Origin of the sequence: Providencia sp. PROV040 (assembly GCF_032706145.1) — a bacterium.
In the GTDB taxonomy this organism is placed as follows: Bacteria; Pseudomonadota; Gammaproteobacteria; order Enterobacterales; family Enterobacteriaceae; genus Providencia; species Providencia hangzhouensis.
Window position 1 is genome coordinate 1 of the sequence record NZ_CP120530.1, and the last position, 461,373, is coordinate 461,373.

The following is a 461,373-nucleotide window of genomic DNA, read 5'->3' on the forward strand; positions in this document are numbered from 1 at the left end:
TCTTCAAGAGATCTAAAAATATTTTTTGATCATACAGAATATTTACCGTAAATCGTCTAAAGTTATCCCCAGCATGTGGAAAAATGACAGCAAATTAAGATAACCCGGTCTATTTCTTCTTTATAACGGGTGCCTTATCACATTTACCTGTGGATAAAAAGCATAAAAACTGTGTAAAAGAATGGAGATCTCTGACTAATTTTGCGGTATGATCGCAGGTCTATTTCTGATCTAACGATCGGCAATATGCAGTAAGTAAGAGTTAATCTAAAACATTTTTGGGTCATGCTACTACATGCTATTAAACTACATGCGATTAAAAGTAAGCCCGAGAAATTTCTTTGTTTACATCCGTACTTCTTGTTCCATTGACCTTGTTTAGGGGAGTCCAACGTGTCACTTTCGCTTTGGCAGCAATGTCTTGCCCGATTGCAGGATGAACTACCTGCCACAGAATTCAGTATGTGGATACGCCCCCTTCAAGCTGAATTAAACGACAATACACTGGCACTTTATGCCCCAAATCGTTTCGTTCTCGACTGGGTTAGAGACAAGTACATCAATAATATCAATGAATTATTGAATGACTTTTGTGGAACTGACGCGCCTGCACTACACTTTGAGGTAGGCAACAAACCGATTACAGTCGCACCGGCAGCAACACAAGCTCGTACCGCTCAACAAGTACCTGCGTTTGCCGTTCCGTCAGCCCCAATTAAACCGAGTTGGGACAACTCAGCCAAAGTACAACCAGAAGTTGCTTATCGTTCAAATGTAAACCCTAAGCACACTTTTGATAACTTTGTTGAAGGTAAATCGAACCAATTGGCTCGCGCCGCAGCGAGGCAAGTGGCAGAAAATCCAGGTGGGGCCTACAACCCATTATTTCTTTATGGTGGGACAGGTTTAGGTAAAACCCACTTATTACATGCTGTCGGCAATAGTATTATGCAGCATAAAGCCAACGCTCGCGTGGTTTATATGCATTCAGAACGTTTTGTTCAAGATATGGTCAAAGCTCTACAGAACAACGCAATTGAAGAATTTAAACGTTATTACCGTTCTGTAGATGCATTGCTTATTGACGATATCCAGTTTTTTGCTAACAAAGAGCGCTCGCAAGAAGAGTTTTTCCATACTTTTAATGCGCTACTTGAAGGTAATCAACAAATTATTTTGACCTCCGACCGTTACCCAAAAGAAATTAACGGTGTGGAAGATCGCTTAAAATCGCGTTTTGGCTGGGGTTTAACCGTGGCAATCGAGCCTCCTGAGTTAGAGACTCGCGTGGCGATTTTAATGAAAAAAGCAGATGAAAATGAGATTCAACTTCCGGGTGAAGTGGCCTTTTTCATCGCCAAGCGCCTTCGTTCGAACGTTCGTGAGTTAGAAGGGGCGTTAAATCGTGTCATTGCCAACGCAAACTTTACTGGTCGCGCGATTACTATCGATTTTGTCAGAGAAGCACTGCGTGACCTATTAGCACTACAAGAAAAACTGGTAACTATTGATAATATTCAAAAAACAGTTGCTGAATATTATAAAATTAAAGTAGCAGATTTACTGTCTAAACGCCGTTCCCGTTCTGTCGCACGTCCGCGTCAAATGGCAATGGCACTGGCGAAAGAGCTGACTAACCATAGTTTACCTGAAATCGGGGATGCCTTTGGCGGCCGTGACCATACCACGGTGTTACATGCTTGTCGTAAAATTGAACAATTACGGGAAGAAAGCCATGACATCAAAGAAGATTTTTCTAATTTAATCAGAACATTATCATCTTAATTGCTATGAAATTTACAATAGAACGCGAGCAGTTATTAAAACCGTTACAACAGGTTAGTGGTCCTTTAGGTGGGCGTCCAACTCTGCCTATTTTAGGTAACCTTTTATTACAGGTAAAAGAAGGCACCCTCCAACTCACTGGAACCGACCTTGAAATGGAGATGATGGCCAATGTTGCCCTAACTGGGGAACATGAAATTGGCGCAACGACCGTGCCCGCACGCAAGTTTTTTGATATCTGGCGTGGGTTACCTGAAGGTTCTGAAATTCATGTAGAGCTGAATGATGACAGACTGCTCGTCCGTTCTGGGCGTAGCCGCTTTTCATTATCCACATTGCCGGCCGCTGACTTTCCAAACTTGGATGACTGGCAAAGCGAAGTGGAATTTTCTCTTCCGCAATCAATACTGAAACGTTTAATTGAAGCAACTCAGTTTTCAATGGCGCACCAAGATGTCCGCTATTACCTCAACGGCATGCTATTTGAAACCGAAGATCAAATGCTCAGAACCGTTTCAACCGATGGGCACAGGCTCGCCGTGTGCGCGATGGATATTGGTCAATCGCTACCTTCTCATTCAGTGATAGTGCCTCGTAAAGGGGTAATTGAGTTAATGCGTTTGTTAGATGGCGGTGATACTCCTCTACAGCTGCAAATCGGCAGTAATAATATTCGCGCTCACGTGGGGGACTTTATCTTTACCTCTAAATTGGTTGATGGCCGTTTTCCTGATTACCGCCGAGTACTACCGAAAAACCCAGATAAAACCTTAGAAGCACGCTGTGATTTACTTAAACAAGCATTTTCGCGTGCGGCTATTTTATCGAATGAAAAATTCCGTGGTGTCCGTCTGTATTTCAGTGAAAACCAATTACGCATCACTGCCAATAACCCAGAGCAAGAAGAAGCTGAAGAAATTGTTGATGTAAGCTACCAAGGTACTGAAATGGAAATTGGCTTTAACGTCAGCTACATCTTAGATGTCTTAAATGCGCTAAAAAGTGAAAATGTGCAACTTCTGTTAACCGACGCCGTTTCCAGTGTGCAGATTGAAGACGCTGATAGTAAAGCAGCCGTGTATGTTGTCATGCCAATGCGCTTGTAATCGGTATTTATGATCCTTTCGCGTTTATTGATCCGTGATTTTCGAAATATTGAAAACGCGGATCTCTCCCTTGCTAATGGGTTCAATTTTTTAATTGGCCCCAATGGGAGCGGAAAAACTAGCATATTGGAAGCCATATATACACTCGGTCATGGTCGTGCATTTCGCAGCATTCAAGCGAACAGAGTTATTCGTCATGAGCAAGAACAATTCATTCTTCATGGTAAACTTAGCCATTTAGATGAACAGCGAAACGACCTTTCATTAGGTTTAAGCAAAAACCGTGATGGTGACAGTAAAGTTCGAATAGACGGTACTGATGGCCATAAAATTGCAGAACTAGCAAAATTATTGCCAATGCAATTGATTACCCCAGAAGGGTTTACCTTGCTAAACGGTGGCCCTAAATATCGACGGGCTTTTATTGATTGGGGTTGTTTTCACAATGACCCACTGTTTTTTTCAGTATGGTCAGATTTAAAACGGTTATTAAAGCAACGTAATGCCGCTTTACGACAAGTTACCCGTTATGAGCAAATTCGTCATTGGGATAAACAACTGGCACCGCTTTCTGAGCAAATAAGCCAATGGCGCCATGACTATATTGCAGGTATTGCCGAAAATATTGAGCAAACTTGCCAACAATTTTTACCCGAATTTTCACTCTCGGTATCCTTCCAACGTGGTTGGGATAAAGAAATTGATTATTCAGAACAATTAGAGCGCCAATTTGAGCGTGATAGAGCGCTAACCTATACCGCTTCAGGGCCACATAAAGCGGATTTGCGTATACGAGCAAATGGAACCCCTGTTGAAGATATGCTTTCGCGGGGGCAATTGAAGCTACTTATGTGTGCATTAAGGTTAGCGCAGGGTGAATTTTTCACCCATCAGAGCGGGCAACGATGCCTGTATCTACTGGATGATTTTGCTTCTGAACTTGATGCAGGCCGTCGCCAATTGCTGGCAGCCCGCCTCAAAGCTACACAAGCGCAAGTGTTTGTCAGTGCCATTACACCTGAGCAAGTTAATGATATGATAGATGCAAATAGCAAGATGTTTAGTGTAGAACATGGCAAAATAGAAGTTCAACCTCAGGAATAGAAAGAGCAGGAAACGTTGATGTCGAATACATATGACTCCTCAAGTATCAAGGTATTAAAAGGACTGGATGCGGTGCGTAAGCGCCCGGGCATGTATATCGGTGATACAGACGATGGAACAGGTCTTCATCACATGGTTTTCGAGGTTGTCGACAACGCTATCGACGAAGCCCTCGCAGGCTTTTGTGATGATATCGTGATCACTATCCATGCCGATAACTCTATCTCCGTACAGGATGATGGACGTGGTATCCCTACAGGTATCCACGAAGAAGAAGGCGTCTCCGCCGCAGAGGTTATCATGACCGTTCTGCACGCTGGCGGAAAATTTGATGACAACTCCTATAAAGTCTCCGGTGGTTTACACGGTGTTGGGGTTTCCGTTGTTAACGCCTTATCTGAAAAATTAGAATTAGTTATCCGCCGTGATGGCAAAGTTCATGAGCAAATCTACAAACACGGTGAGCCTCAAGGGCCTCTGACTGTAGTCGGCGAAACCGACCAAACAGGAACACGCGTTCGTTTTTGGCCAAGCATGGACACCTTCAAAGGTGTGACTGAATTTGAATACGACGTCTTAGCAAAACGCTTACGTGAGTTATCGTTCCTAAACTCAGGTGTTTCTATTAAGCTCGTCGATAAACGCGATGGCAAAGAAGACCATTTCCATTATGAAGGCGGTATTAAAGCCTTTGTTGAGTATTTAAGCCGTAACAAAACCCCTATCCACCCTTCTGTCTTTTATTTTTCAACTGAAAAAGACGGTATTGGCGTCGAAGTTTCAATGCAGTGGAATGATGGTTTCCAAGAAAACGTATACTGCTTCACCAATAACATTCCTCAGCGTGATGGGGGAACTCACCTCGCTGGTTTCCGTGCAGCAATGACGCGTACATTGAATAACTACATGGAAAAAGAAGGCTATCAGAAGAAAAGCAAAGTCAACGCAACCGGTGACGATGCACGTGAAGGCCTGATTGCAGTTATTTCAGTAAAAGTTCCAGACCCTAAATTCTCATCACAGACCAAAGAAAAATTGGTCTCTTCCGAAGTGAAAACTGCGGTTGAAACGATGATGAATGAGAAATTAGTTGAGTATTTACTGGAAAACCCAAACGACGCGAAAATCGTTGTGGGTAAAATCATCGATGCAGCACGCGCGCGTGAAGCTGCGCGTAAAGCCCGCGAAATGACTCGCCGTAAAGGTGCGTTAGACTTAGCTGGCTTGCCAGGTAAACTGGCTGACTGCCAAGAACGTGACCCTGCGCTATCTGAACTGTACCTTGTGGAAGGGGACTCCGCGGGCGGCTCTGCAAAACAAGGCCGTAACCGTAAGAACCAAGCCATTTTGCCACTGAAAGGTAAAATTCTAAACGTAGAGAAAGCCCGTTTCGATAAAATGCTTTCTTCACAAGAAGTTGCAACCCTGATTACGGCATTAGGTTGTGGTATTGGTCGCGATGAATATAACCCAGACAAACTGCGTTATCACAGCATCATTATCATGACGGATGCGGACGTCGATGGTTCGCACATTCGTACGTTACTGTTGACCTTCTTCTACCGCCAAATGCCTGAAATTGTTGAACGTGGTCATATCTTTATCGCTCAACCACCACTGTATAAAGTGAAACGTGGTAAACAAGAGCAATACATTAAAGATGACGATGCGATGGACGATTACCTGATTTCTATCGCCCTTGATGGTGCTGAACTGCATTTAAGTGCCGAAGCTCCAGCAATGAAAGGCGAAGAACTGGAAAAACTGGTTGTCGAATATAATGCCGCACACCGTATTATTCGTCGTCTTGAGCGCCTTTACCCTCAAGCCCTACTTAACAGCTTGGTTTATCAGTCAACCTTGACTGAAGATGATTTAAAAGTCAGCGAAAAAGTGGAAGAATGGGCTAAAACTCTGGTTAAGCGCTTAGAAGATAACGAGCAATTCGGTAGCACATATAGTTATACCATTAACGAAAACCGTGAACGTCAATTATTCGAACCAACTATTCGTATTCGCACCCATGGTGTTGATACCGACTATAATCTCGATTTTGATTTTGTTCATGGCAGTGAATACCGCCGTATCACTCATTTAGGTGACTTAATCAGTGGCTTAATTGAAGAAGGTGCTTACATCAAGCGTGGTGAACGCCGTCAAGATATCAGTAACTTCGAAGAAGCTTTGGCTTGGTTAACACGTGAGTCACGTCGCGGCCTATACGTACAGCGTTATAAAGGTCTTGGTGAAATGAACCCTGAGCAACTTTGGGAAACCACCATGAACCCTGAGACGCGCCGTATGATGCGTGTAACGGTGAAAGATGCAATTGCAACCGACTTACTATTCACCACATTAATGGGTGATGCTGTTGAGCCGCGCCGTGCATTTATCGAAGAGAATGCATTAAAAGCAGCAAATATTGATATTTAACTATTCTGCTAATTAAACGTTATTCAATAACCCCAAACGAAAGTTTGGGGTTATTTTTTATGATTTTTTTTATAGCTATTATTTTATTTTTACCATTTAATCAAACCAATAATAAAATAATAAAAAAACAAAACCAATCAATAAAAAGCCTCTTCGTAAAAAACAAAACAATTAAAAATAAAACTTATCACTTTAATTAATAACGGTTTTTTATTTTTAAAACTGTCATAAAAGATAAATATATTATAAATAAACTCCGCCAAATGAAATTTTTACCAATAGCATCGGCGGAGTTATAATGAGAAAAATTTTTATTTCAGCATCAATGACCTTATTGCCATTCATATTCACCAATACTCTAACAGCAAAAACGAATCTTTTAGAATTAGAGAAAAATATTATCGATACAAGAAATGCATGGCTTGAAGATATAAAGCACAATATTATTAATGATACACCTAAAGAAGGTAGCGAAGTTGCTGAGCGAGATAGGCTGATTAGCAACGAATACATCAGTATTACAGGTGAAAGGAAAAATTTAGCACTCGCGGATAAATCCCAAAACTCAGGTTATTTGTTTAATAGTTATCAAACCATCCTGTTTGGCGAACATGATATTAACCTAAGAAACCATAGCCAATACAAAGAAATCAATTTATTACATGACACAAGTACTCGTGCTTATGATAAAAAAAAGCAGCGTACTCGGTCAGTCGATTTTATTCTTAAAGACCATTTTAAACGCGGTCGCCCTTATCAAGTGCTGAATGATGAAGGCCATTATATTGCGGGCTACTCACAAATACAGGGCTCATCTTACCCTAGTGGCCATACGTGGAATGGTTTTAAACAAGCTGCCGTATTAGCGATGATTTTCCCTGAAAAAGGCAGTGAAACGTTCAACCGAGCGATTGAATACGGTGAAAGCCGCGTGATTGTTGGCGCACACTTCGCCACCGATACCATCGCTTCCCGTGTAGGTAATTATTATTTATTATCACAGCTACTATCCGATGAAAAAAACACCAAATTCATTGTTGAATCGGCAAAAAATATTCGTAATGACATTTCATCATCATGTTCAAATAACATACAAAATTGCCTAACCGTTTCTTCCCCTATTACCAATGACCACATTGGTTATTATGGAAAAAAAGAAATACAAGATACACCAATGATCGACCCTAAAAATATCCCTAAAACGGCGGGTTATTTACTTCGATTACGTTTCCCTTACTTGAATAATGCACAATGGAATAATATTTTAGCCAGCACGGCATATCCAAGCCAGTCAATTGCAGGTTGGAATATCAAAGAAAATGATCCGAACTCTTATTGGGGATTAATTAACCTACCTGCGGCTTATCATGGCCCCGCTTATTTATATGAAAACTTTATCGTCAACCAAAACACTAATGACTTTGATATTGCTAATTTTGGAAAGTTAGATGAATGGACAAACAATATACAAGGCACAGGAAAGTTAACGAAACAGGGCCAAGGAACATTAGTATTATCTGGCAACAATACCTTCGCAGGCTTTACAGTAAACCAAGGCCATTTAGTCTTAACGGGTGAAAATAAATACTCGCAAAAATCCCATATTAATGGCGGAACCGTCACCCTGAAAAAAACCTTAAACTCTTCATTAGATATCAATAAAGGCGCGCTGGTCCTAGATAACGGCAAAATCGGAGCTTCCGTTAATATTAACCACCACGGTTTACTAACGGGCAATGGAAGCATTCATCAATTAACCGCCAACCAAGGCGCTGTTGTTGCACCTGGCCATTCAGTTGGCACAATTAATATTGTTGATTCCGTGAGTTTTGCACCAGATAGCCATTATTTGGTTGAAATCAATCCAGCAGGTAAAAACGATAAGATCATCAGCCAAGGCTCAGCTTCATTAAAGGGCGGGACCGTCAGTGTCACTCTTGAAAATCAAAATAGCCCGCTTTCTAAGCAAGATATCAACCAGTTATTTGATACACAATATACGATATTAAGTGCTCAAAAAGGGGTTGTTGGCCAATTTGATGCTGTTGTACCTAATTACCAGTTTATTGGAACGACGCTAGACTACACCCCCAAAGAAGTCACACTTAAAATAGGGCGTAATAACACGGCATTTTCCAGCACGGCAGCAACACAAAACCAAATCGCAGTGGCTAAAGCCATTGAAACACTTCCTACGCACCATGCGCTTTATGAACAAACGTTGAAAAGCCAAACAAAACAACAAGCTCAAACGATATTTAGCAATGTCACAGGCCAAATATACGCTGACGTATTATCCAATCAAATAAATAATAGCCGTCAGATTAAAGAAACACTACTTGAGCAAGCTCGCTTATCTGAATCATGGGGTAGCGAAAACAAAGGCAATGTGTGGGTCAAAATGCTCTATGATTGGGATAAAACGACCGACGATAACAATGCCACTGGGTATAAATCATCAAATTATGGTTTATTGCTTGGGGCAAATCGACGTTTTATTAACGAAAAAATGACATTAGGTATCGCCGCAGGTTTTAGCCAAAGTGACTTATCTAACCACTTTGACCACGCTAACAGTAATAACTACCATGCCGCCATTTATGGTAGCGCTTTATGGCAACCTATCGCGGTTCGTGCAGGGCTCGGTCACACTTCACATCTCATTCATACCGAACGCTCAATCAGTGATGGTACAAGTCACTCATCGAGCTATTATACCAATACACATCAAGCATTTATGGAGCTGGCCTATCCAATTAACTCAAAAGGGATAAATATTGAGCCATTTACCAATCTCACTTATATCAGCGCAATGAATCATGCTATTAATGAGAACATCAACAGCACATCACTACAGGCACGTAAACAGCGCATCAATACGGTGTTATCAACCCTTGGGCTACGCCTTGATAACCAATGGAAATTGAGTAAAACATCAAATATCGGTTTACACGGTGAGCTTAACTGGCAATATCAATACGGAAATTTAAATAGAGGACTAAAATTGAATTTTACCGATACCACGAGCTCATTTACAACGCATAGTGTTCCTGCATCACGCCATGGTGTCGCATTAAAAGTCGGTACCGATATCAATATAAAAGAAAATACTAAGCTATCAATTAATTATAATAAATTTTTATCAAAAAATTATCACGATAACAATATTGATGCCAAAATTGCGGTAACTTTCTAACTCAATACTTTACCTCCCCTCGCAACTTGTGGGGGGCAGGTCATGACTAAACATCACGAGATTTTACAGTTTTTTACGCCACTATTTTGATTATCTTATCTTTTTTTATGTTATAAACAAACAACGCCCTAAGTTAATTAGATGTTAATTAACTATTTTTTAATTGTCTCTATAACCTCAGGTAAGGTCAAAAATACGTAAAATAACACTATGATACGCCAACTTATTATTTCAATTTATGCATTATTGATATCTATCACCCCTGTATTTTTCAGTGGAGATGCCAGCATTATGGCTGACATTGCCATCGTCATTTCAGGGGCGCTGATAATACTGTTATGTGCTGGTATTTATCGCTTTTTGCTTGGCAAAATTTTCACTGTGTTTGTTTCACTCCTGTGGGCTCTCAATTTATCTGTTTCATTCTTCTTTTATCAAAAACACGATATCCGCTTTTCTTCTTCGATTGCAGAAACTTTTATCAATACCAATAGCAGTGAAACTGTAGGAATGCTTTCCTATAACATTGGTTATGTTATTTTTTATTTATTTGTTTTTTCTGCTTATTTAGCATGTATTCATCAATGTGCAAAATACATGAATCGTCGTATAACAACGACAAGTATGGCTCTACTTTGTGGCTATCTATTAGCTATTCCAACCTATTACGCCTCATTACTAAGCAAGCCTGATAGCGCGTTATTGATCACAGAAAAATACTTCTTAAATACCCCTTTCTACAATGCGGCGGCTTTAGTCAAAAATTTATATGAAAACAGAGGCATAAAAAAAATATCATCACAAAAGGTCGCATTTAACTACCAGAAAAAAGCATCTGAAACTGAAATCTATGTTCTTGTCATTGGTGAGTCATTGCGCCGTGATCATATGGGTTTTTACGGCTATCAGTATAATACAACGCCTAACTTAAATAAGCGCAAATCACAAATATTGGCGTTTCAACAAGCTTATTCCCCTGCACCTGTGACTATCTTGTCAGTCCCTATTTCACTGTCTAATATTCGCTTTGAGCAAATGCAGGATAAATCACACTATTCGGACAATATCATTTCATTAGCCAATCATGCGGGCTTTAAAACCTATTGGGTCAGCAACCAGGGAAAAACCAATAAACGTACCAGTATCATTTCTGCTATTGCTTCTATGTCACAAAAGAAAACGTGGAACGAATTTGTCGGCTACGATGAAGAGCTGCAAGATGACTTCAATAACGCGATCAATGACCCTACTGATAAGAAAAAACTCATTGTGTTACATACTTATGGCAGCCATGAACCTGCCTGTAACCGTTTTCCTGAAGATGAGCTAAAAAAATTTAGCGGCCAAGACGATGACGATTGCTACGACAGTTCAATTGCTTATACCGATAAATTTATCGAAAGCCTAATGCAACAACTCGAAGGGAAACCTGCGACGTTGATGTACTATTCAGACCACGCATTACAACGCCTAGACAGCGATAACAATATTCACTACCACCATGGCGTTAACAACCCAAGAAAAGAAGCCTATGAAATCCCCTTGCTGATTTGGTACAGTCAAAGCGCCAGTAAACCAAGTATCAGCCCAGAAAATTTACAGTCTCCCTATTCTACTGCGAATAATTATTGGCTAATCAGTGATTGGCTTAATATACAACAAGGTTCACAGCAAGCTTGCTTATCACCTTTACGTGAATGTTATCAACCCAATAAAAATATTCAGGTAATCGATGGCAATCGAAATATTTTATCCATTAGCCAATTACCTTCTGAGACGATAGATCCACAATAAAACTCGATATTTTGCGAATATTTGCCCATAGTTAACAAATATGAATCCTGCTTACCTATCGAGGTTTTAATGTTCGATTTAGTTTTTTTACGTGAATTACTGGTGTCTAGTGTTCACGTACTCCAGTTACTTTTAGAAGCAATTTCAGTCATCTGCGTGGTGATTGGGTTAATCAAGACCCTAATCGTGTGGATGAAAACCCAAAAAGCACGTACCGCTCGCTATTGTTTTGGTGATTGGTTAGCGACTGCATTGGAGTTCCAACTCGCTGCGGATATTTTAGCAACGACCGTCGACCCTGATTTAGATAGCCTCATCAAATTAGGTATTATTGCCGTGATCCGAACATTCTTGAACTACTTCTTGGCAAAAGAGTTAGAACACCAGCCACCGCAGAATGAACCTGCTCGTCAGTAATTTAGGTACAAAAAAACCTGCATATTGAATTATGCAGGTTTATCGAATACGACTTATCGCTATGCCGCGCTTATAATAAAATTCTTAGCATACGGCGAAGAGGCTCGGCGGCTCCCCACAATAATTGGTCACCAACCGTAAAGGCAGATAAGTATTCAGGGCCCATATTCAGTTTACGCAAGCGACCAACAGGAGTGCTAAGCGTACCAGTAACTGCCGCTGGAGTTAACTCACGCATAGTGATTTCGCGGTCATTAGGAACCACTTTCACCCAATCATTATGTGATGCAAGCAATTGCTCAACTTCATTCAACGGAACATCTTTTTTCAGCTTCAATGTGAAAGCTTGGCTATGACAGCGCAGCGCACCAATACGTACACATAAACCATCAACTGGAATAATGTTATTACCTGTTGCAAGAATTTTGTTCGTTTCCGCTTGGCCTTTCCATTCTTCACGGCTTTGACCGTTTTCTAATGCTTTATCAATCCATGGGATCAGGCTGCCCGCTAATGGTACACCGAACGCATCCGTTGGCATTGTGCCACTACGAGTGAAATCTGTGACTTTTTTCTCAATATCTAAAATAGCAGAAGCTGGGTCTTGGAGTTCTTTAGCGACCTGAGTATGTAAAGACCCCATTTGTGCCAGAAGCTCACGCATATTACGAGCCCCTGCCCCTGATGCTGCTTGATAAGTTGCAACAGATGCCCATTCCACTAAATTATTAGTGAACAGCCCACCTAAAGACATCAACATCAGGCTTACCGTACAGTTACCACCAACAAAGGTCTTAATGCCTTTATTTAACCCATCTTGGATATGTTGGTTATTCACTGGGTCAAGAATAATGATCGCGTCATCTTTCATACGTAATGAAGACGCCGCATCAATCCAGTAACCATTCCAACCAGACTCACGAAGTTTAGGATAAACTTCATTAGTGTAATCACCACCTTGGCAGCTAATAATAATATCCAGCGCTTTTAATGCATCAATATCAAAGGCATCCTGTAAAACACCACGGTGACCACCGTAAACAGGTGCTTCGGCACCATGTTGTGATGTGGTAAAGAAAACAGGATGAATCGCATCAAAATCACGTTCTTCTACCATTCTCTGCATCAATACTGAGCCGACCATTCCTCGCCAGCCAACAAACCCTACATTTTTCATTTTTACTCACCCTGTTCGTTTAAATTTTTACCAAGAAATTTCTAGTTTCGACTCCACAAAGTAAATACCGTCATTGTTATCATTCATTCAGTATTCACAAAAATTGAAGCTAGAAATTTTTCGGATGTATTAAACCTGACAAAATATGCATCTATGTGCAAGTGAATTTCATCACTAATAATAAGAAGATTAGTAATCATGCTAATAATCGAGGGAATCAGTGGACAAAAAAACAAATAAAAAAAGCCACGGCAGAGAGCAATAATCTGCAATGGCTAAGCAAATAGAATATAAAGCGATACAGGAAATTTTATAATTATATTTAAATTCAATAGTTAACGTTTTTTCTTACAGCCTTGAACCGCTTTAAAGCGCGGGTTTGTTTTACAAATGACATACACCCGCCCACGACGGCGAACAATTTGGCAATCTGGATGACGGGTTTTTGCCGTTTTTAATGAACTCAGTACTTTCATCTTTATTTACCCTCTGACTGTAAAAAACGACCAAAGCGTTTCTGGAACTGTGCCGTTTTACCTTCCTGAGAAATCATTTTCTGTTTACCGGTATAAAACGGATGTGACTGAGAAGAGACATCAAGCGTGACATATGGAAATATTTCACCCTCATACTCGATTGTTTTTTCAGTTTTTATTGTTGAACCTACTTTAAAATAGGCGTCTGCACTTGTGTCATGGAAAACCACGGTGCGGTATTGTGGATGGATCCCCTGTTTCATAATAACCACCTAAATGTAATGTTATAATATAACAATACATTTTTTTAAAAAGCGATGCAATAACTTTGTCGACAATAATAATGATTATCAATCAAGTAATTGTTTTATATGCATTAATCTCTTAGTTATTAGTCATGTCATTATAGATAATCTTTATTTGATACTGTGTTTGTCTGTTGATTGATAGTTTTATCGAGAAGTATCCCAATCAATAAGGACTCCTATGACATCGATACTCTATAGAATTCAGTGTGCAATTACACACAGACCGAATTCAACAGTACCCGATACCAACCTAGCCTTGGAAAAAATAATATCGATTAAAAATACTCCGCTACAGAGCACTCCCAATAATATTGGTAACAACATTTCTGTACTACCTAATGACGGCAGAACCAAAGGGGCGTCTTCATTTCATATAATGACGTCCCCCTCCAGCGATGATGTAGATGGCTCACTTTTGGGCAAACATACAGAAAAAAGAATTCCTGGAGATCAATTCCAATTAGCTACTGCTTATTCAAATAAATTTAATATAGGGAAAAAAGAACCGATAACCTATTTTGATAGTGTCACAGTTATTGGTGACAGCTTATCTGACTCTGAAGGAAGGATGCATAAAAAGTCGTGTGGATTACTCACTAATGCTAACCAATACTATGATGGACGGTTCACTAATGGTTTTACATGGCCTGAGTTTCTCACCATGCCAAATACGATGCTAAGCCATTCCGGTAAAGGTAAAGTTACACTCACGAATAAGTCGGAAGGTGGCTCAACTTGTGCACCTTATTTTAAGTCCACACTTCACCCTCAATTTGCCATACTTTCAAATATCGAAAAACAAACAAGACACCTTAAGTTTGATGACAAAAGTTTAGATATTATTTTTCTTGGTGCCAATGACTATATGACCTTTTCGAAAAAAAATGTCAATGTTGTTATCTCTAGTCAAGAAAAAATAATCAAAAAAATGATCAAAAATGGTGCGAAAAATATTCTAGTGATGGGGCTTCCTGATCTATCCCAAACCCCTGCAATAAAAACCAGATCACCGAAAAAACAACGAAAAATACAAAATCTCAGCATAGAGCATAATAATAAGCTTCAGACTATAATTAACCAATTGAAATTAAACAAAAATATTAATATTAATTACTTTAATATTAATAACGTAATGAAAAAGATAACGAGTGTAGTTGGCGACATAAATAAAAACTCACCGGGAGCATATAATATAGAAAAAGCTTTTACTAATGGTTATATTCGCCGTGATAATACCGCCCCATTAGAAATTGACCCCCATTATGTTTTTATCGATGATGTTCATCCTACTCAGGAAGTCCATAACATTATTGCAATGGAATTGCATAATTTTATCTTAGAAAAGTACAACCCACTAAACAACAAAAAATAATGTTTTATTTATCAATCAAGGCTAGTAGGTATCTGCTAACTTTGATTGATAATGCGAGATAAAAGCGTGATTTTCTCACTTTGTTTTATCATGAGAAAATCAATAACTTATTTGACTTGCCTCCAAGCATTGCATGTTTGTCAGCTGTCTGTGGCTAGCTTCATGTGAATATAAAAATAAATATTAAATCAATAATTCTTTCATCAAATAACTTTTGTATAATCAGGTTAATTAGCACTTTCATTTATTATTTATCATATAGATACATGATACATAAATAACTAAAGGATGATGAAAATGTATTACGGCTTTGACATGGGCGGGACAAAAATTGAACTTGCCGTCTTTGACAACGAATTAAATCAGGTCTGGCAAAAGCGTGTTCCTACACCCAAAGATGACTACCAAACGCTCTTAAATACATTTCTCGAGCTCACACTCGAAGCAGATGAAAAATTTAATTGCCAAGGAAAAGTTGGTGTTGGCGTCCCCGGTATCGTAAACCATGCTGAAGGAACCGTATTTACAACCAATGTCCCTACTGCACAATACAAACCTTTAATTCATGATCTTGCTAATATATTACAACGCCCAGTAAAAGTGGAAAATGATGCAAATTGCTTTGCATTATCAGAAGCTTGGGACCCTGATTTCAAACGCTACCCTACCGTCCTTGGTTTAATTTTAGGGACTGGTGTGGGCGGTGGGTTTATTATAAATGGCAAAGTTTTATCCGGTAAAAATGGAATCGCTGGAGAAATAGGCCACATGAACCTCAGCGTTCGTGGAGCCAAGCTATTAGGGGAAAAAGTTCCTGAAATAACTTGCGGCTGTGGCCAAATTGCTTGTTTTGAAACCTACCTATCAGGCCCAGGCTTTGAGCGTATTTATTCCTCATTCACCAATGAAAAACGTTCCGCTATCGAAATTATCGAACAATATAAACAAGGTGATATTCAAGCAAAAGAACATGTTAACCGCTATATGTCATTACTTGCGATGTTTATGGGGCAAATTGTCACTGTTTTTGACCCCGATTTAGTGGTTATTGGCGGAGGTTTGTCACAGTTTGAAGAAATCTATAAACAACTACCAGAAGTGCTTCCACAATACCTTTATGGCATCGCAACACTACCTGCAATTGAAAAAGCACGTTATGGTGACTCTGGAGGTGCACGAGGTGCGGCATTCCTGAACTTGATAGACTAATCTTACTTTTTTGCGCTTCATAGATGCTTTAAACAGTGAAGCGCAAATTTATCACCTTAATCAACTCTATTCTCCCCATTTTGTACTTTAAACCCCTATTCTTTATTTGAGAATGATTATCATCAACTTAACGATTAATGGTAAAATTCTCTCCTATCAATGCCCTGTTATTATCGATAAGACTTTAGGAATAACTTCACCAAATAAAACTGGATAAATAACCAGTGTTATAAGAAACTCCCAAAAAATAAAAGTGCTTATAGACTAGTCTGATACTGCTATTAATTAAAAAATATATTATTAAGTTAAATTATTTTATGGTGATAAATTAAACAAACGTTACTTTTCACGTAAACTCAATAATGTATTAATAATAAAGAGAAAACCCTATGAGTTTGTTTTTCCATAACAGTTTGATGTTCCCAACAATTATCTTTAGTGGTTTGCTAATCATTGTTTTATTTTATTGGTTATGTGCCGCTTTTGGTTTATTGGATATCGACGTATTTAATATTGATACCGAATTTGATGCCGGTATTGATGCAACCGGTTTTGCTGGCTGGTTAACTAAGCTTGGCTTAGCAGGGATCCCTGTCACTATTATTGTCACGTTATTTACTCTTTTTGGCTGGGTAATCAGTTATTTCAGCGTACATATCTTTATTCGCTTCATTGATACTGATTTATTACGCTATCTCGTCAGCTTTGCCGTTTTTGCGATCACCCTATTTATCTCTCTTCATTTAACTGCTTTGTGCTTAAAACCTGTGCGCAAAAAACTAATAAGCCTCAATAAACCAAAAACAGTACAACAGCTTATTGGTAAATACGCCACCGTACGGTCAGGAGCGGTAACTGAACAAAATGGCGAGGCACTATTAGAAGATGGTGGAGCGGGGTTAATTCTACAAATACGCGCCCCATCCTCAGAACAGTTAAAACGCGGTGATCGTGTAGTCATCATTAGCTATGACGCAGCATCACACAGTTATCAAGTTGTCAGTGAAAATGAATTTCGCCACGGATAACTTCTCTTTTTAAAAATAAATATCTTGCTTGCATAATCGAAATGACGTCATCGTCAGAACCAATGGAGAATCAATATGGACTTGGCTGCACTAATGCCCTTTTTAACAATTATCGGGGGGATCATCCTAGTTATTTTAGGGTTCTTTGGGTTATTCAAAGCCTTCTATATCAAAGTCCCACAAGGTACTGCTTTGATTGTCAATGACATGTCATCACAGCCTAAAGTGCATTTTACAGGGGCATTAGTTTACCCTGTCATCTACAAAAAAGAATTCATGCGTATTTCTTTGCTAACACTTGAAGTTGATCGCCGCGGTAAAGATGGCTTGATTTGTCATGATAACTTACGTGCTGATATCACCGTTGCTTTCTATTTGCGAGTGAATGAAACGACGGAAGACGTGCTGAAAGTTGCAAAAGCTATCGGTGTTGACCGTGCATCAGACCATCAAGCGGTCAGCACGTTATTCAGTGCAAAATTCTCTGAAGCTTTAAAAACAGTAGGTAAGCAACTGGATTTAGCCACTTTATTTGAAAACCGACAAGACTTCCGTGACCGCATTGTTGATGTGATAGGAAAGGACCTTAACGGCTACGCCCTTGAAGATGTGGCGATTGATTATCTAGAACAAACACCTAAATCAGCCTTAGACCCAAATAATATCTTTGACTCCGAAGGTATTCGTAAAATTACTGAAATCACCGCAATTCACAATATTGAGACCAACCAAAAAGAGCGTGACCAAGAGCTCGCAATTCAAAAGAAAAACGTTGAAACCCGCGAAGCAAGTTTAGCTTTAGAGCGCCAACAAGCCGATGCCGAAGCTCGCCAAAAACGTGAAATTGATAATATTCGTGCCCGTGAACAAGCTGAAACTTTACGTGTTCAAGAAGAAGAACGCCTTAAAGCAGAGCAAGCGCGTATTCAAACCCAGCAAGAAATTGAAATCCGTGAAGAAAACCGCATGCGTGAAGTTGAAGTCGCTCAACAAAACCGTACTCGTGCTGTAGCTATCGAAGAAGAGCGAGTGAGCCGCGCACGTGAGCTTGAAATTGTTGCCCGTGAAAGAGAAGTTGAATTACAGCGCATAGAAAAAGAAAAAGCACTCGAAGAAGAACGCAAAAATATCTCCAATGTTATACGTGAACGTGTAGCAGTTGAAAAAACCGTGGCACAGGAAGAGGAACGAATCAAAGAAGTTCGTGAAGTCTCTGAAGCTGAACGTATGCGCCAAGTCACAGTGATTAATGCACAAGCAGAAGCGGAAGAATCGTTAGTTCGCCAAGTGAAAAAAGCCGAAGCCGATGAAGCCAGTGCTAAGCACCGTGCAGAAGAAATAAGCACCATGGCACAAGCAGAATTAGAAGCATCAGCAAAACAAGCTGAAGCCAAAAAACGCTTAGCTGAAGGGGTTGAAGCCGAACATGCGGCATTAGGTTTAGCAGAAGCTCGAGTTCGCCAAGCAACCGCAGAGGCAGAAGAAAAAGAAGGTCTTGTTCTTGCCAACATTACAGCTGAGAAATTGTTAGCGGAAGCACGTGGGCTGAAAGAAAAAGGCTTAACAGAAGCTCAGGTAATGGAAGCCAAAGCCAAAGCAGAACAACAACAAGGATTTGCTGAAGCGAAAATCCTTGAAGAGAAATTAGCCGCTCAAGCTCGTGGTGAAGAACAACAAGCCAATGCCAAAGAAAAACTAGGCTTGGCTGATGCGAAAGTACTGGAAGAAAAACTGGCAGCTCAAGCTCGAGGAGAAGGCCAATTAGGTTCAGCACAAGCAGAAGTTATCCGCCAACGCTTGAAAGCTGAAGCCGATGGTTTAACTGACAAATTTAAATCTATGGATCATCTCAGCGATACCGCTCGCTCTCATGAAGAGTTTCGTATGCGCCTTGAGAAAGAATTTGAACAAGCCATGGCATCTATCGACGCCAATAAAGAAATTGCCCGGGAGCAAGCTGATGTATTGGCTGCAGCGCTTAGCAAAACCAATATTGAAATTGTGGGCGGTGATGGCAGCTTCTTCAACACCTTCTCTAAAGCACTAAGCCTCGGAAAAGCCGTTGATGGTTTTATGGATAAAAGCAGTTTCGCAAAAGAAAATGTTGAAAAACTCATTAATCGTAGCAAAGAAGACAAAAAAGTTGATATTGCCGCATTATTGAAAAACCCCGAAGTTCAAGATCTTATAAACGGTTTTATGGCAGCTAAAGGGGTTAATCAGCCAGCAAAAACGGTTATATCAAAACCGATTCCACCAACGGATGACCAACTGTAAACCTTTAGCACATAGGGGTAGTGAACCTACCCCTATTGTTTTTCATTTTTATTGTCTTAGTTAAGGGAATTCGCTGCGCAATGTCAGATATTCAGGATACGGATCGCGAACAAGAAATACTCGATAGTGCTGTTGCAGAAGGTGGTGCTTATGAAATATTACGCAAACGCCTGACCGACCAAGGGCAACAACTTCATCAAAAAGCCGCTCAACTCAATGAAATGCGGTTGGATGAATTCGGCCAGAGCCAAATGGATATCATTGGCCGCATTCGCATTCGTACTGAAAATAATTGCCAAGCAAGGGACATTGTCCGCGTTGGCGAGTGGCTTTTATTTGGCTATAACGTATTCCTCGGCCTAAAAAAAGAAACGCACCTCGAAGATGTATTTTCACTATATAGGTTAATTGAAAACGACAATGAGTTTGATGTTGAAGCAGTCCCTTATGAAGATACCTTCTTGAGTGATAATCGCTTTGTTCAAGATTTTACTGAACTCTATACCTATTATAAGAACACACAGTTACTGCAACTTGTTGAACGGGACGGCAAACTTCTTGCTAGTTTTCAAATTGGCGATCGCATCACGGACGTGCGAGTTTTTCGCTGGTCAATCTCCAGCGACAAACGCAAAATTGAGTATATTGATAACCGGGGTGAACGCGATATCGCCCTCCCACCAGCCTATGACTTTGAATGGCAAAAAACCACGCGAGAAGACACCGTTAACGGCCGATACCCTCACATCAATATTCTTGACACCGTATTCATTGAAACTATCGGCGGTGATTTAACCATCAAGTGTGAAAATAACACTGAAGATGGTTTGGGGATTTACCGAGAAGCGGTTCTTGATAAAAACCAATCACTAGACGACGCCCAAATTGAATACGCACAAACTGGCAGTTTAATTATCTTAAAAGTTTTACCTTATCGGGAAGAAACTTGGCGTTATTTAGTTTACAACACGCTATCTCAATCTGTACAACGTATTGATGCTATTGGGCAAGCGTGCGTCCAGTTACCAGAAGATCACGGTATTATTTTCCCTGGCGGCTACTACTTACAAAATGGTGATTATAAAACGTTTGAACAGCCTATGGGTGGAATGCGTTTTCGCCGTTTACGTCGTTCCCCAAATGGAGAGGATGTTCTATATGTTTTCTATTCACCAAATCAAGGTCGTATTGCCCTATTCAATTACAATTTAATTGAACGAACACTTTCAATTCCACTCATTGGGCATGGTTATGCCATGCTGGAAGATGGAAAAATGGTGTTATTTGAGGGCGAAGGGGAAGAAGCGACTCGCGTTCACCCAATGCAAGTTTGGCAGACCCCATTTTACTCAGAAGAGTTTGCCGACAAACAGCCTACTCGTAGCGGTTTTTTAGGCCGTATAGGCAATGCAGACTTAGTTCGTGGTATTTCTGAAATATTGCATGTATCCAAAGAAATAGAAGGCAGCCAAATTTCTATTGCTCGCTACGAACAACTCAGCCAACGAGCAAAAAATTTACTGGATATTTATTACTGGTTTGGTGATGAGCAATGCCTTGGTATTGGTAAATTGCTTAAAGAAATCACTCAAACAAGTGAACTCGTCCTTGATGAATATGAAAAGGTCGAAAGCATACGGCAGCAATCTGCCAAATCAATGAATGAAGCCATCAGCCGCCAAAAATCACTGCTTTCATTAACATTGCCTGAAAGTTGGGCTGATATTCAACAATTTGTTGATGGCTTAAATGCCCTGAGTGCTCAACGCGGTCACTTGATTTCACTGCGTGAATTTCGCTATATGGATTTAGAAAGACTTAGCGAAATGGAAAGCGAAATAGAGAAAAATCAACAATATGTATCACAAGAAACCGCTGTTTTTCTTGCTAGTGATAAAGCGTTACAGCCCTTTAAAACACAATTAACTGTTTTCGAAGAACAAATAGAAAAAGCCCAAAACAGTGCCCAGCTAGACATTCCCATGAAAGATATGGAAAAAATGTCTGCTGACTTAGATATGCTTTCAAACCTAATGGCATCACTAAGCTTCAACGATGTTACACAACAAACCCACATTATTGATGCTATTTCTCAAATCTATGCTCAGTTAAACCAATCCCGAGCTCGCTTACAACAAAAACGAAAATCACAAAACAATGTAGAAACTGTCGCACAGTTTGGTGCACAATTTCGCCTATTCAGCCAAGGCATTACCAATGCACTATCTCTTGCCACCGACCCTGAACGTTGTGATGATCAGCTATCAAGATTACTTGTTCAATTAGAAGAGCTCGAAAGCCAATTTAGCAGCCATGATGAATTTCTTGATGATATATTGGCAAAGCGTGAAGAATTACTCGAAACCTTTGAATCTCATAAACAAGTTCTTATTGATGACCGCCAGCGCCGCGCACAAAATTTAGTCACTGCTGCAGACCGTCTACTAGACAGCCTGCAACGACGAACAACTCGTTTACAGTCTCAAGATGAACTCAATGCTTTCTTTGCCTCAGACCCTCTGGCGCTTAAAACCCGTGAAATTATTGAAAAATTAAGGGAAATTAACGATAACGTTAAAGCTGATGATATTGACGCACGCCTGAAATCTTCTCGGGACCAAGCCATTCGAGTTTTACGTGATAAAATAGATATTTTTGAAAATGGTGGAAATGTCATTAAGCTCGGGCGTCACCGGTTCAGTGTAAATACCCAAGAGCTCGACCTCACCATTTTACCGAAAAATGAACAACTATGGGTTTATCTCACCGGGACAGATTTCCAAGAACCAATAGAAAATGAACAACTATCACAGCTAAAACCTTATTGGAGCGCCTCATTAGAGTCTGAATCTGATACGGTTTACCGCGCGGAATATCTTGCTTATTCAATTATCTATGCAGCAACAAAACGCCAAGAAGGGCTAAATTTTGATATCCTAAAAAACGCATTAACATCAACGGAAAAACTTGAAAAAATTGTCCGTGATTTTGCGAGCCCACGTTATAAAGAAGGTTATGAAAAAGGTATTCATGACCACGATGCTGTTGCTTTACTGAAAAAACTACTGCCAATCGGTGAAAGTGCTGATCTATTACGGTATAGCCCAACAGCCCGTGCTATCGCAGCTATTTATTGGCAACAAGTTCAAAATGACGATTTTCCTGCACTATGGCCTGAACGTGCAAGAACAGCCATGAATATTCACCAATTATTCCATAATGACAATGCATTACTTGACCTACAAGCCGAAATCGAAGCGGGAATTAGCTTGTTTTTACAAGATAACCCCATTCAATGCCAAGCTTATGAGCAGACTCAAGCCGCCGAATATCTTAGCTTTGCACTTGCAAGAACCCCGATAGAACTCGTCTATAGCAAATATGCAAGAGAATTAGTTTTAGCACTCCAGAGCCGCTTAGAAGAAGCCCATATGTGGGGAGATTTTAATCGCTCACAACAAAATTTAGGGGCTCGCTATGCCCAGCGCTGGTCATTAGTTCAAAACTGGTTACAAGGGCTGTGCTCAACCCCTGAATTTTCTCACCTTGTTCCATACATACCCGGTGCTATTGCCATTATTATCTTAGATAAAGCTGCTTCCGCTCGCTTTAGTGAAGCTGACCTTTACTTTAAAGTTAACGGGTTACTTGGCGAACATGCGACCATTGAAAACCAAACTCTATCACTGAGTTTAAATAACTACTTCAGCCGTATGCGAGGGCAACGGAAACGTTTTATCCCCGAATTTCGTCAGTATCAAGCACTGCGCCAACAGATTGTTACTGAAGAGCGTAGCCGTTTAAAACTGCATGAATATAAAGCAAAACCACTAAGTTCTTTTGTTCGTAATAAACTGATAAACGATGTCTATTTGCCTATCATAGGCGATAACATGGCAAAACAAATTGGGGCTTTAGGGGAAGGTAAACGCACTGACCTCATGGGGCTACTCTTAATGATCTCACCACCAGGGTACGGTAAAACTACCTTAATGGAATATGCCGCAGACCGTTTAGGGCTAATTTTTATGAAGGTCAACGGCCCTGCTCTTGGCCATGATGTGCTTTCTCTAGACCCTGAACAAGCGCCTAATGCAACGGCAAGACAAGAGCTAGAAAAACTCAATTTAGCTTTAGAAATGGGTAATAATGTGATGTTATACGTTGATGATATTCAGCACACTCACCCTGAGTTTTTGCAAAAATTTATTTCCTTATGTGATGGAACAAGGCGTATTGAAGGCGTTTGGAAAGGCAAAACCAAAACTTATGATATGCGGGGTAAAAAATTCTGTGTCGTTATGGCAGGTAACCCCTATACCGAGTCAGGGGAAGTTTTCCGAATCCCTGATATGCTTGCAAACCGCGCTGATATTTATAACCTTGGTGAGGTATTAGGTGGTATGGATGAAGCATTTTCCCTGAGTTATATAGAAAACAGCCTGACATCAAACCCAGTATTAGCCCCTCTTGCATTACGAGACCTGAACGACCTGTACTTATTTGTTGATAAAGCGATGGGTAAATCTGTCTCTACCAACACTTTAAGTTACCCGTACTCTGATGCAGAAATTAATGAAATCACATCGGTAATCAGTAAATTAATCAAGTTACGAGATGTTGTATTGAAAGTGAATCAACACTATATCGCCAGTGCAGCACAATCCGATAAATACCGGACAGAACCCGCATTTCGCTTGCAAGGTAGTTACCGTAATATGAATAAGCTCAGCGAAAAAGTCTCTTCCGTTATGAATAATGATGAACTTGAAAGATTACTAGATGACCACTACTTGGGTGAGGCACAGCTGCTCACAACCGGCGCAGAAGAAAACTTACTCAAACTCGCTGAGTTACGAGGAACACTTACCGAAAAAGATGCAGCACGTTGGCAACAAATTAAGAAAGACTTTATGCGTAATAAATCTTTAGGTGGTGATAATACAGATATTGGTGATCGGGTTGTTGGTCAGTTAGCGTCGCTTGTTGAAAGTGTACAAGCGCTGGGTAACCACTAATGAAATATTTACAAGGGCATCCTCGCATTAAGCTATTAGTCTGCATTGTCGCAATTTTTATTGCGGTACAGCTTATTAATAGCTTAATGGCTGGGGGGTTAACTTCATTCGGAATTATACCACGCACAGCGACTGGGCTTATCGGTATATTCTTTGCCCCATTTATCCATAGTAATTGGGAGCATTTATTTAGTAATTTACCGCCATTTATCATACTAAGTGCCCTATTACTGCACCGTACTATTAAGGCATATTTGCTTGCATCACTATTTATTATTGTTGTTGGGGGTTTTACTGTTTGGTTATTAGGTCGTAATGCTATTCATATCGGTGCCAGTGGTTGGGTTTTTGGTTTATGGGGCTTACTCATCGCCCAAGGTTTTTTCCGCCGAAGCTGGGTTGATATAGCTATCGCGTTATTAGTGCTATTCTATTTTGGCACAATGGCTAGCGGCTTATTACCGACTCACTTGTACATCTCAACTGAATCCCATATAGCAGGGGCTATTGCTGGGGTCATCTATGCATGGCTAAGCAAGAAAGGTTATTCGATATCGTCCAAATAACTTTAATTAGCTTTTAACCTTCACACGATACACACAACGCCCAGCACCATTTAATAAGTACTGTTCGCGCTCAATGCTACCATCATCACCCACAATCTCACTGAACAACGCCAATTCCGAACGACAAAAGTTTTGGCAAGCGGTGGCTGCTGCACAAATTGGACAATGGTTTTCGATAAACAACCAACTGTCATCATCTTGTTCAACCTTCGCCATATACCCTTCTTCGCTACGCACTTCAGCCAGCTCTTCAAGCCGCTCAGCTAATGGTAAATTTTTACAACGGGCAAAATATTTTTCTCGGCTTTCCATTTCCCTTTGGCTAATCAGCTTTTCTAGCCCTTCATCACCAAAAATAGTCCGAACAGAATCAATTAATTGAAGAGCAAGCTGCGCATGAGTATCAGGAAAACGTTGATGCCCTAATTCCGTTAACACCCAATTTTGCCGAGGGCGCCCCGCCCCTGTTTGTGATAAACACTGCGCACCTTCAACTAGCCCCAACGAAGTGAGTTTTTGAATGTGTTGCCTTGCAGCTTCCCCTGTCATATTTAAGTCATTTGCGATCACTGCGGTAGAAATTGGTCCTTTAGTTTTGATACAAAATAGAACCTTATCCACAGCCTGCGTTAGATTTAAATTATCAAAGTAATTACTTGCATTAATCATTATGCGACTCTATTATCCAAGCGATTACTTGTATAATACATCTTTTTCTACTATTCCGTCTAGCGGGTCTCTCTATGAGCAATGAAACATCAACCGTACCTCAAGCCAAGTGGGCTGATTTACTTAGTGGCACCAATGCATTACTCACTATCGCCTTAACTGGTGGTGTTGCGCTACACGCTATCAATATTTATATCGTAACAACCATATTGCCTAGTGTTGTTAATGATATTGGCGGTCTTGAATATTATGCATGGAATACCACTTTATTTGTGGCAACATCAATTGTCGGTTCAGCCCTTTCCAGTAAAGTATTAGACAGCTTTGGGCCTAAATTTTCTTATTTATTCGCACTCATTCTCTTTTCTTTAGGGTCTATTTGGTGTGCAGCTTCCCCATCAATGCTAGTGTTGCTGGGAGGCAGGGCATTACAAGGACTGGGTGGCGGTATTTTATTTGCTCTGAGCTACGCATTAATTCGCATTGTTTTTACTGAAAACTTATGGTCCCGAGCCATGGGTGTCGTTTCGGGTATGTGGGGAATAGCAACACTCTGTGGCCCTGCAATTGGAGGTATTTTTGCTGAAAGTGGCCATTGGCGTTGGGCATTTTGGGCTTTACTACCTGTCGCTATTTTTCTAGCGCTCATTGTCATCAATCAACTCCCCAAAAAACAATCCCAGGCACCAAAAACTAACAAAATCCCATTCTTAGCGATTTCTTTGTTAGTGATATCCGTTCTTGCTATTTCAATTGGAAGTTTGTCTGACAGCTTATTCATGAACCTTATTGGTTTATTAATTGGCCTAGCCATACTGCTGACGATTGCCTTACTCGATGGCAAAAATGAAAAACGTTTATTACCGACGGGAGCCTATTCACTCAAAAGTCCACTTGGCGTCATATTTTTAACCATGTGTTTGTTAGTTGGAGGCATGACAACAGAAATTTATGTCCCTTATTTCTTACAAACCATCCATTTGTTTTCTCCGCTCACAGCGGGTTATTTAACCGCAATAATGGCTGCGGGTTGGACTATTGGGGCACTCTTTAGTGCCAATAAAACAGGTGCTATTGTTATCCGAATTATTCGAACTGGCCCGGTCATCATATTTATTTCTTTAATTATGCTTGCTGTTCTAACCCATAATCAACAACTTATCGAATCATGGCCATTATTCGTTATTTATCTCATCGCCATGGCAGGGGTTGGACTAGGAATTGGAGTGTGTTGGCCACATCTTGTATTACGTGTTTTTAAGAATGCGCCAGAGGGAGAGGAAAACCTTGCGTCATCTTCTATTATTACCATTCAATTGTATGCAACTGCGCTATCTGCGGCCTTAGTAGGAGTCGTCGTCAATAATAGCGGGCTAATTAACCCTGGGGGGATCGCGGGGGCACAGCAAGCTTCAATCTGGTTATTCGCCCTATTTGCAATTAGCCCATTACTAGCAACGGTATTAATCCGCAAAATAAAATAAAGAGCAAAAGGGAGTAAAAGCTCCCTTTTTGCGGGAAAATCAACCTAATTAATTTACTAATGCCTTTTTGGAACGTAACAAATAAGGCAGAACAATAATACTGATCAGCAGAACAAAAATAGTTGCTACCATCACCCCTAAGAAAGCATGGTCAAAGGCAATATTTGCCTGATTTATCAATGTTGATGCAGTATTTACTGGCAGTGATTCAGAAACTAATAAAGCCTCATCAATACTGTCATAAACTTTATCGCTGACAGTCATGTCTTCAGGTAATGAGAGTTTTAACGTATAGATAGCACTCATTAGCCCCCCCATAAAGGTGACACCTAAGACACTGCCAATTTCATAAGCAATTTCTTCAATTGATGCTGCCATACCCGCTTTTTCATCAGGGGCGTTTAACATCACTGTCGTTGATGCTGTCGTGAATATCGCACCAAGACCAAAACCAATAAGAAAAAGAAATGAAAGCAGTAAGATACCCGTTGATGTTTGATAAACGACAGCCAATCCCACAACACCAATTAGCGTACAACTAAACCCTAAAATGGTAAGTTTAATCTCACCCAACTTATGTAAGAACATACCGGCTAAAGGTGCTGCAAATACTGACGCTAAGGGTATTGGGATGATGTACAACGCAGCTTGAAATGGGGTATAGCCCAATACCAGTTGTAAACGTTGGCTTAGTAATAATTCGACACCAACAATAACCACAATGGATAAAATCGCCATCATCAACCCTGCATTGAATTTAGGGTGCTTTAATAGCGTAAAATCAATCATTGGTGATGTTGATTTCACTTGTCGATTTCTAAATGCCACCAAAAAGAAAACCCCAATAACACCCGAAACCAATACCGCTGGCCAATCGGTATAAGGTTTACCGAGCTCCTTCAACGCATAAATAACACCAATTAGACCAATTAATACTAAAATAGAACCTAAAATGTCGATTTTTTTATCGCTGTTACCACCACATTTAGGGATTAAATAGCAAGCAAACGGAATAACCAATAAGACGACAGGGACATTAATTAAAAAAACAGAGCCCCACCAAAAGTGGTTAAGTAAGATACCGCCGATCAAAGGGCCTATTGCCGCCCCACCTGAAGCAACTGCCGACCATATTCCAATTGCTAACGCCCTTTCTTTCGGGTCTAAAAAAACATGCCTTACAATCGCAAGGGTGGCAGGCATACTTACTGCGGCACCTACAGCCAAAAAGCCACGAGACAAAATCAAACTTGTTGCTGTTGGTGAAAATGCAGCACACAACGAGGCTAAACCAAATAACGGCAGCCCCAACAAAAACATTTGTTTGTGACCGACTTTATCACTTAGCATCCCCGCTGCAGGTAATAACCCAGCGACAACCAGTGGGTACGCATTCATTATCCACAGTTTTTCAGATGACGTAGCGCCTAAATCATGGGTTAATTTAGGTAATGCGGTATACAGTACAGTGACATCAATAACGATAAGAAACAGTACACTTGAAACTAATAGAAGCACTATCCAGCGCTTATAATCGGTTAACATAAAATTCTCTCAATGAGTTTATTTGATCATGATTTCTGTGCTGATCGTGCTACAATATAAATCCATACGTACGTATTGAAAAGAGGTTTTTCTAAATGGGACGTCAACGAACAATCGATAGAGAAAAATTACTTGATACTGCTGAAGACATTGTTCTACAGCAAGGCGCTACAGCGCTCACTATCGACGCAGTCGCCAAAGCGATGGGGATATCTAAAGGTGGGGTTCAATATTGTTTTGGCAATAAAGATGCCTTAATCGATGCAATGTTTGAGCGTTGGGGCCAGTCCTATGATGAAATTTTCAATCAAACAATTGAACAAGATAACTCCCCTGAAGGGAAAATTTTTGCGCATATGCAAGCGACCCACCAGCACGACAAAGTCTCGATGGCAAAAGGCGCTTCCTTAATGGCATCCTTATTACAAACCCCTGAATATCTGGAAAGTACGCGTATTTGGTATCGTGAACGGCTTGCGAGACTAGATACTTCAACAGAAAAAGGCAAACAAGCAAGAATTGTTTTTCTAGCCACTGAAGGCGCTTTTATGTTGCGTTATATGGGATTTATGGAAATTGATGATAATGAATGGCAATCTATATTTAGTGATTTGGAAAATTTACTAAAAAATCATTCATAGCATCATTTTTTTAAATAAATAATCTCCTAATTCAATATTATTGGATAAAAAATCCAATGGAGATTATCATGAGAAAAATAATTACCACTATAATTCAAAATCATAAATATTATTATCAACCTCAGAAACCGAATAAAAATTTCATAACAGACAACATAAAAAGTATAAAATCAAAAAACAATGATGAATTAAAATTCCATCAATCTAGCCATAAAAAAGAATATAAATTTAATGTTGATGTTCCTTATATTACATCAAAAGAAAAAAAAACCGATCCTATAATTGAAAAACAAAAACCGATAACTCCTGTAAATACAACCAAACTAGAAGATATCAAAAACATCGATTCTTTCGTTAGAAGGATAAGGGAGAAAAATATCTATTTTGAAGCAAAAGATAATAATGATTATGTTTATCAAGGATCTTTAAACTCAGTAGGAAATGAAAAAACCTCAGATTTATATCTAAATATAGCTAATTCATTAGGTCATGGAACTTATGGAACAGCCTACCGTGTTGGAAATTTTGTTATTAAAGTCCCTTTTTATGATGTCTATAAAATTAGCCCTTACAGCAAGGTAAAGCGCTGCTCCTCTATACTCAATGAATTAAACGAAAATATTAATTTTTCAAGAGCTATAACTCTGAATAAGGGAAAAGATGTTTTAATCACGAAATATATCGCTGGAAAAAATATTAAAGGTAATAGTGCTTATGATTTTGTTAAACAAAAAGGACGCATCATGTTTGATTATAATTCTAATGGCAATGTTAAAATGGATAATAATAGAAAAAAATATGTTATTGATGCTGACTTCATAGCACAAGCAACAGAATTAAAAAAATATCCGTCATTAGAAACCTTAATGATCCGTGAAATTTATACAAATATTTATATTGAAAAACCACTTGAAGCTAACAAAATAAAACCCCTGTATTATTCTGAAATAGAAAATCTTTTACCAAAATTGGAAAAAAAGTGAAATAGCATCCTTACTAACGATACCATTTCACAACACAGGGTCATTTTTCTTACAGGGAAAATGACCCTATAACTAAATCATTGTGGGAAGGCATAAATTATGTCTTAATGATTCAAGAAAATCTCCTTATCATCGTCAGTTATAATTTGTTTTAACGATTTATGAATACCACCATCATCTGTTTGCAAGATAAATACAAATAAAACCTGACAAAGTACCGATTGAGGGCAATGACGAGGCCGATATTTTGAATAGATCGACCATCCATTAGCTAAATATCTTTCATGCATTCGCTTCATTGCATCAACAACAGAGTTCGCAGCTTGCCCTTTGTTGATTTTAGTCGATTTTTTTTGGTGATATATAAAAGCATCGGTAACTGTTTTAGATATAATATAGAAAACTTGCCCTACAGATAAGTTTTCTAATAAACAGGTGATGTTTCTCGTGGTTTTTTCACCAATTTGAAAAGATGTGAAATTATATTCATTCATTTCATGGTTTAAATAAAAAAAACACTCAAATAGATTATTTTTTTTACATAGTTCAATTAGTGATTTTTTATTTTCTTGTAAGTAATATAAATCAGATAATTTCCTCTCCAGTAAATCAATAATCGATGATAAGTTATCTGTTTCTTTAATAATAACTTCCCAGCACATAAACTCATCATTAAAATAAACATAATCACCACTAACACTTAAATATTTTAAATTAGTAACTGTACTTATTGCTATCACACCAGCAGCATAAAGCTGTTCTATAATTAATAAATCAAAATTATAACTCGGTGTTAATTTCTCATGTTTAAGATTGTTAAGACTATCTAAATACATTAGGTTTTCATCCGCACAATACCGTATAAGTGAAAGTAAAAAAACACTATTTTCAAAAGAAAGATCATTAATACTTAATGCATTTTCTTTTTTACAAAATAATAAGTCATTAATGTATTCAATTTTTTCCTGCCTTTCTTTTTCATTCTCTATACGAATACAATCAATACAAACATGTTCAAGACCGTTTAAATGTGAAAAGTGGCTTCTATCTCGTAGACATTCTATTTCACCACATGAAACACATTTTAGTTTTAAACTATAGGCTTTACAGCTTTTAGCAACAATAGTTTTTATTTCCTTAGATTTTAATTGTGCTTTTTCTTCTATCTTAATCATTGAATATGAAAATCGACCATTTCCCTCAACCTGCCAATATAATTGACATAAAAATTCATATTCCTTATCAATAACATCGATAAATATATTTTCCATATGTTTATTTCCTTATTTTTTATTATGTTATATTAAAAAAAACAAAAAATAGAAATTATATTATGACAAAAAAAATAAAAAGGCTTATTATGATTAAATAATGAACATTTTATTAATCAATTGACCAATTCTAAATAAGGTTAACACTTTCCCAATCCACAATTGGAGAATGTTAGAAACTGCTCACTAAAACACAGTCAACACGATTATTCCCTTGCCTTTAAATTTCAGGTTGTTGACCAAGTTGAAAAAAGCAAACAAACCTATAAATAAGCCCAAGGCTACTACGGTATACAAGGATGCTCCGCTACTTTAAGTCAATAGATATTGATGATAACAAATGGCAAGAAGCATTCCGTGACATGTCACATCTTCTAGATTTCACCTTTCTTGTTAATTATTTGAATAACATATTTATTTATCTCACTTACAATTAAGAATAAAAAAAAGAATAATTATCATTTACTATTCTTTTATGTGATGCTAACGTTATTAAAATCATCTTTCAAATATTCTTATCTATATCCTCCCTTTAGTGAATATAGATTACAGATGCCGTTAATTGATTCATTTTCGTAGCTTAAGAGGCTGATCATGATAAGTAACCCTATAAAGAAAGTAGCTTTTAACATTAATGAAAAACACTCTAATAATAATGCAATTAGACGTTTAATTCATTGTTTATTTGCTGAGAATCTTATTGATAAAAAGCAAGTTTATTGGGATATAGACCATTGTGGGTATATTTATAAATTTAAGAAAACCCCTTATAAGATTCTTTTTAAGAACATGGAAATATATCCGGTAGATACATTCTTTAATTATGGTGGTATTTATTTAATTAACAACAACAATAAAAAAGAAATTATTCAAACAATATATTATCTTCTAGAAAAATTAGAGGGTGAATTAAATATAACCTTTAATAATAACAATATTAATAAATTAAAATCAGATATTGAAAACAGTATTAATAATGATATTAACGCTCGCAATTATCGTACCGAATGGTCAGTACTGATTAATACTCAAATGGCAAAATACAATACCAACTATCTGACTGATTGGGTTACCGGACAATATAGTATACGTGATGCGGCTTTATTTCTTGATCAATGGGGCTCATTGGAAGGCCATCCCTATTATCCTACATGGAAAAGTAGGCCAAACATGAGCTTAGAAGATGTTGCAGCTTTATCTCCTGAGTTTAATGCAACGGTAAATTTGACAGTTATGGCGCTACGCCAAGATATGGCCTATGTTGAGTCACTACCTCATGTGGAAAACATTCATGATTGGTTCCTTCAACGATTCCCTATCGTTGGCCGGCAATGGGTCAAATGGCTTAAACAACAAGGGAAAAATCCATACCAATGGCTGCCTCTTCCCGTTCATGACTGGCATTTAAATCATTGGGTAAAACAACAAGCAACATCACTGATTGACGAAGAAATTTTACTCATAGATGGCCCTCAATTAGAAACAAAACCCACAATGTCATTCAGGACAATGTTACCAACAGATGCAATTAACACCGCATTTATAAAGTTACCTATCGCCGTTTGGATGACCAGTGAAATGCGTAGCTTACAAGCTAAGTCTATCCGTATGGGACCTAGAATAAGTCAGCTAATAGATGACATTTTAAACCACGAACATTATTTTAATGGAAAAATGGAGTCTCTGCGTGAAGATGTAGGTATCCATTACCGCCATGCAGTAGAACAAGATGATTCAGCAGGACGCTTTATTTCTGTCGTATTTCGTTGCACCAACGCTTATGAAAAAAACGATCACTTACTGCCAATAACTGTGGCAACTCTATTTACTGATTTACCATATCAACCACGACCAATATTTACTGAATTGATTGAAAAGTCAGGTTTAACACCTCAACAATGGTTTAACCAATATGCGACTGTAATTCTAACACCTTGTATTTCGATGTTTTTACTTTATGGAGTTGCTCTGGAAGCCCATCAACAAAACACTCAAGTGCTCTTCACTGTTCAAGGTATTCCTGAGAAATTTTTAATACGTGATTATGGTGATGGTCGAATATTTTTACCTTTATTGAATCAGCGGGGTTATCAGCTGCAAGCTTATCGTTGGCCTGGCATCTTACCTACTGTTTTTGAAGAAGATATAGAACCCGTTAGAACATTTCTAATCAGTGCCTGTTTAGTCTGCCATTTACACGAACTTGCCGTACATCTAACTCGATTTTATCGATTGACTGATCACAAGCTTTGGTTAGAACTAAAAACAGTTGTTCATGATGTTTTTAAACAGCTCCAACCACGGGTTGATGATAATTTATGGCGACATGAATACCAAATGTTTATGAATGAACCTTGGCAAACTCGTTCGCTACTTAGTATGCATATTCAACAATATACTAATTATCGAATACAACATGGGTTAACAAATCCTTTTCTATTATTTCAAAAATAACAAATAGAAATCCATTAACTAAGAAGGCGAGTGTAATACTATTACCTTCATTTTATTAAAAATCAATTGAATGATAATTTAAATATGAAAAATAATTTAATAGAAAATAAAACTAAACACACCGATAAGAATATAAACATATTCTCTACATGGTTATATATTGTTATTGGGATATCTTGCACAATAACAGCACATGCTCAAACTAATGAGCAAAAAAAATAAAGATAGTATTCTAGTTACCACAACAAGTAATAATAATCAGCAACCTAATAACTTTTCATCTAGAATAATGCAAGCAGGGTTAATAGGTGATAAGGATATTATGGATATTCCATTTAATATCTCAAATTATAATTCGGCTTATATGCAGTCGCAACAAGCACAGCAAATTTCAGATATTTTATCTCATGATACCTCAATACAAATTAGTAGCTCGAAAGGAGGTCTTCTTGATTCCTTATATATTCGAGGATTTCCTATTACTGAAGGTAATATCAGTGAGTTTGCATTAAATGGAATTTATGGTGTATCTCCTAATTTTCAACTTTTAACGGATTATGCCGAGCGTGTTGATATTTTAAAAGGACCCGCTTCACTGCTATATGGCATGTCTCCTGAAGGTGGAGTTGGTGGAGTTATTAATGTCGTAACTAAACGTGCAAGTGCCCAGCCGATTACACAATTAACCGCTCAGTACCTTAGCGACTCACTATTAGGTGGCAGACTAGATATGGGCCGCCTATATGATCTCGACAATAACCAATACTTTGGTATTCGTGTTAACGGTAGCTACACCAATGGTGATACAGCCGTCGATCATCAAACACGCAGGCAAAGTGTTGGTGCAATTGCGTTAGATTATTCTAATGAACGCTTTCGCTCATCTTTAGATTTAATAATTCAAAACCAAAATATGAATGCTACGAACAGACCATTTTATTTAGGTCCTGATGGTGTTGTCCCTTCGGCCCCGAGTGGGAAAATCAATTTAGCCAGCCCTTGGACATGGTGGAAATCTAATGATGATTCCGCATTACTACATATGGAATATGACATATTAAGCAATACATCGCTATTTATGGATATAGGAGGAGCACTTACTCGTATAGATCGAGTTAATGAGCAAATCTATACAATCCTTAACAATCAAGGCGATATTTCAACCTATATCATGAATTTCCAAACTAAAACTCAACGTTATTCAGTTGGTACTGGGGTTAAAAGTGAATTCATGACGGGTAGAGTATCACATCAACTTGCATTGCAGTGGAATCAATATTTTGATCGCTACCGTATTGGCACTACAGCAGGAACACCTTATACAACCAATTTATTTAATCCTACTTATATCGATAAACAGATCCCTGCTTACGCTAAAATAACTAAACGTTCTGAAAATACACTATCAGGAGTTTCTTTCGTCGATACTATCGGCTTCTTGAATGATTCTTTTATGGTGACTCCAGGCCTTCGCTATCAAAATGTAAAGTCTGACAATTTTACTTTGGGTAAGCTTTCAACTCGTTATGACGAGTCCGCAATCTCCCCCCTCGTTAGTGTATTGTTTAAACCTGTAGATAATATTTCTCTATACGCTAATTATGTCGAAGGGCTAAGTAAAGGAAGCACTGCACCAGTTAATGCAAAAAATAGTGGCGAAATGATGAAACTATTTCGTTCAAAACAGTATGAGTTAGGGGTTAAATATGAACAACCATCTGCAATAACCACTTTAAGCCTATTCCAAATTAGTAAACCAAGTGGATCATTAGATCCTAACAGTTTGATTTACTCAGCAAATGATGAACAAAGAAACCGAGGAGTCGAACTAAGTATATCAGGCAAACCTTTTGAATCACTTCGTTTAACGGGTGGTGTTACCTATATTCAAGCCGAGTTGACTAAAACTGCTTCAGGGAAAAACAAAGGGCATGAACCCATCGGTGTATCTCCTTGGGTGGCTAATATTGGAGCCGAATATGATATTCCTTCAGTCTCTGGTTTAAGTATTAATGGCAATGTTAATTATCATACCCGCCAATATGTGAACAAAGAAAATACCCACTCAATTCCTTCATGGACAACCGTTGATGTCGGTTCTGCTTATAAAACAACTGTTTCCAATACCCCTGTAACATTGAGGCTAAACATCAATAATATTTTAAATGAACACTATTGGTCTGGCGTTGCTTCGTACAGCACCTTCGCTCAAGGCTCACCAAGAACTGTAATGGGATCAATTGCTGTGGACTTTTAAGAGGTGAAAATCATGGTGGATCAATCTAACTTAGTCAATATATCAACTGTTGTTCATTTATCAGCTAAAACAATAGCCCCAACAGAGCTTCCTCCTATTATGGATCCTCAGATTCATCAACTGTGTTTTTCTAATAATGAACAGCTTGTCGGATTGATTAAGCGGTATGGTTCACCATTGAACTTAGTTTTTCCTCATACGATGAAACAGAACATCCAAAAACTGAAGGCTGTTTTTCAAGAAAACAACGTGAATGGATGTATTTTATATGGTGTGAAAGTTAATCAATCAAACGTCCTGCTCAGAACAGCTATCGAAGAAAATATTGGAGTTGATGTTTCAAGCCTTCATGAATGGAGAGATGCCAACCAATATGGCATTTCACCTGAAAAAATTTGCGCTACTGGCCCTGCCAAAACAGATGATTTTCTCTGGCAACTGATATTACATAACTCACTAATTGCCGTAGACTCACTTGAAGAATTACAAGATATTCTACATTTATTAGAATTTCAATCACTTAAAGCAAGAGTACTACTGCGATATCAACCGCATTCAAGCCATTCACGATTCGGCATGAAATACCCGGCTTTTGTTAATGCACTTAAATTAGTGAAACAACATGATAAATTACAATGGCAAGGGATCCACTTCCATTTAGGTGGCTATACACTAGCCTCACGGGTACAAGTTTTTCACGAAATATTACCACTGATTGAATTATCACAACAATTAGGGCTTAACATCCAAACTATCGATATCGGAGGTGGGCTACCTATTCAATATGTCCCAACAGAACATTATCAAGCTTGGGTTAATAATCAATCCACTGAAACTTATCAAAATCACCGTATTCCAGCAGATTTTTATCCTTATGGTAGTGAACAGTCAGCAGAACAATGGCTTAGCACATTACTCACAAGCAAATGTACCGATAATGAAACAATCGCCCAATATATTAATAAGCTAAATGTCACATTAGCGATAGAACCTGGGCGTAGCCTTGTTGATCAAAGCGCCATCACTCTATTTCGAGTTGTACGTACCTGCCAGCAATCCAAACACCCTATTATATTTGTCGAAGGCAGTAGCTTCAGCGCCTGCGAAACGTGGTTTAACTCTGAATTTTTAATCGACCCTTTTCATATTGTTACCAAACAATCAAAACAGCAACCTATCCGAGCATGGATAGCAGGACATAGCTGTTTAGAAGATGATGTTATTACTCACAGACTTATTTTATTTAACAACCTTCCCCAAGCAGGTGACTTATTAGGATTCGTTAATACCGCGGGATATCAAATGGATTTACTTGAGAGTCAATTTCATCGGCACCCAATACCTTGCCGATTATATGTACAGGAAAACAATGTTGGGCAGTTTATCTTTTTCAAAGACACTAAATAGGTAAGCTTATGATCTACAACAAAACCACTGATTTGATAGGTAATACACCCATTTTACGTATTGCAGTTCCCCATAAAAAAAGTGCCTTATTTTTAAAAATAGAAAAGAACAACCCTGGTGGAAGTATGAAGGACAGAATGGCACGCAATATGGTTATTGCAGGGCTAAAATCGGGGAAAATTAAGCCTAAAAGTACCATTATAGAATCATCATCAGGCAATACTGGGATTGGCCTTGCGCTTGCTGCTATTGAATTTGATTTACATTTTATTGCCGTTGTTGATCATCACGCAGCTCCTGACAAAATAGCGATAATGAAAGCACTAGGTGCTGAAATCCGTTATGTCATTGGTGATTATCAGGAAGACGAAGTAGCGGTTGTCGAACGTCAGCGCCTTGCTAGTGAATTAGCCTCCCAACTTCCCAATGCAACGTTTATGAATCAATCAGACAATGCAGCAAACTCAGGTGGTTATGCTGCATTAGTTTGTGAACTAATAGAACAAATTGGCAGAATTGATGCATATATAGGCTGTGTTGGCACTGGCGGCTCAATGACTGGTGTTTCTCAAGGCCTAAAGTCCCATAATCCACAAACTATCACTGTTGCCGTTGAACCTGAAGGGTCCATTATTTTTGGATATCCAGGAAAACCTTATTATCAATCAGGTACAGGCACTCCTGAAGGGGACGAAGTTGGATTAGTACTGGACTACAGCTGTATTGACCATAATGCACAGGTTTCAGATATTCAAGCATTTGAAACTGCGCGATATATTGCTAGCCAATACGGTTTGTTAATAGGAGGCTCTACCGGAGGAATTGTCTATAAAGCCTTAGAGTATATTAATAACGATACTATTCACGGCAATATCGTTGTTATCGTAGCTGATGGCGGTGAAAAATATCTTAATACCGTATTTAATGAGCAGTGGCTTAGCTCTCGTAATTTGACCTCACCTGATATATCTCATCAACTTAATCATTGGCTTACTAATACTGTTTCTTTAGAGAAAGCTAGCTAAGGAGGAAGTGATGTCGGAAGAAAAACATCTTAATGTTGTGATTTGCGGAGGAGGTCAAACGGGTCACCTTGCTGTAGCTTTATTTAGTCAATATCTAAATATAAAAACATCACTACTGACCCAAAATGCAACAACGGTTGAACGCCATCAACAGCAAAACAATATTCTGTCTGTTCATTACAATAATGGTGAGATAATAAACCATTCTGTTGGATTAATAACCAATTCACCACAACTGGTGATACCTGAAGCTGACATAGTCATTCTTACTGTCCCTTCCCATCATCAAGCAAGTTGGTTACGTTTTATTTCTGCTTATCTATCTTCTTCTAAAACTGTTTTTATCGGTGCTATTCCTGGAATTAATGGTTTTGACTGGCTTGCTGAACAGTTCTTTAAAAACAATCCTAATATTGTGATTTGGGGAATGAAAGATGTTCCTCATATCGCATGGGGATTAGAACCTGGGACTAAAGTCTGTTTCGGTGGAGAAAAGTCGGCACTTTTTATTGCTTTTCATCATCGAGAAAATGAATCCAATAAAAAGCAGCTTCATAAATTGTTATCAAGGCTATATTCCGCACCTATTAGTATTCTCGATAACTATTTGGAAATTACCCTAACACCAGCAAACCCTATAATGCATAGCTCGGTAATCTACGGGCTAATCGGCCCATACGCTCAATGGCATAATGACTATTTTGAGTCACCTATCTGCTGGTGGAATGATTGTACCGAACTTAGCGCCTATTATTTACAGCGTTGTGATGAAGAACGACTCTCTATTTGCCGACACTTAATAGACAACTTAGGTATTCCTTTAGTCACAGTAAAGTCCTTAATTGATGAATTACGCGAAGTTTATCCTGAACAAATTAGTGATACAAAAACCCTTTGGTCAATACTTCGTACCAATGAGGCTTACCATGGTATCCAATTACCATTAATAAAACATAAGCAAAGTGGCTGGTCTTTTAATAAACAACATCGGGTATTTCAGGAAGATATTGTTTATGGGCTAAGTTTACTCGTTCATTTAGGTGAGCATCTCAATATTCCACTCCCTTATACGAATGAAATATACACTTGGTGCATGGGGTATCTAGGACTAGACCCTAACATTCCGCATCCTGCCTTCAGCGAGCTAAATCTAACTCAATATCAGGTAAGTTAACCGTGAATTTACTGAAAAGCCATCTGATTATTGGTTTCTTATTTGGTATCCAAATTGTTTCAATGGGAGCGATGGAAATGAGTGGGCCATTTTGGCCTATTCATTTACAACATAATAGCTCGGGTTGGCTACTGTCTTTTTCTTTGACAATGGTTTATGTCGCTCCTATGACTGGGGTCATGTTAACCAGTACATTTTGGGGGAGAATGGGTGATCGAGTGGGTAATAAAGCAATGATGATCCGTGCATTGCTTGGCTTAGCAATTACCCAAATTTTATTATCATTTTATAACGACCCTTGGCTAATTTTATTACTGAGAACTGTGCAAGGAGCTTGCGCAGGGTATATTGCTCCCGCTCAAGCTTATGGCGTTTCAGTCACCGATCCTAAAAAGCGAACACAGCTTTTTGCCTTCCTACAAGTATCTACAAATATCGGGTCTTTACTGGGGGCACTTTGTGGTGGGTTAATCTTAGATTATCTCAATTTCTTTTGGATCAATATAATTGCGGGGCTACTCTGTGGTGTTTGCGCAGTCACTGTATTTGTTTTCTTACCTTCAGATAAAAAACATCATCTAGTGATACAAGCAAAAAAAACATCTAACAACAAAAAAAAGTATCGCCCTCAACAAGTTGTGAAACACCTTATGTTATTAATGGGGCTTTTATTAATGAGCAGAATGCTCACCCTCCCCAGTTTTTCATTATACCTCAACCATTCCTACTCAATAGATTTCTGGGTTATTGGGTTAATTTATGGTCTACAAGCAATGGGGGTTATTCTATCTGCTCAGTTATGGGCTAAATGGTTTGAACACCAATCAATAACTGTTTCATTGGTTCGCTTAAAATGGATTATCTTCACCTGTGTCATTGTTGTTATCTGTCTTGCATTAACCCCTATAATTTTTTGGTTTGCCTCACTGTACTTGCTTTGGGGAGTTTTACTTGGTGCAACAACGCCAATACTCACGGCATTAATATCTTCAACTACATCCTCTGAACATCAAGGCTATGTACTTGGTCTATCACAAAGTATCAATCAATTCGCTTCTATCGGAGGAATTGCCTTAGGAAGTATATTTATTCTATTTCCTGGAATTGATTGGCTTTTTTATTATGTTTCAGCTGGTTATATCACAAGCCTAATTACAATCATTTTACTGATCAAACATTCATCCAATGAGGAATTATATGAAAGAAAAGCATAAATTATCTATCAAAATAGTATCCCTGTTATTGTTTTCTTTTACTTTGCTATTCTCTACTGCTATTTCAGCAAAGCAGATTGTTGTCACCGACATTCTAGATAGAAAGGTCAAGGTCAACGTTCCAGTGAAAAAAGTCATTTTAGGTGAAGGCCGTATGCTTTACCTAGTCGCCATGCTAGATAAAGAAAACCCTGCAAAACGTATTGTTGCAATGGGGAACGATATGCAAACCTCAGATCCTGCAACATGGCGCCAATATAGTGAGCATTTCCCTGAACTAAAAAAAATTCCAACATTTGGTGGCACAGAAAGACGTTCTTTAAACATAGAGCATGCATTAACTTTACAGCCTGATGTCATCATTATGAATATCGAAGCTAAAACCGCTATTGAAGAGCAAGGTCACGATAAAGCATTACAGAAGGCGGGGATCCCTATTATCTATGTCGATTTTCGCTTTAACCCATCAAAAAATACACCACCAACCATGCGCTTATTCGGTGCTTTATGGGGGAAAGAAAAAACAACTGAGAAATTCATTCAATTTAGAGAAAAACAGCTAAAACGAGTTAGTGATGTACTCACAAAAAATAATCCCCAAAAACCACGCATTTTTATTGAACGCATAGGTGGTTATACCGATGAGTGCTGTCTGACTTTTGGTGATGGTAACTTTGGTCGCTTTGTTTCACTTGCTGGTGGTGACAATATCGGCGCAAACAATGCCCCTAACACCTTCTATATGATGAATCCTGAACAAGTGCTTGCCGCTAACCCTGATAAAGTGATTATTACCAGCGCCAACTTTTCAAAATTCATGCCTGAAGGAGATTGGATAGGCTTAGGTCCAAATGAAAACCTCAATGCGGCTAAAATAAAACTAGAAAAATACTTAAAAAAACCCGCCTATACTGGCAGTAATGCCGTTAAGAACCAACAATTTTATGCTATTTGGCATCAATTCTATAACAGCCCTTATGATTTTATTGCTATACAGCAGCTCGCACATTGGATCCACCCAGAACTATTCGCTGATTTAAATGCAGATAAAACATTTAAAACATTCTATGAAAAATTTTTATCTATTCCTTATGAACCTGGATACTTTGTAAGCTTAGATAATAAGTAATTTTTTGATAAAGGTGATGTTATGACTAACGATACCTACCATATTGAATTGAAACCAATACAATTTTTTTGCTCATCAGAAGAAACAGATGAACAGCATGTTGATTATCTTAGCCACAAAATTGCCTGTGATGGGACTTGGACAACACCAATTACATGTGAAATTCACACTGGTATTATTATGGATGGTAACCACCGCTATCAAGTGGCTAAGCAACTAAAACTATCGCTGTTACCTTGTATATTACTGAGTTATCAAGATAATCGAGTCAAAGTCAACTATCAAAACTCAGACCAACCTTATGATGTGAAAAATATTTTTGAAGTTATTTTATATCAAAATAAGCTATTGCCTTATAAAACTACAAAACATCATTTTTCGCCATTATTACCAACAATTAATTTTAAATTAAGCCTATTAAAAGGCCTGTAAATATAAATAAAAATCCGATTATGCCATTAACAACATAATCGGATTTATTGTGGGCGGACAAAATAGTTGGGAACTGGGAGGGGTGGAAATGGAGTTTTTAAGGATTATTTAGGGAAGAGTGACAAAATAGATGGGAACTGGGTGTAGCGTCGTAAGCTAATACGAAAATTAAAAATGACAAAATAGTTTGGAACTAGATTTCACTTATCTGGTTAACTAATCTAGCTAACCTGCCGCTCAGCTTAGTACGATCCTATATCCAACTGATCATAATCCTTTCATCAGTATCCCAAATTAAATCCCCCTCCTAGACTGCCTCACCAACACTTTACAGTGATCCCGTATTTCCGGACAGGTGATTGATTTTTTTCGCTTGTACAGGTGTTAAGCCACAGTTATCTTGATGTGGACATTATGCATTGTAATAGCCCATTAACATGCGCTAAGAGCATAAATTAATATACAGTAACAAGCATTACGAGGTGCTAATGTTTGGAAAGCAGCCTCTTCCAACTACAATAATAAGTTAACTATCCTCCACCCACAAATAATTACAAATGACCCCTTTCCGCTATAACTCCGATCTCACCAGCGGCTCGCTACAAACCCGAGAGTGTCGCATTATTACTGGCTTGTTACTCCAAGAGCTTGATGAAGCTGCCTGGGATAAAGCCATGTATAAGGAAAATGTGCTTCAGAAACGCACGCAATCTACGGTAAGACGTATTTCTTCAGCGCTTAGAAAACGCCTAGAACACCTAAGCTCTGACTTTTGGGCTTTTGCGTTTTTATGTTAGGCATTGTCTGGCAACTGGAGGAAGTGTAATGACCATGAATGGTCACTGTGATTGACAGTATCTTGCTTAAACTTATCTGAACAATGGTAGAACTGGCTCATATTTATCCCCTCTATGATTGTTTATCTTTTTCACCATAAAAAGTATCAGGGGCTACTCAGGGCTACATAAAGATATTTATCTACTTTTACTGATTGATAAGTAGCATCAGTCCATCCGCAGGACTGGTGGTGCCGGCAAAATGCTGACCCAACACATGCGTATAGATTTGCGTGGTCTTAACATCGTTATGCCCTAAGAGTTCTTGCACAGTGCGAATATCACGCCCCGCTTGTAATAGATGCGTAGCAAACGAGTGACGAAATGTATGACAAGTGACACGCTTGCTAACGATGCCTGCTTTTTGTACGGCTGCCTTCAATGCCTTTCGCGCAACGGAGTCATGCAGATGATGGCGGCATAATTTGCCGTTATACGGGTGGTTGCAGAGCGTGCTGGAGGGAAAGACAAACATCCACGCCGCTTGTCGATAAGCAGAAGGGTATTTGTGATCTAAAGCAAAAGGCAGCGATGGCCCTACGCCTTGTAAGTTGTCGTCTTGCTGAATAAGCCGCGCTTGCTCAATGAGTTATTTTATTGCTGGGATTAGGCGCGTGGGCAGTAGGCTGTTTCTGCTTTTCCCACCCTTACCGTCATGCACAGTGATGCAGCCATTATCAAAATCAAAATCTTTAACCCGCAAACGCAAGCATTCATTAATGCGCAAACCTGCACCATACAGCAGCGTAAAAATAACTTGGTTGCGAGTATCCATAACCTGCAAAATGCGTTGCACTTCATTTGCAGAGATAACAGAGGGTAGCCGTCTAGGCTTGCTTGCAGGGATATAATCAATATCGCCCAACGGCTGTTGTAAAAACCTGTTGTACAAAAAAGCTAGGGCATTTAAAGCGATTTTCTGCGTGTTTATGGCTACATGTCTGCTGTTTGCTAAGCTGGATAAAAACAGCCTGACCTCTTCACTGCCCATGGTCTGAGGATGACGTTTTTTGTGAAACAGAATAAAACGCTTAATCCAGTGCAGGTAAGTTTTTTCAGTTTTCAGCGCATAACCTTTTTGTCGCATATCCGTGCGTATAGAATTTAAAAATGGACTGTTAGACATAAAACGCTCCTTGTCTTGCAACTGTCTGCCTATACAGCCTATTCTAGCTGGGATTTAAAAAAGTGCCTGTTTTTTACGCCTAGAGATGCTTGTTTACCGGTAGAGTTTTAATTTAATGCTAAATAAATTAAAATGTTATGAGTTCTTTGGGTGAGATAATGTGCATCGTGCAAGCAGGATAGACGGCATGCACGATTTGTAATAACAGAGTGTCTTGTATTTTTAAAGAAAGTCTATTTAATACAAGTGATTATATTAATTAACGGTAAGCATCAGCGGGTGACAAAACGAGCATGCTTACTAATAAAATGTTAACCTCTGAGGAAGAATTGTGAAACTATCACTAATGGTAGCTATATCGAAGAATGGAGTTATCGGGAATGGCCCTGATATTCCATGGAGTGCCAAAGGTGAACAGCTCCTGTTTAAAGCTATTACCTATAACCAATGGCTGTTGGTTGGACGCAAGACTTTTGAATCAATGGGAGCATTACCCAACCGAAAGTATGCGGTCGTAACACGTTCAAGTTTTACATCTGACAATGAGAACGTATTGATCTTTCCATCAATTAAAGATGCTTTAACCAACCTAAAGAAAATAACGGATCATGTCATTGTTTCAGGTGGTGGGGAGATATACAAAAGCCTGATCGATCAAGTAGATACACTACATATATCTACAATAGACATCGAGCCGGAAGGTGATGTTTACTTTCCTGAAATCCCCAGCAATTTTAGGCCAGTTTTTACCCAAGACTTCGCCTCTAACATAAATTATAGTTACCAAATCTGGCAAAAGGGTTAACAAGTGGCAGCAACGGATTCGCAAACCTGTCACGCCTTTTGTACCAAAAGCCGCGCCAGGTTTGCGATCCGCTGTGCCAGGCGTTAGGCGTCATATGAAGATTTCGGTGATCCCTGAGCAGGTGGCGGAAACATTGGATGCTGAGAACCATTTCATTGTTCGTGAAGTGTTCGATGTGCACCTATCCGACCAAGGCTTTGAACTATCTACCAGAAGTGTGAGCCCCTACCGGAAGGATTACATCTCGGATGATGACTCTGATGAAGACTCTGCTTGCTATGGCGCATTCATCGACCAAGAGCTTGTCGGGAAGATTGAACTCAACTCAACATGGAACGATCTAGCCTCTATCGAACACATTGTTGTGTCGCACACGCACCGAGGCAAAGGAGTCGCGCACAGTCTCATCGAATTTGCGAAAAAGTGGGCACTAAGCAGACAGCTCCTTGGCATACGATTAGAGACACAAACGAACAATGTACCTGCCTGCAATTTGTACGCAAAATGTGGCTTTACTCTCGGCGGCATTGACCTGTTCACGTATAAAACTAGACCTCAAGTCTCGAACGAAACAGCGATGTACTGGTACTGGTTCTCGGGAGCACAGGATGACGCCTAACAATTCATTCAAGCCGACACCGCTTCGCGGCGCGGCTTAATTCAGGAGTTAAACATCATGAGGGAAGCGGTGATCGCCGAAGTATCGACTCAACTATCAGAGGTAGTTGGCGTCATCGAGCGCCATCTCGAACCGACGTTGCTGGCCGTACATTTGTACGGCTCCGCAGTGGATGGCGGCCTGAAGCCACACAGTGATATTGATTTGCTGGTTACGGTGACCGTAAGGCTTGATGAAACAACGCGGCGAGCTTTGATCAACGACCTTTTGGAAACTTCGGCTTCCCCTGGAGAGAGCGAGATTCTCCGCGCTGTAGAAGTCACCATTGTTGTGCACGACGACATCATTCCGTGGCGTTATCCAGCTAAGCGCGAACTGCAATTTGGAGAATGGCAGCGCAATGACATTCTTGCAGGTATCTTCGAGCCAGCCACGATCGACATTGATCTGGCTATCTTGCTGACAAAAGCAAGAGAACATAGCGTTGCCTTGGTAGGTCCAGCGGCGGAGGAACTCTTTGATCCGGTTCCTGAACAGGATCTATTTGAGGCGCTAAATGAAACCTTAACGCTATGGAACTCGCCGCCCGACTGGGCTGGCGATGAGCGAAATGTAGTGCTTACGTTGTCCCGCATTTGGTACAGCGCAGTAACCGGCAAAATCGCGCCGAAGGATGTCGCTGCCGACTGGGCAATGGAGCGCCTGCCGGCCCAGTATCAGCCCGTCATACTTGAAGCTAGGCAGGCTTATCTTGGACAAGAAGATCGCTTGGCCTCGCGCGCAGATCAGTTGGAAGAATTTGTTCACTACGTGAAAGGCGAGATCACCAAGGTAGTCGGCAAATAATGTCTAACAATTCGTTCAAGCCGACGCCGCTTCGCGGCGCGGCTTAACTCAAGCGTTAGAGAGCTGGGGAAGACTATGCGCGATCTGTTGAAGGTGGTTCTAAGCCTCGTACTTGCGATGGCATCGGGGCAGGCACTTGCTGACCTGCCAATTGTTTTAGTGGATGAAGCTCGTCTTCCCTATGACTACTCCCCATCCAACTACGACATTTCTCCAAGCAACTACGACAACTCCATAAGCAATTACGACAATAGTCCATCAAATTACGACAACTCTGAGAGCAACTACGATAATAGTTCATCCAATTACGACAATAGTCGCAACGGAAATCGTAGGCTTATATATAGCGCAAATGGGTCTCGCACTTTCGCCGGCTACTACGTCATTGCCAACAATGGGACAACGAACTTCTTTTCCACATCTGGCAAAAGGATGTTCTACACCCCAAAAGGGGGGCGCGGCGTCTATGGCGGCAAAGATGGGAGCTTCTGCGGGGCATTGGTCGTCATAAATGGCCAATTTTCGCTTGCCCTGACAGATAACGGCCTGAAGATCATGTATCTAAGCAACTAGCCTGCTCTCTAATAAAATGTTAGGCCTCAACATCTAGTCGCAAGCTGAGGGGAACCACTAGTGTCATACGAACCTCCAAGAGACGGTTACACAAACGGGTACATTGTTGATGTCATGTATGACAATCGCCCAAGTAAGTATCCAGCTGTGTTCAGAACGTACGTCCGAATTCCAGACTATGTCGAACTAGATAACGCGGAGGAGCTGGCCGACGCAATCATTCGAGAGGTTGAGTTAAAGGAGGCATGGCTCACAAGGGTCTTGGGGAACTCAGCCGATCCTGACGCTTCTGTGGGCAAGTGGGACCGGCGCCTAGCGCAGTGCGGTGGTATTGATGAGATGTCAAGTGGGGTGCAGGCAACATACTTCAGTCCAAACGGTCAGCTGGTCGGCTTAGTGGCATACATTGATGCCGAATGGATGGATGAATAGCTCTGACGTTACGATTCAGGTGAGACAACCAGATGGGCATTGCGTACAAGCTCAGTTGCCACCGATGTGGCTACGAGTCTGATCTTCTTTACCTAGGCCAAGGTATGGCGATGCTTCCTGAGCAAATAGTCGGAACGTGCACATGCTGCGACAATCTAACGACGATTTCTATAAATGAAAGCTACGGAGTATGCTCACTTTGTGGGGCTAAGGATCGTGTGATATTTACAAGCTATCAGCATGAGGCAAGGCCAAGAAATCCCTGCTATCTAGAGAGAAGTTTCAAATATCAATGCCCAAGATGCCATGCCTTCAGTATGGAGCCTCCGGATCTACCGGAGATGCTTTGGGACTAATGCTCCGCTTTGCCTCGGGTATCCGTTCGACCTATGTTTAAGAGGAAACGCACGTGTCTGCCGCCAAAGCTCTTGCCTATGCACTTTGTGACAAGTTGGAAAGCAAAAAAGTTGATGAAGTCGTACGAAATCTTGTTTCTAGCGGCTGGAATATTAGGGAAGTGGCCTGGGAAGCTTCGTCCTTTGATCATGAAATGCCCTACTTTGACACGGGGCGGGACTTCGATATTGGATTTCCTGACACGCTGTCATCCAAGATTGAGTTTTTGACCGCGAATGGATCAATCGTCCAAGCACGTGCTCGCCTGCACTTCAAGCAGGCTCTAATTTTTGCCAAGGCGTCCAAACATGTCGCCGCGCTCAAGAACTCATTGGATTACTACTATGGATCGTCTGTAATCCCCCCTCAAAACCACGGAGGCTATTTGTAGAAAATTCCATTAATATGAACTCAAGGTGTTCCCTACGGACGAATCAGCGATGAAGGTGGTGTACCTGGCTATCCAGGCGGCGACCAAGAAATGGACGATGCCGATCCGCAACTGGAAGCCGGCCATGAACCGTTTTATGATCGAATTTGGTGACCGTTTAAATGGCCACCTTTAACTGACCGGCAAAAGCACTTACACAAAAGGGTTTACAGGCTCTTTCAGTCATTCCTTTAATGCGTAAATTGCTCTCTAACCACTCTCTCAGCCCACCCTTCCATATCCTCTCTCGATACTTGCAGCTCCCCCAACCCCTTTGGATGATTCACCCCTCTATGCCCGTCTTGTCCATATAATTGATCAAACAAACTATTTGGCCAATTCAATGAGCTCTTCACCACTCCACGCCGTATCTTTTCAAAATCATTCCGCCATGTTTCGCTATCAACGCCACTCAACACTTTGGTAGAAAGCATTTTCACCCCATCCGATGCATCCACCTCTAGCAATACAAATTCACTGCCATTACGTTGCACCCCAACGGCTTTAATCACTCTTGGTGAGCCATCTTTACACAGATGTAATCGGCTACGCCCAACTTTTGGCAAAACCAAGGTTTCTTCAAAAAGCACCCGACATGCAAATTTAGTTTTTAGAATTGAAAGTAGCTCATCAAAAGCAGCAAATCGATTAGCAAAAATAGAGTTGTAATTGGTTGCATCCTGCTTCCCACCCACATCTGCCGCTGCTAGGACACCACCTAAGTGTGGCTCATCAGTACTAACCAAATTACTATTTTCACTTGTTGTTGCTTCTTCTTTTTCTAAAATAGTTTGGCTACTTTTTCTTGCCCTGCGAGATTTTTCAATTCGACTAGGTCTACTAAAACTTATCCATGTCGGCTCAGCCTCTATGACTCGTGTGTCTGTGTCTATATTGGCTGTTTCCTCATCGTCCAACTGTAGATGCTCATCATCAACAACTGACTCTGTTGAAACCGCTATGTGCTGCGTACTACCATCACCTGCCTCCTTTTCCTGAAAAGAGGCATGGCTAATAGCTGTTGTGCTAGGAAGCATAGCGTTGATTTCTAAACCTACTATTTCCTCAACTAAATAATCCTTATCCTCGTTAGAAGAACGTCCTTTTACATGTAATTTCCAACCCTGCATGGGCGGAGGGTCAAAGCTAAAGCACCAGCTTTCAACGCCGTTCTTAATTTCTCTATTTTGTTGATAGTGCCTAAAAATACTTTCATACGAATCCATAACATCTTGATCCGAAAACAACCAAACCAAAAGCTGCACTACGGCCGACTGCTCTAACGCCCCTTTAGGAAACGATGAACTGGGTAAGATCCTTATCTCTAAATGATCTCGCTCAACCTCATACTGAACGTCGAACTCTTGCTGTAAAGCGGTACTGCTCAAACAGCTTCGACAGAAATAGGAGTTAATTAAAAATAATGACCGAGCTAGCTCTAACTGTGGGATGTGATAACGAGTCTTGCTATATGGTGTTTCAGCTTCGTAAATAAATGAACTCTGCGCTCCATCCTTGTTGCGTACGGAAGCAAAGGACGAGAGATTAGGAAAATCGATTATTTTGGCTCGTTGAAGATCCGATGCTTCAAACTCAATCACACGATCCGCCTTATTTATTTGCTTTGTTGTACTGTTAACCACCTTAGCTCGACTTAATAAAGGCAAATGAGTAAATCGAGTCCATTTCCGTTCTTGCATTGGATTAAACCAAACAAAAATACGCCACTCCTTATGACCCGAGTTACGGAATAAATGACCAATATGTACAACCTGCACATTGTCATTAAATGTAGCTAGCCTAACCACTCACTCTTCCCCATAAACCATTTCCAAGAATCTTTGTGCTTCCTCAGTTATCCGCTCTTTAGATAACGTTGCACTTCTTAATAATCGCCAGCGCCTAAGCTCAACATCTTCCTGTTTAAGCTTAATAAAAGCTTGGCTAATCCGTCTAATTTGATAATCTTCCACACTCTCTGAGTAACGCTTTAAGCAAAGCGCTACCAAAGGCAGTTTCTGTAGATTTTTTGCAAGAGAGGTTCCGTTAGGAGTTTGCTTTAACAGCCAGCTCGATGTCGCTCTTGGGTGATCAAGGCTACTATCTAGACGCTTTATGATTCTTAATAGTTGTCGTACAGCAATTCGATCTCTTTGGTTCCAATCAACTCTAGGGGCGGGTGCCAGACGCTCTTGTTGATGCTGTTGATTCCAGTGAACTAGCCAATCCCTGTCATGTCGGTAAAGCCAAGCGTATAGCACCCCACCCTCTAAAGACTGTCTTGCCGCCTTAATTCCTTGGTATTTATGCACTAGTTGCTGCCAGTCTTTATGCTTAACAGATAAATCTTCAGAGTTAGGTTGCACAGACTGGCTAACAGGTCTTGTCGTTATAGAGTGCTCAGTAAGAGCACTTGCCTGCTGTAGCGCTTCTATAACCGTTAGTTTTGGCAATAAGGCTTGCCACACAATACTATGCTGTAAATAACTAAAGGCTTTTCTATGCTTACGGAATATACTTTTCAGCCAACACGTGTCCTTGTTCTCTGCCAACTTTAAATCCAGTTTCTCTAGTGCCTCATCACTAAAAGTCTGCCTCACTCTCTCCGCCACCAAGTCATGACGAATGTGCTTGCTTTTGGTTAGCCCTAGATCCTGCGCTAAGCGCTGATAAAACAGCGTCCACTGCTCAAGGCTTGGGGAAAGCTCTTGCGCTCGTGGAGCATCTAACAGAGGGGCTATATAAGCAGCTAGTGCTGTTAATTGAGATAGGGAGTCTTTGGGGTAGTCTGAAAGCAGCTCAGTATGACCCAAAGCCCAAAATTGATGTCGGTGATCATCTACAGCTCTATCAAAGAAGACTAAAGCACCGTGTTTTGGACAATATGGCAAAGCGGGCAAATACCAATCTCGTTGCCAAAAGGCTTCCCCATACCTATTTAGCTGAAGAGCAACGCAATCAGGGCAGTATCTAAAGCGGTTATCGCTCTTAACTCTAGAAGCAGCGACTCCTAGCATTAAATGCACCGCACCTTGCGCTTGGTACTCCATTAACCGAATAGCTTCGTCTCGGCGCTCCTTGCCTACAAACGGAGCATATAAAGGGAATAAGGTATGCTCATAAATAAGCTGCTGAACAGCGTAACGTCCTGTTTGATGTAGATGTCTTGCTATCACACCTAAATGCGAGGGCAGACCTAAGGTAGCGACCACCTTGCGGTTGCCATACACCTCATCCAACAGCTGCTTAGGACTAACAATCCCTTGATAAACGCCTGCCCGTGCAATAGTGCTATAAATCAGCTCATTCGAGTACGGAACAGGAAAGTTTCTCATGGCTAACCTGCTTGTTTAAATAAGCTCGCCATATCCACTATTACCCCTTTCCCTTTTAACCGTTCATGCATGGTTTTTTCAGGTTGGCGTTGTGAATAGATATAACGTAAATCCGTATCAGGCAAGCTATCCCAGTCGCTGGGCTTGACTACCTTTATAGCCGAAACCTTTTTACTCTTGGAGGGCTTTTCTAGTTCTGACACTACCGTTTCGCCTTCCATCAACCACTGCAAAACAAGAGGCAGTAACTTTTGTCTTGTCATCGTTGGATTCTGGCTAAACGCTTTTTTAATAGTGGGAATTAACAGGCTTGAATCGTAATCCTCTTTCAGCATCAGATATAAATGACGCTGATCTTCGGTATCTAACTCTTGAAGGGCTTTTTCTTCTGGTGTTTGTTCTTGTATCGCTGCGATATCTAGCTGAAGTTGGATTAACCGTTTATCAATCTCGGGAACGACTAGATCAGAATAACGAGCAATGCGTTCTGGGATACCCGAGCGTAATGCCTCTAGCATGGGGTGCACAGGCTTTAACTCATCTTGATACACTTGCCGCAATAAACCAGCGGTAATACGCTCATTGCCTAAAGCTAGCGCACGGAGCTGAGCGAGTACAAAAAGTTTTACTACAATGTCCATCACTCCTTGGCTTAGCTCATACCACACATCACGGACCTCATCCGATAACAGCGCATCTTTGCGTTGTAAAAGCTGTAATTGCCAAAGATTATCCGTAAAAGCGATCCACTCTTGATTGGGCTTTCCACGTTGCGTTTGTTGTATAGGATCCCAGAATATAGCTCCAAACCCTGCCCCTCTACGTGCAGACCGCAAATCAGCCTCAAAAATCTCTCGTGCTTTAGGGGTACCAATCAACATCACTGGTACGCCAATAATATTCACCATCGTCACAAAAAAGTTCAGCATCTCTTGAGATCCACCCGAACGAGAGCGGCTTAAATGCTGAATTTCATCAATAACCAACAACCCTAAAGCATGTGCATTGGCTATTTGCGACATCAAAGCCAACATGGTTTCTATACCATGACGTTTTAAGCCATAACGACGCTCATAGTTCGAGCCCAAGGCTCGATCCAACGCTCTGAAAAAATTCAAGCAGATTTCTTTTAGCGAACCATTATGCGAGCAGTCTATTTTCAAATACACCACCTGCTCTACATTGAGTTCACGATGGTAAATCACCTGAGGATACGTGGCTAGAATACGATGAAGAGAGGTCGTCTTCCCACTACCAGAACAACCAATTAACAATAAGCTTTGTGCCGTAGATCGTGCCTCCTCAAAGCGAAATGTCTCCAACTCTCCCGTTTGAACACGCTCATAACCATTTTGTAAATGCTTTTGTAAATCTCCTGTTTTAGGATTTCTGCCTACGTAGCCACCTCGAATCATGACCGAAATACGCTCACTTAGTAGCAAATGCGTACCTAATGGCTGAAAATAGTCATCTGGAATACGACAAATGGTATGAGCTCTGATAACACGGGACTTTTGCAAGTCAGAGGAAGTAAGCTGTAAAGAGGATTTCAGTGATGCAGCACTATTCACTGACTCTTGTAATGGTGGTAAGGCCTCGATAAAAGGATTATCACGATAAGCCTCTACCCCCGTATCACGATAAACTGCTTGAATCCGGGTAGCACTCATGACTCATCCTTTTCTGGTGGATCCTGAAATAATTCAGGCACGTATGTGGGTAGGCTGTAATCTTCTTGATCATCCGCTTCCACTGCGTTGAAAGGAATAACTTTAGCCTCATCACCTGAAGAGCTTGGCTTCAAATGCTCCGCACGTTTTTTACGCTCCGAGGTCACGGCTTCTTTTTTATTAGTTTTAATCTGCTTAATGCGTGTTGATTTGGGCTCAGTAGTACTGGGCGTTAACTTATTCGCTTTCTGAATGGTTTGCTGAATAAACGCCTCAAGCTCCCTGCGTTTAGTTAACTCATCCTGCTTCGCATTGGCTTTATTGTGTTTTTCTTGTGCTTGTATATCCCAAACCTCCCAAAATGAGAGACCTTTAAACTGCCGACTACGTTCCGTCAGATTACAGCGCCAAAATACACGGCTGCCAACTTGCGGAAACAAATAAATCGTATCAACCAGCACTGGGTCATAAGCCGCTTCTAAATGTTGAGGTCTAGCTATATCAGTGCTCCGCTGCAACCAACCCTCACGCAGAATCTCTGACCCCGAGTAATACAAACCCCACAAATTAACGCCAAATGAAGAAATAGAGACCTTTCGGCGAGGCAGTAACGCTACTCGCAACTGCTCTTGCTCCACAGCCCTTAAACTACCTGTACGATGCTGCATACCCCATTGCCATAGCTGGACAGGAATAGACGGTAAATCTGTAGGAAAATCAGCATCTCGATCGTATTTATCCATCACCAGATGGTTATTTCTGAATAAGATCGTACGCAAAATAATTTGTGTGAACTCAAATACCGACAGAGATGCATCTAACCTATAGTCTGTTTCACCATGGCTTTTGATCCGACTGCCCTCTACAATGCCAGGTGCAAAGGACTTAAACTCGGCTTGTAGTGTTCTAAAAGTGCTTTCCACTATGCCTTTAGCATCGCCACGTCTAGGTGGAGCACTTTCCACTCGCACATTAAAACTAGAAACTAAGGCTTCGACCTGATGACTCATTAATTCGCCACGGTCCGCTAGCAACACATCTGGCAAACCTACACACGGCCAGTCTGAGCTACTAATCTCAATATCATGCTGGGCACAAATGGCCGTTTTGTCAGAGCAAGCATTTACAAAAGCCTGCATCGCCACCACATAAGACGGATTTTCAAAGCCGATATAAAAGCCCGTGATCATCCGACTAAACACATCAATCACAATGTAAAGCGTTGGTCTTCCTATGATTTTTTGGCGATCATGATGATCCACTAAATAAATATCAGCAATCGTGGCATCAATCTCATAACGACTCCCAGGGCCTAACGCCTGAGAAGTGGCTGTACTACTTAAGGGTCGTACGTCTTTTTTATATACCCCTGCTTTAACTCTAGACTTTAAGCGCTGAGCTTTAGGGTATTCTCGATCATAAAAATAACGAAACTGACGTAGTGTTGGGTAATCCTCTTGGGGAATGCGAGGAAAATACTGAGCAAACAAGTCCACAAATCGTCTATAGGCAACGGTGGTCTTTGTACCTTTTTGATTTAACAGGTGCTTTTCTATGGTCAACCTAAAAAGGCGTTCAATCTCGGGCGTTACCTTGGTTCCTTCACCCTTACCATATTCTCTGGCTCGGCCAATCTTTGCTGTTCCTGTCGCTGAACGTCTTTCCCCTGGTGCACCGCTGTTTTTGTAGTCAGGAATTAATGCATTAGGCGTTTGACCACGCTGCCAGTAACGGCGTAACAACTTATAAACTGTAGCCTTAGTAACCTTATGTTCTTGGACCACATGCTCAACGAGTTCGCTTCTGACTTTAGGGTCGAAACGATCCTTACTATTAATAATAGGAAGAATTTTTCGATAATCCTCCTCGCGCTTCTGGAAGCTGACAGAATCTACAGACGGCTCTTCTAAATCAAGATGTACATAAGGGTCATCAGTTCTAACTAAGCGGCCTTCATCTAAATACTGCATTAGCAACAACTCAGCCCTAGCTTGTGGAACTCCTTTATCAGCGCTTATTTGCATCCAGACAACTTGGCCATCCTCTATAGCCAAAATGCGATACGGATCATTATCAAATAGCACAACCTCATTAATTTGCCACATAGCGCAACTCCTCCATATTCACTACTTGGCTAATACAGAGATCTGCACACTTATTTGCCCTGAAAGACTTATAAATATTGAACTTAATAAAACCATTTGCGGTTAAGGCTCGTATCTCACTCAATGTTTTGCCTAACTCCAAATCATAAGCAATATCAACCTGCTTACAGACATTGATAATGTTTTCATCTCCTTTTTCTTGCAGGATATGGGCCAATGGGGATAGTTGTGCTAAAAGCTCCGCAGAAACTTCTTCTGTTTTCACTGAATAAAGCCATTCAATATTTTCTTTTACTACGGGATTTATTTCTTTATCAGTAAAAATGAACCAAGGAATTTGCTTTTGCTGCCAATAGCGACGCTCTAGTTCTAGTTTTTCTAAGGTACGCTCGTCTTGTAAGGCTGCTGCAGGTTTGACTTGAATAGCAAACTGCTCAAAAGGACCATCTTTGCAGTCCACTAAAAAATCAGTAGACATAACCTGATCTACACCACGAATAACAGGATGCTTAATACCACTATCTATTGCAATCTGCCTGGTATCACTAGGTAATAAGGGGAACTGCTCGCGTATATCTAGCACGCTGCTCTCCCACTCAAGACTGAGAAAAACAGCAAGCTCTAAGTCAGATAGCAAATGATGGACTCGTCCCGTCTTATGAGAATAAATACGGTGGGAACGACCTGAAGAAGGAACTTCTTGTACTGTTAGCCATGGAATATAGTCTTTACCATGCCCTTGGCCACGCCCCTCTTTAATACGACGGGCAATTTGCACTTCAGAAAATGAAGAGTTTGCTTTAGCCATAACAAAAGTCCAGTATGCTTTTTCACAGCATAACTGGACTGATTTCAGTTTACAACTATTCTGTCTAGTTTAAGACTTTATTGTCATAGTTTAGATCTATTTTGTTCAGTTTAAGACTTTATTGTCCGCCCACATTTATTTATATTTCAATCATCTGAATTACTCAACTGTCACCGACTTCGCCAAGTTACGTGGTTGGTCAACGTCTGTGCCTTTAATCAATGCAACGTGATAAGACAACAGTTGCAGAGGAACAGTGTAGAAAATTGGTGCGATCAGTTCTTCAACATGAGGTAGCGAAACAATTTTCATATTTTCACTGGCTTCAAAGCCTGCATCTTGGTCAGCGAATACATACAGCAAACCACCACGCGCACGGACTTCCTCAATGTTTGATTTCAGTTTTTCTAACAGCTCATTGTTAGGTGCAACGATGATAACAGGCATATCGGCATCAATTAACGCTAATGGGCCGTGCTTTAACTCACCCGCTGCATACGCTTCTGCGTGAATGTAAGAAATCTCTTTTAATTTCAGAGCCCCTTCAACTGCAATAGGGAACTGATCACCGCGACCTAAGAACAATGCGTGATGTTTATCTGAGAAATCTTCTGCCAATGCCTCGATAACTTTATCTTGCGATAACATGCTTTCAATACGAGCCGGTAGCGCATGTAGAGCGTGAGAAATGTTTTCTTCAAGCTCAGGATTAGCACCTTTCAAGCGGCCCATATATGCAACTAACATCAGTAAGACGGTTAACTGTGTGGTAAATGCTTTAGTGGATGCCACACCAATTTCTGCCCCTGCCTTGGTCATCAAAGCAAATTCAGATTCACGTACCAGTGAAGAACCTGCGACGTTACATACCGCTAAAGAGGTCAAATAACCTAACTCTTTCGATAAACGCAATGCTGCCAGTGTATCAGCGGTTTCACCTGATTGGGATAGCGTAATCATTAAGCTATTTTTACGGTGCGCAGGGTTACGGTAGCGATACTCTGAAGCGATTTCCACATCACATGGAATACCGGCCAAAGACTCAAACCAATAACGTGCAACCATGCCAGCATTGTAAGATGTCCCGCAAGCTACAATTTGGATATGTTCAACTTGAGATAAAATTTCACTCGCACGAGGACCTAACTCGCTTAAATCAATGCCATTATCTTTGCTAAAACGCCCTTCAAGGGTGTTTTTAATTGCCATTGGTTGTTCGTAAATTTCTTTTTGCATGTAATGGCGATAGACGCCTTTATCGCCTGCATCATATTGAACGTTTGATTCAATTTGCTCGCGATCGACAGCTTCACCACTTTTATCAAAAATACGAACAGTACGACGAGTGACTTCGGCAACATCCCCTTCTTCGAGGTAAATAAAGCGACGAGTCACAGGCAACAATGCTAATTGGTCTGATGCTAAGAAATTTTCACCTACACCTAAACCAATAACCAACGGGCTACCAGAACGTGCAGCAACTAATAATTCAGGAATACGGCTATCCATGATCACGGTACCGTAAGCACCGCGCAATTGTGGGATAACACGTTGAACCACTTCCACCAACGTGCCACCTTTTTGTTGTTCATGGTGAACAAGGTGAGCAATTACTTCGGTATCAGTTTCTGAACTAAAGATATAACCGAGTTTTTTCAGCTCATCTTTCAATTCTAAATAGTTTTCAATAATGCCATTATGAACAACTGCAATATAACCAGAGGTATGCGGATGAGCATTGCGTTCACTTGGAATACCATGAGTCGCCCAACGGGTATGTGCAATCCCCGTTCCACCCGATACTGGGTTTTTCTCCGCTTCTTCAGCTAGCATTTGCACTTTGCCGACTTCACGTAAGCGTTGCAAATGACCTTCGTGATCAACGACAGCCATACCAGCTGAATCATAACCACGATACTCAAGACGACGAAGACCTTCTAACAGAATTTCTGCAATATCACGTTGTGCAACAGCACCTACAATTCCACACATATTTTTTTGATTCCTAGACAAAAGGTTCCTTTCTTGAGAAACCTTCATTTGTCGCAACCTAATTGTTGTACAGTTTTCACTGCTCCCCAGCCTTGTAGAAAATGGGGATATTATTTTTATATTGCTACCTTGAGTAGCTATTTTAATTTTCGCGATTAATTCGCATTTATAATAGGAGAGATATTGCTACCTCTCCTCAATATTTACTTATTTTTTCTTAACTGGACGTTGCCAGTTTTTAATATGCATTTGTTTTACACGGCTAACGACAAGTTCGTCTTCATTCACATCACGTGTAACCGTCGTGCCAGCGCCTATTGTTGCACCTTTGGCAACAGAAACTGGCGCAACTAACTGAGTATCAGACCCTACAAACACATCATCACCAATAATGGTTTTATGTTTATTGGCACCATCATAATTACAAGTGATGGTACCTGCGCCAATATTCACATTATCACCAATTTGGGCATCCCCGAGGTAACTTAAATGACCCGCTTTAGAACCTAAACCTAAAGAGGCATTTTTCATTTCGACGAAATTACCGACGTGTGCTTTGGCTGCTAATTTAGCACCTGGACGTAAACGCGCAAAAGGGCCAACTGTACATTCGGCTGACAATTCAGAGTTTTCTATCACTGAATATGGGCTGATAACCGAGTTATCACCAATCACACAGTCTTTTAATATACAGCCAGATTGAATATGTACGTTATTCCCTAATGTGACATTACCTTCAATAATCACGTTAGTATCAATAATAATATCGCGCCCATGAGTCAGCGTTCCTCGCAAGTCAAAACGTGCAGGGTCAATTAACATCACACCAGCTAATAACAATTTTTCCGCTTGTTCTTTCTGATAAACCCTTTCTAACGCAGCCAATTGTAGGCGGTTATTCACCCCTTCCATTTCACTTAAATGTTTAGGGTGAACAGTTGCAATTTTATTACCTTCTTTATGTGCTAATGCAATAATATCAGTAATATAATATTCGCCTTGTGCGTTATCGTTGTTCAGTTGTGCCAACCAACGTTTAAAATCTTTGCCACTAGCAACCATAATTCCTGTATTGATTTCTTGGATTTTACGTTGCTCTTCACTGGCATCTTTTTGCTCGATAATACCGACAACTTCATTATTTTCACGAATTATACGGCCATACCCTGTTGGGTTATCTAAGATAACCGTCAGTAAACCAATACCGCCTTGTGGTTTGACTTCAATCAGCCTGTCCAAGGTATCTTTAGCGATTAATGGCACGTCACCATAGAGCATGACAATATCTTCATCATCTTGGAAGCTAGGGGCAGCTTGTTGCATCGCATGGCCCGTACCGAGTTGCTCCGCCTGCAATACCCAATTGAGGTTTTGCTCACCCAGTTTTTCTTTCAGTAAATCACCGCCATGTCCGTATACCAGATGAATATCTGATGCACCAATGGATTTTGCTGTATCTATAACATGCTGAACCATTGGTTTGCCTGCAAGCAAATGCAAAACTTTAGGTAGCTCTGAATACATCCGTGTGCCTTTACCGGCAGCTAAAATCACGACACTTTTTCTTTGCACAGTCATTTTTCCTGAAACTCCAACTTAGGGATGAAAGTAAACCTATTTCCTTTATAAATTACTACATATTTCGCTCAAATAAAAAAGCCAGTTAGACTTAACCAACTGGCTTTTTTTACTATACCGCTATCATTACATTAGCTTTTTAGTTAACTCGATGACTCGAAGTTTCGCTATTGCTTTTGCAAGTTCTGCTGATGCCTGAGCATAATCAACATCGCCGTGAGCTTTACGGACGTGTTCTTCCGCTTTGCGTTTAGATTCCACTGCACGAGCTTCGTCTAAATCTTTACCACGGATCGCTGTATCAGCGAGTACGATAACACCATTTGGTTGTACTTCTAAAATACCGCCGGAGAGGTAAATTAGCTCTTCTTCACCAAACTGTTTGGTAATACGTACCATGCCCGGTTTTATGGCAGTCAGCAGCGGGGTATGCTGTGGGTAAATCCCCAGCTCACCTTCACTACCTGTCACCTGAATTTTCTGTACCATGCCTTCAAACATTTGTTTTTCAGCACTCACTACAGTCAGGTGGTATGTCATTGCAGCTACCATATCAACCTCCTGTCAGCTGGATTAAAGCTTTTTAGCTTTTTCCACAGCTTCTTCAATGGTACCAACCATATAGAACGCTTGTTCTGGCAGGTGGTCGTAATCACCGTTCAGGATCCCACTGAAGCCACGAATAGTGTCTTTCAGAGAAACGAACTTACCTGGTGAACCGGTAAATACTTCAGCAACGAAGAATGGTTGAGACAGGAAGCGCTGGATCTTACGAGCACGAGCAACAACCAGTTTGTCTTCTTCAGACAGTTCATCCATACCCAGGATTGCAATGATATCTTTCAGTTCTTGGTAACGTTGCAGAATAGACTGAACGCCACGAGCAACATCATAGTGCTCTTGACCAACAACCAGTGGGTCAAGTTGACGGCTAGTAGAATCCAGAGGGTCAACCGCAGGGTAAATACCCAGTGATGCGATTTGACGGCTCAGAACTACCGTTGCGTCTAAGTGAGCAAAGGTGGTTGCTGGTGATGGGTCAGTCAAGTCATCCGCAGGAACGTAAACCGCTTGAACGGAAGTGATAGAACCTGTTTGAGTTGAGGTAATACGTTCTTGCAGAACACCCATCTCTTCCGCCAGCGTTGGCTGATAACCTACCGCTGAAGGCATACGGCCTAACAGTGCTGATACTTCAGTACCTGCCAGTGTATAACGATAGATGTTGTCAACGAACAGCAGTACGTCACGACCTTCGTCACGGAATTTTTCAGCCATAGTCAGACCAGTCAACGCAACACGCAGACGGTTTCCTGGTGGCTCGTTCATCTGGCCATAAACCAGTGATACTTTATCCAAAACGTTTGAGTCGGTCATTTCATGATAGAAGTCGTTCCCTTCACGAGTACGCTCACCAACACCAGCGAATACTGAGTAACCTGAGTGCTCAATCGCGATGTTACGGATCAGTTCCATCATGTTTACTGTTTTACCAACACCCGCACCACCGAACAGACCAACTTTACCACCTTTCGCGAATGGACAGATTAAGTCCATTACTTTGATACCGGTTTCCAGCAGTTCTGTTGAGTTAGCTAATTCTTCATAGCTAGGTGCAGCACGGTGAATTGACCAGCGCTCTTCTTCGCCGATATCACCTTTCATATCAATAGGTTGACCCAGAACGTTCATGATACGTCCTAAAGTTGCTTTACCTACTGGTACTTCAATTGGGTGCTCTAAGTTTACAACTTCTAAACCACGGCTCAGACCATCTGATGTACCCATTGCGATACAACGGACAACACCACCGCCTAACTGTTGCTGAACTTCCAACACCAGTTTTTCTTTACCGTTAACAACCTCAAGAGCGTCGTACACTTTTGGTACGTCATCTTGAGGGAACTCGACGTCCACAACGGCGCCGATTACCTGGATAATCTTTCCAGTAGCCATCTTGAATCCTCTACGTAATTCGTAAACCTAGCTGTTAAACCGCGGAAGCACCCGAAACGATTTCGGTAAGCTCCTGAGTAATGCTGGCCTGACGAGCTTTGTTGTAAACCAACTGTAACTCTTTGATCAGGTTTCCACCATTATCAGTAGCGGCTTTCATCGCTACCATTCGTGCGGCCTGCTCACTAGCCAGGTTTTCAACGACGCCCTGATAAACCTGCGACTCGATATAACGACGTAGCAGGGTATCCAGCAACGCCTTAGGATCGGGTTCGTAAATGTAATCCCAAGACTTCTTCTTCAGTGTTTCATCATCACTTGCAGGCAATGGTAACAATTGAAGAATAGTTGGCTCCTGAGACATTGTATTGATGAACTTATTCGTCACCACATACAGTTTATCCAAACGCCCTTCATCATAGGCTTGTAGCATAGTGTTAACTGGACCAATCAAGTCCGAAAGCGTTGGGTTATCCCCCATTCCGGTAACTTGAGTCACGACATTGCCGCCCACAGACCCGAAGAATGATACCGCTTTAGAACCGATTAAAGCCAAATCAACCTGAACGTTTTTCTCAGACCATAACTTCATATCTGCTAACAGTTTTTTGAACAAGTTAATGTTCAAGCCACCACACAGACCACGGTCTGTTGAAACAACCAGATACCCGACACGCTTAACTTCGCGCTCTTCGAGATATGGGTGTTTATATTCCAGATTACCTAACGCTAGGTGACCAATCACACTGCGCATGGTTTCTGCATAAGGACGGCTGGCCGCCATGCGTTCCTGCGTTTTACGCATTTTGGACGCAGCGACCATTTCCATCGCTTTAGTGATCTTTTGTGTATTTTGTACACTTCCGATCTTGGAACGTATCTCTTTTGCGCCGGCCATTTCTGCTTCTCCTTATTAACCAGACGGCCCTAAGAACTGGGCCGAATAGTATTACCAGGACTGAGTTGCTTTAAATGATTCGAGCAGTTTTTTCAACTTGCCTTCGATATCATCGTTATAGCTACCAGCCGGGCCAATTTCGTTCATAAGGTCAGCATGCTCGCGCTGTGCAAAAGAAACTAAAGCAGCTTCAAACGCACCAATTTTCGCTAACTCAACATCATCCAAGAACCCACGTTCTGCCGCGAACAGAGACAGTGCCTGCTCTGCTACTGACATCGGTGCGTACTGTTTCTGTTTCAGCAGTTCAGTTACTTTCTGACCATGACTTAACTGTTTACGAGTCGCGTCATCGAGGTCGGAAGCAAACTGAGCAAACGCTGCCAGTTCACGATACTGAGCAAGTGCGGTACGGATACCACCAGACAGTTTCTTGATAATTTTAGTCTGAGCAGCACCACCAACACGAGATACTGAAATACCTGGGTTAACCGCTGGACGAATACCAGAGTTAAACAGGTTAGATTCCAGGAAGATCTGACCATCTGTAATCGAAATTACGTTTGTTGGTACGAATGCAGAAACGTCACCAGCTTGGGTTTCAATGATAGGCAGAGCTGTCAATGAACCTGTTTTGCCTTTAACTTCACCTTTAGTAAAGTTTTCTACGTATTCAGCGTTAACGCGAGCAGCACGCTCAAGTAAACGTGAGTGCAGATAGAAAACGTCACCTGGGTAAGCTTCACGTCCTGGTGGACGACGCAGCAACAGTGAGATTTGACGATATGCAACAGCCTGTTTAGACAGGTCATCGTATACGATCAGTGCATCTTCACCGCGGTCACGGAAATATTCACCCATCGCGCAACCAGCATATGGTGCTAAGTATTGCAGAGCAGCTGATTCAGATGCTGTAGCAACAACAACGATAGTATTTTGCAGTGCGCCGTGCTCTTCCAGTTTACGAACTACGTTAGAAACGGTAGACGCTTTCTGGCCGATAGCTACGTACACACATTTGATGCCTGAGTCGCGTTGGTTGATGATTGCATCGATAGCCAAAGCAGTTTTACCTGTTTGACGGTCACCGATAACAAGCTCACGCTGACCACGACCGATTGGAATCATGGCATCGACTGATTTATAACCAGTTTGAACTGGTTGATCAACAGATTGACGGTCGATAACACCTGGAGCAATAACTTCTACAGGAGAGAAGCCATCGTTATCAACAGGACCTTTACCATCAATTGGTTGACCCAGTGTATTCACAACACGTCCTAGCAGGCCACGGCCTACTGGAACTTCAAGAATACGACCAGTACATTTAACTTTCATGCCTTCTGCCAAGTCGGCATAAGGACCCATGACGACCGCACCAACAGAGTCACGCTCTAAGTTCAGTGCGATAGCGTAACGGTTGCCAGGCAGCGCGATCATTTCACCCTGCATGACTTCGGCTAAACCGTGAATACGAATAATACCGTCATTAACGGATACAATCGTACCTTCATTGTGAGCTTCACTCACAACATCGAACTGAGCAATACGCTGTTTGATCAGTTCGCTGATTTCGGTGGAATTCAGTTGCATATGCTCCAGTCCCCTTAAGACTGCAAGACGTCAGTTAAACGCTCTAAGCGACCGCGGATACTCCCGTCAATAACGAGGTCTCCAGCACGAATGATCACTCCAGCAATAACAGACTTATCAATTTTGCAATTCAGCTTAACTTTGCGTGACAGACGTTTTTCCATCGCTGCAGAAATTTTAGCTGACTGCTGTTCACTCAGTTCGTTGGCAGAAATTACATCAACTTCAATGGTTGATTCCAGAGAATCACGCAATTGGATAAATTGCGTTAACACTTCTGGTAGCGTCGTTAAACGCCCGTTATCCGCCATAACACGAATCAGATTCTGAACATGCTCGTCAATTTCATCTCCACAAACAGAGATAAACGTTTTAGCTAATGTTTCTGGTGCAATAGAACCAGAAAGCAGCTCTCCAACCTGTTCATTGCGCGTCACCTCAGCGGTGAAGGCTAGCATTTCCTGCCATTTAGCAACAGCTTGGTTTTCCACAGCAAAGTCAAAAGCTGCTTTGGCGTAGGGGCGAGCTACAGTAGCAATTTCAGACATGCCCCTCCCTCCTTACAGTTCAGCGACTAGTTTATCAACGATGTCGCTGTTAGCAGCTTCATCCACGGAACGTTCGATGATCTTCTCGGCACCTGCGATAGCAAGCATCGCAACCTGTTTACGTAACTCTTCACGTGCACGTTTGCGCTCAGCATCAATTTCAGCTTGCGCTTGCGCGACGATTTTTGCACGTTCTGCTTCCGCTTCTGCTTTTGCTTCATCAATCATTTGAACGCGCTGTTTATTCGCTTGTTCAATGATGACTTGTGCTTCAGCTTTCGCTTTTTTCAGTCGGTCGGTTGCGTCGGTTTGCGCCAGTTCCAGGTTCTTTTTAGCACGTTCTGCGGAAGATAAACCGTCAGCAATTTCTTTTTGACGTTTTTCAATGGCCGCCATAATCGGTGGCCATACATACTTCATACAGAACCAAACAAACAGGACAAACGCGATAGCCTGGCCGAGGATTGTTGCATTTAGATTCACAGACAATACCTCATATTCATTAGTGAATTAATGTTCTTACAGTGTTCCGTAACGTTAATTAGGCAACAGCGAACATTACATACAAGCCCAGACCAACAGCAATCATCGGAATAGCATCGACCAGACCCATTACGATAAAGAACTGTGTACGCAGCAGAGGAATTAAATCTGGCTGACGAGCAGCACCTTCTAAAAATTTACCACCTAGGATGCCGATACCGATCGCAGCACCGATCGCCGCTAAGCCCATCATCACAGCGGCAGCCATGTACAGCAGATCCATACTCAGGTTTTCCATGACAGTCTCCAGTTTGTTTCAGTTAATACAATTATTGATAAAATTAAATTAGTGTTCTTCAGATGCCATCGACAGATAAACAACCGTCAGAACCATAAAAATAAAGGCTTGTAGCGTAATAATCAGTATGTGGAAGATAGCCCAAGGTAGGCTTAACAACCACTGTGACCACCACGGAAGCAGAGCCGCGATAAGAATAAAGATCAATTCACCTGCATACATGTTACCAAACAGTCGCAGACCGAGTGATACAGGTTTTGACAGCAGGCTTACCCCTTCAAGAATCAAGTTGACTGGAATGAAGACAGGATGGTTAAAAGGCTGCATTGTGAGCTCTTTTGTAAATCCGCCAATTCCTTTCATTTTGATGCTGTAGAAGAGGATTAGGATAAACACACCAATAGCCATCGATAATGTGACACTAACATCTGCGGTTGGTACTGCACGTAATGCAGGTAACCCGAGATAATGCTCAGCAATATACGGAAGGAAATCAATTGGGAGTAAATCCATTAGGTTCATTAAGAATACCCAGACGAACACCGTTAATGCTAAAGGAGCAATAACTTTGCTCTTGCCGTGATACATATCACGGACTGAGTTATCAACGAAACCAATGATCAGTTCTATTGCAGTCTGTAACTTACCGGGTACGCCACTAGTCGCATTGGCTGCAACTCTTCTAAATAGCCACAGGAACAGAGCCCCGAGAACTACCGAGAAAAAAAGCGAGTCAATGTTCAACGTCCAAAATGTTGGACTAGCGTGGGGATCGACCAACTTAAAGGTACTCAGGTCCAACTGAAGGTTTTTCAGATGGTGGCCTATGTAATCCTCTGTAGTCATCACTTCTCCTGATGCAGACATGATGCCTCTTACCCTTTTGTAGTTTAAAAATACTTACCGTTTAAAAACGGCTGGTGCAACAATCTGAACAATTAGCACCGCTAAATAGGTCAAACCCAGTGGTGTTAATGACGCTTTGAACACACCGAAAGCAACAACTAAGACAGCGATAGTTGTAACAACCTTTAGCCCTGCTCCTAATGCTAAGAACCAGGCAATGCGGACAGGTTCATCCTCTCCTTTTGCTTTCTGAAATTGTGCTAGCAGCATAAATACAATATTTGGTAACCAGCATGCTAACCCACCAGCAAGAGCAGAGGCCCCCCATTCTATACTATTTGCACAGAAAGCCCCACTGAGGATCACTAAAGTTATAAACTGAACAGACAACTGCTTTGCAGCGTGTTTGTTGTCATAAAGGGATACAGACATAACTTTTTGTTTACTCCCAGCTCTTCTCAGCCTCAGAAACGCTAAGTGTTGTATAAAACTGCCTTTGCGTAAATGTGTCAAGAGACAAAAACGTGCAAATTATACGGGCAGGCGAAATGAATTCAATCAGTAAGTAGCGAAAAGGTGAATAAATATTTAATTTTTTCGAGTTGGCGCAGAATTGTCGCTGTAATAATTAATAAATAGTTAATGAATTGCTGCATATATTCACATTAATGTGATAAATATCACATTTGACTTTATCCTCTTTATTTATTCTTTCAACTTTACTGACAACAAAAAATAGATTTAATCTGTAAATCAAACAATTAAAGAATTAGTTTTTTAAGTTAAATTTAAACGTGATAAATCAAATATTTCACTGTTAACTATTTACCTAGCTAAATCGATTAAGTAAAAATTGCCAATTAGCCAGCATTTTTTCTATCAACACTTTATTTTTGAAACTTATTCGTTATTTACATGTAAATAACACGTGAAATATAAGTATTTATTCTTTAGCTAAAAATAAAAATAGCCGGTGCTTTTTAACACACCGACTATCGCTCTAAAAGACAAAATATTTTGACAGAAAGCAACTTTATTTTATAGAAACTTTAACTAAATGGCGCTGCTCATCAAGTTCAGGTACTTCAAGCTCTGTAATAGATTCAATCACAAAACCTTCTGGTAGCACCATTTCATCATCACGAATGACACCTTTAAGTGCATAAAAGCGCCCTTCAGATGAAGGTAAATGATGGCACCAACCCAACATATCATTCAGTGAAGCAAATGCGCGGCTAATCACACCATCAAAACCATTTTCAATCCGATATTCTTCAACACGTGATTGAACAGGCTCAATATTAGTTAGCCCTAACTCATGTTGAACCTGTTTTAGAAAGCGTATGCGCTTCCCTAAGCTGTCCAATAAAACAAAATGGGAATCAGGTCGAACAATCGCTAAAGGAACACCAGGTAAACCAGGACCGGTTCCTACATCAATAAATTTTGTTCCGTTGAGTTGACCGTTCACCACTATGCTATCCATGATATGACGGATTAACATCTGCTGTGGGTCACGTACCGATGTCAGGTTATAGGCTTTATTCCATTTCGCTAATAACCCAACATAATCAACTAACTGCTGTTTTTGCTTTTCCGTTAAGTCGATATCGGTTTTTACTAGCAATTGATTAAGTTTTGATAATAAATCCACGTTAAGCGCTCCGGCGTAGCATGCCTTGTTTTTTCAGCCAAACAAGTAAAATAGAGATTGCAGCAGGCGTGATCCCTGAAATTCGCGATGCTTGACCAATAGATGTTGGTTTATGATCGTTTAGTTTCGCCATCACTTCGTTAGACAACCCTTTGACTTGTTTGTAATCAAGGTCAACAGGCAACAAGGTATTTTCATTACGCAGTTGTCTTTCAATTTCTTCTTTTTGACGAGCAATATACCCTTCGTATTTAACTTGGATTTCCACTTGATCCGCAGCTTGAGGATCATCAATACCCGGTGCAAAAAGGTTGAGTGAAGTTAACATCTTATACGTCATTTCTGGGCGACGGAGTAAATCTTCCCCATTTGCTTCTTTAGATAATGGAACGGTTAAAATTCCATCTATTTCTGTGTGGTTATCCGATTTAGGATGAACCCAGATATCTTTTAAGCGCTGACGCTCTTTTTCAATCAATTCGACTTTGTTATTAAAATGCGCCCAGCGAACATCATCAACTAAACCTAACTCTCGGCCTTTTTCTGTCAGACGTAAATCTGCATTGTCTTCACGAAGCATCAAACGGTATTCAGCACGTGAGGTAAACATACGGTAAGGTTCTTTTGTCCCTAAAGTACAAAGGTCGTCAACGAGAACACCGATATAAGCTTGGTCACGACGAGGGAACCAACCTTCTAAACCAAAGGCATGTTGTGCAGCATTAAGCCCAGCTAGTAGCCCTTGGGCCCCTGCTTCTTCATAACCTGTTGTACCGTTAATTTGGCCAGCAAAAAATAAGCCATCAATAAATTTACTTTCAAGCGTTTGTTTTAGATCTCTAGGGTCAAAGAAATCATATTCAATAGCATAACCAGGACGAATGATCCTTGCATTTTCCATTCCTTTCATGGAATGAACAATTTGCATTTGAACATCAAATGGTAAGCTGGTGGATATCCCGTTAGGGTAAATTTCATTGCTTGTTAAGCCTTCTGGCTCTAAGAAGATCTGATGTGAGTCTTTATCGGCAAAACGCATAACTTTATCTTCGATCGAAGGGCAATAACGTGGGCCGATCCCTTCAATAACCCCTGCATACATAGGGCTACGATCCAAGTTATTTCTGATCACTTCATGGGTTTTTTCATTGGTATAGGTGATATGACAAGGCATCTGCTGTGGATGTTGATCTTGTGAACCTAAAAATGAAAATACCGGCATTGGATCATCACCTAGCTGTTGAGCTAACTGACTGAAATCAATAGTTCTTGCATCAATACGTGGTGGCGTTCCTGTTTTTAAACGATTAACACGTAAAGGCAATTCTCTCAAACGTTGAGAAAGTGAAATTGAAGGGGGATCACCTGCACGACCACCACTGTAATTTTCTAAACCTATATGAATTTTGCCATCAAGGAAAGTACCAACGGTTAATACTACAGCTTTGGCTTTAAATTTTAAGCCCATGCGAGTAATAGCCCCTGTAACTCGATTGTTTTCAACAATTAAGTCTTCTACAGGTTGTTGGAAAATCATCAAATTAGGCTGATTTTCTAAAGCCATTCTGACAGCTTGGCGATAAAGAACACGGTCAGCTTGTGCTCGGGTTGCACGAACTGCAGGCCCTTTGCTGGCATTTAATGTTCTAAATTGAATACCTGCTTTGTCTGTTGCTGTGGCCATTAGACCACCAAGGGCATCAATTTCTCTAACCAGATGCCCCTTACCGATCCCACCGATGGCTGGGTTGCAAGACATCTGGCCCAATGTATCAATATTGTGAGTCAGTAATAGGGTTTGACGCCCCATACGTGCAGCTGCCATTGCTGCTTCAGTACCGGCATGACCACCACCAATTACGATGACGTCAAATTGCTCTGGATAAAACATGTGTGGACCTTAAACGTTAGAAAATGCGGATTGTGCATTTGAGGAGAGAATTCTACTCAAGTTTGAGGAAGAGACCAAGCTTTAGGTTTCTCCCCTATATAATATAAAGATCTTTTTATTTAAAGATCTCTTTATTAGATCTTTTATTAGGATCACTCGTTTCTGTGGATAAGTGGATTTTCACTTTAAAGATCATAAAAGTGTAAAGGATCATATACTGTGAATGATCCGTGATCCATTTGCGTATAAGCTGGGATCAAAAAGGGTACTTATACACAGGGCATGGGGAACCTAAAACTTATACTCTGGATAACTACGGGTTAATACCGGGATCTTCCCTGAGTTATCCACAGTTGATTGCTGTTATTTTAATCAAATTAGAGTTCGTTTGCCCAAATTTTAACCCATTCCCCTGCGGGATCTTCGGGTATTTCGTGTTGTTGGACATCAATTTCCAAACATTCACCGATCCTTTTAGCCCCTTGCTTGGTTAACAAGTCATCTATTTTATGGATCGCACCACAAAAAGTGTCATATTCAGAGCTACCGATCCCTATCGAGCCAAATTGAACTTGGCTTAGATCAGGAGCACTTTCTTCTATTGAATCAAAAAGAGGTTGAATATTTTCAGGGAGATCACCTGCACCATGTGTTGAGCTCACCACCAGCCATATGCCTTCAAGTGTTAAGTCATCAAGCTCCGGGCCATGTTGAATTTCGGTTTCATGACCGAGTTCTTCTAAAATCTCTGCCATGTGCTCGGCAACATACTCCGCACTGCCCATTGTACTGCCACTTATTAAGGTTACTTTTGTCATGGTGATTCTCTTTCACAATAATAGGGCGCTATTGTACGCTGTGAATGAGCTGGGATCTACCTGTGGATAATGTGGTTATATCATTTTTTTTCTACGGATTGATTGTTCGTAAGATCGGGTTTTGTAAGGAGATCAGTGTTTCTGTGGATTGTATCTCATCAATGGTCTGAATTTTGTTGATAAGTACGTCTTGTAAAGAATCGATAGAACGGCACATTACTTTAATAAAAATGCTGTATTGCCCTGTTGTATAGTACACCTCGACAACTTCTTCTAAGGCATCTAATTTTTTTAGTGCGGTTGGGTAATCTTTTGCACTTTTTAAAATAATGCCAATAAAGCAACAAACATCGAACCCTAATTGTTTTGGGTTTATATCAATACGTGTGCCTTTAATAATTCCTGCTTGTTTCATTTTTTCGACACGGACATGAATTGTCCCGGGGCTAACAGCGAATTTTTTGGCTAATTCAGCATACGGTATGCGTGCATTTGCCATTAATTCGTGAAGTATGTCACGATCGAGATTATCGATTTGATAATTTTCCGGCATTATTTCACCTCTATTTTAACGATTATTCATTTTTATACCTGTTTTTTTATTCAAAATAAACAGTAAAGGCTTTTTTTAATGATGGATATTGAATTTATACCTCATTTTGTTGCTTAATCTATACATCAGCTAATACAGCTAACAAATTATGGGAATAAATTATGGACAAGTCATTTATCGAACATCAGCAACAAATTAGTTTTGTGAAATCATATTTCTCACGTTTACTTGAAAAAGAATTAGGGTTAATTGAAGTTCAAGGGCCAATCCTAAGCCGCTTAGGGGATGGTACTCAAGACAACTTATCTGGCAGCGAAAAAGCCGTTCAAGTGAAAGTGAAATCAATTCCAGGTGCAACCTTTGAAGTGGTTCATTCTTTGGCTAAATGGAAACGTAAAACATTAGGTCGTTTCGGTTTTAGTAAAGGCCAAGGTCTATACACGCATATGAAAGCGTTGCGTCCGGACGAGGATCGCTTAACCCCAATCCACTCCGTTTATGTTGATCAGTGGGATTGGGAAAAAGTGATGGCAGATGAGGAACGTACACTTCCTTATCTGAAGCAGACAGTGGGTAAAATCTATAAGGCAATAAAAGAAACAGAAGCTGCCGTAAGTAAAGAATTTGGGTTGGCACCGTTCCTGCCTGACCAAATCCACTTTATTCACAGTGAAGAGTTGTTACAGCGCTACCCTGATTTAGATGCGAAAGGGCGTGAACGCGCAATCGCAAAAGAATTAGGCGCAGTATTCTTAATTGGTATCGGTGGTAAGCTATCTAGCGGTGAATCACATGATGTTCGTGCGCCAGACTACGATGACTGGACAACAAAAAATGAAGACGGTTTTTGTGGTTTGAACGGCGACATCATTGTGTGGAACCCTGTTTTACAGGACGCATTTGAGCTTTCTTCAATGGGAATTCGCGTAAGTCCTGAGTGTTTAACTCGTCAATTAAGTTTAACTGGCGATGAAAAACGTATGGAATTAGAGTGGCACCAAGCGTTAGTGAAAGGTGAAATGCCACAAACTATCGGTGGTGGTATTGGCCAGTCTCGCTTAGTTATGCTACTTCTTCAACGCCAACACATTGGCCAAGTGCAATGTGGTGTATGGGGTGCTGAAATGCAAGAATCCGTTGAAGGTATGCTGTAATTAGCGGCTAAAGCGGCGTAACAGCCTGCTTTTTAACCCAGTATCAAAACGCCAAATATGGTCAAAGATCTTCATGATACTGGGTTTCCCATAATTTGATACAGATACCGCATGGAAGCGGTATTTACCTTTCTTCTGCATAGTCTTTATTTTCTGAATTAACTCATCCGGTAAACGCTGAGCAACAAAATCAGAAATCACCACGGCATCTGCATCAATCCACTGTTTTGATTCCAATTTTATTGCGGTTTCTTGCAAACAAGCCGCAAGGTCAGTCCCACCTTTAAATGTTTGATGTAAAAAACGAATACATTGCTCTAAGCCATCAATAGAAAGCAAATCGTAATGCACAATTTCTGTGGAAAATAACATCACATGGCATGAGCGGTTATCCGCCAGCGCAATTTTCATTAGCGCGAGGCAAAATGCTTTGGCACAGCGTTCATTTAAACCGCCCATCGAACCCGATGTATCAATACATACAACAAATGGCCCTCTTGGCTGTTCTTCATTATGGTGGTGGGTAATAGGGCGTAGAACTTTTCTTTCTTGCCAGCTATCTCCTTGTAACCGATAAGTTAGAAGCTGTTTTTCGAGTAATTTTCGATAGAACTCAAATTCAATATCTTCAAGGCCTAACATAGCGAGTTCTGCAGGTAATAACCGTAAAATATCATCACTCTGATTTAAGCCATTAACTTGCTCAGGAACCGTTTCTGGCACTTTTTCCATGATAGTCATTGGTTCAAGAAAAACACTATCATCAGGAATGGATTGAGCGGATTGGCTACGGCCTAATAATTGGGCTATTTTTTCTAATTCAGGCTGCTGACGTAAAAATTCACTGTATCGGCTTAATAATTGGTCATTATAAGCGGAAGTCATGTTCACACCTTTGGTTAAATCCCACAGCCGGCCAGCAGCACGATCATTTTCGCCAAGAATATCTTCTAAATTACCACTTAGAGCCAGTCGGCGTTGTAATTCTGCCAATAATTGTTCTTTTTCCTGTTCTAGTAGCTCTTTATGTAGTGTTGTAACTTGTAAAATTAAGCTAATACGCCATCTTTGAACAAACAGTGATTGCCTTGCACTGCGGTTTTCTATTTTCCCACTCTGTAGCTGATATGCCTCACGGTAAAAAGGGGAATCCAGTTGGTGAAGTTTTGCGATGACATTAGGTAATCGGATAAAAAAGGCATCTGTCGAAATCCCAAGGGACTGACGATAAAGTTCAAATTCTTCTGAAAGTTGTGCGGGAACAAGCGCATCTTGCATACGCTGTTTGAGATCCTTTTTCCAACCCGATAAATCTTTGAGTAAAGCTTTTTTTAATCGAGGATGTTTTTCAAAAAATACCGCCAATTGAGGAGTTGCTAGCAAAGATATAATTATCTCTTCAATTAATTGGCCTTCATTAACCGAAAGCAGCATTTCTAATGTGGCTAAACTCATCATCGCTATTCGGCCACTTTACCCGTGATTTGGTTACGTAATTGGTTTAGCTTTTCAGTGAGCTTTATAAAACTTTGTTCAATATCCGCAAGCCAGTGTGGTTCAATAAATAAGTTGGGCTGCTGTTTTTCAAACTGATAGCGTGCGGCTTGAATCTCACCTTGAATTTTATCTAGCTTGTCTAGCCACTCTTGGTTATTTGTATTTGGCGCAAGTGACGAGGTTTTATCTTGAATATATAAAGTAGATGATTGATGACTTACATCTAATAACTGTATCTGGTTTAAATTATTTACCTCAGCAGCAATGTCTTGCGCAAAACCAATCCCATTTAGATGAGCGGACAGTGTCGTTCCTTTATTTAAGAAGGTTATTAGTGACTTTTTATCAGTTGTTACAAAGGTAACTTTCATATTATGCAGTTGAAGTGGACGATGTAAAAACAGGGTAATTCGACCGTCACTGATATTTTCGGGCAATACGTAAGACGCTTTACGAGCAAACATCGCATTGTTTTTATTGACTTTAAATGCATCTTGGTTGTTTTGGTCTTGGGTCGATGACATCCATTGCTGATAAATTTGCTCTATTTCGCGAGTTAACTTTCTCTGTTGCCAGCCATCTTCTTGTAATAATGACTGCAATAGTTGCGGTAAAGTATTCATCGATTGCATGTCATGCCACAGACAATCCTTTAATAACACAAGATCTAGAGGAGATACGCTGTTGCGACCATTAAAGAAAGCACTTGCTTGTAATAGGTAAACTGCTTTTTTCCAGCGCCTATCGGAAACATAAAGTTGTTTATCTGTAGCATCTAACTGCTGGCGTAATTGGTAAATAAGTTCAAAACAGTGATCGGGTAGCGTAATTTTAGGAATTTCTTGTTGCCACTGTTGGTACTCTTCATCACTGATTTTTAAATGCTCTGGCATTTGAGATTCATTCAGCGATGATTTTCCTGTTAACAGTGCGCGAAAATTTTGTTTCTCTTGTACTTTATCCAACCAAATACGTACTAGCATTCTGTCAAATAGCGCCTCGAGGCTATTATCTGCATCGGGTAATTCATTTGATGCAGTTACTAATAACCGCATAGGGATGGATTTTTCTTCATCACCATTACGGAACTTGCGCTCATTTACCGCCGTTAATAAGGTATTTAAAATGGCTGGGCCCGCTTTCCATATTTCATCAAGAAATACGACTTCAGCGTCTGGTAAATAACCTTTGGTTAAACGTTCATATCGTCCTTCATCTTTTAGCGCCTGTATTGAAAGAGGACCAAAGATTTCTTCCGGTGTTGAAAATCGCGTCATTAAGTACTCAAAAGCATTTGCGTGACGAAAAGCATATTTCATTCTTCGTGCAATTAAGCTTTTGGCAATACCTGGAGGGCCTAATAGAAATACGCTTTCACCGCTTAATGTGGCTAATAAGCACAAACGAATAGCTTGCTGGCGTTCATATAAACCGCTTTCAAGGTAATTGCTTAATTGGGCTATTCGTTCAGCAAGCTGCATATTCATTCCTTTTATTATAGAAGCGTTGATATTAAAACTATCAATTTCTTTTATTACATACTGCGACCTATTTTTCCATTTTTCTTTGATATGCCCCAAGAAATCAGAAAAAACGATTCAGCTATAAGTGATTCAATAAGTTATTGTTTTTAAACTTTCTCAACACGAACGAAACGTTTCGATATTGATCACAAATATTAATCATCAATATTGAGTTGTGACTTATCTTTACTATTATTACATGAGCGAAACGTTTCGCTTACTGGAATGGCGGTGAAAAATGAAAAAGGGTGTTTTACTTAATGCCAACGTTACCTCTGTAATCGCAAGATTAGGTCATACAGACCAAATAACGCTTGCTGATGCAGGTTTACCCATTTATCAAGGAACGGAACGTATTGATTTAGCCATTACGCAAGGTTTACCAGATTTCATGTCAGTTTTAAGTGTCATCACCCAAGAGATGCAAGTTGAAAAAGTCATTCTAGCAGAGGAAATCAGCACCATTAACCCACAAATGGAAGCTGCTATTTTGGCTCACTTACAACAGTTAGAAGTCACTCAAAACAATACGATTGAAATTATTTATTGCAGTCATGAACGTTTTAAACAACTGACTCATGACAGTAAAGCGGTGATCCGAACAGGGGAATGTTCACCGTTCGCTAACGTTATTCTTTGTTCTGGTGTGACTTTCTGAGGTGACTATGCAACCTTTATTAGAACTTATCGGGATTGATAAATCATTTCCAGGGGTAAAAGCCCTCAGTGGTGCGACATTGAATGTCTATCCAGGGAAAGTCATGGCGCTGGTGGGGGAAAATGGGGCTGGCAAATCAACCATGATGAAAGTGCTGACAGGTATTTATAAAAAAGATGCCGGGCAAATCCGCTATTTAGGCAAAGAGGTGGCGTTCAATGGGCCCAAAAGTTCCCAAGAGGCGGGTATTGGGATTATCCACCAAGAACTCAACCTGATCCCTGAATTAACCATCGCTGAAAATATTTTTCTAGGCCGAGAGTATGTTAATGCATTTGGCAAAATTAACTGGAAAAAAATGTTCAGTGAGTCTGACAAACTGCTTAAACGGCTTAACCTTGATTATGATAGCCATCAAACTATTGCAGAGCTTTCTATTGGCGAACAACAAATGGTGGAAATCGCCAAAGTCCTTAGCTTCCAATCACAAGTGATTATCATGGATGAACCAACTGATGCGCTAACGGATACGGAAACAGAATCCTTATTTAGAGTTATCGAAGACTTAAAAGCTCAAGGCTGTGGCATTGTTTATATTTCTCATCGTTTAAAAGAAATTTTTGAAATTTGCGACGATGTAACGGTGTTTCGCGATGGCCAGTTTATTGGTGAGAAACCCGTGAGTGAATTAGAAGAAGAAAAACTCATTGAAATGATGGTTGGTCGTAAACTTGAAGACCAATATCCAAGGGTTGAGGTAGAAACTGGAGAAATTAGGCTGCAGCTTGAAGATGTATCTGGACCTGGTGTAACAAATGCCAATTTCACCCTAAAGAGTGGGGAAATTTTAGGTGTATCTGGTTTGATGGGCGCGGGGCGTACAGAGTTGATGAAAATCATCTACGGCGCGGCGACAAAAAAATCAGGTACGATAAAACTGGAAGGCAAACCCGTAACACTGAAAACACCACAAGATGGCTTAAACAGTGGCATTGTTTATATTTCAGAAGACCGTAAACGTGATGGATTAGTATTAGGCATGTCAGTGAAAGAAAATATGTCATTGACGGCATTACGTTATTTTAGTCGTGCGGGGGGAAGTCTCAAGCATGGTGAAGAGCAGCAAACCGTTAGCGATTTCATACGATTATTCAATATTAAAACCCCGTCTATGGACCAAATAATTGGTAATCTTTCTGGTGGAAACCAGCAAAAAGTTGCCATTGCGCGCGGTTTGATGACAAGACCAAAAGTACTGATCCTCGATGAGCCAACTCGTGGTGTAGACGTTGGTGCTAAAAAAGAAATCTATCAACTAATTAACCAGTTTAAAAAAGAAGGGCTGAGTATCATTTTAGTTTCTTCAGAAATGCCTGAAGTAATAGGAATGAGTGACCGCATTTTGGTGATGCACGAAGGTCATATCAGCGGCGAATTTTCAGCCAAAGACGCGACTCAGGAAGCCTTAATGGCTGCCGCAGTGGGTAAAAATTATGGCTCAGTTCAGGAGTTATCAGTATGAGTTCAACTACCGCATCATCAAAACGCTGGTTCAGCAAAGTATGGCTGATGGAGCAAAAATCATTAATCGCACTATTAGTTTTGATTGCAATCGTATCAACATTAAGCCCGAATTTTTTTACGGTTAATAACCTATTCAATATCTTACAACAAACCTCCGTCAACGCCATTATGGCGGTTGGGATGACATTAGTTATCTTAACGTCAGGAATCGACCTTTCTGTTGGGTCCTTATTGGCCTTAACGGGAGCGGTTGCGGCCTCAATGGTTGGAGCGGAAGTTAACGCATTAGTGGCTGTTGCGGGAGCACTAGCACTTGGTGCTGCTATCGGTGCATGTACAGGAGTGATTGTTGCAAAAGGAAAAGTCCAAGCTTTCATTGCGACTTTAGTCATGATGCTACTACTGCGTGGTGTGACACGAGTTTACACAGACGGCAGCCCTATCAATACAGGATTTAGTGATAACGCAGACTTATTTGGTTGGTTTGGTATTGGCCGCCCATTTGGTATTCCTACCCCAGTCTGGTTAATGATCATCGTTTTTGCTGCGGCATGGTATATGTTGCACCATACTCGCCTTGGTCGTTACATCTACGCACTTGGTGGGAATGAAGCGGCTACCCGTCTTTCTGGTATTAATGTCGACCGCATTAAAATAGTGGTTTATGCCTTATGTGGACTGCTAGCGGCATTGGCGAGTGTCATTGAAGTTGCACGTTTATCATCGGCTCAGCCAATGGCAGGTAATGGGTATGAACTTGATGCTATTGCTGCGGTTGTACTTGGTGGTACCAGTCTTGCTGGTGGTAAAGGGCGCATAGTTGGAACATTGATTGGTGCGCTGATCCTTGGTTTCTTAAACAATGGATTAAACTTATTAGGTATTTCGTCAAACTACCAGATGATTGTTAAAGCTGTCGTCATCTTACTCGCTGTACTTGTTGATAATAAAAAGTAACCCTACAGGAAAATTATTATGAAACTGAACAAACTAGCAACGTTATTATCTGCAGTTGCACTGAGTGCAACCGTTAGTGTCAATGCGATGGCGAAAGATAGCATTGCACTCGTAATTTCTACATTGAATAACCCATTCTTTGTGACGATGAAAGATAGCGCACAAAAAGAAGCGGATAAATTGGGTTATGAGCTGATTGTTTTAGATTCCCAAGACAACCCAGCCAAAGAGTTAGCCAACGTTCAAGATTTAACCGTTCGCGGTACAAAATTAATGTTAATTAACCCAACGGATTCAGATGCGGTGGGTAACTCAATATTAATGGCTAATAAAGCAAATATACCTGTCATCACTTTGGATAGAGCAGCTAACAAAGGTGAAGTTGTCAGCCATGTGGCATCAGATAACCGCATGGGCGGGAAAATGGCTGCCGACTATATTGCACAAAAAACAGGCAATGAAGCGAAAGTGATTCAATTAGAAGGTATTTCAGGTACATCAGCAGCGCGTGAGCGCGGTGAAGGTTTTAGTACTGGAGCAAAAGAGCACAAATTCAATTTACTGGCGAGCCAACCTGCTGATTTCGATAGAACAAAAGGCTTGAACGTAATGCAAAACTTGTTAACGGCACATCCCGCTGTTCAAGCGGTATTTGCTCAAAATGATGAAATGGCATTAGGGGCATTAAGAGCTTTACAAACCGCAGGCCGTACTGATGTTCTGGTTGTCGGTTTTGATGGAACAAATGATGGTATCAAAGCCGTTGAAGGTGGAAAATTAGGTGCAACTATTGCACAGCGCCCAGACCAAATTGGGATTGTTGGTGTTCAGATTGCAGATAAAGTCTTAAAAGGCGAAAAAGTGGATTCAACGGTTCCGGTTGAATTGGAATTAGTGGTAAAACAATAAGATAAAAACCGCCGCGGCATACTGCGGCGGTTTATTTTAGTTTGCAATTAATTGGTCATCAAAAAAGGAAATAAACGTTATGGGTACAGCAAAACTGGTGGTTCTCGGTAGTATCAATGCGGATCATATATTAAATGTTAAGCATTTCCCTCAGCCGGGTGAAACCGTTAGAGGCGATCATTACCAAGTTGCATTTGGCGGGAAAGGCGCCAACCAAGCTGTTGCAGCTGGTCGCAGTGGTGCTGACATAACGTTTATTGCTTGTGTTGGTGATGACGATATTGGTGTGAGTATAAAAAAACAGTTATCTCTCGATAATATTAAAACTGAATGTATTGATGCAATTGAAGGTGAAACGACAGGTGTCGCTCTCATTTATGTGAATCAACAAGGGGAAAATACAATTGGCATCAATGCAGGTGCAAATGCGCAACTAACCAAGGCAAGGTTAGCTCATTATCAGCAAAAAATTGTGGAAGCGGATGCGGTATTGATGCAACTGGAATCCCCCATTGAAACAGTACAAATGGCCGCTGAAATAGCTAAGAAAAACAATACGAAAGTCATTTTGAACCCTGCACCTGCTCAATCATTACCTGATTCATTATTATCATTAGTTGATATCATCACACCAAATGAAACAGAAGCTGAACACTTAACAGGTATTGCGGTTAATGATAATCAAGGTGCTCAGGATGCAGCTGAAGCCTTACATCAAAAAGGCATTAGTAAAGTGATGATAACACTTGGTTCTCGAGGTGTTTGGTATAGTGAAAAAGGCGCAGAAGGTAAAATAATTTCTGCATTTCGCGTAAAAGCAGTGGATACTATTGCCGCAGGTGATACATTCAATGGGGCTTACGTTACTGCACTGCTTGAAGGTAAGGCTGACGAAGAAGCGATTATTTTTGCTCATGCGGCGGCGGCGATAGCTGTGACTCGCCCAGGAGCTCAACCGTCTGTTCCATGGCGTAAAGAAATTGACCAGTTTTTGACTCAACAGGATTAACTTGTGGCAACAATGAAAGATGTGGCACGCCTTGCGGGGGTGTCGACATCCACCGTCTCTCACGTTATTAATCAAAATCGCTATGTCAGCGAGAGCATTACCACTCGCGTTAAAAATGCGATTGAAGAGTTAAACTATGCCCCTTCTGCGTTAGCGCGTAGTTTAAAAATGAATCGTACTAATACGATTGGGATGTTACTGACAACAAGTAATAACCCATTCTACGCAGAAGTAGTGCGGGGGGTAGAGCGGAGTTGTTACGAACGCGGTTATAGTTTGATTTTGTGCAACACTGAAGGTGACCTTCAGCGGATGAATCATAGTTTAGAAACGTTGCTACAAAAGCGTGTTGATGGGCTATTGATTATGTGCACAGAAGTTCAAGGGCCATCAAAAAATGTTTTAGCTCGTTACCCCGCTGTGCCAACGGTTATGATGGACTGGTCACCATTCGAATCAGATGGCGATATCATTCAAGATAACTCTTTTCTGGGTGGGGAAATAGCCACTCGTTACCTTATTGAATCTGGTTTTACCCGTATTGCGTGTATTGCAGGACCACAAGATAAATCACCAGCAAGAGCGCGTCATCAAGGTTTTATTCAAGCCATGACAGATTGCGGCATTAATATTTATGATGATTATATCATTTTCAGTGATTTTGAATTTGCTGGTGGGTTTGAGTCTATGAATAAACTGCTTAGTTTACCTGTCCCTCCCGAGGCTATTTTTGCCGGTAATGATGCGATGGCGGTGGGAGCTTATCAAGCGATATACCAAAAGGGCTTGAAAGTACCTGATGATATTTCAATTATTGGTTATGATGATATCGATCTTTCACCTTATATGATCCCACCACTAACAACAATTCATCAGCCAAAAGATAAGTTAGGCCAACAGGCTGTTGACCAACTTATTTATCGTATGGATAACCCAGAGGCAAAGGCGAGCGTTTTGGTTCTTACCCCTGAGCTAATTGAGCGCCAATCGGTTAAAAAATATTAATTCTTCGCTTTTTTGGTTTTGTTTTTTATTAAATTATCACCGTCTGTCTTACTTAATAATAAGAAGACAAAAGCTGAGATAAGCGTAATGACACCAACGGTAATAAAAGTGTAGTGAAAATTATCGACCGTATTGCTATTAGGTTGTCCACCATAGAAGTTTAAGATTGCAGCACTGACTGCAATACCGAAGCTTATCGATAGTTGCTGAGTCACCGCTAACATACTATTTCCCGCACTTGCATTATTGTCTGTTAAATCAGCCAAGCAAATAGTATTCATTGCGGTGAACTGCACTGACATCACCATTCCTAAAATGAATAAAGGTACGATTAACAGGTAAATCGACATACTTGGTGATTGTAAGGAAAACTGTGCAATCATTAATCCAATAATAATGGTGATAACAAATAATGTATTACGGTAGCCATACTTAGTTAGGATCCGAGTAACTCCCGATTTAGCAGTGATTGACCCTATTGCTAGTGGTGCCATCATCATTCCTGCCACAACGGCTTCGTAACCAAAACCCACCTGCAACATTAATGGCATTAAAAATGGAATACTGCCTGTTCCTAAGCGTGTCGCGATATTACCGCTGATCCCAATAGAAAATGTACGCGTTTTAAATAAATTCAATGGGATTATTGCGTGCTTAGTGCGTCTTGCATGGAAAATATAAACAAATAAGAAGAGAAAGCCGACTAAGACAATAGTGACTGGAATCGATGTTGAAAGAGATTTATCACTGAATAAGTCTAAGCTGACAGATAGCATGACTAAGCCGGAACCAAACAATAAGAACCCTAAAGTATCAAATTTACGTTTTGGCATTTTAAAGTCAGGCATATGTTTTAAGGCATAAAAAATACCTAAAACACCAATAGGAATATTAATAATAAATATCCAATGCCAAGTTGCATAGGTTACTAAGATACCACCTAATAGAGGCCCCAATATTGGCCCAACTAAACCAGGGATGGTGACGAAATTTAAGATAGGTAATAACTCACTTCGAGGGTAAGCCCTTATTAAGGCTAAGCGGGCGACTGGCATCATCATTGCCCCACCAATTCCTTGAATAACCCTAGAGGTCACTAAGAAATTTAAGGAAGGCGAAAGGGCACAAAGTAATGAACCAAGAGAAAATAAAGAAACCGCTAAAATAAATATACGTCTTGTACCAAATCTATCTGCAAACCAGCCGCTAACAGGAATCAATAGAGCAACAGTAAGCGTATAACTGACTACGGCTGATTGCATCGCAAGCGGCGAGTGATCAAGGCTTCTTGCAATATCAGGTAAAGCCGTATTCAAAATTGTGGCATCAAGCGCTTGCATGAAAAAGGCCATTGCCGCAATCCATGGAAGGCCAGACATATTTTTCGCTGTTTTGAACATCAGTTACCTATACAAATAAATGAAAGCTTTAATGGAATATTGTTTTGTTAGTCTTGCTTTTGGGTAATCGTTAGTAAGTTATAGCAAAGGTCGAGTGCTACTGTACTTTTACCATGAATAATTGCATTGGCAAGTTGTTGATGAATTTCGACCTCTATAACCTCATTATTAGTAATGACATCAAAGTAACGCAGATAAATAGAACGGAATAAATTAGCAAAAGAAATTAAGAAAGGATTGGCACAAGCTTTGTAAATAGTTAAATGGAAATGATAATCAACTTTCACCCAATGCGCTCTGTCAAATTCTTTGGCGAGTAACTGCATTTCACTTGCTAATAATTGTAATGATTGTTTTTGTTCTTTTGTCGCATGTATAGCCGCAAGATAACAAGCTTGAGGTTCTATTGCGAGTCGAACCATTTTAAAGTGTTCCATCACGACCGATTGCTCTTCACTATTGGACCACCATGTTAAGAGATCTTGGTCTAAAAAATTCCAATTTGAGGGAGGCATAACACGGGTACCTATTTTGGGGCGTGCTAATACCATTCCTTTTGCCGCTAATATTTTTATTGCTTCTCTTATTGCTGTTCGACTCGCTTGGAATTGTTCTGATAATTCTAATTCGCTGGGTAAAATGGAATCAGGTAAATAGGCGCTGGTTAAAATCAACTGGCCAAGATTTTCTGCAATAATATAAGAGCGATTTTTTTGTGAGGCTGTTTGTTGCTTACTTAATTCCATAATTCATCTCAAAGCATAATTCTTAGATGCATATATTACGTGAGTAGATGTGTGATTGCTGCTTAAATAGTCAACATATAGACCTAATTTAACTTATAAATATGTTTTTGGCTAAAAAAAACACGAACAAGATAAAAACTCAAAAAAACACTTGCGAGAATTTTTCGACTCCCTATAATGCGCATCCGTTGTCACGATAAACCGGTTAGAAGAAAACTTCATAACCCAGTGATAACAGAGGTGAGAAAGAAAAAAGTTGAAAATAAACGCTTGACTTTCTAAATAAAAAACGTATTATACGACACCTCGCGACAATGACCTGATTCACAAAATCCGGTTCAAAAATCGAAAGATTCAGTCGCAACGCTCTTTAACAATTTATCAGACAATCTGTGTGGGCACTCACAAGACACTATCAAAAAAATATTTGATTTTAAGTCTTGAAGAGTGACTAACACGTTAATTCATATATATGAACTAATAGGTAATTTGATTTCTTCGGAAATCAAACGACAGTAAACATTCTTTGAGCATCAAGCTACTTTTAATTGAAGAGTTTGATCATGGCTCAGATTGAACGCTGGCGGCAGGCCTAACACATGCAAGTCGAGCGGTAACAGGGGAAGCTTGCTTCCCGCTGACGAGCGGCGGACGGGTGAGTAATGTATGGGGATCTGCCCGATAGAGGGGGATAACTACTGGAAACGGTAGCTAATACCGCATAATCTCTAAGGAGCAAAGCAGGGGAACTTCGGTCCTTGCGCTATCGGATGAACCCATATGGGATTAGCTAGTAGGTGAGGTAATGGCTCACCTAGGCGACGATCCCTAGCTGGTCTGAGAGGATGATCAGCCACACTGGGACTGAGACACGGCCCAGACTCCTACGGGAGGCAGCAGTGGGGAATATTGCACAATGGGCGCAAGCCTGATGCAGCCATGCCGCGTGTATGAAGAAGGCCCTAGGGTTGTAAAGTACTTTCAGTCGGGAGGAAGGCGTTGTTGCTAATATCAACAACGATTGACGTTACCGACAGAAGAAGCACCGGCTAACTCCGTGCCAGCAGCCGCGGTAATACGGAGGGTGCAAGCGTTAATCGGAATTACTGGGCGTAAAGCGCACGCAGGCGGTTGATTAAGTTAGATGTGAAATCCCCGGGCTTAACCTGGGAATGGCATCTAAGACTGGTCAGCTAGAGTCTTGTAGAGGGGGGTAGAATTCCATGTGTAGCGGTGAAATGCGTAGAGATGTGGAGGAATACCGGTGGCGAAGGCGGCCCCCTGGACAAAGACTGACGCTCAGGTGCGAAAGCGTGGGGAGCAAACAGGATTAGATACCCTGGTAGTCCACGCTGTAAACGATGTCGATTTGAAGGTTGTTCCCTAGAGGAGTGGCTTTCGGAGCTAACGCGTTAAATCGACCGCCTGGGGAGTACGGCCGCAAGGTTAAAACTCAAATGAATTGACGGGGGCCCGCACAAGCGGTGGAGCATGTGGTTTAATTCGATGCAACGCGAAGAACCTTACCTACTCTTGACATCCAGAGAATTTAGCAGAGATGCTTTAGTGCCTTCGGGAACTCTGAGACAGGTGCTGCATGGCTGTCGTCAGCTCGTGTTGTGAAATGTTGGGTTAAGTCCCGCAACGAGCGCAACCCTTATCCTTTGTTGCCAGCGATTCGGTCGGGAACTCAAAGGAGACTGCCGGTGATAAACCGGAGGAAGGTGGGGATGACGTCAAGTCATCATGGCCCTTACGAGTAGGGCTACACACGTGCTACAATGGCGTATACAAAGAGAAGCGACCTCGCGAGAGCAAGCGGAACTCATAAAGTACGTCGTAGTCCGGATTGGAGTCTGCAACTCGACTCCATGAAGTCGGAATCGCTAGTAATCGTAGATCAGAATGCTACGGTGAATACGTTCCCGGGCCTTGTACACACCGCCCGTCACACCATGGGAGTGGGTTGCAAAAGAAGTAGGTAGCTTAACCTTCGGGAGGGCGCTTACCACTTTGTGATTCATGACTGGGGTGAAGTCGTAACAAGGTAACCGTAGGGGAACCTGCGGTTGGATCACCTCCTTACCATTGAAGTGTTTTTGTGAAGTGCTCACACAGATTGTCTGATGAAATAGAGTAGCGGTATCGATAGGCTTGTAGCTCAGGTGGTTAGAGCGCACCCCTGATAAGGGTGAGGTCGGTGGTTCAAGTCCACTCAGGCCTACCAAAATCGAATTAATGCGTCGTTATAGATTAGCTCACTTACCTAAGTAAGCTTCGCCAATCTATGCCTTGCCTGAATTCGATTTGTCATTTAATGACTTATATTGATACCGAAAATACCTTTATGGGGCTATAGCTCAGCTGGGAGAGCGCCTGCCTTGCACGCAGGAGGTCAGCGGTTCGATCCCGCTTAGCTCCACCATAATTTTTCTGATTATTCAGAATAGATTAGTAATAGTCTATTGCGAATAATTATGCTCTTTAACAATCTGGAACAAGCTGAAAATTGAAAACAACGCACATTGTTTATCGCTTAAACAATGTGAGAGTCTCTCAAAATTTCAGACCTGAAATTTTCGGTCACAAACTCGAGCGGCATGCGCGAGCAGTGTGAAATTCAAGGCGGACAGCGCGCAGCAAGCGCAGCGTACTTAGGTACGTGAGCATTGCGAGCACTGCCCAACGAAGAAGTTCACCACGCACAGCCATGACAGTAAGGTGAACGTTGAAACAATTTCGGGTTGTGAGGTTAAGCGACTAAGCGTACACGGTGGATGCCTAGGCAATCAGAGGCGATGAAGGACGTGCTAATCTGCGATAAGCGTCGGTAAGGTGATATGAACCGTTACAACCGACGATTTCCGAATGGGGAAACCCAGTGCAATTCGTTGCACTATCGTTTGATGAATACATAGTCAAACGAAGCGAACCGGGGGAACTGAAACATCTCAGTACCCCGAGGAAAAGAAATCAACCGAGATTCCCCTAGTAGCGGCGAGCGAACGGGGAGCAGCCCAGAGTCTTAATCAGCATTAGCATCAGGAGAACGGTCTGGAAAGTCCGGCAGTAAAGGGTGATAGCCCCGTATCCGAAGGTGTTAGTGTTGTGAACTCGACGAGTAGGGCGGGACACGTGTTATCCTGTCTGAATATGGGGGGACCATCCTCCAAGGCTAAATACTCCTGATTGACCGATAGTGAACCAGTACCGTGAGGGAAAGGCGAAAAGAACCCCGGCGAGGGGAGTGAAATAGAACCTGAAACCGTGTACGTACAAGCAGTGGGAGCCCCATCACTCAAGTGCCTCGGCAATTGAGTGACGGTGTAAAACCATCACAATAACAGCGCAGAATTTGCCAACAAGATTGGTCGATTTTTTCAAGCCGTCGCGCAGTGTACATCGAAGTACACGAGCAACGGAAGTTAAAAAATCGGGCAAGATTGGCCGCAAAGACAAGCGGGACATTTGAGGATGGGGTGACTGCGTACCTTTTGTATAATGGGTCAGCGACTTATATTCTGTAGCAAGGTTAACCGTATAGGGGAGCCGTAGGGAAACCGAGTCTTAACTGGGCGAATAAGTTGCAGGGTATAGACCCGAAACCCGGTGATCTAGCCATGGGCAGGTTGAAGGTTGGGTAACACTAACTGGAGGACCGAACCGACTAATGTTGAAAAATTAGCGGATGACTTGTGGCTGGGGGTGAAAGGCCAATCAAACCGGGAGATAGCTGGTTCTCCCCGAAAGCTATTTAGGTAGCGCCTCGTGAACTCATCTTCGGGGGTAGAGCACTGTTTCGACTAGGGGGTCATCCCGACTTACCAACTCGATGCAAACTACGAATACCGAAGAATGTTATCACGGGAGACACACGGCGGGTGCTAACGTTCGTCGTGAAGAGGGAAACAACCCAGACCGCCAGCTAAGGTCCCAAAGTCATAGTTAAGTGGGAAACGAAGTGGGAAGGCTCAGACAGCCAGGATGTTGGCTTAGAAGCAGCCATCATTTAAAGAAAGCGTAATAGCTCACTGGTCGAGTCGGCCTGCGCGGAAGATGTAACGGGGCTAAACTATGCACCGAAGCTGCGGCAGCGATATGTAAATATTGTTGGGTAGGGGAGCGTTCTGTAAGCCTGTGAAGGTGTGCTGTGAGGCATGCTGGAGGTATCAGAAGTGCGAATGCTGACATAAGTAACGATAATGCGGGTGAAAAACCCGCACGCCGGAAGACCAAGGGTTCCTGTCCAACGTTAATCGGGGCAGGGTGAGTCGACCCCTAAGGCGAGGCAGAAATGCGTAGTCGATGGGAAACGGGTTAATATTCCCGTACTGGTGATAATTGCGATGGGGGGACGGAGAAGGCTAGGCTATCCGGGCGACGGTTGTCCCGGTTTAAGGATGTAGGCAGGTGAATTAGGCAAATCCGGTTCACTATATGCTGAGGTCCGATGACGAGTCACTACGGTGATGAAGTAGCTCATGCCCCGCTTCCAGGAAAAGCCTCTAAGCTCTAGATTATCATTAATCGTACCCCAAACCGACACAGGTGGTCAGGTAGAGAATACTCAGGCGCTTGAGAGAACTCGGGTGAAGGAACTAGGCAAAATGGTGCCGTAACTTCGGGAGAAGGCACGCTGGCATTAGGTGAAGTGATTTACTCATGGAGCTGAAGCCAGTCGCAGATACCAGCTGGCTGCAACTGTTTATTAAAAACACAGCACTGTGCAAACACGAAAGTGGACGTATACGGTGTGACGCCTGCCCGGTGCTGGAAGGTTAATTGATGGGGTTATCCGTAAGGAGAAGCTCTTGATCGAAGCCCCAGTAAACGGCGGCCGTAACTATAACGGTCCTAAGGTAGCGAAATTCCTTGTCGGGTAAGTTCCGACCTGCACGAATGGCGTAATGATGGCCAGGCTGTCTCCACCCGAGACTCAGTGAAATTGAACTCGCTGTGAAGATGCAGTGTACCCGCGGCAAGACGGAAAGACCCCGTGAACCTTTACTATAGCTTGACACTGAACATTGAGCCTTGATGTGTAGGATAGGTGGGAGGCTTTGAAGCGTGGACGCCAGTCTGCGTGGAGCCAACCTTGAAATACCACCCTTTAATGTTTGATGTTCTAACGTTGCCCCGTTATCCGGGGTGCGGACAGTGTCTGGTGGGTAGTTTGACTGGGGCGGTCTCCTCCCAAAGAGTAACGGAGGAGCACGAAGGTTGGCTAAGCATGGTCGGACATCATGCGGTTAGTGCAAAGGCATAAGCCAGCTTGACTGCGAGAGTGACGGCTCGAGCAGGTACGAAAGTAGGTCTTAGTGATCCGGTGGTTCTGAATGGAAGGGCCATCGCTCAACGGATAAAAGGTACTCCGGGGATAACAGGCTGATACCGCCCAAGAGTTCATATCGACGGCGGTGTTTGGCACCTCGATGTCGGCTCATCACATCCTGGGGCTGAAGTAGGTCCCAAGGGTACGGCTGTTCGCCGTTTAAAGTGGTACGCGAGCTGGGTTTAGAACGTCGTGAGACAGTTCGGTCCCTATCTGCCGTGGGCGTTGGAAGATTGAAAGGGGCTGCTCCTAGTACGAGAGGACCGGAGTGGACGCACCACTGGTGTTCGGGTTGTCATGCCAATGGCATTGCCCGGTAGCTAAGTGCGGAAGAGATAACCGCTGAAAGCATCTAAGCGGGAAACTTGCCTTGAGATGAGTCTTCCCTGACCCTTAAAGGGTCCTAAAGGAACGTTTAAGACTAAGACGTTGATAGGTTGGGTGTGTAAGCGTAGCGATACGTTGAGCTAACCAATACTAATGAACCGTGAGGCTTAACCTGACAACACCGAAGGTGTTTTAGAGAGATTGAGTTGTTTTCGAGAAGTGAGAAGCCGAAAGGTGAAGGACACACAGCTTGTTTGAGATTGACGTTCTGGTTTAGTGACGAAAAAAACTAAACGGGAACAAACAGAATTTGTCTGGCGGCAATAGCGCGGTGGTCCCACCTGACCCCATGCCGAACTCAGCAGTGAAACGCCGTAGCGCCGATGGTAGTGTGGGGTCTCCCCATGTGAGAGTAGGGAACTGCCAGACATTAAATTAGTGAGAAAGCCACCCATCGGGTGGCTTTTTTGCGTTTGGAGAAAAAAAGAAAAACAGGGGATGTTGAGTTTAGGTGGGGTGCTTAAGTTTTAGTTCCTTAGTTCCTCAGTTTCTTAGCTCCTTAATCCCTAATTTTAATCCCCTTTTTATCGCTTACTTTCTCATTAGACGATGTATTACACGTCTCTTCATCTTTTTTAACTACTCTTGGGGCTCCCCTCTATCTATCACCATCATTAATGAGCGTGCGTGATGCAAAGTAGTGAGTAACAGCTCACAGATTATTTAGGGTAGCGGAATTTTAATAAAATCAAATAAATATTGTGGATTGGGAGTTTCCCCATCACGGTGATGAATGATACCGCTTGAGTCAAAGTAGTCAGTAACAACTCACTTGTTGAAAGGGCGGTGGCTGTTGGCGATGGTGGGATGACAGGGGTAGGAGAAGCAATGGGGGAGAAGCGGTTGTATTGGTGTGCTGAATGGATATTTTAAATGCAAAGTAGTCAGTAACAACTCACCTCTCTTTTTAGCCGTATAGGGAATGGGCGAGGAGGGTAGGAGGAAAACTCAATTCCCTGTATTTAAGTGATAAATGTGATTAAGAAACATAAAGTAGCAAGTAAAAGCTCATAAATTGTGATGACAAAGAATATATATTTAGTGATGACTATATTTCAGGTTTCGTAATTATTGTATTGGGAGATTGAGATGGTAAATGTAATTGAAGGGGGCAAAATAGTAAATAACAGCTTTACAGCAAAGGTAGTAGAGGTAGGTTAGATAAGTTTATATCTCCGAGTGCAATTACTGTGTGATTTGACTCCCTGGTTGATAGATAATCTATGATCTATTAAAAATAGTAATGACTTAATGAAACTATCTGACAGGATTACTCTTAACTTGTCCTATAATGTTTATAGTTTTAATGGTTTTTATGGTGTTAATTAAGTAACCCAAGTAAGTCATTATTTGAACAATAAATTCATTAATATCAATAGATAAAAATAAAATAACCAATTTTACTCATAAATAAATTAACTATTTTGTTTGTATATTTTTAATGAATAAGTGCACGATTTTTTATTTTTTTATATAAAAATTGTTAAATTGATGTTTCAATTTCTTACATTTATACTGTGTTAGGTAGTTAATGGTATATCCAGCTATCACATTACCGATGAAATTTGCTTATAAGTGAAATTTTCAAAGGAAAGAAACTTACATCCAGATATGAAAGATAGGCCAGCTAAGCAAGTTATACCTTTTAATGAATGGTATTTCGTGTAAACAATATTTGTATAGCAAAGGTGGGTCAGATGAATAAATCAAAAAGCGCTAATCATCGAATTTTCGACCAAATTATTTCTGTAAATAAACAGAAAGAAAATGAATTTAATAATGGGCAAGACGGTGCAACTATTCTTTCTTTATTAGTGATGTTTTTTGTTCCTTTTTTACTGTTAAATACAGTGAGAAATACCCTTGGCATTGACTATAGCTTTGTCACTGTCATTGGAATGCTCGCTATCAGTGGGTTGATTACAGTAGTGCTGTATAAAAAATTAAAACTAGGTTCCCGATTCGCAGATAAAAATATTGTATTAGACCAGTTACTTTCTCGTTATACGCCGAAAAACAAGCAAGAATTTAAAAAATTACAAGAAGAAAGAAAAACAAGTTCAGCAGAGTTTTATTCATTAGTAGAAAATTGGGCTGATGTAGAAAGACAACACTATGCAAGATAGTATCGAATAACGAAAACAAAAATAAGTTCTTCAATATTATTAATATCCTTCTTTTCTCTACGTAGAAAGAAGGATTTTTTTATATAAAACTTCTGATAAAAAGAGTTAAATATACTATCAACTCCTTTATGTGATTTGATTTATCCTATTGATTTATAGGGTAATCTCAAGAGAAATAATGATGAAACTAAAAGAGGTTTAAATAAACTATTAATAAAAAACGGCTCGATACACTGAGCCGTTTGGTGTGGCAATAAAGTTAGGTTTAGTGTGATTTACCCTGCTCAATACCGAGTCCAATTTGTGAACGAACAAATTGCTCTTTAAAGCGCTCTCTTTCCATTTTTCCTTGTTCTGAATTATCTGTTACAGAGAATAGCCATGAAGCAACAAATGCAACAATCATGGAGAAGAAGGCTGGGTACTCATATGGATAGATTGGTTTTTCATGGTGAAGAATACTGACCCAGATGGTTGGTCCTAAAATCATTAAAACAACAGCAGTAATTAGCCCTAACCAACCGCCAGCCAATGCACCGCGAGTTGTCAGCTTACGCCAGTACATCGACAGTAAAATGATTGGGAAGTTACAACTAGCTGCAATAGAGAATGCTAAGCCGACCATGAAGGCAATGTTTTGTTTTTCAAACAAAATACCGAGGCCAATTGCAACAAAACCTAAGATAACAACGGTAATTTTAGAGACACGTAATTCATCTTTTTCATCCGCTTTACCATTTTTCATTGCCATCGCATATAGGTCATGAGAAACCGCGGAGGCGCCTGCTAAGGTTAAACCAGCAACAACAGCAAGGATAGTGGCGAATGCAACTGCAGAAATAAAGCCTAAGAAGAAATTGCCACCGACGGCATCTGCAAGGTGAACAGCAGCCATGTTTGTTCCACCGATAAGTGCTCCAGTAGCATCTTTAAATGCAGGATTGGAACTGACTAGAACGATGGCACCAAAACCAATAATAAAGGTTAGTATGTAAAAGTAACCGATAAATCCAGTGGCATAGAACACACTTTTACGAGCTTCTTTAGCGTCACTAACGGTGAAGAATCGCATAATAATGTGAGGGAGGCCAGCGGTACCAAACATCAATGCAAGACCAAGGGATAAGGCGGATATTGGGTCGGAAACCAGTCCTCCTGGGCTCATAATAGCAATACCATTTTTATGAACTTCAACGGCTTCTTTAAATAAGGTATTAAAGTTAAAGCCAACATGCTTCATAACCATAACGGCCATGAATGTTGCACCCGCTAATAACAAGATGGCTTTAATAATTTGCACCCAAGTTGTGGCTAACATTCCACCAAATAGGACATATAGCACCATCAATATACCCACAATAACAACCGCGACGTGGTAATTGAGACCAAATAACAATTCAATTAATTTACCCGCACCAACCATTTGAGCAATAAGATACAGTGCAACAACAACCAGAGAGCCAACCGCAGATAGAATACGAATTGGTCTTTGTTTTAATCGATAAGAAGCAACATCAGCGAAGGTATAGCGACCTAAATTACGTAAGCGCTCGGCAATTAAGAATAGAATGATCGGCCAGCCAATTAAGAAGCCAATCGAGTAGATTAAGCCATCATAGCCAGAGGTATAAACCAGAGCAGAGATCCCTAAGAAGGAAGCCGCAGACATAAAGTCACCCGCGATAGCCATCCCGTTTTGGAAACCGGTAATTTTCCCGCCCGCAGTGTAGTAATCAGAGCGAGAACGCGTTCTTTTTGACGCCCAGTAGGTAATATACAAAGTGAAGCCGACAAACAGTAAGAACATCACAATCGCCTGAATATTTACAGGCTGGCGTTCAACATCCCCTGTCAATGCATCAGAAAACGCCATTGATGAGGTAAAAAAGAGAATGAGTGAGAGCAATATTTTCATTTTTCTACCTCTTTTAAAATTTCTGCCGTTAAGCGGTCATATTCACCGTTGGCTCGGATGACGTAAAGCCCAGTGAGTACAAACGAAATGACGATTAGCCCTACACCAACAGGGATCCCTCTTGTTATGTATGAACCTTCGGATATTGGTGTTCCAAGCCAGCTTGGGTCAAAAGCGATAAGAAAAATAAAACCCACATACAGCACGAGCGTTATTGCAGATAACAACCATGAAAAGCGACTACGTTTCCTAACCAGTTCTTGAAAGCGAGGGTTATCCTCTACCTTTTCGTAAGCAGTAGCATTCATCAGAGTTCTCCTCTGTTATACTCGTCATACTTCAAGTTGCAGCTTTGTTGACTGCATTCACTCACACGAGTCACATACTTATGTATGCTCCTCGTGTTTCGTTCGCTTGTCGCCTAGCTGCACCTCGAATTATTTAGAGTAAACCATCTTGTTGGGATGTATGTAAGGCCGCCTCTATGAGTTGGCCTTTTGGCGTTATGACATACTCATAGACTGTTTTTCTTCGAGTAGTTTTTCGACAACACCTGGATCAGCCAGAGTGGAGGTATCTCCGAAATTACTGGTGTCTCCTGATGCAATTTTTCGTAGGATGCGACGCATGATTTTACCGGAACGGGTTTTGGGTAGTGAATCCGTCCAGTGAAGTACATCCGGGGTGGCAATAGGGCCGATTTCCTTACGAACCCAGTTGCGAACTTCGGTGTATAGCTCTGGTGATGGCTCAACCCCAGATATTAATGTGACATAAGCATAGATTGCTTGGCCTTTAATATTATGAGGAATACCGACCACGGCAGCTTCAGCCACTTTCGGATGTGCAACGAGCGCTGATTCTATTTCTGCGGTACCTAAACGGTGGCCCGAAATATTCAGTACATCGTCAACACGGCCAGTGATCCAGTAATAACCATCTTCATCACGACGAGCACCATCACCACTAAAGTACATGCCTTTAAAGGTTGAGAAGTAGGTTTGCTCGAAGCGTTCGTGATCGCCGAATAAGGTTCGGGCTTGGCCCGGCCATGAATCAACAATCACTAAGTTACCTTCTGTGGCGCCTTCGATAGGTTCACCAAGGTTATCGACTAATGCAGGGCGAACACCAAAGAATGGCAATGTTGCAGACCCTGGCTTTAACATGGTTGCCCCCGGAAGTGGTGTGATCATGAAACCACCTGTTTCGGTTTGCCACCATGTATCGACAACAGGGCAGCGGCTGTTACCAATTTTTTTATAGAACCATTCCCAAGCTTCAGGGTTAATGGGTTCCCCCACGGAGCCGAGAATTCGTAATGAGCTGCGATCTGTACCTTCAATGGCTTTATCGCCTTCGGCCATTAATGCGCGGATAGCCGTTGGGGCAGTATAAAGGATATTGACTTGGTGTTTATCAACCACTTGGCTCATTCGGTTAACTGCTGGGTAATTAGGTACCCCTTCGAACATTAATGTTTTAGCGCCATTGGATAATGGCCCATATAACAAATAGCTATGGCCTGTTACCCAGCCTACATCTGCAGTACACCAATAGACTTCACCTGGATGGTAGTCGAAGGTGTATTTAAATGTCAGTGTGGCATAGACTAAATAACCGCCAGTGCTATGCAGAACGCCTTTCGGTTTACCTGTAGAGCCTGAGGTATATAGGATGAACAGCGGGTCTTCTGCGTTGATTTCTTCTGGAGGGCAATCTGCACTGACGCCTTTGATGACGTCGTGCCACCAGAGATCACGGCCTTCTATCCAGCTCGGCGCGTTGCCTGTGCGTTGGTAAACAATCACATTAGAAACCGTTGTGACTTGTGGGTTGGCGAGTGCGTCATCCACATTTTTCTTTAATGGAATTGCGCGGCCAGCACGTAAGCCTTCATCTGCAGTGATGATGAGCTTCGCTTTACAGTCGATAACGCGACCAGAGACCGCCTCAGGGGAGAAACCAGCAAAAATGACCGTATGTATAGCACCAATACGAGCACAAGCTAGCATCGCGACAGCAGCTTCGACAACCATCGGCATGTAAATGGCGACGACATCACCTTTACGGATCCCTTGTTGTTTTAGGACATTAGCAAACTGACAAACATCATGGTGCAGTTCGCGGTAAGTGACATTTTTTGACGATGAAGGGTCATCGCCTTCCCAAATAATCGCAGTTTGGTCGCCTTTTTCAGCCAGATGGCGATCCAAACAGTTAGCACTTAAATTTAATGTACCGTCTTCAAACCAGCGGATATCGATGTGCCCGGGGTCAAAAGAGGTGTTTTTAACACGAGTGTACGGTTTAATCCAATCAACGATTTTTCCTTTTTCGCCCCAAAATCCTTCAGGGTCTTGAATCGAGCGTTGGTACTCATCGTTATACTGTTGTTCGTTTATCAGGGCATTTTTTGCAATTTCAGCAGGAACGGGATGTTTAGTTATTTGAGTCATATTATTATCTCCTTGCAGATGTTAATACTATGTCAAAAAATGGTTAACTAAAGCACGATTTTTAAATTTGTTTTTCTTTTGCGCGGAAGATCACGTATTAATTGTAATGAGATTTGCAGGATTATCATTTGATGCTAAATGTCAAATTGACATATAAATCTAAAAATATAATAAAAGGTGGATTTAAAGAAAAATAAATGGCGGGGTTGTTGGTATTAGTTACTGAATAAACAAGTTCTCATAGCGAATATAAATATCCATACATTTCTCATGGGTTTGATAATGATTTTCATTAACAGTAAAATAACTATAATAGATAGTTATTCACAAGGTGCGAAGTTACGCAAGTGTTTACCCTATGAGCCTTGTGGTAAAAATGAGAAACATAGCGGTATTTACGTCACTGGAGACAATAATATGAGTTATACATTACCTGCTTTACCTTATGCTTATGATGCGTTGGAACCACATTTTGACAAGCAAACCATGGAAATCCACCATACTAAGCACCATCAAACCTATGTGACTAACACCAATACAGCGTTAGAAAAACTACCTGAATTAGCAGGTTTAGATATCGATGTTCTGATTCAAAAATTAGACCAAATTCCTGCTGATCAACGTACGTTTGTTCGTAACAACGCAGGTGGCCACTCAAACCATAGTCTGTTCTGGAAAGGTTTGAAATTAGGTACTGAATTAAAAGGCGAATTAAAAGCTGCGATTGAGCGTGATTTCGGTAGCGTTGATGCATTCAAAGAACTGTTTGAAAAAGCAGCTGCAACCCGTTTCGGTTCTGGTTGGGCATGGCTGGTTCTGAAAGATGACGGTAAATTAGCTGTAGTTTCAACAGCGAACCAAGACAGCCCATTAATGGGTGAGGCTATTTCAGGCGCATCTGGTTACCCAATCATCGGTTTAGACGTATGGGAACACGCTTATTATCTGAAATTCCAAAACCGCCGTCCTGATTATATTAAAGCATTCTGGTCAGTTGTGAACTGGGATGAAGCAGCGGCACGTTTTGCAGCGAAAGCTAAATAATCTTATAAGATAACGTAATTTGCTATAAGCGCAGCGTTAATGCTGCGCTTTTTTTATGCCTACAATTTGATATCGATTCCAAAACTTTACTTTTTATTGTTAAATAAAACTCATTATCATTTAAAATATTGGTTATTAATTTATTTCAATAATGATATGGATTTAGTTTGTTGATAAATAAGGAATAAATAAAAATGGATCGTTTAGCAACACACTTAGTCATGGGGATTGACCTTGGGACAAGTAACAGTGCGGTAAGTTTGTGGTTAGATGGCAAATCAGTCCTAATTCCTAATCTACAAGGAAACGTTCTAACACCTTCTGTGGTTGGTTTAGATGATGAAGGCCAGATTATCGTAGGACAAGCTGCTCATGAACGTTTACAAAGTCATCCTAATATAACTAAAGCGAGTTTCAAACGTTATATGGGAACCGATGCCACTATAACACTAGGTAAGCTTGTATTTCGTGCTGAAGAAGTCTCCGCTTTGTTGTTACGTCAACTTAAAGATGATGTTGAAGCATGGTTAGGTTATGCCGTCAAAGACGCCATAATTACAGTTCCTGCTTATTTTAATGATGTCCAGCGCCGCGCAGTTAAAACAGCGGGGCAGCTTGCTGGGTTGAATGTTGTAAGGTTATTAAATGAGCCAACAGCTGCTTCACTTGCTTTTGGGTTACTCGAAAATAAAGAACATAAATACCTCACATTTGACCTAGGAGGGGGCACGTTTGACGTATCGATCATCGATATGTTTGAAGGCGTTATCGAAGTTTGTGCTAGTAGTGGTGATGTACGCTTAGGCGGTGATGATTTTCGTGAAGTGATTTATCAATGGATGTTGAAAAAGTACCCCGAATTACACAAAGATCAGTTTCTGATACGGCCTGAATTATTGAAATTGTCGGAACATCTCAAGTTAGCCTTGAGTCAAGCACCAGAATGCTATGTTTCTATGCATTGGAATGAGTCAGATTTTGAATGGAAAATGACAGAACAAGAGCTAGCTACTTGTTGTCAGCCTTTATTAGCTCGTCTTCAACAACCTATTTTACAGGCATTGCATGACTCCCGTTTTTCGCTTAATGATCTTGACGATATATTGCTAGTGGGAGGGGCGACACGTATGCCTCTCGTTAGACAAACCGTAGCTCGTCTTTTCGGGCGATTTCCACGGCATGATTTAAATCCTGATGAGGCAGTTGCTTTAGGGGCTGGTGTCCAAGCAGGTATGGTAATGGCAGATTGCGCTTTGGATGATATCGTTTTAACCGATGTCATGCCATTTTCATTGGGGGTTGATACCACGAAACAGCATGGTGAGCGTTTTGAATTTGGTTACTATCTTCCTATTATCGAACGCAATAATTTCTTGCCTATCAGTAAAATGCAGGAGCTAAGTACAATTGTAGATAACCAAGAGCATATTTTACTCAAGGTATATCAAGGTGAAGCTCGCCTAGTCAAAGATAATGTTTTCCTTGGGGAATTAAAGATAGATATTCCTCCACGACCAGCCGGAGAAGTGACGATTGAAGTTAGGTTTACTTACACGGTTGATGGTTTACTTGAAGTTGAGTGTCATTATCAAGGTAGTCCTAAGGTTTACCGGTTATTGATCGAAAAGGTACCTGGCCAAATGAGTGAGACACAAATTTCAGCCAGCTTGGCAAAAATTGCAGGGTTAAAGCAGCATCCAAGGGATATGCCTGAAAATAGAGAATTGTTAGCCCGTTGTTCTCAATTATATGAATTCTTGCTCGGTGATGACAGACTTTGGGTCGATAAGATAACAACTGAGTTTGAGATAGCATTAAATAGCCAAGATTTACGCTTGATCGCAACATTTCGCCAGCAAGTTGTTCAATTTTTGAAACGATATGAAAGGGATTTGCATTAATGGATATGTGGCAAATATTGGGAATTCCGTTCACTCATGATGAAAAAGAAATCCGTAGGGCTTATGCAAAGCAACTCAAAAAATATCGACCCGATACTCATCCAAAAGAGTATCAGCAGCTAAGAGAAGCATTTGAAAATGCAAAAAACGTATCCTCTTATCAAGTGAGTTCTCAGCCTGAAGTTGCTTCTGAAGACGAAAGTTATGGTGAAGCCGTATTATTAAATGACCACACCGGGTATCAAGATATTTATTTTTCTGATTGGTTATCAAATACATTTGTAGCAGATGAGCCTTTACCTGCTATAGCAGTGGCTGAAACTGTTTATACCCAAGATGAAATTGATACTGTCGCGAGCCTGATTGTGGAAAATGAAAGCAAAGGGAAGGCCGCGCTATCTTTTCTTTGGGCTCATGTGATGGAAAAAGGCAATTTACACATTTTTGCTCAGTTTCATAAGGATTTTGCCAAAGCATTATCACAACAGCAGGGCTTAATGGAATCGACCGTAGATTGTGCTTCTGAATTATTGAATTGGCAGTTAAATGATTATAATTCAGACAGTGTGGTTCCAATGTTTATTCAAGAAGGTATTCAAAATCAATTACGTAAAACTGCTGTTGAACGTGCATGGCAAGATTGCGAAATTGAAGCATCACATAAGTACTCGATCTCAGCATTTACAATGCAATTTTTAATTGGAAAGCAGGCAGAAGTGACTGGGTGGATGCGGTTAGTACCTGGGGTGCTGGATTTGTTGATGAAGCAATATCAGCAGTTGATACAAAATTACCCAGAGCTTGCAGATCGAGTTAATCCAGCAGTGGCCGCTTTTTTCAGTCAACCTAGAGTATGTTTTTCTCTTTCTCATTTATTTCTTCTTATGTTTTGGGGAAGTATATTTTGTATTGCGGCACCGTCTCCGGATATCGATAATCGGGTTATTATCGCAGTTGCGATGATTTTTATTTTCTATTTATATCTTAGTGATGCGTTATTATTTTTCTTTTTAAATAAAAATAAAGACACTTCTGGTGCTATATTTTTATTGGTAGATTTTCTATTTTCGATAATGGTGCTAACAGGGATATATGTATTCATTATGTCTGTCATTGCTGACGTAGTGAATATTACAATTAAAGGTGGTGATAATCAGGTGGGAACTATCATGTTTAGCGGTATGTTCTTGTTAATGATCATCTGGCAAATAGTACCAAAGACAAAAGGGATACCAAAATTGAGGTTACCAGGGATAACCGTATCGCGTATTCTTGGGTTTCCATGGATATTTTTAAAGTGGTTTAATTCTTGGTGGATTACGCTCACTTGGGGGCTATTGATATATATTATTTTAGAGCTAACATTGATAGGAGCCCTGCTAAAAATTAGTGAGGTTATTAACCATGGGTTATGGTAACTTGAACACAGTAACAGTTATTTCATCCTATGTGAGTATTAAGGTGTGATCTTGCATGAAAGTATCTCCCCAAGTTTTTATCGGTAAAGTCCAAGCAACCCAGTTTTGTGGGCACAGCGCTATTCATAAGCAAGCTGCCGATGGGTTATTGATGTTAGGGCAATTGGGACTTGATGGCGATGAACAAGCTGAAAAACGCTTCCATGGCGGGCCTGATAGAGCACTTTGCCATTATCCTCGTGAACATTATGATTTCTGGGTAAATGCGTATCCTGATTTAGCCGATTTATTTGTTGCCTCTGCATTTGGGGAAAATATATCAACATTGGGTATGAGTGAAGAAAATGTATTTATTGGGGATATTTTTGCATGGGGTGATGCGCGTATTCAGGTCACTCAGCCTCGTTCCCCTTGTTATAAGCTCAATAGGTTAACGGGAATTGAAAATTTTGCACAAATGATGCAAGACAATGGGCGCTGCGGTTGGCTGTACCGTGTCATTAAAACAGGCAATGTTAGTGAAAATGCGCCATTAACATTATTGAGCCGCAATAGTGATATTTCAGTACAAGAAGCCATTATGATTGCATTTCACGCCCCTTATGATGAAGAGCTGTATCAGCGGCTTTTAAGTGCTGCAGGGTTATCCGCAAGTTGGAGCTTAACCATGCAGAACCGTTTAGATAACCACCGAATTGAAGAGTTTAAGCACCGGTTGTTTGGTAAGCGTTAATATAAAGCAATGTGCTTATGGTAAAGAGAGTATTTGGCCATAAGCACTTGCTAGCAATATAACGCCTAAGTCTTAGGCATTTGTTGTATAAACTGTTGGTACCACGGGATATTCGCCATTAATTCGAGATGTGTTCCCTGAGCAATAATTTTTCCTTTCTCCATATACACAACATGGTCTGCTTGGCGAGCGAGATTAGGCTGGTGGGTGACGATGATACGTGTTTGTTGTTTTGCTTGAGTAATAAGGTCAATCACGGAGGCTGTATTGATATTATCAAGGCTTGCCGTTGGTTCATCCATTAAAATGATATTAGGATGCTGTAGAATCAGCCTTGCAATACACAGCCGTTGTCTTTGTCCTCCAGAAAGTAACATACCACCGGCACCTACCTCTTTTTCTAAGAACGTATGATTGGCAGTGAAATTAAGTTGTATCAGTAATGCACTGATTGCCCGGTCATCAATATTATCATCATCAAGTACCAAATTTTGGCGTACGTTACCGCTAAATAAACGGCTATCTTGCAGTAAGACTCCCCGGCGAGCACACAACACCTCTTGTGATAGGTTTTTAATATTTTTATTACCGTAGTTCACACTGCCATGTGTTGGGTCTTGTAAGCGGGCGAGTAAGCCTAATAATGTACTTTTTCCTGCTCCTGATGGACCTACAATGACGGTAATTGTATGTTCTTTAAAGTTAAGGTTTATATTTTGTAAAATGCGTTTTTTATTATCACTGTAAAATGATAACTGTTCACAGCTAACGCTATCGATAGTGGGTGTTAATGAACGATAAGGAAAGTTCAACACGGGGGCCTTCAAGGCTTTTTCGATTTGTTGAATTGCTTTTTTCATTTGCCTAATTGATTGGTCTAAATGAGAAAGTAACCACATAGGCTCAATTAAACGAGCTAATAAAACTAACCCGGCTAGCCACATGTTTAGTGGCATCTTTGCATGATCAACTAAATAAATTCCGAATCCAAAGAGCGTAATAAACGCGGTTTGTACCATTAATGAAAATAATAAGTGAAATGGCAAGCTTCTTCGTTGTAGTTGTCTCTGAGTTTGATATTGGGATGCTAAGGCAAGTTTAGGATGCAGGTGCTCATAGTGAGTACTTGAACGACGAATCAATGGCTGGTGGAGAGCATATTGGTTGAGTGCACTCATTGCTTGTTGTTCTGACTCATGAACTGCTCGTTCGAAAAAAGCAATTTTGCTGGCAGACAAGCGTAAAGAAATTAATAACAAAAAGAGTATAAACAGTAAAATAGCGCCAAATGTACTTTGATAGATTAAAACCCCGATCACGATAGTACAAGGTGTAATTAACCCACTAATAATAGGATGCAACAAATGTGCAGGTACAGACATAACCTGTGATACCGGCCCTGAAATTAGTTGGTTGCTGTTTGATATGGGTTGTAATGAAAGAGGTAGATGGTGAATAAGTGCCGTAGCAAGATAGCGCATCACTAACCCCCCAGCAAAATAGCCTTTTTGAGTGGCTATAAATGTTACGGCTAATGTCGTTAAAATAGAAAGAGCGAATAATGTTAATGGCATTGTGGTATCAAGGTGCCAATCTAAAATAACAACAAATAAAAATAACCCGCTAATTCCCTCTAAAACAGCGCTTAGCGTCATCCAAAATATAGCATTACGTACGGTGTACAATAAGCGTTTAAGCACAGTTATCCTCCAAGGCACGTAAAAGTTTCTGATAGGGTTCTGAATGTATTGAAAGGTATTGATGCGAGCCTTGTGCGATTAATTTTCCGTTGTCTAACAATAATATGCGGTCTGCTAGATTCAAACTGCTTAAGTCATGGGTAATTAATACACAGGTTCGCGGCTCGGAGTGTAATAAATTGAGAACCCGTTGTGCATTTTGTGGGTCAAGTGCTGATGTTGGTTCATCAAGCAGCAATAAAGGCGCTGACGATAGGAGTGCACGCGCAATTGCGAGGCGTTGAGCTTCTCCACCGGATAACACCATATCTTGCCCTATTACGGCATCTAGCCCTTTAGGCTGTTGTTTTACAATCGATAATAAGTTGAGTTCATTAAGATAACGGTACATATTATCTTCAGTGGTGTTGGGGGCAAATAGCTGTAGATTTTCACGGATAGAACAAGGCAAAGGAGGGGAGTTTTGCATGACGATGGAAACTGTACGGTTCAAACTTGTCAATGATAGAGATGGTAATGGCGCTGAGTTAAAGAGCACATTTCCTTCAGTTGGGTCTAAATAGCGCGCCATAAGCTGTAATAAAGTACTTTTCCCTGCACCAGATGCCCCGACAATAGCGATAAATTCGTTAGGCTCTACGGTGATATTAATATTTGATAATATTGGATTATCACCTATTTTAACGTCAACTTGGACAAGTTTGAGCTCACCTTGGGATGGGATAACGTCCTTTTCTCCGTAATGCATGTCTGGTTCAGTTAGAAACTGGCGAATACGTTCTGATGCGCTGACGGCAAGGTTTAAGGCGTCTGCGCCATGCCCCATTGCAGCAACCGGTGCGGCGATACTGCTGATTAATAGAATGAACAAAATGATTTGATCGAGAGGCGCGGGCGCTGGCAGCAATGAGACCCCAAAAATAACCCATAATGACAGCAATGTGCTGCTGATACCGACTTGGGTCAGTGAGCTCAAGGCACCTATTTTTCTTATCCATCGTTTAAAGGCGATTTCAAATTGATATAGAGCTTGTGATGCTTTTTTTTGAATGGATTGATTAGGATATTGCCTTGCTTGCAGCGGGTTATCTGCGAGTTCGGCGTATTGTTGATATAGAGAGCCCATTGCTTGGTTACGTGCGGTGTATAGCGCCTGATAACGCACAGAACGCATTTGTCTAAATAAAAAAACAGAGACAATTAACGGTATTAAGCAAAAAACGGTGAGTAGGGCATTTTGCCATAATAGAATGAGAGTTGCTGTTGTGGGGAGGATAATCAATTTTGTAATATCAGCGGGGGCATGAGCGGTTAATTGATGTAACCCTCGCACATCGCGATCTGCAATTTGTAAAAAGCCGTCTCTACCATGTTGGGCAAAGTGGTTTAATGGAAGTTTTTCTACTTTATTCAGAAGTTGTAGTCTGACTTGATGGCAGAGATGGTTATCCGTTTGATGTGTTAAATACAGAGCAAGAGTTTGGCAAATTAGCCAACTTACACCACCGGTACAAGCAATAATAACCCACTCATAATATTGATGAACGGGAGCAACTGCAACTTGGCTAATTGCTATTAATGGAATGAGTGAACAGAGGCCTGCAATAGCTTGTAAAATAAGTGCAAATAATAATGTGAAACGATAGGGGTGAAGTAATTCCCTGAGTGCGCGGTACATGCGAAACCTCCAATAGCGAATCTGTCACTTTAATTTATTTCGCTTTGTTATCGTGAATTAGTTGTTTTGCTCACCAGACTATTTGTTTTGTTTGCAGGCCTTAAGTGGCAGTATTCATTTTTAAAGCGCTTTTTTAGGGTTTTTAGTAAGATGTGATATTGCGATTGGGAATATTGAGGGAATGAGATGCAATATGATTTAAATGATCTCTACTATTTTGTGAAAGTTGTCGAATATGGTGGTTTTTCACAAGCGGGCTTGGCTCTAGGGATCCCTAAATCTAAATTAAGTCGTCGCATTGCAGATTTAGAAAAAAAACTTAATGTTTCATTGATTTACCGTTCTACCCGCCAGTTTCATGTCACGGAAGTGGGACAAGTTTTTTATCAGCAGTGTAAAAATGTAGTTGATGAAGCTGAAGTTGCTCACGAATTGATTTGTTCCGTTCAGTCACATCCTAAAGGAACGATCAAACTATCGTGCCCAGTTGCACTATTACAAGTATATCTCAATGAATTACTTGTAGATTTTATGATGAAATACCCTGATATCGATATCCAAATCTTAGCGGTTAACCGCCCTGTTGATGTTATTAGTGAAGGGTTGGATTTAGCTATTCGCGTGCGTTCATTGCCCTTAGATGATTCAGGCTTAATGATGAAAGTACTAGGGTATTCACGGCGTATATTAGTGGCTAGCCCACAATTATTCGCAGAGCAGGGTGAACTCATAGAACCAGAAAAGCTGGTGGATTACCCGATGTTAGCGAATACAGAGCATTCACAAAATTACACGTTAACCCTCAAAAACAGTGACGACCTTAGCTTTACACAGCATTTTACCCCTAAGTTAGCGACAACAGATATCTTAACGTTATATCGCGCGGCGCTAAAAGGTGTCGGGATCGCAAGGCTACCTTATGGTGTGGTAGAAAAAGACATTGAATCAGGGAATTTGATAGAGGTATTACCGCAATGGCAGTTTCCTGAAGATATCATTCATGCAGTATATCCATCACGTAAAGGGTTGTTGCCGTCAATCCAATTACTGTTAAATTATTTAGCAGATAATATTTCGCCGTCAGTGAAATAAATTTCCCCGATAGCGCATTAGGCTATCAGGGAAATATTCGTCATTTATTGTGTTTCAGGAATGCGCCCAAATTTCCCACTGTTGAAATCATTTATGGCTTCATTGATTTCTTGAACAGTATTCATCACAAAGGGGCCGTAGCCAACAACTGGCTCATTAATGGGATCACCACTGAGTAACAGCACTAAAGCATCTTCTGTGGCTTCTAACAGAATATTGCTGTCTGTATCGTCGAGGATCATCAGTTCACCTTCGTTTAAAGCAGAACGGCCATCAACAAATATTGAACCACGTAGCATGACTAAACCGACATGGCGTCCCGTTTTAGTTGGGATACCCACAGTTTTACCTTTGTTAAGCTGTAAATCCCATACATCCAATGGACTAAAGGTTTGTGCTGCACCCTTATTGCCCAAATAGTCACCGGCAATCACTCGCAATGTACCTGCATCATTGGGTAATGCGACTTTTGGCATGCTTTGGCTTTCTAACAGCTGGTAGCCGGGGGCCGCTGATTTGTCTTTTGCTGGCAAATTGACCCACAGTTGCACCATATCAAGTGTGCCACCTTTTTTCATGAAGGCATCAGACTGATACTCTTGATGCAAAATACCCGATGCTGCAGTCATCCACTGAACATCACCTGGGCCTATCACACCACCTTCACCCGTAGAGTCATGGTGGGCGACTTCGCCATCATACACAATCGTGACTGTTTCAAACCCACGGTGTGGGTGCTCTCCAACGCCTCTGTTTGCTGAATTTGAGCTTGGGAAATCAAAAGGCCCCGCTCTGTCGAGCAAAAGGAATGGGTTGAGGTATTTCCCATGATCGTTATAGCTAAACATTGAACGGACAGGGAAGCCGTCTCCAACCCAATGGCTACGAGGAGATTGATAGATACCAATAATTTTTTTCATGGTTTTGCTCCTAAAATTGTTTTGATGACTGAATAATAAAGGAGCAAATCATTTGGCAGTAGTGGCAAAAATAGGTTTCATTGTTGCAGTGATAGAACAATAAAATAAAGTCTAATTATTCTATTTATAGAACAGTGTTTATCAAAAACTGGACTACTCAGCTTTAAATCGATGAATTAATCTAAATAACACGAAAACGGAGCGGATATCGTTCTATTTTTAAATCAAAAAAAAAATAGGTTTCATATTTTATCGATTGAGAGGTTTCATCATGAGTAGCCCAGCTAATTTTAATGGTCAACGTCCTGCTATTAACCCAGAAGATGCGGTGATGTTATTAATCGATCACCAGAGTGGTTTATTTCAAACTGTAGGTGATATGCCAATGACGGAATTACGTGCTCGCGCCGCTGTTCTGGCTAAAATGGCTTCCCTAGCTAAAATTCCAGTAATAACAACTGCTTCTGTACCTCAAGGCCCAAATGGCCCGTTGATACCAGAAATTCATCAAAATGCACCACATGCACAATATATTGCACGCCGCGGTGAAATTAATGCATGGGATAACCCAGAGTTTGTGGCGGCCGTGGAAGCAACAGGTAAAAAGCAACTGATTATTGCCGGAACTATTACCAGTGTTTGTATGGCATTTCCTGCAATTAGTGCGGTGATGGATGGCTACCAAGTATTTGTGGTGATTGACGCTTCAGGTACTTACAGCAAAATGGCACAAGAAATTACCTTAGCGCGTGTCGTTCAAGCGGGTGTAGTTCCAATGGATACTGCTGCTGTTGCTTCAGAATTGCAAGGGACTTGGAACCGCGAAGATGCGGCGGAGTGGGCAATGGCTTACACGCAAATTTTCCCTGCCTATCAATTATTAATTGAAAGCTACAGCAAAGCGCAAGATGTTCTGAAAAATAATGAACAATTAGATTCAGAGCGTTAAGGTGAAATAAACAGCATCAATGAATTAATTGGTGAAAATTGATTAGAGTAAAAATGGGGAAAACCCCCATTTTTACTGAGTTAATACAATGATTGTTACTGAGGGCGTTTAACAAAACCAATAGCTTCGTAAACTTTATCTAACGTTTCTTGTGCGCGAGCAGCGGCTTTGGTTGCGCCTTCATCCATAATTTGGTTTAGCAGCGCTTCATCATTACGGAATTCATGATAACGAGTTTGAAGTGTGGTTAACATACCGGAAACGGCTTCAGCCACAGCACCTTTAAGATGACCGTACATTTGCCCTTCAAATTCGGCTTCAAGTTCAGCAATTTTCTTACCTGTCACACCCGACATGATATCTAATAAGTTAGAAACCCCTGGTTTGTTTTCTAAATCATAACGAATACGCGGTGGCTCTTCGGAGTCAGTCATTGCGCGTTTGATTTTTTTCACGACAGATTTCGGGTCTTCTAATAAGGCGATAACGTTGTTGCGGTTATCATCGGACTTAGACATTTTCTTGGTTGGATCTTGCAGAGCCATAACACGGGCACCACCACCAGTCGGAATGAATGGATCGGGTACAGTGAAAATATCACCATAAATGGCATTAAAGCGTTGAGCAATATCACGGCTCAATTCAAGGTGTTGTTTCTGGTCAATACCAACAGGTACTTGATTCGTTTGATAAATCAAAATATCTGCTGCCATTAGTACTGGGTAATCAAAGAGTCCCGCATTGATATTTTCTGCGTGACGGGCAGATTTATCTTTAAACTGAGTCATACGGCTCAACTCACCGAAATAGGTGTAGCAGTTAAGCGCCCAGCTCAGTTGAGCGTGTTGTGGTACGTGTGACTGCACAAAAATGGTGCTTTTTTTCGGGTCAATACCACATGCTAAATAGAGCGCAAGTGTATCGAGGGTTCTTTTACGCAGTTCAACAGGGTCTTGGCGAACGGTGATGGCGTGCTGGTCAACGATACAGTAAATGCAGTCGTAGTCATCTTGCATTTGTACCCACTGACGTAATGCACCCATGTAGTTACCGATGGTTAATTCACCGGAAGGCTGTGCGCCGCTGAATACGATTGGTTTTTGGGGTTGCTTTAATTTTTCAGTGGGAGTGCTCATTTAGTTATGTCCTTGCTTATTTTATTTCAGATAACCCGATTGCAGGTAATAAATCAGAAAAATGTGTTAATACACAGTTCGGTTCACTCAGTGCAATAGATTCACCATAGTTATAACCGTAGGTCAGACCGACACACGGGCATTCAGCGCTTTTCGCTGCAATAATATCATTACGAGAATCGCCGACAAAAAGCAATTCTTCTTTACGTAAACCGAATGTTCCCATCGTTAGGTAGAGGGGAGCAGGATGCGGTTTTAAAGCTTTGACGTCATCGCTACCCAAGACTAGAGAAAAGTAGTGTTCAATACCTAATTTCTTTAATAATGGCGCAATAAATGGGGTCGCTTTATTAGTAACAATCCCCATAGGTAAGCCATGTTTTGTTAATTGCTCTAAAGTGTCTTTTACTTCAGGAAACAGTTGGCTGCCTGTTGTGACGGACGTTGCATAGAATTTATCAAAACTGGCTCGAGCTTTTTTTTGTCGCTCAGGTGTGATTTCGGCACCCGCCCATGAAAGTGCGCGTTCAACTAACACATCAACACCATTGCCTACCCAAATAGAAACGCGTTCTTTACCTGCAGGGGCAAAATTAAATTCTTTGAGCATGTTGTCGATGGCTTCAGCTAAGCCAGCTGCACTATCTACGAGTGTGCCGTCTAAATCGAAAGCGATCGCTTTGATATTCTCTAATACTACTTCAGTCATTGAGATACCTTTTGTAATTCGTTACGCATCGCGTCGATGACGGTTTTATAGTCCGGTTGGTCGAAAATAGCAGAACCCGCAACGAAGGTATCGGCACCTGCCGCTGCAATCTCTGCGATATTATTCACTTTGACACCGCCGTCGACTTCCAAACGAATATCATAGCCACTTTCATCAATTAATTTACGGACTTGGCGCAATTTATTGAGTGTTTGTGGGATAAACGATTGGCCTCCAAACCCTGGGTTCACAGACATGAGTAGGATCATATCAACTTTATCCATGACGTAATCAAGGTAGCTAAGTGGTGTTGCTGGGTTAAATACTAACCCCGCGGTACAGCCATGTTCGCGAATTAACTGTAGTGAGCGGTCAACATGTTCGCTGGCTTCAGGATGGAAACTAATATGGGTTGCACCGGCCTTAGCAAAATCTGGGATAATGCGGTCAACTGGCTTCACCATTAAATGAACATCGATAGGTGCAGTAATTCCGTAGTCTCGCAGTGCTTTACATATAGGTGCGCCAAACGTTAAGTTGGGTACGTAGTGGTTGTCCATAACGTCAAAATGCACAATATCGGCACCAGCTGCAAGAACATTGGCGGTATCTTCGCCTAAACGTGCAAAGTCAGCAGATAAAATAGATGGGGCAATGAGAAAGTTTTTCATTATTGTCTCCGATTATTAATCGTTATCTGAGAGCCATTCATCGCTAGGTACAAGGCGCTGCGTTTTTTTCTTATCCGTTTTTCTAGGAGAAAGGCTATTAGGTATACCCGGATATAATGCCAGTAACTCATTGACTTTTGTCCGGTTTAATATATTTCTACTAATGGTGCGACGTACTTTTACAATATGCAATTGAGCTTGATAATACCACTCTCTCGTCATCGGGGTATCATGATTTGAGATCAAGACAGGAATTTTACTTTCTGTTGATAACTTTTGAGCCAAAATAGCTAAATTTTGTTGTTCGAGCGAATTAAAGGCATTCGTGTGATACGCCGTGAAGTTCGCTGTATCTGATAAAGGTGCATATGGTGGGTCACAGTAGACAACAGACCCCTCTTTTGCGTTGAGCAAAGTTTCACCATAATGCTGAGTCATAAACGTGGCATTTTGTGATTTTTCAGCAAACCACAGTAATTCTTCTTTAGGAAAATAGGGTTTTTTATAGCGGCCAAAAGGAACGTTAAATTCACCTCGAGAATTATAGCGGCATAACCCATTATAGCAGTGGCGGTTTAAGTATAAAAAAAGGACACTGCGTTTCTCAGTATCGGTAGATTGGTTAAAGGCTTCACGCATTAAATAATATTGTTCGGAAGTATTATATTCAGGTGTGAAGATTTGCTGGGCTTCTTCGATAAAAGCATCAGCGCGGTCTTTAACCGTATTGTAGAGGTTGATGAGGTCACTGTTGATATCTGCCAGTATGTATGAATCATAACTGGTGTTTAAAAACACTGACCCAGCACCAACAAAAGGCTCAATTAAGCAATCACCTTGTGGAAGGTGTTTTTTGATTTCTTCCACAAGGGGGTATTTACCCCCAGCCCATTTTAAAAAAGCGCGTTTTTTTTTCATGCCGTCTTATTATTACAATCGTTTAGAGTAACTGCATTTATACTCTGTCAGGACAACATAATGCGCCCGGGGAAAAACGTTGTTATTTTTGATCCTGTTTGACTTGTTTCATATTTCTAACCCACGGTTTTTTCGCTTGTACTGCAGCAGGTAAGGTCCCTATTGCATTTTTTGCGTCGGTCACTGAACTATAATTTCCGTGAATAAGAACATACCAAGTTTGCCCATTACGTATGGTTTTATAAACTTTGTAATTGGCCAATTTGTTTTCTTTTGCGAAAGCTTCCAGTGTATCAGAGCGGCTTGCACTGCTGAGTTGCAATGTGTAGCTACCTGCTGGTGCAGACATGATATTGCTACTTTGGCTACTTGCCGTTGATTTTGCTGGCTGTTTAGTTTGCACAGGGTGTTTTGGCTCAACGGGTTTTACAGGTGTTTTTTCTGGCGTTACTGGTTTGACTACGGGTTGTTGTTCCACAGGTTTAACGGTTGGTGGCGTTAACGGTGTCGTATTTTGTGGCTGGCTAGTGCCTGGCACAGAAACTTGGCCTTGGTTTAAGGCATCAACTACATCGCCAGGTATTTCGATTCGCTCACCCAGACCATTTGGTTGAGTTTGAGGTTCGCCTTGGGTTGGCGTTGGCGTAATTTGTGAACCAGTGATTTCTTGCGGTTGCCCTGATAGCGTTTGACCTTGTGAATTTGTCAACGATGAGGAACCCGATAAATCGATATTCTGTGAATTATTGGCACCCGTTGTTTGTTGCTTTTCATGCTCTGTAGGGGCTTTCAGCGCTGAGCTGATAGCAATAATGAGCAGCAATAAGACCAGTACACCCACACCAATCATAATATGTTGACGTGAAAGTGCAATTTTAGGTTTTGCAGCAGATGATGATTGGCGTGAGCGCCCTGTCGGTCTATCTGATGTATCAGGCCTAAGATCATTTTGACCTTGAGACTGGTTATCTGGTTTAAATTCGTCCATTTTCCTCTCCCGAATAAAATTTGCCTATAGTAGAGATAAAATGTCTCTTATCAGTACAACCTCTAACGACCAAGCAGGACATCGCTGCTTATTTAAAGCATATATCCTTTCGTAATACCACGCTAGCCAAAGTGGTATTGATAATACGCTTTTTCAGAGTTTCGTATATAGGCGTAGGCATACCGTATAATTTAACGACTTTAGTGAACATCTACCAGTAACATTTTAAAACGCCAGTAAAAATTCAGCTTTTTCTTCGTTTTATGACATACAGGATGATATTGCCGCAATGACAGTCTGCGTATCAACATCTGAACGCATTTCCGAATGGCCGATAGTGGTAGGCAAAATTAAATGCAGTTTTCCACCCATCACTTTTTTATCTCGCATCATATGTGGGAGATAATCATCGGGCTTCATTTGTGAAGGGCCTTTGACGGGAAGTGATGCACGCTCTAAAAGTGTGACCACCCGCTGAGTTTGTTCAGGAGTAAATTGACCAAGTAATTCTGCTGTTTTTGCTGCCATAACCATGCCAGCCGCGACAGCTTCACCATGTAACCAGACGCCATAGCCCATATGCGCTTCGATAGCATGACCAAAGGTATGACCTAAGTTCAATAATGCGCGTAACCCACTGGTTTCTTTTTCATCCGCAGCAACCACTTGTGCTTTTAGTTCACAACAACGGCGAATACAGTAAGCCATCGCTTGGTCATCAAGAGAGACGAGGGCATCAATATTCTCTTCTAGCCAGCTAAAAAATTCACTATCGAGGATAATGCCATATTTAATGACTTCTGCTAAGCCGGAGGCAAGTTCTCTTGGTGGGAGAGTTTTTAAGCAGTTGAGATCAACCACAACAGAAGCGGGTTGATAAAATGCGCCGATCATATTTTTCCCTAGTGGGTGATTGACGGCGGTTTTACCACCGACAGAAGAGTCCACTTGAGATAATAAGGTCGTAGGTACTTGAATAAAACGTACTCCACGCTGATAGCTTGCTGCTGCGAAACCTGTTAGGTCACCAATGACGCCCCCACCAAGAGCGATGAGGGTGGTGTCACGGTTATGGTGTTTTTCAAGTAATGCGGTAAATACATCATTCATAATGAATAATGATTTGTATTGTTCACCATCCGGTAGAATGATGGTATCAACTTTTACGCCTGAAGTTTCAAGGGCATTCTTTATCTTATCGAGATAAATAGGGGCAAGAGTTTCATTTGTCACGATCATTGCTCGTTGACCCGCAGTTAATGGCTCAAATGCCCCGGTTTGTTGATATAAGCCGGGTGCAATATTGATTGGATAACTACGTTCGCCTAGAGTGACGGTGACTTTTTCCATCTTGCTTTACCTTGAGTTCATTTTTGAAAATAACACCATGAACAATTAGTTTTTTTCTAATAGTTCAATGATTTGGTTGGCAACAACTTTTGCACTTTGCTCATCAGTATGAATGGTAATATCAGCAATTTCTTCATACATAGGATTACGTTCGTCAGCCAGTTTCTCAAGAACCTCACGTGCGGGTTCGTCAACTTGTAGCAGTGGACGTTTTTTGTCACGTTGTGTACGAGATAATTGTTTCTCAATTGTGGTCTCAAGATAAACAACGACACCGCGAGCGGATAGGCGATTACGGGTCTCTTTGGACTTAACAGAGCCACCACCTGTTGCTAATACAATGCCTTGTTTCTCTGTAAGCTCATTGATGATTTTTTCTTCGCGATCGCGAAAGCCTTCTTCACCTTCAAGGTCGAATACCCAGCCTACATCTGCGCCAGTGCGTTTTTCTATCTCGTGATCAGAGTCGAAAAACTCCATATTAAGCTGTTGAGCCAACTGACGGCCAATAGTACTTTTACCAGCACCCATTGGTCCAACCAGAAAGATATTGCGTTTCTCTGCCATGTTTTTTGGTATTACTACGATTATTCGTTAATGATTACCCGCCCCGCCAATCAGATTAGCGGCGGGACCTAAACTGAAACCTCATAAGTGATGATGTGAGATCAGATAAGAAAATTATCTCAATACATCAACCTGAATTGCAACTATATAAATATGGCACTAAGCAAGCAAAGTGCCATATTTAAAATTACAGGTTTCGATACTTGAGCCGTCTATGTTGTCTAATGCCTTGTTTATCATGCTTTTTAACAGTTTCTAGCTATTGGTATCAGCAAGTTATTTCTGTTAAGAATAGAGCAACATTAATTGTGGCTGTTTTATAAGCGACTGACAGCTTGTTCTTTAATCTACGGATAGTTAGAACACTCAATGGATAACCTTGTATGCTAAAACGACGCCAGCGTCAAATTTATCCGGTAGGTTTATGCCATAAAAAATATTTTTTTTTGTCATCTTTGACTTATTGTGTATTCAACTATTTGAAGTATATGCGTTATTTTTTCCATGTTAAATATTGATAAGTTTTGGTGTTATAAAAACAATAAGGACACGCTTATCTGTATGCTCTGCCGTATTTGTGAATAATGTACCTAGAAAAGGGATATGAGATAAAAAGGGTAAGCCCATCTCTGTTTTTTCTTGTTTTTGCTGAAAAATTCCCCCAAGGATAAGGGTTTCATTATTTTTGATGGTTACGTTAGTTGCGATTTCTTGTTTATTGATGGCTAAGTGATGATGTTGGCTGCTAGTGAGTGCAGTATCGGGTGAGTTATGACTAATTTTAAGGTTTAACTCAATTTTTTCATCACGCACAATCGAGGGGGTAACATCCATACCCAGAACAGCATCTTTAAATTGTACGTGTGTTTTCTTGTCATTACTGGTGACATAGGGGATCTCTGTACCTTGCTGAATACTTGCGGGTTGTTGATGCGAAGCAACTAAACGAGGACTCGCAATAATAGAAAGCAGATTTTCTTTTTCTAATGCTTTCAGTTTCATTTCAAGTAAACCATCACCAAGACTAAGAACATTGAAGGCAAATTGTCCTGATATTGAAGAGTAACGATTGTAGCGATATAAGTGATTAGCGTTTAGATTTCCACCTGCCATCATTCCCCATTCTAAGCCCAACTCCTGTAATGCAGTTCGGCTGCTACTAATGATATGTGCAGTGATCTGTACTTGTTTATTTGGCTTATCTTGATGTTTTATCCATTCATCAATCAGTGCTAATCGATCTGGATCCTCTTTAATAATGAGGCTGTTTGTCGTGATATCGTGATGGATAGAGGCATTTTTTGATAATAACGAAGTATCTGGATGTTCTAATAGATGACGAACCTCTTGGACATTGGTTGAGATTAATTTAAATATTTTTTGGGTTAATGATGTTTTACTTGGCGTTACCTGCGCTACTGCTGTTTCCGGGGTAGGCTGGTTTTCTGTTACTAAGGGAGGTATCAGTGGTGCAAAGGGATCTCTAACCTCTTCGGCAGAGATTAAAAATGAAGATAAAAAGAAGAGTCCCCCAGCAATCAGCATGAGGATGTTAGTTCGTGAGCTATTCATTGCGGTTTTCATCCTTGATAGCGAGAGTGTCGTTGAACAATGAAAATGAGATGGAGGTGATGATAATTCCTTGTTTTAAATATATTTTTATGTCATGAAAATGCCATCTCTGGGTTTGAGGAAGGGTAAGAAGCTGTTCTATAACGTGATAAATAGGAATGAAGTGGCCTTGAAACTCCATAAAATAGGTATTGGTATCTGTTGGTTGCAATTGATTAAGTGTCACAGATGAATGTGAGAGCAAGGTATTTAACTGTGTCAGTAATTCAAGAGGCGCTTCTTTAATATCAACGGATTGCTTTAGTGATTGAGCTTGTTTTTCAAGTTGTTGTAACGAAGGTGAGTGATAGAGAGCTTTCTTTTCTCTTGTAATTGCTTCAATTAAATTCAGGTTCTCAATGGTTAATTCCATGATCTGATTTTGATTTTTTTTCCAGAATAAAAAATACCCCGCAGTGATACAAAGCACAATTAAGAACCAAACAGGTAGGGTTTGTTGCCAAAATGGGCGATACCAAAAAGAATGTATGGACTCATTCATCGAGCACTCCTTGATATTTGGCTGTGAGGTGTAAACGGTTTAATTGATTCACTCGGCTGATTTTTTTCAATTGAATATCACTCAAACCTGGGTGATTTTTAAGTTGTAAGCCAAGCGAATTGATATCTTGAAAATCATAACTGTTAGCTTTGATCTCTATTTTGTTATTCATTAACTGTAGATTTGTTAGCCAACTTTTGGGTGGAGTTAGAGTTGGAAGGTTTTGTAGTAACTTAAGTAAAAATTGGTTATTTACTATAATGCTATCTATCTTTCTTTTTTTGCTCATTAAGCTATTAATCTGTGTTTGTTGAGTCGCGATTTGCAATACTAATTGTTGTATCTGTTCATATTGTAGTTGGTTATTGTGCTTTCTATTTTTTAAGTCTTTCATTTCAATTTGTTGAAAAATAAATAAAAAAACACACGCTATAATCACTGAGCAGCAAACCACAGAACAAAAGAGTAAAAACTCTCGTATCTTCTTTTTTATTTGCTGTTGGCGCCAAGGGAGAAAGTTAACTTGGTATATTTCCATCAATTAAATATCTCCATGACGTAAAGCAAGACCGGCAGCAATCACAAAATCCCCCAGTAACTGTGGTAATTTAATATTATGCTGTTGAAAAGCTTGGCGTAATTCCCAGTGGTGAGCTACCTCATCAGTACGAGAAATCTGTTCATGATCTGTAATGAGGTAAATAGGTGAGGCTTTTTCTTGATCAATAAAGGGCAGCAAGTGGGAAAGTGTCGGTATATCGGTATCTTGTAAATGGTTATAATTAGCTGGTTGGCTAATTGGCCCTGACCAAAGCCATTCACCTTGTCGATAATGAATAACCCAGCATTCATCGGGTAAACCCGCGTTTCTTGCCACATAACGTAAAGCTATGGGGGCGACATCAATAGCAAGCAGATTGAACCCGCTTTCTGTAAATAGATTTTGCCAAAAAGTAATATCTGACTGGCGGGCCCCATTAAAATAAACCTGTTGTTTGATGACGCGATAGTCGATAACCAGCTCTTGGGCGTGCATAGAAAAACGTTTTTCAGCTTGAGATTGTAAATACCACCCTAATTCTGGTTGTGGCAATTTGATTTCACTGGGTAATGAAATTTGTTGTTTTATTGTACGGACAGCGGGTAATGCGAAGGATACGGAACACTTTTTAGGTAATTTCTGACGCCATTGTAATAAAATATTCAGTAAAATTTGATATTGTTCATGGCTAGAATTATCAGTTAGCTCGAATGGTAATTGTTGTTGCCAACATTCACATAAATGCCAGTATTGTCTGCGCCGCTTTGCAGCGACTAGCTGTATTCTATCTCGATAGAGGTCGATCCCAATGTTCCATTTTGATGTATACATAGTTAATTTCCTTATCATTAACAAATAAATTACGATTTCTATTGTGCTGTATAAGCTTTATACTGTGTGTTAGTGATATCTAAACCCTCTTGTTAGCCGAGCATGGGAATTTTCCGGTGAAGTTCGTAAAATATTTTTTTATTCTTGTTTTCTGTTGCATTTTTTTGGGAACCGCCTCGATTTATGGCATGTATAAATATGTGGAAGGTGAGTTACCTGATGTAGCAACAATGAAAGACATTCGTCTGCAAATTCCAATGCAGGTATACAGTGCGGATAACGAATTGATTGCCCAATATGGGGAAAAGCGTCGTATTCCTTTACCTCTGGCAGAAATTCCTCCTTTAATGATCAAAGCGTTTATCGCCACTGAAGATAGCCGTTTTTATGAGCACCATGGGATTGACCCTATTGGTATTTTCCGTGCGGTTACCGTAATGGCGTCTTCTGGCCATGCATCTCAAGGGGCCAGTACAATCACTCAGCAGCTCGCGAGAAATTTTTATTTAAGCCCTGAAAAAACCCTCATGCGTAAAGCTAAAGAGGCATTTTTGGCTATTCGCATTGAGCAGCTTTTTACTAAAGATGAAATTATGGAGTTGTACCTGAATAAAATTTATTTAGGTAACCGTGCTTATGGCGTCGGAGCAGCTGCGTACGTTTATTTTGGTAAGACAGTGGATGAGTTGACGCTTAGTGAAATTGCGATGATTGCAGGTTTACCAAAAGCACCTTCTACATTTAACCCTCTGTACTCTTATGACCGTGCGGTAAGTCGTCGTAATGTGGTTCTTTCTCGCATGTTTGAGGAGAAATACATTACTCAAGACCAGTATGAACAAGCAAAAAATGAAAAAATCGTGGCTTCGTATCATGCGCCGAAAATTGATTTTTCTGCGCCGTATTTAGCCGAAATGGCGCGTCAAACCTTGTTTGATAAATATGGTGAAGATGCGTATACCGATGGGTATAAAGTCTACACTACGGTGATCCGTAAAGATCAGGAAGCTGCAACAACCGCAGTCCGTAATAATTTGATCGACTACGATACTCGCCACGGTTATCGCGGTCCTGCCGAGGTTTTATGGAAACAGAATGAAACGGCTTGGACAGCAGAGCAGATAGTCGAAAAATTGAAAAAAATGCCGGTTTATGGGCCTTTAATGCCTGCAGTTGTGACATCTGCAACAGCTTCAGAAGCGCAAGTGATGTTAGCTGATGGTTCGCAAATTCCTATTACAATGACCGGTGTGCGTTGGGCGCGTAAATTTATTTCAGATACTCAACAAGGTGCCGCGCCAAGAGCTGTAAATGCAGTCATGCAAGTGGGTGAGCAAATTTGGGTTCGAAAAGTTAAAGATAACTGGTGGTTAGGGCAAGTACCTGATGCGAATGCGGCATTTGTTGCTTTAAATCCAAATGATGGGGCGATTATTGCGCTAGTTGGTGGGTTTGACTTCAATATGAGTGAGTTTAACCGAGTCACCCAATCATTACGCCAAGTTGGTTCGAATATTAAACCTTTCCTATATACAGCGGCAATGGATAAAGGCCTAACATTATCATCATTACTTAATGATGTACCAATTAGCCGTTGGGATGCAGGTGCAGGTTCTGATTGGCGTCCTAAGAATTCACCTCCTCGCTATGATGGGCCTATTCGTTTACGTCAAGGTTTAGGCCAATCAAAAAACGTTGTGATGGTTCGTGCGATGAGAGCCATGGGGGTGGATTATGCGGCTGATTATCTGACTCGCTTTGGTTTTCCAGCGGAAAATATTAACCGTACTGAAGCATTAGCGTTAGGTGCTCCATCATTTACACCAATGCAAATGGTTCGTGGATATGCAGTCATGTCCAATGGTGGGTATTTGATTGACCCATACTACATTTCGAAGATCGAAAATCATAATGATGAGGTTATTTTCGAAGCCAACCCTAAAATAGCATGCCCTGATTGCACGAATATTCCGGTAATTTATGGTGATACGGAACGCACTATTGTGAGCAAAGGTATTGATGATGAGTCTACCGAAGAAGTGACACAATCAGGCGATAATACCGTCATAAAAGAGCCAACAATGGAATTAACGACGGCAGCTAACTTAGACGGGAACTCTGGTGACCAATATGCACCTCATGTAATTAATACCCCACTTGCATTCTTAATTAGGGATGCGATGATGACCAATATTTATGGCGAGCCTGGTTGGTCAGGTACAGGTTGGCGTGCAGCGAGAGACTTAGGTGGTCGCCGTGATATTGGTGGGAAAACAGGGACAACTAACAGCTCTAAGGATGCTTGGTTCTCTGGCTATGGCCCAGATGTTGTTGCTTCTGCATGGATTGGTTTCGATGATAATAGGCGAACATTAGGTCGTGGTGAAGCAGGGGCCAAAAGTGCACAACCCATGTGGAACGACTTTATGAAGTCTATTTTGGCAGGGGTACCAGTGAAAACAATGAAACCGCCTAAAGGTGTTATTTCGGTCTCCATTGATAGCAGAACAGGTAAATTAGGTTCCTCCCGTCGTGAGTATTTTATTGAAGGAACTGAACCGAAAGAACATGCGGTACAAGAGGTAGGTACGACAATTTCTACGGAAGGCGGAGCCAGCCAAGAGCTATTTTAAAATTATTGTTGGTTAAATACCTATAATTAGCACCCCATTGTTGGTTTAAAACATGGGGTGTTTTCTATAGAGACGTTTAATATATCAGTAGGTTATATACCTATATTAATGATTAGTTATGGAAATAACATACAGCAGATGTAATGTTAAGTGTTATTACTTAACACTTTTTAGGTAACGTTCTAGATAGAAAAGTGCGCTAATATTCCGAGCTTCGTTGAAATCAGGGTGTTCCAGTAATTCCATCATTCGAGATATTGGCCATAGCTCTTGTTGTAGGGGTTCAGGCTCATCTCCTTTGAGTTTTTCCCTGTATAGGTCTTGAGCGATAAGAATATTCATTTTACTTGAAAAGTATGATGGCGACATCGTCAGTTTGGCGAGCTGAACCATGTGATTAGCGCCATAACCAATTTCTTCTTTGAGTTCACGCTGGGCTGCTTCAATGGCAATTTCACCGGGGTCGATAGCACCTTTGGGAAAGCCTAATTCATAGCTTTCAATCCCGACAGCGTATTCGCGAATGAGGATGAGGTTATCACCCATGATAGGAACAATAAGAACCGCTTCGCGTTTTGCGGGCCGCATTCTTTCATAGACTCGTTTTTCACCATTACTAAATTCGAGGTCAACTGATTGAATGCTGAATAATTTTGATTGAGCAACATCTTGAATATTCAAGATTTTAGGTTTTTTTAACTCTGTCATAACGATTTCCGAACAGGATGAGTGAAATCTATTGCTAAAAGCATATTTCATTGATTTACGAGACGCGTTTTACCTAGCACTGCCCGTATTTTGAAATCATCATACAACTATGACCTATATCAAAATAAAATGATAGATATTATCGAGTAGATAAAATGCTGTTAGTATAATTGACTCAAACAAATAATACGGGTAAACAAATAAAACATTTTTTACAAGGTGTTGTAATTTAAAATAAAAACTACAAATAGAATAGGAATCGGCTTATTTTTAGGAAGTGTGAGGGCTGATATGCTTTTCTTATTCATTTTTCATTGGGGAAACAATGCTGAACCATGTCATTATAACGGCTATAATTGTTATTAGCCTGACTATAATGGCTTCCTTCCTATATTTTAGGCGGGGGCGGCATTCTGGCGTCTATCAAATACCTTCTGTAGCATCACCATCATTTAGGAAAATGATTGATTCAGATTACCAAACCATCTCCCAGTATTTAAATTATTGCGCTGCTATATCAACAAATACATCTCAGCATCCATGGCAAATCAAAAAAAACTCAATCATAGCGACAGTTTGCCATTCATTGACACGTTTTAACTTACGCCAAGAGCAAGGAAATAGTTGGCGCTATTTTATTGATACAATTGAGGTTCAGCTCCCTTCACAGCTTGAGCCTTTTTTGCAACGCCAAAATGTTATGGAAATAGTGGAAACAGACCACTTGCCGTTAATTATTTCAATGAATAGCCATTCTCTGAAAGATTTCAGTAGTGAATGGCAAACGGGTATGCCTATCGATTCAACATGGCCTGATGCGGCAATTCAAGAACGTGGCCAGCATAGTATTGAGCGATTGAAAGTTCGTAAAGAGACGAATGAAGAACATCGGTTACACCATTCTACAGGTTGGCTTGGTGCTGCGATTATCTGCCTGAGTTTTTTATTTGGTTATTTAACCCTTGTTTCGATTCCTTTATTACAGGAATCGGGATTAGTGATCACAACGATTACGTTTATTATTGGGTTACTTATTCTCTTTCGCTCTAGGATGTTCCCCCGACAATATCAAGATATTCAATGTATTCATGGCCAACCAAAGCGCTGGGAACTCTATGGCGAACTGGATAAAAAATATTCCACCAATACGTCTATTGCTGGTATTGACTTGCACTACCCTAATCATTGGACGAATTATTTAAAATACGAAGAAAACCAAGCTGTTAATATTGATTTTTATACGACGGGTGAGGTGGTCAGGCACGGTAAGTATCTTTCTTTGCATGAAGAAGAGCGCTATTACCCGTACAAACGGTTCAAAAAGAATGTATTGATGTTAGTTGGGGCTTTATTAACGATGGCCCTGATATTTGCATATCAACCGATAGATTTGCCAATAAAACTGGGTTTTGCGTGGCTAGGTGGCACAGAGAAAATCAAGGCTGAGAGTCCTAATGAGCTCGCTTCCCGTCAGCTCAAAGTTGGGGATACATTAGTTGCCCAAGGAAAAGGGATGTGTTACCGCTCACCGAATTTGAATAAAGAAAACCAAGCTCAATTTGTGCCGTTTGATTGCTCTGGTATTTATTGGAATGATGTTAGTTTACAGACTGAACCTCAATCAGAGGTTGTTGAACACTCAATATCATTGCTTGATACCGTCAAAAGCCAATTGCATCCAGATAAAAACTCGACAGGAGTTAACCCAAGATTACAGCGGGATATTATGAAATCAGGGATGAATATTATCTTTGATTTTTCGGCTATCATCATGGGGACAGAACAACTGTGCCATAATTCTGATAACTGCCTAAAATTAAAAAATGCACTGACTAACCTAGGGAGTACAGATGATTGGCCTTCTTTAGTAAAGAAAGCGTCTACGGGAAAACTAAAAGGGGCTCATGTTTTATTGCGTGCTGGTAGCGCTGAGGCCTTGGAAAACATCGTGGAAGACACCATATATGATTTTATCAGGACAGAAATAGATAGAGAAGTGCGCAAAATTAATAGTCCGCCTCCTGGTGGTGTTTTATTAATTAGTGATGAAAACAAGCCTTTAGTTGATTCGATACAGGGAGCTTCTTTTAATGAGCTATCGCCATTACAGCGTTGGCAAGAGTTGCAAAGGTTATCAAATCTTCTGATCAATACACCGTTCAATATTGAAGGTGTCATTACGGATTTATCAGTAGATGCCAATGGGACATTGCAAATTGTGTTGCATGAAGAACCCAATGAAAAAGTGGTATCTCAGTATATATGTAGTGCGCTTTTTATCCTATTTTTGTTGGTGTGTGCGTTGTTAAATGGTTCGTTGATTGTGCTACGTGTTTTGAATAATAAGAAGCGTTTGCGTAATATCACAGAATATTATGATAAATGCTTTGAGGCTAATCCCCCTTCCTATCGTCGATAGCATCATCCCGGAAGTAAAGGGAGCCTCTTCTTAGTTTGATTCAGACTTATGTTGAGGAGGCCCCATGAATCAATCCATTATAGAACCTGTTCGCCTTGATAAGTGGCTGTGGGCTGCGCGATTTTATAAAACGCGTGCGGTCGCCCGTGAAATGATTGAAGGCGGTAAAGTCCATTACAATGGGCAAAGAACTAAGCCAGGGAAAATTGTTGAACTGCATGGAATCGTTAAGCTTCGGCAAGGTAATGATGAACGAACGGTTGAAATCATGCAAATCAGTAGCCAGCGCAAAGGTGCACCGGAAGCTCAGTTGCTGTACTGTGAAACGATAGAAAGTATTAATCAACGCGAGAAAATGGCACAAGCGCGTAAGATGAATGCACTGACGATGCCACACCCAGAGCGACGCCCGGATAAGAAAGAACGGCGTACCCTGTTAAAGTTTAAACAAACAAATTCTCATGAGTCGTCTTAATGACGGCCTGAGCAACAGCCCGAGCAATAGAGAGATATTATGGCAAACCAAGACTTACTCCACCGTTTTTTATTTGAACAACATTCCGTTCGTGGAGAAATGATCAGTGTTGATGAAACCTTTGAACATATTTTAGAAAACCATGACTACCCAACAGCGGTAAAAGGGTTGTTGGGTGAGTTACTTGTTGCTACCAGTTTATTGACGGCAACGTTGAAGTTCGATGGTGATATTACTGTGCAAATTCAAGGTGATGGGCCTGTTAATTTGGCGGTTATCAACGGTAATAATTTACAACAGATGCGTGGTGTTGCACGTGTAGATGGCCCAGTTGTGGCGGGTAGCACTCTCAAGCAAATGATTGGTAACGGTTTTATGGTTATTACCATCACACCGAACCAAGGTGAACGTTATCAAGGGATTGTGGCTATTGAAGGGGATTCTATCGAAGAAAGCATTGATGCCTATTTCCGCCAATCAGAGCAATTACCAACCCGTTTATTTATCCGTGTGGGTGAAGTAGATGGGAAACCAAGTGCAGGTGGTATGTTATTGCAAGTTTTGCCAGCAGCAAATGAAACAAGCCATGACTTTTTTGACCACTTAGTGCAGCTGACTGCCACGATTAAAGGCCAAGAGCTGAGCACATTGGATGTGAAAGAGGTTTTACATCGTCTTTATCATGAAGAAGATGTCACTTTATATGACCCTCAATCTGTCGAGTTTCGTTGTACTTGTTCAAGGGAGCGTTGCGAAAGTACGTTAGCCACCTTACCTAAGGAAGATGTTATCGATATTTTGCACAAAGATGGGAAAATTGATATGGAATGTGAATTTTGTGGCTCACATTATGTATTTATTGAATCCGATCTTCAGGGGTTAAATAATGAGCTAAATCAGCAACTTCACTGATACGATTTAGCAACCTAATTATGTGACAAGGGTGCAATTCTGCACCTTTTTCTTATAATTTTAAAGCATTATTACGTGCTCTAAGTCTCATTATGAATTAAAAAAAATCATACATTTTCAATTCTTTGATAGCAATCGCTGTTAATTAGTCGTAAAGAATTATGATCATCCGCAGATTAGTTATGTTTACCAGGAGCAATATAATGAGCGCTAAAAGCATTACCCTGAAGGAACTTGAAAAGTACGGTATTCATGATGTAACTGAAGTGGTTTATAACCCAAGTTACGAGCTATTATTCACGGAAGAAACTAAGCCTGGACTTGAAGGTTATGAGCGTGGAACAGTAACCACTTTAGGAGCTGTTGCGGTTGATACAGGTATCTTTACTGGTCGTTCACCAAAAGATAAATATATTGTACGTGATGACGTGACTCGCGATACAGTTTGGTGGGCAGACCAAGGTAAAGGTAAAAATGACAACAAACCTATGTCACAAGAAGTTTGGGCGGATCTCAAACATTTAGTGACTGAACAACTGTCAGGTAAACGTTTGTTTATCATTGATGCATTCTGTGGTGCGAACGCTGACACTCGTCTAAAAGTACGTTTTATCACCGAAGTTGCATGGCAGGCGCATTTCGTTAAAAACATGTTCATTCGCCCATCTGATGAAGAATTAGTAGGTTTCGAACCTGATTTTATCGTCATGAATGGCGCAAAATGTACTAACCCGAATTGGAAAGCACAAGGTTTGAATTCAGAAAACTTTGTTGCGTTCAACTTAACCGAACGCATGCAACTGATCGGCGGCTCTTGGTATGGCGGCGAAATGAAGAAAGGTATGTTCTCTATGATGAACTACCTGCTGCCATTAAAAGGCATTGCATCTATGCACTGTTCTGCTAACGTCGGCGAAAAAGGTGATGTAGCCATTTTCTTTGGTTTATCTGGAACAGGTAAAACCACACTCTCTACCGATCCAAAACGTAAGTTAATTGGTGACGATGAACACGGTTGGGATGATGACGGCGTATTCAACTTTGAAGGTGGTTGCTACGCAAAAACTATCAACTTATCTAAAGAAGCTGAGCCAGACATCTATGGCGCAATCAAACGTGATGCGTTATTGGAAAACGTGATGGTGTTGGCAGATGGTTCAGTTGATTTCAATGATGGTTCAAAAACAGAAAACACCCGTGTTTCTTACCCAATCTACCACATTGAAAATATTGTAAAACCTGTTTCTAAAGCGGGCCATGCAACAAAAGTTATCTTCTTAACCGCAGATGCATTTGGTGTGTTACCTCCTGTTTCTCGTTTAACGCCTGAGCAAACGCAGTACCACTTCCTATCAGGTTTTACCGCGAAATTAGCAGGTACAGAGCGTGGTGTCACGGAACCAACTCCAACCTTCTCCGCTTGCTTTGGTGCGGCATTCTTATCACTGCACCCAACACAATACGCTGAAGTATTAGTTAAACGTATGGAAGCAGCGGGCGCTAAAGCTTACTTAGTGAATACAGGCTGGAACGGTACAGGTAAACGTATTTCCATCAAAGATACACGTGCCATCATTGACGCTATTTTAAGTGGTGACATCGAAAAAGCAGACATGATTAAACTGCCAGTGTTCGATTTAGAAATCCCAACAGCATTACCGGGTGTGGATACCAATATCCTTGACCCACGTAATACTTATGCAGACAAAGCACAGTGGGATGAAAAAGCGCAAGACTTAGCGGAACGTTTCGTGAACAACTTTGATAAGTACACGGACACCCCAGCAGGCGCTGCACTGGTGAAAGCAGGGCCAAAACTGTAATTGGTTTTGTGAATCAATAAATAATAAAGGCTCTACCAAAGTAGAGCCTTTTTTGTTGTGAAAATGATTATTCTGCTGATGGTAAGTCAAACAACAGGATTTCACTATCTTCACTTGCTTTGATGGTGAGCGCTGTTTCTTGCCAAATGGCTAAACCATCGCTGGTGGTTGCTTTTTGGCCATTCACTTCAACATTCCCTTTAACGATCTGGATCCACACGACACGTTTATCAGCGATAGCATGGGTGTGTGTTTCATTAGCAGGTAATGCCCAGCGCCACAGTTCCATATTTTGATAAATTTTTAATGAGCCATCACGTGCATCCGGTGATAGCACCAATTGCTTGCCGTCTTTGGAGTCGAACCGTTTTTGCTCATAACGTGGCTCAATGCCTGTTCTTTCAGGAATGATCCAAATTTGGTACAGATGTAGCTCTTCTTCATTGCTTGGGTTGTACTCAGAGTGACGAATACCCGTACCCGCACTCATTATTTGAAATTCACCCGCAGGGATTTGCTCCATATTGCCCATGCTGTCTTTATGTTCCACAGTACCATTGAGCACGTAGGTTAATATTTCCATATCTTTATGGGGATGTGTTCCAAACCCTTGGCCAGCAGCAATAAAGTCTTCGTTAATCACTCTCAGCGCAGAAAAGCCCATAAATTGCTCATCATAGTAGCTAGAGAATGAAAAAGTATGCCAACTGTCGAGCCACCCATGATTTGCATGACCACGTTCGTTCGCTTTGCGTAAATAGATCATCGTGTTCTCTCCTGTACGGATTTCAACCTTGGTTGAACTCGCTCTAAATGTATTGATGACAGTTTAACCAATTTATACACAGAGAAAAGTAGCTCCCATTAACCATAGGATCCAAAAAATTTGAATAAGATACACGGTGATTGCAGAGAATGTGGTGTGAATAAAAAAATAGCCAGCGCAAGGCTGGCTAAAGTAAACACTGGAAGCAATGTGAGCAATGTCGTACTCCCTGCAAAGGGTGACTAAGTAACCCTGTTGAGGAAGTGATGATAATGATAATAGTTATCACTATCGTTTGTAAAGCATTATTTTTAACCAAAATAATATATCTTATAATTAAAACTGCAATTATATGATTTATATGAAATTAAATATTAACCATTATTTTTCAATGGATTAAGATTATTTGGCCATAAATAAAGGCCGATAACTTTAACAGAGCAATCCTGTTAAGAGTCTGGTTAAGGCCGAGTGTTTTTTAGTCGTTTTTTGCAAAAGGGAGAGGTAAGCTTTCTGCGCATGCAGCTGCGGAGCTCCATGCCCATTGGAAATTGTAACCTCCTAGCCAGCCGGTCACATCCATCACTTCACCAATAAAATACAGGTCTGGTACTTTAAGTGATTGCATGGTTTTAGATGATATTTCGTGAGTATCAACGCCACCCAATGTCACTTCGGCGGTACGGTAACCTTCCGTTCCATTAGGTTGCACCCGCCATTGGTGTAAGGTGGTGTGTAACGCTTCAATTTGAGGATGATTAAGCTGTTTTAGAGCACACTCAGGGATTTGTCCTTGGGCTTGTAATACCTCAATTAGCCGTTTTGGTAATAATTTAGCTAAGGTATTTTTCAATGATTGATTTGGGTGCTGTTGTCTCTCTGAAACGATAAAATCATTGATGGAGATATCTGGAAGTAAGTTAATACTCACGTACTCGCCAGGGTTCCAGTAGCTGGATATCTGCAAAATAGCTGGACCAGAAAGTCCCCGATGGGTGAATAAAATATTTTCTTTAAATACGGTGCCGCTTGCCGCTGTTACCGTTGCAGGGACAGAAATACCTGAAAGTACCTGTAAGGTTTCTAAAAGGGGTTTATGTAAGGTGAATGGCACCAGTGCTGCTCGTGTTGGAATAATAGTATGCCCAAACTGTTCCGCAAGACGATAGCCAAAAGGGGTCGCACCTAAACCTGGCATAGATAGGCCGCCTGTTGCAATGACAAGTGAGTGGGTGCTTACTTGAGAGCCGTTGATCGTGACTAAAAAACCATCATCTGCTTTGTCAACGGCAGTCACCTCACTGCGTAACTTGATAGTGATATTGGGTAGATTACACTCACTTTGCAGCATATCGACGATATCTTGTGCACTATTATCACAAAAAAGCTGCCCTAAGGTTTTTTCATGATAGGGAATATTATATTTGGCCACTAAGGCAATAAAATCCCACTGTGTATAGCGAGCAAGTGCTGACTTACAAAAGTGTGGGTTTGTTGAAATGTAATTGCTGTGTTCTGCATACATATTAGTGAAATTGCAGCGCCCGCCACCGGACATCAATATTTTTCTGCCTAATTTTTTCCCGTTATCAACCACTAGCGTCCTCAAACCGCGTTTGCCAGAGTGTGAGGCACAGAATAAACCCGCTGCACCAGCACCTAAAATAATAACGTCGAAATTTTTCACAATAAGTGTCTCTATATATGTTTGATTTTAAGCGTAATTACATTGATAACCGGGATATTTTACGTCATCTCACCGGGATTGTAATGTAAAGCTTTGAGGAAGAACTGATGAAAACTATACAGGACGTATTATAATTAGAAAAATTCGTCTAAAAAAAGCAAACAACGATTATTTTCTGGAAATATCGTTAAAAAGTTTCAAAAATTCAGAATAAGTTTGATTGCTTTAATGTATTGAAAAATATGGGGTAATTGCTATGAGGTGCTTTTTTGATGGGTAGTTAAATCAAAAAAAGGTTAGATTTTGCTTCCACCGCCAGCGTTTGTCACTGATAATGCGCCGCGTTCATGTCCAACATATAATGGCTTAACGTCTATGCTACATCTTTTTACAGGTTTAGAATTTCATACAGGTCTATTATTAGTTCTGGCACTGTTATTTGTGCTGATCTATGAGGCTATAAATGGCTTCCATGACACCGCTAACGCGGTAGCAACGGTTATTTATACCAGAGCAATGCGGGCTCAGTTCGCAGTTGTCATGGCAGGGGTTTTTAACTTTTTTGGTGTCTTGCTGGGAGGGTTGAGCGTTGCATATGCCATTGTCCATCTCTTACCAACAGACCTCTTGCTTAATGTGAGCTCAGCTCACGGCCTTGCAATGGTTTTTTCATTGCTCTTGGCTGCAATTATTTGGAACCTTGGAACTTGGTACTTCGGTATCCCAGCTTCCAGTTCACACACACTGATCGGGGCAATAATCGGGGTGGGTTTAACCAACGCGATTGTGACTGATTCGTCTGTTGTTGATGCCTTGAATATACCGAAAATGATCAGTATTTTCATGTCATTAATTTTGTCTCCCGCTATCGGTTTCGTGATTGCCGGTTTGATGATTTTCTTTTTGCGCCGTTATTGGAGTGGCACAAAGAAACGTCGTCGTATTCACTTAACACCAGCGGAACGTGAGAAAAAAGATGGTAAGCGTAAGCCACCATTCTGGACCCGTACTGCATTGATTTTGTCAGCAGTTGGGGTGAGTTTCTCCCATGGTGCGAACGATGGTCAGAAAGGCATCGGTCTTATCATGCTGGTGTTAATTGGTGTTGCTCCAGCAGGTTTCGTTATGAATATGAATTCTAACGGTTATGACATCGCAAAAACACATGATGCGGTTGTCCACCTGCAACAATACTATGAAACACATAAACCAGCGTTAAACCATGCAATAGAAAATGCCCCGGTCGTTGCAGAAAGTAGTGATGAACCAGGCGGCGAATTCCATTGTGATAGCACGCGTACTAGCGCTATTTTAAATCAAGCGCAAAAGATGCTTGATGGCATTCAAAGCTATGAAGAGCTGACGCCAGACCAACGTAACCACGCACGCCGTTTGCTGATGTGTATCTCTGATACTGCGAATGCGGTTGCGAAATTGCCAGAAACCAGTTCGAAAGATGCCAGCTTACTGAAAAAACTCAGTAATGATTTACTGTATACCGTTGAATATGCGCCACTGTGGATCATTATTGCGGTTGCTTTAGCATTATCATTAGGCACCATGTTTGGTTGGCAGCGTGTTGCTGTGACCATTGGTGAGAAAATTGGTAAGAAAGGCATGACTTATGCGCAAGGTGTATCTGCCCAGGTGACTGCAGCAGTTTCTATCGGCGTGGCAAGTTATACTGGTATGCCAGTTTCAACAACGCAGGTTTTATCTTCTGCGGTTGCGGGGACGATGGTTGTCGATGGTGGTGGTGTACAAACAAAAACCATTAAAAGCATTGCATTAGCATGGTTATTAACTTTACCGGTGTCCATTGTGTTATCGGGCGGTTTGTACTGGCTATCGCTGTTGTTTATCTAGTCGCACTAATTTTGGCTTCATACATGAGTATGGAGCCTTTAACAGTTACATGAACACAGTAATCTACATATATAAAATAGTGATGATCGGAAGGTCATCACTATTTTCTCGCTAGCAAGTTACTAATCACAATTAACCTGTTATCAATAAATAGGCTAAGCTCACGACAACAAGAATACTGAGTCTGCTTATCATCATGAATTGCTTACGGATCCGCTCACAACGCAAAATAACTTCTGGGTCGTAATGTTCCAGATATTGTTTATTATTTATGTATCGAACTAACCGCAGTTGTTTGTTCAGTTGGCCGTGTGTAGTAAAAAAACCATTACCATCAACGGATTGATAAAGCAGGGGATCTGAATCCCTTAGAATAGACAATAAAACACGAACGGAAGAAAAGTACCGCATCATATTTAAGATGCACAAAATGCATAATGCCCAAAACAATGCAATCATACTGAACATAATCCTCTCCTTAGAACCTAGCTCAAGCTCACAGCAATTGTCGCAAAGGAAATACAGCAGAAAAATTGTACTTATACTCAGTTATTTTATTGTAGGATAAATTACTGTTTAAAAAAAGTGCAGTTAGCGCAAATTTGTGATGACCTCTTGTTTCTATTGAAGAAAATAAATCTGAGTTACTGAACTTTATTATCACAGTTTGCTGTGCAACTTTGTTGCATTTCTAAACTAAAGAGTCGCCATAACTCGAATTTTTTAGGGCAATATATTAATATTGAATGAATGATGTTATTGTTTTATAAAATGTTATATGAAGTGATGATTTTAAGGTTAATCTGCTTAGATGTGATCAAAGCAACACTTAATAATCACAATTAGCAGGTATAGTATTCATAAAGATGTGGTGAAGGCATAACCACCAGATAATCAGCATTCGGAAGGAGTTTACTTATGGCTTACAAACATATTCTCGTTGCGGTAGATTTATCACCTGAAAGTAAAGTATTACTGGATAAGGCTGTCTCTATGGCAAAACCTTACGGGGCCAAAGTATCTATGATCCATGTTGATGTTAACTATTCAGACCTCTATACCGGTCTTATTGATGTCAATCTTGGTGACATGCAGCAACGTATTACTGATGAAACACGTAATGCTCTGAAGGATTTGTCTGCGGGCGCAGGTTATGAAATCCAAGAAACACTCAGTGGTAGTGGCGACCTAGGCCAAGTACTTGTGGACGCGATTAAGAAATACAATATGGATTTAGTAGTCTGTGGGCATCACCAAGATTTCTGGAGCAAGCTGATGTCATCTGCTCGCCAGTTAATCAATACTGTTCATGTGGATATGTTGATTGTGCCACTAAATGATGATGAAGAATAATCCATATCACTCAATTTGAAATATTATTCACTGAAGACGCTTGCTTATGCAGGCGTTTTTTTTGTTTCAAAATATGTATTTTGAGGGAGTTATTGGCAGGTCAAGCAATTTATTTTGCTATAGAGTGAAAAAAAACCTTGAATTTAGAATACAAACTAATGATATATTCAATAGGCAAACACAAATCAACCTCACATTTCCTAAAAATAATGATAAGAAAGAGTGAGGCACATCACAACAACTACATGTTAAAAAGGAAGACATAGATGACACAATCACTATCTTCGTTCTTGGAGTCTGTCCAAAAAAGAGACCCTTCTCAACCTGAATTTCTACAAGCCGTGCGTGAAGTATTCACTTCCCTTTGGCCGTTCTTAGAGCAAAATGCTAAGTATCGTGACCAAGCATTACTTGAACGTTTTGTTGAACCTGAGCGTGTAATTCAATTTCGAGTATGTTGGGTAGACGACCAAGGTAAAGTTCAAGTTAACCGTGCATGGCGTGTGCAATTTAGCTCTGCAATCGGCCCATTCAAAGGTGGTATGCGTTTTCACCCATCTGTGAATTTATCTATCCTGAAATTCTTAGGCTTCGAACAAACACTGAAAAATGCTTTGACCACATTGCCTATGGGTGGTGGTAAAGGTGGCTCTGACTTTGATCCTAAAGGTAAAAGTCATGGTGAAGTGATGCGTTTCTGCCAAGCATTGATGACAGAACTCTATCGCCATATTGGTTCAAATACTGACGTCCCAGCAGGGGATATTGGTGTTGGTGGCCGTGAAGTGGGCTTTATGACAGGTATGATGAAAAAGCTGTCTAATGACACTTCTTGTGTATTTACCGGTAAAGGATTGTCTTTTGGTGGTAGTTTAATTCGCCCTGAAGCAACTGGTTACGGTTTGGTTTACTTCACAAATGCGATGCTAAAACGTCATGGCCTAGGCTTTGAAGGGATGCGTGTCGCGGTTTCTGGTTCTGGTAACGTTGCGCAGTACACCATTGAAAAATGCATGGAGCTAGGTGCCAAAGTGGTTACAGCTTCCGATTCAAGCGGTACTGTAGTTGATGAAGACGGCTTTACAACAGAAAAACTCGCACGTTTGGAAGAAATCAAAAACAACTATGGTCGTATTGAAGAATATGCAAAAGAGTTTGGCTTAACTTACTTAGCGGGTCAGCAACCATGGAATGTTCCTGTCGATATCGCTCTGCCATGTGCAACACAAAATGAGCTGGATGTTGATGCAGCAAAAGTGTTAATCAAAAATGGCGTTAAAGCGGTCGCTGAAGGGGCTAATATGCCAACGACTATTCCTGCAACTGAGCTGTTCCTTGAAGCAGGAGTGCTGTTTGCGCCAGGTAAAGCGGCTAACGCAGGTGGTGTGGCAACCTCAGGTCTTGAGATGGCTCAAAATGCGGCTCGTCTAGGTTGGAAAGCAGAGAAAGTTGACGCCCGTCTGCATCACATCATGTTGGATATTCACCAGCACTGTGTGGAGTTCGGTGGTGAAGAGAAACAAACTAACTATGTTCAAGGCGCTAACATCGCGGGCTTCGTAAAAGTCGCAGATGCAATGCTTGGGCAGGGTGTGTTGTAATCTTCTGACCTCAAAACGTACGCGAAAGGGCGGCTGTATCATACTGATAAATTCACCTGTACATACGCCCTTCGCCGTTACGTTTATTCGCTATTTTTAATGCATGGATAGATATCAAACCGATGGTTTTTAGTGGTAACTGCTGATGGCGCTTTTTGTCCCGCAAGGGGCTCCGCGTAGTCAGGGCGCTTAACAACCACTCTACGTTTAGCCAAAGCAATCGCAGGGGCTAATAATGAATCTGCATCATCATCTGCTCCCACTAATGACTGAAATACTCGCATTTCTTTCTTCACTAAAGCACTTTTTTGCCGATGAGGGTACATCGGATCAAGATAGATAACATCAGGGGCATGGGGTATCTCACTCAGTGCTGTAATACTGGATGCATGAATCAATGACATTCGCTCTTGTAACCATGGGCCAATTTCTGCATCTTGGTAGCCTCGTTGTAAACCATCATCCAATAGAGCTGCAACCACAGGGTGGCGCTCCAACATACGGACATGGCAACCGAGAGCGGCTAGAACAAAGGCATCACGTCCTAGGCCAGCAGTGGCATCAATGATATCGGGAAGATAATCTTTTTTGATCCCGACGGCTTTGGCAACAGCTTCACCGCGACCTCCACCAAATTTGCGACGATGGGCCATCGCCCCAGAGACGAAATCAACAAAAATTCCCCCTAACTTAGGTTCATCTAGTTTGCGCAGTTGTAAGTTTTCAGGCGTAAGTACAACCGCCATAATGGCATCAGGGGTATGAGAAAGTTGCCATTTTTCAGAAAGTTGAGAAAGAGTGCCGGGATCGGCACCCTCTTCGCAGATCAATTGGATCTCAATACGATTAGCCATGAATACCATAGCTCTTCAACATGGCATCTAATTCTGGTTTGCGACCACGGAAGCGTTCAAACAGCGCCATTGGCTCTTCTGAGCCACCACGACTTAAGATATTGTCGAGGAAAGACTGACCTGTTTGACGGTTAAAGATGCCTTCTTCACTGAAACGTGAGTATGCATCTGCCGCAAGCACATCTGCCCATAAGTAGCTGTAATAGCCAGCTGCATAGCCACCTGCGAAAATATGGCTAAAAGCATGTGGAAAGCGCGACCATTTTGGTGAAGGAACCACAGCGACTTTATCTTTAATCGCATATAGCGTTGGCATGACTTGCGCACCTTTGGCTGGGTCATACTCAGCATGTAAGGTGAAATCAAACAGGCCAAACTCTAACTGGCGCAGAACAAACATGGCTGATTGGTAGTTCTTTGCTGCTAACATGCTATTAAGCATTTCTGTTGGTAATGGTTCGCCTGTCTCATAATGGCCGGAAATAAATTCGAGGGCTTCAGGCTCCCAGCACCAGTTTTCCATAAACTGACTTGGTAACTCGACAGCATCCCATGGTACACCGTTAATCCCTGCGACATCTGCAACATCAATTTGCGTTAACATATGATGTAAGCCGTGACCAAATTCGTGGAATAAGGTAGTGACTTCATTATGAGTAAACAGTGCGGGTTTATCGCCAAGTGGTTTATTGAAGTTACAGGTTAAATAGGCTACAGGATTTTGTAATGAGCCGTCTTTATGCACCATACGGCCAACACAATCGTCCATCCAAGCTCCACCGCGTTTATGTTCGCGAGCATAGAGGTCTAGGTAGAAGCTGCCGCGTAAGGTATTGGTTTCATCATAGAGTTCAAAGAAACGCACATCTTTATGCCATGTTTCTACATCATTGCGTTCTTTGGCAGTTAAACCATAAATGCGATGAACAACTTCGAACAAGCCATTCAGGACGCGTTGTTCAGGGAAATATGGGCGCAATTGTTCATCATTTAATGAGAATTTATGCTGTTTTTGTTTTTCGCTGTAATAGGCTAAATCCCAAGATTCAAGCGTATCGACACCATAATGTTCTTTAGCAAAAGCCGTCAGTTCAGCCAGTTCATTTTCCCCTTGCTGATGAGCACGGTCAGCTAAATCATTGAGGAAATTCAGCACTTGCTCTGGCGATTCGGCCATTTTGGTCGCTAGGGATTTTTCTGCGTAGTTTTTAAAACCTAATAATTGCGCTAGCTCGTGGCGTAAAGCCATCAGTTCATCGATTAATTCGCTGTTATCCCATTTACCCGCATTTGGGCCTTGGTCAGACGCACGGGTGCTATATGCATGGCTCATTTCACGACGTAATTCTGCGTTATCAGCATAGGTCATAACAGGTAAATAGCTTGGCATATCGAGAGTGAGTAAGTAGCCTTCTTCACCTTTTGATTCAGCCATGGCTTTTGCTGCAGCAATAGCGCTTTCTGGCATACCCGCTAATTCTTTTTCGTCTTTAATGAGCTTACTCCACCCCATGGTCGCATCAAGGACGTTATTGCTAAACTTAGACGCTATCTCCGACAAACGTGCCACAATTTCACCATAACGTTGCTGTTTTTCAGCAGGTAAGCCAATACCGGATAACTCAAAATCGCGTAAGGTATTTTCGATAGACTTACGTTGAGCTTGGCTAAGGGAATTAAATTCAGCCCCTTCTTTTAATGATTTATATGCTTGATATAAAGGCTCATGCTGCCCCATCCAGGTACTGAATTCAGACAGTAATGGTAAACATTTTTCATACTCTTCGCGCAGTTCTGGGCTGTTTTTCACGGAGTGTAAATGACTCACTGGCGACCAAACACGAGACAGCTTATCACTGGCTTCTTCTAAAGGTTGGCACAGGTTGCCCCAAGTGTATTGCTCTGTTGCACTCAACAGGTTTTCTACTGTTTGGCGATATTCATTGAGTACGTGTTGGACCGCGGGAAAAATATCCGCAGGCTCTATAGTAGAAAAACGGGGTAGTGCGGAATCGGCTAATAATGAATTTGTCATAAAACATCCTGTGATTGCAGGCTTGTGCTCGTAGGCCAAGGCTTACTGTGTTGACAATAAAAGTTAAATGGCGAACTTATACCCAAATAGGATAAATGTTATGGGTGATAGAACCAGCACGCCATTGCGAATATAAGAAAGTATATGGGGGCAGATGTACAAACCTCAATATCAATCTAACGTTTTTTCTTATTAACGCTTATCAATAAATGGGGTTTTTGTTGGTTTTTATCAATAAAGGCAATAGTTGTAGTTTCAATGCTTTGGAAAATAATGAATTCAGTCTATAATCACTTTCCAATCTATAGAGGAAGATCGTCGTCTCCGGTGAGGCGGCTGGATTTCAAATCCAGTTGGGGCTGCCAGCAGTCCCGGGCAGGTTCGACTCCTGTGATCTTCCGCCAAACGCAGTTTCTGAATTTCTCTCAAAGTCTATATTTTCCTTTTAAATCAACAAGATTAATCACTTAGAAGTCTGTCTGATTCTCCCCTTGTTTACTGGTTTATACCCCTGTTTGGGGGCAAAATTGGGGGCATAATTTTTCCCTATTTTTTGGATGCCCCCACAATGAAGCTCAAAGCCAGTCAGCTGGATATGGGCTTAACCAGCTATAAATTTGATGAGGTGTATAAAACCGATGTCACGATCGCGAAGAACTATCTTCGAGAAAATGAACTGAAAGAATTAAACCGTATCGTCAATATGTGGTTAGATTTTGCAGAAGACCAAGCACTGCGTCGTAAGCAAGTTTTCTTACAGGATTGGGATACCAAGCTGGATCAGTTTTTAAGTTTCAACGGCCGTGAAGTTTTGCAATGTGCTGGTGGGATTAGTAAAAAAGCCTACTACTAAAAAACCAATCTGGGGGTATTAATGGGGGCACTGCTATTTATCCAACTCAGCAAATGCGACTACTTTGTTCGATACCGTATCGCTTCTACAAAAGCCATAAAAGCGGGTGAGGACTGTCGACGGTTTGGGTAATACAGGTGAAAACCTTCAAAGTAAGGGCTATAATCGATTAATACAGCCTGTAACTTCCCCTTGGCAATATAAGGCTCGGCTAAATGTTCTGGAATATAGGCTATTCCCATTCCGTCCAGCGCTGCATTTAACTGGTGCAGTGTACTATTGAAAACGAGTTGCCCATCCACCTTTATACTTGTTGTATGATCATTTTGTTTAAATTCCCACGCATAAATAGCCCCCGCAGCACGATGGCGAATATTGATGCATTGATGTTCAGATAAGTCGTTAGGAAATAAAGGTTTAGGGTGCTGTTTAAAATAGTCCGGTGAAGCGACTGCAATTAAGCGCCAATCTGGCCCAATGCGAACTGCTATCATGTCTTTATTGATATCATCGCCAATTCGAATTCCTGCATCGAAACGTTCTTCAACAATGTTTGTAAAACCATAGTCCACATATATTTCTATTGTGATATCAGGGTATTTTTGTAAAAAATTATTCAATATTGGTCGAATATAAATTTCGATTTGGTCATCGGTACAACTTAAGCGAATAGTCCCTCTAGGGCTGTCTCTTAACTCACTTAATGCATTAAGTTCAATATCAATCTGTTCAAATAATGGTCGGATGGCATTCATTAGCTGTGCGCCAGCCTCTGTTACTGAAACATTTCGGGTTGTTCTTGCGAGAAGTCGAATCCCTAAGCGTTCTTCCAAAAGTCGTATTGTATGGCTTAATGCCGAAGGCGTCACACCAAGTCTTGCAGCCGCTTTTGTAAAACTTTGCTCTTGAGCAACGATAAGAAAAGCGTGCAAGTCATTCATTTTACCTTTCATCATTAATGAATTTTTCTCACAAGTTCATGAAGATTATACCCACTAATTAAATTATTACCTGTATGCCATGATGATGTCCATTAAATATCGTAGGTACATAGGCGAATATAATCGATGGATAATGCCATTTTTCAAGAGCGAAATTTTCCTGAAAGAGCGAACTGGAGTGCAGTTTTTGCCATGACGCTATGTGTTTTTGTATTGATAGCCTCAGAATTTATGCCTGTGAGCTTGTTAACACCGTTAGCGCTTGATTTTCAGGTGACAGAAGGAATGGCGGGACAAGGTATTACTATCTCAGGAATATTTGCTGTCATAACGAGCTTATTTATTTCTGCACTTACTCGTAATTTAAATCGTAAAGCCTTATTGCTGGGGCTTACGTTCTTAATGGGGGCGTCAGGCGCGATGATTGCTTTAGCCACCAATTATTATACTTATATGGTTGGTCGTGCGCTAATCGGTATTGTTGTTGGCGGTTTTTGGTCTATGTCTGCTGCGATAGCAATGCGCCTTGTGCCGATAGATCAAGTTCCTAAGGCACTGGCTATTTTCAATAGCGGCAATGCGCTAGCAACTGTCATTGCTGCACCTTTAGGGGCTTATTTAGGCTCAACTATTGGATGGCGAGGGGCATTTTTAGGCTTGGTGCCTATCGCGATTGCAACTATTGTGTGGTTGTGGGTGAGTTTACCCTCAATGCCAACTGATCCGAACAGTCATCAAAATACGCCTCAGATTTTCAGTATTTTTAGCTTCTTTAAATATCGCGTTATCACACTGGGTATGCTTGCTATCGGGTTATTTTTTATGGGGCAGTTTACCTTATTTACCTATGTGCGTCCTTTCCTTGAGACCGTCGTAAAAGTCGATATCTCGATGGTGACATTTAGTTTGTTACTTATTGGTATTACGGGATTTATCGGAACTCTACTGATTAATCGTGTATTAAAAATAGGATTCTATCAAACATTAATCGCCATTCCACTATTGATGGCCAGTATTGCGGTATCACTTATTTTCTTTGGCTATTCCAGTCTTACTTCCATCGTATTATTGAGTATTTGGGGTTTTATCGCGACTGCGGCGCCTGTTGGTTGGTGGAGCTGGATACCTCGCATATTTTCAAATAACGCAGAAGCCGGAGGAGGATTGATGGTTGCAGTGATCCAACTTTCCATTGCCTGTGGCGCTTCGGTAGGAGGCATATTCTTTGATTTGATGGGCTATAAAAGTACTTTTGCAATCAGTGCGTTATTTCTTGTAGTCGCAGCAATACTTGTTCAATGCACAGCAAAGGCTGAAAAGGAAAAATAATATGTTGAATCTATTATTTAAAAATAGGCTTACCCCATTAAATTTTTATTTTCTGTTGGTATTTGCCTGCATCAGCCAGCCATTATTGGCACATAGTTTACCAATAGAACCTAAAGTGTATTTAATAGAAATTCGTCTTGATACGCAAATAATAAAGGCAGAATTAAAAGATTCAGAAATGACGCGTGATTTTATCAGTTTATTACCGCTCACTGTTGAGTTAGCAGATTATTCATCCACAGAAAAAATCACTTATCTTCCCCGAAAACTACTAACTCGCAATTCATCTAGTGGGATCGTGCCAGAGATTGGGGATATTACTTATTATGCCCCTTGGGGAAATATTGCTATTTTTTATCAACCATTTAGTTACTCCTCAGGGTTATTTAAATTAGGAAAAATAACCGATGGGCTGGAATATCTACAATTTACATCACCAAAACAAGCTGTGATAGAGCTTATCCAAAGAAATAACTAAAAGAGGATGCATATTATGAATCATGAACGTAGAGATTTATTGAAATTAACGGGGGCAAGTATTGCTGTTGCGAGTATGGCATCAATAATGACATCACCAGTATTAGCGCAACCAAATACAAATTTCAGTGAGCTATGGGATAAAACCTTTGTAAAAAGTGATAAGGTTGAACATAGAAAAGTCACATTCAAAAATCGCTATGGTTTAGCCTTAGTCGGAGATTTATATCAACCTAAACATACTAGTGGGTTATTTGCTGCGATTGTATTGAGTGGCCCATTTGGCGCAGTAAAAGAGCAGTCTTCGGGGTTGTATGCGCAAACATTAGCAGAGCGTGGTTTTATTACTCTAGCATTTGATCCCTCTTTTACTGGAGAAAGTGGGGGCGAGCCTCGAAATGTTGCTTCTGCGGATATCAATACGGAAGACTTTAGTGCTGCTGTCGATTTTTTAGGGCTACAGCCAAATGTGGATCGCGAGCGTATTGGTGCGTTAGCTATCTGCGGATTAAGTGGTATGGCTTTAACTGCAGCGAGTAGCGATTCACGTATTAAAGCCGTAGCAACAGCATCAATGTACGATATGTCTCGCAGTATTAGCCGCGGATACCAAGATAGTTACACCATTGAAGAACGACATAAAGTGATTGATTATCTTAGCCAGCAGCGCTGGAAAGATGCAAAAAACGGACACTATGCTTTAGGTTACCATGAGGTGCCATTCGATGAAGATGGCAATATTATCGAGGGACAACGTGTTTTACCGGAGACTCTGCCAGAGAATGCACCGCCTGTATTAGCCGCATTTTTTGATTATTACCGTACTCCTCGAGGTTTTCATCCTCGTTCAATTAATTCAACAACCGCGTGGACAGCAACAACGCCTATATCTTTTTTTAATTTTCCTATGCATACCAATATTGAAATGATATCACCAAGACCAATTTTGCTGATTGCAGGGGAAAATGCACATTCTCGTTATTATTCTGAAGATGTGTACAAAGTAGCTTCAGATCCTAAAGAACTCTTGATTATTCCAAATGCTGATCATGTTGATTTATATGATAATCTAAGCAAGATCCCTTTCGATAAACTCACTGTTTTCTTTCAACAGAATTTATAAATATAGTAGCACATTATTTTTTAGTAAAATAATGTGCTTGCTGTCAGTTACTGCGTTCCATCTGTTGGTGGCACTCAATTTCGCCAGTAGGCAACGCAAACGCTAGAACGGTATCTGATCAAAGGGTTTGTGATGGATGATGAGCGGCTGAATTACTTACTAGCGGTTCATAACTATAAAAAGTGTATTAAGAACCTCACCGTATTCGTTGGGCATTACAGATTTTAGTTGGGTTGACTTTCTAACTAGAAATCAGCCTTAGAAAAACCGGTCATAACATCCAGCTCCATTTCGCGGCCTAATGCCGTCATTGGATGGACAATGGTCAAGCCCCGCACGGATTTTTTCAGCTTGCCAAGGTCGGCTTGTTCTTTCTTAGTGATGGGACGCTTGAACGGCATATCTACTAGTTTTTGCGCTTCTTTGCTTAGTTTTTTGTTACGCACCGCCTTCAGACGAGCGATTTCAATTTCCAGTGTCGCTTTTTCTTTCTCTAGTTCTGCGTGTTTTTCTACTTCACTCGTCAGTTGCATACTTGCCATCTGGCGACGAATAAGATCTAAACGGTCGCTAAGAAGCTTAATTTGTGCTTTTTCGATTTCTTTCATTATATTAATTAACCGTGAATAAATTTCTTGTTGGCAAGTATACACTATTCTAGATAAGGGGGGAAAAGGGATACAGGCTAATACCCATGTGAGGCTACCTTTATTGTCCATCATTCATGGAATGAAAACAACATAACTACCTTATAAATCAATTTCCATTCAACTATTCATCATATTTCGTCTTTTGTATCCTAGTAACATCATGATTAAGTTGTTGCATTTCGGTATCATCACTGACCTTTCTGACATATTATATTTAATTTTCTGAAAAATTATTATTTTTAGTTGATTTATCGTTGGTATATAGCGAAATATAATGAGGTATAGATGAGATCATAATGACTAAACGTAAATTTATTACACGTACAGAAGTTAATTCTTTATTGGATGCTACAAAGCAAGGTCGCTATCCTAATCGAGACTATTGCTTGTTATTAATGAGCTTTTTGCATGGATTAAGAGTTAGTGAGCTCACTCATATCACAATGTCTGATATTGATTTGGTGCAGAAAGTGATATTTATTAGGAGACTAAAAGGAGGGCTGTCTACCGTACAGCCTATAATTCCCGAAGAGTTTAATGCGATTGAAAAATGGTTAGTTGAAAGAGATTCTTGGAAAACAGCAGGGTCAGATTGTTTATTTATTTCACAAAAGGGAAGCCAAATTTCTCGTTATCAAATTTATCGCTTATTTGAGCAGTATGGCAAAATAGCAGGGCTTCCTGTAAAGCTTCATCCCCATATGCTAAGGCATGCATGCGGTTATGCTTTAGCTGATTTGGGTAGGGACACTCGATTAATCCAAGACTATTTAGGGCATCGAAATATCGCCCATACTGTAATTTATACTGCTAGTAATGAAAAAAGATTTAGTGGTATTTGGTCGAATCAATAAGTAATTTAATGAGTTGTGTCAATATAAAGCTAGCACTAAACATAATAATATGAACTAAACACCAAGAATACCTCAGTTATTTAGGTAATTGATTTTATAAAACTGAGGTATTCTTATGCATATTAAGGGTAGTAATTATTTTTAAAGCCATAAACAACATACTCAAGTAATTTATTTTCCAGCCTTTAAAAATAAGATTAGTTTATAATTTTATTTATTCTTTTTTTTTTGAATCATCATAATTTAATTACTCTAATTGCGAGTATAGATGGTTCGCTTTTTCAGTTAACTAATTATTATCATATTTCAATCATTTTTTTTACAGTAGTAGTCTATTTTTGACTATCAAATAAAGTTATTCTGTGAAAGGTCACCATATAAGTGAAATTATTTAGATGATAAATTCATATTTTTGGTTTTTGTGAGTTAAAAACATCTTATTGATGATTTAAAACACATTAATTTAATATACAATAAAAAAATTAATTAATTATCAATAGTAATCAATCGGATAAAATAAAATATCTATAAAAATCAATTCGTAACGCAACATAATAAATCAAAATGTTCAAATTACCTAATAAGTATAATTATCAGACTAACTAAAATCAAATAGCATAAAACTCTGTTGCAGCAATGCATTTTAGAGGTAATTATCAATTAATGTAAAAATTTGTCATTAACAACAAAAAGTTATCTTTCATGATTTTTTTTTGCAATAAAACTCACCAGTTAAATCATCTGACTTTTCTAGTTTAAGGTATAAATTAAAGATTTTAATTCTGACGATTCTTATATATAAAACAATTTACCTAAAACTTATTTAACGCAACATTTTGATTTATTTTGTTGCGTTTTTTTTGCATTTCAAAAAATAAATTGTTCACTTTATGAGTGGTTCTGATTGTTTTGCCTCATTACACAAGGCTTTAATTGGTGAGATATGAAAAGTAATAAATTAAAGACCAGTATAGATAGCTTTCAGAAAATACTAACTGAACAAATTGGCATGGAATTATCACATCTTAGAAAAGAGAAAGGGCTTAGTGGTAGTGATCTAGCTAAAAAATTAAAGATATCACAACAACAAATATCTCGTTATGAAAGAGGAATATGTAGCATTAACTGTGGAATGCTATTTTCAATTTTATTTTATCTAGAAATTAGCCCGAGTGCATTTTTTGAAAGTGTATCATTGAAAATAAATGAAAAAAATCCTAGTGCTAATTCATTTATTCATAATAGTGAATGTTTATCCGATGAAAAGGATAACTACCATTATATTTTTAATCGACAAACAGAAATTATTTTAAATTCTTTATACAGCAAATAGTTATTTTAAAAATAATAAATTCTAACTATGCCCTACATCATGTTGGGTAATCATCACGTTGTTATATATAAATGAGGTTCAAATGAAAAAAGTATTTTTAGCCGCACTAGTTTCTGCCGCTATTGCATCTCCAGCACTCGCTGATCAAGGGCATGGTAAAGTCACATTTAAAGGTGAAATCATCGATGCACCTTGCTCAATTAGTTCAGATTCTATTGACCAAACAGTATGGTTAGGCCAAATCGCTAACTCTGTTTTAGCGAATGGCGGTACTTCTAGCGCGAAGCAATTCAATATTGAATTGGAAGACTGTGTATTCCCGAAAGATACAAATGATAAAGTGTACAACGATAAAGTGAGTATCACATTCTCTGGTTCTAGCGCTGCTTTCAATTCTAAATTACTCGGTGTAACAGGCTTAGATGCAACAGACCCAACTATTGCTGGCAACGTGGGTATTCAATTAACGGATACTAATGGCGCAGCGTTAGATATGGGAGTTGCAACAGCTCAAGAACATCAATTACAAGCGGGTGATAATACATTACGTTATAGCGCTTATGTACAAGGTGCAAACGTTGCGGTTGATAAAATTCCATTAGGTAAATTCGAAGGCGTAACTAACTTTACCTTAACTTATAACTAATTGATTAGTTTAAGAGGAATACCTTTGTGTTCCTCTATTAATCACCAAATTAAGTCAGAGGTTAAAGTGAAAGGATTTATCTATTTGCGAAGCAAAGTATCTTCCCTATTTCTTCTAACATTATTTCTTTCGCCACAAATGGCTGCATCATCTCATGGGTGGGGTAAAGTCACGATGAATGGCGAAATAGTCGATACTGCCTGCGCAATAGATATTGGGTCTAGGGATCAGACCATTAATATGGGGGTACTTCCAACAAGCTATATTCGTGAAGTTGGGAAAGGCCCCATAAAAGAATTCAATATTAAGCTCATTGATTGTCGTTGGGAAAAATATTCGAAAGATAATAACGAATGGAATTCACTCGAAGTCACTTTTGATGGTCCATCAGAAGGTGATTTTTTCACACTCTCGGGTGAAGCAAAAGGAGTGCAATTGGCATTGCATGATATATCGGGATATTCCATTACACCAGGAAAGCCATTACCTGCATTAGGAATTACGCCAGGGACAATGATCCTTAAATATCAAATGCAATTAGTCACCAATTATCATCCTGTTAAAGCGGGTAATTACCAAACCTTATTAAGGTTCAAGGTCGATTATTATTAATTCTAAGAAATTATATTGGTGTTTTAGGGATGTTTTTTATGTTTTTTAAACAACACAAAATAAATATAATAACGACAACGATAATGATTACATTTGGGTCATTATCCGCTCAGTTATATGCTGCCGATACCATACAATTTAATACGGCATTATTTGATTTAGAAGACAAAAAAAACATTGATGTTAAGCAATTCTCACGTGCAGGCTATATTATGCCTGGTATTTATCCCCTCAAAGTACAAGTAAATAAAGAAACTTTACCCGAGCAACGTTTTTCATTCTATGCGCCAGAAAACGACCCTGAAGATAGCCTCGTTTGTATCACACCAGAACAAGTCCAGCAGCTAGGACTAACAGCCAGTTCGTTGAAGCAAATTACGTGGTGGCATAATAATGAGTGTCTTGATTTACGCAGTTTGCCCGGCTTTCAAGCACGGGGGGATTTATCTGACTCAACGTTGTATCTGAGTATACCTCAAGCCTACCTTGAATATAGAACAGCTAACTGGGATCCGCCTTCTCTGTGGGATGAAGGAATTTCAGGGGTTATTTTAGACTACAATATAAACGCAAGAGCGAATAAGCCTCATGATAATAATAGCAACTATAATGTGACAGCAAATGGTGTCGCAGGTGTGAACCTTGGTGCATGGCGCTTTAGGGGAGATTGGCAGGGGCGTGCTCAACGAGAAACTGGCTCGGATAGTAAAAATGAGCATGACTTTCAATGGAGCCGACTATACGCCTATAAAGCGTTAACCAGCATTAAAGCGAAATTGACCTTGGGCGAGGACTATTTTAACACTGATTTATTCGATAGTTTTCGATTTACAGGTGTTGGCTTACGCTCTGATATCTTAATGTTACCACCTAATTTACGTGGGTATGCACCTGAAATAACGGGTGTTGCGACGACAAATGCGACGGTGATTGTTAGCCAACAAGGGCGGATTATTTATCAAGAACAAGTCGCTGCGGGTCCTTTCCGTATCCAAAATTTAAGTGATGCGACGACGGGAAAACTGGATGTCCGAATCGAAGAGCAGGATGGTTCAGTTCAAGAATATCAGGTTGAAACAGCCAATATCCCTTATTTAACTCGACCAGGTAGTATTCGATATAAATTAGCGATGGGTCGCCCAACGGATATGGATCATCATGTTAATGGAGATACATTTGCGAGTGGTGAAATGTCGTGGGGTGTCACTAATGGTTGGTCATTGCTTGCAGGCTCATTAAATAGTCAAGACTATAATGCATTCAACGTGGGTGTCGGTCGTGACTTATTGGCATTTGGTGCCTTATCTTTCGATATTACGCATTCTATTGCAAATATTCCTAATGATAAAAAACTCACAGGTAATTCTTATCGAATAAACTATTCAAAACGTTTTGATGACTATGATAGCCAAGTACAGTTCGCAGGTTACCGATTCTCAGAACGCAGTTTTATGACTGTAACCGATTTTTTAACGGCTAAAGACTCAGGTGAGCGTCAAGGTAGTAATAAAGAAATGTATGTGATTTCTTTAAATAAAAACTTTAGGGAATCGAGAATTACAGCTTATTTAAACTACTCGCACCAAACCTATTGGGATAAGCCAGAAAGTAATCGCTACAATTTAATGGTGACAAAAACCTTAGATTGGGGAAGCCTGAAGAATATTAATATTTCGTTATCGGCTTATCGCAATAAATATAACGAAACAAATGATGATGGCCTGTATATCTCAGCTTCAATGCCTTGGGGAAATGGTGCAAATATTGGCTATTCATTGCAAGCAACACGGGATGATACCGTTAATCGAGCAACCTATTATGACAAATTGTCAGATAGAACCAATTATCAAGTCAGTGCAGGCTCGACCAACAAAGGTGGAACCGCAAGTACCTATATTACCCATTATGGTGATAATACTAAGTTAACTGCGAATGCCAGCTATATTCATAATAATTACACGTCATTTGGGGTAGGGGCACAAGGCGGATTTACCATGACTTTAAATGGTGCGGATGCTCATCGAGTTTCAAATATTGGCGGAACTCGTTTGCTGATCGACACTGATGGTGTGGCTAAAATTCCCGTATCAGACCGAGGGATCCCTATTGCATCAAATGCATTTGGTAAAGTGATTGTCCCTGACTTAAATAGCTACTACCGCAGTAAAGTTAAAGTCGATTTAAATGCATTACCGAATAATGCCGAAGTAACGGATTCTATTGTTCAAGCGACATTAACAGAAGGCGCGATTGGCTATCGCAAATTTAATGTACTGTCTGGTGAAAAGATGATGCTTTCAATGCGTATGTCTGACGGTTCTGCACCGCCATTTGGTGCCCAGATCACGAATCTGAAAGGAAAAGAAACGGGAATAGTTACTGATAATGGATATGCCTATGTTAGTGGTATCAACCCAAATGAAGTCATGATTATTCATTGGGGTGGGGAAGCACAATGTGAAATTAATTTTCCTGAAAACTTAGAAACAATTAACCAAGGATTATTCATTCCTTGTAAACCATTATCAAATAAACGTAATGAAGCAGATAATAATCTGTAAATGAGTGATTGCTATGAAAAAATTAACTAATTTATATATCAGTACTATTTTATTAAGCAGTTTAGTTAGCGGAAGCGCATTCTCGGCAATTGCTTTAGATAGAACCCGAGTTATTTTTAATGGTGATCAAAAAAGCGTTTCAATTACTATTACTAATAAAAATAACCAGCTACCTTATTTGGCCCAAGGGTGGGTTGAAAATATTCAAGGGGTAAAAATTACTTCACCGTTTGCTGTATTACCTCCGGTGCAGAGAGTTGAACCCGAAAAATCAAGCCAAGTCCGTATTGAGGCGCTTCCTGAAATTAGTCAGTTACCTCAGGATAGAGAAAGTGTTTATTACTTTAATTTAAGGGAGATCCCGCCAAAAAGTGATAAACCGAATGTTTTGCAATTAGCGTTACAGAGCAAAATTAAATTATTTTATCGTCCTAAAAGTATCATGCTAAGCGAAACAGAAATGCTGAATAACCCTTGGCAAGAAAAAACACAGCTTATTAAGCAAGGTGACCAATATATCATTAAAAACCCAACTCCCTTTTATATCACGATTATTGGTGCGGCTGAGCGAAAAAATTCACCCGTAAATCAGAATTTTAAGGCAGTTATGGTTGCACCATTTAGTGAAGAAAAATTAGGAGTTCCAAGTTCTACTGTGGGGGCAAATCCGGTATTGACCTATATAAATGACTATGGTGGCCGGCCAAAACTTCAATTTAAATGTCAAGCAAATACATGTCAGGTTGTTCCTGAAAGTAAATAGAGAGGAAAATGATGATTAATCAAAAAAGCTTTTCCTTACTCTTTGGATTATCTCTCATATTTCATTCAGCTGTGATATATGCGGCATCAAATAATGCCTTTTATAACACAACAGGTAATTGGGATGTTGAAGGTGCAAATGGTAAAATTTTCGTTTATGGCTCATTAACGGAGAGTGCATGCCATTTATCGATGGATTCTGCATTTCAATCCGTTGATTTAGGAAATATTGAAACTGCATCATTAAAAACAATTGGCGCCCAAGGCCACAAGACGCCGGTAAACATCGAGTTATTGGATTGTATCGAAACCCCAACGGTTTTGAGAAACAATAAATCAGGTAATGCTACATGGAGTATTTCTCAGCCTGGCATGAAAATTAGGTTTATCACGCCTGTTGTGCCTTTTAGACCGGACATCGCGAGAGTTGAAGGTGTGAATGGGCTTGGATTGCAGATAACTAATCCTAAAGGAAAAGAAATTGCTTTTGGTGAGTATAGTGAACCTGAGCTTATTTCTACGGGGCAAAATATTTTAACTTATTATGTAGCTCCCGTAAGAATTGCAGAGAAATTACAGGCTGGAGCTTATCGAAGTGTTATTTCTTTTCAAATAACGTATGAATAATCTTAATAGATTGTCTGATATAGCATTGAAGGTATTTATATGAATAACTTAAATTTCAATTTTTATAAATTTAAAAAAATAATACTCTCCATGCTATTAAGTTTGTTATTTTTTTCGTTACAGAGTCATGCAAAAAATGGTCAAATTGGTGAAATTAAGATACGAGGCCAGCTTGTCGCTGAAGCTTGTACAGTAAGGCCCGGTGATGAAAATATTATTGTGGACTTTGGTACTATCGTTAATAAGTACCTCTATATTAATCAAAAAACGCCAATTGAAAATTTTAATATTCATTTAGATGACTGTGATAATAGTATCTTTAGAACGGTGACCGTTAAGTTTACAGGAAACGAAAATATCAATTTACCAGGCCTTCTTGCATTAGATTCTGGCAGCATGGCTTCGGGCATCGGAATTGAAATCTTAGAATATAGCGGTAAAAAAATTCCCATTAATAGTACGACGCCTGCATACAATTTAGAGAATGGTACAAATATTTTAAGTTTTAATGCGAATGTGCAAGGGGAACCCGATGCAATAAAAAATAAAAGTATTGCGTTTGGCCATTTTACTGCAACCGCTATTTTTAGTTTAATTTATGATTAAGGTATCAGTAACAATGAAGATATTAATATTACTTCTCGCAACCTTATTATTTTCCCCAACTATTTTTGCGTTCCAGTGTAAAACTAATGGAGGGCAGGAAGTTGGCGGGGGAACACAAAGTATTTATGATGTTCCTCTCGATAATGATATTTTTGCTGTACCAAATCGTATAAATGAATTTGCGGATGTGAGTGATTTTATGACCTGCCGTAATGAAGCCCCCAGTGCTTATGTTGATTATTTAAATGTGACAGGTGCTGACCTTGGTCCAACATTTAAGAATAACCCAGAATTAAAAGCGGGTGTGGTCGTGCGTGGCGCTTATTATTTAGCACCATTTAGTGGTAAAGAAATTCAAGTATTTCGTTTAACTACAGCTAGTGAACCTTTACAAATTAAATTATATTTGCAAGTAAATGTTAAACCAACGCCATCAGTCTTGGTAAGAAAAGGCGATTTGCTGATGACATTAGATCTCCATAAATATGCGACATTTGTAAATAGTAATCAGCATATTGACCATGCTTATTTTAAATGGAATTTCTATGCAGGTAATGACGTAGTTGTTGGAACGGGTACGTGTGATATCAATGATAACCAAATCATCATTGTTGATTTTGAAACAGTAAATGCATCGGGTATTTCAACGGTGGGAAGTGCAAGCCGTTTTCAACGTAACGCAGAAATCACTTATAGTTGTGAAGATAATAACCTGACGGCGCCAATAAAGATGATTATTAGCGGAGAAACTTCGACTTTCTCATCTGATGCTTTACTTGTTAGAACAGGAGATATTGGTAGTCAAGGTTCTATTATGTCTGGATTAGGTGTTGAGGTTTATCATCAAGGGCAAAGAGTTTCCCCTATGAATGGGCATTTCGATTCAAAAATAGAAAATGGGCATGGTAGAGATACATTAATGTTCACGCTAGTTAAAAAACCTAATTTATCGCCAAATGAATTGATAGAAGGCCAGTTTAGTTCAGCAGCTACCATTATTATGTCCACTCCGTAGCTATTGAAATAGAGAGGTTTTTATATGGATGAAAGCCTCCATTTTTTTCTCGTCAGCTCTCTATGGTTACTGAGCAAATCGTGTTTATAACAAAATCACAATATATCGATGATTTTTTATAAACATATTTTGGATTAGACAAAATAAGTTAAACACAACAAATTTTGAATTATCATCGTTAGCATCTTTTCTTAAATAACATCACATAATTTCTCTATCAATAAAGCTCAAAACCTATCAGGTCTCAGTAGCTACAGGTATAATCACATAATTATCCGATAGATTTAGAGGCGAAGATGGCGAAACTCACCTTACAAGAGCAAATGCTAAAAGCAGGATTAGTTACCAGCAAGAAAATGGCAAAAGTGCAAAGAACGGCTAAAAAATCACGTGTTCAGGCGCGTGAAGCAAGGGAAGCCGTAGAAGAAAATAAAAAAGCACAGCTTGAGCGTGACAAACAATTGAGTGAGCAGCATAAACAAATGGTGCAATCCAAAGAGTTTAAAGCGCAAGTTAAACAACTTATTGAAATGAATAAAGTTGATATTTCAAAGGGAGATATTAGTTTTAATTTCACAGATAACAACGTTATCAAGCAAGTTGTTGTAGACAAAATAACGCAAACGCAACTGATCAGTGGGCGTCTGGCGATTGCACGTTTAGCGATTGATAACAGTGATGTTAACGAGTATGTGATTATTCCAGCAAGCGTAGCGGATAAAATAACGCAAAGAGATGCGGATAGTATCGTACTCAACAATGCACTCAGCCAAGAAGAACAGGATGAAGATGACCCGTATGCGGACTTTAAGATCCCTGACGACCTGATGTGGTAATACTCGTCAAATTTTAAGTCGTAGCTTTGGCGTTAAAACGGGCTGGCGCTAAACATTTTAACGTTCTTCTGACTCGCAGGGTGAACAAAATGCAATTCGCTAGCGTGCAAAAGTAAACGTGGAGTCTGCTCAGTCCCTTGTAATAATCGCCCACCATATAGGTCGCAGCCTAATATAGGGTAACCTAATTTTTGGCAATGGATGCGTAGCTGGTGGGTACGCCCTGTTTCAGGTATTAATTGGACTCGGGTTACTGGGAGCAATGTGCCATTATCTAATGGGTGATACAGACGCTCAATCACTTGGTAGTGGGAGCGGGCAGGTTTGCCATTCACCTCGCAAAGCGACATGCGGGGAAACTGTGCAGGGTCTTTTGCTATTGCCGCATCAATGACACCCTCATCATTAGCTAAGTGGCCACAAAGTAGAGCTTGGTATATCTTAATGACGGAGCGTTGGCTAAATTGCTGGCTCAGCGCTGCATTGATGGCTTTATTGCGAGCAACCACCATCAACCCAGATGTGCCAAAATCGAGACGGTGAACAAGAGTACAGTCTGGGAATATTTTTACTAATCGGTGATGGACGGAGTCTAAGTTTTGTGGGTTTTTTCCAGAAAGGCTGAGTAGGCCACTTGGCTTATTAATAAGAACCAGATGATCATCCTGATAGATAATTTCTATCTCATCGTGACAGGGCGGAGCAATAAAGGTGTCGATGATTTCAGTCATTAGCCTTTCCAGCAAAAAATGGTTGTTGATAATAACCAATTTTTAGTAGGTAGGCGAACGCTGTCACTTGCATCACGTAAATTTATCACTCAGACTAAAAGCAAAGCCGTAGTCTGCACACGCATTGTGCTCTATACTGCGCGTTGTAAAAACTGAGTCAATAAAAGATTAATTAGGCGGTAATGGCAATGAATGGAACGATCACAACATGGTTCGAAGATAAAGGTTTTGGATTTATCAAAGATGAGAATGGCGATAACCGTTATTTTCATGTGGTTAAGGTTGCCAACCCAGATTTGATTAAAAAAAATGCTGCAGTCACTTTCGAACCGACGACAAATAATAAAGGGTTATCTGCTTTTGCGGTCAAAGTCATACCTGAAAGTAAATATATTTATATCGCAGGAGAACGGATTAAGATTACATCAATTAAATCCTATCGTGTTTATTCAGTAGAAGTACCTGCAGATACGCGTATCGATAAAGAAAATACCGTGTTATCAATTGGCGCATTAATGAATAGTATCAAACCAAAATCAGATAAACCTGGTCAAATGCGTTCATTGAAAAAATTAGAAATTAGTACGTTACATGGGACATCATTAACATTTTCGGAAGATGAAATTGATATCGATGAGGCTGTGAAACAACTTAAGTTTAAGTGATTTCTTGTCAGGTAAACAGCACCACTCTTGAGTGCTGTTTACTTGTTTATTACTTTATTCTTATACAATAGAGTCATTTGAAAGCTAGCTAGGCTTATCGGAGAGGGGATATGTTAGATTTCTTAAAAAATTACGATAATTTAACCATTAGCGAAAAAAAAGTCTTAAAATACCTGACTGATAATATTACAGATATCCCTTACTTAAATATTAATGAACTAGTTGCTAAAACCTTTGTTTCTAAAACAGTTATTATTAATTTGTCGCAAAAATTAGGGTTTAGTGGATTTAAAGAACTTAAGTTTCAGATTAATAATTATATTTTAACAAAAAATAAAACTGAAAAAATCACACCTTCGTCTTATAAAAAACAACTCGAAAAAAATATTAATAAAAGTTTTACATTAATTAACGAAGAGCAAATTAGCGATTGCGCTAAAATACTACATAAATCGAGAAATATTTTTATTGTTGCCAGAGGGACAAGTAAAGCTGTTGGCTATTATCTTGAACACTTACTATTTGCGTTAGGTTTACACTGTTTTTTTATTAATGACTACAATTTATCTGATTCTTTCACTCGATTAGTTAGCAAAGATGACACGGTCATTTTTATCTCACTATCAGGGGGAACCAAAAAAATTATTGAAACAGCAAAAATTGTGCAATTAAAAGGGGCAAATATCATTAGTATGACCGCTTTTAATACTAATGAACTAACCACTTATACTGATAACACTTTGTTTTGTTTTGCCGATAATTTTGATACTAAAAGAGATGACACAAAATCCAGAATTGGCTTTTTTATTTTAGTTGATTTACTTATCAATGAATTAGAAAATCTACTTTAAATTTTCTTTTTTATTTTCTAAGAAAACTTCACTCGTCTTTCATTCTTGTCTTTGGTAGATAGTTTTTATTAATATGACCTAGGTCATTAGTTATGACCTAAGATAACTTTTAAAACCGTGACATCATTTCTTTTATAATCCCTCCAAGCTAGTATGCCTTTAATTCTAATAATAGAAGTCATAAGGAAACAGTATGGCCAGAAAAAAGTTTGGTGAATCTATTCAACGCTTTGGGAGAACATTACTCCTTCCAATAGGTGTTTTAGCACCTATTGGTATGATATTGGGTATCAGTGGTGCATTAGTGCAAACTTATATGATTGCACGTTTTCCTTTTCTCGGAAATGAAACGGTTAATGCATTACTTGTCAGCATTCGTTCAATCGCGGGTGTTATTTTTGATAATATTCCCCTACTGTTTGCTATGGGGGTGGCCTATGGTATGAGCCATCGAGATAAGGGGATCGCCGTCTTTGCATCGGTTGTCGGCTACTTATCGCTGATCATCACCATGAATATTTGGCTAGTGCTTACTGGTAAGCTTGCAGACCCTGCAATGATGGGGCAAGTAGGGCAAATTAAAGTTCTTGGTATACAAACTTTAAATATCAGTGCCGCAGGAGGGATTATTACTGGTTTGATTGCCGCTTGGGCGACTGATAAGTTCTATAACCTTGAATTGCCAACCGCATTTGCTTTCTTTTCTGGTAAAAAATCCGTTTCTATTATTATGATCGGTTTAATGATTGGAGTGGGTGCGTTATTACCGTTTATTTGGGAAGTATTAGTCCAAGGTTTGATGAAACTCTCTGCGGTATTTTTAAGTCCTGTAGGGCCATTTTTTACCGCGGGTGGTGAACGTTTATTTATTCCATTTGGTTTACACCATGTATGGAACGTTTTATTTAGATTTACTGAGGCGGGTGGTACTTATGTTATTGACGGACAAACCTTTGTTGGTGTTGTTCCTGCATTAACTGAGGTGTTATTTAACCAAGGCCCAGATAGTGAATATTGGTCGATGATGCCAAGTTTGACTCGCTTTATGGCGCAGCAACAAATGCTAGTCACACTATTCCTATTCCCTGCAATTGCTCTTGCTATTTACAAAACATCGAAGAAAGAAAACCGCGCAGAAGTGAAATCCATGCTGGTTACTATGGTATTAACAGCCATGCTTGGTAACGTCACGGAGCCACTCGAATTTACCTTCGTATTTATTGCGCCATTATTGTACTTAATTTACGCCATTATTGTCGGTATCGGTGCGGTGTTGCTTTCATTGGCTGAGGTCGGTATCGGTTATATTCGTGGAACCGTTTTTGATTTTACTATCTTTGGTCTGCTGTACGAGCACACTAACTGGATCTTCCTTGTTATTATCGGTAGCTGTTTAGCCGTCGTCACTTATTTTATTTTCTACTGGGCCATTATTAAGTTTGATATAAAAACACCAGGTCGCGAAGAATCGAGTAATCTGAAAAATACCTTAATTAAAGAAAAACGTTATGGCGAAATTGCAGAAATTTTAATTCAAGCGTTAGGTGGCAAACAAAATATTCGTAACGTAGATAACTGTATTACCCGTATGCGTATTGATGTTGGAGAAGTGAACCAAATTGATAAAGATTTAATGTTGGAATCAGGATGTACCGCATTCTTCTTTCCATCGGCAAACCACGTCCATGTTGTATATGGACCAAAGGTTGAGTTTGTTCGCAATGCTGTTGATGAAGCAATGAAGAAATAAAGAAGGGATACGAAATGAGAGCATTATACGATTCTAAAAGTAAAACTATTGATGACCGTGGAATTAAAGACTTATTGTCTGATGAAGCAAAATATTCTACTTGGTTAATGTTTGAATCCATGCTGGCCCAAGCTCAAGCGGAACTGGGATTTATTCCACAATCAGCGGCAGATGAAATTAAAGAAAAGGCTGTTATCGAAAATATCGATTTTGAAGAAATGAGCCGTATTTACCAAAAAATAGGCCATGGCTTTGTACCTTTCTTGAAAGTTTTAGTGAATGCTTGCTCTGAGGAAAGTGGTAAATATATCCATTATGGAATTACCACGCAAAATATTCAGCAAAGTTCACAGCTCTATATGATGAAAACCGTACATCATAAATTTATGTTGTTACTCGGTGAAATCATCGAAAACTTAGCAGATTTGGCCGAAAGAACCAAACATATGGTGATGCCGGGAAGAACTCATGGACGTCATGCGATCCCTATCACCTATGGCTATAAAGTTTCGGTATGGATCAGCGATTTTATTGATTGCTACCAACGTATGAAAGAGTGTGAAAAACGGGTTTTCACTATCATGATGGGTGGCGCTGTTGGTGCATTTAACTCAATGCCTGGTGTTGGTATGGCGGTACAAAAACGTGTCGCTGAGTTGGTGGGTATGGAAGCCATGGAAGTGCCATCCAGAAATTTGAGTACGCATAAGCTTGAATATATGGCAAATTTAGCGTTAATGGCCAATATTTGTCATAAAATAGGTGAAGAAGTTTATAGCACAACGTTAGAAGAAATTGCAGAGGTTTCAGAAGGGTTTACTAAAGGAACAGTGGGCAGTAGTACTATGCCGCATAAAATAAACCCAAAACTTGCTAAGGGAATTATTGCTAACTCACAGAAATTATATTCTTTACCGAGTGTTGGTATGTATTCTGCGGTAAGACCTTATGAAGGTGATAGTAGCTCTTATATGTTATTTGATGGGTTAATCGAAGAAGCTTTGGAATTGACCACGGAAATTTTACTAAGAACTGAAGAGCTTTCTAGGACGATTGTGCCACATGAAGAGAGAATGCTTCATAATGTTTTGAGAAACAAAGGGCTGGATAATACTGAGTATGTCATGATGAAGATGGCGGAAAAATTAGGCAAAGATAAAGCTCACTCCCTTTTGTATGAAGAAGCAATTAAAACTGCGGCGGATGGGGAAGATTTCTATACTAATTTAACCAAAAATAGTGTGATATCAGCAGCATTCAGTAATGAAGAAATTAAAGCAATGCTTGACCCGAGATCTTATATCGGGTTATCCGTTGAAATTGCAGAAAAAGAAGCAAAACGTGGATTAGTCGTTTCGCAAGAAATTAAGCAACAGTACAAATAGTATTTTTAGTATTTACTAAAAATTATTTTAAATAAGGGGCTGTCTATTATATAGATAGCCCCTTACTTATTTATTCGCCAGCGAGTGCTCTTGGGAATAATAAGTTATTTTCTAGGTTAATGTGATTCATTAAATCATCAATCAGTTCATTGATACCATTATACAACACACGCCAGGTAGTACAGGCTTCTGGCGGTGGTGTGACATTATTGGTAATATCTTTAATTGCTTCTAAGATATCACTAGCATCATCATGTTCTTGTTCCATGACACTAATTGGACCTGCTGCGTTTCTGCCCATTCCGTTTTTTATCATAGGGAATAAAACGCGTTCTTCTTTCATCATATGGCTAGCTAGTTCTTCCAGTAATGCTTCTAAGTATTTTGATAAACCTTTTGGCACGCTTGGCTTATTTATATGAACGCGTTCAACTTTTTGTGCCTGTAGTATTAGTTCAGGTAATTGTTCTCTGTGCCTATCATGATAGCGAACAATGATAAAATCGATAATCTCACTGAGTGGGGCTTTGCGCCAATCCTGTTCTAACGTTTCTGTGGCTAATTTAGCTAATTGGCTTTCTAATAGGTCAATATCTAACTTTAATTTTTCTGCGCTGCGACTCAGCGTCTGTTTGCCACCACAACAGTAATCCATATTATATTGGCGAAATAAAGAAGAAGCTCTAGGAATGGATAATGCGAGCTGTCCGAGTGTTTTATCTCTAAATTGCATATGAGGTATCCTTTAAAAAATCATAAAATTCTGATGCTACTTTGTTATTTAATTTATGCAGGTAATGCCCATTGGCGAGCAATATTACGCCCATACTCACGGCAGTCATCTAATGTTTTTGTGTCTGGTTTCCATTTTGCTTTTAAAGATAATGCGGTATCAAAACCGGCATCCATCAAACGTGTTTGAACACGGTCAACGGCGCCGCCATTCCAACCAAAACTACCGAAAGCAGCGGCTTTTTTATTTAAAAAACGTAAGCCTGTAATTTCTTCAAGCATACCTGCTATTTTAGGCATCATGACATTATTCATGGTTGAGGTACCGACCAGTGCCGCTTTGGAGCGAAAAACATGAGTAATAATGTCGTTTTTATCACTGCGTGCAACGTTAAATATTTTAACCGCGACATTAGGGTCGGCTTCATTGATGCCTTGAGCGATTGCATCCGCCATTAAACGAGTATTATTTGACATGGTATCGTAGAAAATAGTGATACGATCTTCTTGATAATCTGCTGCCCATTTCAAATACAATTCAATGATTTGATTTGGATTATCACGCCATACTACTCCGTGAGATGTCGCTATCATATCGACAGGTAGATTAAAGCCTAAAATTTCATTTATTTTTGGCGTCACTAAGCGGCTAAATGGGGTAAGAATATTGGCGTAGTAACGCTGGCACTGTTCGAATAATTCATTTTGGTCGACTTCATCATTAAATAATCGCTCATCACAATAGTGCTGCCCGAAAGCATCATTACTAAAAAGTACGGCATCTTCAGTAAAATAAGTCATCATGCTGTCAGGCCAATGTAGCATTGGAGTCTCAATGAAAATCAATTGTTTATTGTTACCTATATCGAGCGTGTCACCTGTTTTAACGATTTTGAAATTCCATTCAGGATGATGGTGATGACCATTTATTGAATCAATGGCATTGGCTGTGCAATAGATCGGGGTATTAGGAATAAAGCTCATTAATTCGGTTAATGCACCTGCGTGATCTTCTTCTGCATGGTTAATGACGATGTAGTCAATATCATTTAAATCAATTTGCGAGCGCAAATTTTGAACAAACTCACGGCTAAATTTATGATCGACAGTATCAATAAGAACATTTTTTTCTTCGCGGATTAAATAGCTATTATAACTACTTCCCTTTAATGTTTTGTATTCGGTTCCATGAAAATCACGTACTTCCCAATCACGCTGACCTACCCAATGGATGTTATTTTTTACATGAATCGCCATATTAATTTTGTCCTGTAGCTTTTAGAGTATAAGAAGACATAATCAATATTCATGCCAATATTTAATATTTTGATTTTTAAATAAATTAAAATAATTTTTTTTAGTTTATAGTCAAAATGACTATGTTAAGTGTTGTCATTATGACTATAATTGTTGTCAAATTGACAATGGGGAATGAATCATGGGTTTTTCTGTCGAGGCACTGGCAAAGATTGCAATCGAATTACAAAGTGGTATGGAGCATTCAGATCGATTTCAGCGTTTGATTACCACGTTAAGGCAATCATTAAGGTGTGATGCATGTGCGTTATTACGTTATGAATCAGGCCAATTTATTCCTTTAGCAATCGATGGGTTAATGGCTGATGTTTTAGGTCGTCGATTCTTTTTGTCAGGGCACCCTCGGCTAGAAGCAATTGCAAGAGCCGGTGATGTAGTGCGTTTTCCTGCTGATAGCCAGCTCCCTGACCCATATGATGGGTTAATTCCTCATCATCAACACCTAAAAGTTCATGCTTGTGTCGGCTTACCCTTGTATGCGGGGCAAAATCTTATTGGTGCATTAACATTAGATGGTATGGAACCTGATCAATTCGATGCATTTAGCAATGAGTCACTGAGGTTAATTGCCGCGTTAGCTGCGGGAGCACTAAATAATGCATTACTTATTGAACAGCTTGAAAAGCAAAATATATTACCGAATAAACCCATACTATTTAAACCTTCTGGAGAAACCGAGATTATTGGTTTATCTCTTCGTATGCAACAATTAAAAAAGGAAATTGATATTGTTGCCGGGTCTGAATTAAATGTTCTGGTCGGCGGAGAAACGGGAACAGGAAAAGAGCTAGTCGTTAAATCTATCCATGAAAAATCCCTTCGAGCAGATCACCCTCTTATTTATTTAAACTGTGCTGCGCTGCCTGAGAGTGTGGCGGAAAGTGAATTATTCGGTCATGTTAAAGGTGCCTTTACTGGGGCAATTAGCCACCGTAGTGGTAAATTCGAAATGGCGGATAATGGTACCTTATTTTTAGATGAAATAGGGGAGCTTTCATTAGCGTTACAGGCTAAATTACTGCGAGTATTGCAATATGGCGATATTCAACGTGTTGGTGATGACCGTAGTTTACGCGTTAATGTTCGTATATTGGCGGCAACTAACCGTGATCTACGCGAAGAAGTGTTAGAAGGTCGGTTTAGGGCCGATTTATTTCATCGTTTAAGTGTATTTCCGCTATTTGTTCCCCCATTAAAGGAACGTGGCGAAGATATTATTTTATTAGCGGGGTTCTTCTGTGAACAATATCGCCAGCGTTTTGGCTTATCCAGTGTGGTACTGAGTCCTTCATTACAACGGTATTTACTCAATTATTCATGGCCAGGTAATGTACGTGAATTGGAACATGCGATTCATCGTGCCGTTGTTCTTGCTCGAGCTTCAAGTGATACTGATGAAATTATCTTACAGCCTCAATATTTTACCTTTGATAATAATAAGTATGAGTTTACAGAAACATCACAGAAAGTCTTACCACTAACTAAAAATTTACGTGAGGTAACGGATGATTTTCAGCGTAAAGTCATTTCACAAGTATTAGAACAAAGCCATTATAATTGGTCTGCATGTGCCAGAGAATTGTCTGTCGATATCGCTAATTTACATCGATTAGCTAAACGACTAGGTCTGAAATAAAGTATTAATGCCTGCTTTAGTCGGGGTACTTATAAGAACTTATTTTATTATTAGCAATATTCCTTTTCCATATAGTGTTTTACATATTTCTTAAGCTGTTCAAGTTCTTTATTATCATTTTCGTTACGCTGTAAATGCTGAAATAGTGTGGAAATTTTCTTTAAGTCAAAGCGATTTTGTTGAATGCGTTTTTCAAGCGCAATAAGGGCTCTTTTCTTTGATGCGTGGTGCGCAAATTGCTTATGCAAAATAAGTAGATACAACCAAATACTTTGTCGAGTTATAAAAAAATCAAATATAGGCGGGTGAGGAAGATTTGCTTTTTTTGCTAGCAATAATCCACTAAATAAACGGTGCATGAATTGGGATGTGGAAGGCTTATTGCCCTGAATTAGAGCCGTTACTCCTTGTTTAAATTGCTGCTCAGAGAGATAGATTAATTGCTGGTAACGCTTGGTCGGGTTGGTTGGATAAATCCATGCGAAAGCAGCCATTGCAACTAATGGGCCTGAAACTATCGCAATGGCATTACCGATACTTTGAGGGAGTGAAAGAGAAAAAGGATAGCTCGGTTGGAGCAAAATTAAAGAAACCATAATGTAATCAAAAGCAATTAAAATTAGGCGGTTATGGGAAAAAATGATAACGCCACTAATAATCACTGGAATAATGAAAAAGGTCATCTGCCATGATGAAGAGGCAAAAGGCCATAAGTACCATGTGCAGATTAACGCTGTAATAGCGCCAAACAATTGCCCAGTAAAAATATTTTTCATAAACCTAGCGGGGTAATCGAGGGATGCGAATAGAGCCAACATCACTGAAAGACCGAGAGTAAGATAAGCCAGTACTTGCCACTGTGTCCACAACCATAACAAACCAACAGCAGCGATAGTCATAAAAGAACGAGCAAAGGCGTGCCACGCTGAAATTTTATCTTGATGAAGCTTCAGTTTATCCACTTTTTCAAAGTGTTTCGCTGATTTACCAAAAATAGCATAGTAAAGTGGGATCAAAAGTGTTTTCAGTACTCCAGCGGGGCATAATGATAAAATATGTTTCCATTGAGTCTCAGTTGGCTCTAGTGCAGGAAAATAAAAAGGTGCAATAGATTGATATTTATCTAAGTGTAATAATATTTGGCTTTGAAACATGAGTTTTTGACGTGCTTTAGCAACTTGTTTGCGGTGATAACGCCAGCCAATACGATTAGTCTCTAAAATTTCGTCATAGCTAGCCATGGTTTGCCAAAGATAGTCGATATCGTGTTGCTTAATTGGGTGCTTTTTCTCAAGTGAGTCATGTAGTATTTGGAAGAATAGTGTATCAATTTGATTTTTAAGGGTAATGATATTATCTTGTTCACGCTTAGGGGTAAAAAGGAAATTGAATACTACCGCTGAAAGCACGCCAACCAAAATGGTCCATAGCCGATCCCAAGCGACTATAAATAAGTTATCAGTAATATGAACGCTCAACATACTCACCATCACGGCGGAGTAACCTGCTAAAAATGTGCCATAAGCGACAAAGCCCTTTTGTAATTGGCCGATACCACTGCAAATGCCTAACCAACTCGCTAGCCCAATAATGAAAAGTAACGGGTGAATAAGGTGAAGCTGAATTAAGACGACACCGGCAAGCACACCACAAACTGTTCCAGCAAAACGCCACCAACTTTTTTCCAGTAAATTTTCGCGCCAAGGTTGCGCTGAAGCCCAGACGGTCATGGCTGCCCATTGGGGGTGAACTAACTCTAAATATTGAGCAATAAAGAGCGCAGCAATTGATGCACAAGCGGTAATGGCGGCAAAACGAAAGCGTGCTGGGTTGAATCCCAATGAATTCAGTAAAGTTATTATTTTTGACATAGAATATGAGTAAATTTGGGGTGTTAAAAAAGTATTTAGTTGATAATATCAACTAAAATCAGCGTGATTATTAACTAATTGGTTGATAAAATCAACTAAAGAGGGATTATGCGTACAGAACAGGCTCGAGTATTTGGAGTGATTAGTCGAGCAGCTCACCATTATATGAAATGGATGGGAGAGCCTTATGGTATCAATGCAATTGAGTGTTTGATGATTTTACATATTCATCAATATGATGCATCAACCCTAGAGCAGATTACGAAAGCGATGGTTGTGGATAAATCAGTGACGACTCGAGGTGTGAGCAAATTTTTAGCTAAGGGCTGGGTTGCCAAAACGAATAGCTTCGTCGATAAACGGGTTTACCATGTTTCGTTGACAGCACTCGGCAAAACGATTGTGAATGAGTTAAATTTTAAACTAGATAAATGGAATGATTATTTAGCGGCCGATTTGCCAGAACAAGAGGCTGATCAGCTATTTAGTGCACTAGAAAGCTTAGCGAAACGAGCTATTGAAAGCTCGGCGGCAGATTTTCCGAGTTTATTAGAAAAACCAAATGAGTGAGGCTCAATAACCAACCTAGCAATGTTATGTATTTAGGGCTGGTTTGAGAGCGGGTTATGTCATTCTTCATTAAGAGGAGGAGAATTCTTTAAATTTATTTTGGCGAAATGAACGTTGTTATTGCGAAATAGCGGTCATAGGAAGTAATACTACTTCAGACATATTCTCAGGTATTGGGCTTAGTTTATTACTCATCATGATTAGTTCTCCATCTTTTTCAATTCTTGCACTCATTCCTAAGGTATACCGTTTGGATTGAAATTCTTCAGGAAGAGCGACTGTAAATGCGATACTACGTCCTGCACTTTTTGTTTTGAAACTGTAATCCAGATTAGACTTTGCGTTGTTTTCATTTTGTTGTATTGAGGTCAATGAGAGTGTAATTGTGGAATTTTCGGGAATATCATAAGAGTGCGAATAAATATTACCATTAATATTATAAGCGGGAGTATGAGTAAAATAACTCATTAAAGTACTATTACAAGCAGATAGCATGAAGGTTATAAAAAGTATAAATAATAAAAAAAAGTATTTCTTTGAAAAATTTGGGTTAATATTTAGCATTAAATTTTCTCTTTGATGAAATCTGGTTATAGTGATGAACGAATAAACATTCTCTGAAGAAAATATCGTATATAGGTGTAAAGGCTTTTTTTTGTGTCATATTTTGAGAGTGTTGGCATTTCTGATTTCTCTCCTGTATATAAAATACCAATTCGAGGTAAGGTCATAATTAAATTTTCATCGAGATCGACTTTTTTAAAGGATTGTCGTAATTGCCTGACTAGCTTGTAATAACTACTTTCAGTTACGATAATGCCTCTTTTTTCCCAAATTTCATACATAACTTCTCTTTTACTATTTGTTTTTATTAATAATAATTTAAGCAGACATGATTCATTTTCGGAAAGATTAACGACATTTTTTTCACGGGAAAGTGTGCGTTTGAGTGGATCATAGACGACATTCCCAGATAAGAGGATCATTGATTCTTTTTCATTATAGTCAATGTTATCCATAAGGTTTTGTACTGTAGGTAAATCGGTCATAATTTATATCTGTCCTGATCATTTATGAATATATTTCAATACAAAAAACGAGACTAGATAAGATGTTATAAAAAATAAAATCGCTTTTTGATATTGAGCTAATGTGTTTTGATAAAGTGAATTTAAACGATATTCAGAGGTTGTATATATCAATTTTTATTTAAATTTTTTATGTTTTTTATATTTTTATAAATAAATAGGCTTAGGGTATTAAAAAAATACACTAAACCTATAAATATTAGTCGATAGATAATAAATTCAAGATGAGGGTAATAGAGGAAATTAATGCTAAATTACTAGTTCATCATCCTCATCATCGCTACCCTCTAAATTAATATTAGTCATATTATGACGAAGTTGGTTGCTAAGAGGGGCGCTCATCAAACTGATAGACATATAATGGTTGAGTGAACGATTAAATTTTTTATTTAGTGATACTAGCTCTGAGTCATTCGATGATTGTAATGCTTGGCTAACACCGGCGATAAAGTTTTGTTTTTCATCTTTACCCAATGCAATCATAGTTTTAAATACATGAGAGAAGAATATTTTGTCATCTCCCTTTGATTTAAGCTCATCAATAAAGTTGTTAACTTTATTTTTTTCTATAGGGGATAAATCTATTTTTTCGCTGTATTGATACTTATTTGTGGTCTCCATATTTTTCTCCTGCCATATTGAGGTCATTTTACTTTGAATATTTTCTGCATGAATTTGAGAACCGTTATATTGAGGATTGATAACCTTAGTTTGTAGATTAGTCTGCATATTTGTGTTCTTCCGGTATTGAATTTATTGTTGTTATCAAGTTTTGATAGGCATTTTTATGCATTTTTAAAATTTGGCATTGTGTCGGAACAGAAAATACATGAGGAAAAATATTTTTAGAGGCAATGACAGGGGAAAAGTAGGTGATTCTATTATCGACTTCTAAGGCAATTGTATTATCAGCCGTGGTTGAAAACTTCATATCAGAACCACCTATCGTAATACGAGTTTGCATTTTTTCAGGTAAGTGTAATGTTGTATTGGTTGTTTTTGCGCATTGCCTCTCAAAATAGGTTGCAACCGTCTCTTGTAGATGGTTATCACCAAAAATATCATTCAATATTTTCATCAGCTGTTCTTTGCTTTGACTGATATTTTCTTGGTATTGAATTTCACTGGTTTCTACCGCATGAATAAAATCAGTTAATAATTGTTTAATTCCATCGTTATAGCCTTGTTGATAAGCGGTTTGGTAGATAGCTTCTTGCTGTTGTTTTGCTTGTTTGTATAGCTCACTCGCCTTTTTTTGAGCTTGTTGAGTGATAATTGTGTGGTATCTATCGGCACTCAATGCTTGGTATTTGATCAAAACTTTTTCAGACATCGTCTGTTTAACATTTGGGGGTGTTTTCTCTGACATATCGACATGTTTCTTCAATAGTATTCCAAGGTAGCATCGTTTTTACGGATGACGGTATAAGTTGCTGAGTTTCAAGACTGAACATATATTTTGCCCGAAGGGTGTAAGTGGTGCCAAAGGAAGCTAAACACATTAATAACTGTTGTGCTCCAAGGGCAGTTAGTACCTGTGGTGACGTCGTGGGTTGATTTTCCGACTGCCAAAGTGAGCGGCTTAAGCGTGTATGTAATACACGGTATTTGGAAAGTTCAACCCACCAAGGGAGTGGTTCGGCGTGTAACAGAACCCCTAAGCCTAACGCTACCTCCGGTAGTAAAGCCCAATGTTCAGATAATACTTTGGGCAATAAGGGCGTTTTTTCATTAGGCAAAGGCAATGAGTATTGATGAATCAATTGCTGATTGTGTTTACGTTGCAGTAAAGGTGGAAAGTCGTTATATCCGACCCCATTAAATTCACTATGGAAATAGCAACCTGGAGCGAGGAAAATATTTCCTTGTTCAATTAGTAGGTTAGTCAGCGTTGCCATCAACAGGTTTCTCCATCAGATGAGTTGCTGATTTTTTGTTACTTAGCTGGCGCCACAGTAATAGTAAAATAGCAAATAGAATGATAATTGCTGCAATAATTGAGCTGATTATAATTGGATTGAATGTATTTTCTGGTTCAGATTTAATTTGGTATTGTAATGGTGGCCGGTTGACGACGACGACTGAGACATTATCGTAATTTGCTTCAGCAAAACTGTTCGTTAGAAATAGTTTAATTTTATGCATCATCATCTGAGGATCTTCACTTCCGGAATAAGTAACCAAGCTAGACACATTTTGTATTTGCTTGGTCGGATTATTGCCATTTAATGGGTAGCTGACATGCACTCGAGCATTAATAATGTCGGGGATGGTGAGCAGTGATTGTTCAAGCCGTTGTTCGATTAAAGAAAGTAAACGGGTACGTTCTGCTTGTGGTGATGCCACCAAAGAATCTCCAGGGAATGCTTGAATAATTTCTATTGGTTCTTTTGATGGTAAGTTATATTGGCGCAATAAATCTACCGCGATAACAAAATCACTAGGTTGAACACGAATGGAATCCCCGTTTTTATTATCTTGTTTACGCGTAGCCTCAACACCATGCTCTTGCAGTATGGCCAACACTTCATTACTTTGCCTTTGGCTTAGATGGCTGAGTAATAATTGGTTATCACAGCCCATTAATAAGCCAATAAAACCAATTAAGATAAGTTTCTTTAAAATATTCATGGTTTACTGGGCTTTTAATACAGTATCAATCGCCGAAACACTCTTATGGGTTAGTGTGCTAATCATATTCATCGTCAGGCTGTAATTGCCAACGCGATTTTGAAATTGCAGTAACTGAGTTGGGTTGCTTGGGTCAATGTTATTGACATTCTCAGTTAAGGCTTTCCGTTCTTGACTGACGGTTGCTGTGTATTCAGCAAATAGCTTTTTGACCTTGTCTTCAATCGGAAGTGATAATGGGAGAACTGATGTGGTCTCTGTTGGGGCAGTGAGTAGTAAATGTGGTGTAATAGCTAACATAAATAATTATCCTAAATAAAACAGAGCATTATATTAAACAATGCTCTTTAAAATTAAACGTTACGAATAATGGCTTGGTCAGTATCTTTAATGGATTTCATAAAATTACTCTGCAATTGGCGTGCCATATTATAGTTACCACTCATAGCGGTGATTTTTGCCAACACTAGTGGGTTATCGACTTCTAAATTGGTGCTAGCAAGTAAGGTGTTTAATTCATCGCCAAATTTTGTAGCTTTAGCACTAATACTTGCCGAGGTACGATAGATCATACCCAGATCATTTTTACCTGTTCCCTCGGTTTCTAATTTAGAGCTGCCCCAACGGCCATTAGTATCTAAACCTGGAATTATATCTGACATTTTATTTCCTCTTTATTTTTAAAATCATATTAATTGAATTTTTTAAGTTAAAAACTGATTGAATTAAAAAACCAATGGTTATTACCTAATAGAATATAACCATTTGCATTGGTGACAAATGATTTACCTATGAGATTATTGTTTGCAAGTGAAATAGAAAATTGAATGTGGTTTTCTCCCCATTGTTTGTAAAATGAATTTGTAAAATTAATCAGTGAAGCCGTCTGGTCGTCATTTAAGCTGTCTTTTATTATAAATATGACTTTATTACCTTTAGTAATTTTACGCCATTGAACATTACTTTCTGTCAATCCTAGCTCTGCTTTTTGTAATAACTCACCAAAATTAACTTTTTTTATTTCACTCGCAATATAACAACTGAAATAGCTAGATAATATTTTATCTATTTTGTTTTTTTCATTAATGGATATTTTGTCATCTATCGCCGTTATTTTGGGATTACATGGGTTACTAAGCTCTATCTTTAATGTGTCTGGAAATACGTCAATAATCTTGTTTGCAATTTCATTTTCGATTTTGTTTATTATTTTAATTGAAAACTTTTCATTATATTTAGCTTTTATTAGACGTTGCATACTCCAGTCGGCATCTCTTTGGGTTTTAACTAAAATGAGGCTTTCGTCATTTGCACTTTGAGTTACAGTAATAGGGTCGTGGTTGCCTTGAAGTATGTGCTCTAGTGTTTTTACTTTTTTCTCAGCACTTTGTTCTGGAATATACTGGAAAGTAACGTAAGTAATAAATATTGAAAATAAAGTAAAGAAAAATACCAGCATAGTTTGTTTATTAAAAATACTTGGTTTTTCCTTGGTTGACTTTTTTATTTTAGATTTAAAGGCAGGTAATGGATTTTCCATTTCCGAACTCAATGCGTCTTCAAACGTTTGGGCGCTTTGCCAATCAGTATCTTGCATTTTTATTGCGATAGGAAATATATCAGCCAAAAGTAATTGTTGAAGAACGATAGGAATTTCAGTACTTAGTCCACTATCATTTAGTTGAATTGCTAAACCACTTTCAGTATATTGATTCGCTGTAACAATAGAAAACTCACAGGCAATACCATCACTAGGGATCTGGTAAGTTGTAAATCCATCATCATTGATGTCAGTTTTGTAATCTAAGCCGTCACCAATGATAATAAGATTATTATCTGTATTAATCATTAATTCTTGGCCAGTCATTGGGCCGCTAGCAATTTTTATTATGCATGTTCGGCTATTTGTATTACTCATAAAAATAATCTCATGGAATTAATCTTTTTTTAGTTATGGATTTATTGGGGCTCGTTATTGGTTACAAGTAAAACAAGAAATATCTTTTTTGTCAGCTGAATTGTTCTTATTCATTTATACCTTTAATGTGTAATGGAAAGTACGAGTGATTCCTGAGTATTCCCTTGAGTCTTTTTTATCTATTGCTCATTCTGTATACACTAAATTACATTAATAAGGTCTATATAATGTCAAACAAAGATATTGCTACATTATTAGAAAGTAGGGGCTGTTGCTTTTCTTTGCAGGATAAATTGGTCTTGGCTATACCTAATAAGAATGCAGCGTCTTTTTCTTATAAATCTCTATATTCAAATTTAAATATTTCGATAGAAAGTCAGGCTATATTTATTTGCCAAGAAAATGAATGGGAGTTGATAGATAAATCAAACTGGAATTTATATTCAATGGATTTATCAGAATTAGTTGAAATTTTAGCAGTTATTGACACCGCGACAGGGCAAGCATTTCTCGCTAAAAAAGAGAAAAAAAATATCGATGAAAATAGTCAAAGCGAATTTATTGTATTTTTTGAAAAATTCCCATTAACTATTTCGATTAAAAATATAGTGATTGATTTAATTATTAGAAATCATCCTATATTTGATAGTTGGTGCGAAGTATTAAGGCGATATGAAGCCTACGGTATGATGCGATTCATTCTTACTTCTGCTCAAGATGATAAGAATGCCAACATTAATCAGCTATGTGCGCGCTATGGTATATCAGCTTCTTATTTTAGACAGCTTTATCGAGAAAACTTTAATAAAACGGCAAAACGTAAAATTATGAGTGTGCGTATGGCTAACGCCATTCTACAGCTAATTGAAAGCGATGATTCAATATTAGATGTAGGGCTGGAAGCGGGATATTGCTCAGCATCTCATTTTACTAATGATATTAAAAAAGAATTAGGCCTAACACCATCAGAAATTAGGCATATTGGAGCAACATTATATGAGCAGTAAAAAAAATCGAGTGTTAGGACTAACACTATTTTTACTGAGTGTGAATTATTATTCGGCGCAAGCAGAAATTATTGTGGCGGAGCCTGTTACACAGTCAAAAAACCACGACACATTCGTCGCAAATAATATAGTAGTGGGTAAGGTGTTTGATGCGGTCGCAGAGCGTCTAAATAAACCGATTATTCTTAGTAAATTAGCAGCTCAAAAAAAAGTAACCGGTAATTTTAATTTGGCTCATGCAGATGAAATGTTTAAAGCATTATCTCGACGAATTGCGCTAGTGTGGTATGACGATGGTGCAAGTATTTATGTTTATGATAATAGCGAAATGCGTAGCGCAATTATTCCCACGAATAATGTCAGTAGTAACCAGCTACTCAATTATATTCAACGAAATGGCATCTATGATTCACGTTTCCCTGTACGTTCACAAGAGGGGGAAAGACTATTATTTGTCTCTGGCCCGCCTCTATATATTGAATTAATTAAAGCGGCTTCTTTATACCTTGCAGAACAAATTAGGAAAGAGGAATTATCCAGCGGTGAAGTTGCGGTTATTCCGTTAAAACATGCCTCAGTAACAGATAGAAGTTATTCATTACGCGGACAAAATATCACAATCCCTGGTTTGCTGAATGTCATTAATAACTTATTTCAAAACGGTGCTACAAGCGATGAAACGTTAATTATTCAGCCTCCATCTGTAGCGGTTAACTCAACAGGTGACTCAATCGATGAATTAATGGATGAGCCAATTGGGGGCTCATCGCCTTCAGCAGACAAGCCCCAGTTGATAACAAGAAAGCCTTCTAACAGTGCTTTTTCTCTAGTGGCCCATCCTGACAGTAATAGTTTGATTGTTAAAGGCAGCCAAGAGCAAATTCGTTATGTTCGTCAACTGGTGAATACATTGGATATGCGTCGTCGCCAAGTGGAGCTGTCATTATGGATTATCGATATTACTCGTTCTGAATTAGATAATTTAGGTGTCAATTGGGAAGTTGGCACATTTAATACGGGAACGGGCTCAGTATCTTTTAATCGCAGTACATTATCGAACAGCCAACAATTTCTATTACAGATTGATGCATTGAATAAGAAAGGGAACGGGCACATAGTTTCTCGGCCAGTGCTATTAACCCAAGAAAACATTCCTGCTTTATTTGATAACAACACTAGTTTTTACGCGAAATTACAAGGCGAGCGCATTGCAACTCTCGAACAAGTCACTTATGGCACCATGGTGAGTGTGATGCCACGTATTTCCGCGGGTAATAACGTTGAAATGGAAGTTAGTATTGAAGATGGTGCAGAAAATCGCGATAGCATGGGGAAAACATCCAGTGTAGAAGGGCTACCAGCCGTTAATCGAACCAGTATTAATACTGTTGCGCGTATTGCAAAAGACAGTAGTTTGCTTATCGGTGGTTATACACGTGAGCAATATGTTGAAAATGAGAGCAAAATTCCTTTTTTAGGCGATCTTCCTTATGTGGGAGGGTTATTTAGCCATTCATCTACTAACCAGCAAAAGATGGTGCGTTTATTTTTAATCCAACCGCGTTTATTGAATGAAAATGAAGGGTGGGATGGGCGACAATTTTCCGAAAAAACGCGGATTACCAACCATGATAGTCAGTTGCATGGTACGGTTCAATTTCTTCAACAATACATGAGTGAGTCATGGCAATAACACCACTGGGCTTTAATACCCGCTTTTCGGTTAATACTCAAAACAAAAGTCGTGCACCAGTGAGTAGCAGTAGTGACGACTCCGATGAAGTTGCTCGTGGCGCAGGTGTCATTGATAGCTCTAGTGAATATGCATCGATGTCGATGTTGGCGGCAAGTCATGTGCGCCGAGGAAGTTCTAAAAAGAGCAGTGAAGAAGACTGGTTGCAATTTTCTGAACGCATTTTAGATAAAGATGCTGATGACAAAGTGCTACATATAGAAGGGTTACTGAATAAACAGTTAATGACCCCGAAACAGTTACGAGCATTTTTATTGCAATTTTTTACTGACCCTAGTGACTTATTAATGCTTCTTGCAGCATTACTTAATCGAAAAAAATTAAAAAAAGAACAAATTGATAACCTTGAAGCTTTAGCGGAATTACTGCAAGCAGAAGACACTGAGCGGAGTGCTCAAGCAGGTATTAATGTTGCACTTATTGCAAAGGCATTTGCAAAAAAATTACATTTTAGTGCCGGGAATTTACGTACATTATATCGTGAATTTATCAGTTATGACGGGCCGGTTGTTTATTTATATGAACAATGGGTTGAGGAAATGGAAATCCAAGAGCGTGAAAATATGATGCGTTATCTTGGTCGGGCGCTTGCTTGTGATTTACAGGCGTTGCCATTAGGCGATCTAAATATCACTGAGTTTGGTAGCTTTTTTAGCCGTGTTGGCCGGCTCCGAGAATTGCAATCATTAGACTATGTATTTTGTCAGCAATTCTTTCAATCCGGTTTTTTTCGTCACAATGGAAAATCAAATCAATCAAAGCTTGAAAAAGAGTTAAGCCAATTATTTACCCGAGGGATACGTAATCATGTTGGCTTTGAAGAAGTAGTCATCACTTTTATTAATAACATATTGAACATAATGAGCTCCGATATTCGAGGCCAATTTCTACAATTACTCTTACTGGCGTTTTCTATCATTCCAGTTACTGTATTTCCTTCATTGGAAGCACGAGAGGAACTTATTGATCAATTAAAGAAACTCATGGACCAAGTTATGGTGAAAGAGCCGTTTTTACACCGACATTCGTAGTTTGATAGGAAAAGTCATTTCATGAAAAATATAACCGGATTTTTATTACAAATCCGTAATCGCCCAGAACTAATGGTATTAGTTATCATGGTTATGGTTATTGCGATGTTGATTATTCCATTACCCACAATATTGGTCGATTTATTGATCGGCTTAAATATTATGATCTCAGTACTTATTTTTATGAGTTCTTTTTATATTACTCGGGTACTTAATTTTCAGTCATTTCCATCTATCTTGCTAATTAGTACGTTATTTCGACTTGCTTTATCAATTAGTACCAGCCGTCTAATTTTATTAGAAGCAGATGCAGGGGATATTATCGCAACGTTTGGTGAATTTGTTATTCAAGATAACCTAGTCGTTGGTATGGTGGTATTTGCGATAGTCACCATTGTACAGTTTATTGTCATTACTAAAGGTTCTGAACGTATTGCTGAAGTGGCTGCACGCTTTTCCCTTGATGCGATGCCGGGTAAACAAATGAGTATCGATGCTGATCTACGTGCGGGTGTGATTGATGAGGCGACAGTTAAAGAGAAGCGTGGCGACCTTGAAAAAGAGAGCCAGTTATTTGGGTCTTTCGATGGTGCGATGAAATTTATTAAAGGGGATGCGATAGCGGGTATTGTCATCATTTTTGTTAATTTAATTGGCGGGATATCTGTTGGCACAGCTCAACAGGGAATGGATGTTTCAACTGCACTAAATACGTTTTCTTTATTAACGATTGGTGATGGTTTAGTTGCCCAAATCCCTGCACTACTCATTTCTATCAGTGCGGGTTTTATTGTCACTCGAGTAGGCGGTAATGATAAAAACTTAGGTGAAAACATTGTTTCGGAGTTATTTGCAAATGACTTTACGATTTTAATTACAGCATTAGTTGTACTTTCAATGGGTTTTTTACCTGGTTTTCCAACGATTATATTTTTACTATTATCAGGGCTTCTTATTGGACTATTTGCTTTCCGATATTTAAAAAAACAAAAAAACAAGCAAAAAATAGTTAAAGGTGAAGCAGAAACGATTAATTCAGATGTAACGGAAGGTGAAACACAAAGAGAAATCAGTGATATTGAAGAAGAATATATTCCAGAAACATTACCGATTATCATATCTGTTAACCAAAAATATAAAGAACATTTAGAAGATAATAGATTTTTGTCTAGAATGAAAAAAGATATTTTTATTCGATACGGATATAGGATCCCAGATATTGCTGTCAACTACTCACCGATTATTCCTGAAAATAAGATGGTGATACTCATTAATGAAATTAAAGCAGGGGAATATGATATCTATTTTCATGGGTATCGCTTACTGACTGTTAATGATGAACCTGAATATCTAGGTATGGAATTAACAAAGTTTACGGATGAATACGGTTCAGTGAGCACGTGGTTTGAAAAAAATGACCTATCTAATATTGAACAACTCGGTTTAATGGTTCGTGATGATGTAACAGAAGCGATTGATTGTGCCAGTACCTTATTACTGCGATTTATTAATGAATTTTTTGGTATTCAAGAAACGAAAAACTTACTTGATGATCTTGAAAAAAAATACCCTGAATTATTAAAAGAGTGTTATCGACATACGACAGTACAAAAAGTCACTGAAGTTTTTCAACGTTTATTAATGGAAAAGATTTCAGTTCGTAATATGAAATTGATTATTGAAACCTTAGTGCAGTGGGTGCCAAAAGAAAAAGATAGTTTAATGTTAGTTGAGCACGTAAGAGGTTCAATGGCTCGTTATATTTCATCCTGTTTCTCTGTGGATGGGCGTTTGAATGTCCTCATGATTAACTCAGGGCTAGAAGACACAATACGTCAAGGGATTAGGCAGGCTTCCGGTGGAGTGTACCTTCATCTTGAACCTGAAAAAACCAATGAGTTGATACAGGCTGCAGAACTTGCTTTAGAAAATAGTTATTTGTCAGTTAGGGATGTGAATGTTTTAGTACCGGTTGATATTCGTCGTTTTGTCAAAAAAATCTTAGAAGGCCGCTTTCCAGAGCTAGAAGTGCTTTCCTTTAATGAAGTTTCTGAAATGGTGAAGGTTAATGTGGTTAAAACCATATAATCAAAAAATTGGCTTTATTAACAAATAAAGCGACTGAATTCAATATAATTAAAAATGTTGGATGATATAAAATATATTTAAAATATAAGGAATACCAATGAAATATAGATTTATAGAAATGTTAAATGAGTATTTAAATTCTATGGGGCGTAGTGACCTAGTTAACTCTCAGCTAGATTGTCATTCTAATATTCAATTTGAAATGAATGAGTTCTCTGCGATTAATATCGATTTATCAACGAATGATATTATCATTTGGAGTCAATTAGTAGATTGCAATTACAGTCATTTAGATTTAGTAAGTGCTACTTTATTGAAATCATTATTAGAATACCCGCCAAATAATTTTTATCCGGGGCAACCGGCATTGAATCTTGTGGATAATGCCTATGTTCTTTCTGCAGTTTTAAAAGAATCAGCGTTGAATGATATGCAATTATTTGCAAATAGCTTTGAAGAGTTCTTTGAGCGTGCAAATGAGCTTAGTGCTCAGCTAACGTAACCCATTATGAAGTTATTCGATTTCTGCGCGCATCCTGCGCGCATTCATGGATGCCTAATAGAAGCACCTTTACACGGTGTTTTTATTGGTGAAATTTGTTTTATTGAGCGTTCTCTTATGCAGCCCGACATTATTGCGAAAGCGCAAGTTGTTGGTTTTAAAGAAGGGCTCACAGTATTGAGTTTAATAGGTCGCACACAAGGTTTAACGCGAGAAGTGGTTATTCGCCCGAGCGGTTACCCATTTGTATTTGAAGTTGGCGAACACTTGGCGGGTAAAATTTTTAATGCGGCAGGTGAACAAGTTGGTGCGTTGAGTGAAGACCTTGCTGAGCCAATGTTGCTCAATACAAAATTATTACGTATTGATAGCCCTCCAGTGAGCGTGACACAAAGGCGACCGGTTTCTGAGCCGATGGTCACAGGGGTACGTGCAATTGATAGCCTACTAACATGTGGCTTAGGTCAGCGTATTGGTATTTTTGCCGCCGCAGGTAGTGGTAAAACTTCATTAATGAACATGATCATCAACCACGCTCATGCGGATATTCATGTCGTTGCTTTAATCGGTGAACGAGGGCGAGAAGTTATTGAATTTATTGAGGAGTTGAAAGAGTCGCCTCATGCGGCACAGACGATATTAATTTATGCAACTTCAGACAGCCCACCGATTGAGCGGTGTAATGCCGCGTTGCTTGCGACTACGATTGCTGAATATTTTCGTGACTGTGGTCGTAATGTATTGCTGTACGTTGATTCCATGACCCGATATGCGAGAGCGTTGCGAGATGTGGCTTTAGCTACCGGAGAACTACCGGCTAGACGCGGTTATCCTGCCTCTGTTTTTGAACAGCTTCCTATGTTGTTGGAGCGTCCAGGGCAATTAAAGCATGGCTCGATTACTGCTTTTTATACGGTGTTATTAGAAAGTGAAGAAGAGGCTGACCCGATTGGCGATGAGATTCGCTCCATTCTAGATGGTCATATTTATTTAAGCCACAAATTAGCGGGACGTGGGCATTACCCAGCGATTGATATCTTACACAGTATTAGCCGCGTATTCCAAAAGGTAACGACTCCAGAGCATCGCCGGTGCGCAATTGATCTACGTGACATGATCTCAAGGCTTGAACAAATTCAGCTTTACCTTGAACTCGGTGAATATCAACGAGGTGAAAGCCATGAAAATGATCGAGCTTTAGATAAAAAAGAGCAAATTGAAGCTTTCTTAAAACAAGCCATGGATGAGCCAATGAGTTTCGACAATATATTAAGCAATCTCAATGAATTGGCATCTTAATGATTTCTAACTTGCTGGCTTTAACTGAGAGACGTTTTGACCGGACATTACAAGAACAATCGCAATTAAATTCAATAATAAAGCAACAGCAACAGCAATGCAGGGATATTCGCCAGCGTATTTTAGTTCTATCAACACAAACTGCATCTTATGAAAAATCAGAAGAATTAAGCCGAACTGCTTTTTGGGAAAGGCAGCGATTAAAGGCAGCGGTTCTTGCGGAAATAGCTCAACTTGAATTTCAAATAGAAACTCTAGCAGCCGAAATATCAAAAAATAAAATACTACAGTCTGAAATTGCTAAACGAGTATTCATATTACGTAATAAGTGCGAGAAATTCCGAAATTATCTCAAGCAACAACGTATAGCCAGAAGGTTAAAATCAGAGCTGCAGCAACAAAATGAAATTGAGGAGTTATTCGTACATGTCAGCAATAAAAATGAGCTCAAATGAAAAAGTACCCTGCGTAGCTATCGACGGAGAAGCAATATCATCAACATATATCACTACTGAATTTAGCCACCAAAATATAGCTCCAAAAATGGCAAAAGTAGTGAATGACAAAAATATGATGCATCTATTCGGCCATAAAAATAAAAGTCAGCCAAAGGATATATCTGCTTTTCTATCCGTATCCCTTCCTTTTATGCAAAAAATATCGCAATTGAGCGACTTAGCGAAGGGGTTTATTACATGGAAAGAAAATGTATATATTGGTGAAGGTATCCAAATAGCCGGGGAAAATAAAGAATTAAAGGCCAAAGCGATTGAGCCGCTAATAAATAATTATATATTTACGGAAAGTTGTATACCTGTTGTTCATTATTTTCAGGATAACTTACCAAAGACTCATCAGGCCAATATTACGAATAAATTGATGGTGGATAATCAGCCAGATATGAATCTATTGGCTGATTTGACGACTACTAGGAAAGTCGAAACCGTCCCTGCATTAATTGAGAATAATGAGAATACTAACTTTATTATTAGCACCCCAACCGCTGACCTAGTCGATATACTAAATAAACCAGTCGTTGATAATAATCTGTCAGAGAGTCCGGTTATTCACGTTGAACAAAATATTGCTGACGAAGATGAGATCCCGTTGTTCAACTCTATGATGACCAGCTTTCCATTACCGAATATCCCACAGCGAGTAAGGGGCAAAGCTAACGATAATTCAGTTCCATACGGGGAAAATAAACCGCAATTAAGTGAGAAGAATCAGCTCAATATGGAAGCTCCGTTGGCGAAGTTAGCGCTAAAGAGTACTTTAGAACCGATATCAAAAGAGTTAAAACCAGAGATTAAAACTGGGCAACAGTATATTAGATCTTCAGTAAAAGCAGAGCTTGAACCCGTTATCCAACGGAAAATAGTTGGAGAACAACCCAAGCCAGTTAAGACTCGACACATTGATTCACTCGATACCATTTTGTTAAATACATATCCACGAAAAAACAACCCAGCAAAAGATGACTCACCAAAAAATACCCCTTCTCTTCTGGGAATGCAGTTAGCTAACCATCATATGCATGACCAACAGGGCACTAATCAAGGTATTAAAGAGAATACCCATCATCATGTTGTTGAGCAGCTTGAACTTGCTTTTACAAAAAATGAGCCACCTACACAGCCAGTTACCTCACTGAAAAATTCTTATCTACATGATAATAAAAGTATTTTATTATCTGAAAATGAGATGAATAATTTCCCTGATAAAGTACAAGAGACGACAATTTCTGCACAAATCTCACCTGCAGAAGATATGAGCCCATCTAGCAATATGATAGCAACGACTGCGAATGAGGTTATGCGGGTGTCTGTGCCACTACAAGCCACACAGCAAAAGTCAGAGATGCACAAAATGCCAGAGCTAGTGGAATCCCCCCCATTTTTAGGTGAAAACCAACAGTCGAAAACTGCAAAACGTAGTTTCACTTATACCTTTAGTCAGTGGCAAAGTAGCCCATCAGTGACTTTTGAATTGGCCTCTAAAGGAGAGTTTGTTGCCTCAACAGCGAGCCCAGAAGTTCAATTGGCATTAAATGAGAATAAACATTTATTGAATTATGAAACGAGTGTGCATATTCGACGTGAAGATGAGCGCCAACAGCATCGAAACCAACAGCAGCATGACCAACAGCAAGAAGAAGATTAATTATGTTGAAGATTCGACGGATCAGCTCTCAAGAAAAACAACTGAAAATTTGGCAGCAATGTTATTCAGTTAATACACAAATAAAGCCAGCTAACCGCAGTATTGGTTATTTTCAGTTATCACTAGTGAGTGAAACACAGAAAATAAATGCATTAGTTGTTGTTGAAAGTTGGTGTCATTATCGTTGGCCTAAACTGGTTCATTATGCATGGAGTTCATTATCAAACAACCAGCTATGTGAATTGTTTGCTTCTGAATATATTGGAATTACATTTTTCTCCCAGAATTTCCGTTGTGAATCTGTCGAGATAGTTGATGATATGCGTATTAATTACCAGCCATGGCTAATTGTTAAAGAAGCTAGCCTCGGGGAAGTATTATTAGCAGAACCAATAGAAAGCCTCGAAAAAAAGCAGGGAACTAATCAGATATTCGACCATTTAAAACTGCGAGCGGATTGGATATTAGGGTATAGCTATATTAGTGCCAAACTTTTGCAAACTATAGAATTACGTGATGTGCTGAGTATCCAACAATTACAGTTAAATATGTCTGTGGCAGGGCAGGTATTAGCTCGATTTCAAAAGCAAGATGAAGGACTACTTATGATTGAAGAATTAGTGGCGCCAGAGAGTGAAGAGGAATTCGTATTTCCTGAAGAAGATGAAATGCAAGAAATTGTACGCCCCTTTAATGTAAAAGAAATGAATATTAAATTAACCTTTGTTTTAGGTCATAGTGATATTACGGTCGATGAGCTTTCAAAAATGGAGCCCGGTTATATTTATTCTATTGGTGAAAATAAAGAACGTGAAGTTAAAGTCTATGCTAATAAGCAACTTATTGCAGAAGGGGAGCTTATTTATATTGGCAATAGTGATGAGTTAGGTTTGGAAATCACACATGTTGTCAGTTTGGGTGATAAAAGAGTTTAATATGCCAACGATACCTGATGGGATCCCATTATTAGCGATTATCGCATTCTCGACATTATTGCCATTTGTTATTGCTGCAGGCACCTGCTATTTAAAAATATCTATTGTATTAATTATGGTACGCAACGCGATGGGCGTTCAACAAGTTCCTTCTACCATGGTATTAAATGGTATTGCATTGTTACTTTCTATTTTCGTTATGATGCCAGTTTTACAGGATGTGAATAATCATATGCGACAAGAACAGGTTGATTTTAGTAATGCCGAATCAATCGATAGTTTTGTTGAAAATGGGCTGGGGGGATATAAAGCGTATTTGAAAAAATATTCAGATCCACAACTAGTGACGTTCTTTGAGTCAATACAACAAGGTCGAAGTGAAGAAGAAGTGACCGCTGATGAAGGCGAAGCTACATTATTTTCTTTATTACCTGCTTATGCATTAAGTGAAATAAAATCAGCTTTTGAAATTGGTTTTTATATCTATTTACCTTTTGTTGTAGTTGATTTAGTTATTTCCAGCATTTTATTGGCACTGGGTATGATGATGATGAGCCCAGTAACAATTTCGATTCCAGTTAAATTAATTCTATTTGTTGCAATTGATGGCTGGTCACTGATTTCTAAGGGGTTAGTGATGCAATACATTGAATTAGCACAGCATTAAAGCGAATGATACTATGGATCAAATCGTTTATTTAAGTAATAAAACGATGCTATTAATCGTTATATTATCTGCAATACCAGTAATAGTGGCTACTGCAGTAGGATTATTGGTAGGGTTACTACAAACTGTCACGCAACTTCAAGAGCAAACATTACCTTTTGGTATTAAATTATTAGCTGTTTTTGGCTCACTTTTTATGATCTCTGGTTGGTTATCCGATAAGGTAATGAATTTCGCATTAGAAACCTTAAGCGCTGCTATCCCTGCTATCGGGTTATTCGGATGAATCAGGAAATACTATCGCTGATGTCCTCGCTCTATTTTATCTTTCAAGAAGGATTGATAAAAATAGCGTTAGCTTGGTTGAGAATTGCACCAGTGATGTTTTTATTACCTTTTTTAAGTAACAAATTACTTAATGGTGGGATTATTAAAAACTGTGTGGTGGCTTATATTGCATTAGGTTTATGGCCTTTTTTTTCATCCTATGAAATACAATGGGATGAAATTAATTTTGTTGATGTATTTATTTATGAAATTTCGATTGGACTCGTATTAGCACTGATGTTAGCGTTGCCTTTTATGATAGCCAATATTGTTGGCGAATTAATTGATGCGCAGCCTGGCGAGACGATTAGTAGTATTGTTGACCCTGCGAGTGGAACCGAAGCTTCGGAGCTTGCTGTATTATTAAACCATATTACGTGTATGATATTCTTAGCACAAAATGGAATGTATCAACTTGCTAATCTATTCGCACAGAGCTATCAGTTATTACCCTTTGCCCATGGATTTACGTCATTCAATAGCCTTCCTTTAGGGGAATGGTTAAATAAAATGGTAGTCAATGGAGTTGTTTTAACTGCACCCATATTAGTGACATTATTTATTACAGAGGTTGCCTTAGGGCTATATTCCCGTTTTTGCCCTCAATTAAATGCATTTTCATTATCTTTAGCAATAAAATCAATCATCGCTTTCTGTGTTTTTTTACTTTATTTCCATAATGAGGTACCAGAGATATTAGTCAATATGATTTCGATTTCACCACTGCGAGACATATTCCTTTCTTCTTGATTTTATGGATATAAATAAATATGGCTGAAAAAACAGAAAAACCTACTGATAAAAAAATTAGAGATTCAGCTAAAAAAGGGCAAAGTTTTAAGAGTAAAGATAGCGTTGCGGCAATTGTATTAGTCGTAAGTGCATTTGTTATTGAAGGCGTATCTAGTTTATATGAACTGGGTGGGTTAATGCAAAAAATATTTTTATCCCCAACGGAGATAAAAATTGATGCACTACTTTGGCAATTCTTCACGATATTTTTAAGTATTGTATTACCTGTTCTATTTACTTGTTTTTTATCCGGTACAATTATTTCTTTATTACAAAGTCGATTTAGATTGGCCAGTGAAGCAATAAAGCTTGATTTTACTAAATTAAATCCAATTGCAGGATTTAAAAAAATATTTTCATTGAATTCATTGAAAGAGTTAATTAAGGCGATTTTGTATTTAATTGTCTTTATTATATCAATATTAGTCTTTTTTATTGTTTGGCGTAAAGATATTTTTATGCTCTACCGAACAATGATTAATGGGATGATTAGCCAATGGGTTAGTTTGTGCGTAACATTTATTGTCGTCTTTCTTGCAGTTGCTCTTATTATTATCTTGGTTGACGCAATAGCTGAATTCTTTTTGTATATTAAAAACTTAAAAATGGAAAAGCAAGAGGTTAAAAAGGAATACAAAGATAATGAAGGTGATCCTCATATCAAAAGTGCACGTCGAGGAATGCATCAGGAATTACTGTCTGAAGAGGTTAAATCAAATGTTCGTAATTCAACATTTGTAATGGCAAATCCAACGCATATTGCATTGCTTATTTATTATGATTCGAATATTGCACCATTACCCTTTTTATTCTCTAAAAGTAAAGGCGCACAAGCAAAAGCAATTATTAAATACGCGGAACAACAAGGTGTTCCAGTTATTAGGGATATCGTTTTAGCTAGGCAAATATGGCGGTCATATAAAAATGATAGTTTTATTGATGAAAAAGGATTAGAAGATGTTATGCAAATAATATCATGGTTAATCCGTATAGAATTAGTAAAAATGGGAGTCGATATTGATAAAGCATTAGAAAAAATATCAGAGAACGAGGCATATTCGAAAAATAATAGCGAACTTAATAATTTATTTATTACTTAAATCGTTTTTTTAAAGAAAGAATCAAATCGGTTAATTATGATGCAAGCATAAAGTATATGTTATGCATTACATATCAATAATAAGGTAAATATATGAATAATGAGGAAACAGAGAGTTTTCAACAATCTGATATGGAAGAATTACTTGACAATATTACAACTGCACTAATGGATGGTGCAACTTATAAAGATATTCACGGGATCCCACAAAGTACAATGGATGGCATTTATTCCTATGCATACGAGTTCTATCAACAAGGTAAATTAAAAGAAGCAGAAACTTTTTTCCGATTTTTAAGTATTTATGATTTCTATAATACAGATTATGTGATGGGGCTTGCTGCTGTCTATCAATTAACGAAACGATATGACAAGGCAACAGAATTATATGCTCTCGCATTTGTATTGGCGAAAAATGATTACCGCCCACTATTCCATGCAGGACAGTGCAATTTAATGATGAAAAAAAGCAGTGCCGCAATTCATTGTTTTGAAAGCGTTGTAAAAAGCAGTACAGATATTGATTTAAAAAATAAATCTCAAGCTTATTTAAATGCATTAAAGAAAAACTCAGAAAGAGATTTTAATATATAACGAGGAAATGGCATGGTAGATATTAAAGCTTTAGGAAATAGTGAACGAATAAATAATATTAATGCCTATTTACAAGGTAGTAATCCTTTAGCACTAAGTGAGGATATTACAAAATCAGTTTTAGCTTTAGAGGATGTATGTAGGGAGTCCATATCGGGAGAACAAGCAAAACGAGCTAAGATAGAAGGCTCGCCTCGCCTGAATAAGCCGATGATGGCAAAAGCTATGCTAAGTGCACAATCATCTTCGCAAGATAAAACATCTAATGCAATGGCCATACTGGTTGAAACATTTGCGACAATTCGTCGGTTGTTACATGAAGGTAATATTGGTGAACTAAGTAATCGGTTACAGCTTTTAAACCTTGAATCAGGTTCCTTACGAGAGAAAGGGAAGGAGTTACTTGATTCTTTCGCAAATTCGACAAAAAAAGCACTTAATATTAAACATCAATTAGATGAGGCCAAAGGTATTTTAGATTTAGGTAAAAATAAGTTGGCGAATACCTTAAATTTACTAGAGGAACATCAATTTTCTGTAGCAGATAATATAAATGATATTACGAATACAAAGGAAGAATTAAGCAATTGTGAACAACGATTAGAGAAAATAAATACTTTTGATAAACCTATTACAGAAGAAGTTTATAACCAAGAAGTTAATATTAAAAATAAAATAGAAGTGCTTACCAATAAACTCGAAGAGTTGACAAATAAACGTGATGCTTTAGAAAGCACAACAACTTTATTTAAAGCTAATGTTGGAACGTTAACTGAAAATGTCGATAAACTTCAAAATAATTATGAAGTTCTAATAAATAAAGAATATGAGCTTGTAAAAACTTCTGACGACGCCAGCCAAAAACTGAATGTATTTATGGAAACAGCACCTAGGTCTGTTGAGGTTGACGGTGAGAAATGGGAGAACACATTATCTCTCTTAACGATGCTGACGGCTCAGCTTAAAAAGGTTATGAATGAAGACTCTATTCGTAACATGAAAGAGCAAGAAGCAGTGATGATGAAAATCAATGAGGCCTCTCGGAAAGATTCTGATAACAAAGCAAAAGAGGCCGCGGAATCTGAACGTAAAGCGGCTGAAGCAAATAAAGCGGCATCTTGTGCCAGTAAAATTTTTAGTTATGTACTTTTAGCTGTTTCAGTGGTTGCTACCGTAGCTTCTTTTGGAACAGCAGCACCGTTAACACTTGCGATTGCAGCTATTGGTATTTCTATGGCGGTTGCGGACATTGTATTGGAAGAAACAGGGCACGGTAGCTTAATGCAGATGCTTGCTAATGAAATTTCTTCAGTAGTAACGGATGTATTGATTAAATTTGGTGTTGATGAAGATAAAGCTAAGCAGATTGGTAGCATCGTGGGAATGATTGTCGCTGCGATTGCATTTTTAGCTCTTTCGTTAATTTCTATGGGTTCAATGGCTAAAAATATCGTGAATACGGTGAAGAGTGCGGCTCAATTATTGCTCAAAAATGCGGATTCTTTACTCAAAAGTACAATTAAAGCCATGCCAAAAAATTTAACTAATGCATTGGGTAATATGGCAACCAAAACTGCAAAAGTGAGCGATTCAGTGGCTGATAGCACAGATGATATGGTGAAGTTAACGAAATTCACCAAGCTGGCAGACAAATTTGATGATGCAAAAGATACCGTGAAAACGACCGAAAACACGATAGCTAAAATCAAAAAAGTCGACACGGTGAAAAATCCAAGTGTAGCAATGGCCAAATTAGAAGTTACTGCAAGAGGCATGAATGCAGGGCTTACAGTTGCAAATGCAGCGACAACAGGAGGGTTAAATGTACACGCGGCATCAATGGGAGCCAAAATGAAAGAGATGCTTGCAGGTATGATGTTAAATAACTCTGCTATCGAAGCTATTACCGAGTTACTTAATCAATTAATTCAAGCTATGTCGAAAAACTATGAGCAGTTTGATGAAATGTTTGTATCAATGCTTAATGGCCTTCAAAAATCGGGTCAAAGTAAAGTCGATATGATGAATACCGCACGCTTTGCGTAAACTAAGGAGTAATTTTATATGACACCCATTATGACACAACCCGTTATAGCCAATAAAGCTGTTTTCAATGCTGAAGCATTAGGTAATAAAAAAGAGATATCTGTTTCAACTCATCCATCTGCTCGACAAGAAATTAATTTAGCAAGTTTGCCACAATTAACACTCGCAGAATTTTCAGATAAGCCGGTATTAAAGTCACCATCGAGTGGGGAAATAATGCCAGAACAATTAATGGGCGCCCTATCAGAGCTTGATTCAGACGAAATAGAAAAGGCGGCAATACGGTTAAGTGCATGTCCTCCTAAACTTGCTAATGAGTTGCATCATATTTTTAAAAATGCAGAACAAAAAGCGATTGAAAGCATTAGCTCCGCGAAGACGAGTGAATATATTGGTATTATCAGCAGTGATATTATTGTTGAAATATCAAAGCTTATCCGCAAAGTTGCATCCGAAATTAAAATCTCAGACCGCCAACTTAATGCAGCATTTAATATCTTAAGTGGCAAAATGGTGGCGGCAGCCGCCACATCTACCATTAAAGAAGGAAAAAAAATGATGGAGAGCGCCATGATTAATTTTGGCGTCTCATTAGGCGTAAGTGGTTTAGGTGCTGCATTCCAAGCGAAATCGTTACATACGCAAAATAAATCGATAAACACTAACTTAAAAACGGGTACTAATAATATTAATGCAGGTAATAAACTTAATGGTCATGCCTCTGAGTTAACAGGAAAAAATAACGGAAGTACCGTACTAAAAGGTAAGGACGGTAGTACTATTGAGTTGGTTGACCAAGCAACGGCGGGGCAGAAAACGTTAGTTGCGAAAAATATGCAAAATGCAGCGGATAGTACGAAAGCTCACGGCCAAAATCAGCTTAATGATCATAACAATATTGTCACCAAAGAGAGTGTGAAACGTGGTGTAGCAGAACAAGGGGCTCGCTTATCCGATAGCGCAGGGAATATGGCAGGGTCGGCATCACAAGCTGGGGCTAAAGCAGAAAGTGCTAGCGCGATGATAGAACAGGAAACGTCATCAGCAGCACGTAAAGTCTCTGAAAATGCAGAGAAAACGATGAGTGAAAGTACTGAGTTGTTGAAGAAAATGAATGAAGCATTAAGGGATATTCGTGATTCTAAAACGCGCACATTCCAATCTGCAATACGAGGGTAATAATGAGTTCAACATCATTGAACCTGTTGGCAAATATTCAGCTATCACGCGTAAATAATGTCGGTTTAATTGATAACAATCCTTCCCCTGTCGGGGAAGGTGTCTTGATTGATCCTAATTTGGATATCTATCAACAAGTCGTCAGTTATTATGAGCAATTATGTGATGAAATAGCCAAACCTATAGAAAGAACTAATATTGTTTTTGATCAGCTAAATGATATTTCTGAACAGGCAAACGCTTTAATCCGAGAATTAAAAATATCAGGGGACAACACCTCTAGAGTATTAATAAAGTTATCTGAAGAGTTCGCGACATTACCCAGTGGTGCGGCAACTCATTTTTTTCGTTCTCAGCCGATTGATGACGGTCGAAGCCATATTGGCGAAATTTCTAAAATAATAGATAATATTAATTCTGGATACCAAAAAGATTTCGGTAACATCATAAAATCGGCAACAAAATATATGCAGGATGTTAATACTGCTCTAGGAAAGATATCCGAATATATTAAAGCAGGGGATAGTGGGAAAATAAAATTTCAGCGAGTCAAGTTATTAAATCGACTCGATGATCTTTTTGAACCTTATACGGATCATAAAAAAGTCAGAGGAAATAAACCTCTGACCACAGAGCCTGATGATGATAATAGAGATTACTATAAGGATTGGTCTAAACCTAAAGATAGTGCCTGGGACTTATATGAAATGGAATATAGTGATTCCGCTTTTGCATTTTGGAAAAAAAAACTTGATGGTCAAGGGTTTGTTGTAGACACAAGAACACCAAACGGTAAAAAAGTTATTCGTATTTACCCAGACCTTAACCCACTTCGGGAAATTATGAAGACAATTTATGATGTTGAGGATACGAAAGACGGCTGGAAAACTGCAGGCGTGGACTTAATGGCTCAGACTGTACAAAGCCTGCAAACGGCAATTGATGCTCAAAAAAATGCAGTTAATAGTTCGGTTTCTCGTTTATTAGAGACTTTCCGCCAAGATAATAGTCATTTTGATACGTTAACTCAATTATTGATAAAGTTAATTCAAGAACTCAACCAATATAATAACGGTTTAGTTAATAGTTAGTATATATACGAGAAATTAATAATCGTTTATTATAAGGATAGCTTATGATGTCAATATCATCCATTCACAGCCCATGTAAGACTAGCATTAATAATATTAACCATAATCAAAAAATTAGCAGTGGGTTTTCTAATCAACTAAATAAAATTATCCCCTCGGGAACAGAAAGTTTATTACCTAAGAATAATATTAAAAATGAAATTAATATCTCTGGTGATGTTAATAAATTACATGCGAGTAACCATCAACAACAAATAGAAAAAATCACACAACTACTTAGTTCTTCTGACAGTCTTATTACTCATGAGATGGTTAAAAAGGTATTAAATGCTGGGGGGCATGGTTGTGCTTTGCAGCAGGAGATAAATCATAGACCTGAAAGTGCACTGGTAGTATTGACGTTATTTGAGCCCCAAGAAATACCACGAACATTACTTTCTGCAGCGACAGAGTTAGTTAAGAGTATAAATACAATAAATTTAAGTAAAGAGAAAAATGTTAAAGATATTTTAAATGGTCAACAGGAAAAAGTAGATACGCAACTCGCTAATTTTTTATTAACTAAAGGGAATAATGACTTGGTAACACGTTACCAAGAAAAGTATGTTTCCCCGGCTATTAAACAGCAATTAACTGCATATTTCCCTGATAATGAAATTCAAAGCCACTCAGTAGATAACTTTTTAGTCACGGAAGCAAATGATCAGTTAGACAGTGATATTTCTAAATTAATAATGGAATATAATAAAGTTCCTGCTAATCAGTATGGCGATAAGTATCAGCAATTGAATAATATATTCCGTAGTATAGAAAAAAAAATAGGCATCATTATGCCGTTAAAAGTCAAAATGAATTTAACGGAATCTGTGAAACAGGAAAGCTCTGACAATAAATTACCAAGTGATGAGATTGATGATACAACAACTATAATAAGTAATTGCACTAACTCACCATTGAGTGAGAATGCTGAGCAGGTTTCTTATCAAGGAGCTGATGTTAGTACAGATCAAGAACTCCCTTCATCAAATACATATGAAAATGGTAAGTCATTTGATGTTAATGAACTTTTATCACAAAGAAACGTAACATCACCACAAAGGGGATTGAACACAAGAAAAACAGAGCCTGTGCCAGATTACGATTCTCTTAATAGCGACGCTCAAAATGACCAAAAGGTTGAAATAATTAAATCGAATGTTCGTTCAGAAAGTCTTAACGGAGAGCCTTTATCCGTTGAGGAAGAAAATGTTATGAAATCGATTGAAGAGAGGTTTAAGTCCTCGGTTAAATTAGCCAGTGAAAGCAAGCAACCACTGAATATCACGCCTAAACTGGGTAGTCACTACGGTAGTTACTTAATCGACAAAAAAGTTCCTGAAGGTGTGAAACTCAGCAATAATAGAGAGCTAGTAAAGGAGAAATCAACCAAACCGGCAGAGACAGAATCGTTTTTGGCCATTAAAAATGCCTCTCACTATAGAACATCTTATATTGATGGTAGTGCTAAAGTTGTATTGTCTGCAGAAGGGCTAATGACACGTAATTTAAATGAAAAATTAGATTATGCGAAGCAGTCTCAAGGTGAATAAAATGACTTCATCGACAGAAATTCATTGGCAGTGGTTATTCGACCAAATTCATTTAATTCGAACCTATTCCGGCATTACAAATGATTTTACTCTTGATTCGGCATTAATTGCGGATGTACATATTGATTCTTTGGAAATGTTAGAGTTGATAGCAGCCATTGAGCAATATACTAAAGTCCCTATTCAGGATGAAATTTGGATGAAATGGTATAATTTACAGGATATTGTCGAGTATCTATTGAGTGTCAAATAAAAACAGAAAGCCATGGTATTTATTCGAGCATGGCTTTTGTTTATTTATTTCCTATCGTGTTATTTCAGTCATCTAAAATTCATATTTTTGTCATCAAGTGATAACGCTCACAAAATAGCATACCCTCGTTTGCTTAATTCTACGCGCGTAGACTATCCTTTAAGTAAATAAAAAACGCCAGTTAGATTTTTTGATTAATAGGCTTCGCGCCAACACCAAGGGTTTATCACTATGGCTACACAATTAAACATCGAGGCGAACCAACAAGCTGCGCAAGAACGGTTAAGTACACCAGAAGGAAAGAAAGATTTTCGGCGTGCGATTTTTTCTTGTTGGTTGGGCACAACCATGGAATATGCAGACTTTGCTCTCTATGGTTTAGCGGCAGGTATTATTTTCGGTGATGTTTTCTTCCCTGATGCAACGCCTATTATGGCGCTGTTATCCAGTTTTGCAGCCTATTCAGTCGGGTTTATTGCACGTCCGATTGGCGCGTTATTTTTTGGTTGGCTAGGTGATAAACATGGCCGAAAAATGGTTATGGTCATCACGATTGCATTGATGGGGCTATCCACCACACTCATTGGTGCGATACCCAGCCATGCACAAATTGGTGTTTGGGCGCCTGTTTGTTTGGTGATCCTAAGGTTTGCTCAAGGCTTAGGGGCGGGAGCTGAGCTATCCGGTGGTACTGTGATGCTAGGTGAATATGCGCCAGTAAAACGCCGTGGTTTAGTTTCTTCGATTATTGCATTAGGCTCCAACAGTGGAACATTACTGGCCTCAATGATTTGGCTGATAGTGTTACAAATGGACAAAGAAAGTTTGATGTCATGGGGATGGCGGATTCCTTTCCTTGGCAGTATTTTGATTGCATTGGCGGCATTATTTATTCGTCAACATATGCGTGAGACGCCAGTTTTTGAGCGGCAAAAAGAACAGCTTGCTGAAGAACGCCGCCTCGCATTGGAATCTGATGCTGTCGCTCACCCTGTAGATAACCGTTCATTTTGGCAAAAAACGCGTGCGTTTTGGACCATGGTCGGGTTGCGTATTGGTGAAAATGGGCCATCTTATCTTGCTCAAGGCTTTATTATTGGTTATGTCACCAAAATATTGTTGGTTGATAAATCTGTGCCAACAACGGCAGTTTTAATTGCTTCAATCCTTGGTTTTGCCATCATTCCATTTGCCGGGTGGTTATCAGATAAATTTGGGCGTCGGATTGTTTATCGCTGGTTCTGTTTTTTACTGATGTTGTATGCCGTGCCCGCTTTCATGTTATTAGACTCCCGAGAGCCAATGATTGTTATTCCAACCATTGTTATTGGGATGGGGTTAGCATCACTAGGGATTTTTGGCGTACAAGCAGCTTGGGGCGTGGAGTTATTTGGTGTACGTAATCGTTATACTAAAATGGCTTTCGCTAAAGAGCTTGGTTCTATTTTATCTGGTGGCACTGCGCCGCTGGTGGCATCTGCATTACTATCATGGACAGGGCATTGGTGGCCGATAGCCGTTTATTTTATTGCGATGGCATGTATTGGTTTAGTAACCACATTCTTTGCACCAGAAACGCGAGGCCGTGACCTAAATCTGCCAGAAGATGCGATATAAGTAAGCATGGCTGTATATAAAAGTCAGAGTGGCTGCTATTCTTTGGCAACGTCATGTTAGAAAAAGGAATTGCTGGGTGTCAGATACAAATGACCGTAAAGTGACGCGGGTAGATGTTGCCCGCGAAGCCGGAACCTCGGTTGCGGTAGTCAGTTATGTGATTAACAATGGCCCTCGTCCTGTTGCAGAGGCAACGCGGCAAAAGGTGTTAGCAGCAATCAAAAAAACGGGGTATCGGCCAAATGGTATTGCAAAAGCCCTAGCTTCAGGGAGCACGCAAACCTATGGGCTAGTGATCCCCGATATCTCTAACCCGTTTTTAGCTTCTATTGCCCATGCCTTGCAGCGTGAAGCGTTTAAATATGGGCATGTTTTGTTACTGGGGGATGCGGGGGATTCTCGGGTTCGTGAAAAAGAGCTGATTAATAACCTTTTGCTCAGGCAAGTTGAAGGGCTTATTTATACCAGTGTTGACCGGCATCCCTATGTTGATTTAATTCAGTCATCGGGCACGCCCTGTGTGATGCTTGATAGGATTGAGGCCGCAGAAGGGATCAGTACCATTCAAGTGAATGAGAAACTGGCCGCCTATAAAATTACCCGTCATCTCATTAAGCATGGTTATCAAAATATTGGCATTATTTGTGGCCCGAATGAGATGCTCAACACACAAGACCGCTTAAATGGCTGGAAAGCTGCGCTGACAGAAGCGGAGTTATCCATACAACAAAAATGGATTTTATCGGGGGAATACACCCGTGATTGGGGTTACCAAGCTATCTATCAGATGCGGGAAGAGGGATTCCCCGAAGCTATTTTTGCCACGAATGAATTGCAAGCTTTTGGCTGTTTAAAAGCCTTAGCAGAATTAAAATTACGCGTACCAGAAGATATTGCACTGGTATGTTTTAACGGTACCGTGCAATCAGAATATACTGTTCCAACTCTCACAACTGTTCGCCAGCCTGTTGATAAAATAGCGCAAAAAGCGATACACATCTTACAAAATTGGCCGCAAAAAGAAGCCATTTGTGAAGTGGAATTTGAATTACAAATCGGGCACTCATGTGGGTGCTGATTATTTATTGTTTCAGGGAAATTTATGCGTGTGATTATAGATTGCGACCCCGGTAATGGGGTCGTTGGTGCGAATGTTGATGATGGCCTAGCACTTGCGCTGGCTATCGCTGCACCTGAAATCAAATTGGAAATGATCACCACAGTTTCGGGTAATACACCTAGCGAAATTGGCTTTGACGTCGCCAGTCATTTAGTTTATTCACTGGGTGAAAATATTCCTGTTTATCGTGGTGCATCGTCAGCCTTGGTTGAAACTAGCGCACCATGGCGTGAACTACTCGATAACGGCGCTGAACGAGCGCAACTTACGCACCTATGGGATGGCCTTCCATCCATACCTAGCTTACCGAAGTCTATCCCAGAAGCCGCGTTACGTATTGGCGAGTTAGTTTGCCAGAACCCAAAACAAGTCACGATTATTGCCATTGGCCCATTAACCAATATCGCAATAGCAATGCAACTGTTTCCTGACATGGCTCAAAACGTGGCAGAGATAGTGATCATGGGGGCGGTTTTTAACGTGCCGGGGTACTTGAAAGACACCAATTTTGGCGTCGACCCTGAAGCGGCCTACGCGGTGCTTAATAGTGGAGCAAACCTGACTTTAGTGCCAATGGATGTCACCGTACAAACGCAAATGGTGCATGAGGATCTTGATAAGCTTGCTCAAATTGATACGCCACTGAGCCGTTTCCTTGTGGCAACAATGCGGCCGTGGATGGACTATTCACGTGCGACTCGTCATTTAGCGGGTTGTTGGATACATGATGTGTTAACCGTGGCATGGTTATTGGATAAGGGCCTGGTGACTTATGATAAAAAGCACGTAGGTATTGAGCTACAAGGAGCGCTGCGCGGTAAAAGCTTTTGTTATGACGCACTGCGCCTACGGGTCGGAGTTCCTGAACCAAAAACAAAGCCAATTACTGTGCTGCAATCCGTAGATAACTCAGGTTTATTAGATTTAATCTTTAATACGCTCAAACTGAAAAAATAACGTGGCAAGAATAGCGCCTATAGGCGCTATTCTTTTATCACTATGAAGCGGACTTTGGCATCATTCCGTGGGCTAAATGGCCTTTATGGAAAGTCGCGAACCTTGGGGAAATCCGTGCAACGGCCTCGGCAGAACAAGATGCATCAAGCAGCACAAAGCTGGCATCATCCCCTTTAGCTGGCCACACTTGTTGGCCTTTTTCATCTAACGGTAGAATATTGCCTGTTGCGATGGCCAGTGAACGGGACAGCGATAGCTCATCAGGGCGAGTATAAAGCTGCGCGTATAAATTGGCTTTTTCTAGCATATCGCCTAGGCCAAAGGGCGACCAATGGTCAATCACACTATCCGTTCCGGTCATCACAAACACCCCATTTTTATTTAGTGTTTTCAGTGGCATATGCAGTGTGCCAATCGGGACGGTAGAGGCAATGGTGATTTGCTGCTCAGCCAACTGTTTTGCCGTTTTTTCCGCTTGTTCAGGGGGGAGTGTTGCCAGTGCAAAGGCATGGCTGATGGTCACTTTACCGCGTAAGCTGCGGTTTTCATCCACCGTTTTAATCATATAATTGATAGCGGCAACGCCTGCAGGGCTCGTTTCATGCAGATGAATATCCACGCCTTTGTTGTAGTCCAATGCAATTTTGAACATCGAATCGAGAGACTTTTCCATCGCGCTATCTACATTGGTTGGGTCTAAACCGCCAACGTAATGAGCGCCCGCTTGCATGGCTTCACGCATTAAACCTTCTGACTTGGAATGTAATAAACCATGTTGTGGAAAGGCGACGATTTCGCAAGTTAGGTCTTGTTGGTGTTCACCAAGCACTTTTTGTAAGGCTTCTAAATTTTTTAAACCGGAAACGGGCTCGATATTACAATGGCTACGAGCAATGGTCGATCCTTGGGATTGGATCAGTGCGATCAGCGCATTCGCTCTTTCTTCCGTGAAAGGTTGTAACTCAGGTAGCAATTTTTGCTCTAACGCGATCATATCCATAATGGTTTTGCCTTCACGTGACTGTGGCGCTTGCCATGGCCCGCCATAGAAAGTTTTATCAAGGTGGATATGCATGTCACGAAAGGCCGGTAGCATCAGTTTGCCTTGCGCACTATAGGCATTTAATGTGCCATCAGCATGCTGTTTATTCGGTAAAACGGCTGCAATTTTACCGTCCCGGATTTCTACAGTGTGTAATGCGGTTTGGGTGCCGACGACCGTTGAATCTTGGTAATTAAAGCCAGTTTCGAGTAATACGTCATCGAGGTAATAATGTTTATCCGTAATACTGGACTGGCTTGCTTTTTGGCTAGTTTGGTCTTGAGCGGAGGCAAAGCTCGATACCGCGCCGAATAAAGTGCAAGCGGCTGCGACTTTAGCGCTGGTGGAAAGGAACTCTCTTCTGCCTGATGATTTTTCTGCTTTCATAGAAACTCCTAGTGATATCCATTTACTGTCGAATTTCCTGTTTTTAAGCGACACTTATCCACTCAGATCGTCATCAAACGATCTGAGGAATATTGCGGTTTGCGACTAACAAAAAATTCGCATGATCCAGATTATAGAAACTTACCCTTGAACAATATGGGTTCCCGTTTCACCGCGTAAGGCTTCTGGTAGCTTTTCAGGGGTGGTGATGATCACACGTTTACCGCCATTGGCAATAAACGATAGGCTGGCTTCAATCTTCGGTAACATGCTACCCGCTGGGAAATGGCCTTCTTCCATGTAGCGTTGCATGTCGCTAGTGCTGGTTTCGCCAAGTGCTTTTTGTTCAGGTTTGCCGAAGTGAATACACACTTTTTCGACACCTGTGGTGATAATTAAAATATCGGCATTGAGCTCTTTCGCCAGTAAAGTTGTTGAGAGGTCTTTATCAATCACCGCGTCAACACTTTTGTAGCCACCATTGCCGTTATCAATGACTGGAATACCGCCACCACCTGCAGCAACCACCACATAATTGTGTTCTGTTAAAGTGCGGATTGCTTGTGATTCAATCACACGTTTTGGTTCGGGGGAGGCCACCACACGGCGGTAACCGCGACCAGAGTCTTCAACAAAATGCCAGTTTGGGTTTTCTTGCTGTAATTGCTGAGCTTGTTGCTCAGTAAAAAATGCCCCAATCGGCTTGGTTGGCGCGCTAAAGTTTGGGTCGTTTTTATCGACTTCAACTTGTGTCACTACCGTAATTGCTTGGCGGTTATGGCGTTTCGCTAAGACGTTAGTCAAAGCTTGTTGAACTAAATAGCCAATTCCACCTTGAGTATCTGCCACACAGTTAGCCAGCGGTGTTAAAGGTAAACCTTCGGTTTCGTGTGCAATTTCTGCACGGCGCAAATCTAATCCAACTTGAGGTCCATTTCCATGGGTCAAAACAATGTTGTAATTACCTTCAAGCATGTCACTAATATGATGTGCGACTTCTTGAACGGCTTTTTCTTGAGCTTCGATAGACTGGCTGTTGTTATCTTTGATAATACTGTTGCCCCCGATGGCAACAACCACGAGTTCTTTCATTGTTAATGTTTCCTGAGACAGAGATTTAGCTGATAGTAGGTGTACAGCGCACACCTACTATAAAAGGTTGGCTTAGTTACACTGACTTACTGAGTTTCTCAGATTTTTCAGCTTGTTGTTCTTCCACCGATTTCCGGCTATCTAAAAAGTGTTTGAGTACAAATAAAGCTGCCATCATGAGGTATGCGTAAACAAACATCAAGGTTGAACCAGTAGCAATTCCGACCGCTGGGGAGTGAATAATTCCGAAGAATACTAATATTGCTCCCGCTGCAGCAGCAATGGCTCCACGCAGTGGTTGGTTGAGGATAGCAAAGATAGCAATACAGCCCCATAACATACTGGCTAACGGCGCACCGTTACCTAAATGAACTAGACCTTGGTAATAAACACCTTTGTGTAGCAAGGTTTCAACACCAATTGCACTCGCAGAGGTGCCCGCCGCGCCCATGACACTATTAACCATCGTCAATGCCCAGTTAGCAATCCATGGGAATAGACAGATAAAGATAACGGGAACTTCAATTTTTGGCGTTTCTCGCACAACTTGGTTGGCGGTGACGACACCGATAAACACCAGTATTGGCACGATAGCGGTCATTGGAATGATAGCTAACATAAAGGCACCGATACCGAATAATGGGACGATAAACATAGTGATACCGGATGCTAGGGTATAACCTACGCTAGCGCCCATGGCTTTCCAACCCGCATGGCCGACATAAACAGTGACAGGGAATGGGTTACCCATAAAACAGCCAACTGTAGACGATAAACCGTTAGCTAACATAACCTTACGAGTATTATATTCATCACCTGCAGCATGCGCACTTTCAATATTTTCAAGGTCGAAGATATAGTTTGCTAAGCCAAGTGGTACCGCAGACGCTAAGTAAGGCAGAGCGTGTGGCAGGCCTTGGAAGAAGCTATCAATATGTATGCCCGGCGGGTTGAAACCAAATGACGCCATTGAGTCTTTGATTGCTTCCGCACTTTGCAAGCCAGAAACCCATGCCAATACCGTACCGGCAATTAGCAGCAATAAGCCAGTTGGGATGCGAGCAAAAATCGGTTTTTTACCAAACCAGTTAATGAAAATTAATAACAGCACAATGAATGAAACCGTTGGTGCTTCAAACGCTTGCAGCATCGGGTTCATCGCTAGTAACAGTAATCCTAAACCTGACAAACAGGATAACAGTACGGTGCGAGGGATCATCTTACGGATGGTTTCACCTAAGAAAGAACCACCGACGAGGATCATTGACTCGACAAAACACCAAACTAGCGCAATTTGGATCGCAAATTCAGCATTCTGTGTTGTTTGGTAGACAGGCATGATGACTAAGAACGTCACCGTAAAGATAGAAGGCGCACTGGGCCCTGATGGTAAAGCGGTGACATCATTGCGTCCAGTTTGCTTTATCATTTGCTGGCCAAAGTAAGCATAGCTTACGCTGGCAAGTAAAACAGCGAAACCAAAGGCAGGAGCGATACGGCCGTAAACAATTTCTGATGGGATGCCGACAACGAAAATCAAGAGACCCATCATGGTGAGTAGGTTGGTTAGGTTATTGGTCATTAAGCCGAAGTAGGCGGCCAAATCCCCACGTTTCCATTTGATATTTAGTATATTCATAAAATACTCCCATACCCGTCATACTTTGAACCGCAGCGTTGTTGGCTGCGTTCATTCACCCTAGTCACATACTTGTGTATGCTCCTAGGGACTCATTTACTTGCCGCCTAGCTGCAATTCAAATTATTTAGGGTATACCCCTACATTTTGAGTTACAGCACTGTTTTTCAAATAAAATTAATCAGGGTTCACGTTTTATTTTTATTGCCCAACCGGAGTTGGGCGTCTTTTTTATGATTGAAAACTAAGCATATTTCTGTGCGTAGGCCAACATGGCTTTTTCAAAGCAATCAAACGGCGGGTGAACAATACCTGCCCCAATCATACCGATGCCCGCATCTTTATGGGCAATGGCTGTGTTGATAACAGGTAAAATACCACTGGCTGAAACCTTCGTAATATCAATAGCTGTAGGGATACCCATAAAGCCCAGTAATGGAATAGTCACGTTCGGGTTCTCACCTAAGGTGATTTCACGCATTTGGCGAGAGAAATCGACCGCTTCTTCTACCGTACCGCCAACGAGTGCCACAATAGCTGGCGCTGTTGCCATAGCAAAACCGCCAATACCGTAGGTTTCTGTGATTGCGGAGTCACCGATATCTAAACCAGAGTCTTCAGGTTTGTAGCCTGCAAACATTGGGCCGATAACTTGCTGAGAAGGCCCTGTGAACCATTGACCTGGTAGTCCACTAATGCGTAAACCAAATTCATAGCCATTACGCGCCATGGTCGTGACAACCGTGCTGTATTCGATACCGTGAGCCGCATCCATTGATGCTTTACACATCGCCATCCACGTTGGGCCGGAGAAGTAATCGCTGCTTGCAACAAAATCAAATACTTCTTTTTGCTGGGCGACAGAGAAATCAGTTTGAATGATCCCCGTTGTAAGCGCTTGAATCAGTAAGGTTGTCCCTGCATTGTTGCGGTTATGGCACTCATCGCCCATATGCAGTGCTTGAGCAAGCATCAAACGCAGGTCGATTTCACCAACGATTTTCATTGCGTCGCGCAGCATTGGGCCTAATACATCACGCATCCAATTTAAACGGTCTATTACACTTTGGTCGTTGGCACCCATGCGCAGGATTTTTGCCATTTGCTCACTGAGGTTAGTGAATGCACGGTTGCCATAGGTTTTATTTTCAACGATATGCATAAACATCGATGCTGAAGTGACACCAGCCATCGAACCTACACAATCGTGTTCATGGCAAGGGGAGAAAATGATTTCCCCCGAGGCCGCAACACGTTCTGCATCAGCTAAGTCTTTCGCTAAGCCTTCAAAAACCAGCGCTCCCGTCACCGCACCTTTCATCGCGCCACACATATCTTTCCAAGCAACCGGTGGGCCTGCGTGTAGGATAGTATTTTTGGTCATGCCTGGAACCACATTAATCGCTTGGTCGTAACCGATTAACACTGGTTGAGATTGAATAATGCGCTCAAGCGCTTGAGCATTGGCGGCCGCAATTTTTTCTTGTAGTGCGGTATTACCTTCAATTTGGTCGAGGGCGCGAATAACCGCAACGTTGCCTTGTCCGGGAGGAGTCCAATTTAAATGTGTGACCGGAACATGTTGTTTTTTTAGGTCATCACTGAACATTTCGATGCCAACATTGATGACATTTAATGGCTGCTTAAATAATGAAGTCATTATGCTTTCTCCCCTTTCCATACAAACTCACGCCCTAATAAACCGGTATTGGTGCTGCTACTTGCCCAGATAACGCCGGCATCTGTTAGCATTTTGACCTGAGCATCCATCGACGGTGTGTCTTGGTCAGTACCCAGCACATAGCCTAAAATTTCTAATTCACGCCCATCTTGTTTGGCAATATTCTTCGCTTCTTTAATCGCGTCGATCATCACGCCTACTGGGTCTTCGTGAGAACCAAAGCCCAAAACGAAGTCCATCATAATGACGCCAACTTCAGGGTCGCGAGCCTCTTGTAATAAGCGTTCAATGCGGTTGGTAGGGTCGATCATTGGGTGCGGTTTACCGTTGGTAAAGTCGTCATCACCAAAGTCGAGGAAAGTGTGTGCAATACTTTTGTTGAGGTCTTTTAAGCGATAATCAGGGTTTGGCTGAATATTGCTGTAAACATCATCGTATTTTTCCAAGGCGGCAAACATGGCTTCATCGCATAGCGTTCCACCACAGAATAAGCCACGAATATATTTCTGCTCAGGTTTCAGTTTTGCTCTGACTTCGTCAATAAGTGGTAAATTAAGAGGGTGTAAATCTAAATCTTCTTTGCGAATACCGGTTAATAGAACGGCTTTCAGTGCGGCTTCTTTGGTGCCCTGAGCAAAGGTTAGACCGGGTTTGTCTTCTGGTAGTGGTTGGCTACCTAAGAAACACACAACAACTGGTTTGTGGCATTTTTCCGCTTGTTCTAACACTTTTTTCGCGACGTTAGGAGCTGGTGGCTTAGAGATCAATGCGATAACTTGGGTTTCATCATCGGCATCAAGCATTTTCAGGGCGTCAATCATCATGATACCGCCAATTTTCTCGCTTAAATCGCGACCACCAGTACCAATTAATTGGGAAACCCCTGCGCCAAATTCGTGTATACGGACGCTAAGTTCTTGACTACCTGTACCGGATGCACCGATGATGCCAATGCTGCCACGGCGAACGCTATTACCAAAGCACAGCGCGGTTCCGTTGATAATGGCAGTTCCGCAGTCAGGGCCCATCATCAGTAAGCCTTTTTTGCTAGCCAGCTGTTTAAGTGCGAGTTCATCTTCAATGGAGACGTTATCGGAAAATAGCATGACATTGAGGTCATTTTCTAACGCAATGCGTGCTTCACGGGCAGCAAACTGACCATTTACTGAAATGACGGCAAGGTTGGCATCTGGGATATGTGTTTTCGCTGAATTAATGGTGGCGTATTTGGCTTCATGCTGCCCGCCGCCTTGATTTTTCTTATTAAATAAATCTTCGATAGCAATTAATGTGGCTTCGTTAGCTTCATCACTTGGGCCTTTAATGACAATCATTAAATCGCCATTTTTAGCCTCTTCTAATTCAGGTGTTAGTAAACCTAAATTACGTAAAACACCTTTGTTCATCTCTGTTGCCATTGCGACGAACGCTTGCTCAACATTGTCGAGTTGATTGGCTTTTGTCGAAATAGACATCAGTGATACGGAATCAAAATAGGTATTCTTTTTTATGACAACTTTAGTCGACATAGTTTTCTCCGAAATAATGGGTGATATACAGGGCATCTCGCAAGCCAAATAGCATGTCGCTGCCAGAACTCGACCCGATATTTAAAATCTCTAAAAATTGTGGATAAATATTTGTTTCTTTCGCATCAACTAATGATTGAATTAATTGCTGCATATTTTCGCGATATTCTCGGTTTAATGCTTTTTCTAATGTGATGGCACTGATAGGTGTCGTCTGGCTTAAGCTTTGGGTTATTCCTTGATAAAACTCAGGGTAAAAAGTGGCAGCCGGGTGATCGGTTAATAATAAAAATGCCATTAACCCAACTAAGTAATCATCTCCTGAAGGTGTTAGCCCGATACCTAATCCAACAAACTGGTGGATCACATAAATAATATTTTCTTTATTTTTCTTAATTATTGACTCAATCAATTCAGAGCGTAATTGAACCAATTGCTCTGTCATAGAGAGATAAAAAAAGTTATCTCCCTGATATTTAAATAGAGAATTTTTATTTTCAGTTAAGATTAAATCCAAATTACTTATTTGTTCTTCGATATATAATAAATAATTTGATTTCTTCAGTTCGTTATCACTAAAGTTGATAACTGGTTGCCGCCATTCTTTACATAAAGAAAATGATATTAAATAATGACTACCAATCAATATTTCTTTATTTGATAAATTAATAGTCTCTCCTTCTTTAATATCGAAAAGAGAAAAGTCTTTATTGATTAATCGGCAACTATTTGGTGCATTATCTAATTGAGAACAAAGCAAAGTATAAAGTACATTATCAATAGAAAAGTTAATGGCTTTATTAAATACTTGTTCTACCATTCCTTGGGGTTGTGGCTGATTCAACAGATTGAGAAAATGTGTATCAGCCGTTAGCCCGTATAACCTTTGCCGATGAGATATGGATGCGTTCACATGCCTCCTTATCCTATTTAAAGTCTATGATTTCGCTAGGCTCCAGCTGCAATCAGTAACTCAGCAATCTCGTTATAGCCTTTTTCACGAGCTAGCTCTAATGGTTTTTTACCATATTTATCAGTCATGTGAGGATTTGCGCCATGGTCTAATAGCAATTTAACGATTTGCTGCTGTTTTTCGCCACCGTCGTTGAGTACGATAGCTTCTAATAGTGGTGTCCAGCCTACAAAGTTGGTGTGGTTGACATTAATATCGGTTTTTTCAAGTAATTCACGAACAATTTCTACATGGCCTTTTTCACTAGCAGGTGTAATTCCCACACCACCAAAACGGGTCAATAAATCTAAATTTGGTTTTGCAGGCAAGACAATACGCAATAAAGTGAGGTCATTATTAAGACAACTTAATAAGAAAGGGTTAAAACACGTTTGGTCTTGTTTATTAATATCCGCCCCTGCATTAATCAGAAAAGAAACACATTCATAATGTTTATTTAGGCTGGCATTGACGATAGCTGTACGGCCCTGACGGTTGGTGGTATTAATATCCACACCTTTTTCAAGACAACTTTTTAATATTTCTAATTGTCCTTGTTCAGCGGCGGTTAAAAAATCGTGAGCGAGAGTACTAGCGGTCATCATTTTCCCCTTAGGTTGGTTTTTATTACCAACATAGATAAAGACAATTTAAAGGTGACTTCGAATATATAATGATTAGAGCATAGCAATTGTCATTAATAAAAAGAATCCGTTTAAATTTAATTCATCAATGAGACGTTTGATTGTTGAATTAAATTCAATAATCCGGCTTTTTTGTGCGTGTGAGCATTATTTTTAATCGTTATTTGATAGTTTATGGCCATTTTTTGACCCGAATTGTGTGATTTTCTTTGTTAATTAAAATCGAAAATCATGATTTACTCAGTTCTGTGATAGACATCAAATTGAAAGTTTTTAATTTGTTAAATTTGTAATTTTATTGATCGCAATCGTGTCGAATGTTAATACTTGGTTTGCCTATTTAATTCAATAATATTAGGTATTTCGAATATTAATAGTTACTTTAAAGGTGTGGTTTTTACTTGGCGAAAATGCATATCAAATTTAATCTATTCCAGTTGTTAATAATTCTGTTAAGCTATAAAAATGTGCTCGAAAAATAATCTGATTTTTACGTTATTGAATTTTATTCACATAAAAATATGATTTGTCTAAATTTTAAACATTTTTGGCGGTGGGTATGAACTCAATTTTTACGGAAGAAAACTTACTGACTTACACAACAGCGGCGAAGTTTGCGAGTTTTAGTAAAGCAGCAGAAGAGTTAGGCGTGACCACCTCCGCGGTGAGTTATACCATCAAACGTATCGAAACCTATTTAGATGTGGCGTTATTTATTCGTAATACCCGTAATATTGAACTCACCGAAGCCGGTTATTATTTTTATCGCAAAGCAACCGACTTGCTTAATAATTTCCATTCCATTCAAAAAAGTATTTATTCTATTGAGCAAGGTATTGAAGCGCGGGTACGTATTTGTATTAATCAGTTATTATATACGCCGTATCATACCGCTAGGTTATTGCAAATATTAAAAAAACAGTTTGCTACCTGCCACATTACAGTGACAACAGAAGTGTACAATGGGGTTTGGGATGCCATTATTAATAACCATGCGGATATTGCGATTGGCGCTCCAGGCACTTTGATGGATGGCGGTGGAATTGACTACACTGAAATTGGTGCGATTCACTGGCAATTTGCTATAGCGGCAACTCACCCTTTGGCGCTGATGCCAGAGCCCATCGCTGAGAGCCAGTTGCGTCTTTATCCAAATATTATGGTAGAGGATACCGCGCATACCATTAATAAGCGGGTGGGTTGGCTACTACATGGGCAAGAGGCAATTCAAGTTCCTGATTTTAATACTAAATGCCAGTGTCAGATACTCGGTGAAGGGATTGGCTTTTTACCCGATTATATGATCAAAGAACATGTTAAACATGGCCTGTTGGTAACAAAACAAATTCAGAACCCACGACAAGACTCCCATATGCTATTAGCCACACAACATTCAGCTACTGGGCTTGTGACGCAGTGGATCCGCAAAGAATTTGGTGAAAAGGGGGTTTTAGCAGACCTCTACAGCGACCTCCTAAAACCCATCAATTAGTATTATTGGCTAGCGACATCAAGGGCTTTATCGATGGCGTCAGGGATCACTGAACCGTGGTTTTTGCCGTCGAACAAGGTAAATTCACAGTGCCTTTGGTGGTTTGCAATTTCAGTGCAAATTTGGCGTGTGCTAATCCAACTTTTGCGCATTTGGTAATTTTTCACCTGTTCGGTGCTGAGTTTGGATAAATCAGGGCTCTCTTCTAAACCACCTAAAGTCACAAACAGGGGGGAACTGGCCTGTTTAGCTGTCAATTTTGCTAAATCCACCATACTTCCTTTGCCCCACCATAATGACGGGCTGGCAGAAACATAAAACTGGAAATCATCCGGCTGTTGCTGGTATGCCATCAAGGTAAATAATCCACCAAATGAATGGCCAAATAGGGTTTGCTTGCTTTTATCAATAGGAAACTGTTGTTCTGCCCATGGGCGGATTGTGTCAGTTAAATATTGGTATAGCGCAGGGGAGCCGCCCCCTTGTTTAAAATCTTCACCGGCAACAGGTGGGGTATAGTCGTAAGTTCGCCATGCTTTTGGAAAGGCTTCATCGATTGGGTAACCAATTCCAATAATAATCGGTAGTTTATCCGCTGGCAGCTTTTCAACAGCGCGATTAACGGCTTTAGGATATAAGCCATTGCCATCAAGCATATATAGGACAGGGCGTTGTGCGGTGACATTATAGGGTACTGCACTGTAAATGCGCAGCGCACGGTCACCGTAGGTCATATCCGTTTGTTGGATATCATAAAATTGGCTGACAGTTTTATCCAAGGGGGGAATGGTTTGGCTTGGGCGGGAAAATGCGGAACTGGTCATACACAGTAATATGCCACTTAATATGATTTTATTCATTTATTGAGTCTATTTAAAGGTTTTGAGGGCATACCTGAAACAGGCATACCCTCAGAGTTAATTAGAAACTAACGTTAACGTTCGCCCAATAACGGCGTCCGTCTTCAACATCCCAGTTGCCATCAACTTTATCAATTTTAGGTCCTTTTTCATTACCAATATTTAGCACCGCAAAGTTCAGTTTAGTGTTTTTAAATAATTGATAGGTTGCGCCGACATCCATAGTGGTATAGCCACTACGATAGCGAGGCACTTTAGAACCATTACGTTGTGCTGCCCACACCTGTTTTCCTTCATAATGCGCACGTGTGTATAAAGTGAGGTCTTCATTGAAGTTCCAATCCAATTTCGCATTAGCAATATGTTTTGGTGTTTTATCCAATGGATAACCTTTTAAGGAAATACCGTTACCTAATTTCTCATCATCACTTTTACGTTCGGAATCGGTGTATGTGTAATTTAGGTTAAGATTCCAATCCTGTGCGATAGGAATACCTGTTGCAACTTCAACACCTTTGATGTTCGCTTTACCCACATTATCGTAGGTATATAACGTGAGGTTAGGGTGGTTAGGGTCGGGTTGGTTAAGTGAGTAGCTAGTTAGCTTGTTTTTGAAGTCGGTATTAAAGAACGTTAAACTCGCATTAAAGCCAGACTCATGGTTATAGGCAATACTGATTTCTTCACTAACGCTTTTTTCCGGTTTTAGGTCTGGGTTACCGTAGATAATCCCGTTCCCCCCTTGGGTAGAGGTGCCATAACCTTTACTGATTTCACGTAATGTAGGTGCGCGGAAAGCAGAAGAAACGCCCCCTTTAATGGTGATCTCATCCGTCAGATAATAAACGGCATAACCCCTTGGGTTCCAATGGTTACCATAAGTTTCGTGGTGATCTAAACGTAGTCCACCAGTTAAGATCAGATCATCCGTTGCGGTAAATTCATTTTCGACAAACAGTGCTGATTGATCGACTGACATACTGGTTTTTTCCATTACGCCTTTTGAGACCAAGGAGCTGTCTTTGAGTTTTGAGTACTGATATTGCCCGCCGACGGTTAAGATGTTGTCCGGCAGGAAAGCCACCACTTTTCCATCAACAACGGTATTGGTAATTTCGGGTATGCGGTCTTCATAACCGCCTTCCCAATGCCCTGTTGTTTGATTACGGTCTTGGGATTTTATTTTACGTTTGGTTTTTTCTTGGTAAACACTGAGCTCAGTATTAAAAGAATCCCACTCACCTTTATAAGTCAGAGCTGCATGGTTGCGGTCATTATGCCACTCTTCTTTGGAATTATATTGCTTGTCCCCACCACGAATTTCATATTCAGATCCAGATTTACCTGGTGTCGATGTTTTCTCTTGGGTGCTACGACCCGCTTCTAATAAGAACGTTTGGTTCTCTTGTGGTGTAAAGGTTAATTTGGCTGTTAAGCTGCGGTTATCACGTTGATGATGACCTTCTAAGATTTTATCTTCCTGACGGTAGTTACCACCACCATACAATTGCAGGCCGAGTTTATCTTGAATTAATGGGCCAGATAGGTAGAAGTTACCGTCGGTTGAATTACCGCTATCACTGTTTTCTTGGATAATTGCGCCAGTTGTAACACTACCATGCCATTCATTGGTCACTTTTTTGGTGATGATATTGATAACACCACCCATCGCATCAGAACCATACAGGGAGGACATAGGCCCACGGATCACTTCGATGCGTTCAATCGCTTCGACAGGTGGCATAAAGCCCGCTTCAAAACCACCGCTCCCATTTGGACGTGATTCACGGCTATTTTGACGACGCCCATCGACCAATATCAACGTGTATTCGCCGGGTAAGCCACGGATATTAATATCTTGTTTGTTGGCGGCCCCAACGATACTCACCCCTTCCACGTCTTTAACGGCATCGGCGAGGTCACGGACAGGTTTATTTTGTAATTGGTCTGCACTGATCACGGTCACACTAGCAGGAGCATCACGCAGTTGTTGCGAGAAGCCTGACGCACTGACGACCATGGTATCTGTTTTATTGTCTGCTGCTGTAGCGCTAAATGAAGATAAAGCCGCACAAACACCGGCGGCAATAAGGGTGTAGTGATATTGCAAAGTCATAGTTATCCCTAGTAAATATAAATGAGAATGATAATTATATTGTTTGCGAATATTATCACTAAAACATATCAAAAATAAATAATGAGCTAGCTAATTTATGAGCAATATTTGATCTCAGCTAAGAATTTTCACCTAAGGTGTTTTCCCCCCTTTTACCGTTTTTACCAAGCGTGACGAAAAATTAAGGCTTAACTTTGGTTTATGGTGTTTATCGGTGTGTAAATCTACTCTAGCGCCAACGTTCACTAAAAAAATTTGAGTTATATGAAACATACATTCAAAATTAGCCCGTATCCTTGGGGATAACCTCGTTAACCTAATGAATAATATTAAGTACTGGTAAAGAGATAAAAGCCGGCCGATAGGCCAGCAATACTAGCGTACTTCGTTACTCTATTAAGCACCGTATTGAGTTTATTAATGTTGTATTGATGAGGACAAAAATGAAAATCGAGACAATCAGTGGTATTAAAAAGCAAGCGGCAGCCCGTGACCAAAAATGAAAACTCCAAGTTAAGAAATCATAAATATAGCCTAATAAATAGGGGCGTCACATCTAAAAAAGAATGTCGATAATTGAATGATTGATTTTTATTACGAGTAAATATTATTTAATATATTTTTAATTTTCACTTTCAATCTAATTAAGAATGATTTTGATTAAATTGATAATAAACATCAATTTAATGCTTGATTTGATTTGCTTTTAATTAGTTGTTTTATATCAATGAATTAATGGTTTTTTGTTGGGATTAATTTGATTGTAAATTATTAGCTATTGCTTTATTACATATAGTTCGTAAATATATAGGAAGAATTAATATTGATTTCAGAACTTGAGAGTTATTATGAGTCAAGATACCCATTCAGAAACACATAATCAAAAAACGACGAATGAAAAACGCAGAACAATATGGATGGTGATAGCCACAATAATTATCATTCTATTATTTGTAGCCTACGGTGCTTATTGGTTTTTAGTTTTACGCTTTCAAGAATATACCGATGATGCCTATGTATCTGGCTTGCAAATCCCGATAGTTGCGCAAACAACGGGTAATGTTACTCAAGTTAACTTTGAAAACACCGACTTGGTAAAGGCGGGTGATGTACTCGTTGTATTAGATAAAACTAACGCCCGCTTAGCATTCGAACAAGCCAAACATGATTTAGCAACAACCGTGCGCAAAACCAAAGAGCTCTATATCAATGGTGATGAATATCAAGCGCAAATTCAAAAAAACCGGGTGACACTTGCGCAAGCTCAAAAAGATTATCAACGTCGTGTGGCTTTAGGCCGCAGCGGTACCATTTCGAAGGAAGACTTACAGCACTCCCAAGAAGCGGTGCAACTTGCTCAGGCAGCTCTGGATATTTCTATTCAACAATATAATGCCAACCGTGCGTTGTTGCGTAATACGGAGCTTAAAAAACAACCAGCAATTCAGCAAGCGGCTGATAGCGTACGCAGTGCGTGGATAAACTTACAACGTACTGAAATTAAAAGCCCGATGACGGGGTATGTTTCACGGCGTAATGTTCAAGTTGGTTCTCAAGTCAGCCCACAGAGCTCTTTAATGGCCATTGTGCCTGTCCAGCCTGTTTGGGTAGATGCAAACTTCAAAGAAACCCAACTGGAAAAAGTCCGTATTGGGCAACCCGTGACGATTAACAGTGATTTTTACGGAGATGATATCGTTTATAACGGTACCGTTGTCGGGCTTGATATGGGAACCGGCAGTGCTTTCTCATTATTACCCGCCCAAAACGCGACAGGGAACTGGATTAAAGTCGTACAGCGCTTGCCTGTACGCGTTGAATTAGACCCTGAGCAGGTGGCGAAGCACCCATTACGCATTGGGTTATCCATGAATGTCACCATAGATATTAAAGACCAGAATGGCCCTGTTTTAGCGGAAGTCCAGCGTACAGCACCAGCATTTGAAAGTGATGTGTTGGTCTTAAACTTAAGTGATGTCGACCACATCATCGACACCATTATCAGCGATAACGCAGACTAGCTTGAAAGGAGCCGTTGTGGCAGATATTCAACCACTTAAGGGTGCAAAACTGGTATGGGCAACCATTGCGTTGTCCCTTGCGACCTTCATGCAGGTGCTTGATTCCACGATTGCTAACGTGGCTATCCCGACTATTGCCGGTGACCTTGGGGTTTCTATGTCTCAAGGGACATGGGTGATTACCTCTTTCGGCGTATCGAATGCGATTTCAATTGCCATTTCTGGTTACTTAGCGAAGCGTTTTGGTGAAATCCGTGTTTTCTTATGGGCAACGGCACTTTTCACATTATTTTCATTACTTTGTGGGTTTTCCGATAGCCTTGGTATGCTGATTTTATACCGCGTATTGCAAGGGGCCGTCGCCGGGCCAGTGATCCCGCTTTCGCAAAGTCTTATCATGCGTTGCTATCCGCCAAAAATGCAAAATATGGCGTTAGCATTTTGGTCGATGACGATTATTTTAGCCCCAGTATTCGGTCCTATTTTTGGTGGTTATATTAGTGATAACTTCCATTGGGGCTGGATATTCTTTATGAATGTGCCTTTAGGCATTTTCGTCATTATTGTCGGCTCAATTATCCTAAAAGGGATGGAGTCGACGGTTGTGAAAGTGCCATTCAATGTGATTGGTTTAGCACTACTTTCTGTGGGAGTGGGTTGCTTACAAGTTCTGCTCGACAAAGGTAAGGAACTGGGATGGTTGGCGTCTAATGAAATTGTTATTTTAGCCGTTGTTTCAGCGATAGCGTTGGTATTCCTCGTTATTTGGGAACTTACAGATAAAAACCCAATTGTCGAATTATCGTTATTTAAATCGCGCAATTTTACCATCGGAACGATTTCTGTCAGCTTGGCATATATGGCCTATTTCGGTGCTATTGTCTTGTTGCCGCAACTTTTACAGGAAGTTTATGGCTATACGGCAACATGGGCAGGGCTCGCATTGGCACCTATTGGCTTATTGCCTGTGTTGTTCTCGGCTCCAGTGGCAAAACTATCCGATTTTCTCGATATTCGCTGGATAGTGACCTTTAGCTTTGTATTCTATGCAATTTGCTTCTTCTGGCGTGCATATACTTTTGAACCGAGTATGGGCTTTTCTGCTGTGGTTTGGCCGCAATTGGTACAAGGGATGGCAGTGGCTTGTTTCTTTATGCCACTGACTACATTGACACTTTCAGGTTTACCGCCGGAAAAACTCGCTTCCGCGTCGAGTTTAGCTAACTTCTTCCGTACCTTAGCGGGTTCAATAGGGACTTCCATTACCACAACGCTGTGGAGTGATAGAGAAGCCGTGCATCATAGCCAATTAACGGAATTTATTACCGATTACAATCCTGAATCTTTAGGGATGTATCAAGAAATGGCCGCTCATGGGCTGAGTACCGAACAGACTTCCGGTTTTATTGCCCAGCAAATTACTAGCCAAGGGTTAATTATTGCTGCAAATGAGATTTTCTGGTTATGCGGTTGGGTATTTATTGCGCTGATTATTACCGTTTGGTTTGCTAAGCCACCATTTGGCAGTAATGCGAAATAATTAATGGATGGGGGCTACGTATTTTAGCCCCATCTAGCTTATAACTGGGATTTAGGGATCACATTCTCGAAACTTAGAGTGGGTCGGTTCGTTTCGATTTCTTTGAGTGGTTCGACTTCTTTAAAGGTGTTTAAGCAGCGTGTGACTAAGTTTTGATAATCTTTAGTTCCGCTGGTTTTCCACGCAATTTCTTTGTCTGATAAAGCGCGCAAGACCTTGGCTGGAGTGCCGACAATTAAACTATTTTCTGGAAAGATAGCTTCAGCTTTGACGAAGGCGCATGCGCCCACTATGGAATTTTCGCCAATTACGGCTCCATCCATAATTACACTATTCATCCCGACTAGCGCATTACGTTTGATATGGCAGCCATGCAAAATTGCCCCATGACCAATGTGCCCATTTTCCTCGACGATCGTTTCATATTGCGGGAAACCGTGCATGACACAATTATCTTGCACATTGGCACCATCTTTAATGACCAAGCGACCAAAGTCCCCACGTAAGCTGGCGTTTGGGCCAATATAGACATTTTTGCCAATAATAACATCACCAATCACCACAGCAGTAGGGTGCACAAAACTTTCAGGGCTTACGACGGGCGTAATACCATCGATTTGATAAAAAGGCATACAGGCTCCTGTAATGTGTATTTAGGCGGCTATATCTCTGAGTACTCCACCAAAGCGGCGATAATAAGCGCTGGATGGCTGAGGTAGTTCGCCAACCGTCGTTTCGCACTGTTCAGAAACATATTGGGTTGCCGCTTGATCAATGCGTTGATAAATATTGGTGCAAAGATGGCGAGCAATATGGCCTTCCCATTGTGTAGGAAGGAGTTCATCAGGTAATAACGGGTCTTTAAGCGTGACACGGCGGTAGAAGTGGATCAGTAACAAACGTAGCTGAAAACAGTGTTCAGGGGAAATCTGTGCGTCAGTATTTTCTTTAAGGAGTAGTGCAAGTGGCCTAAATAAGGAAATAAACTGATGGTAATGCTCTGAAATTTCTTGCAAAGACCAAGCGTGTGAAACCAGTTCTTTGAGGTTTTTTTCTGAGCGGCTATAGGGGTAATCGGCATGAAAATAAATGGCATTTTCCGTGGCATTGAGTTCATTGAGTAATGTCGGTACATCACTTTGTGCACAGCTTGGTGCCGCCATGAGTGACGTGTTAAATTGCCCGAAACCGAGCCAACTCAGTTCCTTTTTTAGCCTAATTTTTTCGTCTTTATCAGCCGCTTCGAGGAGTAGTAAGTCCCACTTTCCATCCCAATCAGGCTGCCCTGCGAGGTAAATTTTATTTTCTGCACGGCGAAATCGACTTTGTCCGCGCTCAGAAATGCGGTAATAGCTGCGACGGCCGATTTTTTCTACATCGAGCCAACCTTCTTTTTGTAAACGGAAAACGGAGGTTCGAACAAAGCGGTCAGTAAAGCCCATCGGTTCTAACAGCTTAGTTAAGCTTCCTAGCCACACTTCACCACCACGATGGTGCAAAGCATCACCATAAAGTGAGCTAATGAGAGACGTACCACTAATGGGCTGGCTTGCTATTGCATGTTGTATGAATTGGCTAAGTTTATTTTCCATTTATATTTCATCTATAAAATTTATGTATCAGAAGGCTTACTGAATAGTAGACATAAATTTAAAGGTTGTCTTCCATTACCTGTTTTGAACACTTTCTCAGAGATTAAGGCATATCAGAGTAGTTCATCTCAATACGCCTTAATAATTTGAATTAAATCGCAATTCTAGTATCAATTACTCGTTCGGCTTTGCCTTGAGAACGAGGGATATCGCCGCAATTGACAATACTAATACGGGTGCTAATGCCAACCATGGATTTGATTCGGTGCTTTAAATGGTGGCAGATATTACAGCGTTCATCATAAGTGAGTTGTTCAGGGTGTTTGAGCTCAACACGGACAGATAAGTTGTCCATATTGCCTTGGCGACCAATCTCTAACTGATAGTGGGGAGAAAGCTCCTTAAACTGCATAATTTGTTCTTCAATCTGAGAAGGGAACACATTCACGCCGCGAATAATCATCATGTCATCTGAACGACCGGTGATTTTACCAATTCGACGCATATTACGATTGACCCCCTGCATAAGGTGGGTGAGGTCGCGAGTTCGGTAACGAATCACAGGCATAGCTTCCTTTGTCAGGGTAGTAAACACTAACTCACCATGTTCACCCGCCCCCAAGGTTTTTAAGGTATTGGGGGAAATAATTTCGGGATAAAAATGGTCTTCCCAGATAGTTGGGCCACTCTCTCCTGAGTCTGCACACTCCATAGCGACACCAGGCCCCATGACTTCAGATAAACCGTAAATGTCTAACGCTTTGATACCAAGGCGGGTTTCAATTTCTGTTCTGAGAGATTCTGTCCAAGGTTCAGCGCCAAAGACACCTAATCTAAGTGAGCACTTACTAGCATCTCCGCCCATGATTTTCTCAAGTTCATCAATAATACTTAAGCAGTACGATGGAGTTACCATGATCACATCGGGTTTGAAATCCGCGATTAGTTGCGCTTGTTTTTCAGTTTGCCCACCAGACATAGGAATAACTGCGGCTCCTAGGCGCTCCGCACCATAGTGGGCACCTAGGCCTCCGGTGAATAAACCATAGCCGTAAGCAACATGGACTTTATCGCCTCGGACAGTGCCTGCTGAACGTAAACTACGTGCGATCAGGTCAGCCCAGTTATCGATATCTCGTTGGGTGTAACCCACCACCGTTGGGCGGCCAGTCGTTCCCGAAGAGGCGTGAATACGGATGATTTGGTCCATTGGCACGGCAAAGGTGCTAAATGGGTAGTTTTCACGTAAATCCTGTTTGGTCGTGTAAGGGAATTTTTCGATATCACTCAGTTGTTTGAAATCGTCAGGGTGTACACCCGCATCATCGAATTTTTTACGATACATGGGGACGTTTTCATAGGCGTGAGTGAGTGTCCACTTCATCCGAGAATACTGTAAAGACTCGATCTCATCCCGCGATGCAAATTCAATTGGGTCGATGCTATCTTGTATATTGCTCATAATTGCCTGTCCTCATAATTATTATGGTCACCAGTTCACGTGAATAAATGACGTTTCTGGTATTTGCCTGAGCAGGTGTCGGGTTTTCAGGCTGCTTTTATTTGTATTAAGACGTTGTTCAGACTCGTTCAATAATCATTGCTATGCCTTGGCCAACACCGATACACATGGTGCATAATGCATAACGCCCCTGCTTGCGGTGCAGCTCATTGATAGCGGCAATAACAAGCCTTGCTCCACTCATTCCAAGTGGATGGCCTAACGAAATGGCTCCCCCGTTAGGGTTAACGTGTGAGGCATCATCAGGTAAACCAAGCCCCCTTAAAACGGCGAGTGCTTGAGCGGCAAAGGCTTCGTTTAGTTCAATAACATCCATTTGTTCGATGGTGAGCCCTGCCATTTTTAATACTTTTTGCGAGGCAGGAAGTGGACCGATCCCCATCAATCTTGGCTCAACGCCGCAAGTGGCTGTAGCGATGATACGAGCCCGTGGTGTTAGCCCTTGCTGCTTGGCAATAGTGTCGGATGCGATAATCAGTGCGGCAGCTCCATCATTAACACCAGAAGCATTACCTGCCGTTACAGTCCCGTTATCGCGAAACGGGGTTTTTAGTTTTTGTAATTGTTCAAATGTCGTTTCTGCTCTTGGATGCTCGTCTTCACTGACGACGTATGTATTTTTACGTTGTTTAACCGTGACAGGGATGATTTCTTGCGCAAAAATACCGTTAGCTTTTGCAGTTTCAGTACGCTGTTGACTGCGTAATGCAAAAGCATCTTGGTCTTCACGGCTAATTTGGTAGGTTTCAGCCACATTTTCCGCAGTTTCTGGCATCGAATCTGTGGAAAACTGTTGTTCCATCAGCGGGTTGATAAAGCGCCAGCCAATAGTGGTATCAAATACTTGCGCTTGGCGTGAGAATGCAGATTCTTGTTTGCCCATGACAAACGGCGCTCGGCTCATGGACTCGACGCCTCCGGCAATCATGAGCCCGGACTCACCAGATTTGATACTTCTTGCCGCTAATGCAATGGCATCTAGCCCAGAACCACATAGGCGGTTAATGGTGGTACCAGAAACTGAAACAGGGAGCCCGGATAACAGTCCTGCCATGCGAGCTACATTACGGTTGTCTTCTCCTGCTTGGTTTGCGCAACCTAAAATGATGTCGTCAGTTAATGACCAATCGAGTTGCGGGTGCCTTTCCATTAAGGCTTTTAATGGTACTGTGGCAAGGTCATCAGGACGTAATGGTGATAAAGCGCCACCGTAACGGCCAATTGGGGTGCGGACACCATCACAAATAAACGCATCTATCATGATTGTTCTCCTGTTAAACGATGGCCTAACCGATGAGATCGACCGTGAAATAGAGCGAGTGTTTTGCCATCTTGGTTAGTTATCTCGACTTCATATAAGCCGTTACGTTTGCCTTGGTGTTTCATCGTGGCAGTGGCAGTCAGTAAGTCACCTTCAAAACCGGGACGAATAAAATCAATGGAACACATTGAGGCAACAGCGGCATGCCCTTGGCTATTACAGGCGTAGGCAAATGCAGTGTCGGCAAGGCTAAATAATTGCCCGCCGTGGCAGGTTTTATGGCCGTTAAGCATTTGTGCTGTGATAGGCATCTTCAATTGCGCAAAGCCTTCTTCGACTTTTTCAATGGACATACCCATAGCTTTTGCACATGCATCATCACGGTACATAATGTGAGCTGATTGCTGGGCCAGTGTATCGTTTGGCAGTGAAATCATGGTTGCTCCTTGAAAGATAAAGATTGATAACCGGCTGCTAATTGCCTTAAAAGTGGGTTTGGCCGATAACGGCTGTCGCCATAAAACTGTGCTAAATTTTCAAGTACGGACAGCACGCGTTGCCAGCCAAGTTGCATCCCCCAAGCGAGTGGGCCTTTGGGGTAATTCACACCAAAACACATGGCATTATCGGTATCTAACGCAGTTGCTATTCCCTTATTGACGATATCTAATGCCTCATTGCACAACATCGCGACCGTTCTCATGGTTAACAGCGCAGGGTAGTCTGGTAATACAATCACGTGTTTGCCTAATGATTGAAAAAATGCGATTGCTTGTTGGTTTTGCTGCGTATTATTTTGTGCTGCACAGCTTATCGTGATGGCTTTTGCTGTAAGGTAATTTGCTGACAAATCAAAATGTACGACCGCTTGTTTTTGTATTTGCGCATGTGATGACGCCAATTCACCATTCGTTAACATAATAATAACGTCATTAACAATAAGTGTTGGGAATTGTTCGGAATGTTGTGTGAATCCTTCGAGAGAGATCCCATTTTCAATTAAAAGCTGCGCAAACTCAGGAAATATCTGCCAATCGCCATGAGCTTTTATGTTTAGAGGCTGGTCAAGGTGAATTTTTTCTGCGACTAAAGGTAAAGGCTGGGGTTTATTATCATCATAATGATAAAATCCTTGCTTCGATTTACGGCCTAAATGACCCGCTTGAACTAATTCCAATTGCATTAATGAGGTTTGAAAGCGTGGGTCATACCCAAAGGCCTGAAATACCGATTCAGTCACCGCATAGTTCACATCATGACCAATTAAATCTGTTAGTTGTAATGGCCCCATAGCGAAACCACCGGCGTCACGTATGGCGCTGTCTAATGTGGCAGGGGACGCAATTTGTTCTTCAAGGGCACGCATTGTTTCTGCGTAGAAAGGCCGAGCCACACGGTTGACAATAAAACCAGGAGTGGAACGGCAAATCACAGGCACTTTTCCAAATGATAGCGTCAATTCTTTTAGCTGTTTTATCACCGTATCTGATGTTTCTAGCCCGCGGATCACTTCAACCAATTTCATCACGGGAGCGGGATTAAAAAAGTGTAATCCTGCAAGACGTTCTGGATGAGTTAATTGTCTACCGATTGCGGTAATTGATAACGATGAAGTATTACTAGCAAAAATGGTTTTTTCGTTACAAATGCCTTCAAGTTCACTGAAAATGGTTTGCTTTACCTCAAGTTTTTCAGCAACAGCTTCTATTACCAATTGTGCTTCTGAGAGCTCAGGTAAACTTTGCGCAACGCTAATGCAGTTAAGCAGTTCTTTTGTTGCTACAGCTTGGGCTTTTCCTTGCTCCACGCGCTTATTGAGCCGTTGAGTCATTTCGGTAAGGGAGTGACGTAAAACCTCTTGGTTAACATCAAACAACAAGACACGTAAACCCGCGCTCGCGGCAACTTGCGCAATACCAATACCCATAGTGCCTGCGCCAATAACGGCGACGGTATTGATGGCTAAATTCAAAGGTAAGGTCATGATTATCTTCCTTTAAACTGTGGTTCACGTTTATTTAAAAAAGCACTAACTCCTTCGCGATAATCTTCACTTCTCCCGCCAAGGCGCTGTAAGTCGCGCTCAAGGTTGAGTTGCTCATCAAGAGTATTAGTTGCCGCGGCATAAATGGCTTTTTTGATAAGCCCTAAGCCATAAGTGGGTTGGGTCGCAAGGTGTTGCGCAAGCTGTTGAGTGGTATTAGTGAGTTCTTCATTTTCAGTGACTTGCCAAATCATTCCCCACTGTAATGCTTGCTCCGCACTTATTTTATCGCCTAATAATGCCATCCCCATTGCCCGTGCATGGCCGACTAATTGAGGTAAAAACCAACTCCCCCCTGAGTCAGGAACCAAGCCAAGGCGGCAAAAAGATTGAATAAAACTGGCACTTTTTGCGGCAATGACAATATCACCAGCGAGTGCAATGGCGGCGCCTGCACCCGCTGCAACACCATTGACCGCACAAATAATTGGTTTTGGTAATGCGGTTAGGCGACGGATCAAGGGGTTATAATAAGTTTCAACAGAGAAACCGAGATCAGGAACTTCACTACCTACGCTCACATTGCGATCATTCAGATCTTGTCCGGCACAAAATCCACGGCCTGCGCCAGTGATCACTAAACAGCGTACGGTTTCATCGCGTTCTGCTATTTTGATTGCTTCACTGAGCTGACGATGCATTTCATCGTTAAAACTATTCAGCCTATCGGGGCGGTTGAGAGTGACGGTGAGAACCCCATTTTCTAAAGTAGTGAGGATCATTGCTTCATTGGTCATGATTATTGTCCTGTAAACTGGGGTTTTCGTTTTTCGAAGAATGCCTCGATCCCTTCACGTCGATCATTCGTACCCGCTAAAGTCACAAAATATTGGCGCTCAAGCTGTAACCCCTCAGTAAGGTGGTTTTCTTGAGAATGCACCAGTGATGCTTTCGCGGCTTGTACGGCTAAAGGTGCATGCATCGCGATGCGCTCTGCCAGTTTTTGGGCGCGTTCTACCACCAATTCATCCACACAAATCTCACTGATTAACCCTGCTTGCAACGCGTGTTTTGCACTGATTGGTTCACCCGTTAGTACCATTTGCATGGCGAGGGATTTGCCCACCGCGCGAATTAAACGCTGCGTTCCTCCCGCGCCTGGCATTAAACCCAGAGTAATTTCGGGTAAGCCGAAGCGAGCGGACTCACCGGCAATGATGATGTCGCTGGCGAGTAATAATTCAAAACCTGCCCCTAGTGCATAACCATTTGCAGCAGTAATAATAGGTTTTGATATCATGGATAACCTGCGCCAAACTTGTGGGCGTTTATCGGTGATCGCATTCGCAACGGTTTGTTGCTGTAGTTCTTTAAGGTCGGCACCGGCTGCGAAAAAACGCGGATTTCCGGTGATTACGATCGCACCGACCTCATCATTTATTTGTGCTTGTTCGAGGTGCTGAACGAGCAATTCTAAGCAGGCGGTGCTCAGGGCATTACGCACTTCAGGTCGGTTTAACGTGAGTGTCAAAACGCGGTTATGTTGTTGTGACAAAATCCAGTGGTTTTCCATTACAGCTCCTACACGTCAAAGTCTAAAACAACACCATCGCCTTTTGGCCACGCTTGGCAGCTAAGAATGTACCCCGCAGCGATTTGGTCGGGCTCGAGGCTGTAATTGACCCCCATTTCCACTTCACCAGAGCGCAATTTACATTTGCAGGTTGCGCAAACGCCCCCTTTACAGGCGTAGGGCAAATCCGCACCTTGGCGCAGTGCGGCATCCAAAATACTGTCGTCTTGGCTATCCATGGCGATATCCATCGTTCTGCCATCAAGGTGAATACTGACTTGACGTGTTTCGCTAGTTATAGCTGTTGCGGGTTTGAATTTAGCGCCTGAAGTATTGAAACGCTCGGTGTGAACATATTCCTTTGGCATGCCATAGCCGACTAAAGTGTCATACACCTCATCCATCATGCTGTCGGGCCCACAAATAAACGCCCGATCAAATTGTTTAAAATTTAATAAGGTGTTATTTAAGGCGCTGAGCTGTTGTTGGCTAATCCTGCCGCTGAGTAGTTCGCTATCTTGCTGTTCTTGGCTGAATAGGTAGAGAACTTGGAAACGTGTTGCAAAACGGTTTTTTAGGTCTGCGATGCTTTCTTTAAACATCACTGAGCGGCTATTTCGATTACCATAAATCAACACAAAACTGCTTTTGGGTTCAGTTTGTAATGTGGCTTTAATAATGGAGAGCAATGGTGTGATCCCAGAGCCAGCAGCGACGGCAAGGTAGTGTGCGTGGTTATCTGCTTCTGGCTGATAGCCAAATTGCCCTTGCGGAACCATCACATCAAGGCTATCGCCAACTTGTAGCTCTTGGTTAACGAAATTAGAGAAACGCCCCTCGTAAATGGCTTTCACCCCAATTTTTAGCGTGTTTTCATCCGGTGAGCTGCAAATGGAATAACAGCGACGTAGGTTTTCACCATTAATAGAGGCTTTTAATGTGAGGTGTTGCCCCGGGCGGTAATGATATTGCTCTCGTAATGCATCGGGTACGTTAAAAGTAATGGCGACAGCATCAGGGGTGTCACGCTCAATGGCAGCAATACTTAAACGATGAAATACAGTCATATAGGTGCCCCTAAATACATTTAAAGTAATCAAACGGTTCTAAGCATTCAGTGCATCGATACAATGCCTTGCATGCAGTGGAACCAAATTCACTAATTTTTTCGGTCTGCTCGCTGTCACAACGTGGGCAACGAACCGCACCTTTGTGTTCTGGGTGCTCGCAGGACGTACCTTGTGGTGGTGCGATACCGAATTCACGCAAGCGTCTTTTTGCATCTTGGTTCATCCAATCTGTTGTCCACGCAGGGGTTAACAGAATTTCGATATCGATATTTGAAAAACCCGCATTACCTAGAACAGTTTTAATTTCATTGAGTAAAAATTCAGTTGCTGGGCAACCTGAATAGGTAGGTGTAAAAATAACTTTCCAACCCTGAGCCGCAGGTAGCACATTGCGGATCATGCCAAGATCAGTAATAGAGAGTGCGGGTAGTTCAGGATCGGGTATTTGGTGGAGCTGTTGCCAGATCTGGTGAACCTGGGGCGATTGAAGTTCGCAATGTTGCAGTCTCTGTTCCATAGCATCACCACTGGCAGTTCGGGTAAGCGCGTTGCACAAACTGCAATTGTGTTAATAACAAGCCCAAATGTTCAGTATGGCTGCCTTGCTTGCCGCCTAAGCGATACGCTTTTTTCTCCGGCACAGTGAGGGTCGCTTCAGTGAATGTTTCGTTAATGGTGTTTAACCATGCGGCTTGTAAAGAACGTGGGTCAACGGCGATGCCTAATTCGCTAAGTGCGATTTCAACGTCATCAGCATGGAAAAGTTCGCCAGTAAAACGCCATAACTCATTGACTGAACGTTGGATTCGTTGATGACTTTCTTCACTGCCATCCCCTAAACGGATCATCCAACCACGGCTAAAACGCAAGTGATAAACGGCTTCTTTGAGGGATTTCTCAGCAATGGCAGACAGTTGTTCATCACGGCTATGAATTAGCGCTTCATATAATGGAACATGATAAGCATCCATAAAAAATTGGCGCACTAAAGTGTCATCAAAGCCATTGTTGGGTTGCTCAACCAGTAATAAATTGCTGAATTCTCGTTCATCGCGCAAAAAAGCAAGGGTGTCTTCATCGCACTCAGTTCCTTTTAATTGCGCGGCATAGTTCAAAAAGTTACGCGCTTGCCCTAGCAAATCTAAGCCGATATTGGATAACGCAAGGTCAATTTCGAGCTCAGGGGCATGGCCGCACCATTCGCACAGGCGCTGCGCTAAAATTAAGGGGGTATCGCCAAGTCGTAATGTGTAATGGTGGAGCTGTTCTTGTTGGTTCATGGCAAGCTCCTTACATGTTTTTGATACCATCAGGGATGGTATAGAAGGTTGGGTGACGATAGACTTTGGTATCTGCAGGGTCGAAGAAGGTGCTTTTATCTTCGGGCTGTGAGGCAATTAAATGTGCGGCCTTCACCACCCAAATTGAGCAGCCTTCGCTACGCCTTGTATATGCATCGCGGGCATTCTCCAGTGCCATTTGGTCATCAGCCGCATGTAAACTGCCGACATGACGATGCGCAAGCCCTTGCTTACTACGGACAAAAACTTCATATAAAGGCCAATCTTGATTGCTCATGGTGTTTTCCTTTTTGTAAAATGGTCAGTGATTAAGCCGCCGTTTTAACGGATTTTTGTTTGCGGCTATGTGCCATTGCACCTTCACGTACCCATGCGCCGTCTTCCCACCCTTTGCGCTTAGCGCTAAGGCGCTCGTGATTACAAATGCCATTGCCTTTAATAACTTGATAAAACTCTTCCCAGTCGATTTCACCAAAGCGGTAATGACCAAGTTCTTCATCCCAAACCAGATCAGGGTCAGGGATCGTCATACCTAACGCTTCCACTTGCGGAACGGTGTTATCAACAAACTTTTGCCGTAGCTCATCATTACTGAAGCGTTTGATTTTCCAAGCCATGCTTTGAGCGCTGTGCGGGGAGTCCGAATCATTGGGGCCGAACATCGTGAGAACGGGCCACCAAAAGCGGTTTATCGCATCTTGCAGCATCGCTTTTTGCTCATCGGTGCCTTCTGCAAGTGCCATAACAGCTTCATAACCTTGGCGTTGGTGAAAACTTTCTTCTTTACAGATTTTCACCATTGCTCGTGCATAAGGGCCATAAGAGGCACGGCACAATGCAACTTGGTTCACAATTGCCGCTCCATCGACAAGCCATCCAATCACTCCTACGTCTGCCCAACTTAATGTCGGGTAGTTAAAAATGGAGGAATATTTCATTTTTTCATCAAGTAGCTTTTGGTAGATATCTTGACGAGAGCAACCAAGGGTTTCGGCAGCGCTATACAGGTATAAACCATGGCCTGCTTCATCTTGAATTTTGGCCAGTAAAATCGCTTTACGGCGGAGTGTCGGTGCTCGTGTCAGCCAATTCGCTTCTGGTAGCATGCCGACGACTTCTGAATGGGCATGCTGACCAATTTGGCGGATAAGGTTTTGCCGATACGCATCGGGCATCCAGTCCTTGGGCTCGATGGAAATATCTGCTTCGATTTTGGCTTCGAAGTTAGCCTGATTATGCTCGCTCATTGAACTTTCCATTAAGTGATTCGTTAATGTCATTTTTTATTAAAATAGTGAATCATGTTTATTTAACATCAATGCTAGGAATTGTTAACATAAAGATCAATATTCATTAACCTTGTTTTGCGATGTACTTCACAATCAATAAGTAAAATTAAATTAAAAACAATGAGTTATATTTGTTGTTTTTTGTGTGGTTTTAATAAAAATAGGCATTTTATATAAAATTGTTCTTAATTTGTTAAATTTAAATTAGCTTCTATGATTATTTTTATGATACATATTTGTCATCTGATTTGAATTGATGTTTTTATTTCTGGAGAGGAATATGCAGCATTTAACAAGTTACATTATGGGAAAATGGGTACAAGGTGAGGGCGAAGGGCGAAAAATTCACCATGCGCTAACGAATGAAACCTTATATACGGTGACGACTGAAGGGCTGCCGTTAGCTGAAAGTTTGCAATATGGTCGCCAAGTGGGAGGCGAAATATTGTCAGCGATGACATTTCAGCAGCGTGGGCAAATGCTCAAAGCACTCGCAAAATACCTACTGGAACATAAAGCCCAGTTATATGCGATTTCGGCACAAACTGGCGCAACCAAAGCGGATAGCTGGGTGGATATTGAAGGGGGAATTGCCACATTGTTTTCTTATTCGGGGCTCGCTAACCGTGAGCTACCAGATGACACGATTTGGCCTGAAGATGAAATGATCCCGTTATCAAAACAAGGGCAATTTATTGGCCATCATATTTTAACATCTCGCCGTGGCGTTGCCCTGCACATTAATGCATTTAACTTCCCGTGCTGGGGTATGTTAGAAAAACTGGCTCCAACATGGCTTGCTGGCATGCCTGCTATTATCAAACCAGCAACCGCCTCAGCACAGTTAACACAGGCGATGGTGAAGTTAATGGTGGATAGCGGCCTGGTACCTGATGGCGCAATTCAACTGGTTTGCGGTGGTGTTGGCGATATGTTTGAACACCTCGATTTTGAAGATGTGGTGACTTTTACAGGGTCGGCTAGTACAGGGCAAAAACTAAAATCGCATCCATGTATCATTGCCAAATCAGTGCCTTTTACAATGGAAGCGGATTCACTGAATTGTGCAATTTTAGGTGATGACGTCCAGCCAGAACAGCCTGAATTTGCTTTATTTATTAAAGAAGTCGTTCGTGAAATGACAGCGAAAGCGGGACAGAAGTGTACCGCGATTCGTCGCATTATTGTGCCGAAAAACCAGCTCGAAAATGTGAAGCAGGCGTTATTGAAACGTTTATCTGCCACAACAGTGGGCGATCCTGCGGTGGAAGGGGTTAGAATGGGTGCATTGATTAACTTAGAACAGCGCCAAGACGTACAAGAGAAAGTGAATTATTTACGTGACCATGGCTGTGAAGTCCTATGTGGTGGGCAATTCGAAAAGCTGGATGTTATTGGTGCAGATAGCCAGTACGGGGCTTTCTATCCACCAACGTTGTTGTATTGTGCAGAGCCTTTTAATTCGACTGCGGTACATGAAATTGAAGCTTTTGGCCCTGTCGCCACATTAATGAACTATGACAATATCGAACAGGCAGTGCAGTTGGCGATTTTAGGTGGAGGTAGCCTTGCGGGGACGTTAGTCACTGCTGATGCACAAGTCGCGCAAACGGTCATTCGTGTGAGTGCGCGAGCACATGGGCGGATGCTAATTTTAAATGAAGCATCAGCCGCGGAGTCCACAGGCCACGGTTCACCGCTTCCGTTACTGGTACACGGCGGCCCAGGTCGTGCTGGTGGTGGTGAGGAGCTTGGTGGGTTGAGAGCAGTCAAACACTATATGCAGCGAACTGCCATCCAAGGTAGTCCTTCGATGCTAACAGCCATTACCAAGCAATGGATCCGCGGGGCAGATACTATCGCTGATGTGGTTCATCCATTCCGTAAACATTTTGAAGACTTAGCGATTGGCGACACATTACTGACTGCAAGGCGTACCGTTACAGAGGCCGATATTGCTAATTTTGCTTGTCTCAGCGGTGATAATTTTTATGTTCACGTCGATAAAATTGGCGCAGCACAGTCGTTATTTGGTGAACGAATTGCGCACGGCTATTTTGTCGTTTCAGCCGCTGCAGGGTTATTTGTCGATGCAGTTGTTGGGCCCGTAATCGCCAATTATGGCATGGAAAGCTTGCGTTTTATTGAACCGGTGAAAATCGGAGACACCATACAAGTTCGCCTAACGTGCAAGAAGAAGATCAAAAAAACGCAAAAACTTGCTGAAGATAAACCCAATGGTGTTGTTGAATGGGATGTGCAAGTGTTTAATCAGGATGATACCGTTGTGGCGTTGTACAGTATTTTAACGCTGGTGGAGCGTCGTGTAGGTGATTTTCATTAGTCATTATACGATATGAATTAATTATTGAGCTAATAGGTGCATTTTCAATCATTTTCTGTTGTGATGAGTTACTAGCAACTGAATGTAGGGAAACAAAGATGAAAACGCACCACCAAGCGGTTTATCAACAATTTGACCAGCAAGCAAACTCGTATTTAACCAGCCAAGTTCATGCACAAGGTGAGGACTTACTTGTTTTGCAACAATTGCTACAAGGCTGTCAGGGCGAGGACGTGCTTGACCTTGGCTGTGGAGCAGGGCACGCCAGTTTCCATGCAGCGCCGTTGGTAAAGTCAGTGACGGCTTATGATTTATCGGACTCAATGCTCAATGTTGTGGCTAAAAATGCACAAGAACGTGAATTAAACAATATCACTACCTGCAAAGGGACTGCGGAGTCTCTACCGTTTGATGACAATTGTTTTGACCGAGTGATTAGCCGTTATTCAGCACACCATTGGCACGATGTGGAACAAGCACTACGTGAGGTGCGCCGAGTGCTCAAAGCGGGTGGAAAAGGCATCTTTATTGATGTGGTATCACCGGGGCATCCATTATTGGATATTTACTTACAAACTGTCGAAGTGCTTCGGGATACTTCACACATTCGTGATTATTCCGCTGGAGAATGGTCTGGTATGTTTAATAATGCAGGGCTATTTGTCCAACGAGTACAAAGTTTCCGTTTAGCGCTGGAATTTACCAGTTGGGTCGAACGGATGCGTACACCAAAGGCACTCGTTGAGGCTATCCGCCACTACCAAGGAACATTAAGTGATGAGGTAAAAAGCCACTTTGCAGTACAAGCAGATGGCTCATTTACCTCAGATGTGATGTTGTTTGAATTTCAGTGCCAATAGCTATTTATTGCGCTAAAAACTGCGCTTGGTTTAATTGGCTAAGCGCGTTATTTACCGCAAAAATCTCACCGCGAACATCAGGAACACCAAAGGATTTTAATCGTGCGCTGTGTTTGGTGAGGTAAGCTTGTGCATCAGCTTCTGAAGCAAACAAATACACACCACCTGCCATTTGTGTTTGTCGGTTTTCAGTCCAAATCTTCCAAATAAAGCCTGGCTCTTGGTTAATTGATTCCGCCAAATCATTCATTGCGGATGCCATTTCATCACCCCATGGCCCCTGATACGGAAAATCAACTTGTAAAATAACGCTCATATCTGCTCCTTATGATTGAAGCGTTATAGTAGTTCTTAAAGCAAATAATAACTTTGCTATTTATCGTATTTTAAACGATTTATTGCTTCAAACTATTACGCTTACCTGCTTCAAACGCAGCCAAAGTCGCTAACCGAGCTTGTTTATGGTCAACAATCGGCTCTGGGTAATTAAGCGCAGTGTTGCTGATCACAGCCCATTCATGGGGTGTATGAATATATTTGTCGGGCACTTGCTGCAATTCGGGCAACCAATGGCGAATAAAAGCCCCTTGCGCATCAAACTTTTTCCCTTGAGTGGTTGGGTTAAAGATACGAAACCAAGGGGAGGCATCAACGCCAGTAGAAGCTGACCACTGCCAACCGCCGTTATTTGCGGCTAGACTGCCATCAAGTAGTTGGCTCATAAAGTATTTTTCACCTTTGCGCCAATCAATCAGTAAGTCTTTGACTAAAAAGCTAGCCACAATCATACGTAGGCGGTTATGCATCCAACCTGTTGTATTTAGTTGGCGCATAGCGGCATCCACTATTGGGTAACCCGTTTGTCCCGTTTTCCATGCTGCAAAATCGGTTGAAGAATCATTCCAGTGAATGTGTTGCGTCCATTCAATAAATGGTTGGTGGCGGCATAGACGTGGAAACGCAACTAAAAGATGTGAATAAAATTCACGCCAGACTAACTCATTTAACCAAGTGAACGCCCCGCTATCTGGGTAATCCAACACTTGGGGATTTTCTGCTTGTAATCGATTGAAGCATTGGCGAGGGGACAGCACCCCCACCGCGAGGTAAGGTGATAATTGGCTGGTACCATCAATAGAAGGAATATCTCTATCGTTTTGATAATCGAAGACTTTCTGGGAACAAAACTGCCTTAGTCGCTGCAAAGCAGATTTTTCACTGGCAGGAAATTGCTGGGAGTCTTCAATTGGCTGGTGCGGAAATAATGGCAAAGCCTTATCGATGTTGATAGCGGCCGCTCGTTTTTCAGGGGCTCGCAGTGAACGGCAATCTGTCACGGTAAGTTGGGTGAGGAAGGCACGGCGAAAAGGGGTATAGACTTGATACATCTCACCTTTTTGGGTAGTTACGGAGCCGGGGGGCAGTAATAAATAGTCATCAAAAGCATGAATATGTAACCCATGTGGCTGGTTGATTAACCATTCGTCCCGTTGTTTTTCGTTCCATTCATATTGCCGATTAAAAAATAAGGCATCAGCCTGTTGCGCCTTTGCGTAATCAAGTACCCATTGTGCCGCATCGGTGAAATGGTTAACGGTTTGGCAAACCAGTGGAATACCAAGCTCTGCGAGTGAATTCTGCAGTTCAACAAGATTCTGGTGAATGAATGAAATTTGCCGTTCAGCCACATCATGTTGTTGCCACTGCTTAGGGGTTGCCGTAAAAAGGGCGATTACCTTTGCATTTGGGTCTGCGCAGGCGGAGGAAAGTGCTTTGTTATCAGTGACCCGTAGATCATTACGAAACCAGATAAGATGACAAACTTGTTTGGCTGCCATCGCCTCCCTCCTTGGTTGAAGTTTTTGTTGAAATTAAAACAAAGAGCCGTTTTACCGGCTCTTCAGACTGCTGACAAACATATTATGTTTGGCGGCAAGTCGAATAGGTTTTGAAAATAAACTAGGAAAATCAATTTATTGATTTTCGGCTGATAACACAAAGTGGGAAAAACCACGCTTTTATCCCGCTTTGTCAACAACCTTAAGAGCCGTTTTACCGGCTCTTTCATGTTTAATCTAATTTAGGGTGCTGATTGATTAAGGATTGGCGTTTTTTCTCAAGCTCAGCAATTTGTTGGTCAATATCTTCAACTTTCTGCTCAATATTGTCAAAGTGCTCGCTAAGAATTTCTTTTGCCTCAGCTTTATCTGATGCCGCAGGTGTTGCTCCACGCAATGGCTTATTCGCCGTTTCTGGCATCCTGATACCCGTATATAAGCCGATTAAAGCAATCACGATTAAGTAATATGCAGGCATATATAAGTTAGTGGTTGATTCGACCAACCATGCCGCAACAGTCGGTGTCGCACCGGCAATTAATACTGAAATGTTAAAGGCAATAGCTAACGCACTGTAACGAATATGAGTTGGGAAAATCGCAGGTAAAATAGACGCCATAACCCCAGTAAAACAGTTCAGCAATACTGCTAGAATTAATAAACCTAGGAAAATTAAGCCTACAGAGCCACTGTTGATTAACATAAATGCGGGATATGCCAATAAAATTAAACCTACGCTACCTGTAATGACAAATGGGCGACGACCAATTTTATCACTGGTTAAACCGATAATCGGTTGAACAAATAACATACCAATCATAATTGCAATAATAATTAGCACGCCATGGTCAGTAGAGTAATTCAGATTGTGTGACAAATAACTTGGCATGTAGGTCAACAACATATAGTAAGTGACGTTAGTTGCGATAACTAAGCCAACACAAATCATCAAGCTTTTCCAATACTTAGTTGCGACTTCACGTACTGAGATTTTTGGTGGGTTTTGAATATTGGCTTTATCTTGCTTTTCTAACGATTCGACATGTTGTTGGAAAGCAGGGGTTTCTTCTAGTGAATGACGTAGATATAACCCGATGATCCCTAACGGTAATGCTAAGAAGAACGGAATTCTCCAGCCCCAATCATGGAAGTTAGCTTCCCCAACGATACTGGAAATTAGTACTACGACACCCGCACCTAAGACAAAACCGGCGATAGAGCCAAAGTCTAACCAACTTCCCATAAAGCCACGTTTACGGTCTGGTGAGTATTCAGCAACAAAGATTGCTGCACCAGAATATTCACCACCTACCGAGAAACCTTGAGCTAACTTAGCAATTAATAACAGAATGGGCGCCCAGATACCGATGCTTTCATATGATGGAATCAAACCAATACAGAAGGTACTGACTGCCATGATGATAATTGTCATCGAAAGGACTTTTTGACGGCCGTATTTGTCACCTAAAATACCAAAAACGACACCACCTAATGGCCTAACTAAGAAAGGCACGGAGAAAGTGGCTAATGCGGCAATCATCTGTACGCTCGGTGATGCGTCCGGAAAGAAAACCTGACCTAGAACATAGGCTAAGAAACCGTATACCCCAAAATCAAACCATTCCATCGCATTACCCAGCGAAGCCGCGGTAATTGCTTTTTTGAGTTTACCGTCATCAATAATAGTAATATCACTAATATTTAACGGTTTTTCTTTTTTCTTCTTGAATCTCATGAAACCATCCTCTTATTTTAATTTCAATAATCGAAACAACAGCACTTAAGATATGGGTTTTCATACATCGGAAAATATAAAACCTTATTATTTAGAATAGACGTTGTTTACGTAATAGATAAGTTTTTAGTGTTTTTATGTTGCGCTGAAATAACAGGCTAAAATAGGTATGTAATGGGTAGAATAATGAGAGTGTCTGTCTTTAAAATACAGCAAAAAAGTCACCTTGAGTTAAAAAATACAGTACTAATACTACATTAATATCGAACAAATGTAAAATGTAGGTGCTTTATACTGATTCATGCGCCTTATTGGGATTTTATATTGGTAATATAACGATTGAATTTAATACTTGAAAAAATAGAACTTTGGGGGATCAATTAGGTGAATATAAATTGTTTTAAATCAATTTAGTATATGTTTTTTGGTGAGTTTTAGTCTGTCATAAATATATAAGGTTATTGATTTAATATGGTGGAAACAATGGTGTGACTGTGATGAATAATATATGCAGATAACTCCATCTTTTTATGATGTTCTTGTTTTGCTTAAGTTGTTAATAACTCGTCTATTTATTTATCTTGTTGCTATCCTCTTCTTTTGATAATAACGGTGGATTGTGCTGTTCTGTTTTATATTTAATTTGATGAGTAGGAATGAGGAATTTACTTAGTTACAATCAATCTATTATCGATATTGGGTTTGATATACGCGAGTATGACAAGATTCTACTTTGAATGTTGTTATGTTTCTAAAAGTACCTTTCATATTTTGAGCTGCAAGATATCAAGGGTATCACATCCGACTTAAAAGAGTGCCATTATGAAAAAACAGAGTGTTGCATCCTATATTGCAAAAGTACTTGATAATGCAGGTGTTAAACGTATTTGGGGCGTTACAGGAGACTCGTTGAATGGCTTAACCGACAGCTTGCGTCGTCAAGGCGCTATTGAGTGGCTAGGAACTCGCCATGAGGAAGTCGCTGCCTTTGCTGCGGGTTCAGAAGCTCAGCTAACTGGTAATTTAGCCGTATGTGCAGGCTCTTGTGGGCCGGGAAATATGCACCTTATTAATGGGCTGTATGATTGCCATCGTAATCGAGTGCCCGTGTTGGCAATCGCCGCTCATATTCCATCTAGCGAAATTGGTAGTAATTATTTCCAAGAAACCCATCCAACTGAATTATTCCGCGAGTGCAGCCATTATTGTGAAATGGTCTCTAACCCTGAGCAAATTCCACAAGTTCTTGGTATCGCTATGCGTAAAGCGATTCTGAATAAAGGGGTATCAGTCGTTGTGATACCAGGTGATATTGCGCTAAAAGATGCGCCAGAGTCCGCGAAAGAAACATGGTATCAACCACAAGCGCCACTGATTATGCCTCAGCGAAGTGAAATCGAAAAACTTGCTGAACTGCTGAATCAGTCTAAGAATATCACGTTATTCTGTGGTAATGGCTGCGCAGGTGCCCATGATGAAGTGGTTAAACTAGCAGAAACGCTAAAAGCACCGGTAGTACATGCGTTACGTGGTAAAGAACATATTGAATGGGATAACCCATATAGCGTTGGAATGACAGGTTTAATAGGTTTTTCATCAGGTTACCACGCAATGATGAATGCAGACACGGTTGTTTTGTTAGGGACACAATTTCCATACCGTCCTTTCTACCCAAGCGAAGCTAAAATCATTCAGGTTGATATTAATGCAGGTAGCTTGGGCTCCCACTGCCATATTGATATGGGGCTGATTGGTGATATCAAAGCAACATTAGATGCATTACAGCCACATTTAGAGGCTAAACAAGATACAAAACACCTTGATGGCGCTTTAAAACATTATGCAGAGGCTCGAAAAGGGTTAGATGACCTCGCTAAACCGGGTCATGAGGGGTTAATACATCCTCAGTATCTTGCAACAAAAATTAGTGAATTAGCTGCTGATGACGCGATTTTCACCTGTGACGTTGGAACCCCGACAGTATGGGCTGCGCGCTACTTGAAAATGAACGGTAAGCGCCGTTTAATTGGCTCTTTTAACCACGGGTCAATGGCGAATGCGATGCCACAAGCTATTGGTGCGCAGGCCGTTGATAAAAAACGTCAAGTGGTTGCAATGTGTGGCGACGGCGGTTTCAGTATGCTAATGGGGGACTTTATCTCTCTTTCTCAAATGCAATTACCGGTAAAAATCATCATTCATAACAATGGAGTGCTCGGTTTTGTTGCCATGGAAATGAAAGTGGCCGGTTTCTTAACAGCGGGAACGGATTTACATAACCCTAACTTTGCAGCGATTGCGAATGCTGCGGGTATCAAAGGGATCCGTGTTGAAAAAAGTGAAGATCTAGACGGTGCATTAAAAGAAGCTTTTGCCCATGATGGGCCAGTGGTGGTTGATGTCCTAACCGCCAAACAAGAGCTGTCGATGCCACCAGAAATTGCGGCACAAGAAGCGAAAGGTTTTAGCTTGTATATGTTAAAAGCGATTATGAGTGGTCGCGGTGATGAAGTCGTTCAATTAGTGAAAACGAACTGGTTACGTTAAATCATTATTGTGAATAGTAGGAAAGCCCATTTCAGGTTATTGAAGTGGGCTTTTTAAAACTATTCAATAACCTGCGGCTGACTGGCTACGCCACAAATGGGCGGCAACCAGTGCACGCCATGGGGAAAATTGTTCCAACCATTTTTCCGTTTCTTTGGCGGAGGGCTGTTCTAATTTCGCAAGTAATGTTTGCAAATTACGTCTTACCGCCACATCTCCATGTAAAGAGCCATCTAAATAGTTGAATCCTCTAAGTAAAGCATAGCTCACAGTCCAAGGTCCAATACCTTTGATTTGTAATAATTGTTCAGTTATTTGATTCGCATTGGAATGAGTCACGTGCTGTGATAAATCAATTTGTTGATTTTCGATGGCGTCACAAAGAGCTCTGAGGGCGATAATTTTTCCCTTTGAAAAACCCGTTTGGCGCAGTATTTCGTCATCAACTAACCTGACTTGTGGAACATCGGGGAAACACCAAATACCTGAAGCATGCTGAATCCCCACGGCTTGGATAAATCGCCGACGAATGGCGATAGCTGCATGGACACTAATTTGTTGCCCAATAATAGCCCAAACTAACGCTTCAAATGCACTAGCAGATTGATAAATTCGTAATCCTCTTTGTTTTTCAATGAGCTGTCCAAGTATTGGGGTTTCAAGGTAGCGTTTTTCGAACTCATCAATATTTTGTTTCAAACCAAGTACATGCTGTGCCAGCGTTAGTAAATCTTGCTCATTGATAATGATAGATGGAGAATCAATCGCTAATGAAATCGTTGCTTGTTGTTTTTTAAGTTCCAATGTCATTTTTGTTGCATGTTGTTGCCATATTATGCCTTTATGTAATGTATTTTCTTCTACTATTTCCGCGACATTGTGTTGATCTCTTAAATGAAAGGCAAAAAAATCACCATAAAGGTAATTGGTAGGGAGTGGTAACTGTGCGGTAAATATTTGCATAATGATGGCCTTGTCAGATTGTTCTTTATTAGCAATATAATTGTGAATTAGCGCATTTAGTTACTCATTTTTTGTTGAGTAGGTATGCTATCTTATACAGGGCTATTTATTTTGTATTGATATTATTTGTATGTTTAATAAGGAAGTGTAAATGAAAACTGAAGGTCACAGTTCATCTCATGGCACTTCGGTACCATCACCACAACCAAGGCAGGAATTAAAAGGCATTGGTGGATGGCTTATTTTACCCATGTTAGGGATAATATTGTCCTTGATTATTTTGCCTTTTTCGATTTATGAGCAAAATGCTCAAGTGATTGAATATTGGATTGAATTAACAGACCCACAATCAAGTTCATTTATTCCATTATTTAAAGAGCTAATCTACTTTGAAGTTTTAGGTAACGTTATTTTATACGCCACCTTACTTTTCCTAAGTTATGTCTTTTTTACAAAGAAAAAACTCACAATTAAAATTTATATTTTTTTCCAGATCTTTTCTTTAGTTTTGACGGTTACGGATATTATACTCGCAAGTATTTTATTGGATTTAGAGGTTGAAGCCTCCGATATCAAAGATATTTTTCGGGCTCTAATTGCTTGTGCCATTTGGATACCGTATTTTTTAGTTTCAAGGCGTGTTAAAAATACTTTTGTAAATTAATAAATAAAATGCTGCGGTTTACTTATTGGGTAGGTAAATGATGATTAAATGCAAACGAGTTTATGACCCTGTTGACGATAATGATGGTTATCGCGTGCTTATCGATAGACTGTGGCCAAGAGGAATAAAAAAAACAGACTTACACCACGACTCTTGGAATAAAGACGTTGCACCTTCCAATGAGTTACGAAAATGGTTTCATCAGAACACAGATCAGTTTGCTCAATTTATCGAGCGATATCAGCAGGAACTTAATAACACAACAGCTTGGCAGGTATTGGTTTCACAAGCAAAACAAGGTGACTTAACACTGTTATACAGTGCTAAAAATACAGAACATAATCAAGCAATTGTACTCAAGGCATTTCTTGAAGAAAAAATGCAAAGTAAATAGTAAATAAAGGTTATTTGAATGGATATTCAGCAATCAACCACGCAAACAGAGCCAGCAATAATATCACCAGAGGCTCAGCCGGTAGTTAAAAAGCCGTTACAGGGACTCAGTGGATGGTTAATTTTACCGGTTATTGGTCTGTTTTATATGTTGTACAAAACGGTCACGATGCTATTGCAAGAAATCTCGCAAGTACAAACTGCATGGTCATTGGCAACTGAAGCGGATTCTGATTTTTATATTTCAGGCTTTGCGACAGGTTTTTACCTCTTGCAACTAGGTTATGGTGTTTTAATTGCTCTATTTCTTTGGACGTTTATCGCTGCGGTTAAATGGAAAAAACAGGCGAAGTGGCTGTTTATCACCACCATGGTACTGTTTACTTTAATGGTATTAGTTGCTCGTTTTGTGTTCCCATATATATTTGGTTTGGAAATTAACTACTCAAATATTATTACCGCTATAAATGGCAGCTTCTATTGTGTGTTATGGATCCCCTACTTTTTAGTTTCTCATCGCGTCAAAAATACGTTTATCCATTAAAGCAGATGGCCACACCTAATTAGGCAGTGGCCTAGTAGACAGTTATTTATCAGAAAGATTTAGCGTATGGGTTATATTGCAGTTTGCAATAAAGGCGTCATCGTGAGAAACCAGTAAGAGTGTTCCTTGGTAGTCCTGCAATAGCGCTTCAAGTAGTTGTTTTGAATCTAAGTCTAAATGGTTATCCGGTTCATCGAGTAATAAAATAGCGGGTGGGTTCGGGCTATGCGTGAGCGCCAGTAGTGTTGCTTTTAACTGCTCACCACCACTGAGCTGCTGTAGTGGCAGTAATGATTTATCTCCTCGTATTCGCAGCATACCTAATTGCGTGCGCCACTGCTCTACAGTAAACAACGGTTGGTATTGATGAAGTGCTTCAGCGATAGGTAATGTCTTATCGAGTAAGTTGAGGTGTTGGTCTAAATAGCAAAATTCACCGCTTAGGCGGCACTCTCCTGAAGATGATGGCAATAGGCCAGCAAGCACTTTAAGTAGTGTTGACTTACCACAGCCATTACGCCCTTGAATATGCCAATGTTCTCCACTGTATATGGTGAATGAAAGTGGTGATGAATAACCGTAGGGCAAACACAAGTTAGAAGCAAAAATTGTGACTTTATTACCTTCATTTTGATAGTTAATCGTCATTTTTTGTGGCTTGATATAGCGAGCTTTTTCTTGGTTTTCCTGTTGTTGGCTTTGCAGATTATCCATAACCCGTTGGTGCCGTTCTGCGACATTTGATTGCCTTTTCTCTGCACGGTTCTTTTGCATATCAAGTAGCAGTAAGGATTGCGACCCACCATAGCGAATTTTTTCCCCCTGTCTCTTGCGTTGAGCGGCTTTTTGTAATGTGGCCTGTTGCTGCTTTTTCTCTTGGTGAATACGTTTTTCTAAGCGTTCACTTTGTGCATCAATTGCGGCAATTTCCAAGTTTTTTTGGGTATCGTATAACGCATAATTTCCCCCATATTCGTGTAAGCCTTTTTCCGTTAATTCAGAAATAGCATCCATTTCGCCTAACAGAGTTCTGTTGTGAGAGATAACTAGGCAACCAGCCCGATGCTCAGTAAGCTTTTGGCTGAGCCATTGCCGACTTTGCGTATCTAAATGGTTATCCGGCTCATCAAGTAGCAAAAAGTGATCTTGATGAAGAAATGCACGGCAAAGGGCTAGACGGGTACGTTCACCCCCACTTAAATGGGAGATAGGAGCTTCCATTGAGATAGCTAGCCCAGCAGAGTCCAATAAACTTTGCCATTGGGAAGGTAAATGCCATTTATCTTCCGTTAGTTCAAAATCTGCCAAAGAACCATTTCCTGCCTCAATGCGTGAAAATGCATGATAAAGTTCCTTGATGCCTAAGGCATCGACGAGTGTTTCGCCCGTTAGCCGAGTTAACTGCTCAACATAGATAAAGGGGAGGTTCCAATGTACATTCCCTTGTGTAGGGCGCAATTGGTTAGCAAGAATACGCATTAAAACCGATTTTCCTCTGCCATTATGGCCAATTAGAGCATTTTTTTGGCATGACAACGTCCCGCTTATCGGTGGAAAAAGGGCGGTTTGGTTAAATTCAATATTGAGCTGTGAAAAGTGACAAGCTATCGTCATATGCACCTCCAAAATAATGAGGACAGACAACGTCGTTGACTTATCAAGAAGTGTCGATGAAAGCGGTTGCCTGCCAGGAACAGAAAAATGAATACCAAAAGGGTATTAGAAAATATTTTCTGGCAGTGCTTAGTTCATCGTGAGGCGTACCTGCGAAGTTGGGTGAGAAGTAAGGTCGCGTACATTATAAACAGATGGAATTGATTTGTGCAAATTATCGTGATTGGGGTTTTTCTGAAAGTCGTACAAACTAAAAATAGAAAAAGCCAGTCAACAATTGCAACTGGCCTTTTCCATTAACAACGAGATTTTATAACAACGAGATTTTTACGATTATGCAGAGGTGTGCTCTGACAACCCATTTTTTGCTAACCACTGAGCAATGCGCTGTTTTTCTTCTTCATTCAGCCACATACCCAATTTAGTGCGACGCCAAATGGCATCATCCAATTCTGTTACCCACTCATGTTTGACTAAGTAACGTAATTCTGCTTCATAGACATTCGCAGAGAAGGCTTCACCGAGGTCGCTGAGTGAATTTGCACCTTCAAGGATTAACTTACTGTTGCTACCGTAGGTTCTGGCAAAGCGTAGCGCTAAACCTTCAGGAAGCCATTGATAATGTTGACGCAATACACGTGCATAACCATCACGGTCACAACCTTCGATATCGCCACCTGGTAACTGACCATTTTTAGTCCATGGGCCACCTGCATTTGGATAGTAAGTCGCTAACTTATTCACAGCAGCTTCCGCTAATTTACGGTAAGTGGTTAATTTACCGCCAAATACAGATAACAATGGCGCTTGGCCTTGTTCATCGTGAATATCCAATGTGTAATCACGAGTAATGGCTTGTGGTGAGTCCGATTCATCGTCGCATAGTGGGCGAACACCTGAATAGTCCCAAACAATATCACTCACGGTTAACTGTTTTTTGAAGTGATCGTTATACACTTTCAGTAAATAGTTAACTTCGTTTTCATCAATTTTGACGTCTTTCGGGTCGCCTTTGTATTCTACGTCAGTGGTGCCGATGATAGAAAATTCATCCATCCACGGGATAACAAATACAATACGGTTATCTTCATTTTGTAAGATGTACGCTTGTGGTTCATCATGAGCACGCGGAACGACAATATGGCTCCCTTTGATTAGGCGAATACCATAAGGTGATTTTAATTTCAGCCCATCATCAAAGAACTCTTTTACCCAAGGTCCTGTGGCGTTAACCAACCCTTTTGCTTTCCATGTATGGGTTTCGCCTGTACGTAAGTCCTGAGCTTCAACAACCCATAAGCCGTTTTCACGGTAAGCGCGAGTCACTTTTGTGCGAGTACGAACCTCACCACTCTTGCGTACCACTTCTTGAGCGTTTAACACAACTAAACGCGCATCATCAACCCAACAATCGGAATATTCAAAACCTTTTGTTAGTTCAGGTTTTAGTACAGAATTTTGGTTGAATTTCAGCCCTTTACTACTTGGTAAGCTGACACGTTTGCCTAAATGGTCATATAAGAATAGGCCAATACGGATCATCCAAGCTGGACGTAAATGAGGCTGATGAGGTAAGCGGAAGCGCATTGGGAAGGCAATATGCGGTGCTAATCGTAATAGCACTTCACGTTCTGCCAAAGCTTCGCTGACTAATCTAAATTCATAATGCTCTAAATAACGTAAACCACCATGAATGAGTTTAGAACTCGCAGATGAAGTCGCACTTGCCAAGTCTTGAGCTTCGAGCAGTAATACCGATAATCCACGACCTGCAGCATCTGCTGCAATTCCAGCGCCGTTGATCCCGCCGCCGATGACAATCAAGTCTTTAGTTTCCATGCATCCCCCTGAGATGTTCGAAACACTTTCAATAATGTTCGTTTTCGCTCATTTGATTGTAGTCAAAATAGATAGTGATGCCAACTATTATTAATGAAAAAAATAACAACTGCGTGATATTGGTAACAATTTTTTTTCAATACCCACATATAAAGTATTGTTATTTACAAGAGGGAAAAGAGGGTTTCGCGCGAAAAAGAAAAAAATACCTGTAAGGTGGGGGACTATGCTGGGAAAGGGGACTAATGAACATGATGGTAGCTGGGACTACCATCATGAAGGTAACTATTTGATTAACAAAGCTCTAATTGAACATTATGTTGCTCAATCACTTTGAGAATGCTGTCTGGTGGCTGTTTATCAGTAAATAAATAGTCAATTAGATTCATATTACCCAGATTAACCATCGCGTTACGACCAAATTTAGAATGATCGGTGACAAGCATGACACAACGTGAATTTTCAATAATCGCGCGTTTGGTACGAACTTCGTGGTAATCGAACTCAAGTAATGAGCCATCCATATCAATACCACTGATACCCAAAATGCCGTAATCTAACCTAAATTGGGAAATAAAATCGAGGGTCGCTTCACCGACAATACCGCCATCCCGTGATCGTACTTCACCTCCCGCTAAAATTAGGCGGAAGTCTTCTTTTGGCATCAGCAAGGTGGCGACGTTAAGATTATTGGTCACCACACGTAGGTTTTTATGGTTAACCAGCGCATGAGCAACCGCTTCAGGGGTTGTACCAATATCAATAAATAGTGTCGCACCATCAGGGATCTGGCTTGCAACATGTTGCGCGATACGCGCTTTTTCATCTGACCACATGATTTTACGGTCATTATAAGCTGCATTCACAGAACTTGAAGGCAGTGCTGCGCCACCGTGGTGCCGCTGAATTTTATTCTGTTCAGCGAGGTCATTGAGGTCTCGACGGATCGTTTGAGGGCTAACCTCAAAGTGTTCGACGAGTTCTTCAGTACTGACATATCCCTGAAGACGCACAAGCTCAACTATTGCATCATGTCTCTGGGTTTGTTTCACAGCGTTAGCCTCTAATTATTAAAATGTTTTATCTGGAGCTCTGGTGTTTAAAACTGTGCCTATTATCCCATACTCCCATCAATAAGCCGATAATTAACCCTGAAGTATGTGCGGCATTGGCAATATGCATACCTAAAACATCGAAGTAACCGAAAAAAAGCCAGATAATCGAGAATATCATTAACCCTCGAGGAACACTGATGCCACTTTCGGGACGACGTTCACCCGTTAACCACACATAGCTGACAAGGGCATAGACGACACCAGATAAGCCGCCAAAGTTGTTTTCACTAAACAGCGACTGCCCCCAGTTACTAAACAGCGCTGAGACCAGTAAGATAGTGAATAATTTACCCGTTCCGAGCTTTCGTTCTACTTGCCCAGCCAAAAACCACCAGAGCGCAAGGTTGAAACCAATATGTGATAGCGAAAAGTGCACCAATGCAGGACTAAACCAACGCCAAAGTTCCGTTTGTTGGTCGCCAATAGGCCATGCCAAATAACGTAGAACTTCTCGTGCATCAGTCATTTCTACCCAAAGATATACAACAATCGACAACAAAATAACAGCGATAGTTAAAGGGCCAGATTGTTCTTTAAGGTAACCCCAAGTTAGGTAATTGCGATATTGAAACTGGGTATCTGCGCTTCCCGTGTGCCAACTGGCTTCTAGGTAGCGAGGGTGATTTGGGTCTTGTAGAAAAATATCTAATTCTTTTTGGACTTGAGGTTGAAGTTGCTCATCTTCTAGCCAAAGCTCAAAGACAGCTTGTTCCTGTGATGGCTTTATTTTTAAGTGAATATTTTTGCTAGCCATATAGTCAACAAAGGCTTGCGCCATTCTGGGATTAGCAAAGGAGGTGATGTGGATCATGAATGCGTTTTCTCATCTAGAGAGCCGTAACGGCTTGTGGATATTCCCTTAACCATGCTTCAAATCCACCATTGATGCTATATACAGATTCAAAGCCAATGTTGATCAGATATTGTGCAGCACCTTGGCTACTGTGCCCATGGTAGCACATCACCATAACAGGTTGTTCGTAATCCGTTTGTTCTAAAAATTGGCTCAGTGACTCATTGGTGAGGTGATAGGCTCCACTAGCATGGCCTGCACGGAAACTTTGTGGGTCTCGTACATCTACCAGTATGGCCGTGCCGTCTAACCAATGTTGATAGGCTTGTTCTGGTGTTAGTGTTTCAAAATGGTCCATAAAATACCGAATACAGTAGGTAACAACCCATTAAAGGTTAAATAATAGGCACTCGTAAAAACAGAGTGCCAAATATTCGTGGTATTGATTAGTAGAAAGAGTGCTCGCCACGTTGGTGTTCAGTCAGGTCTTTAACGCCTTTTAGCTCACCTTCAAACATTTTGAGAAGTTCTTTTTCGATACCTTCTTTAAGCGTGACATCGACCATTGAACAACCGTTACAGCCGCCACCAAATTGCAGAATTGCAAAGCCTTCATCGGTGATTTCCATCAGGGAAACACGGCCACCGTGGCTGGCAAGTTGTGGGTTAATTTGTGACTGTAAAACATACTCAACACGCTCAATTAATGGTGCGTCATCAGAGACTTTACGCATTTTGGCGTTCGGCGCTTTTAACGTCAGTTGTGAGCCTAGTTGGTCGGTAACGAAGTCAATCTCGGCATCATCCAAGAATGGAGCGCTAATTTCATCAACATAAGCAGATAATTTCTCGAACTTTAGTTCTTTATCTGTTGCTTCAACGGCACCCGGAGGGCAGTATGACACACCGCATTCTGCGGTTGGTGTGCCTGGGTTGATAACAAAAACACGGATTTGAGTTCCTGGCTCTTGATTTTCCAACAACTTGGCAAAATGAGCCTGTGCTGCTTCAGTAATATTAATCATAATCATTTGCTCAATAATAGTTGACTGCTTTAGTTGGTTATAATACGCCCATTTACCCCTTTCCTACAAGGTGCGACACAGTGACCATGCATCAACAGTACGTGCTCCCGCACAAATCAACAATTGTGCTGCGGCATTCATCGTGGAACCTGTTGTAATAACATCATCAATAACAGCAACATGTAGGTTTGAAACCGAGTCGTTTAAGGTAAATGCTCCCTTTAGGTTGTTTCGGCGATACTCACGTTTTAGTGTTGTCTGTGCCAGTGTAGCACGACTACGCGATAATGAATTTTGCGAATAGGGGATATTTAACCATCTGGATAAATTTTCGCCTATTAATGCCATGTGGTCAAATCCTCTCCACCACAGACGGCGGCGATGCAATGGAATTGTGACAATTAAGTCCGGTTTGTGCCATTTTTGTTGGCGGTAACCCGTGAGCCAAAATAACGCAAAGATACGAGCTAGAGTAAAAGCAAGTTGAGGTTGTTTTTGAAATTTAAACCGATGGATTAACATGCGCAAAGCGGCTTGGTATGGGGTTACAGTGATAATTCTCTGCCATGTAGGAGGGGTTTTTAGGCAGCGACCGCACTCTATGGTAGGCTGTTCACAGGGTAAAGCACAGCGCAAACAGCAGGTTGGCATTTTAGGCAATCCTTCGAGACAAAAACTACAAACACCTTGATGAGGTAATTTTAGTGATTGATGGCATAGCCAGCAGCCCCCCTCCATTGTTAGCATAGTAGAGTCCTGTTAAACGAGTTGACGAATAAATGAATGAAGAGAGTGTAACGATGGCAAAGTTATATTGGCAGACCGTTGGTGAAGGTAAACAAGATCTTGTGTTGCTGCACGGATGGGGATTGAATGCACAAGTCTGGCAAACAATTATTCCGCGAATCGCTTCGCACTTTCGGGTTCATTTGGTTGACTTGCCGGGGTACGGACGTAGCCAAGGGTTCTCCCCCATGAATATTCAATCGATGGCGAATATTTTGTGGGAACAAGCTCCTAAAAACGCGATTTGGCTCGGTTGGTCACTTGGTGGGCTAGTTGCAAGCCGTATTGCGCTTGACCATCCTTATGAAGTCAAAGGGTTAATTACCGTTGCTTCTTCCCCATGCTTTAAAGCAGAAGAAAACGGTTGGGCAGGGATCCGGCCAGAGGTTTTATTAGGTTTCGAGCAGCAACTTTCGGCTGATTTTCATCGCACCGTCGAGCGTTTTTTAGCATTGCAAACTTTAGGCACTGAAAGTGCAAGAAATGATGCAAAAACTTTGAAATCTGTGGTACTTGAGCAGCCTATTCCAACTGTTGAAACACTAAATGCAGGGCTTGAATCATTACGTACCGAAGATTTGCGGGATGAATTAAAACAGTTACCTATTCCTTTCTTGCGCATTTATGGTTATCTCGATGGCTTGGTACCGCGCAAAATAGTGCCTATTTTAGATGAGCTGTATCCGAATTCGCCATCCGTGATTATGCGCAATAGCGCTCACGCGCCATTTATTTCTCATCCTGATGAGTTTTGCGAATACTTGTTGGATTTTCAAAGTCGTACCGAGGAATAAATAAAAAAAATCAGCCTAATTTGGGGCTGATTTTTTGTGGTGTCTCTATTATTTGATTTTATACACAAAATGAGCGCAATCAGTGCTTTCAGGGCAACCTTTACAGCTACTGCCTGTTAAACAAGCACTGATATCGACTTGTTCAATTTTTTCTAAACTGACTAGCTTCTCAACCATTGCTTTAATTAATGGGATTGGCGTATTTAGCTGCTCACTAAGTAGTGCGATGTCAGCTTGCCCATATAAGGCGATTAAATCTCTTATTTGTAGCAAGCTGGTCATCGTTTCATTCCTTAGTGGCAAGCATCTCTTGAACAGCCAGAGCATTGCTCTGCGGTTTTGCTCTTGATATTCAAGGTTACGCGGCTACGCATGCGACGTAAGAATATAAACAAGGCAAGGTTGAACAGGATAACCGCAGTAATGGTAATCAAGCTACTTTGTGGGTGTTCGCTGAAAGTCGCTGTTTGGTAAAATAGAGCTGCAAGACTATAAGCCACATTTAAACCCCACAGAATGGAGAAACTCATCCAGCTTTTATTGGTTTCACGTGCGATAGCCCCCATCACCGAGACGCAAGGCACATACAGCAAGACGAAGATGAGGTAGCTGTAAGCTGCAATTCCTGAACCAAATTTTGCTGCCATGGTTCCCATTGAGCCGGATTCCATCTCTCCATCGCCTTTACTAGCTTCGATAGGGTTTGATAACGCGCTTAAGGTAAAGGTTTCTTTTAAGCTATCCCAAGTTTCAGAAACCGCATCTCCCAGTTCTTCCCATAAATTGAAAGATTCTGCATCAAACGGCTCAGATATAATGGCTTCAGCGGTATACAGGGTGTTTAGTGTTCCCACTACCACCTCTTTGGCCATTGCCCCGGTAATCAACCCAACGGTCGCTTGCCAGTTATCAGCATGCACGCCAATAGGTTGTAAAGCAGGGGTTATGACTTTACTGACAGAAGCCAGTGCGGAGTCATTAATATTATCAACAGGCTTACCAGAGAAAGAAAAGCTATTTAATGCACCAATAAAGATACTGGCAACGATAATGACTTTACCTGCACGTACCACGAAGCCTTTGAGGCGTTGCCATGTTTGAATCAGTAGTGTTTTGATGTGTGGCACATGGTAAACCGGAAGTTCCATGATAAATGGAGAGGCTTCGCCACGCATGAGGGTATGTTTTAGTAGTAACCCAGTTAAGATAGCGACAACAATCCCTAAAATATAGAGAGAAAAGACCACACTTGCCCCATTTTTGCCAAAGAAAGCGGCAGCAAAAACGGCGAAAATGGCCAGTCTTGCCCCACAAGACATAAACGGAGCCATTAATACAGTAATTAGTCTTTCACGAGGTGCGTCTAACGTGCGGGCACCCATAATGGATGGTACGTTACAACCAAAACCGACAATCAAAGGCACGAAGGATTTACCCGGTAAACCTAGTGCTTGCATGAGGCGGTCCATTACGAAAGCCGCTCGCGCCATATAGCCCGAGTCTTCCAGTATTGAAAGGAACAGGTACATCATCCCGATTTGTGGCACTAACGGTAAAACCGTGTTAATACCGCCACCAACACCTTGAGCAAGGAAAATAGTTAGCCAATCAGGGAAGCTGAAATAATCTCCTAACCATTGAATTCCATGGATAAATATCGCTTCTGATGCGCCTTCAAAGAAGGGTTGTAAGGCGCCGCCAATGTTGATGGCTAAGACGAACATCAAATACATCACAAACAAGAAAATTGGTACGCCGAGCCAACGGCTCAGAATAAATTTATCCAGTGATTGTGTTAGTCGATTTGGTTCAGCGGCACTATTGTTAATCGCAGCATTGCAAATTGTGGCAATAGATTGATAACGTGCGTCGGCAATGAGTAATTCAGGTTCTTCGTTTAAGCTTTCTTTCAGTGTTTGGCGTATCGCCAGTAATTGCCCTTCAGATACTTCAGCGCGTTGGCGACTATAAATATCCCCTTCGAGGATCTGTAATGCTAACCAGCGGCGTTGCTGGTGGCTAAATTGTTGTGCTGAAATTTGTTCAGATAATGAATCCACTGCCTGTAATAATTGGGGTGGATATTCCACAAGGGCTTGCTGGCTATTTTGTGGATGTGTATCAATGGCTTTTTTCAGTTTATCGATACCAGTTGCTCGAGTTGAAACCATTGGGATCACAGGGCAGCCGAGCTGTTTTTCTAATTCAGCGATATTAATATCAATATGTTGGCTTTGAGCGATATCCAACATATTCAAGGCGACAATACATGGAACGCCTAACTCGACTAATTGTAATGTCAGATAAAGGTTACGTTCTAAATTAGACGCATCGACAACATTAATGAGCATGTCTGCCTCACCACTTAAAATAAAGTAGCAGGCGATTTGTTCGTCGAGAGAGGTTTGTTCGGAAATCGTGGTCAGAGAATAGGTGCCAGGTAGGTCAACGAGCTCGATTTTATGGTCATCTGTATGGAAGCGACCGACTTTTCGTTCAACAGTGACCCCAGCCCAGTTACCGACACGCTGTCTTGACCCTGTGAGCTGGTTGAATAAGGTCGTTTTGCCTGCATTGGGGTTACCAATTAAGCCGATGGTTAAACGTTTCATAGTGTTTGCCAATAATAAAAAAGAAATACTTAAGCGGTGGTCGCTTCATCTAGGTTGAGTAGGGCGAGATCCTTTTTGCGTAGCACTAAGCTGACACGATGAGTTTCTATTTGTACAGGATCGCCAAAAGGCGCTAAACGCACCACTTTAAAGACAGAACCCGGAAGTAAACCGAGTGAAAGCAGTTTTTGTCGGTATGCAGGACTGATTTCTGGGGAGAAACCAAGTATTTTGTAGCTGCATTGAGGAAGTATTGCCATAGTGTCTTCCTAATCATTTAATTCATAATGATATCGATGACAATTGTTAATGATTACAATTGCTCAGGTAACGAGACCACCAAACAACAATAAATCTAATTAACAATGAGAATCATAATCATCCACCTTTTATTATATTTAGCCTCTTTTTTCGTCAATTTGACTTGATATGGATCAACGAAGCATTGAGTTTGCGGTGTTTCGTTAGCAAAAATAATGGTGGGGTAAACGGGGGAGAGGGTTTAATTATGCCTAATATATTGGCTGGGGTAATTAATTACAGCATTATTTATTGAAATAGGCACCACAACAGGTACATTGCGATGCCTATTAACAGAGTTAACGTTTCTTGCCAAATGCAGCAGCAAGGGCATCACTCATGGCACTATTACCTGAAGATGCGTTGTTTTGGCGTGAACTTCCTCTTGATTGAGGTGTTTTACGCGTATTTTTTTCCTGTTCAGGGGCGGCACGGCGAGGAGAACTATTAGAATCCCCCGCTTGCTCATCTAAACGCATCGTTAAAGCGATACGTTTACGTGCAATATCAACATCTAACACTTTTACTTTAACAATGTCACCCGCTTTTACCACCTTATGTGGGTCTTCGACATAACTATTTGAAAGTGAAGAAATATGAACTAAACCGTCTTGGTGAACACCAATATCCACAAAAGCACCGAAGTTGGTCACATTAGTGACTGCGCCTTCTAATATCATGCCAGAAGTCAGGTCATTCATCGTTTCTACACCTTCTGCGAAGGTGGCAGTTTTAAACTCAGGACGTGGGTCGCGACCCGGTTTTTCCAGTTCTTTAATGATATCAGTGACAGTTGGAACCCCGAATTGCTCAGTAGTAAAGTCACGTGGGCTCAAGGCATTAAGCACCTGTGAGTTACCCATAATTTCTTTGAGCGGCTGGCGGACAGACTCAAGAATTTTTTCAACAATCGGGTAAGCTTCAGGGTGAACAGTAGAAGCATCTAACGGGTTTTCACCATTGGTGATACGTAAGAAGCCCGCACATTGTTCAAAGGCTTTTGGCCCAAGGCGTGCAACTTTGAGTAACTGTTTTCTATCACTAAACTGGCCATTCTGGTCGCGCCAGTCCACCACGTTTTGCGCAATCATTTTGCTTAAACCGGCAACGCGAGTCAGTAAGGCAACAGAAGCGGTATTCAAATCAACACCAACGGAGTTTACACAGTCCTCGACGACCGCATCGAGTTTACGCGCTAACTGAGTTTGGCTAACATCATGCTGATATTGGCCAACCCCAATGGATTTAGGGTCAATTTTCACTAATTCAGCAAGCGGGTCTTGTAGGCGACGAGCAATAGATACGGCACCACGTAAAGACACATCTAAGCTAGGAAACTCCAAAGCCGCAAGTTCAGAAGCGGAATAAACAGAAGCGCCAGCTTCGCTGACAATGACTTTCTGTGCAGTGACTTCAGGGTATTGTTTTTGTACTTCAGCAAAGAAACGTTCCGTTTCACGAGAAGCGGTGCCGTTACCAATCGCTACTAATTCGACGTTATGTTTTTGGCAAAGTGCTGCAACGATGGTTGCCGCTTTTGCGGCTTGTCCGGTATGCGGATAAATCGTATCCGTCGCAATTAATTTACCTGTCGCATCCACGACAGCGACTTTCACCCCAGTACGTAAACCTGGATCTAAGCCCATGGTGGCACGCATTCCCGCTGGCGCCGCCATCAGTAAGTCACTAAGGTTACGAGCAAACACGTTAATAGCTTCCTCTTCAGCTTTTTCGCGCAGTGAGCTCATGACCTCTGTTTCTAAGTGCAGTAATACTTTGACACGCCATGTCCAGCTGATCACGGCTTTACGCCATTGGTCAGCCGGAGCATTATTTAAACGAATATCTAAATGGCGGGTGATAATTTCTTCGCAGTAACTTTCTTTTGGCGGTTCATCGAACTGCGGATCACAGTTTAATGAAAGTTGTAAAATTCCTTCGTTACGACCACGGAACATCGCAAGCGCTCGGTGAGAAGGGACTTGAGCAACAGGCTCGTGATGTTCAAAATAGTCACTAAATTTTACCCCTTCTTCTTGCTTACCTTCTGCAACAACAGAAACAAGGTGGGCATTTTTCCAAATATAGTCACGAACTTTCGCTAAAAGTGCCGCATCTTCGGCGAAACGCTCCATAAGGATATAACGAGCACCATCTAAGGCGGCTTTGACATCAGCAACACCTTTATCTGCATCGATATACGTTTTTGCAAGTTCGTCAGGTGATTGGCTAGGGTCATTCCATAAGGTGTCCGCTAAAGGCTCAAGCCCTGCTTCGATAGCAATTTGCCCACGGGTGCGACGTTTCGGTTTATAAGGAAGATACAGGTCTTCAAGTTCGGTTTTATTAAGCGTAGTGTCGATAGCGGAGGCAAGCTCTGGAGTCAATTTACCTTGCTCTTCTATCGATTTGAGAATGGTTTGTTTACGGTCATTTAATTCGCGCAAGTACCCTAAACGGCTTTCTAGCTGGCGAAGCTGAGTATCGTCCAACCCACCGGTAACCTCTTTACGGTAACGTGCAATAAACGGGACAGTATTCCCTTCATCTAATAGTGTGATGGCAGAAAAAACCTGTTTCGGCTGGGCTTGCAGTTCCGCTGCAATAATTTGGCTTAGAGTTTCATTCATGTCGAGTTTAAATACCTACTGAAAGAACAGTTAAAAAATTTACTGCACTGTTATACTTGGTGGTAACGAGAATTTCCAGACTGAATTTGAGCCTATTGGTAGGAAAGTCTCAGATTATGTTCTATAAAATACTATAATTATGGTTTCACTGATTAATATTCAAAGGTTATGACTAAAAGTCTTTTAATTACACGTGAAGGTTGGGATGCATTAGATAAAGAGCTGAAATACCTGTGGAAGGAAGAACGTCCTCGGGTTACTCAATCTGTTTCAGAGGCCGCAGCTCAAGGGGATCGCTCAGAAAATGCAGAATATATTTACGGCAAAAAAAGGTTGCGTGAAATTGATCGACGCATCCGTTTCTTATCCAAAAGATTGGATCAATTAAGGATTATCGAGCCTGATCCTCGCCAAGAAGGCCGTGTGTTTTTTGGAGCATGGGTTAAACTAGAAGATGAAAATGAAAATATCAGAATATTCCGTATCGTCGGTGCTGATGAATTCAACCCTACAAAACAATGGATTTCAATTGATTCTCCCGTAGCACGAGCCTTGATAGGTAAACAGGTTGATGATGAAATAACAGTAAATACGCCAGGAGGGCAGGTGACTTATTTTGTGTTAGAAATAAGCTACCAGCCACTAACCACCTGAAGTGTAAAATGATTCATTAAATCCTACGTTAGTGGTAAATTAGTGAGCATTAATATTGTTTTACTTACATTCATTAAAAAAATAATTTGAAAGATGCACATCTTGAGGGCTACAAAATGCAGGAAAGTTATAAGGTTCTTGTCGTCGATGATGATATGCGTTTACGTGCACTGCTGGAACGTTACCTCACTGAGCAGGGTTTTCAGGTAAGGAGTGCCGCGAACGCAGAACAGATGGACAGAATCCTGACAAGAGAATCTATTCATCTGATCGTCTTAGATCTAATGCTACCGGGTGAAGATGGCTTATCAATTTGCCGTCGCTTACGTAGTCAAAATAACCCAATTCCTATTATTATGGTAACAGCGAAAGGCGAAGAAGTTGATCGCATCGTTGGCTTAGAAATCGGTGCGGACGACTATATTCCAAAACCTTTTAATCCACGGGAATTGCTAGCTCGTATTCGTGCGGTTTTACGTCGCCAAGCTAATGAATTACCGGGTGCGCCATCTCAAGATGATGCGATAATTACTTTTGGTAAATTTAAATTAAATCTTGGGACACGAGAAATGTTCCAAGGTGATGAGAATATGCCATTAACCAGCGGTGAATTCGCGGTGTTAAAAGTGTTGGTTTCTTACCCAAGGGAACCGTTATCTCGTGACAAGTTAATGAGCTTAGCGCGAGGTCGTGAATACAGTGCGATGGAACGTTCAATCGATGTTCAAATTTCACGTTTACGCCGCATGGTTGAAGAAGACCCAGCACACCCTCGTTATATCCAGACGGTTTGGGGCTTGGGCTATGTGTTTGTTCCTGATGGAAGTAAAGCATGAAGCGACTGAGGTTCTCAAGGCGTAGTACATTTTCTCGCTCGTTATTTTTATTTGTAGCCTTACTGTTTGCGAGTCTCGTAACCAGTTATATGGTCGTGTTGAATTTTGTTGTAATGCCTAGCTTACAGCAATTCAACAAGGTACTGGCATACGAAGTAAGAACATTAATGACAGAGAAAATGGTTCTACAAGATGGAACCTCAGTGCGGGTATCTCCCGCGTTGCGTAAGAAAATCTACAATGAATTAGGAATTACCTTTTATGCACATTCAGCGGCGATGGAAGAAGGGCTGAATTGGGCAAAAGAGTATGATTTTCTAAGTGAACATATGTCGGAATATATTGGTGGTAAGGCGAGTGTTCACCTTGAATTAGGCCGAGAATACCCCATTCTATGGCTAACGTCTTATCTCGCACCTGATATTTGGGTGCGAGTTCCACTGACTGAAATCGGCCAAAATCAGTTCTCCCTTGTTTTTCGCTATACATTAACAATTTTTCTCACCATTTTTGCAGGGGTATGGTTGTATATACGCTACCAGAACAAGCCGTTGCTTGAATTGGAATACCACGCAGGTGAAGTCGGCAAAGGGGTAATTTTACCCCCAATGCAGGAAAAAGGCGCCACTGAGGTTAGAGCTGCTATTCGTTCTTTTAACCACATGGCTGCAGGGATTAAAACCTTAGAAAATGACCGAACTGTCTTAATGGCAGGGGTAAGTCATGACCTAAGAACTCCCTTAACCCGTATTCGTTTAGCGACAGAAATGATGAGCCCAGAAGATAGCTATCTGGCTGAATCTATTAATAAAGATATTGAAGAATGTGATGCGATCATCGGCCAATTCATGTCTTATCTGAAAACAGGTCAAGAAATGGATATGGAATTCTGTGACCTTAACGCTATTTTAATGGATGCGGTGAACTCAGAAAGTAATGTCATCGGTGAAATTGAAACCGCACTTGAGCCTGGCTCAATGATTGTTAATGGTAACCCATTAGCAATTAAACGCGCGATTACCAATATGATAGTTAACGCTTACCGCTATGGTAATGGCTGGATCAAAGTCAGTAGTGGTAAAACGGAAGACTCCGTTTGGTTCCAAGTCGAAGATGACGGTGCAGGTATCAAAGAAGAAGATATTCATCGCCTGTTCCAGCCATTTGTACAGGGTGAAAAAGCTCGTAGCAACAAAGGCACAGGGCTAGGGCTAGCGATTATTCGCCGAATTGTCGATGCTCATGAAGGGAGCATTGAGATCCATAAGAGTGAGCGTGGTGGGTTTGCGATTAGGGCTTTGCTGCCTCTTAAAGAGAAAGAAGACTAAATACTCTTCACACTTTGCGCTGCAGCGTTGTTGGCTGCGTTCGGCTACTCGGGTCACATACTTGTGTATGCTCTCCGAGATATCCTCACTTGCCGCCTAGCTGCAACACAAATTGTTTTGAGTATTATTTGTATCAAGTAGGAAAAGAGGCTATCTTTTTTGGCGCCTACCTACAACTTGAACTATTTAGAGCTATCCTTTTACTCTTCACACTTTGTGCCGCAGCGTTGTTGGCTGCGTTCGGCTACTCGGGTCATATACTTGTTATGCTCCCCGAGCTAAATACTCTTCACACTTTGCGCCGCAGCGTTGTTGGCTGCGTTCGGCTACTCAGGTCACATACTTGTGTATGCTCCCCGAGATATCCTCACTTGCCGCCTAGCTGCAACGCAAATTGTTTTGAGTATTATTTTATGGTTGCAGGATAAAAATATTTTTCGCTTTTATGACAGTCTGTCATTTTTCTTTTTGACGTCAGCTTTGAAATAATAGTTTTTTAACTATTTGAATTTTATAATATAAAATCTAATTCATCTTTGTTTTTGTTTCCTCGCCAGTGAAAAAATCAGCAATTGTCATAAAACTGTCATAAAAACGACATGTTGTCGTAACTAAATTGTCCTATTTTTCCTACCGTGACATACACCCAACAATTTCATACTTGATTGTTTCTATACATCCCCGGAGGGATTATGAAAATGACGCGTACCACCTTAGCAAGCGTAATGGCAGCAACTTTATCTCTGACTGCAATGTCTTCTTTTGCTGCTACCAGCCTGACCGGAGCTGGCGCGACCTTTCCTGCTCCTGTTTATGCGAAGTGGGCAGACTCTTATCAGAAAGAAACAGGTAATAAAGTAAACTATCAGGGGATTGGTTCTTCTGGTGGTGTCAAACAAATCAATGCAAAAACAGTTGATTTCGGTGCATCTGATGCCCCATTAACTGATGAAAAATTAAAAGAAGATGGCTTGTTCCAGTTCCCAACTGTTATCGGTGGTGTGGTACTGGCTGTTAATGTAAAAGGAATTGAGTCAGGGCAGCTGACTTTAGATGGCAACACATTAGGTGACATCTATTTAGGTAAAATTACCAAATGGAATGACCCAGCAATCGCTAAATTGAACCCAAATGTTAGTTTGCCAGACCAAGCTATCGCAGTTGTTAGACGTTCTGACGGTTCTGGTACCACGTTCGTATTCACCAGCTACCTTGCTAAAGTCAGTGCAAGCTGGAAATCAGACGTTGGCGCGGGTTCTACCGTTAACTGGCCGAAAAATAGCGTAGGTGGTAAAGGTAATGATGGCGTTGCAGCTTTCGTACAGCGTCTACCAGGTTCTATCGGTTATGTTGAATATGCATACGCAAAACAGAACAACCTTGCGTATACTAAATTAATCTCTGCTGATGGCGAGGCGGTTTCACCAACGGGTGAAAGTTTCAGTGCCGCAGCGAAGAAAGTTGACTGGTCTAAATCTTTTGCACAAGATTTAACAAACCGTGATGGCGCGAATGCATGGCCGATTACTTCAACCACATTTATCTTAGTTCACAAGCAGCAAGCGAATGCGGAAAAAGGCAAAGCGGTTCTTGACTTCTTCAACTGGGCTTATGATAAAGGTGGTAAACAAGCTGAGGCATTAGATTACGCAATTTTACCTCAAGAAGTCGTGACCGCAGTACGTGCAGCATGGAAAACAGAAGTTAAAGATAGCCAAGGTAAAGCATTATTCTAGGTGAACTTAGGTTTTCTAAGTGCACTTAGGGTTGGAAATGGCGGGTAAGTGCTGAGGAACAGGGCTTACCCGCTCATCGTTGTAACGCAATCCTGTAGAAAAGAGCAGGAATGAAATGAGAACAAAGCGCATGGCCGAGAAAACAACGGCATTTAGAGCTCCCAGCAAATCAGGTGATGTGATTTTTAGTGCATTGGTAAAGATTGCCGCGCTCATCACTTTGTTAATGCTCGGAGGCATTATTATTTCCCTTATTTTTGCATCTTGGCCAAGTATGCAAAAGTTTGGGTTTTCGTTTTTGTGGACCAAAGAATGGGATGCACCGGCTGAAGAATTCGGTGCTCTTGTGCCTATTTACGGCACTATCGTTACATCGTTAATTGCTCTGATTATCGCCGTTCCCGTTAGTTTTGGTATAGCACTGTTCCTAACAGAACTGGCACCCAATTGGTTAAAACGTCCTCTTGGTATCGCGATTGAACTTCTTGCTGCTATCCCAAGTATCGTTTATGGGATGTGGGGGTTATTTGTCTTTGCTCCTCTGTTTGCAGAATATTTCCAAGAGCCAGTTGGTAATGTGATGTCGAGTGTGCCGATTGTCGGTGAATTATTTTCAGGGCCTGCATTCGGGATCGGTATTTTAGCAGCGGGGATAATCCTCGCGATTATGATTATTCCTTACATTGCGTCAGTGATGCGCGATGTATTTGAACAAACGCCTGTGATGATGAAAGAGTCAGCTTACGGCATTGGCTGTACGACATGGGAAGTGATTTGGAATATCGTACTGCCGTATACCCGCAATGGGGTAATCGGTGGGGTAATGTTAGGCCTTGGCCGTGCACTGGGTGAAACCATGGCGGTGACGTTCGTGATTGGTAATACTTACCAACTTGATAGCGCATCACTGTTTATGCCAGGTAACAGTATCACCTCGGCACTGGCAAATGAGTTTGCGGAAGCAGAGAGCGGTTTACATACCTCGGCCTTGATGGAACTTGGACTTATCCTGTTTGTTATCACTTTTATTGTGTTAGCAATTTCCAAGTTGATGGTCATGCGTCTTGCGAAGAATGAGGGCCGTTAATATGTCGATATCTCAACCTATCGCAGTGAATGAAAAAGAACGAGCACGCCGTCAAGCGTGGCGTCGTCAAGTTAACAGAATGGCTCTATTTGTCTCAATGTTAACCATGGCTTTCGGCTTGTTCTGGTTAGTGTGGATTTTGTTTTCTACAGTCACTAAAGGGATTGATGGCATGTCCCTCAATTTGTTTACTGAAATGACTCCACCACCGAATACTGAAGGTGGCGGGCTGGCAAATGCCATCGTAGGTAGTGGTTTATTAATCTTATGGGCGACAGTTATTGGTACGCCTTTAGGGATTTTAGCGGGAATTTATTTAGCAGAATATGGCCGTAAGTCATGGCTAGCTTCAGTCACCCGCTTTATTAATGACATTTTATTATCAGCTCCGTCTATCGTTGTAGGGTTGTTTGTGTACACCATTGTGGTTGCTCAAATGCAGCACTTCTCGGGTTGGGCTGGGGTTGTGGCGCTTGCATTGCTGCAAATTCCAATTGTTATCCGAACCACTGAAAACATGTTGAAATTAGTTCCGGATAGCTTGCGTGAAGCCGCTTATGCACTTGGCACACCAAAATGGAAAATGATTTTATCTATTACGCTAAAAGCATCTGTGTCAGGGATTATCACTGGGATCTTGCTTGCAATTGCGCGTATTGCTGGGGAAACCGCACCGCTTCTGTTTACTTCTCTGTCAAATCAGTTCTGGAGTACAGATATGAGCGAACCAATTGCTAACTTACCAGTGACAATCTTCAAATTTGCAATGAGCCCATTCTCCGAATGGCAAGAGCTTGCATGGGCAGGGGTTCTGTTAATTACCCTATGTGTTCTGCTCATTAACATCATTGCACGTGTTGTGTTCGCACAGAAAAAACACTAAGCGCCAGATAAATAAAGATTTAGAGAGAAAAGCAAACCATGATTAATGCAAACGATATTGCAAATAGTAAAATTAAAGTACGTGACCTCAACTTCTATTATGGCAAGTTTCACGCACTGAAAAATATCTCTTTAGACATTGAAAAAAATAAAGTCACTGCGTTTATCGGCCCATCAGGCTGTGGTAAATCGACGTTACTACGTACCTTCAATAAAATGTATGAATTGTATGGTGAACAGCGCGCAGAAGGTGAAATTTTACTGGATGGTCAAAATATCCTGACAGATAAACAAGATATCGCGTTATTGCGTGCGAAAGTCGGAATGGTTTTCCAAAAACCAACACCATTCCCGATGTCAATCTACGATAATATTGCATTTGGTGTGCGTTTATTTGAAAAATTATCTCGTGTAGAAATGGATGAACGTGTGCAGTGGGCGTTAACAAAGGCTGCATTATGGAATGAAACCAAAGATAAGCTACACCAAAGTGGTTATAGCTTGTCGGGTGGGCAGCAACAGCGTCTCTGTATTGCTCGTGGTATTGCTATTCGTCCAGAAGTTTTATTGTTGGATGAGCCCTGTTCTGCTCTTGACCCAATTTCAACCGGTCGAATTGAAGAACTGATTAGTGAATTAAAGTCAGAATACACCGTGGTAATTGTTACCCACAATATGCAACAAGCAGCACGCTGTTCTGACTATACGGCTTTCATGTATTTAGGGGAGTTAGTTGAGTTTAATCATACTGACAAAATGTTTACTACCCCAGAAATGAAGCAAACTGAAGATTATATTACTGGCCGCTACGGTTGATATGGAGCCGACGATGGATACGCTGAATCACAACAAACATATATCGGGGCAGTTCAATGCTGAACTGGAACATATCCATACTGAATTGATGACGATGGGGGGGCTGGTCGAAGAACAGCTTACCAAAGCCATTACGGCCATGCATAATCAGGATGAAGCCTTAGCGCGTGAAGTTATCGAAAATGACCATAAAGTCAATATGATGGAAGTGGCCATTGATGAAGAATGCGTTAAGATCATCGCGAAACGCCAACCAACGGCGAGTGATTTGCGCCTGATTATGGCAATTTCAAAAACCATTGCTGAGCTGGAAAGAATCGGCGATGTTGCAGACAAAATTTGCCAAACTGCATTGGAAAAATTCTCTCATCAACATCAGCCCCTGTTAGTGAGCTTAGAATCATTAGGCCGCCATACAGTGCAAATGCTACATGACGTATTAGATGCATTCGCACGAATGGATCTCGAAGAAGCCATTCGTATTTACCGTGAAGATGAGAAAGTTGACCAAGAGTATGAGGGCATCGTACGCCAATTGATGACCTATATGATGGAAGACCCTCGGACGATCCCAAGTGTATTAACGGCATTGTTCTGCGCACGTTCAATTGAGCGCATCGGCGACCGCTGCCAAAATATCTGTGAGTTTATTTTCTACTATGTGAAGGGGCAAGATTTCCGTCATGTGGGTGGGGATAGTCTTGAAAAGATGCTAACGAACAAATAAATGCTCGTCATATTTCGTACTGTGGCGGTGTTGGCTACACTCGGCTACTCGGGTCACATACTTGTGTATGCTCCCCGAGATATTCTCGCTTGCCGCCTTGCCACAACACGAACTATTTAGAGCATTGATGTATTGAATGTTTGTCATACTTCAAGCGGTGGCGGTGTTGGCTTCGCTCGGCGATTCGGGGCACATACTGATGTATGCTCCCCGAAATATCCTAGCTTGGTGCCTAGCCGCAACACGAACATGGGGTTACTTCAAATTGTGGTGGTACTGCATCACAAACTACCGACTTTCTTCTTGCTCAATAAGAGTCTATTGATGGTTTAACCATGTTGGGGCCTTTGTACAAAGTTTGCCCCTTTTTTGTGTAGTTTTATATTCTATTTTGTTATAAATATATTATTTAATATTATTTCAAGTGCTAAGTAATAGTTGATAGCTTGTGGTGGTCGATTTACAAAAATTTACCGTCAGGGGTGTTCAATGAAAGCTCGTATTCTAACGACTGTTTTACTTACAGGTTTAGCGCTGACAGCGAATGTCGCTAGCGCAGATAAATTAGATGATATCAAACAAGCGGGTGTGATCCGCATTTCAGTATTTGATAGTAACCCACCATTTGGTTTTATTGACCCACAAACTAAAAAATTAGCGGGTTATGATGTTGATATTGCGCAAGAAATTGCAGATGGCCTAGGGGTAAAACTTGAGCTTCGTCCAACTAATCCAGCAAATCGCATTCCACTTCTAACTTCAGGCAAAGTTGACTTGATTGGTGCTAACTTCACCATTACAGATGAACGCGCAAAACAAGTTGATTTCTCAATTCCTGATTTTGCGACAGGCCAAAAATTTATTGCCCGTAAAGGCGTATTAAAAACACCTGACGACATCAAACCACTGCGTATTGGCGCAGACAAAGGTACTGTGCAGGAAGTGACTCTGCGTGAGCGGTTCCCTGAGACTAAAGTGATTTCTTATGACGATACCCCACAAGCTTTCGCTGCACTGCGTAATGGTAACGTCCAAGCTATCACACAAGATGATGCAAAACTGGTGGGCTTATTAGGTAATTTACCTGAAAAAGTGAAAGCAGATTTTGAGATTTCCCCATTTAGCCTGACGAAAGAATACCAAGCATTGGCAGCAAGCAAAGGTGAAACGCGTTTGGTTGAAAACGTCAACGAAACACTGTTGAAACTGGAGAAAGAAGGTAAAGCCGAGGTGATCTATAACCGCTGGTTTGGGCCAGATACCAAAGCTGCACAGCCACGCGGAGACTTTAAATTCGCACCACTGAGTGAGCAACAGCCACAGTCTTAATGGGTAACGGTAAGTACTCAGTGATTTGAAGCCCCGCACTCTGTGTGGGGTTCTTGGTTATAAAGGATGAGTTTTTAATCACAAGCTGTGAAGGCAATAGGTCGTGAACAATGTTTGAAAAATTTTTAAATGGTGATTTTTGGTCTGCCCATTTCTTGGCACCGCAGTATTTAGAATGGTTTGGCTATGGCTTTTTGATCACTATTTGGATCTCAATTTGTACCATTGTTGCAGCCACTGTATTGGGTTTTATAGTTGCATCAGCAAAGGATAGCCAAATTGCTCTTGTGCGTTGGGCCGTGAGTATCTACATCTCTATTTTCAGAAATACGCCTTTGTTGGTGCAGTTATTCTTTTGGTATTTCGCTTCTGGTGAAATTTTACCCTCTGCTGCAATGGAATGGCTCAATACTCCCCATGAAGTCCATTTACTTGGAATCACAGTGGGTTGGCCGTCATTTGAATTTTTAGCCGGTTTTATCGGTTTGACCCTTTATACCGTGCCGTTTATCGCTGAAGAAATTCGTGCTGGGATCCGTGGCGTTCGTCAGGGACAGAAATATGCTGCGTTTGCTTTAGGGCTAACCTCATGGCAGGCCATGAAACTGGTGGTATTACCGCAAGCCGTTAAAATCGCGATGCCTCCACTACTGGGCCAATATATGAATGTGGTGAAAAATTCATCATTAACGATGGCGATAGGCGTCGCAGAATTGTCTTATGTCTCCCGCCAGGTTGATAGCCAGACACTGCAAACCTTTGCTGCATTTGGTGTCGCAACCGTTTTGTATATTGCCATTATTGCGGTAATGGAAGGTTGGGGCCAGTGGCGTCAACAGCGTAATTTGGCTCAGGGGGTATAAGATGGATTTTTCGATTATTGAGCAGAATTGGCAATATTTATTGTTTGGTACTTTTCCGGATGGGCCACTTGAAGGCGCTGCACTGACGTTAGTCATTAGTTTACTTGCCGGTGCGGCTTCTATTATATTAGGAACATTGGGTGGAATAGCTTTAGCCATGCTGCGGGGCTTCTGGGTTAACCTATTTGCTGCGATTTTAGGTTTTTTCCGTGCAATTCCGGTCATTATGTTAATTTTTTGGACCTATTTTCTGTTGCCAATCTTATTGGGTATGGAAATTCCGGGTATTGCAACAGTCGTCTGTGCATTGGCATTAATTACTTCTGCATATTTGGCTCATGCCGTGAAAGCTGGCATTTTAGCGATAGGAACAGGGCAGTGGCAGGCAGGGTTATCCTTGGGATTTAGCCGCTGGCAGGTATTGTGGAATGTCGTATTGCCACAGGCCTTACGTATGATGGTTCCTTCATTTATTAACCAGTGGGTAGCATTAATTAAAGATACCTCGTTGGCTTATGTTGTTGGTGTTGCGGAGCTTTCTTTCTTAGCAACCCAAGTGAATAACCGTGAAATGGTTTATCCTCTCGAAGTTTTCTTATTCGTAGCATTTATTTATTTTGTTATGTGTTTTGCGGTAGAAATTATTGCGAATAGGGTGGCGACAAAGCTGAGTGCGCAACATCAACCTCAAAAAATGGCTGCGAAACATCGTTTATTGTTTTGGCGCCGACAAAAACTGTTAGCACTTTCCTAAATTAAAAGTGGTGGTGAAATATCCACCATTTCCTCACTCCACTATTTTGGTTTATTTTTATTATTTCATCTTGGCGTATCAGTTAGTTAGGACATTTTTGCCTCTTATAGTTTACGCAATCGTTTTCTTTTGTGATTTTTAATTGTAGTATAGGGCGAAAAAAACTTTTTTTGGGCGCAATATCTAATGAGTAATCAATCTTCTAGCTCGGCACAACCGCAGGGCTTGTTTCAGCGTGTTTTTAAATTGCAAGAGCACGGCACGACAGCACGGACAGAAGTTGTTGCAGGCTTCACCACCTTCCTAACGATGGTATATATCGTCTTTGTTAACCCTCAAATTCTCTCAGTTGCAGGGATGGATATCAAAGCTGTGTTTGTCACCACCTGTTTGATTGCGGCTATTGGTAGTATTTTGATGGGGCTGTTGGCAAATTTACCGATTGCAGTAGCACCTGCTATGGGGCTGAATGCTTTTTTTGCTTTCGTTGTAGTTGGCGCGATGGGCTATTCATGGCAAGTTGCAATGGGGGCCGTATTTTGGGGGGCAGTCGGGTTATTTATTCTGACATTATTCCGTATCCGTTATTGGATTATCGCCAATATCCCGCTTAGTCTTCGCGTCGGGATCACCAGTGGTATCGGCCTATTTATTGCGATGATGGGGCTGAAAAACTCCGGTATCATTGTCGCTAACCCAGACACGTTAGTCTCTATCGGTAATTTGACTCACCATAATGTTTGGCTGGGAGCTCTCGGGTTCTTTATTATTGCAATCTTAGCGGCTCGTAATATTCATGCCGCGGTATTAGTTTCTATTGCAGTGACCACCTTGATTGGTTTGGCTTTGGGGGATGTGAAATATTCTGGAATATTCTCAATGCCGCCAAGTATCACGAGTGTCGTCGGGCAGGTTGATTTCGCTGGCTCTTTAGACTTAGCGTTATCCGGTGTGATTTTTGCCTTTATGTTAGTAAACCTGTTTGACTCATCAGGCACCATGATAGGTGTGACTGACAAAGCGGGTATCACAAATGAACGCGGAACTTTCCCACGGATGAAGCAAGCGTTATATGTGGACAGCTTGAGCTCTGTTGCAGGTTCAGCGATGGGGACATCTTCTGTCACCGCCTATATTGAAAGTTCTTCTGGTGTTTCTGTTGGTGGGCGTACAGGTTTAACCGCGATCGTCGTTGGTGTTTTATTCCTATTGACCATGTTTATCTCACCTCTTGCCGGTATGGTTCCAGCTTATGCAACTGCGGGTGCCTTGATTTACGTGGGCGTGTTGATGACGTCAAGTTTAACCCGCGTGAAATGGGATGACTTAACTGAGTCTGTACCCGCATTTATTACCGCAGTGATGATGCCATTTAGCTTCTCAATCACAGAAGGTATCGCACTAGGCTTTATTGCGTACTGTGCAATGAAAATTGGTACAGGCCGCTGGCGTGATTTGGGGCTGTGTGTGATTTTAGTGGCGGCGATGTTTCTACTAAAAATGGTGCTCGTCGACGCCTGATATTCGTCATACTTCAAGCTGTGGCGTTGTTGTCTTCTCTCGGCTACTCGGGTCACATACTTATGTATGCTCCCCGAGATAACCTCGATTGACGCCTAGCCACAACTTGAATTATTTAGAATATTGCTCAAGATGACTCTCTATTTTCTGTCCTCTAACGGTACAGCTATTTAGAGTATTGGAACGTTTAGGCAGCTTGAATTAATTAGTGTATTGGCGAAGTGATCATTTTCTGTAGGTAAAGCTATTTAGAAGATTAATCCCCCCTCATACGGCTCTTCCTTTTTGTTGCTTGCATGCAACACAAATTATTTAAGGTATAATCATTAAAGTACTATTGCGAAGGCAGGGTGGAGTAAAAAATCCGCCAAAATTGCAAACTAGTGCTTTCCCCCTTTATGGGATCCTGCTAGATTTCGCAGCAGAAACTGACTTTATCAAGGTATCAGACCATGAATGCACCAAAAAAACCGGCTGCTAAGCCAAAGAAAAAATACCGTAAAACTAAAGAAGAGATAAATGCGGAAGGCCGTGAGCGTAAGCGCGAGAAAAAACATCGTGGTCATAAATCTGGTAGCCGTAACCAAGAATCTGCTTCTAACAATGCTAAAGGTGGGCAATCTACCATCACAGACCCGCGTATTGGTAGCAAAAAACCGATTCCATTAGTTGTGGATGATAACAAACCTGTAGCGCGTCCAGCGGCGAAAGAAAAGCCAGTAGCTAAAGAAAAACTGACGCCAGAAAAAGAGTTGGAAATGCTAGAAAGCGATGACCGTCTAGATAGCATTTTGGCGCGTCTGGAGGATGGCGAAACTATCACGGCGCAAGAACAGCAGTATGTTGATACCTGTTTAGACCGTATTGATGAACTGATGAATATTCTCGGTATTGAATATAGCGAAGAAGAAGAGGAAGAAGACGAAGAAAAACTTGATGACATTATGCGCATCTTAAAAAGTAAATAATTTCGTTTAAAAGATCCCTCGCGCTAGCGGGGGATTTGGCTATTTTTTCTGCTAACTCACTTTTCTTTGATGTTGAATCAAGTCTCTTTTCTCTAACATATTTATACTCGTCATATTCAAAGCTGCAGCGTTGTTGACTATGTTCATTCGCACGAGTCTCATACTTATGTATACTCCTAGGGACTCATTCACTTGTCGCCTAGCTGCAACTCGAAATATTTAGAGTCTATAATGCTTATGCAGGTTATAAAATTTTCACTCTCATCGAATAACAAATTAAATAGAGTGAAGTCATCGTTATAGTTTGAGCTTTTGGTCAATTGAGGAATGTTATGTCAGAGCAAAATATTGTTTGGGATCTTTCTCTCATTCAAAAATACAATTATTCAGGGCCTCGTTATACCTCGTATCCCACAGCCTTGGAATTCAATCAAGATTATGATGAGAATGCGTTTGTTCAAGCAACACAACGTTATCCTGATCGACCTTTATCGCTCTATGTCCATATCCCTTTTTGCCATAAACTTTGTTATTTCTGTGGCTGTAATAAATTAGTGACACGCCAAAAACATAAAGCCGATGAATATCTTAAAGTAATTGAAAAAGAAATTATTCAGCGCGCAGCTTTATTAAAAGGTCGTATTGTGACCCAGATGCATTGGGGCGGTGGTACTCCGACTTACCTCGATAAAGCTCAAGTCAGCCATTTGGTTGGTTTATTGAAAAAGCATTTTCATTTTGCGGATGATGTTGAAATGTCCATCGAAGTCGACCCGCGTGAAATTGAACTGGATATGATAGACCATCTGCGCCATGAAGGGTTTAACCGCTTAAGCATGGGAGTTCAGGATTTTAATAAAGAAGTTCAGGTGCTGGTTAACCGTGAACAGGACGAAGAATTTATTTTTGCCCTAATTAAACGAGCCAAAGAAACGGGTTTTACCTCAACGAGTATTGATTTGATTTATGGTTTACCTAAACAAACTCCTGAGAGCTTTGCATTTACCTTAAAGAAAGTGGCTGAATTATCACCAGATCGCTTAAGTGTGTTTAATTACGCGCATTTGCCTAATTTATTTGCGGCGCAGCGTAAAATTAAAGATGCTGATTTACCAAGTGCAGAGCAAAAACTCGATATTCTGCAAGACACAATCGCAACCCTCACCAGAGATGGCTATCAATTTATTGGTATGGACCACTTTGCTCGCCCTGAAGATGAGCTCGCTGTGGCCCAACGAGAAGGGGTTTTACACCGTAATTTCCAAGGTTATACGACTCAAGGCGACTGTGATTTATTAGGATTAGGCGTTTCTGCGATCAGTATGTTAGGCGATAACTACGCGCAAAATCAGAAAGATTTGAAAACCTATTATGCGCAAGTTGAAGAGCAAGGCCAAGCGCTGTGGCGAGGTCTCGTCTTAACCGATGATGATTGCTTGCGCCGTGATGTTATTAAAACCTTAATCTGTAACTTCCAATTGGATTTTGCACAAATTGAAGCAATCTATCCAATTGACTTTAAATCTTATTTTAAAGAGGATTTAGAGCTATTGAAGCCAATGGCAGAAGATGGATTAGTCGAAATGACAGACAAAGGAATTAAAGTTACGCCGCAAGGGCGTTTACTTATTCGTAATATTTGTATGTGTTTTGATGTTTATTTACGTAGTCAGATGAGGCAGCGGCAGTTTTCCCGCGTTATCTAAATGCTCTTCATTTTTCGTGCAATAGCTGCGTTGGCCTTATTCGGCTACTCGGGTCATATACTTTTGTATACTCCCCGAGATAGCCGAATTTTGCCGCCTTGCTCTAGCACGAACTATTTTGAGTATTACTGGTTCGTTATCTGATTATTTAGAACATTGGATGTTCTGCGTGGGCTAGTGTTTCGCCTTTTCTATTAGCTGGTAGGCCGCAGTGATGCGGTCAGGGATTGGATACCATTTGTTGGATAAAATAATAATACCCACTTGGTTTTCCGGAATAAATGCCGCATAGGCGGCGAAACCATTGGTTGAGCCTGTTTTATTGTAGAAAGCCTGTGTTTCAGGTGGCATTACTGGTGTAATTGCTTCGACCTTTTGTGGCTGTAATGCCATTTCATTTCGGTTACCTTGCTGTAATTGAGCAAGAGATACTGGCCATGAATAGCTTTCCCACATCATATCTTGCATAAATGAATCGGTCATATAGAACCCAGTATGGGTGTTCTCTACGGCTTCTTGCCATGGCTTAGCGACTTTCTTCGTTTGCATATTAATATCTAAGAAGCGAATTAGATCTTTAGCATTAGATTTCAAACCATAAGATTCAGCATCTAAAATTTGTGGTGCCACACGAATGGGCTGATCGTGCTTATTATAACCTTGAGCATAATTTTTCTGTTGGTTTTTAGGGACATGAATATAGGTATGTTTTAGTCCAAGTGCAGGCAACATCAATTTTTCCATCGCTTGCTCAAATGGCATTTTGAGTTGTTTAGCGGTAACGATACCGAGTAGCCCCACGCCAAGATTTGAATAAGAGCGATATTGCCCAATGGCTTTGGTCGGTTTCCAATGTTGGTAATAACGGATTAATTCAGCTGAATTAGTAATGCTATCAGGCACAAATAACGATAAACCGGAAGTGTGAGTAGCCAAGTTCATTACTGTGACTTGGTCAAAAGCAGACCCTTTTAATTCAGGAAGATAGTGGCTTACCTTTTGCGAAAAATCGAGTTTTCCTTGGTCTTGTGCATAGGCTGCGAGTGTGGCAGTAAACGTTTTAGACAAAGAACCAATCTCAAATAAAGTCTCATCACTGACAGGTACTAAGCTTTGCTTAGACTGCACACCATAGTGATAAATATAGTGTTTCCCTTCAACGGAAATTGCGACAGACATCCCTGGGATCTGTTTTTGTTCCATCAGAGGTTTAATAATGTCATCCACATCCTTTTGAGTGAACGCATTAGCGGATAGCGTGGTTAACGCCAAACTCAGTGCGACAAAAATTCGCCCCTGACGAAAAAGAGTTTTCATAGAGTTATTCCAATAAGTACAAGTTTAAGTTATTGCTAACAGGAACTGAAAGCACTTCATTGTAAATTTAAAGTGCTTTAATATAGGCTATTAGGCGGTTAAACCGCGATTGCAAAGCAGTATGCATGCTTTCGGCCATTATTTAAAACGATATAAAATTCGATGAGGTAAAAGAAAATCTTATGGCAGAAAATTATCGTCATCGGCTTCCACTCAATGCGCTTAGGGCATTCGAAGCTTCAGCGCGGCATTTAAGTTTTACACGAGCAGGAATAGAGTTGAATGTCACTCAGGCAGCTGTTAGTCAACAAGTTAGGTTGTTAGAGGAGCAGCTGGGACTAGAACTCTTTATTCGCTTACCTCGAGGGCTTGCATTAACTGATGAAGGGCTTGCATTGCTACCCGTATTGAGCCGCTCTTTTGACCAGATTGAGTCATTACTATTGCAATTTGAAGATGGCCATTATCGAGAAGCTTTAAGTATTTCAGTGGTCGGTACATTTGCTGTGGGCTGGTTATTGCCAAGATTAACCCAATTCTCGGAACTATACCCTTATATTGATTTACGCATTATGACTCATAACAATGTGGTGAATCTCGCTGCCGAAGGCGTTGATTTTGCTATTCGCTTTGGGGAGGGCTTATGGCCACTGGTTGAAAATATTCCTCTGTTTTCAACAGCTCATACTGTACTTTGTTCAGAGAAAGTCGCGAGCCAGCTCAAACATCCATTAGATTTAAAATCCCACCAGTTAATGCGTTCATATCGTAAAGATGAATGGGAAAAATGGTTTTTAGCTGCGGAGATTGAACCTTGGCGTGTCAAAGGTCCTGTATTTGATTCATCACGTTTAATGGTTGAGGCTGCGTTATTAACCGACAGTATAGCATTGGTGCCAAGTTGCATGTTTAGTCATGAATTAAGTGCTGGGGCGTTAGTTCAACCTTTTGATATATCTGTAACACTGGGTGGATATTGGTTAAGCCGTTTAAAGTCAAGAGTCATGACACCAGCGATGGCGATATTTCGTCATTGGTTGGTGGAGGAGTCTAAAAAAGAATAATAAGTCGGTGCTATACTATAAATAGAAATAGCACCGATATTTAATTTATTGGCATATTATAATGCTCATATTTAGAGGTTAGAATACCAAAGCTTCAGCAGAGAAATAATTCTTTTTATTAACAGAGAGCTCTGTACTATTAATATCCGTAATGGTTTCAGTAAAGAAATAGGTCGGCGAAACATTAAATATTTGTGCCAACTGGTAAATAGTATCGACATGAATATTAACCTCGCCATTTTCATAGCGTGATTGGTGTTGTTGGCTAATGCCTAACAATATGCTTAAATCTTTACCACTCATTCCGTGACTTTCTCTTAATGATCTTATTTTTAAACCGACGGATTTAGATATTTTTCGTTTCATGATTTTCTCTCTAATTTATTTTAAATATTATAATGTTAATATAATTAAATATTTTTAATGTAATTGGATCTTCTAGTGATATGTATTATTACTTAATTTATTAAAAATCATGGGACTGAAAGAAGGTTTTAATATCAATCTCAAAATACGTTGCATACTGGAACAATCTATCTAAAGTAATTCTATTTACTCCTCTTTCATATCGTGACTGTTGTTGTGGGCTGATGCCAATAACCTCGGATAGTTCATTAACTGAAAGTCCATTCGTTTTCCGATAAAAAAGTATTTTTTTGCCAATTAGGTGAGATGTTGAATAAGGCATATATACTCCTATAATTATATTTTTTATTTCTAACTAAACACGATGAAAGATTACCTCTCTATCTTAACCATTTTAATAAAATAGTAAATTTGCTATTTATCAATTGTTCGATGATATTTTTCGATGTTAGCAATAAAAATCAAGTTATAAATAAATTAATATCTTTTTATGATTAATGTTGGATGCTATTTATTCATATCTTATGTTAACCGAAGCTGTTGAGTTTGCAGTTCCTGCAGTTATATTATTAGCAGTCTTAATATATCTAGCTTTCCAATTAAAAATATAATCGCCACCTGCAACATTGTTTTGCAAAGTGAACTTTGAGTTGAGCTTTATCGGGTTGCTGTTTCTATCCAATAATTGAATGGCGACTCCAGTCGCTTGACCTTGCCCAGACAATTTAATCTTCCCTGTATTGATATCAACATACCCAGCACTACTTGTGACTGTCACTTTTAGATTGGTGCCTGCAGCGCAGCTTAATGTAATGGGTATATTGACACTATTGCTAGTAGAGCCAATAGCTTTAAACTGAGTATCATACCAAGTCCCTAAGTTAACATTGTAACTTGTCGCTTTTGTTGAGCACTTTAATACATTAATTTTGATAGCACCTGCTGGAATATTCAGCGATGTTAAATTCCACGTACTGTTATGTGGCGCAGGGTTACGCTGTGTTAGTCTTCCCACATGCCCTGCCTTTAAATTTCCCCCTTGTGTGACTTGTCCTGTTTTTTTTATGGTAATCGTCCAATATGGGTTAGCAATAGTCCAAGCGGCTGGGTTAGCTGCTGTTGGTGGTCCATAACGTGTATTTAAAAAACCGATATTGGTTGCTTTCACTTGAATGCTGATGCCCGGTATATTACTGGCTGCAATTTTATTGCCGTTTGGTACCCAACCATTGACATAGTCAGCGTGTAAGTAGGCATCACCACATTGACCATTACTTTTTGGGCCTGAAAATGTATTGACTTGTGAGCCTTTAAAATTGACCTGAATAGTGGCTAAATCGCGAGCCCCTGTATCATCATATTGCAGCGAATAGGTTCTTGCTGGTACATTCACCACAACATTCCGTAAATTAGGATTTTGAATACAGGCCGCTTGTGTATATGCAGAATAAGCAAAAACCGAGCCTATTATTACCAGTAAAATTTTCTTTTTAGTCATAAAATATCCTTAACATTTACTTTTTTTATTTAAATATTTTTCTTCTGCATGCTCAATCTCATTGATCTCTCTAGAATTGAAAATAAAAAAAGCCATAATATCAATTTCAAATATCTTAGAGTAATGATAAAGCCTATCAATATTAATTCGATTAATACCACGCTCATAGCGTGACTGTTGTTGTTCACTCACACCCACGATATTAGATAAATTTTCTAATGTCATGCCTTTCATTTTTCGGTAATAGGTGATTTTATTGCCAATTATTTTTGATATAAGATAGTAATTAGGCATACCGCTTTCCCCTATTAAAACTGATATAATTAAAACAAACTTACTTACTGATATGTAAATGTAAATTCTAAATGGCTTTTAAATGAACCTGCAACCATACCACTTCCATAACCCGAGACTCTTGCAGATAATGGGATTTCAACATTTCGCGTTTGAGTATTAACATTCGCGGTAATGGTATCGCCATTTTTTATTGTTGTTTTATTGCCGGTATTGGCTAAATTTAATGCCACATTTTTCGCCGTACCATTATTAATAAAATGTTCAGTTATTGTTGAGTCTGGCGTACCTGATATTTTCATTACAGCTTTGGTGGTGCCTACAGGGCAATTTTTTAGCTTCACGGAAAAATCAACCCACGGAGATTTTTGCGTATCTTTGATATTCCAAATATTAATTTTTTTCAAATCGATTAAATAATTATTTTTTTCAACCTCACAAGGAGCAGCAATAACGACGCCATGCACTTTAATATTTGCTGTTAGCCCAAATGCAGTTAAAGAACAGCTCATTAGTGATAGTAATAGGATAAAATGTCTCATATTATTTTCTCTTTTATAAATAGGTAATTGTTGCCGTAATATTGGCGGAAATAGTTCCCGGAGTGGCATTACCTAATGAGCTAAAGGCGCGTGTGCGTAATGGAATATTAATATTCGCTTGCCCATTTGTCGGAACTTGTAATACTTTTTGGTTACCTAAAGCGGTTGTTCCATTACCATTTTGTAGTTGAACGGCTAAGTTTTTAGCCGTACCTTGATTTTTGTATAAGCTTGCTGCATCCGCAGTATCTGCGGTTCCTGTAAACGTCAGTTTTACTTGATTAATAAAAGATGAACAATTATTTAGGCTAATATTAAATGTGTTCCAGTTAGAACCTGAACTCGCATTACGAAATACATCAGCAGAAATATTTTTCAGGTCAATATCAATATTATTCCCACCGGTAATATTGCAAGTTGCGGCTCTAATATTTCCGGTAAAGTTCAATGTCACTGTGCTAGCAGCAAATAAATTCCCACTGAATATTAAGCTACTAAGTAAAAGTAAATTTTTAGATATTTTTTTCATTTTTTATTCCTACTCATAGCGAATATTTACAGTAGCAGAGGCATTCGCTGTACCCGGCGTGATGTTATCTGCCGTTTTGATATAGCGAGCTTTCCAATCAAACATATAATCACCAGCCGGCACATTATTTTGCAGGCTATTTAAAGTGTTCAACTTGATCGGGTTATTATTTTTATCTAGCAATTGTATTGCGACACCAGTGGCGCTATCAGGTCCCGTTAGAGCTAATTTTCCTGTAGCGGTATCTTCATATTTAGAACTTGTGACCGTCGCTTTAATATTGGTACCCGCCATGCAGTTTAATGTAATGGGAATATTGATATTTGTACTGGTACTGCCAACAGTGGGAAATTGGGTATCATACCAATCACCTAAGTTAATGGTAGGAACTGAATTTTTTAGTGAGCAACTGAGTACATTTATTCGATAGTTAGTGGAAAAAGAGACAGTTGAAATAATAAAATTAGTACCTGTTTTTCTATTTTGTTGATAAAACCTAGCGAGCTGCCGTGTTGAAATAATTCCACCAGAAGGAACTCTTCCTGTTTTTTCTATACGAATATCCCATGACAGGTTCGTAAATGTCCACGTAGTTGCTGTATATGGACCATTTATAGGAAAGAAGATATTTGGCCCAAAGCTATTAATTCTCGCTTTGACACCAATACCATTAATTCCACTTACAGCCATACCATTACTGACTGGCGCTAAATAAATACCAACTTGATTACCACCACAATCCTGATCTACCCCATTAGTTGGGTTATAATTTCCTGTATAAATCGGTAAAGATATAGCTTTTAATTGATAAGACCTAGTATCATCATATTGTATGTTAATTGTTTCATTAGGTATTGTTTTTTGCATATTACTCCATGTGGGGTTTTGTACACATGCTGCATTAGCATATCCTGAGTATAAATATATACAACTCACTGCCAATATTGATTTATAAATGAAATTTTTCATTATTTACTCCTTATTATCGGCAAACAGCAGTTGTTTTATATAACCCCATATAATTCGATATACCCGCTAAGTTATAATTTACTTGGCATTGTTGTTTATCGTTATATTGAATAATAAAATTGCCATTTTCAGCTAAACCAGATAAGTAAATTTCGCCATCATTGCCCACTATATTATTTAGCTGAGGATTATCTTTAAATATCGCCTGAGCACCAAAAGGTACGGGGTTACCATCAGCAAAGGTTAATATCATGATGGCTCGGTACCCGACATTTGCGGCAAAGCTGGCTTTCACTAGAGCGCCACGGCTTGGTGCAACACTTTGGCTGGTTAACTCCATTTCCGTATTTTCAGGTAGTTCAGAAGTATCAATATCAATCACATTTTTACGATAAGCCGTGACATAAGGCACGAGTGCATAACCTTGGTTATTAGTGACAACCCCTGCTTGGTTTAATACTGGTACATCACCTGCATCTGGGATTTCAACAATAGCCGCGGTTTCGCCTAATTGTTGACCGAGTACAAGGCCGCCAGAGTGAGCCACTAAGCTACCATTAACACCGTAATAGAGGTTATAGTTGTCTTTGCTATAGCCTGTTCCACCTGAAATTTCACCATATTGGCCTTTATAAGAAGCGTTCATATTACCGCTCGTACCTTGTTCTTGAGTGGTGAAACCCTGCTGCATGCTCCAATTTAAGCGGTTATTAAGTTGTGAAGCGGAAAGCCCAATACTGCCTGTGCTTGGGCCGTTGCTGCTACTATTACTGTTAAAGTTGTAATAGAAGGTGTTATCAAACACGGTAAATGGCACACTGACAGAGAAGGCAAGCTGATGATCATCTTCACTTTTCGTACGGCTACCGGAAGTATATGAGTAGCTATTGGTATTTTTGTTATAGGTATAATTCAAACTATAACTAATGCCTTGCCAACTGTTGTTATAACCCACGGTGGCAGACTGAGTTTTACGGTCACTATTCCAGTAGTCTTCATTGATATAGCCTACGGAGATTGAACCAAAGTTATCCCCTAAGTTTTGGCTGAGGGTGATCTCACCGCGATTACGGCGGCGTTCAATTTCAGGGATATAGTTTGTATTTCTATAGCCGTCAAAGACTTCCGCTAAACTGTAAAAACCTTTAGTGGAATAACGATAACCAGCCAATGCGATATTAGTACCAATATCGTTGATATTTTTGTTATAGCGGAAACGGTATGATTGGCCTTTTTCCTTAACGTCATTACTTAGCGTTGAATTTGCATGGGTAACGTCAATGGATAACGCACCAAATCGCCCAAGGTTTTGGCCTGCGCCGATGGAGTAAGATTGGTAATGCTCACTCACTTGGCTACCACCATAAGCGGTAATACCATAAGGTAGACCATAGATTAAGGTAAATTGGCCAAATTTTGTTTTATCAATGCTACTGTCATAAGCGCGGTATTCTCCGCCCGTTACGCTATAAGAAAAATATCCTTCACGTTGCAATACAGGTAATGAAGCAAAAGGAACGATTTGATATTGCTCACTACCGTTGGATTCTTTGATGGTGACATGCAAATCACCGCTTCCCCCCGTTGGGTATAAGTCATTGATTTCAAAAGGGCCCGCAGCCACCTCGGTTTGGTAGATAATGTAACCATTTTGGCGGATCGTCACCTGTGCGTTGCTACGAGCAATCCCACGTACAACGGGCGCATAGCCGCGTAAACTCTCAGGGGACATATCATCATCTGTCGCAAGCTGAGCACCACGAAATGGCACGCTATCAAAAACCATCGAAGGTGAGACACTATCTCCCAAGGTCAACTGACTTTTGATGCTATTAATACCGCGTGATGCGTAGGTATAGATGGTATCCCATTTACCGGATTGGTCGGTACTACTTGACCATGTTGTGTAATTGCGTAGCCGCCATGCTCCAATATTTAAGCCAGGTCTTAAATTTACATAATGGGATGTGTTATCCGAACCACTACTTTTACGATCGTAATTCTTAGAGCCGTTATAGCTATAATTTAATAGCAGTGCGTTGATCCCATTATCGATATTGGCTAACTCAACGTAACCCCTTGGGTTTCTATCCAATGCGATTTGGGGGATGCTTAAATATAAACGTTGAGAATCAAACTCAAAATTACTTGTGGCATCAGGGATCGCCGCAAGGTTTACACAGTGGCTTCCTGCGGTTTGTAATTCAGGGTATTCGGCTGTTTTGATACCAAACTCTTTAATATCAGTCAGTGATAAACACGGAACTAATTGGTTACGGCTATTTTTTTCAAATTTAAGATTTTTAGCACCAATTAAGTTGGTGTTGACATAAATATCAACATAGTAGTCACCGGCTAATTGCTCATTATTCTCAAACTGTGACAAATCAACCGAATCTTTATTCGGTAACTCTAAAAAGTCAGGGTCAAAGTAGACATTATTTTCTGTTTTTTCTTCAGCATATAGCGATGCGGTATAGCCTAAATATAATAGTAGGCCTAGAGATATTTTATTTATTTTCATGATAAAGCCCAACTTATTTTATAGTTTTATATTTTCTTTTCGAGTGCTTCTGGTGCTGCACCATAATCATTAATAACTTCCCATTTTATTGTTCCATTAGTATTTGAGTTATTAACCTCGAAAGTCGCATTTGAGAAAGGTGCCGCATAAGAAACATCATTAGCCTTTGTTCCGTTAAAGCTGATGCTCTGGAAATTCATAAAATAAGGTGTTGGGTTTTTAACCGTAATTTTATTTCCAGATTTAGACCACACTAATTTTTTTTGCTCTTCAATAAAATTAACATCTTTTAATGCTTTAGGGCGATAAATTAATTTCATTTGCGTTTTAAAGGCAATTTGTAATGAGTTTTCTGTTCTTTCTGTTGCTGGAATAGTTTTTATATTTAACCAGAACAATGACTCTCTATCATTAGGTAATTTATTTTCTGTTAAAAATATTCTAAGCGCATTAGTTCTATCTGTATTTAGCCTAAATAATGGTGGTGTGATAGAAAAATCAGATTGTTTTTTTTCATCTATATTATCAATCCAAGATTGAATCAAATAAGGGATTTTATCTGGATTTTCTACACTGATGCTGACATCTTTGTTTCCCTCGTTATAAATAACACGGGTTCCACCAATAATAACACCAGCATTCGCAGTATTTATTAGTGTAAGTAAGGAAATGAAAATATAGATAATAGATTTCATAATACCACCATTGATTATTATTAGATAAGGCTTAAGTCCTTTTAAACCTTATTTATTACTTAGTTATAATTGATTGTGAAAGTTGCTGTCGCATTCGCAGGACCAGGAGTCACTGTGCCAGACTTAGCAATATAACGTGCTCTGAAATCTAAATTGTTCTCTACATTTTCTTTCAATGGGTATGTTTTAGAGGCAGTAAATAATGGAACAATTTTATTCGTATCATCAGTAATTTGAATGCCAACGCCAGTTGCTACGCCAGCTTCTTCTTTTAATTTAATAACTTGGTCGTCACCAAGATAAGAATCAGCATCAAATTTTACTGAAGCCGCTGTTACTGTAGCAGGGCAATTAATTAATTTAATCGTAAATTTAGTGGCTGCCGCAGTACTTCCCGCTGTGGGTAATGCTTTTTTAGATACTTGTCCTAAGTTTACTTTTAGTGCATCAGAGCCAGCTGCTAATTCGCATGCTTTGTCTATGATTTCACCGGTAAAGTCGATAGTACCATCTGCTGCTAATGCATTATTAACAGCAAAGATTGAGGTTGCAGCAATTAATGATGCAAGTAAGTTCTTTTTCATTTGTTTTTCTCCAAAAGATAATTATTTATTTTTCATTGAGTATATAAAAACAACAATTACTCAATTGAGGAGTATTTTGAAACTATTTTTTAAAATAAACAAGTTTTGTAAAATTTGGTAAAATATAATTAAATTTTAAAGTATTTAATTTTTTTAATTAAGTTAACACATTATAAGAGAAGGATTAATACACTATATTGAGCTAAGTTAAATATAATTTTTTTTGATTTTTTCACTAAAGTTAAATAACGATATAAAACTAAGAATAATTATAAGGAGGGATATAAGTTTAATTTATCTCTCATATGGTGATAATTTGGGGTTATAAGGTTTTGACTTATTAGACCACATACAGTGGATGTTGTATTTTTACTATCGAAAAATGAAATAATAGTATAGTTATCGGATTTAGCAGGTCTAAATGTGCTATTTATTTGGTTTTTTATAGAGAAAATGGTGTTGCCATTCAGTAAATGAATAAAAATAGGGGTAACTTTGGTTTTAAGGAAACATTAAATGACTATCAAAATGTTCTTATTAAATTCAATTAAGTAGCCTTAATTTTAATTCGCTATGTTAAGGCTACGTGAGAGATTTCTTACTTATAGATACCTTTAGCTATAGTTGTCATGACTATAAATTTCCTATAAATAAATTTAGTTTTGTATTAACGCTATTTGTATAAATTGAAATTATGTTCTGGTGATAATAGGCTTTCTGCTTGCAATATTTTTTTTCTATTCTGTTTATTACTCATTATGTTAACTGGTAGTGGGGTAGCAAAGTCAACAATTAACTCTTGAATATCAAGGTCGAGTATTTCGGAAATAGAATATAACGTATCAACATGAATTCGGATTTCGCCTAATTCATGGCGAGATTGATGCTGCTGACTAATTCCAAGTAATGTGCTGAGTTGCTGAATACTCATGTTTTGGTCTTTTCTTAGTGTGCGGATCCGCGCTCCGACAATTTTAGAGGTGTTTTTTTTCATACAGTATCCAATAATGATTAAGTAAAAATACTATAAAGAAAATGATTTTTTAATTTCATAACCATTTTTAATTTTTGTTTTTTCATCGTCACTAAACGAAAAAAAGTAACTAATGTTAATATCAAAATAGTTGGAATATTGTTTTAGTCTATCTACCGATATTCGGTTATTTCCCCGTTCATAACGTAGTTGCTGTTGCTCACTAATTCCAACAGTCTTAGCGAGAGTAATAAGAGAGAGTCCTTTATTTTTACGCAATGACTTTATTTTATTACCAATAACCGCAGAGACAGGGTAATAATTGCTCATTATTCAACCTCATTGATTTTTTACTCTTAATTGGTATAGGGTTATATCTTTAACATCACGATATATTTATCAGGTATCCTTTATCCTATCTTGATTTAAATCATAAGTGATCAAACTATGTTTTTTATATTGAAAATATTAAATATTATCGTTATCTTAAAATTTGAGCTATTCTAATTAAGATGGTTTATTTTAGATTATCAATATAAAGACACTAGATTTATTAGTGATAAACAAATGTAAAATCAAGATGGCTATTAAATGAACCACTTGTCATGCCTGATCCATAGCCCGCCATTCTCGCTGATAGTGGAATATCAACTTTTCGGGTTTGTTCATTAACCTGCGCCGTAATTTTTTCACCATTTTTTATCGTGGTTTTATTTGCATGGTGGGCTAAGTTTAATGCGGCGTTTTTAGCGCTACCCGTATTGACAAAATAATCAGCCGAGGTCGAGTCAGGAGTGCCTTTAATCTCCATAATGGTTTCTTTGGTACCCATAGGGCAATTTTTCAATTTAATTGAGAAATCAACCCACGGTGAAGTTTGTGTATCCCGAATATTCCAAACATTCACTTTTTTCAGGTCAATTAAATAATTTGAGGTTTCTAATTCACAAGGCATAACTGCGACATAACCATGTACATTGATATTAATTTGCTGGTCTGTTGCCAATACGGGGCTGGAAGCAAGACAGAATAACAGCACTATTTTCTTCATATTATATGCTCCGGTTTATAAATAGGTGATGGTGGCGGTAATATTGGCTGAAATAGAGCCAGCCACGACATTACCTGCCATGCTAACAGCCCGCGTACGCAGTGGAATAGCGACATCAGATTGCCCATTTAAGGGCACTTGTAATATTTTTTGATTACCTAACGGTGTGGCACCATCACCGCTTTGTAATTGCACAGCTATATTTTGAGCAGTACCTAGGTTTTTATATAAGCTAGTCGTATCAGCTGTGTCCGCAGTGCCTGCAAATGTCAGTTTGATTTGATTGATAAATGACGAACAATTATTTAAATGAATATCAAAATTTCTCCAGTCGGACCCTGTCTGCGCGCCACTAAATATATCAATAGGTAAACGTTTTAAGTCAATATCAATATTGTTGCCGCCAGAGATATTACAGGTAGCGGCTTTGATATTGCCTGTAAAGTTAACGGTAATATTTGACGCTGCAAATGAATGAGATGACATCGCAAGTAAATTAATCGATAAAATAGTGAATAATATTTTCTTCATACGGTTATTCCTATTCATAGAGCACATTAATTGTCACGGTGCCATTAGCGGATCCGGGTGTCACTTTATCGGCAGTTTTAATGTAGCGCGCTTTCCAACCAAAGATATGCTCGCCTGCTGCGACGTTACTTTTTATTGTTTGCTTGCTACCTAAAGGAATGGGGTTTTTATTTGCATCAACAAGCTGTATGGCGATCCCTGTCGCTTTATCTGTACCCGATAAGCCTATGTGCCCCTGAGATGCATTAATAACACCACTGGTACCGACTACTGTTGCTTTTATATTGGTGCCCGCTAAGCAGTTTAAGGTAATTGGAATGTCAACTTCGCTACTGGTGCTGCCAACAGTAGGAAATTGAGTATCATACCAATCACCTAAGTTAATGGTAGGAACAGTATTTTTTAAAGTACAACTGAGAACTACAATTTTAAAATTCACAGGTACTCTTAGTGTTGAAAATGACCATCGGCTATAACTAGGTAGCGAGTTCGTTTGGTAGAGTTCTGCAAGGTTGCCTGACTTTAGGTCGCCTGATTGAATTACCCGGCCATCCTTTCTTAAACGTACCGCCCAACTGATTCCTCCTGGAGAGGCCCAAGCTAAGTATGCTTTGTTATAAGGAAGGCTTCTTTTCCAGTTAAATGCTGAATTGATTCCTGCCGCGGGTATTGAAATATGTATACTTACCCTAGCAATATTCGTGTTTGCATAACCATCGGTGCCTTGACTCCAGCCATTAGAATATTGCCCGTATATCGTGCTATAACCGCATTGATCTCCATTAGATGTCGTTGCATTAGCCGCACTTCCCATCGACATGACCTTATGATATATCTCTTTTGTACTATCATCATCATACTGAAGGTAAATCGTCTCGGAAGGTAGAGTAGTAATACGATTCTTGAATTGAGGATTTTGATTGCAGGCTGCACTTACATACCCGGTATATAAACATCCCACCGCTAATACAGAGTTGACTATTAATTTTTTCATTATCGATTTCCCTCTTATCGGCATACCGCAGTAGTTTTATATAACCCCATATAATCTGAAATACCGGTTAAGTTATAATTTACTTGGCATTGCTGTTTATCGTTATATTGAATAATAAAACTGCCACTTTCGGCTAAGCCGGATAAATAAATTTCACCGTCATTACCGACCATGCCATTTAATTGGTTGTTATCTTTAAATATGGCCTGCGCACCAAATGGCACGGGCTTTCCATCAACAAAGGTTAAATTCATAATGGCACGATAACCGACATTGGCGCTAAAACTGGATTTCACTAGCGCCCCACGGCTTGGGGAGACTGACTGGCTGGTGAGTTCCATTTCCGTGTTGTCAGGTAACGCCGAAGTATCAATGTCGATGGTATTTTTACGGTAGGCTGTCACGTATGGCACTAACGCATAACCTTGGTTATTGGTCACTACACCCGCTTGGTTTAGTATTGGTACACCTCCTGCATCGGGCACTTCTACCAATGCGGCGGTTTCACCTAATTGTTGCCCTAACACTAACCCGTCCGCGTGGGCGACAAGGCTGCCATTAGTTCCGTAGTACAGGTTATAGTTATCTTTGCTATAGCTCGCACCACCAGAAATTTCACCATACCTGCCTTTATAGGTGGAGTTCGCATTACCAGAACTGCCTTGCCCCTGATCGGCTAAACTTTGTTGCATGCTCCAATTTAAACGGTTGTTCAGGTGAGATGCTGATACACCGATGCTACTCGAACTGGAGTCTCGGCTACTGTGGTTACTGGCAAAGTTAATGTAGGCGGTATCTTCAAACAAACTGAACGGAATATTGACCGAAAAAGTAAATAAATGGTCTTCATCACTGTATTTTTTTGCCCCAGCACTCTGCGAATAGCTGCTGGTATTCTTGTTATAGGTGTAATTCAGCCCATAACTGATCCCTTGCCAGCTATTGTTATAGCCAAGGGTTGCTGACTGTGTTTTGCGGTCACTATTCCAATAGTCTTCATTAACATAACCCATTGAAATAGAACCGTAAGTATCCCCTAGGTTTTGGCTGAGGGTGATTTCACCGCGATTACGGCGGCGTTCGATCTCAGGGCTGTAGGTGGTATCACGGAAGGTGTCAAACACCTCGGATAAACTGTAATACCCTTGGGTTGAATAGCGGTAACCTGCCAAAGCAATATTGGTGCCGATATCATTGAGGTTTTTGTTATATCTAAAGCGGTAAGACTGACCACGTTCTTTGCTGTCATCACGCATTTTGGCGTGAGATTGGGTAATATCAATAGACAGCGCCCCGAAGCGCCCCAAGTTTTGCCCAGCACCTATCGAATAAGATTGGTATTTTTCACTGAACTGACTTCCTCCGAACATAGTGATGCCATAGGGTAAACCGTATACCAAAGTGAACTGACCAAATTTGGTTTTATCTACATGGCTATCATATGAACGGTATTCACCTGCGGTGGTGCTATAAGATAAATAACCCTCACGTTGCAGCACGGGGAGTGAGGCAAAGGGTACAATTTGCACCTGTTCGCTGCCGTTCGACTCTTTTATCGTCACATGTAAGTCACCGCTGCTGCCGGTTGGATAGAGGTCAGTGATTTCAAAGGGGCCTGCTGCCACATCGGTTTGGTAGATGGTGTAACCGTTTTGGCGAATGGTAACCTGTGCGTTGCTGCGAGCTATCCCGCGCACGACTGGCGCATAGCCACGCAGACTTTCAGGGTACATATCATCATCGGTGGCGAGCTGAGCCCCACGAAACGGTACACTGTCAAATACGTCTGACGGAGATACGCTGTCTCCCAAGGTTAGTTGGCTTTTTATGCGGTTGATCCCACGGGAGGCGTAAGTATAAATAGTATCCCATTTATTGGGCTGCCCTGTGCTGTTGGACCACGTGGTATAGTTGCGCAGACGCCATGCCCCAATATTTAAGCCGGGGCGTAAATTGACGTAGTTTGAGGTGGTGTCTTCTCCACCTTTACGATCGGTATTTTTAGAACCGCTATAGCTGTAATTCAGTAATAGAGCGGTAATACCGTTATCGATATCTGCAAGGTCAACATAACCCCTCGGATTTTTTGCCAGCGCGATTTGCGGAATACTGAGGTATAACCGTTGTGAATCAAATTCAAACTGGCTTGTTGCGTCAGGAATGATTGCTAAATTGACGCAGCCTGTTTGGCTATTTTGTAGCTCAGGATAATCTGCAATTTTAATATCAAAGCTTTTTAAATCATCCAAAGTTAAGCAAGGAACCAGTTTGTTCTCAGTATTTTTATCAAACTTTAAACTTTTTGCCCCGATTAAGTTGGTATTGACATAAATATCAACATAGTAATTACCAGCCAATTGTTGGTTATTTTCAAATTGGCTTAAATCGACAGCATCTTTATTAGGCAACTCTAAGAAATCAGGGTCAAAATAAATATTTCCCTCTGTTGTATTATTGCCGATGGCATTTTCAGCGTATAAAGGTACCGTATAGCCTAAATAAATAAGTAGGCTAAAGCATATTTTATTTATTCTCATTTTAACAACCTAAATCAATTTTGGGCTATATTTTCGCTTCAGCCAGTTCAGATGCGGAGCCGTAATCATTAATGACTTCCCATTTCACCGTACCATGATTCGCAGCATCGTTAATCTCAAAAGAAGTGCTAGAAAACGGTGCAGCATAAGATACGTCATTCGCCTTTTTACCGTTAAAGGTTATGCTTTGGAAATTCATAAAATACGGTGTTGGGTTTTTTACTGTAATCATATTGCCTGTTTTTGACCAAGTTAATTTTTTTTGTTCTTCAACAAAATCAACATTTTTAATTGCAGAAGGACGATAAATTAATTTCATTTGCGTTTTAAAGGCAATCTGCAATGAATTTTCTGTTCGCTCCGTTGCTGGGATTGTTTTTATATTTAGCCAAAATAATGATTCTTTATCTTTCGGTAAGGTATTCTCTGTTAAAAATATTCTTAGCGCATTGGTTTTATCTGAGTTTAATCTAAATAATGGAGGTGTAATAGTAAATGCGGATTGCTTATTTTCATCAATGCTATCAACCCATGATTGAATTAAATAAGGGATTTTATCAGGGTTTTCGACACTAATACTGACATCCTTATTTCCCTCATGATAAATAACACGAGTGCCGCCAATAATAACGCCTGCATGGGCTAAATTAATCAATAAAAATGAAGAAATAAAAAAATAAACTAAGCGTTTCATATTAGTACCATTGAATAGAGGAATAAGGTTTAAATCCATTTAAACCCTAAAAGCCTATTAGTTATAATTGATAGTGAAGGTTGCGGTTGAGTTTGCTTGACCAACGCCAACGCTATTAGACATTGCAATATAACGAGCGGTAAAATCTAAATTATTTACTGTCTTTTCTTTTAATGCATACGCGCTAGATTCAGTAAATAGTGGAACGATTGTTCCTGTAACGTCCTGAATTTGAATACCAACATTTTGTGCCGTTGTCGCTGCAGTAGGGTCGGTTAACTGGAGTACACTATTATCACTTGCATAACTGGTGGCATCAAATTTAACCGTTGCGCTAGTCACGGTTTGCGGGCAGTTTTCTAATTTGATGGTAAATTTAGTTGCTGCTGCGGTGCTACCCGTACTAGGTAATGCCGTTTTAGAGATTTTCCCTAAGTTTACGGTAAATGCATCAGAACCGGTTGCAAACTGACAAGCCTGATCGGTAATTTCACCTGTAAAATCTATCGTTCCATCAGCAGCTAATGCATTATTAATGGCAAAAATAGACGATGCCGCAATTAAATAGGCAAAGACATTCTTTTTCATTTTTTACTCTCCAAGAGGATATTTATATGATGAGGTTGAGTTAGTGAATATATTTAGTTACTCAACTGGTGAGTATTTTGGCTTTTATTTTAAAAATAAACAATATGAGAGTAATTTAGGTTTAATGCCCTTTTTTAATATCGTTTTTATATCTTGAGTTTGATATTCACATTATAGGTTGGAGATTATTTTTGGATATTTTAAGAAATGCTGTTTTTCTAAGGTGATAAATTTTAGAGTGGAATTAAATAAAGATTAAATAATTAAATTAATTTTAAACTGGTGTTTTTTATTGTTACTTAACTCATGATGTGTTTTGATGGCATTTAATATTATTATAGTGCTTTAATTTTTTCATTTTAAAACAAAAAGCAGTCTAAAATGTATCGTAGTAAAAGTATCATCTAAAACCAATTATCATTAATGATGATTTATTTAACGTTTAAATATCTTTTTTGATGTGAATGGGTATGGAGTTATTGAATGTTAAGATAAGTATGAAGTAATAAATTACTTCGTACATTATCTTAATATGATGGTGAATATTTGAAGCTATTCAATTCCTAATTCTTTTAATTTGCGAGTTAACGTATTTCTTCCCCAGCCTAATAAACGGGCAGCTTCTTGCTTATGGCCATTGGTGTATTTTAACGCGCAATTTAGCATGGTACGCTCAAGTAAGGGGATGGTTTGAGAAAAAAGGTCTTCTTTACCGTCCATTAATGCGTTATCAGTCCACTCTTCAAGTAATTCAAACCACTGAGCTGCAGAAATAGGATTTTGTGATGACAATGATTGTGTTGGCATGGAATCAGCTTGTGATGATTTTACCACTGCATTTTGTTGTGGATGCTCTTCAAGCAAATCATCGGGCAAATCTTGCGGTAAAATTTCTTGGCTTGCTGCCATCACGGTTAACCAACGGCAGACATTCTCCAATTGGCGAACGTTACCCGACCAATAATAGCGCTGAAGAATTTTTTCGCTGTCAGGGTGGAGAACCTTAGCCTCGACACCGAGTTCTTTTGCCGTATTTTGTAGAAAATAATCGGCGAGACGTGGGATATCTTCAGTGCGCTCACGTAGCGGTGGTAATTGTACTCGAATGACATTTAACCGGTGAAATAAGTCTTCGCGAAATAAGCCTTCTTTAACCCGTTTTTCAAGATCTTGGTGGGTCGCTGCAATAATCCGTACATCTACATTGACTGGGGTATAACCCCCAATACGATAGAATTGGCCTTCAGCCAGAACACGTAACAAGCGAGTTTGTACATCAAGGGGCATATCGCCGATTTCATCTAAAAACAGTGACCCATGGTTAGCTTGTTCAAATCGGCCCTGACGTACTTGAGTCGCACCCGTAAATGCGCCTTTTTCGTGGCCAAATAGCTCAGATTCAATTAAGTCTTTGGGAATAGCCGCCATATTTAATGCAATAAAAGGGGCGTCGGCACGAGGGCTGTGTTGATGTAACGCGTGGGCAACCAGCTCTTTTCCCGTTCCTGATTCGCCATTAATAAGCACACTAATTGATGAGCGTGATAAACGGCCAATAATGCGATAAACCTCTTGCATCGCTGGTGCTTCCCCGATCATGGTCGAAGAGACTGTAGGGGCAGGCTGCTTAGCTTCACGGCTAGTATGGTTTTGTTCACGGCTATGATTCAGAGCACGTTCGACTAATGCGACGGTTTCATCAATATCGAAAGGCTTTGGTAAGTAATCAAATGCCCCTGATTGGTAGGCATTTACGGCAGCATCAAGGTCAGAGTGTGCTGTCATAATAATAATCGGCAGAAGCGGGTGTGATTGCTTGATGGTATTCAGAAGCTCAATACCATTTGTGCCTGGCATACGGATATCAGATAACAACACATCAGGGAGTGAATTTTCTAATGCGGCGAGTACAGCATCCGCACTGTCAAAGCAGGTGCAAGCGAATTTTGCATTATCTAATGCACGCTCAAGTACCCAACGGATGGAACTATCATCATCAACCACCCAAATTTTTCCCTGCGTCATGGTTATCTCCTATTTCTTAATTGGTAGATAAATGGAAAACTCAGTGTGGCCTGGCCAACTGGTAAATTCGATTTTTCCTGCGTGTTGGTCAACTAAACTGCGAGCAATCGATAGGCCAAGCCCTGTGCCATCAGGCCGTCCGCTCACCATGGGATAAAATAATGTATCCTGAATTGCCAATGGAATACCCGGACCGTTATCTTCAATATCAATACGTGCAGCTAATCGATAACGTTCACCTTGTAGTGTGACTTGAAAAGCCGTTCGTGTACGCAAAGTGATATAGCCTCCCGTTTCGGCGAGGGCTTGTAAGGCGTTTCGGGTGATATTTAGCAGCACTTGCTCGATTTGGTCTGGGTAATACTCTAATTCGGGCAGGCTTGGGTCATAGTCACGAATTAGTGTCACATTATCGGGCTTTTCTAATGACACCAACCGCGTTACATTTTCCATAATATGATGAATACTTTGCTGTGTTTTTGGCCCTGGATATTGTGGACCAAGCAGCCGATCAACCAATGCTCGCAAGCGGTCGGCCTGTTCGATAATCACTTGAGTATATTCATTTAATTGTGGGTCAGGCAACGCTTTAGATAGCAATTGCGCAGCGCCTCGCAAACCTCCGAGAGGGTTTTTGATTTCGTGAGCAAGTCCACGGATCAGTTCGCGGGCAGCCAATTGCTGGGCATTCTGTGCGAGTTCTTGGCTCAAACGCCGTTGGCTATCTAATTGTGAAAGCTCAACTAAAATAAATTGCTCTGAAAAAGGCTGTGCACTGAACGACATCACGTGGGAATGGTTGTTAAATACTAAGGTGACTTCGTTCTCGGTAAAACTATGGCCATCTTTTAAGCTATTGAGCATGAGTTCATCATTGAGCGAACAATAACTGAATAATAGTGGCAGTGGCGTACCGTATAGCTTGCGCTGGCTTTGGGTTAAGATCTGGAGTGCAGCATGGTTGGCGTAATGGATAACCAAGTCGTAATCCAAAATTAGCACGCTATTAATGAGTGAGTCGAGAATATGTTCCGGTGCTGGCAAATGTTCGGTTTTCATGTAATGTTGCTCCTGCACTATTTTGGTGCATTATACCTGATAGACCAAACAACCGATATTTGATTTTTGTTGCGTAAATACGTTAGAGATAAAAGGCCCCATCAAAAGATGGGGCAAGTGCTTCACGGCAACAAAGACTAACAGTGGAACGGCGTGTTACACACTGTAGTACATTTCAAATTCGAGAGGGTGTGGTGCCATACGAACACGTTGAATGTCGGCACGGGTTAATTCGATATACGCATCGATAGCATCATTAGTGAATACGCCACCACGGGTTAAGAATTCACGGTCTTTATCTAATTCCGCTAATGCTTCGTCTAAAGAGCCAGAAACTGTTGGAATTTCTTTGGCTTCTTCTGGTGGTAAATCATATAAATTTTTGTCCATCGCATCACCAGGGTGGATCTTGTTAATGATGCCATCAAGGCCTGCCATTAACTGAGCCGCAAACGCTAAATATGGGTTAGCTGCTGGGTCTGGGAAGCGAACTTCAATACGGCGTGCTTTAGTGCTCGCAACGACTGGAATACGAATCGAAGCAGAGCGGTTACGTGCAGAATATGCCAACATTACAGGTGCTTCAAAGCCCGGAACTAAGCGTTTGTATGAGTTAGTTGTTGGGTTAGTAAATGCGTTCAGTGCACGTGCATGTTTAATAATACCACCGATGTAGTACAGCGCCATTTCGGATAAACCGCCATATTTGTCACCTGCAAACAGGTTAACGCCACCTTTAGATAAAGACATATGGCAGTGCATACCAGAGCCGTTATCGCCCACTAAAGGTTTAGGCATAAAGGTGGCTGTTTTACCGTAGGCATGTGCAACATTGTGAACAACATATTTATAAATTTGAGTTTCATCCGCTTTTTTCGTCATAGTATTAAAGCGGGTCGCAACCTCGTTTTGGCCAGCTGTCGCCACTTCATGGTGGTGAGCTTCAACAACTAAGCCCATCTCTTCCATTGTGGTACACATGGCTGAACGTAGGTCTTGTGATGAATCAACCGGTGGAACTGGGAAATAACCGCCTTTTACTGCAGGGCGATGGCCTTTATTACCACCTTCGTATTTGGTTCCCGTATTCCATGCCGCTTCGATATCATCGATATGGTAGTAACTACCATGCATGTTGTTGCCAAAACGAATGTCATCAAAAACGAAAAATTCAGGTTCTGGTCCAAAGAGAACGATATCGGCAATTCCACTTGAGCGCAGAAAATCTTCCGCACGTTTTGAAATTGAACGTGGATCTCTGTCATAACCTTGCATCGTGCCCGGCTCTAAAATATCGCAGCGAATGATCAACGTGATATCGGCAAAGAACGGGTCTAACATTGCAGTTGATGGGTCTGGCATTAATACCATGTCTGACTCATTGATGCCTTTCCAGCCACCAATAGATGAACCATCAAACATCTGGCCTTCTTCAAAGAAGTCTTCGTCAACTTGATGAGCAGGGATAGTGATGTGTTGCTCTTTACCTTTAGTGTCGGTAAAACGCAGATCAATAAATCTAACATTGTGCTCTTTAATTAACGATAAAACATGTTCAGCGGACATCTCGGCTCTCCTGGTCGGGTCTAATCAACAAATCACAGGCTATCATATTGATAATATGTTTGTTGTTTGTCTGGCGTGTTAGTCATATATAAATAGGTAGCACGCGCTCTATAAATAGATAAGCGAAAAGCGTGCCAACTTTTTAATTATAGTAAATACTGATTGTTACGTGTGGAATAGATTTATAATTAAGCAATTTCTGTACTAAATGCACCGATTTAGTGCTAATTATTTCGTCATTGCACTAAATTGGTGCAAGTGACAGTTGGAGATGGGATTTCAAATAAAAAATCAGCATTGTGCTCTGTTAAAGCGCAATGCTGATGGGATATAAAAGAAATGAGGTTGTTTAATCTCAAACAGTTACATTAATCTTCATCGCTATTTGTTAATAATGTATTCACTTCTTCAATTTGTTTTACTGCATCATTGATGATGGATGCAATTTGGCGAGTTTGCTCTTCATTTAGCTGTTTTAAAACCATTTTGTGACGTAATAAAGCTTTAAAGCGACTGACTGCCACCTCAATGTCTTCTGCTAAATTACTGCCTTGTTGCATATCACGTGCTTTTGCCAGCTTACGAGCAATAACCGCTTCAATTTCTTTATTTTGAGCTAGATGGGCAGAGCCTTCAGGTGTAATCGTAAAACTTTTGCGATTGCGTTCAACAATCTGAGACTCCAAGAAACCTTGTTCTTCAAGCAGTGTTAGCGTTGGGTAAATAACCCCCGGGCTAGGAACATACAAGCCATTTGAGGCTTCTTGAATATCTTTGATAATTTCGTAGCCATAGCTTGGTTTTTTAGCGACTAACGAGAGTACCATAATATGAAGATCGCCATGGTCGAATAAACGACGAAGGCCTTTACCTCTTCCACGGCCTCTTTGGCTGTCATCACCATGGCCTCGACCATGACGACCTTCGCCGTGGCAGCGTTCACCGTGCCCATGACCATGACGGCCTTCGCCGTGGCAGCGTTCACCGTGCCCATGACCATGACGGCCTTCGCCGTGGCAGCGTTCACCGTGCCCATGACCATGACGGCCTTCACCGTGGCAGCGTTCACCGTACCCATGACCATGGCGGCCTTCGCCGTGGCAGTGCTCGTCGTGTCCATGACTATGACGGTCTTCATTGTGACAACATCCACCGCGGTGGCCATGTTGATTTTCATCATGGCGTGCATAATATACATGACGACAAGATTTAATTAGCATATAGTTACTCCTTAGTTTGTAACTTTAGATATATCGAATTTATTTTATGGTTTTACTATATTTAGATATATCTAATTAGTCAATTTAGATATATCTAAATAATGCAAAAAGATATTTAAACTGGCAGTTAAGAAAGAAAGTCTATTTTTTGTTCTTTTTTTGGGCTGCGAATATTAAGTTTTTAGCGTATTATTCTGTCACTTCGTGGTTTCGCAGAGATGATGCTCATTATTTTGTGAGGGAATCTGGCACTGTTACGCAACTGAATGTTTTTTCGCTAAAAACTTTTTATACAGTGATGGGTTTCACATTTATTCCACTTGTGCGGAAAAACGTGTAAAATAACAGCAAATTAACGTAGAAAGTATGCTTTGGGTATGAATAATGGCTCAGTAAGCATATTCCTTTCCTGTCAATTAAACGGTAAAAATCCTTGTCAATTCAAAATTTAAGAAACATCGCCATCATCGCTCACGTTGACCATGGCAAGACCACACTGGTTGGTAAATTATTGCAGCAATCAGGCACGTTCGGTGAACGTGAAACTGTTGATGAGCGTGTTATGGACTCCAATGACTTGGAGAAAGAGCGTGGTATTACTATCCTTGCTAAAAATACCGCTATCCAATGGAATGGTTATCATATCAATATCGTAGACACCCCAGGTCACGCCGATTTCGGTGGTGAGGTTGAGCGCGTTATGTCTATGGTTGACTGCGTACTGCTGGTTGTTGATGCGATGGATGGGCCAATGCCACAAACTCGTTTCGTAACGCAAAAAGCGTTCGACCACGGTTTACGTCCTATTGTTGTTATCAATAAAGTTGACCGCCCAGGCGCACGCCCTGATTGGGTTGTTGACCAAGTATTCGACTTATTCGTGAACTTAGGTGCAACGGATGAGCAACTCGATTTCCCTATTGTTTATGCATCTGCATTAAACGGTATCGCAGGCCTTGACCACGAAAACATGGCTGAAGACATGACTCCACTGTATGAAGCGATTGTGGAACATGTTGCACCACCAGCAGTGGATATCGACGGTCCATTCCAAATGCAAGTTTCGCAATTGGATTACAACAGCTATTTAGGTGTTATCGGTATCGGCCGTATCAAACGTGGTGTTGTTAAGCCTAACCAACAAGTAACAGTTATCGATAGCGAAGGTAAAACTCGTAACGGTAAAATTGGTAAAGTTCTGACTCACTTAGGTTTAGAGCGTATTGATTCACAACAAGCTGAAGCGGGTGATATCGTCGCTCTGACAGGTTTAGGTGAACTGAACATTTCTGACACCATTTGCCAAGTCGGTAGCGTTGAAGCATTGCCTGCGTTAGCGGTTGATGAGCCAACAGTTAGCATGTTCTATTGTGTTAATACCTCACCATTCTGCGGTAAAGAAGGTAAGTTCGTGACTTCACGTCAGATCCTTGACCGCTTGAATAAAGAATTGGTTCACAACGTTGCACTGCGTGTTGAAGAAACTCAAGATCCAGACGCATTCCGTGTTTCTGGTCGTGGTGAGCTTCACTTATCTGTTCTGATTGAAAACATGCGTCGTGAAGGTTTCGAATTAGCAGTATCGCGTCCAAAAGTTATCATTCGTGAAATCGATGGCCGTAAACAAGAGCCATTCGAACAAGTGACTTTAGACGTTGAAGAACAGCACCAAGGCGACATCATGAAAGCTTTAGGTGAGCGTAAAGGTGACCTGCGCGACATGATGCCAGACGGTAAAGGCCGCGTACGTCTTGATTACGTCATTCCAAGCCGTGGTCTGATTGGCTTCCGTACTGAATTCATGACAATGACATCAGGTACTGGTTTACTGTATTCAACATTCAGTCATTACGATGATGTTCGCCCAGGCGAAATCGGCGGCCGCCAAAACGGTGTTCTGATCTCCAATGGTCAAGGTAAAGCAGTTGCTTATGCGCTATACAGCCTGCAAGACCGTGGTAAGCTGTTCTTAGGTCACGGTGCTGAAGTGTATGAAGGTCAAATCATCGGTATTCACTCACGTTCTAACGACTTAACCGTTAACTGCTTAACGGGTAAAAAACTGACTAACATGCGTGCGTCAGGTACTGATGAAGCAACAACACTGTCACCACCAATTAAAATGACTCTGGAACAAGCACTTGAGTTCATTGATGATGACGAGTTAGTTGAAGTGACTCCGCAGTCTATCCGTCTGCGTAAACGCCACTTGACTGAGAACGATCGCCGTCGTGCAAACCGTTCTAAAGAAGACTAATTATCGTTACGTGATGTTGTTCATTACGTCATTGTAGTTATGCAGTAAGGCGCCGAAAGGCGCCTTACTTATTTATAAGGTTTATAATGACTTGTCTTTTTTCATAAAATACAGCGACGAAATAAACAGTCCGATAATTAAAGGAACTTCGTATAATTCTTCGATAAGGCTTTGTAGTTCAGAATGATATAGAAAAACTGAACTAAGAAATCTATGGTGTTCAACACTATCTGAAATCACAAAAGCGCACAGGGTCAGCAGTAGGCTCCAAAGTGGAATAGCTGTGTTTTTTAGGTGAAAAATAATACTTTTTCTTAATGAAGAAGCAAATAGCATCAGAACTAAACTGCCAATCAAGATGATAGAAATTAGCCTGAAGTAAGAGTGATCCAGATTAGGAAAAAATTCACGCCCCCAATTTATTCCTCTGCCAAATAATGTTACCCACCAGATAGTTGCCCACACCCAAAATAATTTCATTCCCTGATTTTTTTGCTGTAATGGTTTCATATAAAACCAAGTGAAAATGGCACTGATAATTAGAGTAACAGATTGAAAATGTTCAATAATTTTTGTTGTAAGGTCGATATTAAAATCCAGAGGGATAGTATTAAATAATGGAATTAAAAATAAGCTTCCCCACAGAATAGCAATCGGCCAAGAGATTGTTTTATCTATTTTCATAGTATGACTTTTATATTTTAAGATTTATTTATTACTGATATCGGATAGATATCAGCTCACATTGCTTGTGGCATGGCTTGCTACGTAAAAACTATTATGCAAAAAGCGTATGGAGGGACTTAACATTTAGTATCAAAAACCGATAGTGCTGTGTGAAATAGCACCTTTGGGATAAAAAGCGTTTTCTCATTAATGGAACAAATCGTCTGGTTTGTTGTTCATTAATTGCGCTAAGTGTGGATTGCTTAATCGATAAATTGACAAAATAACGTGAATTATCACTAATTAGGGCTGTTCAGTTGCGTGAATAATGATTAAAGTAAATTTAGTGAATAACAATGAGGAAAATTTATGCTGTATATCTTCGATATGGGTAATGTGATTATTGATATCGACTTTAATCGTGTATTTGATAAATGGTCTGAACTCAGTGGTACACCAAGTGAAGAGATCAAATCACGGTTTACTTTTGGTAATATCTTTCAATTACATGAGTGTGGAAAAATTTCAGACATCGAGTTTGCTGAGCTGCTTTGTGAAGAAATGGACATCACTCTAAGCTTTGAAGACTTTGCTGAAGGCTGGCACGCTATTTTTATTTCGTTAAGACCTGAAGTCATTGATATTATGGAACGCCTGCGTGAGCAAGGGCACCGAGTGGTGGTTTTATCGAATACTAATCGTCTACATCTAGACTACTGGCCAGCACACTACCCAGAAATTGCAGCCTCCTCCGATTTCCTATATCTGTCCCAAGATTTAGGCATGCGTAAGCCTGATCCTGAAATCTACAAATATGTACTGCAATCAGAAGAGTTTGATGCTGCAGATGCTATTTTCTTTGATGATGTCGAAGAAAATGTAAAAGCCGCAGAAGCCCTTGGTATTCGTAGTATTCATGTTGTGGATAAAGACACCATTCCTGAATATTTCCGCACTTACGATTTTAGTGCAGAAGTTGAATAACATCCTGATTTTATAGTGGGGCAACGGCTAACGTTGCTCCATCTTTTTGTAAAGAGTCATCATGATTGCATTAATCCAGAGAGTCACTCATGCGAGTGTGGCTGTTGATCAGAAAATCGTAGGGCAAATAAATGCTGGGTTGTTGGTTTTGCTTGGTGTTGAAAAAGATGATGATGAGCAGAAAGCCAAACGTTTGTGTGAAAAAGTATTGGGCTACCGTATTTTTAGTGATGAACAAGGGAAAATGAATCTCAATGTTCAGCAGGCGGGAGGCAGCCTTTTGGTCGTTTCTCAATTTACTTTAGCAGCTGACACTAAAAAAGGTATGCGGCCTAGCTTTTCAGGGGGAGCAGAGCCTGAAAGAGCAGATGCTTTGTACCAATACTTCGTTGAACAGAGCCGCCAACAAGGGGTTGAAACACAAACTGGTGAGTTTGCCGCTGACATGCAAGTGAATTTAACCAATGATGGCCCTGTTACCTTCTGGCTACAAGTGTGAGTTCATTTTTAAAGGGGGAAGCGATGTACCATTTACGTACACCGAAAGATGATATTGAATTTGCAACTTACTACCATTTTCGCTGGGAAATGTTGCGAAAACCGTTTAATCAACCCCTAGGTTCAGAAAAAGATGGTTATGATTTAACCGCACACCATCAAATGGTCGTGGATGATAAAAACCGTATTCTTGCCATTGGTCGCTTATATATCAATGCTGACAACGAGGGAGCAATCCGTTTTTTAGCCGTTAACCCTGCCATGCAAGGTAAAGGGCTCGGTAAATTGATTATCATGGCCCTAGAGTCCGTTGCACGCCAAGAAGGCGTCAAACGCATCGTATCCAGTGTTCGTGAAGAAGCAGTACCATTTTTCGATAAAATGGGCTTTGAGAACCGTGGGCAAGTCGCTGGGCAGTTAAAAACACCAGTGCGCCATTACTTGATGATCAAACCCATTGAGACATTAGACCAAATTCTACATCGTCCAGACTGGTGTGGTGAGCTACAACAAGCTTGGTATAAGTATATTCCATTAAGCGAAAAAATGGGTGTCCGAATCGACCAATACACGGGGACCCGTTTTATTACTACCATGCCGGAGGCGGGCAATCAAAACCCCCATGAAACGATTTTTGCAGGGAGCCAATTTTCATTAGCTACACTGACAGGATGGGGGCTGATTTGGCTGTTAATGCAAGAACACCAGCTTGGTGGCGATATTGTATTGGTCGATGCCAGTATTCGTTATGGTAAACCTGTAAGCGGCAGGCCTACAGCAACTGCGGACTTAGCTAATATGAGCGGTGACCTTGACCGTTTAGCTCGGGGTAGCAAAGCGCGAGTAAAACTGAAAGTCGAAGTCAGTAACCCCGATGGTAAAGTGGGTGCTGTATTCAGTGGTGTCTATATGGTGTTACCTGTAGAGCCCGCAAAGTAACGTTATTCATTGAAAATTAAAAGATAAAGGCAGGTATGATTGACCTGCCTTTTGTATTTCTATGGATTGATAGTTTTTATGGATTGCTAAGAGCGGGGAGCGGCTCTACCAAAGAAGGCTCGGTAGGCTGTAAATCGGCTTCGGACTCTACTGAAGAAGTGACAACCCCGTTAACAACGGTACGGAATAGGCGTTTACCTTGCAATGGTATGGCCATCAATTCCCCATTCAAACTTTTTGCCACTGATGGGGCGAGTAAGTCCCCTTGTAATGTCGCATCAAAGTCACCGATAACTTGAGCTGGGAAGCCTGCCCAACCCCATTGGTTTAAATCGACGAGGTCAATATTAGAACCTGATGCCCTGAGTAAGAAGGGGACTTTTTTGGGCTCTTGTTTTACCAGCAAGCCAATTTTACTGATACCTTTATCAGTACTGACCGTTAAGCTCGCTGCTGCCGAGGATTTACCACTTTGGCGTATTTCGACAAATGGACGGCGCACTAGAACTTGGTTGATTGTGCCGCTATCTGCATTGAATGTCGCTTTACCGCTCCAAATTCCCCATTGTTTCTGTTTGATTAAATCAACATTTTCAATATTACCGCTTAATGCCGTCAACTCGAAAGGAAATTGCGGCTGGATATTCATCAAAAGTGATTGGGAAAGGGTGAATTTCTTAATATTTAAACCGGACAACCACGCTGGCGTTGGTTGCGCGAAGAAGGACAACCAATTTTCAGGTAAGGTATATAAGATACCCGCTAGTTTACCGTCATCGATAGTGAGTACTTGATTATTGCGTTGCCAAGACCCACTGAGGTTAAAAATGCCTTTATTATAGTAACCTGATAACTTGCTGATATTGAGGTTATCACCGTTAATATTCAGCTCTCCAATTAAGGTACTCAGCTGCTGGTCTTTCACGACGAATTGGTCGACATTAAAGCTAATGCTGCTTTTAGGGCTAGTCCAGCTGCCTCTAACGAAGCTGAGTTGGTCAATTTCGGTGCTTAAGCCAGAAAGTGCCCAATCTTTACCTTGAATATCAACATTGGTTAGTTCTACTTTTTTGACTTGCAGTGATTTATCACTCGTTATTGCACCAAATAGTGAATCGAAATCAACATTATTTTCCCAGCCAACTTTATTCATGGTGAGGGAGTCAACCATGATAGAGCCATCATTAAGTACCTTCCCAGTGCCCGCAATATAGCCATTATTTAAGTAGGCACTGGCTTGGCTTATTTCTGTTCCTTGCTGCTGTAATTTACCGGTAATGGCAATATTCTTGAATGCAAGGTCATTGAATTTTAATTGGTTAGAGGTAAATCGAAAATCACCGTAACCAAAAGGAGTGTTTTCGGTGGGTTTCCAAGGGGTCATTCCTCCCGTAAAGCCGGCGACTTGTACCGTATCATTGCCTTTTTTAAGCGTAATCTGGCTATTTTCAAATTGCAAAATAGTCGCGGAAATAGGGAACAACACCGTATTTGGTGAGACTGTTGTAGATAATGTCCCTTGAGTGATAACCAAACGTTTTATTGCGGTGCCACTAAATAGGTTTAGCCAATTAACATCAACCACGACTTGCCGTGAATCTAAAGATAGGTCACTGTTTTTAGCCGTTAACTTAACATCTTGGAAGATGAACTCACCGGGGTTAGAAAACTCATGCCCCATAATTCCCACATCAATATCGTAACTGGTAAATTTACTTAAAAATTGACTGGAGTAGGATGCGCCCCAACGGGTTTGTAGCCCGATATAAGTAAAAATAAACAATAGCAGCAGTAACAAAAGTGCATAGGTAGTAAATTTGATTAACCATTTCACAGTTTACTGCTCCTTTGGTTTGTGAACGAATAGACACAGGAAGAAACCGTCTAATATAACGACAATTTAAGGATAGCATACAGAAAAACCGCCAGAGTGTTCAACACTGGCGGCTAGAATGAAAGGTTATTTTTCGAGAGGGAAGACTAAATTCAGAACAATTGCAGTTAAACCCCCCGCAGCAATACCTGAAGAAAATAATGTTTTTAACCAGTCAGGCGCGAATTGCAAAATCAAGGGTTGCTGTGACACACCCATACCCACGGCGAGAGAAAGGGCTATAATCATGATGGCGCGGCGATTGAGTGGCTCACGAGACACGATACGCACTCCTGAAGCGGCAATGGTACCAAACATCACAATGGTTGCTCCGCCTAATACGGGCTCAGGGATTTGTTGTACAAAGCCTGCAACCGCAGGGAATAGCCCTAATAACACTAACATTAAAGCAACAATGTAACCGACATAGCGACTTGCCACCCCTGTTAATTGGATAACACCGTTGTTCTGCCCAAAACAAGAGTTAGGGAAAGTATTAAATACCGCAGAGACCATCGAGTTCAAACCATTGGCAAGTACGCCACCTTTGATTCGTTTCATATATAAAGGGCCACGAACGGGTTGTTCTGACACATCTGAAGTGGCGGTAATGTCACCTATTGTTTCTAAGGAAGTCACCATAAAAATGAGAATTAATGGGATCAACAGGTTCCAGTCGAAAGATAAGCCATAATAGAAAGGCTCAGGGACAGTAATAATTGGCTGATTGGCTTCCATTGGTTGCGCATTTGGTAACATGTCCATCCACCAAGCTGCAATATAACCAACGGCCATGGCAATAACTAAAGATGCGACACGTAAGTAAGGGTTTTTCTGCCGATTAAGTAAAATAATAACCGCTAAAACAACCCCAGCCAAAATCAGGTAATCTGGTGAACCGAAGGTATTATCGCTAATCGCACCATAACCACCACCAATGGAGGTTAAGCCGACTTGAATTAAAGATAAGCCGATGATCATGACAACGACACCAGAAACCAGTGGTGTAATGACACGGCGGGCTAGATGTAAAAAACGTGAAAGAATCACTTCGGTTAATGCGGCGACGAGTAACGTGCCAAACAAAGCTGCCATCATGGATGGGATATCAGCCCCACCTTGCTTGAGTGCAACACCCCCCATGATTAACGGTGCAACAAAGTTAAAACTGGTTCCTTGAATCGAAAGTAGGCCTGAGCCAATAGGGCCCCATGCACGAATTTGAATTAAAGAAGCAATACCGGAGGCAAATAAAGACATACTAATGATGCGTTGAGTATCGTGAGCTGGTAGCCCCAAAGCCTGGCAAATCAGCATCGCTGGGGTAATAACAGCGACAAACATCGCCAGAAGATGTTGCCCGGCAGCAAACAAAGCTTGCGGCAGCGGTGGACGGTCTTCTAATTTGTAAATAAGTTCGCTTTGCGTGTGTATGGTCGCTTCAGTAGTTTGCTTTTCAGACGTCGCAGTATTCATTGCCTTCATTTCTCGCCAACAAAAAACGCATTGTAATGTGTCGAAATTAAAAAGCAATCGTTTGCTTTTAAAAAATATATTCATTAGTTAAATAGTGTCGTCACATTTATATATATTTTAACTTGTATTTATAACAGTTTTTTTTTCTAATCCTACAACCTGCTTTTGGCGTTTTAAGGAAGAAATTAACGTCTAACTAGTTTTTGATAATTTTAACAACAGACGAGGTACGTGAATGTATCATCTCGATGTCTACGGTACACTGGTAGCTGCTACCTTAGTATTATTGCTTGGGCGTAAACTGGTAAAATCAGTCCCTTTTCTTGAAAAATATACCATCCCTGAACCTGTTGCGGGTGGGTTGTTAGTTGCTTTTAGTCTTTTATTGCTTAAACAATTATTTGACTGGAGCCTTTCTTTTGACTTATCACTGCAAGAACCTATGATGCTGGCATTCTTTGCCACTATTGGTCTTAATGCCAACCTTGCTAGCTTGAAAGCTGGTGGTAAGGCATTGTTTATATTTATTTTTGTGGTTGTAGGCTTATTGCTAGTCCAAAACACAGTGGGGATTGCCCTTGCTGAATTATTGGGACTAGACCCTTTAATGGGGCTGTTAGCTGGCTCAATTACCTTATCTGGCGGCCATGGTACTGGTGCGGCATGGGGTAAAATTTTCACTGAAAATTATGGTTTCCAAAGTGCAACAGAAGTTGCAATGGCGTGTGCTACATTTGGGCTCGTTCTTGGTGGTTTAATTGGCGGACCTGTTGCACGTTTTCTAACACGTAATATTCCAACGCCAGGAACGGCAGAAGATGATAAAGATGTGCCAACTGCATTTGAGAAGCCTCAATCAGGGCGCATGATCACGTCAATGGTTTTAATTGAAACTATTGCATTGATTGCTATCTGTTTGCTGATAGGAAGTTATATTGCAGGTGAATTAGCCGATACTCCTTTTGCACTGCCTAAATTTGTATGTGTACTGTTTGTTGGTGTTATTTTAAGCAATAGCCTATCACTGCTTGGTTTTTACCGAGTGTTTGACCGCGCCGTTTCTGTTATGGGTAACGTGAGCCTATCATTATTCTTAGCGATGGCTTTAATGAGCTTGAAGCTCTGGGAATTAGCATCACTGGCCATTCCAATGATCATTATTCTTGCTGTACAAGCTTGTGTAATGGCAGGGTATGCAATTTTTGTTACCTTCCGTGTGATGGGGAAAAACTATGATGCCGCTATTTTAGCTGCGGGGCATTGTGGTTTCGGTCTTGGGGCTACGCCAACAGCGATTGCGAATATGCAAGCGGTAACGGATAGGTTGGGGCCATCTCACCTTGCGTTCCTTGTGGTCCCAATGGTTGGGGCATTCTTCATTGATATTGTTAATGCGATAGTCATTAAATTGTATTTAATGTTGCCACTATTCCCAACTATTGCGGGATAGTTTTTATTTAATAATAAATCAAGTTAAGCAGGTATTGCCGTGAAAATATTCACGGCAATTTTCATTTTAAGGAATGGATAAAAAGAAGATATAAAACTTAAGCGTGGCTGTATTGTTCTCGCTCAGGTAACCAGCGCTCAATAAGTTGTTGTGCATTTTCTGGGTAGTTTTGTTGAATATGGCGAGCGAGGCGTTGCACTTCTGGCAACATATATTGGTCACGTAACAAATCAGCGACCTTAAATTCTGCATTTCCTGTTTGTCTAGTGCCTAATAATTCCCCAGGCCCGCGAATTTCGAGATCTTTTTGTGCGATAACAAAGCCATCATTGCTATCACGTAAAACTTGTAGCCGTTGTTTAGCGGTGTGGGTTAGCGGTGTCTTATATAATAATACGCAGTGAGATGCGATAGCTCCACGGCCAACTCGTCCTCTCAATTGGTGCAATTGAGCTAAACCAAGGCGCTCAGGGTTATCAATGATCATCAAACTGGCATTAGGCACATCAACACCGACCTCAATGACCGTTGTAGCCACAAGCAGTTGAATTTCATTCCTTTTAAAAGCCGCCATAATGCTTTGTTTTTCAGCAGGTTTCATTCGCCCGTGGACTAAGCCTACTTTTAATTCAGGTAGTGCCAGTGCGAGTTCTTCGCTGGTCACTTGAGCCGCTTGTGCTTCTAATAATTCAGAGTCTTCAATGAGTGTACAGACCCAATAGGCTTGGCGACCTTCTTCAATACAGGCTTGGCGAACGCGTTCAATAATATCGTTACGGCGAGTGTCTGGGATGGCGACAGTAGTGACAGGCGTACGGCCCGGAGGAAGCTCATCGATGACAGAGGTATCTAAGTCTGCATACGCTGTCATCGCCAGTGTCCGTGGGATTGGCGTAGCGGTCATGATCAATTGATGAGGGTGGTACCCTTGCTGCTCACCTTTCTCACGCAGAGCGAGCCGCTGATGAACGCCAAAGCGATGTTGTTCATCAATGATAACAAGCCCCAGCGCTTTAAAGCTCACTTGCTCTTGGAAAATAGCGTGTGTTCCAACAACCATCGCAACTTCTCCACTTGCGATGGCATCTTGCTGAGCCTGACGTGCCTTACCCTTCTGTTTGCCCGCTAGCCAACCCACTTTAATGCCTAAAGGCTCTAACCATTGTTTGAATGTATTGGCATGTTGCTCTGCAAGAATTTCGGTGGGAGCCATCAAAGCTACTTGTTTGCCATTCTCGATGGCACAAACGGCCGCTAAGGCTGCAACAAGCGTTTTTCCTGACCCTACATCCCCTTGAATCAAACGCATCATAGGGGCATCTTTGGCGAGGTCTGCTTCAATTTCGCTAACAACACGGTTTTGTGCATTTGTTGGCGAGAAAGGTAATTGTGCGAGTAACTGTGATTTTAATTGACCACTTGTTGCTAAAGGCTCGGCATATAGGCGTTCGTTGCCTGCACGGATGGCTAGCATACTGAGGTGATGTGCTAAAAGCTCTTCGAGTATAAGCCGTTTCTGGGCAGGATGGTGCCCTTTCTCCAGTTCAATCAAAGCGACATTCGGTGGTGGATTGTGTAATAAGCGAATGGCATCTGGTAGGCTTATCATTCCACGGCTAAGCTCTTCTGGAAGCAATTCTTTTATTTTTCCGCTATCAAGTAACCTTAGCGCTTGTTCCATTACCTTGCGTAAAGTGGCCTGACGAACACCTTCCGTGGTTGGGTAAACAGGTGTTAAGTTCTCTTGTAAGCTGATATTGCTGGTGTCTTGGGAGACTTTATATTCGGGGTGAATGATTTCTGGCCCTGTATTTCCTCTGCGAACTTCCCCATAGGCGGTGACCTGTTTTCCTTCTGCTAAGTTATTCTTCATTGCAGCTGAAAAATTAAAAAAACGTAAGGTGAGGTTACCTGTGCCATCGGAAATCAAGCAGGTCATCATTCTTTTGCGGCCGAATACCACTTTAGTTTGCAGTATTTCACCGGTAATTGTTGCGGTCGTACCGGGGAGGAGATCTTTTATTTGATATAGACGGGTGTGGTCTTCATAGCGTAAAGGGAAATGAAGAAGAAGGTCTTGAACGGTGTTCAAACCGATTTTACGCATTTTTTCTGACTGGCTTGCTCCAATTCCGTGCAATGAAGTCAGTGAAATGGTATCAAGTAGCCCATTATTCATGTTATTTCCTTTTATTTAACCAAACTGCCGTCTTTTCATTTTTTCGGTTAATTGCATTTGTGCCCACCACGAGTCATCAGCTTCAATTTGCCCTTGGTTATTGATAAATGGGCGAGGAAGTCCCTTACGTTTAGCAACTTCAGCCAGTACAGGGTAACCTCCTTCAAATAACCAAGTTTGTTGTTCATCTGGTGAGAGTAAGCAATGGTCACGTTCGTACATACCCGCCTGCTGCCGTTGCCGTTGGGCTTCATATAAAATCAGTGCAGAAGCAACGGAAACGTTCAAAGATTGCACCATGCCAGCCATTGGAATGATAATGTGTTTATCAGCCAGTGCGAGGGCTTGTTGTGAAATCCCTGTTTTTTCTTGCCCCATCATAATACAAGTTGGCAAAGTATAATCAATTTCACGAAAATCAACGGCATGTTCTGACAAGTTAGTCGCCAAAACCTGCATATTTTGTGATTTTATGTGGGCAATTGCTTCTTCGGTGGATGTGTGTGAAATAATTTTAACCCAGCTATTACTCCCCGCAGCAGAAGAAACGGACAGTTTGACTTGTTGGTCCGGCCAAATAGCATGAATTTGATGGATCCCTACGGCATCCGCACTGCGTACAATCGCAGAAACATTGTGCGGTTTATGAATATCTTCGAGGCAGAGAGTTAGGTCAGGCTGCCGCATCGCCATCATTTGGCAAATGCGGCGATAGCGGCGTTCATTCATAGTTATTAATTACGTATGGTCGTTAATTACGGTTTCGGCTAACACGTAGAACGTCAGGCATAATACGGATTTTCCGCATCACATTTGCCAATTGAACTCGGTTTTTAGTTGTAAGGCGAATAAAAGCGCAATATACACGGCCATCTTTTTCTTCTGTATTCATACTTTGAATACTTGAATTGGCGTCATTAATGGCGGCAGTTAAATTCGCTAAAGCACCTTGGTGATTAATCATATCCACTTTAATTTCAGCGATAAAGTCGGTATCAGTGTCGTTGTCCCATTCAACAGCCATAAATTTATCAGGTTCTTTTTGATAACCACGAATGTTGCGGCAGGATTCATGATGAATAACGAGACCTTTACCAGGACTAATATGTGCAACAATTGGGTCACCAGGAATAGGACGACAACATTTTGCAAAGGTGATTAAAACACCATCAGCACCTTTGATAGAGAGTTTATTCCGGCTTTCAACTAACACTTGTTCTTCAGGTGTATTTTGTGGATTGTTCTGTAGGTTACGTGCGACAACCACACTCATTGCATTACCCAACCCAATTTCAGCAAGCAAATCATCGATAGAGTGCAGCTTCATGCGTGCCAATTCCGCATCAATATTGGCTTGAGGGATATCAGTGAGTTTATTTCCTGCCCCTAGCGCATGGTTGAGTAAACGGCGACCTAAATTAATAGAATCTTCACGTTTTAAGTTTTTCAATAACTGGCGAATTTTGGCCCGCGCTTTTGAGCTGACAACAAAATTGAGCCATGCTGCATTTGGCCGTGCGCCCGGCGCGGTAATAATTTCGACAGTTTGGCCACTCGTAAGGGATTGCGAAAGTGGGTAAGGCTGGCGATCAACACGCGCGCCCACGCAAGCATGACCAATATCTGTATGCACCGCATAGGCAAAGTCAACAGGTGTGGCACCAGTAGGTAACTCAACAATGCGGCCTTCAGGGGTGAAAACGTAGATTTCATCTGGAAATAGATCCGATTTAACGCTTTCAATAAATTCAAACGAGCTACCTGCACTTTGTTGTAACTCAAGTAGACTTTGCATCCAACGTTGAGCTCTAACTTGTGCTGTTGTACCTTGTTCGCCTTGCTCTTTATATGCCCAATGCGCAGCAACCCCCATTTCAGCCATTTGGTCCATGTCTTCTGTGCGAATTTGCACTTCGACAGGAACACCATGTGGCCCAATCAATGAGGTATGTAGCGATTGATAGCCGTTAGCTTTAGGGATAGCAATATAGTCTTTAATACGCCCCGGACGCGGTTTGTATAAACTATGCATTTGGCCTAAAACGCGGTAGCAAGTATCCACATCTTTTACAATTACCCTAAAAGCATAGATATCCATAATGGAATGGAAACGTTGCTCTTTTTGGTGCATTTTGCGATAGATGGAATAAAGGTGTTTTTCTCTGCCACTTACGCGACAAGGAACTCCTGCCTCGGTTAGCCTACCGTCAATTTCCGAGAGAATTTTTTGGATCATCTCTTTTCGGTTACCGCGAGCAGCCTTGACGACTTCCTTAATAACACGATAACGGTTGGGATATAACGCTTCAAAACCCAGTTCTTCAAGCTCTGTTTTGATGTGGTGTATACCTAGCCTGTGGGCTAACGGGCTATATATTTCAAGGGTTTCACGTGCAATGCGCCGACGTTTATCGGGCCTAAGTGACCCCAACGTGCGCATGTTGTGAGTGCGGTCTGCCAGTTTTATCAAAATGACACGGATATCTTTTACCATCGCCATGATCATTTTGCGGAAGTTTTCTGCTTGGGCTTCTTTTTTGTCGCGAAAGTTGAGCTTGTCTAGTTTGGATACACCTTCGACGAGACCGGCGACGGTGGTACCAAACAATTCTTCTATATCTTGAAATGTCGCTGGAGTATCTTCAATCACATCATGAAGTAGCGCTGCCATTAGTGTTTCATGGTCCAAACGCATCTCAGCAAGAATACAAGCAACAGCAACTGGGTGAGTAATATAAGGCTCACCACTTGAACGGGTCTGTCCTTCATGGGCATCCCGAGCAACAACATAGGCTTTTCTTAGTAATTCAATTTGTTCTTTAGGAAGATACTTTTGAATGACTAAATTAAGGCTTTCAAACAGATACAAGGCAGACCCACCTTAGTGATTAGCGACGACCTTCAGCGATTGCAGAAACTGCTTGCATTTCAGCCGCTTCTTGCTCTTGCTGTTCTTGGCGCTCACGCACATCTAAAATGTGACCGTTGATTAAGCCTTCTTCTACTTCACGTAATGCGATAACAGTGTATTTATCATTTTCTTCAGGAACTAAAGGGTCTTTTCCACCCGTTTGTAACTGACGAGCTCTACGTGCCGCAACCAATACGAGGTCAAAGCGGTTACCAATTTTTTCTACTGCGTCTTGAACAGTTACGCGTGCCATAAATGTGCTACTCCAAAGAAATAAAAAAATGACCTGATATGATACTGAAACTATTCTCAGTCTGCTAGTAATTTGCTGATTAAAGCATCATGTCGTTGAACTTGACGCCCTAATTTTAAACGCTCAGTACGGATGATAGATTGTAAATCGCTCAGTGCGGTATTGAAATCATCATTAACAATAAGGTAATCATACTCGTTGAAATGTTCAATTTCACCTACTGCCTGTGACATACGTTTTTCAATAACTTCATCGCTGTCTTGCCCACGACCACGCAGTCTGCGATAAAGTTCATCTTTTGATGGTGGGAGAATGAAAATACTACGCGCCTCAGGCATTTTGGCTCTTATCTGCTGCGCTCCCTGCCAATCGATATCAAGAAAAACATCAACACCACTATTTAATACATCTTCAATGATAGGTTTGGACGTCCCATAATAATTCCCAAAAACGCATGCATGCTCTAGGAATTCACCTTTGTCGACCATTTGTAAAAAATCAGTTTCAGATACAAAGAAATAGTGCTCGCCATGGACTTCTCCTGGACGTGCAGTTCGAGTTGTATGAGAAACGGAAACCTGTGTGTCATACAATGGTTGTGTTTTTAATAAAGCCTGAATCAGACTTGATTTCCCTGCTCCACTAGGGGCAGAAACAATATATAACGTGCCTTGTATCATGATGATTTCTTGAATAGTCGAGGATTAAACATAAAAGATGGTGATAAACCCGACATAGTATACACGGACTTGCATCAACATGCAGCGATATCAATAAATCATGAATTTTAATTAAATGAATTTGATTAGTAACTAAATTGTGAACGGGCTCGAGAAATTAACTTATTACTCATGAAAGCATCATTAGTTTTGCGAAGCCTTTTGCAAACAACTTCTTTTGAGGATGAAGACTTTGAGAGGTTGTTTGATGCTTAGCAACTGAGGAGAAAATGCTTTAAAAGAGTAACATCTTAATGGATTGGTAATAACAAGGAATAGTTATGATTTATATTTTGTATGGTTATTGGTTCGCGTCAGTTTATAGACTAAGTGGGTTAATTGTTGGGGTAATGGTGTGTATTAATGTTGCTCAAGCAACGCAGCAAATTGCCGTTAATAAACCGTGTGAAAAACAAAATAGTAAAATAATAAGTCAGGAAAGTCATCGGTTAGGAAAACAATTACAACTGTGGAACCAAGCTTACCGTTTGGCGGGTAGCAGTTCCATTAGTGATGAAGCTTATGACCAGCTATTTAATTTATGGCGTTCTTTACAACGATGCCAGCAACTTCCCGAAGAATTGCCAGAAGTACTATTACCTGAAAAATCACAGCTAACTATGCATCCCATTCCTCATACAGGGTTAAAGAAACTCAATGAATTAGAAGTTTATAGCTGGATAGAAACACGTAAAAATATCTGGCTACAACCTAAAGTTGATGGTGTAGCAGTAACGTTGGTTTATAAAAATGGCAAGCTTATTTCCATGATTAGCCGAGGAAATAGTGTTGAAGGAATCGAGTGGCGGGCAAAAGCAGATTTTATTCCTGCGATACCCAAACAAATCAAATATTCAGGCATGTTAGTCCTTCAAGGCGAATTATTTTGGCGTATGAATGGACATATTCAAGCTAAAAGTGGGGGAGTGAACGCTCGTAATAAGATTGCGGGGTGGTTAATGCGAAAAAATGAGCCAACCGCCCTTGAAGAAAATATTGGTATTTTTATTTGGGCATGGCCTGCGGGGGATGCTAATCCAAAAACACAGTTAACATTACTTTCTGAGATAGGTTTTCCGCTTGCTGAACAATATAGCCATAAAATTGAAAATAAGATTCAAGCTAAGCAACTAAGGGAATACTATTATCAAGGGCAATTACCATTTGCTACAGATGGCGTAGTGCTTAAAAATTTTCCAGCGCCAGCAGCATCAGCCTGGCAATCAAAACAAAATAGTTGGGCGATTGCATGGAAATATCCATTACGCAGTGTGCTATCAGAGGTAACTAAGCTTCAGTTCAATATAGGAAGGACCGGGAGAATTAGTGTTGTAGCTAGCATAACCCCCATCAATATTGACTCGAAAACTATTTCAAAGGTAAATGCTGGATCATTATCATCATGGGAAAAACGAGATTTACTTGTTGGAGATAAAATACTTGTCTCTCTTTCAGGGCTAGGAAGTCCAAAGATTGAAGACGTTATTTGGCGACGAGAGGAACGCGAATATCCAGAGACATCAACCTTAAAGCAATTTCACTCACTCAGTTGTCTTACTTATACTGAAGTTTGCTCACAGCAGTTTGTCGCAAGGTTAACGTGGTTAGGTAAACAACTACGTATGCGAGGAATAAGTGAGGCTACATGGCGCCAGTGGGTAGAAAACCATAACCTAACTCGATTAACAACTTGGTTGTCAGAACAATGGCAAAGCGATTTATCGAAAGGTAAAAAACACCAAATGTTAGTAAAGCAACTGAAAATGGCAAAGGATCAACCTATTTCGCTTTGGTTAAAAGGTCTCGCAATTCCACTAACTAAATTACAAGTAGGGAAAGTGACTGACATAGGTATGTTGTATGACCCATCATGGGTTAACAGTCTAAATTTGACGAGGCTGCAAAAGAAAAAATTAGCTAATTGGCTAGCGGAACCAGAAATTGAATCTATTTTACGTATATTGTCTGACATGAAAGCGATTCAGCCACCAATAGAAAGCCATCAATAGTAAATCATTAATGGCTGAAACTCTTTTATTGATTAGATTAATCTTGGTTTTCGTAATTAAAAATAGGCAAACCGAGACGATAACGAATGGCTATTAGCCTTGCACTCAAGCCAACAACGAGTGTGATAATAACCACGATATCTTTAGGTAAAGGCGTTTGTAATAGGCCAATATAGATCCAAGCGGCAGCGAAAGAAACGCCAGCATAGACTTCTTTTTGGAAAACTAAAGGGATTGTGTTACACAGCATGTCTCTTAACACACCACCAAAAACGCCAGTAATCACTGCTGCAATAGCTGCAATGATTGGGCTGTAGTGCATATCGAGTGCTATTTGGGCGCCAAGTATAGAAAACACAATTAGTCCGATAGCATCTAATATGAGGAATAATCGGCGTAAATGTTTCATCATAGGGGCTATCCAGATTGTCACAATCGCAGCGCCTGCAACAGTCAGGATATACTCAGGATGTTCCACCCAACCTAGGGGGTAATGGCCAAGTAAGATATCACGGACGGAACCACCACCAATTGCCGTCGCGGACGCAATAATAATGACGCCAAAGACATCCATTTTTCGTCTACCAGCCGCAAGTGCTCCAGTCATGGCTTCTGCGGTGATACCAATAATATAAAGTACACTTAATAACATGGTAGTTTTGTTCGAGATTAAGGTTATTGCTAAAGGGTAATATTACTTATGAAACTTCTCGACTGAGATTTTCTAGTATTGATTAAACTAGATTAGTTAAAGTAATCCGATAGCGATATTAAATGATGTCAAAGGATAACAGATTGAATAATAAATTGCCCTATAAAGAAACATGTTTAACGCATGATGAACGAAGCCACCAACTAACGAATATTAATATCTGGACTCCAGACAGCCAGTGGTTAGCGTATGATATACGGCCGAGCGGTAGTTCTTTTACAGGTTTATCTATAGAAAAAATTCATGTAAAAACATTACAAGTCGTTGAGGTTTATCGTGCAAGTCATGGGGCTCATGTTGGAGTGGTAACGGTAAGTCCTCAACTGCCAACTCAATATGCTTTTATCCATGGCCCTGAGTACCCTGATGAACAGTGGCAATATGACTTTCACCATCGAAGAGGGGTGTATGTTAAAGAAGATCAATTAAATGTAGCTCACCCAATTGATGCAATGTGTATTACCCCTCCGTATTTAGTGGGGGCGTTGCGTGGGGGGACTCATGTCCATGTTTTTAGTCCAGACGGAAAGTGGTTGAGTTTTACCTATAATGACCATGTAATGCATGAATTAGATGTGCAATTAGACCAACGAAATGTAGCAATTGCAGTACCTATTGGGCCCGTTAATGTGAGTCCTAAAATACATTTTCGAGAATATAGTGGCGATTACTTTTGTTGTGTTGTGACGCGAACAACGCAACAGCCTAAGCCTAGCAGCGATGAGATTAGCCGTGCATATGAAGAGGGTTGGGTAGGTCAAAAAGGTTATCAAAAAGAGAATGGAGAGTGGCAAGAAAGAGCGCTGGTGTTTATTGGTGACACTCATTCTACAAATGGAGAAATTATTCCTGAGATCTATATTGTTGATCTACCTTCACAGCTTGAGGATTACATGATTGCGGGGGAATCTCCTATCCAAGGAACAGAATCAAGCATGCCTTCCCCACCAAAAGGTATACAGCAAAGGCGTTTAACTTATACACACGATAAAAAATTTCCTGGTTTAGCGAAGCAGCCACGACATTGGCTAAGAACTTCGCCAGATGGTAAATCAATCGCTTGTTTGATGAATGATGATGACGGTAATGCTCAATTGTGGTTAGTTGATACGCTAACTGGAGTGCAAAGGCAGATAACTCAGGGTTCTTCACCAGTCCAGTCTGCCTTTAGCTGGGATAGTAAAGGTGAGCACATTTGCTTTATTTGTGACAATAGTGTCGTGTATTGTCACGTCGTAAGCGGAGCCATACAAAAATTAACGCAGCGTACTGAACTTGCTCCTGTTGCTGATTCCGTTGTATTTTCACCTAATGATGAATTGATTGCGTTTATGCGAGATATTGATGGATTTAGGCAAATTTATACCGTAGAAACGGGTTTAAACAGCAAATAAAATAATTATGTTACTACAGTCACGAATAAAAAAAGTATTGATAAGCTTTTTTTTATCTGTGACTGTTTTTATTTTTCTCTGATTAGCATTTAAAAAATTTAATTGTTAATTATTCATGTAATGAGTGCAAAAATACTTATAAATAGAATAGAATATTTAAGTTAAGGAGATAGCTATCATAATAAGATAATAATTAAACAGATATTATATAAATGATTGGTCAGATCTTAGATTAAAAAATAATGTATTCATAAATACAGTTAATACACAATGAAATTTTAATTACAAACGTTTGATTGAGCCTGAATTACTTTTTGGTTTTATCTTTATTTTCAAGTTCTTCTATGCGTTTTTTGGGTGAGTCTGCTTTATCACCATTACCCGATTTCGCGTAATCTAAAGGAATTAAAAGAGTATCCATAACAACAGAAAAGGGTAAATCAATAGCAAGTAAAGGTTTAACAACCCAGCCAGTCTCATCATCTTTAATCATTTTAATACTGTTTTTCGAACCAGGGTAATAACCTTCTGATGGGCCTGCATGAGTCATAATACTGGAGCAACCACTCAAAATAAGAGGTGCGATAAGAAAATATAATCGTATTGAAATTAAACTCGGCATAGACATTGTTAACCTGTATTTAGTTTGTCGTCCCCAATATTTACTTATAATAACTAAAAACAAGAAATTCACAATAATGGTGTTGTATTATTATTTTATTTAATCGTATGTATTTTTTTAGTTAATAGTTTACTTGTAGCTATTAACTAAAAATGTTTGTCTTAAGTAGCTATTTCTATGAATGATAAATAACGTTAAGAAATAAAGACATACTATTTTATATTTGTTATCAGGTTGAAAATTCTAAAAAAATAGATCATTTATTCCTTCTGAACTGTGCTCTATGGCACATATTACCCTCATGCTATTTGGCATAATCGATTCAGTAGTATGTTTTATCACCTATTTGGGTGTGTTTAACGGGTAACTTGTCGTCAAAAGGATGCGGTCTATGAGTGAATTAGCTCTTACTGTAAGTTTGTTGGCGTTAGCTGCTGCTTTAGGGCTATGGATTGGAAATTGGAAGATCCGGAGTGTTGGGCTAGGGATTGGTGGTGTTCTATTTGGGGGGATCATTGTTGGACACTTCGCCCAAAGTTATGGCTTGCAACTTAATAAAGACATGCTGCATTTTATTCAAGAATTTGGCTTGATACTGTTTGTATACACAATAGGTATTCAGGTTGGGCCTGGTTTTTTCTCTTCTCTACGCGTTTCTGGGCTGAAACTAAATGGCTTTGCGTTGATGGTCGTTGTCTTAGGCGCAGTGGTAACAGCAATCATATATAAAGTCGCGAATATTCCATTACCGATTATCTTAGGTATTTTCTCAGGGGCGGTAACGAATACGCCATCTTTAGGTGCTGGTCAGCAAATTTTAACTGACTTAGGATCTGACCCTAATCTTGTTGGCCAGATGGGGATGGGCTATGCCATGGCTTACCCTATGGGGATTTGTGGCATCTTATTGGTGATGTGGTTAGTACGCATTATCTTTAGAATTTCAGTAGAGAAAGAAGCTTCTGCATTTAATAGTTCCACTTTTCAACAGCGCGACTCTCTGCAGACTATGAACATTGCCATTCGTAACGCCAATCTTGATGGCTTAATGATGCAAGACATCCCGCTGCTTGGTAGTGAAGCTATTGTTTGCTCAAGATTAAAACGTGGGGACATGCTGGTTGTTCCTCAGCCTACCACAGAAATTCATTTAGGTGACTTATTGCACGTTGTTGGTTTAAAAGATGATTTAAATAGAGTTCGTTTAATATTAGGTGAGGAAGTTGACGTATCCTTGTCGACATCAAGCTCTATTTTGCATTCCGTTCGTGTGGTGGTGACGAATGATGCTGTACTAAGTAAAAGGCTGAAAGACTTAAACTTAAAACAAAAATATGATGTTGTTGTGACACGATTAAACCGTACTGGTATTGATTTAGTTGCTAATAACAATTCGGTTTTACAATTTGGTGATATTTTAAATATTGTTGGACGTCCTGAGTCAATCGAAGCCGTCACCGCTTTGTTAGGTAATGCGAAACAGAAACTACAGCAAGTTCAAATGTTACCTGTATTCCTCGGGATAGGGCTTGGAGTTGTGCTGGGGTCAATACCCGTTTTTGTTCCTGGTTTTCCTGCCGCACTGAAACTAGGATTAGCGGGAGGGCCACTGGTTGTTGCTCTAATTCTCGGTCGTATAGGGACTATAGGGCGTTTATATTGGTTTATGCCTCCGAGTGCAAACTTAGCGCTGAGAGAACTGGGAATCGTCATGTTCCTCGCTGTTGTTGGGCTCAATTCTGGTGGTGGCTTCATTGATACTTTAATTAAAGGTGATGGGCTAACGTGGATTGGTTATGGGCTATTGATTACGTTTGTACCACTATTTATTACAGGTGTTGTAGCTCGAATTTTTGGCAAAATGAACTATTTGAGCCTTTGTGGGGTGCTAGCGGGCTCTATGACAGACCCTCCTGCACTGGCTTTTGCAAATAATATTCATGCGGCCAGCGGTGCTCCGGCATTGTCTTATGCAACGGTTTATCCATTAGCGATGTTTTTAAGAATTATTTCTCCACAATTGCTGGCTATTTTATTTTGGGCGGTTTAGCTAGATGTGATTGTTAAACCGATGAATAGCAGAAATTCTATTGAAATTTCTAAAATTATAGCTTTTTCAATATGATATTTGGATTTTGATGTTTGATGTATAAGGCAGTAATGTAAGGTATCACGATATATAGGGGCAAAAAGTGCTTTTGTTTAAGCAATAACCAAATAGAAAAGATGTTCTAATAGTTTTGAATGATATTCGTATTGAAAAATTAATTTGATTTCAATTACGGAGTTCTCGCTAATTTTTAGCCCCTTCTATATGAAAGGGCTTTTTTTTTACCTAAATATTGCAATAACAGGGCTAAAAGTATCTTGTCGTTTCACGACTAGCAGGTCACTTCTTGATAAGCTTTTTCAAGCTCTTCAGCTAATATCTTGATCCCTTGTTCAATTTTTTCTGGCTCAGGGACATAGTTCATACGCATACATTGATGCGCATGTGGCCAATCCTGTTCAATACCAGGGAAGAAGTAATGGCCGGGAACCATCAATACACCACGTTTTTTTAAGCGTTGGTATAATTCTAAGCAATTAATTGGTAGGTCTTTAAACCATAACCAGAGGAAAATGGCACCTTCTGGCTTATGAATTAAACACTTATCTTCTGGGATATAGCGGCGAATAATTTCGATGGCTTCTTCTACACGCTGCTTATAAAAAGGACCAATTACATTTTTAGATAACGAGATAAGGTCATCTTTTTTAAGCATTTCTAAGGCAAGCGCAGGGCCTATGCCACCAGGAGCAAGGCTGATGATGCCATTCATATTACTAACAGCTTCAATGATTTCTTCGTTAGCGATGATAATGCCGCATCGAGTTCCTGGTAAACCAAGTTTAGATAAACTCATACAAAGAATGACATTTTCGTTCCAAAATGGCGTAGCTTCGCTGAAAATAATGCCAGGGAAAGGAACACCATAAGCATTATCTATTAGTAGTGGAATATTATGTTGTTTAGCTAGTTGGTCTAAATGCTCAACTTCTTCATCAGTAATGACATTACCAGTCGGATTTGTTGGGCGAGACACACAAATCACCCCAATATCATCAGTAACCTCTAATGTGTTGAAGTCGACTCGGTATTTAAATTGACCATTAGGTAAAAATTCTATTTGTGGCTTATTCGCGACGAATAAGCCATCATCAAGACCTGAGTCTGCATAACCGACATATTCAGGGGCAAGAGGAAATAGCACTTTACGGGTGATACCATCTTCAAAGCGACCGGCTAGCAAGTTAAATAGATAGAAAAAAGCACTCTGGCTGCCGTTAGATAGGGCAATATTTTTCGCGCTAATATTCCAACCTAGTTTTGCTTTTAGCGTTGCTGCAAGCGCTTTCAACATGGCATCTTTACCTTGAGGACCATCATAATTACATAAAGTGTCCGTCAATTGGCCATTAGCACACATCTCAGCTAACAGATCTTGGAAATACTTATCCATTTCAGGGATATGAGCAGGATTTCCTCCCCCTAACATAATGGAGCCAGGGGTTCTTATGCCTTCATTCAAGTCTTTCATTAATAATGAAATACCTGAATTTTTAGCAAATTTATTGCCAAATTTAGAAAATATCATCGCATTTATTCACATATATTTATTAGATTGTTAATGGAATTTAAAACATACTCCGCTGCACCTCAGAGTTCAACCACCAATTTCTATCTTTTATTAAGATAAAATATTAAGATGGATATATTTAACAGTCTAAAATGTTGCAATGTTAATGCTTTGGTGGTTTATTTTTCTTTTTACTCGATGAGTTACACCGATAAAAACTAATTTATTTAAATTGGCAACAATTCACTAAATGGTCATTTATCATGCCAGTTGCTTGCATAAAGGCGTAGCAAGTAATTGAGCCGACAAATTTAAACCCACGTTTTTTGAGCGCTTTGGAGAGAAGCTTAGAAAGTTCTGTTTCCGCAGGAACTTGTGATGAGAGCTCCCAACCGTTGATAATGGGTTGGCCATTAACAAATTGCCAAATAAAAGTGGAGAAGTCTTCACCATTTTCTTTCATGGCTAAATAAGCTTTTGCATTTGCAATAATTGCATTAATTTTTAATCGATTACGGATGATCCGAGTATCTTGCATGAGTCGCTCAATATCGTCTTCATTCATTGATGCAATTTTTTCAGGGTCGAAATGATGAAATAGATCACGATATCCTTGGCGTTTTTTTAAAATGGTGTACCAAGAGAGCCCGGCTTGTTGGCCTTCAAGGCAGATCATTTCAAATAACGTTAAGTTATCATAAGTGGGTTTACCCCATTCATGGTCGTGATAAGCGATATATTCAGGATCTTGATTGACCCAATGGCAACGTGTTAGTGCGGTATCCATTTTTCATCCTTTTTACAATGGTAATTGGTTTGCTTCAAAAAACAAACTATTTATACTGTATAAATAACCAGCTTAAAAGGGGTGAAAGTATTTTTTTTTATTTTTAGAATAAATACAGGCATATTCAATGCTGTATATCTTGCGGTCAAAGGGTATACTGGCGTACTTTCATTAAATTTTACGTATCGCGTGCGGATCTAACATGCAAAAGTTTGATACCAAAACCTTTCAAGGTCTTATCCTGACATTACAGGACTACTGGGCGCGTCAAGGCTGTACCATTGTTCAACCATTGGACATGGAAGTCGGCGCTGGAACTTCTCACCCAATGACGTGTTTGCGCGCATTAGGCCCTGAGCCTATTGCAGCGGCTTATGTTCAACCATCTCGTCGACCAACTGATGGCCGCTATGGTGAAAACCCAAACCGTCTACAACACTATTACCAGTTTCAGGTGATCATCAAACCATCACCAGACAATATCCAAGAGTTATACCTTGGTTCTTTAAAAGAATTAGGTGTTGACCCAACAGTTCACGACATTCGTTTTGTTGAAGATAACTGGGAAAACCCAACATTAGGTGCCTGGGGATTAGGCTGGGAAGTGTGGCTTAATGGGATGGAAGTTACTCAGTTCACTTACTTCCAGCAGGTCGGTGGTCTTGAGTGTAAACCAGTAACAGGTGAAATTACATACGGTTTAGAGCGCTTAGCGATGTATATCCAAGGCGTGGACAGCGTGTATGACCTTGTTTGGTGTGATGGCCCATTGGGTAAAACTACCTATGGTGATATCTATCATCAAAACGAAGTTGAGCAATCAACCTATAACTTTGAATACGCAAATGTTGATTTTCTTTTCAAATGCTTTGAAGAGTACGAAAAAGAAGCTCAACACTTGCTGGCTTTGGAAACGCCACTTCCACTACCTGCATACGAACGTATCTTGAAAGCGGCTCATACTTTCAACTTACTCGATGCACGTAAAGCCATTTCTGTTACTGAACGCCAGCGCTATATCTTACGTATTCGTACCCTAACCAAAGGGGTTGCAGAAGCGTATTATGCTTCTCGTGAAGCGCTTGGATTCCCTATGTGTCATAAGAACTAAGAGGCTGTCATGACTCAACAGACTTTCCTTGTGGAAATCGGCACCGAAGAGTTACCGCCGAAGGCTCTTCGTTCATTAGCTGAATCATTTGCTGCAAATTTTACGGCTGAACTTGATGGGGCAGATATTGCTCATGGTGCAGTAACGTGGTTTGCTGCTCCTCGCCGGTTAGCACTTAAAGTCGCTGATTTAGCGGCTTCACAGCCAGACCGTGAAATTGAAAAACGCGGCCCTGCTATCTCTCAAGCATTCGGTCCAGATGGCCAACCAACTAAAGCCGCTGAAGGCTGGGCTCGCGGGTGTGGTATTACCGTTGATCAAGCTGAGCGTTTGACCACGGATAAAGGCGAGTGGCTACTCTATCGTGCCCAAATGAAAGGGCAGGCAGTCAGTGAATTACTGGCTGATATGGTTAGCCGTGCATTGGCCAAATTACCTATACCTAAATTAATGCGTTGGGCAGATAAGGACACACAATTTGTTCGCCCTGTGCACACGGTAACATTGTTACTGGGTAGTGATGTTATTGATGGCGAAATTTTAGGTATTAAGAGCGGGCGCACAATTCGTGGTCACCGTTTCATGGGTGAATCTGAATTTACTATTGATAATGCGGAACAATATCCAGCCATTTTACGTGAACGCGGTAAAGTCATGGCGGATTACGCAGAACGTAAAGCGGTTATTAAAGCAGATGCGGAAAAAGCGGCTCAGGCTCTTGGTGGTCAAGTTGACTTAACAGATAGTTTGCTTGAAGAAGTGACTTCATTGGTTGAATGGCCGGTCGTTTTAACAGCTAAATTTGAAGAGAAATTCTTAGATGTTCCTTCAGAAGCGCTAGTTTATACCATGAAAGGGGACCAAAAATATTTCCCAGTTTATGATAAGACGGGCAAGTTAATGCCTAATTTTATCTTTGTGGCAAATATTGAGTCTTCTGATCCTCAGCAAATTATTTCAGGTAACGAAAAAGTTGTACGCCCGCGTTTAGCAGATGCTGAATTTTTCTTTAAAACTGACCGTAAACAACGTTTGGAAGATAACTTACCACGCTTAGAAACTGTATTGTTCCAAAAACAATTAGGTACACTGCGTGATAAAACTGACCGTTTAGAAGCATTAGCTGGCTGGATTGCAAACAAAATTGGTGCGGATGTAAACCATGCGACACGAGCTGGTTTATTAGCAAAATGTGACTTAATGACTAATATGGTGTTTGAATTCACAGACACTCAAGGCGTTATGGGAATGCATTATGCACGCCATGATGGTGAGTCAGAAGACGTTGCATTAGCTTTAAAAGAGCAGTACCAACCGCGTTTTTCTGGAGATGCACTTCCATCGACTGATGTTTCAGCCGCATTAGCATTGGCTGAAAAAATGGATACGCTTGCTGGTATTTTTGGTATTGGCCAACATCCTAAAGGCGATAAAGACCCATTCGCTTTGCGCCGTGCTGCATTAGGTGTCTTACGCATCATCGTAGAAAAAGGCTACCAGCTTGATCTTGTTGAAATGACAGAAGAAGCAGCTCGTTTATACGGTGATAAATTAACCAATAAAAATGTGGTTAATGACGTTGTCGAGTTCATGCTTGGTCGTTTCCGTTCTTGGTATCAAGAATTAGGCTATAGTATTGATACCATCCAAGCGGTATTAGCTCGTCATCCAACACAACCTGCTGACTTTGATGCACGAGTGAAAGCTGTTACTCACTTCCGTTCATTAGAAGAGGCGCAGGCACTTGCAGCGGCAAATAAACGTGTTTCCAATATTCTGAGCAAATCAGAAGAAAAATTGGCTGATAACGTTTTAGCTTCTGTTCTAAAAACACCTGAAGAAGTCAAACTTGCGACCCATGTTGTGGTATTGCAAGATAAACTTGCGCCAATGTTTGCAGAAAGGAATTATCAAGAGGCTTTAGTTGAATTAGCTTCTTTACGCGATATCGTGGATGAATTCTTTGCAAATGTTATGGTAATGGATGAAGACCAAGCGGTTCGTATTAATCGTTTGACGCTATTAAGCCAATTACGTGAGTTGTTCTTAAAAGTAGCGGATATTTCTTTGCTTCAATAGCCTTAAAAATAGGTTATTAGCTTGTAGTTAACGTTATTTTTATAAACGCTAACCTGTTTGATAAATAAGCACTAAAATATTCTAGTGCTTATTTTTTACTTAAAATAAGGTAATTTGCATATAAGCCTTACTGTTTTGGTGGTTTTATCAGCAAACGAACAGAATTGGCGAAAAATGGGTTGACGATCTCCGTTCTTGGCAGTATTATTCACACCGTTTTCGGCGAGTAGCGCAGCTTGGTAGCGCAACTGGTTTGGGACCAGTGGGTCGGAGGTTCGAATCCTCTCTCGCCGACCAAATTTTAGAACCCACCTCATTGAGGTGGGTTTTTTCGTTTATATCCCTTCCTATTTTTCACCCCAACTATTTCAGACTAACTTGGCTTGCACTCAATAACCTATCTCTGTTGATATATAAGCTGATTCACTCATGTTGTTTTAGGTAAAAACGCTTTTTCATTACAAGGACTCGTTAATGAAAGTTAATAACGTTTTATCAATACATCTTTGTTTCTTCTTATTAAGTCTTTATACCGTTATTGGCTTTAAAGCTTATAGCGCGCCTATAGCGCCTCCAAATGGTATTGTTGAGATGCCATCTACTTGTATTATGATAAATCAAGTACATTTCATTGGGCTTGAGCAGATTAAGGAAATAGCTGTTAGCCAAGTCAATAAATGGCGGCAAAAGATAGAGGGCCAATGTATTGATGAACAAGGCTTACTCAACTATGCAGATGATATTACGGCGAAGTTAATTCATGCTGGCTATCTGACCTCTTACTTGTATTACCCTGAGCAAACTTTTCTGTTTGGTATTTTGCAAGCAAAAATAATAGCAGGAACGGTTTCTTCTGTGGTTTATCAAAATGAGCAGTCAGAAGATAAATTACTACCACACATATTTCCTTTCCAGTTAGGTGATACGCTTAATTTACGGCAAATTGAACAAGGCTTGTACAATTTGCAAAATACATCTTTACTTCCTTTCCATATCAAACTAATTCCTGATGATACCTATGGGAATGCTACTCAAATTGTCGTGGTAGGCCAGCACCGACGCGAATTCCAAGGTGCGCTTTCTTTTGAATCACACTCAATTTCTCGGCAAGTCGGTAGCACTGTTGGCCATACTTTTATGGTCGCCAATCCTTTTTTACGAAGTGATTTTTTATATTCAGAAATCAGCCGTCAGTTTAGTAACACAGAAGAAACTGAAATTAAATCAGCAATATTATTTTACTCTCTCCCCTATCAATATTGGTTGTTTTCAATATTTAGTGGGTATCAGGAAAATAAAACAGTTATTACCTGCAATGATGTCGCTTTACCACTACAGCAGCATAACGGCTTCTTATTACTACAAGCCGAATATTTATTAAAACGAACAGAAAAAACGGTAACTTCATTAAGTCTAGGGTCTGAAAGCCAAAAAAGTGACATGTTTTTGGCTGACCTACACTTACGAACACAACAACGCTTGGCTCATTACATCATTGGTGGGTTAACTCATCAGGTCAATTTTCTACGGGGAAGTGCTTTAGTTACATTAACGTATAAACAAGGAACTAACTGGTTTGGTACCAATGTACAGCAAATTACGGGTTTAAATAAGCCACAGGTTTTACAGATTTCGGCTTCAGCAATGAAGGAAGCCTCCCCTTTTCAATATCAAAGCCAATTTGATATGCAATTAAGTCGTGACAAGCTAGATGTTTTATTAGACCAAGGATCACTTACTGGATTTGGAGGTGTTAGTGGTTTTATCGGTGGAGCTGAGCACCTTGAAATGGGGGATAATAGCTTAAAGCTACAAAACGAGGTGGTCTGGCAGAGCCCATGGCCGCAAATGGCTTTATATACCTCGTTAGGTTTAGGAACAACATCAAATGATAGAGCCACATTTTGGAAAGAAAACCTATTGCTGGGAGGGAGAGTCGGAGCTAAAGGCCAAATTGGGAGTTTGTCATATCATTTATTTGTAGAAGCGCCAGTTTGGCAAACTGACCGACTACTGGCAAATTCAATGAGTTCGAGCCTTCAAATGAAATTTCATTATTAATTAAATCATAGGGTTAAAGCTGGTGATTGTATCTATTTAAAATGACCTAGGTAATATTAGGCAATTGTAGTTTTTATCATCAGTATTAAAGCATATTCTGTACTTTGGAAAATAAGAATACAAACTACAGCCAGTATTATTTTATTCTTTAAGTTATCAATTGGTTAAAATTATGTTTAGTGAAAGCAGTTGAATGTTTTTTATTTGCATAAAAAACAAACTAAATAATTACATACTAAAATAATTTCCACATCGATTCTCTCTAGTGTTTTATTTCGTATCATGCCAACAAAAGCACTATATTCGTTCAGTAATTCAGCACTTAATCACAAATATAAAAATAAATAACCTCGATATAAAACCCTATTCACTACTAATTATATGGTTATAACACCTGCATCTTGCACTTCATTATGAAATTTTAAGCTAAATTGCAATGCTAATTGTTTCTAATATGTTACATGAATTGTGGGCGGAGCGTAAATGTGGCTATTGACGAAGTGAGTGACAGTTGATTAATTGCACAATGAATAACAAAAAATACAGATACTACATCTGTCGCTTTTATGACGGATTTAGACATCAAGCAAAACAACATGAACACCATAGGAGCATACAGATGCGCTCTATTAAAAAGACAGGTCTACTGACTGTAGGACTTACATTGGCAGCATTAGCAGTATCAGCAACAGTACAGGCAAAAACGTTAGTTTACTGTTCTGAAGGTTCTCCAGAAGGCTTTAACCCACAGTTGTTCACATCAGGAACAACCTATGATGCAAGCTCTATCCCGCTGTATAACCGTTTAGTTGAATTCAAATTAGGAACAACGGAAATTGAACCGGGTTTAGCGGAAAGCTGGGAAGTGAGTGATGATGGTAAAGAGTACACTTTCCATCTACGTAAGGGTGTCAAATGGCACTCTAACAAAGAATTTAAACCGACCCGTGATCTTAACGCAGATGATGTGATTTATACATTTATGCGCCAAAAAGATGCAAATCACCCATATCACAAAGTTTCAGGCGGTAGCTATGAATACTTTATGGGAATGGATATGGATAAAATTATCGATAAAGTTGAAAAAGTCGATGATAACACAGTAAAAATCACATTAACTCGCCCAGAATCACCATTCTTAGCTGATATGGCAATGGACTTTGCATCGATTCTTTCTGCTGAATATGCAGACCAGATGTTGAAAGCGGGTACGCCAGAGAAAGTGGACTTAAACCCAATTGGAACGGGCCCATTTGTTCTGCAACAATACCAAAAAGACTCTCGTATTCTTTATAAAGCCAATGACCAATATTGGGGTACAAAACCTAAACTTGACCGTTTAGTCTTCTCTATCACACCAGATGCTTCCGTTCGTTATGCAAAACTGCAAAAAAATGAATGCCAAGTCATGCCATATCCAAACCCGGCTGATTTAGAGCGCATGAAGCAAGATAAAGACATTACATTAATGGAGCAACCAGGCCTAAACGTCGGCTATCTCTCTTATAATGTTGAGAAAAAACCGTTGGATAATCAAAAGGTTCGCCAAGCACTGTCTATGGCGGTGAACAAAGATGCAATTATCGAAGCGGTTTATCAAGGTGCAGGCCAAAAAGCGAAAAACCTTATCCCACCGACAATGTGGGGCTATAACGATGCGGTGAACGATTACGAATATAATCCTGAAAAAGCCAAAGCCTTATTAGCAGAAGCGGGTTTCCCGAATGGTTTTGAAATTGACCTGTGGGCAATGCCTGTTCAACGACCATATAACCCAAATGCACGCCGTATGGCGGAAATGATCCAAGCAGACTGGGCAAAAGTTGGCGTTAAATCAAAAGTTGTTAGCTACGAATGGGGAGAGTACCTCAAACGTGCGAAAGATGGTGAGCCACAAACAGTAATGATGGGTTGGACGGGTGACAATGGGGACCCTGATAACTTCTTTGCAACCTTGTTTAGCTGTGCAGCAAAAGAGCAAGGTTCTAATTACTCAAAATGGTGTAATGAAAGCTTTGAGAACTTGATCCAACCAGCGCGCCAAACAGCAGATCACGACAAGCGAGTCGAACTGTACAAACAAGCGCAAGTTGTGATGAATGAGCAGGCGCCAGCCCTCATTATCGCGCACTCTACAGTGTTTGAACCCGTACGTAAAGAAGTCAAAGGCTATGTGGTTGACCCACTAGGCAAGCACCACTTCGAAAACGTCGATATTGAGAAGTAATCGTATCTAATCTGTCTATGCCCTTCGTTGCTGGTTTAGAGCGGAGGGCGTTTTCTTCTCTAGAAGAAGCAGAGAAGTTAAGTTGTTTGTGAGCACCCGGAAAAGCAATTTTCTGAGTAGCCAAACGGACTAAGAGCCGTCAACGGCATTATTAAAGAGATTCAGGATATGTTGCAATTTATCCTCCGACGATTGGGGCTTGTGATCCCCACGTTTATCGGTATTACATTATTGACTTTTGCCTTTGTCCACATGATCCCAGGCGACCCGGTGATGATCATGGCCGGTGAAAGGGGACTATCCCCTGAAAGGCATGCTTATTTAATGGCAGAGTTAGGGCTTGATCAGCCACTTTGGAAACAATATCTTCATTATATCAATGGGATATTTCATGGTGATTTAGGGATTTCCTTAAAAAGTCGCATCGGTGTATGGGAAGAGTTTTTACCCCGTTTTTTAGCGACAGTTGAATTGGCAACTTGTGCCATGATTTTTGCAATTTCTGTTGGGATCCCAGTTGGGGTTTTAGCCGCAGTAAAACGTGGTTCAATCTTTGACCATACTGCAATTGGCCTTTCTTTAACAGGTTACTCAATGCCTATCTTCTGGTGGGGGATCATGCTCATCATGTTAGTGTCGGTGCAATTAGACCTCACCCCTGTTGCAGGACGAGTGAGTGACACTGTTTTTCTTGATGATTCCCAGCCTCTGACCGGTTTTATGCTAATTGATACCCTAATTTGGGGTGAAGATGGCGATTTTATTGATGCGGTAGAGCACTTGATATTGCCTTCCATTGTTTTGGGTACGATCCCATTAGCCGTTATTGTGCGTATGACTCGCTCGTCAATGTTGGAAGTATTGGGAGAGGATTATATTCGTACTGCACGTGCTAAAGGTCTTGGCCGCGCTCGCGTAATTTTAATTCACGCACTACGTAATGCATTATTACCCGTTGTTACGGTAATTGGCTTGCAGGTTGGGGTGATGTTAGCAGGGGCTATCTTGACAGAAACTATTTTCTCATGGCCTGGGTTAGGGCGCTGGTTAATCGAAGGGCTACAGCGTCGTGATTACCCTGTGGTACAAGGGGGAGTTCTGCTGGTTGCTACACTGATTATCTTCGTAAACTTAGTGGTCGACGTGCTGTATGGCATTGTAAACCCACGTATTCGTCATAAGAAATAAGGAGCGCTAAATGTCTCAATCTACTGAGCCAACCGTTGTCAGCGCCCCACAGCCGATGACACCATTACAAGAATTTTGGCATTATTTTAAACGTAACAAAGGGGCAGTTGTCGGGATGTTCTACATTATCCTGATGGTACTGATTGCGATTTTTGCAGGTATATTAGCTCCACATGCTCCAGATGAACAATTTCGTGATTTCTTACTTGCTCCACCCGTTTGGGAAGATGGGGGAAGTTGGCAGTTTATTTTAGGCACTGATGATGTTGGGCGCGATTTACTCTCTCGTTTAATGTATGGCGCCCGCCTGTCACTGCTAGTTGGTTGTTTAGTGGTTGTGCTGTCGTTAATCATGGGGGTCACTATTGGTGTGATCGCTGGCTATTTTGGTGGTGTCGTTGACGCATTAATTATGCGAGTTGTCGATATCATGTTGGCATTGCCAAGTTTGTTATTAGCTTTGGTACTGGTCGCCATTTTTGGACCTTCGATTGTTAATGCCTCGATTGCTTTGACGTTTGTTGCATTACCTCACTATATTCGATTAACACGAGCGGCTGTTTTAGTGGAAGTCAACCGTGACTATGTGACGGCTTCTCGTGTTGCGGGTGCAGGGGCTGTACGCCAAATGTTCGTGAATATTTTGCCTAACTGTTTGGCACCATTGATTGTACAAGCCTCTTTAGGTTTTTCGAATGCCATTTTAGATATGGCTGCTTTGGGTTTCCTCGGAATGGGCGCGCAGCCACCAACTCCTGAGTGGGGAACGATGCTGTCTGATGTGCTGCAATTTGCACAAAGCGCATGGTGGGTTGTGACTTTCCCTGGACTGGCAATTTTATTGACGGTGCTTGCGTTTAACCTGATGGGTGATGGGTTACGTGATGCATTTGATCCAAAACTCAAGCAGTGATGAGGTAACCAAATGGCATTGTTAAATGTAGAACAACTTTCGGTTCATTTCGGAGACGAAAAGGCACCGTTTCGCGCCGTTGACCGCATCAGCTATAGCGTTGATAAAGGCCAAGTCGTTGGTATTGTAGGGGAATCTGGTTCAGGTAAATCAGTGAGTTCACTGGCTATTATGGGGTTAATTGATTACCCGGGAAAAGTGATGGCGAATTCATTGCAATTTGATGGACGAGATTTACTGTCAATCCCTGAAAAAGAGCGCCGGCAAATCGTTGGTGCCGATGTGGCGATGATTTTCCAAGACCCGATGACCAGTTTAAACCCATGTTTTACGGTGGGTTATCAGATTATGGAAGCATTGAAAGTCCACCAAGGCGGCAGCAAAAGTACGCGTAAGCAACGGGCAATTGACCTGTTAGACATGGTGGGTATCCCTGACCCACAATCACGTTTAGATGTGTATCCTCACCAATTGTCAGGAGGAATGAGCCAGCGTGTGATGATTGCTATGGCAATAGCATGCCGGCCTAAATTATTGATTGCGGATGAGCCGACAACGGCATTAGATGTCACTATTCAAGCCCAAATTATTGAATTATTGTTGGAATTGCAGCAGCAAGAAAATATGGCATTAGTGCTTATCACGCATGACCTCGCTTTAGTGGCAGAAGCTGCGCATCATATTATTGTGATGTATGCGGGGCAGGTGGTGGAGTCCGCCAAAGCAAGTGATATTTTTAAACATCCTCGCCATCCTTATACACAAGCGCTATTACGTGCCTTGCCGGAATTTGCGACGAATAAATCCCGTTTAGCCTCACTTCCTGGTGTGGTTCCCGGAAAATACGATAGGCCTGTAGGGTGTTTATTGAACCCACGTTGTCCGTATGCAACGGAGAAATGCCGTCAAGAAGAGCCAATGTTACAAACCGTTGGTGATCGCCAAGTCAAATGCCATATGCCGCTGGATGATATGGGGAGGCCAACATTATGAGTGATAAACAACACACTCCATTGCTCAAAGCGGTGGATTTGAAAAAATATTATTCCGTCAAAAGAGGGGTTTTTGCTGCTGAAAAAACCTTAAAAGCATTGGATGGAGTCTCTTTTGAGCTAGAACGAGGTAAAACACTGGCCGTGGTTGGGGAGTCGGGGTGTGGTAAATCGACATTAGGTCGTTTATTAACCATGATTGAGCAACCTTCTGAGGGCGAGTTGTATTACCAAGACCAAAACTTGTTAGTAAAAGATAAGTCTGCAGAGAAACTGCGTCGCCAAAAAATCCAAATTGTGTTTCAAAACCCTTATGGCTCTTTGAATCCACGTAAAAAGGTGGGGCAAATTTTGGAAGAGCCGTTATTGATTAATACTTCACTGTCGAAAGAGCAGCGCAGGGAAAAAGTATTATCGATGATGGCTAAAGTGGGTTTAAAAACAGAGCACTATAGCCGATATCCTCACATGTTTTCTGGTGGTCAACGCCAGCGTATCGCGATAGCACGTGGTTTAATGCTTGACCCTGACATCGTGGTTGCAGATGAACCCGTTTCCGCACTGGATGTTTCTGTTCGTGCTCAAGTATTAAATCTGATGATGGATTTACAGCAAGATTTAGGTTTGTCTTATGTCTTTATTTCACATGATTTATCGGTGGTAGAGCATATTGCTGATGAAGTTATGGTGATGTATTTAGGCCGCTGTGTGGAGAAAGGAACAAAAGAGCAGATTTTTAATAACCCTCTTCACCCTTATACTCAAGCGTTATTATCAGCGACACCAAGGTTGAACCCAGACGCTCGGCGCGAACGTATTAAGTTAACGGGAGAGTTACCAAGTCCTTTAAACCCACCACCGGGGTGCGCATTTGCAGCGCGTTGCCGTAGAGCATTTGGTCAGTGTACTCAATTTCAACCAACATTGAAGGAATATAACCAACAGTTAGTTGCGTGTTTTGCGGTTGATGAAGATGAAAAACAAACGGTTGTCGTGAGTTAAGGAGTGAAACGGTGGAAAGGCTAACTTTCTGCCGTCTTTTATTCTAGTGCCACTTTAAGCCGCTTTAACATGCTGTTTGTCCTAAATACCCAATCTTTCTTTTTAAGCTACTCTTTTACGGATAAAATCAAGTATACTGACTGATGTTTCCGTTTTCTTTAAAAAGCTGCTTGATTAGAAAGGTTGTGGCCAAATGAATACCCGAGTCCAACGCTCACTAACATTAAAAAGTATGGTCGTATTCTTTATGATTACGCTACTATCACTTGCGCTTTTTTTAGCTATTCAATTCAGTTACTTAGTTGAACAACGTAAGCAAGATTATTTAGACCAGCTCAGTAACGCTGTAGTGCAAATTCAAAAACCATTAACAGATTCCCTCCTAAGCTCCGACCTTAATGAAGTTAAACGGCTGCTGATAAGCTTAAAGACATCAGGCATTATGGGAAACGCGATTATTACTGTTGATGGCACAACGGTAATGAACCTAAGCTTTGCAACGCCGAAGCCGATACCCAATTGGGTTACCCATTTTGTGGGGATCCCTGTCGAAATGACCGTACCATTGTATGCGTATGGAAATGTTGTGTTGCAAGCGAAGCCTCAAGGGTATTTAACATTACAAGTGGATCCTAACCGTGTTTATCGGTTTGCGCTAAATACCCTTGCTTTGATGACAACAACTTATTTATTGTTGGTACTCATTATTGCTATTGGAATGACGTGGTGTGTCAGTCGTATGATAATAAGGCCGCTACGTAAAATCGCAATTGAATTACAGACAAATTCTGAAGTTAATCAAATTGTTGTGTCTGAATATCATCGTGACGATGAGCTCGGTTTACTTGCAAAAGGGTATAACCGTCAAAGAAAACAGCAAAAATCAGATTAAGTCATGAACATGAACTCAGCTTTATGGTCTAATATCGTTATAGTGGTAACAATGAAAAATGGAATAAAGCCAAACTATATCGTTTAACCCGATAAGTTCACGTTTTTCGTTAATTTATCTGTTGCTATTTGCGGTTAAATATAAAGATATAAAACACATAGGGGTTTACATGCAGGGCTTGAAAGTTCGGTATATCATTGGTGTTGTATTATTCTCAGTCGCGTATTTAGCGGGAGCTGAGCCTTTACAACCTGATCCAGCATGGCAGCAAGGGAAGCTAGAAAATGGCTTTAGCTGGCAATTATTACAAACACCGCAACGTCCTAATGATCGTATCCAGCTTAGGTTAGCAATTAAAACAGGCTCATTAACAGAAAAAGCGAGCGAGAAAGGGTACAGTTACCTCATTCCTAAAATGGCGTTGCTTCATCAAACTGAAGCATTTCCAACAGCAACATTACAAGATTTCTGGCGTCAGGCCACAGACCCTGACATGCCAATTCCACCCGCTGTTGTTTCTTATGACTACACCATTTATAGCTTAAGTTTACCGAATAATCGCCCAGACTTAATTAAGCAAGCACTCAGCTGGTTAGCAACTTCTGTTGCAGGAGCTGAGTATACAGAAACGACATTACATAATGGTTTGACAGCACAAAATGTCCCAGTTGCAACACTTCCTTTAAATGCCAATGATCCCGTTTGGCGAGCGCGTTTAAAGGGGTCGACGATGATGGGGTATGACCCAGGCCAAAAACCGAATGATGTTGTAGCTCTTGATAGTGTGAATTCTTTTTATCAAAAATGGTACACACCGGACGTCATGACATTGTATGTAGCGGGCCATGTTGATTCTCGAATGTTATCTGATTCAATTTCACAAACTTTCTCATCATTAGAAGGTAGGCGCTCTGAACCTGTTTCTGTTGCAGTACTATCGGCGGTAAAACCACAATCTATTGATATTTTACAGGAACAGCCTGCACAGGATACGCTTTCATTAATTTGGGATATTGATTGGCTCCCCATTAAAGACTCAAATGTTTTATTGCGTTATTGGTCGAGCGATTTAGCACGTGAAGCGGTTTATCGTTCTTTGCAAAAAGCGTTTAATCAGAAATTTAATCAAGGGGAAGTTGTTCCGGGGTTGGATTGTCGTGTGCAATATCAGAAAGCCAGTTGTACGTTAACAGTGACAGCAGCACCTGAAAAAATGGCAGCAGTAACGGATATTGTTGCGAGTGAGCTTGCATCGATTAACCAAAATGGTATTGCTGCTGAGCTATTTGACGATATGCTTAAAGAAAAACAAGTGCAGTTATCGCAACTATTTGCAGCCTATGCGCGTACGAGTACTGATGTTTTGATTAGCCAACGTTTGATTTCCCAACAAAATGGGGTGGTTGACATTGCTCCTGAACAATACCAGCGGTTAAGGCAATCTTTCTTGGCGTCACAAAGCCTTGAACAGGTGAATATGGAAGCCCGTCGGTTATTATCTCAAGAGGCAGCGTTTGTATTAGCGCAGCCAAAAGATAAACAAATGATGGATGCAGAACAAATTCGCCAGAAATTTACCAAGGTGTTATGGCCCCAAATTGCTGCGCCAGTACCAACAGAAGCGGCTCCCGCTGCACCAGCAGAAGAAAATCACACCTCACAATAAGCATGAAAAGATAGATATATGAAAAGATAGTCATTGAATGATTCAGTGGCTACCTTTTCATTAATGTTATTGGCTTAATAGCGATTCAATAACGCGAATTAGAGTCTCTCGCGACTCTCTGTCATCAACAAATCCTGCCGCACTGATTTTTGCTTCTGGTGCGTAATAGGCTACAGATCCCCAAAAGCCTAAATGTGAATACAGGGTGATACCATTGACCACATTCACCATAATGCCTAATCGGTAAAGTTCTGCACCTTCGTGAGAACCCATACTTAGCATAGTCTCTAGCGTATTTGGTGATGAAAAAATATTTCCCTCAAACAGCGCTTCTAGAAATATCGCCATTTGTTTCGAGGACATAACTAAACCCCCACCGCCATAGGTATCCATGGAAGCATGAATATGTGTTCCATCCAATTTACCTAAATATTGACGAGCCCGTGGTGCTGCGATTTGCGGCGGTTGTTCTAATGACTCCCAATATGCGCTCTCGAGACCAATAGAATCGAAATGTAAAAGCTCCCTAACAGCTAGGCCAAGAGATTGCCCCGTAATCCGTTCAATAATATTACCGAGCAAAATATAACCCGTATCTGAATAGATAAAGGATTTTGCAGGCGAAAACGTGGGAAATTGTTTACGCATGTACATTTCGATTTGTTCTGTTCGGCTCCAAACATAGTTAGGTTGTTTGAGAACGGCTTTTAGATAGTCTCCATCTGCATGGTCTAGCAGGCCACTACTGTGCTCCAGTAAATGGCGGATAGTGATAGCGTGAGTATTATATTGGGTACTGAGTAGCGTATTATATTGAGGGTCAATATATTCAGATATTGCATCATCAATACTGAGTTTTTCCATTTCAGCAAGACGTAAAATTGCAGCTGCGGTAAATGTCTTTGTATTACTGGCAATTCGTAGTGGTGTATCAACAGTAAGAGGCCTACCTTCAATATCCATTCCTCTAGCACAGAAGGCACCCACGCTATTTTTGGTCTGATTATGATAGTAAAGGACGACGCCACAAGTTAAATTTTCGAGCTGTTGAATAGAGGTGGTCATAATAATCTCATTATTGAATGATTAAGATGAGGATATATGGCATCTTAATCATATCTATACGATCCCTGTACGCTTTAAATGCGCTTAAAGTGACAATATGGCGATGACACAATGGCAAGTGTTTTTTCTTTTTATATAAATTTGGTGCTATGTTTATCCTCAATATAAGAACATAAAATGTACCCAGACATTGAAGTAAAGGAAATAACATGAATAGCTCGAATATATTTCTACAAAGGTTAGGTTTGCGTTATCCCATCATACAAGCCCCAATGGCGGGAGTTTCTACTCCGGCGCTAGCCGCTGCGGTTTCAGAAGCTGGAGGGCTTGGCTCACTAGGCCTAGGCGCAAATTCAGTAGAACAAGCTCGCCAATTGATTACTCAAACACAAGCACTGACAAGTAAAGCATTCAATGTCAATTTATTCTGCCATTTACCTGCGAAACGTCATCCTGATAATGAACTGGCATGGAGCCAGTATTTAGCGCCTTATTTCGCTCAATTTAATGAGACTCCTCCTACCTATCTCAATGAAATTTATCACACTTTTTTAGATAACTCAGAAATGTTATCTATGTTACTTGAAACAAAACCTGCAGTAGTGAGTTTTCATTTTAATATTCCATCCATCGAGGTGGTACAGCAATTGAAACAACATGGTATTTATACCATGGCGACGGCAACGAATTTACAAGAAGCACAACAAATTGAATTGGCTGGAATTGATGCTGTTGTTGCACAAGGTATTGAAGCGGGAGGGCATCGAGGCATGTTTGATTTGCAAGCTTTAGATGAAGAACTCACCACTTATGAATTAGTGACGTTAATCTCTCAACATATTGATTTACCTGTGATTGCTGCGGGTGGCATAATGGATGGGCAAGATATCAATAGGGCTTTAGAGTGCGGTGCTGCTGCCGCTCAATTAGGCACAGCATTTTTACTTTGCCCTGAATCTGCCGCGAATGCAGGTTATCGAGCTAAGATCAAATTGCAAACAGCGGATCACACTCAACTAACTTCTGCTATTTCAGGGCGCCCAGCGAGAGGGATTATTAATCAATTTATTCGAGCAGGTAACGGCTATGAGACAAGTCAATTACCTGATTATCCATTGGTTTATGATATTGGTAAGCAGCTCAATGCAGCAGCAATGAAGTTAGGTAGTGATGAGTTTGCGGCATATTGGGCGGGGCAGAATGTGGCGAAAGCTCGTGAGATGTCTGCGTCTTTATTGGTTAGAACGTTGGCAGAAGAAATGAAACGCTAGTTTTAAACAGTGGTAGGGCGGTTTGTCTTACCGCCCCAGTAAGTTGTTATTTAATTATTTCGTTATCCAATGAACCTTTTGGCTCATCAGTCGCTATCCAAGCTGCACAAAATAAGGTTAAACGCGCAAAGAAGTAAAAGAATGCCATTAGGCCAAGCACTGAACCAAACGCAGCTCCAGAAGGTGACGAAGCAAGGTTAGGTAAAATCCATGTCATAATGGATTTAATGATTTCAAACCCAATAGCTGCAAGCAATGTTCCTTTAAATAGTGACCTGCGGCGATGCTGCATACGCGGTAGGATCCAAAAAATCCATAAAAATAGTAGGAAATTAGCTGTAATTGATATTGTTAAACCAATCAGTGTCCAAGCAGGTTTAAGCCATTCTATACCATCTAACCCAAGCGTACTGACAATCGTCGCTTGTGCAGAGCCAGCAACAGAGGTAAGTGTAATTGTCACAATTAAGGCAATAAGTAGGCCAATTAAGGCAAAGAAGTCGCGAATGTAGCGGAAAATAATATTTTCATGTTCATCTTCATTACGTTCCCATACAGAACGTGATTGTGCCAAAATAGCTAAACGTAAGTTATTAACCCAATTAACCCCTGAGTACACGGCTAAAGCCAACCCTGTCAGCCCAACTGTCGTACGTTGGCGGATTGCGGTGTCTATTGTTCTTTCTAATGTATTTGCGAGCGTAGGGTCAGTAATATTTGCAGAAATTCCACGAACTAATTTTTCAAGCAATTCAGGATTACTGGCTAATACAAAACCGGCAGCGGCGAATGAAAACATTAAAACGGGAATTAAAGAGAGAAAGGAGAAATAGGTAATTGCAGCCCCAAACTGGTTCCCCATTCGGTCATTAAAACGTTGCACGGTACGAATGATGTGAGCAATAAAAGGAATTGCACAAATAAAGTTCACAACTCGCATTGAGAAGGTCACTGCTTTTTTACTGCCATCAATACTTTTATTCAGTGTCGCTTTCAGTTTATTAGTATCTTTCTGTTCTTCTTCCTGCGTATTCGACATTTAATCCCCTTTTCCCGCAACTAAAAGTTGTCTGACTTTTCGACCTATTTAATGCCTATAAATGAATGATATGCATAGTACTATAGCTTAAATTGGACAGTAACTTCATCCCAATGACTGTTTTAAGAGACAAATAGTCATTGGAACGTTTGTTTAAAGTCAAAGCAACTGGTTAATTAATCAGAGGAAAAGGGGCGTTAGAAATTAAAGCGCATCTTTATAAACTTGCAGTTCAGCTTGGGCTTCTTTTAATTCTGCTTGAGCTTCTGCGAGTTTTCTTTCACGTTTTTTAATTTTACTACTGTCATCGCCTTTTAATTTTTCTTCCTGCAGCTCAGCTTCGCGTTCCTGCACTTTTTCTGTTTTCTCAGCTACATCTTTTTGACTATCACGATATAAAGATTCTGGAGTGCAATAACGATTCACATTATCTAATGCTTCTTCTAAGCCTTTAACTCGATGTTGATTACCATGTTGTTTTGCGTAATCAATTTGTTCTTGAATGCGTTGTTTCTTTATTTCGCAGCCATTTTGTGTTTTTGCTGCCATTACTGATGCGCTAGCAAAAAAGGAAATACAAATACTAGTTGTAAGGAGTAGTTTATTCATCATTTACCTCTGTTTATTTTAAAATTTGTGTTTAGGATAGCGTTTTATTTCTTTTCAGTCATGTGAATTTTAACACAGCTATGGTTATGACATTTGTAGTCAATTTTAGCTATAATGACCCGGATGAATAAATCCGGTCTATTTTTTGTTCAAAAGGGCTATCTTTAAAGAACCTATTTAATAATAGTCATCTTAGTGGCTAGTATTGAATTTCCTCAGGAAACAAACGTTACATGTTAAGTTATCGTCACAGCTTTCACGCAGGCAACCATGCTGATGTGTTAAAACACACAGTACAGAGCTTGATCATTGAATCTCTGAAAGAGAAAGAAAAACCGTTTCTGTATTTAGATACACATTCAGGTGCTGGCCGTTATCAATTAACGGGGGAGCATGCAGAAAAAACAGGTGAATATCTTGAAGGGATTGCGCGTATTTGGGAGCAACCTGATTTGCCTGAGGAATTATTGCCGTATATGAATATTGTGCGCCAATTGAATGATAATGGGCGTTTACGCTATTACCCAGGTTCACCATTATTAGCAAAATATTTATTACGTGAACACGATAAGCTGGTATTAACTGAACTACATTCGAGCGATTATCCATTATTACGTACAGAATTTTCACGGGATAACCGCGCGCAAGTTTTCAAGGAAGACGGCTATCAACAGCTAAAATCGAAACTACCCCCACAGAGTCGACGTGGCTTTGCGCTGATGGACCCTCCTTATGAGATGAAGACGGATTATGAAGCGGTCGTGAAAGGGGTGGTGGAAGGCTATAAACGCTTTGCAACAGGAACATATGCAATTTGGTATCCTGTTGTATTACGTCAACAAATTAAGCGTATGGTCAATCAATTAGAAGCAACAGGCATTCGTAAAATATTACAAATTGAATTGGCGGTACGTCCTGATAGCGACCAACGTGGGATGACGGCATCCGGTATGATAGTGATCAACCCACCTTGGAAACTTGAGCAGCAAATGAAGAATGTGCTGCCATGGTTACATAAAACACTCGTCCCAGAAGGCACTGGGCATACGTTAGTTGAGTGGATTGTGCCAGAGTAAACTGTATTTTTGATAGGTAATACCGATTAAATTAACAGGTGTTATCTATCGTAAAGCGCTATTTATGCCATGACAATCAATAGTATGATGCGAGAAAATGCATTCATAAATCATTCAATCAATGGGAATAACCAAATTATGAGCAAACATTACGACTATATCGCAATTGGTGGCGGAAGCGGTGGTATTGCGTCGATGAACCGTGCAGCAATGTATGGGCAAAAATGTGCCTTAATTGAGGCGAAAGCATTAGGTGGGACTTGTGTTAACGTGGGCTGCGTACCGAAAAAGGTGATGTGGCATGCGGCACAAATCTCGGAAGCTATTCGCAATTATGGTCCTGATTATGGTTTTGATGCGACAATTAATCGTTTTGATTGGAAAACACTTATTGATAGTCGTACTGCTTATATTGACCGAATTCACCAGTCTTATGACCGTGTCTTAGGGAATAATAAAGTTGATGTCATCAATGGTTTTGCACGTTTTATTGATGCCCATACTGTTGAGGTAAATGGTGAAACCTACACGGCAGACCATATTTTGATTGCAACTGGCGGGCGTCCAGTGATCCCTGCTATCCCAGGTGCAGAATATGGCATGACTTCTGATGGCTTCTTTGAACTTGAAGCATTGCCAAAACGTGTTGCGGTTGTGGGTGCCGGTTATATTGCCGTTGAACTTGCTGGTGTATTAAATGGTTTAGGCGCAGAGGCGCATTTATTTGTGCGTAAACATGCCCCGTTACGTTCATTTGACCCACTGATTGTCGAAACATTAGTGGAAGTCATGAATACGGAAGGCCCTAAACTGCATACGGAATCAATTCCAAAAGAAGTCGTGAAAAATGCAGATGGTTCACTGACATTAAAATTGGAAAATGGCCAAGAACAAACCGTCGATGCATTAATTTGGGCTATTGGTCGTGAACCAATGACAGATAACCTGAATATTGAAGCCACAGGCGTCGCACTGAATGAAAAAGGTTATATCAAGGTTGATAAATACCAAAATACCAATGTACCGGGTGTCTATGCAGTTGGTGATAATACTGGCGCCGTTGAGTTAACCCCTGTTGCGGTTGCTGCGGGTCGTCGTTTATCTGAACGTTTATTTAATAATAAACCGGATGAGCACTTAGATTACAGTAATATCCCAACGGTGGTGTTCTCTCACCCACCAATTGGTACAGTTGGTTTAACTGAGCCAGAAGCGATTGAAAAATATGGTGCTGATAAAGTTAAATGCTATAAGTCATCTTTCACAGCCATGTATACCGCCGTCACTTCGCATCGTCAGCCTTGCCGTATGAAATTGGTCTGTGTGGGTGAAGAAGAAAAAATCGTGGGTATTCATGGTATCGGTTTTGGTATGGATGAAATCTTACAAGGCTTTGCGGTTGCATTAAAAATGGGTGCAACCAAAAAAGACTTTGATAATACGGTGGCCATTCACCCAACAGCGGCAGAAGAATTTGTGACCATGCGTTAAGTATTGGTTATTTAAATTAAAAGCTAAGTTCATTTGAGCTTAGCTTTTTTTTGGGCATTATTTTGTCAACAGTTCTGCAATCGCAGGAATAGTCGCTAAGCTATCAAGGTATTTTTGCATCGCAGGGGTGGTTTCCATGATTTGGTATTTGACTAAAAACATCACAAATGCACCGACATACACATCGACAGCAGTAAATTGCTCACCACAAATAAACGGTTTAGCATTGTTTAAACCGATTTCTAAACAGGCCATTGTGCGTTCGACAGAACCAAAGCCAGAAGATTTTTGCTGTTCTTCATCTAATTGAATCCCTAAGTTATTGATAGTGAAGGCAGATTCAATTGGACCTGCAGTAAATAGGAACCAACGGTAGTAATCTGCACGTTTAGGGTCATTCAGGGCTGGCGCTAAACCTTTTTCAATAAATTTATCTGCTAAATACAAACAAATTGCAGCAGTTTCAGTGACAACAGCATCTCCATCAACAAGCGCAGGGACTTTTGCCATAGGGTTAATTGCAAGATATTCAGCGGTGTGCATATCTGCACCATAACCTAATTCAATACGCTTGTAAGGAACATCTAAAATTTTTAATAGTAGGTCGACCGTGTTGCCACGTGACATTGAATTAGTAAAAAGAACCAGTTCGCTCATGGTGATTTCCTTATATGAAGTTGAGTGCTTACTATAAGGGAGTGGAGTGTCAGAAATTGTCAGGAGAGACGCACAAGACTTCTTTTTGCCAGCGCTCTAGTAGGTAATTTTTGGGGTAAGGTAGTTTATCTGAAAGTGCATGATAAGACTGAATGCGGTCTAAACGAAAATGGCGGTAACTTTCACGTAATTCACACCAAGCGGCTAATACTTGGGAGTCTTTCATATAACCAATGGCAATTGGCCAAATAATTCGTTCACTAGGTTGATTTTGCCCATCAAGGTAAGTCATTTTGGCTTTGCATTCTTCTCGTAAACTTAAACGTAAGTCTTTAACAATGACGTCATTAATTTCATAGAAATGTGTGGTGGGGGCAAATAAGGTATTTTGATTTAGGATTTTCTGTGAATGACCTGCAACTACAGCATTAATTTTGCTTATCGCCCGTATTGCTGAGTTTTTTAGTTCAGTGTCTGCGTTACTTTTTACCCAACGTAAACCTAATATTAAGGCTTCAAGTTCATTTTCATCGAAAGCTAAAGGCGGTAGTAATAGTCCCGTTTTTAATTGGTAACCAATACCCGCTTCCCCGATAATTTCAGCACCTTGATCACGCAGGGATTCAATATCTCGATAGATAGAACGCACGCTGACTTGAAGTTGTGATGAAAGTGCTTCAGCCGTAATAGGATAGCGATTTTCTTTGAGTATCTGCAATAGGGTGAGTAAACGTTGAGTACGAGTCATAAGTAATTTTAGGTTATTGTGAATGAATATCTGAATTGCATCTATTTGGTCCAAAAGATAGACGCAGTATCAGAGAGTTACTTGCTTTTTTGCCACCAAGACACAATGTAATCTGCGATTTGCTCTGGGTTATTGATATCTAACTGCGGCACGTGAGTATCAATGATTTCATTACTGGCAACAGCCACCACATAGTTATCTATCAAACCGTTGAGAGGTTTGCCCACTTCAGAGCGAAATAATGCGATTTTATCGATCGTTTCGTGCTTAAAGCCCTCAACTAAAATCAGATCTAATGAAGCGGGATCGAAACGGCTAGCTAGGTAACGTAGATCCATTTCATTAGCTTCGGGGGTTTCGGTCATCAGCGCCCAGCGCTTTTCACTGGCAACAAGCGTTTGGTTTGCGCCTGCTTTACGTAATTCAAAACTGTCTTTGCCCGGTTTATCCACTTCCATGTCATGGTGAGTGTGCTTAATTAAACCAACACGAACGTTACGCAGCTTAAGCAGAGGGATAACTTTTTTTAATAAAGTCGTTTTTCCTGTGCCGCTATAAGCGGTAATTCCAAGTAGGGGTAGAGTATTTTGCTTCATAATTCTTTTTGTTGTAACTCCCAGTTACGGCTATCTTCCAGTGTATTAAGATTCGCAAATGAACCCGATTCGGGTGAGAAAATAACACCTTTTGCATTAATTTCATGCATAAAGAGCATTAATTTACGGTCACCTCTTGCAAGGTAATCATCAAGTTGAGCTTTTAGTGAGCGATGCAATAAAGCAAACGTAGGGTGCTCTCGTTCTGTATCACAAGCGTAGCAGGCTAAATGTTTTTCTTTCTCATTGAACATTTTTTCCGCTAAATTGAGAGGGAAAGCAGGAACATCGCAAGGCACAAACAGTAACCAATCTGTTTTGACATGGTGTAAAGCCGCTTGCATTCCTGCTAATGGGCCAGAAAAATGGTTATTTAAATCAGAGATAACCGTCAATTGGCTTTCACTGTAACGCGGTTGATTACGATTTGCATTGATGAGTACTTCGCCAACTTGGGGTTGCAAGCGTGCTAAAATATGTTGATAGAGCGGCTTTCCCGATAAAAGTACCAATCCCTTATCTTGACCACCCATTCGAGAGCCTCGGCCACCAGCAAGTATCACACCAGTTATTAACTGACGAAATGACATGTTCAATATCCTTGAATATCTTCAAGAAAATGTTTCAACATTCCTAGAAAACACTTTCGAGTATAGTAATTACTAAAATTTATTCTATTTTGCTATAAAATCAATGAATATTCGTGCGTATTGCAGTTAAACTTTACGTAGATTGACAACAGTTCGCTTTTTCTCTTGTATGATTATTGGTAACTTGTATCGAATATTCGTGATAAAGGAATAAACATGAAATGCCATCGCTTAAATGAAGTTATTGAGCTTCTGCATCCTGTCTGGAAAGATAATTCAGATTTAAACTTGGTAGAATTATTGCAAAAACTGGCTGATGAAGCAGGTTTTAAAGGCAGTTTATCTGAGTTAACAGATGATGTGCTAATTTATCATTTAAAAATGCGTGGTTCGGATAGCAATGAAGCGATCCCGGGTTTAAAAAAAGATTATGAAGATGACTTTAAAACCGCTATTTTGCGTGCCCGTGGCATTATTAAAGACTAAAACGCGATGGACGAAATAGAACATTCGAATTTCCATTTTAGTGGAATCTCCCCTGACTTAATTTTAGACGCCTTAATGGAAGTCGGGGTTTACCCCGAATCAGGTCTGCTTGAATTAAATAGCTACGAAAATCGGGTTTATCAATTCCAAGACGAAAATCGGCAACGCTATGTGGTTAAATTTTATCGCCCTGAGCGTTGGAACCGTTCACAAATTCAAGAAGAGCACGATTTCACTTTAGAGCTTCGAGATGAAGGGCTGTCTGTCGCAGCGCCTCTTGAGTTTGCTGGGCAAACGGTATTGGAGTTTGGTGGGTTTATATTTGCAATTTTTCCGAGTATCGGTGGCAGACAATATGAAACAGATAACTTGTTTCAATTAGAAAGTGTAGGCCATTTGCTAGGACGTATACACCAAATTGGCCAGCGTAAAAACTTTGCATTTCGTCCGACAATGGGTCTTGATGAGTATTTGGCACAGCCTCGCCAAGTGATAGACTCAAGCCCTTTGATTGCAGAACGCTATAAATCTCAATTTATAGAGTCTTTAGATGCATTGATTGCACAAGTAAAATTACACTGGACTGACTCAATTTCATCTATTCGCCTACAAGGTGATTGCCACCCAGGCAATATTCTGTGGCGCGATGAAGCTTGGCTGGTGGATTTTGATGACGCCCGAAATGGGCCTGCAATCCAAGACCTTTGGATGCTACTTAATGGCTCTCGCCAAGAACAAGCCATTCAATTGGATACGTTATTAGAAACGTATAATGAGTTTTGTGATTTTGATGTAAAACAGCTGAAGCTGATTGAACCTCTTAGAGCAATGCGTATGGTACATTACCTCGGGTGGATTATCCGCCGCTGGCAAGACCCTGCGTTTCCTCGAGCATTTTCATGGCTACAAGCTGATGATTTTTGGCAAAAACAATCGCTCGAATTTAATCAACAGATTGAACGGTTGCAAGACGCCCCTTTGCAGTTAACCCCTCAGTTTTAACTTTTAAGTTTTTGTTTTTGGAGAATGTAGTCTATGAAAAAAATTATGTTGGCTTTGCTTGGTATTGCCATGTCTTTTAGTGCTGCAGCGGCAAACTACACGGAAGGTAAAGAGTATACTGATGTTAAAGCTGTACCAAATTTACCTCAAGTTTTGGAGTTCTTCTCATTTTATTGCCCACACTGCTATCAATTTGAGAGCGTGTATAAAGTGCCTCAAACGGTAGAGAAAAACTTACCAGAAGGCGTGAAAATGGAGCGTTATCACGTTGATTTTCTTGGTCCTTTAGGTGCCGATTTAACTCAAGCTTGGGCCGTTGCGATTGTCTTGAAAGCAGAAGACAAAGTCACACCTATCCTGTTTGAAGGTATCCAAAAAACGCAAACTATCAACAGCAAAGCAGATATCCGTAATGCCTTTATCAAAGCAGGTATTTCTGGTGAAGAGTATGATGCAGCTTTAAACAGCTTCGTTGTGAAATCTATCGTTGCGAAACAGCAAAATGCAGCGCAAGACTTAAAACTACGCGGTGTTCCTGCATTATTTGTTGATGGTAAATACCAAGTTCGTAATAACGGCATCTCAGTTGATAACGCAGCGGACTACGGCAAAGAGTTCTCTAATGTTGTGAACTTCTTAGTAAATAAAAAATAATCGCAAATAGACGGTGGTATACTCGCCATCGTCTCTTTTTTCTATTAATATCCACAATTCAAAGACTTTCTCTCACCTGTATTAAACCCATTCAATTATGCGCTAACTCTTTGATTTTACTTTTCTGTTTATATTGTTAACAGCCATATTACTTGTTGAATTTACTGAGTAACACAAATTTACACACAAGCTTATCCACAGGATGTCAATCAGATACTTAGTTAATCGGCGTGATTAATTTCAACTAACTGTAATTAATGGTGTACTTATAATAGTGGATGATTTGGTGTGTTTTTAATTATCTAACTAAGCGGAATATAAAACTTGGGATGTATCTGAGGCCACATTATGGCATCCTATTGGTATTCGTTCCTGACTAAAAAGATGATGACAGATTATGGCTCAGATTGCAGAAAACCCTCTTATTTTGGTTGATGGTTCCTCTTACCTATACCGTGCTTACCATGCATTCCCTCCACTGACCAATAGTGCTGGTGAGCCTACAGGGGCAATGTATGGCGTGCTTAATATGCTACGTAGTTTAATTATGCAGTATAAACCTAGCCATGTAGCGGTTGTCTTTGATGCGAAGGGAAAAACATTTCGTGATGAATTGTTTGAGAGCTATAAGTCTCATCGCCCACCAATGCCTGATGATTTACGCGCTCAAATTGCTCCATTACATGAAATGGTGGAAGCGATGGGCTTGCCTTTACTGGTGGTTTCAGGAGTGGAAGCCGATGACGTCATCGGGACATTAGCCTGTGAAGCAAGCCGAAAAGGTATGCCAGTGCTAATTAGTACGGGCGATAAAGATATGGCGCAATTAGTTGAGCCTAACATTACGCTCATCAATACCATGAATAACACTATTCTAGGGCCTGATGAAGTCAAAGAAAAATACGGTGTTCCCCCTGAACTCATCATTGATTTTTTAGCATTAATGGGGGATTCGTCAGATAATATTCCTGGGGTGCCTGGCGTTGGTGAAAAAACAGCACTCGCTTTACTGCAAGGAATTGGTAGTTTAGAAGCAATTTATAATGACCTTGAAGCTATTGCCCCATTAGGTTTTAGAGGTTCTAAAACGTTAGCCCCTAAAATGGCGGAAAACCGTGATGTTGCTTTTTTATCATACCAATTAGCGACGATTAAAACGGATGTTGAGCTGGAAAAAACATGTGAAGAGCTACAAGTTGCTCAGCCAGATGTGGATAAACTGCATAAATTATTCAGCCGTTATGAATTTAAACGTTGGTTAGCCGATGTTGAAAATGGGACTTGGATGGAGGGGAAAGGCTCAAGTGCGAAACCTAGCCCAACACCAGCAGCGTCACCTGTGAAGCCATCAAACCCAACTGTGCCAACATTGTGTGCCGAAAATTACCAAACGATTCTAGAAAAAGCCGATTTAGAGCGCTGGGTTGAAAAATTAAGCAAAGCATCATTATTTGCTTTTGATACTGAAACCGATAGTTTAGATACCCAAGAAGCTCGTTTAGTGGGAATGTCATTTGCAATTGAGCCGGGGCATGCCGCTTATTTACCATTAGGTCACGATTACCTTGATGCGCCAGTACAGCTTCCTCTGGAAGAGGTTTTGGAACTTATGAAGCCTATCCTTGAGAGTGAAAACATCCTCAAAATTGGCCAAAACTTGAAGTATGATGCAGAAGTTCTTGAAAATTATGACATCGAATTAAAAGGTATCGGTTATGACACCATGCTGGAATCGTATGTGTTAAACAGTGTTGCGGGGATGGGACGCCATGATATGGACAGCTTGGCCGATCGCCATTTGAACCATAAAACCGTGAGCTTTGAAGAAATCGCAGGTAAAGGTAAAAAGCAGCTGACATTTAACCAAATTGCTTTAGAAGAAGCCGCTAATTATGCGGCGGAAGATGCAGATGTCACGCTATTACTGCATCAAGCGTTATATCCACAATTAGAGGCTGAACCTAAGCTTAATCACATTTTCCAGAATATTGAAATGCCACTTGTGCCTGTGTTAGTCCGAATGGAGCGTAAAGGTGTTCTAATTGATGCTAACGTGCTTGCTGCGCAGTCAAAAGTGATTACCGCTCGTTTAGCTGAACTGGAAAAGGAAGCTTTTGAGCTTGCGGGGGAGGAGTTTAACCTCGCTTCACCAAAACAATTACAAACGATTTTATTCGAAAAATTGCAGTTGCCAGTGATAAAGAAAACGCCAAGTGGGGCAGCATCGACGAATGAGGAAGTGCTTGAAGAATTAGCGCTAAACCATGCATTGCCAAAATTGTTGCTTGAGCACCGTAGTTTAGCCAAATTAAAATCCACGTATACGGATAAACTGCCACTCATGATTAACCCGCGTACTCAGCGTGTTCATACTTCTTACCACCAAGCAGTCACAGCAACGGGGCGTTTATCTTCTCGAGATCCTAACCTACAAAATATTCCAGTTAGAACTGAAGAAGGTCGCCGGATCCGCCAAGCCTTTATCGCGCGTGAAGGCTACAAAGTGATGGCAGCGGACTATTCACAAATTGAATTACGTATTATGGCGCATTTATCTCAAGATAAAGGCCTATTAACTGCGTTTGCGGAAGGGAAAGATATCCATAAAGCGACAGCCGCTGAAGTCTTTGGTGTACCACTGGAACAAGTCACCAGTGACCAACGCCGTAGTGCCAAGGCGATTAACTTCGGGCTTATCTATGGCATGAGTGCATTTGGTTTAGCACGTCAATTAGGGATCCCTCGTGGTGAAGCTCAGCGCTATATGGATCTCTACTTTGAACGCTACCCTGGTGTATTGCGTTATATGGAAAACACACGCTTACAAGCTTCTGAACAAGGTTATGTTGAAACACTTGAAGGCCGTCGCTTATATTTAGCGGATATTAAGTCGAGTAATGGAATGCGCCGTAAAGCGGCAGAACGCGAAGCGATCAACGCCCCAATGCAAGGAACCGCAGCGGACATCATTAAAAAAGCCATGATTGCCGTTGATAATTGGTTGCAAACTGAAAAACCGCATGCAGATATGCTAATGCAAGTTCACGATGAGCTGGTCTTTGAGGTCAAAGAGTCTGAATTAGAGCGTGTTCAAGCTCAGGTCCAGTCATTAATGGAACAAAGCATGAAACTGGATGTGCCATTAAAAGTGGATGTGGGAATTGGTGACAACTGGGATGAAGCCCACTAATTTTTAATCATATTGAATATATAGAACCTCCATTATGAAGAGACCCCCAAGAGTTGGATAACCAATTACTGGGGGTTTTTTACGTTTAAGCGAAGGTATAACAGATAATTATGCATTTGAAATTATTAACTAGAAATTCAATATAACTCTGCAATAAATCAATTATTTTTGTGATGACAGTCAAGAAAATGGTTAACATTTTTATGCGACATACATCTCATAAATATGTAATTAAAATCCGTTTTTTAGCTTATTTTATTCATATTTCTGTGCTGAATCGTAGAAAGCTTTGAAAAAAAATTACAAAAAGGCTTTTTTTCGAGCGAAAAATAAAGTACATTAATAGGCGTAGGGTACAGAGGTAAGATGTTCTATCTTTCAGACCTTTTACTTCACGTAATCGGATTTAGCTGAATATTAGCTGCTCCAGTCAAGTTTTTTGACTGGAGCATTTTTTTATCTAAAATTCAGTGGATTAGAATACGTAAGGGTGTTATGAGCCATTTCTGACTCACAACAAAAGAAATTAAGCCGGTGTGTTATACCAACTATCTAGCTTAATGCGGAGTTTATCGATACCAATCTTTTTCAGTGCTGAAAAGTATTCGACTTCAATATCCCCTTCAAGTGGAGCCAATGCTTGGCGAACTTCCATAAGTTGTTTTTTTCTTGCTCCAGAGGCCAGTTTGTCTGCTTTTGTGAGTAAAACTAAAACGGGTACATTCATCGCAACAGACCATTCAATCATTTGCATATCGAGGTCTTTTAATGGATGACGGATATCCATTAAGACAACCAGCCCCTTAATGCATTCTCTTTTTTGGAGATATTCCCCGAGTGCTTGTTGCCATTTACGTTTCATTTCTTCAGGAACTTCGGCATAACCATAGCCTGGAAGGTCAACAAGGCGAACGCCTTCCTCAACTTCAAATAGGTTGATTAGCTGAGTTCTTCCTGGTGTTTTACTGGTACGTGCTAAGCTTTTTTGCTGTGTTAATGCGTTTAACGCACTGGATTTCCCCGCATTAGAGCGGCCAGCAAAAGCCACCTCAATTCCAGTATCTTTAGGTAGATGACGGATATCGGGTGCACTGATGACAAACTTTGCCATCTGGTAGTTATGATTTTTAATTGCCATTTGTCGTTCTCCCTGAGTTAGCCTCAAAAGGCTTGGGGATTATAGCTTTGCTTAGCGCTTTCCGACAACTCGAAATCTCCTCTCAACCGCTTTTCTCTTGGAATCAGGTAATATTTTTCCTGTGTTGTAAGCCGCGCAATTGTAATAATAGAAAAATAGCCATTATTCATGACGCCTTTTGCTGAAAGTGGTCTAGAATTTAACGCATTTGATGCACTTTTGTTTTTGGGCGTAAATATAGGTAAATCTTCAGCATTCTTGTTAGCTTCACTCTAGAATTGCTTGATTGCAGTTGTAATGAGCTATAACGAAAGGGACCTTACATGTTAAAACGAATTTTTGTGCCACTTTTGGCCGTCTGCGCAATGAGCGCATCTTCTCTTGCTTTATCTGCGGGTGAGACTTATGTCAAGCTAGTCACGTCGGCGGGTGATATCGAATTAGAACTGAATAGTAAAAAAGCCCCTGTTACGACAGAAAATTTCGTTCAGTATGTTAATGAAGGTTATTACAACGGAACTACTTTCCACCGTGTTATTCCAGGTTTTATGATCCAAGGCGGTGGCTTTAATAAAGATTTACAGCAAAAGCAAACCCGTGCCCCAATCAAAAATGAAGCAGATAATGGCTTACGTAATTTGCGCGGTACTATCTCTATGGCACGTACTGCAAATAAAGACAGCGCAACGAGCCAATTCTTTATTAATGTTGCTGATAACGCGTTCTTAGACCACGGACAACGTGACTTCGGTTACGCCGTATTTGGTAAAGTGGTGAAAGGGATGGATGTTGCAGATAAAATCTCTAAAGTAAAAACGGAAAATGTAGGGCCATATCAAAATGTTCCTGTAGAGCCAATTACAATCATTTCTGCTGAAGTGATTAAAAAGCCTTAGTGATTAAAAAACAGTAGTAATTAAAAACTATCGTGTCGAATACAGTGGGTAGGTTGTTTTAACGTGCCCACTTTTTTTTAAAATCCGCTTTTCCTTCCCCTTTGAGTTTCTCTTTATTCACTATGTTAGTTAAAATGTGTCAGTGCTTATTATGTTTTAATCGCCTTTTATTTCATTGTATTTAAAGTAATTCTCAATCAAAATGTGAGTTTGTTATAGGGATGTAAATATAATTCCATGATTTTTATATGGAAATTTTCTCTGAGAAAAAATAATCATTGACTTAAATAGGCTATTTTCCTGCTTTGGCTGTGCTATGATAGCCGCCCTTATTATTTTTATGGTGTTTTAATCACCGTTCTGATTGCCAACACAATAAAAATATGCATAAGAAATAATACATAATGATAAAAATCAGTCGGATAGGCTAATATGCTTCTACTTATTGATAATTACGATTCATTTACTTACAACTTATACCAATACTTTTGTGAGTTAGGGGCTGAAGTTGTTGTAAAACGTAATGATGAAATTACCATCGAAGAAATTGAACAGCTTTCGCCTACACATCTTGTGATTTCACCTGGGCCATGTACACCGGATGAGGCTGGCATCTCCCTTGAGGCGATAAAATATTTTGCAGGTAAGCTTCCCATTTTAGGTATTTGCTTAGGGCATCAAGCCATTGGGCAAGCTTTTGGTGCATCAGTTGTTAAAGCACGAGAAGTTATGCACGGTAAAACCTCTGCTATTCACCATAATCATCAAGGGGTATTCAAAGGCTTGAACCGGCCCTTGACGGTGACACGTTACCACTCTCTGGTAATTGCGGCAGAGACACTCCCTGTTTCTTTTGATGTATCAGCATGGTCACTGAATAATGGTGATGTTGATGAAATCATGGGAATACGGCACAAAACCTTGCCTATAGAAGGCGTTCAGTTCCATCCTGAAAGCATTCTGAGTGAGCAAGGCCATGAATTACTAAATAATTTTCTAAAATATTAATTTATAAATCTGGTTCAGAATAAATTAATTATGCATATTATGCCCTTTGCTATTGCTCTTTTTTGATTTTTTATTCATATTTAATGATTATATTTTCATTATCGCATTAAATAAGAGCAGGTGAGGGGTATGTCAGAACAATACGCAGCAGAACAACACGCAGTTAATCGGCAGACTTTCGATCAAGTTATGTTACCTATTTTTTCGCCGGCGGAATTTATTCCAGTTAAAGGTGAAGGTAGCCGTGTCTGGGATCAGCAAGGTAAAGAATATATTGATTTTGCTGGTGGGATCGCTGTTCTTGCTTTGGGGCATTGCCACCCTAGTTTGGTGGCTGCGGTGCGTGAACAAAGCGAAAAGCTATGGCATGTCAGTAATATTTTCACCAACGAGCAGGCGTTGAAGTTAGCACAAAAACTTACGAATGCGACATTTGCTGACCGTGCGTTTTTTGTGAATTCAGGCTCAGAAGCTAACGAAGCCGCGTTTAAATTAGCGCGTCGCTACGCTATCACTAAATATAACCCATATAAAACGAAGATTATTGCTTTCAAACAAGCCTTCCATGGGCGCACATTATTTACCGTTTCGGTGGGCGGGCAAGCGAAATATGCAGATGGTTTTGGGCCAAAGCCTGCGGATATTATTCATGTGCCTTTTAATGATCTTGATGCAGTCAAAGCGGTGATTGATGAAAATACCTGTGCAGTTGTCCTCGAACCGGTGCAAGGAGAAGGTGGTGTAACCGCAGCAACAGCAGAATTTCTGCAAGGAGTTCGTAAGCTGTGTGATGAAAATAATGCATTGTTGATTTTTGATGAAGTACAAAGCGGTATGGGGCGTACAGGTAAATTATTCTCTTATATGCACTACAATGTCACTCCCGATATTCTAACCACAGCAAAAGCATTGGGTGGCGGTTTCCCTATTAGTGCAATGATCACCACTGAAGAAGTGGCAAAAACCATGGAAGTGGGCTCGCACGGCACCACCTATGGTGGCAATCCCTTAGCGTGCGCAGTAGGTAATGCGGCGTTTGATATTATTAATACTGAGGAAGTATTAAATGGTGTCGAAAAGCGTCGTGAATTATTTGTCGCTCATTTAAATAAACTGAATGATAAATATCACATTTTTTCTGAGATCAGAGGAATGGGGTTATTAATTGGCGCTGAATTAGACGGCAAACTATTGAATCGTTCGAAAGATATCCTGCAAGCTAGTGCAGTAGAAGGCCTGATGATGCTCAATGCTGGCACGAATGTTTTACGTTTTACGCCTTCACTGATTATTTCTGAGGAAGAAATTAATAGTGGGATGGCGAAATTAGAAACGGCGATTGGTAAGTTATTGAATTAGTGGTTTATTGAAAAGTTGCAGAGACATTTCTGTCTCTGCAACTTGTATCGTTAATATTACGTTCTATTTCGGCCAGATATTTTTATTGTATTTTTCGCTTTTAATTCTATTTGTTTTTGTTGCAATTGTTCTGGTGTGCTGGATATGGTGATGCCAGCAGCCAGACATTGACTGTTATGGGAATGTGAATAATTCATAACTGTTTTTTTCTGCATTAAACTACGATTGTTCTGTGTATTTTTTGCCGTGACGTTCTCTTTACTATCTATTGTTTTTTGTTTAATTTCACTTGGCTGCTTGACGATAGTTTCTTCATTTGTAGATAAATCATCTAGAGGTACGTCAATAAGAGTTATTGTATTTAGAATGTATTCGTGTGACCTATGATGGAATTTATCAAGCAGAGTGAAATAGTTATTACTTAACTCCTCTAACGAGTTTTTTAATTCTCTATTTTCGAGTCTTAGTGCTTTAACTAATGACGAATCTTCCATTTCATTGGTTTCGGGCTTCGTTAAAAAAGTTAATTCGTCATCAAAATCAAATGAATGGTTCTCATCATGATAAATAGGGGTGCCATCTTCATCATAGGCCATTAAAGTTTTTTCGTTGTAATTATTTAATGTTATATTATGAATTTTGCTTTTAATATAATCTAATTCATTAGTTAATAAATTTTTAATGGAGTGCTGTAAACTAATTAATGATTTTAAATTTTCATTTTTGTCTTCTATATCAGGCATGTCTAATATTTCATTGTATGATGATTTTAAGAAGGAGTGTTTTTTTTCTATACAGACAATGCCTCTTTTTTTTGACTCATATTTTATATCTGACTTTAATTCAATAATATCATTTTTTATTTTTTGATATTCTTGTGTAAAAAAAATATTCTTATTTAATTCATTTAAACTGTATGTATAATAATCTATTAGGTCATTTTGTTCTGTTAGTATTTTGTTATTAACCAATTCTTCGTCATAATGACTGTCTATTTTCGATGCGTTGGTTATTGTCTTGCTAATGTTTTCCTTGATTTTTTTTGCTGTTGGTGATATTTCAAACGACTTTTTAAGTAGTTCATTTTCTAATGATATTATTTTTTTTTGATTTAATTCGATTTTTAATCGTGAGTTATTCTCATTTTTTTTGGTTTCTATTTTTTTTAACTCTAGGTAAAACGTTGAACTCATATTTACTTTGTTTTTTTTGTTAAAACTAAATAAATGAATGAAATTATTCAATCTAGTATTACGTATTTTCTTAATTATGGGTAAATAATTTTCCACTATTTCTAATGCCATGTTTTTTTTAAAGATGGGATTGCTTACATTTCTATCGTCGGTGTCTATGTGCATGAGAGATCCTTAATTATCAATTAATGCTATTTTGGGTTGTTTTTAGGTTAATTAATATAATAAATCGATGTTTATGATTATTTATTTACATATGTGTGATATTTGTGTTTGGATTTATTCTAGCCAATGCAAATATTTTAATTAATTGAATAATAAGTCGATTTTACTTATTTTCTTATTGGTGACTTGTAAAGTGCTAGTAATTGAGAGTTAGTCTTCATTTGGGCATCTATTTCAGCGATTATTTTTATATGGTTATTCATTTCTTGGGTCAATTGGTATTCTTTTTCTATTATTTTTAATAAATCAGAACTATTAACTAAAATTTTATTTTTTACTAAGTTATCTTTGCTAAGGCTGGTTTTCTGTGTGGTAATTTTACTCGATAAATTATAATTTTCTTTTATTCGTTGTGCTCTTAGTAATGATGACTTTGTTTGCGGTATATTTCCATTGAACTCAAAAGTGGTTTTTGGCAAAGGCGTTAGTCTTTGATTAGGGGGATTCTTCTCGCAAGTTTTATAATGTATATAAACTAATTGTTTATTGAATTTGGTGTTTTTTTTGTATTTAATACCCTCTGATGGTCGCGTAATTTGACGAATAGGTTCTTGAATGAACGAGTTTTTTAAAGGGAGCATTGAGCTATTTTTATTAGTTAGGGGTTTAGGTAATGCAAAGTTTTTTATAATTTCACGTTTTTCTTTTTGGCTTTGATTATTAATGCCAGAGATCTTAATATCGCGATATAAAAAATTAGTATATCCAGTCTTTTCGCAAGATAAATGTTTGTATTGGTCAAGCGTAACTCTATTTTCTTTTATTAACGAGTCAGTATCTTGTTCAGTAATGAAAACAGGTGAATATTTCTCGTATAGGCTAATTTTCAATTGATTGATTTTTTCGTAAAATTCACGGCTGCTTAAACATTTAATGCTATAGACCTCTCCTGAGTCGCTCTCATAGGGCGAATCAATACTCTCTAAACTACAGGAACGTGTTGGTTTTGGCTGGTTATCAGCGCCAAGTGGTTTTTTTCCCTGTGAAGAGGTGACCGTAAAAATTTTTTTGATGAAATCATCGGAGTTAATAATTTTTTTGAATAGTGTCGGATTATTCGATAAACCGCTTAGTGTGATACCCATAAATATTTCCCTAATTAATAAGATAATAATTATTATTCTATAGGGACAATCGGTAGGAAGAATATAAAGAAGCGATTTTACTAGAATTTAAGATGATAAATAATAGCCCAGCCAAAGGTGGCCAGGCTGAAAGGTTAATTAACGTGTGCCGTAAACAACGATGGTTTTACCATGTGCAGAGATCAGGTTTTGATCTTCTAACATTTTCAAAATACGGCCAACTGTTTCACGGGAACAACCCACGATTTGGCCGATTTCCTGACGGGTAATTTTGATTTGCATACCGTCTGGATGTGTCATCGCATCAGGTTGTTTGGCTAAATTTAATAGAGTTTGAGCAATACGGCCTGTAACGTCTAAGAATGCGAGGTTACCGACTTTCTCAGAGGTTGTTTGTAGGCGACTAGCCATTTGCGCGGAAAGGCGCATTAAAATATCAGGGTTAACCTGAATCAATTGACGGAATTTTTTATATGAAATTTCAGCAACTTCGCAGGCTATTTTTGCTCTAACCCACGCAGTACGTTCTTGCCCTTCTTCAAATAACCCAAGCTCACCAATGAAATCCCCCTGATTCAGGTAAGAGAGGATCATTTCTTTGCCTTCTTCATCTTTAATTAAAACAGCCACCGAACCTTTAACGATATAGTAAAGGGTTTCTGCTTTCTCACCCTGATGGATAAGAGTGCTCTTGGATGGATATTTATGAATATGGCAGTGTGACAAAAACCATTCAAGAGTAGGGTCTGTTTGTGGCTTGCCGAGAACCATTAGCGTTATCCTCTGTATGTTATTGCAGCCATTCGGAAAAACGTACTAGAAAGGCTGGCTTTAAAGTCACTAGCTTAGCATATTAATTTGCCTTATATACCTTTAAATAATCAAGGGGCTGATTACTTCAGCGTTTTTGATTGCTCTTGGTAACGCAAATTGATATCAACACTATAATATGATCAATTAAACTGTTGAGTTTTGATCTTAATCCTATCAACTAAGTATTGTTTGTAGCATATTCAATAAAGAAAGTCTTCCCTGTATCGCTTCAGCCAAATAAAGTTGATATAACATTCCTTATATCTATGGAACAATGTAGCCTTTAAACCGATTTCATTTCAAGGGGAAATACAATGGAAGCAAGAGTAAAGTGGGTTGAAGGACTTTCTTTCTTAGGGGAGTCAGCATCTGGGCACCAAGTGATGATGGATGGCAATGCGGGTGATAAAGCCCCAAGCCCAATGGAAATGGTGTTAATGGCAGCGGGTGGTTGTAGCGCGATTGATGTCGTTTCGATTTTGCAAAAGGGCCGCTACGATATTACGGATTGTGAAGTTAAATTAACCTCACAACGTCGTGAAGAAGCCCCTCGTTATTTTGTGAAAATCCATTTGCATTTTATTGTGACAGGGAATGAATTAACGGAAAAAGCAGTCGAACGTGCCGTCCAACTTTCTGCTGAGAAATATTGCTCAGTTGCATTGATGTTAGAGAAAACCGTTGAAGTCACACACAGTTTTGAAATAAAAAACTAAAAATAAATTTAATTTTTATTAATATATTTGAATTGAAAGATGCTTACCTTAATTAATGATAAGCATCTTATTCATTAATCAAAAAATAATTTAATTGTTGTTCTTTTGATTAATTAGTTTTTCGACTATTGGTGCCATAATTAATTCCATTGCTAAACCGAGTTTCCCTCCTGGGACGACAATTGTATTCATTGCTGAAATAAAAGAGCCAGATATCATTGACAGCAAATAGGGGAAATCAATTTGCTCTAGCCCACGAAAGCGGATCACAATAAAGCTTTCGTCTTGTGATGGGATAGCTTTAGCCGAAAATGGGTTAGAGGTGTCTACTGTCGGAACGCGTTGAAAATTGATGTGGGTGCGAGAAAATTGTGGCGTGATGTAATTTATATAGTCCCCCATAGAACGTACAACAGAGTCCATAACTGCTTCGCGGGAGTGCCCTCTCTCTGTGGTATCGCGGATCAATTTTTGGATCCATTCGAGATTGACAATAGGGACAACACCTACAAGTAAATCAACATGTTGTGCAACATTATGTTCCGGAGTGACAACGCCACCATGCAGCCCCTCATAAAATAAAATATCTGTTTTGTCTGGTAGTGGCTCCCAAGGGGTAAATGTCCCAGGTTGCAAGCCATACGGTACCGCTTCATCATAAGTATGTAGATATTTACGGGACTGTCCACAACCTGTTTTTGCATAGTCGATTAAGGTTTGTTCAAGCAACGCAAAATCATTCGCTTCGGGGCCAAAGTAACTGATGTGCCGGCCTTGTTCTCTGGCTTTACGGATAGCCATATCCATTTCAGGGCGTGTATAGCGATGAAAGCTATCCCCTTCTAATGTTGCTGGTTGGATATTTAATTGGTGAAAAACTTTACGAAATGCTTGGCTAGTTGAGGTTGTGCCAGCTCCGCTCGAACCAGTAATAGCAATGATTGGGTGCTTTTTGGACATCGTGGACTCCCTGTGTTGCGCTTATAAGCACTATTTTAATCAATAGTGCATGAAGCGGATTAACGGGTGTTAGGGTTTTGAGTTTTATTTGATGGTTTTACGACATGATTGTGTGGAAAACCCGTAACTTAATTCATGATAGATGATGACGTAAAAATGAACCATAGAATAAAAACATCAGACAGAAAAACTCCCCTTAGGCATGAAATTAACTGATTCATGCAATTCAGACCAGACTAGCACAATTTCACCAGAAACTAACTGCCGTTTCACATCGTTGACCTTATCTTGTAAGCTTTTTTCATGGGAGCCGTAGTCGGTTCCTTCCCGTAAGACATAGCTTTCAATTAGGTTTTCCAATGTTTCAGGTTCAAGTTCTTGCCAAGGAATAATCACATTATTTCCTTATCTAAATAAGGCGTTAACCATTGAGGGATGCGTGTTTCTAACCACATTTGCGGTTTCCTCAAGGTACCGCTCACAAAGCCTACGTGCCCACCATGTTCTGTCATTTGGTATTCCACATTGTGGGGTAAAAATGATAAATCAGGAACAACCTCAGGCGCCATAAATGGGTCATCTTTAGCGTGGATAATCAATGTTGGCTTCGTGATATAAGCTAATTTAGGTAATGCGCTGCATTTTTGATAATAATCTGTCGCATCATCAAAACCATGAATACGAGCAGTGATCACATCATCAAATTCACGGATGCGTTTTAGTTGTTTAAGCTGCAGCAAGTTTAAAGGTAGTGAGCCAGGGTAGCGTACCAATTTACGCGTTGCATTACGTTTTAAGCCATTTAGTAAATAGCGTTGATAGAATTGAGATATTCCTTTTTCCATCCGCAAAGAACAGGCTTCTAGCATTAATGGGGCCGAAACCACGACGCCCGCATCTAAATCTGCATTTTGCCCACTTTCTGCGAGATAGCACGCTAACATATTACCACCAAGAGAATAGCCGACTGCGGCCGTCGGCGTATCACCATAGGTTTGTTTTAACCAACGGAGAAAATAGCGAGCATCACTGGTTTCACCTGAATGGTAAATTCGCTGTTGGCGATTGGGTTCACCGCTACAACCGCGAAAATGCATAATTACACCCAACCAACCATGCTTTTGGGCCGTTTCTAGCATCCCGTGGGCATAAGGGCTCTTAAAATTGCCTTCGAGACCATGGAAGATCACTAAACGTGGCTTATGTGCCGCTAGCTCAGGTTTTTCACTCCAAGCGAGATCGATAAAATCGCCATCAGGCAATTCAAGCCGCTGCCATATTGGTTTGATTTTCGGTGTTCTACGGAAAATCCTTGGCAGTAATGTTTGGAGGTGTGGATTTTTAGCCCAACTTATTGGACGAAAGTTTTCTGACATAGCCTTATTTTTATTTAATGGAGACTCTTGTGAGTCACATAACATACTGTTATTTTTTTGTGATGCAAGTAAACAAATTTGAGTTTGAGGCTAAATTATAAATGACATTGGGGCTGGTTTTTTCTCTTTTTACGTTTTTATTCATTGCTGCAGTCACTCCCGGCCCTAACAATATGTTGCTAACGTCAAGTGCAGCAAACTACGGTTTTCGCCATACGATTATATTATGCCTTGGTATTATGTTAGGGATGCAGTCAATACTCTATCTCTCCGCATTCGGGGTTGCTGCACTTTTATTGCTCTATCCTGCGCTTCATGTCGCCTTAAAATTCGCCGGAAGTCTATATTTGCTATGGCTAGCATGGAAAACAGCGACAGCAAATTATGCACCACTGAAGACGAATAGCGAAGTTGCGAAAAGCATTACTTGGTATCAAGGCGGCTTATTACAGTTTTTAAACCCCAAAGCATGGATGATGGGGCTAGGCGCTGTCGGGGGATTTAGCCTCCCCGGTGAATTATTTACCCAATCTATTTTAATGATGAGTATCGCATTTGTGATAGTTAACTTAGTGGCGGGTTTAATTTGGATGGGGTTTGGTTCATTAATTAGCCTATTTTTACGTAGCCGTCGTGCTTGGTTTATTTTTAACTGGGTGATGGGGATTTTAACGGCTTTGTGCGTTCCCCTGATTTGGTTGGAATGATTTTCTGATAAAAGTGCAGTTTATATGACCCATCAAAAAGCAGCCCATGGGCTGCTTTTTACATGTAAGGGAGGCGATTAATCTAAATCGACGTTTTTAGTGCCGAAAAAGTAGGTAAAAATAAAACCGAATAAGTAGGAAACGAATAACCCGCCCACATAAACTAACATCCCTGGGAACACGCCATCAGCAGAGGTCATCATTGGGATAGCGACTAAGCCGGACGGGCCAAAGACAGTATTTAAACCAACGGGTAAACCCATCCAAGCCACGAGTCCAACAAAGAACCCCCCAGCAGCACCGCCTAAACATGCGGTGACAAACGGCTTCATTCGAGGAAGAGTTACACCGTAGATAAGTGGTTCACCGACACCTAAGAAACCTGGAATGATGGCCCCGCGAATCTGATTACGTAACACTGAATCTTTTGCGGCTTTAACGTACAACGCCATCGCTGCACCAACTTGCCCACCACCAGCCATTGCTAGGATAGGGAAAAGTGAGTTAAAGCCTTGGGTTTCAACGAGTGCCATATATACCGGAACAAAACCTTGGTGCACGCCAAACATTACTGCAATTAAGAATAGCCCAGCAAGTATAGCGGTTCCGAATGGGTTGCTGCTTAAATGAACAAAAAGCCATGACATACCAGAGAATAACCAACTGCCAATTGGCATGATGAAGATAAACACTGCAGCACCAACAATTAACAAGGTAATTGTTGAAGTTAAAATCATATCAAGGTTGGCTGGAATAATTTTACGGACTTGTTTTTCGACCCATGCCCCAAAAATACACGCAATTAATACCCCAATAATGTTACCTCTTGGGTCGATAGCCAACCCGAAGAAGCTATTCATATCAGAATAGAACCCCTTAGCTATTTCAGGGTTGTACCCAAGAACAAACAGTGAAGCAATGATGGCGCCATTTACTGCGCTACCGCCAAAGGCTTTTTGAGTGTTATAACCGATAAGAATACTTAGGAAGCTAAACAGCCCTTTGCTAAATACCGACATATACAGAATCGTATGTACGAGTAGGGTCTGCTCTTCAGGTTTTGTCGGGAGCCCTGCTGGAAAATAGGTTTGTTTCGCCAGAGTTGCAAAACCTAATAGTAAGCCCGCAGCAATAAAACCTGGAATTAGTGGAGTAAATATGGTGGCAAATTTGGATAAAAATCGGTGAACGGCACTGGTTTGTTTCTTTTTCAGTTGCTGCTTATTTGCGGATGCAATATCGTTCAGATCCTGAGGCTGGGCTGCTGCTTCGTGGTTATCCTCTTCATCACTATCTAAAAGTTGGTTCATCAAGTCCGCGGCAGTTTGCGCTTTACCTGGGCCAAGGATCACTTGCAGTTGTTCATCACTTTCAATAACGCCAAGCACTCCTGCAATTTGTTTGAGTGCAGCTTTATCGACTAGCTGGTCATTGTTGAGTGTGAGCCGCAAACGGGTCATACAATTACCCGCTAATTTAATATTACGGCGTCCTCCAACGTGTTGCAGGATCTGCTGTATCATTTCTATTGTTATTTTAGCCATACTATTTATCCCATTGAAGTCCGCAAGTTAGGCGGATGAGGCCATATTGAGAGCCGTACGAATAAAACCGTTGTTATCTAAGAGTAGTTGACGTGCGTCATCGGCATTTAAACCCGATAACACCATTAAAATGGCAGTTTTGCAGTGCCGGTTACATTGTTGAAGGGCGGTCTCTGCGGTAGTTCGGTCGCAGTCGGTTGCTTCCATCACAATTTTAGTTTGTCTTTCAATGAGTTTGGCATTTGTTGCTTCGACATCGACCATTAAATTACCAAACACCTTTCCAATACGGATCATCGCCCCAGTGGTGATCATATTCAGCACTAATTTTTGTGCTGTTCCTGCTTTCATGCGTGAAGAACCGGTGACAACCTCTGCACCTACAATGGGAGTAATAGCAATATCTGCGGCATTGGCAATTGGGCTATTTGGGTTACAGCTAATGGCCGCTGTTGTTGCACCAACAGCCTTCGCGTATGCTAAAGCGCCTAATACATAAGGCGTTCGCCCACTGGCTGCGATACCAACTAACACATCATTATCATTAAATTGAATATCTTTGAGGTCTTGTTCACCCAGTTCAGGCTTATCTTCTGCATTTTCTACGGCACGGAAAATAGCTTGATGGCCACCGGCGATTAAACCCACAACTTGTTCATGTGGCGTCCCATAAGTTGGCGGGCACTCACTGGCATCAAGGATCCCTAAACGGCCAGAGGTTCCTGCACCTGAATAAATCAGACGACCGCCTTTTAAGAAAGCCTCTGCGACTTTATCAACCAGTTGAGCAATTTCAGGGAGCACTTTTTCAACTGCTAACGGAACGAGCTTGTCCTCATCATTAATGACCTTCAGCATTTCAGCCGTTGATAGTTGGTCGATATTAGTACTGGCTGCATTGCGGCTTTCAGTTACCATTTTGCTTAAGTCGATAGTCATAAAAATTGCTCCTAAATCAGTTATTGGGCTAATATAAGGAATTATTTATTCCTTATATGTGATTAACATCACGGTGCTATCTATTCTAACTTGTGAATATACAAGAATATTTTGTGATTAATTTTATAAGCTAAAGTCACGACTCTTTGAATTATAAGTATTATTCATCAGGTATCAGTGGCTTGATTGAGGAATAATTTATTATTATTTTTTTATCTATAGGTCTGGCTATTACAATTATTATTAGAGGTCACCATGACATTATTGGACATCATTACCTACTCACTACCGCGATTAGCGGAAAACCAACGCAAAATTGCCCAATTTATCCTTGAAAATCCCGAAAATGTACTAAATTTGTCGTCTCAGCAATTAGCGGAAATTTTAGATGTTAGCCAATCAGCCATCGTTAAGTTTAGTCAGAAAGTTGGTGTAAAGGGGTATCCTGCCTTGAAACTTGCACTTAGCGAGATTATTGGGCGCCAACAACTCAAAGATGGAGCGCCTCATTCCGCTCTACATAACCGTATTGCGCCTGATGATAACTTGATGGTTGTTGCTCAGAAACTCGCAATGGAAAAAAATCACTCCATTACAGAAACAACAAAATTAATTGATTTCAAACAGTTTGAACGTATTGTTGAGCGAATAGACCAATCACAGCGAGTACAGATTGTCGGGATTGGTGGGTCAGGTTTAACAGCAAAAGACCTCAGTTACAAATTACAAAAAATTGGTATCACAACACTTGTGGAGTCAGACCACCATGTGCAAATTGCTGCGGCGCTGACTCTCAATACTCATGATGTACAAATCGTTATTTCTTTTACAGGAAGACGTAAAGACATGCTAACAGCAGCGAATATTGCGCGTAAGCAAGGGGCATGCGTCATCGCGATTACTCGTGATTGTGATTCCCCCTTGGGGCAACTTGCTGATTATGTTCTTGAAAGTATCGCGGAGGAAGATGAATGGCGTAGTTCATCAATTTCTTCAAGAACCGCACAAAATACGCTAACAGACTTGATCTTTATGGCGTTATTACAACGAAGAGAAGCGAAAGCGAAGTCGTTGGTTATGAATGCAAGAGTAGTAATTAATAAATTAGATGAATAGTTGGCGGCTTGAATTCTCATCGATAACTTTGCAATAAAACCTTATTTACGTTAAGACTAATATTATAAGTATTTTGATTTTAAAAAGTTAAAAGGGAGTTATTGATGAGAGCACTCATAGTTTATACGGAATTAACCGATGACGACTCCGTTATTAGCCATGCCGTAGCAAGACTCGCCAGTGAACTTAATGATGAGCACGTAGAAACCGTGATCATTCGTAATTTTGAAGATGGAATGGCATACATTCGGTCAAATACCAGCATTGACTGCTTGTTATATGGCCGTGATATGTCAGACAAGCAAGAACAAACTCAGGCACATCAGTTAATTACCCAACTTCACCGTAGGCAAGAAGATGTCCCCGTATTTTTATTAAGTGATCGTGAAGAAGCTTTGACGGCATTCGACCGCAAAATGATGGAACAAGTCGATGAATTTGCATGGATTTTAGAAGACTCCGCAGATTTTATTGCAGGTCGTGTCCTTGCCGCGATCATCCGCTACCGCGCCAATTTACTGCCCCCTTTGATGAAAAGTTTGATTAAATACAGTGATGTACATGAATATTCATGGGCAGCACCGGGGCATCAAGGTGGTGTTGGGTTCACCAAAACTCCCGCAGGTCGCATTTATCATGATTTCTTTGGTGAAAACTTATTTCGGACGGATATCGGTATTGAGCGGGTTGCTGTGGGTTCACTGTTAGACCATACCGGCGCATTTGGTGAGTGTGAAAGGAATGCTGCGCGTATATTTGGTGCTGACCAATCTTACTCCGTGGTTGTGGGAACATCGGGTTCGAACCGAACGATTATGCAAGCTTGTATGACAGATGATGATGTTGTTGTGATTGACCGTAACTGCCACAAATCTATTGAGCAAGGTTTGATCTTAACAGGGGCAAAACCGGTTTATATGACACCAAGCCGTAATCGTTATGGCATCATTGGCCCGATTTATCCTCAAGAAATGACACCCGAAGCGATTACTGAAAAAATCGCTAAAAATCCATTAACTTCGGATAAAATAGGCAAACGTCCTGCATATAGCGTCGTAACCAACTGTACTTACGATGGCGTGTGCTATCACGCACGTAAAGTACAGGATTTGCTGGATGAATCATTGGATAGAATCCATTTTGATGAGGCATGGTACGGCTACGCACGCTTTAACCCTATCTATCGCGACCACTTTGCGATGCGTGATGACCCTAGAAAAGACGATGAGCCCACCGTTTTTGCAACTCACTCTACGCACAAATTATTGAATGCACTTTCACAAGCTTCATTTATCCACATTCGAAATGGCCGTAATGCGATTGATTTTAATCGTTTTAACCAAGCCTATCATATGCATGCGACTACTTCGCCGCTATATGCAATTTGTGCCTCAAATGATATTGCCGCAGACATGATGGATGGTAATAGTGGGCGTTCACTCACTGATGAAGTCATCCGTGAAGCTATCGACTTCCGTCAATCACTGGGCTACCTATACAAAGAATTTATCAATGACGATGAGTGGTTTTTCAAACCATGGAATCAAGAAATGGTGAAAGACCCAGCAACAGGTAAGCGCTATGCTTTTGAAGATGCGCCTGTTGAACTGTTGATGAAAGAGCAAAGCTGCTGGGTGATGAACCCTGAAGATAAATGGCATGGTTTTAAAGATATCCCTGAAAATTGGGCGATGCTTGACCCGATTAAGGTGAGTATTTTGTCGCCGGGAATGGGAGATGACGGTAAATTACTGGATAGCGGCGTCCCAGCCGCGTTAGTCACGGCATGGTTAAACCACTATGGTATTGTACCAACCCGCACGACTGATTTCCAAATTATGTTCTTGTTTTCTATGGGGATCACAAAAGGAAAATGGGGAACCCTGGTCAATGCGTTGCTGTCGTTTAAGCGCCATTATGACAACAATACGGCACTGAAAAAAGTATTACCTGAAGTGGTTGAAGCGTCTCCTGAGATCTATGGCGAGATGGGGCTACGTGATTTAGGCAATAAAATGTTTGTGTATCTACAAAAAAATAACCCAGGTGGCCAGTTAAATCAGGCTTATGAGCAACTCCCCGCCGTGATGATGAGCCCACGCGATGCCTATCAAGAAATTGTTGCTAACCGCGTTGAGGCGGTTCCTTTAGATAAACTAGCCGGACGTATTGCGGCTAACTCGATTATTCCCTATCCACCGGGTATTCCTATGTTGTTATCAGGTGAAAGTTTTGGCGATAAAAATAGCCCGCATATCGGCTATTTGCATAGTCTTCAAGCATGGGATAGCGAATTTCCGGGTTTTGAACATGAAACCGAAGGTACTGAAATTATTGATGGCCAGTATTATGTGATGTGTGTGAAAGAATAAGATTCAGTAATGATAAAAACGAAAAGCTATCAAAAGATAGCTTTTCGTGATTTTAATGGATTGTGATGTTTTATAACGAATTAATTTAATTCAAATTCACTGGTCATGGTTTCTAACTGCTCTTGCAGTTCCATCCACTCCATTTCCACATCTTCAAGAGCCGCTTTGTGTTCAGTTTGTTTTTTCAAACATTCCGTCAATTCGGCTTTTTTATCTTGTTCGTAAATGGTGGCATCAGAAAGTTTTGCTTCTAGCTCATTTAGGGCATTCGAGTGCTTATCCATTTGCTTTTCCAATTCTGTGATTTTTTTGCGGATCGGTTGAGTCAGTTGGCGGAACTCCGCTTCACGACGTTTTTGGTCTTTTCTATCTTGTGCCGTCACCGTTGCAGCGGCTGCTGGCTTGTCTTTTTCTTGTTGATCACGCGCTTGCTGTAATTCGAGCTTATTTTGCTCTGCCAGCCATTGTTGGTAATCTTCTAAATCACCATCAAACTGCTCTACAGTACCGCCGTGGACCAAATACAGTTCATCGGTAGTGGTGCGCAGTAAATGCCTATCATGGGAAACGACAACTAAAGCACCTTCGAAGGCCATTAAGGCTTCAGTAAGCGCTTGTCGCATATCTAAGTCCAAGTGGTTGGTTGGTTCATCGAGCAGCAGTAAATTAGGGCGTTGCCAGACGATTAATGCGAGAACTAAGCGCGCTTTTTCCCCACCAGAGAAACGACCGCTTGGGTCAGTCACTTGGTCGCCTTTGAAGCCAAAACCACCTAAATAGTCACGTAACTGCTGCTCAGTTTGCTCTGGTGCAAGGCGGGCAAGATGCTGCAAAGGTGACTCTTCAGGGTGTAAATATTCTAATTGGTGCTGGGCGAAATAACCAAGTTTGATACCTTTGGCGAGGGAAATTTCCCCCTGTAACGGTGGCAAATCGCCCGCTAACATCTTAATTAATGTGGATTTACCTGCACCATTTCGGCCTAATAATCCAATACGTGAGCCTGGTACTAAGTTCAGCTTGATGGATTGTAAGATGACTTTTTCACCATAGCCTGCGCTGACTTTTTCCATTTTTAATAATGGATTCGGTAAGCTTTCTGGTTTACGGAATGAAAAATGGAATGGGTTATCCACATGAGCTGGGGCAACCATTTCCATTCTTTCAAGCATCTTAATACGGCTTTGTGCTTGTTTGGCTTTGGTGGCTTGCACTCTAAAGCGGTCAATATAACTTTGTAAATGCGCCGCTTTGGCTTGTTGGCTTTCATATAACGCTTGCTGTTGAGCGAGCTTTGTTGCGCGTTGGCGTTCAAATGACGAGTAGTTACCCGTGTATTCAAACATCGTTTCTTGTTCGATATGCAAGACTTTATCAATAATCGGGTCGAGGAAATCCCTATCATGGGAAATCAAAATCAGGGTGCCTTGGTAGCTTTTCAACCATTTTTCTAACCAAATTACTGCATCTAAATCAAGGTGGTTGGTCGGCTCATCGAGCAGCAACAAATCTGAGCGGCATAACAAAGCCTGCGCCAAGTTCAAACGCATTCGCCATCCACCGGAAAATGATTTTACAGGGGAGTCTAGCTGTGCTTGGCTGAAACCTAAACCATGTAGCAAACTGGATGCGCGAGAACGGATAGTCCATGCATCAATGGCATCAAGTTGCCCATGAACCACAGCAATGGCATGGCCGTCATTTTTTTCATTGGCTTGTTGAAGTTTTTGTTCTAAGGCTCGGAACTCGCGATCACCATCAATCACATACTCAAGAGCGGGCACATCAAGCGCAGGGGTTTCTTGGTTCACCCATGCCATGGACCAATTGCTTGGAAAGGTTGCAGAACCTGCTTCAGCTTGTAATTCGCCTTTTAATAACGCAAGAAGCGTCGATTTACCGCAGCCGTTTTTACCCACTAAACCAACTTTTTGGCCGGGGTTAATAGTCGCAGTGGCATTGTCCAGTAGGACACGAACACCTCGGCGAATTTGGAGTGAAGAGAAAACAATCATAGCAACCGTCTATTAAAAATATGTTAGATTATCAACGTATATACTCTAAATAATTTACGGTGCTGTTAGGCGACAAGCACATGAGTCGCTAGGAGCCTAATTAAGTAGGTGACTAGTGCGAATGCGCGTAGCCAACAACACAGCAACGTGAAGTATGACGAGTATAGCAGGCTGCATGGTAACGGAAAATGTTCCGTCTGACACGCCTTTGAGGAGGGAAAGATGTCAAATACACCGAAAGTGCTGGTGGTCTACGCTCACCCGGACCCCGACGAATCGATGGCTAATAAGGCGTTATTGGAGGCAGTGCGTGATTTTGACCATGTGACTGTACACGATTTATACGCAATTTATCCAGATTATTTTATTGATGTAACTGCGGAACAAAAATTACTGTGCCAGCACGATATCATTGTTTTTCAACATCCTCTCTATACATATAGTTGCCCTGCGTTGCTGAAAGAGTGGTTTGACCGCGTGTTAACCCGCCGTTTTGCGACCGATGTAGGGTACCAAAAATTAAAAGGCAAATACTGGCGTTCTGTGATTACCACAGGCGAGCCTGTTCACGCTTATCAATATGATGGATATAACCATTATCCACTTACAGAAATACTTCGCCCATTTGAATTGACCGCATTAATGTGTGATATGCAGTGGCTGGAACCAACCATTATTTATGCAGCACGTCGGCAGCCTAAAGAACGATTTGAACAGATTATCGATGACTACCGCCAATGGATGCAACAGCCGCTAGGTGCGGGAGGGTTATCCTAATGTCAGAACTAGGGCTATTTGAATCCGTTATCATCTTCCTCTGCGCAGGGGTAGTCATGGTACCTATTGCACAAAAAATCCGCTTAGGTGCTGTACTGGGGTATTTGCTTGCCGGGATCATGATTGGGCCATTTGTTTTTGGCTTTATTCGTAATGTTGATGATATTTTGCACTTCTCCGAAATGGGAGTGGTGTTCCTGATGTTTCTCATCGGGTTAGAGCTAAAACCTTCTAAATTATGGGAGCTTAGGCGCTCGATTTTCGGTGTAGGTACGCTTCAAGTGGTTGTCACTGCGGCTATCATGGCGTCACTGTTGTTTTTAGCCAAATTTTCTTGGCAAGCTGCCATTGTTGGTGGATTAGGAATGGCGATGTCATCAACGGCAATGGCACTTCAGTTGATGAACGAAAAAGGGATGTCCAACAAAGAAAGCGGGCAACTTGGTTTTTCTGTTTTGTTATTCCAAGATATGGCAGTTATCCCGATTATGGCGCTGATCCCATTGCTAGCTGGGGACTCAGCAACCAGTGATTGGCAAAAGATTGGTTTGAAGATAGTGGCGTTCGCAGGTTTATGGGTAGTTGGCCGCTATTTATTACGGCCGATGTTCAGGCTTGCCGCTAAATCTGGCGTTCATGAAATTTTTACGGCTGCAGCATTGTTGGTGGTATTAGGTTCCGCACTCATTATGGAAAGCCTTGGGTTTTCTATGGCTCTGGGAACCTTTATGGCAGGGGTCATGTTAGCGGAAACAGAGTTCCGCCATGAGCTGGAAATTAATATCGAACCGTTTAAAGGTCTGCTACTGGGGCTATTTTTTATCTCAGTAGGTATGTCATTGAATTTAGATGTGTTGTGGGCCTATTTACCACAAGTATTGATTGCTGTTGCAGTATTAGTCGCAGTTAAAGCGTTAGTGCTTTACGGACTGAGTTTAGCCGCTAGGCTTCGAAATGGAGCAAGAGCTCAATTTTCCGGGGTGCTTAGCCAAGGTGGTGAATTTGCTTTTGTGATCTATGCAACTGCTTTTGGTGCAAGTGTGATAAATGAACGGCAGATGGACTTATTACTGGTAGTTGTCACACTTTCGATGATGACTACTCCACTTGTGATGCAGTTGATAGATGCCTATTTAAACTACCGTTATAATCAACAACCAGCCTCGAGTGAAAAACCGTTTGTAGAAGACAATGACCCACATGTTATTTTGGTCGGTTTTGGTCGCATGGGGCAGGTGGTTGGCCGCTTATTAATGGCGAATAAGGTTAAAATTACAGTACTAGAACAAGATGTTACAGCGATTAGTACCATGCGCCGCTACGGCTATACGGTCTATTACGGTGATGCACGTGAACTGCAATTATTGCGCTCAGCAGGAGCCGATAAAGCAAAATCTATCGTCATCACCAGTGATGTGCCTGAAGAAGTGATGGAAATTGTGCAAATTTGCCAAGAAAATTTCCCTAACTTACATATTATTGCACGTGCTAAAGGTCGCCTTGAGGCCCATGAGCTATTACAAAGTGGAGTGACTGATTTTAGCCGTGAAACATTCTCGAGCGCACTTGAATTAGGAAGCAAAGCGCTTGTTAGCACAGGGATGCATCCTCATAAAGCTTATCGCGCGAAGCAGCATTTTCGCCGTTTAGACATGAAAATGCTTAGAGATATTTACCCAGAGAATGAAAATAGTGACAGCGGGCAAATTTCACGCATTAAAGAGGCACGTCGTGAACTTAATGAACTCTTTGAGAAAGAAATGCAAAGAGAACATCGGCAGCCTCATAGCTGGAATAATGAACAATAAGGGTTAGAAATGGCTTCAACACGTAAACGCTTTATTGCCGGGGCGACGTGCCCTAAGTGCAAGTCACAAGACACATTAATGATGTGGCGTGAAGATAAAATTGATGTTGTCGAGTGTGTCAATTGTGGCGATCAGCAACGCCAAGCAGGGGATGAAGCAACGGGACATGTTAGGCAAAAAGAGCAGGTTATTGGAATTTTTACACCTGAATAATAGAAATTTGTCAATTCTCAATACATCACTATAGTTTTTCGGTACAATTGGCAAAAATTTTTCCCTTACGGGTAGTAGGAGATGTCATGAAAGTAGCAAAAGACTTGGTGGTCAGCTTGGCTTATCAAGTAAGAACAGAAGACGGTGTTTTAGTTGATGAGTCGCCAGCAAGCGCGCCAATGGACTATTTGCATGGTCGTGGGTCTTTAATTTCAGGTTTAGAAAAAGCATTAGAAGGTCGCTCTGTCGGCGAAAACTTCGATGTTGAAGTCGCTTCAGACGATGCATATGGCCAATACGATGACAACTTAGTTCAACGTGTTCCTAAAGATGTATTTATGGGCGTTGATGAGCTAGAAGTCGGCATGCGTTTCTTAGCTGACACTGACATGGGCCCAGTTCCTGTTGAAATTACAGGTATCGAAGGTGATGAAGTTATCGTTGACGGTAACCACATGTTAGCAGGTCAAAACCTGAAATTTAATGTTGAAATCATGGCTATCCGTGAAGCAACAGAAGAAGAAATCGCACATGGCCACGTCCATGGTGCAGGTGGTCACGACCATGACCACGACCATGAAGGTGGTTGCTGTGGCGGTCATAACCACGGTTCAGAAGGCGGTTGCTGCGGTGGCGGTGAAGGTCACGGACACGGTCACAAACAAGGCGGCTGCGGCTGCCACTAATACCTCGTATTAGTGTTTGTAAAAAAAAGGAAGCGAAAGCTTCCTTTTTTTCATTTAAAATCAATGGGTTCGCATTTTAAATTAATAATGTGGTGGCGGCGTTTCTTCTTCAGGCCTTGCTAAGTGAGAATCTTGGGATGATTTCAGCCTTTCAGCTACAATGCGTAAATGTTCCTGCAGACGGCTCATTTGCATTTGTTGGTCAGTAATAACCTGGTTTAGTTGTTCAATCGCCAGTTCTTGAAAGGCAACTTTACTTTCTAAAAGTTCTAAGCGTTGTTCAAATGTATCAGATGAGTCCATATTCGACTCTCCTTAAGCGTTTATATCGTAATTAAACCATCATAATAACTGAACATTACAAATCAATAGATAAGTTTTAGTTAAAGATATAGGCGACGAAACGACTTTTTGTTAATGTGGTCTCAGTAGTTATTATATTTTTTTAATACTCAATGGGGTAACGGGGTCTAAACTTAAAGAGCCCTACCCATAAAACGAATAGTTCGCTATTCGAATATAATCGAATAAAAGTTATCGGAGACTAGGATGAAATCACTGTTTAAGGCAAGCCTTTTAGCAACTACGCTAGCATTTACTTTTGCTGCTCCGCAAGTGATGGCAGCGGAAGCCAAAGCACAAAGCAGCGCATTCAAAAACGCAGAAGAGCGTAATGCGTATGCACTGGGTGCGTCTTTAGGCCGCTACATGCAGAATTCTTTAGAAGAACAAAAAACAATTGGTATTAATTTGGATAAGGCTCAATTACTCGCTGGTGTCCAAGATGCATTTAACGGCAAAAGCAAAATGACCGATGCAGAAGTTGAAGAAACATTGCGTCAGTTTGAAGGTCAAGTCAAAGAAGCTGCCGACAAAAAAATGAAAGAAGAATCAGCCAATAATGAGAAAAAAGGCGCTGAGTACCGCGAAAAATACGCGAAAGAAAAAGGCGTTGTTAAAACTAAATCAGGCTTACTGTACAAAATTGAAAAAGACGGTACAGGGGCGAAACCTAAAGCAGATGAAACCGTTGTAGTTCACTACAAAGGTTCTTTGATTGACGGTACTGAATTCGACAGCTCATATTCACGTAATGAGCCACTGACAATTCCATTAAATTCAGTTATTAAAGGCTGGACTGAAGGTTTAGTTAACCTGAAAAAAGGCGGCAAAATGCAGTTGGTTATCCCAGCTGAATTAGCTTACGGCGAAAATGGCGTGCCGGGTATCCCAGCAAATTCAACATTAGTCTTTGATGTTGAGTTATTAGACATCAAGCCTGCTGCTAAATAAGTCCTCACTAAGCATTAGCTAAGTGTATTTTGATGCCCAATGCATTCATGCCTTGGGCTTTTTTATATTTCTCATCAAAAAAACTCTCAAATTGTTTAAAACTTGTGATAAAACAGACTGTCTTGCATTCATTCGCTTGACGGCAACGCCGTGGAGTTTTAACTTCAGAAGACTCTATTTTATTTTTTATCATCACAATTGTTGGCTACAAACAAAGTAATGAAGGCCAAATAGTCGAATAATGAACGCCTTTTTAGTCAACAGGATGAGTTTTTACATTAGAAGGATGATGTTGAAATGTCTGATTCTATACAATCACACGACCTCAGCGATATTAACATATTGGATAACCAACCTTTTTCTGAGACAGACCATGAGATTTTAAAATCGTATGAAGCTGCTGTGGATGGTCTGGCAATGCTAATCGGTGGGCACTGTGAAATTGTTCTTCACTCTTTAGAGGACCTAAACTGCTCTGCAGTCAGAATCGCAAATGGCCAGCACACTGGGCGTAAAATCGGCTCACCGATTACAGACCTAGCGTTGAGAATGCTGCATGATATGGCAGACGAAGAATCGAATGTCTCGAAGGCTTATTTTACGAAAGCGAAAAGCGGTGATTTAATGAAATCCGTTACTATTGCTATTCGTAACCGTAAGCAACGTGTGATTGGCTTGTTATGTATCAATATGAACTTAGATGTGCCGTTCTCTGAAATTATTCAATCGTTTGTTCCAGAAACTAAGCAAGAAGTTACTTCAGATGTAAACTTTGCCTCTTCAGTTGATGACCTTGTCGCACAAACATTGGAGTACACAATTGAAGAAGTTGGCGGTGATCGTAATGTCTCAAATAATGCGAAAAACAAGCAAGTAGTTCTTAACCTATATGAAAAAGGTATTTTCGATATTAAAGATGCCATTAACCAAGTTGCTGACCGTTTGAACATTTCTAAACACACCGTTTATTTATACATTCGTCAATTCAAGAGCGGTGAATGAGTAATACAAATTCGTTAACCTACTGCTTAGTTGTGACAGGCCCTGCTTATGGTACACAACAAGCAGCGAGTGCGTATCAATTTGCAAAAGCCCTTCTTGAAGAAGGGCATATATTGAAAACACTCTTTTTTTATCGTGAAGGGGTTTTTAATGCGAACCAGCTTACGTCACCGGCAACAGATGAATTTAATTTAGTTTCAGCTTGGCAGGAACTGGCAAAACAATCTGGGTGCGAAATGCATATCTGTGTTTCTGCCGCATTGCGTCGGGGGGTTGTTGACCAAGAACAAGCGCAAAGTTTATCACTTCCAACGGCTAACCTTGCTGAGGGCTTTATCATGAGTGGGTTAGGAAGCCTTGCGGAAGCGATGATAACCACAGACCGGACAATTCAATTCTAAGAACAGCTCAATACAAGGTACCGTGTGAAAAAAATAGCTTTTGTCTTTACAACCATGCCCCATGGAAATGCCAGTGGCCGAGAAGGGTTAGATGCATTATTAGCAACTTCAGCACTGACAGAAGACATTCAGGTGTTTTTTCTCTCTGATGGCGTTTATCAGCTTCTAGCAAACCAACATCCCGCTGAAGTGCTTGCTCGAGATTACATCGTAACATTTAAAATATTGCCGTTATATGACATTGAAAAAGTTTATCTCTGCGGCTCTTCGCTACAAGAACGGGGGCTGGGAGAGCATTGTGAATGGGTTTTAACACCAACAATTCTTAGCAAGAAAGAGGTAAGCGCTAAAATAGCGGAATGTGATGTGGTGCTTAATTTTTAATCCATTGTGTGAATTTTGAGCTTGGGTTGTTTTTTGATCTATAGTAGGATCTTTTCTATGCTGTATACATTAGCAACATCTCCGTTTAAATGTGATTTTTCTACAATGGTAGGCTTTATTACGGCTGAAGATGTCGTTTTACTGATGCAAGATGGCGTGGTTGCGGCAGTCGCACAGTCGCCTTATCTTGTTGCACTACAAAAAACAGGGGCGCAGTTGTACGCTTTGGATGTAGACATCAATGCTCGTGGGTTGCAAAATACCCTATCAACCGCAGTTTCTGTAATCACATATCAAGGTTTTGTGAAGCTAACAGAAGTCCAAAAACAACATTTTGCCATATAAAGGCACTAAAAGTTGTATATTTCTTGACACCTGAGCCAGTCAGCAATAAAATTTCGCGTCCTCGTGTATCGTCATGTTGGCGAACGGGGTCAAAATCCGTGTTTACGAAGCAATAAAACCAGGAGCTTTTTTAATAATGGCAACTATTAATCAGCTGGTACGCAAATCTCGTAGCTCGAAAGTTGTTAAAAGCAACGTTCCAGCACTGGAAGCTTGCCCGCAAAAACGTGGCGTATGTACTCGTGTATATACTACCACTCCTAAGAAACCAAACTCAGCATTACGTAAAGTATGCCGTGTTCGTTTAACTAACGGTTTCGAAGTTTCTTCCTACATCGGTGGTGAAGGCCACAACTTGCAGGAGCACTCCGTTATCCTTATCCGTGGTGGTCGTGTTAAAGACTTACCAGGTGTGCGTTATCACACCGTTCGCGGCGCACTGGACTGTTCTGGTGTTAAAGACCGTAAGCAAGCTCGTTCTAAATACGGCGCGAAAAAACCTAAGGCTTAATGGATTTCCGTTAAGTAAGGCCAAACATTTTAATCTTAATGTCAAAATACTCTCGTAGAGTTTTGGACAAACCTGAATTAACAACGGAGTCATATCCATGCCACGTCGTCGCGTAATAGGTCAACGTAAAATTCTTCCAGATCCTAAGTTCGGATCAGAATTACTGGCCAAATTTGTAAATATCCTGATGGTAGACGGGAAAAAATCTACTGCTGAAGCAATCGTATATAACGCACTTGAAACCCTTGCTCAGCGTTCTGGTAAAACTGAACTTGATGCATTCGAATTAGCACTAGATAACGTGCGTCCGACTGTGGAAGTTAAATCCCGCCGTGTTGGTGGTTCAACTTACCAAGTTCCAGTTGAAGTTCGCCCGGTTCGTCGTAATGCCCTGGCAATGCGTTGGATCGTTGATGCTGCTCGTAAACGCGGTGATAAATCTATGGCGCTTCGCCTGGCAAATGAATTATCAGACGCTGCTGAGAACAAAGGTTCCGCTGTTAAGAAACGTGAAGACGTTCACCGTATGGCAGAAGCTAACAAGGCGTTCGCACACTACCGTTGGTAAGTTTCTTACCCACATTAGTGATGTATCTCAGGGTAGCCATTTGCTACCCTTTATATGAAGCATTGAACGCCCACGAGAGAGGAAAAAATGGCCCGTCAAACGCCCATAGCACGTTATCGTAATATCGGTATCAGTGCACACATCGACGCCGGTAAAACCACAACTTCTGAACGTATTCTGTTCTATACTGGTGTAAACCATAAAATTGGTGAAACTCACGAAGGTTCTGCAACAATGGACTGGATGGAGCAGGAGCAAGAGCGTGGTATTACTATCACATCTGCTGCGACTACTGCATTCTGGTCTGGTATGGCAAAACAGTATGAGCCACACCGTATCAACATCATCGACACCCCGGGACACGTTGACTTCACTATCGAAGTAGAACGTTCTATGCGTGTTCTTGATGGCGCAGTAATGGTTTACTGTGCAGTTGGTGGTGTTCAGCCACAGTCTGAAACTGTATGGCGTCAGGCTAACAAATATAAAGTTCCACGTATCGCGTTCGTTAACAAAATGGACCGTATGGGTGCGAACTTCTTACGTGTTGTTGAGCAATTAAAATCACGTTTAGCTGCTAACGCAGTTCCACTGCAATTACCAGTCGGCGCAGAAGAGTCGTTCACTGGTGTTGTTGACTTGCTGAAAATGAAAGCAATCAAGTGGAGTGATGAAGACCAGGGCGTTACCTTCGAATACGAAGATATCCCTGCGAACATGCAAGAAGCTGCTGAAGAGTGGCACAACAACCTGATCGAAACCGCAGCAGAAGCATCAGAAGAACTGATGGAAAAATATCTGGGCGGTGAAGAACTGACTGAAGCAGAAATTAAAGCTGCATTACGTCAACGTGTTCTTGCAAGCGAAATTATCCTGGTTACCTGTGGTTCTGCATTTAAGAACAAAGGTGTTCAGGCGATGCTGGATGCAGTTGTTGATTACTTACCTGCGCCAACAGATGTACCTGCAATTAATGGTATTCTGGACGATGGTAAAGACACTCCTGCAGAGCGTCACGCAAGTGATGATGAGCCATTCTCATCATTAGCATTTAAAATTGCAACCGACCCATTCGTTGGTAACTTGACGTTCTTCCGTGTTTACTCTGGTGTTGTTAACTCAGGTGACACAGTACTGAACGCAGTTAAAGCGAAGAAAGAGCGTTTTGGCCGTATCGTACAGATGCACGCTAACAAACGTGAAGAGATTAAAGAAGTTCGCGCTGGTGACATCGCGGCTGCTATCGGTCTGAAAGACGTAACTACAGGTGATACTTTATGTGCAGTTGATGCACCAATCATCCTGGAGCGTATGGAATTCCCAGAGCCAGTAATCTCTGTTGCAATCGAACCGAAAACTAAAGCTGACCAAGAAAAAATGGGTATCGCATTAGGCCGTTTGGCTCAAGAAGACCCATCATTCCGCGTATCAAGTGATGAAGAGACTAATCAGACTATCATCGCTGGTATGGGTGAGCTGCACTTAGACGTTCTGGTTGACCGTATGCGTCGTGAATTTAAAGTTGAAGCGAACGTTGGTAAACCTCAAGTTGCTTACCGTGAAGCAATCACTATGAAAGTGACTGATATCGAAGGTAAACACGCGAAACAGTCTGGTGGTCGTGGTCAGTACGGTCATGTCGTTATCGATATGTTCCCTCTGGACAAAAACGATAAAGACGGTGTTCCAATGGATTACGAATTTGCCAACGACATCAAAGGTGGTGTAATTCCTACTGAATACATCCCTGCCGTTGACAAAGGTATCCAAGAGCAGCTGAAATCTGGCCCATTAGCTGGTTACCCGGTTGTTAACATGGGTGTTCGTTTACATTTCGGTTCTTACCATGATGTTGACTCCTCTGAATTGGCGTTTAAACTTGCGGCTTCAATCGCGTTTAAAGATGGCTTCAAAAAAGCTAAACCAGTTCTGCTTGAGCCAATCATGAAAGTTGAAGTGGAAACACCAGAAGACTACATGGGTGATGTTATTGGTGACCTGAACCGTCGTCGTGGTATGATTGAAGGTATGGATGACCTGCCTACTGGTAAAGTCGTTCGTGCACAAGTACCATTGTCAGAAATGTTCGGTTATGCTACTGACCTGCGTTCTCAGACACAAGGTCGTGCTTCATACTCTATGGAGTTCCTGAAGTACAATGAAGCACCAAACAACGTTGCACAAGCTGTAATCGAAGCTCGTAACGCTAAATAATCGATTTTTATCGGTTAACTACTTTAATTTAAGTTCCTTCTTTATCGTGAAGAGGGAACTCCATAAGGAATAGAGTCGTGTCTAAAGAAAAATTTGAACGTTCAAAACCGCACGTTAACGTTGGTACTATCGGCCACGTTGACCACGGTAAAACTACTCTGACAGCAGCTATCACTACTGTTCTGGCTAAAACTTACGGCGGTTCTGCTCGCGCATTCGACCAAATCGATAACGCACCAGAAGAAAAAGCGCGTGGTATCACCATCTCTACTTCACACGTAGAATACGATACTCCAACTCGCCACTACGCACACGTAGACTGCCCAGGACACGCCGACTATGTTAAAAACATGATCACTGGTGCTGCTCAGATGGACGGTGCAATTCTGGTTGTTGCTGCGACAGATGGCCCAATGCCACAAACTCGTGAGCACATCCTGTTAGGTCGTCAGGTTGGTGTTCCTTACATCATCGTTTTCCTGAACAAATGTGACATGGTAGACGACGAAGAGCTGTTAGAATTAGTCGAAATGGAAGTTCGTGAACTTCTGTCTCAATACGATTTCCCAGGCGACGACACACCAGTTGTTCGTGGTTCAGCTCTGAAAGCGCTGGAAGGCAACCCAGAGTGGGAAGCGAAAATTGTTGAATTAGCAGGCCACCTGGATACTTACATTCCAGAACCAGAGCGTGCAATTGACAAGCCATTCCTGCTGCCAATCGAAGACGTATTCTCAATCTCAGGTCGTGGTACAGTAGTAACAGGCCGTGTTGAGCGTGGTATCATCAAAGTTGGTGAAGAAGTTGAAATCGTTGGTATTCAAGACACGGTTAAAACAACTTGTACTGGCGTTGAAATGTTCCGTAAACTGTTAGACGAAGGTCGTGCAGGTGAGAACGTTGGTGTTCTGCTGCGTGGTACTAAGCGTGAAGAAATTCAACGTGGTCAAGTACTGGCGAAACCAGGTTCAATCAAGCCACACACTAAATTTGAATCAGAAGTTTATATTCTGAGCAAAGATGAAGGTGGTCGTCATACTCCATTCTTCAAAGGTTACCGTCCACAGTTCTACTTCCGTACAACTGACGTAACAGGTACTATCGAACTGCCAGAAGGCGTAGAGATGGTAATGCCAGGTGATAACATCAACATGATCGTTACCCTGATCCACCCAATCGCGATGGACGACGGTTTACGTTTCGCAATCCGTGAAGGTGGCCGTACTGTAGGTGCGGGTGTTGTTGCAAAAATTATTGCATAATACCGCTCTTTCTGAATAAGAAAGAACCACTTAGTAAAAAAGGGCGTCTAATAGACGTCCTTTTTATACGTTGCAAAATTCAGACGTTGCAAAATTAAGAACCTATCTCATCAATCATTTGTATAATTATTGGTGAGATAGGCTCTGAAACAACGAATTGATAACTGTGCGGGCTACTTTGCGCAGTTATATGAGATTTATTAAGGTTTTGCTCGGAAGATATGGTATATTTTACTGCTGCCACAAAAAGAAAGTCACTTTCTTGATTGGTGTAGTTAAAAAATTTACTGGGCATGCTGAAATTCCTGCAAAATGGAATAGCACTTGTGAAATGGGTAGCACTTGTAAAGTGATAGTACTGACGTACACGTAGTACTTGCGAAATAAAATGTTACTGCAACTTGTTATTTTTGCAGAACGAATAACGCTAATTACCTCCATTAACAAGGCTAATTACTTTTTAGATCGCAGGTGATGCTATTGATATCCCTATCAAATTTTTGCAGGCTTAGTTTGTAGTAATTGAGGGATATGTTGGCATATTCTATTGGTTTGGCTTGGTTGGCTTACCTTTGTAAACAAGCAAGCTTTGTACATACTTCATGGTAACAGGTTGAATTATGAGTGCGAATAGCGAAGCTCAAGGAAGTGGACGCAGTGCAGACATCTTCAAGTGGATCATTGTCTGTGCCTTATTAATAATTGCTATTGTTGGTAATTATTACTTCCGTCAATATAATCTCGCGCTGCGTGCTTTTGCAGTTGTGGCTGTTGTCGCTATTGCAGGTGCTGTCGCTTTATGGACCACAAAAGGTAAAGCAACACTGGCGTTTGCACGCGAAGCCCGCGTCGAGATGAGAAAAGTCATTTGGCCTACTCGCCAGGAAACATTACAAACTACTTTAATTGTTGCTGCAGTAACGGCTGTAATGTCATTAATACTGTGGGGACTAGATGGTATCCTGGTGCGTTTAGTTTCATTTATTACAAGCCTGAGGTTATTCTAAATGTCCGATTCACCTAAAAAGCGCTGGTATGTCATTCAGGCATTCTCTGGTTTTGAAGGTCGCGTAGCACAATCTTTACGTGAACATATCAAATTACATGCTATGGAAGATTCTTTTGGCGAAGTTATGGTTCCAACAGAAGAAGTTGTTGAAATCCGTAGCGGTCAGCGCCGTAAGAGTGAACGTAAATTCTTCCCAGGCTATGTCTTAGTCCAAATGGTCATGAATGATGACTCTTGGCACTTAGTGCGTAGTGTACCGCGTGTAATGGGGTTCATTGGCGGGACGTCAGATCGTCCAGCGCCAATTAGCGATAAAGAAGTTGATGCTATCATGAACCGCTTACAACAAGTTGGTGATAAACCACGTCCGAAAACACTGTTTGAACCGGGTGAAATGGTTCGTGTTAGCGAAGGTCCGTTTGCTGACTTTAACGGTGTGGTTGAAGAAATTGATTATGAAAAGAGCCGCTTGAAAGTCTCTGTTTCTATCTTCGGTCGTGCAACTCCAGTCGAATTGGATTTTGGTCAGGTAGAAAAAGCCTAATCTAAACGACAAAACTGACTTGCAAAAGGCGTGAAATTTGACTACAATTTCGCGCCTTTTGTTTTTATGTTCGGCGCAAATTAATGTGCGGGGCATGTTTAATGTAACGGGGAGCCTTGCAAACCGTAAGGCGCTATCACCCATCTAGAGGAAATATCATGGCTAAGAAAGTTCAAGCCTACGTTAAGCTGCAAGTTGCAGCTGGTATGGCGAACCCAAGTCCACCGGTTGGTCCAGCACTGGGTCAACAAGGTGTTAACATCATGGAATTCTGTAAAGCGTTCAACGCAAAAACAGACAGCCTGGAAAAAGGTTTACCAATTCCTGTTGTTATTACTGTTTACGCAGACCGTTCTTTCACTTTCGTTACCAAAACTCCACCTGCAGCAGTTCTGCTGAAAAAAGCAGCTGGCGTTAAGTCTGGTTCAGGTAAGCCGAACAAAGACAAAGTTGGTAAAGTGACCTCTGCTCAGATTCGCGAAATCGCTGAAACTAAAGCTGCGGACATGACTGGTGCTGATGTTGACGCAATGATGCGTTCAATTGAAGGTACTGCTCGTTCCATGGGCCTGGTAGTGGAGGACTAAGACAATGGCTAAACTGACTAAGCGCATGCGCAATATCCGTGAAAAAGTTGATGCAACTAAACAGTATGACATCAATGAAGCCGTTGCACTGCTGAAAGAATTAGCAACTGCTAAATTCGTAGAAAGCGTTGACGTAGCTATCAACCTGGGCATCGATGCTCGTAAATCTGACCAAAACGTTCGCGGTGCAACTGTGCTGCCACACGGTACTGGCCGTTCAGTTCGCGTTGCTGTGTTCGCACAAGGCGCAAACGCTGAAGCTGCTAAAGCTGCAGGTGCTGAACTGGTAGGTATGGAAGATCTGGCTGATAAAATCAAAGCTGGTGAAATGGACTTTGACGTTGTTATTGCTTCTCCAGATGCAATGCGCGTTGTTGGCCAATTAGGTCAAGTTTTAGGCCCACGTGGTCTGATGCCAAACCCGAAAGTTGGTACTGTAACTCCAAACGTTGCTGAAGCAGTTAACAATGCTAAAGCAGGTCAGGTTCGTTACCGTAATGACAAAAACGGAATCATCCACACCACTATCGGTAAAGTTGATTTCGACGCTAACAAACTGAAAGAAAACTTAGAAGCACTGCTGATCGCGCTGAAAAAAGCAAAACCAGCTTCTGCTAAAGGTGTTTTCATCAAGAAAGTTAGCCTGTCCACCACTATGGGTGCAGGTGTTGCTGTTGACCAAGCTGGTTTGTCAGCGACAGTTTAATTGCCATAGCTTCGGCTAATTGGTAATTAGGCTTTACCTTTGCGTCAAATTTGTATAAAATTTGACGCCTTGAGTTTGTTGGGTACACAAAATGTATCCAACAAACCACGAATTTCGGTATGGAGTCTGGCCTTTCCAGACCCCGTCCAAGACCGCAGGTGTGGTTTATTAGTTATAATAGCTACTTAATTTACCTGCGTAGACGGTGACAGAGATACCTAGAATTTAATTCTGGATTCTATTCTGCTCACCGTGTTTTAGCGCTCTTACATAATGTTGTGTTTGAGTGATGTGAGTCCCGGGTTTTCCCGGTTAATCCAGGAGCAAGAAGCTAATGGCACTAAATCTTCAAGACAAACAAGCGATTGTTGCTGAAGTCAGCGAAGTAGCCAAAGGCGCGCTTTCTGCAGTTGTTGCTGATTCACGCGGCGTAACTGTAGCAAAAATGACTGAACTGCGTAAAGCAGGTCGCGAAGCAGGCGTTTATATCCGTGTTGTTCGTAACACACTGATCCGTCGTGCTGTTGAAGGTACTTCTTACGATGTACTGAAAGACGTGTTTGTCGGTCCAACCTTAATTGCTTTCTCTAACGAACACCCGGGCGCTGGCGCTCGTCTGTTCAAAGAGTTCGCGAAAGCGAATCCAGCATTTGAGATTAAAGCTGCGGCCTTTGAAGGTGAGTTAATCCAAGCGAAAGATATCGATCGTCTGGCAACTCTCCCAACTTACGATGAAGCAATCGCACGCCTGATGTCAACCATGAAAGAAGCCGCTGCCGGCAAATTGGTTCGTACTCTGGCTGCTCTGCGCGATCAGAAAGAAGCTGCATAAGCCCTTTCCTTCGTTGCTTTTTAACGTATAAACTATTTCTGAATTTTAGGAACACTTGTTATGTCTATCACTAAAGACCAAATCCTTGATGCAGTTGCAGAAATGTCTGTAATGGACGTTGTTGAACTGATTACTATGATGGAAGAAAAATTCGGCGTTTCTGCTGCTGCAGCTGTTGCTGTTGCTGCGGGCCCAGCTGAAGCTGCTGAAGAAAAAACTGAATTCGACGTTGTACTGTCAGCTGTTGGCGGTAACAAAGTTGCAGTTATCAAAGCAGTTCGTGGCGCAACCGGTCTTGGCCTGAAAGAAGCTAAAGATATGGTAGAGTCTGCTCCAGCGACCATCAAAGAAGGCGCGAGCAAAGACGAAGCTGAAGCTCTGAAAAAATCTCTTGAAGAAGCAGGCGCTTCTGTTGAACTTAAATAAGTTCAATTGCAAGAACGCAGCCTAATCTAATTAGGCTGACGGCTGGTGATTTTTTAATCACCAGCCTTTTTGCGCTGTAAAGCGTGATGGGTGTTAACAGCTTTTCACGCAGTTTTAATGTTAACAACAACCCTCCAATACTTCTTTCTATTGACGACTTAATATACTGTGTTCTTCGCTACGACCCGCTCGGGTAGCTCGGTAGCAATGGCAACGCAATGAAATGATTTAAGAGTAATAGCAATGAGTATTAAGGAAAGTATTCATTTTCCGTTTCTTATAAAAAAACGCGTTGCGGTTCAGTCTCTTATACTAAGAGCTAACCACTTGGGTCACTGATCAACGAGCTGAGGAAACCTATGGTTTACTCCTATACCGAGAAAAAACGTATCCGTAAGGACTTTGGTAAGCGTCCACAAGTTTTGGACATACCTTATCTCCTTTCTATCCAACTTGACTCGTTCCAGAAGTTTATCGAGCAAGATCCAGATGGCCAGAATGGGCTGGAAGCAGCTTTCCGTTCTGTGTTTCCAATTCAGAGCTACAGCGGTAATGCTGAATTACAATATGTCAGCTATCGTTTAGGCGAGCCTGTTTTTGATGTTAAAGAATGTCAAATTCGCGGTGTAACTTACTCTGCGCCTTTACGTGTGAAATTGCGTCTCATCGTTTATGAGCGTGAAGCACCGGAAGGAACTGTTAAAGACATCAAAGAACAAGAAGTCTACATGGGTGAAATTCCACTCATGACTGAAAACGGAACTTTCGTTATCAACGGTACTGAGCGTGTTATCGTTTCTCAGTTACACCGTAGTCCTGGTGTATTCTTCGACAGCGATAAAGGTAAAACACACTCTTCAGGTAAAGTGCTATATAACGCACGTATTATCCCTTACCGTGGTTCATGGCTTGATTTCGAATTTGACCCGAAAGATAACCTGTTTGTACGTATTGACCGTCGCCGTAAATTACCTGCGACCATTATTCTGCGTGCAATGGATTACAATACCGAAGAAATCTTAAATCTGTTCTTCGAAAAAACTGTATTCCAAATCCGTGATAATAAACTGATGATGACGCTGGTTCCTGAGCGTTTACGTGGTGAGACAGCTTCATTTGATATCGAAGCGAACGGTAAAGTCTATGTAGAAAAAGGCCGCCGTATCACTGCACGTCACATTCGTCAGTTAGAAAAAGAAGAAGTGAATAGCATCGAAGTTCCTGTTGAATATATCGCAGGTAAAGTCGTTGCTAGAGACTATATTGATGAAAGTACCGGTGAGCTGATTTGTGCAGCGAACATGGAACTTTCTTTAGATATGTTGGCACGTCTGAGCCAGTCTGGTCATAAAACAATCGAAACATTGTTTACCAATGACTTAGACCACGGTGCTTACATTTCTGAAACCGTTCGTGTCGACCCAACTAACGATCGTCTGAGTGCATTGGTAGAAATCTACCGCATGATGCGTCCTGGTGAGCCACCAACCCGTGAAGCCGCTGAAAACCTGTTTGATAACTTATTCTTCTCTGAAGATCGTTACGACTTGTCTGCAGTAGGTCGCATGAAGTTCAACCGTTCACTGAACCGTGAAGAAATCGAAGGTTCAGGTATCCTGAGTGAAGAAGACATCATTGATGTTATGCGTAAACTCATCGATATCCGTAACGGTAAAGGCGAAGTGGATGATATCGACCACTTAGGTAACCGTCGTATTCGTTCCGTTGGTGAAATGGCAGAGAACCAATTCCGTGTCGGTCTGGTTCGTGTTGAGCGTGCAGTGAAAGAGCGTCTTTCTCTGGGCGACCTCGATGCATTAATGCCACAAGATATGATCAACGCGAAACCAATTTCAGCCGCAGTTAAAGAGTTCTTTGGTTCCAGCCAGCTGTCCCAATTTATGGACCAGAACAACCCGCTGTCTGAAATTACGCACAAGCGTCGTATCTCTGCGTTAGGCCCAGGTGGTCTGACTCGTGAGCGTGCGGGCTTCGAAGTACGTGACGTTCACCCAACTCACTACGGTCGCGTTTGTCCAATCGAAACGCCTGAAGGTCCAAACATCGGTCTGATCAACTCATTATCTGTTTATGCACAGACCAATGAGTACGGTTTCTTAGAAACCCCATACCGTTTAGTCCGCGATGGCTTAGTAACAGACGAAATCCATTATTTGTCTGCAATTGAAGAAGGTAACTTCATCATTGCTCAGGCAAACACCGTTTTAGGTGATGATGGTAGCTTTGTTGAAGAACTGATTACTTGCCGTAACAAAGGTGAATCAAGCTTATTCAGCCGTGAACAGGTTGAATATATGGACGTTTCGACTCAACAGGTTGTTTCTGTTGGTGCGTCACTGATCCCATTCCTTGAACACGATGACGCCAACCGTGCATTGATGGGTGCGAACATGCAACGTCAAGCGGTTCCTACTTTACGTGCCGACAAACCATTAGTTGGTACAGGTATGGAACGTGCAGTAGCGGTTGACTCTGGTGTTACTGCTGTTGCAAGACGTGGTGGTTCGGTTCAGTACGTTGATGCTTCTCGTATCGTTATCAAAGTTAACGAAGATGAGATGTACCCAGGCGAAGCTGGAATCGATATTTATAACCTGACTAAATATACCCGTTCTAACCAGAACACCTGTATTAGCCAGATGCCTTGTGTATCTTTAGGTGAACCTGTTGAACGTGGTGACGTGTTAGCGGATGGTCCTTCAACAGACCTCGGCGAATTAGCACTTGGTCAAAACATGCGCGTGGCATTCATGCCATGGAATGGTTATAACTTCGAAGACTCCATCTTAGTTTCTGAGCGTGTTGTTCAAGAAGACCGTTTTACAACTATTCATATTCAAGAGCTCTCTTGTGTGTCTCGTGACACTAAACTAGGGCCTGAAGAAATCACTGCAGATATTCCAAACGTCGGTGAAGCTGCTCTGTCTAAACTTGACGAATCCGGTATCGTGTATATTGGTGCGGAAGTGAAAGGCGGCGACATTCTGGTTGGTAAAGTAACACCTAAAGGTGAAACTCAACTGACTCCAGAAGAGAAACTGTTACGTGCTATCTTCGGTGAAAAAGCATCAGACGTTAAAGACTCTTCTTTACGTGTTCCTAACGGTGTATCTGGTACGGTTATTGACGTACAAGTATTTACCCGTGACGGTGTAGAGAAAGACAAACGTGCATTAGAGATCGAAGAAACTCAGTTACGTGATGCGAAGAAAGACTTAACAGAAGAGCTGCGTATTTTCGAAGCTGGCCTGTTTGCACGTATCCGTTCTGTACTGGTTAACGGCGGAATTGAAGCTGAAAAACTGGACAAACTGCCTCGCGACCGTTGGTTAGAGTTATCTTTAGCAGACGAAGAGAAGCAAAACCAGTTAGAGCAATTAGCTGAACAGTATGACGAACTGAAATCTGAGTTCGAGAAAAAACTCGATGCAAAACGTCGTAAAATTACTCAAGGTGATGACTTAGCACCGGGTGTACTGAAAATTGTTAAGGTTTATCTGGCTGTTAAACGTCAGATCCAACCGGGTGATAAAATGGCGGGTCGCCATGGTAACAAAGGTGTTATCTCAAAAATCAACCCAGTTGAAGACATGCCTTACGATGAAAACGGTAACCCAGTTGATATCGTTCTGAACCCGCTGGGCGTACCATCACGTATGAACATCGGTCAGATTTTGGAAACCCACTTAGGGATGGCAGCGAAAGGTATTGGTGAGAAAATCAATGCTATGCTTAAACAGCAAGAAGAAGTTGCCAAACTGCGTGAGTTTATCCAAAAAGCATACGATTTAGGTGATGATCCACGCCAGAAAGTTGATTTGAACACTTTCACTGACGAAGAAGTTATGCGTTTGGCTGAGAACCTGAAAAAAGGTATGCCAATTGCAACACCAGTATTTGATGGTGCGAAAGAGAAAGAAATCAAAGAACTGCTGAAACTGGGCGGTCTGCCGACTTCAGGTCAGATTACATTATTCGATGGTCGTACTGGCGAGCGTTTTGAGCGTCAAGTTACTGTCGGCTACATGTACATGCTGAAACTGAACCACTTGGTTGACGATAAGATGCACGCCCGTTCAACAGGTTCTTACAGCTTGGTTACTCAGCAACCGCTGGGTGGTAAAGCGCAGTTCGGTGGTCAGCGTTTCGGGGAGATGGAAGTGTGGGCACTGGAAGCATACGGTGCAGCCTATACTCTTCAAGAAATGCTTACAGTTAAATCGGATGACGTTAACGGCCGTACGAAGATGTATAAAAACATCGTCGATGGTAGCCATCAGATGGAACCTGGTATGCCGGAATCTTTCAACGTATTGCTGAAAGAAATCCGTTCACTGGGTATTAACATCGAGCTGGAAGACGAGTAATTCGTTTTATGCCGGAAAGCTTGCTTTCCGGCACATGTAAGCACTGGGATTTGGGGAGAGTGTCTTTGAACACTCACCTGACAGGTCTAACTCCGACAGGAGCATTTTGTGAAAGACTTAATAAAGTTTCTGAAAGCGCAAACCAAGACCGAAGAGTTTGATGCTATCAAGATTGCTCTGGCATCACCTGATATGATCCGTTCATGGTCATTCGGTGAAGTTAAAAAGCCAGAAACCATTAACTACCGTACGTTCAAACCTGAGCGTGACGGTCTTTTCTGTGCGCGTATTTTCGGGCCAGTAAAAGACTATGAATGTCTGTGCGGTAAGTACAAACGTTTAAAACACCGCGGTGTGATTTGTGAGAAGTGTGGCGTAGAAGTTACACAGACCAAAGTCCGTCGTGAGCGCATGGGTCACATTGAACTTGCATCTCCGACTGCACACATTTGGTTCTTAAAATCACTGCCATCCCGTATCGGTTTGCTGCTCGATATGCCACTGCGTGATATTGAACGCGTTCTGTACTTTGAATCATATGTAGTTGTTGAAGGCGGTATGACTAGCCTTGAGCGTGCACAGATTCTGACAGAAGAGCAATATTTAGATGCGTTGGAAGAGTTCGGTGACGAATTTGATGCGAAAATGGGTGCGGAAGCAATCCAAGGCCTGCTGAAAAACCTCGATCTTGAGAACGAGTGTGAAACGCTGCGCGAAGAGTTAAATGAAACTAACTCTGAAACTAAGCGTAAGAAGCTGACCAAGCGTATCAAACTGCTGGAAGCATTCATTCAATCTGGTAACAAACCAGAGTGGATGATCTTAAACGTATTACCAGTATTACCACCGGATCTGCGTCCATTAGTTCCACTGGATGGTGGTCGTTTCGCAACATCAGATCTGAACGATCTGTATCGTCGCGTAATCAACCGTAATAACCGTCTGAAACGTCTTCTGGATCTGGCTGCGCCAGACATCATCGTACGTAACGAAAAACGTATGCTGCAAGAAGCGGTTGACGCCCTGTTAGATAACGGTCGTCGTGGTCGCGCAATCACTGGTTCTAACAAACGTCCTCTGAAATCTTTGGCTGATATGATCAAAGGTAAACAAGGTCGTTTCCGTCAGAACTTACTTGGTAAGCGTGTTGACTACTCAGGTCGTTCTGTTATCACCGTAGGTCCATACCTGCGTCTGCATCAGTGCGGTCTGCCTAAGAAAATGGCTCTTGAGTTATTCAAACCATTTATCTATGGCAAATTAGAATTACGTGGTCTGGCAACAACCATTAAAGCTGCGAAGAAAATGGTTGAGCGCGAAGAAGCGGTTGTTTGGGATATCTTGGATGAAGTCATCCGTGAACACCCGGTCATGCTGAACCGTGCACCAACACTTCACCGTCTGGGTATCCAAGCTTTCGAACCTATTCTTATCGAAGGTAAAGCTATCCAATTGCACCCACTCGTTTGTGCGGCATATAACGCCGACTTCGATGGAGACCAAATGGCGGTACACGTTCCTCTGACTCTGGAAGCTCAGTTAGAAGCACGTGCGTTGATGATGTCGACTAACAACATCCTGTCACCTGCAAGTGGTGAGCCGATCATCGTTCCTTCTCAGGACGTTGTATTGGGTCTTTACTACATGACACGTGACTGCGTAAACGCGAAAGGCGAGGGCATGGTATTAGCCGGTCCTAAAGAAGCTGAGCGTGTTTACCGTTCAGGTCATGCGTCACTGCATGCCCGCGTTAAAGTCCGTATCACTGAAGAAGTAAAAGATTCGGAAGGTAACATTACAATCAACACTGGTTTAGTTGACACCACTGTTGGTCGTGCAATTTTATGGATGATCGTACCGAAAGGTCTGCCTTATGCTCTGGTAAACCAAGCGTTAGGTAAGAAAGCTATCTCCAAAATGCTGAACACCTGTTACCGTGTTCTGGGCCTGAAGCCTACTGTTATTTTTGCTGACCAAATCATGTATACCGGTTTTGCCTATGCGGCACGTTCTGGTGCATCAGTTGGTATCGACGATATGGTTATTCCAGAGAAAAAAGCTGGGATCATCGCCGAAGCAGAAGCTGAAGTTGCAGAAATTCAGGAACAGTTCCAGTCTGGTCTGGTAACAGCAGGCGAACGTTACAACAAAGTTATCGATATCTGGGCAGCAGCAAACGAACGTGTTGCTAAAGCGATGATGGAAAACTTGTCGACTGAAGCGGTTATTAACCGTGATGGCGTCGAAGAACAACAAGTTTCTTTCAACAGTATCTTTATGATGGCCGACTCCGGTGCTCGTGGTTCTGCAGCTCAGATTCGTCAGCTAGCAGGTATGCGTGGTCTGATGGCTAAGCCAGATGGCTCCATCATCGAAACACCAATCACGGCAAACTTCCGTGAAGGTCTGAACGTTCTTCAGTACTTTATCTCTACGCACGGTGCGCGTAAAGGTCTTGCCGATACCGCATTGAAAACAGCGAACTCCGGTTATCTGACTCGTCGTTTAGTTGACGTTGCACAGGACTTGGTTGTGACTGAAGACGACTGTGGAACTCATGAAGGTATCCTGATGACTCCGGTTATCGAGGGTGGCGACGTTAAAGAACCACTGCGTGAGCGTGTATTGGGTCGTGTGACTGCAGAAGATATCCTGATCCCAGGAACGGCAGACATTCTGGTTCCACGTAATACATTACTGCACGAAAAACTGTGTGACCTGTTAGAAGCTAACTCAGTCGACAGCGTTAAAGTTCGTTCAGTTGTAAGTTGTGAAACTGACTTCGGTGTGTGTGCTCACTGTTATGGTCGTGACCTTGCTCGTGGTCATATCATCAATAAAGGTGAAGCTATCGGGGTTATCGCGGCACAGTCAATCGGTGAGCCGGGTACACAGTTAACGATGCGTACGTTCCACATCGGGGGTGCGGCATCTCGTGCGGCGGCAGAATCTAGCATTCAAGTCCGTAACACAGGTACCCTGAAACTGGTTAACGCTAAATTCGTTACGAACTCAGAAGGCAAACTGGTTATTACTTCACGTAATACAGAACTGCGTCTGATTGATGAATTCGGTCGTACGAAAGAAAGCTATAAAGTCCCTTACGGTGCGCACTTGACGAAAGGCGATGGCGATGCAGTAACGGGCGGTGAAACTGTTGCGAACTGGGATCCACATACAATGCCAGTTGTCAGTGAAGTATCGGGTATTATCAGCTTCTCTGACATGCTTGATGGCCAAACAATGACGCGTCAGACTGACGAATTAACCGGTCTGTCTTCAATCGTTGTTCTGGATACTGCGGAACGTACCAGTGGTGGTAAAGACCTGCGTCCTGCACTACGTGTTATTGACGCAAATGGTAACGATGTTCTTATTCCTAACACGGACATGCCTGCTCAGTACTTCTTACCGGGTAAAGCAATTGTTCAGTTAGATGATGGCATCGCAATCAACGTCGGTGATACCTTAGCGCGTATTCCACAAGAATCTGTGGGTACTAAAGATATCACGGGTGGTCTACCACGCGTAGCTGACTTGTTCGAAGCACGTCGTCCGAAAGAGCCTGCAATCTTGGCTGAAATCAGCGGTATTATCTCGTTTGGTAAAGAAACCAAAGGGAAACGTCGTCTGGTTATCACACCATTAGATGGTAGCGATCCGTACGAAGAGATGATCCCTAAATGGCGTCAACTCAACGTGTTCGAAGGTGAGATCGTTGAACGTGGTGACGTGGTTTCCGATGGTCCAGAATCTCCACACGATATTCTGCGTCTGCGTGGTGTCCATGCTGTTACGCGTTATATCACTAATGAGGTTCAGGAAGTTTACCGCTTACAAGGCGTTAAGATTAACGATAAACACATTGAAGTTATCGTTCGTCAGATGCTGCGTAAAGTGACTATCGCGGATGCAGGAAGTTCTGAATTCCTCGAAGGTGAACAAGTCGAGTACTCACGTGTTAAAGTTTCTAACCGTAAACTGGAACAAGAAGGCAAAATTCCAGCGAACTTTGCTCGTGACCTGTTGGGTATTACTAAGGCATCTCTGGCAACAGAATCCTTTATCTCAGCAGCATCGTTCCAAGAAACGACACGCGTACTGACTGAAGCTGCAGTTGCGGGTAAACGTGACGAATTACGTGGTCTGAAAGAAAACGTAATTGTTGGACGCCTGATCCCAGCAGGTACTGGTTTTGCGTATCACCAAGACCGTATCCGCCGCCGTCATCTGAACGACGTTGTGGATGCACCACAAGTCAGTGCAGACGAAGCAACAGCAAACTTAGCAGAGCTGTTAAATGCAGGTTTTAGCAGTGACAACCAGAACTAATTTCTGATTTCACTGTAAAACGCCTGACAAAAGCCAGTGCCGAAAGGTACTGGCTTTTTTTATGTCTTAGGTTTATCTGAATATGTAACGCGTATTTCTATTTTTAAAATATATCCAGCAGTAAAAAAAATGAATAATAAATTGCTTGGCTAAAAATAAACGGTAATAAAAATTATTTTTAAATTATTTAATAGGAATATGCGATGGATAAAAAAAAGACAAATGAACAGGTTGATGTGAATCAAGCTAATCTCTCGGCTTATCATGGAATATTATCAGACTCATTAGGGGCCATAAATACATCTCAGATAGTGACGGGAAATGGGCAAATTGCATTAGATTTAGTTGTTGTTATTGATACTAGTGGCTCAATGTCTGATGAAGCAGGGGATTTAAGTAAACAGATTGATGCGACGATTGAGTCGGCATCAGCAAAGTGTCCATCTCACCTTCGGGCGACATTTTTAGGTATCGAAGGGACTTGGGCAAATACGAAGTTTGATCAATCTGCCAGTGAATATTTAATTAAGATCGGTGCGAACGAAAGAGATCTGCAAGCAAGATTACCGTTTAAAGAATCCGATGGGCGAGATCATGCTGGAAATAAAGAAGATTTATGTCGTGCGGTTATTGATATTAGTAAACACTTTGATTGGCGAGATGATGCGCGTAGGGCTATTTTTGTGCTGGGTGATGAAGGGATGGAAGGTGGCGGTGGAATTCTTACTCGTGCTGCGATTGCAAAAAATAATGAAGCCATATCTGTCGCTCAAGAAAGAGGAATTAAGGTGTATACCTACCAAGGTACACCGGATGATAGCCCAACAAATCTAGATCGTTTTCCGACTCTTGCTGATAGAGATAACGTGACGAGGGAGTATGAACGACTAGCCAAAGAAACCGACGGACGTGCGTACATTTACACCACAGGGATTGCAAATTTCTCGTTGGTTTTACAGGAAATATTATGTGATAGCTTAATACCACCAGCCAAACCAGATCGAAGGCTTTCAGAGTGTGATTCTGTCTGTGAAAACTTGCCACTCATTATAAATACTGTGAATACATTGTCTGATATTATAAAAAAGACCATAGATTCTTGCTGCCCTGATCCCAAGCATGATGACCACTCAGATTGTCAGTGTAAACATTAGAATTGGTTAGCTAGAAAAAGTAAAAGCGGGAATATTTCCCGCTTTAATTATGTGAATGATAAATATAGTAATTAGTAAAAAATACCAATGATCGCACAGTGAGCCACAAAACCTACCATCAGCGGCACGGCGGTTCGTTTTACCACATCAAATGGCTGCAGTTTTGCACCACTGGATACGGCAATGATTACCCCCGCGACTGGGGACATACCTCGGCCCATGTGTGAGGCTTGTTGCATTGGTAAAATCATTGCAATAGGGTTAACGCCCATACTATGTGCAATTTGTGGGATTAACTCAACGAACGCGAGGAATGGCGCATTACCTGAACCCATAATAATAGCAGCGGCAAGTGTGACGAGAGCGAACACAATCGCCATGGCAAATGGTGGCAAGCCGACGGATTCAGCACCTAAAATCAGTTGGTCAATTGCTCCACTGACTTTAATACCATGAGCGAACACTCCAGCGGCAACCAATAAGCCAACTACATTACTGAATGCATGACCCATACCATTTAGAAATGTTTGGAAGCCATTACAAACCGCTTTAAAATTACGTACGCGAAGTGTTTCAATCACCATGCAAATTGCCATCGCAATCAGCACGATAGTCACAACATCTAAGTGAATACCGGAAAAGAACAAATTGGACGTTCCCACCGCCATAATAATGGGGAGCATAGGAAGAAGTGCATAATATCCAGGAACTGACTTAGTAATTTCTTCTTTTTCATGTGACTGAACGGCTTTACCAATTTCAGGTACGAAACCTTGTTTTCGGTCACAGTGACGTTGCCAGAAAATATGGGTAATACCGACGACCAATACAGTGGCTAATGCCGCTGGCCCTTGATAGTAAAGCACATACTCAACGACAGACATATCGACCGCTTTCGCACCACGAATGGCATCAATCGCGGTTGGTGTATAAGCCACCCCAAGAGAAGTTGCGATAACCCCAGCCGCAGAAGCAGGTGATAATCCCAAACCAATCATAATTGGGAACATGGTTCCCATTAATAATACGGCTAAGCCTGTTGCTGATGGGATAGCTAACTGCAAGATACTCGCCAGCAAGAAAGAGAAAAATAGCAGTACATAAGGTGAACGCATATTTTTCAGTGGCTTAGTTGCAACACGTACTACCGCTTCATTGGCACCGATATGGTCCATATAGTGCGCAAAGCCCATCAATGCCATGATCATTAAACCGAGATCCGCTGCGCGGCTACTGAATAAATCTCGCATGACTTCAAATGGGTCGAGCCAAGTGATACCGGTGGTGGCGACATTTTTAGGGAGGATAGGACCCCAGCCAAGGGCTAGGGTGAATATCATCAATACTAAGCCAGCGATTAATAGTACTGGCTCAGCTTTGTACCCCTTCAAAATAAATCGCGCAACCAAAACAACGATAATCAGAACCGTTAGAATTGGGATCATGCTTTAGCTCCTGGTTTGAAGCGTTCTGCGGTGATTTGTACCACTTGTTTTAATACATCGCTGGCGGCATGTAGGGATTTAACGGGTAAATATTCATAGATTGAATGGAAGTTATGTGCGCCTGTGAAGATATTAGGGCAAGGCAATCCATTTTGCGATAATGCAGCTCCATCATAACCCCCACGCATAGGAATGACTTTTGGAGTGATACCACAAGCTTGGTAGGCATCAACGGCAATATCAATAGGGTAACGGTTATCACCTTGTAGGCTATTGTAAACGTTAGAGTAGCGGTCTGATAGCTTACAAACAACACTTTCGCTTCCCCAAAGGCTTTCGCAGCTCTCTGCTAATTGTTTTAAGAAAGCCATACGTTTGCGATAGCCGTCTTCGGTAAAATCACGCACATCCATTTTTAAAACAGTACGGGCGCTGTTACCTGACATTTGTTTCACCCAATAATAGCCTTCGCGTCCATCGGTATACTCAGGAGCTTCACCACCCGGTAACATGGCAATAAATTTTTGCGCCATTAATAATGAGTTAACCAGTTTGCCTTTTGCGGACATTGGATGAGCCGATTTACCCGTAAAGATGATTTCGGCATCACCTGCGTTCCAGTTTTCATACACCAGTTCACCGATACCGCAGCAGTCCAAGGTATAGGCAAAATCAGCACCAAACTCTTTAACATCAAAGACTTTTGCGCCACGGAGGCCTTGCTCTTCATCTGGAACGAAACCAATTTTAATGGTGCCGTGCTTAATTTCTGGATTTTGCTTAAAGTATTGCAGCATATCCATGATAGAGGCAATTGCCGCTTTATCGTCAGCACCTAATAGGCTAGTTCCATCAGTGACAATTATGTCATCACCAATGTAATTCACTAATTCAGGGAACTCACTCTTACGTAGATAAATATTAAGCTCTTTATTCATGCATAAATCTTCACCGGTGTATGGCAAAATTTGTGCTTTAGTATCATTGGTTTGTTCTGCGCTAGTGTCTAAATGGCCGAAGAAAGCGACGGTTGGGACATCATAATCAAGATTGGAAGGCAAAGTTGCGGTGACAATAGCTGTGTCACGCAGCTTAATATCTTCAACGCCCAGAGCTTCTAATTCTTGGACCAGCTGTTTCGCAAGGACGCGTTGTCCTTCTGAGGAAGGCATAATTCCTGCCGCACCCTTTTCCCTATCCGTGGTGGTGTTAATTTTGGTATAAGAAATAAACCGCTCAACAATATTCATTCTTTTTATTCCCCAGCATCTTATAGAATGCGTTTTACATTAGTTATATCTGTGGCTGTAATTTCATTTCACAGTATTATTCTTGTATCACAATTAAAGATATTCTGAATATCAGACCTGTTGAATTTTTCTAAGAAATGTTAGTGAGAATATAAAATTGATAATTAATAGTAGCATTATTCGAATAATGAATTAAAATGGACGACTTTACTCCTGCCTTATTTTTCGTCTTAAATAATATTGTTAAATTATTGATATTAAATCGTAAGAATATTCTTTCGTAATGTGTTTTTTATTTAACACCTTATTTTAAACTTATCCTATCTTAAATTTAATTAATATATATTGCTGTTAGATGTTCAAAAGATAATTTTTCCTAGAAATAAAAATTTTTAATTAGCAAAATTAATAGAAAATTAGATGGAATGAATGCTTAAAATCATATTTTGATATTTTATTTCTTTGCCTTTCATTTAGATAATTGAATCAATTTTATACTGACTGTTTTTTGCAGTATAGTGATAAAAATTTTCTTTTGTCTTGTTTCGTATCATCTCTACTTTTTTGCATTGAAAGCAAATGAAGATTTGATTGCAGGTGTTTCTTCGTCATTTGATATGTAATTCTCAAGCAAAATCCCACTTCTGTGCTCAGCATCTCTGAATTATTTATTTTTATTAAAAATCATCACGTTAATTTTGATTATCATAAGTTTGCATCATATCTTTATTGTGGGGCAATTGACTTATTTTCTACGAATTGATTACTTTTTGTGATCTCCACTTGAATTTTGATATTTTCGATCACTTACTTTTTGATATTATGCAAAAGTATAAATAATATATATTAATCAAAAACGAAAGAAAACGTAAACAAAAGAGGATGAAGCAATGACTGTTTCGCGCAGAACCTTTATAAAAGGATTAGCAGCCAGCGGTGCAGCAATGTCGGTTTCTAGTCCCATTTTAGCCAATGATGGAAAACCTTCAAATGTTAAGCCTTACCGACCCGATAACGCCCCTAACTTATTGATAGTATTCCCTGATGAGATGCGTGCCCACGCATTACAATTTATGGGAGAAGATCCGTCAATTACCCCTAATTTAAATAAGTTTGCCAAACAAGCGAAAGTCATGACGCAGATGGCATCCAATTACCCATTATGTTCCCCATTTCGTGGCATGTTTATGACTGGGCAATATCCTGTTCGTAACGGTATTACAGGCAACGCACATGATTATGGTGGAAAGGTAGGGATTGATTTATCACCTTATGCCAATTGTTGGTCTGATGTTTTGAAATCATTGGATTACAGCACGGGGTATATTGGTAAATGGCATTTAGATGCGCCATATGCACCTTTTATTGAAAGCTATAATAACCCAATGGAAGGTCGTTATTGGAATGAATGGGCTGCTCCAAACCGCCGCCATGGCTTTGATTTTTGGTACTCCTACGGCACATATGATCTGCATATGAAACCGATGTATTGGGCCAATAATACACCACGGGAAAAACCGATTTATGTAGACCAATGGGGACCAGAGCACGAAGCGGATATGGCTATAAAATTCTTACAAAATAAAAATGGGCAGTACCGTGATAATACCAAGCCATTTGCGCTGGTTGTTTCTATGAACCCTCCGCATTCACCGTATGACCAAGTTCCACAAAAGTATCTCGATGCCTATAAAGGAAAAACCTCGCAAGAGTTAAATACTCGGCCAAATGTTAAATGGGATGTGGAATACCAAGAAGGCTATGGACCTCAATATTTCAAAGAATATCTGGCGATGGTAAACGGCGTTGATGAACAATTTGGTCGCATCGTTGATGAGCTTGAAAAACAAGGGCTTGCGGATAATACATTGGTTGTTTTCTTCTCTGATCATGGTAGTTGTCTTGGTGCAAATGGCCAGCCGACAAAAAATAACCCTTATGATGAGTCGATGCGTGTTCCGATGATGTTTCGGTTACCGGGTAAAATTCAACCAGGGCAAGATGATGCATTAATGTCAGCGCCGGATATCTACCCAACGATTCTAGGTTTATTGGGGTTAGAGCAATGGATCCCTGGCTCAGTTGAAGGAAGTAATTTAGCTGAACGTGTAGTCACTGGTGAGGGGGAAGTCGCTAACTCTCAACTTTATTTATTTATTCCGTATGGTGAACCTTCGTTTGGTAAACGTGGCGTGAGAACGAAAACGCATACATTGGTTATTGACCGTCAGGATGGGCAACCACTGAAATATACGCTTTATGATAATGTGAATGATCCTTATCAAATGAAAAATGTGGCAGATGAGAACAAACCCATTATTGATAAATTAATTAAAGAAGAGCTTATACCGTGGTTAGAAAAAACCGGTGATTCTTGGAGACCAACAGAGTTTATTACAGCGACAACAAATAAATTAAATAAAAAAGTTTCAGCTTGTGAAGTTAAATAAATCATTTTTTGCCACCTAATAAACTAGGTGGCATTAATTAAAAAAATGAAAATATTATTCTCTAATAAAACAGGGAATCACTATCCTCGTGCTTAAATAGTACACAGCTTTGGAATAAAGATAATGAAAAAATTAATTATTGCTAGTGCAGTGTTATTTTCAATTTCATCACAATATGCTCTCGCAAATAACTATAAAACAACAATTGAATATCGTCATCAATATTTAGATGCATCAGGGAAAAGCGGAGATAGAATTAAAGCTTTTTTGGATACAGGGAAAAATATTGGATTTGAGTTAGATGCACGCTATGGAAATAAAGATGGTGCTTATGACGCAATGAAAATTGATGGTTCGGAATTTTCAGCTTTTTATTATACAAAATTGAATCCAAATTTAGTGGGGCTTGTCGGTGCTTCTCTTGATTTCGATAAATTAGGTTTAGTTTATGTTCCTTATGTCCGTTTAAATTATACATTCGATAATGGTATTCGTTTACAAGGCCGTTATAAATGGAAAGTGTGGGATTATGGTCAAGTAGGAGAAAATGGCAGTAATTATCACTCTAAAATCCAAGAGTTTGATAGCTGGATAGGTTACAAATGGGGTAACTTAGATTTACAGTATCAATTGGATTTAATGTGGGAAATGGCTGACAACGCTCAACCTCTTTACAATGATAAAAAATTCGATTATCAACACAACGTTCGCCTTCGTTATGATATTAAAGCAGATGATGGTGCGTTATGGCGCCCATTTGTTGAAGTGGGCAATGTGAAAGAAAATAGGTTTTCAAGTGACCGTCAAACACGATTCCGTGTGGGTATTCAATATACTTGGTAATATCATTTTCATATAAATATATATTTGCCCACGAGTGATCGTGGGTTTTTTATTGCCGGTTTGCAAAGAAGAGAAAAGAATAAATACTGAAAAACAAGAAAAATGGCCAATAAATTGGCCAAAAGAAAGTAATGAAATGACAACTTGAGCAATGGTAAATCGGGTTGTAATGAATTAAATTTTGAGTTTAATAACTTCACTTGCTGCTAATAAATAGGCTCCAGCTCCATAATCCATATTATGGTCATATTTGACATCTCGTGGGTTGAACGCCGGAAGCTGTACCCAACCTAGCATTCCATTGGGGTGAATACAGTTTTGTAGTGCACACCATGATTTTTCGAGCAAAGGCAAGTAGCGTGCTTCTTCCAGTAAACCTTGGTTTAAGCCCCACGCTAATCCATAGCAAAATAATGCAGCGGCACTACTTTCAGGGGCAGGGAAGCTTTGGGGATCAAGTAAACTAGTGCGCCAGAAACCGTCTTCTTGTTGGTATTGAATGACAGTTTCCATTAGCTCGGTAAATAAATTTACATATTGCTGGCGGGCAGGGAACTCTTTAGGTAACGATTGTAAAATACGTGGGATAGACGCAATGACCCAACCAATACCTCGGCTCCAAAATACTTTTTCACCATTTTTTTCACGTAATTCACCACCCTTGCCATCAGGAATGTAGCGATAATCGCGATAAATTAAGCCAGTTTCAGGATCACGCAAATGTTCTATCGCATCCCAATAAGCGGTATGCATGTAGTCTAAGTAGCGATTGTCATTTGTTTTAGCTGATAACGCGGCAAAAGCAGGGGGAGCCATGAAGAGTGCATCACACCACCACCAGTCTTCTCGACCTGGTTTTGGCTCTGCTAACATAAGGTTGAATGCATTAATAGTGGGTTCAAGGACTTCTGGATGATCAAATTGCGAACTTACAGCTAAATAGGCTTGAGTACAGACATGGTCATCGGCAAAACGTGGGTTAGGTCCTGTACGAAATCCAGTATGTAATGTGTAATCCAATACACCAGCGAGATATTCGTTATCCTGTGTTGCTTGCCATGCAGCAGCAACACAAGACCACAGAACACCACGTTCCCAGTCCGTATCTTTAATAAAACGGGTTTTGCCACTACGACGAAGTACACTGCGTACTTGGTTTTTTGATTGATAACGGTAAACCCGTTTCATATCATCTAAAACCGTATTACGTTGTAATAGTTTTGGTAATGATGATTGTTCCATTATTTTCTCCAGATGGGTTAGCGAGCTAACCAGCCACCATCAACAGCAATGGTATAACCATTAATATAGTCACTTGCTTTGGAGGCTAAAAAGATGGCTGGCCCTGCTAAATCCTCAGGAGTTCCCCAACGGCCCGCAGGAATGCGCTCTAAGATAGCTGCGTTGCGATCTGCATCAGCGCGCAGTGCTGCCGTGTTGTCTGTTGCCATGTAACCTGGGGCAATCGCATTCACATTAATGTTGTATTGGGAAAGCTCGGTAGCGAGAGCACGAGTGAGCCCCATGACGGCTGACTTACTTGCAGTGTAAGATGGAACCCGAATACCACCTTGGAACGAGAGCATTGAGGCAATATTAATAATTTTCCCACCATTACCTTGCTTCACGAATTGGCGTGCAACACGTTGAGATAAAAAGAATAAGGTTTTTTGATTAATATTAATCACATCGTCCCAATCTTTTTCACTAAACTCTAATAAGTCTTCACGGCGAATAATACCCGCATTATTGACAAGGATATCAATATGTCCCATGGCGGATACCGCATCATCAACCAAAGTTTGTAACCCGTCTTGTTCCATTAAATTCATAATAATGTAGTGAAACTTACGGCCTAAAGCTTCGACTTGAGCGCGTGTATCAGGAGCATCTTGGATGCCAACTCCAACAATATCTGCGCCTGCTTGTGCTAAACCAATTGCCATTCCTTGACCTAAACCGGTATTACATCCAGTGACAATCGCAACTTTTCCTGTTAAATCAAATAAGTTCATCTGTACCTCACTTACGATGTGACAGTACTGCCACATCGTTTTTTATTATGTTAAAAAAGATAAAAGGGTTATTTCAGATCTTTCATGGCGACATGATCCATATCGTGGAACACCTGATTTTCCCCAACCATTCCCCAAATAAATGTATAAGCAGCAGTTCCCACGCCTGAGTGAATAGACCAACTTGGGCTAATGACGGCTTGTTCATTACGAACAACAATGTGGCGTGTTTCCGAAGGCTCACCCATATAATGGAAAACAACGTTGTCTTCTTTCATATTGAAATATAGATACACTTCCATGCGACGTTCATGGGTATGGCATGGCATGGTATTCCATAAGCTACCGGGCTCGAGTACTGTCATGCCCATTGATAATTGGCAGGTTGGTAAAATAGATGGGTGTAAGAATTTATAGATGGTACGAACGTTACAATTCTCTACATTACCTAATTTTTCTGGTGAAGCTTGTTCGATAGTAATTTTGCGTGTTGGGTAGGTATGGTGTGCAGGTGCACAGTTCATATAAAAACGTGCAGGGGTAGTCGTATCAGTACTGATAAACTCGACAGATTTGGCTCCCATACCAATATAAATAGCTTCTTTTGGTGCGATATCATAGGATTGGCCATCAACGATAACTTGACCTGCGCCCCCAATATTAATTGCACCCAGCTCACGACGCTCAAGAAAGAACTCAACGCCTAATGCTTTTCCTGCCATTAGAGCGAGTGGTTTTTGTGTTGGAACAATGCCACCCACAATAATGCGGTCGATATGGCTATAAGTGAGATTCATTTCCCCTTCACGGAACAAATTCTCGATCAGGAACTGTTTGCGTAAGCCTTCAGTATCAAGTGTTTTTGCATGCTCACTGTGAATTGGTTGACGAATTTCCATTATAAATACCTCATGATTTACTGATAGGTAACCGACTTTAATGGTCGGTATCCCCGAATACAGAGTGAACGTGTTCACCTCTGATGAATGTGTCTGTTAGATAAAAATTGTTATCAACAACGGCAAAATTAGCTTGACCCCCAACTCGGATGTAACCAAATTGGTCATCGATTCCAAGGTATTGAGCGGGAACCGAAGTAGCCATTTGTACGGCTTCCCATTCAGGAACATGCGCGAGTTTCACCATGTTGCGCAATGCTTTATCAAGGCTACATGTACTACCCGCAAGAGAGCCATCAGCTGTACGAGCTTGCCCTTGAGTGACCTTCACCGTCTGTGCCCCAAGGAGATAATCGCCATCCGGTAAGCCCCCAGCTCGCATACAATCTGTAATTAAAGCGAGCTGCTGATAACCTTTCATTCGATAAGCTAGCTGCATCATGACGGGGTGAACATGAATGCCATCGGCAATCAGCTCTGCAAGGACATCGTGGTACAACACTGCTCCACAGCAACCGGGCTCTCTATGATGTAAACCCGTCATGCCGTTATAAAGATGCACGCCACAATCTGCACCATGTGAAAATGCGAGACTGGTTTGTATGAAATCAGCGGCAGTATGTGCAACACTGGTCTTAATATTGTGTTGTACTAGCCAATCAATAGCCTCAATGGCACCTTCTGCTTCAGGTGCAACAGCAACTCGCAAAAGTGTGTGATTAGCACATTGCACAAGGTCTTCCAATTCATGAATGGTCGGCGATTTTAAGTACTTAACAGGATGTGAGCCTCGATGACGTTCAGTGAAGTAAGGGCCTTCTAAAAAACTGCCGACTAACTGGGCTCCTGATGTTTGCGGCTTGGCGATAAAGTCACTCACTTGGGTGAGTGCGCGTTTGATATCATCCATTGGTGCGGTGACGGTGGTTCCCACCCAAGCCACAACACCAGTTTTGACTAATGCATCAGCGATGGTTTGCAACCCTTGTTGGCTTGCATCCATGACGTCTGCGCCAGCACGACCATGAATATGGATATCAACAAACCCCGGTAGTAAGGAGCGCCCTTCAAGACGGATGACTGGGCAGTGTTCGGGGGCGGTATCCGTAATTTCCTGTATAACACCGTTGCACACTCGAACATACTGTTGATAGCGAATTCCCTCAGGTGTAAAGGTACGATCCGCTAAAATGGCATATTGCTGTTTCATAGGCCATCTTCTTCACATTCAGGCTCTGACATCATAGCCAGTTGTTGACGTAGATCTTGAATACTACTTGTGCCAATATCGTGTAAGATAGAAAGAAGTTCTTTTGCATCAACCCCTTCACGTTCCAATGCCGCATTGACAATCATCGGTAGATTAACGCCAGCTAAAACTTCAACGGATTTATCTTCCATCATAATTGCCATAGCGCGGTTACAAGGGGTTCCACCAGGAAGGTCGGTGAGAAAAAGTATTTGTTTACAATTCATGGCACTCATTGCTGCTCGCATTTGTTGTTCCAATTCGTCGGGAGAAAGGGTTTCAACAAAATCAATAAACACCATATTTTCCTGTTCACCTGCGATGGCTTTGACAGCGGAAGCCATACCGCTCGCAAAATTAATGTGCCCAGAAACAATCAAACCAATCATTGATAACTCCTTGCTGGTGGGTAACTTAGCTACCCACCTAAAAACAATTTAATACGATTCTGTTACATCACACCGAGTACATGGCCAATAACACCGAAGGCCAAGACAGAGAAGATAAGCACCGGCGGTTTTGCCCAGAAACCTGTCCCTTTCACCATTTTGAACATCAAAAAGACAAGGCACAGAGGGAGTAAATTAGGCATGATTTTGTCGAACAAGGCGGTTTGTAGTTCGACCACCTTGCCACCTACCTCAACAGCAGCGGTGGTTTGTACTTTTATGAAAGTGGCGGAAAGTGCCCCAATCACAAAAATCCCCATGATGTTGGCGGCTTTCGCTAATTTTTCTGTTGCGTCGCTCATGTTAACCATCGCCGCAGTACCTGCGCGATATCCCATGAACATCAAGCCAAAATAGACAAAAAAGTGAACAATTTGGTACAAAAAGAAGAAAACAAATGGGCCGGCAATTGAGCCTTCCATTGCGATAGATGCGCCTAATGCTAAAGTCAGTGGCATCAATGTCATATGGTCAATAGCATCGCCAATTCCACCTGTTGGCCCCATACCTGCCACTTTCATGACGTTGACAGTAGAAGGCTTCTCTTTGTTCTCTTCCATGGCAACGGCAGTACCAAGTAAGAAAGTAAATAATTTTGGACTCGCATTGAAAAACTGTAAGTGATTTTTCAGTGCAGTTGCATAATCGCGTTTGTTATTACCATGAATTTTGCGTAGGGCTGGGATGATGGAGAATGCAAAGCCTCCCCCCTGCATACGTTCAAAGTTAAAGTTACCTTCCATAAATAGCCCGCGAAATGCACAACGCCATAGATCGCCTTTCGTGATGACTTTGCGGACAGTGGTATCTTGGTACTCATCAATGCCATCAACGTAGGATTCCACTGGTAAGTTTTTGGTTTCTACTGCTGTTTTGTTATCAGATACCATCTTCAAAATCCTCATTTTGTTGTGAGTTATTCTTGTTGTTGTTACCGCTGAAGAAGTAATACAGGGCTGCCGCAGATGCGCCGAGTATTGCTACTGCCATAATTGGCAGTTTGAGATAAGTGGTCATAACGAAACCAACAAAGAACACACCAGCCACTTCTTTTGACCACATGATTTTCAACAACATCGCGAAGCCAATTGCTGGAACCATTTTGGCGCCAATACCTAAGCCTTCGAGGAGTACTTTTGGTGTATTTTCATCAATCCACTGTGCTGCGTGTTCACCGAAGTAAACCGTTACAAAGGCGACGATCGCGTAGAGTAAAGAACGAACGGTAATTGTGGCGACTAATAACCGAGAGATCCCCGCCGCATCGGCTTTTTCAGCGTAGCGATCAGCTTTACCCATGGTGAACGCGGTAATAGCAAAAAAGCCGATAATGATCATTTGCATGAGAACGGCAATTGGCATACCAATCCCCATCGCTACCGCTGGTGATTGATTAGTCATAATGGCGAATGCAACGGCGGCGATAGTGCCTAAAGTAACATCAGGTGGCTGAGCCCCTGCATTTGGAACAAGCCCAAGCCAAGCTAATTCTAATGTTGCACCCGCAATTAAACCGACTTGCATATCACCCATAATCAGGCCAACAACAGGCCCTGTGATCAGTGGGCGGTGGATATTGAGTGCAACGTCATACTTATCTATACCGCAAAAGAAGGCCCATAAAGCCACGAGAGAAGCTTCATAAATCATAATAGTTTTCCTTAAACGCCTTAGTGTTAAGTTGTTATCTCAATCTGCTTATGCTGTTGCGAGAGTAAGAACATTAACGGGGGTTTGGTCTGGAGTATTTTGAATTGTGCAAGCTACTCCTTTGTCGACAAGCCGACGAAATGCTTCTAAGTCGTGCTCATCCACAGACACTGTTTTGGCAATTTGGCGCTTTCCTTCATGGAAATGCATATTGCCGACATTGCAGTGAGTGATAGGAACTCCACCTTCGACAAGGCGAGCAACATCTGTTGGGTTATTGCAAAGAATAAAGATTTTTTGACGAGGAGACGCTTTGTGAATGACATCGATAGTTTTTTCGATAGAGAAAAATCGGACAGCATATTCTCCACCTGCGGACGCTTTCATCCCTGCTTGCATAAAAGCAGAATTAGGACCTTCCGCAGCATCATCATTAGCGACAAGAATTAAATTTGCTTCAGTGTGTTTACCCCAAGTGATTCGAATTTGCCCATGTAATAAACGCTCATCGATTCGGGTCCAGACAATATTTGGTGCGTGCATATAATTGCTCTCTTATTATTAGCTATATTTATCATTAAGAAGGCATGAAGCCATCTTCTTGATATGAGAACGGGTAAATAGTGACACCTTGAACAACCCGATTAATTTCTCCAGTTGGAGATGGGTTATCTGGTGTATTCCCCAGTGCAATAGAACTATGGAATGCAAAGGCCTGCGCTAACATTAAATAAGGAAAAAATAGGGCTGAGTCTGAGCACTGCTCCATTTTTTTAATATAAACGAAACTTTCCTCTATTTGTGTGTCATCAGAAGAGGAGGTGACCGCGATCACTTTTGCTGAAGCATTATCGTGAATTACCTCTCTTAATAAGTCAGTCTCATACTGTCTGGTGTATTTATCGTTTGACAGAAACAGCACGACTAACGTTTCTTTATTGACGATAGATTTCGGTCCATGGCGAAACCCTAAAGGCGTGTCAAAGTTAGCAACGACCTTACCAGCCGTTAATTCCAACATTTTTAGGGCAGCTTCTTGTGCAAGGCCTTGTAGGCCACCACTACCTAAATAAATGACTCGTTTAAATTTACCTGCATAATCTTCACGGATACGGCGGTTAAATTGAGTATAACTGTCGTGATAATCTTGGAAATAGGGTTTAATTTCATTCAAATAGAAGGATTCGGTTAAGAAAATACACAGCGCAGCCATCATCATGGATGAAAAGCTTGACGTCATTGCTAATGAACGGTCATTTGATTCTTCTGGCATTAAAATGGCTAATGCATTGGTATTATTTTGGCAATAACGATATAGCTGCCCTTGCTCGTTGCAGGTTAAAACTAAGTGGTAACACTGAGTTAGGCATTTTTCTGCCACATTAAGAGCAGCAACACTCTCGGGACTATTGCCAGAGCGAGCAAAAGAAATTAGTAACGTTGGTACGTTTTCCGCTAAATATTCTTTTGGGTCGGCGACTAGATCCGTGGTGGCAATGGCATCAATACGGCGTTTTAAATGGCCTGTTAGAACGGGGGCAAGGGCGCGGCCTGCGAAAGCCGATGTTCCAGCTCCCGTCATGATAATGCGTGCGTCTGGTGCCTGAAGCACTTTAGCTAAAAATGTATCAATTTCAGCACGTTGTTCTTGTATTAGCTGGTTTGTTTTTTCCCAGCATTCAGGTTGTTGCTCAATTTCTTTTGCTGTCCAGAATGCGTTTAGCTTTTCGAGTTCAGGTGTTTGATAGCTTAAATATTCCATGTCAAACCTCAGTGACTAAATTTACATGCATCGGCATATACCGAAAGTACGTCGCGAATTTTTGCAAAAATAAAGGATTTCGCTGAGCCATCGATCATGCCTTCTCTTAATTGTTGGAATTGATGTGGCATGTATTGGCTTAAAAGTGGTAACGGGATCGGTTTTGAAGATAAGTTAGCCATCAGCGTTTCTATGGCTTGGTTAATTTCTTTATCAGGCCAGTAATAACGAATACGGTCACTAAAACTATAAACGCGTGCAAAAGCTTGCTGCTGGGCATCACCATGGTAGTATTTTTGCCAAAATTCGGGCTCACGGCACATCAACTGTTCCATTTTCTCTTTTAAGTGAGAACACTGTTCTGCTGGGAACATTTCATTCTCAATTTCACATAGAGAATAGAGGGCTTCTCGCATAGCAAATGTTAAAGCCGGGCCCACTTTTAAAATAGCAAAGTGGTCTTGAACGAGTTGCTTATAAGCATCTGGTGTTTGGTAATCGGTTGAGTGTGCTTCAAAAACAAGATGAGGGTAGTCATCAACAACTTTACTTAATGCTTGTGCTTTTTCGGGTTGATAATCAATAACACCGGTATGGTCAAATTCCACGCCAGGTTGGACGACGAGGCCAATAACACGTGTCCAGCAGTCACCGACACCTGCTTTTTCGAACGCTTTCGCATGGCAGTCTAAGGTTTTTCTCGCGGCTTGTGGGTCTGTGACTTCAACACCTTCAAGCGCTTCAGTTGCTCCACCTGGTACGGGGACTTCCGTACCAATAACATAAACGATATCGCTGTAGCCAAATTTTTCTTTGGCGGTTTTTTCTGCAATAACTGCGAGTCGGGCGGCACGTTGTGCAACGATTTCATCCGTGAGTGGAACAGGGTCATCTGCACAGGACATACTGCAATCAAGGTGGATTTTTTTGAACCCTGCGGCAACGTAATGTTCAATTAGGATATCGGCATTATCCATGGCGTCAGCGGCATTAAGCCCTTGCCAACGGTTAGGACCTAAATGGTCACCACCAAGAATTAGCTTATTTAGAGGAAAATTGATTTTTTCTGCTTTCTCAACCACATAATTGAAAAAGTCAGCCGGAGTCATACCCGTATAGCCACCAAATTGGTCAACTTGATTGGATGTGGCTTCAATTAAAAGAAAGGAATCATTATCCAGCGCTTGGTGCAATGAAGCTTCAATAACAAATGGGTGGGCTGAGCAAACAGAATAAATGCCATTCTGTTTACCAAGTTTATTTTGCTGAACAATCTTTTCTAAAGGATGCATTAATACTAACTCCACAATCAACACGGTTGTATTGCTAATGGAGTTAGCGAATTATTGCTCTTTATCGACGATGATTACTTCAATTTTATGGTTTTTCAACTCTTGGACATATTCATCAGGGATCCCAGAGTCTGTCACCAAAACATCAATATCAGCGAATTCACGGATCATATGACAGCTGCGCTTACCAAATTTCGTAGAATCAGCAACCGCAATAACAGTTTCCGAGATTTCACACATTAACCGGTTAAGGCTAGCTTCCTGTTCATTGTGTGTCGTGATACCAACGCGTAAATCGAACCCATCAACCCCAAGAAAAACCTTGTCAAAACGATAATTTCTGAGGCTATTTTCTGCTTGTGAGCCAGAAAACGATAAAGCATTTTTGCGCAATGCGCCGCCAGTCATTAGTACATCAACGCCAGCGGCTGTTGCTAACTCCATTGCGACATCTAAACCGTTAGTCATGACAACGACGCTATCCCGCGACTTTAAGTGTGTCGCAATTTCTCGTGTCGTTGTCCCCGAGTCTAAAATGATCGTGTCGCCATCATTAATGAGCGCGGCGGCTGCTTTCCCTATTAATGTTTTTGTGCCCGCATTCTGCCCACGTTTTTCATGGATGCTAAGTTCAGCAATAAACCCAGTATTTGGAATTGCTGCCCCATGGGAGCGGACCACATAACCATTCTTTTCAAGAAAGCTTAAATCGCTACGGATGGTGACACTTGAAACTTTAAATATTTCGGCTAAATCTTCGACTCGTGCTTTACCTTGTTGGTTAATCATGTCGAGGATTTCCATGCGCCGTTCAACTGCCGCTTTCACTTTCATCTCCTTACGAAACCAAATGATTTTCTTTCATTTGATTTCGAATTAAGTTTACTACGCTAAAAAATACCGACAACGAAAAAAAACAAAACTTTTGATCTCTTTCACAAAGTTTCGATTTGTGTGTTGTTTGCTTACGAATATTTTCAAATTTTAAATATCATATCTTCGAATAAGAAAGTATCCAATCAATAAAGTAGCAATAATTGTACTTTTACTAAGCAACCCCTGTGTTTTGCATAAATATTAGCAATATTTGCAAAAAATTCGCTAAATATAAGCTCAAAAATTGGCATAAAGTGCGATGGTGGTAATTGAAGTTCGAAAGGAATAGAAGTTTCTTTAAAGCAAAAACAAAAGTTACTGGGCTACTGTGTGTTATTTATATGTTCTTCAACGTTTCTAACTCAAACCACACGCTTTCAAATTCTTTCATTTTTTAATTTTGTGATTTCAATCTCTTTTGATTCTTCGTGTTTTGCGTAATGCTATAAAAATAACCTGACTGTTTCGGATTAATTTAAATGCCTGCAAACCAACCCACTTATTTTCATATGATGGCGAAACCCACCAGTTATCGCTGCAATATTAAATGCGAATACTGTTTTTATCTTGAAAAAGAAAATGTGTTTCACGAGCAACCAAAGGAAGACCAGCATGATGTTATGCCTGATAACGTACTACGTCGTTATATCAAAGACTATATCCAGTCCCATGCTGGTGAACAGGTAGACTTTTCATGGCAAGGTGGGGAGCCAACCCTTGCAGGGCTCGAATTTTTTGAGCGTGTTGTTAAGTACCAAAAGCAATATGCCCAAGGAAAAATCATCACGAATAGTGTGCAAACTAACGCTATTGCGATTAACCGACAATGGGCGCAGTTTTTTGCAGACCACGGTTTTTTAATCGGTGTATCTATTGATGGCTTAGAAGCTGTTCATGATAAATATCGAATTTCCGTTAATGGTAACCCAACTTTTGAGCGTGTGAAGAAAGCGATTCAGCTCCTGATTGAATATGGTGTTGAATTTAATACCTTAACCGTTGTTAATGACCAAAATTGGCGAAAAGGAAAAGAAACGTATCGAGCTTTGAAAGCATTGGGTTCCACTTTTTTTCAGTTCATCCCCATTGTTGAAGTGGATAGGCGCTTTCCACATACTCAAGGTGGCCATTATGCCCCTGGGCCAAATGCCGCGATGGCACCATTTTCAGTACCCGCTGAGGGATATGGGCAGTTTATGGCTGATGTTTTTGATGAATGGATCCACCAAGGAGACATTGGCAAAATTTATATTCGTCTATTTGATAGCTTATTAGGCACTTGGATGGGCTATCCGGCATCAACCTGTGTGCAATCTAAAACGTGTGGGCAAGCGCTGATTATTGAATCTAATGGGGATGTCTACTCCTGTGATCACTATGTGTACCCTGCCAATCGGTTAGGTAACGTACAACAACACTCCCTTTCTCGTATTGTCTCCTCTAAACAGCAAGTCCGTTTTGGGCAAAATAAATATGACAAGCTAACGAGTCTTTGCCAGCGCTGTGAGGTTCAAAGCCTTTGTTATGGCGGCTGCCCTAAGCACCGGATCACGGCGATAGAAGGTGAAAAATATCGCCATAACTATTTATGTCGTTCATATAAAAAGATTTTTCATCATACCGCTTTAGGTATGCAGTTAATGCGTCAAGCGATATCTGGTGGTGCTTTAGCTAGTGATGCACTTGGCGCAATACAGCGTGCTTATAAGCAATAATAATATTATCTGGAGATATTTTTGTGAGATTACCTTCTATGAAGAAAAGCCTATTAGCAGGGCTGATAGCAGCAAGTAGCTTAGTACCTCCCATTGCAGCGAATGCAGGTGGTACACCGGAAAAGCCGAATGTTTTACTGATTATTATGGATGACTTAGGAACAGGGCAGCTCGATTTTGTGCTTGATAGCCTTGATGTCAAAGAGCTTGCGCAGCGCCCATCACCACAGCGTTATCAAGGTGATATTAATAAGATGGTGGAAGCGGCCAGAACGGCGATGCCAAATGTTGCGGACATGGCTGCAGGCGGAATTAAGATGACCAATGCATTTGTGGCTCATCCTGTTTGTGGCCCATCACGAGCGGGTATTTTTACTGGGCGCTCTCCTGCAAGTTTTGGTACTTACAGTAACGATGATGCGATGTTAGGTATTCCTCAAGATATCAAACTATTACCCGCATTATTCCAAGAAAATGGCTATGCCACCGCCAGTATTGGAAAATGGCATAATGCGAAGGTATTGAAAAAACCTAAAATTGCACCAGAAAAGCAAACTCGCGATTATCACGATAATATGATTTCGACACCGGAGCCAGGTTTCGCTCCTCATGAAAGAGGTTTCGATTATGCATATAGTTTCTATGCATCAGGGGCGGCACTTTGGAACTCCCCCGCAATGTGGCGAAATGGTGAAAATGTGCCAGCTCCTGGCTATACCACGCATTTGTTAACGGATGAAGCCATTAATTTCATTGATGGGCACAAAGACAAACCTTTCTTTATCAATCTTTCATACAGCGTACCACACATCCCATTAGAAGAAGCTTCACCAGCGAAATACATGGATAAATTCAATACTGGTAATGTTGAAGCCGATAAATATTTTGCTGCGCTAAATGCGGCCGATGAGGGAATTGGTAAAATTATCAATACACTAAAGGAAAATGGTGAATTAGATAATACGCTAATTTTCTTTATTTCTGACAATGGTGCGGTGCATGAGTCGCCAATGCCAATGAATGCGATGGATAAAGGCTTTAAAGGGCAAATGTTTAATGGTGGCGTACGCGTTCCATTTGTTGCTTATTGGCCGGGGCATATTCCCGCAGGTAAACACAGTGATGCGATGGTTTCTGCGATTGATATCTTACCAACTGCATTACAAAGTGCAGGGATCACCATACCCGATAGCATGAAAGTAGAAGGCAAAAATATTATGCCACTATTAACGGGTAAAACAGAAAAGTCACCACATGACTATCTGTATTGGACAGGTCCAGGGACGAAACATTACAGCGAAGAAAACCAAGATTTTTGGCATGGCTACCATGAATGGATCACTTATCAACGCAAAGAAATTCCAAACAACCCTAATTTAGAAAAACTATCGAAAGGCTCATGGGCTATCCGTGATGGGGAATGGGCGCTTTATTTTTATGATGATGGTTCTAACCAGCTCCAATTATTCAATGATAAACAAAATCCAGCCGAATCGAATAATTTAGCAGCTCAATACCCAGAAAAAGTAAAAGAGTTGAAATCTGCTTATTATCAATGGATTAAGGATAAACCAAAACCTGTCGTATGGGGACAAGACCGTTACCAAGTCCTGATTGAATCAGCAAAATAAATACAAACTTTTGTTCTAATCTGCGCGCAAGGATGCGCCAGTTTGCATCATAGAGAAACACGTATGACAATACCGACTGAACGCCCAAAGCTGCCTTATGAGCACCCAGATATAAAAATTTATCAGAAGTTATTCAAAGAGAATATTATTCGAAGATTAATTAGAAAGTCAGCCTATCAATGTAACGATAACCACATCATCAAAGCCTTTCAAGATGAAAATCAACCACTTTCAGTTCTTTGCGAATTATTAGTGCGCTATACCACGGAAGCTTTTGTTCATTATCAAACATGGGGTTACTCTCACGCATACTATCCTGGCAGCCCAGGCCAGCAAACGGTGCGGACAGATGCCCTAGAAGGGGTTAGTAGGGTACTGCCTTTACTTGCTTCATGGCTAGTTCACAGCCAAAAAGCAACATTGAATGGGTTAAATTTAGCATCAATTGACCTTTCTGAAATCATCAAAAATGCATTTTTACATGGTACAGACCCTGCTCATAAAGGCTATTGGGGAAGGCTTGAAAATTATGACCAAAAAATTTGTGAATCTGCAGATTTAGCGCTGACTCTCTGGTTGAGTCGTGAGTGGGTATGGGATAAATTGGATAACTCTGAGCAACAACGCATTATTGAGTGGTTCGAACAGGTTAATCATTGCGATATCGTTGATAACAACTGGCACCTTTTCCCTCTTACCGTGCAATTTGTGATCCGAGCTCTCACAGGTCGAGATACCATTGCAATGTGGCGGTATGAAAGAGTGAAACAATTTTACGTGGGTGATGGCTGGTTTCGGGATGGCGCGAAAGGTAACTTTGATTACTATAATGCATGGGGCTTTTACTATTCATTATATTGGCTGAACCAAATTTGCCCCCACTTCGATGATGAATTCATTCGTAGTTCATTAAATCAGTTTAACCATCATTATCGTTATTTTATGACACCGCAAGGGATTCCATTTTTTGGCCGTAGTGCATGTTATCGCCTCGCGGTGTCCGCGCCTTTATTAGCCGGTGTTGATTTAGGAGGGGATGCTGTGAGTGTGGGGGAGGCTAAAAACGCACTAGAAAGTACTTTGCGTTATTTTATTGGTCATGGTGCCTTAAAAGCGGGAGCGCCAACTCAAGGTTTATTTAGCTATGATGCCCGCCTAGTCGATAATTACAGTGGTCCTGCGAGTAGTTTTTGGTCATTACGTGCTGTAATTATTGCTTTGTATTGTGGCAATCGAATTCAACTTTGGGATAGCCCTTGTAGCCCACTGCCAGTTGAAAGCTCAGACTTTCATTTCGAAATACCATCAATTGCGGTAACGGTTATTGGTGTGAAAGAAACACAAGAGGTCACCGTGATATTTCGTGAAGATTACCTCAAACAGCAATCCCCATTGACGCGTCGCTTAGAGAAACAATTATGCTCTCAGAAAGTAATTGAAACGCTACTAGGCCAATCAAAACGACCTAAAAACAACTTGTTACGTAAAGGAGTGACAAGTTATAGCTCTAAAATGACTCACTACTTCTAATCTTCCTTTCATTTGCTTTCAGTGCGAAAGAAATAGAAATGTGATTTAGATCTTTTACCTTTCTGTTTCTTTCGTTTAATATTATTCGAAATTAATCGAAAGCTGAGAGGCGATTATGTACTTGGTATCTACCCGTAATATGTTGAACAGAGCCCAACTGGGAGGCTATGCAGTTCCTGCATTTAATATTCATAATTTAGAAACCATTCAAGTTGTTATGGAAACTGCTGCAGAAATGGCATCTCCCGTTATTTTAGCAGGAACCCCGAGTACGTTTTCTTATGCAGGAAGTGACTACTTGATAGCTATTTGCCAGCAAGCGGCTGAGCGCTATAAAGTCCCAGTGGCTTTGCATCTAGATCATCATGAAGATATTCCAGATATTTTCCAGAAAGTCTCCGCGGGTGTGCGCTCTGCGATGATTGATGCTTCTCATTTTCCGTTTGAAGAAAATATTCAAATAGTTAAACGGGTTGTTGATTTTTGCCATCAATGGGACTGCACAGTTGAGGCTGAGCTGGGGCGTCTAGGGGGGCAAGAAGATGACTTAGTTGTTGATGCCGCAGATGCACTTTTCACCGACCCTGACGCTGCGATTACTTTTATTCAAAGAACTGGTATTGATTCCTTAGCTGTTGCAATTGGAACCGCTCATGGCATGTATAAAAGTGAGCCACATTTGGATTTTGCTAGGCTGGACGCAATCCGTAAGAAAACGAATTTGCCTTTAGTTCTTCATGGTGCTTCGGGGATCCCTGATGCAGATGTCAGGCATTGTATTGAGCTTGGAATTTGTAAAGTCAATGTCGCGACAGAGCTAAAAATCGCGTTTTCTGATGCAATCAAGCAGTATTTCATTGAGAACCCAGAAGCTACTGACCCTCGCCATTATCTGGTTCCAGGAAAGGCAGCGATGAAAGCGGTGGTGATGGATAAAATTCGTGTTTGCAAAAGTGATGGAACACTTTAACAAGTAAAAATCATCTAGATTTGCTGGGGTATAACCCAAATTTATTGTTGATAGTCCGCAATAAATCGTTTTGAAAATAAAAGGAATATTATGAAACAAGTTGCTGTTTTGCTCGCAGATGGCTTCGAGGAAGGGGAAGCGGTCGTTTTCATTGATATCATGCGTCGGTTAGATATTCATGTCGATGTCTTATCTTGCATGGATTCGCTTATTTTAAATACGTATTTTGGTACTAAAATTAGTGCAGATTATCTGTTAGTCGAAAAGTTATCCCATACTTATGATGCAGTTATGATGCCTGGTGGGCCAAAAGGAACTGACCGTTTGTATGCGAATGAAAAAGTAGTTGATTTCCTTCGGCGGCATATACATGAGGATAAGTATATTTGTGCGCTATGTTCTTCTGGTGCGAAAGTATTAGCAGCTCATGGGTTACTGGAAGATAGGCATTATAGTACAGGGGACAAGTTGGCTGAGAAATTTGGTGATGGCATTTATGTTGACCAAGATGTTGTTGTTGATGGAAAATTTATCAGTGCAAAAGGGTTTGGTGTAAGCTTTGAATTTGCATTTACCGTCGCAAAACATTTGCTGGCTGACAATGTTGATAAAGTGGATTGGCAAGCTAAGCATATATATTTTAAGCATTGGCCACTTCCCTATCTATAACTTTTATTGGTGACTAAGCGTTTTTTATCGGTGATCAAGATAAAAAATAAAGCGGGAATGATATTTTTTCCCGCTTTATTAATATTAGATAGCAGAATAATGATCAAAAATCAGAGTTAATAGTGTATGAAGCTAGTTCTCATCATGATAAGAATTAATTGTAATTTATCAGTATTATAACAGCTGGATTTAAATTAGAAATTTTCCGTTATAAACATTAAGCTGGTCAGATACATAATCGCCGGTAAGGAATGAATATGCGGAATATTGCTATTACAAAAAATAATATTATTTCTGGTTTTCAATGGTTCTTTTTTATCTTTTGTAATACGGTTGTTATTCCTCCGACTTTACAATCTGCGTTTCATTTATCACCACAAACCACGTTTGTAATAACCCAATATGCTTTTTTATTAACGGCTCTGGCTTGCTTGTTGCAAGCGTTTATAGGCCATAAACGCTCTGTGATGGAAGGGCCAACTGGGCTGTGGTGGGCAACAATTTTAACCGTAACCTTGTCAGAATCTATGCAAGGAACTTCTCTTGAGACGATAGGATGGAGCTTGGCTATAGGGATTTTTCTATCTGGGATTATTACCATTTTTATTGGTTTAAGCGGTCTTGGTGGTTGGTTAGCTGGTTTGTTCAAGCCGGGAGTGCTTGTGGTGTTTATGTTTTTACTTGGTGCTCAACTGGTCACTATTTTTTTAAAAGGGATGTTAGGACTACCATTTGGTGTTGGCAGTGAAAATATTACAGTTAATTATCCTGTCTTCTTTTTAGCCCTCGCAGTACTGATATTCGTCATCGCGATGATCATTTATTTACCTATGAGTATCAGTAAATATGCATTATTGATTGGAACAATTACCGGATGGCTTGCTTATAGTGGGTTATTTGGCAGCACGGTATCACCTGTTTCATCAGGGCAATGGGTGTTATTTCCATTAGGTAGATCCGATGAAATCAATATAAGTATTGTGCTGACAGCGATTTTGGCTGGAATATTAAACACATCCAATACGTTTGGAGCGATGCGAGGAACTGATGTTTTTTATCCCAATTCATTACCCGTTAAATCCTTATATCGGCGTAGCTTTATGATGTCAGGGGTTGTAACAATATTAGCAGCGCCGATAGGCGTAGTGCCTTTTTCACCGTTTGTCTCATCTATTGGTCTAATTACTCAAACAAAAGACAGTTCACGTATCTCTTTTACTATTGGCAGTTTGATTTTCTTATGTGTGGGGGGCGTTGCGGTATTGACTCAATTTTTCCGCTCTTTGCCGTTAGCTATTGGTAGTGCGGTTATGTTAGCGACTTATTTGCCGCTGCTATTTTCTTCATTTTCATTTCTTGCGGATATGAAACTGAATGCACGTAATATTTATCGCCTCGCATTACCTATTTTTATTGGCATCTTTTTGATGTCAGCACCTGCTGCGGTATTAAATTCTTTGCCAACAATGTTTAGTTCTTTACTAGGTAATGGGTTACTCATGGGCATTATATTGGCACTTATTTTAGAAAATACGATCAAGTGGGATAACATTGCTTAATGTTTTGATAAAAAAAGCAAAGATGAAGGAAAATCTTTGCTAGAAAAGAAATTAAAAGGGATGTGATTTCATTTGGGCGTTTATTTTTTAGTATAAACCCAATTTTTTATATCAATAGGCTTAGTGATAATTTTGTTATCAATCAAAAATTGTTGAGTTTGCTTTAACTTACGGATGTCATTATCAGTAATATTAACGGAATAGCGTTTAGAAAAACTATCTATACTATGAAAATCATGTATTTTTTTTATGATTTCAATATTAGTATCGCTTTCTTTAGCAAGTAAAATTTCTGCCTGATCGGGGTTATTTTGTGCATATTTACTTGCTTTTAATAAAGCAATATTCATTGCTTTAATCACCTTCTCATTTTGATTTATGAATGCTTCTCGCCCTACGATAACAGAAATACCTGAGAGTTCAGGTTCAGTACGGGTTGAATAAAGTGTTGTAATAGTTGGGGATTTATTTTCTAAACGGGCGGTACTTTGCTCAGTCCATACCATCGCATCAATTGCTCCGTTTAATAATGCGGATTCAGCATCATTTGTCATTTGAATAATATTGAAGTCAGATAATTTATACCCTTGTTGTTCAATAAATAGCGTGAAATACCGTTGCATATACGTTCCTCGTGGTAATGCAACTTTCTTGCCTTTAAGGTCAGCTAATGAGTGAATATTGCTATCTTTTCTTACTGCGATATTGGCATTGATGGAAGAATCCTCTGACATGATTAATTTTAAGGGTACACCTCTCGATGTGGCTATAATTCCTGGAAAATCAGCATAAACAGCAATATCAATGGCATTTGTCGCTAGGCCTTCATTGACGGCAGGCCCTGCTCCTGCAAAACCAGAAATGGAATATTGGTAATCAACTTTTTGTAGCTCTTCTTCAAGATATCCTAGCTGTTTTGCTAAACCGAGCAAACCACTTAAACGACCATTATTATCTGCTGTGCCAATACGAACAATTTTTTCATTATTTTTACTGTCAGGTAGCCTTTCATCCCCACAACCAACTAGAATGAACGAAATTAATACTATAATAGGAAATTTGATATAATTTAATAATACCATGATATGTTCCTTCTAGATTTCATATTCACTTGCAAAAAGTTCTGCAGAATTATCGAAAAATTCTTGAAGAATAATTCTTTTATAATATGCAAAATCAGAACTGCCTCGATTTCGTGGATAAGGAAGATTAATATCAATTATTTTTTTTATGTTTCCAGGGCGGGATGACATTATAATTACTCGATTTCCCAAATATATTGCCTCTTCAATATCATGAGTAACTAAAATCATCGTCAGTTGCTTTTCTTGTTTGATAGATAAAATCTCTCGTTGCATCTCAATTTTGGTTAAAGCATCAAGTGCGCCAAGCGGTTCATCCAATAACAATAGTTCAGGTTGGGTGATTATGGTACGGGCAATTGCTGCACGTTGTGCCATTCCTCCTGAGAGTTGTTTGGGATAAGCATTAGCAAACTCAGTCAAGTTTACGAGTTTTAAATAATTTTCAACTAGAATTTTCTTCGTTTTTTTATCTATATGGTCTAATCCGAAAGCGATATTATTGGCAATTGTTAACCAAGGTAGAAGCCTATTTTCTTGAAAAATCATTCCTCTTTCTATATTTGGTTTGGTTATCTCTTTATTTTTAAATAGTACACTTCCACTATTGAATTGGTTTAAGCCTGCAATTATGCGTAGTAAAGTACTTTTCCCACAACCACTATGGCCAACGATAGCAACAAATTCACCTTTTTGAACTTGAAGGTTAATATCTTCTAAAACAGGAAGTAACTTATTATTGATAGTAAAGTTTTTAAATCCATTTTTGATTGATAGCATATCTATCTCCTTTCTGTTCTTAACCATGGCAGCAGGTAATAAGATATAATTAATAAAATCTTATCTAATAATAAACCGACTATACCGATAACAAGAATACCCACTATAACGACTGGGGAATCTAGCATAATCCGGGCATCATTGATGCGATAGCCAATACCCGAGTTAGCTGCGATCATTTCTGCTGCAACAACTGTTGCCCAAGATAACCCCATTGCAAGCCTTAAACCTGTAAATAGGTTGGGAAGTAGTGATGGAATATAAATTTTTCGTAATTTTTGCCAAATATTGAATTGATAAAGATTACCTAATTCAATATAAGTCATAGGTGTCGTTTGTATTCCATTGATAGTACTTAGTAAGATAGGGAAAAAGGCACTTTTTATAATAAGAATAATTTTAGTTACTTCACCAATTCCAAACCATAAAATTAATAATGGTATCCATGCTAGTGGAGGAATTTGACGTATAGCATTTAATGTTAGGTTGAAAATTTGGTTTGTTCGTAGCGACAATGTCATGATAATACCAAGAAAAAAAGCAAAAATAGCAGCGATAACAAAGGCTATTAATACTCGGGATAAACTAATTGATAAATCTTGCCATAATTGCCCAGAATATAGCTGGAAATTCAAAGAATGCCATGCTTGTGGAATAGATGGAAAAATAACAGGGGAAACACCTCCAATTGTTGTTGTAATATACCAAGTTGTAAAAATAATAACTGGAAGTAGAAGCAAGAAAAAACTGTTTTTCAACATGATATATAAGCCTCAATTTATTTTGTCGAAATATTGATTGAGGAAACTCACATATGTTGTTGTATCCTGTAATCCAACGAGTTTATCCACTAATTTCCCATTATTTGAAATTGCAATAATAGGTATGCTTCTAAGTGAATACTTTTGAAGGATTTCAACAGAATTATCTACAGAGAGATAATTGATTTTATTTATTGAGTAACGTTTTACTAATGAAGGCAATAACTCACTCAATACTTTACATTTATTGCACCAACTAGCACCGAAGAATATCAAATTATTTTTATTTTCATTAATAATTGAGTCGAATGTTTCACTATCTATTTCATATATGTTATCGGAAAAGAAAAAGGTATCAGATTTCTTAGAGGGATGATTATCTCCAGTGCGAGCAATACATAAGATATCATCATCTGAAATTTTATGTTTTATTATTCCTTCGATATACACTCCTGTAATTGTATCTTTAGGGGCTGCATTTGGTAATCGGAATTGAGAGACATCCATAGGGGCTATGCTATTTTCTTCAGGTATATCTAATTGAGGGATCCAATCATAAGGGATTCTATAAGCACGATAGATCATATTATTGCGTTTTTTTCCTTCTCGCCAGTAAGGCGAGACATATTCCCACACAATCTCATGTTCAGCTGTTATTTCAATCAATCGCCCATTTGAGCCTTCGGTAATTAAAGTATTACCATTTGGTAGACGCTGAGCGCTACTTACATATGGGCTATAGAATCGACTTGAATCCATGGGAGCGGCAAAGCCTAGTTTTTCTGCATCATGTTGCCAAATAATTTCGAGAGTAACTGGGTTTATTTCTAATACTCGAGAACTATCTCGCCATGCATTTTTTAAGCCATATACAGATGAAGGGTTTGGTGCTCCATAACCTGCCCAGCCGCCATTATCAAAAATTAACAGATTTCCTGCGCCTGGAAGGCCATGAGGTATAATATGAGCATGATGAGGTCCGATAATCCAACCAAGATGATGAACTTGTTTGTTGTTATAATCGGGCCCTAATTGCCAAACTATTTTTCCAGTTTTCCGGCTCGTTATTCCGATTATATTTGCTTCTCTAGAATCCCAAATAATATTATCAGGATGAAAACGTTCGTCTCCATTATCATAATGTAGATTTGGTCCTATACGAGACATGGTATTAATATGTAGATAATCTCCCATACCTCCACCGGCACTACGCATATTTGGGTCACGATATAAAACATTTCTAGCTTCTTCGCTGAAATTTAATTCTGAAAAGTGATCGCTAAATGCCCATTGCCAGATAATATTACCTTGCCAATCTACTTCGATAAAAATATCATCAAGTAGCCATTTATCTGATATTTCAGGTTTGTAAATATTCTTATGGCATAGTATTAGAGTATTTCCGCTATGGGTTTGTGATGTTAATGTAGGAGAATAATAACCAACAGGGTTTCCATCACGTTGAAAATCATGATGTTGTCTTGCCATCCATATTATTTCTTGATTGGGATCTTGTATTTTTTCTAATTTATTGAATGACCATATAATGTTACCATCCCAATCAAATTGAACTAAATCAACTTGATCTTGAACACCATATTTAGGTGATCGCAAACCATGACTACCAAATAAATATCCACCAGGTAAAATTTTATTAGGAAAACCATCAACTCCTTGCCATAAATGCACTTCTCGGCCATTCATATCAATTAATAGCGCACCTTTTCCAGGTGCGTTAAAAAGGGTATAACCACTAAATGTTTTTTCTTTATTGAAAATAGTAGTTCCTGAAGGATAAATACTTGGGTGTCCCATATTAAATATTCCTATAGTAAATTTTTTCTATGTGGAATAATGGTGTAAAGGTAATGGGTTTTGAAATATCTTTTATTATGGTGTTATAACTTAATAGAACAATAAAGTAATGATCTATTAATTGTTTATATTTATAATATTAAGTAATAAGAATATAATACGTAATTAATACAAAAAGTTAAAAATATGATTGATTTTTTCCTAGTGATGGCAATGAGTATTGCTCATATTTTATGATTAGTAGCACAGTATGAATGATATTAAACTATATATGAATTCATTTACTGATCGTTACTTGCGGGCTAACATCGCGTTAGCCCGCAAAATTTAACGGCCTAAATAGCTATCCCAATCTTTCCAAACGGGCTGTAAACCGGCTTGCACAAGGGCATGTGCGACTTGTGTGGCACTGCGGTTATCATTTGGGGAAAACTGTTCTAGCTCTTCTTTGGTATCTGCATATCCACCCGGCTGGGTTTTCGAACCCGCACTGACGTTATTAATTGCCAATGGCACGACGTGATCACGGAAATAAGGCGATTCACGGGTTGAGAGGGAAAGCTCAACATTCGGTGCGAGTAAGCGAAAAGCACAAATTAATTGCACTAATTCTGCCTCACTCATCAGTGATGCCGGTTCAACGCCACCCGCACAAGGGCGTAAGCGAGGAAAAGAGATAGAATAACGACTTTGCCAATAGTATTGCTGTAAGTACAACAAATGTTCTGCAACCATATAGCAATCGGTACGCCAACTGTTTGATAAACCAATTAACGCGCCAAGGCCGATTTTATCTATACCTGCTTCCCCTAAACGCTCAGGAGTGGCTAGGCGCCAGTGAAAATCCTGCTTTTTGCCTTTGAGATGATGTAGCTGATACGTGGGCTCATGGTAGGTTTCTTGATAGACCATCACACCATCTAACCCCAACGTTTTCAAGTCCTTATATTCCTCTGTGCTTAATGGCTGCACTTCCATCATTAAGGAACTGAAATAAGGGCGAATGATGGGGAGTGTGTGACGGAAATAGTCCATACCCACTTTACTTTGGTGTTCTCCAGTGACCAGCAATAAGCTATCAAAACCAATTTTGCGAATGGTTTCGCACTCATTAATGATTTCATCGTCACTTAGGGTTTTACGTTTAATTTTATTACTCATCGAAAAACCGCAATAAGTACAATCGTTTGCGCATAGGTTCGATAAATAAAGTGGCACGTAAAACCCAACTGCATGGCCAAAGCGCTGGCGGGTGAGTTTCTGAGCCTTTTGTGCCATTAGTTCAATATAGGGACGGGCAGCAGGGGAAAGCAGCGCCATAAAATCATCGAGTGTGAGTATGTCTGCCGCTAAAGCGTGTTCCACATCGACAGCGGTTTTACTGTTTATCCGCAGTGTCGTATCGTCCCAATCTAGCGCTTGTAAGCGTTCTTGGAAACTTGGGGTCATGATAAGGCCCCTAAGAAACTGGTCAACGGGCTTGATGCTTGCGCCTGTTGCTTCGGTGCAGCTAACCCACTTTGATAGGCCAATTCAGCGGCTTCGACAGCCAGTTTAAACGCTTTTGCCATAAGTACCGGTTGCTTAGCTACCGCGATTGCGGTATTGACTAAAACGGCATCAGCACCCATTTCGATCGCTTCTGCCGCATGGCTTGGTGCACCAATTCCTGCATCTACGACGACAGGGACAGAGGCTTGTTCAATAATGATACGAAGCATTTCTTTGGTTGCTAAGCCTTTGTTTGTGCCTATCGGTGCGCCTAATGGCATCACAGCGGCACAGCCAACTTCTTCTAAACGACGGCATAACACTGGGTCTGCGCTGCAGTAAGGCAATACAACGAATCCCTCTTTAACGAGCTGCTCCGCGGCAAGCAATGTCTCGATAGGATCGGGTAGCAAATAACGCATATCTGGATGAATTTCGAGTTTGACCCAATTGGTACCGAGGGCTTCTCGAGCTAGGCGCGCGGCAAACACCGCCTCTTGGGCATTTTTCGCACCAGAGGTATTCGGTAATAGTTTCACACCCAGTTCTTGCAGAGGTTGTAGAATGCCATCATCTTGCCCACGTAAGTCAATACGCTTCATTGCCATTGTCACCAATTGACTGCCTGAGGCCGCAATGGCGTCTTGCATTAGGTTGGCGCTGGCAAATTTACCTGTTCCAGTAAACAGGCGTGAGTGAAAAGTTAAATCTGCGATTTTTAACATTATTAGCCCCCAGCGATAGCTTGAAATAACAAGATATTGTCTTGGTCATTAATGAGATGCGAATCCCACTGACTTTTAGGAATGATCACTTGGTTGATAGCAAGTGCAGTTCCCACTATTGGGCGGTTGAGAGTGGAAAATAATTGATTAACCGTCAGTGGGGCGTCGAATTCCATAGGTTGGTCGTTAATTATGATATGCATGTTTCTTCCCGACAGATTGGACATTGCAATGACGGCGTTAATTGCAATGTATTCCATTGTTGTTGTTTTCCATCGAACAAACGCAATTTACCACTCAGTGAAGAGGGAAGGCCGACAAGTAATTTAATGGCTTCCAGTGCTTGCAGCGTGCCGATGATCCCAACTACAGGCCCTAATACCCCAGCAGTGCGGCAGTTGCGCTCAGGTTCATCTTGGTCTGGATATAAACAGGCATAGCAACCGGTGCTAAATGGCGGTTCAATAACCATTAATTGGCCGCCAAACCCAACCGCACTACCGCTAACTAAGGTTGTATTGGTCATGACACAAGCGGCATTAACTGCGTGACGAGTGGCCATGTTATCGCAGCAATCAAGCACTAAATCGACTTGCTCAGCTAAAGGAATTAAAGTCTTAACATCCAACTTTTGTGCGACAACATGGGTTCTTACCAACGGATTGAGCTGATGCAGTCTATCTGCGGCCAGCTGGGCTTTTGGCTGGCCGATATCATCAGTATCATAAAGCACCTGCCGTTGTAAGTTAGAAACATGTAAATCATCGTGATCGGCTAGCCACAATTCGCCGACACCAGCCCCCGTTAAATAAAGGGACGCGGGAGAGCCTAAGCCCCCTAAGCCAACAATGAGGACTTTGCTATTTTTCAGTTTTTGTTGCCCCTCGGGACTGATATCTTCGAGTAGTAGCTGGCGGCTGTAACGCATGAATTCTTGGTCACTTAACATGAATGAATTCCTTAAATCATCACTAACCCTGTTTTATGATGATAAAGCAGGGCGAGTTATGTGATTAAAAATTGGCTAGTTGGCAGTATTGCGCTCAATTAAATTCAGCAAGGTTTCTGTTGCAGCTAGCCAATCATCTGCTTTGGTAATCGCACTGACCAGCGCGATGCTGCCCACTCCAGTTGCTAGCACGGCAGGGACTTTATCAATAGAAATCCCACCAATGGCGACCGTTGGGTAATCAGGCGTTGCTTCCACCATGGCTTTAAGTGTTTCTAAACCCTGAGGCGAAGATGGCATCTCTTTCGTTTGTGTTGGAAAGATATGCCCCATAGCAATGTAAGAAGGACGCACGGATTTTGCGATAGCCAGTTCATGCTCATCGTGCGTTGATATTCCTAACCGTAGCCCAGCTTGGTGTATTGCCAGTAAGTCGGTCGTTTCCAAATCTTCTTGGCCCAAATGTACGCCATAGGCACCGAACTCAACGGCTAAGCGCCAGTAATCGTTAATGAATAAACGTGCATTATGTTTTTTACCCAAAGCGATGGCTTTTTGAATATCATCACGCACATCTGCGTCAGATTTGTCTTTGATACGCAATTGGATTGTGGAAACACCTGCATCAAGCAAACGTTCAATCCATTCAATGGAATCCACAACGGGGTAAAGCCCAAGGTGTTGTTCAGTCTCTGGAAAGGGTGATGTTGGCGTTATAATAGCATTAGGCAATTTAGGCATTTTCATTCACCTCTGCATTCACAATTTCAGCTCCGTGATAGAGCTCGCTGCCATGGGCACGAAAGGCCTCAGACATCTGTTCCATACCTGCTTCTTTTTCGTTTGCTTCTTTTTGGGCTGCGTAATCACGGACTTCTTGGGAAATCTTCATCGAACAGAATTTTGGTCCGCACATTGAGCAGAAATGGGCAATTTTTCCAGAAGCTTGTGGCAAGGTTTCATCGTGATATTTGCGAGCAGTTTCAGGGTCTAATGCCAAGTTAAATTGGTCTTCCCAACGGAATTCAAAACGGGCTTTGGACATGGCATTATCACGAATTTGCGCACCGGGGTGGCCTTTAGCAAGGTCAGCGGCGTGAGCTGCGATCTTATAAGTGATTAGCCCTTGTTTAACATCGTCTTTATTTGGTAAGCCTAAATGCTCTTTCGGGGTGACGTAGCACAGCATTGCACAACCAAACCAGCCGATCATGGCGGCACCAATACCAGAGGTAAAGTGGTCGTAACCCGGTGCAATATCGGTAGTGAGTGGGCCTAAGGTATAAAAAGGCGCTTCATGGCAGTGCTCGAGTTCTTCCGTCATATTACGGCGGATCATCTGCATTGGCACGTGACCAGGGCCTTCGATCATCACTTGGACATCATATTCCCATGCAATTTTGGTTAACTCGCCAAGGGTATGGAGCTCAGCAAATTGTGCTTGGTCGTTGGCGTCTTGGATTGAACCTGGGCGCAGGCCATCTCCTAATGACAAGGAAACGTCGTAAGCGGCACAAATTTCACAAATTTCACGGAAGTTTTCATATAAAAAGTTTTCTTGGTGATGAGATAAACACCATTTTGCCATGATGGAACCACCGCGAGAGACGATCCCCGTTAGGCGTTTGGCGGTCATTGGCACATAACGTAATAATACGCCAGCGTGGATAGTGAAGTAGTCGACGCCTTGCTCTGCTTGCTCTAATAATGTGTCACGGAACATTTCCCACGTAAGATTTTCAGCGACACCGTTCACTTTCTCGAGCGCTTGGTAGATAGGTACTGTTCCAATCGGCACAGGGCTATTACGTAAAATCCATTCGCGAGTTTCGTGAATATAACGGCCAGTGGATAAATCCATGACCGTATCTGCGCCCCAACGCGTCGACCAAATCAGTTTTTCCACTTCCTCTTCAATGGATGAGGTGACCGATGAATTACCAATGTTGGCATTCACTTTAACCAAGAAATTGCGACCAATAATCATCGGCTCCGATTCGGGATGGTTGATATTGGCTGGGATGATGGCACGACCCGCGGCCACTTCTTGGCGAACAAATTCAGGGGTAATATTTTCCGGTAAATTTGCGCCAAAGCCTTGCCCTGGGTGTTGTTGTAATAAAACTTCGCCACGAATGCGTTCACGCCCCATATTTTCACGGATTGCAATAAACTCCATCTCAGGGGTTACGATACCTTTTCGTGCATAGTGTAATTGGGTAACACACTTGTTAGTTTGGGCTTTTAATGGGTGGGGGCGGTTGTTAAAGCGCAGATGGTCAAGGCCTGCATCAGCGAGACGTTGTTGGGTAAAATCGGAACTTAAATTTTCGACAGGTTCGGTATCAGCACGTTCACTTATCCATGGCGCACGAATTTTTTTAAGGCCTTTATGGACATTTAATTCAGAAACTGGGTCGCCGTAAGGGCCGGATGTATCATAGATAGGAACGGGTTCGTTATCTTCAAATTGTGGGTTGTCTTTATCGCCCCCGATCAAGGTTTGAGAGAGTTGGATTTCTCGCATCGGGACTTGGATATCGTCTCTAGAACCTTGTAAATAAATACGCTGTGAATTAGGAAACGAAACGCCAGAAACGGTATTAATAAAGGTTTCAGCGGCATCACGTTGAGCTTTACGGGTGCGAGCCGGGGCTGCTTGTGGCGATAAATCAGCAGTAGGGATGATATTTTGTTCTGTATTATTGGACATAGCAATTTCCTGACATTGTCACGGCTATCACAGTTTAGTGAGTAGCGGGTTTATCGAAAGAAAGTTGCTTGTCAGGAGTTCGGAGGAGTAATAAAAAGGCTTGCGCTGAATTTTTCACCAAATATAGTGGGGTGAAATGACGCTGAGTGATTACTCTTGTTCCCTTCGCGGGTATTAACCCGATCAGGTTCCGCGGATCCCGAATTAACGGTCTCAGCCTGATGCGTATGCATACTAGGCACTCCGACAAGAGGTTTCAGTATAAGCTTTCCTTGTCATTCTTCAAGCGATAAGTGCTTCCTCGTCATTCTTCAAGCGATAAGTGCGTTGGCTGCTCTCGGCTACCCAAGTCACATACTTATGTATGCTCCTTGGAATATCCTCGCTTGCCGCCTTCTTCTCACTTGAATAATTTAGAGGAAAGAGGAAATTAAAGTGGAATTAGGTTATTTCCTTGTTATTCTTCGCGCGATAGGTGCGTCGATTTCATAGATTTACCCGAATCACATACTTATGTATGCTCATCGGGATAATTCTATTTATCTCCTTCCTCTAGCACGAATAATTTAGAGGAACCTTTGAAAAGATTAGTTAGTTAAAACCAAAATTAAAACCAAGTTTGAAATTAAAATTGGGCTTACAAACCCCAAGTATGTCGTGGCCAATTGTGTTTGAGTGCGGCTTGCGTTAGGCGTTCGTCGCCGTTGATAATAAATACTTCATCGGCAAATTGGCACATTGGGAGATCGTTAGCGGAGTCGGTGTAGAAATACACATAGGCGTCAGTGATCGGCTGGTGGCGGATCCAATCTAATAGGCGTTTGACTTTGCCTTCTTTAAAGGTTGGGATACCGTCAATTTCTGTGGTGTAGCAGCCATCTTGTTGCTTGATATCGATCCCCATTGCGATATCTGCACCCAGTTGATCCGCAATTTTTTTCACAATAAATGAAACAGTTGCGGAGATCACAATAATTGGGATCCCTTTGGCTCGATAATTTGCGATCGTTCTAATCGCTTCAGGGTAGATCCGCGGTAAAATCACACTTTGTACAAAATCATCCAACCAGATATCTACTTGCTCAGCTTTTACATTGGCGAGAGTCTGCAGGTTAAAACGTAAGTAAGTTGGCATGTCTAATGTACCTGCATTATATTGCGCCATCATGGCTTTATCCGCTTCCACAAATTGCGGATTACTGATGATTTGTTTATCCCACAGGTATTGTGTCCACAATACGCTGCTATCACCTTGAATTAACGTATCATCTAAGTCAAAAATGGCCAGTTGGTTTTGCATTATATTCCTATTCACTGATTAACTAAGTGTGCGAATTTCATTTTTATTAAACATAAGTTGAAGGTGAGTTCCTGGTTCAAATAAACGCTCAGATGAGCGGTTAAGTAAATCCACCGTCATATCACCTGCAGGGGTATTCACACTATAACGAATAATATTGCCGAGCAATTGATGGTCCAATATCACGGCATCAACAGGGTGAGAAATATGGCTACCATATTGGCGCCCCGCTTCTTTGACATATATAGACTCAGGACGGATAGCCAGTGTACCTTGTAAATTAAGGCCTAACATTGTATTGGCTTTTTCTGAATCAACAAGGTTGTAGTGCCCCATAAACCGAGCAACAAACTCTGTTGCCGGTTGGGTATAAATATTCTCTGCCGTATCGCTTTGCACGATCTGGCCTTTATTCATAAGAAAAATACGATCAGACATAATCATCGCTTCGTCTTGATCATGAGTAACAAAAATTGTGGTTAAGCCTAACTCACGTTGAATTTGGCGGATTTGCTGGCGTAAGTGCTTGCGAATGCGTGCATCAAGAGCGGAAAGCGGCTCATCAAGTAACAAAATTTGTGGTTTCATCACCAATGCTCTTGCTAGCGCAACGCGTTGGCGCTGTCCCCCTGACAGTTGATGAGGAAATTGTTGTTCTTTGCCTTGCAATTCAACTAATTCAATCACTTCAGCGACTGCTTTAGATCTCGCTTGGCTATCAATTTTACGCATTTTTAAACCAAACGCGATATTGTCAACCACAGTCATGTTGGGAAATAACGCATAGCTTTGGAACACCATACCCACTCCGCGTTGTTGCGCGGCTTGGTAGGTTACATTCTGGCGATTAATATAAAGTTCACCATGATTAAGTTGTTCAAGCCCTGCAATACAGCGTAATAAGGTAGACTTTCCGCAACCACTTGGCCCTAGTAGGGTAATAAATTCACCTTTTTCGATAGTAAATTGAATATCAGCAAATACCTGATTAGTGCCAAAAGATTTGGCTAAATTTTCCGCAATAACATAACTCATCATTCATCTCCTGAACGATTTAATCGCATTGCTAACCACGTCAGCAATAAGGTAAATAGAAAATAAGACATCACCAGGGCAGAAGTGAAGTGTCCGCTGGTTTGTCGCATATTGAAAAGATAGATTTGCAAAGTTTCATAGCGTGTTCCCACAAGGATATTGGCAAACACAAATTCACCCATTAAAAATGAAAATGAAATTAATAATGAAACCAACATACCTTTGCGAATATTGGGTAACACAATCATCATGAAGGCTTGGAAAGTACTGGCACCGAGTAAATGTGCTGCATCCATTAAGTCATGTAAATTAATGCCTTGGAAGCTATTCGCAAGCGCACGATACATAAAAGGTAACGTGATGGTGAAATAGGTACCAATCAGGATCCAAGGGGTGCCAACTAACATGAATGGTTCATCGGCAAATATTTGCAGCAAGCCCACCGATGAGACCACAGGCGGGATCGCAAAGGGTAAAATAATCAGTAAATCCATTACCCCTTTGAGTTTGGGGAACCGATAAAATACTGCAAACGTCATCGGTAAAATAATTAATGTGCTAACCAGTAATGTACCAAAGCAAATAATCAATGAACGACCAAACGCCATGAGAAAACGCGGGTCTTGCCATAATTGTAGATACCATTTGATGGACAAGGCGTCAGGTAGCACAGTGGCTCCCCAAGAACTGGCGATGGAATACAAAAATGTGGCAATAATAGGTAACGCTAGTAGGCTAGCAACACTGATTAGTACTAACTTATGAAGTAATAATCCAGAGGGTTTATTGCCATTGGTTATGGCTGGGCTAATCGCATTATTATTTTGCATGGTAGCTCCGCTTGATTAACCAATGATGGATGGCAGTGATAAAAGCTAAGATAGCGATAAGTAGCATTGATAACGCAGCAGCCATATTCGGTTCGAGAAATAAATCACCAGAAACTAAACTGGCAATTCGGATAGTCACAAGGTTGTAATTACCACTCGTTAACGCATAAGTACTGGCGTATGCGCCCATTGCATTAGCAATTAAGATAATAAAAGTGCCAAGTAAAGCAGGAGAAAGCACTGGAATAGCGACTTTTAACCAATAGGTCAGCTTACTTGCACCCATCGTTTTCGCTGCGTCTTCCCACTCCGGTTTTAGTGCGTCAAAGGCGGGGTAGAGCAACAACACACCTAATGGGATCTGAAAATACACATACAACAGCATTAAGCCGCTGGCGCTGTATATATTAAAATCTTCGATAATCCCCCATGATTTAAGTTGTAAGGTAATCGCCCCATTGAAGCCCAAAATAATAATGAATGCGAAAGCAAGGGGAACACCGCTGAAATTACTGGCCATGGTGGTGAAGGAGATCATTATTCGGCGAATTTTCCCTTGCATTTTATAAATGGAAAATGCCGTGATACTGGAAATAAATAAGCCAATCACACTACAAATAATGGAAAGCCATAAGGTATTTTCAAACGCTTGCAAGTAAAAATCATTATTGAATACTTCAAGATAGTTACCTAATGACCATGCTTCTTCGTAGATAAAGCTATTAATGAGCACCCAAATCATTGGGGCGATTTGGAATAAACTAAACAACACAAAGAATGGCAAAAGTAGAAGTGCAGCGCGCCAATGAAAACGAGCAAAGCGTTTTTTCAACATGGCAATTTTTCCCTGTTGTTGGTATGTCTGTTCACAGGGGGCAGGAATATCAGCCATTACAAATCTCCTCGTAATAGCGCATCACAAACCGGTTTATCGAGAGAGTTGGCACCGAGTAAACGACAAATGGTTCCGCAAATTGCTGTCTGCTCAATATTGCAGGGTTGATGAGAAAACTGCGAACCGACCACAAACAATGGTACTAAACACTCTTCGGGGAGTGTTCCACCATGGCTACGATCATTATTCATACCATGATCACTCGTGATCATGATTTGATAGCCTTGCTCAACCCATGTAGGAATATAATTCGACAGGATAATATCTGCATGGCGTGCTGCATTACGATATTGGGGCGAATCAAAACCGAACTTGTGCCCTGTGTCGTCTATATTCATAGGGTGGATCAATAAAAAATCAGGGTTAAATTGAGTCCGTAAATATTCCGCATCGACAAATAAATGGTCATCAGGGTAATGGTCTGCTTGATAAAAGCAGCCATGTTGGATAGCGAGTGAGTCATCGTGGGTGAAGCGGTCTCGTAAGGCAACAAAAGGAGCCCGGTTATACAGTTCACTCACCCAATAATAAGCGGCGGCGGCAGTTGTTTTCTCAGCTTGACGAGCAAGGGAAAAGAGACTCTCAAAGTGAGAAAGGCGGACAATTTGGTTATTTACAATACCACTTTTGACCGGGGGAACCCCCGTCAGTATGCATTCATATAAAGGGCGAGACATCGAAGGAAGCTCACACTCTAATTGGTAAAGTGTTGCACTGTTGGCTTTGATTAAGCCGTTGAGATAGCCCATGCAATGATGGGCTACTGAATAACTTAAACCGTCTAGGACAACAAGTATGACTTTTTCAGACATTAATTTTTCCTAAAATCAATACATTGATTACTGCTGGTGGATCAAAACTTGCTGTTGCCACATTTTAGGGAGATTACGAGATGATTTTTCCCAGCCTTCTGCATTTTTAATGGGTTGAACATTTTTATATTGTTCTTCTGGTAATAATTTGGCTTTAATATCATCAGGTAACGTTAAATATTGTGCACGAATTGGTCGTGCATAACCTTCAGCAAGGTTAATTTGCCCTTTATCACTGAAAATAAACTCACGAGCTAACTTCGCTGCGTTAGGGTTTTTGGCGAATTTGTTGATAATAGTGGTGTAACCCGAAATCACGGAGCCATCAGATGGGATCACAACCGTAAAGCGATCGCGATTGATCTGATCACGGTAATTCAGTGCGTTAAAGTCCCATAATATGCCAACTTCGACTTCACCTTTTTCGATATTTGCGACAGTTGGGTCATTAACGGATAGGCGTTTTTGTTTGGCGAGTTCAGCAAAAAATTCAATAGCAGGCTTTAGGTTGTTTTCATCCCCACCACGCGCAAATGCAGCTGCCAGTACAGCGTTATTCGCTTGTGCAGCGATCCCAACATCCCCAACGGTGACTTTATATTTCCCTTTTAGTAGGTCATCCCAGCTTTTCGGTGCATCTTTTACTAAATCATTATTGATCATAAAAGCGATAGACCCCGTATAGGCTAAAGCCCAATGACCGTCTTTGTCTTTTGCCCAATCAGGAATTTGTGACCAAGTTGTTGGTTTATAAGGTTGCGTCACTCCTTTTTGTACGGCAACAGGCCCAAAGGAGGCACCGACATCACCAATATCTGCCGTCGCATTATTTTTTTCTGCGGCAAATTTAGCAATTTCTTGGGCGGAGCTCATATCGGTGTCTTGATGTTTCAACCCATATTGTGTCGCTAAGTCTTGCCAAGTTCCTTTCCAGTTCGCCCAAGTATCAGGCATCCCAACGCTGTAAACTTGTCCTTCTTTTTTCGCTGCATTGATTAACTCTGTTAAATTAGTATCAGCAGCTAATGTCACACTGGATGCGGTCAATGATAGTAAAATCGCAGGAACGATAGTTTTCATTATTTTCTCACTTTTGAAGAACGGTGAACCGTATTGGTTACTTAGCATCCTAATTTTAAGACGTGACAGTTAGTTGATCCTTTTATGACAGTTTTTAGACATTTTATGGAATGGAACGTCTAAAAAGTGTCAAAATTGCTAAAGAAAAACAATGAAACAAACGTTTGAATGACTTTGTGTCAAAAAAGTATATTGTGTCATTAATAGATTTATTTTACCGACAATAAAAACTGACAAAAGACGTGAAAAATGAATAAGTTAAAATTATCAGGAACAGAAAGTGGTTGGTGGTTTATCTGTTTTTCCGGGCGTTTGTGGCTACCTCATGGAGATATTCCTCGAGGTATGGCAAAGGACTATTTGTTAGAAGGAAAAACGGCAACACCCATTGGTGAGTGGCAAGGGGAAATCGTCTGGTTGATAGCCGAAAAAATGCCATCAGATATGGCTTCTCCCCGTATTGTTGCTGCGCAAGATGAAGGCTTATTTCGCTTTGCTGGGCGAGGTGTGCAATTAGCAGAATTCTATCGTTCCCACCGTTATTGTGGTTATTGTGGTACTGCGATGCGCCACAGTGAAACAGAGTGGGCGTGTTTGTGTGACCATTGTCATGAGCGCTATTACCCGCAGATCGCCCCTTGCATTATCGTGGGGATCCGCCGCGATGACCATATTCTATTAGCTCAGCACCGACGCCATTCGCAAAATCCGTTATTTACGGTACTTGCTGGTTTTGTCGAGGTTGGCGAAACATTAGAAGAAGCAGTCATGCGCGAAGTCATGGAAGAGAGCCATATTAAAGTGAAAAATATCCGCTATGTTTCTTCACAGCCTTGGCCTTTTCCTCATTCCTTAATGATGGGGTTCCTCGCGGATTATGAGAGTGGTGATATTAAAGTAGACCCGAAGGAACTGGTGAGCGCAAATTGGTATCATTACGATGATTTACCGTTGATCCCACCGGCAGACACAATAGCTAGGCGTTTGATTGAAGATACGGTCGCATTGTGTCGTCAAAGTGAGTATGAAACGGGGGAATAGCACAGCGCTGATATTGTTATCATTAACATGATACAATAATGAACTTCGCTCTTAGCCATTTGCGGCGGCCACTTATAATAATGGAGTAAATAATGACTGAGTTAAAAAATGACCGCTATCTACGTGCTTTGCTACGTCAGCCTGTAGATGTGACCCCTGTATGGATGATGCGTCAAGCAGGGCGTTACCTGCCAGAATATAAAGCAACTCGCGCGGAAGCTGGTGATTTTATTGCTCTGTGCAAAAACACCGAATTGGCTTGTGAAGTGACATTGCAGCCATTACGTCGTTTTCCATTAGACGCTGCAATTTTATTTTCTGATATTCTTACCATCCCTGATGCAATGGGGCTTGGGCTATATTTTGAAACAGGTGAAGGTCCGCGTTTTCATAAACCTATTATGAGCGCAGCAGATGTAAAAAATATCCCTATTCCTGATCCTGAAATGGAACTTGGTTATGTGATGGACGCAGTTCGTGCCATTCGTAAAGCCCTTGAAGGCAATGTACCACTCATTGGTTTCTCTGGTAGCCCGTGGACACTGGCGACTTATATGGTGGAAGGCGGTAGCAGCAAAGCCTTCACTAAAATCAAAAAGATGATGTACGAAGACCCAAATTCATTGCATTTGTTATTGGATAAATTGGCAGATAGCGTCATTTTATACTTGAATGCTCAAATTCGTGCCGGTGCGCAGTCTGTGATGATTTTTGATACATGGGGTGGGGTATTAACTAAGCGTGATTATTTACAGTTTTCACTGAATTATATGCATAAAATTATTGATGGCTTAATTCGTGAAAATGATGGTCGCCGTGTTCCTGTCACCTTATTTACTAAAGGTGGCGGTCAGTGGTTAGAAGAAATGGCAGCAACGGGTTGTGATGCATTAGGCCTTGATTGGACGACTGAAATTGCCGATGCTCGTCGTCGTGTTGGTGATAAAGTCGCTTTACAAGGTAATATGGATCCATCCATGTTATATGCACCACCTGCGCGTATAGAAGAAGAAGTGCAAAATATTCTATCTGGCTTCGGCCAAGGTGAAGGGCACGTATTCAATTTAGGCCATGGTATTCATCAGGATGTTCCACCTGAGCATGCAGGTGCATTTGTGGATGCAGTTCACCGTTTATCCCGCCAATATCATCAATAATTATCGTTTATTGATCTTCTAGGTTTGTGGTGTATTTATAGAATCTTGTAAGTACACCATTATCATCTATGATTAAGAATAATTTAATCTCATAAGCAATGGACGCATGATGGTTTTAGATACTCAATTGTTACGAAAAGAACAAACTAGGCAAGCTTCAAAAATCATTTTGCATGATGAACTTCCACCACTCAAACTGATTGGTGGAGCGGATGTGGGCTTTGAACAGCAAGGCGCTATTACGCGTGCAGTGGTAGCTGTATTATCTTGGCCACAGTTAGAACTTGTTGAGTATCAAATAGCACGAATACCGACTCAATTGCCTTATATACCGGGGTTACTTTCTTTTCGTGAAGTCCCTGGGTTAATGGCGGCGTGGGAAAAAATACAAAATAAACCTGAATTAGTACTCGTAGATGGACAAGGGATTGCACACCCACGGCGCTTTGGTGTTGCCTGCCATTTTGGGTTACAAGCGAATGTTGCCACAATTGGTGTTGCAAAAAGCCGTTTATGTGGTGATGCAGATGAGTTAAGTGAAGAACCCGAAAGTGTTCAGCCGTTAATGGCAGGTGAAAATCAACTCGGTTGGGTGCTGCGGAGTAAAAAACGCTGCAAACCATTATATGTTTCTCCGGGACATAAAGTCGGTTTTTCATCTTCCTTAGAGTGGGTTAGGCAGTGTCTAAAGGGTTATAGGTTGCCTGAACCAACACGTTTTGCTGACGGAATTGCATCAAATCGAACGTTTTTTAAGCGAATGAATGAGAAAATCAGCTAATTATCAGCAAAATATGTGGCATTGACAGATTTTCAGGTAAACTGCGAAGTATTAAGATTGATGAGTCAGAAATTATGTTAAGAAATCCCATTCATTTGAGGTTGGAAAAATTAGAAAGCTGGCAACATACAACTTTCATGGCAAGCTTATGTGAAAGAATGTATCCCAACTTTCAGATGTTTTGTCTGCAAACTGAATTTGCCGATGCAAAAGTTTATCGTTCCATCCTTGATTTAGTTTGGGAAACTTTGGTCATTAAAGATAGCAAAGTCAATTTCGACAGTCAGTTAGAAAAATTAGAAGAAATTATCCCATCAGCGGATGATTTTGATATGTATGGTGTGTATCCAGCTATTGATGCCTGTATTGCATTGGGTGAAATTATTCATTCGAAATTGAGTGGTGAAACCCTCGAACACGCGATATTGGTTAGCGAAGCATCCATTCGTACGGTTGCCATGCTCGAAATGACTCAAGCAGGGCGGGAAATGACAGAAGAAGAACTCAAAGAAATCCTGGCCGTTGAAGAAGAGTGGGATATCCAGTGGGACATTTTCCGCTTACTGGCAGCTTGTGAAGAGCGCGACTTAGAGTTAATTAAAGGATTAAAATCTGACCTCCGCGAAGCGGGGGTGAGCAACATAGGTATTACTTTAAGCTGATTTTTGCATTTTCATTATCGAAAACGTGACTTGACGCAGTAATGCTGAGTACTAAGACTTCACATTTGCCCCTACTCTGGTCTACATTTAGGGGCGAGAAGAAGTGGCTATCGGGGGCGTGTATCAGGGGCTGTCAATTTGGCATATCCGACGCACTCGATGCTTTGCAAACGATAAACACACTGTGTAAGGATAATTTATGAATAAGACTGAATTAGTTGATGCTATCGCAGAATCAGCGGACCTGACCAAAGTTCAGGCAAAAGCAGCATTAGAATCTACTCTGAATGCTATTTCTGAAACGCTGAAAAAAGGCGAACAAGTCCAACTGGTCGGTTTCGGTACTTTTAAAGTTAGCCATCGTGCTGCGCGTACTGGTCGTAACCCACAAACTAAAGCAGAAATTCAGATTCCTGCTACAACTGTACCTGCTTTCTCTGCCGGTAAAGCACTGAAAGAAGCTGTAAAATAAGAACATTGTACAGCCGAATCACCAGAGGGGGTAAAAAACTACCCCTTTTGTTTATTCAAAAAGGGTTGCTGGTGTTGGGAACTATCTCAATGCTAAGCGCCTGTTCTTCTAATGCACCAAAGCTCCCTGAGTTTAGTGCAAGTGGTTTTATTGCCGATGATGGCGTCATTCGTATGTGGCGACTTAATAATGCAAAAAGCCAGCCTCTGGTCTTAATGGTGGTTTATAGCCCCTATAAAGGTACAGACACTTCCGTTAATTTCTTCGAATATCGTTCAGGCAATCTGTGGCAAATTCGCAGCCAAATCTTGAATCAAAAAAACGGTGATATCACCGAACAATTACGCTTCGATAAAAATAATGAGGTTATTTTTATGCAGCGTACTCAAGACGGCTATAAAACACCTCTTTCAACGGATGACATCACGCGTTGGCGCTTTGAAGCTGAACGAGTACTTGAGACAAACACCGCCCTTATTGTCGGAGGCGTTAAACTTTACCAAGGACGTTGGCAACAAGGCAAAGTGACGACTTGTGAAGGTGATGTGCGAGAAGTAACCTTCGAGCCCTATGCTGAAAATTGGTTACAGAGCCGTGCGAAAGTGTGGCATTCCCAGTTAAATTTAGCGTGGTTGGAGTCTTCAGAGGGGAATCAGCTTTTGATGGTGGCGGATACCGATTTTTGCCGCTGGCAGCCTTCTAAAGATTCGTTGTAATATCACCGCTCGTCGTCTTTCGACCCACCGCTCGTCGTCTTTCAATCCATAGCGTTGTTGGCTGCTCTCAGCTACTTAGGTCACATACTTATGTATGCTCCCTAAGATATCTTCGTTTGCCGCCTAGCTCTGAATTGAAATACTTAGAGCCGATATTTTTGCTCGTCAACTCGTAGCCTTTCGACCTTCAGCATTGTTGGCCGCGGTGACTTAGCCTAGTCACCTTGCCGTCTAGCTACGAACAGAAATCCTTAGAGTGCTTGTTTGATAGTACAAACAACAATAAAAAAGCTGATAAAAGTTTCCTCTTATCAGCTCAGTAAATGGTTTGGTGCTTTGTATTATTTTATGCGAGCAATAGCGCGGTAACCGATATCGTTGCGGTAGAAGCTATCATTCCAGTGAATGGTTTTTGCCACTTCATAAGCTTTGGCTTGCGCTTTAGCGATATCATTACCTAATGCTGTTACGCATAGGACGCGACCACCGGCAGTCACGACTTCTCCATCTTTCATGCGAGTACCCGCATGGAAAACTTTACTATCAGCCGCTTCGGTGGTTGGTAAACCTGAAATTACATCGCCATTGTGGTAGTCACCTGGGTAACCACCCGCAGCAATTACTACCCCTAAAGCAGGGCGCTCATCCCATAATGAATCTTTACCTGCCAGCTCACCTTTCGCCCCCGCTAAACATAAAGCGACTAAATCTGATTGCAAGCGCATCATGATAGGCTGAGTTTCAGGATCTCCAAAACGGCAGTTGAATTCGATAACTTTTGGGTTACCTGCTTTATCAATCATTAATCCAGCGTATAAGAAGCCTTGATAGCGGTTTCCTTCTTGGTCCATGCCTTTAACAGTTGGATAAATAACTTGTTCCATCACGCGCTGGTGTATTTCATCTGTCACAACAGGAGCTGGGGAGTAAGCGCCCATTCCACCTGTATTTAGACCTGTATCACCATCACCGACACGTTTATGATCTTGGCTAGTTGCCATTGGAATGACATTTTCACCATCTACCATAACGATGAAACTCGCTTCTTCACCATCAAGAAACTCTTCGATCACGATACGATGTCCTGCATCACCAAAGGCATTCCCCGCTAACATGTCATGAACAGCTTCTTTTGCTTCTTGCAGAGTCATGGCTACGATAACACCTTTTCCCGCTGCAAGGCCATCTGCTTTGATCACGATTGGCGCACCGACTTTATCTAAGTAAGCTAAAGCAGGTTCAATCTCAGTAAAATTTTCATAGGCCGCGGTAGGAATATGATGGCGAGCTAAAAAGTCCTTAGTAAATGCTTTAGAGCCTTCAAGCTGAGCAGCACCTTTAGTTGGGCCAAAAATAGTTAAGCCAACAGCCTTAAATGCATCTACAACACCAATAACTAATGGTGCTTCAGGGCCGACAATCGTTAAACCAATTTGCTTTTCTTTAGCGAATTGGAGCAGCCCATCAATATCTGTCGCAGAAATATTAACGTTCTCAAGGGATGGTTCTAATGCTGTGCCTGCATTGCCCGGGGCAACATACACTTTATCTGCTAAAGGGGATTGAGCCGCTTTCCACGCTAAGGCATGTTCACGGCCACCGCCACCAATAATCAAAATATTCATTACTAGGCTCCTAATAATTAGTGACGGAAATGACGCATATTAGTGAAAAGCATTGCAATACCATGTTCATTTGCAGCTGCAATCACTTCTTCATCGCGGATAGAACCACCTGGTTGGATTACACAAGTTACTCCAACAGCAGCGGCGGCATCAATACCATCGCGGAATGGGAAAAAGGCATCTGAGGCCATTGCACAGCCAGCGACTTCTAAGCCTTCATCTGCGGCTTTAATACCTGCAATTTTTGCAGAGTACACACGGCTCATTTGCCCTGCACCAATACCGATAGTCATATCATTTTTGGCATAAACGATAGCATTGGATTTCACAAATTTTGCGACTTTCCAACAGAATAACGCATCTTTTAGCTCGCGTTCAGTTGGTTGGCGCTTAGTCACAACGCGAAGTTCTTCTTTTTCAACCATTCCTAAGTCACGGTCTTGCACTAATAAACCGCCATTCACGCGTTTAAAGTCTAAACTTGCAACTGGTTTGCTCCATTCGCCACATTCAAGTACGCGAACGTTTTGTTTAGTCTCAAGAATAGGCAATGCATCTTTAGCAACAGAAGGCGCGATAATGACTTCTACAAATTGGCGGTCAATGATCGCTTGAGCGGTTTCTTTATCTAATTGACGGTTAAACGCGATAATGCCACCAAAAGCAGACGTTGGGTCAGTTTTGAATGCGTTATCATAAGCTGTATGAATAGAATCACCGATAGCGACACCACAAGGGTTAGCATGTTTGACAATTACACAAGCAGGTTCTTCGAATGATTTAACACACTCAAGAGCCGCATCGGTATCAGCGATATTATTATAAGACAGGGCTTTACCTTGAATTTGTTGTGCAGTTGCAATAGAAGCTTCTTTTGGGTTTTCTTCTATATAAAAAGCAGCATCTTGGTGGCTGTTCTCTCCATAACGCATGTCTTGTTTTTTTATAAAATTTAAATTCAAGGTGCGAGGGAAACGGCCAGAAGGTTGGGTCGTATCACCATAATAAGGGGCAACTAATTCACCAAAGTAATTCGCAATCATGCTGTCATAAGCAGCAGTGTGTTCGAAAGCTTTTATTGCGAGGTCAAACCGAGTCGACCAATTTAGCGAGTTTTCGTGGTTATCCATTTCATCAATGATGGTTTGATAGTCATTACTATTCACCACAATTGCTACATCTTTATGATTTTTAGCCGCGGAGCGCACCATGGTTGGGCCACCGATATCAATATTTTCTACAGCATCTTCAAGAGTGCAATTTGGTTTTGCCACTGTTTGGGCAAAAGGGTACAGATTAACAACAACCATATCGATAGGGGCAATATCATGCTGTTGCATAATGGCATCATCAGTACCGCGACGACCTAAAATTCCGCCATGCACTTTCGGGTGCAATGTTTTCACTCGACCATCCATCATTTCAGGAAACCCAGTGTAATCTGAAACTTCAGTTACGTTTAGTCCTGACTCAGCAAGTAACTTTGCAGTACCGCCAGTAGATAGAAGCTCAACACCACGTTGAGATAACGCCTTAGCGAATTCAACAACCCCTGTTTTATCAGACACACTAAGCAGGGCACGACGAATAGGACGAAGCAGTTGCATGAGATAGATCCCTTGGATTTGAATAAATAAGGCAATAACGAATATCAGTCAGTAAAAACTCAAAGAGCTTTTCTTATATACCTATTATATCTATTGATGAAAGCAAAGCGGAATTGGCCAGCTTTCCCTATAACAATATATAAGTCACTAACAATTTCAGAACATAAAAACAAAATCAATGCCGAAATTTCGAGCTAATTGTAACGCAAACGTTTGCGTAATGCGCGATAATTTTTAAATTATTTTCATGTTGTGGATAACTTCGTGTATAAGTCGGTATAAGTAGGGGTTTTGCTGTGTAATGCAGCAGTTGAATAAAAAAATGCAAAAAAGGGGTTGCCAGATTTTTCTGACTCCCTATAATGCGCATCCACTGACCGGGAACAAGACAACGCAAAGCGCGATGAACACTGAAACGGCAGCGAGAGATTCTGAAAAAGAAAAAGCAAAAAATTGCTTGACTCTCACGGAGGAAAACGTAATATACGCCTCCTCGCAGCAACGACCGAAAGGTTGGTTTTCATAAAGAAAAGCTGCAACGCTCTTTAACAATTTATCAGACAATCTGTGTGGGCACTCACAGGACACTATCAAAAAATATTTGATTTTAAGTCTTGAAGAGTGACTAACACGTTAATTCATATATATGAAATAAGGTAGTAACGCTTATTTTGGAAGGATAACGCGAAGGCAAGCAGAGATAACCCGAGACAGTACTTAGGTACGGCGAGGGGAAGCGATGCGAAGCCGACAAAGTTAGCCGAACAAAAGAACGTTACGGTCAGTAAGACATTCTTTGAGCATCAAGCTACTTTTAATTGAAGAGTTTGATCATGGCTCAGATTGAACGCTGGCGGCAGGCCTAACACATGCAAGTCGAGCGGTAACAGGGGAAGCTTGCTTCTCGCTGACGAGCGGCGGACGGGTGAGTAATGTATGGGGATCTGCCCGATAGAGGGGGATAACTACTGGAAACGGTAGCTAATACCGCATAATCTCTCAGGAGCAAAGCAGGGGAACTTCGGTCCTTGCGCTATCGGATGAACCCATATGGGATTAGCTAGTAGGTGAGGTAATGGCTCACCTAGGCGACGATCCCTAGCTGGTCTGAGAGGATGATCAGCCACACTGGGACTGAGACACGGCCCAGACTCCTACGGGAGGCAGCAGTGGGGAATATTGCACAATGGGCGCAAGCCTGATGCAGCCATGCCGCGTGTATGAAGAAGGCCCTAGGGTTGTAAAGTACTTTCAGTCGGGAGGAAGGCGTTGATGCTAATATCATCAACGATTGACGTTACCGACAGAAGAAGCACCGGCTAACTCCGTGCCAGCAGCCGCGGTAATACGGAGGGTGCAAGCGTTAATCGGAATTACTGGGCGTAAAGCGCACGCAGGCGGTTGATTAAGTTAGATGTGAAATCCCCGGGCTTAACCTGGGAATGGCATCTAAGACTGGTCAGCTAGAGTCTTGTAGAGGGGGGTAGAATTCCATGTGTAGCGGTGAAATGCGTAGAGATGTGGAGGAATACCGGTGGCGAAGGCGGCCCCCTGGACAAAGACTGACGCTCAGGTGCGAAAGCGTGGGGAGCAAACAGGATTAGATACCCTGGTAGTCCACGCTGTAAACGATGTCGATTTGAAGGTTGTTCCCTAGAGGAGTGGCTTTCGGAGCTAACGCGTTAAATCGACCGCCTGGGGAGTACGGCCGCAAGGTTAAAACTCAAATGAATTGACGGGGGCCCGCACAAGCGGTGGAGCATGTGGTTTAATTCGATGCAACGCGAAGAACCTTACCTACTCTTGACATCCAGAGAACTTAGCAGAGATGCTTTGGTGCCTTCGGGAACTCTGAGACAGGTGCTGCATGGCTGTCGTCAGCTCGTGTTGTGAAATGTTGGGTTAAGTCCCGCAACGAGCGCAACCCTTATCCTTTGTTGCCAGCGATTCGGTCGGGAACTCAAAGGAGACTGCCGGTGATAAACCGGAGGAAGGTGGGGATGACGTCAAGTCATCATGGCCCTTACGAGTAGGGCTACACACGTGCTACAATGGCGTATACAAAGAGAAGCGACCTCGCGAGAGCAAGCGGAACTCATAAAGTACGTCGTAGTCCGGATTGGAGTCTGCAACTCGACTCCATGAAGTCGGAATCGCTAGTAATCGTAGATCAGAATGCTACGGTGAATACGTTCCCGGGCCTTGTACACACCGCCCGTCACACCATGGGAGTGGGTTGCAAAAGAAGTAGGTAGCTTAACCTTCGGGAGGGCGCTTACCACTTTGTGATTCATGACTGGGGTGAAGTCGTAACAAGGTAACCGTAGGGGAACCTGCGGTTGGATCACCTCCTTACCATTGAAGTGTTTTTGTGAAGTGCTCACACAGATTGTCTGATAGAAAGTAGAGCAATAGGCTATACGTGGGAGACTTATTCGAGAGAATAGGACTTACATGAAAGCACAAAAGTTTTTGTGATTTTCGTGTCCCCTTCGTCTAGAGGCCTAGGACACCGCCCTTTCACGGCGGTAACAGGGGTTCGAATCCCCTAGGGGACGCCAATTGCGCCGATATCGAGTGAAAGACGATGTCCCCAATAATGATTAAGCCAATTATATTGTAGTTGGTTTAACAATTATGCTCTTTAACAATCTGAAACAAGCTGAAAATTGAAAACAACGCACATTGTTTATCGCTTAAACAATGTGAGAGTCTCTCAAAATTTCAGACCTGAAATTTTCGGTCACTTTAGCGAGTGGCATGAGCGAGCAGTCAGTCCTTCGCGGCGGCCAGCGCACAGCAAGCGCAGCATACATAAGTATGTGAGCATTGCGAGCACTGCCCAATAAAGAAGGAATGCACGCACAGCCATGACAGTAACGTGAACGTTGAAACAATTTCGGGTTGTGAGGTTAAGCGACTAAGCGTACACGGTGGATGCCTAGGCAATCAGAGGCGATGAAGGACGTGCTAATCTGCGATAAGCGTCGGTAAGGTGATATGAACCGTTACAACCGACGATTTCCGAATGGGGAAACCCAGTGCAATTCGTTGCACTATCGTTTGATGAATACATAGTCAAACGAAGCGAACCGGGGGAACTGAAACATCTCAGTACCCCGAGGAAAAGAAATCAACCGAGATTCCCCTAGTAGCGGCGAGCGAACGGGGAGCAGCCCAGAGTCTTAATCAGCATTAGCATCAGGAGAACGGTCTGGAAAGTCCGGCAGTAAAGGGTGATAGCCCCGTATCCGAAGGTGTTAGTGTTGTGAACTCGACGAGTAGGGCGGGACACGTGTTATCCTGTCTGAATATGGGGGGACCATCCTCCAAGGCTAAATACTCCTGATTGACCGATAGTGAACCAGTACCGTGAGGGAAAGGCGAAAAGAACCCGGCGAGGGGAGTGAAATAGAACCTGAAACCGTGTACGTACAAGCAGTGGGAGCCCCATCACTCAAGTGCCTCGGCAATTGAGTGATGGCTTAACAACCATCACAATAACAGCGCAGGATTTGCCAACAAGATTGGTCGATTTTTTCAAGCCGTCGCGCAGTGTACATCGAAGTACACGAGCAGCGGAAGTTAAAAAATCGGGCAAGATTGGCCGCAAAGACAAGCGGGACATTTGAGGATGGGGTGACTGCGTACCTTTTGTATAATGGGTCAGCGACTTATATTCTGTAGCAAGGTTAACCGTATAGGGGAGCCGTAGGGAAACCGAGTCTTAACTGGGCGAATAAGTTGCAGGGTATAGACCCGAAACCCGGTGATCTAGCCATGGGCAGGTTGAAGGTTGGGTAACACTAACTGGAGGACCGAACCGACTAATGTTGAAAAATTAGCGGATGACTTGTGGCTGGGGGTGAAAGGCCAATCAAACCGGGAGATAGCTGGTTCTCCCCGAAAGCTATTTAGGTAGCGCCTCGTGAACTCATCTTCGGGGGTAGAGCACTGTTTCGACTAGGGGGTCATCCCGACTTACCAACTCGATGCAAACTACGAATACCGAAGAATGTTATCACGGGAGACACACGGCGGGTGCTAACGTTCGTCGTGAAGAGGGAAACAACCCAGACCGCCAGCTAAGGTCCCAAAGTCATAGTTAAGTGGGAAACGAAGTGGGAAGGCTCAGACAGCCAGGATGTTGGCTTAGAAGCAGCCATCATTTAAAGAAAGCGTAATAGCTCACTGGTCGAGTCGGCCTGCGCGGAAGATGTAACGGGGCTAAACTATGCACCGAAGCTGCGGCAGCGATATGTAAATATTGTTGGGTAGGGGAGCGTTCTGTAAGCCTGTGAAGGTGTGCTGTGAGGCATGCTGGAGGTATCAGAAGTGCGAATGCTGACATAAGTAACGATAATGCGGGTGAAAAACCCGCACGCCGGAAGACCAAGGGTTCCTGTCCAACGTTAATCGGGGCAGGGTGAGTCGACCCCTAAGGCGAGGCAGAAATGCGTAGTCGATGGGAAACGGGTTAATATTCCCGTACTGGTGATAATTGCGATGGGGGGACGGAGAAGGCTAGGCTATCCGGGCGACGGTTGTCCCGGTTTAAGGATGTAGGCAGGTGAATTAGGCAAATCCGGTTCACTATATGCTGAGGTCCGACGACGAGTCACTACGGTGATGAAGTAGCTCATGCCCCGCTTCCAGGAAAAGCCTCTAAGCTCTAGATTATCATTAATCGTACCCCAAACCGACACAGGTGGTCAGGTAGAGAATACTCAGGCGCTTGAGAGAACTCGGGTGAAGGAACTAGGCAAAATGGTGCCGTAACTTCGGGAGAAGGCACGCTGGCATTAGGTGAAGTGATTTACTCATGGAGCTGAAGCCAGTCGCAGATACCAGCTGGCTGCAACTGTTTATTAAAAACACAGCACTGTGCAAACACGAAAGTGGACGTATACGGTGTGACGCCTGCCCGGTGCTGGAAGGTTAATTGATGGGGTTATCCGTAAGGAGAAGCTCTTGATCGAAGCCCCAGTAAACGGCGGCCGTAACTATAACGGTCCTAAGGTAGCGAAATTCCTTGTCGGGTAAGTTCCGACCTGCACGAATGGCGTAATGATGGCCAGGCTGTCTCCACCCGAGACTCAGTGAAATTGAACTCGCTGTGAAGATGCAGTGTACCCGCGGCAAGACGGAAAGACCCCGTGAACCTTTACTATAGCTTGACACTGAACATTGAGCCTTGATGTGTAGGATAGGTGGGAGGCTTTGAAGCGTGGACGCCAGTCTGCGTGGAGCCAACCTTGAAATACCACCCTTTAATGTTTGATGTTCTAACGTTGCCCCATTATCTGGGGTGCGGACAGTGTCTGGTGGGTAGTTTGACTGGGGCGGTCTCCTCCCAAAGAGTAACGGAGGAGCACGAAGGTTGGCTAAGCATGGTCGGACATCATGCGGTTAGTGCAAAGGCATAAGCCAGCTTGACTGCGAGAGTGACGGCTCGAGCAGGTACGAAAGTAGGTCTTAGTGATCCGGTGGTTCTGAATGGAAGGGCCATCGCTCAACGGATAAAAGGTACTCCGGGGATAACAGGCTGATACCGCCCAAGAGTTCATATCGACGGCGGTGTTTGGCACCTCGATGTCGGCTCATCACATCCTGGGGCTGAAGTAGGTCCCAAGGGTACGGCTGTTCGCCGTTTAAAGTGGTACGCGAGCTGGGTTTAGAACGTCGTGAGACAGTTCGGTCCCTATCTGCCGTGGGCGTTGGAAGATTGAAAGGGGCTGCTCCTAGTACGAGAGGACCGGAGTGGACGCACCACTGGTGTTCGGGTTGTCATGCCAATGGCATTGCCCGGTAGCTAAGTGCGGAAGAGATAACCGCTGAAAGCATCTAAGCGGGAAACTTGCCTTGAGATGAGTCTTCCCTGACCCTTAAAGGGTCCTAAAGGAACGTTTAAGACTAAGACGTTGATAGGTTGGGTGTGTAAGCGTAGCGATACGTTGAGCTAACCAATACTAATGAACCGTGAGGCTTAACCTGACAACACCGAAGGTGTTTTAGAGAGATTGAGTTGTTTTCGAGAAGTGAGAAGCCGCAAGGTGAAGGACACGCAGCTTGTTTGAGATTGAGGTTCTGGTTTAAGGAAGGTGAAAACCAAATTAAACGGGAACAAAACAGAATTTGTCTGGCGGCAATAGCGCGGTGGTCCCACCTGACCCCATGCCGAACTCAGCAGTGAAACGCCGTAGCGCCGATGGTAGTGTGGGGTCTCCCCATGTGAGAGTAGGGAACTGCCAGACATTAAATTAGTGAGAAAGCCACCCATAGGGTGGCTTTTTTGCGTTTGGAGAAAAAAAGAAAAACAGTGGGTGTTGGGGTTAGGGGGGGGCCTAAGCTTTAGTTCCTCAGTTCCTTAATGCTTTACTCCCTAATTTTAATCCCCTTTTTATCGCTTACTTTCTCATTAGACGATGTATTACACGTCTCTTCATCTTTTTTAACTACTCTTGGGGCTCCCCTCTATCTATCACCATCATTAATGAGCGTGCGTGATGTAAAGTAGTGAGTAACAGCTCACAAATTATTTAGGGTAGCGAAATTTTAATAAAATCAAATAAATATTGTGGATTGGGTGTTTCCCCATCACGGTGATGAATGATACCGCTTGAGTCAAAGTAGTCAGTAACAACTCACTTGTTGAAGGGGATGGTGGCTGTTGGTGAAGGTGGGATAACAGGGGGTAGGAGAAGTAATGGAGGGGGAGCGGTTGGAATGGATATTGTGAATACAAAGTAGTGAGTAACAGCTTACAGATTATTTAGGGTAGCGGAATTTTAAGAATATCACGAGAGTACTGTGGATTAGGTGTTTGCCCATCACGATGATGAATGACACCACTTGAGTCAAAGTAGTAAGTAACAACTCACTTGTTGAAGGGGATGGTGGCTGTTGGTGAAGGTGGGGTGGCAGGAGTTAGGAGAAGCAATGGGGGATAAGCGGTTGTATTGGTGTGACGAATAGATATTCTAAATGCAAAGTAGTGAGTAACAACTCCGGTTTAATATTTTAATTGAATTCAAATCGTCATCATAATTTGGAAGCCAGTATAGCAGCTAGAATAAGAGCCCAATCAAATAACAGTATCTTAGATATTATTCACAGAATAATTACTAATAGCTTATGGCAAATAAAAGTAGTAATCACTAATACAATATATTGAAGATAAGAAGGTTAATAGCTGTATATAATTATTAGAAATAAACTATAAGTTACAGTGCTTGAAATTATTTCATTTAACCTTGAAAGGCTCGACAAGACGGATAACATTAGTTAGATTATTTAGCATTCTAGAAGTCTAAACGTATAAACAGATAAAAGGGGGGATGAATGATGCCTATTCGTTTACCAGATGAACTACCGGCAGTTAATTTCTTGAGAGAAGAAAATGTTTTTGTTATGACAACAACAAGAGCAAGTCATCAAGAGATCCGTCCCTTGAAAGTATTAATACTCAATTTGATGCCGAAAAAGATAGAAACTGAAAACCAGTTTCTGCGTTTGCTGTCGAACACACCATTACAGGTTGATATTCAACTATTACGAATTGACCAGCGAGAATCAAAGAATACCCCAACGGAGCACTTAAATACCTTTTATTGTGATTTTGAAGATATACAGGATCAAAACTTTGATGGCTTAATTGTAACGGGAGCTCCGTTAGGTCTGGTTGAGTTTAATGACGTATTATACTGGCAACAAATAGAAAGGGTGATAGCTTGGGCGAAACAACATGTGACATCAACACTTTTCGTTTGTTGGGCTGTACAAGCGGCTTTAAAGGTATTGTATGACTTACCAAAATGGACTAGAGAAGAAAAACTATCTGGTATTTATCAGCATGATACGTTAGAGCCGTATGCTTTACTCACTAGAGGGTTTGATGGATCATTTTATGCACCTCACTCTCGCTACGCTGATTTTCCGGAAGACCTTATTCGCCAGCACACTGATCTAGAGATTTTAGCAAGTTCACAGGAGGCTGGTGCTTATTTATTTGGGTCAAAAGATAAACGCTTAGCATTTGTGACAGGCCATCCCGAATATGATGGGGACACTCTTGCACAAGAATATTGGCGTGATCTAGATGCTGGAATTTCTCCTCAGATCCCATGCAATTATTTTAAAAATGATGATCCCAACAACCCTCCGCTCGTGAGTTGGCGTAGTCATGGGCACTTGTTGTTCTCAAATTGGTTGAATTATTATGTGTATCAGATCACACCTTTTGATCTTACTAATATGGAACCAACGTTAGATTAAAAAAAGAAATATAAATTTAAAAATTATAATAAGATAAGTATTTTTACTTGTTATACCAGTTAAAGTTAGGCTTATATAGTAAAAGTGGTACCACAGTTAGTCTGAAAGCAGCTATTTATTAGCTGCTTTTTTTGTTTTCAAAGAAAAATTTTAAAAATACAGTTTTCTATAATTAGTTGATTTAACGACTATTTAACATTTTTGACTAGTTAAAGGAATGGTTAATCAATTTGGAAGTTTATTTAAAATTCATTATTATCAATAAGATATTTTATTTTTTAATTAAAATGGAAATCGTTTTTGATTTATTTCTTATTTGATCTTATGCTTATTTCATAGTCAACGATGAATGAGGGTTTGGTCGATGGAGCAGCAATTATCTATATCGGAATTAACATTCACAAAGAATATTGAACAGTTTGAAAGACAAGTGTTACATATTGATTCTATTGCATTTCTTTCTAAACTAGTTGAAGAGTTTCTTCCTCGCCGGGAAAAATTATTAAAAGATAGAGAGGTCAGACAGCAAAAGATAGATGCTGGTTCTTTACCTAACTTTATTTCAGAATTTGATTCCATAAAAAAATCAGATTGGAAAATTCAAAGTATCCCTGAAGATTTACAAGATCGCCGTGTCGAAATTACGGGTCCGGTTGAGCGTAAAATGGTTATTAATGCTTTAAATGCCAATGTAAAAGTATTTATGGCAGATTTTGAAGATTCCCTTTCACCTTCATGGGAAAAATTGATCGATGGCCAAGTCAATTTAAGGGATGCGATCCGCGGTGATATTTCTTATACCAACGAAAATGGAAAGGTTTACCAATTAAAATCAAATCCAGCAGTTTTGATTGCTCGTGTTCGTGGTCTTCATTTAGATGAAAAACATGTTTTATCAGGAAGTAAGCCTATTCCCGGAGGCCTGTTTGATTTCGCTATTTACTTTTTTAATAACTATCAAGCGTTATTAGAAAAAGGGAGTGGTCCTTACTTTTATATCCCTAAACTTGAGTCTTGGCAGGAAGCAAAATGGTGGAGCGATGTTTTTAGTCTGGCTGAAGACTCCGTGGGTATACCTCGGGGCACGATCAAAGCAACTGTACTGATCGAAACATTACCTGCTGTATTCCAAATGGATGAAATCTTATATCACATGCGTCACCACATTGTGGGGCTGAATTGTGGGCGTTGGGACTACATATTTAGTTATATCAAAACATTGAAAGAGCATGCTGACCGAGTATTGCCAGACCGCCAAGTTGTCACAATGACACAATCATTTTTAAGTGCCTATTCGCGCTTATTAATTAAAACGTGCCACCGTCGTGGAGCATTTGCGATGGGGGGAATGTCTGCTTTTATACCGAGCAAGGATCCTCAAGAAAATGAAACTATTCTAGCGAAAGTAAAAGCAGACAAAGAACTAGAAGCGAGAAATGGCCATGATGGCTCTTGGATTGCGCACCCAGGTTTAGCGGATACCGTTATGAACGTGTTTAATCAAGCACTTGGTGAGCGCCAAAACCAGTTACATGTATCTCGTGATTTCGATGAAGAAATTACAGCTGACCAGTTATTAGAACCTTGTGCCGGTGAGCGAACTGAAGCGGGGATGCGGGCTAATATTCGCGTTGCTGTGCAATATATTGAAGCATGGATTTCAGGGAATGGTTGTGTACCTATCTATGGTTTGATGGAGGATGCTGCGACAGCAGAAATTTCACGCACTTCAATTTGGCAGTGGATCCGCCACGGTAAAACCTTGTCCACCGGTGAAAAAGTCACTAAGGCATTATTTGAAGAAATGTTAGATGAAGAGTTACAGGTTATCCAAAAAGAACTAGGTGATAAGCGTTTTCAAAGTGGCCGTTTCCGTGAGGCTGCAGAACTGATGAGGCGGATTACTACACAGGATGAGCTTATAGAATTCTTAACTATCCCTGGATACCAATTATTAGATTAATTATCGTGAATAAAAAATTCGATAAACCCTACATATTCTTATAAAGGAAGTGGATCATGACAACATCGCGCTTAGAACAAATTGCCCAATTAGAAAATGAATGGAAACAACCACGTTGGAAAGGTATTACTCGCCCATATACAGCGGAAGAAGTGGTGAAATTGCGTGGTTCTGTGCATATCGAACACTCTTTAGCACGTAAAGGTGCAGAACGCTTTTGGGATCAATTACATGGTGGTTCAAAGAAAGGTTATGTAAATGCACTGGGAGCCTTAACGGGTGGGCAAGCGCTACAACAAGCGAAAGCCGGTATTGAAGCTATTTATTTATCAGGTTGGCAGGTAGCGGCGGACGCAAATACATCATCGAGTATGTACCCGGACCAATCACTTTACCCTGTCGATTCAGTACCATCGGTAGTTAAGAAAATTAATAATACATTCCGTCGGGCAGACCAAATTCAGTGGGCGAATGGTATTGGCCCTGACAACAAAGAGTATATTGATTATTTTTTACCTATTATCGCGGATGCGGAAGCGGGTTTTGGTGGCGTATTAAATGCCTTCGAGCTCATGAAAAATATGATAGAAGCTGGAGCAGCTGCGGTTCATTTTGAAGACCAATTAGCCGCGGTTAAAAAATGTGGCCATATGGGGGGGAAAGTTCTTGTGCCTACCCAAGAGGCGATTCAAAAACTGGTTGCTGCTCGTTTAGCGGCGGATGTTTCAGGTGTGCCAACTATTTTAGTTGCTAGAACTGATGCTGATGCAGCAGATCTTCTAACATCTGACTGTGATGCCTATGATGCGGCATTTGTTACTGGGGAACGCACTTCTGAAGGTTTTTTCCGAACCAAAGCAGGAATTGAGCAAGCAATTAGTCGTGGGTTAGCTTATGCACCTTACGCAGACCTTGTTTGGTGTGAAACGTCAAAACCTGACCTTGAAGCGGCAAGACAGTTTGCTGAAGCTATTCATGCTAAATTCCCTGGTAAATTATTAGCTTACAATTGCTCTCCTTCATTTAATTGGAAAAAGAATTTAGATGACAGCACGATCGCACGATTCCAAGATGAGCTTTCAGCAATGGGGTACCGCTTCCAATTCATTACGTTAGCAGGTATTCACAGTATGTGGTTCAACATGTTTGACTTAGCTCATTCCTATGCACAAGGTGAAGGCATGAAGCATTATGTTGAAAAAGTCCAAGAGTGTGAGTTTGCTGCAATTAATAAAGGTTATACCTTCTCTTCGCATCAACAGGAGGTAGGAACAGGCTATTTTGATAAAGTGACAACAGTTATTCAAGGTGGCACTTCATCAGTGACAGCATTAACTGGCTCGACTGAAGAAGAGCAATTCTAGTCAGATTATTTCCCTTTCAATCGGTGTTTCTGTTGGTTAGCTGTATCTGTTAATTTTTCAGGCACGTTTAGTGCCTGTTTTTTATTCAAAATAAGTCTGTATTCTTATAGGAGTGGTTATGATATTGACGACAGAACAGATAATAGCTCAGACCATTTTACAGGGTTTTGATGCTCAATATGGTCGTTTCCTTGAGATAACCTCAGGTGCACAAGAAAGGTTTGAGCAGGCAGATTGGCATGCAATTCAGCATGCGATGAAAAGAAGAATTCAACTGTATGATCACCATGTTGGTTTAGTTGTCGCTCAGCTACAGTTTATGGGGCTAGTTCAATCTTTAACACCCGATAAACTGGCTCAAATAAAAAATGTTTATAAAACCTTATTACCAGATTATCCAAGGTTTGAAATAGCAGAAAGCTTCTTTAATTCAGTTTACTGCCGGTTATTTCAGCATCGGGAGCTTACACAAGATAACTTATTTATTTTTACATCCCAGCCTGCAAGGCGTTTTTCTGTTTCTCCTAGGCCACTAGCTCGCGAATACTTTGTTAATAATAATTTAGAGGGGTTATTGTTCACAATATTAAGTGGGTTACCACTAAGGCTAAAGTGGCGTAATTTGGATTTAGATATTCATTGTATTATCAATGTATTGAAAACAAAATTTCCTGATATTGAAACCCAAAAAGTCAGTTTTCATATTGCAAATGAGTTATTTTACCGTAATAAGGCTGCTTGGCTAGTTGGTAAAATTTATATTAATGATGAGGTTCACCCATTCTTACTTCCTATTCATCATGATGATTGTCAGCGCATTTATATTGATGCGTGTTTAACTGAGTTTGATGAAGCCAGTATTGTATTTGGTTTTGCTCGGTCCTATTTTATGGTGTATGCCCCTTTTCCAGCAGCACTGGTTTTTTGGTTGAGGGAGATCTTACCCAGTAAGTCAATTGCTGAATTATATATGGCAATTGGTTGTCAAAAGCATGGAAAAACAGAGTATTACAGAGAATATCTCGCCTATATTAATTTTTCACGAGAGCAATTTACCGTTGCACCAGGTGTTAAAGGAATGGTGATGTTGGTCTTTACGTCCCCTTCTTTCGATCGTGTTTTTAAAATTATTAAGGATCAATTTGCGCCACAAAAGCAAGTAACACGAGAACGAGTTTTAGAATGCTATCGTTTGGTTAAAGAGCACGATAGAGTTGGCCGTATGGCTGACACCCAAGAGTTTGAAAATTTTGTGATTAGTAAGTCTTCCATCAGCGATGAGTTAATGGTGGAATTATTGAAAGAGGTTCCATCTCAAATTGAAGATTTAGGTGATAACATATTGATTCGTCATTTGTACATGGAAAGAAAGATGATCCCATTGAATATTTATATGGATAATGCCACTGACGCGCAATTACATAATGCATTAAATGAATATGGCTGGGCGATTAAACAATTAGCGGCTGCGAATATTTTCCCCGGAGATATGTTGTTTAAAAATTTTGGAGTAACGCGTCATGGCCGCGTTGTTTTTTATGACTATGATGAAATCTGTTATATGACAGAGGTGAATTTTCGTAAAATTCCTGAGCCATTATACCCTGAGCAAGAATTATCTAGTGAGCCATGGTATAGCATTGGTGAGCAAGATGTTTTCCCTGAAGAGTTTGCTTCTTTTATTTGCCAAAATGAGAAAATTCGTCATTACTTGCAACAATATCATGCAGATTTATTTTCCGCAGATTATTGGCAAAAGTTACAAAATAGAATTTTGGCGGGGCACGTAGAAGATGTTTATGCCTATCGTGAGGAATTACGTTTTTGCCATAAATTCAGTGAGGTTGCATAACTATAATACGCAACTAATGGGAATAGTCGCGTATTAATTAAAGGCAATTAAAAACGACTCAGCAAGCATTGAGTCGTTTTTCGGGAATGCTATTTTTTTGCGCCTTGTACAGCTTCTTGAGCAAGTTGGGTAATTTTTTCATAATTGCTTGAATTCAAGGCCTCTTCAGGTACTAACCAAGAGCCACCAATACACAGAACACTATCTAATTCTAAATAGTTAAGGTAATTATCTAGCGATATTCCACCGGTTGGGCAAAATTTGACTTGTGAGAAAGGGCCCGCAATGGCTTTTAGCGCCTTAACGCCACCATTGGCTTCCGCTGGGAAAAATTTGAACTCTTTCAGGCCATATTGCATACCAAGCATAAGTTCAGAAACAGTTGAAATTCCAGGGATTAAAGGAATATCTCCTTTGGTTGCTGCATTGAGTAATTCATCTGTTAAACCGGGACTAATTGCGAATTGTGCTCCAGCTTCAGTAACTTCAGAGAGTTGTTTTGCATTAATAACAGTACCTGCGCCAATAATAGCCTCAGGTACTTCTTTTGCAATGAGGCGAATAGCATCGATAGCACACTCCGTACGTAAAGTGACTTCTAACACTCTAATGCCACCTTTGACTAATGCTTTTGCAAGAGGAACCGCTTGTTCTAATTTTTTGATAACAATAACAGGGACGACAGGGCCTTGTTTTAATACGCTTTCAGCGGTCATTTTCCAATTATTCATTTTCTATTCCTATTCAATGAAAATAGATTAAAAATCAATACTACAAGCACCTTCTTCGGCACCTGATAAATGTCTTCTTAATGCACCGAAAAGCTCCCTTCCACAACCACTACGCTCAGCAGTTAAATCAGCCTCGAAGGGTTGGCGTTTATTGAGTTCTTCTTCATCAACTAGTAATTGTAATTCTCCAGTCAATGCATTTACCCTAATGATATCGCCATTTTTTACTTTTGCTAACAACCCACCATTATAAGCTTCAGGGGTGACATGAATTGCAGATGGTACTTTACCGGATGCTCCGGATAAGCGGCCATCAGTAACTAACGCGACTTTGTAGCCTTTATCCATAAGTACACCAAGAGGAGGCATGAGTTTATGAAGTTCAGGCATGCCATTCGCGGATGGCCCTTGGAAGCGGACAACAATAATACAATCTTTATTAAGCTCACCTGCTTCAAAGTGTGATGCAATCTCATTTTGGTTGTTAAATACGACTGCTGGAGCTTCAATAACTTGATTTTCTTCAGGAACCGCTGATGTTTTCATCACGGCACGCCCTAAGTTACCAGAAAGTAATTTTGTGCCCCCATGAGGTGAGAATGGGTGTTCTATTTCAGCGATAACATCAGGATTAAACGAGGATTTAGGGCCTTCTCGCCATTCAAGTTGGCCATTATTTAGCCAAGGTTCCATGGTATAACGTTCCAGCCCGAATCCTGCTACGGTATGGACATCGTTATATAATAAACCTTTTTGTAATAGCTGGTGGATAAGCAAAGCTACGCCACCTGCGGCTTGGAATTGGTTGATATCCGCTTGGCCATTAGGATAGATACGGCAAATAAGTGGAACAATAGCTGAAATATCGGAAAAATCATCCCAATTGATAATGATCCCTGCGGCTCTTGCTATAGCAACAAGATGCATGGTTAAGTTAGTTGAGCCTCCCGTCGCGAGCAATGCGACGATACCGTTGACAATAACTTTTTCGTTAACCAGTTGACCGATAGGTAAGTACTGGCCCGATTGTTCAGTTAAACGCGTAATTTGTCGTGCGGCAGCCTCTGTTAATGCATCCCGTAGTGGAGAGTCAGGTGGTACAAATGACGCACCGGGTAGATGTAACCCCATGACCTCCATCATCATTTGATTCGAGTTGGCAGTACCGTAAAAAGTACAGGTGCCGATCCCATGGTAAGAGGCGGCTTCGGCTTCTAATAAAGCGAGTCGATCAACTTTGCCTTCAGCATACAGCTGGCGAATACGAACCTTTTCTTTATTTGGTAAGCCTGTTGCCATTGGACCTGCTGGGACAAATATTGCAGGAAGGTGACCAAATGAAAGTGCGCCAAGCATTAAGCCTGGAACAATTTTGTCGCAAATACCTAAATAGAGCGCACCATCAAACATATTATGGGATAGGCCAATGGCAGTTGACATGGCAATGACATCTCGACTTAGCATCGATAGTTCCATCCCATCTTGCCCTTGAGTTACGCCATCACACATTGCTGGGACACCCGCAGCGACTTGGCCAATTGAGCCAGCTTCTAATAATGCTTTTTTGAGTTGTTCAGGGTACTTGTCGTAGGGACGATGAGCAGAAAGCATATCATTGTAGGAATTGATGATTGCAATATCAGAGCGAGTCATACTTTTAAGAATTTGTTTTTCTTCGCTTTGGCATGCTGCAAAGCCATGGGCAAGGTTACCGCAAGCGAGTGATGCTCGATGGACGGTCATACAACGAGCCTGCTCTATTTTTTTGAGATAAGCAGCTCGAGTTTTCAGTGAACGAGAAATGATACGTTGAGTGATGCGATCAAGTTCTTTATTGATCACTGAAGGATTTGTCTCTTTAGAGGTGGTCATGCTCATGATAATTGCTCCATAGTGCAGTAAAAAGATGAATCAAACTGCAAGTCAATTCGGGTTGTGCCTATCGTTATTTACTTGTGAACTATAGCATCAATGTTACCGGTAACATTGTTCAATGAAAGCGGAGGAGTTGCAATATAGAAAATGAACATTCGAAGCTATCTGTGATCTGAATCAAATTTATATTATGGTGTGGACAGAGTAGGAAATAGACAAATAAGCATGCTATAGTGGCTTAGTTGATGATTTTATCATCAAAATTCAATTAGATGATTGTCGAAGGTTAGGTTGTATTCATGAGAAGAGCGGCAGGATGTTAAGGCTAGTTATAGCTGCATTTATATTGTTATTGGCAAATTTTGTTAGGGCTGAGGTTATCTTAGCTTCGGGGTCATATAAAATTTTAACTGAAGTTTTTAATGAACAAACGGCAATGCAGTTACAGAATGCGTCACAAGCAGAAAAAATTGATGTATTGACCCGATATTTTTTAACTACACCTTACAATAAACAAACTTTGAATATGAGTCCGCTATCACCTGAAGAATTGGTGATTAATTTGAAAGAGATGGACTGTATGACATTCATAGAGTACATCGAGGCTTTTAAGCGTTCTAACAATTACGAGCAATTTGTTTCAAATTTAATCAATATTCGTTATATCAACCAAAATATTACATTTAAACATCGGCGGCATTTTTTCTCTGATTGGGCGCAAGAACCCGAGGCGATTGTGGTAGATATTACTAGTGAAATAAGCCCACACGCTATTCAGGTAAAAAAACAACTTAATTTGAAAAATTATAACCAGCGATATATATCGGGCTTGCCTGTTAAAGGTAGGTTGATAAACTATATCCCAGTCAAATATGTGGATGATTATTTAGTATTGAGATTGAATGCAGGGGATTACATCGGCGTTTATTCAAAGGATAATGGGTTAGATGTAAGTCATGTGGGTGTTGTAATACGTAGAGGTAATAAAACAATATTTAGAAATGCCTCTTCACTACGTAGAAATCTTCAGGTTATTGATATCGAACTGAACGATTACTTAAAAGGGAAGGCCGGGATTGTTGTTTTTAGGCCGAAATCAGATTATTAGCCTGACTATAGAGAATATTATAATAATAAGATAAATTATTAATCTGTTTTTTGATATAAAAAAGGGAAAACACAATTTTTGCGTATGTAAAAATTTAACATATAGAGTGAAAATTATTTAATAATAAAAAACAGATAATTATTTTGATTGGTTACTAATTATTTCTAGTAACATTTAAAATGTAAAAGTATATTAAATTATCGATTTGATCAAAAAAAACATATAGAAATGTAATTTAATTATAAAAATAAAAAAACTTTTATAAAGCAATGGATTACTTTACATATATTATTTTCCTCATTTTTTTTGTATATAAAAATGATGTTTGTCTATCAATCTTGTTATCTTTGATTGCTCATAACTATTTTAAATAGTTATGATTAATTTTATAATGAATAATACTAGCTAAATTATTTTTCTTATTTACATTTAGGAGATGGTTATGCATATAGCTAAAAAGAAAAATATTTATGCATTACTAGGTAATCATTTACGTAAGGCTAGAGTGAGTAAAGGGTTATCAGGAAATGAGCTGGGTTCGATTATTCATTTGAGCCAACAGCAAGTATCACGATATGAGTTAGGTATTAATAAGTTGAGTTTAGATAAACTAATTGAAATTGTAATTTTTTTAGATATTGATATTAATGAGATTACTAAAATCATTGCTAAGCAGGTTGAGTATGAAAAAATGAGTTAGTGATAACCTAAGTAAGATATTTTTTTATTTTATTTTTATAACATTTTATGAATAATTTACTCATTTAAAAATTCCTAGTATAAAAATAGGTTATAACTTATACGTTATAGAGAATTAGACGATTAATTTTGCATAGTCATAGTACTCGAAAAAAATATGTCTATGGTAACTACTTAAAATTAAAAATTAAATTCTAGAAATAAGAATAATCAATTCAATATGTCTCTATTTTAAGGAGGGGGAGATTATTAGTGATCATAATTATAATTTTTTCTGGCGCTTCTCTCTCTACTTTTTCCAATGTTCCCTACCATTTAATAGAAGGGGATGTTTTTCGTTAATAAGAAAACCTTTTTGTTTCTAATATGAGCTAAAAAGGTTTTAACATGATGTATTTAAACATTTATTTCATTTTCTATTATCTATTTTTCTATAAAGAATAAGCATTGTGATGTTGTTGGTGCATGAAAATTGATAGTATTGCAGACGACACAATGCTTAAATAAAGCTTAATGAATAATAGAGTAAGGCTATGGTTTGATGTTCAAATATATAGGGATATTGTTTGCTTTTTTACTATTAGGCTGTTCGGTCTCGAACAAAGGTTACTATCTCGATAACCGTTACCCATCAAAAAATAGTAGTCAGCGCATTCAATATGTCATTATTCACTACACCGTTTCCGATGATGCGCGTTCCATAGCCACACTAACGCAAGGCAAAGTGAGCTCCCATTTTCTCATACCGAGTGTACCTGAAACTAAAAATGGCCAGCCTGTTGTATTACAACTCGTTCCCGAATCATTAAAAGCATGGCATGCAGGTGAAAGTTATTGGCTACAGCATAATGGTTTGAATGATATTTCTATTGGAATTGAAATCGTTAATGCAGGGGGACAAAAGGATGCTAAAGGAAAGCAACTGTGGGCTCCTTACAATGAAGCGCAAATTGTGGCATTGATACCTCTCATCCAAGATATTATGCAGCGCTATAGTATTCCCCCAGAAAATATTATTGGTCACAGTGATATCGCACCATTGCGCAAGCAAGACCCAGGCAAGGCATTTCCATGGCAACGTCTTGCTCAACATGGTATAGGGGCTTGGCCTGACCCAAAAACAGTCACTAAATTTCTGGCGGGGCGTAATGCCAATGAGCCCGCAAGCGTGTTACGCATTCAAAAAGCGCTTAATTTTTATGGATATTCAACAATCCCGCTATCAGGTAAGTTAGATCCACAGACGAAAAAAACATTGCGTGCTTTCCAATTGCATTTCCGACCGCGAGATATTGAAGGACAAGCGGACGCTGAAACAGAGGCTATCGCGTTGGCACTCATTGAAAAGTACCGTGATATGCAAAAATTTAAGTTATTTGAAAAGACTCTGAAGTTGCCTACTATTTCAACAAATCAGCAAGGTGATTAGAGGGCAGTAAAAAGCTTTGTAAGGTTAAGTGAAATACAGGTTGCTTTGTATTTCACTTTCACTGTTTAGCTAGCGGTTTGCACCATATTCATGGCTTATTTCTTTTGCGGCTTTGATAACCATAGCGCCTAATTCAGTAATACGGTCATCGGTGATACGTGATAATGGGCCTGAAATAGAAATGGCTGCGAAAGCTTCTTTGTGTTCATCATAAATACAAGCCCCAATACAGCGTAACCCTAATGCATGCTCTTCGTCATCATAAGAAAAACCTTGCTTTTTAGCCTGTTGTAAATTCTCTTTTAAAGCTGATGGGTTAGTTAATGTATAAGGCGTATAAGCATGTAAACCTTTACGGCTTAAAAGTGGGACTAGTTTATCTTCTGGTAAGTTAGCAATGAATGCTTTGCCTGCCCCCGAGGCGTGCAATGGCAGTTTTCCTCCGATTGGTGCTGACATTCTCATTAGCGCATTGCATTGTACTTGGTCAACAATGACGGCATCGTACTCTGTATGGTCTAGGATAGCTAAGTTGACAGTTTCCCCTGATTCATCCATTAAGCGGCGTAGTATTGGGTGGACGAGGGCTAACAAATTACGACTCTCTAAAAAGCTGCTACCAATGATAAAAGCATGAGAAGCAATAACCCATAGGCCTAAATCACCAGTTTGGCGAACAAAACCATGTTGTTCTAAAGTCATTAAAAGGCGATGTGTTGTTGAGTTGGGTAAGCCAGCTTGCATCGCAAGGTCAGTGAGGGCAATTCCCCCTGTCGATTCGGAAATATATTCCAATAGTGTTAATCCACGACTTAATGATTGAACTTGTCCTGCTGCAGCTGCGCCACTCGCCGGCCCTTTTGCTTTTTTAAGTTTCTTAGTAATTGGTGCCGTTGCCATTAAGTCTCTCCTGACTGTCATTTAGCTTCTATTATGAACTATTTCACTTGAAAATACTCATCGGATCAGTGAAAAGTGTGCTCTTGTGCAACCTTGAAAAACTCTCATCATAACAGCGAATTTTCACGAGAGAAGTTGTGATAGGATGTTAAAGGTAAAAATTTGACTTATTTCTCAGTGTTCCATTTTAGGAGGGCAGTGCAGTGTCCGCAAAAGTTAATCAATTAGAACAAGAATTAAAAAAACGTATATTGGTATTAGATGGCGCAATGGGAACAATGATCCAACAACATAAGTTGTCGGAAGCCCAGTTTCGCGGAGAACGATTTGCGGATTGGCCGAGTGATTTAAAGGGAAATAATGACCTATTAGTCTTAACTCAGCCAGATATTATTCGAGATATTCATTCTCAATACTTTGAAGCGGGCGCGGATATTGTTGAAACCAATACTTTTAACTCAACATCCATTGCGATGGCTGATTATAAAATGGAATCACTTTCCGCTGAAATTAACGAAGTTGCTGCGCGTCTTGCCCGTGAATGTGCTGACGAGTGGACACGTAAAACCCCTGACCAGCCGCGTTATGTTGCCGGAGTTTTAGGCCCGACAAACCGCACTGCTTCTATTTCTCCTGATGTTAATGATCCTGCTTATCGCAATATCACCTTTGATCAACTCGTTGAAGCCTACCGTGAATCTACCCGATCTTTAGTAAAAGGTGGGGTAGATCTGATCATGATCGAAACCATTTTTGACACATTGAATGCGAAAGCCGCGATCTTTGCGGTAGAAACTGAACTGGAAGCTTTGGGTGTTTCTCTACCTATTATGATCTCGGGTACGATCACAGATGCTTCTGGCCGGACATTATCAGGGCAAACAACAGAAGCATTTTATAACTCATTGCGCCATGCGCAGCCGATATCATTTGGCTTGAACTGTGCATTAGGCCCGGATGAGCTGCGCCAGTATATTGCTGAATTATCAAGGATTGCGGAATGTTATGTCAGTGCGCACCCTAATGCAGGGCTACCGAATGCGTTTGGTGAATATGATCTTGATGCGCAAAATATGGCTGAACAAATTCATGAATGGGCAACCGCAGGGTTCTTAAATATTGTTGGTGGGTGTTGTGGAACGACGCCATTACATATCAAAAAAATGGCAGAAGCCGTAAAAGGCATCACACCACGTCAATTACCGTCACTACCTGTTGAATGCCGTTTATCGGGTTTAGAACCGTTAAATATTGGCGAAAAATCGTTATTTGTTAACGTTGGGGAAAGAACCAATGTGACGGGATCCGCAAAATTTAAGCGGCTGATTAAAGAAGAAAATTACCAAGAAGCCTTAGATGTGGCACGTCAGCAAGTTGAAAATGGTGCGCAAATCATCGACATCAATATGGATGAAGGGATGTTGGACTCCCATGCGGCGATGGTGCGTTTCTTGAATCTGATTGCTGGTGAGCCTGATATTGCTCGCGTGCCAATTATGATTGACTCCTCAAAATGGGAGGTGATCGAGGCGGGGCTTAAGTGCATACAAGGTAAAGGGATCGTCAATTCAATCTCAATGAAAGAGGGGGTTGAGGCATTTATTGAGCATGCTAAATTATTGCGCAAATATGGTGCTGCGGTGGTCGTCATGGCATTTGATGAAGTTGGCCAAGCAGATACACGTGAGCGGAAAATTGAAATTTGTCGCCGTGCTTACCAGATCCTTACCGAAGAAGTGGGCTTCCCTCCTGAAGACATTATTTTTGACCCAAATATTTTTGCCGTAGCCACAGGAATCGAAGAGCATAATAACTATGCCGTTGATTTTATTGAAGTCTGTAAGGACATTAAGGCTCAGTTACCTCATGCGATGATTTCTGGCGGGGTTTCCAACGTCTCCTTTTCATTTAGAGGGAACGACCCTGTACGTGAAGCAATTCATGCTGTTTTCCTGTATTACGCCATTCGTAATGGAATGGATATGGGGATCGTTAATGCGGGGCAGCTCGCTATCTATGATGACCTGCCTACTGAATTAAAAGATGCTGTTGAAGATGTGATTTTAAATCGCCGTGATGACAGTACAGAACGTTTGCTTGAACTGGCGGAAAAATACCGTGGAGCAGGGGCAGGAGAGCAGCAAGTTCAACAAGCGGAATGGCGTAGTTGGGAAGTTGAAAAGCGTCTTGAATACGCATTAGTGAAAGGCATTACCGAATTTATCATTGAAGATACTGAAGAAACTCGCCAACGTGCTTCCAGCCCAATAGAAGTGATTGAAGGCCCCTTGATGAATGGTATGAATGTGGTTGGAGACCTATTTGGGGAAGGAAAAATGTTCTTACCTCAAGTGGTGAAATCTGCTCGGGTGATGAAACAAGCCGTAGCCTATTTAGAACCTTATATTCAAGAGCTTAAGCAGTCAGGTAGTAGTGCAGGAAAAATCTTACTCGCGACGGTAAAGGGCGATGTTCATGATATAGGCAAAAATATCGTTGGGGTTGTTCTGCAGTGTAATAACTATGAAATCATTGATTTAGGCGTGATGGTTCCGTGTGAAACTATTCTAAAAACAGCACGTGAAGAGAACGTTGATATTATTGGGTTATCCGGTTTGATCACGCCATCTCTTGATGAAATGGTGCACGTAGCTAAAGAGATGGAAAGACAAGGGTTTACCTTGCCATTACTGATTGGTGGGGCGACAACATCAAAAGCACACACTGCCGTGAAAATTGAGCCTAATTATAGTGGGCCAACGACTTACGTGCAAAATGCCTCTCGAACTGTGGGGGTTGTCGCAGCGCTATTGTCAGCAACACAAAAAGCAGATTTTGTTGCGCGCACTCGCCGTGAATATGAAACGGTTCGTCAGCAACATGGCCGTAGAAGGCCAAAAACACCGCCTGTGGCACTGGATGTGGCACGCGCTAATGCGGTTAATATTGATTGGCAACATTACCAACCACCTGCGCCAAAATTTCTTGGTATTCAAGAAGTCACCGCATCTATTTCAACGCTGAGAAACTATATTGATTGGACGCCATTTTTTATGACGTGGTCGCTGGCAGGTAAATACCCGCGGATCTTAGAGGATGAAGTGGTCGGTTCTGAAGCGCGTAAGCTATTGAAAGATGCTAATAATATGTTAGATAAGCTTGATAAAGAAAGCTTATTAACGCCAAAAGGTATTTTTGGCTTATTCCCTGCAAACCGGGTTGGCGATGATATTGAAATTTATACCGATGAGTCGCGAAACCATGTGCAAGTCATGGGGCTGAATTTACGCCAACAAACTTTAAAAACTGAGTTTCCAAACTATTGTTTATCTGACTTTGTCGCGCCAAAGGACAGTGGTAAAGCCGATTATATTGGGGCTTTCGCAGTGACAGGGGGCTTAGAAGAAGACGCGCTTGCTGATGCATATGAACAACAGCATGATGATTATAATAAAATTATGGTTAAAGCGCTGGCGGATAGGCTAGCGGAGGCATTTGCTGAATATCTACACCAACAAGTCCGCATGCAATATTGGGGTTATGCAGACGATGAAAACTTGAGTAATGAAGAACTTATTCGCGAAAATTACCAAGGGATCCGCCCTGCACCGGGGTATCCGGCTTGCCCTGAGCATACAGAAAAGGCAAAAATTTGGCAGTTACTGGACGTGGAAACGCAAATTGGTATGCAACTCACCAGTTCCTATGCGATGTGGCCAGGGGCCTCGGTATCAGGCTGGTATTTTAGCCATCCTGAAAGTAAATATTTTGCGGTAGCCCAGCTACAAAAAGACCAAATTGAGGATTATGCAAAGCGTAAAGGGATGTCGGTGACGGAGTTGGAGCGTTGGCTAGCGCCAAACTTAGCTTATGACCCTGAAGATTAAAACAAGATCAATACATTGATTTTTCATGCATTCGGCACCATCTTATAGGTAATACATTAGAGGGGGCCAATGATGAGCTATGAATTTATTATTGAAGAAGAACTGCCACGCTCGGCAGTTTTTCCTTATCAGATCCAAAACAGTGCGGCGCCTGAAACGTTCATGATGAGCGAAGACGCGGTGAGCGCTATGATGAGTGTTTTACAGATCATGGATAAGCTTGATACCGATGATTCACTGGATGAGCACTGTTTTAATCAGATTTGGTTAAGAAGCGAGCTAACACCTGCAAGAGCAGAAGAAATTTACCTATTTTTAGAAGAAAATTTAGCAGTAGAACCCGTGCCTTCAGAGGACGAAATCGCGGCTTTTCATCAAGCCCAAATCGATGAAAATAAGCTGTTATCTCAAGAAAGCCCGAAAGACGGTATGGTACCCGTGCATAAATTTTCGACCAATGACGGTTGGTTGGTGACCACGAAAGAGTGTGAATGGATTGCGGAAGTGTTTTCACCAGAACTGGTGAGTGAAAACCACTTTGTCGTTTCTCAGATCTCTGAACTGTGTAAGATTAGCCACCGCACATTGGAAGCTCTGTTAATTGAGTGGGGTAAATTTAATTTATTTGCCAGTAAACACGGTGGTTACCGCGTTAACTAAGTACTGCGACTTATTTCGGAGACAAAAGTTTCAGCAAGAAGCTGGCGTCTCCTCCGTTTTCTTAATAATTCCTTTGTTATTCTACTTTTTCAGCCAACATCCCTTATGAATTTTTTATTGGAGTGATATGTTAATGACATAACGCCAATAAATAGGTCATGGTGATGAAATTACGTTCTTTTCTGTTAGTTCTCTATGTTAGCGGTATTTCCCTTGCGCAAGCTGGCAATATCGTTGAAGCACCTTCTACGAAAGATAAACCGAATACGCTACATGCGCAGCCTAAAAGCGCGCCTATTCCTGATGAATTCAAAGCAAAATTGAAGCTAGCGAATGCCGGAGATGAAGAGGCAATGGTGGATGTTGGGCTTGCTTATATGGATGGGACTGAATTTTTAGCCGTCAATGAGCAAGAGGCTTATCGTTGGTTTAAAAAGGTAGCTGACCGAGATAATACAGATGGAGATTATTACCTTGGGATGTTATTGCAAAATCAGGAAAAATACCGACAAGCGGAACAATGGTATCGCCGAGGTGCTGAAAAAGGCGATGCTTATTGCCAATATGCGATGGGTTACTTATATGAACATGGCATTGGGGTTGAGCAAAATTTAAAGCAAGCGAAAGCATGGTATGCAGAGGCCGCGGAGCAAGAACATGCCAACGCACAGTTTGCGATGGGGTTGTTTTATCATGATGGGTTAGGTGGTGATATTGATTACCAGAAGGCTCGAGAGTGGTATGAAAGAAGTGCGGGAAATAATATTGCAGCCGCAGTGAATAACTTAGCGGTGATGTATGAAAATGGTGAGGGTGTAGAGCCGGACGCCGAAATGGCGATTTATTTATATCGTCAAGCCGCCAATATGGGCTCTGCGACAGCGCAAGTGAATATGGGTGATTTTTATCAAGAAGGTCATAGCGCAATAGAAAAGAATAGCTACCAAGCGATGTACTGGTATAAACGCGCTGCGCAACAGAACAATATTGCGGCCCAACTGGCGATTGCGAAAGCCTATGAGCAAGGTAATGGCGTTGGTAAAGATCTCTCTGAAGCCTTTCTATGGTATGAACGAGCAGCACAAAATAAATCCCAAGAAGCTGGAATGAAGGTAGCTGAATTCTATGAAAAAGGGTTAGGGGGGGTTAAAAAAGACCCCAAAAAGGCTATTGAGTGGTATATATCACTTGCCAACAGTGATGGTAAAGCGGCTCAAATTAAGTTAGCGGAACTGTATGTGTCTGGTGAGCTGAAAAATGTTGATGTGAATGATATTTTGAGTTGGTTGCTGATTGCGCAAGAAAATAACATCGAAGCTCAAAACCAGTTAGCTATCTTTTATTTAACGGGAACGGGTGTGGCGAAAAACACACACAGAGCACGGCAATTGCTGGAAAAAGCGGCATTTAAGAAAAATAGCGATGCCCAAAACAACCTTGCGGTGATGTATGCACGAGGCGAGGGCGGTGAGAAAAATATTTTTCGTTCAGTAATGTGGTTTGAACGAGCGGTAGAACTCGGTAATGAAACCGCAAAAAGCAACTTGGCGCTTTTAAAACAGAATAAAGGCGTGACGGGAAAAATGTTGCAATACACTGGTAGTGTTGCGCAACCCAGCAAAAATGCTAGAGAGGATTAATTGTATAATATAGAAGGCGATCGAAATGATCGCCTTCTAGTATTTTGATCAAACTTCCACACTATTCGAATAAGTTACTGTGCAAGGTACGAACGATCTCTTCAGCATCATTTCCAGGTACCAATAAACAAATATTGTGGCTACTTGCTCCATAGCTGATCATGCGAATATTGAATGACTCAAGCGCCCCAAAAATTTGTCTCCCGAGGCCATTCACTTGCGACAGCTCATTACCAATGATTGCCACGAGCGCTAAATCTTCTTCCACTTCAACACGGCATAATGCGGATAGTTCTGTCATTAGCGCATTGGTGAGTAAACTGCCGTTAGTTCCCGTTGAACCTGTTGTGTCTAAGGTTAGGGCGACACTGACCTCTGAAGTCGTAATTAGATCCACTGAAATATTGTGGCGCAGTAAAATGGTGAAAATTTCCGCTAAGAAACCGCGTGCGTGCAGCATTTTTAGACTGTGCAAGGTGAGTAGCGTTTGTTTACGGCGCAGTGCTAATGCCCTAAATTGTGGTGGATTCGTGGTTTTATCACACACAATGGTGCCGCCGGCTTCGGGGGCTTTACTTGAACCGACAAAAACTGGGATCCCCGCACGTACTGCAGGAAGGAGTGTCGCAGGATGCAAAATTTTTGCGCCAAAGGTCGCCATTTCTGCCGCTTCATCGAAAGCAATTTCATCAATGCGTTGGGCACTCGGTACGACGCGAGGGTCAGTGGTGTAAATTCCAGGAACATCAGTCCAAATATCTACACGTGATAAATTAAGGACTTCAGCTAACAAAGCGGCGGTGTAGTCACTTCCACCGCGCCCAAGAGTGGTCGTGCGGCCTTTTTCATCACGACCAATAAACCCTTGAGTAATGACAACCGACTCAGTAAGGCGTGGCATGAGTTGTTGTTCTGACAATGCTTTTAGCTGAGCAAGTTCTGGTTCAGCACGGCCAAAGCTGTCATTCGTTCTCATCACTTTGCGTACGTCAAACCATTGGGAGTTAGCATTACGTTGGCGTAGTACTTCAACAAATAGTAAGGTTGACATTAATTCGCCGTGGCTCACCATTTCATCCGTTAATGCATCAGAAGTGGCTAAAGCAGCCGAATCAGCTAAATGAGCAATATTATCGAGTAATCGATTGATTTCCTCACGAATAACATCAGCAGTTTGTAAGTTATCAATAATTGCGTATTGAATATCCTTCACTTTTTTCAGCAGTTCA

390 protein-coding genes, 5 tRNA genes, 6 rRNA genes, 6 pseudogenes and 1 riboswitch (1 of these 408 only partly in view) are annotated in these 461,373 nt (G+C 40.9%); of the genes and pseudogenes, 212 read left to right on the top strand and 195 right to left on the bottom strand.

Going from position 1 to position 461,373, the window contains the following annotated elements:
- The first annotated feature begins 393 nt into the window (after positions 1–393).
- From dnaA to P3L40_RS00035, 7 genes are all read left to right on the top strand, one after another.
- Positions 394–1,785 (top strand): chromosomal replication initiator protein DnaA, encoded by a 1,392-nt coding sequence (gene dnaA / locus P3L40_RS00005; RefSeq protein WP_004906241.1) that lies wholly within the window; start codon positions 394–396, stop codon positions 1,783–1,785.
- Positions 1,786–1,790: 5 nt separating this feature from the next.
- A complete protein-coding gene (dnaN, locus tag P3L40_RS00010; protein ID WP_004906243.1) occupies positions 1,791–2,891 on the top strand; it encodes a DNA polymerase III subunit beta in 1,101 nt (366 codons plus the stop codon).
- Between the two features lie 9 nt (positions 2,892–2,900).
- Entirely contained in the window at positions 2,901–3,995 is a 1,095-nt protein-coding gene (gene recF, locus P3L40_RS00015; protein ID WP_004906804.1) for a DNA replication/repair protein RecF, read from the top strand.
- A gap of 18 nt (positions 3,996–4,013) precedes the next feature.
- A complete protein-coding gene (gene gyrB, locus P3L40_RS00020) occupies positions 4,014–6,428 on the top strand; it encodes a DNA topoisomerase (ATP-hydrolyzing) subunit B (RefSeq protein ID WP_004906247.1) in 2,415 nt (804 codons plus the stop codon).
- A gap of 298 nt (positions 6,429–6,726) precedes the next feature.
- Positions 6,727–9,624, top strand: a complete 2,898-nt coding sequence (locus tag P3L40_RS00025; RefSeq protein WP_136134573.1) for an autotransporter domain-containing protein — start codon at positions 6,727–6,729, stop codon at positions 9,622–9,624.
- Positions 9,625–9,834: 210 nt separating this feature from the next.
- Positions 9,835–11,418: a phosphoethanolamine transferase gene (locus tag P3L40_RS00030; RefSeq protein WP_136134572.1), complete on the top strand. Its 1,584-nt coding sequence runs from the start codon at positions 9,835–9,837 to the stop codon at positions 11,416–11,418.
- 69 nt (positions 11,419–11,487) lie between these two features.
- Positions 11,488–11,835 carry a DUF1622 domain-containing protein gene (locus P3L40_RS00035; protein ID WP_094961986.1) on the top strand — a complete coding sequence of 116 codons (348 nt, stop codon included), beginning with the start codon at positions 11,488–11,490 and terminating at the stop codon, positions 11,833–11,835.
- Between the two features lie 70 nt (positions 11,836–11,905).
- On the opposite strand, the gene asd is transcribed toward P3L40_RS00035, so the two are convergent.
- The 3 genes from asd to P3L40_RS00050 all read right to left on the bottom strand — a co-directional run bounded on the left by asd (position 11,906) and on the right by P3L40_RS00050 (position 13,751).
- Positions 11,906–13,012 (bottom strand): aspartate-semialdehyde dehydrogenase, encoded by a 1,107-nt coding sequence (asd, locus tag P3L40_RS00040; protein WP_004906258.1) that lies wholly within the window; start codon positions 13,010–13,012, stop codon positions 11,906–11,908.
- A 335-nt stretch (positions 13,013–13,347) separates the two neighbouring features.
- Complete coding sequence (gene ykgO / locus P3L40_RS00045) at positions 13,348–13,488, bottom strand: type B 50S ribosomal protein L36 (protein ID WP_004906260.1); 141 nt, start codon at positions 13,486–13,488, stop codon at positions 13,348–13,350.
- A 2-nt stretch (positions 13,489–13,490) separates the two neighbouring features.
- On the bottom strand, positions 13,491–13,751 hold the full coding sequence (locus P3L40_RS00050) for a type B 50S ribosomal protein L31 (RefSeq protein WP_004906261.1): 261 nt from the start codon (positions 13,749–13,751) through the stop codon (positions 13,491–13,493).
- Between the two features lie 223 nt (positions 13,752–13,974).
- Here P3L40_RS00050 and P3L40_RS00055 point away from each other — a divergent pair, with 223 nt between their 5' ends.
- From P3L40_RS00055 to P3L40_RS00080, 6 genes are all read left to right on the top strand, one after another.
- Positions 13,975–15,168 carry an SGNH/GDSL hydrolase family protein gene (locus P3L40_RS00055; protein WP_136134571.1) on the top strand — a complete coding sequence of 398 codons (1,194 nt, stop codon included), beginning with the start codon at positions 13,975–13,977 and terminating at the stop codon, positions 15,166–15,168.
- Between the two features lie 297 nt (positions 15,169–15,465).
- Entirely contained in the window at positions 15,466–16,377 is a 912-nt protein-coding gene (gene nagK, locus P3L40_RS00060; RefSeq protein ID WP_036959184.1) for an N-acetylglucosamine kinase, read from the top strand.
- A 389-nt stretch (positions 16,378–16,766) separates the two neighbouring features.
- Positions 16,767–17,405 carry an OB-fold-containig protein gene (locus tag P3L40_RS00065; RefSeq protein WP_136134570.1) on the top strand — a complete coding sequence of 213 codons (639 nt, stop codon included), beginning with the start codon at positions 16,767–16,769 and terminating at the stop codon, positions 17,403–17,405.
- 75 nt (positions 17,406–17,480) lie between these two features.
- The gene (locus P3L40_RS00070) at positions 17,481–19,682 is read left to right on the top strand and encodes a flotillin family protein (RefSeq protein ID WP_004906264.1); all 2,202 of its coding nucleotides are present in this window, start codon (positions 17,481–17,483) and stop codon (positions 19,680–19,682) included.
- Positions 19,683–19,762: 80 nt separating this feature from the next.
- Positions 19,763–24,700, top strand: a complete 4,938-nt coding sequence (locus P3L40_RS00075; protein ID WP_210852792.1) for a DNA repair ATPase — start codon at positions 19,763–19,765, stop codon at positions 24,698–24,700.
- Positions 24,700–25,266 carry a rhomboid family intramembrane serine protease gene (locus tag P3L40_RS00080; RefSeq protein ID WP_196731901.1) on the top strand — a complete coding sequence of 189 codons (567 nt, stop codon included), beginning with the start codon at positions 24,700–24,702 and terminating at the stop codon, positions 25,264–25,266. The genes P3L40_RS00075 and P3L40_RS00080 overlap by 1 nt, the downstream gene beginning before the upstream one ends.
- A 6-nt stretch (positions 25,267–25,272) precedes the next feature.
- Here the strand turns inward: P3L40_RS00080 and P3L40_RS00085 are convergent, their stop codons facing one another.
- The gene (locus P3L40_RS00085) at positions 25,273–25,935 is read right to left on the bottom strand and encodes a helix-turn-helix transcriptional regulator (RefSeq protein WP_094961993.1); all 663 of its coding nucleotides are present in this window, start codon (positions 25,933–25,935) and stop codon (positions 25,273–25,275) included.
- 74 nt (positions 25,936–26,009) lie between these two features.
- Between P3L40_RS00085 and P3L40_RS00090 the strand changes: the two genes are divergently transcribed.
- Positions 26,010–27,419 carry an MFS transporter gene (locus P3L40_RS00090; protein WP_196731903.1) on the top strand — a complete coding sequence of 470 codons (1,410 nt, stop codon included), beginning with the start codon at positions 26,010–26,012 and terminating at the stop codon, positions 27,417–27,419.
- 48 nt (positions 27,420–27,467) lie between these two features.
- Here P3L40_RS00090 and P3L40_RS00095 read toward each other — a convergent pair whose 3' ends face one another.
- Positions 27,468–28,964: an MFS transporter gene (locus tag P3L40_RS00095; RefSeq protein WP_136134565.1), complete on the bottom strand. Its 1,497-nt coding sequence runs from the start codon at positions 28,962–28,964 to the stop codon at positions 27,468–27,470.
- A 95-nt stretch (positions 28,965–29,059) separates the two neighbouring features.
- On the opposite strand from P3L40_RS00095, the gene P3L40_RS00100 reads away from it, so the two are divergent.
- Positions 29,060–29,605: a TetR/AcrR family transcriptional regulator gene (locus P3L40_RS00100; protein WP_196731905.1), complete on the top strand. Its 546-nt coding sequence runs from the start codon at positions 29,060–29,062 to the stop codon at positions 29,603–29,605.
- A 68-nt stretch (positions 29,606–29,673) separates the two neighbouring features.
- Entirely contained in the window at positions 29,674–30,588 is a 915-nt protein-coding gene (locus P3L40_RS00105) for a hypothetical protein (RefSeq protein ID WP_210852794.1), read from the top strand.
- Positions 30,589–30,692: 104 nt separating this feature from the next.
- Here the strand turns inward: P3L40_RS00105 and P3L40_RS00110 are convergent, their stop codons facing one another.
- Positions 30,693–31,859, bottom strand: coding sequence for a hypothetical protein (locus tag P3L40_RS00110; protein WP_136134562.1), 1,167 nt, complete (start codon positions 31,857–31,859; stop codon positions 30,693–30,695).
- 594 nt (positions 31,860–32,453) lie between these two features.
- Between P3L40_RS00110 and P3L40_RS00115 the strand changes: the two genes are divergently transcribed.
- From P3L40_RS00115 to P3L40_RS00155, 9 genes are all read left to right on the top strand, one after another.
- On the top strand, positions 32,454–34,313 hold the full coding sequence (locus P3L40_RS00115) for an IucA/IucC family protein (RefSeq protein ID WP_168697655.1): 1,860 nt from the start codon (positions 32,454–32,456) through the stop codon (positions 34,311–34,313).
- Positions 34,314–34,518: 205 nt separating this feature from the next.
- The gene (locus P3L40_RS00120; protein WP_247605810.1) at positions 34,519–36,570 is read left to right on the top strand and encodes a TonB-dependent receptor; all 2,052 of its coding nucleotides are present in this window, start codon (positions 34,519–34,521) and stop codon (positions 36,568–36,570) included.
- A 12-nt stretch (positions 36,571–36,582) separates the two neighbouring features.
- Positions 36,583–37,977, top strand: a complete 1,395-nt coding sequence (locus P3L40_RS00125; RefSeq protein WP_136134560.1) for a Y4yA family PLP-dependent enzyme — start codon at positions 36,583–36,585, stop codon at positions 37,975–37,977.
- Between the two features lie 8 nt (positions 37,978–37,985).
- Positions 37,986–39,002: a PLP-dependent cysteine synthase family protein gene (locus tag P3L40_RS00130; protein WP_136134559.1), complete on the top strand. Its 1,017-nt coding sequence runs from the start codon at positions 37,986–37,988 to the stop codon at positions 39,000–39,002.
- A 10-nt stretch (positions 39,003–39,012) separates the two neighbouring features.
- The gene (locus tag P3L40_RS00135; protein WP_136134558.1) at positions 39,013–40,176 is read left to right on the top strand and encodes an NAD/NADP octopine/nopaline dehydrogenase family protein; all 1,164 of its coding nucleotides are present in this window, start codon (positions 39,013–39,015) and stop codon (positions 40,174–40,176) included.
- 2 nt (positions 40,177–40,178) lie between these two features.
- Positions 40,179–41,390, top strand: coding sequence for an MFS transporter (locus P3L40_RS00140; protein WP_136134557.1), 1,212 nt, complete (start codon positions 40,179–40,181; stop codon positions 41,388–41,390).
- Positions 41,374–42,519, top strand: coding sequence for an ABC transporter substrate-binding protein (locus tag P3L40_RS00145; RefSeq protein WP_136134556.1), 1,146 nt, complete (start codon positions 41,374–41,376; stop codon positions 42,517–42,519). Before P3L40_RS00140 ends, P3L40_RS00145 begins: the two co-directional genes overlap by 17 nt.
- A 21-nt stretch (positions 42,520–42,540) precedes the next feature.
- Positions 42,541–42,951 (top strand): ParB N-terminal domain-containing protein, encoded by a 411-nt coding sequence (locus tag P3L40_RS00150; RefSeq protein ID WP_112308044.1) that lies wholly within the window; start codon positions 42,541–42,543, stop codon positions 42,949–42,951.
- A 557-nt stretch (positions 42,952–43,508) separates the two neighbouring features.
- Positions 43,509–43,748 (top strand): BrxA family protein, encoded by a 240-nt coding sequence (locus P3L40_RS00155; RefSeq protein WP_001353740.1) that lies wholly within the window; start codon positions 43,509–43,511, stop codon positions 43,746–43,748.
- A gap of 187 nt (positions 43,749–43,935) precedes the next feature.
- On the opposite strand, the pseudogene intI2 reads toward P3L40_RS00155, so the two are convergent.
- Positions 43,936–44,913, bottom strand: a pseudogene (intI2, locus tag P3L40_RS00160) (class 2 integron integrase IntI2).
- 331 nt (positions 44,914–45,244) lie between these two features.
- Here intI2 and dfrA1 point away from each other — a divergent pair.
- From dfrA1 to P3L40_RS00195, 7 genes and pseudogenes are all read left to right on the top strand, one after another.
- Entirely contained in the window at positions 45,245–45,718 is a 474-nt protein-coding gene (dfrA1, locus tag P3L40_RS00165) for a trimethoprim-resistant dihydrofolate reductase DfrA1 (RefSeq protein WP_000777554.1), read from the top strand.
- A gap of 94 nt (positions 45,719–45,812) precedes the next feature.
- Complete coding sequence (gene sat2 / locus P3L40_RS00170) at positions 45,813–46,337, top strand: streptothricin N-acetyltransferase Sat2 (protein WP_000704156.1); 525 nt, start codon at positions 45,813–45,815, stop codon at positions 46,335–46,337.
- 57 nt (positions 46,338–46,394) lie between these two features.
- Positions 46,395–47,230: pseudogene (aadA1, locus tag P3L40_RS00175) on the top strand (ANT(3'')-Ia family aminoglycoside nucleotidyltransferase AadA1).
- A gap of 28 nt (positions 47,231–47,258) precedes the next feature.
- A complete protein-coding gene (locus P3L40_RS00180; RefSeq protein ID WP_001444089.1) occupies positions 47,259–47,756 on the top strand; it encodes a hypothetical protein in 498 nt (165 codons plus the stop codon).
- 60 nt (positions 47,757–47,816) lie between these two features.
- A complete protein-coding gene (locus tag P3L40_RS00185) occupies positions 47,817–48,188 on the top strand; it encodes a hypothetical protein (protein WP_000119696.1) in 372 nt (123 codons plus the stop codon).
- A gap of 409 nt (positions 48,189–48,597) precedes the next feature.
- A complete protein-coding gene (locus P3L40_RS00190) occupies positions 48,598–48,975 on the top strand; it encodes a hypothetical protein (protein ID WP_001271300.1) in 378 nt (125 codons plus the stop codon).
- Positions 48,976–48,997: 22 nt separating this feature from the next.
- Positions 48,998–49,150 (top strand): annotated as a pseudogene (locus P3L40_RS00195) (IS256 family transposase); the annotation flags it as partial.
- Positions 49,151–49,205: 55 nt separating this feature from the next.
- Here P3L40_RS00195 and P3L40_RS00200 read toward each other — a convergent pair.
- The 20 genes from P3L40_RS00200 to asnC all read right to left on the bottom strand — a co-directional run bounded on the left by P3L40_RS00200 (position 49,206) and on the right by asnC (position 72,040).
- Positions 49,206–50,822 carry a Tn7-like element transposition protein TnsE gene (locus P3L40_RS00200; RefSeq protein WP_000251879.1) on the bottom strand — a complete coding sequence of 539 codons (1,617 nt, stop codon included), beginning with the start codon at positions 50,820–50,822 and terminating at the stop codon, positions 49,206–49,208.
- Complete coding sequence (locus P3L40_RS00205; RefSeq protein WP_001243518.1) at positions 50,823–52,349, bottom strand: TnsD family Tn7-like transposition protein; 1,527 nt, start codon at positions 52,347–52,349, stop codon at positions 50,823–50,825.
- A gap of 2 nt (positions 52,350–52,351) precedes the next feature.
- Positions 52,352–54,019, bottom strand: a complete 1,668-nt coding sequence (locus P3L40_RS00210) for an AAA family ATPase (protein WP_001276994.1) — start codon at positions 54,017–54,019, stop codon at positions 52,352–52,354.
- The gene (locus P3L40_RS00215; RefSeq protein ID WP_000267723.1) at positions 54,016–56,124 is read right to left on the bottom strand and encodes a DDE-type integrase/transposase/recombinase; all 2,109 of its coding nucleotides are present in this window, start codon (positions 56,122–56,124) and stop codon (positions 54,016–54,018) included. The genes P3L40_RS00210 and P3L40_RS00215 overlap by 4 nt, the downstream gene beginning before the upstream one ends.
- The gene (locus tag P3L40_RS00220) at positions 56,111–56,932 is read right to left on the bottom strand and encodes a TnsA endonuclease N-terminal domain-containing protein (RefSeq protein ID WP_001029679.1); all 822 of its coding nucleotides are present in this window, start codon (positions 56,930–56,932) and stop codon (positions 56,111–56,113) included. Before P3L40_RS00220 ends, P3L40_RS00215 begins: the two co-directional genes overlap by 14 nt.
- Before the next feature lie 159 nt (positions 56,933–57,091).
- Positions 57,092–58,924, bottom strand: coding sequence for a glutamine--fructose-6-phosphate transaminase (isomerizing) (gene glmS, locus P3L40_RS00225; protein WP_112308043.1), 1,833 nt, complete (start codon positions 58,922–58,924; stop codon positions 57,092–57,094).
- Between the two features lie 207 nt (positions 58,925–59,131).
- Complete coding sequence (gene glmU, locus P3L40_RS00230) at positions 59,132–60,502, bottom strand: bifunctional UDP-N-acetylglucosamine diphosphorylase/glucosamine-1-phosphate N-acetyltransferase GlmU (RefSeq protein ID WP_094962007.1); 1,371 nt, start codon at positions 60,500–60,502, stop codon at positions 59,132–59,134.
- Between the two features lie 126 nt (positions 60,503–60,628).
- Positions 60,629–61,054: a F0F1 ATP synthase subunit epsilon gene (locus P3L40_RS00235; RefSeq protein ID WP_004906291.1), complete on the bottom strand. Its 426-nt coding sequence runs from the start codon at positions 61,052–61,054 to the stop codon at positions 60,629–60,631.
- Positions 61,055–61,075: 21 nt separating this feature from the next.
- A complete protein-coding gene (gene atpD / locus P3L40_RS00240) occupies positions 61,076–62,458 on the bottom strand; it encodes a F0F1 ATP synthase subunit beta (RefSeq protein ID WP_004906293.1) in 1,383 nt (460 codons plus the stop codon).
- Positions 62,459–62,492: 34 nt separating this feature from the next.
- Positions 62,493–63,356 carry a F0F1 ATP synthase subunit gamma gene (atpG, locus tag P3L40_RS00245; RefSeq protein ID WP_004906295.1) on the bottom strand — a complete coding sequence of 288 codons (864 nt, stop codon included), beginning with the start codon at positions 63,354–63,356 and terminating at the stop codon, positions 62,493–62,495.
- A gap of 51 nt (positions 63,357–63,407) precedes the next feature.
- Complete coding sequence (gene atpA, locus P3L40_RS00250; RefSeq protein WP_004906297.1) at positions 63,408–64,949, bottom strand: F0F1 ATP synthase subunit alpha; 1,542 nt, start codon at positions 64,947–64,949, stop codon at positions 63,408–63,410.
- 14 nt (positions 64,950–64,963) lie between these two features.
- Positions 64,964–65,497, bottom strand: coding sequence for a F0F1 ATP synthase subunit delta (gene atpH / locus P3L40_RS00255; RefSeq protein ID WP_004906300.1), 534 nt, complete (start codon positions 65,495–65,497; stop codon positions 64,964–64,966).
- 12 nt (positions 65,498–65,509) lie between these two features.
- On the bottom strand, positions 65,510–65,980 hold the full coding sequence (atpF, locus tag P3L40_RS00260; RefSeq protein WP_004906301.1) for a F0F1 ATP synthase subunit B: 471 nt from the start codon (positions 65,978–65,980) through the stop codon (positions 65,510–65,512).
- Positions 65,981–66,038: 58 nt separating this feature from the next.
- A complete protein-coding gene (atpE, locus tag P3L40_RS00265; RefSeq protein ID WP_004093904.1) occupies positions 66,039–66,278 on the bottom strand; it encodes a F0F1 ATP synthase subunit C in 240 nt (79 codons plus the stop codon).
- Between the two features lie 48 nt (positions 66,279–66,326).
- Positions 66,327–67,145 carry a F0F1 ATP synthase subunit A gene (gene atpB / locus P3L40_RS00270; RefSeq protein WP_004906316.1) on the bottom strand — a complete coding sequence of 273 codons (819 nt, stop codon included), beginning with the start codon at positions 67,143–67,145 and terminating at the stop codon, positions 66,327–66,329.
- Positions 67,146–67,178: 33 nt separating this feature from the next.
- Complete coding sequence (gene atpI, locus P3L40_RS00275) at positions 67,179–67,556, bottom strand: F0F1 ATP synthase subunit I (RefSeq protein ID WP_004906317.1); 378 nt, start codon at positions 67,554–67,556, stop codon at positions 67,179–67,181.
- 601 nt (positions 67,557–68,157) lie between these two features.
- Positions 68,158–68,778 carry a 16S rRNA (guanine(527)-N(7))-methyltransferase RsmG gene (gene rsmG / locus P3L40_RS00280; protein WP_004906320.1) on the bottom strand — a complete coding sequence of 207 codons (621 nt, stop codon included), beginning with the start codon at positions 68,776–68,778 and terminating at the stop codon, positions 68,158–68,160.
- A 1-nt stretch (position 68,779) separates the two neighbouring features.
- Positions 68,780–70,669, bottom strand: a complete 1,890-nt coding sequence (mnmG, locus tag P3L40_RS00285; RefSeq protein ID WP_004906322.1) for a tRNA uridine-5-carboxymethylaminomethyl(34) synthesis enzyme MnmG — start codon at positions 70,667–70,669, stop codon at positions 68,780–68,782.
- A 377-nt stretch (positions 70,670–71,046) separates the two neighbouring features.
- Positions 71,047–71,487 (bottom strand): FMN-binding protein MioC, encoded by a 441-nt coding sequence (mioC, locus tag P3L40_RS00290; protein ID WP_136134555.1) that lies wholly within the window; start codon positions 71,485–71,487, stop codon positions 71,047–71,049.
- A 91-nt stretch (positions 71,488–71,578) separates the two neighbouring features.
- The gene (asnC, locus tag P3L40_RS00295) at positions 71,579–72,040 is read right to left on the bottom strand and encodes a transcriptional regulator AsnC (RefSeq protein WP_004906326.1); all 462 of its coding nucleotides are present in this window, start codon (positions 72,038–72,040) and stop codon (positions 71,579–71,581) included.
- A 161-nt stretch (positions 72,041–72,201) separates the two neighbouring features.
- On the opposite strand from asnC, the gene asnA reads away from it, so the two are divergent.
- The gene (asnA, locus tag P3L40_RS00300) at positions 72,202–73,194 is read left to right on the top strand and encodes an aspartate--ammonia ligase (protein WP_004906329.1); all 993 of its coding nucleotides are present in this window, start codon (positions 72,202–72,204) and stop codon (positions 73,192–73,194) included.
- On the opposite strand, the gene viaA is transcribed toward asnA, so the two are convergent.
- Both viaA and ravA read right to left on the bottom strand, forming a co-directional pair.
- Entirely contained in the window at positions 73,195–74,652 is a 1,458-nt protein-coding gene (gene viaA, locus P3L40_RS00305) for an ATPase RavA stimulator ViaA (RefSeq protein ID WP_153673997.1), read from the bottom strand.
- 2 nt (positions 74,653–74,654) lie between these two features.
- Entirely contained in the window at positions 74,655–76,172 is a 1,518-nt protein-coding gene (gene ravA / locus P3L40_RS00310) for an ATPase RavA (protein ID WP_096863683.1), read from the bottom strand.
- 280 nt (positions 76,173–76,452) lie between these two features.
- Here ravA and rbsD point away from each other — a divergent pair, with 280 nt between their 5' ends.
- The 6 genes from rbsD to rbsR all read left to right on the top strand — a co-directional run bounded on the left by rbsD (position 76,453) and on the right by rbsR (position 82,276).
- The gene (gene rbsD, locus P3L40_RS00315; protein ID WP_004906336.1) at positions 76,453–76,872 is read left to right on the top strand and encodes a D-ribose pyranase; all 420 of its coding nucleotides are present in this window, start codon (positions 76,453–76,455) and stop codon (positions 76,870–76,872) included.
- Between the two features lie 7 nt (positions 76,873–76,879).
- Positions 76,880–78,394 (top strand): ribose ABC transporter ATP-binding protein RbsA, encoded by a 1,515-nt coding sequence (rbsA, locus tag P3L40_RS00320; RefSeq protein ID WP_136134552.1) that lies wholly within the window; start codon positions 76,880–76,882, stop codon positions 78,392–78,394.
- The gene (gene rbsC, locus P3L40_RS00325) at positions 78,391–79,353 is read left to right on the top strand and encodes a ribose ABC transporter permease (protein WP_210852798.1); all 963 of its coding nucleotides are present in this window, start codon (positions 78,391–78,393) and stop codon (positions 79,351–79,353) included. Before rbsA ends, rbsC begins: the two co-directional genes overlap by 4 nt.
- A gap of 18 nt (positions 79,354–79,371) precedes the next feature.
- Positions 79,372–80,262, top strand: a complete 891-nt coding sequence (gene rbsB, locus P3L40_RS00330; RefSeq protein WP_004906343.1) for a ribose ABC transporter substrate-binding protein RbsB — start codon at positions 79,372–79,374, stop codon at positions 80,260–80,262.
- Between the two features lie 79 nt (positions 80,263–80,341).
- Positions 80,342–81,271 carry a ribokinase gene (gene rbsK / locus P3L40_RS00335; RefSeq protein WP_004906346.1) on the top strand — a complete coding sequence of 310 codons (930 nt, stop codon included), beginning with the start codon at positions 80,342–80,344 and terminating at the stop codon, positions 81,269–81,271.
- 3 nt (positions 81,272–81,274) lie between these two features.
- Positions 81,275–82,276: a ribose operon transcriptional repressor RbsR gene (rbsR, locus tag P3L40_RS00340; protein ID WP_164454777.1), complete on the top strand. Its 1,002-nt coding sequence runs from the start codon at positions 81,275–81,277 to the stop codon at positions 82,274–82,276.
- On the opposite strand, the gene mdtD is transcribed toward rbsR, so the two are convergent.
- Both mdtD and P3L40_RS00350 read right to left on the bottom strand, forming a co-directional pair.
- Positions 82,273–83,676: a multidrug transporter subunit MdtD gene (gene mdtD / locus P3L40_RS00345; protein WP_210852800.1), complete on the bottom strand. Its 1,404-nt coding sequence runs from the start codon at positions 83,674–83,676 to the stop codon at positions 82,273–82,275. The two genes, rbsR and mdtD, sit on opposite strands and share 4 nt — an antisense overlap.
- A 47-nt stretch (positions 83,677–83,723) precedes the next feature.
- Positions 83,724–84,422: a FadR/GntR family transcriptional regulator gene (locus tag P3L40_RS00350; RefSeq protein ID WP_004906351.1), complete on the bottom strand. Its 699-nt coding sequence runs from the start codon at positions 84,420–84,422 to the stop codon at positions 83,724–83,726.
- Positions 84,423–84,967: 545 nt separating this feature from the next.
- Here P3L40_RS00350 and P3L40_RS00355 point away from each other — a divergent pair.
- From P3L40_RS00355 to P3L40_RS00380, 6 genes are all read left to right on the top strand, one after another.
- Positions 84,968–86,507, top strand: a 16S ribosomal RNA gene (locus P3L40_RS00355).
- 65 nt (positions 86,508–86,572) lie between these two features.
- Positions 86,573–86,649 (top strand) — tRNA-Ile (locus P3L40_RS00360).
- 122 nt (positions 86,650–86,771) lie between these two features.
- Positions 86,772–86,847: transfer RNA gene (locus P3L40_RS00365), tRNA-Ala, on the top strand.
- Positions 86,848–87,172: 325 nt separating this feature from the next.
- Positions 87,173–90,256 (top strand): 23S ribosomal RNA (locus tag P3L40_RS00370).
- Positions 90,257–90,394: 138 nt separating this feature from the next.
- Positions 90,395–90,510: ribosomal RNA gene (gene rrf, locus P3L40_RS00375) — 5S ribosomal RNA — on the top strand.
- Together the 16S, 23S and 5S rRNA genes with 2 tRNA genes alongside form the textbook arrangement of a ribosomal RNA operon.
- A 1,328-nt stretch (positions 90,511–91,838) precedes the next feature.
- A complete protein-coding gene (locus P3L40_RS00380) occupies positions 91,839–92,267 on the top strand; it encodes a hypothetical protein (RefSeq protein ID WP_036958622.1) in 429 nt (142 codons plus the stop codon).
- Between the two features lie 265 nt (positions 92,268–92,532).
- On the opposite strand, the gene actP is transcribed toward P3L40_RS00380, so the two are convergent.
- The 3 genes from actP to acs form a co-directional block, all read right to left on the bottom strand.
- Entirely contained in the window at positions 92,533–94,182 is a 1,650-nt protein-coding gene (gene actP, locus P3L40_RS00385; protein ID WP_004263246.1) for a cation/acetate symporter ActP, read from the bottom strand.
- On the bottom strand, positions 94,179–94,490 hold the full coding sequence (locus P3L40_RS00390) for a DUF485 domain-containing protein (RefSeq protein ID WP_004263244.1): 312 nt from the start codon (positions 94,488–94,490) through the stop codon (positions 94,179–94,181). Before P3L40_RS00390 ends, actP begins: the two co-directional genes overlap by 4 nt.
- Before the next feature lie 195 nt (positions 94,491–94,685).
- Positions 94,686–96,641 carry an acetate--CoA ligase gene (acs, locus tag P3L40_RS00395; RefSeq protein ID WP_210852471.1) on the bottom strand — a complete coding sequence of 652 codons (1,956 nt, stop codon included), beginning with the start codon at positions 96,639–96,641 and terminating at the stop codon, positions 94,686–94,688.
- Positions 96,642–97,058: 417 nt separating this feature from the next.
- Between acs and sodA the strand changes: the two genes are divergently transcribed.
- From sodA to yiiM, 4 genes are all read left to right on the top strand, one after another.
- Positions 97,059–97,685, top strand: coding sequence for a superoxide dismutase [Mn] (gene sodA / locus P3L40_RS00400; protein ID WP_094962904.1), 627 nt, complete (start codon positions 97,059–97,061; stop codon positions 97,683–97,685).
- A 194-nt stretch (positions 97,686–97,879) separates the two neighbouring features.
- Positions 97,880–99,586 (top strand): Hsp70 family protein, encoded by a 1,707-nt coding sequence (locus P3L40_RS00405; protein ID WP_228677535.1) that lies wholly within the window; start codon positions 97,880–97,882, stop codon positions 99,584–99,586.
- Positions 99,586–101,004, top strand: coding sequence for a J domain-containing protein (locus P3L40_RS00410; protein WP_172766710.1), 1,419 nt, complete (start codon positions 99,586–99,588; stop codon positions 101,002–101,004). The genes P3L40_RS00405 and P3L40_RS00410 overlap by 1 nt, the downstream gene beginning before the upstream one ends.
- A 55-nt stretch (positions 101,005–101,059) precedes the next feature.
- Positions 101,060–101,737, top strand: coding sequence for a 6-hydroxyaminopurine reductase (gene yiiM, locus P3L40_RS00415; RefSeq protein ID WP_136135280.1), 678 nt, complete (start codon positions 101,060–101,062; stop codon positions 101,735–101,737).
- 65 nt (positions 101,738–101,802) lie between these two features.
- On the opposite strand, the gene P3L40_RS00420 is transcribed toward yiiM, so the two are convergent.
- Positions 101,803–103,437, bottom strand: coding sequence for an ABC transporter ATP-binding protein (locus P3L40_RS00420; protein ID WP_210852469.1), 1,635 nt, complete (start codon positions 103,435–103,437; stop codon positions 101,803–101,805).
- Positions 103,430–105,115 (bottom strand): ABC transporter ATP-binding protein, encoded by a 1,686-nt coding sequence (locus P3L40_RS00425; protein WP_136135278.1) that lies wholly within the window; start codon positions 105,113–105,115, stop codon positions 103,430–103,432. The genes P3L40_RS00420 and P3L40_RS00425 overlap by 8 nt, the downstream gene beginning before the upstream one ends.
- A gap of 186 nt (positions 105,116–105,301) precedes the next feature.
- Between P3L40_RS00425 and P3L40_RS00430 the strand changes: the two genes are divergently transcribed.
- Positions 105,302–106,207, top strand: a complete 906-nt coding sequence (locus P3L40_RS00430) for a LysR substrate-binding domain-containing protein (RefSeq protein ID WP_004263222.1) — start codon at positions 105,302–105,304, stop codon at positions 106,205–106,207.
- A 44-nt stretch (positions 106,208–106,251) separates the two neighbouring features.
- Here the strand turns inward: P3L40_RS00430 and P3L40_RS00435 are convergent, their stop codons facing one another.
- The gene (locus tag P3L40_RS00435; protein ID WP_136135277.1) at positions 106,252–107,127 is read right to left on the bottom strand and encodes a pirin family protein; all 876 of its coding nucleotides are present in this window, start codon (positions 107,125–107,127) and stop codon (positions 106,252–106,254) included.
- Between the two features lie 271 nt (positions 107,128–107,398).
- Between P3L40_RS00435 and P3L40_RS00440 the strand changes: the two genes are divergently transcribed.
- Complete coding sequence (locus P3L40_RS00440; protein WP_136135276.1) at positions 107,399–108,076, top strand: hydrolase; 678 nt, start codon at positions 107,399–107,401, stop codon at positions 108,074–108,076.
- Between the two features lie 95 nt (positions 108,077–108,171).
- On the opposite strand, the gene trpS is transcribed toward P3L40_RS00440, so the two are convergent.
- The 11 genes from trpS to P3L40_RS00495 all read right to left on the bottom strand — a co-directional run bounded on the left by trpS (position 108,172) and on the right by P3L40_RS00495 (position 117,900).
- Positions 108,172–109,212 (bottom strand): tryptophan--tRNA ligase, encoded by a 1,041-nt coding sequence (trpS, locus tag P3L40_RS00445; protein ID WP_004263211.1) that lies wholly within the window; start codon positions 109,210–109,212, stop codon positions 108,172–108,174.
- A gap of 16 nt (positions 109,213–109,228) precedes the next feature.
- Positions 109,229–109,921: a phosphoglycolate phosphatase gene (locus P3L40_RS00450; protein WP_004263209.1), complete on the bottom strand. Its 693-nt coding sequence runs from the start codon at positions 109,919–109,921 to the stop codon at positions 109,229–109,231.
- Entirely contained in the window at positions 109,918–110,592 is a 675-nt protein-coding gene (gene rpe / locus P3L40_RS00455) for a ribulose-phosphate 3-epimerase (RefSeq protein ID WP_004263207.1), read from the bottom strand. Before rpe ends, P3L40_RS00450 begins: the two co-directional genes overlap by 4 nt.
- Before the next feature lie 15 nt (positions 110,593–110,607).
- Positions 110,608–111,510: an adenine-specific DNA-methyltransferase gene (gene dam, locus P3L40_RS00460; protein WP_004263205.1), complete on the bottom strand. Its 903-nt coding sequence runs from the start codon at positions 111,508–111,510 to the stop codon at positions 110,608–110,610.
- A gap of 82 nt (positions 111,511–111,592) precedes the next feature.
- Entirely contained in the window at positions 111,593–112,498 is a 906-nt protein-coding gene (locus P3L40_RS00465) for an SPOR domain-containing protein (protein WP_136135274.1), read from the bottom strand.
- Positions 112,499–112,759: 261 nt separating this feature from the next.
- Positions 112,760–113,848, bottom strand: coding sequence for a 3-dehydroquinate synthase (gene aroB / locus P3L40_RS00470; RefSeq protein WP_004263201.1), 1,089 nt, complete (start codon positions 113,846–113,848; stop codon positions 112,760–112,762).
- Positions 113,849–113,893: 45 nt separating this feature from the next.
- Entirely contained in the window at positions 113,894–114,415 is a 522-nt protein-coding gene (gene aroK / locus P3L40_RS00475) for a shikimate kinase AroK (protein WP_004263200.1), read from the bottom strand.
- A 507-nt stretch (positions 114,416–114,922) separates the two neighbouring features.
- Positions 114,923–115,987 carry a transporter gene (locus P3L40_RS00480; RefSeq protein ID WP_226617283.1) on the bottom strand — a complete coding sequence of 355 codons (1,065 nt, stop codon included), beginning with the start codon at positions 115,985–115,987 and terminating at the stop codon, positions 114,923–114,925.
- Positions 115,980–116,528, bottom strand: coding sequence for a hypothetical protein (locus tag P3L40_RS00485; RefSeq protein WP_094962886.1), 549 nt, complete (start codon positions 116,526–116,528; stop codon positions 115,980–115,982). The genes P3L40_RS00480 and P3L40_RS00485 overlap by 8 nt, the downstream gene beginning before the upstream one ends.
- Positions 116,521–117,066, bottom strand: a complete 546-nt coding sequence (locus P3L40_RS00490; protein WP_004263186.1) for a PilN domain-containing protein — start codon at positions 117,064–117,066, stop codon at positions 116,521–116,523. The genes P3L40_RS00485 and P3L40_RS00490 overlap by 8 nt, the downstream gene beginning before the upstream one ends.
- A gap of 3 nt (positions 117,067–117,069) precedes the next feature.
- Positions 117,070–117,900, bottom strand: coding sequence for a hypothetical protein (locus P3L40_RS00495; protein WP_036958620.1), 831 nt, complete (start codon positions 117,898–117,900; stop codon positions 117,070–117,072).
- Between the two features lie 116 nt (positions 117,901–118,016).
- Between P3L40_RS00495 and mrcA the strand changes: the two genes are divergently transcribed.
- Positions 118,017–120,533: a peptidoglycan glycosyltransferase/peptidoglycan DD-transpeptidase MrcA gene (gene mrcA / locus P3L40_RS00500; protein ID WP_036958619.1), complete on the top strand. Its 2,517-nt coding sequence runs from the start codon at positions 118,017–118,019 to the stop codon at positions 120,531–120,533.
- A gap of 156 nt (positions 120,534–120,689) precedes the next feature.
- Here the strand turns inward: mrcA and nudE are convergent, their stop codons facing one another.
- Positions 120,690–121,241 carry an ADP compounds hydrolase NudE gene (gene nudE, locus P3L40_RS00505; protein ID WP_004263174.1) on the bottom strand — a complete coding sequence of 184 codons (552 nt, stop codon included), beginning with the start codon at positions 121,239–121,241 and terminating at the stop codon, positions 120,690–120,692.
- 325 nt (positions 121,242–121,566) lie between these two features.
- Here nudE and P3L40_RS00510 point away from each other — a divergent pair, with 325 nt between their 5' ends.
- The 4 genes from P3L40_RS00510 to pckA all read left to right on the top strand — a co-directional run bounded on the left by P3L40_RS00510 (position 121,567) and on the right by pckA (position 126,870).
- Positions 121,567–123,660, top strand: coding sequence for an IgaA/UmoB family intracellular growth attenuator (locus P3L40_RS00510; RefSeq protein ID WP_004263171.1), 2,094 nt, complete (start codon positions 121,567–121,569; stop codon positions 123,658–123,660).
- Between the two features lie 64 nt (positions 123,661–123,724).
- Complete coding sequence (gene hslR, locus P3L40_RS00515) at positions 123,725–124,135, top strand: ribosome-associated heat shock protein Hsp15 (protein ID WP_004263168.1); 411 nt, start codon at positions 123,725–123,727, stop codon at positions 124,133–124,135.
- Positions 124,136–124,174: 39 nt separating this feature from the next.
- Positions 124,175–125,047 (top strand): Hsp33 family molecular chaperone HslO, encoded by an 873-nt coding sequence (gene hslO, locus P3L40_RS00520; RefSeq protein ID WP_004263166.1) that lies wholly within the window; start codon positions 124,175–124,177, stop codon positions 125,045–125,047.
- A 203-nt stretch (positions 125,048–125,250) separates the two neighbouring features.
- Complete coding sequence (pckA, locus tag P3L40_RS00525; protein WP_004263163.1) at positions 125,251–126,870, top strand: phosphoenolpyruvate carboxykinase (ATP); 1,620 nt, start codon at positions 125,251–125,253, stop codon at positions 126,868–126,870.
- 67 nt (positions 126,871–126,937) lie between these two features.
- Here the strand turns inward: pckA and P3L40_RS00530 are convergent, their stop codons facing one another.
- Entirely contained in the window at positions 126,938–127,636 is a 699-nt protein-coding gene (locus tag P3L40_RS00530; RefSeq protein ID WP_136135272.1) for a pirin family protein, read from the bottom strand.
- 478 nt (positions 127,637–128,114) lie between these two features.
- The gene (locus P3L40_RS00535; protein ID WP_196732202.1) at positions 128,115–129,323 is read right to left on the bottom strand and encodes an NAD(P)/FAD-dependent oxidoreductase; all 1,209 of its coding nucleotides are present in this window, start codon (positions 129,321–129,323) and stop codon (positions 128,115–128,117) included.
- A 375-nt stretch (positions 129,324–129,698) separates the two neighbouring features.
- On the opposite strand from P3L40_RS00535, the gene pitA reads away from it, so the two are divergent.
- Positions 129,699–131,189 carry an inorganic phosphate transporter PitA gene (pitA, locus tag P3L40_RS00540; RefSeq protein WP_196732200.1) on the top strand — a complete coding sequence of 497 codons (1,491 nt, stop codon included), beginning with the start codon at positions 129,699–129,701 and terminating at the stop codon, positions 131,187–131,189.
- A 132-nt stretch (positions 131,190–131,321) separates the two neighbouring features.
- Here pitA and uspB read toward each other — a convergent pair whose 3' ends face one another.
- A complete protein-coding gene (gene uspB / locus P3L40_RS00545; protein ID WP_004263154.1) occupies positions 131,322–131,657 on the bottom strand; it encodes a universal stress protein UspB in 336 nt (111 codons plus the stop codon).
- Positions 131,658–132,107: 450 nt separating this feature from the next.
- Here uspB and uspA point away from each other — a divergent pair, with 450 nt between their 5' ends.
- Both uspA and gdhA read left to right on the top strand, forming a co-directional pair.
- The gene (uspA, locus tag P3L40_RS00550) at positions 132,108–132,542 is read left to right on the top strand and encodes a universal stress protein UspA (protein WP_004263149.1); all 435 of its coding nucleotides are present in this window, start codon (positions 132,108–132,110) and stop codon (positions 132,540–132,542) included.
- Between the two features lie 266 nt (positions 132,543–132,808).
- Complete coding sequence (gene gdhA / locus P3L40_RS00555) at positions 132,809–134,143, top strand: NADP-specific glutamate dehydrogenase (RefSeq protein ID WP_004263145.1); 1,335 nt, start codon at positions 132,809–132,811, stop codon at positions 134,141–134,143.
- A gap of 83 nt (positions 134,144–134,226) precedes the next feature.
- Here the strand turns inward: gdhA and rsmJ are convergent, their stop codons facing one another.
- Complete coding sequence (rsmJ, locus tag P3L40_RS00560) at positions 134,227–134,997, bottom strand: 16S rRNA (guanine(1516)-N(2))-methyltransferase RsmJ (RefSeq protein ID WP_136135270.1); 771 nt, start codon at positions 134,995–134,997, stop codon at positions 134,227–134,229.
- Positions 134,990–137,032, bottom strand: coding sequence for an oligopeptidase A (gene prlC / locus P3L40_RS00565; protein ID WP_196724700.1), 2,043 nt, complete (start codon positions 137,030–137,032; stop codon positions 134,990–134,992). Before prlC ends, rsmJ begins: the two co-directional genes overlap by 8 nt.
- Before the next feature lie 309 nt (positions 137,033–137,341).
- Between prlC and P3L40_RS00570 the strand changes: the two genes are divergently transcribed.
- Together P3L40_RS00570 and rhuM (P3L40_RS00575) are read left to right on the top strand one after the other, a co-directional pair.
- Positions 137,342–137,436 (top strand) — tRNA-Sec (locus P3L40_RS00570).
- Positions 137,437–137,612: 176 nt separating this feature from the next.
- Positions 137,613–137,876 (top strand): annotated as a pseudogene (gene rhuM, locus P3L40_RS00575) (RhuM family protein); the annotation flags it as partial.
- Between the two features lie 68 nt (positions 137,877–137,944).
- On the opposite strand, the gene P3L40_RS00580 reads toward rhuM (P3L40_RS00575), so the two are convergent.
- The gene (locus tag P3L40_RS00580; protein ID WP_096863483.1) at positions 137,945–138,841 is read right to left on the bottom strand and encodes a LysR family transcriptional regulator; all 897 of its coding nucleotides are present in this window, start codon (positions 138,839–138,841) and stop codon (positions 137,945–137,947) included.
- A gap of 111 nt (positions 138,842–138,952) precedes the next feature.
- On the opposite strand from P3L40_RS00580, the gene P3L40_RS00585 reads away from it, so the two are divergent.
- The 4 genes and pseudogenes from P3L40_RS00585 to rhuM (P3L40_RS00600) all read left to right on the top strand — a co-directional run.
- A complete protein-coding gene (locus P3L40_RS00585) occupies positions 138,953–140,155 on the top strand; it encodes an MFS transporter (protein ID WP_210852464.1) in 1,203 nt (400 codons plus the stop codon).
- Position 140,156: 1 nt separating this feature from the next.
- Entirely contained in the window at positions 140,157–140,633 is a 477-nt protein-coding gene (locus P3L40_RS00590) for a cyclophilin-like fold protein (protein WP_136134241.1), read from the top strand.
- Positions 140,634–140,639: 6 nt separating this feature from the next.
- Positions 140,640–141,755, top strand: a complete 1,116-nt coding sequence (locus P3L40_RS00595) for an alpha/beta hydrolase (protein ID WP_210852462.1) — start codon at positions 140,640–140,642, stop codon at positions 141,753–141,755.
- Positions 141,756–141,788: 33 nt separating this feature from the next.
- Positions 141,789–141,905, top strand: a pseudogene (gene rhuM / locus P3L40_RS00600) (RhuM family protein); the annotation flags it as partial.
- 95 nt (positions 141,906–142,000) lie between these two features.
- Here the strand turns inward: rhuM (P3L40_RS00600) and P3L40_RS00605 are convergent.
- On the bottom strand, positions 142,001–142,363 hold the full coding sequence (locus tag P3L40_RS00605; protein ID WP_036958636.1) for a YibL family ribosome-associated protein: 363 nt from the start codon (positions 142,361–142,363) through the stop codon (positions 142,001–142,003).
- Between the two features lie 338 nt (positions 142,364–142,701).
- Here P3L40_RS00605 and P3L40_RS00610 point away from each other — a divergent pair, with 338 nt between their 5' ends.
- The 10 genes from P3L40_RS00610 to P3L40_RS00655 all read left to right on the top strand — a co-directional run bounded on the left by P3L40_RS00610 (position 142,702) and on the right by P3L40_RS00655 (position 152,257).
- A complete protein-coding gene (locus P3L40_RS00610; RefSeq protein ID WP_004263124.1) occupies positions 142,702–143,259 on the top strand; it encodes a tyrosine-type DNA invertase in 558 nt (185 codons plus the stop codon).
- A 943-nt stretch (positions 143,260–144,202) separates the two neighbouring features.
- The gene (locus P3L40_RS00615; RefSeq protein WP_004263121.1) at positions 144,203–144,592 is read left to right on the top strand and encodes a helix-turn-helix domain-containing protein; all 390 of its coding nucleotides are present in this window, start codon (positions 144,203–144,205) and stop codon (positions 144,590–144,592) included.
- A gap of 82 nt (positions 144,593–144,674) precedes the next feature.
- Positions 144,675–145,238, top strand: coding sequence for a fimbrial protein (locus P3L40_RS00620; protein WP_004263117.1), 564 nt, complete (start codon positions 144,675–144,677; stop codon positions 145,236–145,238).
- 66 nt (positions 145,239–145,304) lie between these two features.
- The gene (locus P3L40_RS00625; protein ID WP_232062925.1) at positions 145,305–145,850 is read left to right on the top strand and encodes a fimbrial protein; all 546 of its coding nucleotides are present in this window, start codon (positions 145,305–145,307) and stop codon (positions 145,848–145,850) included.
- Between the two features lie 29 nt (positions 145,851–145,879).
- Positions 145,880–148,411, top strand: a complete 2,532-nt coding sequence (locus P3L40_RS00630; protein ID WP_136134154.1) for an outer membrane usher protein — start codon at positions 145,880–145,882, stop codon at positions 148,409–148,411.
- A gap of 13 nt (positions 148,412–148,424) precedes the next feature.
- Positions 148,425–149,174: a fimbria/pilus periplasmic chaperone gene (locus P3L40_RS00635; protein ID WP_004263108.1), complete on the top strand. Its 750-nt coding sequence runs from the start codon at positions 148,425–148,427 to the stop codon at positions 149,172–149,174.
- Between the two features lie 8 nt (positions 149,175–149,182).
- Entirely contained in the window at positions 149,183–149,800 is a 618-nt protein-coding gene (locus P3L40_RS00640; RefSeq protein ID WP_210852460.1) for a fimbrial protein, read from the top strand.
- A gap of 39 nt (positions 149,801–149,839) precedes the next feature.
- A complete protein-coding gene (locus P3L40_RS00645; RefSeq protein WP_094960885.1) occupies positions 149,840–150,406 on the top strand; it encodes a fimbrial protein in 567 nt (188 codons plus the stop codon).
- A 13-nt stretch (positions 150,407–150,419) separates the two neighbouring features.
- Positions 150,420–151,421: a fimbrial protein gene (locus P3L40_RS00650; protein ID WP_228677335.1), complete on the top strand. Its 1,002-nt coding sequence runs from the start codon at positions 150,420–150,422 to the stop codon at positions 151,419–151,421.
- A gap of 296 nt (positions 151,422–151,717) precedes the next feature.
- Positions 151,718–152,257, top strand: a complete 540-nt coding sequence (locus P3L40_RS00655; RefSeq protein ID WP_004263100.1) for a DUF2058 domain-containing protein — start codon at positions 151,718–151,720, stop codon at positions 152,255–152,257.
- A 32-nt stretch (positions 152,258–152,289) separates the two neighbouring features.
- On the opposite strand, the gene P3L40_RS00660 is transcribed toward P3L40_RS00655, so the two are convergent.
- On the bottom strand, positions 152,290–152,988 hold the full coding sequence (locus tag P3L40_RS00660) for an RluA family pseudouridine synthase (protein ID WP_136134152.1): 699 nt from the start codon (positions 152,986–152,988) through the stop codon (positions 152,290–152,292).
- Positions 152,989–153,170: 182 nt separating this feature from the next.
- On the opposite strand from P3L40_RS00660, the gene P3L40_RS00665 reads away from it, so the two are divergent.
- From P3L40_RS00665 to P3L40_RS00680, 4 genes are all read left to right on the top strand, one after another.
- Positions 153,171–153,653, top strand: coding sequence for a cold-shock protein (locus P3L40_RS00665; protein ID WP_004263097.1), 483 nt, complete (start codon positions 153,171–153,173; stop codon positions 153,651–153,653).
- A gap of 110 nt (positions 153,654–153,763) precedes the next feature.
- Entirely contained in the window at positions 153,764–154,504 is a 741-nt protein-coding gene (locus P3L40_RS00670; protein ID WP_094960882.1) for a MurR/RpiR family transcriptional regulator, read from the top strand.
- A 193-nt stretch (positions 154,505–154,697) separates the two neighbouring features.
- Complete coding sequence (locus tag P3L40_RS00675; RefSeq protein ID WP_004263090.1) at positions 154,698–156,254, top strand: PTS transporter subunit EIIC; 1,557 nt, start codon at positions 154,698–154,700, stop codon at positions 156,252–156,254.
- A 14-nt stretch (positions 156,255–156,268) separates the two neighbouring features.
- Positions 156,269–157,639 carry an adenylosuccinate lyase family protein gene (locus tag P3L40_RS00680; protein WP_136134151.1) on the top strand — a complete coding sequence of 457 codons (1,371 nt, stop codon included), beginning with the start codon at positions 156,269–156,271 and terminating at the stop codon, positions 157,637–157,639.
- A 70-nt stretch (positions 157,640–157,709) separates the two neighbouring features.
- Here P3L40_RS00680 and ytfE read toward each other — a convergent pair whose 3' ends face one another.
- Both ytfE and norV read right to left on the bottom strand, forming a co-directional pair.
- A complete protein-coding gene (gene ytfE, locus P3L40_RS00685) occupies positions 157,710–158,372 on the bottom strand; it encodes an iron-sulfur cluster repair protein YtfE (RefSeq protein WP_004263084.1) in 663 nt (220 codons plus the stop codon).
- Between the two features lie 62 nt (positions 158,373–158,434).
- A pseudogene (norV, locus tag P3L40_RS00690) lies at positions 158,435–159,628 on the bottom strand (anaerobic nitric oxide reductase flavorubredoxin); the annotation flags it as partial.
- A 181-nt stretch (positions 159,629–159,809) separates the two neighbouring features.
- Here norV and norR point away from each other — a divergent pair.
- Positions 159,810–161,324 carry a nitric oxide reductase transcriptional regulator NorR gene (gene norR / locus P3L40_RS00695; protein ID WP_136134150.1) on the top strand — a complete coding sequence of 505 codons (1,515 nt, stop codon included), beginning with the start codon at positions 159,810–159,812 and terminating at the stop codon, positions 161,322–161,324.
- A gap of 50 nt (positions 161,325–161,374) precedes the next feature.
- Here the strand turns inward: norR and P3L40_RS00700 are convergent, their stop codons facing one another.
- The gene (locus tag P3L40_RS00700) at positions 161,375–163,195 is read right to left on the bottom strand and encodes an FUSC family protein (protein WP_136134149.1); all 1,821 of its coding nucleotides are present in this window, start codon (positions 163,193–163,195) and stop codon (positions 161,375–161,377) included.
- Between the two features lie 108 nt (positions 163,196–163,303).
- On the opposite strand from P3L40_RS00700, the gene P3L40_RS00705 reads away from it, so the two are divergent.
- The gene (locus tag P3L40_RS00705) at positions 163,304–163,765 is read left to right on the top strand and encodes a MarR family winged helix-turn-helix transcriptional regulator (protein WP_196732192.1); all 462 of its coding nucleotides are present in this window, start codon (positions 163,304–163,306) and stop codon (positions 163,763–163,765) included.
- Positions 163,766–163,882: 117 nt separating this feature from the next.
- Here the strand turns inward: P3L40_RS00705 and P3L40_RS00710 are convergent, their stop codons facing one another.
- The 9 genes from P3L40_RS00710 to P3L40_RS00750 all read right to left on the bottom strand — a co-directional run bounded on the left by P3L40_RS00710 (position 163,883) and on the right by P3L40_RS00750 (position 169,402).
- The gene (locus P3L40_RS00710) at positions 163,883–164,329 is read right to left on the bottom strand and encodes a YbaY family lipoprotein (RefSeq protein WP_136134148.1); all 447 of its coding nucleotides are present in this window, start codon (positions 164,327–164,329) and stop codon (positions 163,883–163,885) included.
- 26 nt (positions 164,330–164,355) lie between these two features.
- Positions 164,356–164,784 carry a transcriptional regulator gene (locus tag P3L40_RS00715; RefSeq protein WP_136134159.1) on the bottom strand — a complete coding sequence of 143 codons (429 nt, stop codon included), beginning with the start codon at positions 164,782–164,784 and terminating at the stop codon, positions 164,356–164,358.
- A gap of 318 nt (positions 164,785–165,102) precedes the next feature.
- Positions 165,103–165,582: a hypothetical protein gene (locus tag P3L40_RS00720; protein ID WP_136134147.1), complete on the bottom strand. Its 480-nt coding sequence runs from the start codon at positions 165,580–165,582 to the stop codon at positions 165,103–165,105.
- Positions 165,572–166,222 carry a hypothetical protein gene (locus tag P3L40_RS00725; RefSeq protein WP_096863497.1) on the bottom strand — a complete coding sequence of 217 codons (651 nt, stop codon included), beginning with the start codon at positions 166,220–166,222 and terminating at the stop codon, positions 165,572–165,574. The genes P3L40_RS00720 and P3L40_RS00725 overlap by 11 nt, the downstream gene beginning before the upstream one ends.
- A complete protein-coding gene (locus P3L40_RS00730; protein ID WP_136134145.1) occupies positions 166,194–166,751 on the bottom strand; it encodes a hypothetical protein in 558 nt (185 codons plus the stop codon). Before P3L40_RS00730 ends, P3L40_RS00725 begins: the two co-directional genes overlap by 29 nt.
- Positions 166,735–167,484: a type III secretion system inner membrane ring lipoprotein SctJ gene (sctJ, locus tag P3L40_RS00735; protein WP_136134144.1), complete on the bottom strand. Its 750-nt coding sequence runs from the start codon at positions 167,482–167,484 to the stop codon at positions 166,735–166,737. Before sctJ ends, P3L40_RS00730 begins: the two co-directional genes overlap by 17 nt.
- A 3-nt stretch (positions 167,485–167,487) precedes the next feature.
- The gene (sctI, locus tag P3L40_RS00740) at positions 167,488–167,784 is read right to left on the bottom strand and encodes a type III secretion system inner rod subunit SctI (protein WP_136134143.1); all 297 of its coding nucleotides are present in this window, start codon (positions 167,782–167,784) and stop codon (positions 167,488–167,490) included.
- A gap of 53 nt (positions 167,785–167,837) precedes the next feature.
- Positions 167,838–168,146 carry an EscF/YscF/HrpA family type III secretion system needle major subunit gene (locus P3L40_RS00745; RefSeq protein ID WP_136134142.1) on the bottom strand — a complete coding sequence of 103 codons (309 nt, stop codon included), beginning with the start codon at positions 168,144–168,146 and terminating at the stop codon, positions 167,838–167,840.
- A gap of 47 nt (positions 168,147–168,193) precedes the next feature.
- Complete coding sequence (locus P3L40_RS00750; protein WP_136134141.1) at positions 168,194–169,402, bottom strand: PrgH/EprH family type III secretion apparatus protein; 1,209 nt, start codon at positions 169,400–169,402, stop codon at positions 168,194–168,196.
- A gap of 227 nt (positions 169,403–169,629) precedes the next feature.
- Between P3L40_RS00750 and P3L40_RS00755 the strand changes: the two genes are divergently transcribed.
- The 22 genes from P3L40_RS00755 (at position 169,630) to P3L40_RS00860 (ending at position 193,511) form a co-directional block, all read left to right on the top strand.
- A complete protein-coding gene (locus P3L40_RS00755) occupies positions 169,630–170,409 on the top strand; it encodes a helix-turn-helix domain-containing protein (RefSeq protein ID WP_136134140.1) in 780 nt (259 codons plus the stop codon).
- A complete protein-coding gene (sctC, locus tag P3L40_RS00760; protein WP_136134139.1) occupies positions 170,399–172,102 on the top strand; it encodes a type III secretion system outer membrane ring subunit SctC in 1,704 nt (567 codons plus the stop codon). The genes P3L40_RS00755 and sctC overlap by 11 nt, the downstream gene beginning before the upstream one ends.
- On the top strand, positions 172,093–173,193 hold the full coding sequence (gene sctW / locus P3L40_RS00765; protein WP_136134138.1) for a type III secretion system gatekeeper subunit SctW: 1,101 nt from the start codon (positions 172,093–172,095) through the stop codon (positions 173,191–173,193). Before sctC ends, sctW begins: the two co-directional genes overlap by 10 nt.
- Before the next feature lie 21 nt (positions 173,194–173,214).
- Positions 173,215–175,281: an EscV/YscV/HrcV family type III secretion system export apparatus protein gene (locus P3L40_RS00770; RefSeq protein ID WP_136134137.1), complete on the top strand. Its 2,067-nt coding sequence runs from the start codon at positions 173,215–173,217 to the stop codon at positions 175,279–175,281.
- Between the two features lie 97 nt (positions 175,282–175,378).
- Positions 175,379–175,783: a type III secretion system protein gene (locus P3L40_RS00775; protein WP_136134136.1), complete on the top strand. Its 405-nt coding sequence runs from the start codon at positions 175,379–175,381 to the stop codon at positions 175,781–175,783.
- Positions 175,784–175,789: 6 nt separating this feature from the next.
- Complete coding sequence (gene sctN, locus P3L40_RS00780) at positions 175,790–177,082, top strand: type III secretion system ATPase SctN (protein ID WP_136134135.1); 1,293 nt, start codon at positions 175,790–175,792, stop codon at positions 177,080–177,082.
- Positions 177,082–177,537, top strand: coding sequence for a hypothetical protein (locus P3L40_RS00785; RefSeq protein ID WP_136134134.1), 456 nt, complete (start codon positions 177,082–177,084; stop codon positions 177,535–177,537). The genes sctN and P3L40_RS00785 overlap by 1 nt, the downstream gene beginning before the upstream one ends.
- Positions 177,509–179,245 (top strand): hypothetical protein, encoded by a 1,737-nt coding sequence (locus P3L40_RS00790; protein WP_210852458.1) that lies wholly within the window; start codon positions 177,509–177,511, stop codon positions 179,243–179,245. The genes P3L40_RS00785 and P3L40_RS00790 overlap by 29 nt, the downstream gene beginning before the upstream one ends.
- A gap of 2 nt (positions 179,246–179,247) precedes the next feature.
- Positions 179,248–180,180: a FliM/FliN family flagellar motor switch protein gene (locus tag P3L40_RS00795; protein WP_136134132.1), complete on the top strand. Its 933-nt coding sequence runs from the start codon at positions 179,248–179,250 to the stop codon at positions 180,178–180,180.
- Between the two features lie 10 nt (positions 180,181–180,190).
- A complete protein-coding gene (locus P3L40_RS00800; protein ID WP_172412213.1) occupies positions 180,191–180,847 on the top strand; it encodes an EscR/YscR/HrcR family type III secretion system export apparatus protein in 657 nt (218 codons plus the stop codon).
- Between the two features lie 13 nt (positions 180,848–180,860).
- Positions 180,861–181,133 carry a type III secretion system export apparatus subunit SctS gene (sctS, locus tag P3L40_RS00805; RefSeq protein WP_004262998.1) on the top strand — a complete coding sequence of 91 codons (273 nt, stop codon included), beginning with the start codon at positions 180,861–180,863 and terminating at the stop codon, positions 181,131–181,133.
- A complete protein-coding gene (gene sctT / locus P3L40_RS00810) occupies positions 181,130–181,924 on the top strand; it encodes a type III secretion system export apparatus subunit SctT (RefSeq protein ID WP_210852456.1) in 795 nt (264 codons plus the stop codon). Before sctS ends, sctT begins: the two co-directional genes overlap by 4 nt.
- 20 nt (positions 181,925–181,944) lie before the next feature.
- Positions 181,945–183,066: an EscU/YscU/HrcU family type III secretion system export apparatus switch protein gene (locus P3L40_RS00815; RefSeq protein ID WP_210852454.1), complete on the top strand. Its 1,122-nt coding sequence runs from the start codon at positions 181,945–181,947 to the stop codon at positions 183,064–183,066.
- 92 nt (positions 183,067–183,158) lie between these two features.
- Entirely contained in the window at positions 183,159–183,659 is a 501-nt protein-coding gene (gene sicA, locus P3L40_RS00820; protein WP_136134130.1) for a type III secretion system translocator chaperone SicA, read from the top strand.
- A gap of 12 nt (positions 183,660–183,671) precedes the next feature.
- Complete coding sequence (gene sctE, locus P3L40_RS00825; protein ID WP_210852452.1) at positions 183,672–185,705, top strand: type III secretion system translocon subunit SctE; 2,034 nt, start codon at positions 183,672–183,674, stop codon at positions 185,703–185,705.
- 18 nt (positions 185,706–185,723) lie between these two features.
- Positions 185,724–186,884 carry a hypothetical protein gene (locus tag P3L40_RS00830; RefSeq protein ID WP_136134129.1) on the top strand — a complete coding sequence of 387 codons (1,161 nt, stop codon included), beginning with the start codon at positions 185,724–185,726 and terminating at the stop codon, positions 186,882–186,884.
- A 2-nt stretch (positions 186,885–186,886) separates the two neighbouring features.
- Positions 186,887–187,975, top strand: coding sequence for an IpaD/SipD/SspD family type III secretion system needle tip protein (locus tag P3L40_RS00835; RefSeq protein WP_136134128.1), 1,089 nt, complete (start codon positions 186,887–186,889; stop codon positions 187,973–187,975).
- Positions 187,976–188,019: 44 nt separating this feature from the next.
- A complete protein-coding gene (locus P3L40_RS00840) occupies positions 188,020–189,564 on the top strand; it encodes a hypothetical protein (protein ID WP_136134127.1) in 1,545 nt (514 codons plus the stop codon).
- Position 189,565: 1 nt separating this feature from the next.
- Entirely contained in the window at positions 189,566–189,817 is a 252-nt protein-coding gene (locus tag P3L40_RS00845) for an acyl carrier protein (RefSeq protein ID WP_164454824.1), read from the top strand.
- A 231-nt stretch (positions 189,818–190,048) separates the two neighbouring features.
- Entirely contained in the window at positions 190,049–191,434 is a 1,386-nt protein-coding gene (locus P3L40_RS00850) for an MFS transporter (protein ID WP_004262975.1), read from the top strand.
- A gap of 76 nt (positions 191,435–191,510) precedes the next feature.
- Complete coding sequence (locus P3L40_RS00855; RefSeq protein ID WP_164564282.1) at positions 191,511–192,512, top strand: LacI family DNA-binding transcriptional regulator; 1,002 nt, start codon at positions 191,511–191,513, stop codon at positions 192,510–192,512.
- A 24-nt stretch (positions 192,513–192,536) separates the two neighbouring features.
- The gene (locus P3L40_RS00860; protein ID WP_136134125.1) at positions 192,537–193,511 is read left to right on the top strand and encodes a nucleoside hydrolase; all 975 of its coding nucleotides are present in this window, start codon (positions 192,537–192,539) and stop codon (positions 193,509–193,511) included.
- A 40-nt stretch (positions 193,512–193,551) separates the two neighbouring features.
- Here P3L40_RS00860 and P3L40_RS00865 read toward each other — a convergent pair whose 3' ends face one another.
- The 7 genes from P3L40_RS00865 to P3L40_RS00895 form a co-directional block, all read right to left on the bottom strand.
- Positions 193,552–194,940 (bottom strand): amidohydrolase family protein, encoded by a 1,389-nt coding sequence (locus P3L40_RS00865; RefSeq protein ID WP_196732183.1) that lies wholly within the window; start codon positions 194,938–194,940, stop codon positions 193,552–193,554.
- A 141-nt stretch (positions 194,941–195,081) separates the two neighbouring features.
- Positions 195,082–196,032: a carbamate kinase family protein gene (locus P3L40_RS00870; protein WP_004262965.1), complete on the bottom strand. Its 951-nt coding sequence runs from the start codon at positions 196,030–196,032 to the stop codon at positions 195,082–195,084.
- A 76-nt stretch (positions 196,033–196,108) separates the two neighbouring features.
- Positions 196,109–197,671 (bottom strand): hypothetical protein, encoded by a 1,563-nt coding sequence (locus P3L40_RS00875; protein ID WP_004262962.1) that lies wholly within the window; start codon positions 197,669–197,671, stop codon positions 196,109–196,111.
- Between the two features lie 244 nt (positions 197,672–197,915).
- On the bottom strand, positions 197,916–199,331 hold the full coding sequence (locus tag P3L40_RS00880) for a DUF1116 domain-containing protein (RefSeq protein ID WP_210852450.1): 1,416 nt from the start codon (positions 199,329–199,331) through the stop codon (positions 197,916–197,918).
- Entirely contained in the window at positions 199,331–200,881 is a 1,551-nt protein-coding gene (gene fdrA, locus P3L40_RS00885) for an acyl-CoA synthetase FdrA (protein ID WP_004262956.1), read from the bottom strand. Before fdrA ends, P3L40_RS00880 begins: the two co-directional genes overlap by 1 nt.
- Positions 200,871–201,794 (bottom strand): DUF2877 domain-containing protein, encoded by a 924-nt coding sequence (locus P3L40_RS00890; RefSeq protein ID WP_136134123.1) that lies wholly within the window; start codon positions 201,792–201,794, stop codon positions 200,871–200,873. The genes fdrA and P3L40_RS00890 overlap by 11 nt, the downstream gene beginning before the upstream one ends.
- Before the next feature lie 35 nt (positions 201,795–201,829).
- A complete protein-coding gene (locus P3L40_RS00895; protein ID WP_036958612.1) occupies positions 201,830–202,435 on the bottom strand; it encodes an ankyrin repeat domain-containing protein in 606 nt (201 codons plus the stop codon).
- A gap of 601 nt (positions 202,436–203,036) precedes the next feature.
- Between P3L40_RS00895 and P3L40_RS00900 the strand changes: the two genes are divergently transcribed.
- Positions 203,037–203,969 (top strand): LysR substrate-binding domain-containing protein, encoded by a 933-nt coding sequence (locus tag P3L40_RS00900; protein ID WP_096863520.1) that lies wholly within the window; start codon positions 203,037–203,039, stop codon positions 203,967–203,969.
- Between the two features lie 2 nt (positions 203,970–203,971).
- Here the strand turns inward: P3L40_RS00900 and P3L40_RS00905 are convergent, their stop codons facing one another.
- Positions 203,972–204,829: an alpha/beta hydrolase gene (locus P3L40_RS00905; RefSeq protein ID WP_210852448.1), complete on the bottom strand. Its 858-nt coding sequence runs from the start codon at positions 204,827–204,829 to the stop codon at positions 203,972–203,974.
- 61 nt (positions 204,830–204,890) lie between these two features.
- Complete coding sequence (locus P3L40_RS00910; RefSeq protein WP_136134121.1) at positions 204,891–206,945, bottom strand: TonB-dependent receptor domain-containing protein; 2,055 nt, start codon at positions 206,943–206,945, stop codon at positions 204,891–204,893.
- 848 nt (positions 206,946–207,793) lie between these two features.
- Between P3L40_RS00910 and emrA the strand changes: the two genes are divergently transcribed.
- Together emrA and P3L40_RS00920 are read left to right on the top strand one after the other, a co-directional pair.
- Positions 207,794–208,966 (top strand): multidrug efflux MFS transporter periplasmic adaptor subunit EmrA, encoded by a 1,173-nt coding sequence (gene emrA, locus P3L40_RS00915; protein ID WP_004262941.1) that lies wholly within the window; start codon positions 207,794–207,796, stop codon positions 208,964–208,966.
- 16 nt (positions 208,967–208,982) lie between these two features.
- The gene (locus P3L40_RS00920; protein WP_094960846.1) at positions 208,983–210,506 is read left to right on the top strand and encodes a DHA2 family efflux MFS transporter permease subunit; all 1,524 of its coding nucleotides are present in this window, start codon (positions 208,983–208,985) and stop codon (positions 210,504–210,506) included.
- Positions 210,507–210,544: 38 nt separating this feature from the next.
- Here P3L40_RS00920 and paaY read toward each other — a convergent pair whose 3' ends face one another.
- The 13 genes from paaY to paaA form a co-directional block, all read right to left on the bottom strand.
- Complete coding sequence (gene paaY / locus P3L40_RS00925; RefSeq protein ID WP_047756301.1) at positions 210,545–211,138, bottom strand: phenylacetic acid degradation protein PaaY; 594 nt, start codon at positions 211,136–211,138, stop codon at positions 210,545–210,547.
- A 21-nt stretch (positions 211,139–211,159) separates the two neighbouring features.
- The gene (gene paaX, locus P3L40_RS00930; RefSeq protein ID WP_004262932.1) at positions 211,160–212,098 is read right to left on the bottom strand and encodes a phenylacetic acid degradation operon negative regulatory protein PaaX; all 939 of its coding nucleotides are present in this window, start codon (positions 212,096–212,098) and stop codon (positions 211,160–211,162) included.
- A 151-nt stretch (positions 212,099–212,249) separates the two neighbouring features.
- Positions 212,250–213,560, bottom strand: coding sequence for a phenylacetate--CoA ligase PaaK (paaK, locus tag P3L40_RS00935; RefSeq protein ID WP_094960845.1), 1,311 nt, complete (start codon positions 213,558–213,560; stop codon positions 212,250–212,252).
- 118 nt (positions 213,561–213,678) lie between these two features.
- On the bottom strand, positions 213,679–214,881 hold the full coding sequence (gene pcaF / locus P3L40_RS00940) for a 3-oxoadipyl-CoA thiolase (RefSeq protein ID WP_136134120.1): 1,203 nt from the start codon (positions 214,879–214,881) through the stop codon (positions 213,679–213,681).
- A complete protein-coding gene (gene paaI, locus P3L40_RS00945; protein WP_004262926.1) occupies positions 214,878–215,318 on the bottom strand; it encodes a hydroxyphenylacetyl-CoA thioesterase PaaI in 441 nt (146 codons plus the stop codon). Before paaI ends, pcaF begins: the two co-directional genes overlap by 4 nt.
- Positions 215,315–216,865 carry a 3-hydroxyacyl-CoA dehydrogenase gene (locus P3L40_RS00950; RefSeq protein ID WP_136134119.1) on the bottom strand — a complete coding sequence of 517 codons (1,551 nt, stop codon included), beginning with the start codon at positions 216,863–216,865 and terminating at the stop codon, positions 215,315–215,317. The genes paaI and P3L40_RS00950 overlap by 4 nt, the downstream gene beginning before the upstream one ends.
- Positions 216,866–216,867: 2 nt before the next feature.
- A complete protein-coding gene (gene paaG, locus P3L40_RS00955; RefSeq protein ID WP_136134118.1) occupies positions 216,868–217,662 on the bottom strand; it encodes a 2-(1,2-epoxy-1,2-dihydrophenyl)acetyl-CoA isomerase PaaG in 795 nt (264 codons plus the stop codon).
- 2 nt (positions 217,663–217,664) lie between these two features.
- Positions 217,665–218,438 carry a 2,3-dehydroadipyl-CoA hydratase PaaF gene (gene paaF, locus P3L40_RS00960; protein ID WP_140171962.1) on the bottom strand — a complete coding sequence of 258 codons (774 nt, stop codon included), beginning with the start codon at positions 218,436–218,438 and terminating at the stop codon, positions 217,665–217,667.
- A gap of 8 nt (positions 218,439–218,446) precedes the next feature.
- Complete coding sequence (paaE, locus tag P3L40_RS00965; RefSeq protein WP_210852446.1) at positions 218,447–219,505, bottom strand: 1,2-phenylacetyl-CoA epoxidase subunit PaaE; 1,059 nt, start codon at positions 219,503–219,505, stop codon at positions 218,447–218,449.
- Between the two features lie 10 nt (positions 219,506–219,515).
- Positions 219,516–220,025: a 1,2-phenylacetyl-CoA epoxidase subunit PaaD gene (paaD, locus tag P3L40_RS00970; protein ID WP_094960839.1), complete on the bottom strand. Its 510-nt coding sequence runs from the start codon at positions 220,023–220,025 to the stop codon at positions 219,516–219,518.
- A gap of 4 nt (positions 220,026–220,029) precedes the next feature.
- Entirely contained in the window at positions 220,030–220,788 is a 759-nt protein-coding gene (paaC, locus tag P3L40_RS00975; protein ID WP_094960838.1) for a 1,2-phenylacetyl-CoA epoxidase subunit PaaC, read from the bottom strand.
- Between the two features lie 10 nt (positions 220,789–220,798).
- Positions 220,799–221,086 (bottom strand): 1,2-phenylacetyl-CoA epoxidase subunit PaaB, encoded by a 288-nt coding sequence (gene paaB, locus P3L40_RS00980; RefSeq protein WP_004262911.1) that lies wholly within the window; start codon positions 221,084–221,086, stop codon positions 220,799–220,801.
- A 31-nt stretch (positions 221,087–221,117) separates the two neighbouring features.
- Positions 221,118–222,056 (bottom strand): 1,2-phenylacetyl-CoA epoxidase subunit PaaA, encoded by a 939-nt coding sequence (gene paaA / locus P3L40_RS00985; protein ID WP_094960837.1) that lies wholly within the window; start codon positions 222,054–222,056, stop codon positions 221,118–221,120.
- A gap of 322 nt (positions 222,057–222,378) precedes the next feature.
- On the opposite strand from paaA, the gene paaZ reads away from it, so the two are divergent.
- Together paaZ and P3L40_RS00995 are read left to right on the top strand one after the other, a co-directional pair.
- Positions 222,379–224,442, top strand: a complete 2,064-nt coding sequence (gene paaZ / locus P3L40_RS00990; protein WP_210852445.1) for a phenylacetic acid degradation bifunctional protein PaaZ — start codon at positions 222,379–222,381, stop codon at positions 224,440–224,442.
- Positions 224,443–224,540: 98 nt separating this feature from the next.
- A complete protein-coding gene (locus P3L40_RS00995; protein WP_196724738.1) occupies positions 224,541–225,302 on the top strand; it encodes a class I SAM-dependent methyltransferase in 762 nt (253 codons plus the stop codon).
- Between the two features lie 4 nt (positions 225,303–225,306).
- On the opposite strand, the gene P3L40_RS01000 is transcribed toward P3L40_RS00995, so the two are convergent.
- From P3L40_RS01000 to proP, 3 genes are all read right to left on the bottom strand, one after another.
- On the bottom strand, positions 225,307–225,618 hold the full coding sequence (locus P3L40_RS01000) for a monooxygenase (protein ID WP_210852444.1): 312 nt from the start codon (positions 225,616–225,618) through the stop codon (positions 225,307–225,309).
- A gap of 79 nt (positions 225,619–225,697) precedes the next feature.
- A complete protein-coding gene (phrB, locus tag P3L40_RS01005) occupies positions 225,698–227,140 on the bottom strand; it encodes a deoxyribodipyrimidine photo-lyase (RefSeq protein WP_210852443.1) in 1,443 nt (480 codons plus the stop codon).
- Between the two features lie 232 nt (positions 227,141–227,372).
- Positions 227,373–228,875 carry a glycine betaine/L-proline transporter ProP gene (gene proP, locus P3L40_RS01010; protein WP_096863534.1) on the bottom strand — a complete coding sequence of 501 codons (1,503 nt, stop codon included), beginning with the start codon at positions 228,873–228,875 and terminating at the stop codon, positions 227,373–227,375.
- Between the two features lie 822 nt (positions 228,876–229,697).
- Here proP and poxB point away from each other — a divergent pair.
- On the top strand, positions 229,698–231,422 hold the full coding sequence (gene poxB, locus P3L40_RS01015; protein ID WP_004262892.1) for a ubiquinone-dependent pyruvate dehydrogenase: 1,725 nt from the start codon (positions 229,698–229,700) through the stop codon (positions 231,420–231,422).
- A 63-nt stretch (positions 231,423–231,485) separates the two neighbouring features.
- On the opposite strand, the gene P3L40_RS01020 is transcribed toward poxB, so the two are convergent.
- Entirely contained in the window at positions 231,486–232,385 is a 900-nt protein-coding gene (locus P3L40_RS01020) for a DNA-3-methyladenine glycosylase family protein (RefSeq protein WP_112307983.1), read from the bottom strand.
- A gap of 151 nt (positions 232,386–232,536) precedes the next feature.
- Between P3L40_RS01020 and P3L40_RS01025 the strand changes: the two genes are divergently transcribed.
- From P3L40_RS01025 to P3L40_RS01035, 3 genes are read left to right on the top strand one after another with little or no spacing between them, the layout of a single operon-like run.
- The gene (locus tag P3L40_RS01025; protein WP_004262890.1) at positions 232,537–233,049 is read left to right on the top strand and encodes a DUF2569 domain-containing protein; all 513 of its coding nucleotides are present in this window, start codon (positions 232,537–232,539) and stop codon (positions 233,047–233,049) included.
- A gap of 40 nt (positions 233,050–233,089) precedes the next feature.
- Positions 233,090–233,443, top strand: coding sequence for a DUF488 domain-containing protein (locus tag P3L40_RS01030; RefSeq protein WP_036958629.1), 354 nt, complete (start codon positions 233,090–233,092; stop codon positions 233,441–233,443).
- Positions 233,444–233,461: 18 nt separating this feature from the next.
- Positions 233,462–233,986: a DUF2569 family protein gene (locus P3L40_RS01035; protein WP_004262888.1), complete on the top strand. Its 525-nt coding sequence runs from the start codon at positions 233,462–233,464 to the stop codon at positions 233,984–233,986.
- A 42-nt stretch (positions 233,987–234,028) separates the two neighbouring features.
- Here the strand turns inward: P3L40_RS01035 and P3L40_RS01040 are convergent, their stop codons facing one another.
- The 7 genes from P3L40_RS01040 to P3L40_RS01070 form a co-directional block, all read right to left on the bottom strand.
- Complete coding sequence (locus P3L40_RS01040; RefSeq protein ID WP_210852442.1) at positions 234,029–235,600, bottom strand: ATP-binding cassette domain-containing protein; 1,572 nt, start codon at positions 235,598–235,600, stop codon at positions 234,029–234,031.
- Positions 235,601–235,933: 333 nt separating this feature from the next.
- Entirely contained in the window at positions 235,934–237,439 is a 1,506-nt protein-coding gene (gene glpD, locus P3L40_RS01045) for a glycerol-3-phosphate dehydrogenase (RefSeq protein ID WP_112307981.1), read from the bottom strand.
- A gap of 293 nt (positions 237,440–237,732) precedes the next feature.
- Positions 237,733–238,491 (bottom strand): DeoR/GlpR family transcriptional regulator, encoded by a 759-nt coding sequence (locus P3L40_RS01050; protein WP_004262881.1) that lies wholly within the window; start codon positions 238,489–238,491, stop codon positions 237,733–237,735.
- A 28-nt stretch (positions 238,492–238,519) separates the two neighbouring features.
- Positions 238,520–239,365 carry a rhomboid family intramembrane serine protease GlpG gene (glpG, locus tag P3L40_RS01055; protein WP_036958607.1) on the bottom strand — a complete coding sequence of 282 codons (846 nt, stop codon included), beginning with the start codon at positions 239,363–239,365 and terminating at the stop codon, positions 238,520–238,522.
- A gap of 16 nt (positions 239,366–239,381) precedes the next feature.
- Positions 239,382–239,705 carry a thiosulfate sulfurtransferase GlpE gene (glpE, locus tag P3L40_RS01060; protein ID WP_004262879.1) on the bottom strand — a complete coding sequence of 108 codons (324 nt, stop codon included), beginning with the start codon at positions 239,703–239,705 and terminating at the stop codon, positions 239,382–239,384.
- 88 nt (positions 239,706–239,793) lie between these two features.
- Positions 239,794–240,372: a Fe-S biogenesis protein NfuA gene (gene nfuA, locus P3L40_RS01065; RefSeq protein ID WP_004266130.1), complete on the bottom strand. Its 579-nt coding sequence runs from the start codon at positions 240,370–240,372 to the stop codon at positions 239,794–239,796.
- Positions 240,373–240,435: 63 nt separating this feature from the next.
- Entirely contained in the window at positions 240,436–241,119 is a 684-nt protein-coding gene (locus P3L40_RS01070) for a DNA utilization protein GntX (protein WP_136134111.1), read from the bottom strand.
- 53 nt (positions 241,120–241,172) lie between these two features.
- On the opposite strand from P3L40_RS01070, the gene bioH reads away from it, so the two are divergent.
- Entirely contained in the window at positions 241,173–241,952 is a 780-nt protein-coding gene (bioH, locus tag P3L40_RS01075; protein ID WP_036958605.1) for a pimeloyl-ACP methyl ester esterase BioH, read from the top strand.
- A 48-nt stretch (positions 241,953–242,000) separates the two neighbouring features.
- On the opposite strand, the gene P3L40_RS01080 is transcribed toward bioH, so the two are convergent.
- From P3L40_RS01080 to P3L40_RS01095, 4 genes are all read right to left on the bottom strand, one after another.
- Positions 242,001–242,234 carry a FeoC-like transcriptional regulator gene (locus tag P3L40_RS01080; RefSeq protein ID WP_004262872.1) on the bottom strand — a complete coding sequence of 78 codons (234 nt, stop codon included), beginning with the start codon at positions 242,232–242,234 and terminating at the stop codon, positions 242,001–242,003.
- An 11-nt stretch (positions 242,235–242,245) separates the two neighbouring features.
- Positions 242,246–244,564, bottom strand: a complete 2,319-nt coding sequence (feoB, locus tag P3L40_RS01085) for a Fe(2+) transporter permease subunit FeoB (protein WP_136134110.1) — start codon at positions 244,562–244,564, stop codon at positions 242,246–242,248.
- A gap of 29 nt (positions 244,565–244,593) precedes the next feature.
- The gene (gene feoA, locus P3L40_RS01090) at positions 244,594–244,824 is read right to left on the bottom strand and encodes a ferrous iron transporter A (RefSeq protein WP_004262866.1); all 231 of its coding nucleotides are present in this window, start codon (positions 244,822–244,824) and stop codon (positions 244,594–244,596) included.
- A gap of 339 nt (positions 244,825–245,163) precedes the next feature.
- Positions 245,164–247,494 (bottom strand): Tex family protein, encoded by a 2,331-nt coding sequence (locus tag P3L40_RS01095; RefSeq protein ID WP_004262863.1) that lies wholly within the window; start codon positions 247,492–247,494, stop codon positions 245,164–245,166.
- A 168-nt stretch (positions 247,495–247,662) separates the two neighbouring features.
- On the opposite strand from P3L40_RS01095, the gene greB reads away from it, so the two are divergent.
- The 14 genes from greB (at position 247,663) to hemN (ending at position 262,701) form a co-directional block, all read left to right on the top strand.
- Positions 247,663–248,148 (top strand): transcription elongation factor GreB, encoded by a 486-nt coding sequence (gene greB, locus P3L40_RS01100; protein WP_004262861.1) that lies wholly within the window; start codon positions 247,663–247,665, stop codon positions 248,146–248,148.
- A gap of 116 nt (positions 248,149–248,264) precedes the next feature.
- Positions 248,265–248,984 carry a two-component system response regulator OmpR gene (gene ompR / locus P3L40_RS01105; protein WP_004266122.1) on the top strand — a complete coding sequence of 240 codons (720 nt, stop codon included), beginning with the start codon at positions 248,265–248,267 and terminating at the stop codon, positions 248,982–248,984.
- Positions 248,981–250,312, top strand: a complete 1,332-nt coding sequence (gene envZ, locus P3L40_RS01110) for a two-component system sensor histidine kinase EnvZ (RefSeq protein WP_004266121.1) — start codon at positions 248,981–248,983, stop codon at positions 250,310–250,312. The genes ompR and envZ overlap by 4 nt, the downstream gene beginning before the upstream one ends.
- Positions 250,313–251,004: 692 nt before the next feature.
- Positions 251,005–252,048, top strand: coding sequence for a phosphate ABC transporter substrate-binding protein PstS (pstS, locus tag P3L40_RS01115; protein WP_004262850.1), 1,044 nt, complete (start codon positions 251,005–251,007; stop codon positions 252,046–252,048).
- A gap of 130 nt (positions 252,049–252,178) precedes the next feature.
- The gene (gene pstC, locus P3L40_RS01120) at positions 252,179–253,135 is read left to right on the top strand and encodes a phosphate ABC transporter permease PstC (RefSeq protein WP_004262847.1); all 957 of its coding nucleotides are present in this window, start codon (positions 252,179–252,181) and stop codon (positions 253,133–253,135) included.
- A gap of 1 nt (position 253,136) precedes the next feature.
- Entirely contained in the window at positions 253,137–254,018 is an 882-nt protein-coding gene (gene pstA, locus P3L40_RS01125) for a phosphate ABC transporter permease PstA (RefSeq protein ID WP_036958603.1), read from the top strand.
- Positions 254,019–254,056: 38 nt separating this feature from the next.
- Positions 254,057–254,833: a phosphate ABC transporter ATP-binding protein PstB gene (gene pstB / locus P3L40_RS01130; protein WP_004262838.1), complete on the top strand. Its 777-nt coding sequence runs from the start codon at positions 254,057–254,059 to the stop codon at positions 254,831–254,833.
- Between the two features lie 13 nt (positions 254,834–254,846).
- A complete protein-coding gene (gene phoU, locus P3L40_RS01135) occupies positions 254,847–255,560 on the top strand; it encodes a phosphate signaling complex protein PhoU (protein WP_036958602.1) in 714 nt (237 codons plus the stop codon).
- 489 nt (positions 255,561–256,049) lie between these two features.
- Complete coding sequence (locus P3L40_RS01140; protein WP_004262826.1) at positions 256,050–256,889, top strand: ABC transporter substrate-binding protein; 840 nt, start codon at positions 256,050–256,052, stop codon at positions 256,887–256,889.
- 110 nt (positions 256,890–256,999) lie between these two features.
- A complete protein-coding gene (locus P3L40_RS01145) occupies positions 257,000–257,752 on the top strand; it encodes an amino acid ABC transporter permease (protein ID WP_136134108.1) in 753 nt (250 codons plus the stop codon).
- 1 nt (position 257,753) lies between these two features.
- The gene (locus tag P3L40_RS01150; protein ID WP_136134107.1) at positions 257,754–258,506 is read left to right on the top strand and encodes an amino acid ABC transporter permease; all 753 of its coding nucleotides are present in this window, start codon (positions 257,754–257,756) and stop codon (positions 258,504–258,506) included.
- 186 nt (positions 258,507–258,692) lie between these two features.
- Positions 258,693–260,027 carry an NCS2 family permease gene (locus P3L40_RS01155; RefSeq protein ID WP_110592685.1) on the top strand — a complete coding sequence of 445 codons (1,335 nt, stop codon included), beginning with the start codon at positions 258,693–258,695 and terminating at the stop codon, positions 260,025–260,027.
- 452 nt (positions 260,028–260,479) lie between these two features.
- On the top strand, positions 260,480–260,995 hold the full coding sequence (gene yihI / locus P3L40_RS01160; RefSeq protein ID WP_136134106.1) for a Der GTPase-activating protein YihI: 516 nt from the start codon (positions 260,480–260,482) through the stop codon (positions 260,993–260,995).
- Between the two features lie 332 nt (positions 260,996–261,327).
- On the top strand, positions 261,328–262,701 hold the full coding sequence (gene hemN, locus P3L40_RS01165; RefSeq protein ID WP_004262801.1) for an oxygen-independent coproporphyrinogen III oxidase: 1,374 nt from the start codon (positions 261,328–261,330) through the stop codon (positions 262,699–262,701).
- Between the two features lie 174 nt (positions 262,702–262,875).
- On the opposite strand, the gene ampC is transcribed toward hemN, so the two are convergent.
- Positions 262,876–264,018, bottom strand: coding sequence for a class C beta-lactamase (ampC, locus tag P3L40_RS01170; RefSeq protein WP_228677345.1), 1,143 nt, complete (start codon positions 264,016–264,018; stop codon positions 262,876–262,878).
- A gap of 182 nt (positions 264,019–264,200) precedes the next feature.
- Between ampC and P3L40_RS01175 the strand changes: the two genes are divergently transcribed.
- Positions 264,201–265,082 (top strand): LysR family transcriptional regulator, encoded by an 882-nt coding sequence (locus P3L40_RS01175; protein WP_110592684.1) that lies wholly within the window; start codon positions 264,201–264,203, stop codon positions 265,080–265,082.
- Between the two features lie 78 nt (positions 265,083–265,160).
- On the opposite strand, the gene P3L40_RS01180 is transcribed toward P3L40_RS01175, so the two are convergent.
- The 22 genes from P3L40_RS01180 to P3L40_RS01285 all read right to left on the bottom strand — a co-directional run bounded on the left by P3L40_RS01180 (position 265,161) and on the right by P3L40_RS01285 (position 286,321).
- On the bottom strand, positions 265,161–265,448 hold the full coding sequence (locus P3L40_RS01180; RefSeq protein WP_004262793.1) for a helix-turn-helix domain-containing protein: 288 nt from the start codon (positions 265,446–265,448) through the stop codon (positions 265,161–265,163).
- A 100-nt stretch (positions 265,449–265,548) separates the two neighbouring features.
- Positions 265,549–265,770 carry a helix-turn-helix domain-containing protein gene (locus P3L40_RS01185; protein ID WP_094960821.1) on the bottom strand — a complete coding sequence of 74 codons (222 nt, stop codon included), beginning with the start codon at positions 265,768–265,770 and terminating at the stop codon, positions 265,549–265,551.
- Between the two features lie 189 nt (positions 265,771–265,959).
- Positions 265,960–266,946 carry a fimbrial protein gene (locus tag P3L40_RS01190; protein WP_196724742.1) on the bottom strand — a complete coding sequence of 329 codons (987 nt, stop codon included), beginning with the start codon at positions 266,944–266,946 and terminating at the stop codon, positions 265,960–265,962.
- 9 nt (positions 266,947–266,955) lie between these two features.
- Positions 266,956–267,240: a helix-turn-helix domain-containing protein gene (locus P3L40_RS01195; RefSeq protein WP_004262784.1), complete on the bottom strand. Its 285-nt coding sequence runs from the start codon at positions 267,238–267,240 to the stop codon at positions 266,956–266,958.
- Positions 267,241–267,284: 44 nt separating this feature from the next.
- Positions 267,285–267,782 carry a fimbrial protein gene (locus P3L40_RS01200; RefSeq protein ID WP_036958601.1) on the bottom strand — a complete coding sequence of 166 codons (498 nt, stop codon included), beginning with the start codon at positions 267,780–267,782 and terminating at the stop codon, positions 267,285–267,287.
- Positions 267,783–267,795: 13 nt separating this feature from the next.
- A complete protein-coding gene (locus P3L40_RS01205) occupies positions 267,796–268,311 on the bottom strand; it encodes a fimbrial protein (protein ID WP_004262778.1) in 516 nt (171 codons plus the stop codon).
- Between the two features lie 9 nt (positions 268,312–268,320).
- Positions 268,321–269,280, bottom strand: coding sequence for a fimbrial protein (locus P3L40_RS01210; RefSeq protein ID WP_136134104.1), 960 nt, complete (start codon positions 269,278–269,280; stop codon positions 268,321–268,323).
- 13 nt (positions 269,281–269,293) lie between these two features.
- Positions 269,294–271,804 (bottom strand): fimbria/pilus outer membrane usher protein, encoded by a 2,511-nt coding sequence (locus tag P3L40_RS01215; RefSeq protein WP_210852441.1) that lies wholly within the window; start codon positions 271,802–271,804, stop codon positions 269,294–269,296.
- Between the two features lie 26 nt (positions 271,805–271,830).
- Positions 271,831–272,499 (bottom strand): molecular chaperone, encoded by a 669-nt coding sequence (locus P3L40_RS01220; protein WP_196732401.1) that lies wholly within the window; start codon positions 272,497–272,499, stop codon positions 271,831–271,833.
- A 59-nt stretch (positions 272,500–272,558) separates the two neighbouring features.
- Positions 272,559–273,083, bottom strand: coding sequence for a fimbrial protein (locus P3L40_RS01225; RefSeq protein WP_196724745.1), 525 nt, complete (start codon positions 273,081–273,083; stop codon positions 272,559–272,561).
- 673 nt (positions 273,084–273,756) lie between these two features.
- On the bottom strand, positions 273,757–274,077 hold the full coding sequence (locus P3L40_RS01230) for a helix-turn-helix domain-containing protein (RefSeq protein WP_096863545.1): 321 nt from the start codon (positions 274,075–274,077) through the stop codon (positions 273,757–273,759).
- 30 nt (positions 274,078–274,107) lie between these two features.
- Positions 274,108–274,386, bottom strand: coding sequence for a helix-turn-helix domain-containing protein (locus P3L40_RS01235; RefSeq protein WP_110592680.1), 279 nt, complete (start codon positions 274,384–274,386; stop codon positions 274,108–274,110).
- 223 nt (positions 274,387–274,609) lie between these two features.
- Positions 274,610–275,107 (bottom strand): fimbrial protein, encoded by a 498-nt coding sequence (locus P3L40_RS01240; protein WP_210852439.1) that lies wholly within the window; start codon positions 275,105–275,107, stop codon positions 274,610–274,612.
- A 15-nt stretch (positions 275,108–275,122) separates the two neighbouring features.
- The gene (locus tag P3L40_RS01245; protein ID WP_036958600.1) at positions 275,123–275,638 is read right to left on the bottom strand and encodes a fimbrial protein; all 516 of its coding nucleotides are present in this window, start codon (positions 275,636–275,638) and stop codon (positions 275,123–275,125) included.
- A gap of 10 nt (positions 275,639–275,648) precedes the next feature.
- Entirely contained in the window at positions 275,649–276,632 is a 984-nt protein-coding gene (locus P3L40_RS01250) for a fimbrial protein (RefSeq protein ID WP_094960813.1), read from the bottom strand.
- A gap of 14 nt (positions 276,633–276,646) precedes the next feature.
- Positions 276,647–279,169: a fimbria/pilus outer membrane usher protein gene (locus P3L40_RS01255; protein ID WP_196732405.1), complete on the bottom strand. Its 2,523-nt coding sequence runs from the start codon at positions 279,167–279,169 to the stop codon at positions 276,647–276,649.
- Positions 279,170–279,194: 25 nt separating this feature from the next.
- Entirely contained in the window at positions 279,195–279,863 is a 669-nt protein-coding gene (locus P3L40_RS01260; RefSeq protein WP_036958627.1) for a molecular chaperone, read from the bottom strand.
- 57 nt (positions 279,864–279,920) lie between these two features.
- Entirely contained in the window at positions 279,921–280,451 is a 531-nt protein-coding gene (locus P3L40_RS01265; RefSeq protein ID WP_210852437.1) for a fimbrial protein, read from the bottom strand.
- A 552-nt stretch (positions 280,452–281,003) separates the two neighbouring features.
- Positions 281,004–282,476: a nitrogen regulation protein NR(I) gene (gene glnG, locus P3L40_RS01270; RefSeq protein WP_094960810.1), complete on the bottom strand. Its 1,473-nt coding sequence runs from the start codon at positions 282,474–282,476 to the stop codon at positions 281,004–281,006.
- 9 nt (positions 282,477–282,485) lie between these two features.
- Positions 282,486–283,535 (bottom strand): nitrogen regulation protein NR(II), encoded by a 1,050-nt coding sequence (gene glnL / locus P3L40_RS01275; RefSeq protein ID WP_004262719.1) that lies wholly within the window; start codon positions 283,533–283,535, stop codon positions 282,486–282,488.
- 156 nt (positions 283,536–283,691) lie between these two features.
- Positions 283,692–285,101 carry a glutamate--ammonia ligase gene (glnA, locus tag P3L40_RS01280; protein ID WP_004262716.1) on the bottom strand — a complete coding sequence of 470 codons (1,410 nt, stop codon included), beginning with the start codon at positions 285,099–285,101 and terminating at the stop codon, positions 283,692–283,694.
- A gap of 368 nt (positions 285,102–285,469) precedes the next feature.
- The gene (locus P3L40_RS01285; protein ID WP_231137199.1) at positions 285,470–286,321 is read right to left on the bottom strand and encodes a PadR family transcriptional regulator; all 852 of its coding nucleotides are present in this window, start codon (positions 286,319–286,321) and stop codon (positions 285,470–285,472) included.
- A gap of 433 nt (positions 286,322–286,754) precedes the next feature.
- Between P3L40_RS01285 and typA the strand changes: the two genes are divergently transcribed.
- Positions 286,755–288,578, top strand: a complete 1,824-nt coding sequence (gene typA / locus P3L40_RS01290) for a ribosome-dependent GTPase TypA (RefSeq protein ID WP_004262702.1) — start codon at positions 286,755–286,757, stop codon at positions 288,576–288,578.
- Positions 288,579–288,659: 81 nt separating this feature from the next.
- Here typA and P3L40_RS01295 read toward each other — a convergent pair whose 3' ends face one another.
- Entirely contained in the window at positions 288,660–289,262 is a 603-nt protein-coding gene (locus tag P3L40_RS01295; RefSeq protein WP_196732413.1) for a hypothetical protein, read from the bottom strand.
- 351 nt (positions 289,263–289,613) lie between these two features.
- Here P3L40_RS01295 and yihX point away from each other — a divergent pair, with 351 nt between their 5' ends.
- The 3 genes from yihX (at position 289,614) to fabY (ending at position 291,665) form a co-directional block, all read left to right on the top strand.
- Complete coding sequence (gene yihX, locus P3L40_RS01300; protein ID WP_094960806.1) at positions 289,614–290,228, top strand: glucose-1-phosphatase; 615 nt, start codon at positions 289,614–289,616, stop codon at positions 290,226–290,228.
- A 61-nt stretch (positions 290,229–290,289) separates the two neighbouring features.
- A complete protein-coding gene (dtd, locus tag P3L40_RS01305) occupies positions 290,290–290,727 on the top strand; it encodes a D-aminoacyl-tRNA deacylase (RefSeq protein WP_004262693.1) in 438 nt (145 codons plus the stop codon).
- 23 nt (positions 290,728–290,750) lie between these two features.
- Entirely contained in the window at positions 290,751–291,665 is a 915-nt protein-coding gene (gene fabY / locus P3L40_RS01310) for a fatty acid biosynthesis protein FabY (protein WP_036958598.1), read from the top strand.
- Between the two features lie 76 nt (positions 291,666–291,741).
- Here fabY and P3L40_RS01315 read toward each other — a convergent pair whose 3' ends face one another.
- Positions 291,742–293,499: an AsmA family protein gene (locus P3L40_RS01315; RefSeq protein ID WP_136134100.1), complete on the bottom strand. Its 1,758-nt coding sequence runs from the start codon at positions 293,497–293,499 to the stop codon at positions 291,742–291,744.
- A 126-nt stretch (positions 293,500–293,625) separates the two neighbouring features.
- The gene (locus P3L40_RS01320) at positions 293,626–295,014 is read right to left on the bottom strand and encodes a uracil-xanthine permease family protein (protein ID WP_036958597.1); all 1,389 of its coding nucleotides are present in this window, start codon (positions 295,012–295,014) and stop codon (positions 293,626–293,628) included.
- 235 nt (positions 295,015–295,249) lie between these two features.
- Between P3L40_RS01320 and gltS the strand changes: the two genes are divergently transcribed.
- On the top strand, positions 295,250–296,464 hold the full coding sequence (gene gltS / locus P3L40_RS01325; RefSeq protein ID WP_004262677.1) for a sodium/glutamate symporter: 1,215 nt from the start codon (positions 295,250–295,252) through the stop codon (positions 296,462–296,464).
- Positions 296,465–296,561: 97 nt separating this feature from the next.
- On the opposite strand, the gene recG is transcribed toward gltS, so the two are convergent.
- Genes recG through gmk form a run of 5 tightly spaced genes read right to left on the bottom strand, consistent with a single transcriptional unit; the run spans position 296,562 to position 302,487 of the window.
- Positions 296,562–298,643 (bottom strand): ATP-dependent DNA helicase RecG, encoded by a 2,082-nt coding sequence (gene recG / locus P3L40_RS01330; RefSeq protein WP_210852435.1) that lies wholly within the window; start codon positions 298,641–298,643, stop codon positions 296,562–296,564.
- Between the two features lie 15 nt (positions 298,644–298,658).
- Entirely contained in the window at positions 298,659–299,372 is a 714-nt protein-coding gene (trmH, locus tag P3L40_RS01335; RefSeq protein WP_210852433.1) for a tRNA (guanosine(18)-2'-O)-methyltransferase TrmH, read from the bottom strand.
- 22 nt (positions 299,373–299,394) lie between these two features.
- Positions 299,395–301,512: a bifunctional GTP diphosphokinase/guanosine-3',5'-bis pyrophosphate 3'-pyrophosphohydrolase gene (spoT, locus tag P3L40_RS01340; RefSeq protein ID WP_004262666.1), complete on the bottom strand. Its 2,118-nt coding sequence runs from the start codon at positions 301,510–301,512 to the stop codon at positions 299,395–299,397.
- A 19-nt stretch (positions 301,513–301,531) separates the two neighbouring features.
- Positions 301,532–301,807 carry a DNA-directed RNA polymerase subunit omega gene (gene rpoZ / locus P3L40_RS01345; RefSeq protein WP_004262665.1) on the bottom strand — a complete coding sequence of 92 codons (276 nt, stop codon included), beginning with the start codon at positions 301,805–301,807 and terminating at the stop codon, positions 301,532–301,534.
- A gap of 56 nt (positions 301,808–301,863) precedes the next feature.
- Positions 301,864–302,487, bottom strand: a complete 624-nt coding sequence (gmk, locus tag P3L40_RS01350) for a guanylate kinase (protein WP_004262662.1) — start codon at positions 302,485–302,487, stop codon at positions 301,864–301,866.
- Positions 302,488–302,807: 320 nt separating this feature from the next.
- Between gmk and ligB the strand changes: the two genes are divergently transcribed.
- Positions 302,808–304,535 carry an NAD-dependent DNA ligase LigB gene (ligB, locus tag P3L40_RS01355; protein ID WP_210852431.1) on the top strand — a complete coding sequence of 576 codons (1,728 nt, stop codon included), beginning with the start codon at positions 302,808–302,810 and terminating at the stop codon, positions 304,533–304,535.
- A gap of 37 nt (positions 304,536–304,572) precedes the next feature.
- On the opposite strand, the gene P3L40_RS01360 is transcribed toward ligB, so the two are convergent.
- Positions 304,573–305,187, bottom strand: coding sequence for a trimeric intracellular cation channel family protein (locus P3L40_RS01360; protein WP_004262660.1), 615 nt, complete (start codon positions 305,185–305,187; stop codon positions 304,573–304,575).
- A gap of 122 nt (positions 305,188–305,309) precedes the next feature.
- Between P3L40_RS01360 and P3L40_RS01365 the strand changes: the two genes are divergently transcribed.
- Positions 305,310–306,641, top strand: coding sequence for a DUF3748 domain-containing protein (locus tag P3L40_RS01365; RefSeq protein ID WP_196732414.1), 1,332 nt, complete (start codon positions 305,310–305,312; stop codon positions 306,639–306,641).
- A 307-nt stretch (positions 306,642–306,948) separates the two neighbouring features.
- Here the strand turns inward: P3L40_RS01365 and P3L40_RS01370 are convergent, their stop codons facing one another.
- The gene (locus P3L40_RS01370; RefSeq protein ID WP_316928004.1) at positions 306,949–307,191 is read right to left on the bottom strand and encodes a YceK/YidQ family lipoprotein; all 243 of its coding nucleotides are present in this window, start codon (positions 307,189–307,191) and stop codon (positions 306,949–306,951) included.
- A gap of 463 nt (positions 307,192–307,654) precedes the next feature.
- Here P3L40_RS01370 and P3L40_RS01375 point away from each other — a divergent pair, with 463 nt between their 5' ends.
- On the top strand, positions 307,655–309,313 hold the full coding sequence (locus tag P3L40_RS01375; protein WP_136134095.1) for a putative transporter: 1,659 nt from the start codon (positions 307,655–307,657) through the stop codon (positions 309,311–309,313).
- 331 nt (positions 309,314–309,644) lie between these two features.
- Here the strand turns inward: P3L40_RS01375 and P3L40_RS01380 are convergent, their stop codons facing one another.
- Together P3L40_RS01380 and P3L40_RS01385 are read right to left on the bottom strand one after the other, a co-directional pair.
- Positions 309,645–310,901: a valine--pyruvate transaminase gene (locus tag P3L40_RS01380; RefSeq protein WP_094960801.1), complete on the bottom strand. Its 1,257-nt coding sequence runs from the start codon at positions 310,899–310,901 to the stop codon at positions 309,645–309,647.
- A gap of 205 nt (positions 310,902–311,106) precedes the next feature.
- The gene (locus tag P3L40_RS01385) at positions 311,107–311,670 is read right to left on the bottom strand and encodes a DNA-3-methyladenine glycosylase I (RefSeq protein ID WP_004262650.1); all 564 of its coding nucleotides are present in this window, start codon (positions 311,668–311,670) and stop codon (positions 311,107–311,109) included.
- 202 nt (positions 311,671–311,872) lie between these two features.
- On the opposite strand from P3L40_RS01385, the gene glyQ reads away from it, so the two are divergent.
- The 11 genes from glyQ to P3L40_RS01440 all read left to right on the top strand — a co-directional run bounded on the left by glyQ (position 311,873) and on the right by P3L40_RS01440 (position 325,801).
- Entirely contained in the window at positions 311,873–312,781 is a 909-nt protein-coding gene (gene glyQ / locus P3L40_RS01390) for a glycine--tRNA ligase subunit alpha (RefSeq protein WP_004262647.1), read from the top strand.
- A 9-nt stretch (positions 312,782–312,790) separates the two neighbouring features.
- Positions 312,791–314,860, top strand: a complete 2,070-nt coding sequence (glyS, locus tag P3L40_RS01395) for a glycine--tRNA ligase subunit beta (RefSeq protein ID WP_136134093.1) — start codon at positions 312,791–312,793, stop codon at positions 314,858–314,860.
- A 220-nt stretch (positions 314,861–315,080) separates the two neighbouring features.
- Positions 315,081–315,157: transfer RNA gene (locus tag P3L40_RS01400), tRNA-Pro, on the top strand.
- Between the two features lie 177 nt (positions 315,158–315,334).
- Positions 315,335–316,921, top strand: a complete 1,587-nt coding sequence (locus tag P3L40_RS01405) for a ShlB/FhaC/HecB family hemolysin secretion/activation protein (RefSeq protein WP_210852429.1) — start codon at positions 315,335–315,337, stop codon at positions 316,919–316,921.
- 619 nt (positions 316,922–317,540) lie between these two features.
- The gene (gene dppA / locus P3L40_RS01410; protein WP_004262639.1) at positions 317,541–319,148 is read left to right on the top strand and encodes a dipeptide ABC transporter periplasmic-binding protein DppA; all 1,608 of its coding nucleotides are present in this window, start codon (positions 317,541–317,543) and stop codon (positions 319,146–319,148) included.
- 168 nt (positions 319,149–319,316) lie between these two features.
- On the top strand, positions 319,317–320,336 hold the full coding sequence (gene dppB, locus P3L40_RS01415; RefSeq protein WP_004262635.1) for a dipeptide ABC transporter permease DppB: 1,020 nt from the start codon (positions 319,317–319,319) through the stop codon (positions 320,334–320,336).
- 10 nt (positions 320,337–320,346) lie between these two features.
- Positions 320,347–321,249 (top strand): dipeptide ABC transporter permease DppC, encoded by a 903-nt coding sequence (gene dppC, locus P3L40_RS01420; protein ID WP_004262633.1) that lies wholly within the window; start codon positions 320,347–320,349, stop codon positions 321,247–321,249.
- A gap of 12 nt (positions 321,250–321,261) precedes the next feature.
- Positions 321,262–322,242 (top strand): dipeptide ABC transporter ATP-binding protein, encoded by a 981-nt coding sequence (gene dppD, locus P3L40_RS01425; protein ID WP_094960799.1) that lies wholly within the window; start codon positions 321,262–321,264, stop codon positions 322,240–322,242.
- A complete protein-coding gene (dppF, locus tag P3L40_RS01430; RefSeq protein WP_136134091.1) occupies positions 322,239–323,243 on the top strand; it encodes a dipeptide ABC transporter ATP-binding subunit DppF in 1,005 nt (334 codons plus the stop codon). Before dppD ends, dppF begins: the two co-directional genes overlap by 4 nt.
- Positions 323,244–323,436: 193 nt before the next feature.
- Positions 323,437–324,135 carry a HAMP domain-containing protein gene (locus P3L40_RS01435; protein WP_036958595.1) on the top strand — a complete coding sequence of 233 codons (699 nt, stop codon included), beginning with the start codon at positions 323,437–323,439 and terminating at the stop codon, positions 324,133–324,135.
- A 169-nt stretch (positions 324,136–324,304) separates the two neighbouring features.
- The gene (locus P3L40_RS01440) at positions 324,305–325,801 is read left to right on the top strand and encodes an insulinase family protein (protein ID WP_228677355.1); all 1,497 of its coding nucleotides are present in this window, start codon (positions 324,305–324,307) and stop codon (positions 325,799–325,801) included.
- 66 nt (positions 325,802–325,867) lie between these two features.
- Here the strand turns inward: P3L40_RS01440 and P3L40_RS01445 are convergent, their stop codons facing one another.
- Complete coding sequence (locus P3L40_RS01445) at positions 325,868–326,866, bottom strand: serine hydrolase domain-containing protein (RefSeq protein ID WP_153673245.1); 999 nt, start codon at positions 326,864–326,866, stop codon at positions 325,868–325,870.
- A gap of 209 nt (positions 326,867–327,075) precedes the next feature.
- Between P3L40_RS01445 and P3L40_RS01450 the strand changes: the two genes are divergently transcribed.
- Positions 327,076–328,137, top strand: a complete 1,062-nt coding sequence (locus P3L40_RS01450) for an NAD(P)H-dependent flavin oxidoreductase (protein WP_210852427.1) — start codon at positions 327,076–327,078, stop codon at positions 328,135–328,137.
- 46 nt (positions 328,138–328,183) lie between these two features.
- Here P3L40_RS01450 and yhjD read toward each other — a convergent pair whose 3' ends face one another.
- Together yhjD and P3L40_RS01460 are read right to left on the bottom strand one after the other, a co-directional pair.
- Positions 328,184–329,176, bottom strand: a complete 993-nt coding sequence (gene yhjD, locus P3L40_RS01455; RefSeq protein WP_004262608.1) for an inner membrane protein YhjD — start codon at positions 329,174–329,176, stop codon at positions 328,184–328,186.
- A gap of 204 nt (positions 329,177–329,380) precedes the next feature.
- Positions 329,381–329,785, bottom strand: a complete 405-nt coding sequence (locus P3L40_RS01460) for a DUF1090 domain-containing protein (RefSeq protein ID WP_036958592.1) — start codon at positions 329,783–329,785, stop codon at positions 329,381–329,383.
- A gap of 233 nt (positions 329,786–330,018) precedes the next feature.
- Here P3L40_RS01460 and P3L40_RS01465 point away from each other — a divergent pair, with 233 nt between their 5' ends.
- Both P3L40_RS01465 and gorA read left to right on the top strand, forming a co-directional pair.
- Entirely contained in the window at positions 330,019–330,861 is an 843-nt protein-coding gene (locus P3L40_RS01465; RefSeq protein WP_004262593.1) for a 23S rRNA (adenine(2030)-N(6))-methyltransferase RlmJ, read from the top strand.
- Between the two features lie 138 nt (positions 330,862–330,999).
- Positions 331,000–332,352, top strand: a complete 1,353-nt coding sequence (gene gorA / locus P3L40_RS01470; RefSeq protein ID WP_036958623.1) for a glutathione-disulfide reductase — start codon at positions 331,000–331,002, stop codon at positions 332,350–332,352.
- Positions 332,353–332,409: 57 nt separating this feature from the next.
- Here the strand turns inward: gorA and P3L40_RS01475 are convergent, their stop codons facing one another.
- The 4 genes from P3L40_RS01475 to mobA all read right to left on the bottom strand — a co-directional run bounded on the left by P3L40_RS01475 (position 332,410) and on the right by mobA (position 334,943).
- Positions 332,410–333,009, bottom strand: a complete 600-nt coding sequence (locus P3L40_RS01475) for a glutathione S-transferase family protein (protein WP_136134088.1) — start codon at positions 333,007–333,009, stop codon at positions 332,410–332,412.
- A 49-nt stretch (positions 333,010–333,058) separates the two neighbouring features.
- The gene (locus tag P3L40_RS01480) at positions 333,059–333,757 is read right to left on the bottom strand and encodes a helix-turn-helix transcriptional regulator (protein WP_004262584.1); all 699 of its coding nucleotides are present in this window, start codon (positions 333,755–333,757) and stop codon (positions 333,059–333,061) included.
- A gap of 77 nt (positions 333,758–333,834) precedes the next feature.
- Positions 333,835–334,353 carry a molybdopterin-guanine dinucleotide biosynthesis protein MobB gene (gene mobB / locus P3L40_RS01485; protein WP_136134087.1) on the bottom strand — a complete coding sequence of 173 codons (519 nt, stop codon included), beginning with the start codon at positions 334,351–334,353 and terminating at the stop codon, positions 333,835–333,837.
- On the bottom strand, positions 334,350–334,943 hold the full coding sequence (mobA, locus tag P3L40_RS01490) for a molybdenum cofactor guanylyltransferase MobA (protein WP_004262582.1): 594 nt from the start codon (positions 334,941–334,943) through the stop codon (positions 334,350–334,352). The genes mobB and mobA overlap by 4 nt, the downstream gene beginning before the upstream one ends.
- 216 nt (positions 334,944–335,159) lie before the next feature.
- Here mobA and P3L40_RS01495 point away from each other — a divergent pair, with 216 nt between their 5' ends.
- The 4 genes from P3L40_RS01495 (at position 335,160) to polA (ending at position 340,275) form a co-directional block, all read left to right on the top strand.
- The gene (locus P3L40_RS01495; protein WP_004262581.1) at positions 335,160–335,429 is read left to right on the top strand and encodes a YihD family protein; all 270 of its coding nucleotides are present in this window, start codon (positions 335,160–335,162) and stop codon (positions 335,427–335,429) included.
- A gap of 6 nt (positions 335,430–335,435) precedes the next feature.
- Positions 335,436–336,431 (top strand): serine/threonine protein kinase, encoded by a 996-nt coding sequence (locus P3L40_RS01500; RefSeq protein ID WP_247605783.1) that lies wholly within the window; start codon positions 335,436–335,438, stop codon positions 336,429–336,431.
- A gap of 33 nt (positions 336,432–336,464) precedes the next feature.
- A complete protein-coding gene (gene dsbA, locus P3L40_RS01505) occupies positions 336,465–337,085 on the top strand; it encodes a thiol:disulfide interchange protein DsbA (protein WP_004262579.1) in 621 nt (206 codons plus the stop codon).
- A gap of 397 nt (positions 337,086–337,482) precedes the next feature.
- Positions 337,483–340,275 carry a DNA polymerase I gene (polA, locus tag P3L40_RS01510; protein ID WP_110592665.1) on the top strand — a complete coding sequence of 931 codons (2,793 nt, stop codon included), beginning with the start codon at positions 337,483–337,485 and terminating at the stop codon, positions 340,273–340,275.
- 526 nt (positions 340,276–340,801) lie between these two features.
- Here the strand turns inward: polA and yihA are convergent.
- A complete protein-coding gene (gene yihA / locus P3L40_RS01515; RefSeq protein WP_036958591.1) occupies positions 340,802–341,413 on the bottom strand; it encodes a ribosome biogenesis GTP-binding protein YihA/YsxC in 612 nt (203 codons plus the stop codon).
- Positions 341,414–341,736: 323 nt separating this feature from the next.
- Here yihA and ppiA point away from each other — a divergent pair, with 323 nt between their 5' ends.
- From ppiA to P3L40_RS01530, 3 genes are all read left to right on the top strand, one after another.
- On the top strand, positions 341,737–342,309 hold the full coding sequence (gene ppiA / locus P3L40_RS01520; RefSeq protein ID WP_004262568.1) for a peptidylprolyl isomerase A: 573 nt from the start codon (positions 341,737–341,739) through the stop codon (positions 342,307–342,309).
- A 432-nt stretch (positions 342,310–342,741) separates the two neighbouring features.
- Complete coding sequence (locus P3L40_RS01525) at positions 342,742–343,317, top strand: aminodeoxychorismate synthase component II (RefSeq protein WP_004265957.1); 576 nt, start codon at positions 342,742–342,744, stop codon at positions 343,315–343,317.
- Between the two features lie 129 nt (positions 343,318–343,446).
- The gene (locus P3L40_RS01530) at positions 343,447–344,676 is read left to right on the top strand and encodes an aspartate aminotransferase family protein (protein WP_210852423.1); all 1,230 of its coding nucleotides are present in this window, start codon (positions 343,447–343,449) and stop codon (positions 344,674–344,676) included.
- Between the two features lie 56 nt (positions 344,677–344,732).
- Here the strand turns inward: P3L40_RS01530 and P3L40_RS01535 are convergent, their stop codons facing one another.
- From P3L40_RS01535 to crp, 3 genes are all read right to left on the bottom strand, one after another.
- On the bottom strand, positions 344,733–346,034 hold the full coding sequence (locus P3L40_RS01535; protein WP_210852422.1) for a hypothetical protein: 1,302 nt from the start codon (positions 346,032–346,034) through the stop codon (positions 344,733–344,735).
- 167 nt (positions 346,035–346,201) lie between these two features.
- Positions 346,202–347,179, bottom strand: coding sequence for a hypothetical protein (locus P3L40_RS01540; RefSeq protein ID WP_196732428.1), 978 nt, complete (start codon positions 347,177–347,179; stop codon positions 346,202–346,204).
- 138 nt (positions 347,180–347,317) lie between these two features.
- Positions 347,318–347,950 carry a cAMP-activated global transcriptional regulator CRP gene (crp, locus tag P3L40_RS01545; RefSeq protein WP_004262556.1) on the bottom strand — a complete coding sequence of 211 codons (633 nt, stop codon included), beginning with the start codon at positions 347,948–347,950 and terminating at the stop codon, positions 347,318–347,320.
- A 356-nt stretch (positions 347,951–348,306) separates the two neighbouring features.
- Here crp and P3L40_RS01550 point away from each other — a divergent pair, with 356 nt between their 5' ends.
- A complete protein-coding gene (locus tag P3L40_RS01550) occupies positions 348,307–348,708 on the top strand; it encodes an OsmC family protein (RefSeq protein WP_004262554.1) in 402 nt (133 codons plus the stop codon).
- A gap of 90 nt (positions 348,709–348,798) precedes the next feature.
- Here the strand turns inward: P3L40_RS01550 and P3L40_RS01555 are convergent, their stop codons facing one another.
- From P3L40_RS01555 to P3L40_RS01565, 3 genes are all read right to left on the bottom strand, one after another.
- Positions 348,799–349,668: a phosphoribulokinase gene (locus P3L40_RS01555; RefSeq protein ID WP_004262553.1), complete on the bottom strand. Its 870-nt coding sequence runs from the start codon at positions 349,666–349,668 to the stop codon at positions 348,799–348,801.
- A gap of 177 nt (positions 349,669–349,845) precedes the next feature.
- Positions 349,846–350,064, bottom strand: coding sequence for a YheU family protein (locus tag P3L40_RS01560; protein ID WP_004262551.1), 219 nt, complete (start codon positions 350,062–350,064; stop codon positions 349,846–349,848).
- Complete coding sequence (locus P3L40_RS01565; protein ID WP_036958590.1) at positions 350,061–351,044, bottom strand: hydrolase; 984 nt, start codon at positions 351,042–351,044, stop codon at positions 350,061–350,063. The genes P3L40_RS01560 and P3L40_RS01565 overlap by 4 nt, the downstream gene beginning before the upstream one ends.
- Positions 351,045–351,145: 101 nt before the next feature.
- On the opposite strand from P3L40_RS01565, the gene P3L40_RS01570 reads away from it, so the two are divergent.
- Complete coding sequence (locus tag P3L40_RS01570; protein WP_004262547.1) at positions 351,146–351,751, top strand: LysE family translocator; 606 nt, start codon at positions 351,146–351,148, stop codon at positions 351,749–351,751.
- Between the two features lie 77 nt (positions 351,752–351,828).
- Here the strand turns inward: P3L40_RS01570 and murP are convergent, their stop codons facing one another.
- Both murP and murQ read right to left on the bottom strand, forming a co-directional pair.
- Positions 351,829–353,295 (bottom strand): PTS N-acetylmuramic acid transporter subunit IIBC, encoded by a 1,467-nt coding sequence (murP, locus tag P3L40_RS01575; protein ID WP_004262534.1) that lies wholly within the window; start codon positions 353,293–353,295, stop codon positions 351,829–351,831.
- Positions 353,296–353,322: 27 nt separating this feature from the next.
- Positions 353,323–354,234, bottom strand: coding sequence for an N-acetylmuramic acid 6-phosphate etherase (gene murQ, locus P3L40_RS01580; RefSeq protein WP_004262531.1), 912 nt, complete (start codon positions 354,232–354,234; stop codon positions 353,323–353,325).
- Positions 354,235–354,489: 255 nt separating this feature from the next.
- Between murQ and P3L40_RS01585 the strand changes: the two genes are divergently transcribed.
- Together P3L40_RS01585 and adiA are read left to right on the top strand one after the other, a co-directional pair.
- Complete coding sequence (locus P3L40_RS01585; RefSeq protein ID WP_004262528.1) at positions 354,490–355,350, top strand: MurR/RpiR family transcriptional regulator; 861 nt, start codon at positions 354,490–354,492, stop codon at positions 355,348–355,350.
- A gap of 104 nt (positions 355,351–355,454) precedes the next feature.
- Entirely contained in the window at positions 355,455–357,722 is a 2,268-nt protein-coding gene (gene adiA / locus P3L40_RS01590) for an arginine decarboxylase (protein WP_136135502.1), read from the top strand.
- A gap of 80 nt (positions 357,723–357,802) precedes the next feature.
- Here the strand turns inward: adiA and P3L40_RS01595 are convergent, their stop codons facing one another.
- Positions 357,803–359,737 (bottom strand): ABC transporter ATP-binding protein, encoded by a 1,935-nt coding sequence (locus P3L40_RS01595; RefSeq protein ID WP_136135503.1) that lies wholly within the window; start codon positions 359,735–359,737, stop codon positions 357,803–357,805.
- Positions 359,738–359,959: 222 nt separating this feature from the next.
- Here P3L40_RS01595 and kefG point away from each other — a divergent pair, with 222 nt between their 5' ends.
- From kefG to slyD, 4 genes are all read left to right on the top strand, one after another.
- Positions 359,960–360,514 carry a glutathione-regulated potassium-efflux system ancillary protein KefG gene (kefG, locus tag P3L40_RS01600; protein WP_136135504.1) on the top strand — a complete coding sequence of 185 codons (555 nt, stop codon included), beginning with the start codon at positions 359,960–359,962 and terminating at the stop codon, positions 360,512–360,514.
- Entirely contained in the window at positions 360,514–362,322 is a 1,809-nt protein-coding gene (kefB, locus tag P3L40_RS01605; RefSeq protein ID WP_004262513.1) for a glutathione-regulated potassium-efflux system protein KefB, read from the top strand. Before kefG ends, kefB begins: the two co-directional genes overlap by 1 nt.
- A gap of 9 nt (positions 362,323–362,331) precedes the next feature.
- On the top strand, positions 362,332–362,535 hold the full coding sequence (locus tag P3L40_RS01610; RefSeq protein WP_004262510.1) for a YheV family putative zinc ribbon protein: 204 nt from the start codon (positions 362,332–362,334) through the stop codon (positions 362,533–362,535).
- Positions 362,536–362,621: 86 nt separating this feature from the next.
- Complete coding sequence (slyD, locus tag P3L40_RS01615; RefSeq protein WP_196732431.1) at positions 362,622–363,221, top strand: peptidylprolyl isomerase; 600 nt, start codon at positions 362,622–362,624, stop codon at positions 363,219–363,221.
- A gap of 81 nt (positions 363,222–363,302) precedes the next feature.
- On the opposite strand, the gene P3L40_RS01620 is transcribed toward slyD, so the two are convergent.
- Complete coding sequence (locus P3L40_RS01620; protein ID WP_004262507.1) at positions 363,303–363,524, bottom strand: SlyX family protein; 222 nt, start codon at positions 363,522–363,524, stop codon at positions 363,303–363,305.
- 246 nt (positions 363,525–363,770) lie between these two features.
- Here P3L40_RS01620 and fkpA point away from each other — a divergent pair, with 246 nt between their 5' ends.
- From fkpA to tuf, 9 genes are all read left to right on the top strand, one after another.
- A complete protein-coding gene (gene fkpA / locus P3L40_RS01625) occupies positions 363,771–364,514 on the top strand; it encodes an FKBP-type peptidyl-prolyl cis-trans isomerase (RefSeq protein WP_004262506.1) in 744 nt (247 codons plus the stop codon).
- A 297-nt stretch (positions 364,515–364,811) separates the two neighbouring features.
- Positions 364,812–365,516 carry a transcriptional regulator gene (locus P3L40_RS01630; protein WP_004262503.1) on the top strand — a complete coding sequence of 235 codons (705 nt, stop codon included), beginning with the start codon at positions 364,812–364,814 and terminating at the stop codon, positions 365,514–365,516.
- A complete protein-coding gene (tusD, locus tag P3L40_RS01635; RefSeq protein WP_115166426.1) occupies positions 365,513–365,917 on the top strand; it encodes a sulfurtransferase complex subunit TusD in 405 nt (134 codons plus the stop codon). The genes P3L40_RS01630 and tusD overlap by 4 nt, the downstream gene beginning before the upstream one ends.
- Positions 365,918–365,941: 24 nt before the next feature.
- On the top strand, positions 365,942–366,301 hold the full coding sequence (gene tusC, locus P3L40_RS01640) for a sulfurtransferase complex subunit TusC (protein ID WP_004262499.1): 360 nt from the start codon (positions 365,942–365,944) through the stop codon (positions 366,299–366,301).
- Between the two features lie 57 nt (positions 366,302–366,358).
- Complete coding sequence (tusB, locus tag P3L40_RS01645) at positions 366,359–366,646, top strand: sulfurtransferase complex subunit TusB (RefSeq protein WP_036958589.1); 288 nt, start codon at positions 366,359–366,361, stop codon at positions 366,644–366,646.
- Positions 366,647–366,782: 136 nt separating this feature from the next.
- Entirely contained in the window at positions 366,783–367,157 is a 375-nt protein-coding gene (gene rpsL, locus P3L40_RS01650; RefSeq protein ID WP_004265905.1) for a 30S ribosomal protein S12, read from the top strand.
- A 97-nt stretch (positions 367,158–367,254) separates the two neighbouring features.
- Complete coding sequence (gene rpsG / locus P3L40_RS01655) at positions 367,255–367,725, top strand: 30S ribosomal protein S7 (protein WP_004262486.1); 471 nt, start codon at positions 367,255–367,257, stop codon at positions 367,723–367,725.
- Between the two features lie 87 nt (positions 367,726–367,812).
- On the top strand, positions 367,813–369,939 hold the full coding sequence (gene fusA / locus P3L40_RS01660; protein ID WP_004262483.1) for an elongation factor G: 2,127 nt from the start codon (positions 367,813–367,815) through the stop codon (positions 369,937–369,939).
- 77 nt (positions 369,940–370,016) lie between these two features.
- A complete protein-coding gene (tuf, locus tag P3L40_RS01665) occupies positions 370,017–371,201 on the top strand; it encodes an elongation factor Tu (protein ID WP_004264373.1) in 1,185 nt (394 codons plus the stop codon).
- A 94-nt stretch (positions 371,202–371,295) separates the two neighbouring features.
- Here the strand turns inward: tuf and P3L40_RS01670 are convergent, their stop codons facing one another.
- Positions 371,296–371,496 (bottom strand): hypothetical protein, encoded by a 201-nt coding sequence (locus tag P3L40_RS01670; protein WP_036958857.1) that lies wholly within the window; start codon positions 371,494–371,496, stop codon positions 371,296–371,298.
- 325 nt (positions 371,497–371,821) lie between these two features.
- On the opposite strand from P3L40_RS01670, the gene secE reads away from it, so the two are divergent.
- The 9 genes from secE (at position 371,822) to P3L40_RS01715 (ending at position 385,179) form a co-directional block, all read left to right on the top strand.
- Positions 371,822–372,208: a preprotein translocase subunit SecE gene (gene secE, locus P3L40_RS01675; RefSeq protein WP_004264377.1), complete on the top strand. Its 387-nt coding sequence runs from the start codon at positions 371,822–371,824 to the stop codon at positions 372,206–372,208.
- Positions 372,209–372,754 (top strand): transcription termination/antitermination protein NusG, encoded by a 546-nt coding sequence (nusG, locus tag P3L40_RS01680; RefSeq protein WP_004264378.1) that lies wholly within the window; start codon positions 372,209–372,211, stop codon positions 372,752–372,754.
- 158 nt (positions 372,755–372,912) lie between these two features.
- On the top strand, positions 372,913–373,341 hold the full coding sequence (gene rplK, locus P3L40_RS01685; protein WP_004264379.1) for a 50S ribosomal protein L11: 429 nt from the start codon (positions 372,913–372,915) through the stop codon (positions 373,339–373,341).
- Positions 373,342–373,345: 4 nt separating this feature from the next.
- A complete protein-coding gene (gene rplA / locus P3L40_RS01690) occupies positions 373,346–374,047 on the top strand; it encodes a 50S ribosomal protein L1 (RefSeq protein WP_004264380.1) in 702 nt (233 codons plus the stop codon).
- 334 nt (positions 374,048–374,381) lie between these two features.
- On the top strand, positions 374,382–374,879 hold the full coding sequence (gene rplJ / locus P3L40_RS01695) for a 50S ribosomal protein L10 (protein ID WP_004264381.1): 498 nt from the start codon (positions 374,382–374,384) through the stop codon (positions 374,877–374,879).
- Between the two features lie 60 nt (positions 374,880–374,939).
- Positions 374,940–375,305, top strand: coding sequence for a 50S ribosomal protein L7/L12 (rplL, locus tag P3L40_RS01700; RefSeq protein ID WP_004264384.1), 366 nt, complete (start codon positions 374,940–374,942; stop codon positions 375,303–375,305).
- A 359-nt stretch (positions 375,306–375,664) separates the two neighbouring features.
- Positions 375,665–379,693, top strand: a complete 4,029-nt coding sequence (rpoB, locus tag P3L40_RS01705) for a DNA-directed RNA polymerase subunit beta (protein WP_004264386.1) — start codon at positions 375,665–375,667, stop codon at positions 379,691–379,693.
- 108 nt (positions 379,694–379,801) lie between these two features.
- Positions 379,802–384,025 (top strand): DNA-directed RNA polymerase subunit beta', encoded by a 4,224-nt coding sequence (gene rpoC, locus P3L40_RS01710; protein WP_004264390.1) that lies wholly within the window; start codon positions 379,802–379,804, stop codon positions 384,023–384,025.
- Positions 384,026–384,228: 203 nt separating this feature from the next.
- Positions 384,229–385,179, top strand: a complete 951-nt coding sequence (locus P3L40_RS01715; protein ID WP_210853507.1) for a VWA domain-containing protein — start codon at positions 384,229–384,231, stop codon at positions 385,177–385,179.
- A 71-nt stretch (positions 385,180–385,250) separates the two neighbouring features.
- On the opposite strand, the gene dcuC is transcribed toward P3L40_RS01715, so the two are convergent.
- Positions 385,251–386,624: a C4-dicarboxylate transporter DcuC gene (gene dcuC / locus P3L40_RS01720; RefSeq protein WP_004264398.1), complete on the bottom strand. Its 1,374-nt coding sequence runs from the start codon at positions 386,622–386,624 to the stop codon at positions 385,251–385,253.
- The gene (gene pepT / locus P3L40_RS01725; protein ID WP_004264401.1) at positions 386,621–387,874 is read right to left on the bottom strand and encodes a peptidase T; all 1,254 of its coding nucleotides are present in this window, start codon (positions 387,872–387,874) and stop codon (positions 386,621–386,623) included. Before pepT ends, dcuC begins: the two co-directional genes overlap by 4 nt.
- 890 nt (positions 387,875–388,764) lie before the next feature.
- Here pepT and P3L40_RS01730 point away from each other — a divergent pair.
- A complete protein-coding gene (locus P3L40_RS01730) occupies positions 388,765–390,324 on the top strand; it encodes a sulfatase-like hydrolase/transferase (protein WP_094962838.1) in 1,560 nt (519 codons plus the stop codon).
- A gap of 123 nt (positions 390,325–390,447) precedes the next feature.
- Entirely contained in the window at positions 390,448–391,167 is a 720-nt protein-coding gene (locus tag P3L40_RS01735) for an oligogalacturonate-specific porin KdgM family protein (RefSeq protein ID WP_004264412.1), read from the top strand.
- A gap of 174 nt (positions 391,168–391,341) precedes the next feature.
- On the opposite strand, the gene P3L40_RS01740 is transcribed toward P3L40_RS01735, so the two are convergent.
- The 11 genes from P3L40_RS01740 to agaR form a co-directional block, all read right to left on the bottom strand.
- Positions 391,342–392,409, bottom strand: a complete 1,068-nt coding sequence (locus P3L40_RS01740) for a glycoside hydrolase family 105 protein (protein WP_210853509.1) — start codon at positions 392,407–392,409, stop codon at positions 391,342–391,344.
- A gap of 17 nt (positions 392,410–392,426) precedes the next feature.
- Positions 392,427–393,182: a 2-dehydro-3-deoxy-D-gluconate 5-dehydrogenase KduD gene (gene kduD, locus P3L40_RS01745; protein ID WP_036958862.1), complete on the bottom strand. Its 756-nt coding sequence runs from the start codon at positions 393,180–393,182 to the stop codon at positions 392,427–392,429.
- Between the two features lie 68 nt (positions 393,183–393,250).
- On the bottom strand, positions 393,251–394,081 hold the full coding sequence (gene kduI, locus P3L40_RS01750; protein WP_004264427.1) for a 5-dehydro-4-deoxy-D-glucuronate isomerase: 831 nt from the start codon (positions 394,079–394,081) through the stop codon (positions 393,251–393,253).
- 37 nt (positions 394,082–394,118) lie between these two features.
- The gene (nagA, locus tag P3L40_RS01755; RefSeq protein ID WP_210853511.1) at positions 394,119–395,291 is read right to left on the bottom strand and encodes an N-acetylglucosamine-6-phosphate deacetylase; all 1,173 of its coding nucleotides are present in this window, start codon (positions 395,289–395,291) and stop codon (positions 394,119–394,121) included.
- Complete coding sequence (agaF, locus tag P3L40_RS01760; RefSeq protein WP_210853512.1) at positions 395,288–395,719, bottom strand: PTS galactosamine/N-acetylgalactosamine transporter subunit IIA; 432 nt, start codon at positions 395,717–395,719, stop codon at positions 395,288–395,290. Before agaF ends, nagA begins: the two co-directional genes overlap by 4 nt.
- Before the next feature lie 62 nt (positions 395,720–395,781).
- Positions 395,782–396,669, bottom strand: coding sequence for a PTS system mannose/fructose/sorbose family transporter subunit IID (locus P3L40_RS01765; protein WP_036958865.1), 888 nt, complete (start codon positions 396,667–396,669; stop codon positions 395,782–395,784).
- Positions 396,659–397,429 (bottom strand): PTS N-acetylgalactosamine transporter subunit IIC, encoded by a 771-nt coding sequence (gene agaW / locus P3L40_RS01770; RefSeq protein WP_004264436.1) that lies wholly within the window; start codon positions 397,427–397,429, stop codon positions 396,659–396,661. Before agaW ends, P3L40_RS01765 begins: the two co-directional genes overlap by 11 nt.
- 48 nt (positions 397,430–397,477) lie before the next feature.
- Positions 397,478–397,972, bottom strand: a complete 495-nt coding sequence (agaV, locus tag P3L40_RS01775) for a PTS N-acetylgalactosamine transporter subunit IIB (protein ID WP_210853514.1) — start codon at positions 397,970–397,972, stop codon at positions 397,478–397,480.
- 34 nt (positions 397,973–398,006) lie between these two features.
- Positions 398,007–399,191: an SIS domain-containing protein gene (locus P3L40_RS01780; RefSeq protein WP_004264442.1), complete on the bottom strand. Its 1,185-nt coding sequence runs from the start codon at positions 399,189–399,191 to the stop codon at positions 398,007–398,009.
- A gap of 8 nt (positions 399,192–399,199) precedes the next feature.
- Complete coding sequence (gene kbaZ / locus P3L40_RS01785) at positions 399,200–400,483, bottom strand: tagatose-bisphosphate aldolase subunit KbaZ (protein ID WP_004264449.1); 1,284 nt, start codon at positions 400,481–400,483, stop codon at positions 399,200–399,202.
- 51 nt (positions 400,484–400,534) lie between these two features.
- A complete protein-coding gene (gene agaR, locus P3L40_RS01790; RefSeq protein ID WP_036958927.1) occupies positions 400,535–401,311 on the bottom strand; it encodes a transcriptional repressor AgaR in 777 nt (258 codons plus the stop codon).
- Positions 401,312–401,838: 527 nt separating this feature from the next.
- Here agaR and P3L40_RS01795 point away from each other — a divergent pair.
- The 6 genes from P3L40_RS01795 (at position 401,839) to P3L40_RS01820 (ending at position 409,433) form a co-directional block, all read left to right on the top strand.
- Positions 401,839–403,074, top strand: a complete 1,236-nt coding sequence (locus P3L40_RS01795) for an anaerobic sulfatase maturase (RefSeq protein ID WP_112307478.1) — start codon at positions 401,839–401,841, stop codon at positions 403,072–403,074.
- A gap of 23 nt (positions 403,075–403,097) precedes the next feature.
- Positions 403,098–404,705: a sulfatase gene (locus P3L40_RS01800; protein ID WP_094962829.1), complete on the top strand. Its 1,608-nt coding sequence runs from the start codon at positions 403,098–403,100 to the stop codon at positions 404,703–404,705.
- Between the two features lie 63 nt (positions 404,706–404,768).
- Positions 404,769–406,235 carry a DUF2264 domain-containing protein gene (locus P3L40_RS01805; protein WP_136135120.1) on the top strand — a complete coding sequence of 489 codons (1,467 nt, stop codon included), beginning with the start codon at positions 404,769–404,771 and terminating at the stop codon, positions 406,233–406,235.
- A 115-nt stretch (positions 406,236–406,350) separates the two neighbouring features.
- The gene (locus P3L40_RS01810) at positions 406,351–407,205 is read left to right on the top strand and encodes a tagatose bisphosphate family class II aldolase (protein WP_036958871.1); all 855 of its coding nucleotides are present in this window, start codon (positions 406,351–406,353) and stop codon (positions 407,203–407,205) included.
- Positions 407,206–407,292: 87 nt separating this feature from the next.
- Entirely contained in the window at positions 407,293–407,874 is a 582-nt protein-coding gene (locus tag P3L40_RS01815) for a DJ-1/PfpI family protein (RefSeq protein WP_210853528.1), read from the top strand.
- Between the two features lie 257 nt (positions 407,875–408,131).
- Positions 408,132–409,433, top strand: a complete 1,302-nt coding sequence (locus tag P3L40_RS01820; protein WP_168697681.1) for a uracil/xanthine transporter — start codon at positions 408,132–408,134, stop codon at positions 409,431–409,433.
- Positions 409,434–409,513: 80 nt separating this feature from the next.
- Here P3L40_RS01820 and P3L40_RS01825 read toward each other — a convergent pair whose 3' ends face one another.
- The 16 genes from P3L40_RS01825 to P3L40_RS01900 all read right to left on the bottom strand — a co-directional run bounded on the left by P3L40_RS01825 (position 409,514) and on the right by P3L40_RS01900 (position 425,701).
- Positions 409,514–410,515, bottom strand: coding sequence for an ABC transporter substrate-binding protein (locus P3L40_RS01825; RefSeq protein WP_210853516.1), 1,002 nt, complete (start codon positions 410,513–410,515; stop codon positions 409,514–409,516).
- Positions 410,516–410,527: 12 nt separating this feature from the next.
- Complete coding sequence (locus tag P3L40_RS01830; RefSeq protein ID WP_247605845.1) at positions 410,528–411,295, bottom strand: ABC transporter ATP-binding protein; 768 nt, start codon at positions 411,293–411,295, stop codon at positions 410,528–410,530.
- A gap of 2 nt (positions 411,296–411,297) precedes the next feature.
- Complete coding sequence (locus P3L40_RS01835) at positions 411,298–412,056, bottom strand: ABC transporter permease (protein ID WP_195698101.1); 759 nt, start codon at positions 412,054–412,056, stop codon at positions 411,298–411,300.
- Positions 412,057–412,068: 12 nt separating this feature from the next.
- The gene (locus P3L40_RS01840; protein ID WP_210853520.1) at positions 412,069–413,871 is read right to left on the bottom strand and encodes an arylsulfotransferase family protein; all 1,803 of its coding nucleotides are present in this window, start codon (positions 413,869–413,871) and stop codon (positions 412,069–412,071) included.
- Positions 413,872–414,198: 327 nt separating this feature from the next.
- Positions 414,199–415,320: a 2-iminoacetate synthase ThiH gene (thiH, locus tag P3L40_RS01845; protein ID WP_210844642.1), complete on the bottom strand. Its 1,122-nt coding sequence runs from the start codon at positions 415,318–415,320 to the stop codon at positions 414,199–414,201.
- Positions 415,317–416,087 carry a thiazole synthase gene (locus P3L40_RS01850; protein ID WP_102140176.1) on the bottom strand — a complete coding sequence of 257 codons (771 nt, stop codon included), beginning with the start codon at positions 416,085–416,087 and terminating at the stop codon, positions 415,317–415,319. The genes thiH and P3L40_RS01850 overlap by 4 nt, the downstream gene beginning before the upstream one ends.
- Positions 416,088–416,089: 2 nt before the next feature.
- A complete protein-coding gene (gene thiS / locus P3L40_RS01855) occupies positions 416,090–416,290 on the bottom strand; it encodes a sulfur carrier protein ThiS (protein WP_004264499.1) in 201 nt (66 codons plus the stop codon).
- Positions 416,278–417,036, bottom strand: a complete 759-nt coding sequence (locus P3L40_RS01860) for a HesA/MoeB/ThiF family protein (RefSeq protein WP_210853521.1) — start codon at positions 417,034–417,036, stop codon at positions 416,278–416,280. Before P3L40_RS01860 ends, thiS begins: the two co-directional genes overlap by 13 nt.
- Positions 417,037–417,111: 75 nt before the next feature.
- Positions 417,112–417,777: a thiamine phosphate synthase gene (gene thiE, locus P3L40_RS01865; protein WP_210853522.1), complete on the bottom strand. Its 666-nt coding sequence runs from the start codon at positions 417,775–417,777 to the stop codon at positions 417,112–417,114.
- Positions 417,770–419,749, bottom strand: coding sequence for a phosphomethylpyrimidine synthase ThiC (gene thiC, locus P3L40_RS01870; protein ID WP_102140174.1), 1,980 nt, complete (start codon positions 419,747–419,749; stop codon positions 417,770–417,772). Before thiC ends, thiE begins: the two co-directional genes overlap by 8 nt.
- A 143-nt stretch (positions 419,750–419,892) precedes the next feature.
- Positions 419,893–420,005: riboswitch (TPP riboswitch) on the bottom strand.
- 381 nt (positions 420,006–420,386) lie between these two features.
- Positions 420,387–421,049, bottom strand: coding sequence for an HAD family hydrolase (locus P3L40_RS01875; protein ID WP_210853523.1), 663 nt, complete (start codon positions 421,047–421,049; stop codon positions 420,387–420,389).
- Positions 421,050–421,067: 18 nt separating this feature from the next.
- On the bottom strand, positions 421,068–422,084 hold the full coding sequence (locus P3L40_RS01880; protein WP_210848953.1) for an ABC transporter ATP-binding protein: 1,017 nt from the start codon (positions 422,082–422,084) through the stop codon (positions 421,068–421,070).
- Positions 422,084–422,914 carry an ABC transporter permease gene (locus P3L40_RS01885; protein ID WP_231068780.1) on the bottom strand — a complete coding sequence of 277 codons (831 nt, stop codon included), beginning with the start codon at positions 422,912–422,914 and terminating at the stop codon, positions 422,084–422,086. Before P3L40_RS01885 ends, P3L40_RS01880 begins: the two co-directional genes overlap by 1 nt.
- Entirely contained in the window at positions 422,904–423,806 is a 903-nt protein-coding gene (locus P3L40_RS01890; protein WP_166268085.1) for an ABC transporter permease, read from the bottom strand. Before P3L40_RS01890 ends, P3L40_RS01885 begins: the two co-directional genes overlap by 11 nt.
- Entirely contained in the window at positions 423,806–424,621 is an 816-nt protein-coding gene (locus P3L40_RS01895) for an alkaline phosphatase family protein (RefSeq protein WP_166268087.1), read from the bottom strand. Before P3L40_RS01895 ends, P3L40_RS01890 begins: the two co-directional genes overlap by 1 nt.
- A 27-nt stretch (positions 424,622–424,648) precedes the next feature.
- Positions 424,649–425,701 (bottom strand): ABC transporter substrate-binding protein, encoded by a 1,053-nt coding sequence (locus P3L40_RS01900; protein ID WP_102140168.1) that lies wholly within the window; start codon positions 425,699–425,701, stop codon positions 424,649–424,651.
- 249 nt (positions 425,702–425,950) lie between these two features.
- Here P3L40_RS01900 and nudC point away from each other — a divergent pair, with 249 nt between their 5' ends.
- The 6 genes from nudC (at position 425,951) to P3L40_RS01930 (ending at position 430,530) form a co-directional block, all read left to right on the top strand.
- Positions 425,951–426,742 (top strand): NAD(+) diphosphatase, encoded by a 792-nt coding sequence (nudC, locus tag P3L40_RS01905; RefSeq protein ID WP_210853524.1) that lies wholly within the window; start codon positions 425,951–425,953, stop codon positions 426,740–426,742.
- Between the two features lie 92 nt (positions 426,743–426,834).
- A complete protein-coding gene (gene hemE, locus P3L40_RS01910) occupies positions 426,835–427,899 on the top strand; it encodes a uroporphyrinogen decarboxylase (protein ID WP_102140166.1) in 1,065 nt (354 codons plus the stop codon).
- 109 nt (positions 427,900–428,008) lie between these two features.
- The gene (gene nfi, locus P3L40_RS01915) at positions 428,009–428,680 is read left to right on the top strand and encodes a deoxyribonuclease V (protein ID WP_210853532.1); all 672 of its coding nucleotides are present in this window, start codon (positions 428,009–428,011) and stop codon (positions 428,678–428,680) included.
- Between the two features lie 74 nt (positions 428,681–428,754).
- Positions 428,755–429,342: a YjaG family protein gene (locus P3L40_RS01920; protein ID WP_210853525.1), complete on the top strand. Its 588-nt coding sequence runs from the start codon at positions 428,755–428,757 to the stop codon at positions 429,340–429,342.
- A gap of 199 nt (positions 429,343–429,541) precedes the next feature.
- Positions 429,542–429,814, top strand: a complete 273-nt coding sequence (locus tag P3L40_RS01925; protein ID WP_004264522.1) for an HU family DNA-binding protein — start codon at positions 429,542–429,544, stop codon at positions 429,812–429,814.
- A 71-nt stretch (positions 429,815–429,885) separates the two neighbouring features.
- A complete protein-coding gene (locus P3L40_RS01930) occupies positions 429,886–430,530 on the top strand; it encodes a DUF1481 domain-containing protein (protein WP_316928005.1) in 645 nt (214 codons plus the stop codon).
- A gap of 341 nt (positions 430,531–430,871) precedes the next feature.
- Here P3L40_RS01930 and purD read toward each other — a convergent pair whose 3' ends face one another.
- Both purD and purH read right to left on the bottom strand, forming a co-directional pair.
- Entirely contained in the window at positions 430,872–432,155 is a 1,284-nt protein-coding gene (gene purD / locus P3L40_RS01935) for a phosphoribosylamine--glycine ligase (RefSeq protein WP_196732785.1), read from the bottom strand.
- Between the two features lie 17 nt (positions 432,156–432,172).
- Entirely contained in the window at positions 432,173–433,762 is a 1,590-nt protein-coding gene (gene purH / locus P3L40_RS01940) for a bifunctional phosphoribosylaminoimidazolecarboxamide formyltransferase/IMP cyclohydrolase (RefSeq protein WP_004264527.1), read from the bottom strand.
- Between the two features lie 301 nt (positions 433,763–434,063).
- Between purH and P3L40_RS01945 the strand changes: the two genes are divergently transcribed.
- The 9 genes from P3L40_RS01945 to aceK all read left to right on the top strand — a co-directional run bounded on the left by P3L40_RS01945 (position 434,064) and on the right by aceK (position 447,215).
- Positions 434,064–434,288, top strand: coding sequence for a hypothetical protein (locus P3L40_RS01945; RefSeq protein ID WP_144140726.1), 225 nt, complete (start codon positions 434,064–434,066; stop codon positions 434,286–434,288).
- A gap of 289 nt (positions 434,289–434,577) precedes the next feature.
- Positions 434,578–436,117: ribosomal RNA gene (locus P3L40_RS01950) — 16S ribosomal RNA — on the top strand.
- 130 nt (positions 436,118–436,247) lie between these two features.
- Positions 436,248–436,323 (top strand) — tRNA-Glu (locus P3L40_RS01955).
- 349 nt (positions 436,324–436,672) lie between these two features.
- Positions 436,673–439,756, top strand: a 23S ribosomal RNA gene (locus P3L40_RS01960).
- Between the two features lie 144 nt (positions 439,757–439,900).
- A 5S ribosomal RNA gene (gene rrf, locus P3L40_RS01965) occupies positions 439,901–440,016 on the top strand.
- A 1,090-nt stretch (positions 440,017–441,106) separates the two neighbouring features.
- The gene (gene metA / locus P3L40_RS01970; RefSeq protein WP_110592635.1) at positions 441,107–442,036 is read left to right on the top strand and encodes a homoserine O-succinyltransferase MetA; all 930 of its coding nucleotides are present in this window, start codon (positions 441,107–441,109) and stop codon (positions 442,034–442,036) included.
- Positions 442,037–442,400: 364 nt separating this feature from the next.
- Entirely contained in the window at positions 442,401–443,999 is a 1,599-nt protein-coding gene (gene aceB / locus P3L40_RS01975) for a malate synthase A (protein ID WP_136135550.1), read from the top strand.
- Positions 444,000–444,055: 56 nt separating this feature from the next.
- The gene (gene aceA / locus P3L40_RS01980) at positions 444,056–445,363 is read left to right on the top strand and encodes an isocitrate lyase (RefSeq protein ID WP_004261346.1); all 1,308 of its coding nucleotides are present in this window, start codon (positions 444,056–444,058) and stop codon (positions 445,361–445,363) included.
- A gap of 118 nt (positions 445,364–445,481) precedes the next feature.
- Positions 445,482–447,215: a bifunctional isocitrate dehydrogenase kinase/phosphatase gene (gene aceK / locus P3L40_RS01985; protein WP_136135549.1), complete on the top strand. Its 1,734-nt coding sequence runs from the start codon at positions 445,482–445,484 to the stop codon at positions 447,213–447,215.
- A gap of 89 nt (positions 447,216–447,304) precedes the next feature.
- On the opposite strand, the gene P3L40_RS01990 is transcribed toward aceK, so the two are convergent.
- Positions 447,305–447,946, bottom strand: a complete 642-nt coding sequence (locus P3L40_RS01990) for a bifunctional 4-hydroxy-2-oxoglutarate aldolase/2-dehydro-3-deoxy-phosphogluconate aldolase (protein WP_136135548.1) — start codon at positions 447,944–447,946, stop codon at positions 447,305–447,307.
- 27 nt (positions 447,947–447,973) lie between these two features.
- Entirely contained in the window at positions 447,974–449,818 is a 1,845-nt protein-coding gene (edd, locus tag P3L40_RS01995) for a phosphogluconate dehydratase (protein WP_409373462.1), read from the bottom strand.
- A gap of 349 nt (positions 449,819–450,167) precedes the next feature.
- Here edd and P3L40_RS02000 point away from each other — a divergent pair, with 349 nt between their 5' ends.
- The 3 genes from P3L40_RS02000 (at position 450,168) to P3L40_RS02010 (ending at position 453,057) form a co-directional block, all read left to right on the top strand.
- Complete coding sequence (locus P3L40_RS02000) at positions 450,168–450,929, top strand: N-acetylmuramoyl-L-alanine amidase-like domain-containing protein (RefSeq protein WP_228677534.1); 762 nt, start codon at positions 450,168–450,170, stop codon at positions 450,927–450,929.
- Between the two features lie 442 nt (positions 450,930–451,371).
- Complete coding sequence (locus P3L40_RS02005; RefSeq protein WP_036958356.1) at positions 451,372–451,629, top strand: helix-turn-helix domain-containing protein; 258 nt, start codon at positions 451,372–451,374, stop codon at positions 451,627–451,629.
- Positions 451,630–452,169: 540 nt separating this feature from the next.
- Positions 452,170–453,057, top strand: coding sequence for an N-acetylmuramoyl-L-alanine amidase (locus P3L40_RS02010; protein WP_004261332.1), 888 nt, complete (start codon positions 452,170–452,172; stop codon positions 453,055–453,057).
- A gap of 69 nt (positions 453,058–453,126) precedes the next feature.
- On the opposite strand, the gene iclR is transcribed toward P3L40_RS02010, so the two are convergent.
- Complete coding sequence (iclR, locus tag P3L40_RS02015; protein WP_036958355.1) at positions 453,127–453,957, bottom strand: glyoxylate bypass operon transcriptional repressor IclR; 831 nt, start codon at positions 453,955–453,957, stop codon at positions 453,127–453,129.
- Between the two features lie 203 nt (positions 453,958–454,160).
- Here iclR and metH point away from each other — a divergent pair, with 203 nt between their 5' ends.
- The 3 genes from metH (at position 454,161) to P3L40_RS02030 (ending at position 460,144) form a co-directional block, all read left to right on the top strand.
- Entirely contained in the window at positions 454,161–457,844 is a 3,684-nt protein-coding gene (gene metH / locus P3L40_RS02020) for a methionine synthase (RefSeq protein WP_136135413.1), read from the top strand.
- A gap of 69 nt (positions 457,845–457,913) precedes the next feature.
- The gene (locus P3L40_RS02025) at positions 457,914–458,504 is read left to right on the top strand and encodes a hypothetical protein (RefSeq protein ID WP_004261328.1); all 591 of its coding nucleotides are present in this window, start codon (positions 457,914–457,916) and stop codon (positions 458,502–458,504) included.
- Between the two features lie 164 nt (positions 458,505–458,668).
- Entirely contained in the window at positions 458,669–460,144 is a 1,476-nt protein-coding gene (locus P3L40_RS02030; protein ID WP_136135414.1) for a tetratricopeptide repeat protein, read from the top strand.
- 61 nt (positions 460,145–460,205) lie between these two features.
- Here P3L40_RS02030 and lysC read toward each other — a convergent pair whose 3' ends face one another.
- Positions 460,206–461,373: the 3' portion of a lysine-sensitive aspartokinase 3 gene (lysC, locus tag P3L40_RS02035; protein WP_004261326.1), read on the bottom strand. It continues 209 nt past the right edge of the window; only the last 1,168 of its 1,377 coding nucleotides appear in the window; the start codon falls outside the window, past its right edge; its stop codon occupies positions 460,206–460,208.

Bases quoted from the DNA above. Each gene is read 5' to 3' on its own strand.
- dnaN (WP_004906243.1), top strand. From the start codon at position 1,791: ATGAAATTTACAATAGAACGCGAGCAGTTATTAAAACCGTTACAACAG.
- recF (WP_004906804.1), top strand. From the start codon at position 2,901: ATGATCCTTTCGCGTTTATTGATCCGTGATTTTCGAAATATTGAAAAC.
- gyrB (WP_004906247.1), top strand. From the start codon at position 4,014: ATGTCGAATACATATGACTCCTCAAGTATCAAGGTATTAAAAGGACTG.
- P3L40_RS00025 (WP_136134573.1), top strand. From the start codon at position 6,727: ATGAGAAAAATTTTTATTTCAGCATCAATGACCTTATTGCCATTCATA.
- P3L40_RS00030 (WP_136134572.1), top strand. From the start codon at position 9,835: ATGATACGCCAACTTATTATTTCAATTTATGCATTATTGATATCTATC.
- P3L40_RS00035 (WP_094961986.1), top strand. From the start codon at position 11,488: ATGTTCGATTTAGTTTTTTTACGTGAATTACTGGTGTCTAGTGTTCAC.
- asd (WP_004906258.1), bottom strand. From the start codon at position 13,012: ATGAAAAATGTAGGGTTTGTTGGCTGGCGAGGAATGGTCGGCTCAGTA.
- ykgO (WP_004906260.1), bottom strand. From the start codon at position 13,488: ATGAAAGTACTGAGTTCATTAAAAACGGCAAAAACCCGTCATCCAGAT.
- P3L40_RS00050 (WP_004906261.1), bottom strand. From the start codon at position 13,751: ATGAAACAGGGGATCCATCCACAATACCGCACCGTGGTTTTCCATGAC.
- P3L40_RS00055 (WP_136134571.1), top strand. From the start codon at position 13,975: ATGACATCGATACTCTATAGAATTCAGTGTGCAATTACACACAGACCG.
- nagK (WP_036959184.1), top strand. From the start codon at position 15,466: ATGTATTACGGCTTTGACATGGGCGGGACAAAAATTGAACTTGCCGTC.
- P3L40_RS00065 (WP_136134570.1), top strand. From the start codon at position 16,767: ATGAGTTTGTTTTTCCATAACAGTTTGATGTTCCCAACAATTATCTTT.
- P3L40_RS00070 (WP_004906264.1), top strand. From the start codon at position 17,481: ATGGACTTGGCTGCACTAATGCCCTTTTTAACAATTATCGGGGGGATC.
- P3L40_RS00075 (WP_210852792.1), top strand. From the start codon at position 19,763: ATGTCAGATATTCAGGATACGGATCGCGAACAAGAAATACTCGATAGT.
- P3L40_RS00080 (WP_196731901.1), top strand. From the start codon at position 24,700: ATGAAATATTTACAAGGGCATCCTCGCATTAAGCTATTAGTCTGCATT.
- P3L40_RS00085 (WP_094961993.1), bottom strand. From the start codon at position 25,935: ATGATTAATGCAAGTAATTACTTTGATAATTTAAATCTAACGCAGGCT.
- P3L40_RS00090 (WP_196731903.1), top strand. From the start codon at position 26,010: ATGAGCAATGAAACATCAACCGTACCTCAAGCCAAGTGGGCTGATTTA.
- P3L40_RS00095 (WP_136134565.1), bottom strand. From the start codon at position 28,964: ATGTTAACCGATTATAAGCGCTGGATAGTGCTTCTATTAGTTTCAAGT.
- P3L40_RS00100 (WP_196731905.1), top strand. From the start codon at position 29,060: ATGGGACGTCAACGAACAATCGATAGAGAAAAATTACTTGATACTGCT.
- P3L40_RS00105 (WP_210852794.1), top strand. From the start codon at position 29,674: ATGAGAAAAATAATTACCACTATAATTCAAAATCATAAATATTATTAT.
- P3L40_RS00110 (WP_136134562.1), bottom strand. From the start codon at position 31,859: ATGGAAAATATATTTATCGATGTTATTGATAAGGAATATGAATTTTTA.
- P3L40_RS00115 (WP_168697655.1), top strand. From the start codon at position 32,454: ATGATAAGTAACCCTATAAAGAAAGTAGCTTTTAACATTAATGAAAAA.
- P3L40_RS00120 (WP_247605810.1), top strand. From the start codon at position 34,519: ATGAGCAAAAAAAATAAAGATAGTATTCTAGTTACCACAACAAGTAAT.
- P3L40_RS00125 (WP_136134560.1), top strand. From the start codon at position 36,583: ATGGTGGATCAATCTAACTTAGTCAATATATCAACTGTTGTTCATTTA.
- P3L40_RS00130 (WP_136134559.1), top strand. From the start codon at position 37,986: ATGATCTACAACAAAACCACTGATTTGATAGGTAATACACCCATTTTA.
- P3L40_RS00135 (WP_136134558.1), top strand. From the start codon at position 39,013: ATGTCGGAAGAAAAACATCTTAATGTTGTGATTTGCGGAGGAGGTCAA.
- P3L40_RS00145 (WP_136134556.1), top strand. From the start codon at position 41,374: ATGAAAGAAAAGCATAAATTATCTATCAAAATAGTATCCCTGTTATTG.
- P3L40_RS00150 (WP_112308044.1), top strand. From the start codon at position 42,541: ATGACTAACGATACCTACCATATTGAATTGAAACCAATACAATTTTTT.
- P3L40_RS00155 (WP_001353740.1), top strand. From the start codon at position 43,509: ATGACCCCTTTCCGCTATAACTCCGATCTCACCAGCGGCTCGCTACAA.
- sat2 (WP_000704156.1), top strand. From the start codon at position 45,813: ATGAAGATTTCGGTGATCCCTGAGCAGGTGGCGGAAACATTGGATGCT.
- P3L40_RS00180 (WP_001444089.1), top strand. From the start codon at position 47,259: ATGCGCGATCTGTTGAAGGTGGTTCTAAGCCTCGTACTTGCGATGGCA.
- P3L40_RS00205 (WP_001243518.1), bottom strand. From the start codon at position 52,349: ATGAGAAACTTTCCTGTTCCGTACTCGAATGAGCTGATTTATAGCACT.
- P3L40_RS00210 (WP_001276994.1), bottom strand. From the start codon at position 54,019: ATGAGTGCTACCCGGATTCAAGCAGTTTATCGTGATACGGGGGTAGAG.
- P3L40_RS00215 (WP_000267723.1), bottom strand. From the start codon at position 56,124: ATGTGGCAAATTAATGAGGTTGTGCTATTTGATAATGATCCGTATCGC.
- P3L40_RS00220 (WP_001029679.1), bottom strand. From the start codon at position 56,932: ATGGCTAAAGCAAACTCTTCATTTTCTGAAGTGCAAATTGCCCGTCGT.
- glmS (WP_112308043.1), bottom strand. From the start codon at position 58,924: ATGTGTGGAATTGTAGGTGCTGTTGCACAACGTGATATTGCAGAAATT.
- glmU (WP_094962007.1), bottom strand. From the start codon at position 60,502: ATGACTGTGCAAAGAAAAAGTGTCGTGATTTTAGCTGCCGGTAAAGGC.
- P3L40_RS00235 (WP_004906291.1), bottom strand. From the start codon at position 61,054: ATGGTAGCTGCAATGACATACCACCTGACTGTAGTGAGTGCTGAAAAA.
- atpD (WP_004906293.1), bottom strand. From the start codon at position 62,458: ATGGCTACTGGAAAGATTATCCAGGTAATCGGCGCCGTTGTGGACGTC.
- atpG (WP_004906295.1), bottom strand. From the start codon at position 63,356: ATGGCCGGCGCAAAAGAGATACGTTCCAAGATCGGAAGTGTACAAAAT.
- atpA (WP_004906297.1), bottom strand. From the start codon at position 64,949: ATGCAACTGAATTCCACCGAAATCAGCGAACTGATCAAACAGCGTATT.
- atpH (WP_004906300.1), bottom strand. From the start codon at position 65,497: ATGTCTGAAATTGCTACTGTAGCTCGCCCCTACGCCAAAGCAGCTTTT.
- atpE (WP_004093904.1), bottom strand. From the start codon at position 66,278: ATGGAAAACCTGAGTATGGATCTGCTGTACATGGCTGCCGCTGTGATG.
- atpB (WP_004906316.1), bottom strand. From the start codon at position 67,145: ATGTCTGCATCAGGAGAAGTGATGACTACAGAGGATTACATAGGCCAC.
- atpI (WP_004906317.1), bottom strand. From the start codon at position 67,556: ATGTCTGTATCCCTTTATGACAACAAACACGCTGCAAAGCAGTTGTCT.
- mnmG (WP_004906322.1), bottom strand. From the start codon at position 70,669: ATGTTTTATCCAGAGCAATTTGACGTCATCGTAATTGGTGGTGGTCAT.
- mioC (WP_136134555.1), bottom strand. From the start codon at position 71,487: ATGACAAAAGTAACCTTAATAAGTGGCAGTACAATGGGCAGTGCGGAG.
- asnC (WP_004906326.1), bottom strand. From the start codon at position 72,040: ATGCCGGAAAATTATCAAATCGATAATCTCGATCGTGACATACTTCAC.
- asnA (WP_004906329.1), top strand. From the start codon at position 72,202: ATGGACAAGTCATTTATCGAACATCAGCAACAAATTAGTTTTGTGAAA.
- viaA (WP_153673997.1), bottom strand. From the start codon at position 74,652: ATGATGAGTTTAGCCACATTAGAAATGCTGCTTTCGGTTAATGAAGGC.
- ravA (WP_096863683.1), bottom strand. From the start codon at position 76,172: ATGCAGCTTGCTGAACGAATAGCCCAATTAAGCAATTACCTTGAAAGC.
- rbsD (WP_004906336.1), top strand. From the start codon at position 76,453: ATGAAAAAGGGTGTTTTACTTAATGCCAACGTTACCTCTGTAATCGCA.
- rbsA (WP_136134552.1), top strand. From the start codon at position 76,880: ATGCAACCTTTATTAGAACTTATCGGGATTGATAAATCATTTCCAGGG.
- rbsC (WP_210852798.1), top strand. From the start codon at position 78,391: ATGAGTTCAACTACCGCATCATCAAAACGCTGGTTCAGCAAAGTATGG.
- rbsB (WP_004906343.1), top strand. From the start codon at position 79,372: ATGAAACTGAACAAACTAGCAACGTTATTATCTGCAGTTGCACTGAGT.
- rbsK (WP_004906346.1), top strand. From the start codon at position 80,342: ATGGGTACAGCAAAACTGGTGGTTCTCGGTAGTATCAATGCGGATCAT.
- mdtD (WP_210852800.1), bottom strand. From the start codon at position 83,676: ATGTTCAAAACAGCGAAAAATATGTCTGGCCTTCCATGGATTGCGGCA.
- P3L40_RS00350 (WP_004906351.1), bottom strand. From the start codon at position 84,422: ATGGAATTAAGTAAGCAACAAACAGCCTCACAAAAAAATCGCTCTTAT.
- P3L40_RS00380 (WP_036958622.1), top strand. From the start codon at position 91,839: ATGAATAAATCAAAAAGCGCTAATCATCGAATTTTCGACCAAATTATT.
- actP (WP_004263246.1), bottom strand. From the start codon at position 94,182: ATGAAAATATTGCTCTCACTCATTCTCTTTTTTACCTCATCAATGGCG.
- P3L40_RS00390 (WP_004263244.1), bottom strand. From the start codon at position 94,490: ATGAATGCTACTGCTTACGAAAAGGTAGAGGATAACCCTCGCTTTCAA.
- acs (WP_210852471.1), bottom strand. From the start codon at position 96,641: ATGACTCAAATAACTAAACATCCCGTTCCTGCTGAAATTGCAAAAAAT.
- sodA (WP_094962904.1), top strand. From the start codon at position 97,059: ATGAGTTATACATTACCTGCTTTACCTTATGCTTATGATGCGTTGGAA.
- P3L40_RS00405 (WP_228677535.1), top strand. From the start codon at position 97,880: ATGGATCGTTTAGCAACACACTTAGTCATGGGGATTGACCTTGGGACA.
- P3L40_RS00410 (WP_172766710.1), top strand. From the start codon at position 99,586: ATGGATATGTGGCAAATATTGGGAATTCCGTTCACTCATGATGAAAAA.
- yiiM (WP_136135280.1), top strand. From the start codon at position 101,060: ATGAAAGTATCTCCCCAAGTTTTTATCGGTAAAGTCCAAGCAACCCAG.
- P3L40_RS00425 (WP_136135278.1), bottom strand. From the start codon at position 105,115: ATGTACCGCGCACTCAGGGAATTACTTCACCCCTATCGTTTCACATTA.
- P3L40_RS00430 (WP_004263222.1), top strand. From the start codon at position 105,302: ATGCAATATGATTTAAATGATCTCTACTATTTTGTGAAAGTTGTCGAA.
- P3L40_RS00435 (WP_136135277.1), bottom strand. From the start codon at position 107,127: ATGAAAAAAATTATTGGTATCTATCAATCTCCTCGTAGCCATTGGGTT.
- P3L40_RS00440 (WP_136135276.1), top strand. From the start codon at position 107,399: ATGAGTAGCCCAGCTAATTTTAATGGTCAACGTCCTGCTATTAACCCA.
- trpS (WP_004263211.1), bottom strand. From the start codon at position 109,212: ATGAGCACTCCCACTGAAAAATTAAAGCAACCCCAAAAACCAATCGTA.
- P3L40_RS00450 (WP_004263209.1), bottom strand. From the start codon at position 109,921: ATGACTGAAGTAGTATTAGAGAATATCAAAGCGATCGCTTTCGATTTA.
- rpe (WP_004263207.1), bottom strand. From the start codon at position 110,592: ATGAAAAACTTTCTCATTGCCCCATCTATTTTATCTGCTGACTTTGCA.
- dam (WP_004263205.1), bottom strand. From the start codon at position 111,510: ATGAAAAAAAAACGCGCTTTTTTAAAATGGGCTGGGGGTAAATACCCC.
- P3L40_RS00465 (WP_136135274.1), bottom strand. From the start codon at position 112,498: ATGGACGAATTTAAACCAGATAACCAGTCTCAAGGTCAAAATGATCTT.
- aroB (WP_004263201.1), bottom strand. From the start codon at position 113,848: ATGGAAAAAGTCACCGTCACTCTAGGCGAACGTAGTTATCCAATCAAT.
- aroK (WP_004263200.1), bottom strand. From the start codon at position 114,415: ATGGCAGAGAAACGCAATATCTTTCTGGTTGGACCAATGGGTGCTGGT.
- P3L40_RS00480 (WP_226617283.1), bottom strand. From the start codon at position 115,987: ATGAATAGCTCACGAACTAACATCCTCATGCTGATTGCTGGGGGACTC.
- P3L40_RS00485 (WP_094962886.1), bottom strand. From the start codon at position 116,528: ATGAATGAGTCCATACATTCTTTTTGGTATCGCCCATTTTGGCAACAA.
- P3L40_RS00490 (WP_004263186.1), bottom strand. From the start codon at position 117,066: ATGGAAATATACCAAGTTAACTTTCTCCCTTGGCGCCAACAGCAAATA.
- P3L40_RS00495 (WP_036958620.1), bottom strand. From the start codon at position 117,900: ATGTATACATCAAAATGGAACATTGGGATCGACCTCTATCGAGATAGA.
- nudE (WP_004263174.1), bottom strand. From the start codon at position 121,241: ATGACAGAGTTAAAAAAACCTAAAATCTTGAATATTCAAGATGTTGCT.
- P3L40_RS00510 (WP_004263171.1), top strand. From the start codon at position 121,567: ATGCTGAACCATGTCATTATAACGGCTATAATTGTTATTAGCCTGACT.
- hslR (WP_004263168.1), top strand. From the start codon at position 123,725: ATGAATCAATCCATTATAGAACCTGTTCGCCTTGATAAGTGGCTGTGG.
- hslO (WP_004263166.1), top strand. From the start codon at position 124,175: ATGGCAAACCAAGACTTACTCCACCGTTTTTTATTTGAACAACATTCC.
- pckA (WP_004263163.1), top strand. From the start codon at position 125,251: ATGAGCGCTAAAAGCATTACCCTGAAGGAACTTGAAAAGTACGGTATT.
- P3L40_RS00530 (WP_136135272.1), bottom strand. From the start codon at position 127,636: ATGATCTATTTACGCAAAGCGAACGAACGTGGTCATGCAAATCATGGG.
- pitA (WP_196732200.1), top strand. From the start codon at position 129,699: ATGCTACATCTTTTTACAGGTTTAGAATTTCATACAGGTCTATTATTA.
- uspB (WP_004263154.1), bottom strand. From the start codon at position 131,657: ATGTTCAGTATGATTGCATTGTTTTGGGCATTATGCATTTTGTGCATC.
- uspA (WP_004263149.1), top strand. From the start codon at position 132,108: ATGGCTTACAAACATATTCTCGTTGCGGTAGATTTATCACCTGAAAGT.
- gdhA (WP_004263145.1), top strand. From the start codon at position 132,809: ATGACACAATCACTATCTTCGTTCTTGGAGTCTGTCCAAAAAAGAGAC.
- rsmJ (WP_136135270.1), bottom strand. From the start codon at position 134,997: ATGGCTAATCGTATTGAGATCCAATTGATCTGCGAAGAGGGTGCCGAT.
- prlC (WP_196724700.1), bottom strand. From the start codon at position 137,032: ATGACAAATTCATTATTAGCCGATTCCGCACTACCCCGTTTTTCTACT.
- P3L40_RS00580 (WP_096863483.1), bottom strand. From the start codon at position 138,841: ATGATGAAAGGTAAAATGAATGACTTGCACGCTTTTCTTATCGTTGCT.
- P3L40_RS00585 (WP_210852464.1), top strand. From the start codon at position 138,953: ATGGATAATGCCATTTTTCAAGAGCGAAATTTTCCTGAAAGAGCGAAC.
- P3L40_RS00590 (WP_136134241.1), top strand. From the start codon at position 140,157: ATGTTGAATCTATTATTTAAAAATAGGCTTACCCCATTAAATTTTTAT.
- P3L40_RS00595 (WP_210852462.1), top strand. From the start codon at position 140,640: ATGCATATTATGAATCATGAACGTAGAGATTTATTGAAATTAACGGGG.
- P3L40_RS00605 (WP_036958636.1), bottom strand. From the start codon at position 142,363: ATGAAAGAAATCGAAAAAGCACAAATTAAGCTTCTTAGCGACCGTTTA.
- P3L40_RS00610 (WP_004263124.1), top strand. From the start codon at position 142,702: ATGACTAAACGTAAATTTATTACACGTACAGAAGTTAATTCTTTATTG.
- P3L40_RS00615 (WP_004263121.1), top strand. From the start codon at position 144,203: ATGAAAAGTAATAAATTAAAGACCAGTATAGATAGCTTTCAGAAAATA.
- P3L40_RS00620 (WP_004263117.1), top strand. From the start codon at position 144,675: ATGAAAAAAGTATTTTTAGCCGCACTAGTTTCTGCCGCTATTGCATCT.
- P3L40_RS00630 (WP_136134154.1), top strand. From the start codon at position 145,880: ATGTTTTTTATGTTTTTTAAACAACACAAAATAAATATAATAACGACA.
- P3L40_RS00635 (WP_004263108.1), top strand. From the start codon at position 148,425: ATGAAAAAATTAACTAATTTATATATCAGTACTATTTTATTAAGCAGT.
- P3L40_RS00640 (WP_210852460.1), top strand. From the start codon at position 149,183: ATGATGATTAATCAAAAAAGCTTTTCCTTACTCTTTGGATTATCTCTC.
- P3L40_RS00645 (WP_094960885.1), top strand. From the start codon at position 149,840: ATGAATAACTTAAATTTCAATTTTTATAAATTTAAAAAAATAATACTC.
- P3L40_RS00650 (WP_228677335.1), top strand. From the start codon at position 150,420: ATGAAGATATTAATATTACTTCTCGCAACCTTATTATTTTCCCCAACT.
- P3L40_RS00655 (WP_004263100.1), top strand. From the start codon at position 151,718: ATGGCGAAACTCACCTTACAAGAGCAAATGCTAAAAGCAGGATTAGTT.
- P3L40_RS00660 (WP_136134152.1), bottom strand. From the start codon at position 152,988: ATGACTGAAATCATCGACACCTTTATTGCTCCGCCCTGTCACGATGAG.
- P3L40_RS00665 (WP_004263097.1), top strand. From the start codon at position 153,171: ATGGCAATGAATGGAACGATCACAACATGGTTCGAAGATAAAGGTTTT.
- P3L40_RS00670 (WP_094960882.1), top strand. From the start codon at position 153,764: ATGTTAGATTTCTTAAAAAATTACGATAATTTAACCATTAGCGAAAAA.
- P3L40_RS00675 (WP_004263090.1), top strand. From the start codon at position 154,698: ATGGCCAGAAAAAAGTTTGGTGAATCTATTCAACGCTTTGGGAGAACA.
- P3L40_RS00680 (WP_136134151.1), top strand. From the start codon at position 156,269: ATGAGAGCATTATACGATTCTAAAAGTAAAACTATTGATGACCGTGGA.
- ytfE (WP_004263084.1), bottom strand. From the start codon at position 158,372: ATGCAATTTAGAGATAAAACACTCGGACAGCTCGCATTATCCATTCCT.
- norR (WP_136134150.1), top strand. From the start codon at position 159,810: ATGGGTTTTTCTGTCGAGGCACTGGCAAAGATTGCAATCGAATTACAA.
- P3L40_RS00700 (WP_136134149.1), bottom strand. From the start codon at position 163,195: ATGTCAAAAATAATAACTTTACTGAATTCATTGGGATTCAACCCAGCA.
- P3L40_RS00705 (WP_196732192.1), top strand. From the start codon at position 163,304: ATGCGTACAGAACAGGCTCGAGTATTTGGAGTGATTAGTCGAGCAGCT.
- P3L40_RS00710 (WP_136134148.1), bottom strand. From the start codon at position 164,329: ATGCTAAATATTAACCCAAATTTTTCAAAGAAATACTTTTTTTTATTA.
- P3L40_RS00715 (WP_136134159.1), bottom strand. From the start codon at position 164,784: ATGGATAACATTGACTATAATGAAAAAGAATCAATGATCCTCTTATCT.
- P3L40_RS00720 (WP_136134147.1), bottom strand. From the start codon at position 165,582: ATGCAGACTAATCTACAAACTAAGGTTATCAATCCTCAATATAACGGT.
- P3L40_RS00725 (WP_096863497.1), bottom strand. From the start codon at position 166,222: ATGTCAGAGAAAACACCCCCAAATGTTAAACAGACGATGTCTGAAAAA.
- P3L40_RS00730 (WP_136134145.1), bottom strand. From the start codon at position 166,751: ATGGCAACGCTGACTAACCTACTAATTGAACAAGGAAATATTTTCCTC.
- sctJ (WP_136134144.1), bottom strand. From the start codon at position 167,484: ATGAATATTTTAAAGAAACTTATCTTAATTGGTTTTATTGGCTTATTA.
- sctI (WP_136134143.1), bottom strand. From the start codon at position 167,784: ATGTTAGCTATTACACCACATTTACTACTCACTGCCCCAACAGAGACC.
- P3L40_RS00745 (WP_136134142.1), bottom strand. From the start codon at position 168,146: ATGTCAGATATAATTCCAGGTTTAGATACTAATGGCCGTTGGGGCAGC.
- P3L40_RS00750 (WP_136134141.1), bottom strand. From the start codon at position 169,402: ATGAGTAATACAAATAGCCGAACATGCATAATAAAAATTGCTAGCGGC.
- P3L40_RS00755 (WP_136134140.1), top strand. From the start codon at position 169,630: ATGTCAAACAAAGATATTGCTACATTATTAGAAAGTAGGGGCTGTTGC.
- sctC (WP_136134139.1), top strand. From the start codon at position 170,399: ATGAGCAGTAAAAAAAATCGAGTGTTAGGACTAACACTATTTTTACTG.
- sctW (WP_136134138.1), top strand. From the start codon at position 172,093: ATGGCAATAACACCACTGGGCTTTAATACCCGCTTTTCGGTTAATACT.
- P3L40_RS00770 (WP_136134137.1), top strand. From the start codon at position 173,215: ATGAAAAATATAACCGGATTTTTATTACAAATCCGTAATCGCCCAGAA.
- P3L40_RS00775 (WP_136134136.1), top strand. From the start codon at position 175,379: ATGAAATATAGATTTATAGAAATGTTAAATGAGTATTTAAATTCTATG.
- sctN (WP_136134135.1), top strand. From the start codon at position 175,790: ATGAAGTTATTCGATTTCTGCGCGCATCCTGCGCGCATTCATGGATGC.
- P3L40_RS00785 (WP_136134134.1), top strand. From the start codon at position 177,082: ATGATTTCTAACTTGCTGGCTTTAACTGAGAGACGTTTTGACCGGACA.
- P3L40_RS00790 (WP_210852458.1), top strand. From the start codon at position 177,509: ATGTCAGCAATAAAAATGAGCTCAAATGAAAAAGTACCCTGCGTAGCT.
- P3L40_RS00795 (WP_136134132.1), top strand. From the start codon at position 179,248: ATGTTGAAGATTCGACGGATCAGCTCTCAAGAAAAACAACTGAAAATT.
- sctS (WP_004262998.1), top strand. From the start codon at position 180,861: ATGGATCAAATCGTTTATTTAAGTAATAAAACGATGCTATTAATCGTT.
- sctT (WP_210852456.1), top strand. From the start codon at position 181,130: ATGAATCAGGAAATACTATCGCTGATGTCCTCGCTCTATTTTATCTTT.
- P3L40_RS00815 (WP_210852454.1), top strand. From the start codon at position 181,945: ATGGCTGAAAAAACAGAAAAACCTACTGATAAAAAAATTAGAGATTCA.
- sicA (WP_136134130.1), top strand. From the start codon at position 183,159: ATGAATAATGAGGAAACAGAGAGTTTTCAACAATCTGATATGGAAGAA.
- sctE (WP_210852452.1), top strand. From the start codon at position 183,672: ATGGTAGATATTAAAGCTTTAGGAAATAGTGAACGAATAAATAATATT.
- P3L40_RS00830 (WP_136134129.1), top strand. From the start codon at position 185,724: ATGACACCCATTATGACACAACCCGTTATAGCCAATAAAGCTGTTTTC.
- P3L40_RS00835 (WP_136134128.1), top strand. From the start codon at position 186,887: ATGAGTTCAACATCATTGAACCTGTTGGCAAATATTCAGCTATCACGC.
- P3L40_RS00840 (WP_136134127.1), top strand. From the start codon at position 188,020: ATGATGTCAATATCATCCATTCACAGCCCATGTAAGACTAGCATTAAT.
- P3L40_RS00845 (WP_164454824.1), top strand. From the start codon at position 189,566: ATGACTTCATCGACAGAAATTCATTGGCAGTGGTTATTCGACCAAATT.
- P3L40_RS00850 (WP_004262975.1), top strand. From the start codon at position 190,049: ATGGCTACACAATTAAACATCGAGGCGAACCAACAAGCTGCGCAAGAA.
- P3L40_RS00860 (WP_136134125.1), top strand. From the start codon at position 192,537: ATGCGTGTGATTATAGATTGCGACCCCGGTAATGGGGTCGTTGGTGCG.
- P3L40_RS00865 (WP_196732183.1), bottom strand. From the start codon at position 194,940: ATGAAAGCAGAAAAATCATCAGGCAGAAGAGAGTTCCTTTCCACCAGC.
- P3L40_RS00870 (WP_004262965.1), bottom strand. From the start codon at position 196,032: ATGAAAGAACTCGTGGTTGTTGCCATCGGGGGCAACAGTATTATCAAA.
- P3L40_RS00875 (WP_004262962.1), bottom strand. From the start codon at position 197,671: ATGAATATACTAAATATCAAATGGAAACGTGGGGATTTGGCCGCCTAC.
- P3L40_RS00880 (WP_210852450.1), bottom strand. From the start codon at position 199,331: ATGACTTCATTATTTAAGCAGCCATTAAATGTCATCAATGTTGGCATC.
- fdrA (WP_004262956.1), bottom strand. From the start codon at position 200,881: ATGTCGACTAAAGTTGTCATAAAAAAGAATACCTATTTTGATTCCGTA.
- P3L40_RS00895 (WP_036958612.1), bottom strand. From the start codon at position 202,435: ATGACCGCTAGTACTCTCGCTCACGATTTTTTAACCGCCGCTGAACAA.
- P3L40_RS00900 (WP_096863520.1), top strand. From the start codon at position 203,037: ATGAACTCAATTTTTACGGAAGAAAACTTACTGACTTACACAACAGCG.
- P3L40_RS00905 (WP_210852448.1), bottom strand. From the start codon at position 204,829: ATGAATAAAATCATATTAAGTGGCATATTACTGTGTATGACCAGTTCC.
- P3L40_RS00910 (WP_136134121.1), bottom strand. From the start codon at position 206,945: ATGACTTTGCAATATCACTACACCCTTATTGCCGCCGGTGTTTGTGCG.
- emrA (WP_004262941.1), top strand. From the start codon at position 207,794: ATGAGTCAAGATACCCATTCAGAAACACATAATCAAAAAACGACGAAT.
- paaY (WP_047756301.1), bottom strand. From the start codon at position 211,138: ATGCCTTTTTATCAAATCGATGGTATTACGCCCGTCGTAAGCCCTGAA.
- paaX (WP_004262932.1), bottom strand. From the start codon at position 212,098: ATGGAAAATAAACTTAGCCAATTCATACAACATGCAATAGCAAGCCAG.
- paaK (WP_094960845.1), bottom strand. From the start codon at position 213,560: ATGAGCAATATACAAGATAGCATCGACCCAATTGAATTTGCATCGCGG.
- pcaF (WP_136134120.1), bottom strand. From the start codon at position 214,881: ATGATAGATGCGTTTATTTGTGATGGTGTCCGCACCCCAATTGGCCGT.
- paaI (WP_004262926.1), bottom strand. From the start codon at position 215,318: ATGATTTCACTGCCAAACGATACACTGGCCCAGCAATCAGCTCACATT.
- P3L40_RS00950 (WP_136134119.1), bottom strand. From the start codon at position 216,865: ATGACCTTACCTTTGAATTTAGCCATCAATACCGTCGCCGTTATTGGC.
- paaG (WP_136134118.1), bottom strand. From the start codon at position 217,662: ATGACCAATGAAGCAATGATCCTCACTACTTTAGAAAATGGGGTTCTC.
- paaF (WP_140171962.1), bottom strand. From the start codon at position 218,438: ATGGAAAACCACTGGATTTTGTCACAACAACATAACCGCGTTTTGACA.
- paaE (WP_210852446.1), bottom strand. From the start codon at position 219,505: ATGACTGTATTTCATCGTTTAAGTATTGCTGCCATTGAGCGTGACACC.
- paaD (WP_094960839.1), bottom strand. From the start codon at position 220,025: ATGGAACAGAGACTGCAACATTGCGAACTTCAATCGCCCCAGGTTCAC.
- paaC (WP_094960838.1), bottom strand. From the start codon at position 220,788: ATGAACCAACAAGAACAGCTCCACCATTACACATTACGACTTGGCGAT.
- paaB (WP_004262911.1), bottom strand. From the start codon at position 221,086: ATGAGCAATCAAGATTGGCCTTTATATGAAGTTTTTGTCCGTAGTAAG.
- paaA (WP_094960837.1), bottom strand. From the start codon at position 222,056: ATGAGCGAGCATAATCAGGCTAACTTCGAAGCCAAAATCGAAGCAGAT.
- paaZ (WP_210852445.1), top strand. From the start codon at position 222,379: ATGCAGCATTTAACAAGTTACATTATGGGAAAATGGGTACAAGGTGAG.
- P3L40_RS00995 (WP_196724738.1), top strand. From the start codon at position 224,541: ATGAAAACGCACCACCAAGCGGTTTATCAACAATTTGACCAGCAAGCA.
- P3L40_RS01000 (WP_210852444.1), bottom strand. From the start codon at position 225,618: ATGAGCGTTATTTTACAAGTTGATTTTCCGTATCAGGGGCCATGGGGT.
- phrB (WP_210852443.1), bottom strand. From the start codon at position 227,140: ATGGCAGCCAAACAAGTTTGTCATCTTATCTGGTTTCGTAATGATCTA.
- proP (WP_096863534.1), bottom strand. From the start codon at position 228,875: ATGAGATTCAAGAAGAAAAAAGAAAAACCGTTAAATATTAGTGATATT.
- poxB (WP_004262892.1), top strand. From the start codon at position 229,698: ATGAAAAAACAGAGTGTTGCATCCTATATTGCAAAAGTACTTGATAAT.
- P3L40_RS01020 (WP_112307983.1), bottom strand. From the start codon at position 232,385: ATGCAAATATTTACCGCACAGTTACCACTCCCTACCAATTACCTTTAT.
- P3L40_RS01025 (WP_004262890.1), top strand. From the start codon at position 232,537: ATGAAAACTGAAGGTCACAGTTCATCTCATGGCACTTCGGTACCATCA.
- P3L40_RS01030 (WP_036958629.1), top strand. From the start codon at position 233,090: ATGATTAAATGCAAACGAGTTTATGACCCTGTTGACGATAATGATGGT.
- P3L40_RS01035 (WP_004262888.1), top strand. From the start codon at position 233,462: ATGGATATTCAGCAATCAACCACGCAAACAGAGCCAGCAATAATATCA.
- P3L40_RS01040 (WP_210852442.1), bottom strand. From the start codon at position 235,600: ATGACGATAGCTTGTCACTTTTCACAGCTCAATATTGAATTTAACCAA.
- glpD (WP_112307981.1), bottom strand. From the start codon at position 237,439: ATGGAAACTAAAGACTTGATTGTCATCGGCGGCGGGATCAACGGCGCT.
- glpG (WP_036958607.1), bottom strand. From the start codon at position 239,365: ATGATCCACATCACCTCCTTTGCTAATCCCAGAATGGCGCAAGCCTTT.
- glpE (WP_004262879.1), bottom strand. From the start codon at position 239,705: ATGGACCATTTTGAAACACTAACACCAGAACAAGCCTATCAACATTGG.
- nfuA (WP_004266130.1), bottom strand. From the start codon at position 240,372: ATGATTAATATTACTGAAGCAGCACAGGCTCATTTTGCCAAGTTGTTG.
- P3L40_RS01070 (WP_136134111.1), bottom strand. From the start codon at position 241,119: ATGCTAACAATGGAGGGGGGCTGCTGGCTATGCCATCAATCACTAAAA.
- bioH (WP_036958605.1), top strand. From the start codon at position 241,173: ATGGCAAAGTTATATTGGCAGACCGTTGGTGAAGGTAAACAAGATCTT.
- P3L40_RS01080 (WP_004262872.1), bottom strand. From the start codon at position 242,234: ATGACCAGCTTGCTACAAATAAGAGATTTAATCGCCTTATATGGGCAA.
- feoB (WP_136134110.1), bottom strand. From the start codon at position 244,564: ATGAAACGTTTAACCATCGGCTTAATTGGTAACCCCAATGCAGGCAAA.
- feoA (WP_004262866.1), bottom strand. From the start codon at position 244,824: ATGGCAATACTTCCTCAATGCAGCTACAAAATACTTGGTTTCTCCCCA.
- P3L40_RS01095 (WP_004262863.1), bottom strand. From the start codon at position 247,494: ATGAATGAAACTCTAAGCCAAATTATTGCAGCGGAACTGCAAGCCCAG.
- greB (WP_004262861.1), top strand. From the start codon at position 247,663: ATGACTAAAAGTCTTTTAATTACACGTGAAGGTTGGGATGCATTAGAT.
- ompR (WP_004266122.1), top strand. From the start codon at position 248,265: ATGCAGGAAAGTTATAAGGTTCTTGTCGTCGATGATGATATGCGTTTA.
- envZ (WP_004266121.1), top strand. From the start codon at position 248,981: ATGAAGCGACTGAGGTTCTCAAGGCGTAGTACATTTTCTCGCTCGTTA.
- pstS (WP_004262850.1), top strand. From the start codon at position 251,005: ATGAAAATGACGCGTACCACCTTAGCAAGCGTAATGGCAGCAACTTTA.
- pstC (WP_004262847.1), top strand. From the start codon at position 252,179: ATGGCCGAGAAAACAACGGCATTTAGAGCTCCCAGCAAATCAGGTGAT.
- pstA (WP_036958603.1), top strand. From the start codon at position 253,137: ATGTCGATATCTCAACCTATCGCAGTGAATGAAAAAGAACGAGCACGC.
- pstB (WP_004262838.1), top strand. From the start codon at position 254,057: ATGATTAATGCAAACGATATTGCAAATAGTAAAATTAAAGTACGTGAC.
- phoU (WP_036958602.1), top strand. From the start codon at position 254,847: ATGGATACGCTGAATCACAACAAACATATATCGGGGCAGTTCAATGCT.
- P3L40_RS01140 (WP_004262826.1), top strand. From the start codon at position 256,050: ATGAAAGCTCGTATTCTAACGACTGTTTTACTTACAGGTTTAGCGCTG.
- P3L40_RS01145 (WP_136134108.1), top strand. From the start codon at position 257,000: ATGTTTGAAAAATTTTTAAATGGTGATTTTTGGTCTGCCCATTTCTTG.
- P3L40_RS01150 (WP_136134107.1), top strand. From the start codon at position 257,754: ATGGATTTTTCGATTATTGAGCAGAATTGGCAATATTTATTGTTTGGT.
- P3L40_RS01155 (WP_110592685.1), top strand. From the start codon at position 258,693: ATGAGTAATCAATCTTCTAGCTCGGCACAACCGCAGGGCTTGTTTCAG.
- yihI (WP_136134106.1), top strand. From the start codon at position 260,480: ATGAATGCACCAAAAAAACCGGCTGCTAAGCCAAAGAAAAAATACCGT.
- hemN (WP_004262801.1), top strand. From the start codon at position 261,328: ATGTCAGAGCAAAATATTGTTTGGGATCTTTCTCTCATTCAAAAATAC.
- ampC (WP_228677345.1), bottom strand. From the start codon at position 264,018: ATGAAAACTCTTTTTCGTCAGGGGCGAATTTTTGTCGCACTGAGTTTG.
- P3L40_RS01175 (WP_110592684.1), top strand. From the start codon at position 264,201: ATGGCAGAAAATTATCGTCATCGGCTTCCACTCAATGCGCTTAGGGCA.
- P3L40_RS01180 (WP_004262793.1), bottom strand. From the start codon at position 265,448: ATGAAACGAAAAATATCTAAATCCGTCGGTTTAAAAATAAGATCATTA.
- P3L40_RS01185 (WP_094960821.1), bottom strand. From the start codon at position 265,770: ATGCCTTATTCAACATCTCACCTAATTGGCAAAAAAATACTTTTTTAT.
- P3L40_RS01190 (WP_196724742.1), bottom strand. From the start codon at position 266,946: ATGACTAAAAAGAAAATTTTACTGGTAATAATAGGCTCGGTTTTTGCT.
- P3L40_RS01195 (WP_004262784.1), bottom strand. From the start codon at position 267,240: ATGCCTAATTACTATCTTATATCAAAAATAATTGGCAATAAAATCACC.
- P3L40_RS01200 (WP_036958601.1), bottom strand. From the start codon at position 267,782: ATGAGACATTTTATCCTATTACTATCACTAATGAGCTGTTCTTTAACT.
- P3L40_RS01205 (WP_004262778.1), bottom strand. From the start codon at position 268,311: ATGAAAAAAATATCTAAAAATTTACTTTTACTTAGTAGCTTAATATTC.
- P3L40_RS01210 (WP_136134104.1), bottom strand. From the start codon at position 269,280: ATGAAAAATTTCATTTATAAATCAATATTGGCAGTGAGTTGTATATAT.
- P3L40_RS01215 (WP_210852441.1), bottom strand. From the start codon at position 271,804: ATGAAAATAAATAAAATATCTCTAGGCCTACTATTATATTTAGGCTAT.
- P3L40_RS01220 (WP_196732401.1), bottom strand. From the start codon at position 272,499: ATGAAATCTATTATCTATATTTTCATTTCCTTACTTACACTAATAAAT.
- P3L40_RS01225 (WP_196724745.1), bottom strand. From the start codon at position 273,083: ATGAAAAAGAACTTACTTGCATCATTAATTGCTGCAACCTCAATCTTT.
- P3L40_RS01230 (WP_096863545.1), bottom strand. From the start codon at position 274,077: ATGAAAAAAAACACCTCTAAAATTGTCGGAGCGCGGATCCGCACACTA.
- P3L40_RS01235 (WP_110592680.1), bottom strand. From the start codon at position 274,386: ATGAGCAATTATTACCCTGTCTCTGCGGTTATTGGTAATAAAATAAAG.
- P3L40_RS01240 (WP_210852439.1), bottom strand. From the start codon at position 275,107: ATGAAGAAAATAGTGCTGTTATTCTGTCTTGCTTCCAGCCCCGTATTG.
- P3L40_RS01245 (WP_036958600.1), bottom strand. From the start codon at position 275,638: ATGAAGAAAATATTATTCACTATTTTATCGATTAATTTACTTGCGATG.
- P3L40_RS01250 (WP_094960813.1), bottom strand. From the start codon at position 276,632: ATGAAAAAATTAATAGTCAACTCTGTATTAGCGGTGGGATGTTTATAT.
- P3L40_RS01255 (WP_196732405.1), bottom strand. From the start codon at position 279,169: ATGAGAATAAATAAAATATGCTTTAGCCTACTTATTTATTTAGGCTAT.
- P3L40_RS01260 (WP_036958627.1), bottom strand. From the start codon at position 279,863: ATGAAACGCTTAGTTTATTTTTTTATTTCTTCATTTTTATTGATTAAT.
- P3L40_RS01265 (WP_210852437.1), bottom strand. From the start codon at position 280,451: ATGAAAAAGAATGTCTTTGCCTATTTAATTGCGGCATCGTCTATTTTT.
- glnG (WP_094960810.1), bottom strand. From the start codon at position 282,476: ATGACGCAGGGAAAAATTTGGGTGGTTGATGATGATAGTTCCATCCGT.
- glnL (WP_004262719.1), bottom strand. From the start codon at position 283,535: ATGAAAACCGAACATTTGCCAGCACCGGAACATATTCTCGACTCACTC.
- glnA (WP_004262716.1), bottom strand. From the start codon at position 285,101: ATGTCCGCTGAACATGTTTTATCGTTAATTAAAGAGCACAATGTTAGA.
- P3L40_RS01285 (WP_231137199.1), bottom strand. From the start codon at position 286,321: ATGCTAATTAAATCTTGTCGTCATGTATATTATGCACGCCATGATGAA.
- P3L40_RS01295 (WP_196732413.1), bottom strand. From the start codon at position 289,262: ATGAAAATAGATAAAACAATCTCTTGGCCGATTGCTATTCTGTGGGGA.
- yihX (WP_094960806.1), top strand. From the start codon at position 289,614: ATGCTGTATATCTTCGATATGGGTAATGTGATTATTGATATCGACTTT.
- dtd (WP_004262693.1), top strand. From the start codon at position 290,290: ATGATTGCATTAATCCAGAGAGTCACTCATGCGAGTGTGGCTGTTGAT.
- fabY (WP_036958598.1), top strand. From the start codon at position 290,751: ATGTACCATTTACGTACACCGAAAGATGATATTGAATTTGCAACTTAC.
- P3L40_RS01320 (WP_036958597.1), bottom strand. From the start codon at position 295,014: ATGAATACTGCGACGTCTGAAAAGCAAACTACTGAAGCGACCATACAC.
- gltS (WP_004262677.1), top strand. From the start codon at position 295,250: ATGTATCATCTCGATGTCTACGGTACACTGGTAGCTGCTACCTTAGTA.
- recG (WP_210852435.1), bottom strand. From the start codon at position 298,643: ATGAATAATGGGCTACTTGATACCATTTCACTGACTTCATTGCACGGA.
- trmH (WP_210852433.1), bottom strand. From the start codon at position 299,372: ATGAATGAACGCCGCTATCGCCGCATTTGCCAAATGATGGCGATGCGG.
- rpoZ (WP_004262665.1), bottom strand. From the start codon at position 301,807: ATGGCACGCGTAACTGTTCAAGACGCAGTAGAAAAAATTGGTAACCGC.
- gmk (WP_004262662.1), bottom strand. From the start codon at position 302,487: ATGATACAAGGCACGTTATATATTGTTTCTGCCCCTAGTGGAGCAGGG.
- ligB (WP_210852431.1), top strand. From the start codon at position 302,808: ATGATTTATATTTTGTATGGTTATTGGTTCGCGTCAGTTTATAGACTA.
- P3L40_RS01360 (WP_004262660.1), bottom strand. From the start codon at position 305,187: ATGTTATTAAGTGTACTTTATATTATTGGTATCACCGCAGAAGCCATG.
- P3L40_RS01365 (WP_196732414.1), top strand. From the start codon at position 305,310: ATGATGTCAAAGGATAACAGATTGAATAATAAATTGCCCTATAAAGAA.
- P3L40_RS01370 (WP_316928004.1), bottom strand. From the start codon at position 307,191: ATGACTCATGCAGGCCCATCAGAAGGTTATTACCCTGGTTCGAAAAAC.
- P3L40_RS01375 (WP_136134095.1), top strand. From the start codon at position 307,655: ATGAGTGAATTAGCTCTTACTGTAAGTTTGTTGGCGTTAGCTGCTGCT.
- P3L40_RS01380 (WP_094960801.1), bottom strand. From the start codon at position 310,901: ATGATATTTTCTAAATTTGGCAATAAATTTGCTAAAAATTCAGGTATT.
- P3L40_RS01385 (WP_004262650.1), bottom strand. From the start codon at position 311,670: ATGGATACCGCACTAACACGTTGCCATTGGGTCAATCAAGATCCTGAA.
- glyQ (WP_004262647.1), top strand. From the start codon at position 311,873: ATGCAAAAGTTTGATACCAAAACCTTTCAAGGTCTTATCCTGACATTA.
- glyS (WP_136134093.1), top strand. From the start codon at position 312,791: ATGACTCAACAGACTTTCCTTGTGGAAATCGGCACCGAAGAGTTACCG.
- P3L40_RS01405 (WP_210852429.1), top strand. From the start codon at position 315,335: ATGAAAGTTAATAACGTTTTATCAATACATCTTTGTTTCTTCTTATTA.
- dppA (WP_004262639.1), top strand. From the start codon at position 317,541: ATGCGCTCTATTAAAAAGACAGGTCTACTGACTGTAGGACTTACATTG.
- dppB (WP_004262635.1), top strand. From the start codon at position 319,317: ATGTTGCAATTTATCCTCCGACGATTGGGGCTTGTGATCCCCACGTTT.
- dppC (WP_004262633.1), top strand. From the start codon at position 320,347: ATGTCTCAATCTACTGAGCCAACCGTTGTCAGCGCCCCACAGCCGATG.
- dppD (WP_094960799.1), top strand. From the start codon at position 321,262: ATGGCATTGTTAAATGTAGAACAACTTTCGGTTCATTTCGGAGACGAA.
- dppF (WP_136134091.1), top strand. From the start codon at position 322,239: ATGAGTGATAAACAACACACTCCATTGCTCAAAGCGGTGGATTTGAAA.
- P3L40_RS01435 (WP_036958595.1), top strand. From the start codon at position 323,437: ATGAATACCCGAGTCCAACGCTCACTAACATTAAAAAGTATGGTCGTA.
- P3L40_RS01440 (WP_228677355.1), top strand. From the start codon at position 324,305: ATGCAGGGCTTGAAAGTTCGGTATATCATTGGTGTTGTATTATTCTCA.
- P3L40_RS01445 (WP_153673245.1), bottom strand. From the start codon at position 326,866: ATGACCACCTCTATTCAACAGCTCGAAAATTTAACTTGTGGCGTCGTC.
- P3L40_RS01450 (WP_210852427.1), top strand. From the start codon at position 327,076: ATGAATAGCTCGAATATATTTCTACAAAGGTTAGGTTTGCGTTATCCC.
- yhjD (WP_004262608.1), bottom strand. From the start codon at position 329,176: ATGTCGAATACGCAGGAAGAAGAACAGAAAGATACTAATAAACTGAAA.
- P3L40_RS01460 (WP_036958592.1), bottom strand. From the start codon at position 329,785: ATGAATAAACTACTCCTTACAACTAGTATTTGTATTTCCTTTTTTGCT.
- P3L40_RS01465 (WP_004262593.1), top strand. From the start codon at position 330,019: ATGTTAAGTTATCGTCACAGCTTTCACGCAGGCAACCATGCTGATGTG.
- gorA (WP_036958623.1), top strand. From the start codon at position 331,000: ATGAGCAAACATTACGACTATATCGCAATTGGTGGCGGAAGCGGTGGT.
- P3L40_RS01475 (WP_136134088.1), bottom strand. From the start codon at position 333,009: ATGAGCGAACTGGTTCTTTTTACTAATTCAATGTCACGTGGCAACACG.
- P3L40_RS01480 (WP_004262584.1), bottom strand. From the start codon at position 333,757: ATGACTCGTACTCAACGTTTACTCACCCTATTGCAGATACTCAAAGAA.
- mobB (WP_136134087.1), bottom strand. From the start codon at position 334,353: ATGAAGCAAAATACTCTACCCCTACTTGGAATTACCGCTTATAGCGGC.
- mobA (WP_004262582.1), bottom strand. From the start codon at position 334,943: ATGTCATTTCGTCAGTTAATAACTGGTGTGATACTTGCTGGTGGCCGA.
- P3L40_RS01495 (WP_004262581.1), top strand. From the start codon at position 335,160: ATGAAATGCCATCGCTTAAATGAAGTTATTGAGCTTCTGCATCCTGTC.
- P3L40_RS01500 (WP_247605783.1), top strand. From the start codon at position 335,436: ATGGACGAAATAGAACATTCGAATTTCCATTTTAGTGGAATCTCCCCT.
- dsbA (WP_004262579.1), top strand. From the start codon at position 336,465: ATGAAAAAAATTATGTTGGCTTTGCTTGGTATTGCCATGTCTTTTAGT.
- polA (WP_110592665.1), top strand. From the start codon at position 337,483: ATGGCTCAGATTGCAGAAAACCCTCTTATTTTGGTTGATGGTTCCTCT.
- yihA (WP_036958591.1), bottom strand. From the start codon at position 341,413: ATGGCAATTAAAAATCATAACTACCAGATGGCAAAGTTTGTCATCAGT.
- ppiA (WP_004262568.1), top strand. From the start codon at position 341,737: ATGTTAAAACGAATTTTTGTGCCACTTTTGGCCGTCTGCGCAATGAGC.
- P3L40_RS01525 (WP_004265957.1), top strand. From the start codon at position 342,742: ATGCTTCTACTTATTGATAATTACGATTCATTTACTTACAACTTATAC.
- P3L40_RS01530 (WP_210852423.1), top strand. From the start codon at position 343,447: ATGTCAGAACAATACGCAGCAGAACAACACGCAGTTAATCGGCAGACT.
- P3L40_RS01535 (WP_210852422.1), bottom strand. From the start codon at position 346,034: ATGCACATAGACACCGACGATAGAAATGTAAGCAATCCCATCTTTAAA.
- P3L40_RS01540 (WP_196732428.1), bottom strand. From the start codon at position 347,179: ATGGGTATCACACTAAGCGGTTTATCGAATAATCCGACACTATTCAAA.
- crp (WP_004262556.1), bottom strand. From the start codon at position 347,950: ATGGTTCTCGGCAAGCCACAAACAGACCCTACTCTTGAATGGTTTTTG.
- P3L40_RS01550 (WP_004262554.1), top strand. From the start codon at position 348,307: ATGGAAGCAAGAGTAAAGTGGGTTGAAGGACTTTCTTTCTTAGGGGAG.
- P3L40_RS01555 (WP_004262553.1), bottom strand. From the start codon at position 349,668: ATGTCCAAAAAGCACCCAATCATTGCTATTACTGGTTCGAGCGGAGCT.
- P3L40_RS01565 (WP_036958590.1), bottom strand. From the start codon at position 351,044: ATGTCAGAAAACTTTCGTCCAATAAGTTGGGCTAAAAATCCACACCTC.
- P3L40_RS01570 (WP_004262547.1), top strand. From the start codon at position 351,146: ATGACATTGGGGCTGGTTTTTTCTCTTTTTACGTTTTTATTCATTGCT.
- murP (WP_004262534.1), bottom strand. From the start codon at position 353,295: ATGGCTAAAATAACAATAGAAATGATACAGCAGATCCTGCAACACGTT.
- murQ (WP_004262531.1), bottom strand. From the start codon at position 354,234: ATGACTATCGACTTAAGCAAAATGGTAACTGAAAGCCGCAATGCAGCC.
- P3L40_RS01585 (WP_004262528.1), top strand. From the start codon at position 354,490: ATGACATTATTGGACATCATTACCTACTCACTACCGCGATTAGCGGAA.
- adiA (WP_136135502.1), top strand. From the start codon at position 355,455: ATGAGAGCACTCATAGTTTATACGGAATTAACCGATGACGACTCCGTT.
- P3L40_RS01595 (WP_136135503.1), bottom strand. From the start codon at position 359,737: ATGATTGTTTTCTCTTCACTCCAAATTCGCCGAGGTGTTCGTGTCCTA.
- kefG (WP_136135504.1), top strand. From the start codon at position 359,960: ATGTCAAATACACCGAAAGTGCTGGTGGTCTACGCTCACCCGGACCCC.
- kefB (WP_004262513.1), top strand. From the start codon at position 360,514: ATGTCAGAACTAGGGCTATTTGAATCCGTTATCATCTTCCTCTGCGCA.
- P3L40_RS01610 (WP_004262510.1), top strand. From the start codon at position 362,332: ATGGCTTCAACACGTAAACGCTTTATTGCCGGGGCGACGTGCCCTAAG.
- slyD (WP_196732431.1), top strand. From the start codon at position 362,622: ATGAAAGTAGCAAAAGACTTGGTGGTCAGCTTGGCTTATCAAGTAAGA.
- P3L40_RS01620 (WP_004262507.1), bottom strand. From the start codon at position 363,524: ATGGACTCATCTGATACATTTGAACAACGCTTAGAACTTTTAGAAAGT.
- fkpA (WP_004262506.1), top strand. From the start codon at position 363,771: ATGAAATCACTGTTTAAGGCAAGCCTTTTAGCAACTACGCTAGCATTT.
- P3L40_RS01630 (WP_004262503.1), top strand. From the start codon at position 364,812: ATGTCTGATTCTATACAATCACACGACCTCAGCGATATTAACATATTG.
- tusD (WP_115166426.1), top strand. From the start codon at position 365,513: ATGAGTAATACAAATTCGTTAACCTACTGCTTAGTTGTGACAGGCCCT.
- tusB (WP_036958589.1), top strand. From the start codon at position 366,359: ATGCTGTATACATTAGCAACATCTCCGTTTAAATGTGATTTTTCTACA.
- rpsL (WP_004265905.1), top strand. From the start codon at position 366,783: ATGGCAACTATTAATCAGCTGGTACGCAAATCTCGTAGCTCGAAAGTT.
- rpsG (WP_004262486.1), top strand. From the start codon at position 367,255: ATGCCACGTCGTCGCGTAATAGGTCAACGTAAAATTCTTCCAGATCCT.
- fusA (WP_004262483.1), top strand. From the start codon at position 367,813: ATGGCCCGTCAAACGCCCATAGCACGTTATCGTAATATCGGTATCAGT.
- P3L40_RS01670 (WP_036958857.1), bottom strand. From the start codon at position 371,496: ATGCCCAGTAAATTTTTTAACTACACCAATCAAGAAAGTGACTTTCTT.
- secE (WP_004264377.1), top strand. From the start codon at position 371,822: ATGAGTGCGAATAGCGAAGCTCAAGGAAGTGGACGCAGTGCAGACATC.
- nusG (WP_004264378.1), top strand. From the start codon at position 372,209: ATGTCCGATTCACCTAAAAAGCGCTGGTATGTCATTCAGGCATTCTCT.
- rplK (WP_004264379.1), top strand. From the start codon at position 372,913: ATGGCTAAGAAAGTTCAAGCCTACGTTAAGCTGCAAGTTGCAGCTGGT.
- rplA (WP_004264380.1), top strand. From the start codon at position 373,346: ATGGCTAAACTGACTAAGCGCATGCGCAATATCCGTGAAAAAGTTGAT.
- rplJ (WP_004264381.1), top strand. From the start codon at position 374,382: ATGGCACTAAATCTTCAAGACAAACAAGCGATTGTTGCTGAAGTCAGC.
- rplL (WP_004264384.1), top strand. From the start codon at position 374,940: ATGTCTATCACTAAAGACCAAATCCTTGATGCAGTTGCAGAAATGTCT.
- rpoB (WP_004264386.1), top strand. From the start codon at position 375,665: ATGGTTTACTCCTATACCGAGAAAAAACGTATCCGTAAGGACTTTGGT.
- P3L40_RS01715 (WP_210853507.1), top strand. From the start codon at position 384,229: ATGGATAAAAAAAAGACAAATGAACAGGTTGATGTGAATCAAGCTAAT.
- dcuC (WP_004264398.1), bottom strand. From the start codon at position 386,624: ATGATCCCAATTCTAACGGTTCTGATTATCGTTGTTTTGGTTGCGCGA.
- pepT (WP_004264401.1), bottom strand. From the start codon at position 387,874: ATGAATATTGTTGAGCGGTTTATTTCTTATACCAAAATTAACACCACC.
- P3L40_RS01730 (WP_094962838.1), top strand. From the start codon at position 388,765: ATGACTGTTTCGCGCAGAACCTTTATAAAAGGATTAGCAGCCAGCGGT.
- P3L40_RS01735 (WP_004264412.1), top strand. From the start codon at position 390,448: ATGAAAAAATTAATTATTGCTAGTGCAGTGTTATTTTCAATTTCATCA.
- P3L40_RS01740 (WP_210853509.1), bottom strand. From the start codon at position 392,409: ATGGAACAATCATCATTACCAAAACTATTACAACGTAATACGGTTTTA.
- kduD (WP_036958862.1), bottom strand. From the start codon at position 393,182: ATGAACTTATTTGATTTAACAGGAAAAGTTGCGATTGTCACTGGATGT.
- kduI (WP_004264427.1), bottom strand. From the start codon at position 394,081: ATGGAAATTCGTCAACCAATTCACAGTGAGCATGCAAAAACACTTGAT.
- nagA (WP_210853511.1), bottom strand. From the start codon at position 395,291: ATGAAACAGCAATATGCCATTTTAGCGGATCGTACCTTTACACCTGAG.
- agaF (WP_210853512.1), bottom strand. From the start codon at position 395,719: ATGATTGGTTTGATTGTTTCTGGGCACATTAATTTTGCGAGCGGTATG.
- P3L40_RS01765 (WP_036958865.1), bottom strand. From the start codon at position 396,669: ATGGTATCTGATAACAAAACAGCAGTAGAAACCAAAAACTTACCAGTG.
- agaW (WP_004264436.1), bottom strand. From the start codon at position 397,429: ATGATTTATGAAGCTTCTCTCGTGGCTTTATGGGCCTTCTTTTGCGGT.
- agaV (WP_210853514.1), bottom strand. From the start codon at position 397,972: ATGCACGCACCAAATATTGTCTGGACCCGAATCGATGAGCGTTTATTA.
- P3L40_RS01780 (WP_004264442.1), bottom strand. From the start codon at position 399,191: ATGGAATATTTAAGCTATCAAACACCTGAACTCGAAAAGCTAAACGCA.
- kbaZ (WP_004264449.1), bottom strand. From the start codon at position 400,483: ATGCATCCTTTAGAAAAGATTGTTCAGCAAAATAAACTTGGTAAACAG.
- P3L40_RS01795 (WP_112307478.1), top strand. From the start codon at position 401,839: ATGCCTGCAAACCAACCCACTTATTTTCATATGATGGCGAAACCCACC.
- P3L40_RS01805 (WP_136135120.1), top strand. From the start codon at position 404,769: ATGACAATACCGACTGAACGCCCAAAGCTGCCTTATGAGCACCCAGAT.
- P3L40_RS01810 (WP_036958871.1), top strand. From the start codon at position 406,351: ATGTACTTGGTATCTACCCGTAATATGTTGAACAGAGCCCAACTGGGA.
- P3L40_RS01820 (WP_168697681.1), top strand. From the start codon at position 408,132: ATGCGGAATATTGCTATTACAAAAAATAATATTATTTCTGGTTTTCAA.
- P3L40_RS01825 (WP_210853516.1), bottom strand. From the start codon at position 410,515: ATGGTATTATTAAATTATATCAAATTTCCTATTATAGTATTAATTTCG.
- P3L40_RS01830 (WP_247605845.1), bottom strand. From the start codon at position 411,295: ATGCTATCAATCAAAAATGGATTTAAAAACTTTACTATCAATAATAAG.
- P3L40_RS01835 (WP_195698101.1), bottom strand. From the start codon at position 412,056: ATGTTGAAAAACAGTTTTTTCTTGCTTCTACTTCCAGTTATTATTTTT.
- P3L40_RS01840 (WP_210853520.1), bottom strand. From the start codon at position 413,871: ATGGGACACCCAAGTATTTATCCTTCAGGAACTACTATTTTCAATAAA.
- thiH (WP_210844642.1), bottom strand. From the start codon at position 415,320: ATGACCCCAAGTTTCCAAGAACGCTTACAAGCGCTAGATTGGGACGAT.
- P3L40_RS01850 (WP_102140176.1), bottom strand. From the start codon at position 416,087: ATGTTAAAAATCGCAGATTTAACTTTTCACTCACGCCTGTTTACTGGA.
- thiS (WP_004264499.1), bottom strand. From the start codon at position 416,290: ATGCATATCATAATTAACGACCAACCTATGGAATTCGACGCCCCACTG.
- P3L40_RS01860 (WP_210853521.1), bottom strand. From the start codon at position 417,036: ATGTTAAGTGACCAAGAATTCATGCGTTACAGCCGCCAGCTACTACTC.
- thiE (WP_210853522.1), bottom strand. From the start codon at position 417,777: ATGCCTAAATTGCCTAATGCTATTATAACGCCAACATCACCCTTTCCA.
- thiC (WP_102140174.1), bottom strand. From the start codon at position 419,749: ATGTCCAATAATACAGAACAAAATATCATCCCTACTGCTGATTTATCG.
- P3L40_RS01875 (WP_210853523.1), bottom strand. From the start codon at position 421,049: ATGCAAAACCAACTGGCCATTTTTGACTTAGATGATACGTTAATTCAA.
- P3L40_RS01880 (WP_210848953.1), bottom strand. From the start codon at position 422,084: ATGAGTTATGTTATTGCGGAAAATTTAGCCAAATCTTTTGGCACTAAT.
- P3L40_RS01885 (WP_231068780.1), bottom strand. From the start codon at position 422,914: ATGCAAAATAATAATGCGATTAGCCCAGCCATAACCAATGGCAATAAA.
- P3L40_RS01890 (WP_166268085.1), bottom strand. From the start codon at position 423,806: ATGGCTGATATTCCTGCCCCCTGTGAACAGACATACCAACAACAGGGA.
- P3L40_RS01895 (WP_166268087.1), bottom strand. From the start codon at position 424,621: ATGTCTGAAAAAGTCATACTTGTTGTCCTAGACGGTTTAAGTTATTCA.
- P3L40_RS01900 (WP_102140168.1), bottom strand. From the start codon at position 425,701: ATGAAAACTATCGTTCCTGCGATTTTACTATCATTGACCGCATCCAGT.
- nudC (WP_210853524.1), top strand. From the start codon at position 425,951: ATGAATAAGTTAAAATTATCAGGAACAGAAAGTGGTTGGTGGTTTATC.
- hemE (WP_102140166.1), top strand. From the start codon at position 426,835: ATGACTGAGTTAAAAAATGACCGCTATCTACGTGCTTTGCTACGTCAG.
- nfi (WP_210853532.1), top strand. From the start codon at position 428,009: ATGGTTTTAGATACTCAATTGTTACGAAAAGAACAAACTAGGCAAGCT.
- P3L40_RS01920 (WP_210853525.1), top strand. From the start codon at position 428,755: ATGTTAAGAAATCCCATTCATTTGAGGTTGGAAAAATTAGAAAGCTGG.
- P3L40_RS01925 (WP_004264522.1), top strand. From the start codon at position 429,542: ATGAATAAGACTGAATTAGTTGATGCTATCGCAGAATCAGCGGACCTG.
- purD (WP_196732785.1), bottom strand. From the start codon at position 432,155: ATGAATATTTTGATTATTGGTGGCGGTGGCCGTGAACATGCCTTAGCG.
- purH (WP_004264527.1), bottom strand. From the start codon at position 433,762: ATGCAACTGCTTCGTCCTATTCGTCGTGCCCTGCTTAGTGTGTCTGAT.
- P3L40_RS01945 (WP_144140726.1), top strand. From the start codon at position 434,064: ATGCAGCAGTTGAATAAAAAAATGCAAAAAAGGGGTTGCCAGATTTTT.
- metA (WP_110592635.1), top strand. From the start codon at position 441,107: ATGCCTATTCGTTTACCAGATGAACTACCGGCAGTTAATTTCTTGAGA.
- aceB (WP_136135550.1), top strand. From the start codon at position 442,401: ATGGAGCAGCAATTATCTATATCGGAATTAACATTCACAAAGAATATT.
- aceA (WP_004261346.1), top strand. From the start codon at position 444,056: ATGACAACATCGCGCTTAGAACAAATTGCCCAATTAGAAAATGAATGG.
- aceK (WP_136135549.1), top strand. From the start codon at position 445,482: ATGATATTGACGACAGAACAGATAATAGCTCAGACCATTTTACAGGGT.
- P3L40_RS01990 (WP_136135548.1), bottom strand. From the start codon at position 447,946: ATGAATAATTGGAAAATGACCGCTGAAAGCGTATTAAAACAAGGCCCT.
- edd (WP_409373462.1), bottom strand. From the start codon at position 449,818: ATGACCACCTCTAAAGAGACAAATCCTTCAGTGATCAATAAAGAACTT.
- P3L40_RS02005 (WP_036958356.1), top strand. From the start codon at position 451,372: ATGCATATAGCTAAAAAGAAAAATATTTATGCATTACTAGGTAATCAT.
- P3L40_RS02010 (WP_004261332.1), top strand. From the start codon at position 452,170: ATGTTCAAATATATAGGGATATTGTTTGCTTTTTTACTATTAGGCTGT.
- iclR (WP_036958355.1), bottom strand. From the start codon at position 453,957: ATGGCAACGGCACCAATTACTAAGAAACTTAAAAAAGCAAAAGGGCCG.
- P3L40_RS02025 (WP_004261328.1), top strand. From the start codon at position 457,914: ATGATGAGCTATGAATTTATTATTGAAGAAGAACTGCCACGCTCGGCA.
- P3L40_RS02030 (WP_136135414.1), top strand. From the start codon at position 458,669: ATGAAATTACGTTCTTTTCTGTTAGTTCTCTATGTTAGCGGTATTTCC.